The sequence below is a fragment of the Herbaspirillum sp. GW822-FHT03A08 genome (genome assembly GCF_058801885.1).
Window position 1 is genome coordinate 511,277 of the sequence record NZ_JBXANR010000002.1, and the last position, 365,031, is coordinate 876,307.

Below are 365,031 nucleotides of genomic sequence, written 5' to 3' on the forward strand. Positions count from 1 at the left end.
CAAGGCAGTCTTCTTCCCGCTGTCGGCTGCCAGCTATCGCAGCATGGCCAAGATGAAGGCTGTCACGCCGAAGATGACCGCGATCCGCGAGCGTCACAAAGGCGATCCGCAAGCGATGAACCGCGAAATGATGTCGCTGTACAAGACCGAAAAGATCAACCCGCTCGGCGGCTGTCTGCCGATCGTGATTCAGATCCCGGTGTTCATTTCGCTGTACTGGGTGCTGCTGGCCAGCGTTGAAATGCGCGGCGCGCCATGGCTGGGCTGGATCCACGATCTGACCGCACCTGACCCGTTCTACATTCTGCCGGTGCTGATGGCTGTGTCGATGTTCATCCAGACCAAGCTCAACCCGACTCCTCCGGATCCGGTGCAAGCCAAGGTCATGATGTTCATGCCGATCGTGTTCTCGGTGATGTTCTTCTTCTTCCCGTCCGGCCTCGTGCTGTACTGGGTCGTGAACAACGTCCTGTCGATCACGCAGCAATGGGTCATCACCCGAAAGCTGCAGGCAGGTAAGGCTTAACGACCTGCTTGTGAGTCACTTGTTAGTCGAAAAAGCCCGTGGCATGATTTTCACGGGCTTTTTTTTCGTCTTTGTTTTCCTACTTTTTGAAAAGCAGTGCGCACCATGACTCTCGACACTTCTCCCATCGCCGCCATCGCCACCGCTCCAGGACGCGGCGGCATCGGCGTGGTCCGCATCTCAGGCAAAAATCTGTGGCCCGTGGTCCAGGCTATTTGCGGCAAGGACGAAAGCTCGCTGACGCCACGTCAGGCGACGTATCTGCCGTTCAGGCGTGCCGATGGCAGTGCGATCGATCAGGGGCTGGCGATCTATTTCAAAGCGCCGCACTCCTATACCGGCGAAGACGTGCTGGAGTTGCAAGGCCACGGCGGCCCGGTGGTCATGCAGATGCTGCTGGCGCGCTGCCTTGAAGCCGGCATCGAAATCGGCCTGCGTCTGGCGGAGCCGGGCGAATTCACGCAACGCGCCTTCCTCAACGACAAGCTCGATCTGGCGCAAGCCGAAGCAGTCGCCGACCTGATCGAAGCATCGACGGAAGCCGCTGCCAAGTCGGCTTCGGAATCCTTGTCCGGCGCCTTCTCCAAAGTCATTCACGATCTGGTCAACAAGGTCACCAACCTGCGCATGCTGGTCGAAGCGACACTGGATTTTCCGGAAGAAGAAATCGACTTCCTCGAACAGTCCGACGCGCGCGGCCAGCTCGCCGCCATCCGCGCCACGCTCGACGACGTCTTCATGCACGCCTCGCAAGGCGCTTTGCTGCGCGACGGCCTCAATGTGGTATTGGCAGGCAAGCCCAACGTCGGCAAGTCGTCGCTGCTTAACGTGCTGGCCGGCTCTGACGTCGCCATCGTCACACCGATCGCCGGCACCACGCGCGACAAGGTCACCGAAACCATCCAGATCGAAGGCATGCCGCTCAACATCATCGATACCGCCGGCATCCGTGAAGCCGGCGATGACGGCAGCGGCCCCGACGAAGTCGAACGCATCGGCATCGAACGCACCTGGGGCGAAGTCGCGAAAGCTGATGTCATCCTGCACATGCTCGACGCCGATCGCGGCCCGACACTGGAAGACGAAAAGATCACCGAGCGTTTTCCCGACGGCATTCCCGTCATCCGCATCTGGAACAAGATCGACCGTTCCGGCCATAAGCCCGCCGTTGATCAGATGTCCGACGCCACGCATATCTATCTGTCAGCCACCGATCATCTCGGTATCGACTTGTTGCGCGGTGAACTGCTGCGCATCGCCGGCTGGCAGCAGACGGTCGAATCGCGCTACCTTGCGCGTGAACGCCATCTGATCGCGCTGAAGGCGGCGCGCGAATATCTGGAAAGTGCGGCGGCGCACGCGTCGGTCGACAATCAGTCCAGCGACCAAGCGCTCGATTTGTTTGCGGAAGAACTGCGCCTGGCGCAGGAGCGTTTGAGCAGCATTACCGGCAAGTTCACGCCGGACGATTTGCTGGGCGTGATCTTCTCGCGCTTCTGCATCGGCAAGTAATAGGGAAAGATGAAGAGGGCGGACCTGCCGGGAAGGATGTGAGACACGATCCTGTAACGAATGTTACAGGGTGTAAAAACGATAGAAGGGCGGGTGAGGGGACGGTATCTTGAGCACTCCCTCCCCTCCAATTCATCACCCCCCTGAGGATTGGATTTAACCCGCGAGCCGCAAGGCCTGCGGGTTTTTTTCTGCCTGATGGTCTGCTACTTCTGCCGTCAGACTTCTTCGGTGCGATCGTGCGGCGCGGTCTGCAAGATCGCCGACGGTGGATACAACTGCATGGCGTTGTGCAATTTGCCGATGGCGCGGCACATGTCTTCAAAGCCGCTGGCTTCCACCTTCGATTTGAACTGGTAGATGGTGCCGTCGACCCAGACTTCGCGCTCAGCTTCTCTGAGGATGTTCATGGGTTTGTCTCCGTATGCTTTTTTATGTGCTCAAATATTAGCACGGTGCGTCGGAAACGCAAGCCGGAAGCGGGTTGCAGCGCGGTAGTTTCTTGTTGCAATACCTTGCCGACGCTGCGCAGCTTTTGTTTGTACAGTCGCACGGCGATCAATGTTTGTCGACGGGATTATCATGCGACGTCTTGCTTTGCCGGTTGGCGCCATTGCCTTGTTGTTTTCGCTGGGCGGCTGCGTCTGCGCGCCCTGACTGTGCGGCCCCGGCCCGGGCGGCTGGGGCGGTCCTCGTGGCGGTGGAGATGGCGCGGGCCGCGCTGAAGCTAAGGTTTGAGCTGCACTTGAGGCGTGACATTACGCAGCGTCCGCAGCGTTCCGGGGTGTGCTCTGCAGACCGGAAAAACACCTGCTAAGATGCCCGTCTGCTCGTTTTGCAGAGCAACATATTTCACTCATCTGGAGCCACAATGTCGCAAACCAACCCACGCGTTGCCGATCATCCTATCGATCCCCAATTCCTGAACCGCTGGTCGCCGCGCGCCTACACCGGTGCCGATATTTCCGAAGAAACCGTCCTGACCTTTCTGGAAGCCGCGCGCTGGGCGCCGTCTGCTTATAATTCTCAACCATGGCGTTTCGTGTTCGCCCGTCGCGGCACACCGCAGTGGGACAGCCTGCTGGGCTTGCTGAATGAATTCAACCGCAGCTGGGCGGAAAAGGCATCGGTCCTGATCATCGTATTGTCCAAGACCACCATGATCCCTCCGGGCACAACGACCCCCGTTCCTGCCGGCACGCACGCGTTCGACACCGGTTCGGCGTGGGCTTATCTGGCGTTGCAAGCCAGCCTGTCGGGTTGGCATGCGCATGCGATGGCCGGTTTCGACAAAGAAAAGTCGCGTATCGAACTGGGCGTTCCTGCTGAATATTCGATTGAAGCTGCTGTGGCCATCGGCAAATTGGGCGACAAATCGATCCTGCCGGAAGGTCTGCAAGCCCGTGAAGTGCCCGGCCCGCGCGAGCCGCTGAGCAAATTGGCGTTCGAAGGCAAATTTCAGGATTAATTTGTAGAAAAGTACTGGAATTCCTGGGAAAGCTCCGCTATAATTGCGGTCTTTCAGCGAGACTGAAAACCAAATCTGGAGTGGTAGTTCAGTTGGTTAGAATACCGGCCTGTCACGCCGGGGGTCGCGGGTTCGAGCCCCGTCCGCTCCGCCAAAACACGAACGCCTGCTTAGTGCAAACTAAGCAGGCGTTTTTGTTTGGGCGTTCATTTTATGCCCGAAGGGCATAGCCAAATTAGCGGAGCGGAGTGAGGCGCCTGCGCGGCTCTCGGCGGCTCATTTTCTTATCCTGAAGGGATTCGCTTGCAAGCGAATCGGCGGCCCGCGGAACGTGGGCGGCCCCCAATGCTCCACAAAAGCAAAAACGCCGCTTAGTGCAAATTAAGCGGCGTTTTTTCGTCGTACAAAGAGTTAAGAAAGTCTAGGGGCTAACTCCCGGTCGAATCTCACTTCCCCTTCCTCTCCGTAGTCAGTTGCTCCACCACATGCCGCGGCGCCTCTGCATAATGCTTGAACTCCATGGTGTAAGTCGCGCGCCCCTGTGTCGCCGACCGCAGCGACGTCGAGTAGCCGAACATTTCCGACAGCGGCACTTCAGCCTTGATGATCTTGCCGCCACCGCCGGCGATTTCATCCATGCCTTGCACCATGCCGCGACGCGACGACAAGTCGCCCATCACAGTTCCTGCATAGTCTTCCGGCGTTTCCACCTCGACTGCCATCATCGGCTCCAGCAGCACCGGGCTGGCCCGGCGCATGCCTTCCTTGAACGCCATCGAACCGGCCATGCGGAAGGCATTTTCGTTCGAGTCGACGTCATGGTAAGAGCCGAACGTCAGCGTCGCACGGATATCGACCACCGGATAACCGGCCAGCACGCCGCTGCCCAGCGTCTCCTGAATGCCCTTGTCGACCGCAGGAATGAATTCGCGCGGCACCACGCCGCCCTTGATGGCGTCGACGAATTCGTAGCCCTTGCCGGGTGGCAGCGGTTCCAGCTTCAGCACCACGTGGCCGTACTGGCCGCGTCCGCCGGATTGCTTGACGAATTTGCCTTCGACATCTTCGACGGTCGAACGAATCGCTTCGCGGTAAGCCACCTGCGGCTTGCCGACGGTCGCCTCGACATTGAATTCACGTTTCATGCGATCAACCAGAATTTCCAGATGCAGCTCGCCCATGCCGGAAATAATGGTCTGGCCCGATTCTTCATCGGTGCGCACGCGGAACGACGGATCTTCCTGCGCCAGGCGGTTCAGGGCAATGCCCATCTTTTCCTGGTCGGCCTTGGTCTTCGGTTCCACTGCCTGCGAAATCACCGGCTCAGGGAAGACCATGCGTTCCAGGATGATCACGTGATCGGGATCGGTCAGCGTGTCGCCGGTGGTGACGTCCTTCAGACCGACTGCAGCTGCGATATCGCCCGCATACACTTCCTTGATTTCCTTGCGTTCATTCGCATGCATTTGCAGAATGCGGCCCAGGCGTTCCTTCTTGCCCTTGATCGGGTTGTAGACGGTGTCGCCCGAATTGACCATGCCCGAATAGGCACGGAAGAAAACCAGCTGACCGACGAACGGGTCGGTCATGATCTTGAATGCCAGCGCCGAGAATTTTTCGTCGTCGGAAGGATGGCGTTCAATCTCATTGTCGTCTTCATCGTGACCCTTGATCGCCGGCACGTCGATCGGCGACGGCAGGTAATCGATCACGGCGTCGAGCATGGCTTGCACTCCCTTGTTCTTGAAGGCGCTGCCGGCCAGCATCGGCACGATCTCACCGGCAATGGTGCGCAGGCGCAGGCCGTGCTTGATGTCGGCTTCGGTCAGCGGCGTGCCGCTGAGATACTTCTCCAGCAGTTGTTCGTTGGCTTCCGCAGCTTGCTCAATCATCTTGTCGTGCCACTCGCGCGCGGTCTCCTCGAGGTCGGCCGGAATCGGCTGGTACTCGAATTTGACGCCCTGGCTTTCTTCATCCCAGATGATCGCTTTCATCTTGACGAGGTCGATCACGCCCTGGAAATTGTCTTCTGCACCGATAGGAATCTGGATCGGCACGGCGTTGCCTTTCAGACGCTCGCCGATCTGTTTCTGCACGCGGAAAAAATCCGCGCCGACGCGGTCCATCTTGTTGACGAACGCCATGCGCGGCACGGCGTACTTGTTCGCCTGGCGCCACACGGTTTCAGATTGCGGCTGCACGCCGCCGACAGAGTCATAGACCATGACGGCGCCGTCGAGCACGCGCATCGAGCGTTCGACTTCGATCGTGAAGTCGACGTGGCCCGGCGTGTCGATGATGTTGATGCGATGCTCCGGATAATTGCCGGCCATGCCCTTCCAGAAGGCGGTGGTGGCGGCGGAGGTGATCGTGATGCCACGTTCCTGCTCCTGCTCCATCCAGTCCATGGTGGCGGCGCCATCATGCACTTCACCGATCTTGTGGTTGACACCGGTATAAAACAGGATGCGCTCGGTGGTTGTGGTTTTACCGGCATCGATGTGCGCACTGATACCGATGTTTCGGTAATGTTCTATACGGGTCTTGCGGGTCATGACATTTCCTTTCGCTGCATTTTCACTACATCATTGGATGAAACCGGCGGAAAGCAATCGCGGCGGAATCACATTATGCGCATATTTTGGCGTTGTATGTGATTCGCCGATACTGGTCGAAAGTCTGGTTATGGCCCAGCTTCCTGCTCTTTCCTGTTATTTCCGATTTCCCTGTTTGCTTTCCTGTCGCCAAGACAAAAAAGCTTTCGCATCATCATAGTCAGTATTTATGTAATGCGTGTTACATAATAGTTTTTTGCTGAAAATGTTGTCAAGGTATTTTTGTAATTTAAATTAAAGTAAGCTACACTGGTCGCAGAAAATCCACGGCAATGTGATCATGAAGGAGAATTCCCATGCAGCAAACAAGAGGGCGGCCGCGCAGTTTCGATCGAGACGAAGCGCTACGCCTGGCAATGCAGGTATTTTGGAGCAAGGGCTACGAAGGCACGACCATGGCCGATCTGACGACTGCCATCGGCGTCAAGGCGCCTAGTCTCTACGCCGCATTCGGCGACAAGAATGCATTGTTCCGCGAAGCCGTCGAGTTTTATTCGACAACGACCGCAGCGGCGCCGATGAATGCCTTGAAAGAAGGCCTCGGTGTGCGTGAAGAAATATTCAATATGCTGCATTCCAGTATCGACACTTTTGCCGGCAAGGGATGCATGGTGGTGACATCGGCCATCAATTGCGCACCGGAAAACAGCGCGCACGCTGAAGAATTGCGGGCGCGCCGACACAAAAAGCGCGCCGCACTGGACAAGCGCTTCCACCAGGCGCAAACACAGGGAGAGTTGAGTGCCGATGCAGATATCGACGGCCTCAGCGACTTCTACACGGCCGTGCTGCACGGCCTGTCACTGAGCGCGCGCGACGGGGTGAGTTGCGAGCGCCTGGCCAACACGATTTGCCACGCCATGAAAGCGCTCGACGCCGTGCTGGTGGCGCCAAAGAAAAAACGCGCCGTGCAATAAAAAACGCCGGAAGATCCAGGGATCCGCCGGCGTTCTTCTTATGGTGTCGAGCGTGAAGCGATCAGGCCGCCAGGGCCGTCGATCCGTCGTTCTCACGCAACTGGCCGCCCAGTGCATCGATCAGATCGACCAGCATCTTGCTGACTTCACCGGTCATCAGCATGAAGTCGCCGTCAAAGCGTTCGTCATCGTTCTTGTTGGTGACGTCGCTGTCTTCTTTCAAGACATCCAGCGGTGCAATTTTCTTGACGCTCAGGTTTTCCGTCAGCACGAAGGACACGCGGTCGTTCCATGTCAGCGCCAGGCGGGTGCACTGCTTGCCGGATTCGATATGGCGGCGCACGTCGTCCGGTTCCAGCGTGTGGCGCACAAAACGCACTGTCGCCTTGCTGTCGCCGCTGGCGCGCAGTTCCGTATCCTGATCCACGGTGAAGCCGCTCGGCGCTTCATCCGAAGCCAGCCAGTCGGTCATTGAGGACAACGGCGAGCGCACGGTGCGCAGAGTTTCAAGCGGAAATTTCGGAATCGCCTTCAACAGCAATTTCAAGACCTCTTCCGCCTTGCCGGAACTGCCGGCATCGACGATCAGCCAGCCGTTGACCGGATCGATCCAGGTCCATGTGCTGCGTACGATGCTGAAAGCGCGTGGCAGCAATTCGTCCGTGACCTGTTCTTTCAATTCCTTGGTCTGCTTGCGGCCCGGAGGAAAACCTTGTTGTTCTTCCAACTCGGCGGCGCGCGCCTTGGTTACCTGATTGACCACGGTGCTCGGCAGCAGCTTTTTCTCGGTATCCAGCTTCAGCAGAAACTGGCGATTGACGACGTGCACCAGTTGCTCATTGCCGCGCGGCGAAACCCAGCCCTGCGATTGCATTTCCAGGCTGGGGCAGGCGGCAAAAGATTGCGGCGCGAGATAGGATTCGAGCTGTTCGGCGCTGATGGCCCAAGGTGCAGGAAGGCGATAGATCTGAAGGTTCTTAAACCACATAGCGTTCGGGCAAAAGCGTCCATTTTACACGCAGCCGGAATCAAGCCGTCCATTTGGGAATACTTTATCTGCGACGGGGGCGGTGAACGTGGAGGTGGGCGGCATCTTGCTCAAGATCCGCTATTCAAAAGCCTAACTGACCTTGGGATAAGCCGTCATTTTCCGGTGCGCCGCCGCCTTTCGACAATGCGCCCACCCGCACACCCAGCAAGCGCAAGCGCTGCTCCAGAGGCACGCGCCGCAGGCATTCACCGGCCGCCTGGCGTATCGTCGCGCCGTCTGCTGTCGATGCCGGCAGGGTGACGTCGCGCGTGACCGTCGAGAAATCGGCGTAGCGCAACTTGATGCCGATGGTGCGTCCCACGTATCCCTTGCGATGCAGATCGTCGGCCACGCGCATGCATAGCGCGGTGAAGATTTCAGACAACTTCTCGCGGTCCTGGCGGGCATGCAGGTCGCGTTCAAAAGTGGTTTCGCGGCTGATCGATTTCGGTTCCGAACTGGTGGACACCGGACGTTCGTCGATGCCTTGCGCCACATTGCTCAGCCAGGCGGAATAGCTACGGCCGAAATGATCCTGCAGCAGGCCGGCATCAGCTTTGGCCAGATCGCCGACGGTGAGGATGCCCAGCGCGGTCAGTTTTTCCGCCGCCTTGGGTCCGATACCGTTGATCTTGCGTGCTGGCAGGGGCCATATCCGGTTCGGCACATCTTCCATGGTGAGGATGGTCAGGCCGTTGGGTTTTTCCAGATCCGAGCAGATTTTGGCGAGCAACTTGTTGGGCGCGATGCCGATTGAGCACGACAGACCGGTGGCGTTATGCACCGCGTCCTTGATGCGGGTCGCCAACGCACGCGTTTCTTCCTCATGCAGGCTCAGGTCGAGGTAGATTTCATCGATTCCACGATCTTCGATAAGCGGCGCAATCTCTGCAACCGCTTTCTTGAACAGCCGTGAATAATGCCGGTACGAGTCGAAATCCACCGGTAACAGAATCGCATCAGGCGCCAGCTGCGACGCCTTCATCATGCCCATCGCCGAGAACACGCCCAGGGCGCGCGCTTCATACGTCGAGGTCGTGATGACTCCACGGCCGACATAGTCGCGCAGCCTGGCGAACTCGCGCGTGCCGTCTTCGCGCATGACAGGCTGATGCACCGAACGGCCGCCGATGACGACAGCCTGGCCGCGCAACTCCGGATAGCGCAGCAGCTCAACCGATGCGTAGAACGCATCCATGTCGAGGTGCGCGATGCGGCGGGTGGCGGTGTTCATGGAGGAGAGTGAGGGATTGTCAATGCGACTCCGGCAGGCGGCCGGCGCCGATCAATAGTGCGGCGGTCTTTCGTTCTCGATATTGCGCTGCTCGCTTATGCTGTTGGCGGTGTCTTTGATTTGCCGCGCCAGCGTGGTCAGCAGCTTTTCGAGTTCATCGATTTTCTTTTGTTGCTCGTAGACGATCTTGTTGAGCGCATCGACAGTGTCTTCCTGATGCGTCAGTTTCAGCTCGATGTCGACCAGACGTTCTTCGTCGATCATGATGTTTTCTCCTTGTCGGTTGACGGTATGTTCAACCAGCGCAATGCGCCTTGCGCGGCAACGCGGCCGCTGGCGAAGCAGGCGGTCAGCAGATAGCCGCCGGTAGGCGCTTCCCAATCCAGCATCTCGCCGGCGCAGAATACGCCGGGCACGGGATGCAGCATCAGATCGTCATTCATGGCTTCAAATGGTACACCGCCGGCGCTGCTGATGGCTTCGTCGATCGGCCGCGGCGCGCGCAGCCGGACCGGCAGTTCCTTGATGGCGTGCGCCAGCTTGTGCATGTCCTGAAAATCTTCCGCGCTGGCGCATTCGCGCAGCAGCGCTGCTTTCGCACCTTTGAGCTTGAGGCGGCTTTGCAGATGGCTGGATATCGAACGCGCGCCGCGCGGATGCTGCAGCTCGCTCAGCACGCGCGAAGGCATCCAGTCAGGCAACAAGTCCAGATACAGCGTCGCTGGTGCGGAGGGTGCGATGGCGTCGCGCAAGGGCGCCGACAGTGCATAGATCAGGCCGCCTTCAATGCCGGTGTCGGTAATCATGCACTCGCCCTGACGGCGCACCGGCGTACCGTCGTTCAGCATGACGGTCGCCGCGATGGTCTTGAGCGGCTCTCCGGCAGCACGGCTGCGGAAGTGTTCGCTCCAGTCGATGTCAAAACCGCAGTTGGATGGCTGCAATGGCGCCAGATCGACGCCGCGCTCGCGCAGCAGCGCCATCCATGCGCCGTCTGAGCCGAGCCGTGCCCAGCTGCCGCCACCAAGCGCCAGAATGCTTGCCGAAGCGGAAGCTGTGACTTCTCCTTCCGGCGTGATGAAGCGCAGCTTGCCGTCGGCGTCCCAGCCTTGCCAGCGATACCGCATGTGGAAGCGCACGCCGGCTTCGCGCAGTCGATGCAGCCAGGCGCGCAGCAAGGGCGCTGCTTTCATGTCGGCAGGGAAAACACGGCCGGAACTGCCTACGAAGGTATCGATGCCAAGGCCGTGTATCCATGCGCGCAACTGCTCCGGGCCGAAGTCTTGCAGCAGCGCCGCAATTTCACTGCGGCGCGTGCCGTAGCGAGAGAGGAAGCCGCCGATGTCTTCCGAATGCGTAATGTTCATGCCGCCTTTGCCCGCCAGCAAAAACTTGCGCCCGACCGACGGCATGGCGTCGTAAAGATCAACCTGCACGCCATTGAGCGCCAGCACTTCGGCGGCCATCAGGCCGGCCGGACCGCCGCCTACGATAGCTACCGTGACGATGTTTTTCTGATCAATGACGGGATGGGGCACTGTATTTCTTTTCCAGTCTGGCGACCAGCATGGCCAGACAAATGGTCATCGTGAAGTACACCACCGAGATCGTGATGTATGGTTCCCAATAGCGGGAATAGTTGCCGGCGACGGTGCGTGCGGCATAGGCCAGTTCGGCCAGGCCGATGGTCGACACCAGCGAAGAATCCTTCAGCAGGGTAATCGCTTCATTGCCCAGCGGCGGCAGCATGCGGCGGAATGCCTGCGGCAGAATGATGTAGCGCATGCGCAGGCGATAACCCATGCCCAGGCTTGATGCCGCATAGCTTTGGCCGCGATCGATCGACTGGATGCCGGCGCGGAAGATTTCAGAAATGTACGCTGCTGCGTTGAGCGACAAGGCCACGATGCCGGACACGAAAGCGCCGTAATCCTGTTTGATGGTGCGCGCCAGCTCGCCGGAAATCAGCAGGCCGTTGTCCTGATGAATCAGCACCGGCATCACGGCGAAATGGATCAGCAGGATTTGCACGAACAGCGGCGTACCGCGAAAAAAGGCTACATAAAAACCGGCGATCCACTTGGTCACGCGCAACACGTATTTCCACACGCCATGCTGTACATCGGCCAGCCGCAGCATCCCGAGCAACAGGCCCATCACGGTGCCCGCGACGATGCTGATCACGGCGACTTCCAGCGTCATGAAGAAGCCCTTGATGAACAGCGGCGCGTAGCCTTCGATGATGCTCCAGCGGAAATCCATGATGGGGAAAGTGAGTAGTGGACATGAAAAATGCGCAATCCGGCCGGATTACGCATTTGTCTGAATTATACCGCAGCGCCGCTGCCAGCCTCGATTCTCTTGAATGAAGGCTCGCAGCGACGCCGGGTAAAAATTACTTCTTCGCGCCGAAATATTGCGCGCTGATCTTGTCAAACGTGCCATCGGCCTTCAGCTCGGCCATGCCCTTGTTGACCTTGTTCAGCAGCTCGGTATTGCCCTTGCGCACGGCGATGCCGTAGTACTCTTTCGGGAAGCCGGCATCGGAGACGGTGCGCAGCTTGCTGGCCGGATTGTTGGTGATGTAGTTCTTGACCACGGCATCATCGGCCACCACGGCGTCAACGCCACCGGTTTCCAGTTCCTTCAATGCCAGCGGGGTGGAATCGAGGCGCTTGATGTTTGCGCTGTTCTTGCCGAGCAGGTTCTGCACCACTTCGTCACCGGTCGTCGCGCTCTGCACGCCGACCTTCAGCGTCTTCAGGTCGTCGAATTTTTGCACCTTGGTGTTGTTTTCCGCTACGGCGATCAATTGCGACGCTTCGAAATACGGCTCGGAGAAATCAACGGTTTGCTTGCGCTCGTCGGTGATGGTGATGGCCGAGATCAGCAGGTCGCGGTCGCCCTGCGCCAGGAAGTTGAAGAAACCTTCAAACGGTGTCGGCACGAACTTTACTTCGATGCCGATTTTTTGCGCCAATGCCTTCATCACGTCGATGTCGAAGCCGGCCACGTTTTTCTGTTCGTTTTCAGCGGAGAACGGCGCATACGCGGATTCCACACCAACCAGATAGACCTTGGCCGCCGGAGCAGCTGCCGGCGCTTGTGCGACCGGTTCATCTTTTTTGCCGCAAGCAGACAGCGCGGACACCAGCGCCAACACTGGAACGAATTGTTTGAAGAACGTGTTCATGAGCTACCTTGTAAAAATGAAAACAATACGGACTCCGAAGCCGCGCCGGCTAGTGCTTTCAGGGGAATTCGGAAAGGGGAGGATTGTAAACGTTTATCACGCTGCTAAACGCGTTTTGCGGAGAAATGCCGGTAAAACGGCGAGTCTGTGGCCTGAATGTTAAATAATATGCAACAGCGGTATTCCGTCGGCAGGCCAGGCAGGCCCGGCCTCAATCGTTGGACGGCGTCGGCGTGGTGCGCGGCTGTTGCAGCAAAGCCTTGAGATTGGCCAGCCGGTTCTGCGGCGTGATGACTTCGCTCTCCTTGGGCACGGCGTCGCCGACATCGAGGTTCATTTCCTTGATGAAGCGCGACGGATCGCAAGCAGTGTATTCGCGCGCACGCTTGCGGCGCTTGCACCACGTGATTTGCAGGCTGCGCTGGGCGCGCGTGATGCCGACGTACATCAGGCGGCGCTCTTCTTCGATACGCGCGGCAATCGTTTCGGCCGGCGCATCGGCGTCGCCCTTGTGCGGCAGAATGCCTTCTTCCACGCCGATCAGAAACACGTGCGGATACTCCAGTCCCTTGGAGGCGTGCAAGGTCGACATGCGCACCGCATCCTGTTCTTCGTCCTTGCCTTCCAGCATGGACATCAGCGCCACCATCTGGGTCAGTTCCAGCAGATTCTTCTCTTCGCCTTCGCCATCCTTGCCGCCGTTGCCGCGTTCTTTCAGCCAGGTGGTGAAGTCGACCACGTTCTGCCATTTGCTCTGCGCCTGACGCTCATCGAAGGCGTCGTAGACGTAGCCTTCGTAGTTGATGGCTTCCATCATGTCGTCGAGCACCAGCGCCGCGTTCTCGCCGCTGCCGGAAGGACCGGGGCGGCTGGCGCGCGATTCGAGATTGTTGATGAAGTCGCAGAACTGGCGCAGCGGCAGCAATTGCTTGTCGGGCAGCTTGTCTTCCAGCGCGCCTTTGTACACCGCTTCAAACAGCGAGCACTGCCACTGGCCGGCCACTGTGCCGAGGACTTCCAGCGTGGCCTGGCCGATGCCGCGGCGCGGCGTGGTTACGGCGCGGATGAATGCAGGGTCATCGTCCTGATTGGCGATCAGGCGCAGGTAGCTGATGATGTCCTTGATTTCTGCGCGGTCGAAATAACTTTGCCCACCCGACATCACATAGGGGATGCGTTCGCGCCGCAAGGCCTTTTCAAAGATGCGCGCCTGGTGATTGCCGCGATACAGAATCGCATAATCGGAGAATTTCGCGCGCCGCTCGAAGCGATGCGCCGACAGCATGATGGCGACTTGTTCGGCTTCGGCTTCGTCGTCGTCCATCGCCATGACCTTGATCGGATCGCCGAGGCCGTGTTCCGACCACAGCGCCTTTTCAAACAGCTTGGGATTATTGGAAATCACCGAGTTGGCGGCTTGCAGGATGCGCGTGCTGGAACGGTAATTCTGTTCCAGCTTGATCAGATGCAGATTCGGAAAATCGATCTGCAGCGTTTTCAAATTTTCAATTGTCGCGCCGCGCCAGGCGTAGATCGCCTGATCGTCGTCGCCCACGGCGGTGAACATCGGCTTCTTGCCGATGCCGCTGACCAGCAGCTTGACCAGTTCGTACTGGCAAGTGTTGGTGTCCTGATATTCGTCGACCAGCAAGTAGCGCAAGCGGCGCTGCCAGCGGTCGCGCACTTCTTCGTTATTGCGGAACAGTTCCACCGGCAGGCGGATCAGATCGTCGAAGTCGACCGCCTGATAAGCCGACAGCGTGGCGACATAGCTGCGGTAGATGCGCGCAGCCACCGCTTCTTCTTCGTCGACGGCATTCCTGAGAGCAAGATCGGGATCGACCAGGCCGTTTTTCCACAGCGACATCGAGTTCTGGATGCGGCGGATCAGCTGCTTGTCGGTTGTCACCGCCAGATCTTGCACCAGCGAAAAACAATCATCGCTGTCCATGATTGAAAAGCGGTCCTTCAGCCCCAGATTCTTGGCTTCCTGGCGCAGAATCTTCACGCCCAGCGAGTGAAAGGTCGATACCGTCAGATGCTTGGCCTGCTTGGGTTCCTTGAGCAGTTTGGCGATACGCTCCTGCATTTCCAGCGCGGCCTTGTTGGTAAAGGTCAGCGCGGCGATGTGGCGCGATTCGTAGCCGCAGTTCTCGATCAGATGAGCAATTTTTTGCGTGATGACGCGCGTCTTGCCCGAACCGGCGCCGGCCAGCACCAGGCAAGGGCCGTTCATGTACAACACAGCTTCGCTTTGCGGGGCGTTGAGGCCAAATGCGGGGGCAGCAGACATGCGGGGATCGATTCGGTACGGTGGGGATAACGCGCCATTGTAGCAGGCCGGGCCAGCCGGGCCGGGGCCTTCTGTGGGACAATAACGGCGTACAGGAACAGGTCAAAGCATGAAATTCAACCACTTGATTCAAATCAACGATCCGCTCAATCCGCTGATCGACAATCTGACCCGCGAACAGTTGTGGAGCGGTCTCGTCATGCGCGCCGAAGCGCCGCAATTGTTCATGGAGCATCTCGACGAATGCCAGCTGTCCGACAAGACGGACAACTCGGTCAAGCGCATGCTGCGCTACGGCGAACTGCGCATTCACGACATCGTCACCTATGAGCCGTTGCAGCGTGTGCACTATCAGGTGCCGGCGCAGGGAGAAATCCCCAACTCGACGATGAGCATGACCATCGAAGAGCCGGAAGCGGAGGCCTTATTTGTGCGTTTCGAATACGACGATGGCGCGCCTGAAGAGGTTGATACCGAGAAAGCCTTTTACGACCAGTTCCGCCGCTCGGCGTATGAAGAAGCGGATATCGATACCATCCGCATCATTCGGGATCTGATCGTCAAAGGCTCGGTGCACTAGAGGCTGATAACAAGCCCTAGAACAAGCTGGTCACCGCGGCATTGATTGCCGCGCCCCCCACGATCAGCCACGCAAACAGCAATCCACCCAGCAGCAGAGGACGCATGCCGGCGCGGCGCACCGACGACAAGTGCGTCGTCAGGCCCAGCGCCGCCATCGCCATCGCCAGCAGGAAGGTGTCGGCGTCGAGCAAGGCGCCGGTGACGGCGGCCGGGATCGGAAACAGCGAGTGCAGCGCCACCACACCAATGAAGGCAAACGCAAACCAGGGAATGCCGGCCATGCGGGAAGTCTTGTTGCCGCCGGCATGCGCTGCCGGCTTGCCGCGTTGCATGTAAGCCGACAGGATCAGCAGGAAAGGCGCCAGCATCATCACCCGGACCATCTTGGCGATCACCGCAGTGTTGGCGGTGTGATCATCAATCGAACGCGCCGCCGCCACGACTTGCGCCACTTCATGCACGGTCGAACCGATGTAGACGCCGAAGTCGGCATGGCCTTGCAAGAAGTTCAGTCCATGCAGCAACGGGTACAAAAAGATCGCCACCGAGCCGAACACCACCACGGTCGAGACTGCTACGGTCACCTGCTCGCTGCGTGCGCGCAGCACCGGCTCCGTCGCCATCACCGCCGCCGCGCCGCAGATTGAGCTGCCGGCGCCGATCAGCATGACAGCGTTGGGATCCAGCTTGAATACCTTGACGCCGATGAAGTAAGCCAGTGCAAACGTCGACATCAGCATACAGGCGTCGATGACGACGCCGCTGACGCCGACTTGCGAAATGTCCTGAAAAGTCAGGCGCAGGCCGTACAGCACGATGCCCAGGCGCAGCAGGTTTTGTTTGGAAAACGCCACGCCGTTGCCGCAACTGGCCGCGACGCGCGGAAATACGGTGTTGCCGATCAGCATGCCCAGCACAATGGCGACCGTCAGCGCGCTGAAGCCATGCGCCTGCAGCCAGTCGTTCTTGCTGGCCTCGATGGACCCAAACGCCAGCCCGGCGCTCAGCGCCAGACCCGGGATAAAGCGGCCGAGCGGCAATGCGGGAGCGGCGGTAACGGGGATCGGCGAGGTATTCATGATGTGCCTGTCATTCATGGGTGATCGGAATGAGGGCACTTTAACGTGCAGCCATTTAAAAGAAAAACGCGTTATTTTGTTAATATTTACCTGAATAACAGGTTGATTGGTGAGCACGATGAAAATTACCTTGCGGCAATTGCAGATTTTTCTGGCGGTGGCGCAGTCCGGCAGTACGACCGCTGCCGCGGAAGCGGTGGCCTTGTCGCAGTCGGCGGCCAGCGCTGCCCTCAATGAACTGGAAGCGAGTCTCAACGTGCAGTTGTTCGATCGCGTCGGCAAACGGCTGGTGCTGAACGATAACGGCCGGCTGCTGTTGCCCCAGGCGCAGCACATGCTCGATGCCGCGCATACCATCGAACAGCAATTCCTCGCGCCTGACCAGGCCGGCGCCGAATTGCATATCGGCGCCAGCACCACCATCGGCAGCTACATGCTGCCCGAGATGGTCGCCGCCTATCGCCATGATCATCCGCAGTTGCGCGTGCGCGCGCTGGTGGCCAACACGGCGGACATCGTTGCCGCCGTCAGCAACTTCGACGTCGATGCGGCGCTGATCGAAGGACCGTGTCACGCCAGCGACGTGCTGGTCGAACCATGGATGACGGATGAACTGATCGTGGTCGCCTCGCCGACGCATCCACTGGCGGCGCAGGGAAAAAAACTCACGCTGAAAAAACTGAGCGAGGCCGACTGGCTGTTGCGCGAGGCGGGTTCCGGCACGCGCGAAGCGGTCGAGCACGCCTTGCTGCCTTACCTGCATCACCTGCCATCGGCGTGCGAGTTCGGCAATTCGGAAGCGATCAAGCGCGCCACGGCGGAAGGCATGGGCATCAGTTGCCTGTCGCGCGCGGTCGTGAAGGATCTGCTGGAATCGGGACGTCTGATCGAGCTGGCAACGCCGTTGCCGATGCTGCGCCGGCACTTCTATATGGTGCGCAACAAGCATCGCGTGTTGTCGCTGCGGCTGGCGTCCTTGCTGGATTTTTTCCGCACTTGGGCGGCCCGGCACGAGCAGGCTTAATGCATACTCTTAGCGTGCTATTTACGTGACGACGCCGGGAAGCGCACCTTCACCACCAGACCCGGATTCGCTTCCGCATCGCCTGCGCTGTCGGACAGGATAATTTCTCCGCGATGTGCCGAGGCGATGTCGCGCACGATGGACATGCCGAGGCCGGCGCCGTGCGGATTGGCGAGCTGTGCTGATGGTGCGCGATAGAACGGTGCAAACACGCGCTCGCGATCGGCAGCGGGAATGCCGGGGCCGTTGTCTTCCACTTCCAGTACGGCATACAGGTCGTCGCCGATACGCTGTTCAAATACACGCATGCCGATCTTGCCGTGCGCGGGCGTATAGCGGATTGCATTGTCGAGCAGGTTGACCACGAGTTCGTGCAGCAACAGCGGACTGCCGTCAATCAGCACGTCGTGGTCGGTGTCGAAGGACAGGTCGATGTGTTTGGCGACCGCATGCTGCGCCAGTTCGAGTGCAACCTGGCGCGCGGCGCCGGTCAACGAGACCGGCGCGATGCCGCCTTCGGCCGCGCCATGTTCGGCGCGCGCCAGCGTGAGCAGGCGATTGGCCAGATGCACCGTGGAGTCGGTGGTGCCGGCAATGCTTTCGACCAGCTCGCGCAACTCATGCAGGGCGCGCGGATCATTCGGCGCGCGGTCGAATTCGCGCAATGCCAGTTCCGCCTGGGTCTTCAATACGGTGAGCGGGGTACGCAACTGGTGCGAAGCGTCGGCGATGAAGCGCCGCTGTCCGGTGATCAGGGTTTGCAGGCGTTCCATATAGCCGTTCATGGCCAGCACCAGCGGCCGCATTTCCTTGTGCACGCGGTCAGGATCGAAGTCGGACAAATCCGTCGGCGCGCGCGATTCGACGTCGCTGCGCAATTGCATCAGCGGCCGCAGCACGAAGCGCACGGCAAACCACACCAGCAGCGCTGCAACCACCACGAGTACGCCTTGCCGCCACATGGTGTCGAACAGGATCTTGCGCGTCATGCCGCGGCGCGCATCCATGGTCTCGCCGACCTGGATCAATGCAATGCCGCGCATGCTGTCATCGTAGACAGGTTGATAAAGCGCCGCGATGCGCACCGGCTGATCGTGATAATCGGCCTGATAGAAACGCACCAGCGCAGGATAGGCTTCCGAGCGTTTGACGTCGGCCGGCAAGGGCGGCAGGTCGTCGTAGCCGGAGACGAATTCACCCTTTACGCCGGTGACCTTGTAATAAATGCGGCCCAGCGTATCGGTCTCGAAACTGTCGAGCGCCACATACGGTACATCGGCCACGACATGGCCGTTGACGATGGAGACGCGTTCGGCCAGTGCGCGCGTCGACGCCAGCAACGAACGGTCGTAGGCAATGTCGGCGACTTCCAGCGCATTGTAGTAAACCGACACCGCATCGACCGCCACCAGAATCAGCAGCGGCACCAGCAGCCAGCGCATCAGCTGACTGCGCAGACTGCCGAGTCTGGTCAGGGCGAAATGCCGTATCATCCGGCGGCTTGCAGCAGGTAACCGAGGCCGCGCAAGGTAGTGATGGAGACGCGGCCTTCGTCGATGGCGTCGAGTTTCTTGCGCAGCCGGTGGATATAGATTTCGATGGCGTCGACATTGGCGTTGTCGTCCAGCGAGAACACTTCCTGAAACAGTTTTTCCTTCGCCACGGTGCGGCCGACACGTGTGATCAGGGCCTCGAGCACGGCATGCTCGCGCGGTGTCAGCGCCAGCATGGCTCCGCCGTAGGTGAACATGCGCGACACGGTATCAAAACTCAGCGCGCCGCAATTTACGGTGACGGCTTCATTGCCTTGTGCGCGCCGCAGCAGCGCCTTGACGCGCGCTTCCAGCTCCACCAGTTCGAAGGGTTTGGCGAGATAGTCGTCGGCGCCGAGGTTGAGGCCGTTGACGCGGTCGTTGAGTCCGCCGCGCGCCGTCAGGATCAGCACCGGCGTACGGCTGCCGCGTCCGCGCAGGCGCTTGAGGACTTCCAGGCCATCCATCTTGGGCAGCGTCAGATCGAGAATGACCAGCGCGTATTCCTGCGTCAGCAGCAGGCTGTCGGCATCGGCGCCGTTGGCCGCGCATTCGACGGTGAGATGCGCATCCTGCAATGCCTTCGACAGCCAGCGGGAAAGTTCGAGGTGATCTTCAACCAATAGAATGCGCATGATGACAATGAAAAAGATGGTGCAACACAATGAGACAGCGAACCAACGCAAGAATCAAACAAGGAGCAAATCCATGAGTGAATTACCACCGTGCAGCAATGCACAAACACGGATAGCTGCGGATGCTAACAGAAGCCGGGCCTTTGTAATAGCGGGTTTGCGCGGCGCGCACATACGCGCCGGATTCTTTCACGGCACTGAAAGCCGATTGAAAGTTTGGGGAGGTAGCATGCGCCCACATAACCAGATCAATAAAAATAAAAAATCTATATCGGAGACTCTGCATGATCCAGATACGTCTTTGCATGCGTATTTACGCTTGCTCGCTGTGCCACGTTTTCACCGCTTCGTACCAGGCCTGACTGCCGTCATGACTTCGACCATCCGGCATCGGATTTTGCTCGTCTGCGCGTTCTGGCTGTGCGCCTTTTCCGCGCAGGCGACGGAATGCATCGTCCCGGCCAAGCCTGGCGGCGGGATGGACGGCGCGTGCAAGATGATGCGCAAGGTGCTGCCGGCAAAAGACGGTGCGCCGGAGATCAAGATCAGCTATCTGCCCGGAGGTATCGGTGCCGTGGCCTGGGGGTCGGTGGTTTCGCAACGGCGCGGCGGGCCGGATACGCTGGTGACGTTCTCGGGCGGCTCGCTGCTCAATCTGGCGCAGGGCAAGTACGGCAAGGCGGCGGTATCGGATGTGCGCTGGCTGGCCGGCATCGGCGCCGACTACGGCATGATCGCCGTGCGTAGCGACGCGCCTTACAAGAATCTGCGCGAGCTGGTCGATGCCATGGGCAACGACCCCGGCAAGATCACCATCGGCGTCAGCGGTACGGTGGGTAGCCAGGATTGGCTCAAGATCGCGATGATCGCCCGCCGCGCTGATATCGATCCCAAGAATTTCCGCTTCGTTGCGCTGGAAGGCGGAGGCGACTCGTTCACCGCTTTGCAGGCCAATCACGTGCAAGTGATTTCCGGCGATGCATCCGAGGCTGCGGCTTATATCAAGGAAGGCAAGTTCCGCATCCTCGCCGTGCTGTCGGAAGAACGTCTGCCCGGCGTGCTGTCGGGCGTCGCCACCGCGCGCGAGCAGGGCTTCGATGTGGTGTGGCCGATCATTCGCGGTTTTTACATGAGCGCGCACGCGTCGGATGCCGATTATCAGCGCTGGGTCGGCATCTTCGAGCGCGCCATGGCGACCGAAGAATTCAAGCGCCAGCGCGCTGCCGGCGGTCTCTATCCGTTTTCCATGACGGGGCCGCAACTGACTGAATACGTCCGCAAGGTCGTCGAGCAATATCGCAAGCAATCGCAGGAGCTGGGGCTGGTCAGATAGGCGCAAAGAAGCACACTGACCGGGTCCTTCCTGCCCACCATAAAACCTAAAGGAGATTTCGCATGTCCGTTCGTGTGTTCGTGAAGCGCCGCATCACTATTGCTCTGGCCCTGGCTTTGCCGCTGGCTGGTTTGTCCTCGTATGTTCTGGCGCAGGTACCGGCAGGTTATCCGGCCGACTACGCCAAGGTGGTCGACGCGGCGAAGAAAGAAGGCAAAGTGGTGGTCTACAGCACGACCGACTCGAAGGCGGCGGAAGCCCTGATCAAGGATTTCAGCGCGCTGTATCCTGCCGTGAAGGTGGAATACAACGACATGAACTCCACCGAAGTCTATAACCGCTTCATCTCCGAAGCAGCTGCCGGCGGCGCTACTGCAGACGTCATGTGGTCATCGTCGATGGACCTGCAGGTCAAGCTGGCGTCGGAAGGTTACGGCCTGGCCTACAAGTCGCCGGAAGCCGCCGCCATCCCGTCCTGGGCGAACTGGAAAGACACCGCCTACGGCACCACCTTTGAGCCTGCCGCCATCGTCTACAACAAGCGTCTGGTGCCGGAAGCTGAAGTGCCGGCCACGCATGCCGAATTCACCAAACTCCTGACTACCAAACTCGACAAGTACAAGAATAAGGTCACGACCTACGACATCGAAAAATCCGGCGTCGGTTTCAGCCTGATCACACATGACCTGAAACTCAATCCGCAGTTCTGGGATTTCGCCAAAGCGCTGGGCGGCGTGGCGGTGCGCGTGCAGTCGTCGACCGGCACCATGCTGGAGCGCATTTCCTCCGGTGAAAACCTGATCGGCTACAACATCCTCGGCCCTTATGCGCTGACCCGCGCCAAGAAGGACCCCTCCATCGGCATCGCCTTCACCAAGGATTACAACCTGGTGCTGTCGCGCGTGATCTTCGTCAACAAGTCGGCCAAGAACCTCAATGCCGGCAAGCTGTGGCTGGACTACATCCTGTCCAAACGCGGCCAGACCATCATCGCCAATGACGCGCAATTGTTTGCCATCCGCGGCGACGTGACCGGCGCCACCACCTCGGCGGAACTGAACAAGCAACTGGGATCGGCGCTCAAGCCGATGCCGGTCAGCACCGAATTGCTGGAATATCTGGACCAGACCAAGCGTCTGGCTTTCCTGAAGCAATGGAAGGACGCCGCCGGCAAGAAATAAGCCGCCGGACATCGTTCGCAACAAGCAGTCCGGCTGACCGGCCGGGCTGCAGTTTTCAAGACATCGCCGCTCGTCACTCTTCGTTTGGGAAGCCGCTTTTGCGCTCTCCCTGGCCGAAGGCTTGTCCGGATTTCCGGATGCGCAGGGGAGCGGTCGTGTCTATTTCTTAGGTAGCAAGACTTATGCAAACACTTTCAACCACCGATCGCATCGAGCCCGCAGCCAAGCGTTTCCGCATACGCCTGAACTGGCCGCGCGGCGTCGTTGTTGCACTGGCGTCGCTGGCGATCTTCGTGCCGCTGCTGCTGATTTTTTATCAGAGCTTTTTGTCGGCGCCGTTCTTCGCGCCGGTGAAGACGCTGACGCTGGATTCCTATCGTTTCATCTTCGATGATTCGGATTTCCGGCAAGCCTTCGTCAACGGTTTTTACCTGGCATCGGGCCTGGCGCTGATCGCCGTGCCGCTGGGCGGCATGCTGGCGTTCCTGATGGTGCGCACCGACTTGCCGGGACGCGGCTGGATCGCGCCGATGCTGCTGGTGCCGATCTTCGTATCCCCCATGGTGATTGCGTTCGGCTACGTGGTATCGATGGGACCGGTCGGCTTCTATACGGTCTGGGTGCGCAATCTGCTCTCCGCAGTCGGTTTCGAGGGCGATCCGTGGAACGTGTATTCCTTCCCGGCTATCGTCGTCATCGCCGGTTTGACCCACGTGCCGCACGTGTATCTGTATGCATCGGCTGCGCTCAAGAGTCTCGGCTCCGATGTTGAAGAAGCTGCGCGCGTCTCCGGCGCTTCGCCGCTGCAGGTGGCGCTCAACGTCTCGTTGCCGATGATCATGCCGGCGCTGGCGTATTCTGGCGTGCTGGTGTTCTTCCTCGGCTTTGAAGTGTTCGGGCTGGTGCTGGTGCTCGGCGATCCGGAAGGCCATCTGGTATTGGCGACTTATCTCTACAAACTCACCAACAAGCTTGGCACGCCTTCCTATCATCTGATGGCGGCCGTCGCAGTGTGCCTGGTGGCGGTGACCATGCCGCTGGTGATGCTGCAACGCTGGCTGCTGAAGTCGGCCAACAAATATGTCTCGATCAAGGGCAAGGGGGCGCGCCAGAAAGCGCTGCCCTTGGGCAAATGGCGCTGGATCGCTTTCGCACTGATCGCCGGCTGGTTGCTGTTCACCGTGATCGTGCCGCTGTCAGGGATCGCATTGCGCACCTTCGTTTCGCATTGGGGCGATGGCGTGAGGCTGCTCGACGTCCTGACGCTGCAAAACTTCCGTGACGTCTGGGGTCAGCCCTCGCTGGTGCGCGGCATAATCAACACCGTGCTGATCGGCGTGATCGGTGGCGCGGTGGCGGTGGCCTGCTACAGCGCGGTTGCGCTGGCGATGCACCGCAAGAACGACGGTATCACCCGCTTCCTCGACTACAGCGTGCTGGTGCCGCGTGCGGTGCCGGGGCTGCTGGCCGGCTTGTCCTTCCTGTGGGTATTCCTGTTCGTACCGTCGCTGCTGGACAACTTCCTCAAAGGCTTCGACAACGATGTGGCGCGCTGGCTGGTCGAGAATTTCATTCCTCAGTTACGCGAGCTGCGTTCGACCATTTTCTCAGTCTGGCTGGCGTACTCCGTGGTGTGGATGGCTTACGGTCTGCGCCTGATCACCACCGCTTTGCTGCAAGTCGGTCCTGAACTGGAAGAAGCGGCGCGCGCCGTCGGTGCGCAGCGCAGCCAGGTGACGCGCGACGTCACGCTGCCGCTGGTCAAGTACGGCCTGCTCGGCGCCTGGCTGATGGTGTTCCTGATCTTCGAGCGCGAATACTCGACCGGCGTGTACCTGCTGTCGCCGGGTACCGAAGTCATCGGCTCGATGATCGTCTCGATGTGGGCGGCAGGTGCCGTGGAACTGGTGGCTGCGCTGTCTTTCATCAACATCACGCTGGTGGCGATCGGTCTCGGCATTGCACTGCGCTTCGGCATCAAATTGCACGATTAACTTACTCAATATACGAGGATGCGGCGCAATGACGTCAGCCGCAGCCTGCAATCAAAGGAATCATCATGTCAGAACTTACCGTCAACGACCTGCACCTCGACTACGGCAGCGGCGCCGGCGCCAATCCGATTCTCAAGGGCGTCTCCATGCAATTGCAGCGCGGCGAAGTGGTCGCGTTGCTCGGCCCTTCCGGCAGCGGCAAGACCACGCTGCTGCGCGCCGTAGCCGGATTGGAATCGCCCAAGGCAGGCACCATCGACATCGCCGACCGCCGTGTCTTCGACGGTTCGCGCAAGCTGGAAATCCCGGCAGAAGAACGCAATCTCGGCCTGGTGTTTCAGTCGTATGCCCTGTGGCCGCACAAGACCGTATTCGATAACGTCGCTTACGGTCTCAAGCTGCGCAAGATGGGCGGCAGCGAAATCGCCGAGCGTGTGAAAACCGTGTTGTCGCAACTCGGCCTCGGCCATCTGGGCGAGCGTTTCCCGCACCAACTCTCCGGCGGCCAGCAGCAGCGCGTCGCCATTGCGCGTGCGCTGGTCTACAACCCGCAGGTGATTCTGCTCGATGAGCCGCTGTCCAATCTCGACGCCAAGCTGCGCGAAGAAGCGCGCGCCTTCCTGCGCGAACTGATTGTGCGCCTCGGCCTTTCGGCGCTGATGGTGACGCATGACCAGGGCGAAGCGATGGCGATTTCGGACCGCATCCTGTTGCTCAACAACGGCAAGATCGAACAGCAAGGCACGCCGCAAAGCATGTACCAGACACCGGACACCCTGTTCACCGCCGAATTCATGGGCAGCAACAACCGCCTGCCCGGCAAGGTGCTGCAGCGCGACGGCCAGCGCGTCACCTTGCAGGTCGAAGGCGGCACCGTGCTGGCCACGGCGCGCGGCGGCAACACCGGCAACGATGCCACCGGAATCATCCGTCTCGAACAAGTGCGTATCGCCGATCATCAGACCGACAACGCCATTCGTCTGCCGCTATCGACCTGCATGTATCTGGGCGATCGCTGGGAGTGCCTGTTCAAAGCCAAAAGCGCGGACAGCACAACGGTCGGCTTGCGCGCCTACGCGCCGCACAAGCTGGAACAAGGCGAGTACTGGCTGAGCCTGCCGGAGCAAGCGCTCTGGGCATTCTGATTTGACGCACGGGCGGGACGGCCGCCTGCCTGCGCATCAAAGCATTGCAATACCACCATAAGAACGATTTTTATCTAGGAGAAAAAGAGTGCAGAAGAAATTATTGACAGCAGCAATCTTGTCAGCCGTCAGCGGCATGGCGGCGGCGCAGAGCAACGTGACCGTCTACGGCCTGATCGATACCGGCATCGAGTATCTGAACCACGCCGGCACCAACGGCGGCAGTGTCACGCGCATGAGCTCGGGGGCGATGAACACTTCGCGTATCGGCTTTCGCGGTACCGAAGATCTGGGCGGCGGACTGAAGGCGGTCTTCCAGCTGGAAAACGGCTTCAAGCTCGACAACGGCGCCTTCGACGGCGATGCCAACCAGCTGTTCAACCGTCAGTCCAACGTCGGCCTGGAAGGCAGCTTCGGTCGCGTTGTCGCCGGGCGTTCGTTCAGCACCACGTATGACTTCATCCTGCCGTTCGATCCAATGGGTTATTCGGCGCAGTATTCGTGGGTGACATCGGCCGGCGCTACCGGCGGCCGCAAGGACGGCATGCCGACTGGTGTATCGAACATGATCAAGTACCAGGGTGATTTCGGCGGTTTCAAGATCGGTGCGATGTACGGTTTCGGGGAAGTCGCCGGCAGCGTCAACGACACGGCGAAGTACGGCGTTGGCGTTGCGTACGGCAACGGTCCTTTCTCGCTGGCGACAACCTATGATCGCGTCAACGGCACGGCGGCAGTTGCCGGCGGCGCTTACGACAAAACCACGACGGTGCATCTGGCTGCCGGCTATCAGGTTATCGAGCCGCTGAAGTTCAGCCTCGGCTATCGTTACTTCAAAAAGACGCTGGCGACCGGTGCAGCTGATCTGCGCAGCGATTTCTACTGGGGTGGGGCGACGTACAAGTTCACACCGGCATGGAGCCTGATCGGCACTATCTACTATCAGAACCAGAAGAATCTGGCGACCGATGCCGATCCGATCATGTATTCGCTGCGTCTGAAATATGCCTTGTCCAAGCGCACCGATCTGTACGCCAGCGGCGCCTATGCCAAGGCAAAGAACAATCAGCTGGTCGGCCTGTCGCGTGATGACGTTGGGTTTGGCAACAGCCAGACCGGGGTGACACTGGGCATGCAACACCGGTTCTGATCGTAGAAGCCGCTAAAAATGAAGCTGGCGTTGTTGCACCGGTTTGCCTAGCCAGATTCATTTTGTAGCGATTTCTACCGGTTGTGACAATGATAAAAAAGCGAGGCTTCGGCCTCGCTTTTTTATGGACTACTGAAAAGTTGATTCAGTCTTGCGGCTCGATTGGTTCAAACACGCCGGCGACGCGGTTCTTCTGCACCTGATCCCAGGGAAAGACGCGGCCGTTCATCGCCACATAGACGCCGTGCGTCAATACCTGCGCGACGCCGCAGGCGAAACCGAAATTGAATTGCGCATCCGATCCCTGAATCGCATAAGGGATCATGGCGCCGGTCAGCACGATGGTCTTGGCCAGTTGCGCCGCGCCCAATACGCGTGCAGTGTCTTGCATCGTATCGGTGCCGTGAATGATGACGATGGCGTTTTCTTCGGAGCGGTCGCAGGATGCCAGCACGCGGCGGCGGTCGATGTCCTGCATGTCGAGCGAGTCGAGCAGGGGCAATTCTTCCAGTGTCGCGGGGACCGTCAGGCGCGCACGCGCGATCACGGCCGGCAGGTGGCTGTTGGCGAAGCCGAGCTGGCCGGCGATTTCGTCGTAGTGTTTGTCGAAGGTGCCGCCGGTGGCGATGATGCGTAAAGTCATGATGGTGACGAATCAGGAAAACGAGTCTTTGCCATCATACCCCACATCTCGCTATCGGCAGCACTCAGCGGACTCAGGCTGCCATGAGCTGCAGCGCCAAGCCGGCATTTTCAGCGGCCTGCTCCGCCGCCTCCGGCGGCATCGGGATCTGACCATCGATCAGCAGCGCAAACAGGCGTTCGACGTCGATCGCCTGGATCAGCAGCTGGCCGTTGTTGGCCTTGATGACTTGCGTTACCAGCATCGATGCGCCTTGCATCGCGAATGGCGTGTGGATGATCTGGCCGGGATTGAATTGCGGCACGGCATGCAATTCGTCGACCAGCAGGCCGATGGTGTGTTCACCCTCGCGCACGATCATGACCTGGCTGCTGCCGCTGACGGCTGAACGCGTGCCGCGCATCATCTGGCCGAGGTCGAAGACCCAGATGAATTCCTTGCGCTTATTGTCTGCTCCGTCGTGCTGCAGGCCGAGTACGCCGATCTGTTCCACGCGCGTACCCATCGATGTCGGCAGTACGGCGCTGTAGGGGACTGCTTCCACGACATGCGCCGCCGAGATGGCGAACAGGTTATTGTCGCTGAAGAAGGTTGCGTATTCGCTGCCGTCGGTAATGGTCGGATCGGTTTCCAGCAGGAACTGGCGGCTGTCGGTTTGCGATCCTGCGCCTTGCACCGCACCGAAGGATTCGAACACCACTGCGATGATGTCTTCCTGATAGCCGTCGCTGACCTTGAATTCGCGATAGCCGCTGGATACCGAGCAGGCCACGATAGCGTACTCATTGTCGTGCACGGTGACTTGCGAAGCGCGCCCGCCGTTGGCGATGGCCAGCAGCGCCGGATCGATGTCGAGTACGTCGCCCACTGCACGTGTTTCGTCCGTGGTCGAGATGATGCGCGCATTGCGGTCGATGTAGAAAGCGGTCATCTTCTTCTTGCCGGTGATGCCGCTGGCCAGCATGTTGGAAAACTCCGGCGTCGAGTCGAACACGATGCCGATGCCGCCGACCACGATGGCTTCGTTATCGAGATCACGGATCGCCGCATGATAAATGTAAGTGTCCTTGCCGTCATACAGCGGCGTCGACGCAAACTGGCTGACGTGATACTGCTGTTGCGTGCGCAGCGAGAGGACGTGGTTGAGGCTGTCTTCATCGACGTGTGTACCGATCATGGCGGCAGCATTGTCGCCGGTGCTGGCAACGATGCGGCCGTGGCGGTCGTAGACGAAGATGCGCGTATACACGGTGTAAAGACCGTTGATGTAGGAGAGGATAGTGGTCATCTTCTCCACCGTTGCCTGATCTTGCTCCGGCTGCGCCAGCGCGGTGCGCAGTTCCGGCGTCAGCGCCCACCAGCGGCAGTCGTCGGAGCGCTCGTACAGATTGCGGTCGAGCAGGTCGACCAGCAGGCTGGTGGTGAATTCGGCGTCGCGCATGCCGGACACCAGCACGGTCTGGTAGAGGTCGTGGATAGATTGTGCGAACAACTCGTTGCTGCGGTTGCCGGTCTCGCTGATCTGATCGAGGATGGTCTTGAGCTTGAGCATTTCGCCGCGCTGACCGGCGGTCATGACCTGGCCGTTCCAGACGATGCGCTGGATGGTCTTGGCGGCGGTCATGATGTCGAATAGCGGCGGGCAGAAGGATTCCGCATGCGACAGCAAGCCTTCGGCGATGTCGGTTGGCAGTTTGGTCAGTGCATCGCTGATGACGCCGCTGAATGCAACCTCCACCGGAATCATCACCTGGCCTTGCCAGCCGTCCGGCCCCGGATAACCCTGGTAACCATCGGAAGACACCGTGCGCACCAGATACTCGCGGCCGCAAAACAGCATCAGCGAAGCATTGCCGTCGCGGTTGACCGGTACTTCGGTGCCGACCGGAACCCACAGCTTGTCGGCGCTGGCGATGACGCGATTATCGGCGTCGAGCAGCAGCATGTTGGAGCGCGATTCTGCATCGCGATGCGAAGAGAAAATGCCGGCCATCTCTTCTTCGAAATGGAAGCACAGACAGAGGATGCCGACTACCGCACCAGTTTGGGGATGCTGCATGCGGCGCGAATAAATCAGCGCGCGCTCCTTGCCGGGACGCAGGTCGCTGAAGCGGAAGGTCTCGACATAGGTATCCGAGTTGAGCGTCTCGCTGATAAGCGCGTCGGCGCTGTGTTCCAGCGGTGTCGCCGGATCGATCTGCACGAGTACATTACCCTCGGTATCGAGCAGCATGATCTCGTCGTAGACGGTGTACTTGTTGCGATACTCGCGCAGGCGATAGCGAATCGCGTCGGTGTTGTCGGTGATGCCGGCGACGAAATTGCACAATTCGCGATCAGTGGCGAGGAAGCCGACGTCGGCGGTGCGCTCGAACAGATTGCGGACCACGATGTCGATCACGTATTGCGCTTTGGTGCCGATCTCTGTGAGCACGTTGCGGACTTTTTCCTGGACCAGGCTGACCACCAACTCGCGTTCAAGCCGGCTGAAGCCGGTGCGGGTTGCCGCCATGGTCGGCAGGATGGTCTTGGCTTCGCTGGGGCAATTCATTTTGGCCGAGGCTTCAATCACGCGCCACATCAGATTCAATTCCTGCAGCGACTGTTCGCATTTCGTTACATCGCGCATGTACGGCAGAAAAGTCTCGGTTTGAATCGCTACGTGTTCACTCATGTTGTCCCTTTATTGAAGAAGTCCGCAAGAACCTATCCGCACCGCGCTTATGTTTAATGGTGAATCTTCTGAGTTAATGGCGGCGCTCAGTTGTTATTACGCAAATTGCGTGCCACGCATTTTATTGGCAAAACAATATTCATGTTGTCTACAAGATGGTCCGCAAAACCGCATGCAGACTGGCTTTCGTAAATTTCCATGTGGAAACTGCAAAGACGTTTTGCGAATGAATTCTTCACGTGCGGTTGAATTTCATTAAACGATAAGCACCTAAGTCAACCTGGCGTCACACAGCAGTCATGCCGTCGTCAGTCAGATTTTTTATAGTTGGATAAAATCGAGGGGATATGAAACCGATCGCTCCCGGCACCGTCATCTTTCATCGTCATCGCGGCTATGGCGTCATCGTCTCCGTCAATTTATTGACGGGGTGGATTTCTGCGCGCTTCGGCAGCGAGGTGCGTACGCTCGATCTCAATCTGTCGTCGGATGAAGTGCAGCACGCGGATGGCACGCCGATCCTGTTTCGCCGCGCGCCCCCGGACCGCATGCCGCACGCGCGGCTGATGGCGATGGTGCGTGAACTGCATGCGGCCGGGTACCAGCGTCTGTATCTATATAGCTGGCCCAAGCCTTCCGGTCTGCATTGGCGCTGGCATTTGTTCGCCGGTCCGCGGCATTGGAATGAACGCCCGTGGCGCGAAGGCTGGTATGGATCCGGAGCCGATTACAACTTCAATCCGATTTTTGGCTGGGGCGATGTGCCGGGTGCGAGCGCGCAGGATCTGGCGAGCGCACTGGCGCAATTCGATCCGCACGGGCTGGCGCAGGCGCTGGGAAGAGATGAAGATCACACCGACTGGTTTGCGTCAGTGTGCAACGCCTTGTTGCCTGACTATGCATTCAGTCTGGGCTGGGATCACACGGGGCAGATGCCGGAACATCTGCCCGTGATTGCGGTGCGTCGCGGTGTCGCACCGTATGCCGGACCGCCGCTGCCGTGGCCTCCCGGCTGGGCGCACTTATGGAAAGTGTCGCACGCGCCTCATCTGGCGTATGCGCCGCCGAGGCCTGTTCGCATTAAGCCAACGCCTCAGGATTGAGGACATTTTTCGGCGTGCCGTTGGCGAAGTCGACGATGTTCTGGAACGCCGCGCGGAAGTACAACTCGTAGCCGTCTTTTTCCACATAGCCGAGATGCGGTGTGGCGACTACGTTGTCCATGCGCAGCAGCGGTGAATCTTGCGGCAGCGGTTCAGTTTCGAAAACATCGAGTCCGGCGAAACCGGGACGGCCTTGTTGCAGCGCTGCTTCCAGCGCGCCCCCGGCCACCAGTTCAGCGCGGCTGGTGTTGATGAAGGTTGCCGTCGGCTTCATCTGCGCCAGGTCTGCTGCGGTCACGATGCCGCGCGTGGCATCGTTGAGGCGCAGATGCACCGACACGAAATCCGACGTCGCAAAAAATTCTTCCTTGCTCTCTGCCGCGGTATAGCCGTCTTGCTGTGCCTGCGCGCGGCTGGCGTCGCGGCCCCACACCACCACTTTCATGCCAAAGGCTTTGCCGTAGCCTGCCACCGTGCGGCCGATTTTTCCGTAGCCCCAGATGCCGAGCGTACGGCCTTTGAGTGCGACGCCGAGAGGATTGTGTTCCGGCACGGCGGAAACTTGCTGCCAGATGCCGGCTTTGAGATTGGCGGTGTATTGCGGTACGCGACGCGCGGCTGCCATGAGCAGCGCCCAGGTCAGCTCCGACGGCGCAGTCGGATCACCGACACCTTCGACGATAGCGATGCGCTGAGCGGTAGCTGCGGCAACATCGACATGGCCGCTGACCTTGCCGGTTTGCGAGATCAGTTTCAGCGCCGGCAATTTTTCCAGCAGCGCCTTGTTGAAGGCCGTGCGTTCACGAATCAGCACCACCGCATCGAACGGTGTCAGGCGCGCGACCAGTTGCCCGGCGCCGCGCACGCTGTTGGTAAATACTTTGACATCATGTCCGTCCAGCATCTTGAAACAGTCGAGCTGACGGACGCTGTCCTGGTAGTCGTCGAGAATGGCGATCTTCATGTGGTCTCCGGAGGGCGGTCGCTATTGAGTAAAGCCACATCATAAAACGCCCGCCGGATTTTTGCCGCGCCCTTTCAATGCATGACGCTTATGTAACGATTTCAGGCCGGGATCTCGATCACCAGCTTGCCGCGTGCGCCGCCCGCATCGATTACGTCATAAGCGGCGTCGGCTTGATCGAAGCCAAAGCGGCGTGCGTCAACCTGGACGATGACCTTGCCTGCTTCGACCAGTTTGGCGGCTTCTTTCATGATTTTGCCGTGGTGTGCGCGGCCCTTGCCGGTCAGCAGCGGCATCAGCGTAAAGACGCCGGAGTAAGTCGCCGCGCGGAACGACAAGGGCGCCAATGCATGCGTCCCCCAGCCGAGACAGCTGACGACATGGCCGTGGTAACGGCGCGCCGCGACGAAGGATGCATCCAGCGTAGCGCCGCCAACGGTGTCGTAGACGATGTCGAAACCTTCGCCACCGGTGTATTGCTGCACGTACTCTTCCACCGTGGAGGTGCGATAGTCGATGAAGGTGGCGCCGTAGCCGGTGATGATGTCGCGTTGCTCGGCCGAGCCGGTGGCATAGACGTCGGCGCCGAAAGCGATGGCGATCTGCACCGCGATATGGCCGACGCCGCCGGCGCCGCCATGCACCAGTACTTTCTGGCCGGCATGGATGCGCGCGCGATCGACCAGGCCTTCCCAGGCGGTGATGAAGATCAGCGGCAGGGCGGCGGCGTCACGCATGCCGATGTTGGATGGCTTGTGCGCCAGTAGACCGGCGTCGACGGCGGCAAATTGCGCCAGCGAACCTTGCACGCTGCCGACGCCGCCGGTCATGCCGTAGACTTCGTCGCCGATATTGAAGCTGGTGACGCCGTCGCCGACGGCTTCGACCACGCCGGCCATGTCGATGCCGAGGACAGCGGGCAACTGCGCCTGCGCATGACCGGCCTTGCCGGCGCGAATTTTGGCGTCGAGCGGATTGAGGCCGCTGGCGCGAATGCGCACCAGTACCTGGCTGGGGCCGGCGACAGGACGGGTGATTTCCGTAATTTGCAACGGAGTGGCGGTGGCGTTGAGCAAGACTGCTTGCATGGTGTTGGCGTTCATGACGTTTCCTTTCAATGGTGATGGTCGGGCGCCGAGCGGTGTGTCTTCAGCGATGGAGCCAGTGTAGAGAGGGATAGGAAGCAGAAAAACGGGGCAGGCGGTAATACAGAATGATGAAAACGTGGATAATCGATTGCAGCCCAAACAGCGCGCAAGACACAAGATCAGCGATTAAAACAGAGAGAAAAACATGGACCGACTGGATGCCCTGAAAGTGTTCTGCAGCGTGGTCGAGGCCGGTGGTTTCAGCCGCGCCGCCGACAGGCTCGGCATCTCGACGTCGTCGGTGACCAATCAGGTGTCGGCGCTGGAAGCGCACTTTCGCATCAAGCTGCTCAACCGCACCACGCGCAGCATGTCGCTGACGGCGGAGGGGCGCCAATGCTATGAGCAGGCGCTGAAGCTGCTCGGCGACATGAGCGAGCTGGAAGAGGGGCTGATGCAGTCGAACGCCATGCCCGCCGGTACCTTGCGCGTGGATATGCCCAGCATCATCAGCCGCCAGTACATTGCGCCTGCGCTGCCCAAATTTCTCGCACAGTATCCGGACATCGCGCTGAAGATCACTGTCGGCGACCGCATGATCGACATGGTGGAAGAGGGCGTCGATGTGGTGATCCGGATCGGCGATCTGCCCAGTTCCAATCTGATTGCCAAGACGGTGTTCAAAACCAGCTTCATGACCTGCGCATCGCCGGCTTTCCTTGACCGCCATGGCGCGCCGAAGACGCCGCAGGAGCTGGCGGATTTTGCCTGCCTCGGTTTTCTCAATCCCCGGTCGCGCATGGTGCGCTCATGGCAATTTTCCAAGGGCAAGGACAGCTACACCCACATTCCGCAAGGCGCGCTGGCGATGGATCACGTGGAATCGCTGATCGAGTCCTCCAAGGCTGGTTGCGGCATCGTGCAGCAGATGTCGGTGTCGCTGATTCCACCCGTGCGCAGCGGCGAACTGGTGCCGGTGTTGCAGGACTGGCTGGCGCCGGGGCCGGACGTCTCGGTGCTGTTTCAGCAGAAGCATCACCGGGCGGCGAAGATCAAGGCCTTTGTGGACTTCGTTGCCGGCATCTTTTGATGTTTTTCAGACACTTTTTCCCGGCAAGCTTCTTCGGCTGCATTCGATAAATTCGCCGTCTTAATTTTGTGCTGCTGCACAGCAATGTCAGTCAGGCGCTGACAACAGATCGTCCGTTTGTCCTGTGGCACTTTGGCATCGCAGCGGTGTCTACCCCGTAAGACTTTGGCAGGCGAAGTCGCTTGCGTTTCTTTTGCTGCACTGCTTCGTAATGAAAAAACGCGATCACGTTAAAAGCGTATTTCCTACTACATTAGTCGGTTACTTTTCACTACAATTAAGCAAGGTACGGGTGTACAATCGCCGCCTGATTTTCATAAAAGCAGTGGCTGCGGAACAATCCCCGGCAGCATATTTATGAACGGTTTCAGTGATGACCATGGCTCAATCCGGCCCGCTCGCCTACTTCGCGAGCAGCCACGCAGTCATGACCTGACTGCATTCGACAAGACCGCCGTACCACCGGCTGATGGCGCCATCCGCCTCGCCGACTGCATGCAACGACGATCCTGCCGTGCCAACGAATTCGATTTAACTTTAGGCATTGGAGGTAGTGTTATGAATCAACCCGTGATGGAAGGCGTCGCCGCATTGAACGCCCCCGCTTTCGTCAAACACCAAAAACTGATCAACTGGGTCGCCGAGATCGCTGCGCTGACCAAGCCGGAAAGCATCTACTGGTGCGACGGTTCGCAGGAAGAGTACGACCGCCTGTGCGCAGAAATGGTCGCCGCCGGCACCATGAAGAAGCTGAATCAGGAAAAGCGCCCGAACAGTTATCTGGCCTGCTCCGATCCGTCGGACGTGGCGCGCGTGGAAGATCGCACCTTCATCTGCTCCAAGAACAAGGAAGACGCCGGCCCGACCAATAACTGGACCGACCCTGCCGAAATGCGCACGACCCTCAACGGTCTGTTTGCAGGCAGCATGCGCGGCCGCACTTTATATGTCGTGCCGTTTTCGATGGGGCCATTGGGTTCGCCGATCGCGCACATCGGCGTTGAGTTGTCGGACTCACCTTATGTCGCGGTGAACATGCGCATCATGACCCGCATGGGCAAGGCCGTGTACGACGTGCTGGGCAGCGACGGCGATTTCGTGCCATGCGTGCACACCGTCGGCGCGCCGCTGCAACCGGGTGAAAAAGACGTCGCCTGGCCATGCAACGCCACCAAGTACATCGTGCACTATCCGGAGACCCGTGAGATCTGGTCGTACGGTTCCGGCTACGGCGGCAATGCGTTGCTGGGCAAGAAGTGCTTCGCACTGCGCATCGCGTCGACCATGGGCCGCGATCAGGGCTGGCTGGCAGAACACATGCTGATCCTCGGCGTGGAGTCGCCTGAAGGTAAAAAGCATTACGTTGCAGCAGCCTTCCCGTCGGCGTGCGGCAAGACCAATTTCGCGATGCTGATTCCGCCGAAGTCCTTCGACGGCTGGAAAGTCACCACCATCGGCGACGACATCGCCTGGATCAAACCGGGTCAGGACGGTCGCTTGTACGCGATCAATCCGGAAGCGGGTTATTTCGGCGTGGCCCCGGGCACCAACGAAAAGACCAACTTCAACTGCATGGCATCGCTGCGCGCCAACACCATCTTCACCAACGTCGCACTGACCGACGACGGCGATGTCTGGTGGGAAGGCATGACCAAGGAAGCGCCTGCACATCTGGTCGACTGGCAAGGCAAGGACTGGACGCCTGAAATCGCCAGGGAAACCGGCCGCAAGGCTGCCCATCCGAACGCGCGTTTCACCGTCGCCGCGACACAAAATCCTGTGATCGATGCTGCGTGGGATGACCCGGCAGGCGTGCCGATTTCGGCGTTCATCTTCGGCGGTCGTCGTTCGACCACCGTGCCTTTGGTCACTGAAGCGCGCAACTGGGTGGAAGGCGTCTACATGGCTGCGACCATGGGCTCGGAAACCACTGCCGCCGCCGTTGGCCAACAAGGCGTGGTGCGCCGCGATCCGTTCGCGATGCTGCCGTTCGCCGGCTACAACATGAGCGACTACTTCCAGCACTGGCTGAATCTGGGTCGCAAGATCGCCGCGTCGCCTGCCGAACTGCCGAAAATTTACTGCGTCAACTGGTTCCGCACGGACGCTGACGGCAAGTTCGTCTGGCCTGGCTTCGGCGACAACATGCGCGTGCTGAAATGGATGCTGGAACGCATCGAAGATCCGCAAGGCGTACGCGTCGGCGGCGTTCCCCACATCTTCGGCGTGTCGCCGCGTTACGAAGACCTGCAATGGGACGGCATCGACTTCACGCCGGAACAGTTCGCCATGATCACCTCGATCGACAAGGCGGCCTGGGCTCAGGAAGTTGCGTTGCACACCGAGCTGTTCGACAAGCTGAAACATAACTTGCCGAAGGAACTGGTTGAAGTGAAAGTAGCGCTGGAGAAGAAGCTGGCAGCCTGATGGCGTCAAGAATCTGATCGTTTCACACTGTTAAGGAAAACGGCCGTCGACGATGTCGATGGCCGTTTTTTTTATACCCGCAAGATAGTCTGCAGCACGTCGCGCATGCGGTCCGGCACCTTTACCGGACGGCGCGTTGCGGCGTCGACATAGACGTGGATAAAGTGGCCTTGCGCCGCCGCCGTCGCATCGCTCTCGCGAAAAATCCCCACTTCATAACGCACGCTGGAGTTGCCGATGTTTGCCACACGTACACCGACATGCACCGTATCCGGAAAGCTGACCGGTGCAAAATAATTGCAATGCGTCTCGATGACCAGGCCGATGACCTCACCGTCGGGGATGTCGAGGGCTTGTTTTGCCATCAGGAAATGATTCACTGCAGTGTCGAACCAGCTGTAATAAATCACATTGTTGACGTGGCCGTAGACGTCGTTGTCCATCCAGCGCGTCTGCAAGGTGTGGAAGTGCGGATAATCGGCGCGAAGGGAGGCGGTCGGTTTGTTTGTCATCTTATCGTGGGCTGGTCACACGCGTGTTGCCGTGCTGAAGTAATATTGCGGCGGGAACGAACCCTGTCTCCCGATTTCTACTGAACGGTGAGTCAGCAGTGTAAGCGATCGCCTCTGGCGGCGCAGCAGGGAGGGCAAAGCCCATGGTTGCATTGGTTGTTTCGGGCAACTTCGTGCCCATATGCCTCCTATCCCTTGTTACACGCGGCATGCCGCTTCACACGAATGTTGATAGTCAAATGCAATCGAAAGTATTAAACAAATAAATTTGATTAATATATAGAGGCGCTTTACTATCTCTTCACTCTCTTTCAACCCCTAAGTAAAGGAAACGCAATGTCCCTGATCAATACGACAGTCAAGCCATTCAAAGCAACTGCTTACCACGACGGCAAATTCGTCGACATCACCGAAGCAACTCTGAAGGGCAAATGGTCCGTGTTCGTGTTCTACCCAGCTGACTTTACTTTCGTCTGCCCGACAGAACTGGAAGACCTGGCCAACAACTACGCTGAATTCAAGAAGCTGGGCGTGGAAATCTACGGCGTGTCGACCGACACTCATTTCGCGCACAAGGCATGGCACGACACTTCGGAAGCCATCAAGAAAGTGCAATACCCACTGGTCGGCGACCCAACAACAACTCTGGCTCGCAACTTCGAAGTCCTGATCGAAGAAGAAGGCCTGGCACTGCGCGGTACTTTCGTCATCAATCCAGAAGGTCAGATCAAGGTTCTGGAAATCCATGACAACGGTATCGGCCGCGACGCTTCCGAACTGCTGCGCAAGGTCAAGGCAGCGCAATACGTTGCTTCGCACCCAGGTGAAGTTTGCCCGGCAAAGTGGACTGAAGGCGCAGAAACTCTGAAGCCTTCCCTGGATCTGGTCGGCAAGATCTAATTTAAATCGCTGATTGGGCTACTGCGCGGCCCGATCTCAAAGCTGTGATGCTCGCCGTACATCCGTACGGCTGCGCTTCTCGCTTCGACCTCGGACCGCTCGCTACGCCCACCCGACGATTTAACGCATTCGTTAAGCATCAAGAAGTACAGAAACAAACACTGAAGTACCAGTCCGGGCTCGGCGCAAGCAACGCCGCAGAGCTCACGAGGCCGAGCGGCGGAGTCCGGACAATATTGAAATCTCACATCAGAGGAAAGTGGAAATCATCATGTTGGATGCCAATCTCAAAGCCCAATTGAAAGCCTACCTGGAAAAGGTCACGCAGCCTATCGAGATCGTCGCGTCGCTGGATGATGGCGCCAAGTCTCGTGAGTTGCAGGAGCTGCTGCAGGAAATCGTCACGCTGTCCGAGCGCATCACGCTGGTCGAGCGCAACGATCATGCAACACGCAAGCCGTCCTTTTCATTGAATCGCCCCGGTACCGATATCAGCGTGCAGTTCGCAGGTATCCCGATGGGCCACGAATTTACGTCGCTGGTGCTGGCGCTGCTGCAAGTCGGCGGCCACCCCATCAAGCTCGACGACAAGGTGATCGAACAGATCCGTAATCTGGATGGCGATTACACCTTTGAAACTTATATCTCGCTGACTTGCCAGAACTGCCCGGAAGTCGTGCAGGCGCTGAACGTGATGTCGATCATCAACCCCCGGATCCGCTCGGTGACGGTGGATGGCGCGCTGTTCCAGGACGAAGTCGAGAAGCGCCAGATCATGGCTGTGCCGACCGTCTACATGAACGGTGAAGTGTTCGGCCAGGGCCGCACCGGCGTGGAAGAAATCCTCGCCAAGCTCGACACCGGCGCCGCAGCGCGCAAGGGTGAAGAACTGAGCGCCAAGGAAGCCTACGATGTATTGATCGTCGGCGGTGGCCCAGCAGGTGCAGCAGCAGCGATTTATGCTGCGCGCAAAGGCATTCGTACCGGTGTCGTTGCAGAACGTTTCGGCGGCCAGGTGCTGGATACGCTGGCGATTGAAAACTTTGTCTCCGTCAAGGAAACCGAAGGCCCGCAATTCGCTACGGCGCTGGAACAGCACGTCCGTACTTATGACGTCGACATCATGAACACGCAACGCGCTGAAGCACTGGTGCCCGGCAATGGCCTGATCGAAGTCAAGCTGGCCAACGGCGGCGTCTTGAAGGGCAAGACTGTGATTCTGTCGACCGGCGCACGCTGGCGCGAAGTCAACGTGCCGGGCGAGCGCGAATACCGCAACCACGGTGTCGCTTACTGCCCGCACTGCGATGGTCCTTTGTTCAAGGGCAAGCGCGTGTCGGTCATCGGCGGCGGCAACTCCGGCGTGGAAGCGGCAATCGATCTGGCCGGCATCGTCAGCCATGTCACCTTGCTGGAATTTGCAGCTGAACTGAAGGCCGATGCAGTGCTGGTGCGCAAGCTGAAGAGCCTGCCCAACGTCACCATCGTGACCTCGGTGCAAACCACCGAGATCACCGGCGACGGCAAGAAGGTCAACGGCATCAGCTACAAGGAACGTGTCAGCGGTGAAGTGAAGCACGTCGAACTGGAAGGCGTTTTCGTTCAGATCGGTCTGGTGCCGAACACCGAATGGCTCAAGGGTACAGTAGCCTTGTCCAAGCACGGCGAAATCGAAATCGATGCCAAGGGTCAGACTTCGATCCCCGGCGTGTTCGCAGCAGGCGATGTGACGACTGTGCCGTACAAGCAGATCGTGATTGCAGTGGGCGAAGGCTCCAAAGCAGCGCTGAGTGCCTTCGATCACCTGATCCGTTCTTCGGCGCCGGAAGAAGCACCGGTTGCAGCAAAAGAGGCTGTCGCAGCCTGATGCAGCCTGATGCAGCCTGACAGAGAATGAAGTATTCGTTTCAGCAGTAAGCCAAACGTAAAAAAGCCACCGTAAGGTGGCTTTTTTATTGCGCTGCCGATACTGCGATGAGATCAGATGAAACATCTCACCGCAGCATCGTGCACGGACTTACTTGAACAGCAGGCGCATCGAATCCCAGGCGCGGCCGAAGATGCCGGCAGGACCGACTGATTCCAGAGCCACCAGCGGCAACTCGGTAACGACCTTGTCGTCGATCATGACCTTCAGCGTGCCGACCTTGGCGTTTTCCGAAATCGGCGCGATCAGTGGGTCGTTGCGTTCAACGCGCGGCTTGATCTTGTCGGCGGTGCCCTTCGGTACGGTCACGTAGACGTCGCGCAGGAAGCCGATCTTGATCTTGCCTTGCGATCCCTTCCACACATCAGGCGTGTCGACGGCCTGGCCCTTGCTGTACAGCTTCACGGCGTCGAAGTTCTGGAAGCCCCAGTTCAGCAGCTTCTGGCTCTCTTGCGTACGGACCTGATCGGAAACCGTGCCGATGACTACCGAAATCAGACGGCGCTCGCCGTTGGCGACCGGGCGCTTGGCCGAGGTGATCAGCGAGAAGCCGGCGCTTTCGGTGTGTCCGGTCTTCATGCCGTCGACGGTCGGATCCAGCCACAGCAGACGATTGCGGTTCGGCTGAGTGATGTTGTTGTAGGTGAATTTCTTGACCGAGTAATAGGTTTTGTAAAACTCGGGGAAGTCGTTGATCAGGTTGCGGCACAGGATCGCCAGATCGCGCGCGGTCGTGTACGTATCCGGGCTGGGCAAGCCATGCGGATTGCTGAAGTGCGTGCCGGTCAGGCCCTGGCGTTGCGCTTCACGGTTCATCAGCACGACGAAGGCGTCGGTGGTGCCGGACACGGCTTCGGACAGCGCCACGGCGGCGTCATTGCCGGAGACCGAGATCAGGCCGTACAGCAGATTGTTGATCGACACCGGCTTGTTCGGCTCGATGAACATCTTGGAGCTGCTTGGGTCGACCTTCCATGCGTTGACGGAAACGTTGATTTCCTGATTCAGGTCGAGGCGCTTGTCGCGTACCGCAGCGAAGGCCAGATAAGCGGTCATCAGTTTGACCAGCGACGCCGGTTCGACGCGCATGTCGGCTTCTTGCGAGGCCATGATCTGGTTGCTCGAGGCATCCAGCAGGAGCCAGGATTTTGCGGCGACGCCAGGAGGTGGAAGGGTCTGGGCACTTGCTGCCGAGAAAGTGACCGACAAGGTCAGGGCGGTTGCGGCAACAGCCGCGAGTAGTTTTTTCATCTTCAGGTGTAAAAATGTGTCCCGCCGGACTGCTCGCGGGACTGTCGTTTGAAAAGAGATGAGTGAACATCGCACCGGGATTATAAACGCCGAGCCTGACAATAAGGCTTCAGGGCGCTATTAGCTTGCATAGACTCCCTGCCTCATGGTCCGTAGCGAGAGGCCGTCAGCCGGTGCCGACCGAAGCACAGAATACCGGAGTGTACTTCAGTACACGAGGATTCCGAGTACCGTACCTCATTTGTCGGTTTTCGGATCACGGCCTCGCAGTAGGACCAGGAGACAGGGATTTAGCGATGCCACATTTGGACTATGAGATTCTTGATATGTTGCAGTTTGCGGTGAAAAAAGTGATCCGAACCCGGAATCACGATCACCGGCAGTTCTTGCGGACGCGCCCAGTCAAGCACGGCGCTGAGTGGAATCGTGTCGTCGAGCTCGCCGTGAATCAGAATGGTATTGGCTGGCGCGTCCGGCATCGGCCACTTGCCGGCGGCCGTACCGACCAGCGCCAGGCGTTCGGCAGGCGTGCCTTCTGCAATCAGACGCTGTTGCAGTTGTGCCTGCACAAAGGTGCCGAACGAGAAGCCGCCCAGCGCCAGCGGGAGATCCGGATATTGCCGGCGCATGTGCGCGAGCAGTAGCGCCATGTCGTCGGTTTCGCCCTGGCCGTGATCATGCACGCCTTCGGATTTGCCGACGCCGCGAAAATTCATGCGCACCGTCACATAGCCGAGGGCGAGGAAAGAGCGCGCCAGCGTTTGTGCGACCTTGTTGTCCATGGTGCCGCCGAACAGCGGATGCGGATGGGCGACCAGCGCCAGACCGCGCGGCGCAGCGAATTGCTCGGGGTCCGGCAGATCCAGTGCGCATTCGAGCTGGCCGACTGCGCCGGGAATCAGGAACGATTGTGTTTGGGCGTTCATTGGGTGTGACGTCTTCAGGTGTTCAGATTTTCAGGCGATCGACGATCTTGCCGCCGACGATGTGGGAGTCGATGATTTCGTCAATGTCTTCGTTGTCGACGAAGGTGTACCAGGTGCCTTGCGGATAGATCACCACGACCGGACCTTCTTCGCAGCGTTCGAGGCAACCGGCCTTGTTGATGCGGACCTTGCCTTCACCGGCCAGGCCGAGTTGCTTGATGCGTTTCTTGGCGTGCTCTTGTGCGGCTTGCGCGCCCTTGTCGGCGCAGCAGGTGCGCTCGCCGGGTTTGCGCTGGTTCAGGCAAAAGAAAACGTGATGTTCATAGAACGGTTTTTCTGGAGTGTCTGCTGTGTCTGCCATGTTGATGCTCGGGGATGGGCCAAAGCATGCATGATACACCTTGAGACGGGACCTTATTTTGCGGTGGCAGCCTTGCGATGCACCGGGTGATACAAGAACCACAGCGCCAGGAAGGGCCACAGCACCGACAGGAATTGCGCGGCGCCGTCGAAATTCAGAAATTTGCCTTGCACCCAGGTCTGCAGCGTTGAGACGAAATAAGGATTGGCCGGCACCGCATTGGTCGCCGCCAGACTGAAGATCAGCGCCAGCCCTGCGATGCGGCGTTGCGCCGTAGGCGGCGCGAAAGACAGGCCGGCCAGCATCAGCCCGCCGATGATCATGCCGCCGGCAGCGCCCGGGGTGAACCAGACGAAGGCGTTTTCAGGTGCGAAGAACAAGGCGCATGACAGCGATTTGATAAACACCGCCGCGAGCAGATAGACCGCCGTCATCGCATTGCGCGGCGCCTGCTTGCGCAGCAGCAGGAGCATGGTCAGAATCGCGCCGGTTACGCCGCATGCCGTCACGATGATTTCGGCGAGCCAGTATTGTTCTGCCGTCAATTGCGCGCTGTTGGTCCACCAGGTCGCCAGATCGATCGGCGTATCCAGCAAATCGGACAGCAGGCTCGACAGCGGCGGCACCAGATGGCCGAGGCCGAACAGGTGATTCTGCGGATAGATCAGCGCCAGCGGCCATAGCCCGATCACCACCAGCCCGCGGCTGGCCTCGCGTGAGAACCAGCGCCGGCGCAGCTCCAGCAGGCGGCTCTCGCGCAGGAAATAACGGCCGGTCCATGCGCCCAGCAATGCCCCCAGCAGGGTGCCGCAACTATTCGTGATCAGATCGAGATTGGAGGGGATGCGTGTGGGCAGATAGGTCTGCACCGCTTCCATCAGGGTCGATAGTGCAATGCCTGCGATGGTGCTGAGGATCACCGCCCAATAAGAACGGATGCGCGGATACAGCGCGAACACGATCAGCGCGCCGAAGGGCGCATAGCCGACGATGTTGGTCCACAGATCGAAACCGGTCCAGTAGTAGGGCAGGCGCGCCCACAGATAATCCCAGGGCTGCAGGCCCATGTCGCGCCAGCCGGTGAACGGATACCAGCTGGCGTACACGATCAGCAATGTGTACATCAGCAGGCTGACACGTGCGAATGATGACGCGCCGGGCCTTGCTGCAGGTGATACGGCAGAGCTTGGCTGAGCAACTGGTGCAGGCGATTGTGGAGGTCGGTGGGAGGCGTCCATGCTGGCGAGGGTACCCGATTTCTTCGTCGCTTGCATCTTCGACAACCGTTACAATGTGGGCCATGTACGCCGCCGACTCCTCTTCTTCCAACGCTGTGATGACCACGACAAGCATTTCTGCCGAACGCATTGCCGCATTGATCGCCGCATCGAGCAATGACCACGCCAAACCGGTTGCCATTGAAGTGGTCGCACAAACCGGCTCGACCAATGCCGATTTGCTCGCGCGTGTTGCGACGTTAGCGACACCGACTTTACTCGTCGCCGAGTCGCAGACTGCAGGTCGAGGCCGCGCCGGCCGTACCTGGCATACGACGGCGACTTCGGCGCTGACTTTTTCGCTGGCGTGGAAATTTCGCCGGCCTTTGCATGCGCTGATCGGCTTGCCGCTGGCGATCGGTGTTGCACTGGCGGAAGCGCTGGTGGTTTTCGGCATCAAGGTCGAATTGAAATGGCCGAACGACGTGCTGCGCGATGGCGCCAAGCTGGCCGGGATTCTGATTGAGACGGCGCAAAATAAAGTAGTCGACGCCAATGCAATCGCGTCAACATCAACTTGGACCGTGATCGGCATCGGCGTGAACCTGGCGATGCCGCAGGATTTGCAAAACCGCATCGGCCGCGCTGTTGCGGATGTGTCCGAATTGCTGAGTCATGATCGTGAGCGTTTACTGGCGTTGTTGCTGAGCGCCTTGTCGGACGCCTTGGCTGAATTTGACGCACAAGGATTTGCCGCTTTCGCCGCACGCTGGAATCGTCTGCACGCCTACACCGGACGTGTCGTGCGCATCCTCGACAACGACCGTGTGGTGCATGAAGGCACGGCCGTCGGCGTGGATGACAAGGGCTGCTTCCTGATCGATACCGCAGACGGACGGGTTGCCGTGGTAGCGGGCGACGTATCTTTGCGCTTGCAGGAGTGATGCCATGTTGCTATTGATTGATGCTGGCAATACACGTGTCAAATGGGGTGTCCCGCGCGATCCTGCGTTCGCGCGCGAACAGACTGAGCGCTGGTTGCATGCCGGTTCGGTTGCGCGTGGCGACGTGGCTGACTTGTCTGCGGCATGGGGCGGATTGCCGATTACACGCGTCGTGGTTTCCAACGTTGCTGGCCCGGTTCTTCGCGATGCATTGCTGGCGGCGCTGCAGCTGGTCTTCGGCGCAGAAGTCGAGGTCATCTGGTTTGCCTCGCAAGCAGAGTTGGCAGGCTTGCGCAATCGATACAAAAATCCCACTCAATTGGGTTGCGATCGTTTCGCTTCCGCCATCGGCGCGCATGCCTTGTTCCCGGATCGCGCGCTGATTGTCGCGACCTGCGGTACGGCGACGACGGTGGATGCGGTTACCGCAGATGGTGAATTCATTGGCGGCATGATCCTTCCCGGTCTTGGCGTGATGGCGACATCGCTGGCGCTCAATACTGCCCAGCTTCCGCAGATACAAGCGATCAGCGAGGTGACCACGCCGTTCGCCGATAATACGACCGATGCCATCATCGCCGGCTGTATCGCGGCGCAGACCGGCGCTATCGAGCGTGCTGTCGTCAAACATCGCGAGCAGCATGGCGATGTGCTGTGTGTGCTGGCCGGCGGCGCAGGATCTCTGCTGGCGTCGTATCTGGCGATCCCTTGCGAAAAGGTCGATAATCTTGTGCTGATCGGGCTGCACGTGGCAGCGAGCGTCTGAGGCTTTCTCTTTCTTGTCTTGATAAACCGGGCTGACCGTTATCTATGCTGAAATTGTTTTTTTGGCTATTACTGATTGCGAATGGCGTGTTGTTCGCGATGAATCGCGGCTATCTGGGCGCGACGGCTTCCGAACGCCATGAGCCCAAGCGCATGGCGCAGCAACTGCAACCCGAAACGCTGACTATCCTGCCACCCAACAGCGAAAAACTGGTGAAGCCGGCCAAGGCAGCAGAACCAGTTGCCGCGGACGCCGACAAGAATGCCAAGCCTGCCGCTGATGCGCCGCCTCCACAGGCGAGCGCCAATCCCGAGCCGAAAGCGGATGCGAAGGCCGATGCAAAGGCAGAGGCAAAACCTGATCCAAAAACAGCGCCCAAGACGGAAACCATTGCCTGCACGGAAATCGGTAACTTCAATACCGTTGAAGCCCGTAAGTTTGAAGCGCAGCTGGCCAGTCTGCGTCTGTCCGCCAAACCGGTGCCGCGTAGCGTTCAGGAAGCGGCCAGCCACATGGTTTACATTCCTTCGCAAGACGGTAAGGACGGTGCCGACCGCAAGGCGGCAGAGCTGCGCCGCCTCGGCATTCAGGATTTCTACGTGATTCCTGATTCGCAATCCAATCCCGCGCTGCGCTGGGCGATTTCGCTCGGCGTCTTCAAGACCGAAGAAGCGGCCAAGGCCTATATCGGCCAGTTGATTCCGCAAGGCGTGCGCAGTGCACGCATCATGGCGCGCAATGTCACCTCAACCCGACAGGCATATCAATGGCGTGATATCGATGCGGCGACCAAAGCATCCCTCGATGGCCTCAAAGCAAAATTTCCGAATCAGGAAATGCGCAACTGCGCCGGCTAGAACTGCCGGTTCTAAGGTGGGCGTGGCTTGCAAGGCATAAGCCGATTTGGCATGCGTGCCGATAAAACACAACATCTGCAACAATGGCTTCGCGCTTTCCATGTAAAATCGCGGACATTCCGAATATCTCTTCACCGCTCAGGATTTGCGCTATGACCGACTTGACCGATCTGACCGACGTTGCCCCTCAAATCAAGGCCGAAATTCTGGCCGAAGCCTTGCCGTATATCCGCAAATTCCACGGCAAGACCATCGTCGTCAAATACGGCGGCAACGCCATGACTGAAGAGCGCCTGAAACACGGCTTTGCGCGTGACGTGATCCTGCTGAAGCTGGTTGGCATGAATCCGGTCGTGGTGCACGGCGGCGGTCCGCAAATCGATAATGCGCTGAAGAAAATCGGCAAGCAAGGCACCTTCGTGCAAGGCATGCGCATTACCGATGAAGAAACCATGGAAGTGGTGGAGTGGGTGCTGGGCGGCGAAGTGCAGCAGGACATCGTGATGCTGATCAACCATTACGGCGGCCAGGCAGTCGGTCTGACCGGCAAGGACGGCGGCCTGATCCGTGCGCACAAGATGCGTATGCCGGACAAGGAGAATCCGGGGCAATTCCTCGATATCGGCTTCGTCGGCGAGATCGAAGCGATCAATCCTGCCGTGGTCAAGGCCTTGCAGGATGATGCTTTCATTCCGATTATTTCGCCGATCGGCTTCGGCGATGATGGTCAGGCTTACAACATCAACGCTGATGTGGTGGCCGGCAAGATTGCCGAGATCCTGCACGCTGAAAAGCTGATCATGATGACCAATATTGCCGGTGTGCAAGACAAAAAGGGCAATTTGCTGACCGACCTGTCGGCGCGCGAAATCGATGAGATGTTCGAAGACGGCACGATTTCCGGCGGCATGCTGCCGAAGATTTCATCGGCGCTGGATGCCGCCAAGTCCGGCGTCAACACCGTGCACATCATCGATGGCCGCATCGAGCATTCGCTGCTGCTGGAAGTGCTGACCGAGCAGGCTTTCGGTACCATGATCCGCTCGCACTGATCGCATAGGCTTTCGCCGCATAAAAGAAAGGCGCTCCGGGCAACCGGCAGCGCCTTTTTAATTTCCTTTGCGAGCTTGGCTGTGCGTCAGTAGATGCGTTCTACTGTGTAGCCACGTTGTTTCATCAGGGCTGGTACGCCAGTCGGTCCGACCAGATGGAGGATGCCAATCGCGGCGAAGATGCCGTCCTGCTGCTTCAGCAGCGCAGAGATGCGATCGGTGAGTGGCGGATTGCGCTGATCGAGCAAGACTTCTTTGGTAAAGCGGCCGACGAAACTCTTGTCGCTTTCCATATCGTCCAACAGGGTTTGCAAACCTTCGAGGTCGCCGGTGCGCCAGCATTCCGCCAGCTCCACGACCTTGGCCGCGTCGTCGGGATCATTCAATTCCTTGATGGTGTCGCTCAGCAGCAGATTCTGTTGCTGCTCGCTCAGCGCGCCGAACAAGGCCAGTTGCGTTGCCGCACCCTCCAGTTCGATCACCGGCTTGTTGCGTTTCTTGATGATGTCGGCGAGATAGCTGTCGACGGCGAGTTCAGATCGATAGCCCTTGCTGTCAAACTCCTGGACGGTCAGCAGGCTGGCGATCATCCATGGCCGGAAGCGGATGACCGCATCCGGGGTGACATGATATTTCCGCAATGCTGTCTCTACCTGTTGGCGTAGCTGCGGAGTCAGTTCAGTGCGGTAGCTCTTGCCGTCTGGGTAGAAGCCGTATTGAAGTACCGACGCTTGCATGGCCGGAATGTTCTGTGGATCGATCTCGAGCGCAATGGCAGGGGCTTGTTCGAGCGCCTGCATGACGCGCGGCGCCAGCGGATAGAAATTGTCGGCGCCGACGTGGATGGTACCGAACAGATACAGGGTGTGATGTGCATCCTGGATTTTGAACAAGGCGCCATGTTGTCCGCCACCGGCTGCATTCGCCACGGGCAGATAAAGGCAGAGCAGCCAGGCGAATGTCACTATAATCAGGCGTCGCACCATTGTATTTTTCCTTACTTGATTCAGTTTTTCATCGTGCCGAACATTAGAACCCATTTCATCCCTTTCCGCGAGTGCGGACAGTCCTGTTTGAGCGGTAGTGCAAGGCGCATCGCGCAGTCAATGGTCCCCTTGGCAAGCGGCGTAACGCAGCAATACACCCAAACAGGCTGTTCCCTTCGGGGTCTTGCTCAAAAGGGCGCTGGCCGCGTTGCACTCCTTGCGCGCAGCACCGCTACACGACGCGTCGTACGTCTTGTCAGTACCTTTTTGAGCAAGAACGCATCTCGTGGAAAGGGATGAAATGGGTTTTCAACCGCTCTGGCTTTTTGATCTCGACAATACCCTTCACAACGCTTCCCACGCAATTTTTCCGGCGATCAATGCCAACATGAATGTGTTCATGGAGCGCGTGCTGAAGGAGCAGGGCTTGCCGTCCGATCAGGATGCGGTCAATGCGCTGCGTCAACGTTACTGGCGCTTGTACGGCGCGACCTTGCTGGGGATGGTGCAGCATCATCAGGTGTTGCCGGATGATTTTCTGCGCGAGGCGCATCACTTCGATGACCTGTTTGACATGATTCGCGCCGAGCGAGGTTTGCTGAACATGCTCAAGCGTCTGCCGGGGCGCAAGATTTTGCTGACGAATGCGCCGTTACGCTATTCGAGGGATGTGGTGCGTCATCTCGGCTTGCATCGGCACTTCGACCAGCATATTTCCATTGAATCGATGCGCGTGCACCGGCAACTGAAGCCCAAGCCATCGCGGCAAATGCTGCGCAAGCTGCTGGCGCGCGAGCGTGTCGCTGCACATCGCTGCATTCTGGTGGAAGATACGCCGGCTAATCTGAAATCAGCCAAGGAACTGGGTTTGCGCACGGCGTGGGTGACCCAGTATCTGGCCGGGAATCCACATTTTTCTTCCGCCGGTGTGCGCCGCATGCTGACGATGCATCCATCTTATGTCGATGTGAAAGTGCGTTCAGTACGGCAACTGACCGGCCATTTGCGTCGTCTGGTCCTGCGCGCCTAGTCGGCGCAGTCGGCGCACCAGCCTTTGATGGTCAATTCGATTTCATGGCTTTGAAAGCCTTTGCCCAGAGATTTTTGTAAAGCAGTCTGGAGTTGCGCTGCGGTCGTCTGGCGCTTGCCGGATGAAGGCAGGACGCTTTCCAGAAAACCGGCTTCGCCGCTGCCATCGAGGCAGAACACACGGGCGCAGCGAGTGCATTTGAAGTGACCGTGCTGGTGTTGCGGATGACCATGTGTGTGCTGATGCGCGCCGTGGTCGTGATGTTCTGCACCGGCTCCCGCGTTGTAGCGGAAGATGCGGTCGTCGCTGGCGATCTTGTGCGCCAGGCCGGCTTCGGTCAGGCAATCCAGCGCACGGTACAGCGTGACGCGATCCATGTCGACCAGCTGATCCTGAATATCCTGATGCGACACGGCGCTGCGGGCGTTGAGCAGTGCCGCCATGACGCTGACGCGCGCTTGCGTGACGCGCACGGAAGCGTCACGCAATTGCAATTCAGCCAATGCTTGTGCTTTGGCCGGTTCTTGGGCGAGAGCGGTAGGCATGGCGGTGTCGGCTGGCTTGGATTTCATCGGTGTCCGCTGGGTTTGTGGCCTGGAAGTTCAGGCCTCTGGACGAATTATGCCGTAATTCGGGGTGATGGGTGCCTACGTGTGCAGTTCGGGGCAACGCAGCGCAACCATCCTGATATTGCTATTTCGGCGCAATCTTCTTGGCGCGAGGATGGGCTGCGTCGTAGACCTGCGCCAGGCGCTGGAAATCGAGCGAGGTATAGACCTGTGTTGCCGCGATCGAAGCGTGGCCGAGCATTTCCTGGACGGCACGCAAATCACCCGAACCTTGCAGGACGTGCGAGGCGAAGGAATGGCGCAATACATGGGGATGCACATTGGTTGCCATGCCCAGCGCCTGGCCGTGCGCCTTGATGCGTAACTGCATCACGCGCGCCGACATGCGGGTGCCGCGTTCGCTCAGGAAAAGCGCGCGCCGGTCGGCGTCGGCATGCTTTGCCAAAACGCTTTCACGGGCCGTGAGCCAGTTCTTCAGTGCTTGCATCGCGGGTTGTCCCACGGGCACGCTGCGCATCTTATTGCCTTTACCGGTGACGGTGACCTCACCGTTATCCATATCGACCCATCCGGCCGAGGTATATCCCGCTTCGTGCTGATATTGCGCGTCCAGAGCAACCAATTCGGATACACGCAGGCCGCTCGAGTAGAGTAATTCGAACATGGCGAGGTTGCAGCGTTGCGCCGGTGCGTCGGCATCTTTGAATGGATTGCTTTGCGATACCAGTTGTACCGCGTCGTCAGCGGCCAGCGCCTTGGGCAAAGGTTTGGCTTTCTTGGGTGCTTTGACGCCATCAACCGGGTTTGACTTCAAGCCGCCCAATTCCGACAGCCAGTCGTAGAAGCCGCGCCATGCAGACAGCTTGCGCGCAATGGAGCGGGCGTTGAGTCCCTTGCTATGCAATTGCGCGGCAAATTTGCGAATCTGAAAATGTGCAACGGCATCAAGGGCGACGCCGGCGGCTTGCGCCAGAGTATCTAATTCCGCGAGATCGCGGGCATAACTGGTGATGGTGTGAGGCGACAGCATGCGCTGGCTTTGCAGGCTGTCGAGATAGTCTTCGACGTGGCGATCAGTAGCGACTGGAGTGGATTCGGCGCTCACACGAGTGGTCGGAGAGAAGATGGATATTTTAGTGTAGCAGGCAGGCCAAGGCTGCGCTGGCGGTTTCGCCGATGCGCGTCAGGAAATCGGTGCCCATTTCCGCGGTAAAGCGGCTCGGATCAGGAGAGCCGAGTACCAACAAGCCAAATGCTTCCGGTGCCGCACCGACACGCAGTGGCAACATGGAGATGGATTTGACCGACGAAGCATCTTCGAGCCAGCCGGCGGCTTCGAATTCGTTGTTCGGGCCACAGAACGGCGTGGTCAGGCCATTGGCGAAAATGCGCGCATCTTCCGATACGGTTGTCGTGAACCAGTTGCCGTCATATTTTTCGGCAATGTTCCAGAGACGTAAGGTGACCTGGGGAACATTGAAGATGCTTTGCAGATTGCCGGACAAGGTCTGTGGCAGATCGCTGTCATTGCGGGCCAGCAGCAAAGAGCGTGTCCACGATTGGAACTTGCTTGTGATCTCATCGTTCTCTTGCGCAATGCGCATCAAGTCTGCCATGTGCAACTCTTGCACTTTGATCTTTTCTCGCAGAATTTCCATCTGGCGCTCTTGCAGGGATATGGCGCGTCCCAGCAGCGGGCTGGTGAGTCGGATCCGGCCGAGCAATTCCGCATGCTCTTCAAAAAAGTGCGGATGGTCGAGCAAGTAGTCGGCGATCGAATCGGAGTCCAGTGGAGTCATGTGCATGCTTGTTGAGTTGAGTGTTTTACGGCATCGCGCTCCAGGCGCGGCCGGGCTTGCATATCCGCAATATCGCGAGATTATCTACGCTATCGCTGGTGCTGACAACTTTTTAATCAGGTGGTTAACGCTGAGCGCTTAACAATAAAAACGGGCTTACATGATTTCTCATGTAAGCCCGAATTGTTCAATCAAGTTCTGATTCTGACGTTTGCACGTCAGAGATTCAGAGACTTAAATTAGAACTTGTGACGGATACCAGCGATAACAGCTGTTTGGTTGTTTGCATTGCCTGTCGAACCACCAACGATACCTGGGTTGATAGTGTCAGTTGCACGCATGTTGGACACGAATGCATACAGGTCAGTACGCTTGGACAACCAGTAGTCAGTACCCAGGCTGATTTGTGTCAGTTTGCCCTTGGTCGAGCTGGATTCAACGTAGCTGATACGCGAGTGAGTAACGTTACCCAACAGCTTCAGGGAAGGTGTCAGAGCATAGTTCGCGCCCAGTTCGAATGTATCGGTCTTGTTGTTGTTGGTGCCACCGATAACGAAGCTTTGTGGTGTTGTGCCGCTGAAAACGACGACTGGAGTAACCACGCCACCGATAACTGCTGTCGAAGCAGTAGCCTTAGGCTGCTTAACGCGCGACCAGTTACCATAAACCTTCAATGCGCTGAATTGGTATGCAGCTGCCAGTGTGAAAGTCTTCAGGCCGGTGTCGCCTGGGTTACCGGCGTATGCGCCAGTGCCAGTGCCAGTACCGCCGTTAGTCAGCGAAACGTCAGCAGGTGTCGAACCCAGCTTCGATTGGTAGTAAGCAGCGCCCAACGACAGAGGACCGTTGTTGTACATACCGCCCAGACCGAAGGCTTGACCAGCTGTAGTCTTGCCAGCTTGTTCGCCGAAGCCGTAGATCAGGCTACCGGTGAAGCCACCCAGGTTGGTGGTGTTGTAACGGATCGAGTTGTTGGTACGTGTACCTTGCAGACGGTTCAGGTTCGAACCGGAATTGCCGATAACGCCGCCGAAGTCAGCAACACCAGTCATTGCGCTGATATCGTCCAGGATATCAGTTTGACGACCCAGCAGGACTGTACCGAAGCCGCCGCCCAGACCGACAACCGACTTACGACGGAACAGGTTTGTGGAACCTGTATCGCCTTGCAGGCCGCCGTTGTCGTTTGTGAAGCCGGTTTCCAGATTGAAGATTGCCGACAGACCGCCGCCCAGATCTTCAACGCCCTTGAAGCCGATACGCGAACCTTGGATAACGCCCGAGTTCAACGCAAACTTGCTGCCTGTTGTAGCAGCGGAATTGATCGGTTGGCCCGAAGCGATCGAGGACGCAGCCTTGCTTGTGTATGCAATACCGGTATCAACGATACCGTAGATAGTGACGGAGCTTTGTGCTTGTGCAGCACCTGCAAACGCGCCGAGAACGGCCAGTGCAAGCAGAGATTTTTTCATTTGACATCCTTCTATAAAAATAGTCTTGAGGATCCGTACATCTAGTCGGATGGTGAGACATTAAGGGTTCTCATTAACCATGACCTTAGATTGGTCGTTTGGCGGACGAAGTTTTGGTTGAAATTCCGAAACTCCTACACGAGTGTTGTTTTTTTCTAACGCTTTAAACCTGATTCTCTTCTGAGAGGACTTTTTTGGGGTTCGTTGATGTCAGAGCATTATGAAATTGTTTTGGCGGCAACAAAATCCGGTTTAAAGACTTGATTTGTTGTTTTAAAGCTCCAAATTGGTCTGTAAAGATGCAGATTAAAAAAATATAGTGATTTATGGGGGATAATTTTTTCCTTCGAAAGTGGGCTTGGATTGATTTATGGCGAGTCGGGAAGATTTGGCAATTATTCGGGCGGCACGCGCCGGGCAGGCTGAGGCACAGTTGGCCTTGGGGCGACGCTATCTTTTTGGCGGTAATGGTTTGCCGCAAAGTTTTGCAACGGCGCTGCATTGGCTGGACCGTGCTGCGCGTCAGGGGGCAGCAGATGCATGGTCCCTGATCGGCGAACATATTCCTTATGACGTGGTGGCACAGGCACCGAGGCCGCTTGACTATGTACTCTGGTACGAGCGCGCCTTTGACGCCGGCCTGAAAATAGCTGGACTGGCGTTTGCACGCCTGGTGCTGGCGCACCGGGCACAGGCTGAGGCGCAGTCCATGCTCGGCAAAGCGATCAAGGTGCTGGAGGCGGAGGCGCATGCCGGCACTGCCGAGGCGCAGTGGTTGCTGGCCCAGCAGCAGGCAGGCGAACAGATTGCAGGTGTAGCGGCGCATGCTGTTACCGATGAGCGTCCGCCCGAAGCAGTAAGCGCAGCTGCTCAATGGGCGCAAAAAGCGGCGGATGCCGGTGTCGGTCCGGCGCAACTCTCGCTGGCTGATGCGGCCTGGTTGCGTCACGACCGGAGTGACTTCATCCGGCGGGCGCTGCCGCTGAGCCGCTCGCTGCTGGCGCAATACGGCGCCGATCTGCCTCAATTGAATGCGCCGTCGGAGGCGCTCGCCAGGCATTTGGGCGAGGGCAATGTGATTTTGCTGTCCCGTCTGGCGCAGGTGTTATCGGAAATTGCAGATCTGGGGGGCGATGAAGCGCAGCAATTGCTGGAGCTGGGCGCCTATGCCGACGACAAGGCGGCGCAGCTGTCGCTGGGATTGTTTTTTGCACGCATGCAGGAAGACGGTAGCCGTGCTTTTCCCGGTTTCGGTTCTGCTAACTACAAGAAGGCAATCCGCTGGCTGACGCAGGCTGGCGAGCGTGGACTTGCTCCAGCCTGGTTTGCCTTGTCCCGGATCTATCTGAAGCCGGAGTTCTCTCAGCGCAATTTGGCGGACGCACAGCATTATCTGGAGCGCGCAGCCGAAATGGGGCATGCCTTGGCGCAACTGGAGTGTGGCAGTAGCGCCTGGCGCAATCGCCGTGACGATCCGTCCAACGACGTACGAGCTGTCTATTGGCTGCAGAAGGCCGCCGTACAGAGCAATGCCGATGCTCGCGATTTGCTGGACAAGATTGCAGATCGTCCCGCTCCGGCGGACTGGGCGGTAGCAGCCAGGGGGCATATGACGCGCGAATTTCTGAGTGCGTATCCGTTTTTGGCAGCGCGTCTGGAATTGGCGATCCTGTTCGGTCTGACGCGACCCGAAGCTTTGTTGATTGACCTGAAACAGGCCGACTGCGGCCATTGCCTGGTGGTTGACATCCGCGAGTACTACGCTCGGAGCAAGCGGCGCCTCATATTAATAGAGACCGGTGACGAGCGGCAGGTGCTTAATCGTATCGGGCGCTTGTTTGAAGACGTTGATTGCAGCCTGAGCGGCCCGGAAGGCAATTATCGCCAACGTATGTACCGCTTGAAAACGGCGTTGCCTCAAGTGGCGGACGAGCGAGAAGAAGAGGGCGATCTGGCCGAAGAATCCTGATCCCTCTAATTAATAAGAGCGTACAAATAAAAAGAGATGGCTGCTTGCCATCTCTTTTTATTTGATGAGGTGTTTATTGGCGCTGATGGCAGCGATCAGATCTCGATTTCACCTTCAAATACCGATACGGCCGGACCGGTCATCATCACGGGCATGCCAGGGCCTTCCCAGTTGATGACAAGTTCGCCGCCATGGGTTTGCACGGCAACAGGCGTATCCAGCAAGCCGCGACGGATGCCGGCGACGACGGCAGCGCAGGCACCGGTGCCGCAGGCCAATGTTTCTCCTGCGCCACGCTCAAAAACGCGCAGATTGACGTTGTGCCGATCGACCACTTGCATGAAGCCGGCGTTGACCCGCTTCGGAAAGCGCGGGTGATGCTCAATGGCGGGGCCATCGGCCAGAACCGGTGCTGCCTCAGTATCGGCCACGATCTGGACAGCGTGCGGATTGCCCATCGACACGACCGAAATCCAGCTTGTCTTTCCGTTCACGTCCAAGGGCCACAACGTGTCGTCGCTTTCGCTCTTGCCGGTCAGTCCGCCGGCATCGAAGGGTACTTGCTCGGGCGTCAATATCGGCGCACCCATGTCGACAGTGACGCGCCCGTCGTCTTCCAGGGTAGGCTCAATGACGCCGGACATGGTCTCCACGCGGATCGCCCGTTTTGTCGTCAAGCCCTTGTCGCTCACGAAGCGGGCAAAAGCGCGCGCACCGTTGCCGCATTGCTCTACTTCGCCGCCGTCAGCGTTGTAAATCCGATAGCGAAAATCGATGCCTGGCGACTGCGTTTTTTCCACTACCAGCATCTGGTCGGCGCCGATGCCGAAACGGCGATCAGCGATGAACTTCCACTGATCCGGCGTCAGATCGATGTTCTGGTGGATAGCGTCGACGACAACAAAATCGTTGCCCGCGCCGTGCATTTTGGTGAATTTGATTTTCATGACACTAATTATAGATGCTGGATGCGCTTAGTCATCCTGGCCGTATACATTAGTTAGGCCTTCGGGCTGAGTTTTAAAGCGTTTGTGCGCCCAAAAATATTCTGCTGGCGCTTCGAGTACGCGTTGCTCGATGAAGGCATTCATTTTGCGCGTCGCTTCGACGATATCTTCGCCGGGGTAATTTTCCCAAGCTGGATAGAACGTGGTCTTCCAGCCTTGGTAATTCGGCAGGAAAGTAGTGATCATCGGAATAACGTTGGCGTGTGTCGCTGCAGCAATGCGCGCGGTAGCGGTCAGCGTGGCAGCCGGTCTGCCGAAGAACGGTACAAATTCGGCGTCGCGCAGACCGAAGTCCATGTCCGGCAACATGATGAAAGGCAGGCCATCGCGCATGGCGCGAATGATGGGCTTGACGCCTTTTTCGCGCGACAGCAAGGTCACCGGGCGGAAGCGCGAACGGCCTTTCAGCAAAGCCTGATCAACGACTTCGTTTTGTTGTTTGGAATAAATAGTGCAAATGGACAGGTCGGAATTGAGCACCAGCGCAATGCCGGGAATCTCAAGGCAGACAAAATGCGGGCAAAGCAGAATGGTCGGGCCGGATTTGATAACGTCCACCGGCACGCCGGAGTCGATTTTGATCAGACGTTTGAGGCGCTTTTCCGAGGCCCACCAGAGAATTCCCCGTTCCAGCGCGCTGCGAGCATAGGCCTGAAAGTGTTGTCGGGCGATAGTTTCCCGCTCTGCTTCCGATTTTTCGGGGAAGCAGATGCGCAGATTAGTCAGCGTGATGTGGCGGCGCGGCTTCATGATGATGAACAGCAACGAACCAAGGCCCTCGCCGAGACGGCCCAGGATGGGCAGCGGCAACCAGTGCAGCAGCCACATCAATGCAATCAGCGCTCTCATTCCGCGGCTCCGTGCGGATTGACTCCGGGAGGGGTCTTGTAGCGGTTGTAGCTCCAGATATATTGAGCGGGGCAGCGCGAAATCAGCTTTTCCATGGCCAGATTAATGGCGCGGGCCTGCTGGTCGGGTGTCTCGCCGAGTTCTTCTTCGAAGGCGACGAAGCGAATCACGAAGCCGCGACCCCAGGGCAAGCGTTCGGCATACGACAGGATGATCGGCGCGCCACTCATCTGATGCATTTTGGCCGACAGCGTCATGGTGTAGGCGGGCTTGCCGAAAAAATCCGCCCAGACGCCTTCGCCGTGCTGTGGCACCTGATCGGGCAGCAAGCCGATAGCTTTGCCAGCTTTCAAGGCTTTGAGCAGAATGCGTACACCCGACAGATTGGCGGGCGCCAGATGCAGGTTTGGGCGCGAGCGGGCGCCTTCGATCAACGGCTTCAGCGCAGCCTTGCGCGGCGGGCGATACAGCGCCGTCAGAGATGTCTGCTCGGCAATGGCTTGGGCGATGATTTCAAAGCAGCCAAGATGAGGCGTCAGAAAAACGACGCCGGTTTTGGCGTCCAGCGCCTGTTGCGCCAATTCCCAGTTTTCGATGCGGGCGGTACGCAAGACGCGCTTCGGCGCGGCGCACCAGACAAAGGGTAATTCGAAGATGCCTTTGCCTGACTCGTTAATTGCAGTAAATAAATGTTGCCGGTATCCGGCGCGCGTCAGATTCTCTTTCAGGCGCTTCCGATAGGATGGAGACGCCAGGTAAACAAGCCAGCCCATCGCTATCCCGATCATATGCAGCAGGGAGAGCGGAAAAAAAGATAGCAGGCGGAATAAAGAAAAAATCATACTTGCCGTTACCGTAAATAATGCCGTGAAATTGCCGAATTTTTGCAAGACGCGTAAAATAGCATGAAAGCCGTCGAGTTAATGACAACTTGCGAGACGGGATATAAATTTCGCTAAAGCGTCGCAGGCTAGGGATACAGCCGCGACATCGGTTAAATCTCTACAATGCAGGAGCCTGTGATGTCCAACGAATACCTCTTCACTTCCGAATCCGTCTCGGAAGGCCACCCAGACAAAGTAGCCGACCAGATTTCCGATGCGATTCTGGACGCCATCTTTGCACAAGATCCGCTGTCCCGCGTCGCTGCCGAAACCCTGTGCAACACAGGCTTGGTCGTGCTCGCCGGTGAAATCACCACGCGCGCCAATGTCGACTACATCGACGTCGCCCGCGAAACCATCAAGCGTATCGGCTACGACAACGCCGACTACGGTATCGACTACAAGAGCTGCGCCGTGCTGGTCGCCTATGACAAGCAATCTCCGGACATCGCTCAGGGCGTTGACGAAGGCAAAGGCCTCGACCTCGACCAGGGCGCTGGCGACCAGGGCCTGATGTTCGGCTACGCTTGCGACGAAACACCGGAACTGATGCCTGCTGCCATTTACTATGCACACCGCATCGTCGAACGCCAATCGCAATTGCGCAAGGACGGCCGTCTGCCATGGCTGCGTCCGGATGCCAAGTCGCAAGTTACGCTGAAATACGTCGACGGCCGTCCGGTCGCGATCGACACCATCGTGTTGTCGACACAGCATGCGCCTGAAATGGAACACAAAGCCATTGAAGAAGCAGCGATCGAAGAAATCATCCGCCCGGTCGTGCCGGCCGAATGGCTGAAGAACACCCGTTACCTGATCAACCCGACCGGCCGTTTCGTCATCGGCGGCCCGCAAGGCGATTGCGGCCTGACCGGTCGCAAGATCATCGTCGACACCTACGGCGGCGCAGCTCCGCACGGCGGCGGCGCATTCTCCGGCAAGGATCCTTCCAAGGTTGACCGTTCGGCGGCTTACGCCGGACGTTATGTCGCCAAGAACATCGTGGCTGCCGGTCTGGCAACGCGTTGCCAGATCCAGGTGTCGTACGCCATCGGTATCGCCAAGCCGACTTCGGTCATGGTCACTACCTTCGGTACAGGCAAGATCAGTGACGAAAAGCTGGCACAACTGGTGCTGGAACATTTCGACCTGCGTCCGAAGGGCATCGTGCAAATGCTGGATCTGCTGCGTCCTATCTATCAGAAGACCGCTGCGTACGGCCACTTCGGCCGCGAAGAGCCGGAATTCTCGTGGGAGCGTACCGACAAGGCTGCTGCACTGAGAGCCTCTGCCGGTCTGTAATTCCCCTGCTGCAATCCGGCCTTCGCGGCCGGGTTGCATTTGCGTGCTGGCATTGCGCGCATAAAGTGATTTACAATGCCTTTCCGTATCAAGGAGCGTTGCGACAAGACACTGATCTTGCCAGGCTTGATACCGTCACCAAGCAACTGCGCTCACGTTACTTTTTTTCTGATTTTTTGAAAGGAGGGCGTGAAGAACGCCGCAGTCATGACTACCAATTCCAACAAAGACTATGTGATCGCCGATATCGGCCTGGCGCAATGGGGCCACAAAGAGATCAAGATCGCTGAAACCGAAATGCCCGGCCTGATGGCCATCCGCGAAGAATTCGCCGCTGCGCAGCCATTGAAGGGCGCGCGCATTACCGGTTCCATCCACATGACCATCCAGACCGCCGTGCTGATCCAGACGCTGGAAGCGCTGGGCGCCAAGGTCCGTTGGGCATCCTGCAACATCTACTCGACACAAGACCACGCTGCCGCGGCAATCGCCGACAAGGGTACGCCGGTGTTCGCGTTCAAGGGCGAGTCGCTGGATGACTACTGGGAATTCACGCACCGCATTTTCGAATGGCAAGGCGGCGAGAACGAACAAGCCAACATGATCCTCGACGATGGCGGCGATGCAACCCTGCTGCTGCACTTGGGTACACGCGCTGAAAAAGACGCATCGGTGCTGAACAACCCGACTTCGGAAGAAGAAATCTGCCTGTTCAACTCCATCAAGAAGAAGCTGGCGACTTCGCCGAACTGGTATTCCACCCGCCTGGCGCAAATCAAGGGCGTGACCGAAGAAACCACCACCGGCGTGCACCGCCTGTATCAAATGCACAAGGACGGCAAACTGGCCTTCCCGGCAATCAACGTCAACGATTCCGTCACCAAGTCAAAGTTCGACAACCTGTACGGCTGCCGCGAATCGCTGGTTGACGGCATCAAGCGCGCGACTGACGTCATGATCGCCGGCAAGGTTGCCGTCATCGCCGGTTACGGTGACGTCGGCAAGGGTTCCGCACAAGCGATGCGCGCGCTGTCGGCGCAAGTCTGGGTCACTGAAATCGATCCGATCTGCGCACTGCAAGCGGCAATGGAAGGTTACCGTGTCGTCACCATGGATTACGCTGCTGAACACGGCGACATTTTCGTGACATGTACCGGCAACTACCATGTGATCACGCACGACCACATGAAGAAGATGAAAGACCAGGCCATCGTCTGCAACATCGGCCACTTCGACAACGAAATCGAAGTCGCCGCACTGAAGCAATACAGCTGGGAAAACATCAAGCCGCAAGTCGACCACATCATCTTCCCTGACGGCAAGCGCATCATCCTGCTGGCGGAAGGCCGTCTGGTCAACCTCGGCTGCGGTACCGGCCATCCGTCCTACGTGATGAGTTCGTCCTTCGCCAACCAGACCATCGCTCAGATCGAGCTGTTCGTGAACACGAAGAGCTACCCGGTCGGCGTCTACACGCTGCCCAAGCATCTGGATGAAAAGGTCGCGCGTCTGCAGTTGAAGAAACTCAATGCGCAACTGAGCACGCTGACCGCAGAACAAGCTTCTTACATCGGCGTGAAAACAGATGGCCCTTACAAGCCTGATCATTACCGTTATTAATTAGCTTGATCTAAGCAGCTTGACGGGTAATGCGGCAACACCGCTTGCCCGGTTTTTACCAGACTCACCCGCCATCGGCCGGATTGCAGCAATTGCACAGATTGTTGAGATCCGGCCGATGCGCCGCTCGAAAGGACGTTTCATGCGTTTGCTCATTCTCTGGCTGATCAATGCGCTGGCTTTGCTCGCCGTGCCTTATCTCATGCATTCGGTGCAGGTCGACAGCTTCGGCGCGGCCCTGATCGCTGCGCTCATTCTCGGTTTCGTCAATACGCTGGTGCGTCCGGTGCTGGTGATTCTGACTTTGCCGGTGACGCTGCTTACGCTGGGCTTGTTCATTCTGGTGATCAATGGCCTCATGTTCTGGGCGGTCTCCCATCTGGTCGGCGGTTTCCATGTGGCAGGTTTCTGGGCGGGTGTCGGCGGCGCGCTGCTGTACAGCATCGTCTCCTGGGCGTTGTCCACGCTGCTGCTGAAATCCGGACGCAACTGATCTCGCACTGACTGGTTTTACGGATTGATTCTTTTATGACACCACATAATTTCAGTATCGAGTTTTTCCCGCCGAAGACACCGGAAGGCACGGAAAAGCTGCGCGCCACCCGCGCCAGGCTGGCTGAACTGCAACCGAAATATTTCTCGGTCACTTTCGGCGCCGGCGGTTCGACACAGCAAGGCACGCTCGACACGGTGCTCGAGATCATGCGCGAAGGCCACGTCGCCGCGCCGCATCTGTCCTGCATCGGCAGCTCGCGCACCGTCTTGCGCGATATTCTCAATAATTACAAATCGCACGGCATCAAGAAACTGGTCGCCTTGCGCGGCGACTTGCCGAGCGGCTTTGGCGCGGTGGATGCGGCTTCCAGTGAATTTCACTACGCCAACGAGCTGGTCGAGTTCATTCGTGCGGAAACCGGCGACTGGTTTCATATCGAAGTCGGCGCTTATCCTGAAATGCATCCTCAGGCCAAGTCACCGCAAGATGACGTGCAAAACTTCGCGCGCAAGATCAAGGCCGGCGCCGATGCCGCCATCACGCAGTATTTCTACAACGCCGATGCGTACTTCAACTTCGTCGACGAAGCAACGAAGCTGGGTGTCAACGCGCCCATCGTGCCCGGCATCATGCCGATCACGAACTACACACAGCTGATGCGCTTCTCCGACATGTGCGGCACCGAGATCCCCCGCTGGGTTCGTCTCAAGCTGGCCAGCTACGGCGACGACAGCGAATCGATCCGCGCTTTCGGCCTCGACGTCGTCACGCAGCTGTGCGAGCAATTGCTGGAAGGCGGCGCGCCCGGTCTGCACTTCTATACGCTGAATCAGCCTGCTGCAACGATGGCAATCTGGCAACGTCTGGTTGCGTGACCTGCCCGAAGTAGTCTGCAGCAAGAAAAAAGCCGGCTGAAGCCGGCTTTTTTCATATCCCTGCGCGACAGCGCGTCACTCGGCATCAGATTCAGGCGTCAGTAATGATCAAGTCCAACGCGATATCGTGCGCCTGCCCGTCAAAATCCACCTGTGCATCGGCATAGGCGATGCCGATCGCCAACGGACGCGGCGTTGGCGCCAGCGTGCGATCATAAAATCCGCCGCCGTAGCCGAGCCGCAAGCGTGCAGCATTGAAACCCAGGCATGGAATCAACAACGCCTGCGGCTGTACGATCTCTTCACGTACCGGCGCCGAGGTTCCCATGGCGTCTTTGACCAGCATTTCGCCGGGTGTCCAGCGCACGAACGCCAGCGGTAATTCTTTTCCGCGAATAATCGGCAGCGACAGGTGCACCCCTTGGGCACTCAGCGCGTTATAGGCCGGATGTAGATCCGGTTCTTGCCGGATCGGATGGTAGACGCCGATGCTGGAAATTTGCTGACTCTGCAGCCACGCCAGCAGACGCGCGCAAATCGCGGCTTCCGCCGCAGCTCTGGCGGCAGGCGTCATGGCTTTGCGTGCAGCCAGCAAGCGGGCGCGCAGTGCGGACTTGTCCGCAGCCGGCGGCGCCGTTTTTGTTCCGGCCTCAGCAGTGTCGGACGGCGTGGTGTCGCGTGCTATCCTTGAAGTCGTCATCTGTCTCAATCTAAGGTTGTATAAGAATGCAATTAAAGAAATGCGTGGTTGTGATCACCTGTGCCGTAGCGACGGCAGCGGCACTCAGTTTTGCGATGCCTGCTTATGCGCAAAAGCGTCCTTCCGCCAGCGCCGCGCCCGATGACATCTTTCTCGCCCTGCGCGACGCAGCCCGCGTTGACGACTCCGCGACGACGATGAGTCTGGCGGCGCGTCTGCCGGATTATGTCATTCCTTCTTATGTCGACTATTATCGGCTCAAACCGCGTGTGCGCGATTTTACGGCGCCGGTTTCCGAGATTCGTGATTTCCTGGCCCGCTATGATGGCAGTGCCATCGCCGATCGCCTGCGCAATGACTGGTTGTTGGCGTTGGGCAAGACCGGCGACTGGACGACCTTCGACGAGCAATATCCCTTGTTTGTCCTGAATGACGATGTGCAGGTCAAATGCTTCGCCCTCAATTCCCGCGCTCTCAAGGGCCAGAACGTCGCCGATGAAGCGCGCGCCTTGCTGACCAGTCCCAAGGATTACGGCCAGGGTTGCAGCGACCTGATCGGCACGCTGGCGCAAAACCACCAGTTCGGCGAAGGAGACCTGTGGGCGCAGATCCGCCAGGCAGTGGAAGCCGGCAACACGACGGTCGCGCGCCGCGCCGCGATCTTCACCGACAACGGCGATGTCAGCCTGCAACAAGTCATCGACAAGCCAGCTCTGATGCTGGCGCGCGGACCGGGACAAGGACGTACCTCGCACGAGTTGTACATCATCGCCATCGGCCGCGCCGCCAAGAGCAATCCGCAGCAGGCAGCGACTTTCCTCAGCAGCGCCTCAGGACTGACCGCGCAAGAACAGGCCGTCGCCTGGGCGCAGATCGCTTTGCCTGCATCCATGAAGCTGATGCCCGAAGCCATCGAGTACTGGCGCAAGACCAAAGATGCGCCGCTGTCCTATGAGGCGTATCAATGGAAAGCACGCATCGCCTTGCGCGCCGGCGACTGGAAGATGGTCAAATCCACCATCGACGCCATGCCGGGTTCGCTGCGCAGCGATATCACCTGGACCTACTGGCTGGCACGCGCGCTGAAAGAAGACGGCCAGACCGAAGCTTCGCAGCGCCTGTTCCAGTCGATTGCTTCCAACGTCAGTTTCTACGGCCAGCTCGCGACTGAAGACCTCGGCCAAAAGATTGTGATCCCACCGGGTCCGGTACCGCCGACGCCGGCCGAGATCGCACCGATGGCGCAGAACGCAGGTTTCAAGCGCGCGCTCAAGTTCTATGACCTGAACATGCGCTACGAAGGCATCCGCGAATGGAACTGGGAGCTGCGCAAGATGAATGACCGCCAGTTGCTCGCCGCTGCGGAATTCGCACGCCAGAGCGATGTGCTCGACCGCATGGTCAACACCTCGGATCGCACCAGGCTGGAGATGGATTTCACTCAGCGCTTTCCGGCGCCGCACCTGACCGAGATGAGCGCCAACACGCGTCCGCTGGGTCTGGAAAACGCCTGGGTCTACGGCCTGATCCGTCAGGAATCGCGGTTCATCAAAAACGCGAAATCCTACGTCGGCGCGTCCGGCCTGATGCAGCTGATGCCATCGACTGCGAAGTACGTTGCCAAGAAAATCGGCCTGACGGAATTTACGCAAGACCAGATCAACGACATCAACACCAACCTGTTGCTCGGCACCAGCTATCTCAACATGGTGCTGAATAATCTGGACGGGTCGCAGGCATTGGCCACAGCAGCGTATAACGCCGGCCCGGGACGTCCGCGCACCTGGCGTTCGACCTTGAACCGTACGGTGGAAGGTGCGATCTTCGCTGAGTCGATTCCCTTCAACGAGACGCGCGGCTATGTCAAGAACGTGATGTCCAATGCGACTTACTATGCTGCGCTGTTCGAGAACAAACCGCAGTCGCTGAAACAGCGCCTCGGCACGGTCGCGCCGCGCACCAATACTCCGACCGATTTGCCGTGATGGAGCGCTGATCACAAGGCGCTACGGTGAGATGAATTAGCAACGAAAGCGACAACTGATCATGGCGTACAAAAACATACTGGTAATCGGCGGTTCGGGCTTTATCGGCAGCCAGGTCGTAGCACAGCTGGCGCGCAGCACTGCCAGCCGCGTCGTCGTGCCGACCCGTCGCTATGAGCGCAGCAAGCATCTGCTGGTGATGCCGACGGTACGCACCAGCGTCGCTGATGTGCACGACGAAGCAGCGCTGGACAGGCTGTTCGATGGCGTTGATGCGGTCATCAATCTGGTCGGCATCCTGCACTCGCGCCGCGGTCCGAGCGGCAGCGACTACGGTCCCGATTTCCAAAACGCGCACGTGGATTTGCCGCGCAAGATCGTCGCGGCCTGTCGCCGTCACGGCGTCAAACGTTACCTGCACATGAGCGCACTCGGCGCTTCTGCGCAGGGCGCATCGATGTATCAGCGTTCCAAGGCGGCCGGCGAAGCAGCGGCCTTCGCCGATGCCGACATGGCGACGACAGTATTTCGTCCCTCGGTGGTGTTCGGAGAAGGCGACCGATTCCTGAACCTGTTCGCGGCCTTGCAAAAGCGTTTTCCGATCATGCCGCTTGGTAGCGCCGACGCCAGATTTCAGCCGGTCTATGTGGGCGACGTAGCGCAGGCCTTCGTCATCGCCTTGCAGCGCGAATCGACAGCTGGTAAAACTTACGAGCTGGCCGGGCCGAAGGTTTATACCCTGCGCGAGCTGGTCTATCTGGCCGGCGCCTATTCCGGTCATCCCCGCCGCATCGTCGGTTTGCCGCCAACATTGGCAACTTTGCAAGCCTTTTGTCTGGAATATTTGCCAGGACGCATGATGAGTCGCGATAATCTGGCTTCCATGCAGGAAGATAATATTGCCAGCGGGCCGATTGCCGCGGAACTGGGCATCGCGCCGACTGCGCTGGAAGCAATCGCGCCGCGCTATCTGGCCGGCGTGCACATGCAACAGCAAATGGACGCTCACCGTAGCGGAGCACGACGCTAGGTAGCGTAACTGTGAGAGTAACTGCGAGAGCAAGTGCAGAACCCAGTCATCAAAGGACAAGACAGCATGCAGAACACCGAACTCGATCCGACCCTGTCGGCTACGCTGGAAAAGGCCGGCAAGAACGCCATCACGCTGGTCATCGGCAACAAGAATTATTCGTCCTGGTCGATGCGCCCCTGGGTGGTGCTGACCGCGTTCGACATCCCTTTCCGCGAAGTCCGCATCTGCCTCGACCAGCCGGACACCGCCAGCAAGATCGCTGAATATTCCGCCGCCGGCCGTGTGCCGGTGCTGCTCGATGGCCAGACGCATATCTGGGATTCGCTGGCGATCTGCGAATACCTGGCCGAGCAATTTCCTGATCGCGCGCTGTGGCCGCAGGAGACTGCTGCGCGCGCCGTGGCGCGCAGCGTCGTCGCCGAAATGCATTCAGGTTTTACCGGCCTGCGCAGCGCCATGAGCATGGACATTCGCGGCAGCTATCCGGGTAAGGGCCGTACGCCGGAAGCGCAAGGCGACATCGGTCGCGTGTGCGAAATCTGGGAAGACTGTCTGTCCGAATTCGGTCATCACGAATTTCTGTTCGGCGATTTCTCCATCGCCGATGCCTTCTACGCACCGGTGGTGATGCGCTTCCGCAGCTATCACGTGTCGCTGGCGCCGGCGCTGCAAGCCTACGTCGACCGCGTCGTCGCACATCCCGCGGTGGCCAAGTGGATCGCCGAAGCGCTGGCCGAAAAAGAAATCCTGCCGGATCATTGAGTTGCTCATGAAGATCTACGTCGTTGGCGGCGCGGTGCGCGATGAACTGCTCGGCTTGCCGGTGCAGGATCACGATTATGTGGTCGTCGGCGCTACGCCGGAAGACATGCTGGCTCAAGGTTTCCGCCCGGTCGGCAAGGATTTTCCGGTGTTCCTGCATCCCGAGACGCAAGAGGAATACGCGCTCGCGCGCACTGAGCGCAAGACCGCGCCGGGCTACAAGGGCTTCGTCTTTCACACCGACAGTGCCGTCACGCTGGAACAGGATCTGGCGCGCCGCGACCTCACCATCAACGCCATCGCCAAGGGCGAGGACGGCGTGCTGGTTGATCCGTATCACGGACAGGAAGATATTCGCCGCCGCGTGTTCCGCCATGTCTCCGATGCCTTCGTTGAAGACCCGGTGCGCATCCTGCGCATGGCCCGTTTCGCCGCGCGCTTTCCGGATTTCACCGTCGCTCCCGAAACCAATGCGCTGATGCAGAAGATGGTGCAGGCCGGCGAAGTCGACGCCTTGGTGCCGGAACGCGTCTGGCAGGAACTGGCGCGCGGCATGATGGAGCAAACGCCGTCGCGCATGTTCAACGTGCTGCGCGAATGCGGCGCATTGGCGCGCATCCTGCCGGAACTGAACGCGCTCTGGGGCGTGCCGCAACCGGCTAAATATCATCCGGAGATCGACACCGGCGTTCACGTCATGATGGTGCTCGACTATGCCGCGAGCCGGTCGTATTCGCTGGGCGTGCGCTTTGCCGCCTTGATGCATGATCTCGGCAAAGGCACGACGCCGCCAGACTTGTGGCCCAGCCATCACGGCCATGAAGGTCGCAGCGTCGAGCTGGTGCAGGGAATCTGCGATCGTCTCAAAGTCCCTAACGACTGCCGCGATCTCGCCGTCATCACCGCGCGTGAACACGGCAACGTAGGCCGCGCGTTTGAACTGCGTCCTGCCACGATCGTCAATTTGCTGGCGCGTTGCGACGGCTTCCGCAAGCCGGAGCGATTCAAGGAAATGCTTCAGGCATCGGAGTGCGACCGCCGCGGCCGCACCGGTTTCGAAGAGGTTGAATTTCCGCAATTGGATTACCTCGCGGGCGCCTTGAAAATCGCGCAAGGCGTCGACGCCGGCGCCATCGCGGCGAAGTACAAGGAGCAGCCGCAACGCATCCCTGAAGCAATTCTGGCAGCGCGTACCGAGGCGGTAGCGGACTATGCCGCTCAGGTCCGCTAAACTGCGCCCATGTCAAAACTCACCACGCAACTGCGGACCCGGCTGGAAGGGCTGAAGCGCACCATCATCGAGGCATCGGACAAACCGCTGATTCTCGTGAAGGAGTTGTCGCCGCGCTCGCGCCGGCATCTGCTGCGCCATTTTCTGGCGCTGGAAGAAAAGGACCGGTTGCTGCGTTTCGGCACCAAGCTGTCCGACGATCTGGTGACGCGCTATGTGGAAAACCTCGACTTCACGCGCGACACCATTTTCGGGGTCTACGACCGCAAGCTGCGCCTGCTGGGCGTAGGCCATCTGGCCTTCGCACCGCGCGAGACTTCGCGTATTTCCGGCGCCACCATCAAGGCGCGTGTGGCCGAATTCGGCGTCTCGGTATCGGCGGCGGCGCGCGGCATGGGCGTGGGCACCAAGCTGTTCGAGCGCGGCGCAATGCGTTGCCGCAATGTCGACGTCGACACCCTGTACATGCATTGTCTGTCTTCCAACAAAGTCATGATGCACATCGCCCGCAAAGCCGGCATGGAAATCCATCGCGACTACGGCGAGGCCGACGCCTATCTCAAACTGCAGCCCGCCAATTCCGTCACCGTCTTCCAGGAGGCGATGGAAGAGCAGGTCGCCATGATCGACTACATCGTCAAAGCCAACATGCGCGCGCTGTTCAAATGGGTGGGCAAGGTCACCGGCATCGGCAAGCCAAAATCCTGAGCCCGGCTTGATCTGGATCAGATGTCCGCACCGGGTTTGGATACAAACCGGTGGGAAGGCGCATAATATGGCTATCAACGTATTTCAATCATCATTCCCATGGAAACCACCGTCTCTACCGACGATTTCTTTGCCAGCGTCGCGACAAAATCCGACAGCGGGGCATTGCGCGGCGATTACACGCACGCCGACAAGAACTTCGTCGTGGCCCAGAACTGGGCCGGCTACACACCTGAACAACACGCGCTGTGGCGGCGTCTGTATGAGCGCCAGGCCAAGCTGATTCCCGGCCGCGCTTGCGACGTCTTCCTCGACAGCATCAAGGCGCTCGACGTCTCGCAAGGCATCCCGCAATTCGACCGCACCACCGAGGCGCTGTACAAGGCCACCGGCTGGCAGCTGGTCGCAGTGCCGGGACTGGTGCCGGACCATACCTTCTTCGAACATCTGGCCAATCGCCGCTTCCCGGTGACGGTCTGGCTGCGCGAAGAACACGAGTTCGACTACATCGTCGAACCCGACGTCTTCCACGATTTCTTCGGTCATGTGCCGCTGCTGTTCAATCCGATCTTCGCCGAGCATTTGCAGGAATACGGCAAGGGTGGCCTGAAGGCGCTGAAGCTCGACGGCCTGGCTTTCCTCGCGCGCCTGTACTGGTACACCATCGAGTTCGGCCTGATCCAGAGTCCCGAGGGTTTGCGCATCTATGGCGCGGGCATCCTGTCATCGGGCGGCGAGGTCGAATACGCCCTGCGCGGTTCACCGCAGAACCAGCAGCCGAACCGGATTCCTTTCCAGCTCGACCGCGTCATGCGTACCTTGTACAAGATCGATTCGTACCAGGAAACCTACTTCGTCATTCGCGACTTCCAGCAACTGTTCGACGACACGGCGCCGGATTTCACCGCGCTGTATGAGCAACTGAAGGCGCAGGATGCGCTGCCGGCCAATACGCTGTTGCCGGGAGAGCAAAATTTTCTGGTCAGCTGACCGGACCTTGTCTTCGTATCAAGTTTTCGACGAAGCCCCTGCCTGAAAGCAGGGGCTTTTTTCATGCCGTCAGTACCTGGTCAGCACGCCGTCAGCAATGCCCGGGCCGTGTTGCACCGTGCGTAGCGGCAATAAGCCGCTTGTGCTACTGTAACCACATCAAAAGAACGAAACCATTCGCCCACAAGGCGGACGAGTTTTAAGCAGGATCTCGAACAGATCCATGTGCAAACAAAGACACGATTTTTGGCACGGAGACAAGCGCATGAACGCACCCCTACCTTCCAGTCAACGCCTGTTGCTGGACGACATTTCCCTCGACGACAAATACGCGCTGGAGCGCGGCCGGGTTTTCATGACCGGGATACAGGCATTGATACGGCTGCCGATGCTGCAGCGGCAATGCGACGTCCAGGCAGGATTGAACACCGCCGGTTACGTCACCGGCTATCGCGGCTCGCCGCTAGGTACGGTCGATCAGACCGCCGCCAAGGCAAAGAAATACCTCGACGCCGCCCACGTCAAATTCCATCCCGGCATGAACGAAGACCTGGCCGCCACCGCCGTGTGGGGCACGCAGCAGGTCAACCTGTTTCCGGGCGCGCAATATGACGGCGTGTTCTCGCTGTGGTACGGCAAAGGCCCCGGCGTGGATCGCTGCGGCGATGTCTTCAAGCATGCAAACATGGCCGGCACCTCGCAGCACGGCGGCGTGCTGGTGATCGCCGGCGACGACCATGCCGCCAAATCTTCCACCACCGCGCATCAGAGCGAACACATTCTGAAAGCCTGCGGCATCCCGGTGCTGTATCCGTCGTCGGTGCAGGAGTATCTCGACTACGGACTGCACGGCTGGGCGATGAGCCGTTACACCGGATTGTGGGTATCGATGAAATGCGTGACTGATATTGTTGAATCCGGCATGTCGGTGATGATCGATCCGCAACGCGTGCAGCCGATCATTCCGACCGATTTCGAATTACCGCCGGGCGGCGTCAACATCCGCCAGCCCGATACCGTGCTCGAGCAAGAGACGCGGATGAACGTCTACAAGTGGTACGCCGCGCTGGCCTACGCCCGCGTCAACAAACTCAACCAGATAATCTGGGACAGCCCGCAGGCGCGCATCGGCATCGTCACCGCCGGCAAGTCTTACCTCGACACGCGCCAGGCGCTCTACGATCTCGGTATCGATGAACAAGTTGCGCGCGACATCGGCATCCGTCTCTACAAGATCGGCATGACCTGGCCGCTGGAAGCCGAAGGCGTGCGCGAATTCGCGCAAGGCCTCGATGAAATCCTGGTGGTCGAAGAGAAACGCCAGATTCTCGAATACCAGATCAAGGAAGAACTCTACAACTGGCGCGACGATGTGCGTCCGCGCGTGGTCGGCAAGTTCGATGACACCGGTGAATGGAGCGGCTCGCCGCGCGAAGGCCATGGCAACTGGCTGCTGCCGGCAACCTATGAACTAAGCCCGGCGCAGATCGCACGCGCCATCGCCACGCGCATTTCCAAGTATTACGCCGGCCATCCTATCGAGCAGCGCGTCAAGGCGCGCATCGCCTTCCTCGAAGCCAAGGAAGCCACGCTCAACGTCAGCACCAAGCCCGATCCCAACAAGGACCGCATTCCGCATTTCTGCTCGGGTTGTCCGCACAACACTTCGACCAAACTGCCCGACGGCAGCCGTGCGCTGGCCGGTATCGGTTGCCATTACATGGTGACCTGGATGGACCGCGAGTCGTCGATCTTTTCGCATATGGGCGGCGAGGGCGTGACCTGGGTCGGGCAGGCGCCGTTCACCAGCGAGAAGCACGTGTTCTCCAATCTCGGCGACGGCACCTATTTCCATTCGGGTTTGCTGGCGGTGCGTGCAGCGGTTGCGGGCAAGGTCAACATGACCTACAAGATTTTGTACAACGATGCGGTCGCGATGACCGGCGGCCAGGAGTTTGACGGTCCGCTCGATCCGGCCATGATCTCGCGCCAGCTGGCAGCGGAAAACGTGCGCCCCATCATCGTCGTCACCGACGAGCCGGACAAATATCCTGCCGGCACGCCATGGGCCGACGGTGTGACGATCCGCCATCGCAGCGAACTCGACGCCGTGCAACGAGAGCTGCGCGAAGTGCCGGGCGTGTCCGCCATGATTTACGACCAGACCTGCGCTTCGGAAAAACGCCGCCGCCGCAAACGCGACGCCTATCCCGATCCGGCCAAGCGTGCCGTCATCAATGAAGCGGTGTGCGAAGGCTGCGGCGATTGCAGCGTGCAATCCAACTGCCTGTCGGTGGAGCCGCTGGAGACCGAATTTGGCCGCAAGCGCCAGATCAATCAATCGTCGTGCAACAAGGACTATTCCTGCGTGAACGGCTTCTGCCCAAGCTTCGTTACGGTGGAAGGCGGCAAGCTGAAAAAAGCCAAACGCGTGGCCGTGGAAAAGACCGAAGCAACCGCGCAAGGCCCCGTGCTTCCCGAACCGCAATTGCCGGCCATGGGCGACAGCTACGGCATCGTCGTCACCGGCATCGGCGGCACCGGCGTGATCACCATCGGCCAGATTCTGGCGATGGCGGCGCACGTCGAAGGCAAGGCCTGCTCGGTGCTTGACATGAGCGGTCTCGCGCAAAAAGGCGGACCGGTGATGTCGCACGTGCGTTTGTCCGATCATGCCGATGATTTGTATTCCACCCGCGTCGGTACGGGCGCGGCGGATCTGGTGATCGGTTGCGACGTGATCGTCACCGCCAGCCGCGACGCCTTGTCGCGCATGGGTGAAGGACGCACGCACGCGGCGGTCAATTCGACGCAGATGCCGACGGCGGCCTTCGTCCGTAATCCTGACTGGCAGTTCCCGGCGGTGTCTGCTGAAGGCAGCATACAAAGCGCCTGCGGCAAGGATCGCGTGGCGCTGATCGATGCCGGCAACATCGCTACCGCGCTGATGGGCGACGCCATCGCGACCAACATGTTCATGCTCGGCTATGCGTGGCAACGCGGCTGGGTGCCGTTGTCGGAAGGCGCAATTCTCAAGGCCATCGAACTCAATGCCTTGTCGGTCGACTTCAACAAGCAAGCCTTCGGTTGGGGCCGTGCCGCGGCACATGACGCAGATGCCGTGGCGCTGGCTGCGCGCCGTAACGGCATGACTGCACAAGTGATCGACTTCAAGCGTCCGCCGTCGCTGGAAGAAGTGCTGGCTAAGCGCGTCGATTTCCTGACGCAATATCAGAACGCCGCGTACGCGCGCCAGTACAGCGATTTCGTCGAACAAGTGCGCCGTGCGGAAGCTGCCCTGGGCGAGCCGGCAAAGGCGATGAAATTGAGCACGGCGGTCGCGACTTACCTGTTCAAGCTGATGGCCTACAAGGATGAGTATGAAGTGGCGCGTCTTTACACCGCGCCAGCTTTCCGCGAAAAAATCGCCGGCATGTTCGAAGGCGGCTACCAGCTGAAATTTCATCTGGCGCCGCCGCTGCTGGCCAAGCATGACGCCAACGGTCATCTGATCAAGAAACAATATGGCCCGTGGATGATGCGTGCTTTCGGCGTGCTGGCGAAACTACGCTTCTTGCGCAGCACGCCGCTGGACGTATTCGGCTACACGGACGAGCGCAAGCAGGAGCGCGCGCTGATCGGCGAATACTGCAAGACGGTCAGCGGATTGTTAAGCAAACTCAACGCCGACAATCTTGCGCAGGCAACGGCGATTGCGCGTATCCCGGAAGAAATTCGCGGTTACGGCCATGTCAAGGAACGGCATCTGAAGGCGGCCAGGCAGAAGGAAGCAGATTTGCTGCGGATGTTTGACGCAGGTCAGAAGCCGCATGTGCCGGAAGGTGGCAAGCAGGCGGCCTGATCGGTTCTGCAAACAGCGTCAATACTCACCGTCGTCCCGGCATTCGCCGGAACGACGGTGTTTTTATTTTCAGAAGATGGAATTGTTACGAAGAGGCTGTGAGTTTGCCGCCGCTGACGCGTTCAATTCCCGCCAGATCGCACCAGCTTTGCACCTCGGCGAAACCGCGTTGCGTCAGCAGCTTGCGCACGGCTTCTGACTGATCGTAGCCGTGCTCCATCAACAGCCAGCCATCCGGTTTCAGATAAGCCGCTGCGCCGTCGATGATGATGCGCAAGGCCGACAAGCCGTCGGCATGATCGGTCAACGCGCCGATTGGTTCGAAGCGCAAATCTCCTTGCGACAAATGCGCATCGCCGGCGACGATATAAGGCGGATTGGAAACGATCAGATCGAGCCGGGGCTGAGACGTCTCGCCGAGCGCGGCGTACCAGTCGCTGCGCAGGAAATTCACTTTTGCGCCATGCCGCCGCGCATTGCTGGCGGCGACTTTCAAAGCACCTTCACTGACATCGAGCGCCGTCATATCGACGTCTGGCCGCGTGTGTGCAATGGCGACTGCAATGGCGCCGGAGCCGGTGCCCATGTCAAGCGCCTTGCCCTGTTGCGGCAAACGATCCAGCGCCAGTTCCACCAGCAATTCGGTATCGGGACGGGGGATTAATACCTCCGGCGTGACGGTCATTGCGAGGCCAAAGAATTCGCGCTCGCCAACGATGTAGGCAATCGGTTCGCCTTGCAGGCGGCGGCGAAACAGCGCGCTTAGTTGCGCCGCTTCTGCAGCCGTAAGCAGGCGGTCGGACTGCGTGATCAGCTGGATGCGCGTCAGCTGCAGCGCATGGCCGATCAGGATGCGATTTTCCAGCGCATCGAGCGGCGCGCTACGGAGCGCCGCTGCCAGGCTGATGCCTGACAGGATGTCAGGGAAATCGTCCGCCACGATACGCTTAACCGCGCTTGAAGACGCGGCGCGCCAGCAGGATGGCGATGATGGCAAACCAGATCAGCGACCACTGCGGAATTGACAGGCCAAGGAACGGGTAGGGATTCGCGCACAGGCCGTCAGCCTTGAACAGCGTAGGGAACAGGTTGGCGGTCGGGATCGTGTTCAGCGAGGTTTCCAGTGGATCGATGCCGCAGGAAGTACCCGGATGCGCCTGCACCCACAGATGCCAGCCGGCGGTGGCGATGCCGCCCAGCGCAGCCAGGACGCCGAGGCCGGCGCCAAGTTTGGCGGAACCCGGCGGCAGGAAGGCGAAGATGATGCAGATGAGGGCGATGGCGACGAAGATGTAGCGCTGGATGATGCACAGCGGACACGGCATCATTTCTTCGACGATCTGGAGATAAAGGGCGGCGCCGAGCAAGGCGATGCAGAGAAGGGCGACTGACAGAAACAGAGATTTGGACGATTTCATGAGCGTTTGATTTTGATGTTGTTCGTAGATGGCTGCACTTGAAGCAGTACCTCAGAGAGGTCTCCGTGCAATTGGTTCCGGCGCTGCTGCATTGTGCCACAGGCCGCGACAATGCTGAGTTACTGGTCGTTTGTGCGGAACAATTGCACGCTCAGTCGGGGTGTCGCAATCGCTTACTCGTCGTCGCCAAGTTGCGCTAACAACTCCGCCTGGTGTTCCGTAATCAGCGCATTGGTCAACTCTTCCAGATCGCCATCCATGATGAAGTCCAGCTTGTACAGCGTCAGGTTGATACGGTGATCCGTCATGCGTCCCTGCGGGAAATTGTAGGTGCGGATGCGTTCGCTGCGGTCGCCCGAACCGATCAGTGATTTACGCGTGGCGGCTTCCCTGGATTGCTGCTCGCGCAGTTGCACGTCCTTGATGCGCGCCGCCAGCACCTTCAATGCCGAGGCCTTGTTCTTGTGCTGGCTGCGGTCGTCCTGGCACTCCACCACGATGCCGGTCGGCATGTGGGTGATGCGCACCGCGGAGTCGGTCTTGTTGATGTGCTGGCCGCCCGCGCCCGAGGCACGGTAAGTGTCGATGCGGATGTCGGCCGGGTTGATGTCGACGTCTTCGACTTCATCGGCTTCCGGCATCACCGCGACGGTGCAGGCTGATGTATGAATGCGGCCCTGGGTTTCGGTGGCGGGAACGCGTTGCACACGGTGGCCGCCGGATTCGAACTTCAGGCGCGAGTAGGCGCCGAACCCGGCGATACGCACGATGACTTCCTTGTATCCGCCGACTTCCGAATCGGATGCGGACATCATCTCTACCTGCCAGCGATTGCGTTCGGCAAAGCGCGTGTACATGCGCAGCAGGTCGCCGGCGAACAGTGCCGACTCATCGCCGCCGGTGCCGGCGCGGATTTCGAGGAAGATGTTGCGCTCGTCGTTGGGATCTTTCGGCAGCAGCATCTTTTGCAGGTCGCCTTCGAGCGCTTCCATGCGCGCCTTGGCGCCGTTGATTTCTTCCTGCGCGAACTCCTTCATGTCGGGATCCGACAGCAGCTCCTGCGCGGTCGTGATGTCGTTCGCCGCCTGAGAGTAGGTGTGATACAGCGCCACCAGCGGGCCGAGTTCCGCGTGCTCGCGCGTCATCTTGCGATAGCTGTCCATGTCGGACGTCGCATCTTCCTGCATCAGCAGATTGTTGAGTTCTTCCAGCCGTTCGGCGAGCTGGTCGAGTTTGGCGAGCATGGATGGTTTCATGGGCTTACTTTACATTGAAGAGGGGGTGATGCGATGCCCGCTGAAAACATGGGCAGAAGAGAGCCGGTGATCGCCACGATCACGGCGTACGAATGGAGTCGCTAACGCTTGGTGCGGAACAGTTGCGGCAGCAGCTGGACCAGTTGGGTGCGCTCGTCGCCTTGCGCGTGATGCAAGGCCTGTTGCGGGCCGTGCAGGAATTTGGCGGTGAGGCCTTTGGACAAGGCGTCGAGTACGGCGTCGATGTCTTCGCCCTTGGCCAGCAGCTTGCGTGCGCGTTCCAGTTCGGCCATGCGCAGCGATTCGCCGGCATCGTGCAGGTCCTGGATCACCGGCACCACGGCGCGGCTGTCGATCCAGTGCATGAAGGACTGCACGCGGGTTTCGATGATGGCTTCGGCTTGCGCGACGGCAGCCTGGCGGTTTTCAACGCCGCTTTGCACGACCGACGCCAGATCGTCGACGGTGTACAGGAACACGTCATCCAGACGGCCGACTTCGGATTCGATATCGCGCGGCACGGCCAGGTCGACCATGAAGATCGGTTTGTGGCGGCGAGCCTTGACGGCGCGTTCCACCAGGCCGAGGCCGATGATCGGCAGCGACGAGGCGGTACAGGACACCACGATGTCGAACTTCGACAACTGCGTCGGCAGATCGGCCAGACGCAGCGCCGAGCCGTTGAAGCGGTGCGCCAGGGTTTCGCCGCGTTCCAGTGTGCGGTTGGCGACGGTCAGCGATTTCGGATTTTGCGCGGCGAAGTGAGTGGCGCACAGTTCGATCATTTCACCGGCGCCGATGAACAACACGTTCTGGCCCGAGATGGAATCGAAAATCCGTTGGGACAAGCGCACGGCGGCAGCGGCCATCGACACGCTGTGCGCGCCGATTTCGGTATTGCTGCGTACTTCCTTGGCGACTGCGAAAGTGCGCTGGAACAGCTGGTGCAGATAGGTGCCGAGTCCGCCGGCGGCCTCGGCCTGGCGCACGGCATCCTTCATCTGGCCGAGAATCTGCGGTTCGCCCAGCACCATCGAGTCCAGCCCGGAGGCGACGCGGAAGGCATGACGAACGGCGTTATCCTGCGGCAAGGCATACAGGAAAGGACGCAGGTCGGCGTAAGAAAGCTTGTGATAGTCGGCCAGGAAATGCGCCGTGCTGTCGATGGCGGCGTCGACACCACCGTGCGCGGCGGTGCTGGCAGCGTACAGTTCCGTGCGGTTGCAGGTCGACAGGATCGCGGCTTCGCCAGTCTGCGCGAGAGTCGAGCTCAGATCGGCACGACCGAACCACGCACGCGCCGAAGCTACCGCCTGACCGATCTGGTCAGCCGGGAACGCAACCTTTTCGCGCAGGGAAACCGGCGCGGTGGTGTGGTTCAGTCCGACGGCAAGCAGGTGCATAGCGTGTTTACGGGGCTCGACAGCGTAAAAAATGGAGAAATATCAACTCCGTATTATACCCGCTGCACGTAAAGGGGTTTTGAACTGTATCAATAATGACTATATGCGCAGACTATCGGCCGATGTCAGCAGGAGACAGGGTCTGCAGCAATTTTTGCCATATGAGCAACTATTTCCTGAACGTATCGCTCCGGCTGCTCCAGATCGGGAAAATGCCCGCAGTCGGCGAAGCGGTGGATGTCCAGTTGCGGCAGATGTTCTCGCAGCGACTCAGGCTGCGTCACCCGATGCGAACGGTCTTGCTCTCCCCAGATCAGCGTGCAGGGGATGGCGAGCGGGGTCGTGATGTCTGTGAGCGCGGTTTCGCGCAGCAGACCTTGCACTACTCCCGCCAGACAAAAACAGCCGCCGGTATCGAAGGACTCCTGCGCCAGTTGCTGGAACGGTTTTGCATTCGTTTGTGCGGGCAGAGCGCTGCGGTGCCAAAGCTGCGCCAGCTTGCGGCGCGCCAGCCAGGTAATCAGCTGGCCCGCAATCGGCACGCGCAGCGGCCGCGGAATCATACGGTAAGCCCAGGCCTGCATGGCCGGCAGCGATGGTGTTTGCGACAGCATCAGGCTGGCAATACGGGTTGGCGCCAGTTGCGCGGGCCGGATGGCGTACAAGCCGTTGGCGCAACTGAAGGCCAGCGTCGCCTGCGCAATGCCGAGCCGGTCGAGAACGGCGAGCACGGCACGCGCCCCCTGTTCCAGGCTGTGTCCATAATTTGCCGCCGGCAGTGAGAAACCGAAACCGGGCATGTCAAAGCACACCACCCGGAACCGCGGCGCCAGCAGAGCAATGAGACGTCGGTAATGCGCCACCACGTTGGGGCCGTCGGGAGTGAAGACGATGCAGGGACGATAGTCGGGACTGTTTTCATTGCCCGGCTTGCTTGCCGAATCGAAGACGTGTACGCGTCCCGCAGCGGTGTCGATGTACCTGAGGTCAGTGGGCGTACCGGACAGCGACGCCGACAGGTGCGTCAGGAAGTAATCGGTACGGGATGCCGGCATGGGCGCTATTTCTTGACGACTGGCGCCGCCAGCCGCTCCAGCTGGTAGCCGTAGCCGTACACCGTCGTCAGCCGGAAACCCTTCTCCGGTTTTAATTCCAGCTTGTTGCGTACGCGCGAGATATGGGTGTCGATGGTGCGGGTCGGCAGCTCGTTTTCGTCTTCCTGACCCCAGACGCTTTCCTGCAGATAGGCGCGCGACAGCGGTCGGCCCAGGTTGCTGAAGAGCAAAACGGCGAGCGCAAATTCTTTTTGGGTCAGCGTGATCGTGATACCGCCATGGATGACGATGTGCGCGGGCGACTCGAAGACGTAGTCGCCGAATTGCTGGATCTGTTTTTCGTCATGATCCGGATAGGCGCGCTGCAGCAGCAGCTTGACGCGCGCGGCGACTGCGTTGCGCCGTAGCGGTTTGAATTCGCTGTCAAGCAGCCCCTCTCCGGCAAGTTCAGCTTGTAATGCCGCCAGGTCGGATGGCGTATCCGCCGCCAGCAGCAGCACCGGAATGGCCGGCATCCTCGCCATCTGCAATATGTCCGCCAGATGCGCTCCGGCACTGGCGATATCCACGATCAGCAATTGCGGATGCGCGCGGCGCAGATCGGCGCGCTGCTGCACGCCCTGGCAATCGTGCGCAGGCAGGCTGCGTGCGATCAGGGCGATGTCGGCGGCGGAATTGCTGAAGATGGAGATGTGCATGGCGCGCGGAAGAAAGAAGAGAGCCATTTCCGAATGAGCAAAGTGCAGGCCCGGAAAGCATTGCGCCGGATCGAGTCCGGCGCAATGGCTACGAGCAGAGTACTTAAGGCGCGTCGGCGTCCGGCAGCACCACGTTCACGTCGAGCACTTCCAGGTTGCCCTGGCGATCCAGCGAGATCTTGATGTCGTCGGCGTTGACCTTGGTGTACTTGGAGATGACCTCGATCAGTTCCTTGTGCAAGGCCGGCAGGAAGTCATATCCCTGGCCCTGGCGGCCGCCGCGTTCGCGCGCGATGATGATCTGCAGGCGTTCCTTGGCAGCCGTGGCGCTCTTCGCCTTGGGCGGAAACAGGAAGGAAAGCAAAGCCATGTCATTTACCTCCGAAAATACGCTGGAGCAGGCCCGGCTTTTCATAGCTGGTAAAGCGCAGCGGCAGGTCTTCGCCGAGGAAGCGGCTGACCAGATCCTGGTACGCCTCGGAAACGTCGGTCTCTTTCAGGTGAATCGCAGGATTGCCCTGGTTGGACGCGTGCAGCACCGACTCCGATTCAGGGATGATGCCGATCAGCGGGATGCGCAGGATTTCCTGCACATCGGTGTAGGACAGCATTTCGCCGGCTTCGACGCGTTTTGGCGAATAGCGGGTGATCAGCAGATGTTCCTTGACCGGCTCGCCGCCGCTCAGGGCGCGGCGCGACTTGGCCTGGATGATGCCGAGGATGCGGTCCGAGTCACGCACCGAGGACACTTCCGGATTGGTCACGATGATCGCTTCGTCGGCGAAGGTCAGCGCCATCACGGCGCCATGTTCGATACCGGCCGGCGAATCGCAGATGATGTACTCGAAGTCCATCTTTTGCAGGTCGCCCAGCACGCGTTCCACGCCTTCTTCCGACAGCGCGTCCTTGTCGCGGGTTTGCGAGGCCGGCAGGATGAACAGGTTGTCGCAGTGTTTGTCCTTGATCAGGGCCTGATTCAGGGTTGCTTCCTGATTGACGACATTGATCAGGTCGTACACCACGCGGCGTTCGCAGCCCATGATCAGGTCGAGGTTACGCAGGCCGACGTCGAAGTCGATAACGACGGTCTTGTGTCCGCGCAGAGCCAGACCCGATGCGAAACTGGCGCTCGACGTCGTTTTGCCGACGCCGCCTTTACCGGATGTCACAACGATGATTTTTGCCACAAAAGACTCCTTAGAAGATCAGATTTGATTGTTCGAATTAACGATGTGTTTTTTCGATTGTTCGATTGTTCGGATATTAAATTATTTACTGGTATTGATCGGCAACACATCAATGCGGTCGCCGGTCAGGCGCACCTGCACCTGTTTTTGCGCCAGTTCGGGCGGATGGCCGTTCTCAAAGGTACGGTAGACGCCGGCAATCGACACCAGTTCCGCTTCCAGGCTCGCCGCGAAGATACGGGCGCCGGTATTGCCGCTGGCGCCGGCCAGCGCGCGGCCGCGCAAAGGGGCGTAGACGTGGATGCTGCCGTCGGCAATGATCTCTGCGCCGTTGTTGACCGCCGCCATGATCACCAGATCGGCGCCGCGCGCATAAATGCGCTGGCCGGCGCGCACCGGCGTGTCGATGATCATTGTGGCTGCGGCTGGTGTTGCCGGCGCTGCTTGTACCGCCTGTGCGGGTGGAGCGGGCGCTGCAACCGGAGCTGGGGCAGGTGCAGGCTGCGGCGCTTCTTCTTCCGCAGCCGCGGCGGCTTCCTGCTGCTGCGGACGCGGCGCACCGCCGTCGATGGAAAGTCCCTGTGCGGCGATTTCGGCGTGCAGTTCTTCCGGCGCGTTGCGCACGGCCACCGCATTGAGGCGATAGCGTTTGAACAAGGCCACCAGCGCAGTCCAGTCGATGCCGGCGGCAGCGGTGTCCAGTGCGCCGATGTCGAGTACGGCGAATTCGTCTTCAAAGAAGTCGGACACACCGCCGGTCATGTCTTTCAAGGCCTTGTCCAGCGCTGCCGGATCAGTTTCATGCAGGATCGCGGAAATGGCGACCACTGTGGATATCTTGATTTCGATCGGTTTACGAGCTTTTTGCATAAATTGTTCAGTGCCTGCGTTTTCCAGCAGGAAAACGGCCAGGATCGTTGCGTTCGGGGATTGTTCTCAAACCGTCTTGCGTCGGCAAATGAGCTGCCAGCCTGCGTTGGTTTGGCATTATACAGTCAGCCGGGCGGCATTTTAGGCTTCCAGCAAGGTTTTGAGCGCTTCCAGGTCGCGCGTCACCCAGGCGGTATCCTCGTTGAATTTCTCATCGCTCATCTCGGGCTGGCGGAAGAGGGTGAAGGTCAGCTCGCAGCCGTCGCCGTTGGCGACCGCGCGCATGGGGATGAACACGCTTGCTCCTGACGCCAGCACCACTTCATGATCGAGCACGCCCAGCTCGTTGTCCGGCGCAAAGCGAACTTCCAGCCGGCCTTCCGGCGTGTCGGCAAACCATGCGCCATCGATCTGCCGGATGCCTTTGCCGAGACCCGACGCCCATTTCGGCATGTTTTCCGGATTGGCGACGAAGCGGTAAACATCTTCCGCGCTGCGTTCGATGGTGACGTGGAGGAGGCGGGTAGGAAGAGACTTGGGCATCGCGGGTTCTCCGTAGGCAAGGAGCCCATTATGCAGCCAGCGGAGACAAAGCGAGCGGACAAAAAAATGCCGGAGACGATGAAGTCTCCGGCAGCTTGCTATATTGGCAAGTCCGGCGGATTGCGCCGGACCCGAGGGCGGACAAATCAGCCCGGTACCTTGCCTTCCACGCCTTCGACGTAGAACTTCACGCCGTGCAGGAAGCCGTCGTCAGCCACTGCATCCTTGGCGACCTGTTCCTTGCCGGTGTTGTCCTTGATCGGACCCTTCCAGATCGGCGCCGATCCGTCGGCGATGCCCTTCTTGCGTTCTTCGACCAGCGTCTTCACGTCAGCCGGCAGTTCAGGATTGAAGCCGCCCAGATCGATGCCGCCTTCTTTCAGGCCGATCCAGGTTGTGCTGCTCTTCCACGAACCATCCAGTACGGCTTGCACGCGTGCGGTGTAGTACACGCCCCAGTTGATCATCGATGCAGCCAGGTGAGCCTTCGGACCGAAGCTGGTCATGTCGCTGTCCCAGCCGAATGCGTAGACGCCTTTTTCCTGTGCAGTCTGGACCACGGCGGCGGAATCGGTGTTTTGCATCAGCACGTCGACGCCCTGGCCGATCAGTGTCGTTGCGGCTTCACGTTCCTTGCCCGGATCGAACCACTTGTTGACCCAGACCACGCGTGTGGTTGCCTTCGGGTTGATCGAACGCGCGCCCATGGTGAAGGCGTCGATGTTGCGGATCACTTCAGGAATCGGCACCGAGGCGACCACGCCCAGTTTGCCGGACTTGCTCATCTTGCCGGCGACCACGCCTGCCAGGTAAGCGCCTTCATAAGTGCGCACGTCGTACTGCGCCAGGTTGTCGGCAGTCTTGAAACCGGTGGCGTGTTCGAATTTGACGTCCGGGAATTCCTTGGCGACCTTCAGCATCGCTTCCATGTAGCCGAAGGTGGTGCCGAAGATCAGCTTGTTGCCGTCGGTCGCCAGCTGGCGCATCACACGCTCGGCGTCGGCGGCCGATTCAGGCACGTTTTCGACGAAGGTGGTTTTGACCTTATCGCCGAATTTGGCTTCGACTGCCTTGCGGCCGTTGTCATGCGCGAAAGTCCAGCCGGCGTCGCCCACCGGTCCGATGTAGACGAAGGCGACCTTCAGCGGGTCTGCCTTGGGAGCAGGAGCGGCCGCAGCAGCAGGCGCAGCGGCCGGTGCCGGTTCTTCTTTCTTGCCACAGCCGATCAACGAGGCTGCGGCGATGGTGGCGAGCATCGCAATCGAGGCTCTGCGCGAAATTTTCATTAGTTTCTCCCTGGACTTAAGCGTTGTTGGTAAAAAAAGCAAAACAGCAAAATCGACTACATCAATCGAACTACAAAAATCAGGATGCTCCCGGGCGGAACGGCTTGCCCAGCGAAGCCGGCATGTTCAGGCGAATCCAGTCCGGATTGCGCGAGATCAGCGCCAGCACCACGATGGTGGCGACATACGGCAGCATCGACAAAATCTGCGACGGGATCGTGACGCCGATGCCTTGCAGATAAAACTGCAGAATCGTCACGCCGCCGAACAGCAGCGAACCCAGCAAGACGCGTGCCGGACGCCATGTGGCAAACGCCGTCAGCGCTAGCGCAATCCAGCCGCGGCCGGAGACCAGGCCTTCGACCCACATCGGCGTGTACACCAGCGACAGATAAGCGCCGGCCAGACCGCAGCAGGCGCCGCCGAACAGCAGCGCGATGAAGCGGATGCCGCGCACCGAATAGCCCAGCGCATGCGCCGACTCCGGCGACTCGCCGACCGCGCGCAGGATCAGGCCGGCGCGCGTGCGGTACAGGAACCACGCAATCGCCGCGCACAGCAGCAGCGCGACATAGGCCATCCAGTGCTGATTGAAAAATGCCGGACCGATGAAGGGAATATTGTTCAGGCCGGGAATACCGGTGCTTTGCGACGGCAGGGCGAGGCCGACGAAACGCTGGCCGATGAAGGCCGACAAACCGGTGCCGAAGATCGACAGCGCCAGTCCGGTCGCCACCTGATTGGTCGCGAGGATCAGCGCCAGCCACGAGAACAGCGTCGCCATCAGCATGCCGCAAATGGCGCCGGCGAAGAAGCCCAGCAGTGGGCTCTTGGTAGTGTAGCCGACCGCGAAACCGGCAATCGCCGCGACCAGCATCATGCCTTCCGCGCCGAGGTTGAGTACGCCGGCGCGTTCATTGATGAGCAGGCCCATGGCCGCCAGCAGCAGCGGCGTGCCGGCATTGATGGAGGCTGCGATGAGAGGAGCGAGTTGGTCCATTGTGCTTATCCTTTTTGTTTCCAGCGCAGGCGGTAGTCAATCAGCGTGTCGCAAGCCAGCAGCAGGAACAGCAGCATGCCCTGGAACACGCCCGTGATCGCCGACGGCAGGCCGAGGCGCGATTGCGCCAGCTCGCCGCCCAGATACAGCAGCGACATGATCAGTCCGCCGAACACCGCACCGACCGGATGCAGGCGGCCGATGAACGCCACGATGATCGCTGCGAAGCCGTAACCCGGCGACACCGATGGCAGCAACTGGCCGATCGGTCCGGCGATTTCAAACGCACCGGCCAGACCGGCGAAGCCGCCCGAAATCAGCAGTGACACCCACAAGGCATTACGGCTGGAGAAGCCGGCATAGCGTGCGGCATGCGGCGCCACGCCGCCCACCATCAGCGAAAAACCGCGGAAGCTGCGCATCATGAACACCGCCATCACAATCGCCGCCACGATGGTGACCGCAAAGCCGATGTGCAGACGCGTGCCGCTCATCAGCATCGGCAGCATGAACTCGCTGGAGAATACCTTCGACTGCGGGAAGTTCATGCCGTTGGGATCCTTCAACGGACCGTTGACGGCATACATCAGCAACAGCTGCGCCACATAAGTCAGCATCAGCGACACCAGGATTTCGTTGGCGTTGAACTTGTCGCGCAACAGCGCCGTGATGCTGGCCCAGAAGGCGCCGCCGACCACGCCGGCGACGATCATCAGGATCAGGCCGACGCCGCCGGAGATGGCGTGATCCGGCACGTCCAGCCACACCAGCATGGCACCGGCACACATGGCGCCGACGGTGAACTGGCCTTCGGCGCCGATGTTCCAGATGCTGGCGCGGAAGCACACCGCCAGACCGAGCGCGCACAGAATCAGCGGGACCGACTTCAACAGCAATTCACTGATGGCGCGCCTGCTGCTGAACGGATCGACCAGGAATACTTTCAGTCCCGCGATAGGATCCTTGCCCAGCGCCATGAACAGCAGTGCACCGAGGAGCAGCGTCAGGAGGATCGCGATCACCGGCGACAGATAAGTCATGCGGCGCGAGGGCGTGCCGCGCAGTTCCAGGCGGAAGGGAAGACTCTTAAACATGGGCAGCCTCCGACGCACCAGCATCCGGCGCTTCGTCATGCCACAAGCCGCTCATCCACAAACCGACCTGCTCGCGCGTGGCTTGCTCGATGGGAATGGACGGCGACAACTGCCCCTTGGCAATCACATGCAGGCGATCGCACAGGGCGAACAATTCGTCGAGTTCTTCAGAGATCACCAGCACTGCACAGCCTTCTTGTTTGAGCGCCAGAATTTCGGCATGGATTTGCGCAGCGGCGCCGACGTCGACGCCCCAGGTCGGCTGTGCGACGATGAAGACGCTGGGTTTGCGTTCCATCTCGCGGCCGACGATGAATTTTTGCAGGTTGCCGCCGGACAGGCTTTTCGCCAGCGCATCGGGACCGCTGGCCTTGACCTTGAAGCGTTCGATGATGGAGGCCGCGATCTTGCGCGTGTAGCCGAAATCGATCATGCCGTGCTTCACATACGGTACCTTCTGATGCGACAGCAGCATGTTGGCTGACAAGCTCAGCGTCGGCACGGCGCCGCGGCCGAGACGTTCTTCCGGCACCAGGCCGAGGCCTTTCGCGCGGCGCGGATTGGGCGCGAGATGGCCGACGGCGCTGCCGGTCAGCATGATCATGTTGGGCGCGGCGCGCTGGTCTTCGCCGGACAACGCCGCCAGCAATTCCTGCTGGCCGTTGCCGGACACGCCGGCGATGCCGACGATTTCACCGGCACGCACTTCGCATTCGATGTCTTTCAGTTCCGTAGCGAACAGGTGCGCCTTCGGCAGACACAGGCGGTTGATGTGCAGCTTGCGCTCGTTGCGTTGGGATTCGGGATTGCGCTCGCGGCGCAGGCGCACCAGCTCTTCGCCGATCATCATGCGCGACAGGCCGGCGCTGGTTTCATTGCGCGGATCGCAGTTGCCGGTCACGCGGCCGCCGCGCATCACGGTGGCGCTGTGGCACAGCGCGCGGATTTCGTCGAGCTTGTGGCTGATATAGAGAATGCTGCAACCTTCCTCGGCCAGCTTGCGCAGCGTGACGAAAAGTTTCTCGACCGCTTGCGGCGTCAGCACTGAGGTCGGTTCGTCGAGGATCAGCAGTTGCGGATTGGTCAGCAGCGCGCGCACGATTTCCACGCGCTGGCGTTCGCCGACCGACAACGTGTGGACGTGGCGATTCGGCTCCAGCTCCAGGCCGTATTTTTCACCGGTCTGGCGGATGCGCGCGATCAGGTCCTGCATGTCGGTATCCGAGTCCAGACCCAGCGCGATGTTTTCGGCGACGGTCAGCGTGTCGAACAGCGAGAAATGCTGGAACACCATGGCGATGCCGAGCTTGCGTGCGATTTGCGGGTTGGCGATGTGCACCAGTTCGCCGTTCCAGTAAATCTCGCCGGCGTCGGGTTTGACGGTGCCGAAGATGATCTTCATCAGCGTCGATTTGCCGGCGCCGTTTTCGCCGAGCACGGCGTGAATCTCACCGGGCGCGACGCTGAGGTTGATATCGTCGTTGGCCAGCACGCCGGGATAGGCTTTGCGGATGTGCGCGATATGCAGGCGGGAAGATGGTGCAGTCACGGATTCCCCTTCAGAGACCGGCGCGGACATGCGCGCAGGCGGTCTTTACGTTATTCAAATGATCTGCGGAATTTACCATAGCCAGATTGTCAACAATCAGGAAAAATCAGGAAAATTATTACTTGTTGCCGCCACGATGCGCCCAACGCGTGGTGCGCTTCTCGATGATCGCAAACAGCTCGTACATCGCCATCGCCATGGCCCCGATGACGACCAGGCCGGCGAAGGCCAGCGGCATCTTCATCGACGAGCCGGCCGACACCAGCAAGTAGCCGATGCCTTCGTTGGAGGCGTTCATTTCCGACACGGTCGAGCCGACGAAAGCCAACGTGATGGCGACCTTCAGCGAGGCGAAGAAATATGGCAGCGAGCGCGGCAAGCCTACCTTGAGCAGAATGTCCATGCGCTTGGCGCCGAGTACGCGCAGTACGTCTTCCAGTTCCGGCTCCAGCGTGGCCAGCCCGGTGGCGATATTGACCATGATCGGGAAGAAGGAGATCAAAAACGCCGTCAGGATCGCCGGACCGGCGCCGATGCCGAACCACACCACCAGCACCGGCACGAAGGCGGCCTTGGGCAGCGCATTGAAGGCGGTCATCAAAGGATAAGCGGCGGCGTACAGCAGCGGCGACGAGCCGATCAGGAAGCCCAGCGACACGCCCACCGCCACGGCAATGGCGAAGCCCACCATGGTCACCCAGAAGGTGCTGATGGCGTGATGCGCAATCGGTCCGGCGAATTCGATCATGGCCTCGATGATCGCCATCGGACTGGGGAAGATGAATTCGGACACTTCCAGCGCGCTGCACAGGAATTGCCAGATCATCAGGATCGCCAGCAGCAATATCCAGGGCGCCAGCGTACGGGCAGCTTTGTTCAGGGAAGAAGGTTTTTTCATGGTCGCCTCAGCAGCTCTCAGGTATTGCGCACGCGGCCGATATGCTCGCGCAACTCGTGCACCAGGGCGTTGAATGGATCGGTATAGGTGAGCTCCAGTTCGCGCGGACGCGGCAGCGGATTTTCCTTGCGCGCCACGATACGGCCGGGGCGTTTGCTCATCACATAAATGGTGTCGGCCAGGAAGGCGGCTTCGCGCAGGTCATGCGTGACCAGGATCACGTTGAATTTGCGCTCGGTCCACAGGTCGCGCAGCACGCACCACAGTTCTTCGCGCGTGAACGCATCGAGCGCGCCGAAGGGCTCGTCCAACAGCAGCATCTTCGGTTCATGGATCAGCGCGCGGCAGATCGAGGCGCGCTGTTGCATGCCCCCCGACAGCTCCCATGGAAACTTGCTGGCGTAACCGTCAAGGCCGACGGTTTTGAGCAGCTTGAGTGCGCGCTCGGTGTATTGCGCCTTGTTCTTCTTGAAGTCGTTGCGATACGGCTCGACGATCTCCAGCGGCAGCAGGACATTGTCGAGCGTGGTGCGCCATGGCAGCAGCGTCGGCGCCTGAAAGGCCATGCCGACGAACTTCAGCGGGCCGGTGACGTCGGCGCCGGCGATGGCGACGCTGCCGCGGGTCGGGCGTTTGAGACCGGTCGCCAGCTTCATGAAGGTCGACTTGCCGCAGCCGGAAGGGCCGACGATGGCGATGAACTCCCCCTGTCTAGTTTGCAGCGAGATATCTTCCACCGCGAACTCGTCGGAACCGTCGTACGACAGGAAGACGCGGCGGAAATCGACGAACGTATCGTCAGCCGTGGCGCTCATGGCTGCTTCTGCAGTTTCAGCTTGCAAGATTATTTCCCGAAAACGTTGAGCGCTTCTTTGGACGGCAGGTAAGCAGCGGTCCAGATCTTGTCCGGGTTGACGCGGGTCTTGGTGCCGTAAGCATCGGACACTTGCGACGCCATCAGGGTCAGGCGCGGCAGGAACACCTGGCCGTAGCCTTCCGACTTGGCATGCGGTGTGGCGATGGCGCTGGAGATCGCCAGCTTGAGGCGGCGCAGTTCCAGCTTTTCGTCGATCAGGCCGTCGCGTTCCTTGAGCACCTTGATGGCTGCTTCAGGATTGGCGAGTACGTCCTTGGTAGCCTTGGCGAAGGCGCGCAGAAAACCCTTGAGCGCTTCCGGATTGGTTTTCATCAGGCTCTCGTTGGCGATGATGGCGTTGCCGTACAGCTTGACGCCGTAGTCGGGGTACATCATGACGTTGATGTCCGAATCCTTGATGCCGCGCGCATTCAGGTTCAGCAGCGAGGTGAAATAGAAACCGGTGATGGCGTCGACGTCGCCACGCGCCAGCATGGTCTCACGCAGCGGCGGATCCATGCTGATCCAGTTGGCTTTGGACGCATCCAGGCCGTTGGCCTTGGCGAAGATAGGATAACCGCGGCGGCCGGCGTCGAACACCGGTGAGCCCAGCTTCTTGCCGACCAGATCGGCCGGGGTCTTGATGCCGGTCTTCTTGAGCGAGAAGATGGCGGAAGGCGTGTCGTTGTAGACCATCATCACGGCCATCGGCTTGCCCGGCGAACTTGGATTGTTGGCGGTGAACTCCATCAGCGCCGCCATGTCGGCGAAGCCCATGTCATAAGTGCCGGACGCCACGCGATTGACCGCATTGCCCGAGCCGCTGCCGGCGTCGATGACGACGTCCAGTTTCTCCTGTGCAAAATAACCTTTCGACTTCGCCACCAGGAACAGCGCCGACGGGCCTTCAAAGCGCCAGTCGAGCTGGAACTTGATCTTGGTTTCCTGTGCGAAGGCGAAGGTGCAGGCAGATGCGCAGGCGGCGCTGAGCAACAAGGCGGCGGTGTACTTGAAGAGTTTCTTGGCGTGCATGGTTGGTTTCCCTTTTTTGATCCGATGATCGGTTGGTTCGACTGGCTTAACACCGTCCCTGATGCTGTCGCCAATGCGTCCGTATTTTGTGAACCGGTTTTCTACAAACGATGTGCTGTGAAAAGCATTTACTGTGCCAAGAACGTCAAATGTGTTCTGCGCGGCGGTGGCGAGCTTGTCGCCGGGGCGATGGGGAGGAAGAGAAAAAGAGGTGCCGTTGTCGACTTTCCGGTGGGTTCTATTTTGTCGACAATCTGAAAAACGTTTTGCAACAATTTGGTGCTTTGCTGCACCTGTCTAGAAGTTATTGCACTAAAAACAGTATTCTTACACGCTTGTAAGCCTTGTAAGGACTGGATAAGGCGCGGATTTCAATTTAGTACTGTCGTTCTTTATCTTGTCGACAATCTGATTGACCGATTTAGCCTTTCGTCGGCGCAGGGCCGACCTCGCATGGTTGCCGGGGCGACTGAATGCCGCAGCTTCCGGGACTGCGCCGGCTTCACTACTAGCGACGGTTATCTGCGTCGCATTCTGTTTTTAATTCCCTCCCGGTTTGTCGACAGTTTTTTCTGCGCGTGTTTTTTGCTGGCACGGCGTTTGCATTAACGAACCCGGCGGATTGAGCTTCGGCAGATGCCGGCGGCAACAAGCCCGACCTTGTTTGAATGGGTGAGCAAATGAAGGAGCGCATGGCGCGTGAAGGCGGATAGCTGGGCAAACGATAAAACGCATGCTCACTGAAGCAAGCCGTCACACGCCGTGTGCATGGGATCCGGATTTTATTTTTTGTGAATTGTAAAAAGGGAGAAACGTATGAAGAAAAGTGCAATGGGGATGTGCTTGACTACTGCAGCGCTGGCTGTGTCAGCCATGGGCAGCATGTCGGCCAACGCGGCTGACTGGGCGGACAATTCGATCGGTATTCGCTACGGCACGCAATTTGCCGAGCCGTTCAACTCGCAAGACATCGCGAAAAAAATCGTCAACTTCACGCATGCCAGTGGTTACAAATATGGCACCAACTATCTGAACGTCGACTTGCTGATGTCGGATAGCAAAGACAACGAATCGCAAGAAGCCTATATCGTCTATCGCCATACGCTGGATATCGGCAAGGTCGCCGGCAAGGATCTCTCTTTCGGCCCTGCACGCGGCTTTGGCCTGACTGCAGGCTTTGACTGGAACACCAAGAATGACCCTGGCTACAGCTCGCGCAAGCGTATGATCGTTGCCGGTCCTACTATCATGATGGACGTGCCGGGCTTCCTGAACATCAGCCTGCTGGCCCTGTGGGAAAGCAATCAGCCGCTGAACAACGGCGTTCGCATGTCCAGCCGCTACTCCTACGACACGCACCCGATGTTGAATGCAGCATGGGGTATCCCATTCGGCACCAGCGGCTTCGCGTTTGAAGGCTATGTGAACTACATCGCCGCCAAGGGCAAGAACGAATTCGGCGGCGGCACTGCTCCTGAACTCAACTTCGACGGCCAGATCATGTACGACGTCGGCATGCCTATGGGCATGGGCAAGAACACTTTCCGCGTCGGCGTGGAATATCAATACTGGCGCAACAAGTTCGGCAATCCTAGCAATGTTCCTGGCTCGCTGGCCAAGACGCCTATGATCCGTGCCGAATATCATTTCTAAATGGTTCTGCAAACGATGCGGTGCGGGCGTCGCGCCGTGTCGTTTTGTTTCGGCAGGTTCTGCCGGAGCTTAAATGCCGGGTCTTCGGATCCGGCTTTTTTATTGGACGAATGGCCTGATAATGGACGCCTTTGCCTCGCCGTTGGCATAAGTTCTGCTCATTGAATATTGGCGGTAAGCCGGTTTGTTTTTGTCAACAAAGCGGATTAAGGTTTGTGATGAATTGGTGCCGATGCTGCACTAATTTTGACGCATTGCACTAAAACAGGTTCTGTGCGGCGCCGTTGCAGGTAAGGCCGGCCCTGGGTGTTGCTACAGTCAGGCAGCGCCATGCAGAGAAAAAAGGCGGTAAAAATTGTCGACAATGATTGTGAAAAATCACTGTCGCCAACTAAACGATATAAATAGTTTTCAGGCGTACAGGAACAGCGGTCCGTCATCGAATTCACGAATTGAAAAGCGGGACAACATGGAAGCGTACATCTTCGACTGGCTCAATCTTTTGCTGCGCTGGCTGCACGTCATCACGGCGATTGCCTGGATAGGTTCGTCGTTTTACTTCGTCTGGCTGGACAACAGCCTGACCAAGCCGGAAGACCCTGAGTTGCTGCAGAAGGGAGTCGGCGGCGAATTGTGGGCGGTGCATGGCGGCGGCTTCTACAATCCGCAAAAATACCTGCTGGCGCCGAAGACGCTGCCGCAGCATCTGCATTGGTTCTTCTGGGAATCGTATAGCACCTGGCTGTCGGGTTTTGCGTTGTTCTCAGTGCTGTATCTGTTCAATGCCGGCACCTTCCTGGTTGACAAGCATGTACTCGACATGACGGCGGCCACGGCGGTGTTTGCCGCACTGGGTTATCTGGTGGCGGGCTGGGTTGTGTATGACGCCATTTGCCGTGTGTTCGGCGACAAGCCGGGCGGCGATCGTGTGGTGGGCATCCTGGTCACGATCTATGTTGTGGCGGCGGTGTGGGTGGCTTGCCACGTGTTTTCCGGACGTGCGGCGTTCCTGATGACGGGCGCATCGCTGGCGACGGTGATGAGCGCCAACGTGCTGTTCTGGATCATTCCCGGCCAGCGCAAGATGGTGGCGTCGATGCGCACCGGCCAGAGCCCCGATCCTATCCACGGCAAGCGCGGCAAGCAACGCAGCGTACACAACACTTACTTCACGCTGCCGGTGATTTTCGCCATGCTGTCGAACCACTACAGCATGACATACAGCGCCGCCAACAACTGGCTGGTGCTGTTGCTGATCATGCTGGCGGGCGTGCTGATCCGGCAGTTCTTCGTGCTCAAGCACAAGGGCGTGTTCAAGTGGCAGTATCCGGCGGCAGCGGTCGTGATCCTGGCCGGCGTGGCCGCGTGGATCGTGCCGAAGTCGGCGTTGCAGCCGGCGCCTGCTGCGGCACAAGGTGTTCCCTCGGTCTCGTTCGCACAGGTGCAGCAAGTCATCGAGACGCGCTGCATCCAGTGCCACGCAGCCAAGCCGACGCTGATGCCAGTGCCGGGCAAGGGCATCCTGCTCGACAGCAAGGACGGGATCCTGCAGCATGCCCAGCAGATTTATCAGCAGGCCGTGGTGCAAAAGGCCATGCCGCTGGGGAACATGACCAATATCACCGACGACGAACGCGCGTTGCTGGGCAAGTGGTTTGAAGCGGGCGCCAAGGGCGAATAGCCGGATACAGAAATGCCGAGAAAGAAAAAGGCTGAACATCATGTTCAGCCTTTTTGTTTTACGCGGAAAGTTTTGCCGGCAGCTTACTTCGCCTGATACGGATGTTCCGCACGCCAGTGATTGGCAATGTCGATGCGGCGGCAGATCCAGACGCGCTCGTGCGACTGCACATAGTCGAGGAAGCGTTGCAGCGCGGCGAAGCGGCCGGGGCGGCCGAGCAGGCGGCAATGCATGCCGATGGACAGCATCTTGGGCGCTTCTTCACCTTCAGCGTACAGCACGTCGAAGCTGTCCTTGAGATATTGGAAAAACTGTTCGCCGGTATTGAAACCCTGCGGCGTAGCGAAGCGCATATCGTTGCTGTCCAGCGTGTACGGCACCACCAGGTGCGGTTGCTCGCTGCCGTCAGCCAGCGCGACCTTGGTCCAGAACGGCAGGTCGTCGCCGTAGTAGTCGGAGTCATACACAAAGCCGCCGTGTTCGACTACCAGCTGACGCGTGTTTGGCGAGTCGCGCCCGGTATACCAGCCTTGCGGACGGACGCCGGTCAGTTTGCGGAAAATCTCGACGGCGGCGCGCATGTGTTCGCGCTCGGTCTCGATGTCCATGTTCTGATAGTGAATCCAGCGCAGGCCGTGGCAGGCGATCTCGTGGCCCAGCTCGACAAAGGCCTGGGTGACGTCGGGATGGCGTTGCAGCGCCATGGCGATGCCGAATACCGTCAGCGGCAGCCGGCGTTTTTCGAATTCGCGCAGGATGCGCCAGACGCCGACGCGCGAACCGTATTCATAGATCGACTCCATCGACAGATGGCGCGCCGGATACGCGGCCGCGCCGATGATCTCCGAGAGAAATTGTTCCGACGCCGGGTCGCCGTGCAGCACCGAATTTTCGCCGCCTTCTTCATAGTTCAGGACAAACTGCACGGCAATTCTGGCCTGGCCCGGCCAGTTGGCGTGAGGGACGTTGCGACCGTAACCGATCAGGTCGCGGGGGTAATTGTCTGCTGGTTGCATGTATTGCATGTGTTCTTTTGTAATGATGAAGACGGTGTCCGTTGATGTTCGCCGGTATCGCCGCTTAAGCGCCTTTGCCCAGCACCGCGCGCAAATCGAAGTGATCGTCGTCGTTGGGACGGACGCGGTCTTCGCATAAGTGCAAATGGTGTGCCATGTGCTCTTGCGCCAATGCGATGTCGCCGCTTTCCAGCGCCGCCAGCACGGTGTCGTGTTCGTCGAAAGAGCAGGCGTTGTGGCCCGGCGCCTCGGTCTTGGCGATCATCAGCGTGGTGCGCGAGACCAGTTTGCGCAGCGTGTCGACCAGCAGAGCGTTGCCGGTCAGCTCCGCCAGCGCCAGGTGGAACTGCGCCGACAGCCGGATCCAGCGCGGACGGTCGCCGGTCAGGTAGGACTGGCGTTCTTCCTCGACCATCTTGCGCATGCCGGCGATCTGGCGCGTGCTGGCTTCGCGGCCGACTTTGTCGAGCACGGCGTATTCGATGATGTTGCGCAGCTCGAACATATCTTTCACCTCGGTGTTCGACGGGCTGGCGATAAAGGCGCCGCGGTTGGCTTCCAGATCGACCATGCCTTCCGTGGCCAGGCGCGACAGCACCTTGCGCACGGTGTGGCGGGCGGTATCGTAAATCTGGCACAAGACCTGCTCAGTGAGCTTGGTGCGCGGCGGCAGGCGATGTTCCATGATGGCGTCGTAGATGTCCTGGTAAATGCGTTCTTCTACCGCCGGCGACTGATCGCGGACCGCGGTTTGCGAGGCCAGGAAGGAGCGGGATGTCTTGGTTGATTTGGTCATGGCTGTTTGAGAATGACATCAATGAGATAAGAGGATGCTGCCGTCACGGAATGCAGAGCAGGAGTCGTACCGGCGTGCCGAATTGTCGACAATTAGTAAATTGATTCGCGACAATTTGGTGAGTGCGTGCACCAGAATTGACGGCTTCAGGCTGCGCTTGCACCACAACGCAGTGGCAAGCCGAAGACTTGTTGCAGCGCAATCGGCCGCAACATCCCGTACGGCGACAATCTTCAGCGCGTGTTGGTGGTGCCGAAGCTGTGATTCTTTATTGTCGACAATTGTTTGCTGGTTTTTCATCAGAAATTGCTTATGCGTTTTGACGATTCTTTTTCATCTTATGCAAGAACCGTACTTGCTGCGCTGTTTTTGTTCTTCAGTACGCTGAGGATTGCTGCCAAAGGTGCGCCACCATGCGTGGCGTAAGTCTTCTACAATGATTCATTGCTCATGCGGGGCGGCGCGCTTTGCCGCTGGTCCTGACTGAGTACCGCATTTTTATCGTTTATCTTCACAGGTCCCCCTTATGTCGTCATCTTCAGCCTCTCTGAATTCCCTGGTTATTCCTTTTCTCGATAAAGAACGCGACGCCCAGGCGCGTTTCCTGCAGGAACTGGTGCGCGTGCCCTCGGACAATCCTGCCGGCGATTGCGCCGCCCACGGCGTGCGTGCAAAACAGCTGCTTGAAGAACTGGGTTTTGAAGTGGAGGCGCATGTCGTCCCCGACGCACTGGTCAAAGCCAACGGCATGATCTCGGCCACCAACCTGATTGTGCGCAAGCGCTTCGGCAGCGGCGGACCCACCATCGCCATGAATGCGCACGGCGACGTGGTGCCGCCAGGTCTTGGCTGGAGCAAGGATCCTTACGGCGGTGAAATCGTGCAGGATGCCGAACACGGTCCGGTCATGTACGGCCGCGGCGTGGCAGTGTCGAAGTCGGATTTCGCCACCTACACCTGGGCGCTGCTGGCGTTGATCGCGGCAGAAAAACAAGGCGTCGCGTTGAACGGTGCGATTGAGTTGCAGTTCACCTACGATGAAGAAGCCGGCGGCGATATCGGCCCGAAGTGGATACTGGAACAAGGCCTGAGCAAACCGGACTATGCGGTCTCGGCCGGCTTCGCCTACGGCATCACCTCTGCCCACAACGGTTGCCTGCATCTGGAAGTTACGGTCAAGGGCAAGCAGGCGCATGCCGCCATGCCGCATACCGGCATCGACGCGATTGAAGCCGCCACCGGCATCCTGCAAGCCTTGTACGCGTATCGCGCTGAACTGGCGAAGAAGAAATCCAAGGTCACCGGCATCAATCATGCAACGCTGAACGTCGGCCTGATCAAGGGCGGCATCAATACCAACGTGGTCCCCGACCTGGCGACGTTCCGCCTCGACCGCCGCATGATTCCGGAAGAGGCGGGCTTCGATGCCGAGGGCGATCTGCGCCGCGTGATCGATGCCGCTGCTGCGAATTATCCGGGCATTGAAATCAGCGTGCAGCGCATCCTGCTGGCGGAACCGCTGGCCGAGTTGCCGGGCGTGGAAAAACTGATCGCCGCGTTCCAGCGCAATGCAGAAGCGGTGCTGGGCGAACCGGTGGCCGCACATGGCGTGCCGCTGTACACCGACGCGCGCCACTACACCAAGCAGGGAATCCCGACGATTCTGTACGGCGCCGGACCGCGCACGCTGATGGAAGCGCGCGGCCACAACTCGGACGAGAACCTGCGTCTGGATGATCTGCTGAAGGCGACCAAAGTTGTGACGCTGGCTCTGGGGGAGTTGCTGCAAGCCTGATTGCTGCATACGCTGAGGACATAAAAAAACCTGCCGTCTTTAAACGGCAGGTTTTTTATTGAGCTGAGAAATCAGCTTGATCAGTAATTACTTCTGGACGGTGTCGGCCTTGCGGTTGGCGACGTCGACATCACGCTTGACGTGATCGGCTTCCAAGGCAGTGGCGTCATTGACGGTCTTGCTGGCGTCTTTCTTTTCCTGATGCTTGGCCTGACGGCGCACCGCGTCTGCCTTTTTTGCATCCTTCAGATCGCCGCTCTTTACATCGGCGTTTTCCACCTTCTGAGCGATCTCGCGTTTTGCTTCATCCTTGTTCAGTGCCTTCACGTCCTTGTGCACGGCCTTGCGGTCTTGCTTGATCGCCTTGGTATCGTTATGGACCTCGGCCTTGTCGATCTGCACCTGAGTCGGTGCGGAAGCTACCGGCGCCGAAGGCGGTGCAACGACATTTTGTGCTGTTTGTGCAAACACCGGCAGGGTAACAGCGGAGAGAATCAGAGTAGCGATCAGTGCATTCGATTTCATGATGGATCCTTAATTAAGTTGCAGAACCGGCCTTTTTATCGGGCCTTGCTGCTATTAACGATCCGTATCGTGAAGCGACGACGTCAATTTGTTTCAAATCATGCAAGCTTTGTAAGCAATCGTTGCTTGCATGATTGATCCGTTTCCCTATGCGTGCGCCGCGCCGAATTCTTCCACTTCCTTCATCAGGCGCGCCTTGTCGGCAGCCGGCAGGAAGCTGGCCTCGACGCCGTTGCGCGCCAGTTGCAGCAGCTCTGCGCGCGTGAGCGTCAGCGAGGCGGCGATCGCCAGATAGTTGGCGGTCATGTAGCCGCCGAAGTAGGCCGGATCATCCGAGTTGACCGTCACCGCCAGACCGGCGCGCAACATGCGGGCGATGTTGTGCTCGGCCATGTCGTCGACCACGCACAGTTTGAGGTTGGACAGCGGACAGACGGTCAGCGGCATTTTTTCATCGATCAGGCGTTGCATCAGCGCCGGATCTTCTTCGCTGCGCACGCCATGATCGATGCGTTCGACCTTGAGCACGTCGAGTGCGCCGATGACGTATTCCGGCGGACCTTCTTCGCCGGCGTGGGCGACCAGATGGAAGCCGAGTTCCTTGCAGCGCGCGAACACGCGGGAGAATTTCTCCGGCGGGTTGCCGCGTTCGGAGGAGTCCAGTCCGATGCCGATCCACAGGTCCTTGTAGAGATCGCGCAGGGGCAAGGCGGCGTCCAGCGTGGCGAAGGCGTCTTCTTCCGACAGATGGCGCAGGAAAGACATGATCATGGCGCTGGAGAAGCCGTGCTGGTCGCGTGCTGCGCGCAGGGCGCGGGCGATGCCGGCAAATACGACGTCAATGCCGATACCGCGTTCGGTGTGCGTCTGCGGATCGAAAAATATTTCGGCATGGCGGACATTATCGGCGCGTGCGCGCTCGATGTAGGCCATGGTCATGTCGTAGAAGTCCTGTTCGGTGCGCAGCACGTTGGCGCCTGCGTAGTACAGGTCGAGGAAGGATTGCAGATCGGTGAAAGCGTAGGCTGCGCGCAATGCTTCGACCGAGGCGTAGGGCAGGTCGACCTTGTTGCGTTGCGCCAGGGCAAACAGCAGTTCCGGCTCCAGCGTGCCTTCGATGTGCAGATGCAGCTCGGTTTTGGGCAGCGCTTCGATGAAAGCACGCATGTCTGCAGAGAGGCTTGGGGTGGCGGGGGAATTCATGGCTGGCCTTTGTATTGAACTGAAACGAATGAACTGACTGATGGCGTATTTTCTCAGAAAAGTGGAAAAGAACTAAAAAATCCGCCGCTTGCAAAACTAAATCGAGTACGCGTGGACTAAGTTTCGGCGATGCAGAAGATAAAAGCGTAAAGATTTCGTGAAATCCTTCGCATCGCTGGATTTGCATGTTTTAATGCTGTGCCGTCAATGGGGCGAGAGCTGCTGACAAAACTTTGATGGCAAGGCGCTGACGCAGACAGTATGAAGATACCTCAGTGAAGTAGAACCGGAAGAAGCAACGCCGCCAGCGGCGTCTTGTTAGTAGCGCTAAGTGCGAAATCAGGTATGAAAAAGATAATTGCAACGACGATGACATGCAGCATGCTGGCAGGAGCGGGGATCACGCTCTCCGGCTGCTCTCTGATGTTCTGGAAAAAAAAGGAAGACCCGGCGCTGGTGCCGTTCTCGACGATACCGAGCGGCTCCTACCAGAGCTTTGTCAAGAATTGGGATGAGAAGGAGCAGCCGGTGCTGTGCGCCCTGATCCGCTCTTCCAACGAATGGAACTACTGGTTCCAGCCCGCGGCTGTGATGCGTCAGAAGAATGCGCTGGCGCCATCGGCGGAGTATTTTGAAACACGCCAGCTGATGCTGGCCACACGCATCATTCAGGCCCCCGATGCTGCCGAGCGCGGCCAGATATTCACCGCCGAAAAGGTGACGATGAAGGGCGGCGTACTGAAGCTGGATTATCGCTTCGTCCGTCCGGCCTCAGGCGCCACTTACCAGATCAAGGACTTCCTGCTGGTGGAGATTCCAAAAGAACGCTATACCACCGGGCCAGTGCAGTTTGTCGAGAATGGCCGCAAGGTGTGCGAGATTTCGCGCTGATCGCTTTTTGATTCCGGCGTAGTCAATGAAAAAAGCCTGAGTGGAAAACACTCAGGCTTTTTTGTTTTCAACGACCGCCATCACGGCTTGTTGATGGCGTCAGCAGCAAAGACTCAATGCGTCATGCCGATGAATTGCTGCAGCTCCGGTGTTTTCGGGTTGGTGAACAATTCTTCCGGCGGTCCGATTTCGTGGACTTTGCCTTGATGCATGAAGACCACGCGGTCGCAGACCTCGCGGGCAAAGCGCATTTCGTGCGTGACCATCAACAGCGTCATGCCGTCATCCGCCAGGCTGCGCACTACTGCCAGCACTTCGTTGACCAGCTCAGGATCGAGCGCCGAAGTGATTTCGTCGCACAGCAGGGCTTGCGGCTGCATGCTCAGTGCGCGGGCAATCGCCACGCGTTGCTGCTGGCCGCCCGACAGTTGCTCGGGAAAGGCATCGAACTTCATGCCCAGACCGACGCGCTCCAGATTCTTCTTGGCCAGTTCGCGGGCTTCCGCTTCCGGCATGCCCTTGACGATCATCGGCGAGATCATCACGTTGCGGCCCACGCTCAGATGCGGGAACAGATTGAACTGCTGGAAGATCATGCCGACCTTCAGGCGCAGCGTCTTGAGTTCCAGTTCGCTTTGCCCGAGATAGGCGCCGGCGACGCTGATGGAACCTTCGTCGATGGTTTCCAGGCCGTTGATACAGCGCAGCAGGGTGCTCTTACCGGAACCGCTCTTGCCGATAATGGCGATGACTTCCCCGGCTTCGACCGACAGGCGAATGCCCTTGAGCACTTCGTTGTCGCCGTAGCGTTTTTTGACATCCTCAATGGCGATGAGCGGCATTGAATTTCCTTTCCAAAAATTGGCTGTACTTCGACAGCGGCCAGCACAGGGCAAAGTAAAAAAGTCCGACAACGGCAAACACGGTGAACGGCGCGAACGTGGCGTTGGTGATCACGGTGCCGGCCTTCGACAGTTCGACGAAGCCGATGATCGAAGTCACCGCGGTGCCCTTGATGATCTGCACGCCGAAGCCGACGGTAGGTGGAATCGCGATGCGCAGCGCCTGCGGCAGGATGATGTGGCGCATCTGCTGCATGTGGCCCATGGCCAGCACCGAGGATGCTTCCCACTGGCCGCGCGGAATCGCCTCCACGCAACCGCGCCAGATTTCAGCGAGGAAGGAAGCGCTCCACAAGGTCAGCGCCAGGCCGGCGGCGAGCCAGGCCGGAACTTCCATGCCGAACAAGGCCAGTCCGAAGAAGATCAGGAACAGCTGCATCAGCAGCGGCGTGCCCTGGAAGATCTCGATATACAGCTGAGCAGTGCGGCGCAGGACGGGGCGTTTGGAGATGCGCATGAACAGGATGATCATGCCCACGACACCGCCGAGCAGGAAGGTCGCCAGCGACAGCAGTACTGTCCAGCGGCCTGCCAGCAGCAGGTTGCGAACGATATCCCATAAGGTAAAGGAAATCATGAAGCCCTCCGCGCAAAGATGAACTTGTTGCCGATCAGGCGCAGGAACTGGCGCAGCAGAATCGCCATCACCAGATACACGGCGGTCGCGATGAAGTACGCTTCAAAGGCGCGGAAGTTGCGGCCCTGAATGAAGTTGGCGGCGAAGGACAACTCTTCCACAGCGATCTGCGAACACACCGCCGAACCCAGCATCACGATCACGATCTGGCTCGACAGCGCCGGCCAGATTTTTTGCAGTGCCGGACGCAGGATGATGTGACGAAACGCCTGGAGACGCGACATCGACAAGCTCAGCGCCGCTTCCATCTGCCCGCGTGAAATGGCGTTGACGCCGGCGCGGATGATTTCGGTGCTGTAAGCGCCAAGGTTGATCACCATGGTCAGAATCGCCGCCTGCATTTCGCTGATCTGTATCCCCAGACTCGGCAAGCCGAAGAAGATGAAGAACAGCTGGACCAGAAAGGGCGTGTTGCGTATGAGCTCGACGTAGGCGCTCACGATGGGCTTGAGCCATCGCGGTCCCTGCGTGCGCGCCCAGGCTCCGAAGATGCCGACGGCAATGCCAATGACGCCGCCGACGGCGATCAGCTCGATCGTCGTCAGCACGCCTTTGACCAGCACGTCGGTATAGTCGAACGTCGCCAGGAAATCAAAGTGATAGGCCATGTGGTTTCATTTTCTGAAAATGGTGGTCAGCGTTGAATCACTTGGAATCAAAAGCCACTGGGTCCGGTGTTGACCGGGGGCTTCTTGCTGTTTTGTTGCGGCTGTTTCTGTTTGTTGCTCAGCAAGTTTTGAGCCATCCTCGCTCGTCCCGGCGTCTGCCGGGACCCAGTGTCGTGACAAAGCAATTACAGGTTTGCTGGCAGCGGCAGACCCAGCCATTTGACTGTCAGCGCACTCAGTTCGCCGTCTTTCTTGATTTCAGCGAGGATGGCGTTGACCTTGTCCTGCAATTTCTTCTCGTCCTTGTTCAAGCCGATGAAGCATGGCGAATCCTTGATCAGGAACTTGGTTTCAGGCTTCTTCGGCGGGTTCTTGGCGATGATGGCGGCAGCGATCACGTTGCCGGTCGCGACCAGTTGCACCTGATTCGACAGGAAGGAGCTGATGGTGCCGTTGTTGTCTTCATAGCGCTTGACGGTGGCGCTGGCGGGGATGATCTTCGACAGTTCCAGATCTTCCACCGAGCCGCGGGTCACGCCGATGGTCTTGCCCGCCAGGTCAGCAGGGCCGCTGACTTTTTGATCGGCAGGACCGAACACGCCGTTGAAGAACGGTGCATAGGCGGCAGTGAAGTCGATCACTTTTTCGCGCTCTGCATTCTTGCCCATGCTGGAGATGACCAGATCGACTTTCTTGGTTTGCAGGTAAGGCACGCGGTTGGCGCTGGTGACGGGGATCAGGTCAACCTTGACGCCCAGCTTCTTGGCGATCAGCGTTGCGACGTCGATGTCCAGGCCTTGTGGCTTGAGGTCGGCAGTGACCGAGCCGAATGGCGGAAAATCTTGCGGCACGGCGACGCGCAACACGCCCGCTTTTTGGATGTCGTCCAGTGCGTCGGCACGTGCAGCGGAAGCGGAAATCAGCAGTGCGCCAGCCATCAGGCCCAGCAAAAGTTTCGAGAGTTTCATCATGATTCTCCAGGTTGAGATGAAGTGAAGGAAATGACTTTGGTTTTTTTACCGGATCGCGAAGCGGCTTTCTTCGGCTTCACGGGTGCTGCAAAAGAGTTGCCTACGGCGGACACGGGCGCCAGCGCCTGACGCAAGGATCCCAGCGGATCATTGACGCTGACCTTGTTGAGGCCGGCCTCGACGTGTTGCAGGTGGTCGTGCATGAGTTGTTCGGCGGCGGCCAGATCGCCGCGCTCCAGGGCGGCGACGATGTGCACGTGTTCAGCGCAGGAGTCTTCGGCCTGTTCCGAGGATTGATGCAGCATGGCGGTCAGCGTGGTGCGCGCGGTCAGGTCGCGCAGGGTATCGGACAGCAGTGTGTTGCCGAGACATTCGCACAGCGCGACGTGGAAGTCGCCTAGCAAGTAGCTGCGGGCGCCGATGTCGTCGCCTTCAATGGCGGCTTGCTCGCGCTGGATGTGATCACGCAGTTGCTCGATCGCGGACTTGGTGATCGGACGTGCATGGCGCAGCAGGCCGAGTTCGATCACGCGGCGTGCTTCGAAGGCTTCGCGTGCATCGCTCGGTGTCGGCTCGATCACGAACCAGCCGCGCCGGGCGCTGACCGTGACGATGCCGCGCGTGACGAGGCGAGTCAGCGCTTCACGCACCAGCGTGCGGCTGACGCCGAACAATTCGGACAATTGCTGCTCGCCCAGGCGCGTGCCGGGGGCAAGCTGCTTGGCGAGGATCGCTTCCATGATGCGGCTGGCGATCTGAATTGAAGATTTGATGGCGTCTGTGCTCATATCCCCACTACAGCAATATGCGTGCCATGTATGCCAATCTGATATACAAGATTGACGTACAGAAAGACGCGGCACATCGGCAGAGTGAGAGCAGCATCGGAAGCGCACCTCAAGGCTGGTTAGCCGCGGTGGCGTGCGCCACGCGGGGTGTTGCGGCGATTCAGTTTGGCATGGAGATGATCACCGGAATGGTGCATCTTGTATACCAGTTCCCGATAAAGGAGCGTTTTCGGTGGCGAAAAGCACACCGCCCGCAGCCGGTGAGGGCGGCGGGCGGCGACAGTTTTCTTCTATACAGAAGGCGGATTTAGTTTTTTGAGGTTTCCAGCGACGCCGTGTTGTCGGTGCTGTCAGTGTTTTCAGCGCCTTCGGCTTTCCCGGCCGACAAGGCCGGCGGTTTGGCGGCGGGCTTGCGCGCCGAGCGGCCGCTCAGGGCGCCGCCTTCATACGGCACGCGGCCGGACGGCACCACGGCGGACGCCAGTTGCACATGGCCTTCCTGATCGTCAAAGAACATGTGTGCGCCAAACGCGTGCAACACGTCCGCTTTGGGCAAGCCGCCGAGGAAGAAGGCTTCGTCGACCGTCACATTCCAGGTGCGCAGCGTGTGGATCACGCGCTTGTGCGCCGGGCTGTTGCGGGCGGTGACGATGGCGATGCGCACCGGGCAGGTGGCCGGCGTGAATTGCTTCTGGATTTCCGACAGGGCGAACAGCAGCTTGGCCAGCGGGCCTTCTTTCATGGCCTTGTTGCGGTGGCGCTGCTCGTGGCGCACAAAGGCTTCCAGGCCTTTTTCGGCATAGATGCGTTCCGACTCGGGCGAGAACAGTACGGCGTCGCCGTCGAAGGCAATACGGATCTGGTTTTCCGGCGGGATGTAATTGGTCGGTGCGGTATACAACTGTGCGGCTGCGACGCCGCCGTTGATGGCGTCCTGTACGTCGTCCTGATCGCGGGACAGAAACAGGTCGATCTTGAAGGCTTCCAGATAGTGCACGATCGGCTCGCCGCCGGTGAAGGCTGCACGGCTGATGTCGAGCTTGTGCGCTTCGATGGCGTTGAAGGCGCGCAGGCCGGTGTCGGGCGTATTGCGCGAGATAACCACCACTTCCACCAGGCGGCGGCCGGGAATCAGGTGGTTCAGCTTGAGCAGCGCCTTGACCAGGGGGAAGGCGGTGCCGGGCAGCAGCGGGTCGTTCTCGTGTTCGCGCTGGTAGGCGGTATAGGCTTCCACGCCTTCGTTGTCGAAGATGGCGTTTTCGTGTTCGAGATCGAACAGCGCGCGCGATGAAATGCCGATGACCAGCATGCCGGAAAGATCGTAAGCCATGTTTATATAACCAGTGATGGACTGCAGAATTTGATCTGTGAAGTGTGCCACAGATGCGATTTTCGCCCTAGTTATGTAGTGATTTGATCCCATGCAGGATCGGCATGATGCGCCTTCGCGTTCGCTCCATCGCGCATTTGTGCGCTATCTCCGTCAAAACACAGCATATTGCTTTCATCTTTGATAAATATTGCTGAAAAGTATTTTGTAGCGACAGATTGCATCGCGCTACATAAATTTGTATGATGACCGGATAACTTATCAAAAACGACGAGACATTCATGTTCCAAAAGATTCCGGTGCAGGCGCTCAGCGATACGGTAGCGCGGCAATTGCTGGAGAAAATCGATCTGGGCGCGTTCCCCCGCGGCGGCAAATTGCCGACCGAGGCGGTGCTGGCGCAGGAATTCGGCGTCAGCCGCACGGTGGTCCGCGAAGCGATTTCCCGGCTCAAGCATGAAGGCGTGGTCGAGCCGCGCCAGGGCAGCGGCGTGTTCGTCACCGAGCAGGCCGGTATCAAGCCGCTGCGCATCGATTACACCGAAACCAGTTCGCCCGAAGCGGTCTTGCAGATCGTCGAGCTGCGCCGCGCCATCGAAGCTGAAGTGGCGGCGCAGGCCGCCAAGCGCCGCACCGATGCCGACATGGTCGCCATCGACAACGCCTTGGCGCGCATCGGTACGGACGTGAAAGAAGGCGGCGACGGCGTTGCCGCTGACGTCGCATTTCACCGCGCGCTGGCGACGGCGACGCGCAATCCGTATTTCATCAAGACGCTGGAATTTCTCAGCCAGTATCTGGAAGCGGCCACCACCGTCACGCGCGGCAACGAAGCGCGGCGTGACGACTTCTCGCGCCAGGTGCGCGAAGAGCACGAAGCCATCGTCGCCGCGATTCGCGCCGGCGACGAGATGGCGGCGCGCGCAGCAGCGCAGACCCACATGTTCAATGCGGCCCGGCGATTGAGCCAGGCAGGGTAGCAAAGAGAAATACTCGCAGCAAGAATCTCAGTAAAACTCGCAGTAAAAATTTCAACCAGGCGCAGCGTGCCGGATCCCGAGCTCAGAGATTGAGTGATCCACAGCCCACGCCGCCGCAATCAGTGGAGTCGACGATGTCTAAAAATGTTGGTGTGATCGGTCTGGGAGCAATGGGTCTGGGCGTCGCACGCTCGCTGCTGCGCGCAGGTTTCAACGTGCATGCCTGCGACGTGCGCAAGGAAGTGCTGGACAAATTTGCTGCCGAAGGCGGCGTCGCCTGCGCCAATCCTGCCGAGATGGGCAAGGCCGTCGACGTCGTGATCACGCTGGTGGTCAACGCCGCGCAGACAGAGACGGTGCTGTTCGGCGAGAACGGCGCCGCAGCGACATTGAAGGCGGGCAGCGTGGTGATTTCCAGCGCGACGGTCGCACCGGATTTTTCGATTGCCTTGGGTCAGCGTCTCGCTGAAAAAGGTTTGCTCATGCTGGACGCGCCGGTGTCGGGGGGCGCCGCGCGCGCCGCATCGGGCGAGATGACGATGATGACTTCCGGTCCGGCCGACGTCTACGCCAAGATCGAAGATGTGTTGAAGGGCATGGCCGGCAAGGTCTATCGACTGGGCGACACCCACGGCATCGGTTCCAAGGTCAAGATCATCAATCAGCTGCTGGCCGGCGTCCATATCGCCGCCTCGGCGGAAGCCATGGCGCTGGGTCTGCGCGAAGGCGTCAATCCGGATGCACTGTATGAAGTCATCACGCACAGCGCCGGCAATTCGTGGATGTTTGAAAACCGCGTGCCGCATATCCTCAACGGCGATTACACACCGCTGTCGGCGGTCGATATCTTCGTCAAGGATCTGGGCCTGGTGCTCGATACCGCACGCCGCAGCAAATTCCCGCTGCCGCTGTCGGCCGCTGCGCATCAGATGTTCATGATGGCCTCGACTGCAGGTCATGGCGGCGAAGATGATTCGGCCGTGATCAAAATTTTCCCGGGCATCGATTTGCCGCCGCAGAAACAGTAAGTACAGTAAATCCAGTAAAAGCAATACAGGAGTTGACCATGTCTCAAGCCAAACCACTACTCGGCTGCATCGCCGACGACTTCACCGGCGCCACCGACCTTGCCAACATGCTGGTGCGCGGCGGCATGCGCACCGTGCAAACCATCGGCATCCCCGAGCAGATGCCCGCCGTCGAAGCCGATGCGCTGGTGATCGCGCTCAAGTCGCGCACCATTCCTGCCGCTGAAGCGGTGGAGCAATCGCTGGCCGCATTGCGCTGGTTGCAGCAACAGGGCTGCACGCAATTTTTCTTCAAGTATTGCTCGACCTTTGACTCTACCGACGCCGGCAACATCGGCCAGGTGACCGATGCGCTGTTGAAAGAACTGGGCGCCGACTTCACCATCGCCTGCCCGGCCTTCCCGGAAAACGGCCGCACCATTTATCGCGGCTACCTGTTTGTCGCCGACGCACTGCTGAACGAATCGGGCATGGAGAATCATCCGCTCACGCCGATGACCGATGCCAATCTCGTGCGCGTGCTGCAGCGCCAGACCGAATCCAAGGTTGGCCTGGTGCGTTACGACACGGTGGCCAAGGATGCTGCCGCTGTCACCGAACGCTTCACTGCATTGCGCACAGATGGCGTGAAGATGGCCATCGCCGACGCCGTGTCGGATCGCGATTTGTACGTGTTGGGCGAAGCATGCGCTGAGCTGAAACTGGTCACCGGCGGTTCGGGCATTGCGCTCGGCTTGCCTGAGAATTTCCGCCGCGCAGGATTGCTGCATGCGGCAGGCGAAGCGGCGCAGCTGCCGAAGGTTGGCGGCTTGTCGGTAGTGTTGGCCGGCAGCGCATCGAAGGCGACCAATGCACAGGTCGCCGAATGGAAATCGAAACATCCGGCTTACCGTATCGACCCGCTGGCCCTGGCCCGCGGCGAAGCGATCGTGGCGCAGGCGCTGGCGTTTGCCGATGAGCACATCAAGCAAGAGCCAGTGCTGATTTATGCCACCGCGACACCGGACGAAGTGAAGGCCGTGCAAAAAGAACTCGGCGTGGCCAAAGCCGGCCATCTGGTGGAACAGGCACTGGCCGACATCGCCAAGGGTTTGCGCGAACGCGGCGTGCGCCAGTTCGTGGTGGCCGGCGGCGAAACCTCCGGCGCCGTGGTGCAGGCACTCGACGTGCGCGCATTGCGCATTGGACCGCAGATCGATCCGGGTGTGCCGGCGACGGCCACGCTCGATGAGCAACCGCTGGCGCTGGCGCTGAAGTCGGGTAACTTCGGCGGCGTCGATTTCTTCGAGAAGGCCTTGCGCTTCCTCGGCGGAGCCAAGCAATGAGCATCAGCGAGGAAAGCCAACTGCGCGAAGAAATCTGCCGCACCGGCGCCAGCCTCTATCAACGTGGCTACACCGTCGGTTCCGCCGGCAATATCAGCGCGCGTCTGCCGCATGGCGAAGGTTGGCTGATCACGCCGACCGACGCCTGCCTCGGTTATCTCGACCCGGCGAGCATCGCCAAGGTCGATGCGGGCGGCAACTGGGTGTCGGGCGGCAAACCGTCCAAGACGCTGGCGCTGCATCGCATGGTCTACGACAACAATCCGGAGATGCACGGCGTCGTTCACACGCACTCGACTTATCTGGTCAACCTGACCATCAAGGGCGTGTGGTCGCAGGACGATGTGCTGCCGCCGATCACGCCGTATTACGTGATGAAGGTCGGCCATATTCCGCTGATTTCCTATCGCCGTCCGGGCGATCCGGCAGTGGCGGAGCAGGTCAAACAACTCGCCAACAAGGTGCGCGGCGTACTGCTTGAACGGCTCGGTCCGGTAGTGTGGGAAAGCTCGGTATCCAAGGCGGCATATGCCCTGGAAGAACTGGAAGAAACCGCCAAGCTATGGCAGTTGGCCGGCGGGAATGTCGCGCCTCTGGATGAGGCTGCGCTGCAAGAGTTGCGCGAGGTGTTCAACGCGCGCTGGTAGCGCAGACAGCGCACTTTGCACCGATAGCGATGGTGTTTATTCGCTGAATTTCGGTCTCAATAAAAACAACAGACAACAGGATGCGGACACCGGATTTTTCCGGCGTCCAGCGGCAGCTTTATCTTTTTTTAGCCAGCAGCTTTGCGCCAGCCGATTTTTAGTTTCAAGCGTCCGACTTTTTGGTGGGATGCGCATGTCAGTTTTCAGATTGCCTGCTCGCTTTTCGTTACAGCAGGCGCCTTAAAACCAATGGCCGTTGGAGCGGCCTTATTCACATACTCAACATAAACAGGAGATTGTCGTAGCATGACTGCATCAACCACACTAGGAACCGTATCGGGTTCCAGCGCCAACGAACAAGAAAAGAACCGGGTCTACGCCAAAGTATTCTGGCGCATCATGCCTTTCCTCATGCTGTGCTACGTCATCGCGTATCTGGATCGCGTGAACGTCGGCTTTGCCAAGCTGCAAATGTCGGTCGACCTCGGCTTCAGCGAAACCGTTTTCGGTCTCGGCGCCGGCGTGTTCTTCATCGGCTACTTCCTGTTCGAAGTGCCAAGCAACATCCTGATGCACAAGGTCGGCGCGCGCGTCTGGATCGCCCGCATCATGATCACCTGGGGCATCCTGTCGGCGGCCTTCATGTATGTTGAAACGCCGATGCAGTTCTATGTGCTGCGCTTCCTGCTCGGCCTGGCCGAAGCCGGCTTTTATCCCGGCATCATCCTGTACCTGACGTATTGGTATCCGTCGCATCGCCGCGCCAAGGTGATCGCCGTGTTCATGTCGGGCATTCCGGTTGCCGGCATTCTCGGCAATCCGCTGTCGGGCTGGATCATGGACGCCTTCCACGGCACCACCGGCATGCACGGCTGGCAATGGATGTTCGTCATCGAAGCGATTCCTGCGGTGCTGATCGGTCTGGCGACACTGGCGTATCTGGACAACGGCATCGCCAAGGCAAAGTGGCTGAGCGACGATGAAAAGAAACTGTTGGACGACGAAATCGCCGCCGACCAGCACGGTAAGGAAAGTGTGCATTCTTTCGCAGACATCGTCGGCGACAAGCGCGTATGGCTGATGTGCCTGATCTATTTCTGCTTCGTCATGGGCCAATACGGTCTGACGCTGTGGATGCCGACTCTGGTGAAGGCCACCGGCGTGACCGGCAACCTGCACATCGGTCTGCTGAGCGCGATTCCTTTTGGTTGCGCGATCATTGCGATGAACCTGATCGGCCGTAGCGCCGACGCGCGCCGTGAACGCCGCTGGCATCTGATCGTGCCGGCCATGATGGGTGCGGTCGGCTTCGTGGGCGCCGCTCTGTTTGCAGACAACACGGCAATCTCGATTGCATCGCTGTCGCTGGCCGCTGCCGGCGTGCTGACTTGCGCACCGCTGTTCTGGTCGCTGCCGACTTCCTTCCTGTCCGGCGCTGCTGCCGCGGTCGGCATCGCCGCCATCAATTCGGTCGGCAATCTGGCAGGTTTCGTCAGCCCGTATCTGATCGGTTATTTGAAGGATCTGACGCACAACGGCGCGACCGGCATGTACATGCTGGCGATCATGCTGGTGATCGGTTCTGCCGCCGTGTTAAAAACTTCACCAAAACTGGTCAACAAGTAACCAATAAGTAACTGTTGCGAGTAAGCTTACCGGCGCGCATCCGAACAAGGTGCGCGCCTTCATTCCAAGGAGATCACGATGCTGCGCTTTGCCGCCAACCTGAGCATGATGTACAACGAACATGCTTTCCTCGATCGCTTCGCCGCTGCCGCCAAAGATGGTTTCAGCGGCGTTGAGTTTTTGTTTCCGTATGATTTTCAGCCGGAAGAAATCAAGTCGCGTCTCGATGCGCACGGACTGACGCAAGCGCTGTTTAACGCACCGCCGGGCGACTGGGCTGCCGGCGAGCGCGGCATCGCTTCCCTGCCGGGACGCGAAGATGAATTCAAACGCAGCATCGAGACTGCGCTGAAATACACCGAAGTCATCGGCAACAAGACGCTGCACGTAATGGCCGGCCTGATCCGTCCCGAGCAGGACCGCGCCAAGCATCGCGCCGTCTATATGGACAATCTGTCGTACGCCGCGCACCACGCCGATCTGGCTGGCGTGACCGTGGTGATCGAGCCGATCAACACGCGCAACATTCCGGGCTTCTTCCTCAATCGCCAGGACGACGCGCAAGCCATCTGCGCAGAGATCGGCGCAGAAAATCTCAAGGTGCAGTTCGACTGCTACCACTGCCAGATCGTCGAAGGCGACGTTGCCGTCAAGCTCAAGCGCGACATGGCCGGCGTCGGCCACATCCAGATCGCCGGCGTGCCGGAACGTCATGAGCCTGATATCGGCGAGCTGAACTATCCGTATCTGCTCAAGCTGATCGATTCGCTGGGCTACAAGGGATGGATCGGTTGCGAGTACGTACCGGCAGCAGCGACCTCGGACGGGCTGGGCTGGTTGAAAGCATTGGCTGAGCAGGGACTGACAGAACTCAAGCCGCGCTGATTCAGGCGGATCCAAAAAAAAAAGCGGAGCGACCTCTCAAAGGCGCTCCGCTTTTTTTCATTATTGTTCGTCGCTTACCGCTCGTCAGGTTTGACCTGTGCGGTGACGCTATGTTTGGTATGGCATTTGATGCAGGTCGCGTAATGCCAGATGGCGCTCACGGGAATCTTGTAGCCGCTCTTGAGGCCACAAGGGCCGCAGACCAGCTGGCCTTGCTCGGGGATGTTCATGGTGTGTTACTGCGTGATGATGGTTGCTCAAAGTCGCGGAGCCGTCCTGTGGGAAGTTAATGACAAATCAAGTAAATACATTAACCAGAGACAACAGTTCACAGACTGAGGTCGATTTTACTCTTGATTGGGAAAGCCTGCCGGAAGGGGAGATATTTGCTGATTTGCGTAGAAAACTGATCAACCTCTAGGACACAATTCTGCTTATGAGAAAAAGTCGGGGGATCGGAGTGATCTACGTGGCATGACCGGGCATTATTCAACGCTGGCGCTTTCGGCGCTGATCAATTGAAGAGGGGGAGTTCTACGAGAAAATCGACACAGTCACATCTTTCTCGTTTAGTAAACGCTGACAGCGTTGTTTCGCGACAAACAGGTATTTCCTTTTTGCTGAGGCAAGTAGCAATCTCGACGGACATGAAGTCGGCGCGTCGGCGCAAAAGATAATCTCGCTGAACCTTATTGGCTCACGAGAACAATTGTTTTCTATTTGTTATATACAAAAATAATAGTTGAGCGTGGAAAAAATTTTCTGTTTCATAAGAATTATCCAATTGCTACGCTTAAACCCCGGCATATTCTCTTTTCACCTCTACCATTTATGTCTGCTTTGACAGACAGCTATCAAAGTATTGTCGAATTGATCGACGGCTTATCTAGTGGATGGTGGAATGCGATTGAAACGGATTGATGGTCTTCTGGCGCTGTGCGCCCTGATGGGACTCAGTGGCTGCAGCTCGGTCTTGACTGAAGGTAGTACCGCGGGAGCTGGTGTTGCTGGCGCGGTGCTGGCCAGCAAGGTGACCAAGAATGCTGCAGTGGCGACCGGGATCGGCCTTGGTGTGCAGGCCGCAGCGCGTGCGGGCCTGCAATATGAGCAGCGCAAGATACACGGAGAAGAACAGGACAGCATCGCCAAGGCCGCTGGTGAGCTGGCGGTGGGGGCCGTCACTAAATGGCAGGTCAAGCATTCTCTGCCAATCGAGGACAGCTTGCGTGGTCGTGTCACAGTCAGTCGCATCATCAGCACCAAAGAAATGAACTGCAAGGAAATTGTGTTCTCCGTCGATGGCCTGGTGGGAGAACTTAACAATCCGGATAGCGAGTTTTATGTCGCCACCGTCTGTCATGCCGGCCATCCCACCGTCCAAGATGCGATGGATCTAGCGCTGTACACAGGCCAACGGCCTGCGGACGTACTGAAAATCCGTCGGACGGATATCGTGGATGGGGCCATTCAGGTGTCACAAAACAAAACAGGGAAGAAGTTAAGAATTAAAATTGAGGGGGCACTTGAAGAGGTTATTTCGCGCATCCTTGGGAAATCTCGAGATGAAAGAAATCCGGCTTTATTGCAAGATCCGAATGGCAGCCATATGACATATGCGGCTATGAGATCGAGATTTGACAATGCCAGGAAGCAGGCGGATGTGAATTTTCAGTTTCGTGATCTACGAGCGAAGGCTGCTACGGACACCGGCGATCTCGCTCATGCGCAACGATTGTTGGGCCATAGGAATCGTTCTACAACTGAAATTTATACTAGATCTAGGCTTGGCGAAATTGTCCGGCCTTTACATAGGACGATGAAGAAGGAAGGGTGATCTAGTGCCGTAACTCAGAAGAATGGGGTTTCTTTTAGGCCTGATCCAGAAACTCGGATGTTGATTCCATATTTTTGGCTCACGTCGGTAACCAGATCAGCGAACCAAAGCGGCGCTTGGGGCGACACATATACGTTATGAATAAGGGTCTGCAGGTCGCAGGATACGACCTTGCCACGCTCAGTTGAGTTGTGACCCCTAAGGATCACGCGGACTTCTTTCTCATGTTCGAAAGACTTACGTTTTCTCCAAAAAGAATCATTAATACCGGCGAAAGATTTACTGTAGTCGATGTACTTTACTCGCCCAATTTTCATATGAGGGTTGCGACCTAAAGATTCGTATAGACTGCCAAAGGTTGTTTGTATCGCGACTGCATTAGCAAGAAAGCTCGAATAAAGCCGCCACATTGCTTCTGACTCATGTTCATTCTCGTGCCAGCAACTAACGAAAGTTTCCTTTTGGGCACGAATGCCTGCCTGTTCAAGATCCTTTATAAATCCTTCCGCTCTTTCGGTGATTTGTGCCGGTGTAAGAGTCTGTGGGTGACCAGCGGGCGGATTGGACATCGCGTTTCTAAAGAACTCAGTATAAAAAGCATCCCATTTTGCTTTATTGCTCTTGTTTCCTTTCGCCCCTTCGTAGTGGTCTTCGAAGCAATCTGCTCTGTTGAAATAGAGTGACTGAGATTGCAGCAAGCTCACAAATTTTGTGAAGTCCATGTATCGCCATAGCTTGGTATCAGCGCTTGGACGTTCGTAGGGGCGCCGTTCATAGAGATATGTCGCCGCGAGTTCAACGAGCTGACTGGAGCATTTTGTGCAGACATAGCAAGGTGCGCCTGAGGCGTCATAGCCTTGGTAGGTGAATTCCTGGTCTCGAAATTCGACGTTGCATGTGCTGCAATTGTCGTGGTTCTCTTCGATGAGTCTCAGCAAGTCATCTGACGTGCGGCCCGTTTGAGTCAGTTGAGACATTGAGTTCTCCTGGCGGATGGTATTTTTTATTCGCTCGGAACAGGATGGCTGCATCGTTCTGACTTTTTCGCAGCTAACATGTTGTGCGAAACATTATCTTCCAGGTCGGTCGATTGGGAGAGGGCGATAAGCATTGTGAGCTTCGTTGATATTTAGAATAAATATCAAAATTGTAGAAGCGGGGCCAAATTGTAGAAAAGCGGACTAGCCGTTATTCACAGGTAGTCCGCTTCATATTTGGTGGCCCGGGGCGGAATCGAACCACCGACACAAGGATTTTCAATCCTCTGCTCTACCGACTGAGCTACCAGGCCAAGAGGCCGAATTATAGCAAGATAATTTTAGAATGCAAAGGGTGCTTCTACTTTTTTTATAAAAAGTTTGTTCGGGCCATTTGTTTCCTCTTTGTTGTCGGCGCGCAGGCCTTTATTTATGCGGCGTTTCCATGGGTTTCTTGTGAGGGAGATCAAGGGAGGTGTTGTCGTGAAGCCGTTTATAATGCTTCCCCATGAATGGTCATACATTAAATTCTTCTTCGGCCGCTGCGCGCAAGGCGACGGATCCACAGTCCAGCGATATCTGTATCGTCGGCAACGGCGCGATCGGCAAGACTGCTGCCCTGGCATTGGCGCAAGCCGGCCTGCGTGTCAATTTGCTGGCGCCGGCATCGTCATCGACTGCGAATGCGGAACAGGTGAGCTGGGATGTGCGTGTTTATGCGGTCAATCAGATCGCGCGCGATCTGCTGTCTTCCATCAAAGTGTGGGATGCGATCGATGCGGCGCGTGTGGCTGCCGTGGATGGCATGGAAGTCTTCGGCGATGGCGACAATCATCCGGGCAAGCTGGCTTTCGATGCCTACTCGGCGCATGTCGATGCCTTGGCCTGGATCGTCGAGGACCGCAATCTGAATGCAGCGCTCGATGCGGCGCTGAAATTTTCTCCTAACGTGCGGGTGACCAACGGTCGCGCTGTTTCGCTGCGCACGGATGCGCAAGGCGTCGATCTGCAACTTGAAAATGGCGACGTGCTGAAAGCATCGTTGCTGGTCGGTGCGGATGGCGGCCAGTCGTGGGTGCGCGGGCAATGCGATATCGGGCTCGATTATCGCGCCTACGGCCAGCGCGCCATCGTGACCAATTTTTCCTGCGAGAAGGCGCATCAGGGCGTGGCCTATCAATGGTTCACCGCTGCGGAAGGCATTGTCGCGCTGTTGCCCTTGCCGGGGCAGCGCGTGTCGCTGGTGTGGTCGGCGCCGGATGCACTGGCGGAAACCTTGCTGCGTCAGCCCGCGGCGCAACTGGCGCAACATCTGGCTAAATACGCAGGACCAGTGCTGGGCGCCTTGACGCCGTTGGAGCCGGAACTGGTGCGCGACTTTCCGCTGACGCTGGTGAAGCCGCATGCGATGACTGCAGCGCGCGTTGCGTTGATCGGCGATGCAGCGCACGTGATTCATCCGCTGGCCGGGCATGGCATGAATCTCGGTTTTGCCGATGTTGCCGCGCTATTGAATGTGATCAGCACGCGCGAGCCGCAGCGTGATTGCGGCGATGCGCGCGTGCTGGGGCGTTATGCCCGCGCGCGCAAGGAAGAAGTGTTGCTCATGCAACTGGCGACCGACGGTCTTGCCCGCCTGTTTGAAACCAACATCGAGCCTTTGCGCATCGTACGTAATCTCGGATTGAACTTGGTGAACCATCTGCCGGTCTTAAAGCGGCGCCTGATGGCCCATGCGCTCGGCAAACGAGTTTAGAAAATTTACCTTATAGTGTGGGCAGAATTTGCGCGAGCCGGGCGATGAACGATCTTGTACCGGCTCCGACGACCGTCCTTCCATTGGAATAAACATGAAAAAGATTTTTGCACTTCCTGCTGCCTTGTCCGCAGTTGTGGCCGCAGCCGGATTGTTTCTGGCCTGCGTCGGTGGTTCGGCCTGCGCTGCCGATACGACTGAAGCCAACATCAAGAAACTGATTGAGCCGCGTCTCGGCGACGGCGCCAAGGTAGAGGCGGTGACCAAGACGCCGTACTCCGGTCTGTACGAAGTGCAGATCGACGGCGATGTGATTTATACGGATGCCAAGGCGCAATACTTGTTCATCGGCCGCGTGGTCGATTCGCAAACCTATCGTGACTTCACCAAGGAAAAGATCCAGGCGATCAACAAGGTCAAGTTCTCCGACCTGCCGCTGGATCTGGCGATCAAGACCGTCAAGGGCAACGGCAAACGTTTCATCGCCGTGTTTGAAGATCCGAACTGCGGTTATTGCAAGCGCTTCCAGAAGACCTTGCAGGAAGTCGACAACGTGACCGTCTACACTTTCCAGTACAACATCCTGGCGCAGGACTCGATCGAGAAGTCGCGCAATATCTGGTGTGCCGCCAATCCGAGCAAGGCCTGGAGCGACTGGATGATGAACGGCAAGGAGGCATCGGCTGCGCCTGCATCCTGCACAGCGCCGCATGAGCAAGTACTGGCACTGGGCCAGAAGATGAAAGTCACCGGCACGCCGACCATCATTTTTGCGGACGGCTCGCGTATTCCAGGTGCGATCGACGCCAAGACGCTGGAGCAGAAGTTTTCTACGCTGAAGTAATTTGCTGAAGATTCGAAAACGCCGGCAGCCTGCCTGATGCACGCTGCCGGCGTTTTTTATTGGGCGTCGGCTTCCGTGCGAGGCGAGACTATTTCGCTGCCGTATGCAGCTGCATCATGCCTGCTTCGAACTTGCCTTCAACCAGCAGAGGAATTGCATCGAGACATTTCTCGATGGCTTCGTTGATCAGTGCCTGTTCTTCCTTGCGCGGACGATGCAGTACGAAGTCGGCGACCGGTTGTTGCAGGCCCATCGTGCGCGGGTGGCCGATGCCGATGCGCAGGCGCCAGTAGTCTTGCGTGCCTAGTGCGGCGGTGATGTCCTTGAGGCCGTTGTGGCCGCCGGAGGAGCCGCCTTTCTTGATCTTGGCGCTGCCGGGCGAAATATCCAGTTCATCGTGTACTACCAGCACTTCTTCCGGAGCGATCTTATAGAAGCGCGCCAGTGCGCCGACCGATTGGCCGGAGCGGTTCATGAAGGTCTGCGGCTCCAGCAGCCAGACTTCACTGCCGCTGATGAATGTTTTTGCGGCCAGCGCGTTGAAGCGCGTCTCGCGTGCAAGACGGGTGCTGCCGGCGAGATTGTCTACCAGCCAGAAGCCGGCATTGTGCCGGGTTTGCTCGTATTCCGGGCCGGGATTGCCGAGGCCGACGATGAGACGGATAGACATACTGGATAAAAAATCAACAATTAAAGCGACGATTATCGCGGATATCGAATCGTCTCGTCCAATTCCCGCGAATTTATCGCTGTAAACCCGCACGCAAGCGATTTATTTCATCTATTTGGCAAGAAATAAGTCCTGTCAAGATTGGCGCATGCGGTTGAATTGCGTATCATCCAACGCTTGTTTTTCAATTCCCGGATTTCATTGTCATGTTGCCTTCCATCGAACAACGTTTAGCTCTTGAACTCGTCGCCAAGCCGGTGCAGGTTGCCGCCGCGATCGCCTTACTCGACGAAGGCGCGACCGTGCCGTTTATCGCGCGTTACCGTAAGGAAGCCACCGGTGGTCTGGACGACATCCAGTTGCGCTTGCTGGAAGAGCGCCTGCGCTATCTGCGCGAACTGGAAGGCCGCCGCGCCGCCATCATCGCGTCGATCGAAGAGCAGGGCAAGATGACGCCGGAGTTGCTCGATTCCATCGTCCACGCCGAAGACAAGACCCGTCTCGAAGACTTGTACCTGCCGTACAAGCCGAAGCGCCGCACCAAGGCTCAGATCGCAGCCGAAGCCGGGCTGACCGAACTGGCCGATGCACTGATGAACGATCCGATGCTGAACCCGGAAGAAGAAGCCGCCAAGTACATCAAGCCGGCCTTCACCACCGACAACGGCGACAATCCCGGTGTGGCCGACACTAAGGCTGCGCTGGACGGCGCGCGCCAGATTCTGATGGAGCGTTTCTCCGAAGATGCGGAACTGCTGCAAGCCTTGCGCGAATACCTGACCGACCACGGTGTGGTCGAGTCGAAAGTGATCGAAGGCAAGCAGGACGCCGGTGAAAAATTCGCCGACTATTTCGATTATTCGGAAACCGTCGGCACCATTCCCTCGCACCGTGCGCTGGCATTGTTCCGCGGCCGTCGCGAAGAGATGCTGACCGTGACTCTGCGCCTGGACACGGAAGAAGAAAAACCGAAGTGGGATGCGCCGCATAATCCATGCGAAGGCCGCATCGCCGCACGCTTTGGCGTGAGCAATAAAGGCCGTCCTGCCGACAAGTGGCTGGCCGATACCGTGCGCTGGGCATGGCGCGTCAAGGTCTTCATGCATCTGGAGACCGAGCTGATGACCGGCCTGCGCGAGCGCAGTGAAGCCGAGGCGATCAACGTCTTCGCCCGCAACCTGAAAGATCTGCTGCTGGCCGCGCCTGCCGGTCCACGCGCCACCATGGGCCTGGATCCAGGATTGCGTACCGGCGTTAAGGTCGCAGTGGTCGACGCTACCGGCAAGGTGGTCGACACCACGGCCATCTTCCCGCATCAGCCGCGCAACGACTGGGAAGGTTCGCTGCACACGCTGGCCAAGCTGGCCGAGAAGCACAACGTGTCGCTGATCTCCATCGGCAACGGCACCGCTTCGCGCGAAACCGACAAGCTGGCGCAAGACCTGATCAAGATGCGTCCCGAATTGAAACTGACCAAGATCGTCGTGTCGGAAGCCGGCGCGTCGGTGTACTCGGCGTCGGAATTCGCGTCGAAAGAATTGCCTGATCTGGATGTGTCGATCCGCGGTGCGGTATCGATTGCGCGCCGCCTGCAAGATCCGCTGGCGGAACTGGTCAAGATCGATCCGAAGTCGATTGGCGTCGGTCAGTATCAGCATGACGTCGGCCAGTCGCAACTGGCGCGTTCGCTGGACGCGGTCGTTGAAGATTGCGTGAATGCCGTGGGCGTCGACGTCAACACCGCATCGGCGCCGCTGCTGGCGCGCGTGTCGGGTCTGAACGCTGCGGTGGCGCAGAGCATCGTGTCGTACCGCGACATGAAGGGCATGTTTGTTTCGCGCGCCGCGTTGCGCGAAGTGCCGCGCCTCGGTGACAAGACTTTCGAACAGGCAGCGGGCTTCTTGCGCGTGATGAACGGTGACAATCCACTGGACGCTTCGGCGGTCCACCCGGAATCGTATCCGCTGGTGCAAAAGATCCTGGCCGACATCAACAAGGACGTCAAAGGCGTGCTCGGCGAAGCGGCATTGCTGAAGTCGTTGAGCCCGTCCAAGTATGCCGACGAAAAGTTCGGCGTGCCAACCGTGACCGACATCCTGAAGGAACTGGAAAAGCCGGGCCGCGATCCGCGCCCTGAGTTCACCACCGCGACCTTCAAGGACGGCGTGGAAGAAATCAAGGATCTGCGTCCGGACATGATCCTCGAAGGGGTAGTCACCAACGTGGCGGCTTTCGGCGCCTTCGTCGACATCGGCGTGCATCAGGACGGCCTGGTGCATATCTCGGCGCTGTCGAATACCTTCGTCAAGGATCCGCATACCGTGGTCAAAGCTGGTCAGGTGGTCAAGGTGAAGGTGCTGGAAGTCGACGAGAAGCGCAAGCGTATCGCATTGACCATGCGTCTGTCCGATAGCGCGCCGGTGGCCGGCAGCAAGCCGGAACAGCGTGGCGATCGTAACGACGCGCGCCGTCTGTCGCAACATCAGGGGCAGCAGTCACGTCAGCAAGCACCGGCGAATAATGCCATGGCGGCAGCATTTGCCAAGCTGAAAGGCTAAAAGCAAGGCAAGAGCATTCAGCGTTGTCGCACGAGAACGCTGAATACCTGGGCAAAAAAAGACGCGGCATGCCGCGTCTTTTTTTACGTCTGAAAACTTGCTGTCGTGTCTATTCGTACCACCTTGCATTAGCGCCACAGGGCGGCACGGCAAGACATCAATAGTTGGTGACTTCGGTATGAATCGACGTAACGGAGACGGAAATCGACACCGACGTGGATGTCGAGGAAGAGCTGCTGCCATCGCCGGTTGCAGGCGTCGATCCGTCATCGCCGGTGGGATTCTTGATCGACGCGATGAAGTCGGCAATGCCCTTTTTGAGGATCTCGTAAGTCTTGTCGATATTGCTGGCGATATCGCCGTTGAGCACATTCAAGCCCGACAGAATGCCGCGTGCTTCGCTGAAGCCCTGGTCGACGCCTTTTTGAATCAGGCTCATGAAGTTGTCGAAAGCGGCGTTCTGATCAGTGCCGGTACCGCTGCTACCGTCGCTATCGCTGTCGTCCGTACCATCGGATTTTTGCGTGGTGTTGTTGAGGCTGAACATCTGGAACGCGCTCTTGATGAAGGACAGAATGCGTCCGGCAGTCGCTTCCGGGCTGTTGTCCTGAGAGGCGGCGTTCTGGATGGCGTTGTCGCCGAGCTGAGGTTTGAGGATCTGGTTGATATTTTCAATCGCAGATTTGTAGACCAGCGCCAGCGGATCGTTTTGCGAGCTGATCGATACTTCCAGCGAGGCTTGCAGAATCGATGCATTGAATTGCTGTTTCACAATCGCAGGCGTCAGCTTGGTCTGGCCGGCGCCGTTGGCGCTGGTCGTCGCATCGGTGCCGTCCGTTGTCGCTGGCAAGGTGTTGCTCTGATTTGTCTGAGGGATGGTGCTTAACGTATTGAGGTCGGTGGTGCTGATTGCCATGGCAGTCTCCTGTACAAGGACCGCACAAAAGAAGGGGGAGAAACGCAGTCCATCCTCAACTTACGGCATCCAAAAAGGAATCTGAAGGTCAGAAAGGCAACTAACGATGTAGGAATTTGCCTACAAAAACGAGACAATACGTATCGTTTTGGCCGAAGTTGAAAGATTTTTTACTTTCGGCAAATCTTGTTTGAAACGATGTTCCCCGATGCTGACGCCCCATAAACGATCGTTTCCCAACTGAAGAAAAAGGCGCAATTATCTAAGGCGCGAGAGTTCCTTGTTTATCCCTCATGGTCGTATCGGCACACGTCGTGTCACGATGATTTGATGCAGAAAAATTGATCTGGAAACGGACCCGCGTGTAATTTTTTTCGTTATTGCGTTTCCGGTGCGGCAATTAATTTCTCACGCGCAATGTTGAGGCCGGTGCGATTCCGTTCTTCCGCCAGGATTTTGGCGGCGATCAATCCTTCCAGACCGAGCTGGCGGAATCATGGCCTGTCGATATTCATGCACGATCCGGGAAGCGATCATGCAGAAGCTGATACGCAAATTCATCGTGTCGAGATCGGCGTCGCTCTTATGTTCGAGTGTAATCAGCCTGATGTTGGTCACGTACACCGCTCTATAGCGTTGAGCTGCGCGAAATAGACAATAGACATTGGCTCCGAAGGAAGGCAGGGCTGATGCAAATCGATCGTAGCGACTGCTTACAGCTCTTCCACCATGAACAAACGGCGATGTTCACGCATGGCGTAGCGGTCCGTCATGCCGGCGATATAGTCGGCAACCTGGCGCGCCTGGCGACGACGGGCGTCGTCATCTTCGCCGCTGATCTGATAGTCGGGCGGCAGCAGATTGGGCTGGCCGATGAAGGCGGAAAAAAGCTCGGCGATGATGCGGCGGGCTTTGCTGGTCATGCGGTTGACCTGATAGTGACGGTACAGATTCTGCCGCAGGAAGCGTTTGAGAATCGCAGCTTCCTGTTGCATCGGTTCGGAGAAGCCGATCAGCGGCTGCGCATTCCGGACGTCGTCAATGTTCTTTGGATCGACGGCGGCGATGTTGGCCTGCGACGTGCGGATCAGATCGACGATCAGGCTATTGATCATGCGGCGCACGGTTTCGTTGATGGCGCGGCGACCGGTGATGCCGGGGTATGCCTGCTCGGCTTCGCGCTGATGACGCGCGAAGAAATCGACTTCGCTCAATTGCGCCAGCGTCAGCAGGCCGGAACGCAGGCCGTCATCGATGTCGTGGTTGTTGTAGGCGATCTCGTCGGCGAGATTGGCGAGTTGGGCTTCCAGTCCCGGTTGCTTCTTGTCGATGAAGCGCTGGCCGATTGCGCCAAGTTGTCGCGCATTATTCAGCGAGCAATGTTTGAGGATGCCTTCGCGCGTTTCAAACGTCAGATTCAAGCCGTCAAACGCGCCGTAATGCTGCTCCAGGTCGTCCACCACCCGCAGGCTCTGGAGATTGTGTTCAAAGCCGCCGAAGTCTTTCATGCAGCTGTTGAGTTCGTCCTGGCCGGCATGGCCGAAAGGCGTGTGGCCGAGGTCGTGCGCCAGCGAAATGGCTTCCACCAGATCTTCGTTCAGGCGCAGGTTGCGGGCGCAGGAGCGGGCGATCTGGGCGACTTCGATACTGTGGGTCAGGCGGGTGCGGAACAGATCGCCTTCATGATTGACGAAGACTTGCGTTTTGTATTCGAGGCGGCGGAATGCGGTGGAGTGGACGATGCGGTCTCGGTCGCGCTGGAATTCGGTGCGCGAACCGGGCGCCGGTTCCGGGAAGCGCCGCCCTGCCGAGTTCGCTGCATGTGCGGCATAAGGGGCGAGTTGGAGCGGCGCGTCTTGGGTCATGTCAGGAACTCATTTCAAAGGTTCTTCAATGCAGCGCAAAACAGGAGCAGCGAAACGGAAGGACTGAAGAAAATGCGATCAGCTTTCCGTACACGCTGCCAGGGTTTGCAGCAGGATGTCTTGTGGCACGCTGGTGATCAGCGGTTGTCCCAGCGGCTTGATCAGGATGAACTTGATCTGACCGCCTTCGTTCTTCTTGTCGACTTCCATCAGTTCCAGCCAGCGCTGCGTGCCGAGATTCGGCGCCACTACCGGCAGACCGGCGGCCTTGATCAGTGCAGTCAGGCGATCCTTGCTGGCGACGTCGATGAAGCCCAGGCGTTGCGACAGATCGGCCGCCATCACCATGCCGCAACCGACGGCTTCACCGTGCAGCCATTGACCGTAGCCGAGGCCCGATTCGATGGCGTGGCCGAAGGTGTGGCCGAAATTCAGGATGGCGCGCAGGCCGCCTTCGCGTTCGTCCTGGCGTACGACGTCAGCCTTGATTTCGCACGAGCGCTGGATCGAATACGCCAGCGCGGCATTGTCTTTGGCGACCAGTTTGCCGATGTTGGCTTCGATCCAGTCGAAGAAGGGCGCATCGATGATGGCGCCGTGCTTGATGACTTCAGCCAGGCCGGCCGACAATTCGCGTGCCGGCAGCGTATGCAGCGTCGCAGTGTCGGCGATCACGGCTTGCGGCTGGTAGAAGGCGCCGATCATGTTCTTGCCGAGCGGGTGATTGATGCCGGTCTTGCCGCCGACCGAGGAGTCGACCTGCGACAGCAGCGTGGTCGGAATCTGCACGAAAGGCACGCCGCGCATGTACGACGCCGCCGCATAGCCGGTCAGGTCGCCGATGACGCCGCCGCCCAGTGCAATCATGGTGGTCTTGCGATCGCATTTTTCTGCGAGCAGGACATCGAACACCTTCATCAGGCTGTTCCAGGTTTTCTCTTCTTCGCCGTCGGGCAGCACGATGGCGGTGACCTGCTTGCCGGCATCTTCGAGCAGCTTCTGGACCTGCGCCAGATACAGCGGGCCAACCTTGTCGTTGGTGACAATGGCGGCGCGCTTGCCGGCGACATGGCGCGTCAGCAATTCGGGATTGGACAGCAGGCCGTGGCCGATGGTGATCGGATAGCTGCGCTCTCCCAGGTCGACTTGCAGGGCAATGGTGGAGAGAGTGGAAGCGGTCATGGCGGGTTCTGCTGGAGTAGCGTTGTTGAGTAGGGTGGAGATGGCTTCGACCGCAATGGTTGTCGCGGCCGTATTGGCGGCTTCGGTGGCGGTCGACAGCATGTCGGCAGTTTGCTTGGGTGTCAGCTCGAGCTGGCTCAGAATGGACTGCACCAGAAATTGCACGTTCGGGCGACCGGTCTCGATGACGAAATCGGCGACTTCACGGTAGAAAGGATCGCGCTGGCGTGACAGCTCTTCGAGCTTGCGGCGCGGATCGGCGGTTTGCAGCAAGGGGCGGTTCTTGTCGCGGCCGGTGCGCTGCAGGATCTGGTTGATTCCCGCGCGCAGATAAATCACGGTGCCGCGCTGTTTCAGGTATTCGCGTGTCTCGGCGCGCAGGATGGCGCCGCCGCCTGTGGCCAGAACGATGTCATGCTGGGCGCTCAGTTCGCGGATGACGTCGGCTTCACGCCTGCGGAAACTTTCTTCTCCCTCGATTTCGAAGATCACGGGGATGGTTGCGCCGGTGCGCGACTCGATCTCGTGATCGGAGTCAACGAAGCGCTTGTTCAGTTTTTTGGCAAGGGCACGCCCTATGGTCGTCTTGCCGGCGCCCATCAGGCCGACAAGAAAGATGCTTCCACTCATATGCTAGGTTCGCTACGGGATTGTCCGGAGGCCGGTTGCAAGGAGGACGGCGTGCATGTTCTGTGCATGTTTTTGCGCCTTCCCATGGCAACGGGCTGCAACAGACGATTTTACCGTCTGTTGCTGTGTTGTCGGGAAAATATCGGGAAAAAGATGGCTTCAGGCCTGTTTCAGCGCAGAAATTGCCGATCCAGCACGATTTTTGGCGTCAGGAAGATCAGTAATTCGGTCTTGTCGTCGATTCTGGCCGTGTTCTTGAACAGATTGCCCAGCACCGGAATATCGCCCAGCAAAGGTACTTTGGAGACGGTCGTCGATTCGGTCTGGGTATAGATTCCACCGATGACCACGGTGCCGCCGTTTTCCACCTGCACCAGCGTCTTGACATGCTTGGTGTTGATCGCCAGACCACCCGGCGTGGCGGTGCCGCGGCTGTCCTTGTTGATGTCGACGCTGAGTATGACGTTGCCGTCGGGCGTGATTTGCGGCGTGACCTCGAGTTTTAGATTCGCTTTCTTGAATGCAGTTGAAGTTGCGCCGCTGCTGGTGGCTTGCTGATAAGGAATCTCTTCGCCTTGCTCAATCAGTGCAGCTTGCTGGTCGGCGGTGACGACGCGCGGGCTGGACACGATCTTGCCTTTGCCGTCGGCTTCAAGCGCCGAAAGTTCGAGATTGAGGAAACGATTGGCGGCCGCATTGAAAAGGCTCAGAGCAAAGCTGCCCGCATTGGCGCCGCCGATGGCGCGAGCAGGCAGATTGACTGCCTGATTGTCCGCGTACGAAGAAGGTGACGCCGGCGTCAGCCCGGCCAGTTCGCCGACGCTGTTGTAGGTGTTGCTTGCTGCAAAACCACTGGTCTTCGCAGAGAAGCCCAGCCGTACGCCGAGATTGCGGCTGAATGAATCGTCGGCTTCGACAATGCGGGCCTCGATCAGTACCTGGCGCGAGGCGATATCGACTTTTTCCAGCAGCTTGCGAATGTTGTCGAGAACGGTTGGCGTGTCGGTGACGAACAACTGATTGGTGCGCTGGTCCACCATCGCGCTGCCGCGGCGTGACAGGATGCTGTTGCGGCGTTCTCCGGCTGGGGAGCCGCCGCCATAGTTGCCGTAGCCGGCATTGCCGCCGTCATCGCTGATGCCGAAGACTTTGCGAAATGCCTCCGCTTTTTGATAGTTCAGCTGGAACACTTCGGCGCGTAGCGGTTCCAGCTCGGCGATCTGGGCACGCTGTTCCAGCTCCAGTTTTTCCTTGGCCAACAGCTCATTGTGCGGCGCGATCCAGATGACTCCGCCGTTGCGGCGCATGTCCAGCCCGCGCGCCTGCAGCACGATATCCAGCGCCTGATCCCAGGGAACATCCTTGAGCCGTAATGTCAGCGCGCCGCCGACGCTGTCGCTGGTGATGATGTTGAGGCCGGTGAAGTCGGCGATGACTTGCAGGATCGCCCGCACTTCGACGTTCTGAAAATTCAGTGACAGCTTGTTGCCGCGATATTGCTGTTGCGAGCGTTTCTCTTTGTCGGTGGGAGTGTGAAGATCGATGACGAGCTGGGCGTCTTTTTGATAGGCGTTGTATTCCCAAGCACCTTCGGCATCGATCAGCATGCGCACAGTTGATCCCTCTTGCATGCTGCGGACAGTCCGCACCGGTGTGCCGAAGTCGCCGACGTCGAGATTGCGTCGCAGGGATTCCGGCAAGCCGGTATTGCTCAGTTCGGCGATCAGTTGTTTTCCCTGTTGGCGGACGTTGACTGCGGTGGATGCGCCCGGCAAGTCAACGATGATGCGGCCTTCTCCCTGCGGACCGCGTCGGAAATCGATGTTCTTCAGCGCCGGCAGATCTTCTCGCGATGGAAGCAATCGCGTCGCGCCAGGCTCTGTGAGAGGGGGGGCGTCAAGACGCAGCATCACGATGCTGCCCTCTGTGAGTAAGGTGTAGCGGCGCGTCCTTGCAAGATTGAGGACGATGCGGCTGCGGTCTTCAGATCGCACAATTGCGTACGAAAGAAGATCGCGCAGATTCAGGCGCTGGTTTTGCTTGCCTGTCGCATTGTCTGTGGCAGGAAAATCGATCGCAATGCGCGCAGGATTGACGGTGGAGAAATGGATCGGCGTCGATATGGGTATGTCGCGTAACTGGATGCGGACGTCGATGTGATTGTTCGTTTCTGTTGCGTCGACGGCGAGAATCGCGTTTCGCGTATCGGGCGTCTGTGCTGTCGCTGCCGTGGATGCGAAGATGAGCATCGCGACTGCGGCAAGCGCCAGGATGGTTCGAAGCAAGCCGCGGTGCATGGCATCGCCGGCATCGCGCAGGGTGAAACGCAAAGTCATTTCCTTCCTCCTTGCAGAGAAAGCGTCGTCCGGCGTGTGGTCCAGCGTCCTTCCGCTGCGGGAAGCAATTCTTCCATTTCGATTTCATTGTCGGCGATGCGCCGGATCATGCCGAAATTCTTTCCGAGGTAGTCCCCGACTTTGGCCTGATAAATAATCCGGTCCGCTTGCAGCAGGACATGGCGGCGCTTCTCTTGGGAAATCGTGCCGACCATTTGTATCGACTCGAGAGGAAAATCTTCCAGCGGCTGGGCATTGCCGCGCTGCAGGGGCCTGCTGTGAGGGAGGTCAAGATCGTCAGTTTGCAGGCGGTCAAAAGGCGTACGGCCGGTTTCCGCGTGATAGGACAGCGGGGCGAATGCGGGGGCCGCAACGGACTGCGCTTGTGTCACCGTTGTACCGTTGCGCACTGTTGCAATCCATGCCTGCAACTGCGCCGGTGTTTCGCGCTCATCGCAACCGGAGAGTGCAGTTGCCATGGCGATGCATATCAATCCGGCTTGAAGTCTTTGATTCATTGCATGTTCCCGGCAGCTGTTTCGCGGTCTTGCCGAGCGCTGCTTTTACTTTCGTGACGGTGGTAACTCAATGCGGTCGCATCCATGACCACGATGCCGCCATCCGTTGCCGACAATTGGATGTCGCCCAGCACGACCATGTGCGGCATGGCAGCCATCTCGGCAGCGAAGCGGCCCAGGTCGTGATAGTTGCCGCTGAGGCGAATGCCGGCAGCGTAAACCAGATAGTCGGCCAGGGAATCTGTCTTGCCGGGTCTGACGGATTCGAATATCAGGTTGTGTGCTTGCGCTGCTGCAGCGATATCTTGCAGCACGATGTTGCGGTCGCCCGGAGCGTCGAGATGTTGCTGCTGGGTTTGCAGTTCTTCTGCGACCTGCTGCAACTGGCGCTGCAACGTGGGCAGGGTGGCAGCGGTTTTGCTCTTGGTCTCGTAGGCGAGTTTCAACGCCCGCTCTTCCTGTTCACGATTTTTCAGCCGTTGCAGATCCGGCTGCAGGTAGTTTTGCCAGCCCGCTAATACGATCAGCGCAAATGCGGCGATGCAGATCAGCACTTGCTGGAATTGTGGCAAGTTGCCGGGCTGGCGCATCGGGAGACGGGATGTCGGTCGGGAGCTCGTCATTGCATGGCTTTGTTGTTGCGCGAGTCGGGGGCTGCATCTGTGGTGATGATAAATTCGTGGCCGGCGCCGTTCTGCTTGTCGTTTGCCGATTGCTGCTGTACTGCGTGGGCTTCCATCAGTTCGACATGGCTGAGCGTGCCGTCACCGCCGCGAAGATTTGCCAGCAACCGCATGATCTCCACGGGCGAGGAGGCGTTTCCGCTGAGCGTGACGCGTGTGGCTTGTTGTTGCAACGTACGTAGCGTGACGTCTGGCGGCGTCCGGTCTGCGAGCGTTTGCAAGAGCTGGGTTGTCTGATTCTGTTGTTGGCGTAGCGCAGCGATAGCTTGCTGCCTTTGCATCAGATCGTCGATTTGCGTTTGCAAATTTTCTGCGCTGCTTATCTGCGCATCGAGTTTTCCGTGTTCGGTTTGCAGCAATTGCACCAGCGATGTCTGTTGCCTGATCTGCTGTTCGCACAGCAGTCCTGCGCACCACACGCTGAGTACGCCGGCCATCATTGCGCCGCTCAGCGTCAGGTAGAACCGCTGCTGTCGTTTCTGTTCTTCAGCGAGACGATGCGGCAAAAAATTGATACGGACCATCAATCGAATCCTCTCAGCGCCAATCCGCACGCCACCCGATAAGTTGATGCTTCGGATTGCAGGTGTTCTGCATTGATGCCTGCAGCGAGAGTCATGCCGGCAAATAAATCGGTTGCCGCGGCAGCCTGCGCCGCATAGGTCTCTGCATCGGCAACGGTGACGTGCAGTTTGAGGAATTCGGCGACAGCGAGTCGATCTTCGACGCTTTCCTTGCGTGTTGCCGCGATCAGAATTTCGACTTGTCCCGCAGGCTGCGATGCAGGTGCGGCGATGCAGAAATCGATGCAGGCATCTGCGACGTGATAGTCCAGTAGCGGTGCGATGTGTTCTTTTGCGAGCGCTTCCAGTTGACTCTCTGAAGGCGTTTGGCCAATACGCAAGGTGTGAGTGGTGACGGCAGCGGGTGGGACGCCGATGGCGGCTTTACGTGCTTTGAAACCCGATCGCTCTCTTAGCCGGTAGGCGGCATTCATGACATGTTCCAGGTCTTCGATGCCGTCGTCGCTGACGGCGCCGTCGGCGACGCGCTCGCTGCCGTAGCCTTCGAGGACGAAGGTCCCGGCTTTGGTGCGCGACAGTTCAACCATGCGTACGGCATGGCGGCCGATGTCCAGGCCGATGAATGCGTTGTTCCGAGGGGAGAAGAGGCGCGTGAGATCAGTCACGATGGTTTTCCGGATAGGTAAGAGTTCTGTCGATGCAATACGACTAGCGATGCAATGAGCGAACACGGTGCGCGGGATTGCAAATGCGGGTTGAAATGATGTTATTTTTGCAACATGCGGCATCCTAGCAACAAGATTTGTTGTCTGTAAAGAAATTTTCTTGTGGGTAATAAAGATGCTTTCTCAAGTCAAAAGAGAAACTTATTGTCGAAAATGCTCTCAGAACACGGATTCCGGTTCATCGTCACGCGGACAAGCGCATATCCACCGGTCTGTGCGCGAGTCGGATTCCTGTCAAATGCCGAATTTCCCCACCTTGCAAGTCGTTATAATGCGAGGATTGTCTTTCTCAAGCCCAGCCTCAACGCATGACCACCCCTGAAAACAAAGGCAAAGCGCCAACTCCAGCTCCTGCTGCCGCGCCTGGCCCGGAACCAACAACTTCTGTCGATACCCCCAAGACCAAGAAACGTTTACATCCGGTCATCCGCATTCTGCTGGGGACGGTTGGCACGCTGGTGGCGCTGGTGCTCATGGCGGCGCTGGTGCTGGGGTTTGTGGTGACGCTGGCCTATCCGAAACTGCCGGACCTCGATTCGCTGACCGACTATCGTCCCAAGATCCCGCTGCGCGTGTTTTCCGCTGACGGCGTGCTGATCGGCGAGTTCGGCGAAGAGCGCCGCAACCTCGTGCACATCAAAGATATTCCGGACATCATGAAGAAGGCCGTGCTGGCGATCGAAGACGATCGTTTCTACGAGCATGGCGGCGTTGATTACCAAGGCATCGTGCGCGCCAGTTTCGCCAACTTGTCAGGCGGCGGCGGCGGCGCCAGTACGATCACGCAGCAGGTCGCGCGCAATTTCTTCCTGACCAGCAATGAGCCGACCTTCCTGCAAAAAGCTTCGCGCAAATTCCTCTACGAAATTCCACTGGCATGGAAGATCGAGCGCAATCTGACCAAGGACCAGATCCTTGAGGTCTACATGAATCAGATTTACCTCGGCCAGCGCGCATACGGCTTCTCGTCGGCGGCGCAGATCTATTTCGGCAAGTCGCTCAAGGAACTGACCATCGCTGAATCCGCCATGCTGGCCGGTTTGCCGAAAGCGCCGTCGGCTTACAATCCGGTGGTCAATCCCAAGCGTGCCCATGCGCGCCAGCAATACATCTTGCTGCGCATGCGCCAGCTCGGCTACATCACCGAACAGCAATACACGCAAGCCAAGGATGAAGAGCTGCAGGTCAAGAGCGACAGCACCGCATTTGGCGTGCATGCGGAGTACATCTCCGAAATGGCGCGCCAGCTGGTCTACGCGCAATTCAAGGATGACACTTACACACGCGGCCTGAACGTCTTCACCACCATCACCAAGGCGGATCAGGACGCCGCCTACCTGGCGCTGCGCCGCGGCATCATCGACTATGAACGCCGTCACGGCTATCGCGGTCCGGAAGGCTACATGGAGATTCCGACCACGTCCAAGGAAGAAGCCGACGACGCCATCGAGTCAGAACTGGCCGACCATCCCGACAGCGATGACCTGGTCGCCGCCGTGGTGCTGGAAGCGACCACCAAGGAAATCACTGCCGTGCTGGCGACCGGCGACGAGATCAAGATTTCCGGCTCCGGTCTCGGTTTTGCCGGAAATCTGCTGAGCGAAAAAGCGCCGCCGCAAAAGAAGATCAAGCGCGGCGCCATCATTCGCGTGTTCCAGGACGGCAAGAACTGGATCGTCACGCAAATGCCGGAAGTCGAATCAGCCTTTGTCTCGGTCAATCCGAACGATGGTGCGATCCGCGCGCTGGTCGGCGGTTTCGACTTCAACCGCAACAAGTTCAACCACGTGATCCAGGCGTGGCGTCAGCCGGGTTCGTCGTTCAAGCCGTTCATCTATTCGTCTTCGCTGGAAAAGGGGTTGTCGCCGGCCACCATCATCAATGATGCGCCGCTGACGTTCACCCAGACCGGCGGCCAGGTATGGCAACCGAAGAACTACGGCGGCAAGTTCGAAGGTCCGATCTCGATGCGCCGCGCGCTGCAGAAGTCGATCAACCTGGTGTCGATCCGCATTCTTGAACGCGTCGGCGTCAAGTACGCGCAGGAATACATCACACGCTTCGGCTTTGACGCAGACAAGAATCCGCCTTACCTGACGCTGGCGCTGGGCGCCGGCGCGGTGACGCCGCTGCAGATGGTGGGCGCCTATTCGGTGTTCGCCAATGGCGGTTACAAGATCAATCCTTACCTGATCTCCAAGATCACCGACAACAACGGCAACACCTTGTCAGAAGCGCAACCGGCCAAGTCCGGCGACGAAGCCAACCGGGTCATTGATGCGCGTAACGCCTTCGTGATGGACAGCATGCTGCGCGACGTCGTGCGTCACGGCACCGCGGTCAAGGCCTTGTCGCTCAAGCGCACCGACCTGGCCGGCAAGACCGGCACCACCAACGATTCGATGGACGCCTGGTTCGCCGGCTATCAACCGAATCTGGTCGGTATTGCGTGGATGGGCTACGACCAGCCGAAGAGTCTGGGTGACCGTGAAACCGGCGGCGGCCTGGCTTTGCCGATCTGGATCAGTTACATGCAGAAGGCGCTCAAGGATGCGCCGATGGTCGACCGCACCGTGCCGAGCGGTCTGATTGAGTCGGGTGGCGAATACTACTATTCGGAATATCCGCCTAACGCCAGCGTGCGCGACCTGGGCATGGGCGACCATGGCACGACGGCGTCGCCGGAAGAAGAGAAGGCCAAGAACCAGATGAAGAACGAGTTGTTCTGACGCTGATTCGATTGTTCTGACGTTGCGCCTTGACGGCGCAAAAAAAGAAAAACGGCAGGCGGGGTAGTCCCGATCTGCCGTTTTTTTTATGTCGGCGAAAGCTGCTTACGCGGTTTGCATGTACTGCTGATAACCGCGCGCGCGCAAGTCGCAGGCCGGGCAGTTGCCGCAGCCGTAACCCCAGTCATGCAAGGCCCCGCGCTCACCGAGATAGCAGGTGTGGGTATCCGAACGAATCAGGTCGACCAGGGCCTGTCCGCCCAATTCGTTGGCCAGACGCCAGGTGGCCGCTTTGTCGATCCACATCAGCGGCGTTTCTACTTTGAGGTTGGTCGCCATGCCGAGATTGAGTGCGACCTGCAGCGCCTTCATCGTGTCGTCGCGGCAATCCGGATAACCGGAAAAATCCGTTTCGCACATGCCGCCGACCAGCACATCGAGTCCCCGGCGATAAGCCACGGTCGCCGCCACGGTCATGAACAGCAGATTGCGGCCCGGCACGAAGGTGTTCGGCAGGCCGTTTTCCTGCATGGAAATGGCGACGTCGCGCGTCAGTGCCGTGTCGGAAATGGTGCTGATCAGCGACAAATCGATCATGTGATCTTCGCCGAGTTTCTTTTGCCACTCCGCCGAAAAGCCGCGCATCTTTTCCAGCAATGTCGGCCGCACCTTCAGTTCGATGGCATGACGCTGGCCGTAATCGAAGCCGATCGTTTCGACTTTGTCATAGCGGGACAGCGCCCACGCCAGGCACGTTGTCGAGTCCTGGCCGCCGCTGAACAATACCAGCGCACGATGCGAGAGAGAGGGGCGGGGAGTGGTCATGTTTGTGTTTCCGACATTCATCTTTTGTAGTCTTAACCGGGTTTCTTGTTAACGTTGTCCAGCGTCTGTTCGATGAAATCGCCATCTGGATCGGTGAAGCGCAAGCGTGCAGGATACCAGTCCGACGACGGTGCGAGCCAGATATCGAGCTTTTGTCCCTTGTCGTCCGGCGGTGGTGCGCGCAGCACGTGGACAGCGTTGATTTCGCCCTGCCTGGTCTTGATCTTTTCACGTCCGACGACCTTGAAGCTCCATTGTTCCGCATCACGCGGGCCGGCTACGAAGAACAGCCATTCTGAGCCCGGCGTGAACTTGTCTGCATTGCCGCGCGCCACCGCAATCAATTGCCAGATGATGCTGGCGCGGTCCTGCTCGCCGCCCTTGAGCGGATAGGTTTCAGCCGACTGGGTGAAATTGATGGCGTTGGTTTCGCGGTTGAAGGTGGTGGTCGATGCTTCGCGGCGGAAGCGCTTGTCGATGAAACGCGTCGGCGCCAGGCCGTAGCTGTCGACGTCGCCTTCGCTGGTGGTTTCCAGAATTTTGCCGAGCATCATGGCGCGGGTTTCGGTGGTGACGACGTATTTGGCGCCGCTGTTGTTCCATTTGACCAGCGCCTCGCCGTTGACTTGCAAGCCGCTTTGCTTGGCCTCGATGCTGTAGTGGAGTTCGGCTGACGGCGGCAGGCTGACTTTGCGCTTGATCACCGGATGTTCGGCGGGATCGGCAGCCAGGGAGGAGGCGGAAATGAAGGCGCTCGTCAGAAGCAGAGCGCCAAGTAGCCGCGAAAGTGCGCGGCGTGGGGTAGCGGATGTCGGCATGTGGATTCACTTGAAAATTCGGCAACTGTCCGGCTGGCAGCATGTGACTGCGGTGACATGGCGGGAGCGGTACCTACGGTTTTTCGGGGCCTAGCGATGCGAAGAGCGGTCGGTCCGGCATCTTCGCCAAAAACTCTAGTTTACCGAGTTTTGAGGTTGGACAGCGACATCTCCAAATAATCCCCGTTTGTTTCAGTAAACCTTAAACGGGCTGGATACCATTGCCGGCCTGGATCCAGCCAGATATCGAGGCGCTGGTCGTACGAGCCGGGACGCGGCTGACGGACGACATGCCAGGCCTGATGCACGCCGTCGATCAGGCGGATTTCTTCCTGGCCGACGATTTGCATGCGCCACACCTCACCATCGCGCACGCCGGCGACAAACATGTCGATCACCGCACCCGGCGTGAACTTGGCGGAGTCGCCCCGGCCGATTGCGGCGAGCTGCCAGATGATGCTGGCGCGATCCTGCTCACCGCCGACGCGCGGATAGGTGGTGGTGGATGACGAAAAGCTCACCAGATTGCGTTCGCGGTTGAAGTGCGTGTTGGTGGCGGCGCGATTGCGTTTCTTCTCCGTATAGATTTCAGGCGAGACGCCGAATTCGTTAATGTCGCCCTGGCTGGTGTAGGTCAGGAAGGTGATCTTGGTGAACATCCGGACGTAGACTTCGCCGTCGACGCTGTAGCGATTGCCGTCGGTCTTCCAGGTTTGTGTGCCGGTGCCGGACCAGTTCAGGTCATTGAAAAAGGCGTGGACGTCGTATTCCAGATCTGCCGAGGGCGGTGGATCAAACTGATATTGCGTGCCTTGTGCCGGCTTCGATGCACTCTTGTCGTCGGCGGGAGCAGGGGCAGGTGTAGTCGCGGCATCTGTCACATTAGCGGCAGCCGCCTCGGGTGGAACTGGAGGGCCCGGATCTGCAACCGGGCTTGCCGGGGTGTCCGTTGGCGGCGGAGGCGATGTTTTAGGAGCAGGCCTTGGCCTCGGCTTCGGTGCCTTGGGTTTGGCGGCGACGGGCAGCGACACCGGCTGCTTCGGCTGTTCCAGCGGCACCAGCGTCACGCTCATGCTGGATGCCTGGTCATCAGCCTTGGCCGCATTGAAGGATGCTTTGCCCCAATGGATCGCCAGCACATGCAGCAGGATGGTGAAGGCGATCAGCGCCGCAATGCGCCATCGTCTGGTCGGAGGGAAAGCCTTTGTTTCTGTCATGGCGTAAGTGTATCGCGGCTCTTGCGTCGCGCTCTTGTTTTACCTTGGATGAAGGGGGCAAACGGCAATTCAAACCACGTACAATGCGATTTTTTCGATCCGGACGTCTATCGTTGAGGAAGAAAAATTCGTGCTTCATGGTGGCGGCGTTGTTGCGCCGCAGGAGGAAGGAGCGCATGATCAAGGCACTTTCTGTACAGCGCCGCAGCGCAGACATCGCGGCGGCAGACGTTTCAATTGCGTGGATCGATAGGAGACTGAAATGCTGAATCACAACAACATGCCCGGCGCCGGATCGATTGCCGACACGATGGAATTCATGCGCAAGATGTGGGGTAGCATGGGCGCACCGGCCATGGGCATTCCCTCGCTGTCGGTCGAAGAGATCAACAAGAAGATCGCCGACCTCAAGACTGTCGCGTCATGGCTGGAACTCAATATGAACATGCTGCGTGCGACCATTCAGACGATGGAAGTGCAAAGCGCCACCTTGTCGACCTTGCAGGCGATGGGTGCGATTCTGACGCCGCGTGATGCCGATGAAGCTGCTGCGGCGGCGAAGGCCGCATCGCCGTTTGGCTTCCCGTCCTGGCCGCCGCAACCGTCGGAGCAGAAAAAAGAAGCACCGCGCAGCGCCGCAGCACCGCAGCCTGAGCCTGCCGTCGAAGACGAGGAAGAGTCTGAAGAGGACATGCCGGAAGATTTGTCGGCAACCGCCAAAGATGCGGCGGAAAATGCCGAACCAGCCAAGGAAAAGCAGACTGAGGGGGAGAAGGCAATGCCGGCGCCGGATTTCCAGGCGTCCATGGCTAACCCCAACGCCTGGTGGAATCTGCTGCAGGAGCAATTCCAGCAAGCTGTCGGCAATGTGCTGGCAGATCAGGCTCCAGCCGCGAAAACGGCCAAGGACGCTAAACCTGCCGCCAAGGCTGCGCCTAAGCCAGTAAGTAAGCCGGCAAGTAAGCCTGCAGCCCCGAAAAAAACAACAAAACCCAAGGCGGAAGCCAAACCGCGAACACGCGCCAAATCGACTGTTGTACAATCTCGCCAATCCAAGCCAGCCTCCCGCAAGCCAAAATCCCCTTGATCGGCGCAAAACAACAACATTTGTCCGCAAATGTGCGTGACTTTGTTGCATGTCATCATTCTGAAACGAAGCAGTTTTAGTATGGGGGAGGGGAAAACTCTTGGTAAAATCAACAAGTTAAATCATAGGCAAGGTCAGAATGCTGTACCCAGAACTGTTTAAATCGCTCGAACAAGTCCGCTGGAATATGGATAAAGATATTCCTTGGGATAAATTCGATGCTTCGATGCTCTCCGACGAGCAAGCCCAGACCATTCGCATGAATGCGATCACTGAATGGTCGGCGCTGCCTGCGACGGAAATGTTCCTGCGCGACAACCGCGGTGACAGCGACTTTTCCGCTTTCATGTCCGTGTGGTTCTTCGAAGAACAAAAACACTCTCTGGTGCTGATGGAATATCTGCGCCGTTTCAAGCCGGAGTTCGCGCCCACGGAAGAAGAACTGCACAACGTGCGCTTCGAATTCGATCCTGCGCCGCCGCTGGAAACCCTGATGATGCACTTCTGCGGCGAAATCCGCCTGAATCACTGGTACCGCTGCGCCTCCGACTGGCACACCGAGCCGGTCATCAAGCAAATCTACAAGATCATCAGCCAGGACGAAGCACGCCACGGCGGCGCTTACCTGCGCTACATGAAAAAGGCCCTGGTCGAAGTCGGCGATACTGCACGTGCAGCCTTCGCCAAGATCGGCGTGCTGATGGCATCTGCCCGTCGCACTGAAAAGCCTTTGCATCCGACCAACCTGCACGTCAATCAGGCGCTGTTCCCGAACGACACCGTGCAAAGCCGTCTGCCGGATCCTGAGTGGCTGGAGCACTGGCTCGACACGCAGATCAAGTTCGACAGCGAGTGGGAAAAGAAGGTTGTCGACCGTATCCTGCACAACATGTCCCTGCTGTTTGAGCGCACCTTTGAAACCGTGCAGGAACTCAACCGCTACCGCAAGGAAATCGTCACCCGCATGGCGCCAGCAGCACCGGTGCAACCTGCTGCTGCCTGATTTTTGGCTGACTCTGATCAGCTTGCAGTCTGACGATGAAAGCCGCACACTACGTGCGGCTTTTTTATTTGGAAAAGCCGCATAAGCAACGCACGGCAAAGCGCGCAGAGCAGGAGCGTCGCGTGAAGCCAGAACAGAAGAGAAAGAACCAGATGAGTGATTTTGAGAAAAAGATTTGCAGCCGTGCCGAGCTGAAAGCACGTGTCGCCGCGCTGCCGCAGCCGGTCGTGCTGACCAACGGCGTGTTCGATATTTTGCACCGCGGGCATGTGACCTATCTGGCGCAGGCGCGTGCAGAAGGCGCATCGCTGGTGGTGGCTGCGAATACTGACGCTTCGGTCAAACGCCTCGGCAAAGGTGACGACCGCCCGATCAATAGCTGCGAAGACCGCATGGCGGTGCTGGCGGCATTGGAATCGGTGTCGCTGGTGGTGCCTTTTGACGAAGATACGGCGCTGGAAGTCGTGCAGGAAGCGCGCCCGCAGATTTATGTGAAGGGCGGCGACTACGACATGGCGGCGATTCCAGAAGGGCAAGCTGTTGCAGCCTACGGCGGCAAGTCGGTGGCCATCGCTTTCGAACATGATCGTTCCACCACCAAGCTGCTGGCCAAGGTGCGCAAATAAGTGTGTAAATAAGCGCAGCCGGGTCAGAATGCGGCAGCAATGCCGGTCACAAAAAAAAAGCGGCCAGGAGGCCGCTTTTTTTTATTGCCCGTTTCTCAAACGCGGGCTTGGTGCTGAACGTGCTGCCGATCAATGGTGCATGTGTTCCATGCCGCCCTTGTCGCCGCCTTTATCGGCCGTCTTGTCTTCGACGTAGACCGAGACTTCCAGCTTGCCGGCTTTTTCAAACGTCAGCGTCATCGGGATCTTGTCACCGGCCTTCAGTGGCTGGCTCAGGCCGATCAGCATGATGTGATAGCCGTTGCCGGGCTGCATGGCAATCTTTTCGGAGGGCTTGATGTCGATGCTGCCGACTTCGCGCATCTTCATTACGTTGCCATCCATGGACATGGTGTGGATTTCCGCCGACTTGGCGGCGGGAGAGGCGACGGCGATCAGCTTGTCGCCGGCTTTGCCCTTGTTTTCAATGCTCAGGTAAGCGCCGCCGGACGGCTGGCCGGGCACGGTCGGGCGCGCCCATGGGTGGCCGACCTGGAGTTCTGCGACCTTGTAATCGTGAGCGTAAGCTGTGCCGGTCAGGGCCAGGGCCGCAAAGAGGGTGAGTAAATGGCGGTAAGACATAGGAATCCTTTGAGTGATGAGAGTAAGCCAGCGAGGCGGGTGCACAAGTGATGTGAAATACTCAAGCCGGCGGTGCTCTCGCACGGTTGTCTGCTCTCGATACATGTGGAAAGTGCTCGCGCTGCAGCGTTTGCGCCGTCAGATACACCGATGTTGCATGGAATGCATCGACATTGCCGCCCGGCAAATCAAGTACGTAAGGCTGACCATTGCTGCAATAACTGCAATGGGCGTGTGTGGACTGATTCGGGCCGGAGCCGGGACTTTGCCACGTGATACTTACGCTGGTGGAGCAAATCGCCATGGCCGATGCCGGCGTCTTTGCCGCTGCCAGAGAGGCAAGCGGCAACAGGCTGCCGAACGCCAGGCAGGCGATGGCAATCCAGGCGGCGAAGGAGCGAAGGGCGGTTGGCATGGGCGCAGATTATATCAATTGAGGTTTTTACGCTTTTCCCGGTTCTCAATGCGAGCCGGATTTGGCGTTTATCAGGCTGTATATCGATGGTTTTTTGAAAAATAAGAACGGATGTGCGAAAGATCGTGCCGGATGGTCGATTTTTGACGCGGATGATATGTCTGGCAACCGTTTCAGGCATGCTTCAAAATTGTTTACGTAAATTGATTGTTGGCAGGCGCTAGGCTAGACTTACCGTCTTTTGCCGCTTTCACCTAATAATTCTGAGGAGACACTCATGTCCAGCATCAAAAAATTGTCGTTGCCGAACTTGGCAAATGCATTGGCAAGCGCCCTGGTCCTGGCCGCGGTCTGCTCCGCGCCTGCTCTCGCAGCGGACAAAGCTGTTCTGGTCACAGCCATTGTTGAGCATCCTGCTCTGGATGCCGTTCGTGACGGCGTCAAGGATGAACTCAAGGACGAAGGCTTCGAAGCCGGCAAGAACCTGAAGTGGGAATACCAAAGCGCGCAGGGCAACACCGGCACCGCCGCACAGATCGCCCGCAAGTTCATCGGCGACAAGCCTGACGCCATCGTCGCCATCGCGACACCGTCGGCACAAGCCGTCGTGGCCGCCACCAAGTCGATTCCAGTCGTCTATTCCGGCGTGACCGACCCTGTCGCGGCGCAGCTGGTCAAGGACTGGAAGCCGTCCGGCACCAACGTTACCGGCGTGTCCGACCTGCTGGAACTGGAGAAGCAAGTCGACCTGATCAAGCGCGTCGTGCCTAACGTCAAGCGCGTCGGCATGGTCTATAACCCGGGCGAAGCCAATTCGGCTGTGGTCGTGAAGGCGTTGAAAGAACTGCTGGGCAAGTCCGGCATCAGCCTGGTTGAAGCCGCCGCACCGCGCAGCGTCGACGTCGGTTCCGCCGCCAAGAGCCTGATCGGCAAGGTTGACGTGATCTACACCAACACCGACAACAACGTGGTGTCGGCCTATGAAGCACTGGTCAAGGTCGGCAATGACGCCAAGATCCCGCTGGTGGCTTCCGACACCGACAGCGTCAAGCGCGGCGCGATTGCTGCTCTGGGCGTGAACTACTACGACCTGGGCCGTCAGACCGGCAAAGTCGTTGCGCGTATCCTGAAGGGCGAAAAGCCCGGCGACATCGCTTCTGCCACCAGCAGCAAGCTGGAACTGTTCGTCAATACGACCGCAGCGCAAAAGCAGGGCGTGACCTTGTCGGCTGACTTGATCAAGTCGGCGAAAACAGTCATCAAATAATCGAATTGCTGAAAAACAAGCGCCCGCCAAGAGGCGCTTTTTCATACCCAAAGAAATACACAAAGAACCACCCGAGGAGAGGATATGTTCACATTGACTAAAACTTTGCGCGTCATCACCGGCGCGCTCGCGCTAGCCGCTGTCTGCGCCGCGCCGGCGCTGGCCGCCGACAAGAGCGTGCTGACCACATCCATCGTCGAGCATCCGGCATTGGATGCCGTGCGCGACGGCACCCGCGACGAGCTGAAGGCAGAAGGTTTCGAGTCTGGCAAGGGCTTCAAATGGGAATTCCAGAGCGCCCAGGGCAATGCCGGCACCGCCGGTCAGATCGCCAAGAAATTCGTCGGCGACAATCCTGACGTGATCGTTGCTATCGGCACCCCGTCGGCGCAGCCGCTGGTGGCGTCGACCAAGACCATCCCTATCGTCTATTCGGCCATCGCCGATCCGATCGCGGCGCAACTGGTCAAGGACTGGGGCCCGTCCGGCACCAACGTCACCGGCCTGTCGCACATGCTGGATCCGGTCAAGCAAGTTGAGATCATCAAAAAAGTGGTCCCTAACGCGAAGCGCGTCGGCATCGTTTACAATCCCGGCGAATCCAATTCGGTCTCGGCGCTCAACGCGCTGAAGGCCGTGCTGGAAAAGCAGGGCATGACACTGGTGGAAGCCGCTTCGCCGCGTTCGGTTGACGTCGCGCCTGCCGCCAAGAGCCTGATCGGCAAGATCGACGTGATGTACACCACGACCGACAACGTTGTCGTGTCGACCTTCGAGTCGCTGGCCAAGGTCTGTAACGATGCCAAGATCCCGCTGATCGCTTCCGACACCGGCAGCGTCAAGCGTGGCGCGGTTGCTGCACTGGGCGTGAATTTCTACGACCTGGGCCGTCAGACCGGTAAAATCGTGGCGCGCATCCTGAAGGGCGAAAAGCCGGGCGATATTCCATCGTCGACCAGCAAGAACCTGGAGCTGTACATCAACACGTCTGCCGCGCAAAAGCAGGGCGTGACGCTGAGCCCGGACTTCCTGAAGTCGGCGACCAAGGTCCTCAACTGATCAGTTGACGTGCCTTGCAGCCTGGTTCTGCCGGGCTGCACATCGTTGTACTTAGTTGTACTCGAAGCATGCCGTGCGGCGCCACCAGCGCTCCACGGCATGATTTTCAGAGGACATTCGGCATCGACCAGCATGTTACCCACATGCCGCACAGGTCAATGCCGAATGTGTTTTTTAAGAAAGACCTTTTTATGTCGCTGTATACGCTCTTGGGCGCACTGGAAATCGGGCTGATTTTCAGTCTGGTCGCCCTCGGGGTGCTGATTTCCTTCCGCATCCTCACTTTCCCCGATCTGACGGTTGACGGCAGTTTTCCGCTGGGTGGCGCCGTGGCGGCAACCATGATCGCCGCCGGCTATAACCCGTTCCTGGCGACCGGCGTGGCGATTCTGGCCGGCGCACTGGCAGGTTTCACGACCGCATGGCTGAACGTGCGCCTGAAGATCATGGATCTGCTGGCCAGTATTCTCATGATGATCGCACTGTACTCCATCAACCTGCGCGTGATGGGCAAGCCGAACGTGCCGCTGATCAGCGAACCGACCATTTTCAGCATCCTGCTGCCGGACTGGATGCCCGACTACGTCGAGCGTCCGCTGGTGCTGATCGTGGTGGTGGTGCTCGCCAAGCTGCTGCTGGACTGGTTCTTCTCTTCCGAAATCGGTCTGGCCATGCGCGCCACCGGCGCCAACGCCCGTATGGCGCGTGCGCAAGGCATCGCCACCGGCCGCGCCACACTGGCCGGCATGGCGCTCGCCAATGCATTGGTGGCCTTGGGCGGCGCGTTGTTTGCACAGACTCAGGGCGGCGCTGACATTTCCATGGGCATCGGCACCATCGTGATCGGCCTGGCGGCCGTGATCATCGGCGAAAACATCCTGCCGGCGCGTCGTCTGGTCTGGACCACGCTGGCCGTGATCCTCGGCGCGATTCTCTACCGCTTCTTCATCGCGCTGGCGCTGAACAGCGACTTCATCGGCCTGCAGGCGCAAGATCTGAATCTGGTCACCGCCGTGCTGGTCATGCTGGCGCTGGTGCTGCCGATGGGCAAGCGCAAGCTGAAACTGCTGCGTAAGGGGGCCTGATATGTTGAAGGCAAACGATCTCAAAATTACCTTCAATCCGGGCACGCCGATTGAAAATCCTGCGCTGCGCGGCCTTGACCTGGAAATCCCGACCGGTCAGTTCGTTGCCGTGATCGGTTCCAACGGCGCCGGCAAGTCGACTTTTCTCAATGCGATTTCGGGCGATCTGCTGGTGGATTCGGGCAGCATTGAAATCGACGGCGTCGACGTGACGAAAAAACAAGCCTGGGATCGCGCCGGCATGGTGGCGCGCGTGTTTCAGGATCCGATGGCTGGCACCTGCGAAGCCCTGACCATTGAAGAAAACATGGCGCTGGCGATGGCGCGCGGCAAGCGCCGCGGTTTCGGCTTCGCTATCAAACGCAACATGCGCGAGCTGTTCCGCGAGAAGCTGTCTATCCTGAATCTCGGCCTGGAAAAGCGTCTGACCGACCGCATCGGTCTATTGTCCGGCGGCCAGCGTCAGGCCGTCAGCCTGTTGATGGCGTCGTTGCAACCGTCGCGCATTCTGCTGCTGGACGAGCACACCGCTGCGCTGGATCCGAAGACTGCCGCCTTCGTGCTGGAGCTGACCGCCAAGATCGTCGCCGAAAGCAAGCTGACCACCATGATGGTGACGCACAGCATGCGCCAGGCGCTGGACTACGGCGACCGTACCGTGATGCTGCATCAAGGCAAAGTGGTGCTGGACGTGTCCGGTGAAGAGCGTGCCGGTCTGGATGTGCCCGATTTGCTGAAGATGTTCGAGCGTACTCGTGGAGAAGTGCTTTCCGACGACGCGCTGTTGCTGGGGTAATCGGTAGCGATAAAATAAAAAGGGCCGCGTTTGCGGCCTTTTTTATTGCGCGGGCAGTCAGGCGAGTTGATGAAACTCAGCTGCCGCCGGCAAAACCGTTCTGCCGCCACGCCTCGTACACCACCACGGCAACCGTATTCGACAAATTCAGGCTGCGATTGTCCGGCCGCATCGGCAGGCGGATGCGCTGGCCGGTGGGAAACGACTCACGCAGCTCCGGCGCCAGGCCGCGCGTTTCGGCGCCGAATACGAACACGTCGCCGGGACGGAAAGCCACGCCGGCAAATGGCGTCGAGCCATGCGTGGTCAGCGCGAACATGCGCTCAGCGTTGAATTGCGGATCGGCCCGGCGTTTTTCAATGAAAGCTTCCCAGTTGGGATGCACCTGCATGGTCGCGTAGTTGTGATAGTCCAGCCCCGCGCGTCGCATCTTGGCATCGTCCAGCGGAAAGCCGAGCGGCTCGATCAGGTGCAGTTGCGCGCCGGTGTTGGCGCACAGACGGATGATGTTACCGGTGTTGGGTGGAATTTCCGGCTCGACCAGAACGACGTGAAACAAATGATTCTCCTTGAATGAAGCGGATGATGAAGCAGATGAGCGTGTGGATTACTTCGATACCGTGCGGGCAAACACGATATTGGTCACACGCTTGGCGCCGAAGCGCTTTAGCGTGGAAGCGATTTCATTAAGCGTTTCGCCGGTGGTGATGACGTCGTCGATCACACCGATATGCGCGCCGCGCACGTAGTTCATGGCCTGCGTCGGTACCACGAAGGCGCGGCGGATGTTGCGCCGGCGCTCCTCATTGGGTAGCGTCGCCTGGGCCTGAGTGTCCCGCAGGCGCACCAGTAAGGGTTCCAGCGGAATATTGAGCAGACGCGACAATGGCCGGGCGATTTCCAGGGATTGGTTGAAGCCGCGCTCCTGCAGCCGTAGTTTGCCCAGCGGTACCGCTGTCAACAGCGTCGGCAGCTTCAGGCCGCGATCGGCATCATGCATTGCGGCTTCTTCCAGCATATCCGCCATGAGCGGCGCCAGCGGCAGTTTGGCGCCGAATTTCAGCGCCAGCACCAGTTGATCGGCGGGCGCCGCATAGTCGGCAACTACGATGGTGGCGTCAAAGGCCGGCTTGTTCTTGAGACATTCGCCGCAGCGGATTTCCTTGGCCGTCGTCGGAATCGGCATGGCGCATTGCACGCAGCGGCGCGGGCGCAGAGTGAAATGCTGCTGGCGGCAAGGCTGGCAGACGGCGTTGCGGTCGGTCTGCCCGCACAGTACGCAGGAGGACGGCAGCAGCTGCGGCAGCCAACGCGGCCACAGCGGGCTTCTGGTCACACTTTGCAGGCGGGCGAACATGGGCGAGAGATCCTGACGGCTAAGGCTGGGTTTGCACCCGAAATAACGAATTGGACTACACTAGCGCCGATTATCTCATCTTGCCCGTCCGATTTTTCATGTCTTTGCCTCCGCCTAACGCCAGCGCCAAATTGAGCGCGCCGATCGATCTGCCTCTGGTACGCCGCCTGTTTTCCACGCCGGCGCGCGTCGCCGAATCGGATTTCTTGCGCCGCGAAGTCTCCGCCCGCATGCAAGAGAAGCTGCTGCTGATCAAAATCGAGCCGCAGCGCGTGCTGGACGCCGGTTGCGGCGAGGGCGCCGATATCGCCGCCCTGCAAAAACGCTTCGCCGATGCGCAGATCATCGGGCTGGACGGCGCTTTCAGCATGCTGGCCCTGGCGCAGGAGCGCCAACAGGCGGCGCAGTCCGCCGTCAATCGCCTGCTGACCAAGTGGCTGCCGTCGTCCGGTTCCGGCAGCGCCGGCAGTCTGGCGTGCGCCGATTTCGCCCAATTGCCGTTTTCCGCCAACGCGTTGGATGTGGTCTGGTCCAATCTGGCCTTGCAGTGGCATCCCCAGCCGGACCGCGTGTTCGCCGAATGGCGCCGGGTTCTGCGCGTCGAGGGGCTGCTGATGTTCTCCTGCTTTGGCCCGGATACCTTCAAGGAAGTACGTGCCGCCTTCGAAGCCGTGGATGCCGCGCCGCACAGCCTGCCGTTTGTCGACATGCACGACTTCGGCGACATGCTGGTCAATGCCGGTTTTTCCACACCGGTCATGGACATGGAAAACATCACCGTCACCTATGAAACGCCGCAGCGCCTGCTGGCGGACGTGCGTGCCTGGGGCGGCAATCCGCTCGAAAGCCGGCGGCGCGGCCTGCTCGGGCGCGACGCTTACGGTAAGCTGATCAAAGCGCTGGAGCAACTGCGCGGCGCAGACGGCAAGATACCGCTGACGTTTGAAGTGATCTACGGCCATGCCTTCCGGCCGGTGCCCAGGACCACTGCCAGCGGCGAGTCGATTATTCGCTTCGATTTGCCGAAAAAGTAGCCATGTTCGCCGCCGATTCGACATTTCATCGTGTTGTATCGTTGTCCGGAACGGATTTTTTTGGTGCAGGCGGGCGCTTTCCGAGGGCTGAAAAGGCATTGTGTCAAGAGCGAAAAAGCGACTTTATTCCGCTTGATAACATTTACAGTTACCCCTTATACTCCGAGGGTTTTAGCTTGTGCGGACGTGCTCGGCCTCATGGTTTTAAGAGCAATAATGAGAGCGCGCCGTGGTAAAGCGGGAGTGGATGTTGAAGCGCAACTGTTCGATTGCGCCGCACCAATTGGGGCAAGTTTTCGCGATCCTCTGCGCGGTTTCTTTGACAGTAGCGTTTATTTTCACTTTGCGTGGAGCCTGGTACATATTGGTTTTCTCTGTACTTGAGTTGTCCGCAGTCGGTTTTGCTTTTCTGATTTATGCACGTCATGCGACTGATCGCGAATATATCGCGCTGGTCGAAGATTGTTTGCTGGTCGAATTTGTACGTGCAGGAAAAACGAGTCGCTTCAGGCTCGATCTGCATAAGATACGAATCGAACCGGCAGGGTCTCACCGCAAATTGGTGAGGCTGGAGTCCTCTGGAATACGAGTCGATGTAGGTCGGTACCTGACGGAATGGAAGAGACGCGAGTTCGCACTGGAGCTGAAGCAGGAAATCAGCAGCAGTAGCGTCAGGTAGTTGGCACAATTCTTATAATTATTTTGGGCTTTTGAGGAAATCATGATAATTGCGAAGCGCCTTCATTCTTTGCTACTTGGTGCATCGTTCCTGGCGGCTTCCGTGCCGTCATGGGCATGGGGTGATAAAGTCGTCGATAGCAAGGGCGGTCCGGCCGTATTGCAGACTAATTTCCAGCCACCGGTCACGCAGATCGCTGAGCAGATCTATGATTTGCATCACCTGATGCTGATTATCTGCCTGGTGATTTTTCTCGCCGTGTTCGGCGTCATGTTTTATTCCATCCTCAAGCACCGCAAGTCCCTCGGCCACAAGTCGGCCAGTTTCCACGAAAGCACCACCGTTGAAATCGCCTGGACCGTGGTTCCTTTCCTGATCGTGATCGGCATGGCGCTGCCCGCCACCAAGACCGTCGTCGCGATGAAAGACACTTCCAATGCCGACCTGACCATCAAGGTCACCGGCATGCAGTGGAAGTGGGGCTACGATTACCTCAAGGGCGAAGGCGAAGGTATTTCCTTCCTGTCCAATCTGGCCACCCCGCGTGAACAGATCGTCGATTCTTCGCTGAAGAAAAACGACAACTACCTGATCGAAGTCGACAATCCTGTCGTGGTTCCGGTCAACAAGAAGGTCCGTATCGTCACTACCGCCAACGACGTGATTCACTCGTGGACCATTCCGGCCTTCGGCGTGAAGCAGGATGCGATTCCCGGCTTCGTGCGCGACACCTGGTTCAAGGCCGAAAAGATCGGTACCTACCGCGGCCAGTGCGTTGAGCTGTGCGGCAAGGACCATGCCTTCATGCCTATCGTTGTCAATGTCGTCAGCGAAGCCGACTACAAGACCTGGGTCGAGGGCAAGAAAAAAGAAATGGCCGCCAAAGCCGATGATCCGACCAAGGTCTGGACCATCGATGAGCTCAAGCAGCGCGGCGAAAAAGTCTACACCTCCAACTGCGTGGTTTGCCATCAGGCCAACGGCAAGGGCGTACCCGGTGCATTCCCTGCGCTGGACGGCGACCCGGTCGTGAACGGTCCGAAGGCCGCGCAGATCAATACCGTGTTGAACGGCAAAAACGCGATGCCAGCCTGGAAGTCGGTGCTTAACGACACCGAAATCGCCGCCGTGATTACCTACACACGCAACAGCTGGTCCAATAAAGCACAAGAAAATATCGTTCAACCAGCTGACGTACTGGCTGCGCGCAAGTAACTGAACTAAGTGAGAACCTGAGCGCTTACTTCGTACGCGCACATGTATCGAATTGGGAGACTGAAATGAGCACAACAGTAGTCGATCACGGCCACGATCATTCGCATGACCACGCACATGGTCACGATGATCACGGACATCATGACCACCCGCACGGCTGGCGCCGCTGGATCTTCGCCACCAACCACAAGGACATCGGTACGCTGTACCTGTGGTTCTCGTTCACCATGCTGCTCTCCGGCGGCGTGCTGGCGCTGCTGATCCGCGCTGAACTGTTCCAGCCCGGCCTGCAATTCTTCCGTCCCGAGTTCTTCAACCAGCTGACCACGATGCACGGCCTGGTGATGGTGTTCGGTGCGATCATGCCGGCCTTCGTCGGCTTCGCCAACTGGATGATTCCGCTGCAGATCGGCGCCTCCGACATGGCGTTCGCCCGCATGAACAACTTCTCGTTCTGGCTGTTGCCGCCTGCGGCGCTGCTGCTGGCCGGTTCCTTCCTGGTGCCGGGCGGTGCGACTGCCGCCGGCTGGACCTTGTATGCGCCGCTGTCGACGCAAATGGGCCCGGGCATGGACATGGGTATTTTCGCGATGCACATCATGGGTGCATCGTCGATCATGGGTTCAATCAACATCATCGTCACCATCCTGAACATGCGCGCTCCTGGCATGACGCTGATGAAGATGCCGATGTTCTGCTGGACCTGGCTGATCACCGCTTACCTGCTGATCGCCGTGATGCCTGTGCTGGCCGGCGCGATCACCATGACGCTGACTGACCGCCATTTCGGTACATCCTTCTTCAACGCGGCCGGCGGAGGCGATCCGGTGATGTATCAACACATCTTCTGGTTCTTCGGCCACCCTGAGGTCTACATCATGATTCTGCCGGCGTTCGGCATCGTGTCGCAGATCATCCCGGCCTTCGCCCGCAAGCAACTGTTCGGCTACGCGTCGATGGTCTACGCGACTGCGTCGATCGCGATCCTGTCTTTCATCGTCTGGGCGCACCACATGTTCACCACCGGCATGCCGGTGACTGCGCAGCTGTTCTTCATGTACGCCACGATGCTGATTGCGGTGCCGACCGGCGTGAAGATCTTCAACTGGATCGCCACCATGTGGCGCGGTTCGATGACGTTTGAGACGCCGATGCTGTTCTCGGTCGGCTTCATCTTCGTGTTCACCATGGGCGGCTTCACCGGCCTGATCCTGGCCGTGACCCCGATCGACATCCAGATGCAGGATACCTACTACGTGGTGGCGCACTTCCACTACGTGCTGGTGGCCGGTTCGCTGTTCGCGCTGTTCGCCGGTTTCTACTACTGGGGTCCGAAGTGGACCGGTTTCATGTACAACGAAACCCGCGGCAAGATCCACTTCTGGAATTCGCTGGTGTGGTTCAACGTGACCTTCTTCCCGATGCACTTCCTGGGGCTGGCCGGCATGCCGCGTCGCTATGCCGACTATCCGGCGCAGTTCACCGACTTCAACATGCTCGCGACCATCGGAGCTTTCGGTTTCGGCTTGTCGCAGGTGTACTTTCTGTTCTTCGTCGTGATTCCGTCGATCAAGGGCGGCGTCAAAGCCGCAGACAAGCCATGGGAAGGCGCAGAAGGCCTGGAGTGGACAGTGCCGAGCCCGGCGCCTTTCCACACATTCGAAACGCCACCGACAGTTAAATAAAGGGAGCGGCAGGCTGGTCCTGCCCACTCTGTATGACAGATCGTAAAAAGCCGAACAATCTGCGCACAGGCTTGTTGCTGGCGCTGGTAGCAGCAGGGTTCTTCATCGGTATCTTCATTAACCGCATCTGGTTCAAATGACGACCGATCGCAAACTGAATCGGCAGATGCTGGGGAAGTTGCTGGTCATCGCCGTCCTGATGTTCGGTTTCGGGTACGCGTTGATTCCCGTGTACAAGAAGATCTGCGAAGTGACCGGCGTCAATTTCCTGACGCCCAAGGATGTAACAGTCGAAGCGCCGACGAACAGCCAGATCGACAAAAGCCGTACCGTGACGATCGAGTTCGACGGCAATTCGCAGGGACCCTGGCGCTTCCGTCCGACGGTGGCCAGCATGCAGGTGCATCCGGGCGAAATGACGCAGGTGCTGTACGAAGTGGTCAACACGCAGGCGCGCAGCGTCGATGCGCAGGCAATACCGAGTTACGCGCCGCAGCAGTCGGCGGCCTTCTTCAAGAAGGTGGAGTGCTTCTGTTTTACGCAGCAAACCCTGGGGCCGAATGAGGCCAAGCAGATGCCGGTGGTGTTCTATATCGATCCGGCGCTGCCCAAGGATGTGAAGACGATTACGCTGTCTTATACGTTTTTCGAAATTGAAGGACTGAACAAGAAGGCAAGCTGAAGCAAGCCGGCGGCAGACATTTGCTTCCAGCAGTCAAAAGGAAAGCGGCAAATGAGCGACTTGAAAGACGCAACGCAGCGCAAGGCATCATTTGCGGCGACGATGAAGGCGGTGTTCTGGTCGTTCTTCGGCGTGCGCAAGCGCAGCGACTACGAAAGCGATGCCGCCAGGCTGAATCCGTTGCATGTGATTATCGCCGGCATCATTGGCGCAGCGATTTTTGTGACCGTACTGGTGTTGATAGTAAAGATGGTGGTGGCTCAGTAAAAACGCTCAGCGAAGCGATGCTGGACCAGCCAAGGGATGTTGCAGTGGCAGTCTGAAGCAGTCATTTATAAAAGATCCGAATTTTGTATTGGGAGATGGAGATGAGTTTTCAACACGCTAAAGCACCGTACTATTTTGTACCCGGTCCATCGCAATGGCCGGTGCTGGCGGGCATATCGATGCTGGTCACCATGGCTGGGGCTTCGGCCTGGGTCAACGGCCATTCCTGGGGCATGGCGCTCAACATTATCGGCATCCTCGCGGTACTGGTGGTGCTGTACAAGTGGTTCGGCCAGGCCATCGGCGAGTCCGAATCCGGTCAGTACAGCGAGCGCATCGACGCGTCTTTCCGCTGGAGCATGGGCTGGTTCATCTTCTCGGAAGTGATGTTCTTCGCCGCTTTCTTCGGCGCGCTGTTCTATGCGCGCAGCATCACCATGCCGTGGCTGGCCGATCTGGATCACAAGGTGATCTGGCCCGACTTCGCCGCACATTGGGGTAACAGCGGCCCGGCCGGCACGATCGAATCGTTCCAGACCATGGGGCCGTTCCCGATTCCGACGATCAATACCGCCTTGCTGCTGCTGTCAGGCGTGACGCTGACGATTTCTCACCACGCCTTGCGCGCCGGTCATCGTACCCAAACGGCGATCTGGTTGTTTGCGACGATCTTGCTGGGTGCGATCTTCATGGGCTTCCAGGCTTATGAATACCATCACGCCTATACCGAGCTGAACCTGAAGCTGACCTCGGGCGTCTACGGCTCGACCTTCTTCATGCTGACCGGCTTCCACGGTTTCCACGTGACGATGGGCGCGATCATGTTGTCGGTGGTGCTATACCGTGTGCTGCGCGGCCACTTCACGCCGGAACACCACTTCGCCTTCGAAGGTGCCGCCTGGTACTGGCACTTTGTGGACGTGGTCTGGCTGGGCCTCTATGTCGTAGTCTACTGGCTGTAAAGATCAGGCAGCCAGCAACGGAAAAGCCGCACTTCGGTGCGGCTTTTTTACGATCTGGCGACGGCGCGAAAATAATAGAAAAGCGTGTAAGCTTCCGCTTGATTCTTTGTCGAAGCAGCCGGATTCCGCAGCGCGACGTCAGCGGATGCCGGTAGGCTGGATCAGGCCGAACTTATACGCCACCAGCAGCAAGATAAACAGCAGCACCGAGAAGCCGACGCGCAAGGTGAGCGCATATACTGTTCGGCTACTTTTGCCCTTGTCGCGCATCAGAAACAGGAGCGCGGAAGCAAGACTGCCGATGATCAGGATGAAAGCAATGGCGACGATGATTTTCATGGTGAGGCCGGTCTCGGAGGCGGAAGCGTCTGTTTGGGCGGACCGCACAATCGCGCCGCCCAGAGACTGTTGTTGTATTGAGTGAAGTGACATTGTAATGCCAATCAGATTCCGGGTTAGATGGGTTCCGCTGGTGGCGACGCTGATTGTCGCTGCCATCGGCGTATCGCTGGGGCAGTGGCAGACGCGCCGCGGCGACGAGAAACAAACTATTCAGGACAAAATGGTCGAGCGTCAGGCAGCGCCGGCAATAGCGTTGACCGGCACCGTACAGCAGCTCGACGTAGGGCAGAGCGAATACCGGCACGTCAGGGTGAAAGGCGAATTCATTTCTTCGTGGACCAGCTACCTCGACAACCGGCCCTACAATGGCGCGCCGGGCTTCCATGTGCTGACCCCGTTTAAAATAGCGGACTCGGATACCTCGGTACTCGTCGAACGCGGCTGGACGCCGCGCGACATCACCGACCGCACCAAGGTGCCGTTGCTGCCGACGCCGGTGGGCGTTGTCGAGATTGAAGGCGTGATCCGCCGTGACGCCGGACATCTGCTGCAACTGGGCACGGCGGAAGCGCCGAAGCCGGGCGCCATCATGCAGAATCTGGATCTCCCTGCCTATGCCGCCGCCAGCAATTTGAAGCTCGCCCCTTTTCTGATTGAGCAGGGCGGGGAGATGAAAGACGGATTGGTGCGCGACTGGCCTGCGCCGTCGCTGGGCATCGAACGTCACCGCGGCTATGCCGTGCAATGGTATGCGCTAGCCTTGATGGCCGTTATTTTCTTTGTTGTGACAGGATTTCGAAGTGGAAAAAAGTAAAGAGCTGGTGCCACAAATTCAACCAGAAGTGCAACGCAAACGCGGCCGCTGGAAGCTGCTCCTGGTCGTCGCCGTGTGCGCCGCGCCGATGATCGCTTCCTATCTCACCTACTACGTGATCAAGCCGCAAAGCCGCACCAACTACGGCGCGCTGATCGACCCGCGCCAATACCCGATCCCGGCTCTGGGCAGCACTGAGCTGGACGGCAAGCCAGCCAGTCTGGAAGACTACAAGGGTAAATGGGTTATGCTGCAAGTCGCCGGCGGCGAGTGCGACGACGCCTGCAAGACGCGCCTGTTTGCCATGCGCCAGCTGCGCCTGATGCAAGGCAAGGAAATGGAACGCATCGAACGCGTCTGGCTGATTACCGACGCCAAGCCGCTCGACACCGTGCTCATGCGCGAATACGACGGCACCGACATGCTGCGTGTTGATGCAAAGCTGTTGAAGGCCTGGCTGCCGACCGATGAAGGTACGGCCATGGAAGATCACATCTACATCATCGATCCGTTAGGCAATCTGATGATGCGCTTCCCCAAGGATGCCGATCCCAACAAGATGAAAAAAGACATCAGCAAACTGCTGCGCGCATCGGCGATAGGGTGAGGCGGCGATGCTGATTCAACTTGCCATCATGGGTCTGTTGGTTGCGCTGATTCCGCTGACGCTGACCTGGGTTTCCAATGACGTCAACAAATACCGCAAGCTGGTCTGGGTCACGCTGTTCCTGACTTTTGACCTGATCATGTTCGGCGCTTTTACGCGTCTGACTGACTCCGGACTTGGTTGCCCCGACTGGCCGGGTTGCTACGGCCACTCCAATCCGTTGCTCGCGCATGAGCACATCAGTGCCGCGCAGGAAGCCATGCCGACTGGTCCCGTGACGGTTGCCAAAGCCTGGATCGAAATGATCCATCGCTATCTGGCGATGGCGGTCGGCGTGCTGATCATTACCTTGATGGTGATTGCATGGCGGCGCTGGATCAAGTCGCGTCATATCGAAATCAAGTTCCGGCCGTGGTTTCCGACTGCGCTGTTCTTGTTCGTGTGCCTGCAGGGCGCATTCGGCGCCTGGACCGTGACCATGAAGCTGCAGCCTATCATCGTCACCATTCATTTGCTGCTCGGCCTGACCTTGCTGGCGATGCTGGCCTGGCTTGGCGCGCAACAGAATGAGCATGTGCCGGTGTCGGCGCTGGGGCGAGCGTTGGCGCTGCCGGCGCTGGTCGGCATGCTGCTGCTGATCGTGCAGATTGCGCTGGGCGGCTGGGTCAGCACCAATTACGCGGCGCTGGCTTGTAACGATTTCCCCTTGTGCCATGGCGCGGTGATTCCGCAGATGGACTTTGAAAACGGTTTTACGCTGTGGCGCCATCTGGGCAAAACGGCCGACGGCGAATACCTGCCATTTCCGGCCCTGACCGCGATCCATTGGGTGCACCGGTCATTCGCTTTCGTGGTGATTGCCTATGTCGCCTGGCTGGCGCACAAGACCCTTAAGGACGCGGGGCTGCGCAAAACCGGGCGCTGGCTTCTGATTGTGATCGCGCTGCAACTGGTGACGGGTTTGTCGACGATTTACCTCAACTGGCCGCTGGCGATTGCCGTCCTGCACAACGGTGGGGCAGCCTTACTTCTGCTTTTGCTGGTCATGTTAAACTACAAGGCTAGGTACGCACCGCTTGCCGAGGGGAAAACGGCCCGTGTTTCCGTCCCGCATGCCGGGGAAAATACTGCGCCGACAATCTGACATGACCACATTGACCGTACAAACCAACCGAATTGCCCAGTATTGGGCGCTGACCAAACCGCGCGTGACCCAGCTCGCGGTGTTCTGCGCCGTCATCGGCATGTTTCTGGCCACCCCGGAATTGCCGGACTGGCGCAAGGTCGTGTTTGGCACGATCGGCATCTGGCTGCTGGCCGGCGCCGCGTTCGCCATCAATTGCCTGGTGGAACGGGAAATCGATTCACGCATGGCCCGCACTGCACGCCGCCCGATGGCGCGCGGTGAAATCACCGTAGTGCAGACGCTGGTGTTTTCCGGCGTGATCGGCGGCATGGGCATGTGGGTGCTGTTCAACCTGGTCAATCCACTGACCATGTGGCTGACGCTGGCGACTTTCGTCGGCTATGCCGTCATCTATACCATCATCCTCAAGCCGTCGACGCCGCAAAATATCGTCATCGGCGGCCTGTCCGGTGCGATGCCGCCGGCATTGGGCTGGGCGGCAGTCGCTAATGACGTGCCGATGCAAGCCTGGATTCTGGTGCTGATCATCTTTATCTGGACGCCGCCGCACTTTTGGGCGCTGGCGATGTACCGCCGCGACGACTATGCGAAATCCGGCCTGCCGATGCTACCTGTCACGCATGGCATGAAGTTCACCCAGCTGCAGATCCTGCTGTACACGATTGCGCTATTCGCCACCACCATGCTGCCGTTCGCCGTCGGCATGAGCGGCCTGATCTATCTCGCCAGCGCCGTCGTGCTGGGCGCGATTTTCTTCTATTACTCCTGGCAGATTTATCGCCACTACACGGACCTGATCGCGCGCAAGGCGTTTACCTATTCGATCATTTATCTGTCCCTGTTGTTTGCGGTGCTGCTGGTGGACCACTATTTCCTGTTCAGGACTTTCTGATGAAGCGTTTGCGTTCGTTGTTGCCGGCAGCGTTGCTGGCCTTGTCGACCTTGATGCTGGCGGCCTGCCAGGGCAATACCGAGAAGTTCGTCAATACCGATGTCACCGGCCTGGAATACGCAAAGGACTTCGCACTGACCGATCACAACGGCAAACCGCGCACGCTGGCCGACTTCAAGGGCAAGGCGGTCGTGATGTTCTTCGGCTACACGCAGTGTCCTGACGTCTGCCCGACCACGATGGCCGAGATGGCCAATGTGATGAAGGAACTCGGGCCGCAGGCCGACAAGGTGCAGGTCCTGTTCGTTACTGTCGATCCGGCGCGCGATACTCCACAGATCCTGTCGCAGTATGTGCCGGCTTTCGACAAGCGTTTCCTCGGTTTGTATGGTGATGACGCCGCCACCGCCAAGGTCGCCAAGGAATTCAAGGTGTTCTTCCAGAAAGTACCGGGCAAGACGCCGGGCAGCTACACCATGGATCACACCGCAGGCAGCTACGTCTTCGATCCGCAGGGTCACATCCGTTTGTTCGTCAAACATGGCCAGGGCGCCGAACCCATCGTGCATGATTTGAAATTGCTGTTGTCGTGAATGCCGCTGTGCTAATGCAGCAGCGGCCCGATGCAGATCGGCAGATGGTCGCAAAGATGGCAAACAAAAGAAAAGGCGCTCTTTGAGCGCCTTTTTCATTACTACCGACTACTTTTGCAGATCAGGAAAACGCCTGCAGCGCACCCTTCATCTTCTTCAAGGCAACTGCTTCGATCTGGCGAATACGTTCGGCAGACACGCCGAATTCATCAGCCAGTTCGTGCAGCGTAGCGCCGCTGCCGTCGTCGTTGGCCAGCCAGCGTGCTTCCACGATGCGGCGTGAACGGTCATCCAGCTTGCTCAAGGCGGCTTCCAGACCTTCCGACTGCAGACGGTCGTATTGCTTGGCTTCCATCACGCGGGTCGGTTCGCTGTTGTCCGAGGACAGGTAAGCGATCGGCGCGAATTTGTCGTCTTCGTCGTCGGTCGGCGCTTCCAGTGCAACGTCGCGGCCGGACAGGCGGGTTTCCATCTCGATGACTTCTTCACGCTTGACGTCCAGTGTCTTGGCCAGCGCGTCGACTTGCGCCGGCGTCATGGCGTCCAGACCTTCCTTGTGGCTGCGCAGATTGAAGAACAGCTTGCGTTGGGCCTTGGTGGTCGCCACTTTGACCAGACGCCAGTTCTTCAGGATGTACTCGTGCATCTCGGCCTTGATCCAGTGCATCGCGTACGACACCAGACGCACGTTTTGATCCGGATCGAAGCGTTTGACCGCCTTCATCAGGCCGATATTGCCTTCTTGAATGAGGTCGGCGTGCGGCAGGCCGTAGCCCAGATAGCCGCGGGCGATCGAGACCACCAGGCGCAAGTGCGACAGCACCAGTTTTTGCGCTGCAGCGAGGTCATTCTTGTCACGCAGACTTTGCGCGAGCGAAACTTCTTCAGCCTGCGTCAGCATAGGCAGGCGATTGACGGCCGAAATGTAGGCGTCAATATTGCCCAGGCTGCCGGAGAAGCCGAGCGCAAGCGCATTGGTCTCGACGGGCATGAGTGCAGTAGCTGATTTCATTGATTCTCCTTGGTTCCTAAATGAGGAAGCGATGCGTAACGATGGTACGTAAATACAGCAATGCCTTAAAGCTGGAGTATTTCTATCAACTATTCTAGCACTCCTTCCAAGGGAGTGCTAATAACGAATCTGGAAGGAAGGAATAGCTAATTTCTATGGTTGCTTTTGATGCAATTGGCTTTCATCGCAAGAATTAGAGGGAATCTGAGGGCTAAAGTTGCTACTTTCAAGGAGAAAGCTGTAACAATTTTTGCAAGGCAACAATGAAATAAGGCGGTAATTTCTATCGAGAAATTACCGCCTTCATGAAAGCGGAAGCCAGGAGGAACGCAGTCAGGTCAGACGGGACAGATGCCGTTTGACCGACAACATGGCGCCGAACAAGCCGAGCAAGGCGCTCGCGCCCAGCAGGAAGGCGATGGCTTCGATGCTCGGCGGCGCCAGGCGGAATTCCGAGGCGTACAGGCGGGCGAAATCGGTGATGGCCATATTCAGCGGCTGCAACGCCAGCACCACCAGGCCCAGCGCCAGACCGCCAGCGCATAGTCCCAGCAGCGCGCCGGTGTAATAGAACGGACGATGGATAAAAGCGTTGGTCGCACCCAGCAGCCGTGAAACCTCGATTTCCTCGTACTGCGTCATGACTTGCAGGCGAATGGTATTAAACACCACAGCAACCACTACCGCGCCCAGCGTGATGCCCAGGAACATCAATACCAGCCGCAAAATGCGCAGCAGTGCCGCCAGACGCTTGACCCAGGCCGAGTCGATCTGCACCGTGTCGACGCCGGGCATGGCCTTCAGCTTCTGCGCGATGTCGTCGACGCGTCCGGCGTCCATGGCGTTCTGGAATCCCGAAAGTTTCAGGACATAACTGTCCGGCAATGGATTTGACCCCAGCGTCGCCAGCACGTCGTTGAGGCCGGTCTTGCTTTTGAGCGAGTCGAAGGCTTTTTCGCGCGGCGTGAACTCCACCTTGGCGGTGCTGCCGCTGCTTTGCAGGATGCCGTTGATGGTCGTACTGAGAGCCGTGGCCTTGTCGCGTGAGACGTCCATTTTCAGGAAGATGCTGATTTCCGGCTCGACGGCGAGCTGTTCCGACACCGGTCGCACGTTTTCCAGCACGGTCAGGCCGGCGAAGGGCAGCGCCAGCGCAATCGAGACCACCAGCACGTTGAGCACGAAATTGCCCGGCGAGCGCAGCAGGTGGCTGAAGGCATCGGCGAAGGCGAAGAAATGTTGGCGCAGCCAGTTCATTGCGAAATCTCCACCGGATGGCTGACGCCGTTGTGCCAGCCGTCGACGATGCGGCCGCGGTCCAGGTAGACGATGCGGTCGGCGCCGGTCAGGTATTGCTCGTCATGGGTGGAGATCAGGCAAGTCACGCCGACGCCATGGAAGGACTTCAGCGCGGCCAGCACCTTGTTGGCGTTGTCGCGGTCGAGATTGGCGGTAGGCTCGTCGGCCAGGATGATTTGCGGGCGGTTGACGATGGCGCGGGCAATCGCGACGCGCTGCTGTTCGCCGCCGGAGAGTTCTTGCGGACCGGAGGCAGCCTTATCGAGCAGGTCGACCTTGTCCAGTGCAGCGCGGGCGCGTTTTTCGGCGTCCGAGCGGGCGGCGCCGGTCACGATCAGCGGCAGCATCACGTTGGCGAGGATGCTGCGGTCCTGCAACAGGCGCTGTTGCTGGAAGATCAGGCCGAGGTTGCGGCGCAGATATGGCATGCCGGAGGGCTTGATGGCATTGATGCTCTGGCCGTTGACGCTGAGCGTGCCGCTGCTGGGGCGCTCCATGGCGGCGATCATTTTCAGCAAGGTGGATTTGCCGGCGCCGGACGGGCCGGCGAGGAACAGCAATTCGCCCTTTTGCACCGACAGCGTGATGTCGCGCAAGGCGAACACATCGCGCGAGTATTGTTTGGAGACCTTGGCGAATTCAATCATCGTCGGTTGTCTGATCTTTTCTTTTTGGCGTATTTCAGCTTTGTATAATTATTAATTTAACAATGCATCTACGAATTCTTCGGCATCGAAAGCTTGCAGGTCGTCGATCTTTTCACCCACGCCGATGAAGTACAGCGGCACCGGACGGGTCTTGGCGATCGCCGCCAGAATGCCGCCTTTGGCGGTGCCGTCCAGCTTGGTCACGACCAGCCCGGTCAGGCCGAGCGCATCGTCGAAAGCCTTGACCTGCGCCAACGCATTTTGGCCGGTATTGCCGTCGATGACCAGCAGTACTTCGTGCGGCGCGGTGTCCATGCCCTTGCCGATGACGCGTTTGATCTTCTTCAGTTCGTCCATCAGATGCAATTGTGTCGGCAGGCGGCCGGCGGTGTCGACCATCACGACGTTGGTGCCGCGCGCTGTGGCCGAATGCACGGCGTCGTAGGCGACGGCGGCCGGATCGCCGGATTCCTGCGAAATCACGGTGATGTTGTTGCGCTCGCCCCAGATCGTCAGTTGTTCGCGGGCGGCCGCGCGGAAGGTGTCGCCGGCGGCCAGCAGCACCGATTGGTCGTGCGCCTGCAAATGCTTGGCCAGCTTGCCGATGGTGGTGGTCTTGCCGGCGCCGTTGACGCCCGCGATCATCATCACCAGCGGTTGGTGGCGGCCCAGCACCAGCGGCTTCTGCAGCGGGCGCAGCATGTCGATCAGCAGCGCGCGCAGCGCCTGGCGTACCTGGTCGGCTTCGGTCAGTTTTTCGTCCCTGACCTTTTTCTTGAGCGAATCGAGCAGGAACTGGGTGGCTTCGACGCCGGCGTCCGAGACCAGCAGGGCGGATTCCAGCTCTTCGTAGAGGTCGTCGCCGATCTTGGCGCCGATGAACAGCGTGGTCAGGTTGCTGGAGGTCTTGGACAGGCCGCTTTTAAGGCGAGCCAGCCAGGAACGTTTGGCTTCCGGTGACGGCGCTGCGGCTTCGACGATTTCTTCAGCGACAGGCGCAGATACTGGCGCCGGCGCCGGTGTCTCGGGTGTTGCCGTAACGATTGGAGCGGCGACAGGAGCGGCGAGAACAGTGGCAGCGGGCGCGGCTTCCTTGGCGACGATGGGTTCTGGCTGGGGCTTTTTCTTGAAGAAACTAAACATCGGATGCTGGGCTGATTCGTCGAATGTGGCTGCGGTGTCGGATGAGGGCGTTTCCGGGAAGGAAAACGCGATGAACAAGGTACAATTGGCCCGGAATATTGCCGTCCGGGCACTCCTTGGCTAGCCCCCGCATTCTATCAGAGCACAGCGAATGAAATTGAAGATCAGCGCAATCCTGTCGACCGGTTTGTTATTTGGCTGCCTGGCGGCCCCGGGACCTGCCGCGCTGGCCCAGTCCGCGCCATCGGTCGCCTCGGAGTTTACGCTCCGAAACGGCATGAAAGTGATCGTCAAGGAAGACCATCGCGCACCCACGGCAGTGCAGATGGTCTGGTACAAGGTTGGCTCCATCGACGAAACCAACGGCACCACCGGCATCGCCCACGCGCTTGAGCACATGATGTTCAAGGGCACCAAAAAGCACAAAACCGGCGAATTCAGCCGCCTGGTCGCCGAACTGGGCGGCCGTGAGAACGCCTTCACCAATCGCGATTACACCGCCTATTTCCAGCAAGTCGAGCACACCCGCCTGGAAGCGGTCATGGCGCTGGAAGCCGATCGCATGCGCAATTTGCAGTTCGACAAGAACGAGTTTGCCAAGGAAATCCGCGTCGTCATGGAAGAGCGCCGCTGGCGCACCGATGATCAGCCGCAAGGCCTGATGAATGAAGCGCTGCACGCCGCCGCCTTCGTCGCACATCCCTATCATCATCCGGTGGTCGGCTGGATGGACGACCTGCAGAACATGACCATCGCCGATATCGAAGCCTGGTATCGCCGTTGGTACGCGCCCAACAACGCCACGCTGGTGATCAGCGGCGACGTCAGCGCCGACAAGGTGGCGGCGATGGCCGAGAAGTATTTCGGCAGCATTCCCGCTAAAACCATCGTGCGCGGCAAACCGCAAAACGAACCTGAGCAACATGGCCTGCGCCGTGTCACAGTCAAGGCGCCGGCAGAAAATCCCTATGTCATCCTGGCTTTCAAAGTGCCGACGCTGCGCGATGTCGAAAAGGACCAGGAAGCCTACGCGCTGGACGTACTGTCGGCGGTGCTGGATGGTTATGACAATGCGCGCCTGAATGACAAGCTGGTGCGTACCGACAAGGTCGCCAACAGCGTCGGCGCAGGTTATGACGACATCTCGCGCGGCCCGACGCTGTTCACGCTGGAAGGCAGTCCGGCGGCCGGCACCACCACCGCACAACTGGAAACACTGTTGCGCGCCGAAGTCACGCGCGTCGCCAACGACGGCGTGTCCGAGCAAGAGCTGCAGCGCGTGAAGACGCAACTGATCGCCTCACAGATTTACAAGCGCGACTCCATCTTCGGCCAGGCCATGGAAATCGGCGTGATGGAAATGTCCGGCCTGTCGCACAAGAATATCGACCGCATCGTCGACAAGCTGAAATCCGTGACGCCGCAGCAAGTGCAGGCGGTCGCGCAAAAGTATTTCACAGACGACAAGCTGACCGTGGCCACGCTGGAGCCCTTGCCTTTGTCAGGCAAGAAGCCGGGACCGCCGCCGGGTCCGCTGCGGTGAGCGGTACTGCCCCAAAATCTGACCGAGCGTTGCACTCTTATGGAGGAAAAACATGCCAGTGATCGTCGTTGCGAACCCTAAAGGCGGCGTAGGTAAAAGTACTCTTTCCACCAATCTGGCCGGCTATTTCGCCAGTCGCGGGCATGGTGTGCTGCTGGGCGATATCGACCGCCAGCAATCGGCGCGCGCCTGGCTCAATATCCGGCCGCCGGCAGCGACGCAGATCGCTACCTGGGAAATCAGCGAAGACTACATCGCCAAACCGCCCAAAGGCACCACGCACGTGGTGCTGGATACGCCGGCCGGTTTGCATGGATGGCGTCTGAACGATGTCCTCAAAATGGCCGACAAGGTGATCGTGCCCTTGCAGCCATCGATTTTCGACATCCTTGCGACACAGGATTTCCTGCGTCGCCTGGCGGAAGAAAAAGCCGTGCGGCAAGGCGAGATCGATGTCGGCATCGTCGGCATGCGCGTCGATGCGCGCACCCGTTCGGCTGATCAGCTGCACCGCTTCATCGAAGGCCTGAACCTGCCGGTGCTGAGCTATCTGCGCGACACGCAGAATTACGTGCAACTGGCTGCACACGGATTGACGCTGTGGGATATTGCACCGTCGCGGGTACAGCGCGACATCGAGCAGTGGCAGCCGATCATCGACTGGGTAGAAGGCAGGCCGATTCCCGCTCCCGCCGTGTCGGCGATCACCATGCCGCCGCAGTGACGACGGTTTCCATGATTTGTACATTCATACAGTCAGCATCAAGATGAAAAAATATTGCCTGGTTTGTGCGACTCTGCTCGCTTGCTTTGCGACGCACGCGCAGGCCGCTTTGCAGATTCAGTCGTGGTCTTTGCCCAATGGTGCGCGCGTGCTGTTCGTCGAAAACCATGCCATTCCCATGCTCGATCTCAGCGTTGAATTCGACGCCGGCACGCGGCGTGATCCGGCTGAAAAATCCGGGCTGGCGTCGCTGACCAATGCCATGCTGACACGCGGCACGGCTGCCGCCGGCGATGTGCCGGCCTTGACGGAAGCGCAGATTCTGGATGGATTCGCCGACGTTGCCGCACAGCGCGGCGGCGGCGCCAGCCTCGATCGCGCCGGTGTCACCTTGCGCATGTTGTCGAGTGCCGCCGAGCGCGATGCCGCAACAGGCCTGTTGGCACGCATCCTGGCGCAACCGAGTTTTCCGGCAGACTTGTTCGCCCGCGACCAGGCGCGCACCATCGCTGACGTCAGGGAATCGCAAACCAAAGCCGAAGATATCGCCAGCAAAGCGTTCTGGGCTGCGCTGTATGGTGAGCACCCCTACGCGCGCCAGGAAAGCGAAGCCTCGGTCGCCGCCATCACGCGCGATGATCTGGTGAATTTTCACCGTGCGCATTACGTCGCCAACCGCGCCGTCATCGCCATGATCGGAGACGTCACGCGGGCGCAGGCAGATCAGATGGCACAGCGCCTGACGCAGCAATTGCCGCAAGGCGTTGCACTGCCGGCCTTGCCCGACGTGCCGGCAGGCAAGGCGACGGAGCAGCGCATCGCGCATCCGGCATCGCAATCGCACATCCTGATCGGCATGCCGGCGCTGGTGCGCGGCGATCCGGATTTCTTCGCGCTGACAGTCGGCAACTACATCCTCGGCGGCGGCGGGTTTGTGTCGCGTCTGACGAACGAAGTGCGCGAGAAGCGGGCGTTGAGCTACAGCGTTTACAGCTATTTTTCGCCGCTGGCGCAAAAGGGACCGTTCCAGATCGGCTTGCAGACCAAGCAGGAACAGACCAACGAAGCGCTCGGCGTAGTGCGCAGCACGCTGGCGACTTATCTTCGGGACGGTCCGGCGGCGGCCGAGCTGAAGGCCGCCAAGGACAATCTGGTCGGCGGCTTCGCCTTGCGTATCGACAACAACCGCAAGATTCTCGACAACCTGGCGGTGATCGGTTACTACGGCTTGCCGTTGGATTATCTCGACACCTGGACGGCCAATATCGGCAAAGTCACGATCGCGCAGATTCGCGATGCCTTCAAGCGTAAAATTGCGCCCGATCAATTCACGACTGTCGTGGTAGGCGAGGCAAAATAAAATATGAGCAAGACTGTAAGAAAACATGGCGTTGCGGCACACAGCCGCAGTGCGCATCAGGTTCGCATCATCGGCGGCCAGTGGAAACGCACGCCGCTGCCGGTGCTGGACGCTGAAGGCCTGCGGCCGACGCCGGACCGCGTGCGTGAAACCGTATTCAACTGGCTGACGCATCTGATCGACGGCGACTGGGAGCATGTGACGTGCCTCGATCTGTTCGCAGGTTCCGGTGCGCTCGGCTTCGAAGCCGCCAGCCGCGGCGCGCAGCGCGTGGTGATGGTGGAAAATCACACACCCGCAGTACGCCAGCTTGAGGCCAACAAAGAAAAATTACAGGCGGCGCAAGTCGAGATACAGCGCGGCGATGCGCTCGCGTTGTTGCAGGGATTGAGCACGCGCGCCACACCTGCCAACGGATTTAAGCTCATCTTCGCCGATCCGCCGTATCATCAAAACTGGTTGGCGAAAATCATGCCGATATGCGAGCAGCTGTTGGCCAACCAGGGGCTGATGTACGTCGAATCCGAACACTCATTAGAGGGCGAAGAGTTGCCGGAGTGGATGGCGGCCTGGGAAGTTGTTCGTGCCGATAAGGCCGGCGTGGTGTTTTATCACTTATTGCAGCGCAAAAATATCAGTTAATTCAGGCATAATGCGCGTTCTGATTGCTTAGCTGGTGAGGAGAGACCCTGATGGTAACAGCAGTTTATCCGGGAACATTCGATCCGTTGACACGTGGCCATGAAGATCTGGTAAGACGCGCATCGGGATTGTTTGACAAGTTGGTCGTAGGCGTAGCGGACAGCAAAAACAAGAAGCCGTTTTTCTCCCTCGAGGAGCGCCTCTCGATAGCAAATGAAATATTGGGACATTACCCAAATGTCCAGGTGGAAAGTTTTTCCGGCCTGCTCAAGGATTTCGTGCGGCAAAACAATGCCCGCGTGATCGTGCGCGGCCTGCGCGCGGTATCGGACTTCGAATACGAATTCCAGATGGCCGGCATGAATCGTTATCTGTTGCCCGACGTGGAAACCTTGTTTCTGACGCCGTCGGACCAATATCAATTCATATCGGGCACCATCGTGCGCGAAATCGCCCTGCTGGGCGGCGACGTGTCGAAGTTTGTATTTCCGTCGGTCGAAAAATGGCTGAAGGAAAAGATGGCGAAGATGGATCTGTAGCTGATTGGTGATAGCCTTGTCTGCATCCTTTGCGGGCGAGGCAGTTTGGTTGAGAAGAGAGCGGAGTAATTTATGGCACTGATGATCACTGATGATTGCATTAACTGCGACGTCTGCGAGCCTGAGTGCCCGAACGAAGCGATCTACATGGGGCCGCAGATCTACGAAATCGACCCCGGCAAATGCACCGAATGCGTCGGTCATTTCGACGAGCCGCAGTGCCAGCAAGTCTGCCCGGTCGCCTGCATCCCCTTCGATCCTGCCTGGCGCGAATCCAAAGAACAACTGATGGTCAAGTACGAAACCCTGCAGGCCGGGGCCAAGGCCTGAGTTATTTGCTGAGTTGTTACTCCCTGTGCGCTGCGTTCATGCCGCGTCATAAGAAAATCCTGTTTGCTTATAGGTAGTTCGTATTTCTGCTGCGCTGTCCCGGCGCGGTATGATCATCGTTCGTCGTTTCTTTCATCATTTCTTTCGCCGTTCTGCGGCTGATTCCCGTGCAGGCTGAATCGGCTGCGCCTGGATGGTCGCCTGCGAGAAAACAGCCATGCCCAATCATCAGCGTCTTCGCCATTTCGTCACCTCGTTTGCCGCCTTGCTGGAGCGAGAGTCCGGCGAAGCCGACATTATCAGAGAAGGTTCATCGCTCCTGCGCGAGCTGGTCGCCGTCGACGACTGGCTACCGGAAGCCTTTGCCCAGCCTGATCCTGAGCGTTATCGCCAATACCTGTTGCACGTCGATTCGGCGCAGCGGTTTTCGGTGGTGAGTTTTGTCTGGGGGCCGGGTCAGCAAACGCCGGTGCACGACCATACCGTGTGGGGGCTGATCGGGATGCTGCGCGGTTCGGAATATTCGCAATCCTATCGACAGGATAAAAATACCGATGCGCTCCTGCCTTTCGGAGAGCCGATACAATTGACGCCCGGCATGGTGGAAGCGGTATCGCCGCATGTGGAAGGTCTCGACGATATCCATCGCGTGCGCAATGCCTATGATGACAAGGTATCGATCAGCATCCACGTGTATGGCGCCAACATCGGCGCGGTGCATCGATCGGTGTATCAGCCGGACGGCACGCGCAAGGAATTCATTTCGGGTTATTCGAACACGACCTTACCTAATATTTGGGATCTGTCCCTGGAGACGAAAACAAGATGAGCAGCATGAGCATTCCCGTCCGCAGTTTTCAGCAAGTCCGTGAAGATCTTCTGGCGCGCCGTGAAGTCGCGCTGCTCGACGTGCGTGAAGAAGCGCCGCACGCCGAAGCGCATCCGCTGTTCGCCGCCAATTTGCCGTTCTCGCATCTGGAGCTGCTGGCCTATGCGCGCATTCCGCGCCGCGACACCGCCATCGTCGTACTCGATGACGGCGAAGGTCTGGCGCAACAATCCGCCGCCCGTTTTATCGCGCTCGGTTACACCAACGTCAGTATTCTGGACGGTGGCGTCAGCGGCTGGAAGGCGGCCGGCGGCGAGCTGTTCCAGGATGTCAACGTGCCCAGCAAATCCTTCGGCGAACTGGTGGAAAGCAAGCGCCACACGCCGTCTCTGTCCGCAGAAGAAGTCAAGGCTTTGCTCGATGCCAAAGAAGATGTGGTCGTGCTGGACGCGCGCCGCTTCGATGAATACCAGAACATGAATATCCCGACTTCGGTCAGTGTGCCGGGCGCCGAACTGGTGCTGCGCGTACGCGAGCTGGCGCCGGATCCGAACACCCGCGTCATCGTCAATTGCGCCGGCCGCACGCGCAGCATCATCGGCACGCAATCGCTGGTCAATGCCGGCATTCCGAATCAGGTGCACGCGTTGCGCAACGGCACGATCGGCTGGGCGCTGGCGGGGCAAAAGCTGGAGCACGGCAACAGCCGTCAGTTTCCGGTCGATGTGACGGCAGAGACGCGCGTACAGGCCGCCGCCGATGCGCGCGCAGTAGCCGATCGCGCGGGCGTCAAGCGGCTCGACCAGGCAGGTTTGCAGACTTTTCGTGCAGACACCGCACGCACCACTTATCAGTTCGACGTGCGTACGCCGCAAGAGTACGAGGCCGGTCATCTGCCGGGCTTCCTCAGTGCGCCCGGCGGACAACTGGTGCAAGAAACCGAATCCAACGCCACCGTGCGCGGCGCCCGGATCGTGCTGGCCGATGACGATGGCGTGCGCGCCAACATGACGGCATCGTGGCTGGCGCAGATGGCGTGGGAAGTGTATGTGCTCGACGGCGTGACGGCGCCGCAATTTTCGGAACAAGGCCCGTCCAAGCGTGAATTGCCACCGGCGCCGCAATCGGAAAAGATATCGCCACAGACTCTGGCGACCTGGCTGGAGCGCAAGGACGGCACCATCGTTGTCGATTTTGCCACCAGCGCCAATTACGTCAGACAACATATTCCCGGCGCATGGTTTGCCTTGCGTTCGCAGTTGCCGCAGGCGCTGGCAAACTTGCCTTCCGCTGAGCGTTATGTCGTTACGTGCGGCAGCAGCTTACTGGCCGCGTATGTGATCGGCGATCTGGCTGCGCTCACTGACAAGCCGGTGTTCTTACTGGAAGGCGGCGACAACGGCTGGAAGGCTGCCGGCTTACCGATCGAGACCGGCGAAACCGCGCTGGCCTCGCCGCGCATCGATCGCTACCGCCGGCCGTACGAAGGCACAGACAATCCGGCGTCTGCCATGCAGGCCTATCTCGATTGGGAATTCGGCCTGGTCGAGCAGCTCGGCCGCGACGGTACGCATGGGTTCTACGTGATATAGAGTATTTCTGCAGCGTAAATCGAGAACAGCGCGGCCCGATTACAATGACGGTCGCGTTTTCTTTTCTGCAGGACTCCATGCAACCTATTCCGCCGCGGGCCGTCGGTGCTTTGCTCGTCAACACGACCATCTGGGGCTTGTCCTGGATCGCTTTCAAAGCCTTGCAGCAGCAGGGTATCCATCCGATCTGGTCGACGGCGATCATTTTTTCGTTCTGCACGATCTGGCTATTACTGCTCAAACGCAAATCCATCGCCGAGCTGCGCAAGCATCCCGAACTGCTGTACGTCGCGGTGGCGTCCGGCGTCAATAACATCGCGTTCAACGGCGCCGTGGCCTTTGGCGATGTGGTGCGCGTGGTATTGCTGTTTTATCTGATGCCGATCTGGGCTGTGATTCTGGCGCGCCTGGTGCTGCACGAGCCGATCACCAAGCCTGCCGTGATGCGGATTGCGCTGGGACTGCTGGGCGCGCTGATCGTGTTGTATCAGCCATCCATCGGCGTGCCCTTGCCGCATGATCTGGCGGACTGGGTGGCCTTGCTTGGCGGTTTGAGTTTTGCTTTCAGCAATGTGATGCTGCGCCGCTTGCACGGCGTGGCCGATGGCGCGCGTTCGATTGCGATGCTGGGCGGCGGTGCGGTACTGTCGCTGGTGTTGGGTGCTGCGCTCGCAGTGACGGGCGTGATTACGTGGCCGGTTTCCATCGGCACACCGTCGGTGCCGACACTGGCCTTGTGGTCGGTGCTGTTCATGATTTCCAACCTGTGTCTGCAATACGGCGTGGCGCGTCTGCCGGTCAATATCACGGCGGTTGTGATGCTGGTGGAAATCATTGTTGCTGCGGCATCGGCGTGGTGGATGGGTGCGGCGGAATTGCGCGTGCAGGATTTCATCGGCGGCGCCTTGATCATCGCCACGCCATGGTTGATCCGCGACAAGCGGGCGCTGCCGTCAGGGCATTGATACTGCGTTAGTCCGCAAGCACGACGCGGTTGCGGCCGCTTTCCTTGGCGCGGTAGAGCGCTTCGTCGGCGCGCGCGACCAGCTTCTGGCGCGCGATGTCGGCGGGGACGCTGCGGTCCGGCGGGGTTTGTGCGGCGGCGCCGATGGAGACGGTGATCTTCAAGGCTTCGTCGGCGCCGGCGATCAGGATCGCTTGCTGCGCCACGCTGGCGCGGATGCGCTCGGCGATGCGGGCGGCGTCTTGCACGGTGGCCTGCGTCAGCAGCACGATGAATTCTTCGCCGCCGTAACGACCGAGCGAGTCGCTCAGGCGCAATTCTTTCTTGATCCGTGTCGCCACTTCGCGCAACACGTCGTCTCCGCTTTGATGGCCGAACTTGTCGTTGACGCGCTTGAAATGATCGATGTCGATGAACAGACAGGACAGGGCCGAACGTTCACGCTGGGCGCGGCCGATTTCTTCCTGCATGCGTTGTTCGATGTAGCGGCGGTTGTTGACGCCGGTCAGCGGGTCGGTCAGGCCGATGTGTTTCAGGCGCTCGTTGTTGATGACGTTTTCGAGGCAGATGGCGACCACCGAGGCCAGGCGTTCGATGAAGTCGGTCGCCAGGTTGCCGGTAAAACGTCCTTCGTGGGCGCTGCCCAGCGCCAGGCAGCCGATCGGGTTCTGATGGCGCATGAGCGGCAGCACCGCGACGCTGGCGGGCTGATAACTCGGGAACAAGGGCTTGTGCAGCGCCGGATCGTAGGCGCCCAGCGTCGGCTTATCCTGCGGCAGCGGCGTGCTGCCTTCGACGTGGAACAGTAAATTGGGATATTCATCCAGGCCGATCTGCAGGTCCTGCAGGATGCGGCGGATATCGAAATCGTGGTCGATCAAGGTGAGGGTGACGATTTCCAGATTGAAGGTGTTTGGCATCAGCAGGGATACCGTTTCAATCAGGTCGCGAAATTCGCCGGAGCCGATCAGGCGCAGGTCGAATGCCTGGTGGCGCTGCATGATCTGCTGGTTGATGCGCGCTTGTTCCAGTAGATCCTGCATCTCAGCATGCAACTGCTGATTCTCTTCGATCAGTGCTTGAGTGTCGACAGCGCTTTTCATCTTTGATCCGGTCTTGCAGCCGTTCTTTTTTCCCTAACATGGTGCGTATTGCTCCACGTTCCCTGTTGCCCGCGGTGCCGTATTGAGTCGGCATCACGAGGGCGCACAAGCTTACCATTACTGCGCTGCGGATGGCGACAGGCCGGTAAAAAATCGTTCGCCCATTTCTTCCAGTCCGAGCGATTGCAGGACTTCCTGCAGGCGTTCGGTCGGGCGTTTGCGCGGCAGGTCCTTGTAGCGGGCGATGATCAGTTCGTTTTTCATCGAGTGTTCCCAGCCGACCAGTTCGGTGACGCTGACCTGATAGCCGTGCGCTTCCAGTTGCAAACAACGCAACACGTTAGTGACCTGGCTGCCGAATTCGCGCGTGTGCAGCGGATGGCGCCACAGTTCGGTCAGCGACGTGCGGCCCAGCGACTTGCCTTTGTTGCGATTGAGCACCGAGGCGACTTCGGCCTGGCAGCAAGGCACCAGCACCATGAACTGCGCGCGCTTTTTCAGGGCGAAGTGGATGGCGTCGTCGGTGGCGGTGTCGCAGGCGTGCAAGGCGGTGACTACATCGATCTGTTCCGGCAGGGCGGAGGATTCGATCGAGTCGGCCACCGACAGGTTGAGGAAGGACATGCCGGGGAAGCCGAGGCGTTTTGCCAGTTCGGTTGACTTCTGGACCAGTTCTTCACGGGTTTCGATGCCGTAGATGCGCGACGCGCCTTCCAGCGATTTGAAGAACAGATCGTACAGAATGAAGCCGAGATAAGACTTGCCGGCGCCATGATCGACCACACTGACGTCGGGATGCTGGCTGCGGATTTCCTGCAGCAGCGGTTCGATGAACTGATACAGGTGATAGACCTGCTTCAACTTGCGGCGGCTGTCCTGATTCAGCTTGCCGTCGCGCGTCAGGATGTGCAGCTCCTTGAGCAGCTCGATCGACTGGCCGGGACGGATTTCCGGCGCGAGGTCGGCGGCCGGAGCGTCACCCTTGGCCTTGTTTTTTTGCTGACCTGCTGATCGTGCGTTTGGCTTGCTCATATCGTTGCTGCTGGAATGGCCGGGATGCGTGCATTGCCGCAGAGTTGGACGGTTTGCGTCCGGCGCGGCATTGAAGCCCGGGAATGAATGGAGAGCGCGATTTTACCAGCAGTTCGCGGGATGCGGCGTCAGCGGAAAGGGCGGTTGCCGCAGGTCATTATTTAGTGTCTCTGCAGCAATGCGAGGATCGGTGGATAATTGCGTATCCGTCTGGAAATCTCTTGGCTAGTTCAGCCATAGCCAGTATTACTCCGTCCGAGGCGCACCGGCAATCCGGTGTGCCTCGGATTGTTTTGTGCGCCATCCTGAAAGCGATCATGTCTTTGAATCAACCCGCCACCTCTGTCGCCGCACCCGTCACTGGCACTGCGGCTGCCTTGCAGCAGGAAGCGGCCAGCCACAGTTGGCACATTCTTGCGATCCTGAGTGCGCTGATGGCTTTCGCTTCGATCTCTACCGACCTTTATCTGCCCGCCTTGCCGGCGATGGAGCTTGCCTTGCATGCCGACGCCGGCAAGCTGGAGTGGACGCTGTCCGGTTATCTGGTCGGTTTCAGCCTGGGGCAACTGGTCTGGGGGCCGGTCGGCGATCGCTACGGCCGGCGGCTGCCGGTGGCGATGGGACTGGTGCTGTTCATTATCGGCTCGGCCGGCTGCGCGATGTCGACCACCGCAGACATGATCATCGGCTGGCGCGCGGTGCAGGCAATCGGCGCGTGCGCCAGCGTGGTGCTTGCGCGCGCTATGGTGCGAGATCTGTATTCCGGCCATCGCGCGGCGCAGATGATGTCGACGCTGATGACGGTGACGGCAATTGCGCCGTTGGTGGGGCCGGCCCTGGGCGGACAGATTCTGCAATGGTCATCCTGGCGCGCGATTTTCTGGACGCTGGTCGGTGTCGGCGCCATCACCCTGGTGGCTTTGTTCAGGCTGCCGGAGACCTTGCCTGCTTCGCGCCGCGTACAGGAACCGCTACGCCGCGCGATCGTGCGCTATGGCGAATTTCTGCGTCATCGCCGCGTGCTCGGCTATGCCGGCGCGGGTGGATTTTTCTATGGCGGCATCTACGCCTATCTTGCCGGAACACCGTTCGCATACATCACCTATCACCATGTGTCGCCGCAGTTTTACGGCGTGCTGTTTGGCGGCGGCATTATCGGCATCATGGCCACCAATATGCTGAACTCAAGGCTGGTGCATCGAATCGGCGGCGACCGTCTGCTGCGCGGCGGCACTGCGGTAACTGCGCTTTCGGGGCTGTGGCTGGCGTTGGATGCGGCCACTGGATGGGGCGGCCTGGCGGGATTGGTGGTGCCATTGTTCCTGTTTGTTGGCGTGACCGGCTTCATTGTCGCCAATTCCATCGCCGGTGCGCTGGCCTGCTTTCCTGAGCGCGCGGGATCGGTGTCGGCGCTGGTTGGTGCGATTCAGTACGGCACCGGCATTCTGGGTTCGGCGCTGGTCGGCGTCTTTGCCAATGGTACGCCCGCGCCGATGGGCTGGGTCATCGCGGTGATGGGTGTCGGCAGTTATCTGTGCGCACGTTTTCTGGTGCCGCATACAGCGGACTGATCTGGCGCAGGAAATGAAAAGAGCCGCATGATTTCTCATCCGGCTCTTTTTTCGTCCTTTTAACCCGGCCGACGTCGACCGGACGTTAAAGGCTTAAACGTTGAACAGGAAGTTCATGACATCGCCATCCTTGACGATGTATTCCTTGCCTTCAGCGCGCATCTTGCCGGCTTCCTTGGCGCCTGCTTCGCCCTTGAAGGCGATGTAGTCTTCGTAAGCGATGGTTTGCGCGCGGATGAAGCCGCGTTCGAAGTCGGTGTGGATCACGCCGGCGGCTTGCGGACCGGTGGCGCCGACCGGCACGGTCCAGGCGCGCACTTCCTTGACGCCTGCGGTGAAGTAGGTTTGCAGGCCGAGCAGTTTGAAACCGGCGCGGATCAGACGATCCAGGCCCGGCTCTTCCATGCCCATGTCTGCCAGGAATTCGGTCTTGTCGGCGTCGTCGAGATCGGCGATTTCCGACTCGATGGCGGCGCAGATGGCGACGATCGGTGCGCCCTGTTCCTTGGCGTAGGCGGTCAACTGGTCCAGCAGCGGATTGTCGGTGAAACCAGTGTCGGAGACGTTGGCGACATACATGGCCGGCTTGGCCGTGATCAGGCACAGCGGCTTGATCAGCGCCATTTCTTCCGCGTCCAGACCGAGCGCGCGTACCGGTTTTGCGTCATCCAGCGCAGGCATGATGCGTTCCAGCAGGGCGACCAGCTTGGCGGCGTCCTTGTCGCCCGAGCGGGCTTTTTTCTGTTCGCGGTGGATGGCTTTTTCGACGGTGCCCATGTCGGCCAGCGCCAGTTCGGTCTGGATCACGGCGATGTCGTCGAGCGGACTGACCTTGCCGGAGACGTGAATCACGTTCGGATCCTCAAAGCAGCGCACCACGTTGACGATGGCGTCGGTTTCGCGGATGTGCGACAGGAACTGGTTGCCCAGGCCTTCGCCTTTGGAGGCGCCAGCCACCAGGCCCGCGATGTCGACGAATTCCACTGTTGCCGAAAGGATACGTTCCGGTTTGACGATTTCTGCCAGTGCCTGCAAGCGCGGATCGGGCACTTCGACCATGCCGACGTTCGGTTCGATGGTGCAGAACGGATAGTTTTCAGCGGGGATGCCCGCTTTGGTCAGGGCATTGAAGAGGGTCGATTTACCGACGTTGGGCAGGCCCACGATGCCGCATTTGAGGCTCATGACAAAATTCTTTCTTAATCAAAAGCGGTATTGTAGCAAGTCGGGCCGCCTAACTATAGCTTTAGGCGCGGTTTGGCCGTCGACGGGCGACAGCTTTTGCAAGGCGCGGGCGATGGTCGGGGAATTTGCCAAAAACATGGCAAGAATGCCGCAACGCACCAGGATTGGTGCGTTGAAGTGTTTCCAATTTGTTTCTGTGTGTTAAAAGACCGGTCTGGCGTTGGTTTGTATTTACACTCGCTATGGCCCGGTCAAAAGCAATTGTTCTTTTTGCTCTACAATGTCGCCTTTGGAGAATTCTTGGTATCCGTCTTGCCTAACATCGTAGAAATCCGAGACTTACACTTTGGTTATGGGGACCGTCCGATCTTGTCGGGCCTCCGCATGGACTTCCCGCGTGGAAAAGTGATCGCCGTCATGGGCGGTTCCGGTTCCGGTAAAACCACGATCCTGCGTCTGATCGGCGGCCAGTTGCGGCCGCAATCGGGCAGCCTGACCGTGGACGACCAAAATGTACCAGACCTGAATACTTCCGGCCTCTATCTGCTGCGCCGCAAGATGGGCATGCTGTTTCAAAATGGCGCCCTGTTTACCGATATGACGGTGTTCGACAACGTCGCCTTTCCGCTGCATGAACATACCAATCTGCCGGAAGAGCTGATCCGCGATCTGGTGCTGCTCAAACTCAATGCGGTCGGCCTGCGCAATGCCGCTCGCCTGAAGCCTGCTGAGATTTCCGGCGGCATGGCGCGCCGTGTGGCGCTGGCGCGCGCCATCGCGCTGGACCCGGCGCTGATCATGTACGACGAGCCGTTCGCCGGCCTCGATCCGATTTCCATGGGCGTGACCGCCAACCTGATTCGCAAGCTCAACGATGCGCTCGGCTCGACTTCAATCCTGGTGTCGCACGACGTCAATGAGTCGTTCGGGATCGCCGATTACGTCTACTTCCTGTCGGAAGGCAAAATCGTGGCGCAAGGCACGCCCGACGAGATGCGCGCTTCGCAGGATCCTTACGTCAAGCAATTCGTGCACGCCGAGGCTGATGGCCCGGTGCCGTTTCACTATCCGGGCCGCTCGCTGGCAGAGGACGTCGGGCTGGGAGGGCAGCAATGATTCTCGATTTCTTCGCTGCAATCGGCCGCACGCTGCGCGAGTTCGTGCTTGGACTCGGTTTTGCCGCGCGCATGTTCTGGACGGTGGTGCGTTCGTCCGGCGGCCTGTGGCGCCGTCCGCGCCTGATCACCGATCAGATCCACTTCATCGGCAACTATTCGCTGGTGATCATTGCAGTCTCCGGCTTGTTCGTCGGTTTCGTGCTGGGTTTGCAGGGTTACTACACGCTGAACAAATACGGTTCCGAACAGGCGCTGGGCTTGCTGGTGGCCTTGTCGCTGACGCGTGAGCTCGGCCCGGTGGTAACGGCTTTGCTGTTCGCCGGTCGCGCCGGCACGTCGCTGACAGCGGAAATCGGTTTGATGAAGGCGGGCGAGCAACTCTCCGCGATGGAAATGATGGCAGTCGATCCTTTGCAGCGCGTGATTGCACCGCGGTTCTGGGCGGGTGTTGTTGCCATGCCCGTACTGGCGGCGATTTTTAGTGCTGTCGGTGTGATCGGTGGTTATATTGTTGGTGTGCTCATGATCGGCGTTGACGAAGGTGCATTCTGGTCGCAGATGCAGGGCGGCGTGGATGTGTGGAACGACATTGCCAACGGCGTGCTCAAGAGCGTGGTTTTCGGTATTGCGGTAACCTTTGTTGCTCTCTATCAAGGATATGAGGCCAAGCCGACGCCTGAAGGCGTTGCGCGGGCAACGACGCGCACCGTGGTGATTGCGTCGCTGATGGTGCTGGGATTGGACTTCTTGCTGACGGCGCTGATGTTCAGCTAAGCAGGCAGTCAACGAGTTGGACGAGTTTGAATAAGCGAGAGGGCAAGTCTGCAACGAGTTCGTCATGAACTGTAACTTCATGAACTCCGCATCGCAGGCTTCGGATTGATTTTTAGGATGGCAGGTTATGCAACGTAAAACATTGGACGTGTGGGTGGGTTTGTTTGTCTTGCTGGGCGCGGCAGCCTTGATTTTTCTGGCGCTGAAGGCCGGCAACATGAGCTCGTTCTCGTTCAGCCAGAAGACTTATGCAATCACGACCAAGTTCGACAACATCGGCGGCCTGAAGGCGCGCGCAGCGGTCAAGAGCGCCGGCGTCGTGGTGGGTCGCGTTGATTCCATCAAGTTCGACGACAAGACATTTCAGGCAGTGGTGACGCTCAATATGGACGAGCGCTACCAGTTCCCAAAGGATAGTTCAGCCAAGATCCTGACTTCAGGTCTGCTTGGCGAGCAATACATCGGTATCGAGCCGGGGGGTGATGTAAAAAACCTGGCGACAGGCGACACGATCAAGCTGACGCAATCGGCGATCGTGCTGGAGAACCTGATCAGCCAGTTCTTATATAGCAAGGCAGCAGAGGGAAAGGATAATTCAAAATGAAATACGCAGCTCGCATCAGTACGCTGGCCATGGTTGCCGCGCTCAGTGGTTGCGCAACTTCCAACAACCCGAACGACCCGCTTGAAGGTTTCAACCGCGCGATGTTCAGTTTCAACGATACCGTCGACAAGGTGGCATTGAAGCCTGCCGCGCAGGCGTATCAATTTGTTCTGCCTGAGTTCGTGCAGACCGGTATCGGCAATTTCTTCGGCAACATCGGCGACCTGTGGTCGGCCGTGAATCAGATCCTGCAAGGCCGTGTTGAAACCGGCGTGACCAGCTTCATGCGCGTCGCCGTCAATACGACTTTCGGTCTGGGCGGTGTGCTCGACGTCAGTACCGAAGCACGCCTGACCAAGCAGAAGTCCGACTTCGGCCAGACGCTGGGCAAGTGGGGCGTAGGCTCCGGTCCTTACGTCGTGCTGCCGCTGCTGGGCCCGTCGACGATTCGCGATACCGCTGCGCTGCCTGCTGATTTCTACGGCGACCTGTGGAGCTACAAGAAACCGGTGCGCTGGCGTAACGTCGGCTCCGTGGTGCGCGTGATCGACAAGCGCGCGCAACTGCTGGATGCTTCCAACCTGCTGGAAGATGCCGCTCTGGACAAGTACGACTTCGTTCGCGATACGTATCTGCAAAGCCGCCAGTCGCAGATCGACGGCAACAAGGATGACGGCAAGTCCAGCAAGGAAGAAGTCATCAAGCCGTAACCGCAGGATATCAGCAACACTGCTGGCTTGACCGGGCGCTGCAAATGCGCCCGGCGTCACTTGAAAAACCGGAGAATGTCACCAAGTTGTATCTCCGGTATCCGTTTGGAACCGGCAATGCCTTGCCGGCTCCAATGATGGCAAAGTGGTCGCCGTGGTTGGCGCAACCAGTTAATGAATGGATCTACAGACTATGAACATGCTCTCTAAATTATTGGCAATTGCCCTGTCGGTGTCCGCACTGACATTCGCTTCCACCGCCTCTGCGCAAGAAGCGCCGGACGCCCTGGTCAAGCGCATCAGCGACGACGTGCTGAACACCGCCAAGACCGACAAGGACATCCAGGCAGGCAACATCAGCCGTATCGTTGCACTGGTTGAAGAAAAAATCCTGCCTTACGTTGACTCCGAGCGGATGACTTCGCTGGCAGCCGGCCGCTACTGGCGTCAGGCGACACCGGAACAGCAAAAACAGCTGATCACCGAATTCCGCAGCCTGCTTATTTACACCTACTCCGGCGCGCTGTCGCAAGTACGTGATCAGAAAATCGAATACAAGCCATTGCGCGCTGACCCGGCGGACACCGAAGTCGAAGTCCGCTCGCAAGTGATCCAGTCGCGCGGCGAACCGATCCAGCTGAGCTATCGCCTCGAAAAACTGGCCTCCGGCTGGAAGCTGTATGACGTCAACGTCATGGGTGCATGGCTGGTGGAAGCCTACAAGGGCACTTTCCAAAGCGAAATCACCAAGAGCGGTATCGATGGCCTGATCAAGAGCCTGTCGGACAAGAACAAGCAGCTGGCTGCGCGTTCTTCCGCCAAGAAGTAGTCGTCAAAATACAGTAATCCACAGGAAACCTTGCCATGTTCAAACCAGGCGCCACACTGACCGTCGACAACGCCACCGCCACGCTGGCGGCAGGCTTGCAAGCAATTGCAGGCGGCCAGTCGGCGATCGACCTGAGTGGCGTGGCGACGGTGGATTCGTCCGCCGTGGCGACCTTGCTGGCCTGGCAGCGCGCGGCAAAACAGAAAGGCCTGGCTTTGCAGTTCGGCGTCCTGCCGGCCAATCTGCAAAGTCTGGTCGACCTGTACGGAGCTGCCTCCCTGCTGGGCGCGCCGACGTCGGCCTCAGACCGACATCACTGATCCCCTTCCCGTTGTCATCGGGCCATCAGGCCGGTAGTAAGCGTTCCCCTTCAGCGTTCCTCTTTGCTTTGCCGTTCCGGCTGCAAGATCGGAAATCCCCTATAATCCAACGTTTCGCCGCACCGAGTGTTGCCTTGATGTAAAAGGCTTGCGGCATGTTTTGTTTCCTCACCGTGTCCTAAAAGCGCACCAAAAAAATGGCTGCTCTACAGATTAACAATGTCGAAAAACGCTACCAGTCGCTGCAAGCGCTGGGCGGTGTTTCGCTCTCTATCGAAGAGGGTGAGTTTTTCGGCCTGCTGGGTCCCAACGGGGCCGGCAAAACCACGCTGATTTCCATCGTGGCGGGGTTGAATCGTGCTGATTCCGGCTCGGTCACCATCCACGGGCATGACGTCGTCAGCGATTATCGTGCCGCGCGCACCAAGCTCGGCGTGGTGCCGCAGGAATTGGTGTTCGATCCATTCTTCACCGTGCGCGAGACTTTGCGCATGCAGTCGGGCTATTTCGGCCTGAAGAACAACGACAAGTGGATCGACGAGGTGATGGATAACCTCGATCTGACCAACAAGGCCGATACCAACATGCGCGCCTTGTCCGGCGGCATGAAGCGCCGCGTGCTGGTGGCTCAGGCGCTGGTGCACAAGCCGCCCGTGATCGTGCTCGACGAGCCGACCGCCGGCGTGGACGTTGAACTGCGCCAGACCTTGTGGAAGTTCATCGGCCGCCTGAATCGCGAAGGCCACACCATCGTCCTGACCACGCACTACCTGGAAGAAGCGCAGGCGCTGTGCAACCGCATCGCGATGCTGAAACTCGGCAAGGTAGTGGCGCTGGACTCAACCGATGCGCTGATCAAGCGTATTTCCGGTTCGCAACTGGTGTTGCGTCTGAAGTCGGGCGGCTTGCCTGACAGCCTCCGTCCGCTGGTGACGCATCCCGAAGAATTGTTGTCGGGCGTGAAATACACCCTGCGCGTGAACGACTACAACGACGTCGAGCCGATTCTGTCGGCGCTGCGTCAGGGCGGCGCCGTCATCGACGACATGCAGCTGCAACAGGCCGATCTGGAAGACGTCTTCATCCAGATCATGGAAGGTGCCAAATGACCGGTTTTCAAACTCTGTTTTACAAAGAAGTGTTGCGTTTCTGGAAAGTCGCAACACAGACCGTGACTGCGCCGATCATGACGGCCATGCTGTATCTGCTGATCTTCGGCCACGTGCTGCAGGATCGCGTGCAGGTCTATCCGGGCGTGCAATATACCGGCTTCCTGGTGCCCGGGCTGGTGATGATGAGCGTGTTGCAGAACGCATTCGCCAACAGCTCGTCGTCGCTGATCCAGTCCAAGATCACCGGCAATCTGGTGTTCGTGCTGCTGACCCCGCTGTCGCATTGGGAAATGTTCGGCGGATACGTGCTGGCGGCAGTCGTGCGCGGCCTGATCGTCGGCGCCGGCGTGTTTGTGGTGACGGCCTGGTTCGGCCATCTGAGTTTCGTCGCGCCGTGGTGGATCGTGATCTTTGCGTTACTGGGCGCCGCCATCCTCGGCACCATGGGTCTGGTGGCGGGTATCTGGGCCGAGAAGTTCGACCAGCTGGCGGCGTTCCAGAATTTCCTGATCGTGCCGCTGACCTTCCTGGCGGGCGTGTTCTATTCAATCCATTCGCTACCGCCATTCTGGCAAACGGTCTCGCATTTCAACCCGTTTTTTTATATGATCGATGGCTTCCGCTACGGCTTCTTCGGACAGTCCGATATCGACCCGATGATCAGCCTCACCATCGTCGCCGTTTTCTTCGTCGTGCTGGCGACCCTGGCGGTACGCATGCTGAAGAGCGGCTACAAATTGCGCACCGGCGCACACTGACGGTCAAGGCCGTTTGCATATTGATTACCTAGTGAAGAGCCGCATCATGCTACCCACACCTGAACTCGTTAAAAATTACATCGCTGCCGGCCTTGCTTGCTCGCACCTCGAAGTCGAAGGCGACGGCCAGCACTTTACCGCCGTGATCGTGTCCGATGCCTTTACCGGCAAGCGCCTGATCCAGCGTCATCAGTTGGTTTACGCGGCGCTCGGCGACCGCATGCGCGAGGAAATTCACGCTCTGTCGATGAAGACCCTCACTCCCGAAGAATTTCAGAAATAAGGCCTAGCTTTTTCATGGACAAGCTTTTAATCCGCGGCGGCAATCGCCTCTCCGGCGATGTCGTCATTTCCGGCGCCAAGAACGCCGCGCTGCCTATCCTGTGCGCCGGTCTGCTGACCGCCGACACGCTGAACCTGTCGAATGTCCCGAACCTGCAGGACGTGACCACGATCCTCAAGCTGATGCGCCAGATGGGCTTGCGCGCAGAGCAGAATGATCACAGCGTCACCCTCAACGGCGGCGACATCACCAAGCTGGAAGCGCCGTACGAACTGGTCAAGACCATGCGCGCCTCGATTCTGGTGCTGGGTCCGTTGCTGGCGCGTTTCGGCGAAGCCAAGGTCTCGCTGCCGGGCGGCTGCGCCATCGGTTCGCGTCCGGTCGATCAGCACATCAAGGGCCTGCAAGCCATGGGCGCCGAGATCACCATCGACGCCGGCTATATCTATGCCAAGGCCAAGCGCCTCAAGGGCACGCGCATCGTCACCGACATGATCACCGTCACCGGCACGGAAAACCTGCTGATGGCAGCCGTGCTGGCCGACGGCGAGACCGTGCTGGAAAACGCCGCGCGCGAACCTGAAGTCAGCGATCTTGCGCACCTGCTGGTAGCCATGGGCGCCAAGATCGAAGGCATCGGCAGCGACCGCCTGGTGATCCAGGGCGTCGACAAACTGCACGGCGCATCGCACACCGTGATTGCCGACCGTATCGAAACCGGCACCTTCCTGTGCGCGGTGGCGGCAGTCGGCGGCGACGTCACACTCAAGAACACCCGCAGCAGCCTGCTCGATGCTGCGCTGGACAAGCTGCGTGAAGCCGGCGCGATCCTGACTTCCGGCGAGGACTGGATCCGCGTCCAAATGGCGCGCCGCCCAAAAGCGGTCAGCTTCCGCACCACCGAATATCCTGGCTTCCCAACCGATATGCAGGCGCAATTCATGGCGCTGAACTGCATCGCCGAAGGCACCAGCCACGTGACTGAAACGATTTTCGAAAACCGTTTCATGCACGTGCAGGAATTGAACCGTCTGGGTGCGGCCATCGACATCGAAGGCAACACCGCGATCGTCAAGGGCGTCGAGAAATTCGTCGGCGCGCCGGTGATGGCCACCGATCTGCGCGCATCGGCCTCGCTGGTGATTGCCGGTCTGGCGGCGCAAGGCGAGACCCTGATCGAACGCATCTATCACCTCGACCGTGGTTACGACCGCATGGAAAATAAATTGTCGTCGATCGGTGCCAAGATCGAACGCGTTAAATAATCAGCTGCAATTCAGCCGTACAAAAAAATGACTCAGCAACTCACCCTCGCACTGTCCAAAGGACGCATCTTCGAAGAAACGCTGCCGCTGCTCAAAGCCGCCGGCATCGAAGTCACCGAAGATCCCGAGACCTCGCGCAAACTGATCCTGCCGACCAATGATCCGGCCGTGCGTGTGATCATCGTGCGTGCCTCGGACGTGCCGACTTACGTGCAATACGGCGCCGCCGATTTCGGCGTGGCCGGCAAGGACGTGTTGCTGGAACATGGCGGCGAAGGCTTGTATCAGCCGATCGACCTGAACATCGCCAAGTGCCGCCTGTCGGTCGCGGTGCAGGACGGTTTCGACTACGCCAGCGCGGTGCGCCAGGGTGCGCGTCTGCGCGTGGTCACCAAATACGTCAAGACCGCGCGCGAGCATTTCGCCTCCAAGGGCGTACACGTCGATCTGATCAAGCTGTACGGTTCGATGGAGCTGGGCCCGCTGGTCGGCCTGTCCGACGCTATCGTCGACCTCGTCAGCACCGGCGGCACCTTGCGCGCCAACAAGCTGGTCGAAGTCGAACACATCATGGAAATTTCGTCGCGCCTGGTCGTGAATCAGGCGGCGCTGAAATTGAAACGCGAACGTCTGCAACCGATTCTGGAAGCATTCGAAAAAGCCTCGCAGGCAAATGCGTAAGTACGCATAAGTACGCATCAATACACATACACCAGCAGCAAGATCGAACGTCAGCAGCAAAGGCACATCATGGGCATAGCCATCCGAAAACTCGATTCCACCGAAGCCGGCTTCAAGCAGAAGCTGTCGGCCGTCCTCGCCTTTGAAGCCAGCGAAGACGAAGCCATCGATCGCGCTGCTGCCGGTATCCTGGCTGACGTCAAGGCGCGTGGAGATGCTGCCGTGCTGGAATACACCAACCGTTTCGATCGGCTCACTGCCACTGGCGTTGCCGCACTGGAAATCGGTCAGGACGAGCTGATGCAGGCGCTGGCAGGTTTGCCGGCTGCGCGTCGGGATGCTTTGCAAACTGCCGCCGACCGCGTGCGCGCTTATCACGAGCGCCAGAAGAAAGAATGCGGCTCCGACGGTTTCCTCTATACCGAAGCCGACGGTACCGTACTGGGGCAAAAAGTCACGCCGCTTGATCGCGTCGGCATTTACGTACCGGGAGGCAAGGCAGCCTATCCGTCGTCGGTATTGATGAACGCGATTCCGGCCAAGGTTGCAGGTGTGCAGGAAGTCATCATGGTCGTGCCGACACCGGACGGCGTGAAGAATGAACTGGTGCTGGCTGCTGCTGCAATCGCCGGTGTGGACCGCGTGTTCACCATCGGCGGCGCGCAAGCCGTCGGCGCACTGGCGTACGGCACCGGCACCATTCCGCAAGTCGACAAGATCGTCGGTCCTGGCAATGCCTACGTTGCCGCCGCCAAGCGCCGTGTGTTCGGTACGGTCGGCATCGACATGATCGCCGGTCCTTCGGAGATCCTCGTGATCTGCGACGGCAGCACCGATCCCGACTGGATCGCCATGGATTTGTTCTCGCAGGCCGAGCACGACGAGCTGGCGCAATCCATTCTGCTGTGCCCGGATGCGGACTACATCGCCAAGGTCGAAGCCAGCATCAACAAACAACTCGACGCCATGCCGCGCAAGGACGTGATCCGCACCTCGCTGACCGATCGCGGCGCGCTGATCAAAGTGCGTGATATGGACGAAGCCTGCGAGATCGCCAACATGATCGCCGCCGAGCATCTGGAAATTTCCGCCGAGCAGCCGCAGCAATGGGCAGACAAGATTCGTCACGCCGGGGCGATGTTCCTTGGTCGCTTCTCGTCGGAGTCGCTGGGCGACTATTGCGCCGGTCCGAATCACGTGTTGCCGACTTCGCGCACCGCGCGCTTCTCGTCGCCGCTGGGCGTCTACGATTTCCAGAAGCGTTCCAGCATCATTCAGGTCAGCGAAGCAGGTGCTCAGACACTGGGCAAGGTCGCTGCAGAGCTGGCATACGGCGAAGGCCTGCAGGCGCACGCGCGTTCTGCGGAGTACCGACTCAAATGACAACGCGCTGCGTTGAGCCAGGCCTGCGATGAGCTGGCTCGACCGCGTTTTTTGCGAAGATGCGCTGGACGGCCTGGCGCGCATTCCCGACGGCCAGATCGATCTGCTGATCGCGGATCCGCCTTACGGTCTCGGCAAGGACTACGGCAACGACTCCGACAAGCTCGACACTGACGCTTATCTGGCATGGACCGAGCAGTGGATCACTGCCGCCGTTCCCAAGCTCAAGCCGAACGGCAGCCTCTATATTTTTTTGACGTGGCGTTACTCGCCGGAAATTTTCGTCATGCTCAAGCGCCGTTTGACCATGCTCAACGAAATCATCTGGGACCGCCGCGTGCCGTCGATGGGCGGCAGCACCCGCAAGTATTCGTCGGTGCACGACACTATCGGCTTCTTTGCGCGCGCCAAAGATTATTACTTCGACCTCGACGCGATTCGTATTCCTTACGATGCCGAAACCAAGAAGGCGCGCTCGCGCTCGATTTTCGTCGGCGCCAAGTGGCTGGAAATGGGCTATAACCCGAAGGATGTCTGGAGCGTGTCGCGCCTGCACCGCGAACACAAGGAGCGCGCCGATCATCCGACGCAGAAGCCGCTGGAAATCGTCGAGCGCATGATCAAGGCATCCTGTCCGCCGGGCGGCGTAGTGCTGGACCCTTTCATGGGCAGCGGTACGACGGCGGTGGCGGCAAGACGCTGCGGCCGCCGGTTTGTCGGCTTTGAACTGAACCCGGCCTATTGCGCGCTGATTGAGCAGCGTGTGGCCGGCCTCGATTCCACATCAGCACAGACCTCCAATGAGCAAGTCACTGGTTGAACGCATCATCCGCGCCGACGTGCGCGCGCTGTCGGCTTACCCGGTGCCGGACGCCGCCGGCTTCGTCAAACTCGACGCGATGGAAAACCCCTACACCTTGCCGCAGGCTTTGCGCGCGGAGCTGGGGCAGCGTCTGGCCGATGTCGCGCTGAATCGCTATCCGGTGCCGTCCTACACGCAACTGAAAGCCAAGCTGTGCCGCCACATGGGTGTGCCGGCAGGTTTCGACGTGCTGCTGGGCAATGGTTCGGACGAGTTGATTTCCATCGTGTCGGTGGCCTGCGCCACAGCGGGCGCCAAGGTGCTGGCACCGGAGCCGGGTTTCGTGATGTACGGCGTGTCGGCGAAGTTTGCCGGTCTCGACTATATCGGCGTGCCGCTCAAGGCGGACTTCACGCTGGATCTCGACGCCATGCTGGCGGCGATCGCAGAATATCAGCCGGCCATTACCTATCTCGCCTATCCGAACAATCCGACCGGCACGCTGTATGGCGCCGGCGATATGGAAGCGATCCTGCGCGCCGTCGGCGACAGCGGCATCGTGGTGGTTGACGAGGCATACCAGCCGTTCGCGCAAGAGAGCTTCATGCCGCGCTTGCCGGAATTCAACAATCTGGTGGTCATGCGCACCGTCTCCAAGCTCGGGCTGGCCGGCATCCGTCTCGGTTACATGGCTGCGAGCGCCGCCTTGTTGCAGGAATTCGACAAGGTGCGTCCTCCTTACAATATCAATGTGCTGACTCAGACCGCGGCGGAGTTCGTACTCGACCACACCGCCGAGCTGGACCGCCAGGCGGCGGCGCTGCGCAGTGCGCGCAGCGATCTGGCGGCGGCGATTTCTGCCGTCGGCGCTATTGAAGTTTTCCCTTCCGCAGCCAATTTCTTACTGATTCGGATGGCAAATGCGGATAAAGTGTTTGCAGGACTGCTGCAACGTAAGGTATTAGTCAAAAATGCCGGTAAAATGCATCCATTGCTGCAAAATTGCCTGAGAGTCAACGTCAGCACACCCGAAGAGAATGCCTCGTTCCTGGTTGCCCTGAAAGAATCGCTTCAGGAGCTCAGCCGGGAATCACTTTTGTAATGTCTGTTTTACCCTGATCATGTCAACTCCACGAACTGCAGAAGTCGTCCGCAACACCAACGAGACGCAAATTCGCGTCGCGATCAATCTGGATGGCACCGGCCAGCAAAAGCTGGACACCGGTGTGCCTTTTCTCGATCACATGCTGGACCAGATCGCGCGCCATGGTTTGATCGACCTCGACATCCAGGCCAAGGGCGACCTGCACATCGATGCGCATCACACCGTGGAAGATGTCGGCATCACGCTGGGCCAGGCTTTCGCCAAAGCCATCGGCGACAAGAAAGGTATCCGTCGCTACGGCCACGCCTACGTGCCGCTGGACGAAGCGCTGTCGCGCGTGGTCATCGATTTCTCCGGCCGTCCCGGTCTGGAATATCACATCCCCTTTACACGCTCGATGATCGGCGGCTTTGACGTCGATCTGACCAGCGAATTCTTCCATGGCTTTGTCAATCATGCGCAGGTCACGCTGCATATCGACAACTTGCGCGGCATCAATGCGCACCATCAATGCGAAACCGTATTCAAGGCTTTCGGACGTGCATTGCGCATGGCCATCGAGCTTGACTCGCGCGCGGCAGGAACGATTCCTTCCACCAAAGGCAGTCTGTAATGTGAGCTGGCCGGCGGAGTTGCTTTCGCCGTCCGCACTTTCTGTGCTTTTGCATTTTTTGATATGAATAAAATTGTTGTAGTGGATTATGGGATGGGCAATCTGCGCTCGGTCGCGCAAGCCCTGCGTCATGTCGCGCCTGAAGCCGATGTGCGTATTTCCGGAGAAGTCGCCGATATCCAGTCGGCCGACCGCGTCGTGCTGCCGGGTCAGGGCGCTATGCCGGACTGCATGCGCTGCCTGCGCGAGTCCGGTTTGCAGGAGGCCGTAATCGCCGCGTCGCGCAGTAAACCTTTGTTCGGCGTCTGCGTCGGCGAGCAAATGTTGTTCGACTGGAGCGAAGAAGGCGATACGCCGGGACTCGGTTTGTTGCCGGGCAAGGTGGTGCGCTTCCAGCTCGACGGCCAGACACAGGACGACGGCTCGCGTTTCAAGGTGCCGCAGATGGGCTGGAACCGCGTACACCAGAAAGTCGCGCATCCGCTCTGGGACGGCATTGACGAGCAGGCTTACTTCTATTTTGTGCACAGCTATTACGCGCAACCGGGCGAATCGGCTCACACCGTGGGCGAGACTGTTTACGGCGAACCGTTCGCCTGTGCCGTCGCCCGCGATAATATTTTTGCAACGCAATTCCATCCGGAAAAAAGTGCCTCTGCGGGTTTGCAGCTGTACCGGAATTTCGTACACTGGAAACCTTGATTTTTGCTTAATTTTTGTCCAACCGGCAAGTTGTGCAGCGATGCTGACTTGTTCTCTTTTTACCTAACGTTATTACCGTAGCCATGCTGCTGATACCTGCCATCGACCTGAAAGACGGTCATTGCGTTCGCCTGAAGCAAGGCGATATGGACCAAGCCACCGTATTCTCCCAAGACCCCGCCGAAATGGCGCGTCACTGGCTCGCGCAAGGCGCTCGTCGTCTGCATCTGGTTGATCTGAACGGTGCCTTCGCCGGCAAGCCGAAGAACGAATCCGCCGTCAAGGCGATTCTCAAGGCCGTACGTGATTTCGCCGTCGAAAACGACGTCGACGAAATTCCCGTGCAGCTGGGCGGCGGCATTCGCGATCTTGACACCATCGAGCGCTATCTGGACGACGGCCTGTCCTATATCATCATCGGCACCGCCGCGGTGAAGAACCCCGGCTTCCTGCATGACGCCTGCAGTGCGTTTCCGGGCCAGATCATCGTCGGCCTCGACGCCAAGGACGGCAAGGTTGCCACCGACGGCTGGAGCAAGCTGTCCGGCCATGAAGTAGTCGACCTGGCGCAAAAATTCGAAGGCTACGGCTGCGAAGCCATCGTCTACACCGACATCGGCCGCGACGGCATGATGGGTGGCGTCAACATCGAAGCGACCGTGCGCCTGGCGCAGGCCGTGTCGATCCCGATCATCGCCTCCGGCGGCGTGCATAGCATCAAGGACGTCGAAGCTCTGTGCGGCGTGCAGGACGAAGGCATCGAAGCCGTCATTTGCGGCCGTTCGATCTATGAAGGCACGCTGGACCTGAGCTCGGCGCAAGACCGCGCCGACGAACTGACAGAAGAAGCATCACCGGCGTCCGAAGGGTCCGACAGCGAACAATCATGACACTCGCAAAACGCATCATTCCCTGTCTCGACGTGACAGCCGGACGGGTTGTCAAAGGCGTCAATTTCCTTGAGCTGCGCGACGCCGGCGATCCGGTGGAAATCGCGCGCCGCTACGACGAGCAGGGCGCGGATGAAATCACCTTTCTCGACATCACCGCTTCATCGGACGGCCGTGGCCTGATCCTCGACATCATCGAAGCGGTGGCCTCGCAAGTCTTCATTCCGCTGACGGTAGGCGGTGGCGTGCGCGCGGTCGACGACGTGCGCCGTCTGCTCAATGCCGGCGCGGATAAAGTCGGCATCAACACCTCGGCCGTGACCAATCCGCAGCTGGTGGAAGACGCCGCCAGCAAATACGGTTCGCAATGTATCGTCGTCGCGATCGACGCCAAGCGCACCGGCGAAGGCAAGTGGGAAGTGTTCACCCACGGCGGCCGCAACGCCACCGGCCTGGATGCGGTGGAATGGGCGCGCAAGATGGCCCAACTGGGCGCCGGTGAAATCCTGCTGACCAGCATGGACCGCGACGGTACGCGCAGCGGCTTCGACCTGGCGCTTACGCGCGCGGTGTCCGAAGCGGTGGCGATTCCGGTGATCGCCTCCGGCGGCGTCGGCGGCTTGCAGGATCTGGCTGACGGCATCAAGCAGGGCAAAGCGGACGCCGTGCTGGCGGCGAGCATCTTCCACTACGGTCAACACACCGTACAGGAAGCCAAACGTTTTATGGCCGATCAAAATATTCCTATGAGGCTGGCATGAGCATCAGTGCAAAATGGCTGAACAAGGTGAAGTGGGACGAAGTCGGACTGGTGCCGGTGATTGCTCAGGAAGTCGGCTCCAACGACGTGCTGATGTTTGCCTGGATGAATCGCGAAGCGCTGGCCAAGACTGTGCAATCCGGTGAAGCCGTCTACTGGAGCCGTTCGCGCAAGAAACTGTGGCACAAGGGCGAAGAATCCGGCCACTTCCAGAAGGTCCACGAAATTCGCCTCGACTGCGACGAAGACGTGGTCTTGCTGAAGGTCGAACAGGTGGCCGGCATTGCCTGCCACACCGGCCGTCATTCCTGTTTCTTCCAGAAGTTCGAAGGCAACGCCGAGACCGGCGAATGGCAGACGGTCGAACCGGTCCTGAAAGACAATGAAGCAGCGGCGCCGGAAAAAGAAAAGCCGAAGCGCACACGCAAAGCCACTCCCAAAGTCACACCCAAGGTCGAGCCATGAGTGAAACACTGCGCCGTCTGGCCGAAGTGATCGAATCGCGCAAGCTGGCCAACGGCGGCAATCCTGAGAAGTCCTACGTCGCCAAGCTGTTTTCCAAAGGCGACGACGCCATTCTGAAGAAGATCGGCGAAGAAGCTGCCGAGACCATCATGGCCGCCAAGGATGCACGCGTCAGCGGCGATGCGTCCAAGGTGCTCTACGAGTGCGCCGACCTGTGGTTCCATTCCATGGTCCTGCTGGCGCAATTCGATCTGAAGCCGCAGGATGTGCTGAATGAACTGGCGCGCCGCGAGGGCTTGTCGGGCCTGGACGAAAAAGCCAGCCGTCCCGCCGACGCCTGAGCAAGACACCAAAAAGATAACCAAGACACGCGGCGCAGAACAGTGGCCCGTTTATCGAGACACCGAGGAGGAGCAGCTTTGGACAACTGTATTTTCTGCAAGATCGCCGCCAAGCAGATTCCGTCGAAGATGATTTATGAAGACGACGACGTCATCGCTTTCCACGACATCAACCCGGCCGCGCCGGTGCACTTCCTGATCATTCCCAAAGAGCACGTCGCCACCCTGGCCGATTGCGGGGAGAAACATGCTGCGCTATTGGGTAAAATGGCCTTGCTTGCGCCAAAACTGGCGCAGGAACAGGGATGCGGTTACCAGCTTGATGCGAGCGGCGACAAGACCGGCGGTTTCAAGACGCTTTTCAATACAGGCCCGGACGGCGGCCAAGAGGTGTACCATCTGCATATGCATGTGATCGGCGGCGCGCATCCGTGGCGAACCAAGTCCGTGCTGCAGGGATAAGCCGATAACCGATCGTCGGCATGCCTGGCAAGAATATTGCAACAAAGATTTATTTGAATACAGGACACGCGTGTCCGCTTAGGAGAGAAAAATGGGTTCGTTCAGTATCTGGCATTGGTTGATCGTTCTGGTTATCGTTATGGTCGTTTTCGGCACGAAGAAGCTGGGCAACATGGGTTCCGACCTCGGCAAGGCCGTCAAGGGCTTCAAGGACGGCGTCAAGGGCGAAGAAGAGAAGCCTGTCGCCAAGGATCAGACCACCATCGACGTGCAAGCCAAAGACAAAGAAAAATCCGGCAGCTAACCATTCCGTCGACGCCCGCGTCTGCCTTACCGGCTGCGCGGGCTATCGTTGTTCCTGATGCCCCGGCGTTGCATGGTGTTTGCTGCGCTTTCGTTTCCAGGTCCGTGGCACTCACTTTCGCTCATTTCAGCTACTTACCCTCGCAATGATTGATATTGGTCTTTCCAAGCTGGCTTTAATCGGCGTCGTCGCGCTGGTCGTGATCGGCCCTGAGCGTCTGCCCAAGGTCGCGCGCATGGCGGGTTCACTGTTCGGCCGCGCGCAGCGTTACATCAACGAGGTCAAGACCGAGGTCAGCCGCGAAATCGAGTTGGAGGAGTTGCGCAAGATGCAGAAGGATGTGGAAGAAGCTGCCAGCGACGTCCACAGCAGTATTTCCAAGAGCGTCGCCGATGCCGAGAACTCCATCAACGATGCCTGGAATGACAGCAACTCGGGCAGTAGCACCAGCTGGAGCTCGACGCCCAGCCCGGAAGCGCTGACCATCAAGGCCAAGAATTTTCGCAAGAAAAAGCTGTCACGTACCTCGGCCGTGCCGGCGTGGTACAAGAATCAAAGCGGCCGCCGCACCCGCGTGATTTCCGCCGCTGCGCGCGTAGCCAAATATCGTCCGATCGGCGCCGGCAAATCTGCCGGTTTCTTCTAATCCCGATGGACGCGTTTTCCGTGTTTTCCATCCCACTCCTGCAGTAATTCCATGGCCGAAGAACAGAAAACGTCAGGTAGCGAAGATACCTTCATCTCGCATCTGATCGAATTGCGCAGCCGCGTGGTGAAGTCCTCGGCTGCCGTGCTCATCATCTTCCTGTGCATGATGCCGTGGGCCGCGCATATTTTCGATCTGCTCGCCGCGCCGATGATCCATGCGCTGCCGGTCGGCAGCAAGATGATTGCGACCGGCGTCATTACGCCGTTCCTGATTCCGGTCAAGGTCACCATGCTGATGGCCTTCATCATCGCCTTGCCGTGGGTGCTGTACCAGATGTGGGCATTCGTCGCGCCGGGTCTGTACACGCATGAAAAACGCCTGGTTGCGCCACTGGTGATTTCGTCGTCGATACTGTTCATCACGGGAGTGGCGTTCTGCTACTTCTTCGTGTTCGGGGTGGTGTTCCCGTTCATCAATAACTTCGCACCGAAGTCGGTATCGGTGGCGCCGGATATCGACAGTTACGTCGACTTCGTGCTGACCATGTTCCTGGCGTTCGGCATCACTTTCGAAGTACCGATTATCGTGATCGTGCTGGTGCGCATGGGCCTGGTGCCGCTGGCGAAACTCAAGCAGATCCGCCCTTATGTCGTGGTCGGTGCTTTCGTGATCGCTGCGGTAGTGACGCCGCCGGACATCATGAGCCAGTTGATGCTGGCCGTGCCTTTGTGCCTGTTGTATGAAGTCGGCCTGCTGGTGGCGCCGATTTTCGAGAAAGCGACGCGCGCGCCGGAAGAACAGGAAGACGCTGTCGGCGGTTGATCTGAACCGCGATGCAAATAAAAAGGCCACTGCATGCAGTGGCCTTTTTGTTGTTGCGGTGGCGGAAGTCATTCAGGCACAACCAAGGGAATCTGGCGTAGCCAATGCACCAGCGGATAGGCATCCTTGAAGCCGGTCAGCACTTCCTTGCCGAGATCGGCCGGAATCTTTTTCTTGATGCTGCTCTCTTTCCAGACGATGAAGTTCTTCAGCTTGACGTATTCGATATGCGGGCTGTCGGCGTCGAAGCCTTTCGGTGGACGCGTCAGTTTGCCTTCCTCCTGCAAGCCGCCATAGCCGTCCTTGATCGACTTGGTTTTGATCACCTTGCTGAAACCAGCTGCATCGGCAATGACCGTCTGGCGGATGGCGCGCAGGCGATCAGAGGGCGGCATGTATTCGCCGCCGGCGATCAGCAACTGGCCGTCGGCATCGATGTGGAAGTAATAAGCAGGGCCGCCGCCTGAGCTAGGCTTCTTCAGGCCGCTGGCGGTCAGCGACGCCGAAAAGTGCGTCTTGTACGGGCTCTTGTCGTGCGAGAAGCGCATGTCGCGGTTGATGCGGAACAGCGCCTTCTTCGGATTGCAGCTGGCGATGATCGGATCGAACTTGCTGATGTCGGCGATCAGCTTAGTCACCAGCTCCAGAAACTCCGCGCGCAGGATGTCGTAGCGTGGCTTGTTCATGACGAACCAGGCGCGGTTGTTGTTCTCCGACAGCTCGGCGAGATATTGAGTCAGATCACGGATGTGCATACGCTTGCTTTCTTGTTCCTGTACGTTGTGTTCAGTGGGTTTGCCGGTTTATTCGCGCTCTTCGCGTTTCGGCGGCGGACGTTTGCCGACCACGATTTCCAGCGTGGTTTCCTGTGCTTTGCGCAGCACGGTCATCTTGGCTTTTGCACCAGGTGTCAGTTGCGCGATCAGGTTCAGCATTTCGGTGGTGTCGCTGACCGGTTTGCCTTCGACGCTGATGAGGATATCGCCCGGCTTCATGCCGGCCTTGTCGGCCGGGCCGTTCTTGAGCACGCCGGCGATGATGGCGCCGGTCTTCTTGGTCAGGCCGAAGCTTTCCGCCAGCTCAGGTGTGATGTCCTGCGGTTCGACGCCGATCCAGCCGCGCACCACCTGGCCGTGGCCGATGATGGCTTCCATCACGTTCTTGGCGGTCGAGACGGGAATGGCAAAGCCGATGCCAAGGTTGCCGCCGGTGCGCGAATAAATCGCCGTGTTGATGCCCAGCAGATTGCCGTTGGTATCGACCAGCGCGCCGCCGGAATTGCCCGGATTGATCGCCGCATCGGTCTGAATGAAATTCTCAAAGGTGTTGATGCCGAGGTGATTGCGGCCCAGCGCCGAGATAATGCCCATGGTGACGGTCTGGCCGACGCCGAAGGGGTTGCCGATGGCCAGCACGATGTCGCCGACGGTGGCTTGCTCGACGTGCGCCAGCGTAATCGCCGGCAGGTTCGGTAAATCGATCTTGATCACGGCAAGGTCGGTTTCCGGATCGGTACCGACCACTTTGGCGGTCGCTTTACGGCCATCGGCCAGCGCCACTTCGATTTCGTCGGCGGCTTCCACCACGTGGTTGTTGGTCAGGATGTAGCCTTGCGGGCTGACGATGACGCCGGAGCCGAGACTGGACTGTTTGTCGTCCTGCTGATCCTCGAACTGATCGCCGAAGAATTTCTTGAAGAACGGATCATCCATGAATGGATTTTTTTGCGGGCGTGCTTCGGTCGTGGTGAAGATATTCACCACCGACGGCATTGCCTGACGCGCGGCGTCGCGATACGAGTTTGGCGTCGGCGCACCGGGAGCGGCTTCCTGCATCTGGACCGAGGAAGCGGCAGGGCGCACGCGGGAACTCAGTGTTCCGCTAGCCCAATCCGGCTTCAAGGTAGCTACAATGAACCAAACCGCCAAACCGACAGTTACGGTTTGTGCAAACAACAGCCAAAAACGTCGCATATTGAAATAAAAATGAGGATGAAAGATGACCCTGCGCACAGCAAATAGGGATGAACTTGCCAAATACTTAGCGCAAACGCTGAATATCGCACAATACCGCGATTATTGCCCAAATGGGCTACAGGTGGAAGGGCGCGCCGGGATCGGTCTGGTCGTCAGCGGCGTGACGGCGAGCCAGGCGCTGATCGAAGCGGCCATTGAATTGAAGGCGGACGCGATCCTGGTCCACCACGGCTATTTCTGGCGCGGCGAAGATGCGCGGGTGGTCGGCACCCGGCAAAAGCGTCTTAAGGCGCTCCTGACGCACGACATCAATCTGTTTGCTTACCATTTGCCGCTCGATGGCCATCCCGAGCTTGGCAACAATGCGCAGTTGGCGCGGCAACTGAGCCTGGTTGGCGAAGACCGCTTCTGCGACGACAAGCTGGGCTGGCTGGGCAGCGTACAGGCCGATGCCAATGTCGCCACCGTGGGCGACCTCGCGCGACTGATTGAGCGCCGTCTGGGGCGCACACCTTTGCTGATCGGCGACCCCGGCCAGCCGGTCGGCAAGGTCGGCTGGTGCACCGGCGGCGCGCAAGGCTTTCTCGGCGATGCGATCGCGGCCGGCGCATCGGTCTATATCAGCGGCGAAATCTCCGAACAGACCGTGCATCTGGCGCGTGAAACCGGCGTGGCCTATATCGCCGCGGGCCATCACGCAACCGAGCGCTACGGCGTGCAGGCACTGGGGGCGCATATTGCAGACCATTTCGGCATTCGCCATCAGTTTGTCGACATCGACAATCCGGCGTGATGCCGTCAACTCTGTCGTCAATTCGTTACGCAGGCGCAGAAATAAAAAAGCCCGCCTTTAGCGGGCTTTTTGCATGCGAAATGCTTATTTCTTGAGCGAATCGCGAATTTCACGCAGCAGCACGATATCTTCCGGCGGCGCGGCAGGAGCGGCAGGCGCTTCTTCTTTTTGATGCGTGGCCAGGTCGCGCGCCTTGTTGATCATGCGCACCATCTGAAAAATGATGAAAGCCAGAATCAGGAAGTTGATCAGAATAGTCAGAAAATTGCCGTAGGCAAACACGGCGCCGGCTTTCTTCGCCTCAATCAGCGTCAATTGCGAGCCCTGGCCGTTCAGCGGCAGGTAATAATTGGCGAAATCCAGTCCGCCAAAGATCTTTCCGACCACCGGCATGATGATATCCTGCACCAGCGATTCGACGATTTTGCCGAAGGCGCCGCCGATAATCACACCGACGGCGAGGTCGACAACGTTGCCCTTGAGCGCGAAAGTACGAAATTCTTGCATCATGCCCATCTTTTTCTCCTATAAATTGTTGCAAAACGACGCAGTCGGTTATATCGTGCTTCGATTAAAAAGTAAATTGCTGGCAATTTATTGCACAATACAAAAAACTGAGACATCCATGGAAGTACTTGAATTATTAAAAAAGTTCCATTAATCGCATTTCACGAATTGTTATTCGCTTTAAAAGGCACTTCGGGTTAGTTATAATCTAAGGTTGCTGGAAGTTCCGTTGAGTTTTCGTATTTTCACTAATTGGGGTTGGTATGAGTAACGAAAAACAGGTCGACTCCAGTCGGCGGGGTTTGCTCGTCGCGACTTGCGCGGCGGGTGGCGTGGCTGGACTGGCTACAGCAGGAGCATTTGTTTCAACTTTTCAACCATCGGAACGCGCCAAGGCAGCCGGCGCGCCGGTCGAAGTGGATATTTCCACCTTGGCGCCGGGCGAGATGAAAACCGTGGAATGGCGCGGTAAGCCGGTGTGGATCCTCAAGCGCACGCCGGAAATGGTGGATTCGCTGAAAAAAGTCGACGCACAGGTCGCCGATCCGCAATCCAAGCGCACTGAATTTTCCACCACCCCTGAATACGCATTGAACGAATGGCGTTCGATCAAGAAGGACGTCCTGGTGGTCGTGGGTATCTGCCCGCACCTGGGATGTTCGCCTAGCTCCAAGTTCCAGACCGGCGCGCAGCCGTCGCTGCCGGACGACTGGCAGGGCGGTTTCCTCTGTCCGTGCCATGGTTCGACGTTTGACCTGGCGGGTCGGGTCTACAAAAACAAACCGTCCCCAGACAACCTCCAGGTTCCACGGTACATGTTTGAAGGTGACACGAAACTGGTCATCGGCAAAGATGAGAAAGGCGAGGCGTAATCATGGCTGCATTCCAAGAAAAACAATTGCCCAAAGACGCACCGGTATCCGCAAAAGCATTGAACTGGGTTGACGCCCGTTTCCCTCTGACTTCCACTTGGAAAGCCCATCTTTCCGAGTACTACGCTCCCAAGAATTTCAACTTCTGGTACGCCTTCGGTTCGCTGGCGCTGCTGGTGCTGGTCATTCAGATCGTGACCGGGATTTTCCTGGTAATGCACTACAAGCCGGATGCCAACCTGGCGTTCGCTTCGGTCGAATACATCATGCGCGACGTCCCCTGGGGCTGGCTGGTGCGTTACATGCACTCCACCGGCGCGTCGGCATTCTTCATCGTGGTCTACCTGCACATGGTGCGCGGCCTGCTGTACGGCTCCTATCGCAAACCACGCGAGCTGGTCTGGCTGTTCGGCGTCGCCATCTTCCTGTGCCTGATGGGCGAAGCCTTCATGGGCTACCTGCTGCCATGGGGCCAGATGTCCTACTGGGGCGCACAGGTGATCGTCAACCTGTTCGGCGCGATTCCTTTCATCGGGCCTGACCTGTCGCTGTGGATTCGCGGCGACTATGTGGTTTCCGACGCGACGCTGAACCGCTTCTTCTCGTTCCATGTGATCGCGATTCCGCTGGTCCTGATCGGCCTGGTGGTGGCGCACATCATCGCGCTGCACGAAGTCGGCTCCAACAATCCCGACGGCGTCGAGATCAAGGAAAAGCTGGACGAAAAGGGCGTACCGCTGGACGGCGTGCCATTCCATCCGTATTACTCCGTGCATGACGTGATGGCGGTTGCCGTGTTCCTGATTGTATTCACCGCCGTCGTGTTCTTCGCTCCGGAAATGGGTGGCTACTTCCTCGAGTACAACAACTTCATCCCGGCCGATTCGCTCAAGACCCCGCCGCATATCGCACCGGTCTGGTACTTCACGCCGTTCTACTCGATCCTGCGTGCGACGACCTCGGACTTCATGGTCTACCTGATGGCCGGTATCGCCGCTTATGTTGCGCTGCTGCTGGTGAAGTCAAATCGCAATGCCATCTTCAAGATTGCGGCGATCGTCATCGGCGTGGCCATCATTGCCGGCATGGCGATCTTCGACGCCAAGTTCTTCGGTGTGGTGCTGATGGGCGTGTCCGTCATGATCCTCGGCGGTCTGCCTTGGCTGGATCATTCGAAAGTGAAGTCGATCCGCTATCGCCCGAGCTGGCACAAGTACATCTACATCGCGTTCGCCATCGCCTTCCTGGTGCTAGGCTACCTCGGCGTCAAGCCGCCTGGCGTCTGGGGTGCGCTGCGTGTGGGCGACCACATCATCCTGGGCGATATTGCCCAGACCGTGAGTCAAGTATGTACTTTCATTTACTTCGGTTTCTTCTTACTGATGCCATGGTGGAGTGCTGCAGGACAGTTCAAGCAAGTTCCTGACCGCGTTACTTATCATCCGCACTAAGCCAGCCAAGAGGATAAAAATGACATTGCTGAAAAGACTGATCTCGACTCTCGTGCTGCTGCCTGCGCTGGCTTACGCCAACGAAGGCGGATATCCGCTGGATGCAGCACCGGACCGTACCACTGACGTATCGGCCCTGCAAAATGGCGCCAAGCTGTTCGTCAACTATTGTTTGAATTGCCACGCGGCATCATCCATGCGTTACAACCGCTTGCGCGATATTGGCCTGTCGGAAGATCAAATCAAAAACAATCTGCTGTTCACCGGCGAAAAAGTCGGCGATCTGATGAAAAACACCATGCTGCCGCAAGATGCCAAGGCATGGTTTGGCGCGGTTCCACCGGATTTGTCCGTGATCGCCCGCGCCAAAGCGTCTGAAGCCGGCAGCGGTCCGGACTGGATTTACACCTATCTGCGCACCTATTACAAGGACGACAGCCGTCCAACCGGCTGGAATAACATGGTTTTCCCTAATGTCGGCATGCCGCACGTGTTGTGGGAATTGCAAGGTATTCGCGCGCCGAAGTATGCAGAAGAGAAAGATCCGCACGAAGAAGGTAAGACCATTCACAAGTTTGTGGGCTTCGAACAGTTGAAACCAGGCAAGATGACTGCTGTCGAATACGACAATGCGGTAGCTGATTTGGTCGGATACTTGCAATGGATGGGTGAACCCGCGCAAAATACGCGTAAGCGCCTCGGCGTCTGGGTTTTACTGTTCTTGGGTTGCTTCCTTGTGTTGGCATGGCGTCTGAACGCTTCCTTCTGGAAAGAAGTTAAGTAAGCAGTGAAGTAAGTTTATTGTGTCCGCGCAGTCTGCGGACGTACGTATCGGGGTGAGACGTACAGCGTCTCACCCCTTTGTTTCTAAGGCACTACAAAAATGATGGTTCTCTACTCGGGCACAACCTGCCCATTCTCGCAACGTTGCCGCCTCGTTCTGTTCGAAAAGGGCATGGACTTTGAAATCCGCGACGTTGACCTGTTCAACAAGCCAGAAGATATTTCGGTCATGAATCCGTACGGTCAGGTGCCTATCCTGGTCGAGCGCGATCTGGTTCTGTACGAATCCAACATCATCAACGAATACATCGACGAACGCTTCCCGCATCCGCAGCTGATGCCGGCAGATCCGCTGATGCGCGCGCGTGCACGCCTCATGCTGTTCAATTTCGAAAAGGAATTGTTCATCCACGTGCACACCCTGGAAAACGAAAAGACCAAGGCAGCGGAGAAATCCCACGAAAAGGCCCGCGCAGAAATCCGCGATCGCCTGACTACGCTGGCGCCGCTGTTCCTGAAAAACAAGTACATGCTCGGCGACGAGTTCTCCATGCTCGATGTCGCCCTGGCGCCGTTGCTCTGGCGTCTCGACCACTACGGCATCGAGCTGTCGAAGACAGCAGCGCCGCTGATGAAATACGCTGAGCGTATTTTCTCGCGTCCTGCCTACATCGAAGCACTGACACCTTCCGAAAAGGTCATGCGTCGTTAAGCTTCGCGCTGCATTTTGTATTATCCTGTCTCGCCGGTTGATCCATTTCAATAGGACAATCGGCGAACGCATTTATGATTGCAGCTTTCAGGATTGCCGCTTTAATCGGCAGCAGTCTGTTTTCCGGATCGGTTTTTGTCATGCCAGAAGTATCTACCAAACCTTATCTACTGCGCGCCATCTACGAATGGTGCACAGACAACGGCTATACGCCGCACATCGCGGTGGTGGTGGATGCGCGGACGCGCGTGCCCATGCAATTCGTCAAGAACGGCGAGATCGTCCTCAACATCAGCTTTGAAGCCACCAGCGGTCTCAAGATGGACAACGACGTCATCGGCTTCAGCGCGCGCTTTGGCGGTGTCTCGCGCGACATCTCGGTCCCGGTCGAAAACGTCATCGCTATTTACGCCCGTGAAAACGGACAGGGCATGGCGTTCGAAGCACCCGCCGTACTCGCCGTCGGCGAACACGTCGATGATGAACCGGAAGCAGTGTCAACCCCGACTTTGGGCCTTGCATCCGTTCCCGCATCGGAAAAAGTCGAGTCCAGCAGTGAAGAAAACCACGATAATGAGCCAGAGCCACCAAAAAAAGGTGGAAGGCCTGTACTAACCAGAATTAAATAGGCTATAATCTCGTTCTCAGTTTTGCTGGCTTAGCTCATCTGGTAGAGCACCTGACTTGTAATCAGGGGGTGGCGGGTTCAAGTCCTGCAGCCAGCACCAAGTTTCAAAGAAAAAGGCTCACCGTTTGGTGGGCCTTTTTCTTTTGCTCCGCAGTTTCCGATGTCGTTGGATTTGGGGATGACGTTTTCTTTCAGGGGCACAAGCTTCTGGATTATCAGTAAATAAAAAAGCCGGCGAGAGCCGGCTTTTTTATTAGTTTATCGCTACTGCATTCGTACCATTCGACGCGTGCGCGAGCGAGCAATCTTCTCCGCGCTTATTTAGCCTCAGGCTTGACCGCTCTGCCGGTATAGCTCAGCTTGCGCAATTCCGGCTCGGCTACGGACTCGTCCATCAAGGTGAAGGACACGCTCCCGGGCATGATGCCCATCAGGGCAATGTTCACTTCGGTACGCACATACTTCACTTCGCCGGAATAAAGGCTGAAATCCAGGGCTGTTGCGACGGAAGTCGAAGTCTTGGCCTGGTACGCGCCGGCCGGCCGGTCAACGAAGAAGAAGCCGCGTGCTCGCGATCTGCCCACGACCTGGTTGTTGAGCAGGATTTCCGGCTGGACAGGAGAGCCGAAGAACGCCGACGAGCGCAGGAAATAAATGCGGCCATAACCCGGCTTGAGGGCCGGCATGGCGGTATCCAGATCGGTCTGTGTCGGACCTGACGCGCAGCCGGCCAAGACTGTAAGCAGCATCACAACGGCCAGCAACGGGCGAATCGTTTTCATCACTATTGTTCTTTCTTGTCGTCGCTTGATTGAATCGGCGGAGCGGCATGTGCCAGGCATTGAATGCGCATGGAGATCCCCTCGCACGCATTGCAGCAGCCGGTTTTGGCCATGCGTTCCCCACATCTGTCCGTTCCTGGCTCCCCATTTCGGCCCCGTGAACGGACAACATGTAAATATTAGCAAACAAAGCTGACGGACAGTGGAAAGAGCCGTGAATCGTGCCCTAAGAGATACGTCCTATATCGACGCCAGAGAAATCAGCGCCTCTTGCCTGGCGCTATCGACGTCCCACGCGGGAATCCACAGTCTGGCGTAGGCCTCGGCATCCGGCCGGCATGATGCACCGTCACGCTGAGCATTGACGGCGGCTTCCATGGCGGCGGCTACCTGTTGGGCGACGCGTGGCCCCAGTGCGGGATCCCGGAGCAGCGTTTCCAGCTGCTGCATCAAGGCGATGGCAGGGCTGATTAGCGAATTCATGGCAGGTCTCCAGGTACGCGGGTGCGGATAATCAGGCTTGAATGAACGTCGTCCATCAGGAGGATTCCTGACGGACGACACGTACTGCGTATGACAGCGGCAAAGCCGTAGCGGTCAGCCGTTGCGGAAAATGAAGCTGTACGCATTGAGCGCCGGTGCACCGCCGAGATGCGCATACAGTACCTTTGAGCCTTCCGGAAATTCGCCGAGACGCACTTTCTCGATCATACCGTGCATCGATTTGCCCTCGTACACCGGATCGGTCAGGATGCCTTCGGTACGCGCGCACAGGCGAATCGCCTCCAGCGTGCCTTCGTTCGGCAAGCCGTATTCAGGTCCGCCGAAGCGCGTGTCGAGCACAATGTCCTTTTCGGTAATGTCGTAATTCAGTTCGACCAGGCCGGCGGTGTTTTTGGCGATGCGCAGGATCTGGTCGAAGGTTTGTTTCGGCTTGGCAGAAGCGTCGATGCCGATCACGCGGTCGGCGCGGCCGTCTGCGGCAAAACCAACCACCATGCCCGCCTGCGTACTGCCGGTCACGGCACAGGTGACGATGTAATCGAACTTGAAGCCGAGTTCTTTTTCCTGTTGGCGCACCTCTTCGGCAAAGGCGACGAAGCCCAGCCCGCCCTTCGGATGTTCCGAGCAGCCGGCCGGAATCGGATACGGCTTGCCGCCGCTCTGGCGCACGCTCTCCATCGCATCTTCCCAGCTCTTGCGGATGCCGATATCGAAACCGGCCACGTCCAGGCGCACATCGGCGCCCATGATGCGCGACATTTCGATATTGCCGACGCGGTCGTATACGGCGTCGGAATAGTTCACCCAGTTCTCTTGCACCAGAACGCACTTCAGACCGAGGTGGGCGGCGACTGCTGCCACCTGGCGCGTCTGATTCGACTGGATACCGCCGATCGACACCAGTGTGTCGTAGCCGCCGTCCAGCGCCTCGGGGATCAGGTACTCCAGCTTGCGCGTCTTGTTGCCGCCGAAGGCCAGGCCGCTGTTGCAGTCTTCGCGCTTCATGTAGAGATCGACCTTGCCGCCGAGATGTGCGCTCAGACGTTTGAGCGGTTGGATCGGCGTCGGGCCGAAGGTCAGCGGATAGCGGGCGAATTTTTTCAGATTCATGCGTGATGCTCCTGGAGTGTGAGGGGATGTCCATGCATCGGCACTGGCGAACAAGGACGGCATGGACTGCTCCTCCGATATCGGTGTGATGTGCGATGGCATGTGGTGGTGTAGCGGTGTGCGCTGGATTTCATTGTAGGAATGAATGCGCGCATCAGGGTTGCGAACTTGCGCTACTATTTGATGAGTAATACTTCAATTAACAATTTATGTTTATTTTTATTTTGAAAAATAAAATATGAAAGCAACAAAATTGCGTAGCAAGAGCGTTGAAACAGAATCCTTCAACGACACCCTCGATCGCACCGATCGCGCCATCCTCAAGCTGCTGCAACGCGACGCTTCGATTTCCAACGTGGCGTTGGCGGCCAAGGTCAATCTCAGCGCGCCGGCCTGCCTGCGCCGGGTGGAGCGTCTCAAGGAATTGGGCTTGATCAAGGGCATCGTCGCGCTGCTCAATCCGCGCGCGCTGGATGCCGGCACGCTGGTGATGATCGGCGTCGTGCTGGATCGCTCCACGCCGGAGTCGTTCACCGCTTTTGAGAAGGCGGTGCAGAAAGTGTCAGGCTGTCTGGAATGTCACGTCGTCACGGGCGAGTTCGACTACTTCATGCTGGTGCGCACCAAGGACAACGACAGCTTCAACCGCCTGCATGCCGAGCAGCTGTTGTATCTGCCTGGCGTGCGCCAGGTGCGCACCTTCATGGTGATCAAGGAAGTGCTGTCGACCACGCAGCTGCATTTGTGAGAGGTACTTGTGAGCTGTACTTGTGATTCGCAACAAACTCAGATGTCCTTGTTCAATTCGCCCAGCAGATAGTCGAGAAAGATTTCCACAATGCGCGGCAAGGTGCGTCCCGATAGCGTCTGCACCTCAACGTAGCGTCCATCGAGTGCGCGGTCGCGAATCGGCACCATCGTGAACTCGCCCTTGGCGATGCGATAGCGCACCGTCACTTCGCCGGTGATCGACAAGGCATCGCCCTCCAGCAGATAGTTGTGCAGCGTCTGGATGTAATTACTGGTGAGGACCGGCTCAAACACCAGCTGCTGGCGGCTGCACGCCAGGTCGAACAGCTGCCGCAGCGTGGTGTCCGGATCGGGCAGCGCCAGCGGATAAGGCCGCAGCTGCGATAGCGTCACACTCTTGAACTTGCTCAGCGGATGGCCGTTGCGCATCAGCAGCAGCACCGGTGCCGGTTGCTGATGCACGATCTTGATGTCCGGCTCGGGCAGACGATTGAAGGTCACGCCGATGTCGGCATTGCCGTCGCGCACCTGGCGCGAGACCATGGTTGGCGGTCCCACATACACCTGAAACTGGATCGCCGGATACTTTTGCTGAAAGCTGCGGATCAGCCGCGGCATGAAGTCGATGCCGAATCCCTCCGACGCCGCCACCCGGATGCGTCCGCTGCGCAAGCCTTTCAGCGCCAGCAAGTCGGCCACCACGCGATCCGCTTCCAGCGTCACCTTCTGCGCATGCGCGGCCAGCATTTCCCCGCCCGCGCTCAGCACCATGCCGCGCGGTCGGCGCTCGAACAGGACTGTGTCGAGCAATTCTTCCAGGCTGCTGATCTGGCGGCTGATCGCCGAACTGGCGACATTCAGGCGCTGCGACGCTTCAGCGATGGAGCCGCAACGCACCACTTCGAGGAAATAGCGCAGCGCGGTGTCTTGCAGATATTGAGATTTCATGTCGGCCTTTGCAAACGCGATGGAGAGGTCACCGCCATGGTCTGCAAGTAAGCAAAAACCCTGCCTTCTCATTTCGGCAACGCAGGCTTAGGAATTCTCTAATTGTTGCAGCGCCTCAATCGACCTAGTATCCACTTCACGCTGTTGCTTAATTGCTTGCTTAAGTGGTTGCTCAATTTGTTGCTGAGTTTCATGCCGTTGTTTTTTCAAACAATTCAGAATGGAAGGTCGGGAATGAACGCGAAGAAGAATGTGGTCAAGGAATCCGGAACTGCGTGGCTGCGCAATGCATTGCTGCTGGCGGGGGCTGCAGCGACGTTGTCGGTATCCGCCCCGGTGCTGGCCAACAAGGCCAACGACACGCTGGTGTACGCCTCCGACAGCGAGGTCGAAAACATCAGCCAGTATCACAACAACCTGCGTGAAGGCGTCATTCTGGCCCATCTGATCTGGGACACGCTGGTGTTTCGCGACCCCAAGACCGGCGAGTACAAACCGCAGCTCGCCACTGCCTGGAAGTGGGAATCGCCCACTGCGCTCGTGATGGATCTGCGCCAGGGCGTGCAATTCCAGAACGGTGACAAGTTCAGCGCCGATGACGTCGTCTTCACCTTCAACTACGCGGTCTCCAACGAGTCCAAGGCCGTCACGCGCCAGAACACCGACTGGATCAAGGACGTCGAAAAACTCGGCGACTACAAGGTGCGCATCAATCTCAAGCGTCCTTTCCCGGCCGCGCTGGAATATCTCGCCGGTCCGTTGCCGATTTATCCCGGCGTCTATTTCAAGAAGCTCGGCCTGGAAGGATTCAGCAAGGCGCCGATCGGCACCGGTCCCTACAAAGCCACCAGCGTGGTGCCGGGGCAGGGGGTGACGCTGGTCAAGAATCCGAACTACTTCAAGGAAAGTCCGCAAGGCCAGCCGAAGATCGGCAACATCAAGTTCGTCGTGATCCCCGATCCGGAAACTCGTTCGGCACAGCTGATGACCGGTGCCGTCGACTGGATCTGGCGCGTGCCGGCGGACCAGGCCGAGTCGCTCAAGACCACGCCCAAGATCACCGTGCAAAGCGGTGAAACCATGCGCGTCGGTTTCCTGACCATCGACGCCACCGGCACCTCGGGACCGAACTCGCCGTTCAAGGATCTGCGCGTGCGCCAGGCCGTCAACTATGCGATCAACCGCAAGGGCATTGCAGACAATCTGGTGCGCGGCGGCAGCCAGCCGGTCTACACGGCTTGCTTCCGCACACAGTTCGGCTGCGACGCCAAGGCCGTCATCAACTATGACTACAATCCCGCCAAGGCCAAGGAATTGCTGGCCGCAGCAGGCTACCCGAACGGTTTCGACACCGAGATCTACGCCTACCGCGAGCGCGAATTCGCCGAAGCCATCATCGGCGACCTGCATAAGGTCGGTATCCGCGCCCGTCTGCACTACATGAAGTTCGCCGCCTTGCTGACGGAATACCGCGCCGGCAAAACACCGCTGACCTTCCAGACCTGGGCCTCGTTCTCGATCAACGATGCGTCTGCTTTTACCGGCGTCTACTTCAAGGGCAGCGCGGACGACATCACCAAAGATCCGCAGCTGCGCCAATGGCTGGAAACCGCCGACAACTCGGTCGACCCGGCTGTACGCAAGACCAACTACACGAAGTCGCTGGAATCGATTTCCAAACAGGCTTTCATGGCGCCGATGTTTTCTTACTCCACCTTCTATGCCTATAACTCGCAGCTGAAGTTCCAGGGGTATCCGGACGAACTGCCGCGTTTCTATGAAGCGAGCTGGAAGTAGTTTCGCCGAGTTTTGCCAAGTCTCGCCACGGCGGACGGCAATTGCTGTCCGCCCAGCCAACAGTGATGAAGGACAGTCGTCATGCTGATCTACATTTTGCGTCGCTTCGGTATCGCCCTGTGTGTTGCCGTGACGGTCTCCATCGTCAGTTTTTCACTGCTGCATATGTCGGGCGACCTGGCCACGGCGATTGCCGGGCCTGAAGCCAGCGCCACGCAGGTGGAAGCCATCCGTGTGCAGTTCGGTCTCGACCGGCCGATGATGTCGCAGTACTTCGACTGGCTTGGCAATGCCGTGCATCTGGACTTCGGCAAATCCTTCTACTTTCAGGGGCCGGTCATGGAGATGGTGGCCGAGCGCCTGCCGATCACCCTGAAGCTGGGCGGCATCGCCTTGCTGCTGGCGATTGCCGTCGCCATTCCGCTCGGCGTTCTGGCGGCGATCTATCGCGACACCTGGCTCGATCGCGTGGCGCTGGTGATTGCCGTGGTGGGACAGGCCATGCCCAGCTTCTGGTTCGGCCTCAGCCTCATCCTGATTTTTTCCGTGACCTTGCACTGGCTGCCGGTTGCCGGCAACGAAGGATGGGAAAATTTCGTTCTGCCTGCGATCGCCCTCGGCTATTACGCCATGCCCGCGATGATGCGCCTCACGCGCGCCGGCATGCTGGAAGTGCTCGGCTCCGACTATATCCGCACCGCACGCGCCAAGGGCCTCAGCAAGGGCAAGGTGATCTTCAAGCACGCACTGCGCAATGCCGTCATTCCGGTGGTTGCGCTCGCCGCGGTCGAGCTCGGCTTCATGCTCGGCGGTTCGGTGGTGATCGAGTCGGTGTATTCCATGCAGGGTCTCGGCCAGCTCGCCTGGGACGCCATCTCACGCAACGACTATCCGGTGGTGCAGGCGGTGGTGCTGATCATCGCCATGTTTTATATCGGCCTGACTTTTCTGGCCGACGTCATTAACGCGCTGCTCGACCCGCGCATCCGCACTCGCTGAGGAACAGCCATGACGACGATTTCCACTTCTTCCTTGCCGGGGCACGGCATTCTTCAGGCCAGTCTCAAGCCGGTGCCGCTATGGCGGCGCAAGCTCAATCGCATGCTCGGCCATCGCGGGCTGGTGCTGGGCGCGGCCATCCTCGCAGTGATCGTCCTGGCGGCATTGTTCGCACCCTTGCTGGCGCCGCACGATCCGTTCGAACAGAATGTCTCGCAGCGGCTGATTCCGCCGATCTGGAACGCACTCGGCAGCTGGGATCACGTACTCGGCACCGACAAGCTCGGCCGCGATTATCTGAGCCGGCTGATCTATGGCGCGCGCGTTTCGCTGATCATCGGCTGCGCCGCTGCGCTGATCTCCGGCGTCATCGGCACCACGCTGGGTGTACTGGCCGGCTACTTCGGCGGTCGCGTCGATGCCTTGATCAGTTACATCATCACCACGCGATTGTCGATGCCGGTGGTGCTGGTTGCTCTCGCAATGGCATCGCTGGTCGGCGGTTCCCTGAAGGTCGTGATCATCCTGCTCGGCCTGCTGCTGTGGGACCGTTTCGCCGTGGTCACGCGCTCGGCGACGCAACAGCTGCGCGACGCTGAATTCATCGCTGCCGCCAAAGCCATCGGCGCATCGACGCCCTACATTCTGGTGCGCGAGATTCTGCCCAACATCATGAGCGCGCTGATTGTCGTCATCACGCTGGAGATGGCGCATGCGATTCTGCTCGAAGCAACGCTGTCCTTCCTCGGACTCGGCGTGCAGCCGCCGACGCCGTCGTGGGGCTTGATGGTGTCGGAAGGCAAGTCCTACATGTTCTTCAAGCCCTGGGTCATCGTGATTCCCGGTGTGGCGCTGGCGGTCCTGGTGCTGGCAATCAATCTGGTCGGCGACGGTCTGCGCGACGTCAACGCACCTGACGGCCGCAACTGAAAAGGGGCACGATGATGAGCGTCTTACTTGATGTAAAAAATCTGCGCGTCGACCTGCCGACCGAAAACGGCATGCTGCACGCCGTGCGTGGCATCGACTTTGAGGTCAAGCGCGGAGAAATGCTGTGCCTGGTCGGCGAATCCGGTTGCGGCAAGTCGATGACCTCGTTGGCGCTGATGGGACTGCTGCCGCGCAAGGCCATCTGCACTGCTGATCGCATGACGTTCGACGGCGTTGAACTGATCGGCTTGTCGGACAAGAAATTGAATCAACTGCGCGGCCAGCGCATGTCGATGATTTTTCAGGAACCGATGACTTCGCTCAACCCGGCTTACACGCTGGGCAACCAGCTCTGCGAAGCCATGCTGGAAAAGCCCGGCGTCACCCGCGCCGAAGCCCGCGAGCGCGCCATCTACCTGCTGCATCGCACCGGCATCAGCAACGCCGAAGACCGTCTGCGCCAGTATCCGCATCAACTCTCCGGCGGCCTGCGCCAGCGCGTGATGATCGCCATGGCGCTGATGTGCGGTCCCGACCTGATCATTGCCGATGAGCCGACCACGGCGCTGGATGTCACCATACAGGCGCAGATCCTGCGCATGATCCGCGAGCTGCAGCGCGAGTTCGGTACCGCCGTGGTTTTCATCACCCACGATCTCGGCGTGGTGTCGCGCATCGCCGATCGCGTCGCCGTGATGTACGCCGGACAGGTGGTGGAAACCACCGACGTCGCGCAACTGTTCGCCTCGCCTCAGCATCCCTACACGCGCGGCTTGCTCAACTGCATCCCGGTGCGCGGCAAGACGCTGCCGGGCAGCAAGCTGCAAGCCATTCCCGGCGTGGTGCCGAGCCTGGTCGGTAACGTCAGCGGCTGCGTGTTCCGCAACCGCTGTTCGCTGGCTGACGCTACCTGCGAGCAGGATCCGCCCATGGTCAACACCGCTTCCGGCGGCAAGGTTCACTACGCACGTTGCCATAAGGTCACGGCGGCAGATGCGACACAATTGAGCGAGGTGGCCGCATGAATATGACAGACTTCGTACAAGCCGAAACGCCGGTCGGCACCAGTGCGGATATTGCGCTGGAACTCTGCGCACTGAGCAAGGTGTACGCGCTCAAGCGCGGCATGTTCAAGGCGCCCGGCGAGATCAGGGCCGTCAACGATGTATCGCTGCGTCTGTATCGCGGCGAGACGCTGGGCCTGGTCGGCGAATCCGGCTGTGGCAAGAGCACGCTGGCCAAGATGCTGCTGGGTTTGCTGGAGCCGACCGCCGGCAATGTCCTGATCAACGGACAGGAAGTCGATCCGACGCTGCGCAAGGACAATGCGCGCCACATCCAGCCCATCTTTCAGGATCCGTATTCCTCGCTCAACCCGCGCAAGACGGTTGCCGACATCGTCGGCCTGCCGCTCAAGCTGCATCGTATCGGCAGCGCCGCCGAGCAGCAGAAATCGGTGCGCAGGATCCTCGATCTGGTCGGCATGCCGGAACGCACCTACGGTCAATATCCGAATCAGCTGTCCGGCGGTCAGCGCCAGCGTGTGGCGATTGCGCGCGCGCTGATCCTGCAGCCCGACATTCTGATCTGCGACGAGCCGACCTCGGCGCTCGATGTGTCGGTGCAGGCGCAGATCCTGAATCTGCTGCTCGATCTCAAAGCCGAGTTCGGCCTTACGTATCTCTTCATCAGCCATGACCTCGGCGTGGTCGAGCATCTGGTCGATCGCGTCGCCGTCATGCACAAGGGCAGCATCGTGGAACTGGAAACGCGCGAGAAAATTTTCGCCGATGCGCAGCATCCCTACACGCGCATGCTGCTGGCGTCGGCGCTGACGCCCGAGCCGGGGCTGGGTATTCCGGAGCTGGCCGTGAGCGGATAGCACGGGCCGGCTGCACAGCATCTATCGCAACCAAACAAAACATGTCGACGCGACAGCTGCTGTCGCGTCAATTTCAAAAATGATCGATTCACTTATAAACCGAGGAGAAGCAGCATGAGCAGAGCACAAGCCATCGCGCAGGTCAGCGCCTATTTCGACGACGGCCGTTTCATGGCGTCCTTGCAAAAGCGCGTCGCCATCCGCACCGAAAGCCAGGAGGCCGCCAGCCGGCCGATTCTGTACGATTACCTGCTGCAGGAAATCCAACCTGAGCTGGAAGGCCTCGGCTTCACCTGCGAAGTGATCGACAATCCGCTACCCGATGGTACGCCCTTCCTGCTGGCCGAACGCCTGGAAGCCGATGCCGCCTTCACCCTGCTGACCTACGGCCACGGCGATGTCGTGCGCGGCTACGACAAGCAATGGCGCGAAGGCCTCAAGCCGTGGGAGATCGTCGTCGAAGGCGACCGCTGGTACGGCCGCGGCATCGCCGACAACAAGGCGCAACACACCATCAACTTCGCTGCGCTGACCGAAGTGCTCAAGCTGCGCGGCGGCAAGCTCGGCTACAACGTCAAAGTGATTCTGGAGATGGGCGAAGAAGCCGGTTCGCCCGGGCTCAAAGAAGTTGCCGAGAAATACGCCGGGAAGCTGAAGTCCGATCTCTTCATCGCCTCCGACGGACCGCGTGTCAATGCACCGACGCCGACCATGTTCCTCGGCTCACGCGGCGGCTGCAATTTCGATCTGCGCGTCAACTCGCGCGACGGCGGTCATCACTCCGGCAACTGGGGCGGCCTGCTGCGCAACCCAGGGGTGCGTCTTGCCAATGCCATTTCTTGTCTGGTCGACGGCAAGGGTCGCATCCGCGTGCCCAGCCTGTTGCCGGATGCCTTGCCGCAGAGCGTGCGCAATGCGCTGCGCGATGTGGAAGTCGGAGGCGGCCCGAATGATCCTGAAGTCGATGCCGACTGGGGCGAACCGGGCCTGACGCCGGCCGAGCGCGTGTTCGGCTGGAACACGCTGGAAGTGCTGGCCTTCAAGACCGGCAATCCGGAAGCGCCGGTCAACGCCATTCCCGGCCATGCGTCGGCGCATTGCCAGATCCGTTTCGTGGTCGGCAGCGACGACAAGAACTTCATCGCCAACATGCGCGCGCATCTCGATGCACATGGCTACACCGATGTGGAAGTCACGCTGTCGGGCATCCAGTTCACCGCCACGCGCCTCAATCCGGACGATGAATGGGTGCGCTGGGGTCTGGCGTCGATGCAGGAAACCAGCGGCAAGCAGCCGACCTTGTTGCCCAACCTGGGCGGCTCGCTGCCCAACGACGTATTCTCCGACGTGCTCGGTTTGCCGACGCTGTGGGTGCCGCACTCGTACCCGGCCTGCTCGCAGCATGCGCCCAACGAGCATATACTTGCCAGCGTGTCGCGCGAGTCGCTGCAAGTCATGGCCGGCCTGTTCTGGGATCTGTCGGAGCAGGGCGAGCAAGTGCTGGCGCGCAGAACAGACAAAACAGTCGCAGCCTAAGGTCATGGGCTAATAACCGATTTCCGGAGTAAACACATGAGTACAGAGTTTTGCCAGATCGCCGATCTGGACGACGTCAAGGATGAGCTGGTCGGCATTCGCCGCCACATTCATCAGCATCCCGAATTGTCATATGAAGAAGTCGACACCGCCGCGCTGGTCGCGGCGCGTCTGGAAGGCTGGGGCTATGCCGTCACGCGCAACATCGGCGGCAACGGCCTGGTCGCCACCCTGCGCGCCGGCAGCGGCACGCGCAGCATCGGCGTGCGCGCCGACATGGATGCACTGCCGATCAACGAGATGACCGGCTTGAGCTATGCCAGCGAACGCCAGGGAAAAATGCACGCCTGCGGCCACGATGGCCACACCGCGATGCTGCTCGGTGCGGCGTTGCAGCTGTCGCGCACGCGTAATTTCGACGGCATCGTCAACCTGATCTTTCAACCGGCGGAAGAAGCAGGCTTCAACAGCGGCGCCGAGCAGATGATCAAGGACGGCTTGTTCGAACGCTTCCCCTGCGATGCGATTTTCGGCATGCACAATCATCCGGGCGTGGAGACCGGGACCTTCATGTTCCGCTCCGGTCCGTTCATGGCGGCATGCGATACGGTGAAGATCAAGATCATCGGCAAGGGCAGCCATGCCGCACGTCCGCATCAATCCATTGATCCGCTGGTGACCGCCAGCAGCCTGGTGATGGCTCTGCAGACCGTGGTGTCGCGCAATGTCGATCCGATGGAAGCGGCCGTGGTGACTGTCGGCTCACTGCATGCGGGTCATGCCGCCAACGTGATTCCGGAACACGCGACGATGGAGCTGAGCGTGCGCTCCTTCAAGCAAGAGGTGCGCGAGTTGCTGGAGCAGCGCATCCGCGCGCTGGTGCAGTCGCATGTGGAAGGTTACGGCGCAAAGGCGGAAGTGGAATACATCCGTGGTTATCCGGTGCTGGTCAATTCGGAAGCGGAAACCGAATTCGCCAAACAGATTGCCGCAGAACTGGTCGGCGAAGACAAGATCATCGCGCCATTTGCGCCGATTGCCGGCAGCGAAGATTTCGCCTACTTCCTGCAACAGCGCCCGGGTTGCTTCCTGCGCGTCGGCAATGGCGCAGGCAAACCGATGCTGCACAATTCGCATTACGACTTCAATGACGATAACGTGACGGTGGGCGCCGCCTACTGGACGCGTCTGGTCGAACGCTTCCTGCAAGCCTAGCCGGCATCAGGGCCGGTGCTTGACCGGCCCTGACGTTGCTCCGGCATTGCAGCAATACTTCTCTCCGCTCCGCCTTATTCGCTCTTCTCATCCTTTGGCGGAATACCCATCGCCTGGAACAGCGTCGCTGTATCCGCCAGTCGCGTGGCGACGGCGCGAATCTCCGTCAACCGCGCATTGTGGAATTGCTTCTCTCCGGATCGTGTCAGGCTCGGTGCAATGGCGCCCAGCGACGCACGCCGTTCGGCATCGCGCCAGGATTGCTCGCTCTGCCGGCGGGCATTGCTGGCGGCCGCCAGGGTATCGGCATCGTGGGTCAATGCGCTCAGGCTGTCGGCCACGTTCTGGAAGGCAGTAAGCACGGTCTGGCGATAATTGTCCTGCGAAGCCAGGTACTCGTCCTGCGCAGCCCGGCGCCGTGCTTGCAGCGCGCCGCCATGAAACAGCGGCTGCGTCAGCGATGCGCCGATGCCCCATACCGCACCGGCGCCGCTGGTGGCTTTGGGCCAGGTAAAGCCGGCCCGGCCGAAGGATCCCGTAATTGACAGGCTGGGGAACATCTCAGCTGTAGCCAGCGCTTCCTGCGCCGCCGCAACCTTTAACGCAGCGTCGGCAGCCAGGATGTCAGGGCGCTGTTTCAGCAGATCGGACGGCACGGCCACCGGCACGCGCTCCGGCAGCGTCAAGGTTACCAGTTCCAGATCGGGCGGCGCCGCGTCAGGCGTGCGTCCCATCAGCACCGCCAAAGCGTGGCGCGCAGCCTGCCATTGCGTGCGCAAGCCGGGCAGATTTGCACGCAAGGAATCGGCGCTTGCCTGCGCATTCTGCACATCAGTGCGCGAAGCCGATCCGAGTTCCAGCCGGCGTTGCAGCTCCGCCGTGTCGGCGTCTGCCAGCTGCACCAGCCGTTCGGTTGCCTCCACCTGCGCGCGCAGTGCGGCGCCATTGACTGCCGCGATCACGACGTTGGCCGCCAATGCGCGGCGCGCTGCATCAAGCTGGTAGGACTGCGCATCGACCTGCGCCGCGGCCGCCGAGTTGGCATAGCGTTCCACCCCGAACAGGTCGAAGGTGTAGCTGACGTTGAGCTCGCCGGCAAAGACGTTGTACAGATTGGTCGGTGCGCCGATGTTCGGCAGGCCGAGCGCCCGCTGGCGATTCGATTGCAGTACGGCGTCGACGGTCGGGAACATCGACTCGTTGATCTGCGCGCGCAGTTGTTCTTTCGCCGCGGCCAGGCTATGGGTAGCTTGCGACAGCGAATAATTTTTCGCCAGCGCTTCTTCCACCCAGCCCGACAACTGCGGCGAGCGGTAGGCTTCCCACCAGTTCGGCACCGGACGTTCGCCCAGTACAAATTTTTGAGAGTCGTCAGCAGGACCGATCGCGGCAGGCGTAGCTTCCACGCCGTAGTGCGCCGGCTGCGGCATGTCAGGCGCGATGCCTTTCGGCCCGAGCGCGCAGCCGGACAAGGTCAGCGCAACCAGATAAATCGCATAGCGGGGAGGGGTGAAATTAACGGCGCGCATTAGCGGCTCCCTTCAGATGCAGTGTCGGAATCGGCATAGGCGGTCTCGCTTGGCTTGACCTTGTAGCACAAGGCATACAGCGCCGGCAGATAGAACAGGGTCAGCACGGTGGCGACGGTGATGCCACCCATGAGTGCGGTTGCCATCGGGCCGAAGAAGTTGCTGCGCAGCAGCGGGATCAGCGCCAGCACTGCGGCGGCAGCCGTCAGTGTGATCGGGCGGAAGCGTCGCACTGTGGCGCCGACGATGGCGTCGAAACGCTTGCGTCCGGCACCGATGTCCTGCTCGATCTGATCGACCAGAATCACCGAGTTGCGCATGATGATGCCGAGCATGGCGATCGTGCCCAGCATCGCCACGAAGCCGAACGGCTGGTGGAACAGCAGCAGTGCGCCGACCACGCCGATCATGCCCAGCGGCGCCGTCATCACCACCATCATGGTGCGGCCGAAGCTTTGCAGCTGCACCATCAGCAGCACCAGCACCGCGATCACCATCAATGGCATCTGCGCCGAGATCGAGGCCTGCGCCTTGGCGTTTTCTTCCACCGGTCCGCCGACGGCGATGCGATAGCCGACCGGCAGCTCCTTGCGCAATGCCCCCAGCTTTTCGTCCAGCGCATTGCTCACGTCGATGCCCTGTACGCCGGCACGTACATCGGCCAGCACCGTGATGGTGGGCTGACGATCGCGTTCCCAGATGATGCCGTATTCCAGTTCGTTGCGAATGTGGCCCAGCGTGCTCAGCGGCACCGAACCGGAAGCGGTCGGTATCGCCAGCGAACTCAGGCGCGACGGATCGACGCGTTCGCTGCGTGGCGCGCGCAGATCGACGCTGATGAGCTTGTCGCGTTCACGGTACTGAGTGACGGTATAGCCCGACAGATTCATCGCCAGGAAGCTGGACACCTGCTGTGTGGTCAGGCCCATTTCGGCGACGCGCTTCTGGTCGAGTTCGAAGGTGACCGAACGTTGCGCCGGTTCATCCCAGTCGAACTGGACGTTAGTGGCGCGCGACTCCTTGCGGATTTCGGCGGCGACCTTTTCAGCGATGGCGCGTACTTCCGGGATCTTTTCGCCACTGACGCGGAACTGCACCGGGAAGCCGACCGGAGGGCCGTTTTCCAGACGCGTCAGACGTGTGCGCAGACCGCTGAATTGCTCGCGCAATGGTTGCTCCAGCGCCTTCGCCAGTTTTTCGCGATCCTCCACCGATTTGGCGGTCACCACGAATTGCGCAAAGTTGGCACTCGGCAGTTGCTGATCCAGCGGCAGATAAAAGCGTGGTGCGCCGGTGCCCACGAAGTTGACCACGTGATCGATTTCGGGACGGCCCTTCAGCACTGCTTCCATGCGCAAGGCTTCGCGCTGGGTGGCTTCAAACGAAGCGCGTTCCGGCAGGCGCAGGTCGATCAGCAGTTCGGGACGATCCGAGCTGGGGAAGAATTGCTGCGGCACCAGACCGAAAGCGGCGAGCGAGCCGACGAACAACAGCGCCGTGAGAATCACCACACGGCCGCGATACGCCACGCACCACGCCACCATGCTGCGCAGGCGTGTGTAGACGCGGGTCTTGTAGATGGCATGGTCGTGGTCTTCTTCGTGGGCTTCATGCGAATGATCTGCTTCATCGTCTTGCGCGGCGCCTTCGGGCTGCGGTTTTTCCTTGAGCATGTGATAGCCCAGCAGCGGAATCAGCACGACCGCAGCGAGCCACGACAGCAGCAGCGCAATCGCTGAGACTTCGAAGATCGAGCGCGTGTATTCGCCGGTGCCGGATTTCGCCAGCGCAATCGGGAGGAAACCCGACACCGTCACCAGCGTGCCGGTCAGCATCGGGAAGGCGGTGCTGGTGTAGGCGAATGCAGCGGCACGGCGCCGGTTCCAGCCTTGCTCCAGCTTCACCGCCATCATTTCCACCGCAATGATGGCGTCGTCCACCAGCAGGCCCAGCGCCAGCACCAGCGTGCCGAGCGACACCTTGTGCAGGCCGATGTCGAACATGTACATGAACAGCGCCGTCACCGCCAGCACGATAGGAATGGAGATCACCACCACCATGCCGGTGCGGATACCCAGCGACAGCAGGCTCACTACCAGCACGATGGCGATCGCTTCGGCCACCGCCTCAAGGAAGTCGTCGACCGATTTTTCGACCGCATGCGGCATGCTGGATACGGCAGTCAGTTTCAGACCTGCAGGCAGGCGAGCACGCAAGGCTTCGGTGCTTTCATCCAGCGCCTTGCCGAGACGAATTACGTCCCCACCCGGCTGCATGGTGACGCCGATGCCGAGCACAGGCTTGCCGTCGGAACGCATCTGCTGTTCTTGCGGATCGTCATACCCGCGTGTGACGGTAGCGATGTCGCCGAGGCGGAAGTTGCGGTTGTTGACACGGATGATCTTGTCGCTGATCGCCTTGACGTCGCTGAACTGCCCGCTTGGACGCACATACAGGCGGTCATTGGATGTGCTGATCAGGCCGCCCGGCGCCACCGCATTCTGCGCGCCGATCAGGTCGCCCAGTTGCTGCGGATTGATGCCCAGCCGCGACATCTGCGCATTGGAGATGTCGATGTAGATGTGCTGGTTGCGGTCGCCGAAATAATCGATCTTGCCAACGCCCGGTACGCGCAGCAATTCACCGCGCAGCTGGTCGGCATAATCGCGCAATTGCGCCGGGGAGAAACCATCGCCTTCCAATGCGTAGATGTTGGTGTAGACGTCGCCGAATTCATCGTTGAAGTAAGGACCCTTGACGCCGCCGGGCAAAGTCGCGGCGATGTCGCCAACCTTCTTGCGGACTTCATACCAGGTCTTCGGGACCTGGGCGGCAGGCGCGGTGTCCTTGATGGTGAAGAATAATTGCGACTGGCCCGGGCGCGAATAACTGCGCAGGAAGTCGACGTCAGGCGTCTCCTGCAATTTGCGGGCGATGCGGTCAGTGACCTGCTCCTGCACCTGGCGCGCCGTGGCGCCCGGCCAGTCGGTCTGGATCACCATGACCTTGAAGGTGAACGGAGGATCTTCCGATTGCGACAGCTTGGAATAGGAGCCGATGCCGAGCAGCGTGATCAGCGCCAGGATGAAAGTGACCAGCGCCTGATGCTGCAAGGTCCATGACGACAGGTTAAAACGTCCGGGTGCGCTCATAGTGCGAAATCCTCAGCATGCAAAGGCGCGATCGGTTTGACTTTCTCGCCGGCGGTCAGCGTATGTACGCCCTGGACCACGATCTTTTCACCGCCGGCAACGCCGTCGCTCAGCGTGACGCTGCGCTCACCGTAGGCGCTGACGATGACCGGACGCAATTCCAGCTTGCCGTCGGCAGGCCGCACGATCCACACCGCCGGGCGATTGCCCTGATGGAACAGCGCGGTGGCGGGGATGACGGTGGTCGCTTGCGATGCAGATGCGGTTTTTTCTTGTGCCGACGTATTGATGGAGACTTCGCCGCTCATGCCCAGACGCAGGGAAGGATTTTGTGTTTCCAGCGTCACCTTGACGCGGAAGGTGCGGCTTTGCGGATCGGCGGCGGGGCTGACTTCACGTACGCGGCCGGTCAGTTTCTGATCTGGCAGTGCAGTCAGTCTGACGGTGGCGGGTGCGCCGACACGGATCTTTGCAACCTGGCTTTCGGAGACTTCCGTCGTGACGTCGGTAGCGCCCGACCACGCCAGCGAAAACACCGGCTGTCCGGCTGCCAGCACTTCGCCGGTGTTGGCCTGTTCGGCGCTGATGACGCCATCGTGTTCGGCGATCAGGCGCGTGTAGTTGCGCTGGTTGCCGGCCACGGCAGCGCGTGCCGTGGCGCCTTTGAGCTGGGCCTTGGCGGCGGCGTAGGCATCCTGGGTTTGCTCAAGTTGCAAGGCGCTGATCAGTTTGTCGCGGGCTTGCAGGGTGTCGCGTTGCAGTTGTTTCTCGGCGGCGTCGAAATGTTCGCGCGCGGAGGCCAGGTCGGCTTCCGCGCTGGCGGCGTTGTGGTCGGCGTCGGCAGGATCCAGACGCGCCACCACATCGCCCTTGCGCACGGTATCGCCGAGATGCACGCGGCGTTCGACGACTTGCCCTGCAATGCGGAACGACATCGGCGTCGAGAAGCGCGACTGCACTTCACCAGGCAAAGTCAGCAGTTGCGCGCCGCTGTCGGCTTGCGCCGGCAGGACCACGACTTCGCGCGGCGCATCGGCGACCGGCGCCGGTTTCTGGCAGGCGGCCAGCGCCAGCGTGACGGCCAGCACCAGCGGCAGCATCACCGGAGAACGGGGAAGGAGAGGGGAGATGGTGCGGCGATGATGAGCAAACTTCACGGCATTCCTTTCTGGAAATGTGATGTCCGGATCGTCAGCCGTTCCGAACCCTGCAACCTGATTGACGTGCGATGCGTGGCGATGAGGTGATGCATCGCAATACGCAAGTGGGGAATTTTTTGGCATTCTAATACACTAATGAATTCAGATGCAATGATGTATTTGAATACATCGATGCTAAAATCACGCCATGAGCAAAGCCATGACCACAGCCAACGCCGGATTAGTTGCCAAAACAGAAGGCCCGTCCGCGGGCCGCCAGCGCCTGAGCCGCGAGCAAAGCCGCGAGCAGACGCGCCAACGCCTGCTGGAGGCATCGCATGCGATGTTTATTCAAAAGGGATTCACACTGGCCAGTGTGGAAGACATCACCGCCGCAGCAGGCTATACGCGGGGCGCGTTCTATTCCAACTTCAGCGACAAGACCGAGTTGTTCTTTGAATTGCTGCGTAGGGAGAGTGCGGACATCGATCTGGAGTTTCACCGCATGTTCCAGGCGCCGGTGATCGATCCGATCGAGCTGATGGAAAAGATTTCCGGCTACTACAGTACGCTGTATCGCGATGACATGTGCAGCCAGCTGTGGATGGAAGCAAAGATCGTCGCCATGCGCGACGAGAAATTCCGCGCCAAGCTGAGCATCTTTCTGCGCGAGCGCCACGAACAGATCGCCGAGTTCGTCGAGATCTTCGCCCGCCTGACGAATACACCCTCGATCGCCCCCGCGAACCAGATCGCGATCGGTCTGATGGCCTTGTGCGAAGGCGTGTGCTTCGCCCATCGCTGTGACCCGGAGCGGATCGACGACAAGACTGCCGAGGCGGTCCTGTCACTGTTTCTCAAAGCGACGATTGCGATGCCGCAAGCGTCTGCTGCCGTGGCTGTTCCGGCAGCGGCGAAAAGAACGAAAGCGCAGGCGGTTCCTGAAAAGAAAATGAAATAAGAACGCCGGCAGCAAAAAAATCCGGCACGCGCGGGTATGCTCCCGCAGGAACAATCCCGGGCGAGGCCGGTGCTGCGACTTACTTCACGCTATTCAGATACGCAATCAGATCCGCGCGCTGCCTGGCGTCGGCGATGCCCGAGAACGGCATGACGTTGCCCGGCAAGAGCTTCTGCGGATCGGCGATGTAGGCGTCCAGATTTTTTTCATCCCAGGTCAGATTGGCGCGCTTGAGCGCGGGGCTGTAGCGAAAGCCCGGCGACGCTGCCGACTTGCGGCCGACGATGCCCAGCAGACCGGGGCCGATGCCATTGGCGGTGGTAACCGTGTGGCAGGCGGCGCATTGTGCGAAGACCAGTTTGCCGGCGTTGACGTCTTGCGCCATGGCCGGTGCTGATGCCGCCGACAGTACGATTGCAGCGGCGAGCGCTGCGCGGTGGAAATACTTCATTGTTCACTCCTCAAAATAATAAATATCCGTCGCGCATCACAGCATGCGCGGACGCTGCACGTAGCGCACCAGATCGTCGCCCAGACGGACTGCCAGCGCCGCCAGCGGACCGGTGGGGTTGTAGCCCGAGTTGTGCTGGAACACCGAAGCGCCGACTACGAACAGATTCTGCGCATCCCAGTGCTGCAGACGCGGTGAGACCACGCTATGCGCCGGATCCGTGCCCATCGGCGTACCGCCGGTGATGTGCGTGGTCTGGTAGGCGCGAATGTCGAACGGACTCTTGCGCGGCACCGCCGGACCGACGATGTCGGCGCCCATCGCTTTGGCGATGTCTTCCATCTTTTTGGTGACGTAGGCCGACATCCTGGTCTCGTTCTCGCGCCAGTCGAAAGTCATGCGCACCAGCGGCTGGCCGTAGGCGTCCTTGTAAACCGGATCGAGATCAAGGAAGTTTTCCGTGTTCGGATAGCAGCTGCCCTGGATCGACATGCCGAAGGAATGCGCATACCAGTCGACGTTGGCCTGCTTCCACTTGGTGCCCCAGCGCGGCGTGCCCGGCGGCAGGCGACGCGCGACGATAGGCCGGCCGCTGAACATGTTGGCGCTGATCATGCCGCCGCCAAGGAAACCCAGGCCCGTGTGATCAAAGTTGTCGTTGTTGAAGTCGTCGATCACGGTGCCGGTGCTGCCGGTGGACAGGAAAGGATTGGTCCAGCGATCCTTCATGAACACGTTCACGGCGGATGTGGTCTGGTAGCAGAAGTTTTTGCCGACCACGCCCTTGCCGGTAACCGGATCATACGGCGTACCGATCTTATCAAGCAGCAGCAGTTTGGTGTTGGTCATGGTGAATGCGCCCAGCACGACGACGTCGGCCGGCTGTTCGTATTCCTGGCCGCTGCGCAGGTCGAGATAGCGCACGCCGGTCACGCGTTTGGCCTGTGCGTCGTAGTTCACGCCGAGCACGTGGCTGTTCAGGCGTATTTCAAAACCCTTGCGTTGCTTCAGCATCGGATACAGCAGCACTTCCGGCGACGCCTTGGCCTGCGCTTCGCAGATGAAGCGTTCGCAGTGACCGCAATACTGGCATTGGCCCAACTTCTGTCCGTCCGGATTGGTGTACACGCCGGATGAGTTGGCGGCTGGCGTCGGGAACGGGTGATAGCCCATCTTCTCTGCCGTCTGCTTGAAGATCGATCCGGCTTCGGTGATCTCCAGCGGTTTTTGCGGATATTCGCCGCGGCGCGGCGCTTCGAACGGATTGCCGCCGGTCTGCTTTTTACCGTTGATGTTGCCTGCCTTGCCGGAGATGCCGAACAGCTTCTCGAACAGATCGTGGTAAGGCTCCATCTCCTTGTACGTCACGCCCCAGTCCTGCAGCGGCATGTTGGCAGGAATCGCCTTGGCGCCGTAACGATTGGTGTAATGCGTGCGCAAGGCCGGGTCGTACTCGGCCCAGCGCCAGGTGTGGCCGTTCCAGTGATTGGCGGCGCCGCCCATGCCTTCGCCGGGCAGGAAAGCTTCCATCCAGCGCACCGGCAGCGAGGTGTCGCTGCGCGAATGACGCAGCGTATACGTCTGCACATTCCATTTTTGCACCAGGCCCTGGCGCACGTCCCAGCGCAATTCATCGCGTTGCGACGGCAGCTTGGCTTCGGCGCCGTTGCTATGATCGCCGCCGCGTTCCAGCACCAGCACGTCGATGCCTTGCGCCGTCAGCTGACGCGAAACCAGGCCCGCAGTGAGCCCGCCGCCGACGATCACGACCGTCCGCTTTTCCAGTTTTTTTATCATGTTGTGTCCTTAGCTGAAGTCGAGGATGGACTTGGGATCTTTCGCGCCGGGGAAGGGTTTGCCGCGATAGTTGACCATGTCCAGCGTGTGCGTCGCCGGCAAGCCGGGATAGCCGAGCATCTTCCAGAACACCTTATTGTTGTTGCCGCCGTACAGCGGGTCGGCGTAACAGGCTTGCGTGAACAACGGATACATCAGTTCGTTGAACCAGGATCCCAGCGGGGTGTCTTCGTCGACCACTTTGCCGTCCGCAATGGCGGCGAGGAAAGCGTCGGCATCCGCGGGCGCCAACTGGTCGAAGGCTTTGCCGAATTTCTTGATTGCCTGGCGGTTGGCGGCTTCCACGCCGGCCTTGAAGAACTGCTCAGGCGTCAGCGGCAGTTGTAATCCTAGCTGCGGCTTACCTTCTTGCCACGGGCCGTTCATGTAGCGTCCTGCCCCTTTGCCGTAAGCGCCGCTTAACTGGCGATCGATGAAAATCGCCAGGCCGCAGTCGACGCCGTTGGGCGTGAACTGATCCGCCGGGCACATGATGTTGACCATGGTCTCGACGAAAGCCGCTTCATCGGCGCTGAAGCTTTCGTAACCGACCAGGCCCGGCGAGGCTGCAGGTGCATCAGCGGCGCCTGCCGTGGTGGCCGCGATTGCTGCGCCGGCTCCGGCGCCGACAGCCAGTGGAGAAGATAGCGATGCAGTGCCCGCGACAGTAATGACCTGTCGCAGAAAATGCCGCCGTGGTGGTGCTTGGGTGTTGTCGTCACTCATCTGTGCCTCCTTGTGTAAGTGGGTGAGATTTGGTGTAGCCGCAGATTTGCTCCGCCGCAAAAAATCACGGAAAGAGTGATCTCTCCGCATGCAAAACAGACATGCGTTTGCCAGCCGGAGAACCTATGTCGGCTCTCCGGTCATGAACAATGTATTGCGCAAGAAATCGCGATGGGCTGCACATGGCAGCGATGCCGAATTAGAAGGTTTCCCAATCGTCGTTAGACGAAACTGCGGACGACTTCCCGATGGCGGGTGTTGCGGCGGCCAGCGCGGGCTTCGATGCCGGGAGCGGCATCTTCAGCGGCGTGATGGATCTGGTGCTGCGGGCATTGACCGGTTTTGCAGTGGAGGCCGTGTAAGCCGGCGCGGCATACGGTTGATGCGCACGCTGTTCTTCGATGATCTTGAAGATGGAGACGGCGTCTTTCAGCGACAAGGCCTGCTGTTCCAGCGACTTGGCGGCGGCGCTGGCTTGTTCGACCAGTGCGGCGTTTTGCTGCGTGGCTTCGTCCATTTGCGAGACGGCTCGCGACACCTGGTCGATGCCCGAACTTTGCTCGCTGGAGGCGGAAGAAATTTCACCCATGATGTCTGTCACCCGTTGCACGGCGCCGATGATTTCGCTCATGGTCTGGCCGGCCTGGCCTGCCAGCGACGAACCGGTTTGCACGCGATCCACCGACAGCATGATCAGGTCCTTGATTTCCTTGGCGGCGCTGGAAGAACGTTGCGCCAGGGCGCGCACTTCGCTGGCGACCACTGCAAAGCCGCGGCCTTGCTCGCCGGCGCGCGCGGCTTCCACAGCGGCGTTCAGCGCGAGGATGTTGGTCTGGAAGGCAATGCCGTCGATGATGCCGACGATCTCGGTAATCTTGCTGGAGCTGTCGCGGATTTCGTCCATGGTGCTGACCACGCGGCTGACCACATCGTTGCCGGCGCTGGCGATCTGCGATGCGTTGACGGCCAGCGTCGATGCCTGGCGCGCATTGTCGGCATTGTGCTTCACGGTGCTGGTCAGTTCTTCCATGCTGGAAGCGGTTTCTTCCAGCGAGGCTGCCTGCTGTTCGGTGCGTGAGGACAGGTCGAGATTGCCTGCGCTGATTTCCTTGGTGGCGGTAGCGATGGCGTCGCTGCCGGTGCGCACGGTGGAAACGGTCCTGGTCAGATTGTCCTGCATCTTCGACAGGCCGGTCAGCAGCTGGCCCATTTCATCGGTCGAATGCACGTGCACGCGATGCGTCAGGTCGCCTTCGGCAATGTCGTCGAAATGCTTGAGCGCCTGTTCGATCGGACGCGAGATCGCGCGGCGCAGCGAGAACCAGCTGTAACCGGCCAACAGCAGACCGATGGCCACCGCAGCGATGGAAATCATGCGGAAGTTTTCATAGCGGTTCAGCGAGTCTTCATAGTTATGGCGCGCTGCTTCGGTCTCGTATTCGTTGAGCAGCGTGCCGCTCTTTTGCATCGCGGTGTACACCGTGCCCAGCACGCGCGCCTTGTCGGAAATCTGCTGGCGGTCGCCGCCCTTGATGGCTTCGCGGAATTCATCGACGGCCTTTTCCGTTTTCGTCAGGCCGTCGGTCACTTCCTGCACCAGCTTTTTCGCCTGCTCGCTTTGCGGCAGCGCTGCGTATTTCGCCCACCACTCCAGCGCCTGTTTGCCGACGTCCGCTTCGGTCTTGTACATCTGCTGCGCCCATGCCGGATCCGTCGTCAGTGCAGCCTGGTCCAGCGAGGTGCGCTGGCGGCCGACCCACAGCAGGGTGTTGTCGGCGGCAACCGTTTTCGGCATGCGCACCTGATAGAGCTCGCGATTGACTGTCACTACCGAAGACATGCCGAACAGGCCGGTCACGCCGATGGCAAGAAGCAGGACGGAGAGAATCGCCATCGCGAGCGCGATGCGGGACTTGATGGTCAGTTTGAGGGTTTTCATGTTGTGATCTTTTTCTTTTGAATTGAGAGCGGCAGTAGTTACCGAATTGCAGGTGCTGCCGGCTGGGGGTGTTTTCCTGGCTGGCGTTCATCAATCAAGAAAATGCATCAGGCCAACCGCCTCTGCAGTCGATATTTTTTGCCAATATCGTCCGCATGCCCCGAACAAAAATGACAACTCTGTTCCCCGAGTCTGAAGGCCGACGCATTTTCACAGAGGTATTAACGGTCGTGCAGATGATGTTCTGAAGCAATTTTTTTGTAAATTGCCGAGAATTTACAATTCAATGCAATTGCCTTGCGCCGAAGGCAATGAAGTCTGTTTTGCGCAAACGATGACAGGCTATTTTGCTGACAGAACACTGACGTCAAAAAGAAGGAAATCGTTTTCACGACGCTGTATTTCTTGATTTTTGCTGTGCTTCTTCTTCCGCTTTCCTTCCGCTATTGCTATGCGATTGCTGTGCTATCGCGTAGCAAAAACAAAGTGACAACATTGTCTCCATCCACGCGTCACTTCGTTGTCACTTCGTTGTCGCCAAGATTCGACTATGCAGCCAACAACACCGGATCGCGATCCAGGCTGTAGCGTGTGAACACGCGATTCAACGCCGGCAGCGGCGCCACTTCCATTTCGCGTGCCGCCGGTTCCATGATGACCATCGCCACTGTGGCCGACAGATTGTCGTGGCTGCCCGGACGTGGCGGACGGCAGACCGAATAGGGCAGGCCGAAGTTGTCGAAGAAGGCGTCCTTCATTTGCTGGCGGCCGAGCTTGGGGCCGGCGGCGTTGAGCAATTTGCGCACGCGCCAGTCGCGATAGTGGCTGTCGGGAGAATTGGCAATGCCGAGGTCGATGAGCTTGCTCAGCGCGACTTGCGACATCCAGTGATTCGCATGCACGATGAGGCCGTCTTCGCCCGGATAGATCGGGAAGGATTCATTGGTGGTGCATTCGAAGTCGATGCCGAAACCTTCTGCCATGCCCAGCATGATGTTGTTGGAGCAGGACTTCGGCGTGGTCGCCACTGCTTTCATCGCCAGCGAAAAAATTTCCTGTTCCAGCACCTTGCGGCGGATCAGCGACAGCGGCACGCCCAGTTGCGTGAAGTCGCGGTTCGATTCCAGATAGTTGGCCGTGATGGATACGCCGGCGCTGTTGAAGCCGCTGCGCGCCAGTCCGCCTGCTTCGACGAAGGTCAGGAAGTCAGGCCCGTTGTCGTTGCGCACGCGCAGCACGATGGAGGTGTCGGCGCATTCGGCGCGCCAGTCCCAGTTCTGTCCGTGGATCAGATTGCCGGTGGCCGAGCGCTCCGGCAGGATCAACGCGCCGGTGCAGCCGTCGCCGGGTTCGTTGTCGACGGCTGCGACTTTCTCGGCGCGTGCTTTGGCGAGGACTTCGGTACGCGCATTGATCATCACGATATCGGCGAAGTCTACGTTCGCACCTTTGGCAATGCCGCGCATTTCATCGATGTAGTGTGGCGCGTAATCGCCGATCTGTTTTGCAAAGAAATCGATCAGCTTGTTGCGCGCCTGTTCGCCATAGCCGATGTTGACGAGCGTCTGGCCGTACAGCGCGATGCTGCCGCGCACGCGGTCGGCAGCCTGCTGGCCGTATTGCACGCCGCGTTCATGCGGTGTGCCGGAGACGGAGACAAAAGGAAATTGCTGAATGATAGTCATGATGTCGGGTAGTCCTCAAAGAAAGCAGGCAATGCAGCAGCCTGGCGAGATGGCGGAAGGCGCTCGCAGAAAAAATGTTCAACAAGAAAATGGCGGGATGTTCATCTGGTTGCTGTGAGCAACCCGCCGCAGGGGATTCGGTTTATTTGGCCAGGCTGCTGGTCCACATCAGCGGTTTGCTTTCCCAGACGGTGTAACCGGTGACGCGTTTACGGATGGCCCAGGAGTCGGTCACGTTGTACAGCAGGATCAACGGCGTCTTGGTGATCAGCATGTTGTGCAATTGGTCGAACAGGATCTGGCGCTTCTTGGTGTCGGATTCGATGAAGCTCTGATCGATCAGCTTTTGCGCGGCTGGATCGTCCCACACCTTGCGCGACTGCTTTGCCTTGTTGCCGGAAAACTGCTCATAGCTCAGCGCCGGATCCAGACGCGAGGAATACGTGAAGGAACTCATCTGGTAATTGCCGCTGTTGTAGCGATCCAGTTGCGTGGCCCATTCCAGTACTTCGATCTGCGCATTGATGCCGACCGCCTGCATCATCGCCTGGCTCAGCACGGCCACGGTATAGCTCGGCACGTGTGCACGCTTGTTGGCCTGGATCACGATGGGCTGGCCGCGATAGCCGGCCTGTTGCAGCAACAGCTTGGCCTTGGTCGGGTTGTAGACGTAGCCCTTCTTTTGTTCCGTGCTGTAGAACAGCGACTTGTCGTAAATGGCGGAGTTGTTGACATGCGCCAGGCCTTCGGAGGCTGCTTCGACGATCTGCTTCATGTCCAGCGACAGCGCGATGGCCTGACGGATGCGCTCGTCTTTGAGCACCGGGTCATTGGTCTGCATCAGCAAAGTGTTCTTGCCGGCCTCGCTTGGGATAATCACGTTCAGATTGCGATTGGCCTTCAGCTCCTTGACGTCCGACGAAGTGATCTGGCCGGCGTCGATGGCGCCGGATTGCAGGCCGGCCTTGGAGGTGGACATGTCGGGCACGTCCAGGAACTTGACCTGCGGAATCTGCGGTTTCTTCAGGCCGAGATAGCCGTCCGGCTTGTTGCCCGGCGGCGACTGGTAGTCGGCAAAGGCGCTCAGGGTGACGTATTCGCCGCGCTTCCATTCATCAAACTTGTACGGGCCGGTGCCGATAGGCTTGTCCCAGCTGCCGTCTTCCTTGACTGATTTCTTGCTGATGACCGCTGCCATGGCACAGTCGGTACGCGCCAGATTGTCGAGGAAGATGGCAGACGGTTTGTCGATCTTCAGCACAAAGGTTTGCGCATCGGGTGCGGTTGCCGATAGCACTTTGGTGCCCGAGCGGCCGTCGAAATCGCTCAGACAGCGCCAGTCGGTCTTGGGATTCATGTAGCGGTTCCAGCTCCACAGCACATCGGCCGAGGTCATGGGATCGCCGTTGTGGAACTTGACGCCGGTGCGCAGCTTGAAGGTATAGGTCAGGCCGTCGGGGCTGACGTTGATCGACTTCGCCAGCAGCGGACCGACAGAACCGTTTTCGTGATAACCGACCAGACCTTCGACCACGTTGAGCACAACACCGTCCGTGGTGTTGTCGCGATTGACGCCGGGATTGGTGGAGCGGATATCGGCCGGTTGCGCGACGACGATCTGCGCCGGGTTCTGTGCGAGAGCGAAGCTGGCGCTCATCGCCAGCAGCAGGAATGTCGCTGGCGCTGTCAGGCGTGCTGGAGACTGTGAAGAAGGCATGGCGGGATTCCTTGATGGCTGTGCGTGAATGTATGCAAATGCAATGCTACTAAACAATGACCGGTGCGGCGGCGGGTACTTCGGATTTTTCAGAGGCGGCCGGCTCGTCGAAGCGCCACTTGAGCTGCATGCCGCCGCCGGGCGTCGGGATCAGCGCCGGGATGGCCGACAATAGTGTACGCGTGTAGGCATGCTGCGGTTGATCGAAGACGGCGTCGCGGCTGCCTTGTTCGATGATGCGGCCGCTCTGCATCACCAGCACGCGGTCGGCGACCTGTTCGACCACGCCGAGGTCATGGCTGATGAACAGACAGGAGAAGCCATGGCGGTCCTGCAGTTCGGCGAACAGTTCCAGCACCTGTGCGCGCACGGTCACGTCCAGCGCCGACACCGGTTCATCGGCGATCACGAACGAGGGATGGCGCACCAATGCGCGCGCAATCGCCACGCGCTGGCGCTGACCGCCCGAGAGTTCATGCGGATGGCGGTCGCCGTATTTGCCGTCGAGACCGACTTCCTGCAGCATCTTCGCCACGCGCGCCTGTTTGTCGGCGTTCGACATGCCGTCTACCTGGCGCAGGCCTTCGCCGACCAGTTGCGCAATCGTCATGCGCGGATTGAGCGAGGAGTAGGGATCCTGAAACACCATCTGGCAATTGAGGCGGTAGTCGCGCCAGCCCGGATCGCTGCGATGGATGGCGTGGCCCTTGAACAGGATATCGCCTTCGGCCGGTTTGATCAGGCCGGCGATGGTGCGGCCCAGCGTGGTCTTGCCGGAGCCCGAGCCGCCGACCACGGCGACGATTTCCCTGGGCCGGATGGCCAGATCGATGCCGTGCAAAACGCGCTTGGATGCAGTCTTTGAAAACAGGCGCTGATGACCGCCGTATTCCACGACCAGATTGCGCACTTCAACCACCGGCTCGGCCGCCGGCAAGGTGCGCGCCGGCTGGCGGCGCGGGATCGCTTCCAGCAGCTTGCGTGTGTAGTCCTGCGCCGGCGCTGCCAGCATCGCGGCGGTGTTGCCCGATTCGACCACTTCGCCTTGCTTCATCACGATCACGCGTTCGGTATAGCGCGCGACCATCGGCAGGTCGTGGCTGATCAGCAGCACCGCGGTATTGCGTTCGCGGGTCAGGTTGACCATCAGTTCCAGCACGTCGCGCTGCACGACGGCGTCGAGCGCGGTAGTGGGTTCGTCGGCGATCAGCAGAGCCGGTTCCAGCAGCATGACCGAAGCCAGCATCATGCGCTGGCGCATGCCGCCGGAGAACTCATGCGGCCATGCCGACAGCGCTGCCTTGGGATCGGCGATGCCGACGCGGGCCAGCATGTCCAGCGCCAGTTCGCGGCGCATGGCTTTGGTCAGTTGCGGCTGGTGCAGTGCGAGGCCTTCATCAAGTTGCGAGCCGATGGTCGAGGATGGATTGAGCGACGTCATCGGCTCCTGAAACACCATGCCGATGCGCGCGCCGCGCAATGAGCGCAGACGCTTTTCACCGGCCTGGGCGATATCTTCTGCTTCGAACACGATGCTGCCTGCCGTACGTATCATGGGCAAGGGCGTGAGCCCCATGATGGCGCGCGCGGCCTGCGTCTTGCCGCTGCCGGATTCGCCGACCAGACCGACGAATTCGCCAGGAGAAACCGAGAACGAGACGTCGCGCACGATCTGCCGTCCTTTGGCGCCAATGGCCAGCGTCAGGCCGGAGACCTCAACGAGTTTGCTGCCGACAGGTGAGGAAGCCATGTTCATTCCAGACCTTTCATGCGGGGATCGAGCAGATCGCGCACGGCGTCGCCGAGGAAATTGATGCCCAGCAGCGTGAGTGCGATGCACAGACCGGGGAAGATCGACAGGTAAGTCGCCTGCTCCATGTAAGGCCGCGCCGAGGCCAGCATGTTGCCCCAGGTCGGCGCCGGCGGCGGTACCCCCAGACCGAGGAAGGACAAGGCGCTCTCGGCCAGGATCACCCAGCCGAACATCGACGTCGCCAGCACGGTCAGCGGCGCAATACAGTTAGGCAGGATATGGCGCACCATGGTGTACAGCTCGGAGTTGCCCAGCACGCGCGAAGATTCGATGAACTCTTTTTCGCGCAGCGACAGCACCGTGCCGCGCACGATGCGCGTGACCGACGGCGTGTAGGCCAGGCCGAGCGCGAGGATGATGCCGTATTGATTTGCGCCGAATACCGCCAGCAAAGCCAGTGCCAGCAGCAGGCCGGGGAAAGCCAGCAGGGCGTTGATGAAGGCCATCACGATGCGATCCACCCAGCCGCGCACGAAGCCGGTGACGACGCCGATGGCGGTGCCGACCACGATGGCGAACAGCACCGTCAGGAAGCTGATCCACACGCTGTTGGAGGCGCCGGCCATCAGACGCGACAGTTCGTCGCGGCCGAATTCGTCGGTGCCCAGTAGCCATGCTGCGCCGGGTGGCTGGAAGCGCGCGGAGAAACTGATCTTGAGCGGATCGTGCGGCGTCCACACCAGCGCCAGCAACGCAGACCCGAGAATGAAAGCAATGACCAGCAGGCCGATCAGCGCTTGCGGAGTACGGAATTTTTTCATTCGGCCAGCACCCGTGGATCGAAGAGTGGATAGCAGAGATCGACGACCAGATTGGTCAATACATAGATCACCGCCACGAACAGCAGACAGCCCTGGATCACCGGATAGTCGCGCGCAAAGATCGCATCCACCAGCAGGCGGCCGAGGCCGGGTACGGTGAACACGGTTTCCACTACGGCCACGCCGCCGAGCAGATTGCCCAGCACCAGGCCGATCAATGTCCAGGTCGGACCGAAGGAATTGCGGAAGGCGTGGCGCATCATCACTGCGCGTTCCGACAAGCCCTTGGCGCGCGCGTGGGTGATGTAATCAAGCCGCAGCACTTCCAGCGTGCTGGCGCGCGCCATGCGGATGAGCACACCGATTTCATGCAGGAACAAGGTCATGATCGGCATCACCAGATACAGCAGGCCGGTCTTCCAGTCGTTCATCACGGAGACGTAACCCACCACCGGCAGCCAGTCCAGCTTCAGTCCGAAGAACAGTAACAGCAGCAGGCCCAGCCAGAACGTCGGCAAGGACACCAGCAAGGTAGCGGCGCCGACCAGTGCGAGGTCGGGCAGTCGGTTCTGTTTCCAGGCCGCGATCATGCCGGCGGGAACCGCCACCACCACCGCCAGGATCACCGCCACCACCACGATCTGTGCGCTCACCATGAAGCGGCTCAGCACCAGTTGCAACACCGGCTCGCCGGTCGTGATCGATACGCCGAGATCGCCGCGCAGAGCGTGGCCGCCCCACACGCCGAATTGCACCAGCCAGCTCTTGTCGAGCCCCAGGTGCGCGCGCAGCTCCAGCAGGCGCGCCGGATCGGCGAGGTCGCCCAGCAGCAGCTGAGCCGGGTCGCCGGGGATCAGCCGGATCAGCACAAAGACCGCGACCGCGACGATGAACAGGGTCGGCAGCGCCATGGCCAGTCGGTTGAGCGTGAAACGAAACATGCGTAGTGTTCTCCGCGCGGAAAAATAAGTGAGCTAGTCTAGCTTGCCGCCGACGCGCTGCGCAAAGTGCGTAGCGTCGCAGCAAAGAAATCCTGCACCTGGCCGACGCAGGCCATGCCGTTGTGCGGCACGTTGTCGAGCACATCGAGCCTGACCTTCACGCCGGCCGCTTCAAACGACTTGCGCAGGCTCTCCAGCCGCTCGGGGCGGTTTTTGCCGGCGTCATTGGCGCCGGGCATGAAAAACTTGCCGCCTTCCTTGTGTGTGATTTCCCAGGTTTCAATATCGGCCTTGCCGACGATCATGTGCACCGGCAGTGCCTTCAGCGCATCCAGGTTGAGCGGTTTGCCGAAGCGCGTCGCAAAGTCGCGCACGCCGACCCACCAGTCCTGGTTGAAGTCGAGCAGCGTGACCGAGCCCGGCGCGCCGACCGACAGCGCCCATAGACGTTCCGGATGCAGATAGCCGAAGCGATTGACGAACTGGCCGCCGCCGGAATAACCGAACAGGGCGAATTTGGAAAAGTCGCAGCCAAACTTGGTCGCCACTTCATCGACCATATCCAGCAGGACTTCGTCGTAATGGATGTCGCCTTCGCGCAATTGCTTGAAGCCGTCGCGGTTGCCGTCGCCTTTCGGGCCGGCCGGGAACAGCGGGCACAGCACGATGCAGTCGTTCCATTTGGCGAATTCGGCAAAGGCGTCGCGGTATTCGGTAAAGGCGCGGCCGGTGCCGTGCATCACCACCACCAGTTGCATCGGGCGCGAACCGGCGCTGCCGATGTGCGGCGGCACGTAAGTGCAATAGGAGAAGCGCGGGTCGCTGCGCGAGGCGTAGATGGTGCTGTTGCCCAGATCGTAAATGGCGCGGGCGCGCAGGTCGAATTCGGCGGCGGTCGCCGTCACGGTGTCAGACATGGGAAATCCTTGATGAATACAAACGGGAGGGGTGCGCGCTACAGCTTGCAACGGCGTCGGCGATGATGCAGTCCGCATTGTCCGCAATTTGCGGATAAGCGGACGGCATACAGGGAATCGGAACGGAGGGCATCGAAGCAGTCATGGCCTGGTTTGTAGGGCGGTTTGCCGGCAAATGGTCAACTTATGTTTCGATTATGTGACAAACAAAAGAAAATAAAAATGTAGAAATCGTTTAGCATAGATAAAGAATTTCTTTATTATTTATATTCCCCGATTTCCCTCGCGCGCTCGCCATCCGCCCATGAGCACCATACGTTTTCTCCGCACCTTCGTCGCTGCCGCCCATGGCGGATCCTTTGCCGCCGCGGCCGATCAGGTCTCGCTGACGCAGGCCGCCGTCGGCCAGCAGATGCGCGCGCTGGAAGCGGAGCTGAAAACCACGCTGTTCGACAAGACCGGGCGCAGCATGGTGCTGGCGCCGGCCGGGCATTTGCTGCTGCCGCGCGCCGTGGATCTGCTGGCGCAATACGAGGCCTTGCGCCGCGACCTGCAGAATCAGGAGCCGATCGCCGGCAATCTCAAGCTGGGTTCGCTGATTACCGGTATGGGTTTGCTGTCGACGACTCTGGCTGAACTCAAATTCCTGCACCCGAGCCTGGAGGTCGAGCTGCGCGTGCAGGATCAATCCAAACTGATGGAAGACGTCATCAGCGGCGAACTCGATGCGGCGCTGGTGGTGGAGCGCCAGTGGCCGGAAAAGCCCGGCTTACTGTGGACGCAGTGCTATGTCGAGACGCTCACCGTGATCGCCAACTCCAGTATCGCCAGCGCGGACTCGACGATCAGCAGCTTGTTTGCCGGCTATCCCTTCATCCGTTTCGACCGCCGCACGCCGACCGGCGCGCATATCGACAAGATCATGCGCGGGATGCATCTGGTGCCGCAGGATTTTCTGGAGCTGAACTCAATCTTGTCCATCGTCGAGCTGGTGCGCAAGAACGTCGGTTTCACCATGGTGCCGCTGCTGAAGAACTTCGACTGGGAAAGCGACCCCAGCCTGTGCGTGCTGCATCTGCCGGGCAGGCCGGTCGCGCGCCGGCTCGGCATTCTGGAAAGCGGCCGGCGCAGTCACATCACCAGCGTGGTGCGGGAGGAATTGCTGGAGCAGTTGCAGCGCATGCGGCCCGGCGGCCGGCTGCAGGGTGGGGTATCGCCGTAGGACATGCGCCGCTGCCGGCCTAGCTGATTCGCAGCGACATTCCCGATTTCGCCGGCGGCAGCGACGCTTCGAATCCATAGCGTTTGTAAAATTCCGGCGTGCCGTGATCGGCCATCAGGCTGACATAGGCCGTGGGCAGCGCCGTTGTATGGATGTATTGCATGAGGCGCTGCATGATGAGATGGCCGAGTCCTTTTTTCTGATGTTCGGGAAGGACGGCAATATCGACGATTTCAAAGAAACAGCCGCCATCGCCGATGACGCGCCCGATTCCAACGGGCGTGGTGTCGGCATAGACCATCACGCTGAACAAGCCGTTCTTCAGACCGATGGTGGCGGCTTCGGGCGATTTGCGGCTCAGGCCTGCTGCCAGCCGGATGTTGACGTAATCGCTGACCGAGGGGACTTCGTCCTTGATCTGATAGTGCATGTCGTGTCGGTGTGAAAATCCGATGATTGAAAATTGGTGAGTTCAGCCGGCTGCCGGTGCGGTCTGATGCACCTGAATGCGATCGCGTCCGGACGCCTTGGCGCTGTAGAGCGCCGCATCCGCCGCGCTGACGAAGCTGGCGGCGGAATCTTTTTCCGTGATCGAGGTGAGTACGTCGATGCCGGCGCTGACGGTGACGATGCCGGTGGTGTTGCCCGCGTGTTCGATCTTCAGCGCATGCAGCGCCTTGCGGATCGATTCCGCCACGACCAGTGCGCCGTCGAGATTGGTGTCGGGCAGCAGCACGGCGAACTCTTCGCCGCCGTAGCGCGCAGCCAGATCGCTGCCGCGCTTCTCGCTGGCTTTGATGACGGCGGCGACTTGCCGTAGGCATTCATCGCCGGCGACATGGCCGTAGAGATCGTTGAATTTTTTGAAATAGTCAACATCGATCAGAATCATTGCCAATGGTGAGGCCGACCGTTTGGCGTTCGACAGCGCATGGTCGATCGCCTGATCGAATTTGCGGCGGTTTGCCAGGCCGGTCAGACCGTCTTGCTGCGCCAGCTTTTCCAGGGTGGCGTTCAGCCCTTGCAGGGCGTCGCGCGCTTTTCTGGCTTCTTCCTCGGCGTGGATGCGCATATTGATTTGCCTCACCAGGCGCATGCCGAGAATGGCAATGATGCCGACGATCACCAGCGCAATCATTGCCCTGACGATGGCAAGCCGATGCCAGCTTTCCAGAATTTCCGCCTTCGACAGCGCGGTGGTGACGAAGATCGGGTAGTAGGTCAGCTGGCGATAGCCGTTGAGCCGTTCGACGCCATCCTGCATGGATCGGATCATTGCGGAGCCGTGGCCGTTGCCGCGCTTGTACAAAGCGTATAGAGGTCCCCTGGACAAATCCTTGCCGAGCGAATCCGCCAGCAAGGGCTGGCGCGCGATCTGGGTGCCGTTGCCCAGAATCAGCGCGATGGCGCCGTCTTCGCCGATGTCAAAGGTGCGGTAAAAGTCGGTGAAATACTTGATGCTGATGGTGGCGACAACGGCGCCGGCAAACTGGCCGTCGGCGCTGTCAAGGCGGCGCGACAGCGGAATCACCCAGTCACCGGAAGAGCGCGCCTGGAAAGGAACGCCGATATGAGGACCGGGATTGCTGTTGGTCTTGTGAAAGAGAAAGTATTCCCGGTCTGCGCTGGAACTGTACTCGTCCTTGTTCGGCAGCGAATTGACGATGCGTACGCCGTCCTTGTTGAAAATGGCGAGTCCCTGGAGCTGGGGCAATTCCTTGACGCGCAACAACAGCAATCTATGCAGCCGGTCCAGCGCCGCCGGTGCGGTGCCGTCAATCAGAATGCGCTCGGTCAGGCCGAGCAGGGAAGTGTCTGCTGCCTTGAAGGTGTCGTCCGCATGCCGGGCCAGTGAGCGCGACATGTTGTCTGAGGTGATCTCCGATTCATGGAGCTGGTCGGCGCGCTCTTCCCAGATGGTCCAGCCAATGACGCCGGTGATGGAAATACATACGACGATCAGGAAGCTGATCGCCGTAGCGGCGACCGATGCGGTTTTTGCCGGGGTCAGTACGGTTGTTGTGGGACGCATTGCCTGTACTCGGAAGAAAGAGGTTTCGGCCGATCCATGTGTCCGGCTCACTATATTTATTCTGTTGCCTACCTTTGTTGCGACTCTAACATGCCGACCTACCAGGGCGAACGGTGAAAATGAGCGGTAAATCCCTTGCTCTGCAGCAGATACACAGATGCGTGGCGGCAATGCCTGTGACAATTTGCCACATTCGCTTTGTCGCCCGAAGCTCATATACTTCAGGTTCCATTCAATCTTCCGGTACGCCTGTTTCCCTGCCATGCAACACAACATGACCAAAAAAACACGCGCATCATTCAGCCTGTCGAACCTGCAGGTGATGTTGCTCCTGCTGCTGGCAGGGGTTTGTCTGATTTCGGCAACGTGGGTGTTCGCGGTCGATATCGGCCGTGTGCCGGTTTCGCTGTGGGATATCTGCACCACTGCACTGTCGTCCGCCGCGACGGAGACTGCACCGGCGAAATAGCCTCGGACCTGCTCTGTGCTACGCAGGGTTCTGCACCTCACGATTTACTCCCCCCTACGACATCTCTTGTCGTTTCAGGCCCACCTCTCTGGTGGGCTTTTTTATTGTCCATTCGCATTGCCGCGCAGAATTTTTTCACTACTTTTCTCCTGATATGTTCCTGCAGGAAACCCTTGTGCACACTGGGATACGGAGCAGGTTGTGCGGAAAACCCATGTCACTTTGCCTACTCAGGAAAACCCCGATATTCGCGTGCATCGATTTGGCAGAAGATTCGTTCACCCACTAGTCGTACCCAAAGAACTACCTCACTCAACCCCACAGGGAGAACAACATGAAGAACTGGAAAATCGGCTTACGTCTGAGTCTTGGTTTTGGTGCAATCCTGGCGTTGCTCGTCGCCGGCGCTGGATTCGGTTTGAGCCAGGTGTCGAAACTGAATGATCGTGTCGAATTTTTGACTTCCGTCGATGAAGGCAAGCTGCTGGCGTTGAGCAAGGTGCAGTTTGCCATCGGTCTGCGCGCCATTGCAGCACGCAACCTGGTGTTGGTTTCTGATCCCGCCGCACAGAAGGGTGACATCGAACTGGTCACCAAGGCGCAAAAAGATATCGATCAAGGCCTGGAAGAATTGAATGTGCTGATGAAGAACCCAGCGGAATCCAACGACCAGGAACGTCAGATGCTGACGCAACTGAGCGCGCTGGAAGCCAAATATTTGCCGATCGCCAACAAGATCGCGGGGCTGGCGACGACGCAGCAGGCTGACGCCGCTAAAGCAGCGCTGATTGCAGACTGCATGCCGCTGCTCAAGCAAGTCATTGCACATATCGCTGAATTCAACAGCATGATGCGCGCCAATAGCAAAGCCAATCTGGCCAGCGCTCAGGCTGCGTATGAAGTCTCCAAGTGGACCATGTTTTCCATCACTGCGATCTCGCTGGTGCTTGGTTCGCTGATTGCCTGGATGCTGACCCGCTCGATTTCCCGTCCGCTGAAAGAAGCCGTTGCCATCGCTCAGAACGTGAGTGCCGGCGACCTGACCAGCGACATCAAGGTGCAAAGCAAGGATGAACTCGGTCAGCTGATGCTGGCGCTGAAAGACATGAACGGCAATCTGCTGCGCATCGTCGGCGATGTCCGTCACGGCACCGATACGATTGCCGCCGCATCGACTGAAATCGCCTCGGGCAATCTGGACCTGTCGTCCCGTACCGAACAACAAGCCGGCTCGCTGCAAGAAACTGCTTCGGCGATGGAAGAACTGACCGCTACCGTCAAGCAAAACGCCGAGAACGCCAAGCAAGCAAATCAACTGGCCGAAACTGCATCCAACATCGCCATCAAGGGCGGTGCAGTGGTCTCCCGTGTGGTTGACACCATGGCATCGATCAACGAATCGTCGAAGAAGGTTGTGGACATCATCGGCGTGATCGACGGTATCGCTTTCCAAACCAACATCCTGGCATTGAACGCCGCTGTCGAAGCCGCACGTGCCGGTGAGCAAGGCCGCGGTTTTGCGGTGGTGGCTTCCGAAGTACGCAGCCTGGCGCAACGTTCGGCTTCGGCTGCAAAGGAAATCAAGGAACTGATCGGCAACTCGGTTGGGAAGGTTGACGCAGGTACTGCACTGGTGGATGAAGCCGGTGCGACCATGGGCGAGATCCTCGACAGCGTCAAGCGCGTCACCGGCATCATGGGCGAAATCAGCTCGGCCAGCGACGAACAGACTCGCGGCATCGAACAGATCAATCAGGCGATCGCCCAAATGGATCAGGTCACGCAGCAAAACGCTGCACTGGTCGAAGAAGCCGCCGCCGCTGCCGCGTCGATGCAGCAACAAGCCGGCAACCTGGCTGACGTGGTCGCAGTCTTCAAGCTGGATGAGCAACATCAGCACGCTGTAGAAAGCAATGTCGTCAATGCCGTCAGCCCCGCACGTGCGGGCAAGACATCGACAGCCCAGGTGCATCGTCTGCCGAAGCCGGTCAGCGCACCAGCACTGGAAATGGAAGAGTTCAGCTATGCAGCCTGATCAGATCCGATCAGAAACATCAACGAATTTGTTGTGGGGGTAGTGAGTAGTGGGGGTGAGGGGATGAGGTGCAGTGCGCGCATGCGAGGCCTCATCAGTTAATGCGAAAGCATTGACGTACAGGCGGTTCACAGCAATGTGAATCGCCTTTTTTGCTTATGTCTTATTTGTGTTTTATTCAGATGTTCCCGATCGGCAGCGCGGTCTTGTATTTGACCTGTTTGAGCGCGAAGCTGGAACGGATGTTCTTGATGCCGGGGATTTTGGTGAGGTGGTCGAGGATGAAATGTTCCAGCGCCTGCAGATCGGCGACGACGATGCGCAGCAGATAATCTTCATCGCCGGTCATCAGATAGACCTCCATGACTTCATCGAAGGCGCTGACGGCGGCTTCAAAATTCGCCAACGCGACCGATTCTTGTTTTTCCAGGCTGACTTTGACGAAGACGTTGACCTTCAGTCCCAGCAGATGCGGATTGCCGAGCGCCACATAGCGCGAGATGATGCCTTCATTCTCCAGCCGTTTGACGCGCGCAAGCGTCGGCGACGGCGACAGGTTAATCTTGGAGGCGAGTTCCAGATTGCTGAGGGCGCTGTTTTCCTGAAGGATGCTCAGGATGCGTAAATCAATGGCGTCGAGTTCCATATGTGAAATTAATTTCTGTTAATTGATATTGTGCAGCATATTCTGCTGAATATTGCAGGTCAAGCCATTCATTTCAGTGACTCATTTCGCTTCAATCGGCGTACATTGATCAGATTCATCGAGGAGACAGAACGTGGAAATGTCATCAGCAAGCGGATTCGCCAAAGACATCGATATCGACGCCCAGGAAACCCAGGAGTGGTTGCAGGCGTTGCAAGGCGTATTACAGGAAGTCGGTCCGGACCGTGCACGCTTTTTATTGTCGCGCCTCTCGGCGGCGGCACAGCAATGGGGCATCAACTGGCGCGATGCGCGCAATACGCCCTATATCAACACCATCAGGCCTGAGCAGGAGCCGCCTTTTCCCGGCGGATCGGATGCGCAGGCCATTGAAGAACATCTGGCCACCGTCATGCGCTGGAATGCGCTGGCGATGGTGGTGCGCGCCAACCGCGCCTACGGCGAGCTGGGCGGCCACATCGCCAGTTACGCCTCTGCTGCCGATCTGTTCGAAGTCGGCTTCAACCATTTCTTCCGCGCGCGCGATGCGCAGTTCGCCGGCGACCTGGTTTACTTCCAGCCGCACTCGGCGCCCGGCATCTATGCCCGCGCTTTTCTGGAAGGCGCACTGAGCGAGGACGACCTCAGTTTTTATCGCCGCGAGATCGAAGCCAAGAAGCACGGCAAGCAAGGCCTGTCGTCGTATCCGCATCCCTGGCTGATGCCGAATTTCTGGCAGTTCCCGACCGGCTCCATGGGCATCGGTCCGATCAATGCGATTTATCAGGCGCGCTTTTTGCGTTACATGGAACACCGCGGCTTGCTGCAGGATCAGGATCGCAAAGTCTGGGGCGTGTTCGGCGACGGCGAGATGGACGAGCCGGAATCATTGGCGGCGCTGAGCCTGGCCTCGCGCGAGAAGCTTGATAACCTGATCTTCGTCGTCAACTGTAATCTGCAGCGTCTGGACGGCCCGGTACGCGGCAACGGCCATATCGTCGACGAGCTGGAGACCTTGTTTGCCGGCGCCGGCTGGAACGTCATCAAGCTGCTGTGGGGTTCGGATTGGGATGGCCTGTTTGCACGCGACAAGGACGGTGAACTGATCGATGCGCTCAATCGCACGGTCGACGGCCAGTTGCAGACCTTCGCCGCCAACGACGGCGCATTCAACCGCGAGCACTTCTTCGGCCAGACCGCGGGCACGCGCAAGATCGCCGAGACGCTGACTGATGAAGAAATCAATCGCCTGCGCCGCGGCGGTCACGACATGAAAAAGATCCACTCGGCCTACCACGCCGCCGCCAACCATCGCGGCCAGCCGACGGTGATTCTGGCGCAGACCAAGAAGGGCTACGGCATGGGCGCGGCCGGTGAAGGCAAGATGACTACGCACCAGCAAAAGAAGCTGGATGAAGAAGTGCTGATCGCTTTCCGCAATCGCTTCAAGCTGCCGATCAGCGACGAGCAGTGCAAGAACCTGGCGTTCTACAAGCCGGCTGCCGACAGCGCCGAGATGAAGCATCTGCTGGCTCGCCGCGCCGCATTGGGCGGACACATGCCGCGCCGTGTCGCCGGCGACGCCAGGCGCACAGTTCCTTCGATTGAAACGCACGCCAAGTTTGCGCTCGATGCCGAGGGCAAGGAAATGTCGAGCACCATGGCGCTGGTGCGCATGCTCAGCAGCATGCTCAAGGATGCGGATTTCGGCAAATACGTGGTGCCGATCGTAGCCGATGAGGCGCGTACGTTCGGCATGGCGAATCTGTTCCGCCAGGTCGGCATTTATTCGTCGCAAGGCCAGTTGTACGAACCGGAAGACATCGGTTCTATCCTGTCTTATCGCGAAGCCAAGGATGGGCAGATTCTGGAAGAGGGTATTACCGAAGCCGGCGCGATCTCGTCGTGGACGGCCGCGGCGACAAGTTATTCGGTGCATGGTTTGCCGATGCTGCCGTTCTACATCTACTACTCGATGTTCGGATTCCAGCGCATCGGCGATCTGATCTGGGCGGCTGCCGACCAACGCGCACGGGGCTTCCTGATCGGGGCTACCTCGGGCCGCACGACGCTGGGTGGCGAGGGCTTGCAGCATCAGGACGGCAGCAGCCACGTGACCGCTGCAGGCATTCCGAACTGTGTGTCTTACGATCCGGCTTACGCTTATGAAATGGCAGTGATCGTTGACGAAGGCATGCGCCGCATGCTGGAACGCAACGAAGACGTCTTCTATTACGTCACCGTCACCAACGAAAACGAAGCTCAGCCGAGCATGCCGCAAGATGCAGGTATCAAGGATGGCATCTTGCGCGGCATGTATTGCCTGGAGGCGAAGGCCGATGCGCAAGTTCGCCTGTTGGCGGCGGGCCCGATGCTGAAAGAGGCGCTGTCTGCTGCACGCATGCTGCAGGAGCAATTCAGCATCGCCGCAGAAGTCTGGAGCGTCACCAGCTTCACCGAACTGTCGCGCGACGGTATCGCCGTCGAACGTCAGAACCGCCTCACGCCGGCGGCGCGCACGCAGCCTTATGTCACGCAACAGCTGGAAGGCGGCAAGGCGCCGGTCATTGCCGTCAGTGACTATGTGCGTACTTTGTCGGAGAGCATTCGCGCCTATGTGCCGGGACGTTACGTCACACTGGGTACCGATGGTTTCGGTCGCAGCGACACACGCGCCAACCTGCGCGACTTCTTCGAAGTCGATGCACGCTGGATCGCCTACACGGCATTGACGGAAGTGTTCGGTGACGACGCGGCAACGCTGAAGGCTGCGGCGGAGAAACTTGGTATTGATCTGACCAAGCCGTTGTCGACATCGGTCTGAAGTAAAGAATCCCCTGTCGCATTTGCTGTTTATCATGCAGCGAAAAAAACGCCGTCTTCTGCCATAAGCAGAGATGGCGTTTTTTATGGATGACGATTTAGTCGAGAGTAATATTCACCAGTCGCTCCTGCCCAAGGAACTGGGCGACATAGCGACTGGCTGCCGAGATATTGATGACGATGTATTTTCCGAATCCGTATAGCGCAGGCTCGTAACCAGGATCCAGTCCACGATCACGGAAGAAGTCCTGGTAGGAGCCGGCATCGTGCATCAGCTCGCCCTTGAACTCTTCGCTGAGATTGGCTTCGTCAACGGGATGGAACTTGACGAGCAGGGAGCAGGACATGCTTGCTGCCAGGGCGCTTTGGGCTCGCAACACAATGACCAGTGCGTAGAGAATCTTTTGCAGCATGTCCTGATTGCTATCGTATTTGGACGCGAGACTGACGATGTTGGGCAAGATGCAGACCCAGATACTCTCTCTGTCCGGCACGTCCTCATGTAGCGGCATCGGTATCTGCCGCACGTTGGGAAGTGCCGGAAATGAGGTCGGAGAAATGCCGTAGGCGCCGCCGTACTTGGGGTGATTGCCATCGAACCAGATCGCTTGCATCTCATTGATTCCGCGCATCATGGCATCGGTAATGCCGAGCCTTTCCAGCAAGTGATCGCGTTTGAACATGGCCGCGTAATTCTCAATCGGTATTGCCAGATTTTGCCGGTCTTGGGTCAACTGCAACTCATGCGAGGTATCGCCTTCTTCGATGTAGAAGATGCGGCGTACGAGGGGCGACATCTTGAGCAGTTTTCCAAGCAGAAAGCCCGTATGCGGTAAATAGACGTTGAGCTGAATCGGCCGTTTGCGCGGAAGTGCATCCAGCATGGTTTTTAGAAAATCCCGGACGCGTTCGGCATTCCAGATGCCGTCATCAGCGACTTCAAGGTGCGGGCCGCTGTAGGGCGTCTTGCGCCCGCAGATGACCAGTGGATTGTGGATTTCGCCGTCGGCAAGCAGTTGGCGTCCGATGGAGTAGGTTATCGGACTGTGAATATATAAAACGTCGAGAGTATCGGTAGTCATAGCATCGGTTTCCCGATAAGACCATTTTCAAAGCCTGGCTGGAGGCATCTGGATGGCAATGTTCGGCTTGTGGCGAAAGGCGATATTCACGGCCTGAGCTGCAACGCAAAGACACCGCGACAAGCGAACGATTCGATGCCAAGGGCCTGTATTTCCGGAGGCGAGCGGGATGGCAAATTGGCTCATGCTTGCGTGCAGCACTGGCTATATCTTTCATCAATATAGTGAGCCACCGGTGCGAAAAAAGATGAAATTACAATTTATTACAGAGGATTTACGACTGATACATTGTGTTAATTCCGGTAGAAAAAATGTCAGTATTTTGAAAGCGAATCTTTGCACACATCAAGAAAATGGAGGCGGCGTATTGCGCTTTCCGAGTCTTGATCTGGCGGGCAGCAACATGTTTTTTGGTGGAATGACGGTCCGCGATTTCCGGATGGTGATGGAGGTAAAGTGCAGAGGATTGAAATCACCTGAAAATATCTCATCAGCCATAGAAGAAACTGCTGCTATATTGACTTCCAAATTGTGACTTTCAAATCGTGGCTTTCCGATCGTGGTCTTGCGTGGCGTCACGAAGATGAGCGGTCTTTCAGAACGATGAAGAAGCTGTGCTCAGAGAAAGCACGCAGAATCTACTATATCTACTATAAGGAGCGAAACACATGGCAGCACCGAAGAGAATCGCCTTGGTCACCGGAGCAGGTTCCGGCATCGGCAAACAGATTTCGCTGGCATTGCTGCGCGAAGGCTATGCCGTCGTGCTGGCCGGACGCCGTCAGGAACCGTTGCAGGAGACTGCGAAGGCAGCCGGCGAATTTGGCGCCAATGCGCTGGTGGTGTCTGCCGACGTGAGTGATCCTGCTTCGGTGAAGAATCTGTTCGCGAAGACGAAAGAAAAATTCGGCCGTCTCGATCTGCTGTTCAACAACGCAGGCATCTTTGCGCCACCGATGTCGCTGGAAGAGCTGAGTTACGAGCAGTGGAAATCCGCCGTCGATATCAACCTGACCGGTGTGTTCTTGTGCACGCAGGAAGCGTTCAAGATCATGAAAGAACAATCGCCGCGCGGCGGCCGTATCATCAATAACGGCTCGATCTCGGCCCACGCGCCGCGTCCGTTCTCGGTCTCTTATACGGCAACCAAGCATGCGATTACCGGACTGACCAAGTCGACTTCGCTCGACGGCCGCCGCTACGACATCGCTTGCGGCCAGATCGATATCGGCAATGCGTCGACCGACATGACCGAGCTGATGAAAAAGGGCACACTGCAAGCCGACGGTTCGACGCAGGTGGAGCCGACCATGGATGCGGGTCATGTGGCGAAGGCGATTCTCTACATGGATAGTCTGCCGCTGGATGCCAACGTGCAGTTCATGACGGTGATGGCGACCAAGATGCCGTTTATCGGCCGCGGCTGATAAGTTGTCAGATCTTGCTGAGAGGCTGCGATGCGGTGATCCGCGAATTGGCAACCCTTGGGCGGTGCTCGGAATCCTCATGTACTGAACTTTGAGGATTACATAACTGAGCTCCGCTCCGGCCGCCATCGGCTGATGGCCTCTCGCTACATATCCAGACAGGTTCTGAAGTCGTTTGCTGAAAATAAAAACGCTGCTTTCAAGGCAGCGTTTTTTTATGTCGGCTGTTTTTTCAACCCGGCCCAGCGCGGCGTCAGCGCATGCGGAATGGCAAACAGGTCAAGCACGCGGCCCAGCGTATGATCGATCATTTCATCAATCGACTGCGGGCGGTGATAGAAGCCAGGCAAGGGCGGGAAGATGATGCCGCCCATTTCGGTGACGCTGGTCATGTTGCGCAGATGGGCGAGATTGAAGGGCGTTTCGCGCACCATCAGCACCAGGCGGCGACGCTCTTTCAGGACGACATCGGCGGCGCGCGAGATGAGATTGTCAGACAAGCCGTTGGCAATGGCGGCCAGCGTTTTCATCGAACAGGGCGCAACGATCATGCCGGTCGAGGTGAACGAGCCGCTGGCGATCGATGCGCCGACGTCGCGCACCGGATGGACCACATCGGCCAGCGCTTCGACGTCCTTGCGGCTCATGTCGAGCTCCTGATGCAGATTGAGCGCGCCGGCTTCGGAAACCAGCAAATGGGTTTCGATGTCGGAATCGCGCAGTACGCGCAGCAGCCGCACGCCGTAGGCAACGCCGGTCGCGCCGGTGATGGCGACGATCAGGCGTTGTGGTTCCGATGCCTTGGGTGCGGCAGTCGTCGCGGAGGACAGACGCTTAGCCCTTGAACAGGGTTTGCAGTTCGCCGGCTTCGTACATTTCATTCATGATGTCGGAACCGCCGACGAACTCGCCGTTGACATACAGTTGCGGGATGGTCGGCCAGTTCGAATATTCCTTGATGCCCTGGCGCACGTCCGGGCTCTCCAGCACATTGACGGTGACGATGTTTTCAGCGCCGCTGGCCTTGAGCAGTTGGATCGCTTTGCCGGAAAAGCCGCATTGCGGGAATTGCGCAGTACCCTTCATGAACAGCACGACAGGGTTTTGGGTGACGGTTTCTTTGATCCAGGATTGCACTTCGCTCATGACTACACCTTCAAAAAGTTCTCAATGCCGACATTATATGAAAAAGCGAGCCTTCGCGTTGAGGTCTGCTGATTCTGGAGGAATGGTGTTGCAGAATGGGAAACTGTCTTTCCGGCAACTTCGACAACAAGAAGAAAATATATAAATTATTTGTCCTTGTCTTGTCGGCAAGACAAGGGTGAAGGGGCTGAAGGGGCGGGAACGGAAGAAAGATGTAAATGATATAAAAACAAGAAAGGGCGCTGACGCGCCCTTTTTCTGTTGCCGGTCCAATCCGCCGGCTAGCTGGATATCACGAGGCTGCTGCTGGCACTGGTTCTTCCGGCAGGCGTTTTGCCATCGAGTGATGGTTCTGTACACGGTCCTTATGCTTGATGACCTGGCGGTCCAGTTTGTCGATCAGCATGTCGATGGCGGCATACAGGTCATGTGCAATGCTTTCGGCATGCAAGTCCTTACCCTTAATGTGAACGTTGATTTCTGCTTTCTGGCGTTTTTCTTTTTCTGTCAGCTTGTCGACGCTGAGGATCACACTGATGTCGATGACGTGATCAAAATGGCGCTTGATACGCGTCAGTTTGCTTTGCACGTATTCGCGGATTGCGGGGGTCAAATCGAGGTGATGGCCACTAATGGTCAGATTCATACAGCACTCCTATCATGAGATTGCTGGAGGTTCTTACGCATTGTCCGGTTGTTTGTGGAGCATTACGCCAGAACACAGCAACAGGTGCTACTACAGAAAAACTTACAGAGATTTGCGGAGATTCACCGGCGGGATCTTGAGCACTTCGCGGTATTTCGCGACGGTACGCCGCGCCACCACCATGCCCTGTTCCGCCAACATATCTGCAATCTTGCTATCAGAGAGTGGGTTCTTAGGGTCTTCTGCTCCTATCAGTTGTTTGATGAGAGCCCGTATCGCGGTGGAGGATGCTTCTCCTCCTGTTTCCGTTGCGACGTGGCTGCCGAAGAAGTATTTCAACTCAAACATGCCATGCGGTGTCAGCATGTACTTCTGAGTCGTTACACGAGAAATAGTGCTCTCGTGTAGACCTAGTGTATCAGCTATTTCGCGCAACACAAGGGGGCGCATGGCAACTGCCCCATGAGAAAAAAAGTTGCGTTGCCGTTCAACAATTGCCTGTGCGACACGCAAAATTGTGTCGAAGCGTTGCCGCATGTTTTTGATGAGCCACTTGGCTTCCTGCAACTGCGAACCGAGCGATCCGTCGCCCTTGGTTTGCTTCATGGCATTGGCGTACATCGCATTCACGCGCAGGCGCGGCATGACGTCGTGGTTGAGCAAAACCTGCCAGCCGTCTTTGGTCGCTTTGACAATCACATCGGGCACAACATAGTCGGAAGTTTCCGACGCGAAAGCGGATCCGGGATGCGGATTGCACTGACGGATAACGGCTTGTGCTTCTCGCAAGTCTTCGTCGTCGCAGCCGAGTGCTTTCTTGATTTTGTTGAAATCTCTTTGAGCAAATAAAGGTAAACACTCCTCGACTATCGTCAGCGCCAGACGGCGTGTGACAAAGGCAACTTTCGGCAGACGTTTGATCTGCAGCGCCAGGCATTCCGATGCGCTGCGGGCGCCGACGCCGGCCGGGTCGAAACTTTGCAGCAGCTTGAGCGCAATGGAGAGTTCTTCCAGCTCGATCTCAAGTTCTTCCGGCAGGCGCGCGAGGATGTCTTCCAGCGGCTCTTCCAGGTAGCCGTGATCGTCGAGTGCGTCGATGATCAGTTCGACCAGCGCGCGGTCGCGCAGCATGCGCACGGTCAGGCGCGCCTGTTCCAGCAGATGCTCGCGCAGCGTGACGGTATGCGCTTCCAGTTGCGGGCGCGCGTCTTCATCGTCGGGCGTTTTACCGGTGCGGGCGACGTCGTCGAAACTCCACTCGGCATCGCCGCTGACATTGTTGTCATCGCCGCCGAGACTGTCGGCGTGTTCGGCCGACTCCGCTTCGGTCGGCGCGCTGCTGACGACGTTTTCGGCCGGATTGGCCTGTTCGGCAGGCGTCGAGCTGATGGCGCCGTCGGCCAGCAGGCGCACGGAGTTGTCGAGCGCGTCGTCGAGACGTTCCAGCAGCGGATTGTCGGAAAGGATTTGTTCCAGTTCCTGATGCAGTTCCAGCGTCGACAATTGCAGCAGACGGATCGACTGCTGCAACTGCGGCGTCAATGCCAGATGCTGGGATGTGCGTAACTGGAGAGATTGTTTCATTGAATCGGCCTGTGGCCTTACATGCGGAAGTGTTCGCCGAGATACACGCGGCGTACGGATTCATTGGCGATGATGTCGTCAGGGCTGCCGCTGGCCAGCACGGTGCCCTGATTGATGATGTAGGCGCGGTCGCAGATGCCGAGCGTTTCGCGCACGTTGTGGTCGGTGATCAGCACGCCGATGCCGCGTTCCTTGAGAAAGCGCACGATACGCTGAATTTCGATCACTGCAATCGGATCGATACCGGCGAACGGTTCATCCAGCAGCACAAAGCGCGGGTCGGTCGCCAGTGCGCGCGCGATTTCAACGCGGCGGCGTTCACCACCGGACAACGACAAGGCCTGGCTTTCACGCAGCTTCTCGATTTGCAATTCGTGCAGCAGGTTGTTGAGACGGCCTTCGATTTCATCGCGGCTCAGCGGCTTGCCGTTTTCCCGGCGCAGTTCCAGCACGGCGCGGATATTGTCTTCCACGGTCAGCTTGCGGAACACGGATGCTTCTTGCGGCAGATAAGACAGGCCCATCGAGGCGCGCTGGTGAATCGGCAGGCGCGAGATATCGGCGCCGTCCAGATCGATTTCACCGCCGTCTGACGGCACCAGGCCGACGATCATGTAGAACGACGTTGTCTTGCCGGCGCCGTTGGGACCGAGCAAGCCGACCACTTCGCCGCTTTCCACCTCAAGCGATACATCGCGCACGACCTGGCGCGCACCATAGCTTTTTTGCAGTCCGCGGACGACCAGAGAACTTGTCGCCATCTTATTGTCCCTTCGGAGGATCGACGCGCGGCTGGATGATCGCCGTGATGCGGCCGCCACCCGGCTTGCTCTCGCCGGTATTGGTGTTGTTGACCGAATAGAACTCGGCGCGGCTGTCGTAGGAGATGAACTCGCCGTTGACTTCATCCGTCACGCGCGGGCCGTCCATGCGCTGCATATGCGCGCGTGTAAACAATTTCGAGATTTCGGTTTTCTCGCTGTATTCGATGCGCTCTGCCTGTCCTTCGATCCACAGGTTCGGACCGCCGTCACGTTTCTGGCGGAAGCTGGCGAGCTGGCCGGGCGCCGCGTACAGAATGGCGAACTCGTAGCCGGCCGGGTCGGTGGTCAATACGACCTTGCCGGCCTTGATCAGCAAGGTGCCGCGAGTAAGGATGACGTTGCCGGTGAAGGTTTTCACCTGTTTGACGTCGTCATACACCATCTGCTCGGCTTCGATGCGGGTCGGCTTCTCGGTGTCGGCTTTTTCAGCGCGAACGATGCTGCTTGTGCTCATCAGGAGCAGGGTCAGCAGAGGCAATAAAAGATTCGTTTTCATATCATCCTGCGCAAGTATCTCGCTTGGTTGTGCCGACTGGCTTGTGGCTAGCGTACACGCGGCTGGTACGTGCCGCGGACATTGTGGAGTAACTGGAATTCCTGTGTTGCATTGTTGGCGATCATGCCGGTGCCGGTCATGATGGACGCACCCATGGTCAGCTCCACCGGCTTGTCCGTTTTTGCAATATCGTCATCCGGCAACAGCAACAGATATTCGGTCTTCAAGTGCATGTTCTCGGATTTTGCGGTGGCTGCGCGGTTGCCGTTGACGTCGCCGTACATGTGAATCTTGCTGTTGTCGTCTTCAATTCTTGCTCGTTGCGAGTACAGCGTCATCGGCGCTTTCTCTTCCGACAAGGTGGTGATGACAGGCTTCGTCACTTCAAATGAATCGTCAGCGGGGAAGTGGACCATCCTGGCGCCGGTGATGTCGTAGCGCGGCTGGCCGGTTTCCGACATTTTGACGTAGCTGAACTGCTCGACGTAATAGTCCGGCTTGCTGCTTGGACGTGTCGTGAGTGCGCCGTCGCTGTTGCTGCGCAGGACTTGCAGCACCCAGAAGCTGGCCAGCGCCAGCGCCGCGAGGACGGCGACGATGATGGCCAATCGGATGCGCTGCGCTGCGCGTTCGCCGCTGTGGTTGCTCATGCAAGATAACCGGCCAGCGCCGTCTCGTAATGGCCTTGCACCGTCAGGATGAAATCGCACAGCTCGCGGGCGGCACCGTTGCCGCCGAAGCTTTCGGTGATGTAGTCGACGCGTTGCTTGACGTCATGGTGACCGTTGGCCACGCAGGCGGTGAAGCCGACTTTGGTGAGTACAGGCAGATCGATCACATCGTCGCCGAGATAGCCGCAGGCGGATGCCGGGATACCGGTCTGTTCCAGCAGCTGTGCGAAGGCGATGCGTTTGTCGTGTACGCCTTGAAATACATGCGCGATACCCAGATCCTTGGCGCGGCGCAAGACGATAGGCGACTGGCGCGCGGTGATGATCGCCGTGGCAATGCCGCCGAACTGCTGCAGCATCTTGATGCCGTGGCCGTCGAGCGCGTTGAAGCGTTTGATTGGTTCACCGTCGGGGCCGTAATACAAACCGCCGTCCGTCAGCACGCCATCGACGTCAAAAATCATCAGCCGGACTTGCTTGGCGTTGGCAATGGCGGCGGCACCGGCCGTACTGAATCGGTCGGCCATCAGATCACCTTGGCGCGGGTCAGATCGTGGATATGCAGGGCGCCGACCAGTTTGCCGGCAGCGTCGGCCACCAGCACCTGGTTAATGCGGAATTCCTCCATCAGCTGAACGGCATCGACCGCCAATTGATCCGGCGTGATGGTGCGCGGACCGCGGTGCATGACGTCGGCAATGGACGACTTGGTGAAATCTTCGCCGCGTTCAAGCAGGCGGCGCAGGTCGCCGTCGGTGAATACGCCGATCGGATGGTTTTGATCATCGACCACGGCGGTCATCGCCATGCCCTTGCGGGTGATTTCCATCAAGGCGGCCGACAGCGACACGTCAGGCGTGACCGCCGGAATGGCGTCGCCGGTACGCATCACATCGCGCACGTGCGTCAGCAGACGGCGGCCGAGTGCGCCGCCCGGGTGCGAGCGGGCAAAGTCTTCTTCCATGAAGCCGCGTGCGTCCAGCAGGGACACTGCCAGCGCGTCGCCCATGGCCAGCGTGGCAGTGGTGCTTGCGGTAGGCGCCAGGTTCAGCGTACAGGCTTCCTTGTCGACGCCGACGTTCAGATGAATTGCCGACAATAGCGCAAGGCTGGATTCGTCATTGCCGGTCATGGCGATCAGGTAGGCGCCCATGCGCTTGATGATCGGCACGATGGCCATCAGCTCGGCGGTTTCGCCGGAATTGGAAATAGCGATGAAAACGTCATTTGGCGTGACCATGCCCAGGTCGCCGTGCGCCGCTTCCGCCGGATGCATGAACAGCGCGGGGGTACCGGTCGAGGCAAAGGTCGCCGCGATTTTGCGGCCGATATGGCCGGATTTGCCGATGCCGGAGACCACCACGCGGCCTTTGCATTCCAGCAAGACGCCGACGGCGCGGGCCAGCGGTTCATCGGCGTTGTCCGACATCCGGGCCTTGAGCGCCAGAATGGCGTCGGCCTCGATTTGCAGGGTTTGACGGGCGAGACTCAGCGCGCGCTGTGCGCTTTCGGTAGAAAAAGCTTTTGGCAAGATTTTATGTTCGGTTACACTCATAACCGAAGTATAAACGAATTACGAAAGCAAAAAACTTGCCAGATGTAACCTCGTGTAGCGCCATGGGTGTATTTGGGGAGCGTTGCGGCCGCAATCGGCCATCCCGAAGGCTGAGTATACGGCTGAAATGCAGACGGGACGGGCGTGTCGCAATAATGCACCAAATCAGATCGATGACCGCAAGGCAGGCATGGTTCTGGCTTAACAGGCCGTATGGCCTTCACCTATAAAAATTGCTTCGTTTTCTAATCCATGTTTTCTGGTCTGGAACTCACACTTTTCCTGCTCGGCGCCGCAGTGCTCGGTGTCGTCGCTTTTCGAATGTTTCACCTGCCGCCGATGCTGGGCTATCTGGTGGTCGGCATCGTCATCGGCCCGCACGGGCTCGGTTTTGCTGAAGACAACGAAACCACCCATGCCCTGGCCGAGTTCGGCGTAGTGTTCCTGATGTTCTCGATCGGGCTGGAATTCTCTCTGCCCAAGCTCTCGTCGATGCGCCATATCGTCTTCGGACTGGGCGTCGCGCAGGTGCTGGCGACCATCGCGGTGGCCATGGTGTTCGGCTGGAGTACCGCCTACATCCTGCCGCAACTGCACAATATCAGCTGGCCGGCCGCCTTTGCGCTGGGCGGCGCGCTGGCCATGTCGTCCACCGCGATCGTCTCCAAACTGCTGACTGAACGGCTGGAGCTGGAAACCGAGCACGGCCGCCGCATCCTCGGCATCCTCCTGTTCCAGGATCTGGCGCTGGTGCCGCTGCTGATCATCGTGCCGGCGCTGGCGAAGAACACCGGCAACCTCGCCGTCACCTTGGGTTGGGCGACCACCAAGGCGGTAGTAGTGCTGGCCTTGCTGTTGTTCTTCGGACAAAAGCTGATGCGCAGCTGGTTCCAGATCGTCGTCAAGCGGCGGTCGCAGGAATTGTTCATGCTGAACCTGCTGATGATCACGCTGGGCGCGGCATGGATCACCGAAAAAGCCGGCCTGTCGCTGGCGCTGGGCGCCTTCATCGCCGGGATGCTGATTTCCGAGACTGAATACAAGCATCAGGTGGAGGAAGACATCAAATCCTTCCGTGACGTCCTGCTCGGCTTGTTCTTCATTACCATCGGCATGCTGCTCAATGTGCATCTGGTGCTGGAGCACTGGTGGCTGGTTCTGTTGCTGCTGATCGGTCCGGTGCTGCTCAAGTTCGTATTGATTGCCGGCCTGGCCAAGCTGTTCGGATCGACCACCGGCGTCGCCTTGCGCACCGGTCTGGCGCTGGCGCAGGCCGGTGAATTCGGCTTCGTGTTGCTGAATCAGGCCGGCGGCTTGCAGTTGATGGATCCCTTGCTGATCCAGGTGATTCTGGCGTCCATGGTGCTGTCGATGCTGGCCGCACCGTTCATCCTCGCCAAATCCGACGCTATTGTCATGAAGCTGTCGGCCAATGAATGGATGCTGCAATCGCTGGCGCTGACGCAGCTCGCCACGCGCACCATGTCGAGCCGCAAGCACGTCATCATCGCCGGCTTCGGCCGCAGCGGCCAGAGTCTGGCCAAGCTGCTCGACGAAGAGGGCATTCCTTATCACGCGCTGGAGATGGATCCGGATCTGGTGCATGACACTCAGGTCGCCGGCGCCAATGTCTCGTACGGCGACGCCGCCCGCCGTGAAAGCCTGGTGGCCGCGGGCATTCACCGCGCCGCAGCGCTGGTGGTCACCTATGCCAGCACGCCGTCGGCGTTAAAAGTTTTGCATCACGCCAATGAACTGGTGCCGACACTGCCGGTGATCGTGCGCAGTCACGACGATGCTGATCTCGACAAGCTGCTCGCGGCAGGCGCCACCGAGGTCGTGCCGGAAGCATTGGAAGGCAGCCTGATGCTGGCTTCCCACGCGCTGGTGATGCTGGGCGTACCGCTGCGTCGCGTGGTGCACCGCGTGCAGCGCGCCCGCGATGAACGCTACACCTCGCTGCGCGGCTACTTTCACGGCGCGTCGGATGTGCCGGAAGACAACGACAGCCTCAACGTGCGCCTCGAATCGGTGGTGCTCGGCGAAGGCGCCAGCGCCATCGGCAAGACCTTGTATCAGGTCGCGCTGGAACAATTCGACATCGAAGTCACCATGCTCCGGCGCGGCAAACTGCGCCTCGATTTCACTCCTGACACGCAATTGCAGACCGACGACATCCTGGTCTTGCGCGGCACGGCGGAAAACATCCTGAGAGCGGAAAAGCGCTTGCTGAAGAAATAGACAATGGAAATCATCGAGCGCATCACCGGCATCATCCTCCCCGTCTTCGCCATCATCGCCATCGGATATGGCTACGCGCGCTGGCGCGGTGAAGTGGTGCGTTCCGACATGGCTTCGGTCAATCGCGTATCGATGGAGGTGCTGGCGCCGCTGATGGTCTTCAGCGCGCTGGCGGCCAAGGATTTCGACATGGTGCACAACGGCTGGCTGATCCTCGCCAGCGTCCTGATATCGCTGGGGTCGGGTTTGCTGGCGTGGCCGGTCGCCAGATTGCTTGGCTACGACAAGCGCACCTTCCTGCCGCCCATGATGTACAACAATGGCGGCAACATGGGCGTGCCGCTGATGCTGCTGGCTTTCGGCCCCGAGAGCCTGTCGGCGGCGGTGGCCTTGTTCACGGCGGCGACCTTCATCTATTTTTCGCTCGGCGTCAAAATGCTGCAGCATGGCCGCGACACCAGGCCCGGTTCGCTGCTGCGGTTGTTCAGGAGTCCGATCATGATTGCCATGGTGCTGGGCGTCTTGTTTGCCGCCTTCCACGTGCCGCTGCCAGCGCCCATTTTCTCCGCGATGAAACTGCTGGGCGAAGCCAGCATTCCCATCATGCTGTTTGCGCTGGGCGTGCGCATGATGGATATCAGCTTTAAAAGCTGGCACATCGGTCTGGTCGGCGCGGCGACCTGTCCACTGGTGGGTTTGATCGTCGCCTTCCTGCTCGATCAGGTGTTGCCGTTGACAGTCGGACAACGCGGACAGATGTATCTGTTCGCGGCCTTGCCGCCGGCGGTGCTGTGTTTCATGGTGGCTGAACAATATCGCCAGGAACCCGACAAAGTCGCCTCCATCGTGCTCATGGGCAACCTTGCTGCACTGATTTTCGTGCCGCTTGGTTTATGGATGGGACTGCCGCCCTCGATTCGTTGAATTGCGCCCGGAGGAGGGCTTTATTCCACGTATCTTGGTATGGGAAATGCTTGGAAACTGATACAAGCGCTCAGTGTGCTTATCAAGTCATTCTAAGGACGTTCTCATGCTCAAAAATCTTTCCATCAAGGCGCGCCTCATCTTCGTTGTCAGCTTTCTTTCAGTATTGCTTGCCATTTTTGGCATAGTCGGTCTGGTGAGTTTGCAAAGAACCAACATCGATCTCAAATCTCTGTACGAAGATCGCGTCGTGGCATTGATCCAGCTCGGTCAGGTGACCGATGCGGTTGACGCCGGGCGTTACACGATTTCCACCGCGATCGTTGGCGATTCAAATGAAATCGACAAGAGCATGGACAACCTTGAAAAGGTCCTCAAAGAAGGGGACAAGGTCTGGAAAGAATATCTTGGCACCTATCTGACGCCGGCAGAGACCAAACTGGCCGAGCAATTCACCGCGCAGCAAAAGAAGTTCATCGCCGACGGCGTCAAACCGGCCATGGAAGCGCTGCATAATCGAGATTTCCAGGGCGCGACGGATTTGTACAACGGCCCCATGCTGGAGCAGTTCAAGCAGATCAACGTCACGATGAAGCAACTGGTGACCTTGCAGCAAAATGTCAGTAAGGATTTGTATGACCAGTCGCAGGCGCGTTATCAGACTTTTCTGACCATCACCATCGCCGCCATCGTGGTCGGCATTTCGGTTGCGATCATCATGGGCATCTGGCTGGTGCGAGCGATTTCAGGTCCATTGAATGAAGCAGTGAAGGTGGCGAAAGGCGTTGCCGACGGCGACCTCACGCAAACGATTGAAGTGCATTCACGCGACGAAGCCGGCCAGTTGATGGAGGCGCTGCAAACCATGAACGGGCGCCTGCAGCAGATCGTCGGCGAAGTGCGCGTCAGCACCGACACCATCACGACGGCATCGAGCGAAATCGCCACCGGCAACCTCGATCTCTCCGCCCGCACTGAAAGCCAGGCGGGTTCGCTGGAAGAGACGGCATCGGCGATGGAGGAGTTGACATCGACCGTCAAGCAGAATGCCGACAATGCGCGCCAGGCAAATCAGCTGGCCGCATCCGCGTCGCAAATCGCGGAAGAGGGCGGCAACGTCGTGAGCAAGGTAGTCATCACCATGAACACCATCAATGACTCGTCCAAAAAAATTGTCGACATCATCAGCGTGATTGACGGCATCGCATTCCAGACCAATATCCTGGCGCTGAACGCGGCTGTCGAAGCAGCGCGCGCCGGCGAGCAGGGCCGCGGTTTTGCCGTCGTCGCCAGCGAAGTACGCAGCCTGGCGCAACGCAGTGCCGCCGCTGCCAAGGAAATCAAGACGCTCATCGACGACTCCGTGCAAAAAGTCGGTGAAGGCAGCAAGCTGGTCGAGCAGGCCGGCGTCACCATGGATGAAGTGGTCGCCAGCGTCAAACGCGTGACTGACGTCATGGGTGAAATTACCGCCGCAAGCCAGGAGCAAAGCTCAGGCATCGAAGAAGTCAATCGCGCCATCACGCAGATGGATGAGACCACGCAGCAAAACGCCGCGCTGGTGGAGGAGGCTGCTGCCGCTGCGCAGTCCTTGCAGGATCAGGCACAGCGTCTGACGCAGGTGGTGAGCGTGTTCAAGATCAGCGGTACGCAGCAACTCGCCGTCGCACCGGCAAGAACGGTTAATGTCACGCCGCGGCCTGCGGCGGTTTCTTCCGCACCGGCTGCTGCGCCGAAAAAAGCCGTCGCCGTCAAACCGGCAAAATCGACTGCGCCGGCCCTGACCGCCAGCAGCGTCAGCCATGGCAGCAAAACCAGCGATGACGACTGGGAGCAGTTCTGAGTTCTGAGAAAGCTCGCTGATGCCTGAACGACAGCGCTGAGGATGTAAAAAAGGGATTGCCGCGATGGCAATCCCTTTTTAGTTTGCGCGCCGAGAGCGCTCCGCTTCAGTATGGCATTCAGTCGAGCAGGATATCGTCCGACGCCGCCGAACGGGTGCCCGGAACCGGCGGATTGCTCTGGCCGTGATAAGCAAACACCACCGACGATTTGATCTGCTCTGAATTGTTTTTGCCGGCGGCATGGAACAGGCCGCTGTGGAACAGCACCACGTCGCCTTTTTCCAGCGGCACGGAAATTCCCTGCGCAAACAATGCCTGATTGGCGGGCACCTCCGGACGCAGGAAGTCGAGCTCGTCCATTTGCTCCGGCTGCAATTGCAGCAGGTGTGAACCGGGGATGAACCTGAGGCCGCCGTTGCCGGTGTTTTCCGGACCCAGCGCCAGCCAGACCGAGATCAGTTCATTGCGCGGGAACGACCAATAACGGATATCGCGATGCCAGCCGGTCGCCGTGCCGAAGGTCGGGTGCTTGGTCATCACGCAGTTGTGATGCGACAGCGTGACGCACACCGGTTCTTCAAACAGCTGATGCAGTGCCGTCACCAGCCGCGGATCGGAAGCCCATGCGCGGAAATGGCCATCGCGCTGCCAGGCCGCACGTAGACGGCGCGCCGTACGGCCGCCCGGCGCATCCAGCGAGGACGGCGCGCCTGCATAACCGACTTCAGCTTCGTACTCCAGCGGTGCGACGGCTTGCCGGACATGCTCGCGCGTGACGGCGAGCATGTCGTCGCAAGCTTCGGCAGGGGCAAAGCCCTTGAGCAGCAGATAACCGTCTTTGCGGAAATCCTCGATCTGGGCTGAGGAAAGCAGCGTTTCCATGGCAATCAATCCTAATTCCTGAACTGTCTTACTTATCGGTCTTACTTTTTCTTTTTCAGCAACGGCGCCAGGTAATGTCCGGTGATGCTTTCCGGATTCTTGGCGACATCTTCCGGCGTGCCGGTGGCGATGATCTTGCCGCCGCCTGCACCGCCTTCAGGGCCGAGGTCGATGATCCAGTCGGCGGTCTTGATGACGTCGAGGTTGTGTTCGATGATGGTGACCGTATTGCCCTGGTCGCGCAGACGGTGGATCACCTTCAGCAGCAGATCGATATCGTGGAAATGCAGACCGGTGGTCGGCTCGTCCAGAATGTACAGTGTACGCCCGGTATCCCGCTTGGACAGTTCCAGCGACAGCTTGACGCGCTGTGCTTCGCCGCCCGACAGCGTGGTCGCGCTCTGGCCTAGCTTGATGTAGCCGAGGCCGACGTCGAGCAGGGTTTGCAGCTTGCGCGCGATCAGCGGCACCGGCAGGAAGAATGTGTGCGCATCTTCCACCGTCATCTCAAGAATCTCGGTGATGTTCTTGCCCTTGTACTGTACTTCCAGCGTTTCGCGGTTGTAACGCTTGCCGTGGCAGACGTCGCACGGCACGTAGACGTCCGGCAGGAAGTGCATCTCGACCTTGATAACCCCATCGCCCTGGCAGGATTCGCAGCGGCCGCCCTTGACGTTGAACGAGAAGCGTCCGGCGCTGTAGCCGCGTTCCTTGGCGGCAGGCACGGTCGCAAACAGATCGCGGATCGGTGTGAACAGACCGGTGTAGGTCGCCGGATTCGAGCGCGGTGTGCGGCCGATCGGCGCCTGGTCGACCGAGATTACTTTGTCGAAGTGTTCCAAGCCGCTGATCGATTCATGCTCGGCCGGCTCGGTTTGCGAACCGTACAGATGGCGCGATGCCGCCAGATACAGCGTGTCGTTGACCAGCGTCGACTTGCCCGAGCCGGACACACCGGTCACGCAGGTCAGCAGGCCGACAGGCAGGTCGAAGCTGACATTTTTCAGGTTATTGCCGGTGGCGCCGGTGATGGTCAGCTGGCGCTCCGGATCGGACGGTGTGCGTTTCTTCGGCACGCTGATTTCCAGCGAGCCGTTGAGGTATTTGGCGGTCAGCGATTTCTTGCTCTTGAGGATGTCTTCCAGCGTGCCCTGGGCGATGATGTCGCCGCCGTGCACGCCGGCGCCCAGACCCATGTCGACCACATAGTCCGCGGTGCGGATCGCGTCTTCGTCATGCTCCACCACCAGCACGCTGTTGCCGATGTCGCGCAAATGCTTGAGCGTGCCGATCAGGCGATCGTTATCGCGCTGATGCAGGCCGATCGACGGTTCGTCCAGCACATACATTACGCCGGTCAGGCCGGAACCGATCTGCGATGCCAGGCGGATGCGTTGCGCTTCGCCGCCGGACAGCGTATCCGCGCTGCGCTCCAGCGACAGATAATCGAGGCCGACGTTGTTGAGGAAGGTCAGGCGCGAGATGATTTCCTTGATGATGCGATCGGCGATTTCTTTCTTGGCGCCGGTCAGCTTCAGGTTCTCAAAGAAGGACAGGGTTTCGCGCAGCGGCGTGGCGGCGACTTCATAAATCGCGCGTTGCTGACGGCCGGTGCCGATCTTGACGAAACGCGCTTCCACGCGCAGACGCGCACCCTGGCAGGACGGGCATTCTTTTTCGTTGATGAACTTGGCCAGTTCTTCCTTGACCGCCATCGAATCGGTTTCGCGATAACGGCGCTGCAGGTTGGTGACCACGCCTTCGAAGGTGTGTTCCTTGATCACGGTGCGGCCGCGCTCGTTCACGTAGGTGAACGGTACGGTCTGGCGGCCGGAACCGTACAGAATCACTTGCTGCGCTTTTTCCGGCAATTGTTCGAACGGGATATCGATGTCGAACTCGTAGAACGCCGCCAGATTCGACAGCATCTGGAAGTAGAACTGATTGCGGCGGTCCCAGCCCTTGATCGCGCCGCTGGCCAGCGACAGATTGGGGAAGGCGACGATGCGCTTGGGATCGAAGAATTCGATGTGGCCCAAACCGTCGCATTCCGGGCAGGCGCCCATCGGGTTGTTGAACGAAAACAGGCGCGGCTCCAGCTCTTGCAGCGAATAGCCGCAGACCGGGCAGGCGAATTTGTTGGAATACAGGTGTTCCTTGCCGGTATCCATCTCCAGCGCAATGGCGCGGCCTTCGGCGATGCGCAGTGCGGTTTCGAAACTTTCCGCCAGACGTTGCTTGATGTCTTCCTTGACCTTGACGCGATCAATGACGACGTCGATGGTGTGCTTCTCGGTTTTCTTCAGTTTCGGCAGGTCGTCGATTTCATACACTTTCGCCGTACCGGTGCCGCTCTGGATGCGGAAGCGCACAAAGCCGTGCGCCTGCATCTGTTCAAACAGATCGACGTGTTCGCCCTTGCGGTTGGCAACCACGGGCGCCAGGATCATCAGCTTGGTGTCTTCCGGCATGGCCAGCACGGCATCGACCATCTGCGAGACCGATTGCGCCGCCAGCGGATTTTCCGGATGGTCGGGGCAATAAGGCGTGCCCACGCGTGCGTACAGCAAGCGCAGGTAATCGTGGATTTCAGTGACGGTGCCGACGGTCGAGCGCGGATTGTGCGAAGTCGCCTTCTGCTCAATCGAGATCGCCGGCGACAGGCCTTCGATCATGTCGACGTCGGGCTTCTCCATCAACTGCAGGAACTGGCGCGCATAGGAAGAGAGCGACTCGACATAGCGCCGCTGGCCTTCTGCGTACAGCGTATCGAATGCCAGCGACGATTTTCCCGATCCCGACAGGCCGGTGATTACGATCAGTTTGTTGCGTGGTAAGTCGAGGCTGATGTTCTTCAGATTGTGCGTGCGTGCGCCGCGAATGCGAATTTCTTCCATGGATGCCTTCAGCGTAAGTTTTCCATTCAGTGCTCATATGAACATTGAATGGAGGATCAACCTATTACTATATCAGGACTCACCATTTGCGGCTGATGTCGTCAGGCCGGAAGAAGTCCTGCCCTATGCCGCACGGGCGCGGCAAGACTAGTTTGCGGCTGCGGATGCTGCTGACGTGGGCGTCTGGCGCTGATAGACGGTGAAGGTCTGTTCGTCGCCGTCGCGCGAGCCTTTCCAGAACTGGCGCCAGTCGCCTTGCGGCGTGCCGATACCGAAGGGATGCTGGACGATGACCCAGCGGCACGCGGTTTCTCGTGTCTTGTCGATGGGTTGATGCAGGATACCGGTGTAGTAGAGCAGCATCGGCGCTTCCGTTTCGCCCAGGCTGATGCTGGCCATGCAATCGCCCTGGCGCCATGCCGATGTCAGTTCGGTTTGCAGGTCTTCGTAGACGTATTCATAACTCTTGGCATAGTCGCCCCAGGGCAGTATCAGCGTAAATGCGACGCCCCACATCATCGTGATGCCGGCAAACCAGCTGAACGCGCCGCGCCATTTACCGCATTGCCCGAGCTTGGTCAGGCATGCCAGCCAGGTCAGCGTGACGAGGATGGCGCCGGCCAGAGCGGCCGGCTGCATCGGCGTGACATAGGCCAGCGGCAGCCATTTTCCCAGGTAGGTGAGATGATAGTGGTACTCCGGCGGCCCGGCGGAAATGATGTAAATAGCCCAGAGCAGACTCGTCACCACGCCGAAGAACAAGCGCGAGAACCAGTCCCAGGTCAACGAGATCCAGAAAGGCAGGCGCTCAACGACGCCGGAACCCAGCAGGCAAAGCGGCAGCACCAGTGGCAACAAATACAACTGGCGCGCCGTCGCCGACATCTGCAGGATCGCAACGCAAATGGCGATAAACACGACCGGGATGGCTACGCGCGGTTGCCGGATGTGCCGCCAGCCGCCGCCGAGCAGCGCCAATATCGCCAGCGGCGTGCCAGGCATGGCAAAGCCGGACAAGGCGCGGAAAACCACGGTCGAATCGTTGTCGGAACCCAGCTTGCGTACGGAGAAACCGAAAAAACGGCCGACGTTGTTATCCCAGAACCATTCCATGAACAGCGGCATTGAATGCTGCGCCAGCAGCGCCGGCCAGATCAGGAAGAACGGCAGCGCCATCAGCACCGCGAGACCGACCATGCGCAGATAAGACCAAGAACGGCATTCGCGCACGAGGATGCCGACCCAGAAGGCAGTGGCGGCATAGACAATCGGCACGAACAGCCCCTTGGACATTTCCGCGATGCCGACGCCCAGGCCGAACCAGAGCGCAGCAGACAACCTGGGTGTCTTCGCCTGTTCATTCAGAGCGATTTGCAGCAGGCCATACATGGCGATCGCGCCGCCGCACACCAGCGACACATCGGTAAACATGTCATGCGAATGCTTGACCACCCCTGCTGTTCCGGCAAACAGCGTCAGGGTGCCCAGCACGCGCAGGTTAAAGAAGTTGTCTTCGCGCCATGCCGTTCGGGCGATCAGGGCGACAAAGTAAAAGGTGATCAGCATGTAGAACACGCTGGTCGCACGCGCACCGTCGGCATAGTTCAGCCAGGGATGCAGCGCTGTGGCGAAGGCGACCGCCGTCCAGTAATACAGCGGCGGCTTTTCCATGAACGGCTGGCCGGCGTTGGTCGGGACCAGGTATTCGCCCGTCATCAGCATGTGATGGATCACGCCGAAGCTGTACCCCTCGTCCTGTTTCCAGGGGCCGTGGCCGATGATGCCGGGAAGCAAGTAAAGACAAGCGATCAGTGCCAGCAGCGACCACCCGGTGCGCGACGTAAGTCTTGTCTGATAAGGCTGTTGATAAGGAAAGCGAACTGGCGAAAGCATGAAATTGAAAGCGAGTAAAAGCCGTTATCCGGCCGCATTGAGCAATTACGCATTGTTACATAAATGGCATCTTTGATACATGTTGTTACAAATACGAATGCTGATAAAAGTCAGCAAAATTGCTAATTTTTCGATGAAATTTGCCCGTTGAACATGACTTTAAAGGCGGTCGGCAGTTTGATTGCTGATACCATATCGGGTTTGGATACTTGCCAACGCAGCCTGATTTTTTGGTTCAGTCATTGCTCCACCTGCTCGCCCAGCCGTCATCTCAAACTCATGAATTCCACCACCTCCGAATCCGTACAGAAAGCCGCCATGTCCGGCGCCGAAGTTCGCGCCAGCGCATCGCTTGCGTCGATTTTCGCCTTGCGCATGCTGGGACTGTTTCTGATCCTGCCGGTGTTTGCAGTGCACGCCAAAGGCATGTCCGGCGGCGAGAATGCGGCAATGGTCGGCCTGGCCATGGGAATTTACGGCTTGGCGCAATCATTCGGACAGATTCCTTTCGGCATTGCCTCCGATAAATACGGACGCAAGCGCGTGATTGTTATTGGACTGATCTTGTTTGCGCTTGGTTCTTTTGTTGCGGCTGGCGCCAACGACATCGTCTGGGTGATCATCGGCCGCGCGATCCAGGGCGCCGGCGCCATTTCTGCCGCGGTGACTGCGTTCATCGCCGATTCGACACGCGAAGAACATCGCACCAAAGCCATGGCGATGGTGGGCGCTTCGATCGGATTGACGTTTGCAGTGTCGCTGGTCGCGTCGCCGGTGCTTTATAAGCTGATCGGCATGGCTGGAATTTTTTCACTGACCGGCGTGCTGGCGCTGGCGGCGATCGGCGTAGTCTTGTTCGTCGTGCCGGATGCGCCCATGGTCAAAGCCAGAAAAGTGCCGTTCGGTGAAGTGCTGCGCCATGCCGAGCTGATGCGTCTGAACTTCGGCGTGTTCGCCCTGCACATGACGCAGATGGCAATGTTCGTCGTGCTGCCTGCTGCATTGGTGCAATATGCAGGTCTGCCGGTTGCCGATCACTGGAAAATTTATCTGCCTGTCGTACTGGCTTCATTCGTCTTCATGCTGCCGCCGGTGTTCATCGGCGAGAAGCGCGGCATGATGAAGCAAGTCTTCGTGGCTGCCATCTCGCTGCTGCTGATCGTGCAGATCGGCATGTGGGCAACGCTGTCGCATTTTGCAGCGCACTGGGGCGTGCTGGTCTTTCTGCTGTTTGCTTTTTTCATCGCATTCAACATTCTGGAAGCCTGCCAGCCGTCGCTGGTATCGCGCATTGCTCCGGCGGCGGCGAAGGGGACGGCGCTCGGTGTCTACAACACGCTGCAGGCGCTGGGCTTGTTCTGCGGCGGCGCGCTGGGCGGATGGTTGAAACAAAACGCCGGAGCCTCGTCCGTGTTCGTCATGTGTGCGGTGGCGACCCTGACCTGGCTTATAATCGCGTCTAACATGAAAAATCTGCCGCGCCGTGGAATGCAGCCGGCCAGTGCAACTGCTTAAATTATTTAGTGCAATTATTTAGTGAAATCCAGGAGAAACAATGGCATCGGTCAATAAAGTCATCATCGTCGGCAACCTCGGACGTGACCCGGAAACGCGTTACATGCCCAATGGCGAAGCTGTCACCAACGTCGCCGTCGCTACGACCGAGAGCTGGAAAGACAAGAACAGCGGCGAGAAGAAAGAACTCACCGAATGGCACCGCATCACCTTCTATCGCAAGCTGGCTGAAATCGCCGGCCAATATCTGAAGAAGGGTTCGCAAGTCTACGTAGAAGGCCGTCTGCAAACACGCAAATGGACCGACAAAGACGGTGTTGAAAAATACACCACTGAAATCATCGCAGACACCATGCAAATGCTCGGCAGCCGTCAAGGCATGGGTGGCGGCGCATCGATGGATGACGGCGGCGGCAGCTACGGCGGTGGCGGCGGCGCGCCTGCACGTCAGAGCAGCGGTGGCGGCGGAGGTGGCGGTGCAGCCCGCGCCCCGGCGGCGGCACGCCCCGCGCCGAACTTCTCGGATATGGATGACGATATTCCGTTCTAGGTCCTATAAGATCGGAATTGTTTAGAGGTGTAAACAAATGGCCCCAAGTGCTTGTCGCTTGGGGCTTTTTATTGTTAACACAATTTTTTTGACAACCTCCTCATAATTTATATAGCCTAATATTTTCTTAAGTACACAACGAGTGGCACTTTGTCGGCACGATATTCAGTAAAAATAGTTCGGGTAGTTTGACTAATAGCGTCTGGATAAGTGGGCTGTAGAGGATGTTACATATTTGGTGCGGATAGATGCGGGAAGAAGACAGGCCTGAAAATGTGTTACCTATATCAGGCTCAATATAAGAACAAGCTCGGCAGGCGGCTTAGTTTCCCGATCAACCTTGGCCCAGCCCGAGGGGGCGCTCCAGCTTGCTATGCAAATCAACACGCTGCCTCATAGTTTCCAGAACCCCATCCCATACGCTGCTTAGCGCCTGTGCATCAGATAATCGCTACCGCCCGCATTGTCTTTCTCTGCGTCGGAAAAATACTCCGCTTTCAACGGTTCCCAATTATCTCTTTGACTAGGAAACTCAAACCGTTCGCCGAGATAGGCGGTCGCAGACAATGGATCGTCCGGCGTCGTCACAGGCAATAGCGGCACAGGAATATATTTCTCATCATGGACAGACATGGCAGTTCTCCTCATTGCCGGTCATCAGGCTGCGGCAACGGCAGGCATGCCGTGTTCCACGCGCATGGTGTTTTTGGCTGCGAACAATTCCGCACCGAGTGCGTCGAGATCGATGCCGGCGCTGCGCACCTTGGGGAACATGTCGGTTTCTTCTTCTTTGACGTGATGCTCGATCTGCTCTCCGAGCACTTTGATTTTCGCGTCGAACATGGGATCGCCCGGATCCAGCTCGCCCAGTTGACGGATCAGGTCCTTGGCGCCGTTGTGTTCGACTTCGGCTTCGTTCATCAGATCGTCATCGTCTATCTGCGCGCGCACACGGGGATAGAAAATTTTTTCTTCGATTTCCATATGAATCAGCAAAGCTGCGCAGACATCCTTGGCGATATCCATTTTTTCAGCATCGGTCGCATGGTCTTTGACTTTTTCGTATTTATCGAACAGCTCCTTTGCTTCCTTGTGATCCGCTTTCAGTAACACGATGGCGTCTTGGCTAGTGTTCATCTCGTACTCCCGTACTCCGTATCGACGCACCATTGCGCCGTGGGGAGAAGTATCTGCCGTCCTCACCGGGACCGCGACCGGAAAACCGCTCTTCCGCGTGTAAGCAAAACGGACAATTTCACGGAGGAGGTCAGGAAGCTGCCCGGAGTTGAATAATTTGTGAAGACGCGGACCGGGGGCGGCCATCGTCTTATTCCCCTTCGGTGTCCGCAATTGCCGGAAAGCATGATGATTCGGCCGAAGCTATGCGCCGAGCCAGAATATCCGCAGTAAAAATACGCAACCCAATCCCAGCAACGCCATCACCCCGGCGGCCAGCATCATGGGTGCTTTGTGTCGATGTCTCCTGCGCATGTCATTTCCTTTCAAGCTTTCAGCGGCTGGCCTCTTGTCATTGACAGCTTAGCTCCCGGGGGCGCTGGGCGTCAGTCGGCGCATCTTTCCTTTTGAAGTAAGACGGTTCTCTACGAAGTGTGGGCTGAGGACAAAGATATGCGGGTACCGCCGGCAAGTGAGGACGATGCAGGCCGGAACCGAAACCGTTACGCCGGATAAAGAAATACCTTGTCGTCAGTGCAAATGAAAATCTTCTCCTGCGCTCCCGCGGTGATGACATGGCCGCCGGTAAACGCGCCGAAAGCCGGCAGCGTCGCCTGATGCGGACCGAACACGAAACAGGGCAGCCGCAGCGATTCGCGTCCGGTTGTCAGACGAATAACCGGATGCGTGTGCCCGGCCAGGGTGTAAGCACCCTCTACGCGTTGCGGATGATGACAAAACGCCAGCGGTCCCATCAGGAAGGGTTCGTCCGCCACGACCATATTCAGCTCCTCGGGCGGGTCGCCTGCATGCCGGTCGTGATTGCCGCGCACCAGTGTCAGCGCAAGTTGAGCGTGAGCATGGCGCCAGCGTCGCAGCGCTTGCAGAGTGGCCGGCGCGCGTGCAGTTTTTGCGTGCAGAAAATCGCCGAGAAAAACGATATGCGCAATATCGCAGGCGGCAATCAGGGCGTCGAGCGCATCCAGATTGCTGCGCGTCGTACCATGCGGGACCGGCACGCCGCCGGCTCGGAAGGCGGCGGCCTTGCCGAAATGAATGTCGGCCACGATGAGCAATCTGCGTTGCTCCCACCACAACGCGCGTTGCGGCAGCATCGTCAGGACGGCGCCGCCGACGGTAACGGTCTGCAGGCCGCGATTGAGTCGCGTGATGCGGATGCCGTCCTGATCTCCGTTCATCTGGCGGCAGCCTTTTCCAGTTCTTGCAGCATGCGCGTGACGCGGTCGCTGAGTTTTTCGGTCGACAGTTTTTCGCGGAAGCGCTCCACCATCAACGGAAATCCGAACGGCGTCGCGCGCGTGATGGTACAGACCTGCAAGCAGCGTTGGCGCAGTTCGGCGAGGGTGTCGCGCAGGCGCTGCAGCTCCAGTTCCTGCTCCAGCACTTCGGTCTGGGCCTGCGTCAGCAGCAGGTTGCCGGCATCGTGCTTGCGAAAAACTTCAAAGAACAGGCTGGCCGAGGCCTGCAGCTGGCGCATGCTTTTCGGCTGGCCGGGAAATCCCTGAAACACCAGTCCGGAGATACGCGCGATTTCGCGGAAGCGGCGCTGCGTCAGTTCGGTGGCGTTCAGACTGGCGATCACGTCGTCGAGCAGATTCTCGGAAGAGAACAGCTCTCCTCCGATTATCGACATCGCCGACGGCGTGAAGAATGCGGCAATGTCGATCGGCGTCGTACTCAGCAATTCGAAACCGTAGTCGTTGACGGCGATGGAGAACGTCGCCGCGCGCTGCCGCGCCATCCGATAAGCCAGCAGCGACGCCAGTCCGACATGCACCAGCCGGCCGGCAAACGGATAGAAAAACAGATGATGGCCTTCGCGGCTCTGCAGGTATTCCACCACCAGCTGACGCGCGGTCGGCAGCGCAGACCATTTTTGCTGCAAGGCCAGCAAAGGCTTGACCGCCTGCATTTCAGGTCCGGGATAGTCATCGTGGGTAGCCTGCTCCAGGCAGTCCAGCACAGCGTGCGCCAGCGTCGACGACAATGGCATGCGGCCGCCTTGCCAGCGCGGCACCGCACCGGATCCGCTAACGGCGCGACGGACGTAGGCGGTCATCTCATGCACGCGAATGAACTCCAGCATGCGGCCGCCGAACAGGAAGCGATCGCCCTTGCGCAGGCGCGCGATGAAGGCCTCTTCGATGGTGCCGATGCGCGCGCCGCGCAGATACTGCACCTGCATGCTGGCGTCGGAGACGATGGTGCCGATGCCCATGCGATGGCGGCGGCCGATGGCAGCGTCGGGAACGCGATACACGCCGTCGGCGTCCGGCACGACGCGCTGGTATTCCGGATAGGCGATCAGACTCTGTCCGCCGCGCGCCACAAAATCCAGCGCCCATTGCCACTGGTCGGGGCGCAGTTCCCGATAGGAATAGGCGCTGCGCACTTCGTCGTACAGCTCCTGCGAACGGAAGCCGCCGCCCAGCGCGATCGTCACCAGATGCTGCACCAGTACGTCCAGCGGCACGTTGGGTACCGGCCGCTGTTCGACCTGTCCGGCGGCGACGGCCTTGCGGGCGCCCGCTGCTTCGAGCAGCTCCAGCGTATTGGTCGGCACCAGCGTCACGCGCGATACGCGTCCCGGCGAGTGGCCGCTGCGACCGGCGCGCTGCAGCAGTCGCGCCACCCCGCGCGCACTGCCGATCTGCAGTACGCGCTCCACCGGCGCAAAGTCGACGCCAAGGTCCAGGCTGGAGGTGCAGACGACTGCTTTGAGCTGCCCGGTCTTGATGGCCACTTCAACCCATTCGCGCACTTCACGGTCGAGCGAACCGTGATGCAGGGCGATCAGTCCCGCCCAGTCGGGGCGCGCGGCCAACAAGTTCTGATACCAGAGTTCGGCCTGCGAACGGGTGTTGGTAAACACCAGCGTGCCCGCATAGCGGTCGATCTCCTGCACGACCGCTCCCAACATTTGCATGCCGAGATGGCCGCCCCAGGCGAAGCGCGACGGATGTTCCGGGATCAGCGTGTCGACCACGATCTTCTTGCGCGTGACGGCCTGTACCAGCACGCCGCGACCGGCGCCGAGCAAGGCGTCTTTGGATTGCTGCAGGTTGCCCAGCGTGGCCGACAAGCCCCATACCATCAGCGTCGGCCGCCATCGGCGCAAACGCGCCAGCGCCAGTTGGGTCTGCACGCCGCGTTTGCTGCCCATGAGTTCATGCCACTCGTCGACGATGACGGCGTCGAGCTGGTCGAAGCGTGCGGCGGCATCGGGTTGGCTCAATAGCAGCGACAGGCTCTCCGGCGTGGTGATCAGGACGCCGGGCAAACTGCGCATCTGGCGCGCGCGTTCGCTGCCGCTGGTGTCGCCGGTGCGGCTGCCGATGGTCCATGTGGGCAGCAAGGCTGCCAAGGGTTCTTCCAGTGCGCGCGCAGTGTCGGCTGCCAGCGCACGCATCGGCGTGATCCAGAGGATGCGCAAGCCGGTTTCCGTAGTTGCCTTGCTGCGCGTTTTCGGCCTGTCTGGCGTGGACGCCGCTGCGGATACGGGGCCGGGTTTTCCCAATCCAGGGACGGCATGTTGCAAGGCGGCGAACCATACGGCGTAAGTTTTTCCGGAGCCGGTGCTGGCATGCAGCAGTCCGGATTCTCCGAGCAGGGCGGCTTGCCAGACAGCACGTTGAAAAGGAAATATCTTCCAGCTGCGCGCGGCGAACCATTGTTCGACCGGTGTGCGCCTGCGTGCGGCGCCGGGTGCGCCGGCTTCCGCCTGCGTGCCTTGAATACCGGAGTCAGGAGCGGTCCGGCGCATGGCTGTTCTCCGGCGGGGTGAGTTCAGTCGCATCTGAAGCAGGAGCTGAAGCAGCAAGCAGCGCCTTCAAGGCCGACAGCGTATCGGCCTCGGCTATCGGTTTGTCTTCGCGAATACGGAGGATGCGCGGAAAGCGCACGGCGATGCCGGCTTTATGGCGCGGCGAGGCGGCGATGCCCTCGAAGCCGATTTCAAACACCATGCTCGGTTGCACACTGCGTACCGGGCCGAATTTCTCGATGGTGCTTTTGCGGATGACCTGATCGACGCGCGCGATTTCCGCATCGGTCAGCCCGGAATAGGCTTTGGCGAACGGCACCAGCTTGCGCTCTCCCGTCCCGCTGTCCGGGTCATCGTCCCACACCGCGAAGGTGTAGTCGGTGTATAGCGAGGCGCGGCGGCCGTGGCCGCTCTGGGCGTAGATAAGCACCGCATCGACCGCGTAGGGATCGATTTTCCATTTCCACCAGGTGCCGACATTCTTGGTGCGGCCGATGCCGTAGTGCGCTTCCTTCGCCTTGAGCATCATGCCCTCGACGCCGCGCTCGCGCGAAGTCGCGCGCAGGGCGGCCAGCGCTTGCCAGTCGGCGGCTTCGATCAAGGGCGCCAACGCCAGCGCGGGCGCCGGATGATTCGCCGTCAGCTGCTCCAGCAATCGGCGCCGCTGCTGCTGCGGCATGCCGCGCAGATCTTCGCCCTCCAGCTCCAGCAGATCGTAGGCGATGATGGCGGCGGGATAGTCGGCCAGCAAGCGGGCAGACAGCGTTTTGCGGCCGATGCGTTTTTGCAGTTCTGCGAAAGGCGCGATGGCGTCGCCGCGGCGTATCACGATCTCGCCGTCGATGACCGTACCTTGCGGCAAAGGCAGCTGTGCCAGTTCGGGGAAGCGGTCTGTGATCAACTCTTCGCCGCGCGACCATAGCCAGCTTCCCTGGCCGCGATGCACCAGCTGGGCGCGAATGCCGTCATACTTCCATTCCACCTGCCAGTCGTCCACATCGCCGAGCGATGCCGGTTCTTCCAGCAAGGGATGCGCGAGGAAAAACGGATACGGCTGGCCGCCGCGCCGCTGGTGATCGGCATCCGACGGCGGCGCAATGAGGTCGGCGAAACCGGCGGCGGTCGGCTGCTTGTTGCCGTCGGTCCAGCCGACCAGCCGCTGCGCGACCAGTTTCGCATCGACCTGCGCGACGGCGGCCAGCGCGCGCGTCACCAGCAGTTTCGATACGCCGACGCGAAAAGCGCCGCCGATCAGTTTTGTCAGCAGGAAGCGGCCCTGCCAGTCGAGCAGATCCCAATACATGAACAAGGCGCTGCGAATCGTTTCGGCATCGGCGCCGCGCAACGGCGCGATACGCTCCTGCATCCAGTGCGCCAGACCGAGATCGTCGCCGTGCGTGGCGGGCGGCAGGATATGTGCGATGGTTTCCGCAAGATCGCCGACTGCCTGGTAGCACTCTTCGAACAGCCATTCGTCGATCTGCGCATATTGCATGGCGCAGTGTCGCAGCACCTTGGTGGGAACCGCCTGGCGCGGCTTGCCGCCTGCCAGGAAATACACCGCCCACGCCGCGTCCGCAGCGTCGGCGCGTCCGAAATAAAGCTGCAGCGCCTCAAGTTTGCGATTGGTGGCGGTGGTTGCATCCAGCTCGGCATACAGATGGGAGAAATCACGCATCGCCGTCTCCCTCCTGCTCTCCGCGTGGCGGCGATACCGGAGTGTGGTCCGCCTCTGCAGCCGCGGCCGGGTTTGCATCGGTGGTTGTATCCGCAGCGGCTTCCTCCTCGCCGCCGTATTCGGTATCGAACGCGCCGGCATCCAGTCCCTGTTGCAGCAGCCAGCGCACCATGATCGGAATCTGGCCATGCGTGACGATGACGCGCTGCGCGCCGCTGGCTTCGATGGCGCTGAGCAGGCCGGGCCAGTCTGCATGATCGGACAGGATGAAGCCGCGATCGACGCCGCGGCGGCGCCGCGCGCCGCGCAAGCGCATCCAGCCGCTGGCGAACGCGTCGCTGTAGTCGCCGAAGCGGCGCATCCACGGCGAGCCCGATGCTGACGGCGGCGCCAGTACCAGTGCGCGCTTCAGGCCGGCTTTGCCGGTCACGTCGCCGACGGCCAGGGTGGCCGGCAAGGTCACGCCCGCCTCCCGATACAAGCGGTTCAGCGGCTCCACGGCGCCATGGCTGACGATGGGGCCGATGCCTGCGTCCAGACTGTGCAGAATGCGTTGCGCCTTGCCGAAGGCGTAGCAGAACATGACGCTGGTACGGCCATTTTCTGCGTTGCCGCGCCACCATGCATTGATGTCGTCGAGGATTTCTGCCTGCGGTTGCCAGCGATAGATCGGCATGCCGAAAGTGGACTCGGTGATGAAGGTGTCGCAGCGCACGCTTTCAAAGGGTGTGCAGGTACCGTCCGCTTCCAGCTTGTAATCGCCCGATGCGACCCACACTTCGCCGCGGTGCTCCATGCGTAACTGCGCCGAACCCAGTACATGCCCCGCCGGGTGCAGCGACAGCTTGACGCCGTGATGCAGGATGGATTCGCCATACGGCAGCGCATCCAGGCTGATCTCGCCGAGGCGTGCGCGCAGAATGCCGGCACCGGCTTCCGAAGCCAGATATTGCCGATGTCCCATGCGTGCATGGTCGGCATGGGCATGCGTGATTACGGCGCGTTCCACCGGACGCCAGGGATCGATATAAAAATCTCCGGGAACGCAATACAGGCCTTCCTTGCGCACCACGACCATGTCGCTCATGCATGTCCTTCTCAGTGAACAGGGGCGGCACGCCGGCGTTCTCTTCGGCTTCGATGGAATCCGGCCGAATCCGGCCAACCTCAACCGTTAATGATTTCACCGCCGTTGGGATGCAACACCTGCCCGGTCATGTAGTCCGCGCCGTCGGTCGCCAGGAACACATAGGCCGGCGCAATTTCGTAGGGTTGGCCGGGCCGTCCCATGGGTACGTTGGTGCCGAATTGGGCGACTTCTTCCGCGGAGAAACTGGCTGGAATCAGCGGCGTCCAGACCGGTCCCGGTGCGACTGCATTGACGTGAATCTCATGCTTGACCAGTTGCTGGGCCAGCGACCGTGTAAAGGCGACGATCGCGCCCTTGGTGGCGGAATAGTCCAGCAAATGCGCGCTGCCCCGATACGCCGTGACGGACGCGGTGTTGATGATACGGGCGCCCGACACCAGATAAGGCAGCGCCGCCTTGACCATGTAAAACATGGAAAAGATATTGGTGCGGAAAGTTTTTTCCAACTGCTCTTCAGTGATCTTTTCGATGTCATTGGAGGGGAATTGCTGGGCCGCGTTATTGACCAGGACGTCGAGTTTGCCGCATTTGTCGATGGTCGCCTGCATCACTTCCTTACAGAATTTTTCCGAGCCGACGTCACCCGGAAACAGCCAGCATTCGCTGCCTGCCTCGCGCACCAGACGCTGGGTCTCGACGGCGTCTTCATGTTCGTCGAGATACACCACGACCACGGTGGCACCTTCCCGCGCGAAAGCAATCGCTACCGCTCGTCCGATACCGCTGTCGCCGCCGGTGATCAATGCCACTTTCTGGCTCAGCCGCGTACCCGGCGCCTGCAGACGCGAACTGCTTTGCGGCCGGGGTCGCATGGCATATTCATCGCCGGGCTGATGGTTCTGATGTTGCGGCGGCATGTTCGTCGGATTGTCGGATGTCGGCATGGCGGACCTCGCGAAAAAGTAGGGAGATAGTCGCAGTCTTGGGTATTCGGTTGCCGGTGAATGATGATCGGTGATGCAGAGAAAAGCTTGCGTTGAAAGGGGCGCTCAGACGGATAACGGATCATCCGTGCCGGCACGCACTGTCGCGCTGAACAACCGCGTGGCAGCAAGTCCTTCGGGTGTGTGATGCAGGCCCGGCGAAAGCGACGCGATCATCTCCTCCATACCGGCGCCGGCTACATCGGGAGCGGATAACGCATCTGCCGAAGTCACGATCAGTTTCTGCTCAATAGTCGCGCCATCGATCTGGCCCGGCACCACCAGGCGCATGCGCGGCGACAGACTGTTGCCGCTGCGCTTTTCGGCTTCTCTCTTTTGTGCACGCTGCCGCTGCAGCGCACGAAAACTCGGTTCCCGGCGTGGTGCGGCGCTGTCCGGCGACGCCTGAATCCAGTCGCTCAGAAGTTGCGCCTCGTAGGCGTTAAATACGCCGAACATTTCTGCACCGGCATCATTGATCAGACGCCAGAAGCGACTCCCGGCAGGATCTTCACCGCGCCGGATCCATCCGGCTTGTTCCAGTTCGGCAAGAAACTGTTTGATCAAGGCAGGTTCTTTCAGCCATTCATTCACGGTTTTACCGCCGAAGCGGCAATAGTCGGAGTGCATGTTTTGACCGACCGCAGCCTTCGCCTGCAAGATCGCCACGAGTTCTTCCTCGAGATCGAAATTCTCAATGGCGGCCAGCGTGCTGAGACCCAGGTCATTCAACCGGTAGCCGTTTTGAATACGACGGTAAAAGTCCTGAGGATCCTTCTCCTGCAGCACCAATTCGCCGACCACCTGCGTCGCTTTGGCGGCATGGCCGGTCGATGCGTTGTCGATCGTCACATGCAGCGTAAAGTAATAAGGATCGATACCCAGCTCGTTAAGCTCATACGCAGTAATCAACAGATGCAAAGGAAGCTGCTCATAGCCGAGGTTATAGCCGATCACCTCAGGCAAGTTGTCGCCGGCCTGATAAGCGAGCGCCAATTGGATCGCGCCTTGTATGAAATGATCGTCGGCGAGCGAATCCCAATCCTCGCAATCATGCGTTGCGAGCAGTTTTCGATAGAGGGTGACGTGGTTCATGGCGGCGTCGCCGTCACCGAGTTCTTCAAGGTAAGTCAGAACCAGAGGGCGAAACCGAACGTCTCGCCAATAGCGCAATGTGCCATATAGCCAGGAACCGTCGACCAGTTTTGTCGGCGCCACGGCGCGTAAAAAATATAGTGCATGCGACTTGTTGCTGAAATAACGGCGTGGACCGCCGGCTTTGCGCTCGGCCAGATAGGTCGCGTACTGTGTACCGATATTTTCTATCCGGCGCGCAATCCAGTCCTGTAGTCCGGTCGGCGAGTCAGGCAGATCGGACGGCAATCCGGACGCCGCCTCCAGTTGCTGCTTCAGATAGTCGCCACCCAGCTCCTTCGCATCTGCACCTGGATAAGGCGCAGCAAGAAGATGGTAAAGCGACCTAGCGGTTCCGACGTCTCCGCTTCCTTGTTGTTGGCGACGTGGAAATTCAGCATTCATCTTGCTGGCGGCACTGGACGACATAAATCCTCGCTAACTGTAATTCATTGATGCATTCAGCATGTGAAAGCAGCCGTTCTACAACGGCACTTCCCGCTCGGCAATTTCGGAGGACTGGTAAAGGGCGTCGCCGTCTGCTTCGATGCGATCCCAATATTCCCAAGTCCTGAGGAACATCCACACCAGCCACCCTGAGCAGGCCAGGATGACGCCGATGACCATGATTCCTAAATTGAGAAAATTGTGCATGGTGCTTCCTTGTCCTTTGCCAGCAATAGCTGCGTATGCTGCTTCACGGCCATGGGTGTTCACTTTGTTTTGTGCCCGGGGCGAACTGTTGCCCACGTTGAGAGTATTTAACAAGCGAGGCAAAGCCGCGATCAGAAAAGAACTTCATTGCGTGTAGGTCAACAAGAAGGTGTGTCTCGGTAATGGAATCTGACCGTGCTAACCGTTTTCGTCCGATAGCCTTAACCGCACGGAAAAAGCATAGTTGGGCGGTCTCCCGCCGAAGTTGGCACCGGCAGACAGAAATAACGTCGTCCTCGCGCCCGTTGTGGCAAAAATCCCATCTCTCTCCTTCTTCTCTTATATGCCTCTGCTTTTTGACGAACCAACTATTGCCGAGGCAAAGCGCTTTAATCGCAAGCTGGCGTGGGCGCCCCGCTTTAAGATCTGGAATCGATTCACTCCCGTCCTTATTCAAGCATTACTGCGTCTTTCTCAGATAGGCGGGACTTACAGAATGGAGCGGCAGGGCGTTCACGTCGAACGCCGGGTAATCACGGTCGGCGACATCCGGGTCCCCGTTCGAATTATCAGACCTTCAGGGCCGGTTCAGGGCCTCGTCCTGGACGTTCATGGAGGAGGATGGGTAATCGGCAACGCCCAGATGAACGATCCGCAAAACCTGGCGATGGCGTCCGAATGCAACCTCGCGGTTATCTCTGTCGACTACCGGCTTTTTGGCAGAACATCCATTTGGGGGCTCATGGACGACGTCGATGCCGCCGCACGCTGGGTGCTTGGGGAAGGGCTGCGTGAATATCGGGACTTGCCGGTCTTCATCATTGGCGAGTCTGCCGGCGGGCACCTGGCGGCAGCGGCGCTTCTCCGGCTGAAAGAATGGCCTGATCTGCTTCGCCGCGTGGAAGGCGCTATCCTCTATTATGGTGTCTACGACGTTGGAGGCACGGCCAGCGTTCGCCAGGCAGACGCGGACACGCTGATACTTGACGGGCCTGGCATGGTCTCCGCATTCCGAATGCTCACGCCGGATCTTGATGATTCACAGCGCCGATTGCCGCCTCTGTCCCCTCTGTATGGAGAATTCACAGGTCTTCCCCCTGCGCTCATGTTCGTCGGGGCACTGGACCCTCTCAGGGATGACACTCTGGAAATGGCTGAACGATGGAACACATGCGCCCCTGTGGAAACCCATCTGGTACCTGACGCGCCACATGGATTCATTCATTTTCCTACCAGAATGGCGGCACAGACACTTTCCTATAGCCGCCAGTGGATACGAGAACGCCTGAAGAAGATTTCCTGACCGGCTCAGTGAACATGACAATGCTGTTGGCAACGTCCACAGGGTCTTTCACCGGCCAGAGTTGAAGCACAGAGCGCTGAAATCAGGAAGCGCGTCACACCGATTCTGTTTTTCCGAACGACGGGTCACCCGGGCAAATATTCTGTCATTCCGGCGGCGCCTCGATCAATGCCAGCAACTGCTCGACTGAAGCGGGTTTTACGACATGATGGTCGAAACCGGCATCCATCGATCGCTCGCGATCGCGCGTCGTGCCGTATCCCGTCAGTGCAATCAATGTCGTGTCGAAAAAGCGCGGATCTTTACGCAAACTGCGTGCTACCGTGTAGCCGTCCGTTCCCGGCAAACCGATATCGAGAAGTATGACGTCCGGCAATAAGTCTCCTGCCTTGCGCAACGCCGATGTGGCGTCTTCTGCCGTTTCGACGATATGGCCGTAGGTCGACAAGAGCATTGCCGTCATTTCTGCTGCATCAGCATTGTCGTCGACGATCAGCACCTTCCTGATGGCAGGATCCTGTTCAGACCCGGCGCCGTCCGCATCGACCGGATTGCCGGGAAGCGTTTTTTCTACCGGCAATACCAGAATGAAGGCACTACCCAGACCGGCACCGCGGCTTTCCATGCGCACTGCGCCTTTGTGCAGCTCGGCGATCTGCTTCACCAGGGACAAGCCAATGCCCAGGCCATCCTGGGCGCGATCGGGCGATGTCTCTCCCTGGGAAAACAATTGAAAGATGTTGCCGGCGCGATCCGGCGCAATGCCAATGCCGTTGTCGCTCACCGTCACACTGACCATGTTGCCTGGTCCGCTGGTGACGGCGACGCCGATTTTTCCGCCATAAGGTGTGTACTTTGCCGCGTTGTTAAGCAGATTGCTGACCGCTTGCGCCAGACGGATCGGATCGCCGAGCAAGATGGTGTTATTGGGACTACGGTGAAGCTCAAGGGTATGCCCGCGTTCTTCGATGAACGGCAGCGAGGTTTCCAGTGCGGCATCGATGATGTCATCGATGTTGACGACTTCTTGCGTCATGGAGATTTTCCCGCGTGAGATGCGGGCAACATCCAGCAGATCATTGACCAGATGCGCCATGTGATCGACTTGCCGTGAGATCACACCATATGCGGCCGACAGCTGCTTTAGTTCTGGCGGCGAAATCTTGTGCATGATGGCGATGGCATTGCGGATCGGCCCCAGCGGATTGCGCAGCTCATGCGCCAGCGTGGCGATGAACTCGTCTTTATGGATATCCGCTTCGCGCAGCGCCCGCTCGGCTTCTTTGGTGTTTGTGATGTCGCTGGTAATGCGCGCCATGCGATAGACGGAACCGCGCACGTCGCGCACGGGAAAGCCCCGGTCGCGCACCCAGCGCACCTGGCCGGCCGGAAGGATGATGCGGTACTCCTCATCGTAGTGGCGGTCCCGATACATGCCTTCAAAGCTGTTGCGTATCCGTATCAGGTCGTCCGGGTGCAGCGCGGCCAGCCAGGCATCCGGATTTTCCGCCAGGGTGTGGCGTGATTTTCCCCAGAGTATTTCATACGCCGGGCTGACATAGAGCAAGGCTCGCTCTTCCAGTGAAAATATCCAGAAGACGTCGGTGATGTTTTCAGCCAGCTCGCGAAAACGCTCTTCCGTTTCGACCAGTGCGGCCTGCGTGTGACGCAGGCGGAGCAATGCATTGACGTTGGCGACCAGTTCGTCGGCACCAATCGGCGCCGCCAGATAGTTGTCGGCGCCCCCTTCCAGTCCGCGCACCTTGTCGGCGCGGCCGGTCAACGCGGCCGACGTCTGCAGCACCAATACCGTGGCTGAAGCAGGCTCCGATTTGATGCGGCGGCACACCTCGATGCCATTGATATCCGGCAGCTTGACATCCAGCAAGACGAGATCGGGCATCTTCTCCTGAACCAGCGCTAGCGCGTCGGCGCCGCTGGCGGCTTCAATGACGTCGAAACCTGCTACCTGAAGGATGCGCGTTTTGGCATAACGCGCGCCGTCGTCGTCGTCGACGTTAAGAATCAAGGCTGAAATTGGCTGGTTCACAGTGAACCCTTTTTAGGTGAGACGATGGAAGGAGTTCCTGCACGAGTCGCATCGCTTCCGGAATAGCGGACCGGCAGCACAACGGAGAAAACAGAGCCTTTTCCCACTTCGCTGGATAGCTCGACATATCCTTCCAGCGAGGCTGCGAGCTTTTTGCAGAGCGGCAATCCAAGGCCGGTTCCCTTCACCCGGCGCTGCAAGGGACTCTCGATCTGACTGAATTCCTCAAACACGAACTGGAGATTTTCAGGCGCAATCCCGATGCCGGTGTCCGCCACATTAAACCGTATGGTCTGGTGCCCGGCATCATGCGTGACAAAGACATGTACCGAACCGACCTCGGTGAACTTGAGTGCGTTGGAGATGAAGTTTCTCAGGATCTGCGACAGCTTGCCCTCATCGGTGCAGAGCTCGATCGGGGGCGCTTCTTCAAAAAACAGCTCGACGGTTGCTCTCTCGGACAGCGGACGCAGCATGCCGCGCAAGGTGCTGAATAAATCTTCGGTCGTGAAGTTGCTGCAATTGATATCGGTCTTGCCGGCCTCGATTTTGGCGAGATCAAGCAGATCGTTGACCAGGTCGGAGAGGTTGGTCGCCGCCTGATAGATGAACTGGATCTGCTTCTCCTGTTCCACCGTCAGCTCGCCGTCAATACGGTCGAGCAGGATTTGCGACAGCGCGCGGATTGAGCTTAGCGGCGTGCGCAGCTCGTGGCTGGTGTTGGAGAGAAAGCGCGATTTCATGGCATCAGCCTCGCGCAGCCGCTCAGCCTTTTCTTCGATCTCGGCATACAGAGCGAGCACGCCGCGATTGGTGTCTTCCAGCTCTTGCGTGAGGGATAGCAGGTCGTCCTGCTTGACGCGCAACTCGGCGAGCGTGAACAGGAGCTCCTTGTTCTGCAGCTGGACTTCCTGATAAGTGCTGGTGAGCGGTTGCTGCGAAGCCAGCTTGACGATATTGAGGATTTTGTCCTGCGTCAGCGCCAGATTTGCCGGCAGCATCTTTTTCAGCGTGATGTGCAAGACGCGCCCATCGTCCTTGACCTCGCAACCGTCCATCAGGCGATGCGCATTGACGACTGCCGCATCAAGGGCTTCATTCTGCCGCCACGTCTGACTGTCGGCGGATGCCGGAGTACGCGTATCGCCGCCGCGGCTTTTGACACGGATCGTCAGTGCATGCAAGGTTCCTTTTCTGGAAACCTCGAATTCGACATGGCCGCCGGAGGCGTAAGAAAACACGGTTCGCGCAAGTTCCGACACGGCGGTTGCCACGCGCACCTGATCCTGCGCGCCGAAGTCGAGCAGCGCGGACATTTCACGCGCACGCTGGCGCACCGTGACGACATCTTGTTCGCTGCCGATGCCCAGGCTGAAGAGGGGATGGATCATGATGGTCTTATCGTTGATGTTTGACGACAAGTACGGATGTGTCGTCGCGATGCCGGCAAAAATCGCGATAGATCACGCCCGCAATCAATGCCGGGTGAGCGTCCACTAAACCTGGGTAGGAACTGATTTCCCATTGCGTGGCGATACCGTCGGAACACATGATGAAGGCGGCGTCTTTGGGCCAGGGGACGGTGAACTCCTGCACCTTGCGCATATTGTGTCCCACGATGCCGTTATGCGACACCAGCTGTTTGCGTGTGTCCGCGTTTTGCACCGATGCCGAGATATTGCCGATGCCGCCGAAGGTAAGGTCCGCGCCTGACGCCGCATATCGCGCGACGGCCATCGCTGCACCGCGCGTCGGACGCAACGCTTTGTTGATATGTTCCATCATCGGCGCCGGCGCCAGCCCCGGATAGTTTCCGACTGTCGCCACCGCCGTATTGGAAGCGAGCGCGGCTTCCGGGCCATGGCCGAGGCCGTCCGCCATCATGATGGTCACGCCGCTGTCGTCGACCGCGACAGTCCAGGCATCTCCGCATTCCTCTTCGCCCGCGATGGGGATGCAAATGCCCGCATACAGCAATCCACCGGGGGCAGGGCCGGCGGTGTTCTCGGCTTCGGTATCGGCGCTGTCTATCGTTGCATAGAAGGCACTGCCTTTGCCTGGCGATGTATAGGCTTCGAAGGTCCGGGAAAGACGTTTCATCGCGCCAAGACCGGTCCCTTGTGTGCCGCTGGTGGAGACGCCGTCGATGAGGCTGCGGCCGATGTTGGCGATGCCTTTGCCGCGATCCAGCGCCAGCACCTCAATGATGCTGTTGATGTCGTTCTGAACGGGCGTAATCAGCATGAGTCCGTCACCGGCATGTTTGAGGATATTCGTGGCGGCTTCAGTGACGATAATCGCCAGTCGCCCGGCCTGTACTTCGCTGAAATCCATTAAACGGCTCAGCTGCGCTGCATAGCGGCGCGCGGAAGAAATATCGCTCGCATGGGCAATCGTGAAGACTTGTTGCCCGCGGCTCAGCATCGCTTCCATTTGATCAGTGTCACTGCCGTACCTTTCCCTGGTTCAGTACAAATTTCAAAATCATCGACCAGGCGTTTTGCGCCTCCCAGTCCCAGTCCCAGTCCGCCGCCGCTGGTGTAGCCATCGGTGAGCGCCTGGCGGGTGTCTGCGATGCCCGGGCCGTCGTCGACAAAAGTCATGCAGATGCCGACCTTCATTTCAGCGTCAAGATTGAACAGACGCACCTCTCCGCCGCCGCCATATTTGAGCGTATTGCGGGCGATCTCGCTGGCGGCGGTGATCAGCTTGGTCTGATCGACCAGACCGAATTTCAACTCGATCACGCGTTCACGGACCGACTTGCGCAACATGACGACGTGTTCATCCGAATGCAACGGCAGCGTCTGCGATTGTTTTGCCGTAGCGTCCCTGGGAGGAACCAGTACGGATACGAATTCAAAAGTAGGCGTGATCGCGTCGCTCATCTGCGGATGCTCTTTTCCAGCAGAGCAATGCCTTTTTCGACGTTTAACGCGGTCTTGACGCCGGTCAGCGTCAAGCCCAGCTCAACCAGCGTGATAGCGACCGCCGGCTGCATGCCGACGACCACGGTGCTGGCATCGAGGACACTGGCCATGGCCGCGGTATTGCTGATCATGCGGCCGATGAAGGAGTCCACCAGATCGAGCGCGGAAATATCGATCAGCACGCCTTTGGCCTGGTCTTTGACGATGCGCTCGGTCAGGTCATCCTGCAACGTCATCGCGAGACGGTCATGCATGTCGACCTGGATGGTGACCAACAGGAGGTCCCCCATGCGAAGAATGGGAATGCGTTCCATGCCTGATTTAACCCTTGTCGCCGGCGACGATCCTGGCGCCGGTGCGTTCCAGTGCGATCAGGAAGGCATCGGCCAGTGTCGCCTTGGTGATGACATCTTCCAGGTTGACGCCGAGATGCACGATGGTCTGGGCGATCTGCGGACGAATACCGCTGATGATGCAGTCAGCGCCCATCAGCCGCGCCGCCGCGATGGTCTTGAGCAGATGCTGGGCAACCAGCGTATCGACCGTCGGCACACCGGTGATATCGATAATGGCAATGGCGGCGCCGGTCTCGATGATCTTTTGCAAGAGGTTTTCCATCACAACCTGCGTACGGGCGCTGTCGAGCGTGCCGATCAATGGCAAGGCGAGGACGTTTTGCCATAGCTTGACCACCGGCGTGGACAGCTCCAGCAGTTCCTGCTGCTGGCGCGCAATGATGCGATCGCGGCTTTCCTGGAAGACTTGCATCGTGTACAGGCCCAACTGCTCAAGCAGCATGGTGATGGACCAGGTGGCGCTGGCCAGTGCTTCCGGCTGGGAAGCCAGTTCTGTGCGCAGAAACGGAAAGAGCGCCTGCTTCAGCGAAAATACAAACGTCGCAGTTTCGCTGGGAGTCGATCCCTGACGCGCGCGCGCCTGCGACACTTCACTGAGCAGTTGCCGCACGTCTTCCCATTCCCGCGCATCGATATTATCCAGCTGGCCGCTTTTTGCTGCGCTGTGCAGCAAGGTGAGGAACTGCGCGCAGTGTTTGCGCGTCGCCTCGCCGGCGCCGCCGTCAAAAGTCATGGCTTTGGATTTCAGTTGATCGACCCAGCTCACAAGAATCTGTTCACTGAATTTCTGCAGAATTGCTGTCAATTGAGCAGCATCCGTATTGTTAGGCATTGTCTTCCCTCTGGTGGTGATAGTTGTTGTCGGCATGAAAAATGCCAGGCGTACATCGGTGAATGCCTTGTGGTGACACTCTTGTGCTGCAGCTTTGTGCAGCGATCAGACAAGGCAGTGGTAAAAGGCTCGCAAACTGCGGCGCCGGCCTTCGCAAATGGAGTGCGTGCGCCGGGCAGGGCCGGCCGTACTGGAAGCGTGAGACGAGATGGATGGCTCGCTACAAGCCATACCGGCTGACGGATTTATTATTGATTTCATGCCGTTTCCCCCGGCAGAAACGCACCTTGTGTGCATTGCTGCATTTTTCGATTTATCGCAGTTGATGTGCTGCCGGGCTACTCACGTAGACGTACTTACGAGAATCGCATGGCGGAGTTGAAGTATCCCTAGCCAGCCATCGGTTGGGGAGGTGTAGAAACACCGATTAGCGTGTAGGACAACAGGAAGTCGGCGATCCGGAACGCCAATAGGGCGTGTTTTCCGGCGTTATCGGCAGTCAGCCACGCAGATGGACGGTCCGCGTCCGGCCTTGTCCTGTCGGAGTCTCCGGCCAATGGCGACGGCGACGTAAAAAATCCTCGGGAGCGGACTTCGTTTTTCCTGACAATAGCCTGAAGAAAACACCCTTGGATTTTTTCCTGCGCATGCACTAAATTTAGTAGTCAATCAGGAGGGAAGGATGATGGAAAAGAAAGAGGCTTTGCTGCATAGTCTGGTCGAGCTTAAGGCAGCGCACGACAGAGCAAGCGCCGCGCTTGCGGCCATCATGAACATTGCCGCACAGGCTGCGAAAGGGCAGAACACCGTGCCTGCCATTGACGATATCAGGCGATACAAGACAGCCATCGCTGTCGCCAAAGTGCACGCCACTCAGACGGAAATGGTCCTTGTCGAGTACGCTCTGCCAAGGCTGGCGCCGGACGATCTGACGAAGCCGGCCTATTTGCAATAATCAACAGGAATTTTCACTATTCGACCAGAATAGGAACCCGCAAAATTCCTGCCTTACAGGCAAGCTGAGCATGCAACAAAAATCCAGGTCGTCTATTTCACAAACAGCTGCATGACACTCGTCATGTTTGAGCTGCCCAGGCCTTGGCGTATCGCTTCCTGGAAAATTCCTCTTGCTGCAGCAATAGTTGGCGCTGCTGCCTGGTCGCCGGCTGCATTTACCGTATAGCCGAAGTCTTTCTCGATCAATTCAACCGGAAACCGTGGCGAGATATCGCCTGCCAGCATCAGGCTGACTATCTGCCGTGCCGCCGGACTTGAAACTGCGGTTTGCCCAATGACATTAAACGCATTTGAGGCATCCACTCCATTGCGCTTAAACATTCCCATCAGTTCTGCCAGAGTTGCGACCTGAATCCCGAGCATCGTATTTGTGCCAAGTTTTACCAGAGCGCCGGTGCCCAACGGTCCAACCAGATGCAGCGCAGAACCGAGAACCTTGAGGAGCGGCTCACAGCGGTCAAAGGTCGCCTGGTCGCCACCGATCAGATAAATCAGCTGCGCTGCCTCTGCTTGCGGGCGCGACCCTGCAACCGGCGCCTCAAGCAGCGCAACGCCATGTCTGCTTGCTTCGCTACCCAGTTCACGGATCCAATCAGGCGACAGCGTGGAGCTTTCGATCATCACGGAGCCTTCAGCCATTCCCGCCAGAGCGCCGTTTTCCGGATCGAGCCATACCTGACGGGAGGCATTGTCGTCCCGGACCATGGCAAAAACAAAAGCAGCACCTTGGGCTGCTTCCTTCGGGTTGCCGGCTTGCCTGGCGCCCTTTGCGACAAGTTCCATGGCTGCGGCAGGACTCCGGTTCCACACGGTTACCTGATGGCCTGCCTTGAGAAGATTCAATGCCATGCGTGATCCCATGGCGCCCATTCCTAAAAATGCGATGTCGGTCAATTCGTGCTCCTAAGTATGAGTCAGTAGAATGCGGAAATCTGAATGCGGAAGCGACGCTTATCGTAGTTAAGATTTACGCCGCCGGACTCTCTGTTGCAGTATAGGATTTGAGCGCTCAATGTGCTTGCCCAATACTCCGTGCTTCTGGCCCATCTCTACGTATAAGCAGTCGAGATTGTTTTTTCATTTAATGAATTTCATGTCAACGAGAGAAGACCCGGCGGCAGGCTTCCCTGGTCTTCAATCAGGTCACTTCACCAAGACTGGCTCAGCGACGATGGATATTTAGTTGCTTGACTAGCACGTCGCCGAATTCCGGAGCGGACATTGGCTGTTGTCCGGTAATCAGTTCGCGATCGACGATGACATTGCTATGCCAGTTTGCCAAAGTGTCGACGTGCGCGCCGGCTTCGGCCAGGGCATTCACCGGGTAGAACTGCACGTTGCCGCCCAGACCCGAAGGGCCTTCGAGTTGCTGCTCTTCGCCGGTGGAGAAGACAGTCAGGCGATAGCCGGCGTACGGCCAGCCTGCTGCAAGTGAGTTGGCCTTGCCATCGTTGACGACCATCGAAGCAACGAAGGCATCCGGATCACGAAGTGCCGACAGCAGGACGATCGGCCCATGACAGATAATTCCGGTAGGGCGACGGGTTTCGTGGAAGCTCACAAGGATTTTTCCTAAGTTGCGATCCTTCAGCAAGTCAGCCATCGGCGCGTGGCCGCCGGGAATGAACAGACCGGCATAGCCGCTTGTTCCTTCTGCGACAACGGAGGCCAGTGTCTTCGGATGCTTCAGTTGCTCAATCCCCTGGGCGTACTTTTCTGCAGCGGCACGTGCCGCCTCATCGCCGCCGAAGAACATCTTGTTGTTCGAGTTGGCGTCCATGACAGGCAAGTCGCCCTTGGGATTCGCAATGACCGGCTCGTAGCCGGCTTCCACCAGCTTGCGGTAAGGGACAACGAATTCGTTGAGGTAGTAGCCTGTCGCGTATTTTTTGCCGTCGCGCAGATCCAGTTCCTGTGCACTCGACATGACTACCAGTACTTTGCCGCGGGATTTCGCCGATGCAGAAGGAGCAAGTGCGAAGGTTGTCGCCATTGCCAAAACAGCGGCACTGATTTTGAGGATATTCATGATGTTCTGTTCCTGTCTGAATTGGAGATTTAAATCTTGTCAGCCGAAACGGCATAGCGCGGAGCTGGTTTGGAATTGCCAAACTTCGAGCTCAACGTACGGCGATCCGCTTCCCAGCGCGCCCAGATATCGTTGTCATGCAACGGCGGAATTGTCACCAGTTCGCCTTGATCCAGGCCAGCCAGCGCGGCATCAACCAGGTCTTCCGCCGTCATCGTATTGGGGGATTCTTTCTGCTTCGAATAGCCGGCGACATCCCAGAATTCGGTGGCAGTAGCTGCGGGCAGTACGGTCTGGATACGTACGCCCTTGTCGGCGAGATCGCGCTGGAGCACGTGACCGAAGCTCAGAACGTAGGATTTCGACGCGCTATAGACGCTGTTCAACGCTTCGACAGCGATACCGACGGCCGAACTGATGTTAATGATCGTGCCCGCGCCCTTGGCGGCAAAGACTGGCGCCACCGCATAAGTCAGACGGGTGAGTGCAGTGATGTTCAGAGAAATCATCGCTTCCATTTCATCGACATTGCTATTAAGTACCGACGCAACCGAGCCGATACCAGCGTTGTTCAACAACATGGAGATGCTCTTGTCATCGCGCAGGACGTTCTCGATCTTGGAGAGGTCCGCCTTGTTGTTGAGGTCGGCGGCGATAGTGGTCACGGAACGACCGGTTTCTGCCGTCAGACGGGTCGCCAGTGCCTTCAGGCGATCGGCGTTACGGGCTACCAGAATGAGGTCGTAGCCACGTTTGACCAAGCGGTCGGCGTAGATGGCGCCGATGCCTGCAGATGCGCCGGTGATCAGAGCTGTTCCCTTCAGGGATGTGCTGGAGGAGGTCATAATATTTTCTCTTTCAGAATGTTCTCCCGGCGAAGTGTCGGGGGTAGGTAGGCATTCTGACTTCGATTTTGAATATCCCCAATGACATAGATGCAATGATTTCGGCCATTGCGCGTTTGAGTTGCTGCAACTTCAACAGTATTGCGGGGATATCCATATTATGGGGGTGTTGGCCATTGCGGTTCTTAGATAACCACTGGATCTGCATTCCGCTTCAATGTCTGTTTTACGATATATTCAATGTATTGCGACAATGAATGTGGGGCTATTTATGCATACCGTTGGGCTCGTCGTTTATCCAAATTTCCAAGCTTTGGGCCTCGCCGTTGCGAGTGTTTTTGAGTACACAAATCTCTTTCTTGGCGAAAGGGCCTATCAATTTCGTGTGGTCTCCGAAGAGGGCGGTCCCGTGATGACGTCTCAGAGTTTTTCCGTCAATACGGATCGTCTTCGGGATTCGGCGTATGACACGCTCATCGTGGCGGGAGACAATGAATGCCACCTTCCGCCTGACAGCCTGTTGGACTACATACGCAACGCGCCAAGTCAAAGCAGGCGTGTTGCAGCGGTCTGTACTGGCGCGATCGTCCTGGCTGCGGCCGGCTTGCTTGAGGGCCGGCACGCGACGACGCATTGGTTTCACGCCAAGGAGTTTCGAAAGCAGTACCCCAACGTACTGCTGGACGAAGACCGCATCTTTGTCGTGGATGGGCAAATCTGGACGTCGGCAGGAATGACCGCAGGCGTTGATCTTGCGTTGGCAATCGTCGAAAAGGATTTTGGACTGGAGACCGCTCGCATGGTTGCGCGCAAGCTTGTGGTGTATCAGCGACGTGGCGGCGGACAGTCGCAGTTCTCGGCGCTTTTAGAGCTGGATGCAAAGTCTGACCGTGTACAGATGGCGCTTACGCATGCAAGAGAGAATCTTGGTAGTGATCTCTCCGTGGAAACTCTGTCAGAAGTTGCGCGACTGAGTCCGCGTCAATTCAGCCGGGTGTTTCGTGAGGAGACAGGCCAGTCTCCTGCCAAGGCCATCGAACGTCTCCGCGTAGAGGCCGCTCGATTGATGATGGAGACTACACGGCATCCAATTGAAGTCATTGCGCGCGAAACCGGATTCGGTGATCGGGAGCGTATGCGGCAGGCGTTTCTTCGCGCATTTGGACAACCTCCCCAGGCTATCCAACGCGCTTCGGCAGGGACGGCGCAGGTCCTGTGACGGCGGAATAAAAACAGCTGTAGCGCCAAGTAAATATCTGTCTGATTCTGGGAGCAGTTCAACAGGAGCTGCCCCAACGAATTTTTTGGATGTATCAACAAGTTCGACTTAGTTTTGCAAAAAAGCCTCGGCGAATTCGTCGGAAAAAATATCCGCCAGAGCAAAACGCAGTGCTTCCGACCTGTCTGGCCCATAGACTTTTTCAAATCGCGTTTGAGCCTTGCGCCATAGCAAATTTGCCTCAGCTAATTTTTCCCGGCCCGATTGCGTCAGCGTAACCCGCCGGCTTCGTCCATCCTTCGCGTCTCGAGTCTGTACGACGTATCCGTCACGCTCCAATGGCTTCAGATTGTGGGCCAGAGCCGAGCGATCAAGCACCATTGCATATGCCAGCTCCGACATGGACGGTTCTCCTGCTCGCTGTATGTGCACGAGAACCGATCGTTGGGAGATGGTGAGCCCGCACGGGGCAAGCACTCCGTCATATAGTTGGGTAACACGCCGACTGGCTTTACGCAGCGCAGCACCGTTGCAAACAAGGGGATCTTTAGCACTTTGCTGAGTCAATATCTATCTCCGATGGATCTCACAGATTTATCTCCGCCAGTATCACTGTCGTACGGATTGGCAGAATTATGCTTCGTTCTCAGACCATTCCGGGCTGAAGCCGCCCAATGTCGGGTGGTACATCTCATCTCCGGAGTGTTGCGTGAACTCAACATTCAGCCGATCTTCGCGTAGGCCGAGTATCTCGATGCAATCGGCGCAGAGAGCTTTTGCGACCTCCATACGAAGCTCCGGTGTTCGCCCTTTACGAATGTCGCACATCAGGACGGAAACGGGAACAGGTTCCCCATCCGCGGTCCTCCAGACACCCCCTTGGCCAACTTCACGAATAGCAATGCTGATGCGGCGAATGTCGACCGTCATGAGATCGGCATAGGTGACGGCCATTTTTCTGGCGAGGCTCTTCTTAAGGTCGACAGAGTAGTTGTCGTTTACATCTAGTTGCAAATAAGGCATGAGATTTCTCCGAAGTTATTTTCCAAGGATAGGGAAGAGGCATATGTGTTCTCAAATCTGAAAATTGATTGCATATGCCATTACTTTTAATTTAATTGCATATGCCAATACTTGTCAATACGAGGTTGCCGCAAGTGCTGCGGTAGAGGTTGGGGCCTGAATTCTCACCTGGCAATGTTTCATGAGAGGCCTGAATGCCTGGCGATATCTCGCAATGGGCGGCTGGTTACGAAGGTGCCAGCGTCGAACAGCCTTTCTGAAGTACACCAGGCAGTCTGTGTGTCAACAAAGCCCCGTAACTTACAGAGTTGCGGGGCTTTTTACATTTCACGTCGATTTTTCCACGCGAATGACCCTGGAGTCTCCATGTACGGCTTACCGACGCCTTAAGTTGCGTTCCGATTCGTTCCCGCCAGTCGCGGAAATCGAAACTGACAGTTTTGTCATTTAAATGTCATGCAGATGTCGCCTGCGCCTGCGCAGAATAATCATCTCCCCACTCTCCGGTATCGAATCCATGAACGCTCCCATTCAGAAATTCATTCGCAACACCGTTGTCTCGGCCATTCTCGCAACCGGCTTTATCGGTTCTGCCGTCCTGGCGCAGACAGCAAAGGCGCCAGCTTTGATCGGTGTACGCGGCGCCATCGTCTCGGTCAGCAGCGACAAGCTGGTCGTCAAGAACAATCGCGGCGCTGAGCAAACTATTGCGCTCGATAAAGACACGCGGGTAGCCGCCATCTCCATCGCCAAAATCGAAGACATCAAACCTGGCAGCTATATCGGTACGGCCGCCATTCCGCAACCGGACGGCTCGCAGAAGGCGCTCGAGGTGCATGTGTTCCCGCCTGCAATGGCCGGCACCGGTGACGGTCACCGACCCTTCGATCTCGCGCCCAACAGCACCATGACCAATGGCACCGTCGGCGATATGGTGGCCAGCAACGGCCGCACGCTCACGTTGAAATACAAAGGCGGCGAAAAGAAGATTATCGTTCCTGAAGACGTGCCTATCGTCAATATTGAAGCCGGTGAACGTTCCATGCTGGTCGCAGGCGCCAAGATCGTGCTGCGCGCCCGCAAGAATCCGGATGAAAGCCTGACGGCAGTATCGGTCAGCGTAGGCAAGAACGGCATCACGCCTCCGATGTAAAAAGGTCTGCCAATGCCCAAGAAGATTCTTCTCCATCCGCTGGCTGTCCGCATTGCTCATTGGATCAATGCCTTGGCTATCGGCATCATGCTGATGAGCGGTTGGGCCATCTACAACGCTTCGCCGATTTTCGGTTTCAGATTTCCGCTATGGGCGACGTTGGGCGGATGGTTGGGCGGCGCCATCGCATGGCATTTTGCAGCAATGTGGCTGGTGGTGGTCAATGGCCTTTTCTATCTGATTTATGGAGTGGCCAGCGGTCATTTTCGCCGGCATTTTTTACCTTTGCGTGCGCGCGAGGTGATGTCCGATGCCTATCAAGCCGTACGTTTTCAGTTGCCTCATCGGCCGGGCATCTATAACGCCGTGCAGAAACTGTTGTACTGGGGTGTGATGTTCCTCGGTGTCATCGTTGTACTGTCCGGACTGTCGATCTGGAAGCCGGTGCAGCTGGAATTGTTAAGCGACTTGTTCGGCGGATTCGATTTCTCGCGCAAGGTGCACTTCGCCGCCATGGCCGGCATCGCCGCGTTTGTCGTGGTGCATCTGCTCCTGGTCGCCATCGTGCCGAAGACCCTGTTGCCCATGGTGACGGGGCGGGGAAATGCGAAAGAGAGTGCCTCATGAGTGAGCAAGACGAAACGCCTGTCCGTAAACCGGAGAAGATCAAGTTGGCGGATCACCGCACGGCGCTGGTCAAAGTCGAGCGGCGGCTCTTGTTGCGGTCGGCGCTTTCGCTGGGCGCGCTCTCGATGCTCGCCGGTTGCGATCTGCAAGACAATGACAGCGTCGATAAGGTGCTCTGGTCCATGTCGCGCTGGAATGACCGGGTTCAGGCTTTGCTGTTTCGCGGAGACAAGCTCGCCCCCAGCTATGCCGCGAGCCAGATTACGGACCCGTTTCCTTTTAACGCGTTTTATGATGAGGTCAATGCGCCGGACATCGACGTGACCGACTGGCGCCTCGAAGTGTCAGGCCTGGTGCGAGACAAGCAGCCCTGGACAGTTGAGCGGCTGCGCGCACTACCGCAGGCCGAGCAGATTACCAGGCACATTTGCATTGAAGGCTGGAGCGCGATCGGCCAATGGTCAGGCGTTCCTCTGAAAAAATTTCTCCAGGCCGTCGGTGCCGACACCTCCGCGAAGTACGTCGGTTTCAAATGTGCCGACCGTTATTATTCCAGCCTCGACATGCCCACAGCATTGCACCCGCAGACCATTCTGGCGCTGGACTTTCGCAAGGAGCCGCTACCGACATCCTACGGTTTTCCGCTCAAGGTCCGGGTGCCGACCAAGCTCGGATTCAAAAATCCCAAGCACGTGGTTGCCATCTACGTGACCAATGAAAATCCGGGTGGATACTGGGAAGATCAGGGCTACAACTGGTTCAGCGGCGTTTGACTCTTGTAGCGACTGCAGAATCCGATTTAATCGCAAGACGGATCTTTGCCAGGCTTCAGCACGCGTCCGGATTACGGACGCTCATCACGCACCTGTAAATCGCCGTCGTCTCTGTCGGGCCGGTCGCCGACAAGCATGAGAAGCCGCTGAAGATAACGCACATTCTCCTGCTCGCTTCTCTCCTCTTCATACTCCATCAACGCGAGATGTTTGCGCACCATCCAGCATGCCCATAGCATGAGCATGTCGAGAAAAATGAGGCCGGCACCGGCAAAATTGATTTCATATTCCATGGCGGACCTCAGCTTCTCGGTTGAATGGCATTGCTGTGCGAGGGATTTCAGGGCGCAGGCGATTTCCAGCCGCCGCCGAGTACCTTGTAGAGCGTGATTCTGTTTTGGAGCTCTGCAAGTTGCACCTGGATCGATTGCTGCTGCACTGAGAACAGGGAGCGCTGCGCATCCAGATATTCCAGATAGCTGGAATATCCGGCTTCGTAGCGGCTCCTGGCGAAGCCGTAGCGCGCCGTTTCGGCGTTCTCCTGCGCCTTCACGGAGCTGACTTCTTCCGCCAGCGTGGCACGTCCGGCAAGGGCGTCGGCGACTTCGCGGAAGGCGACCTGCACCGTCTTGTCGTACTGGGCGATGGCGATTTTCTTGTCGCTCTCTGCGACTTTCAGGTTGGCGATATTTCGTCCACCTTCAAAGATGGGAATGGAAATTTGCGGAATGAATGCCCACGAGCGTGAGCCAGAATCGAAGAGACCCGACAGCTCGTTGCTCGCCGATCCGAAGTTTCCCGTCAGCGAAATACGGGGGAAGAACGCCGCCCGTGCCGCGCCGATGTTGGCGTTCTGGGAACGGAGGATCGCTTCCTGCTGAAGAATGTCCGGCCGGGCGGTGATGAGTTCCGATGGCAGTCCTGCCGGCAGATCAGGCAGCGTCCGTGCACCGGAGGTCGAGTCGGACGCGCCGATGCCCGGTGGCAGCGGCTGGCCGGCCAGCACCGTCAAGGCATTTTCATCCTGCGCCTTGCGTCGCTCTTGCTGCGCACGCGCCGCCTTGGCGGCTGCAAACAGGGACTCGGCTTGCCTGAGATCGTATTCGGAGCTGGCGCCTTCGGCATACAGCTTCTGCTGACGGTCGTAGGAATCGGCCCGGCTGGCCAGCGTCTGTTCGGTGAGACGAAGCAAACGCTGATCCGCGACCAGGGCTTCGTAGGTGGTGGCGACCGCGGCAATCAGACTGATCTGGGCGCTGCGCTGTGCCTGCTCGGTGGCGAGATAGCGTTGCAGTGCAGCTTCGCTCAGGTTTTTGACACGTCCGAACAGATCGATTTCAAATGCTGCCATGCCGACACCGGCGAAGTAGCTGGTGTTGACGCCGGTCTTGCCGGTCGGATTGACGTCCGCCGGCAAGCGTTGGCGTGAGCCGTTGCCGACGGCGGCGATGTTGGGCACCTGATCGGCAGCCTGGATGTTGTACATCGCCCGCGCACGTTCGATGTTGAGTGTAGCCATGCGCAGATCGCGGTTGTTGTCCAGGGCGGTGGCGATCAGCGATTTCAGTTGCGCGTCCTGAAAGAAGTCGTTCCAGGAGATCGCCGTTGCACGCGGCGCATCGGACTGTTCGTCGGCACCGCCGGGAGCATTCCAGTGCGCGGCTACCGGCAGCGCGGGTTGTTCGTAGGATGGTGCAAGCGAACACGCAGACAACAAAGCGCCGATCACGGAGATGCCGGCCAGTGTCCGCAGGGATGAGAAAGTCGTTTTCATTTTGTTTTCCTCAAGCGTGAGAGTGACTGATTGCGGCCGGTGTGGCCGGTGTGACCGGGGCAACAGGCGACGTCGGGCGCTTCACCTTGAACCAGATGGCATACAGCGCCGGCAGGAACAGCAGTGTGAGCAAGGTGCCGACGCCGACGCCGCCGATGAGCACGTAAGCGAGCGGTCCCCAGAACGCCGAGTGCGTCAGCGGGATGAACGCCAGCATCGCTGCCACCGCCGTCAGGATGACCGGACGTGCACGTCGCACGGTCGATTCGATGACCGCCTGATAAGGCGTCAGTCCTGATTGCAGATCGCTGCGGATCTGATCGACCAGGATCAGCGTGTTGCGGATCAGGATGCCGGCCAGACCGATCAGGCCGAGGATGGCGTTGAAGCCGAACGGCTGATTGAAGATCAGCAGTGTCGGCACCGCACCCACCAGGCCCAGCGGCGCGGTGGCGAATACCATCCACATGGTCGCGAAGGAACGCACCTGGAACATGATCACGGCCAGCATCAGGATGATCATCAGCGGGAACATCGCGGCCAGTGCAACGTCGGCCTTGGCGCTTTCTTCCACCGAACCGCCGGTGTCGATGTGATAGCCGGCCGGCAACGCGGCTTTGATGGCATCAAGTTTCGGCAGCAGGGCATGGGTGACATCCGGCGGCTGAACGCCATCGCGCACATCGCCCTGGACCGCAATATAGAGTTCACGGTTGTAGCGCTTCAACACGGCATCTTCCACATTCGCCGACAGCTTGCTGACCTGCGACAGCGGAATGGCCACGCCGTCCTGCGTGGTCAGCGTCAGGTTGCCGATGTCGGCCAGGCTCTTGCGATCATGTTTGACGCCGCGGACGATGACGTCCACTACGCGCAGGCCTTCGCGCACTTGTGTCGTCGAGGCGCCGTTCAGCAGTGTCTGCAGCTGCAAGGCGGCATCCTTCGGATTGAGACCGACCTGGCGCAGGCGCTCCTGATCCAGCTCGAGACGCATCGTCGGCGTTCTGTCGCCCCAGTCCAGATGCACGTCGCGCATGTTCGGGTTGGCTTGCATTACATCCCTGACCTTGAAGGCGATGTCGCGAGCCGTATTGAGGTCGGGACCCACCACGCGGAACAGCACGGGGAAGGGCACCGGCGGACCGAACAGGAACTGGCTGACGCGTACCCGGGCGTTGGCGAACTTGCCGCTCGCTATCATCTTGCTGACCTTGGTTTTGAGGGCGTCGCGGTCCTTGGAGTTGTCGGTGAGGACGATCAATTGGCCGAATGCCGGGTTGGGCAATTCAGGATTAACCGAGAGGAAGAAGCGCGGTGCACCCTGGCCGATGTAGCTCGAGACGATCCTGGCTTCCGGTTCCTTGCGCAGTGCGTCTTCAATCGTCTTGATGGTGGCGTCGGTGGCGCTGAAGGCGCTGCCCGGCGGCAGGTTGACTTCAATGGTCAGCTCCGGACGTTCGGAGTTGGGGAAGAACTGCTTCTGCACGAAGCCCATGCCAAAAATCGACAAAGCAAACATGCCGATCGTGATGGCTGCGGTAATCCACTTGCGGTCGACGCACCAGCGCACCAGTGCGCGGAAGCGTTGATAGTTTTTGGTCGAATAGATCGCATCCTGGCCGCCGGCGTGCACCGGGATATTCGGCAGCATCTTGACGCCGAGATAAGGGATGAACAGCACCGCCACGAACCACGAAGTGATGAGCGAAAAGGCGACCACCCAGAAGATGTTGCCGGCATATTCGCCGGCGGTGGAGCGGGCAAAGCCGACCGGCAGGAAGCCGATGATGGTCACCAGCGTGCCGGATGCCATCGGCGCAGCGGTAGCGCCCCAGGCGAAGGTGGCTGCCGAGATGCGGTCCATGCCTTCTTCCATCTTCACCACCATCATTTCAATCGCAATGATGGCGTCATCGACCAGCAAGCCCAGCGACAGGATGAGCGCGCCCAGCGTAATGCGATCGAAGTCGCGGCCGGTCGCCATCATGATAAGGAAGACCGCCGAAAGCGTCAGCGGAACCGCAGCCGCGACCACGATGCCGACGCGGAATCCGAGCGTCAGCAGGCTCACGACAATCACCACGGCCAGCGCCATGACGAACTTGATCATGAATTCGTCGATGGCCGCTTCAATCGCCTCGGCCTGATCCGATACCTTGGTCAGGACCATGCCCAGCGGCAGCGACTTCTGGATGTTGTCCCGTTCCGCTGCCAGCGACTTGCCCAGCGTCAGACCGTTGAAGCCCTTTTTCATCACGACCGCCAGCATCAGCGACGGTTCGCCTTGCGTGCGGATCAGAAAAGATTTGGGATCTTCATAACCACGCCTGATGTCGGCAATGTCGCCCAGCTTGAAGCTGCGCCCGCCGGCGGCGATCGGGATTGCCTTGACGACGTCGATGTTGTCGATGGCGCCGTCCAGCCGCAGGTAGACGCGCGGACCGGCGGTTTCGATGAAGCCCGATGGCGTGACATCGTTCTGGCGATTCAGTGCGTCGAAAATGGTCTGCGCCTTCACGCCCAAGGTTGCCAGGCGCTGGTGCGAAATTTCAACGAAGATCTTTTGCTGCTGCTCGCCGAGGATGTTGATCTTCTGTACGCCATTGACGTGCAGCAAGCGCTGGCGCAGGTTTTCCGCTTCGGCGACCAGTGTCCGATGCGGCAGGCCGGGCGCGTTGAGTGCCAGCAGGCTGAAGTAGACGTCGGAATATTCGTCATTGATGACCGGACCGATGACGCCGCGCGGAAGGTTGATGACTTCGTCGCCCAGTTTCTTGCGGACCTGATAGAACTGTTCCGGCACGAGTTCGGGCGGCGTCGAATCCTTGAAGAACAGTTTCATCGTGATCAGGCCGGGCCGGGCGGCGGTTTCAACCCGGTCGTAGTACTCGAGTTCCTGCAGGCGTTTTTCCAGGCGGTCGCCGACTTGCTGTTGCATTTCCTTGGCCGTCGCGCCCGGCCACAGCGCGGTGACGGTCATGATCTTCACGGTGAAGCTGGGATCTTCTGCGCGCCCCAGTTTGAGAAAGGCGACCACGCCGGCGACGGCAATCGCAATAATCAGGAACAGCGTCACCGCACGTTCGCGTACGCCAAAGGAGGAAAGGTTGAAGCCGCTCATGATGCGCTGCCTGCTTCAGCAGCTGACGCAGTCGCCGATTCAGTTGAGGATGCCAGGGAGACCTTGTCGCCTGCCTTGAGCAGATGCACGCCGTAGGCGACGATGATGTCGCCGGCTTTCAGGCCTGCGCTGATCGTGGCGTACTCTTCACCCAGCTGAGAGACCGTGACGGGGACGAGCTTGACGGTCTGGTTTTGCTTTTCGATCATCCAGACGTTGGCGCCGTGTCCCTTGTCGATCAGGGCGCCTACGGGAATCTGCGTCTGGGAGGAGGATGCGTCGCCGGTGAGTCTGATCGTGACCGTTGCGCCCAGCGGCGCTTGCTCGCCCTTGCCGGACAGGACGTAGCGCGCCTGATAGGTGCGAGTCAGCGGATCGGCCATGGCGGACAGTTCGCGCAGCTTGGCCGAGAACTTTTCACTGTCGTCGGTATAGAGATTGGCCGTGGCCTGGCGGCGCGCCTGATTCAGTCCGTTTTCAGGAATGCTGACCACGGCTTCGCGTGCACCTTTTTGCGCGAGTCGTACGATGGTTTGTCCGGCGTTGACGACTTGTCCGGCATCGGCAAGGACCTCCATGACAACGCCATCGGCATCGGCACGCAAGGTGGAGTAATCGGCCTGATGTTCGACCTGATTGGCGCGTGCGTGTTCGGCGTCGAGCTGCGCTTTGGAGGAATCGGCAAGCGCTTTGCTTTGTTCGTAGGCTTGTTTTGATACGGCGCCGGTACGCAGCAGATTGCGCAGACGGACTTCATCGGCCTGGGCCTGAACGTCGCGCGCTTCGGCGGCGATCACGGCGGCGCGTGCGGCATTCTGCGCCAGGGTGTAATCAGTTGCATCGAGCTTGAATAGCGGTTGTCCGCGTTTTACCTGTTCGCCCGGATCGACCAGCCGCTCCACGATCTTGCCCGGCACCCGGAAACCCAGATTGCTCTCGGTGCGTGCATGCACTACGCCGGTGTAGCTGGCGGAATCGAGCTCTGCGGTCCGGACGGTAAAGGATGCGACCTTCGGTGTCACGGATGGCGCCGGCGCCGGCTTGCTGCACGCCGCCAGTGCTGTCAGTGCGGTAAGAGCAACACCGGACAATGCGACTCTCAGGTATTTCTTGTTCAAGCCCATGATAACCCCTCGTTAAAATATAGTTGAATCATATTGTGCATATGCACTATTTGAGTTTTAAAAATAGCGAGGACTCAGCCTCGCTACGAAAAAATAAACCCTGTGAAAATCAGCGCTGTGTAATCGCCATCAATTCGTGCCGCAACATTCTGGCGCGCTCTTCGCCGATCATGCCTTCGTATTCCTTTTGCGCTGCATCCCAGTAGGGGAGTGCATCGCGGTATTTCTGCGTGCCGGACTTCGATAAATACAAAGTGATCTTCTTGGATCCGGGCTCCGGCTTCTGAAGCACATATCCGTCACGGTTCAACGGCTGGATAGCGCGGACAAGACTGGTCCTGTCCATCACAACCTGTTTCGCCAGCTCGGTCATGGTGATGCCGGGCTGATTGTCGATCACTGCAAAAATCGTCACTTGCGAACTGGTGACATTGACTGCCGCCAGATGGCGCTCATACAGCTGCGTGACAAACCGTGCAGCTTGCTTGGTCGCGAATAAATTGCAGTCCACAAGTTTTGGAATAGTGTCCATGATTTCCACCTTATCATGTGCATATGCACTCGTCAAGGTATCCGATCGATTTAATTTGACCGGAGGTGGCGCACTGGCGCCCACGGCCTCTTCTTATTTATGCACGAATATTCGTTGCATTCTCTAGCGCAACGGGCTGAAACCGTCGAACGACACCTGCATCATGTGGCGCACGATGTCGTCGTTTTTCATCTTGCTGAACTGTTGCAGATATTCCACCGCCGGGTCGCAGGTGCGCGCGTAGTAGCTGAACAAAATGACGTCGCTCGGCAGGGAGGCGTCGAGTTCTCCCTTCTTTTGCGCCGCCAGCACCAGCTTTTCGATCTGGCCGTTGAGTTTGAGTACGCGCGTGACGTATTTGAGATTGCGCATCAGCATGTCGCGCACATGCGCGCTGGTCGACGGCAGGAACGGCAGGCCTCCGTCCAGGCGTACCCGCAATGCCCATTCCAGCAAAGCCATCAGTTTGCCTTTCGGTGTCAGGCCGTCGTCCAGTTGCGCCAGGTAGTCGACGGCGCCGTCGATCAGACGGATCAGCGCCTCACCCACCAAATCTTCCTTGGACTTGAAATGCTTGTACAGGCTTGGCTTGGAGATGCCGACGGCGCCGGCGACGTCGTCCATCGTCATCAAATCATAGCCCTTGCTGCCCAGCACTGACGTCGCGGCGTCCAGGATGGCGTTTTCGCGTAGCTTGAAGGCTTGGTCCTTGAAGCTGAGTTTGCCAAAGATACTCATTGGTAGCTTTCGATACTAATTGGTAGATTTTATTTTATATTGGTAGTAATCTTAGCACCGAAGCGGTAAAACCGACAGTGGCAAGCGCAACTGCGCAGACGGCACTTAACCAGGGACGACAGGCGATGGGGCAACAACGGCAAAGGATTGCAGTGATCGGGGCTGGCATTTCCGGCCTGGCGAGCGCCTATTTCCTTGCGCGGGCGCATGACGTCGTCTTGTTCGAGGCAGGCGCTTATGCGGGCGGCCACACCAATACGGTCGATGTCACTCTGGAGGGCAAAACCTTTCCGGTCGACACCGGCTTTCTGGTATTCAACGAAGCGACCTATCCGAACCTGATTGCGCTTCTCGATGAACTTGCTGTCGCCAGCTATGCGACGGACATGTCGTTCGGCGTGTCGCTGGACGACGGACGGTTCGAATGGGCGGGCACCAATCTGGATACTGTCTTTGCCCAGCGGCAGCGATTGCTGTCGCCGTCTTTCCTCGGCATGCTCAAGGATATTTTCCGTTTCAATCGTTCTGCTCAAGCCAATCTGAAAGCGAGTTTGTCGCAGCCCATGAACTTGGGCGAACTGCTGGCCAAAGGCGGTTATGGCGTGATGTTTCGCGATGCCTATTTGCTGCCCATGGCCGCCGCGATCTGGTCGAGCTCACCGGCTGACATCCTGCATTTCCCGGCCAGTACTTTCTTGCGCTTCTGCCTCAACCACGGCCTGCTGCAAGTCAGCAATCGCCCGCAGTGGCGCACGGTGCAAGGCGGCGCGCGCGAATATGTCAAAAAAATTCTGTTCACCTTGCCGGCAGTTCGTCTCAATACCCGCGTGCAGCAGGTCTTCAAACGCGGCAAGACAGTCTGCGTGCGTACCGGGAATGGCGAGGAAGAATACGACGCTGTTGTCTTCGCCACCCACGCACCACAAACCTTGCGCGTGCTGGCCGACGCGACTGCCGACGAGCGCCGGTTGCTGGGCGCCGCGCGCTATCAGGCCAACGTCGCCTATCTGCATACAGACCTGGATCTGATGCCACGTCAACGCAAGGTGTGGTCTTCCTGGAATTATCTCGGCGGCGCGTCCATCGGCGGGCAGCGCTCGGTATGCGTGAGTTATTGGCTTAATCAACTGCAGGCGTTGCCGTGCCGCACCGATGTGATGGTGACGCTCAATCCGGATAAACCGCCGAAAGACGACAGCGTGATCGCGACGTTCGATTACGAGCATCCGGTATTCGACCAGGACGCGATCTCAGCGCAGCAGGCGCTCGACACCATACAAGGAAAGCGCGGGATCTGGTTTGCCGGCGCATGGACAGGTTACGGATTTCACGAAGACGGCCTGAAATCGGCTTTGCGCGTGGCTGCCGGTTTTGACCTCGCACCGCAATGGGCCGGGGTGACGTCGTGAATATCGCGGCTTACCTGATCCGGGGCCAGGTCATGCACGAGCGTTTTCGTCCCGTGCGGCACCGTTTCGTCTACCCGGTTTTCTGTTTGCGTCTCAATCTCGCGCGCATGGAAGAGGCCGGCAATTTCTGGTTCGGGGTCAACCGGCGCCGTCTGATGTCGTTGAGAACTCGCGACTATGGCCCGCGCGACGGCAGTGACCTTGATGCGTGGATGCGTATGCAACTCAAAGAGGCCGGTTTGCCGCATGACGGCGAGATCTGGCTGCAGACATTTCCACGGCTGTTCGGTTTTGTCTTTAACCCTGTCAGCTTCTGGTACTGCCATGACCGCAACGGTGCGTTGCGTGCGGTGTTGGCAGAGGTCAACAACACTTTCGGCGAAACGCATCGCTATCTGCTGGCCGACAGAGAAGGGCAGGCGATTACGCCTGATACGCGTCTGGTCTGTGCCAAGGCCATGCACGTTTCACCGTTCTGCGAAGTGCGCGGCAGCTATCGCTTCCGTTTTCGCGACACGGCGGAAACCGCCATGGTGGGTATCGATTACGACGACGGCAACGGCAACGGAGCGCTCATCAATACCGCAATCGGCGGCAAGCGTCAGGTGTTGACAGCGGCCGGCGCTCTGCGGGCACTGTTGGCGCAGCCCTTCATGACGATGGGCATCGTCATGAAAATTCATTGGCAGGCGTGGAAACTCTGGCGCAGACATGTGCCGTTTTTCCGAAAGCCCGAGCCTGCCCCGGCTCACACGTCGCGCGCCGCCGCAGCACCAACAAATCTGAAAAAGGAGATCTCATCGTGAACCAGAACGAGATGAATCATCTTGCCTCACCGGCACGTTCACTGCCGGCGCAGGGAGCGACGTCATCCGACGTCTCTGCACCACCGGCGACGCGGCTGTTTTTGCGGCTGCTTAACTGCCTGGCGCACGGGCATCTGCAGTTGATCACACCGCACGGAACAGCGCTGACTTTCGGCGACTTGCATCAGCCGCCCAGCGCGCAGCTGCATATCAAGGACTGGCGCGCTTGCGCCCGCATGCTGCGGTCGGGCGACATTGGGTTTGCCGAGAGCTATGCAGCCGGCTGGGTCGATACCCCTGACTTGAGCGCATTGCTGCGCCTGTGTTTGCGCAATCAGGCCGAGCTGGGACGCATGATGTTCGGCGGCAAGCTGGCTGAACTATGGCATCGGCTGCGCCACTGGATGCGCTCGAATACGCGCGAGGGAAGTCGCAAGAATATCCATGCTCACTACGACATCGGCAATGACTTTTACCGTCTCTGGCTGGACCGGAGCTGGACCTATTCGAGCGCGATGTTTGCCGGCGATCACGCGCAGAGCCTGGAAACTGCGCAGGCACGCAAGTACCAGCGCATCATCGATCAACTGGGCTTGCGTGCCGGTGACCATGTGCTGGAAATCGGCTGCGGTTGGGGCGGCTTCGCGCAACATGCGGCGCAGCGCGGTATTCGCGTACATGGCGTGACCATATCGCCGGCGCAATTGCAGATTGCGCAGCAGCGCATTGCCGAACACGGCCTCGGCGATCTGGCGAAACTCGAGCTGCGCGACTACCGGGATCTCACCGGCGCTTACGATGCCGTGGTCTCCATCGAGATGTTTGAAGCGGTGGGCGAGCGCTACTGGCCGCAGTATTTTCAGACCGTCGCTGCGCGTCTGCGCAAAGGCGGCAAGGCGCTGGTGCAGTCGATCACCATCGCCGAACAATATTTTGAACGCTATCGCAGCAGCTCCGACTTCATTCGCCAATACATCTTCCCCGGCGGCATGTTGCCCAGCCCCGAGCGGTTTTGCGCTCGTGCGCACAGCGCCGGTCTGCAGACGCTGGATCAGTATCGGTTCGGTCTTGATTACGCTGAAACGCTGCGCCGCTGGCATGTGTCGTTTCAGGAGAAGCATGAGGCCATCATGGCGCAGGGATTCGATGAACGCTTCATGCGTCTGTGGCAGCTCTATTACGCGTATTGTGAAGTCGGCTTCGACGAAGAGCGCACCGATGTGATCCAGTTCACCTTGCTCAAAACCTGACCGGTATTGGCGAGCATCATGCGCACATCGTTGCAACATCGTCTCGCCGCATTGTCTCTGCTGATCGCGGTATTGGGGGCTGCTCCTGTGTATGCAGCGGGGTGGCGCGATGACTTGCCGCAGGCAAAACTGTCAGGCAGCGCTGAGTTGCGCTGGTTCGGGCTCAGAATTTACAACGCGGCGCTATGGAGCGCATACACGCCTTTCGATCAGACACAGGCGTTTGCTCTTGAACTGACCTACCAGCGCAGCATCAGCCGGGCGCGCATCGTGCAAACCAGTATCGACGAAATCCGCCGGTTATCCGGCGACCGTTACAGCGATGACCAGCTCAAGCAATGGGAGTCTCTGATGGGCGGCGTCTTTACCGATGTCAGTGAAGGCGATCAGCTCACCGGTGTTTATTTGCCTGGCATCGGATGCCGCTTCTACAATCGCACGCGTTTACTCGGGGAGGTGAAAGACCTTGAGTTCGCCCATGCATTTTTTGCCATCTGGCTTGATCCGCGCAGCAAGGACGTACAGCTGCGCAACCGGCTTTTGGGAACGGAAAAATGAAAACAGAAAGCAGCTTACGCCATGTTGCCTACGGTCTGCTCGGCATGCCGCTGGCCATGTCCGCGTTGCCGATTTATGTGCAGGTGCCCGCCTACTACACCGGCAGTCTGGGGCTGGCACTGGCCGGTACCGGCTGGGTGCTGTTTCTGGCGCGCCTGATCGACACCGTACAGGATCCATGGCTGGGGCGCTGCATCGACAGGCTGGACGGACGAGGACTGAGTCTGTGGCTGATCGCCGGCGCCACGATACTGGCGCTGGCATTCTGGGGCGTGTGGCTGCCGCCCCAGCCGGTCAGGGCCAGCAGCACTGCGCTACTGGCCTGGCTGGCAGCCATGCTGATTGTTGCTTATGTTGCGCACAGCATGCTCAACATCGCCTACATGTCCTGGGGCGCGCGTCTGGCCGAGCATGCCGATGGCTTGCTCGGCGCCGCCGCGATGAGAGAACTTGCCGGTCTGCTTGGTGCGGTGATTGCGGGCGCCATTCCCAGTCTTATCCTTGCGGGAAACAGCCCGGTCAGCAGTGAAATCGACTCGCAACTACGTGCCTACGGCGGTGCATTTGCGCTATTGCTCGGCGTGTCATTGATCGCCTTGCTGTACTTCGCAACGCCATGGCGCAAGATTGCCGGCGGCGCCATCGGCTGGCGCGCTTCGATGGCGTCAATGAAGGCCAACAGCGGATTTCGCCGCCTGCTGCTGCCGTTTTTTCTGAACGCCGTCTCGATGGCGATACCGGTGACATTGGCATTGTTCTTCATCAACGACCGTCTGCAATTGCCGCAATACGCGGGCGTCTTCCTTGGCGGATATTTTCTGGCATCGGCGTGCGGTTTGCCGCTCTGGGTTATCGCGGCAAAACGAGTGGGTGTGTTGAAAACCTGGCGTATCGGCATGCTGCTGGCGATCGCGGCGTTTGGCTGCGCGATCTTGCTGGGGCCGGGCGACGTCTGGGGGTATGCCGCTGTCTGTGTGGTCGCCGGTTTCGCCCTTGGCGCCGATCTGTCGTTGCCGCCGGTGCTGCTGGCGACCATGATCAAAAAAGATGAAAGCACCGCTGCTTACTACGGCGTGTGGACTTTGCTCGGCAAGCTGTCACTGGCGATCGCGGGATTGACCTTGCCCTTGCTGGCGCTGCTCGGCTATCAGCCGGGAGCCGCTGCCGGGATGTCGCTGACGTGGGTCTACGCCGTCGTTCCCTGTGCCTTCAAGCTGGCGGCATTGCTGCTGCTTAAATCCCTACACGCGCTGACTGGCGAGCGAGCCTCGTCCGTGAGCCCGATAACTTCTACCGATCCTCAGGAATCACCATCATGAAAATCACCTTGTTCAGGTTCTGCAATGTCCTGCTTGTATCACTGTTGTGTGCCTGTGCGTCGCCGGACGTAGCGCAGTACGCGAAGAACGAGCCGGTCTTTGATCCGGTCCAGTTTTTCTCCGGCAAGACCGATGCCTGGGGCATGTTCCAGAAGCGGGGCGGAGAAGTCGTCAAACGCTTTCATGTCGAGATCACCGGCAGCGAACGGGATGGGAAGCTGATGCTCGACGAGCGCTTCCTCTACGACGACGGCACGACGCAGCAACGCATCTGGACATTGACCCACCAGCCGGACGGCAGCTGGCGCGGCACTGCCGGCGATGTCGTGGGCGAAGCGCTCGGCCGCGCTGCCGGCAATGCGCTGAACTGGCGCTATACCTTGCTGTTGCCGGTGGATGGCAAAACGTATGAAATGGAAATGGACGACTGGATGTTCCTGATGGACCGGCAGACCATGGTCAATCGCACCAGCATGCGCAAGTTCGGGTTTGAAGTCGGCCAGGTGACACTGTTCTTCCGCAAGCGCAACTGAATGACGACTCCACTAAATCAGTCCATTCTCAACCAGCAATCTTCGACTAACCAAGATCGGTGGACGGTATGATATTTGGCCCGATGAATACGCCGGTGCATGACTGGAAGGGCAAGCGCATCTGGTTGATCGGCGCTTCCAGCGGCATCGGCGCGGCATTGGCGCGGCAGGCTCTGGCAAATGGCGCCCGGGTGGCGATTTCCGCACGCCGCATTGATGCATTGCAAGAGATCGCAGGCACTTCCGGCAACGTGCTGGTCGTGCCCTTCGACGTGCTCGATCATGCTGCCTGGCGCGTACGCCATGCGGAGATCTGCGCCGCGTTCGGCGGTATCGATCTGCTGTTTTTCTGCGCTGCCGGCTACCGGCCGGAGCGCAGCTGGGAGGTCAGCGCCGTCGCTGCCGAGCAGACCTTGAAGACCAATCTGATCAGCGTCTATTCGGCCTTGTCCAGTGTTTTGCCCGCCATGCTGGCGCAAGGCAGCGGCGGCATCGCACTGATCGCCAGCGTGGCAGGCTACATGGGGCTGCCCAATGCCAGCGTGTATGGTCCCGGCAAAGCGGCGCTGATCAATCTGGCGGAGATTCTCTATAGCGATCTGCACAGCAAGGGGCTCAGCGTTTATCTGATCAATCCGGGATTCGTGAAGACGGAACTGACCGACAAAAACGATTTCGCCATGCCGGCGATTCAGACGCCGGATGCCGCTGCGGCCAACATCTGGAGCGGCATCGCCAAGGGCCAGTTCGAAATTCACTTCCCGCATCGCTTTACGCGTATTCTGAAGCTGATTCAGATGCTCCCTTACCGCTGGCGCTTTGCGCTGTTCCAACGCTTTCTACACCTTACATGACGACTACTGCGCAGACGAAAGAACGGCTGGATGTGCTGATGGACTGGTATTGCACTTTGACGCGCCAGAGCGTGCGGCATATCGGACAATTTTACGCACCCGATGTGCGTTTCAAGGATCCCTTCAACGATGTGCAGGGTATCCCGGCGATCATGGCGGTGTATGAGCATATGTTCGACACCACCGACGATCCGCGCTTTGTGATCGGGGACCGTGTGGTTGACGGCGACCAGGCCTTCATTACCTGGGCATTTCAGTTCGGACTCAAGGGCAAGCCGTATGTGATCGCCGGCGGCACGCATCTGAAGTTCAATGCAGACGGACTGGTCGTCCTGCATCGGGATTATTGGGACGCGGCTGAAGAGCTTCTGCAGAAACTTCCGGTAGTCGGCGGTCTGATTCGCTGGCTGTGCAGCCTGTTCAAAACCAGGGCCTAAGGAAGATTGCGAATGATGTTGTAGTCCTTGTCATTGGCCGCTACAAATTCCTGCGCATGGATGGCGCTCAGGGTGTTGTTCATGTTGGCGCTTTTCTTATTGAAGAAGACGTTCCGGATTTTCTTCTTGATATCTTCGCACAGCTGTCCACGATAGACGAACGGGTCGAATGGAATCGGCGCCGACTTCCACAGCACGCGGATGTCCGAGCGTTTGACTTTGCCGGCGGCGATCAGCGAGCCTAGATTGGAACTGGCGACGAACGCCGCATCGGCCTCTTTGTTCAACACCGCCGCCACCGATTGTTCATGGTTGCCGGAATAACCGATGCGCTGGAAATACTTGTCCAGCGATGTGCCGAGCTGGCGCGAGAAGACGTGTATCGGAATCAATGCGCCGGAAGTGCTTTCCGGATCAGCCAGCGCCAGGCGCTTCCCCTTCAATCCGGCGATGGAGCTGATCGGCCCGTGCTGGCGTACGATCAGTATCGAATAATATGCGGCGGCGCTCCCTTCAGTGAAGCCGTCGGCCATGCGCAGTAAGGTGGCGAAGGGGGTGATTTTCGGATCGCTCTTGCGTACGGAAACATAGGTTGCCGGACCAAGGCGGGCAATATCAACTGCACCTGCCAGCAGGCCTTCAGTGACAGCGCCGTAAGAGGCCGGGGTGATGATCTCGACCGGCATGCGCAACGCATGCTCCAGATCGTCGAACAGGGGTTTCATTGCCGCGCCGTCGTCCTGTAATTCGCCTTGGGGGACAAACGAGATGCGCAGCCGGGCAGGACGTTCGCATTCGGCAGCAGTTGATGCGGCGCCGAAAGCCAGCGACATCGTCATTGCGGCAAGCAGTGCCGCCAGCATGCGTTGAGGGCGTCCGTTTTTCTTGATCGTTTGCAGGGCTGTCATAGCGGATCGAATTTCCCTTTCTGGAGTATCGGTTCTATCTGCTCTGCCGATACCGGGCGCTGCAGATAGAAACCTTGTACTTCATCGCAGCCGATGACCTTGAGATGCATCAGCTGTTCTTTGCTTTCCACACCCTCGGCTATCACCTTCAGGCCGAGATTGCGCGCCAGCGAGACGGTGGAGGCGACGATCATGGCGTCGCTGTTGTCGTTACGGATATCGCGGATGAATGAGCGGTCGATCTTGAGCGCATAGACCGGCAGCGTCTTGATATGGCTGAGGCTGGAATAGCCGGTACCGTAGTCGTCGAGCGAAATGCGCAGGCCTTCGTCGCGCAGTTTTTCCAGTACATTCTTGGCGGCTTCCATGTCGTCGATGAAGCAGCTTTCGGTGACTTCGATTTCCAGCAGGAAGGGCGCCAGTTTGTATTTCTTGAGTGCGCCGAGGATCGTCTCCAGCAGCAGCTCGTCCTGTAACTGCTTGACCGATACGTTGATGGCGACCGGCAGCAAGGCGATGCCGCGCTTGCGCCATTCAGCCAGTTGCCGGCAGACTTCCTTGATGATCCAGTGACCGAGCGGGATGATCAGGTCGTGGTCTTCCGCCAGCGGGATGAAATCGTTGGGGAAGATCAGGCCGTGTTCAGGGTGCTCCCAGCGGATCAGCGCCTCCATGCCGACGATGTCAAAATTCTGCATTTCTACTTTGGGCTGGTAATGCAGGCAGAATTCGTCGGTCTTGAGCGCTTGCCGGAAGCGCGTGAGCAGTTCCAGGCCGCGCGCCGCCGAGGCATTGAGTGAGGCGTCGTAGAAACGGTAGGTGCCGCTGCCGGCTTTCTTCGCTGTGTACATGGCGGCGTCGGCGCTGGTCAGCAGTTCGTCGACGGTCTGGCCGTCGCGCGGGTAGAGCGCGATGCCGATGCTCGGCGTGGTCTGGACTTCATGGCCCTCGAGATCGGGATAGGGAGCGCTGACCGCGGTGAGCAAGGTGCTGGCGATTTCGGCGATGCGTTCTTCGGCCGCGATCTCGGAAACCAGTACGACGAATTCGTCGCCGCCCAGTCGCGCCACCAGATCGTATTCACGCAGCACGCTGCGCAGGCGCTTGGCGACATTCTGCAGCAAGGCGTCGCCGACCGCGTGGCCAAGCGTATCGTTGATGACCTTGAACTTATCGAGATCGAGGAAAAACAATGCATACAGCTTACGGCTACGGCGCGCGCGCGACAGCTCCGTGGCTGCAATCTCATGGAACAGCATGCGATTGGGAATGCCGGTCAGGTAATCGTGCGAGGCGAGCTGGTAGGCGCGCGATTTTTCTTGCTCCAGTTGATCGATGAGGCCGCTCTTTTCCCGTTCGGAGTAGAGCAGCTTTTCGTACAGGCGTTTGCGCCGGTGCGCGATGTTGACGAGCGCGTAGCAGAACAGCAGCACGATGATGGAGATGATGACAGCCTGATAGCGATATTCGCGATGCGGCTGTGTGAGTTTGCCGAGCACGTATTCCGGGTCGCGACTCACGATGACGGCCAGCGGATAGCGGTCCAGTTTGCGTTGCACACCGATTTGCTGGGTGGCTTCGCCGGGACGTACGGCATGGATTTCGTCATCGGTCTTGTTGTCGACGAGGAAGAGGGCGTAGTCTTCGCCCGCGAAATTGCTGCCTCCGGACAAAGTGCTGCCGCTCAGTTCGGCCAGCTGGAATCCGGTCGAATTGAGAATTTCGATGCGGCTGCCGCTACTGACGCTGACATCCTTGTACGTTCTCAAAAAATAGCCAAGGTCGAGGATGGCGGTGAAGAACCCCTGCAACTGGTCCTTGTTGTTCTTCAACGGGATGAGCAGCGGGACGCGCCAGGTATAGCCGTCCTTCTTGATCGGCGGGCTGATGATCATGCCACCCTGGCGCTGGGAATATAGCAGGGACGATACATAGGCGGCGTTGATGAGCTGGGCGAATTCCGGCTCGTCCTTCTGGCGTGCGGAAGAGTAGGCCAGGTGGGCGTCGGCGTCGAAGATCGCTACGCGCAGATAGGCCGAATCGCCGAGGAATAACGGTGACAGATAGCTGGCTGCGTGGGCATCGCCATCCAGCACGGATTGTCCGATGCGCGAATACAGCAGCGCCTTGCTGAGTACTTCTTCAAGATTGGATGAGATGATGGCGGCGACGTTCTTGCTGTCGGCAACCGAGCTTTCGATTGCCAGCGTCCGTTCATTGTGGATGCGCGTGAAGGTGATGGTCCAGATCACGATCAGCAAAAAGCACGATAGCAGCACGTAGGCCAGCGACAGGCCCCGGCCATCTTGAAATGCCGTATTCAGCCAGGTTGGCCGCATCGATAATCGTAACCGCAACTTTTTGCCTCAATTCGGGATGTCTTTGCGCTGTTCGCAAAGCGTTTTTTGAAGAGTAAGCGGAAATTGTGTCGAATTGATGACAAGGCCGTGTATTCACAACGGTCAGTGGCGTGCAGGAAACGAAGGGGCGCTGCGCAAGCGCGATTGCCTGCGCAGCGGATAAAAAATTGTCAGTCTGTCAGTAAACTGTGCGTGTTTTGAATGGTTGATATTGATACAGCCATGTCTCAGACAGGGTCTGATTCTTGTGCCGCAAATAAAGGCGCAGGTCGACCGGATCGTCGCCGTCGACAGCCAGATCGAACTGGGCGCGCCAGTGGCCGGCAACACCATTCGGTACCGCTTCGGTGAACACATAGGAGAAGGTGCCGCGGGTACTCGACAGCACGGCTTCCGGCAACTCGCCGAAAGCCAGTTTTTCCAGCGGCGCGCCCTTGAACTCGACCATGAACTTGCGCACATTGGGTGGACGAGGCTGGCCCGGCTGACCGCCGTTGCCAAGGCGCGTGGCGATGCAGCGCGCCAGCGGCGACGGATACGGTTCGTCCTTGAGCCAGTGCAGGCGGTAACGCAGGCGGTAGCTGTTGCCTGCGGCGGCTTTGGCTTTCGGCACCCACATGGCGACGATGTTGTCGTGAATCTCATCGTCGGTCGGGATTTCAATCAGTTGCACAGAGCCTTCGCCCCAGCCTTCCAGCGGTTCGACCCACAAGCTCGGCCGGCGCTCATAGTGCACGCCGTCCTGGTAATGGTCGAAATTGCGGTCGCGCTGTAGCAGGCCGAAGCCGCGCGGGTTGTTGTCGCCGAACGCCGAGGCGGTGATGCGCGCCGGGTTGTTGAGCGGACGCCAGATGTGTTCGCCGTTGCCGTTCCAGATCGCGAGACCGTCGGAGTCATGTACTTCCGGGCGCCAGTCGGCGCCGGTGCCTTTGACTGCTTCGGAGAACCACAGCATCGATGTCGCCGGCGCAATGCCGAGGCGGCCGATGTCCTTGCGCAGGAACAGCGCGCAGTCCACGTCCATGATCACGCCGGGTACGCCGCCGGCGTCGCGTCGCATGATGAACTTGTAAGCGCCGACGATGCTCGGGCCGTCCAGCACGGCATACACGACGACGGTGTCGCTTTTATCGGCAGGCGCTTCGAAGTAGAAATGTGTGAAGTTCGGAAATTCTTCCGGCTTGCCGGCCTGAGCGACGTCGATGGCGATGCCGCGCGCCGACAGTCCGTATTGGTACAAGTCGCCGATGGCGCGGAAGTAGGATGCACCGAGGAAGGCAACCCAGTCGTTCTTGCGCCAGTCGAGCTTGGCCTGGTCGCCGGTGCGGCTTTCCTGAAAGCGGAAACCGGCGAAGCCGCTGCCGCGCGGCAGCTTGCGCGCCGGGCTGTCGGCGGGCATGTCGAAGTAGCTTTCGTCGTACAGGATTTCGCGCGCCCTGACGTTGTTGCCGGCGCTGCTCGTACCTTCGAGCGTGTACATGTGCACCGGCGCCTGGAAGAAGCGGCCGAGGTGGAAGAAGGTCACGGGAAACTGTCCTGGACCATCTGCAAACAAGGATGAGTCGGTATTGAATTTGATCTTGCCGTGTGCCTCGTAGTCGATCTTGTCGAGGATCTCGGCAGGCGGCTTGTTCTGCGCCTTGTAAGGCGACTGCGCAGTGGTGCGCGCCTGTGCAATCAGGGAGTCGAAGGAGAAGGGCGCGGGATTGCCGAGCTTGATGCGATTGGCGGCGAGCGCTTCGGGAGGAATGCCGAGAGCGGCGAGAGCGGCGGTCGCGGTGGCAGAGCTCAGGAAGGTGCGTCGATTGATCATAGGCGAGATGTCAAATGATTAATGCTGTGCAAGACAGCAACGGTTGGTCGGGAGTGCGGCCTGATGCAAATCGAGGTGGGCGTCACCTGCATCGTTGGCTTCATTCGTTTCATCGATGAATGAAGGCCTGGCTGCAAAGGCGGAAATCCTAGCATGACGAGGGGCTTGCCGGCGCAGGTACTTGGTACCGGGGCTATAAAGCTTGCCCTGCGTCTACTAGCTACTTAATAAAGAGTCTCGTTACCGGCGCTTGGTTCCTGCCTCTTTGTGTATTTTCTATGGACGCATAAAAACTAATTGAGTAAAATGCGCGGGTCATTGGGGAGTAGTCGCCTTCCACCCTGAGGAGGGGCTTATGTCAACATACTTGATCCACACGATCATGGCATAAGCGGTCCTAAGCGCTTGACAAGACCTTTGACCACGTTGCCTTCCGGAATGGCCGGGGAGAGGCGTGGTCATTGTTTTCTGTCCGGCCATGGAGACCCCAATTGGATGCATTTCTCATTTCTACCGGCGTAGTCGCATTAGCTGAAATCGGCGACAAGACGCAACTGCTGGCCTTTATCCTCGCTGCAAAATTCCGCAAACCTGTTCCCATCATTCTGGGCGTTCTGGTGTCGACCATCGCCAATCACGCTTTTGCGGGTGCGCTGGGCGCTTGGATCACTTCGCTGGTGTCGCCTGAGACCATGCGCTGGATTCTCGGTGTGTCCTTCATCGGCATGGCGATCTGGACGCTGATCCCCGACAAGTTCGACGAGAGCGAAGCCAAGTTCGCACGTTTCGGCGTATTCGGTACCACCGTGATCGCCTTCTTCCTGGCGGAGATGGGTGACAAGACGCAGGTGGCGACGGTGGCGCTGGCTGCGCAGTATCACGCTTTCGTGCCGGTGGTTGCCGGGACGACGCTGGGCATGATGATCGCCAACGTGCCGGCGGTGTTGCTGGGTGACCGTATCGCGGGCAAGATCCCGGTGCGCATTGTGCACGCGATTGCTGCATTGATCTTTGCAGTCATCGGTGTGGCGACGTTGCTGGGTGCCGGCAAGTCGCTTGGCGTCTGAGTCTGGCGGCAGTACTTCAAGGTGCCAGGAACCTTGATCTCGCTCGTTGCTTTTCGCAATAAAAAACGGCCCGCATTGCGGGCCGTTTTCCGTTCTGACTGGTAGCCGGCTCAGATGCTGCGCGAGCCTGCCAAAATCAGCGATCAATACGAATAGAAGATCTTTTGGATTTCTTTGGTATCGGATGTTTTGGTCAGTGCCAGCATCAGCAGAATGCGGGCTTTTTGCGCGTTCAGCGTGTCGGAAACAACGAAGTCCAGCTTGTCGTCGTCAGCTTCGCCGTTGCGTGCCACGATGCCTTGGCCGACGCGGCTGGCGCGAACGATCACAACACCTTTTTTGCGTGCTTCAGTCAGCGATGGCGCGACCATGTTGTTCAGGCTGCCGTCACCCACGCCGGCGTGGACGATGCCCTTGGCGCCAGCTGCCACAAAGGCGTTCAGCGCGATCGGGTTCATGTTGGCGTAGCCGTAGACGATGTCGACTTGCGGCAGAACGTCCAGCTTCGAGATGTCGAACTCGGAATCAACAGTGTGCTTGCGTGTCGACTGGCGATAGAAAAACGGCTTGCTGCCCTGGATGTAGCCCAGGAAACCCAGTTCAGGCGTCTTGAAGGTATCCAGTGTGGAAGTGTTGGTCTTGGTCACTTCGCGAGCAGCATTGATCTGATCGTTCAGTGTCACCAGCACGCCCTTGCCGATGGCTTCCTGGCTGCCAGCCAGCAAGACGGCGTTGTACAGGTTGATCGGGCCGTCGGCGCTGATCGCTGTCGATGGACGCATGGAGCCGACGATCACCACCGGCTTCTTGCTGTGTACTGTCAGGTCGAGGAAGTAAGCAGTCTCTTCGATGGTGTCAGTGCCGTGCGTGATCACGATGCCGTCGACGTCGCTTTGCGCCAGCAGCGTGTTCACGCGCTTGGACAGCTTCAGCCAGTAGTCGTTGTTCATGTTTTCGCTGGCGATCTGGAATACTTGTTCGCCCTTGACGTTGGCGACTTTCTTCAGTTCAGGCACGGCGTCGATCAGCGCGTCAACGCCGATTTTTGCTGCGGTGTAGCCGACGGTTGTCGTGCTCGATGCGCCGGTGCCGGCGATGGTGCCGCCGGTTGCCAGGATCATGACGTTAGGAAGTTTTTGCGCGTGCGCGACGGATACCAGAGCAGCACAAGCCAGGATCAGAAATTGGCCGAAGATCTTTTTGGAATACATGTCGTTCCTCTTGGTGAAAGTATGTTTTTAGTCTCATCTCCGTTTGTTCCAACGCGAGCAGATATCGTCGGAAGCAACCCTCGTGAGGCGCGGAGAGCAGCCACGATAGCACTCATTACTGCTTCTTAGAAGATGTCTTGGATAAAATTAAGAACTATTTTTTCGGCCAAATAATCGCGCAAATTATTTGCTCGGAAGGAGTGCATGAAGAGCGCTTTTTGAGGGCGTGAGAAAGATATTTTTGCACTTAAATCGCTCGTGTGGCGCTGTGCGAAACGGTTTCGGCGGGCCGCCAATGCGCGGCAGATCGCATACTCAAAAGAATGGTCGAAGAGAATGTTTTGGATTTGCGAGTATTTTCGATTTTTCGTCTTCTCTATTTTTGTTAAATCCAAAAAATCAATGTCGAATTCTTAATTCTATTCAAGAATTCGCTTGCCCGGTAATTTGCGTGAAATACCGTTGTTGCCCGCAGTCAGTTTTCCTCCCGGCTTTCGGAATTGGATTGGCCTTTTTGTTTATATAGGTACAATGAAATCGGACGTTGCCGCTCTATGAAGTTCATGAAGTCAGGCAGTGTGTCGAGAACCGGAATTGATTGGAGAAAAGTTGTTGACCGAAAAATTTACCGATCCGCAAGCGGCGGTCGATCGCGTGATCGAAATCTATGAACACAACACCGCCATCCTCCGTGATGCTTTCAAGCAGTTCGCCAAGGGCGAAGTGCTGCAGGAGCGCGTGCGAGCGTGTTATCCCTTCGTGCGCATCACGACTGAAAAGGTCACGCACACCGATACGCGCCAGTCCTTTGGCTTTGTCGCCGGTCCAGGCACTTACCAGACTACGCTGACGCGCCCCACGCTGTTCAAGAATTATCTGCTGAGCCAGTTCAAGCTGCTGCTGGCCAATCATCAGGAGCCGCTGGAAATCGGCGTCAGCGATTTACCGATCCCGGTGCACTTTGCGTTTGCCGAAGGCATTCACGTTGAGGGTGATCTGGACCCGGATCATTTACGTTTGTTGCCGGACGTGTTCGACCTGCCCGATCTGGCCGAGATGGATGACCGCATCGTCAACGGCACCTATGAAGTCGACAACGGCGGCTGGCGCGACGGCATTCATCCGCTGGCCTTGTTCACCGGCCCGCGCATCGATTACTCGCTGCATCGCTTGCGTCATTACACGGCGACGGCGCCGCAGCAGTTCCAGCGCTACGTGCTGTTCACCAACTACGCGTTTTACGTCGATGAGTTCGTGCGCATGGGGCGCGAGCTGATGCAGGCGACCGACGATCCTGAGCTGCGTACCTATCGCCAGCAGTACACGGCTTTTGTCGAACCGGGCAATGTCACGACACCGAACGCCAATGTCGAAGGAATGAAGGGCACGCCAAGCACCGGCACGCCTCCGGTGCGCCAGCCGCAGATGCCGGCCTATCACTTGCAGCGCGCGGACGGCTCCGGTATCACGCTGGTCAACATCGGCGTCGGTCCATCCAACGCTAAGACCATCACGGATCACATCGCCGTGCTGCGTCCGCATGGGTGGATTATGCTCGGCCATTGCGCGGGTTTGTCGTCATCGCAACGCATGGGCGACTACGTGCTGGCGCATGCTTACGTACGCGACGATCATGTGCTGGATGACGACTTGCCGCTGTGGGTGCCGATCCCGGCGCTGGCGGAAGTGCAACTGGCCTTGCAGGACGCCGTGGCCGGCATCACGCAGCTGGAGGGGTATGAGTTGAAGCGCATCATGCGCACCGGCACCGTGGCTTCGGTCGATGATCGCAACTGGGAGCTACGCGACCACCGCACGCCGTTGCTGCGCTTTAGTCAGAGCCGGGCGATCGCGCTGGATATGGAAAGCGCGACGGTGGCGGCCAACGGCTTCCGCTTCCGCGTTCCGTATGGCACCCTGCTGTGCGTGTCCGACAAGCCGCTGCACGGCGAGATCAAGTTGCCCGGCATGGCGAATCGCTTTTACGAGCAACGTGTCGCTCAGCACCTGAAGATCGGTATTCGTGCGCTCGAGTTGCTGCGCAATCATGGCATCGAGCAATTGCACAGTCGCAAGCTGCGCAGTTTCGGCGAACCGGCGTTCCGTTAAGTCTGAATTCTTATCTGTTACGTTTTTTGTAAGCGAGCCGATGCTGGTGATTCAGCATCGGCTCGTTGCATTTCAAGGCCGTGTTCATCCCTGTGCCGCGGTTGCGCCCTGATCGGCGCGTGAGCGCAGGCTCAACCATACATACAAGGCGGCGCCGCCGAGCAAAGCGATCGCCGCGATGCTGAGCGAGGGCGTGAACGAGCCTGTCGCATGCACCAGCCGCGTGGCCAATGGAGGTCCGGCGATCTGGCCGATGCCATAGGATGCGGTCATCAGACCCATCAGTCCCGCAGCATGATGGCTGCGCAGGCGGCGTGCCTCGCGCATGGCGAACAGCGTGATGGCTGTGAACGGCAGGCCGAGCAAAATACTGCCGAGCGCGAATCCGACTTCATTCGGAAAAATCGCGCTGCTGACTACGCCGACCGCTTGCATCACATAGCTGGCCGCCAGCAGCAGGCGCTGATCGAAATGCACCGGGATTCGTGTCGCGCCAAGCGCACCGAGCGCTACGCACAAGCCGAACAGCGGCCAGAAAAAATCCGGCCAGGCCGAACCGGGCGGCAAGGCCTGGCGCGCAATCACCGGTAGAAAGGTGGCGGTGATGATGTAGCCGAATCCCGCCATGCCATAGGCCAGCACTTGCCAGCGCACTTCTTGGCGGATCGCTGCCGGTTCGACGGCCTCCGCGCCGGTCTGGGCGGCGTTGCCCGCACGCAGATCGAGGTTGCCGCTGAAGGTGCTCCACACCACCGCAGTCAACACCGCCGCCAGCAAGCCGAATGCGACCCAGCCGGTATCGGCATGCCAGCCATAGGCGACCATGCCGCTGCTCGACAAGCCGGTGAGCATGATGCCGATGCCGGGACCGCAATAGATGATGCCGCCCAGTGCCGGCAACTGCAGTTGCGCCAGACGCTGCAGACACCATCCCGAGCTGTAGACGAACACCAATGCGCTGGCGATGCCGGATAGCAGGCGCAATACCAGCCAGACCGCTTGCGTATGCAGCAGTCCCATGCCGAGCGTCAGCAATACGGTCGCGATCAGTCCGGCGCGTATCGTGCGCGTCGGCGGCAAGCCGCGCCAGAATGCGCACAGCATCGCGCCGATGAAATAGCCAAGATAGTTGGCCGTCGCCAGCCATCCGCCGCCGTTGAGATCGATGGTCTGGTCATGCAGCATCATCGGCAGCAGCGGAGTGAAGGCGAAGCGGCCGATGCCCATGGCCGCGGCGAGCGCAATCAGACCGGCGAAGGCGATGCGCAAGGCGCTTTTTCGGTGATGGCTTGCATCCGGAGTAGTCATTGTTTCCTGTTCTTGAGGCGTGTCGGGTGACGACCGCCGGGCGTCACTATTATTGTTGAAGGGTGTTCGGTGGCGACGTTGCTGTGTGACGGGGCACTCTGATATATGTCGCGAATGTTGCAATGTTAGCTTGTCTTTATCATTCTAAAAAATGAATAATTAGAATGTATTCATCTTTTTATGAGATGTCAGATGAAGATTTTTAAGTGGAGTCAGCATGGAACTTGCAGAACTTGAAATTTTTCGTGCAGTCGTGGCCGAAGGCGGCGTTACGCGCGCGGCGGAGCGTCTGCATCGCGTGCAGTCGAATGTGACCACCCGCCTGCGTCAGCTGGAGGAATCGATAGGGGTGGCACTGTTCATTCGCGATCGCAAGCGCCTGGTGCTGACGCCTGCGGGTGAAGTTTTGCTGGACTATTCCGAACGCATCCTCGGTCTGGTGCAGGAAGCCAGGCATGCGATGGTGCCGCAAGGACCGCGTGGCAGGTTGCGCATAGGGGCGATGGAAAGTACTTCCGCCAGTCGTTTGCCCGGACCGCTGGCGGCTTTTCACCAGCGTTGGCCGGAAGTGCAACTGGAGTTGACCACGGGAGCCACGAAAACCCTGATCGATCAGGTGCGCAGCTTCAAGCTTGACGCTGCACTGGTGGCGGGGCCCATTCCGGACGATGTGTTTTTCTCAACGCCGTTATACCGGGAAGAACTGATGATCACCGTGCCGCGCGGCCACGGACGCGTGAAGACCCCGGACGATTTGAAGGTGGACACATTGATTGTTTTTGAACAAGGTTGCACTTATCGCAGCTTCGCCGAACAGTGGTTTGCTTCCGGCAGCGTCAAGGATCGTCGGCCCTTGCGGATTCTTGAACTTGGCTCGTATCACGCCATGCTTGCTTGCATCGCGGCAGGCATCGGCATGGCTTTTGTTCCGCGTTCGATATTAAATATGCATGGACAACAGAATTTTTCGGCCTATTCTTTAGGTAAGGAGGGACGGATTATCACCTCCCTCATTTGTCGCCGGGAGCAGCAGACCACAGTCTTCAATGCGCTGCGCACCCTTTTACTGACGGACTCCTGACGGAATATGTTACGGAGCGGAGGGTGGCGTAACAATTTGTAAAAAAGACTGCGACGCTACTCTGCTTTTCTTATAGTTGGTTTTCCCCCTCCATTCTCTCCCCCGAGAATGGGATTTACCCCACGATCTGCAAGGAACGTGGGGTTTTTTCTTTGTGCGTCCGTTTGCCTTGATGTTGCCGCGATGGCATGTCTCCACGCGGCATCCTGCGTTTCATTTCCCCTTTGGAACGATCAGGCTCTCGCGCGCTGCCGACTGGATCGCCAGCACGGCGGGGTGCGTCAGCCGGCGTTCCACGGAGATGGCGTAAAACTGTTCCGTGATCTGCTCGGTTTGTCCGATCTGCACAACGCCGAGTTGCTGCTTCAGTTGCGCAGCGACGGCAGACGGTGCGGCAAAGATACCGGTGCCGGCTTCGCCGAAGGCATTCAACAAGGCGCCGTCGTCAAATTCGCCGGCGATTTGCGGACGTATTTTTTCCTTTTCAAACCAGCGCAGCAATTTTGGCCGTACCGCGGCATCTTCGCCCGGCATCAGAAAGGGGGCATCATCCAGGCTCTGCGGAAAATTTTTCTTGTGGATTTTTGCCAGCGCAGGCGTGGCAAAGAAGCTGGTATTGCACTCACCCAACAGATGGCTGTAACCGCGCACGTCGATATTGGCGGGCATGGGACTGTCGGCGATGACGATATCCAGGCGATGAATAGCGAGATCACCGAGCAGGTTGTTGAGCTTGCCTTCGCGGCAGACGATGCGTATCGGGTCATCGAGTTTCAGTGCCGTTTCCAGCAGCAGATAAGCGATTGTCTTCGGGACGGCATCGGCAACACCGACCCTGAACTGCAGGGGACTTCCGCCGGGGCGAAAGCGCATGACTTCTTCCAGTTCTTCGCCGAGCGTGAAGATCTGATCGGCATAGGCGAACACGGTGCGGCCGGCGTCGTTCAATTCCAGTTTGCGACCGACGCGGTTAAATAACTTGTAGCCCAGACTATCTTCGAAGAGCGTGATCTGTCCGCTGATGGTTTGCGCCGTCAGATGCAAGCGCTCGCTCGCGCGCGCGATGGCGCCGGTCTTGGCGACAACCCAGAAGTAATGCAGATGTTTGTAGTTGAGCGCAGCCATGGTCTATCCTATACATCGGTTTTTTCGAATATAAATCAAAGTATATTCGAATTTTCAATAGGATCTGTTCCCGCTACAGTACGGTTTGTCTATTGCAAAGTCATGGAGGCCGTCATGAAATGTCCCGTCTGTACTACCATCAATCTGAGTATGAGCGATCGTCAGGGCGTCGAGATCGACTACTGTCCGCAATGCCGCGGCGTCTGGCTGGATCGCGGCGAGCTGGACAAGCTGATCGAACGTTCGCAAGCGGCCTCGGTTCCCGCTCCGCAGGCGATGTCGCAATCAATGCAGCATCGCGCTGCGGCGCCGCAATACGCGCCACCGCAGCAGCGTGGCTACGACGATAGTCATCGCTATAACAAGGACTATCAGTCGCGCAAGAAGAAGGGTTTTCTGGGCGAGTTTTTCGATTTCGACTAATCAGTCGGACGTGATGAATATATAAACAAAGGGGAATGCCGTGAACGGTGTAGAGAGTTTTGCAAGTCCGCTGATGTGGGGCGGATTTGTCGTGTTTGTGCTTGGCATGCTGGCATTCGACATGCTGGTGCTCGGTGGCCGCCATTCGCACAAGGTGACGGTCAAGGAAGCACTCGGGTGGTCGATTGCCTGGGTGATGCTGGCGCTGTTGTTCAGCGGCTTGCTGTGGTGGTATCTGGATCACAGCATCGGGCGCGAATTCGCAAATCAGAAGAGCCTGGAATTTCTTTCCGGCTATCTGATTGAGAAGTCGCTGTCGGTGGACAACATCTTCGTTTTCCTGGTGATTTTCGGCTACTTCGCTGTGCCGCCTGAGATGCAGCGCCGCGTGCTGCTGTACGGCGTGGTCGGAGCGATTGTCATGCGTGCCGTCATGATCTTGCTGGGTGCCTGGCTGATCGCGCAGTTCAGCTGGATCATGTATCTGTTCGGTGCCTTCCTGATCGTCACCGGCATCAAGATGCTGATCTTTGCGGACAAGGAGAGCGATCTCAATGACAACCCTCTGCTGAAGTTCTTGCGCAAGCACATGCGCATCAGCAATGAGTACGACGGCGAGAAGTTTTTCACCATGCGCAACGGCGTGCGCTATTTCACGCCGCTGATGCTGGTGCTGATCCTGATCGAAGTGACAGATCTGATTTTCGCGGTGGACAGCATCCCGGCGATTTTCGCCATCACGACTGACCCGTTCATCGTCTTCACGTCGAACATGTTTGCGATCATGGGTTTGCGTGCGTTGTACTTCTTGCTGGCTGATGTGGCGGATCGTTTCCACTACCTTAAATACGGCCTGGCTTTGGTGCTGGTGTTTGTAGGCGGCAAGATGTTGCTGGCGTACTGGTTCCACATTCCGGTGATGATTTCGCTGCTGGTTGTCGGTGTGATCCTGCTGGCGTCGGTGCTGATCAGTCTGGTGTTGTCGCGCAAGAAGGCCGTGGTTTAAGTCGCAGTTTGTTGCGATCGATCCTGAAGGGGGATCGGCCGGAATGAGTAAAAATTGGGGTCGGAGTTGATTTACAATCGTGAATCGCCTCCGGCCCTTTCTTGTTTCAGTCACTACTTATGGCTCGCTTACCCCGCCTCGTCGTTCCCAACCAGCCGCACCACATCATCCAGCGTGGGCATGACAAACAATCAATATTTCGCGATTCCACCGATCATGCGACGTTTCTTGATTGGCTGAAGGAGGGGACCAAGCGCTTCAAAGTCGCTATCCATGCTTATGTACTGATGCCGGACCATGTCCATTTGCTGGCGACGCCGGTCGATGCCGACGGGCTGGCACGAATGATGCAATGGGTTGGGCGGTATTACGTTCCTTATTACAACCAGAAATATGAAAGAGGCGGCACCTTGTGGCAGGGGCGTTATCGAGCCACGGTGCTGGACGCCGAGCGCTACCTGCTGTTGTGCTGTCGCTACATCGAACTGAATCCGGTCCGCAACGGGCTCGTCGCAGTGCCGGCAGATTATCCGTGGTCGAGTTACATGCATCACATTGGCGCAAAGTCGGATCCGCTGATTACCGACCATCGCCTGTATTGGGCTTTAGGCAATACCCCGTTCGACCGCGAGATTGCCTACAAGCTGTTGGCGGAGCAAGCGCTGGGCAGCCATGAGGGCGAGACGATTACTCAAGCGACATTGAAGGGATGGGCTTTGGGAGCCGAGGACTTCAAGTCAGGCCTGGAAAAGCAGGTCAGCCGGCGCGTCAGTCCCGCAAAGCGTGGCCGTCCAGTAAAGAAAGTCGATATTTCAGCTGTGCAAGATGATGACGACGGCGAAGTAAAAGACGCATAAATGTCTTTTAATACAATGACTTGGCGAATTTATTATTTCACTCTGTCCCCAATTAAAAAATGCTAAAAATTCTGAGGTTTTTAATTTTACTCTGACCCCTTTTGTTCTTATTGAAGATTTGGGTGCAGTGCACTATCCTTAAATCCTTACTCTCAAAGTGGTGGAGCACCGTTATGCATGCGCAAGGCCTATACGACCCAGCTAATGAACACGACGCCTGTGGTGTCGGTTTTATCGCCCATATCAAGGGCAAGAAAAACCATTCTATCGTTGAGCAGGGCTTGCTCATCCTGAAGAATCTCGACCACCGGGGTGCTGTCGGCGCCGATCCGCTTATGGGCGATGGCGCCGGTATTCTGATCCAGATTCCGGATCAGTACTACCGCGAAGAAATGTCCAAGCAAGGCGTCGAACTGCCGCCGCCAGGCGAATACGGCGTGGGCATGATCTTCCTGCCGAAGGAAAACGCTTCCCGCATCGCCTGTGAACAGGAAATCGAACGCTCGGTGCTGGCTGAAGGCCAGGTCGTGCTGGGCTGGCGCGATGTGCCGGTCGACATGGACATGCCGATGTCGCCGACCGTGCGTGAGAAAGAACCGGTCATCCGCCAGATCTTCATCGGCCGCGGTCCGGACATCATGGTGACCGATGCGCTGGAACGTAAACTGTACGTGATCCGCAAATCCTCCGGCCACGCCATCCAGGCGCTGAACCTGATCCACGGCAAGGAATTCTTCGTGCCGTCGATGTCTGCGCGCACCGTGGTCTATAAGGGCCTGCTGCTGGCCGACCAGGTCGGTGTCTATTACAAGGACCTGCAGGACCCGCGCTGTGTCTCCGCGCTGGCGCTGGTACATCAACGCTTCTCCACCAACACTTTCCCCGAGTGGCCGCTGGCCCACCCGTACCGCCTGATCGCCCATAACGGCGAAATCAACACCGTCAAGGGCAACTTCAACTGGATGCGCGCCCGCGAAGGCGTGATGCAGTCGGCCGTGCTGGGCGACGACCTGAAGAAACTATTCCCGCTGATCTATGAAGGCCAGTCCGACACCGCGTGTTTCGACAACGCGCTGGAATTGTTGCTGATGGCGGGCTATCCGCTGGCGCAAGCCATGATGATGATGGTGCCGGAAGCCTGGGAAAACCACACCCTGATGGACGACAACCGTCGCGCCTTCTACGAATACCATGCTGCGATGATGGAACCATGGGACGGCCCGGCCGCCCTGGCGTTTACCGACGGTCGCCACATCGGCGGCACGCTGGACCGTAACGGTCTGCGTCCTGCGCGCTACATCGTGACCGACGACGACCTGGTCGTGATGGCGTCCGAATCCGGCGTGTTGCCGATTCCTGAATCCAAGATCATCCAGAAATGGCGCCTGCAGCCGGGCAAGATGTTCCTGATCGACCTCGACGCCGGCCGCATCATCGACGACAAGGAGCTGAAGGACACTTACGCCAACGCCAAACCATACAAGCAATGGATTTCGTCGGTGCGCGTCAAGCTTGACGAACTGAAGGCCGAGCCGTTCGAATCCGGTTCGACCATTCCGCTGCTGGATCGCCAGCAGGTGTTCGGCTACACCCAGGAGGACGTCAAGTTCCTGATGGCGCCGATGGCCTCGGGCGGTGAAGAAGCGATCGGTTCCATGGGCAACGACTCGCCGCTGGCCGTCATGTCCAACAAGAACAAGACGCTCTACAACTACTTCAAGCAATTGTTCGCGCAAGTGACCAACCCGCCGATCGATCCGATCCGCGAAGCGATGGTCATGTCGCTGGTGTCCTTCATCGGCCCGCGTCCGAACCTGCTCGACACCAACAACATCAATCCGCCGATGCGTCTGGAAGTGTCGCAGCCGATCCTGAACTACGCCGACATCGCCAAGCTGCGCAACATCAGCGCGCACACCGGCGGCAAGTTCAAGTCGCACGAGCTGAACATCTGCTATCCGGTCGCCTGGGGCAAGGAAGGCATCGAAGCACGCCTGGCATCGCTGTGCGCCAAGGCGGTGGATGCGGTCAAGTCGGGCCACAACATCCTGATCATTTCTGACCGCAAGGTTGATTCCGAGCAGGTCGCGATTCCTGCGCTGCTGGCGACTTCCGCGATCCACTTGCACCTGGTGAGCAAGGGTTTGCGCACCTCGACCGGTCTGGTGGTCGACACCGGCTCCGCACGCGAAACGCATCACTTTGCACTGCTGGCAGGTTACGGCGCCGAAGCGATTCACCCGTACCTGGCAATGGACACCCTGACCGAAATGGCCAAGGGTCTGCCGGGTGATCTGTCGGGCGACAAGGCGATCTATAACTTCCAGAAGGCGATTGGCAAGGGCTTGCTGAAGGTCATGTCGAAGATGGGCATTTCGACTTATATGTCCTACTGCGGCGCGCAGATTTTCGAAGCCATCGGTCTGAACAAGGCGCTGGTCGACAAGTACTTCAAGGGCACTGCATCGAACGTCGAAGGTATCGGCGTGTTCGAAGTCGCTGAAGAAGCGCTGCGTCTGCACCGTGCTGCCTTCAGCAGCGATCCGGTGCTGGCCAATGCGCTGGACGCCGGCGGCGAATACGCCTTCCGCATCCGCGGTGAAGAGCACATGTGGACGCCGGATGCGATCGCCAAGCTGCAGCACTCGACCCGCGCGAACAACTTCAATTCGTACAAGGAATACGCGCAGATCATCAACGATCAGTCCAAGCGCCACATGACTTTGCGCGGTCTGTTCGAATTCAAGATCGATCCGTCGAAAGCGATCTCGATCGATGAAGTCGAGCCAGCCAAGGAAATCGTCAAGCGCTTCGCCACCGGTGCGATGTCGCTGGGTTCGATCTCGACCGAAGCACACGCCACGCTGGCGATTGCGATGAACCGCATTGGCGGCAAGTCCAACACCGGCGAAGGCGGTGAAGACGTCAATCGCTACCGCAACGAACTGAAGGGCATCCCGATCAAGCAGGGTGCCACCCTGGCATCGGAAATCGGCAAGGACGTCATCGAAGTCGACATCCCGCTGCAAGCCGGCGACTCGTTGCGTTCGCGTATCAAGCAGGTGGCATCCGGCCGTTTCGGCGTGTCGGCTGAATACCTGATCTCTGCCGATCAGATCCAGATCAAGATGGCGCAGGGCGCGAAGCCGGGCGAAGGCGGTCAGTTGCCAGGCCATAAGGTCACCGATTACATCGCGACCTTGCGCGTGTCGGTGCCGGGCGTTGGTCTGATTTCGCCGCCGCCGCACCATGACATCTATTCGATCGAAGATCTGGCGCAGCTGATCCACGATCTGAAGAACGTCAATCCGCGCGCGTCGATCTCGGTCAAGCTGGTGTCGGAAGTCGGCGTCGGCACGGTTGCCGCAGGTGTTGCCAAGGCCAAGTCAGATCACGTCGTGATCGCCGGCCATGACGGCGGCACCGGCGCATCGCCGCTGTCCTCGATCAAGCATGCCGGTTCGCCATGGGAACTCGGCCTGGCTGAAACCCAGCAAACGCTGGTGCTGAACGGTTTGCGTAACCGCATTCGCGTGCAGGCCGACGGCCAGATGAAGACCGGTCGCGACGTTGTCATCGGCGCACTGCTGGGCGCGGACGAATTCGGTTTCGCTACTGCACCGCTGGTCGTCGAAGGCTGCATCATGATGCGCAAGTGCCATCTGAACACTTGTCCGGTCGGCGTGGCGACTCAGGATCCTGTCCTGCGCGCCAAGTTCTCCGGCAAGCCTGAGCACGTGGTCAACTTCTTCTTCTTCATCGCGGAAGAAGCGCGTCAGATCATGGCGCAACTGGGTATCCGCACGTTCAATGAATTGATCGGCCGTTCTGATCTGCTGGACCGCACCAAGGCTATCCAGCATTGGAAGGCACAAGGTCTGGACTTCAGCAAGATCTTCTATCAGCCTGTCAGCGCAACACCATACTTCCACACCGAAAACCAAGACCACGGTCTGGACAAGGCACTGGATCACAAGCTGATTGCACAGGCACGCATCGCGCTGGACAAGGGCGAGAAGGTTTCCTTCATCTCGCCGATCCGCAACCTGAACCGCACCGTCGGCGCCATGTTGTCGGGTGAAGTGGCCAAGCGTTACGGCAACGAAGGTTTGCCGGATGACACCATCCATATCCAGCTGCAAGGTACTGCAGGTCAATCCGCAGGCGCGTTCCTGGCGCACGGCGTGACGCTGGATCTGGTCGGCGAAGGCAACGACTACGTCGGCAAGGGCTTGTCGGGCGGCCGCATCATCGTGCGTCCAAACACCGAGTTCCGCGGCCGCGCGGTCGACAACATGATCTCCGGTAACACCGTTCTGTACGGCGCGACAACCGGCGAAGCATTCATCAACGGTGTGGTCGGCGAGCGTTTCGCAGTGCGTAACTCCGGCGCGATTGCCGTTGTTGAAGGTACCGGCGACCACGGTTGCGAATACATGACCGGCGGCACCGTCGTCGTTCTGGGCGGCACCGGCCGTAACTTTGCAGCGGGTATGTCCGGCGGCATCGCTTACGTCTACGACGAGGCCGGCGACTTTGCTGGCAAGTGCAACATGGCCATGGTCGCGCTGGACAAGGTTCTGTCCGATACCGAGCAGGAAGCCTCCACCGACCGCGCTGTCTGGCACAGCCTGCAACGCGGCGGCAACGGCCAGACCGACGAAGTGATATTGCGTGGTCTGATCGAGCGTCACTTCAAGTACACCGGCAGCACGCGCGCGCGCTACCTGCTGGACAACTGGGCGGCATCGCGCGGCAAGTTCGTCAAGGTCTTCCCGACCGAGTACAAACGTGCACTGGGCGAACTGAATGCTGCCAAAGCGACGCCTAAGGACAAGGTTCCGGCATAAAGAACAAGCGCCGCAGCCAGTCTTAACGATCAATATCAATATACGCAAGGCTGACGATTTCCAAGTACAACAAATCGTCAGCCGCCTATCCTTAGCGAAGAATGTGAGTGGAAAATGGGTAAAGTAACCGGCTTTATGGAATATGAGCGCCTGAAAGAGGCGAGCGAAGCGCCGCAGTCGCGCATGAAGCATTACAAGGAATTCGTCCTGCATCTGGGCGACGCGGAAGCCAAGACGCAAGGCGCACGCTGCATGGATTGCGGCATCCCGTTCTGCAACAACGGCTGCCCGGTCAACAACATCATTCCCGACTGGAATGATCTGGTCTATCGCGGCGACTACAAGGAAGCGCTGGACACGCTGCACTCGACCAACAACTTCCCAGAATTCACCGGCCGTATCTGCCCGGCGCCATGCGAAGCGGCCTGCACGCTCGGCATCAACAGCGACGCTGTCGGCATCAAGTCGATCGAGCATTTCATCATCGACAAGGGCTGGGAAAACGGCTGGGTCACGCCGCAACCTGCCGCCGTCAAGACCAGCAAGAAAGTCGCCGTGGTGGGCTCCGGTCCTGCCGGGCTGGCCGCCGCACAACAACTGGCGCGCGCCGGCCATGACGTAACCGTGTTCGAAAAGAACGATCGCGTCGGCGGCCTGCTGCGTTACGGCATCCCCGACTTCAAGATGGAAAAGTCGCACATCGATCTGCGCGTCGAACAGATGCAAGCCGAAGGCGTCGTGTTCCGCACCAGCACCCTGGTGGGCAAGGATTTTCCTGCCAATATCACCAACTGGTCCAAGGAAACGGTTTCTCCTGACGACCTGAAGAAAGACTTCGACGCCGTCGTCATCGCCGGCGGTGCAGAGCTGCCACGCGACTTGCCGGTGCCGGGTCGTGAGCTGAAGGGCGTGCATTTCGCCATGGAATTCCTGCCGCTGCAAAACAAGGTCAACGCCGGCGACAAGCTCAAGGGCCAGATCATGGCGACCGACAAGCACGTGGTCGTGATCGGCGGCGGCGATACCGGTTCCGACTGCGTCGGTACTTCGAATCGCCATGGCGCCGCTTCGGTGGCCCAGTTCGAACTGATGCCGCAACCGCCGGAAACAGAAAACAAGCCGATGGTCTGGCCGTACTGGCCGACCAAGCTGCGCACCTCGTCGTCGCATGAAGAAGGTTGCGACCGCGATTGGGCCGTGGCGACCAAGCGCCTGGAAGGCAAGAACGGCAAGGTCGAAAAGCTGATCGCCGCGCGTGTCGAATGGAAGGACGGCAAGATGCAGGAAGTGCCGAATTCCGAATTCGAAATGAAGGCTGATCTGGTGCTGCTGGCGATGGGCTTCGTCTCACCGGTGCAGCAAGTACTGGAATCGTTCGGCGTCGACAAGGACCAACGCGGCAACGCCAAGGCCACAACCGATGGCGAAGGCTGCTACAAGACTTCAGTCGATAAGGTGTTTGCGGCAGGCGATATGCGTCGCGGCCAATCGCTGGTGGTCTGGGCGATTCGCGAAGGCCGTCAGTGCGCACGCGCAGTAGATGAGTTCCTGATGGGCTCGTCGGTGCTGCCACGCTGATACGACACTGTAAAAAGCAAATGTAGTAAAAAAGCCGGATTGACGAAAGTCTCTCCGGCTTTTTACTTTGCAGCTCAGGTACTGGAGCAGGGGGAGAGATGACCGAAATCAGCCTTGTGTCAGCCCGGATTCGTCTTGCTCAAGTACAATGGAATTTCACTTTTCAGACACGGCTTGTCGTCGCGATTATTGACGATTGTTGGCGATAACCGGCGATAACCGAAGAACAACATGACTACCCCGATTCGCTACAGCATCACCTCTAACGATTGCGCCACCCACGTGTTCGACGTCACCCTGACTGTTGATGCACCGGCGGCTGACGGCCAAGTATTTTCCTTGCCGGCGTGGATTCCCGGCAGTTACATGATTCGAGAATTCGCGCGTAACATCGTCCAGATCCGCGGCGAGGCCGGCGGCAAGAAAGTCGCACTGCGCAAGCTCGACAAACACACCTGGCGCGCCGCGCCGTGTACCGGTCCGCTGACGCTGAGCTATCAGGTCTATGCCTGGGATTTGTCGGTGCGCACTGCGCATCTGGATCAGACTCACGCTTTCTTCAACGGCACCAGCGTGTTTCTGCGCGTCGAAGGGCAGGAGCAATCGGAACACGTCGTCGACATCCGCCGTCCGGACGGCGACGCCTACAAGCGCTGGCGTGTGGCGACCTCCCTGCCGGAACTCAAGGCCAGACGTTATGGATTCGGTACCTATGTCGCGGGCGATTACGATGAACTGATCGATCATCCGGTTGAGCTTGGCGATTTTGCGCTGGCCACGTTCACGGCTCACGGCGTACCGCACGACATCGTGATCACCGGCAATGTGCCGAATCTGGACATGGCGCGCCTGTCCGCTGATCTCAAGAAAATCTGCGAAGCGCAGATCGCCTTCTTCGAACCGAAAAGCAAGCGTGCGCCGATGTCGCGTTATGTCTTCATGACCATGGTGGTCGGCGATGGTTACGGCGGACTGGAGCATCGCGCATCGACTGCGCTGATCTGCGCGCGCAGCGATTTGCCGGTAAAGGGCAAGGCAGAATCGACCGATGGCTACCGGACCTATCTCGGTTTGTGCAGCCATGAATATTTCCATACCTGGAACGTCAAGCGCATCAAACCTGCGATGTTCGCTCCCTACGATCTGCGGGAAGAGGGCTACACCTCGCTGCTGTGGCTGTTCGAGGGTTTCACCAGCTATTACGACGATCTGTTCCTGGTGCGCACCGGCCTGATCGATACGCCCGACTATCTGAAGATGCTGTCGAAGACTGCCAATGGCGTCTTGCGTGGCAGTGGCCGCCGCAAGCAGAGCGTGGCTGAATCGAGCTTCGATGCCTGGGTCAAATATTATCGCCAGGATGAAAACGCGCCGAACGCCATCGTCAGCTACTACACCAAGGGTTCACTCGTGGCGCTGGGACTCGACCTGACGATCCGCGCCGAAACCAATGGCCGCAAATCGCTGGACGATGTGATGCTGGCGTTGTGGCAGAAATACGGCCGCGATTTCTATAGCCGCAAAGGCGGCAAGGGCATCGGTGAAGACGAAGCCGAGGCTTTGTTCGAAGAAGTCAGCGGCGTGAAGTTGAAGCGCTTCTTCGACCGCTATATTCGCGGCACCGAAGACCTGCCGCTGGAGTCGTTGATGGCGCCGTTCGGCATCGCCTATGCGGACGTGCGCAAGGATGCCAGGCCGGGTATGAACGTTCGTGTGACGCGCGATGGCGGCGATGCCAAACTCGCCAATGTGTATGAGGGCGGGACAGGGCAGCGCGCCGGATTGTCTGCCGGTGATCGCCTGGTGGCGCTGGACGGTGTTCGTATTCCTCCTTCAGGCATGGATGGTTTGTTGGCACGCTATAGCGAGAACGACGTGGTCGACTTGCACGTATTCCGTCGCGATGAACTGATGTGTTTCAAGGTCAAGCTGAAGAACGACGGCGCGCCGCAAGTGACGCTGATAGCGCAAGACAAGCCGGCAGCCCTGGTGCGCAAGCGCAAGGCGTGGCTGGAGCGTTGATGCTGAATTGACGGCATCGGTGGCGACTCGCTGTCGATGCGGTGGCCAAAAATGCAGGCAATAAAAAACCCGCCGAAGCGGGTTTTTTATTTGATGCTGTAGCTATGCTGAATCGAAAATTACTTCGCTTCTGCGTCGCCTGCTGCAGGTGCTGCGCCTTCAGCTTCAACCTTGCCGGCTGGTACCGAAGCGGTAGCAACTGTCAGGTTTTCTTGCGAAACAGCAGTCACGCCGTTTGGCAATTGCAGATCAGCCAAGTGGATCGAGTGACCGACTTCCAGCTTCGACAGGTCGACGGAAACGAATTCCGGCAGATCCTTAGGCAAGCAGGAGATGTCCAGTTCGCTCATGACGTGGCTGATGATGCCCGACGACAGCTTGACTGCTGGCGAGACTTCAGCGTTCACGAAGTGCAGTGGCACCTTGACGTGGATCTTTTGCGATGCATCGACGCGTTGGAAGTCAACGTGCAGAACCAGTTGCTTGTATGCGTGGACTTGGAAGTCGCGCAGCAGAACTTGTTCAACCTTGCCGTCGATTTCCAGATCCAGGATCGACGAGTGGAACGCTTCTTTCTTCAACGCATGGTACAGCGCGTTGTGGTCCAGAGCGATGTTCAGTGGTGCAGCTGTACCGCCGTAGACGATAGCTGGTGTTTGACCAGCATTGCGCAGGCGGCGGCTCGCTCCGGTCCCCTGCTCTTTGCGTGGAAATGCGATTACTTTCATTTTGAAGCTCCAATGGTTGCGAAACCTTCGTTTCGCGTTAAAAATCCCCCGCGACCAGGGGATTCAAGGATCTCTTCATTTTCATGAAGAGATTAAAACCGAATCTCTAAACTTATTCTGCAAACAGCGACATCACCGAGTCGCCCTTGCTGATGCGCTTGAACGTCTCAGCCAGCAGGCTGGCGCAAGTCAGTTGGCGAATCTTGCCGCAGGCCTTGGCGGCGTCCGACAGAGGAATGGTGTCGGTGACTACCAGTTCGTCCAGAGGCGAATTTGCGATGCGATCCAGCGCCGGGCCGGACAAAACAGGGTGCGTACAATAAGCGACAACTTTCTTGGCGCCGCGCTCTTTCAATACTTCAGCAGCCTTGGTCAGCGTGCCGGCGGTATCGACCATGTCATCCATGATCACGCAGTTGCGGCCTTCGACTTCACCGATGATGTTCATGACTTCCGACACATTTGCCTTCGGACGGCGTTTGTCGATGATCGCCAGATCGCAGCCGAGGCGCTTTGCCAAGGCGCGGGCGCGCACCACACCGCCGACGTCAGGCGACACGACCAGCAGGTCGTCGTAGTTCTTGCTCACCAGATCGCCCAGCAAAATCGGCGATGCATAGATATTGTCGACCGGAATGTCGAAGAAGCCCTGAATCTGGTCAGCGTGCAAATCCATGATCAGGACGCGTTCAACGCCGGCTTCCTGCAGCATGTTGGCGACGACCTTGGCCGAAATTGCAACACGGGCGGAACGCGGACGGCGGTCCTGGCGGGCATAGCCATAGTACGGGATCGCAGCAGTGATACGGCCGGCCGAAGCACGCTTCAACGCATCAACCATGATCATGATTTCCATCAGGTTGTCGTTGGTCGGTGCGCAGGTCGACTGCAGCACGAAAACGTCTTTACCGCGAACGTTTTCGTTGATCTCGACCATGACTTCACCGTCGGAGAACTTCGAAACATTGGCCTTGCCCAACGGGATACCTAATTTTTCGACGACGCCTTGCGCCAGTTCTGGATTGGCGCTGCCGGTAAAAACCATCAGGTTTTCGTATGCCATATGGGTATCCCTGAATGCAATCGTTTAAAAGTCGAAAAGCCGACAATGCTTGACTGTACAGTCTTGCGTTGGCGGCTTATCTCTTTGGCTTCTTTTTTCTTTATCAGGCGATGTAAAACTGCCCAAATTTAATGGCAGGGGAACAAGGATTCGAACCTTGGAATGCTGGAATCAAAATCCAGTGCCTTAACCAGCTTGGCGATTCCCCTACGCAATCTGCTGTTTGCCGCCGAACTGACTACACTTTTAACATCGCGTGCAATTCGTCGTCAAACCAATTCTTGGTCACGAACTTACTAAATGGGCGAGAGGATGTTCCTGCATCGCTTGGGCTTTCCAGGCTATCCATTTCGAAGGTACTTGTTTCAGCACTTCGTCGGCTTGATGTTCATGTTCAAAAGAACAAAACACACAAGCGCCGGATCCTGTCATCCTTGCGTTTCCAAATGCCTTGAGCCACTTGATGGCTTCAGCGACAGGAGGAAACTGCTTGGCAGCCACCACTTCTAAGTCGTTTTTTCCGAAGTCGCTATCGAGAAGATTATGCGCTTCAGGAAAGTCCGTTATTCTGACGACTTTTGTATCCCTTGTCAATTCTTCTGACGAAAAAATTATCGCGGTTGGCACAGATACCCCCGGTTCGATCACCACGAACCAGCGGCTGGCGGTTTCCAGAGCGATCAGGTCCTCACCGACACCCTCGGCAAATGCATTACGGCCAAACAAGAAGAAGGGAACATCTGCTCCCAGCTGCAGCCCCAGAGCCATCAATTGAGTGCGAGTCAGTCCGGTTTGCCACAAATGATTCAACACCATCAGCGTGGTGGCCGCATCGGACGAGCCGCCACCAAGGCCGCCGCCCATGGGAAGTTGCTTGTGGACGGTGATATCGGCGCCGAGATGCGGTTTACCACCCGCGTTTTGCAGCAAGCGGGCGGCGCGCACTACCAAGTCGGTCTCTTCCGGCACGCCAGGTACGTCATTGATCCGGTGAATGCAGCCGTCGCCGCGCACGGCGAAATCCAGCGTGTCGCTGCGGTCCAGCAGCTGAAATACCGTTTGCAGCAGATGGTAGCCGTCCGCGCGACGACCGGTCACGTGCAGAAACAGGTTCAGTTTTGCCGGCGCGGGGCAGTTGGACAGGCTTGCTTGCATGAATTGGTGCGAAGAATCGTTGGTGTTGCAGTGGCGGGTTCCAGTCAGTTGTTGGCGCCCGGTCGCTCAATTAATTGTCTTGTGAATTACCTGATGAGGCTTAGTGGGCCTGCCAGTTATCGATCACGATACGGATCGACACCGGCCCGGCCTGTTTGGTCTCGCGCGCCAGATCGATGCGTTTGGGACGATTCTGAGCCGTTTTGGCAGCTTCATCCTGCCATTCGCCGTAACTCAGGTTCCAGCCGTCGCGGGTGGTGAAACGCACCGTGTCGCGCGAGGGCTGAGCCACGAAGGGCTTGCCGTCGGCACCGCGTCCGAAACCTTGCAGCCAGTCGCGCAAGCCGGAAACCGGCAATGGCCAGCCCAGTGCCTGGGCCGTAAGGACATCGACATCTGCGGCAGATAATGGCGGCTTGCCCGATTGCGTCAGGACGGCAACTCCCGGTTTGATATCGATGGTCGCCAGCGTCTGGCCGAGCGGCGACAGCAGGCTGAGGACGATATGGCGCGCGCTCTGGTTCCAGGTGAAGCTGCCGTGGACGGCCTGATCGCGGCCGTCTTGCTCGTAACGGATCGACAGGCGACCGCTGAGATCGATAGCGTCGCTGTAGCGGCGTTCGGCGGCAGGGCCGTTATCCGCGCTTTCAGGCGGCGCAACGGTGGCGCAGCCGGCTGCCAGCATGACCAGGCATGCCGCGGCACCGTGTTTCAACAAATTAATCGTCATATTCAGACTAACTGCCGGCGGATCAGAGCTGAACCTTGAGGCGGTCCAGGGTGCTCTTCAGCACGTCGTTTTTCGGATCCTTGCTTTGCGCTTCGCGCCACAGCTTCCTGGCTTCGTCCTGTTTGCCGCGTGCCCACAGGATTTCGCCGAGATGAATGCCGATTTCAGGATCAGGGCGCAGGCCGTAGGCGCGGCGCAGTTCTTTCTCGGCCTCGTCCAGGTTACCCATGCGGAATTCGGCCCAGCCCAGGCTGTCGGCGATGAATGGGTCTTCCGGCGCCAGTTCCACCGCCTTCTTGATCAGCGTGACGGCTTCCGGCAGGCGGATGTTGCGGTCTGCCAGCGAATAACCCAGCGCATTGTAGGCATGCTGGTTGTTCGGGGCCAGTGCGATGATCTTGCGCAGCGAGGTTTCCATGTCCTGGTAATTGCCGGTCTTGTCGGTCACCATCGCATAGTCGTACAGCAGATCGGTGCTGTCCGGGAAGCGTTTCAGGCCTGCCGACAATACGTCTGATGCATCTTTATAGCGTTCGCTGTCGCGCAGGATCTGAGCTTCGCCCTGGATCAGCTGCAGCAGTTCGCGATCGTTGCCTGCATCCGATTGCGCCTGTTGCAGCACTTTGCGGGCGCCGTCGATGTCGCCACTCTTGGCCATCAACTGCGCGCGACGGATTTGCACGGCGTTATACGATTCGCCCGGCTCGACTTGTTCCAGATATTTCAGCGCAGTCGGGATGTCGTTGCGTTCTTCGGCGATTTGCGACAGCAGCAGCAAGGCTTGCGTCGGATCGCGTTCGTCTTCCGGCTGAGCTGCGAGGACTTCCAGATAACGCTTCAGGTAGGTTTCGCCTTCGGTCAGATGATTGGTCTGCACGTTCAGGATGCCCAGCGCGTACAGCGTCGTCAGGTCGTCCTTGTCGTCCTTGAGCAAGGTCTGGAACTGGCTGCGCGCCTGTTCGAACTGTTTTTGCTCAACCAGTCCGCGCGCATAGGCGACGCGCACTTCGCGTGAATCAGGATATTTCTTGAGGAAGTCGGATACCAGCTTCATCGCCTCGTTGCCGTCCGGCGTGACTTGCGCCAGCGTCAGGATTGCCAGTTCGGAATCGGGCTTGATCTTCAGCGCTTGTCTGGCTTCGTCACGCGCGCGATCGCCGTCGCGATTGGAATAAGCGCCTTGCGCCAGGGCGACATGGGTTTCGAGCAGGGTCGGATAGGGCGCCACGATATCTTGCAGGATGGTGTAAGCGCCGGCCTTGTCTTTGGCGCGCATCAGCAGACGCTGGATTTGCAGAATCATCGGACCGCGCGCCTGCGGATCGGCTTCCGCCAGGCGTTGCGCCATCAGCGGCTGGATTTCCGAAATATTGTCGCCCAACATGATCAGGCCCAGATAGTTCTGCAGGGCTTCATCCGAATGCGGCGCCAGTTCGGTCCACAGACGCACGGCAGCCAGCGCTTCGTTGGGATGACGTGCCGCCAGCGCCATTTCAGCTGCGCGCTTTGCCAGGCGAGGATCGCGGGTTTGCTGCGCAGCGCCCAGCAGGGTGACATAGGCTGCTTGCCATTGACCGCGCTGGAAGGCGATTTCGGAGCTCATGATCCGGAACAGGACTTCGTCGCTCAGTTCAGGCGTCGGCAGTGCGTCTTCCGGCTGCTGCGCCTTGGCCTTGGCTTGTCCCTTGCGGACTGGCGTAGCTTTGACCAGGGTTTGTTTCTTGCCGGTCGCGGCTGAGGTCGTATCGGTCTCGCTGGGTTGCTGCAGGCTTGCACACGCGGAGAGCATGACGGAGAGCGTTACAATGGCGAGAGGTTTTTTCAAGGGAAATCCTGAGTAATTTGCAAATGAGCCGACAAATGAACGGGCAAATATTAATTTTACGCTCAACAGCGTGCTTCTTGGTGTAAGCGAGTGTAAACCATCTGCCTTATCATAGCGCCCGGAGTCGTTTGTCGTTGTGCCGTCATTTTTCCTTGCCGTCTTACCCAACCGTACGCATTGCCATGCCTGAATTGCCAGAAGTAGAAGTCACCCGCCGCGGCGTCGCCCCGCACCTGGAAGGCCGAACGGTCACCGCTGTCGTGATGCGTCATACCGGTTTGCGCTGGCCGTTTCCCGCCGACCTGCAGCAACGGCTCGCCGGCCGCGTAGTGCGTTCGACCGGGCGGCGCGGCAAATATCTGCTGATCAATTTTGATCATGGCACGCTGATTGTGCATCTGGGGATGTCGGGCCATCTGCGTATTCTTCCTTTGGGCATGACGCCGCAAAAGCATGACCACTTCGATCTCGTGGTTGGCAAGCAAGTCATGCGCATGACCGATCCACGCCGTTTTGGCGCGGTTTTGTGGCACGATGCCGCCGATGGCGACATCGAAGAGCACATGCTGTTGCGCGGTCTCGGCTTGGAGCCGCTGGAAGACAAGTTTTCGGCGAGAGAATTGCATCGCCAGACGCGCAACCGCAGCGCGCCGATCAAGCAGGTCTTGCTGGCCGGCGACATCGTGGTCGGCGTCGGTAATATTTACGCTTCGGAAAGCCTGTTCAAAGCCGGCATTAATCCCAAGACGGCGGCGAGCAAAATCAGCTTGCCGCGTTACGAGAAGCTGGCGGCGGCGATCCGCGAGACGCTTGCTGCAGCGATCGAGCAGGGCGGCAGCAGCTTGCGCGACTTCATCGCCGTCAATGGTCAGTCCGGTTATTTTCAGCAAAGCTATTTCGTCTATAACCGTACCGGCGAAGAGTGCCGCATCTGTGCGACGCCGATACGCCAGATCAAGCAGGGCCAGCGTTCCACCTTTTACTGTGTGATTTGCCAACGATGAAACGTGTTCTCACCAAAACGGATCTGGCGCCCGGCGCTATCCAGGCAGGCGCACTGACGGCAGACGACTTTGCCGATCCGAGTTTTTCGGCGGCCGTCATCGGCTGGCAAAAGCAGCACGGCAGGCATGCCTTGCCGTGGCAAAACACGCGCGACGCCTATCGTATCTGGCTGTCTGAAATCATGCTGCAGCAGACGCAGGTGACTGCCGTGATTCCGTATTATCAAAAATTCCTGCAAAGCTTTCCGACCGTCAAGAGTCTTGCTGCGGCGCCATCCGAGGCCGTGATGTCGCATTGGAGCGGATTGGGCTATTACACACGGGCGCGCAACCTGCATCGCTGCGCGCAGCGTGTGACGGATGAATACGGCGGACGTTTTCCCGATGATCCGGACTTGCTCGCCGATCTGCCGGGGATCGGCCGCTCCACGGCTGCGGCTATCGCGGCCTTCGCCTATGGCAAGCGCGCCGCCATCCTGGATGGCAACGTCAAGCGTGTTTTTGCCCGTGTCTTCGGCGTGGAGGGATTTCCCGGTGCCAAGCCGGTGGAAGATCAGCTATGGCGCCGCGCCGTCGCCTTGTTGCCGCAAGCTGACATGGAGTCTTATACACAGGGCTTGATGGATCTGGGCGCGACACTGTGCGTGCGTGGCAAACCGGCTTGCGATCGTTGCCCGCTGGCGCAGCGCTGCGTAGCGCTCGCCACGGACCGTACATCAGAACTGCCGGTGCGCAAACCGAAGAAAGCCGTTCCCGAAAAAGACACGATGATGCTGGTCATCAGCGAAGGCGAAGAGGTCTTGTTGCAGCAACGTCCCGACAGCGGTATCTGGGGCGGGTTGTTGTCACTGCCTGAACTTCCGGTGAGCCAGAATGCCGAGGAGTTTGAACTCGCCGTCGACAATGCGACGCGTCAGTTCGGCACGATAGCGGCTTGCCGCAAGCTGCAACCGTTTTCGCACGTCTTCACGCATTTTAAATTACACGTGTCGCCGTTCCAGGTTGTGCTGAAAAAGCGCCTGCCTCAAGTCGCAGAATCAGTGTATGTCTGGTACCCGGTCACGCAGTTGGCGGATGCGCCTTTGCCTGCACCCGTCAAAAAGCTGTTGCTGGGTGTGCTACGGACCGACGATTTGTTGAATTGATTGGTGAGGTGCGGAAGCGGCGGCTCAGCCAGCTTGGCTAAGCTGGCGATGGCGTATCACGACATTCTCTTTTTCCGAGAAATACTTGGCCAGCTGCTCGACGATATAGACCGAGCGATGTTGGCCGCCGGTGCAGCCAATCGCCACCGTCAGGTAGCTGCGGTTGTCACGTTTGAATGAAGGCAGCCATTTTTCGACGAAGTTGCGAATATCGCCAAGCAAATCATTCACTGCCGGCAGATCGGCGAGAAACTCGATCACTGGCGCATCGCGTCCCGTCAGTGGGCGCAGGCGCAGGTCGTAGTGCGGATTGGGCAGCACGCGCACATCGAACACCAGGTCCGCATCCAGCGGCACACCGAATTTAAACGCAAAAGATTCGAACAGCACAGTCAGGCTTGCCTGCTCGGTATCGATCAGGTCGCGAATCCAGGCGCGCAGCTTGTTGGCGCTCAGGTTGGAGGTGTCGATGACGTGGCCCAGACCTTCGACCACACTCAGCATTTCTCTTTCCTTGTGAATACACTCGGTCAGCGTCATGCGGTCGGTCGGATTCTGATCGGGGAGCAGGCGGTGCGATAGCGGATGGCTGCGGCGCGTTTCGGAAAAGCGCGTGATGAGCGACTCGGTCGTGGCAGTCAAAAAGAACAATTTGACGTCGTGCCCCTCTTCCTTGAGTCGCTGGATATCCGGTCCCAGACCGGCAAGGGAATCAGCGCTGCGCGCATCGGTAGCAACAGCCAGTGTCGCATCACCTTCTTTCAAGCGGGTTTCCACCAGGCTGCGCAGCAACGCCGGCGGCAAATTGTCGACGCAAAAATAACCGGCGTCCTCCAGAACATGGAGAGCGACCGATTTGCCGGAGCCGGAAATGCCAGTGATGAGGACGATACGCATGAGTATGATGATACCTCAAGCAGAGCTGCTGGGTCAGTATCGTGTCAGCTTACCGTGTGGTCGACCCGGTTGTCGACAGACAAATCATTCGCATACCGGATCTTGATGAAGATTTACTCGCCATTCATCGCCTTGCGCTGGCGGTCGATGAATTCCTTGAGGGTATCGATGCCGCGCAATTGCAGGATGGTGTTGCGTACCGCGGCTTCCAGCAGAACCGCAATATTTCGGCCGGCAGCCACGGGGATCACCACTTTGCGGATCGGCAGGCCGAGTACGTCTTCAAACTGAGCGTCGAGCGGCAGGCGTTCGTAGTTTTCTTCCAGCGTGCTGCGGCGGACCAGATGTACGATCAGTTTCAGGCGCATTTTGCGGCGGACGGCGGTTTCACCAAAGATGGCCTTGATATCGAGCAGGCCCAGCCCGCGCACTTCCAGCAGATTTTGCAGCAACGGCGGGCAGCGGCCTTCGATCATGTTCGGTGCAATGCGCGCGAATTCTACGGCGTCGTCGGCCACCAGGCCGTGGCTGCGCGAGATCAGTTCCAGGCCCAGTTCGCTTTTGCCCAGCCCCGATTCGCCCGTGATCAGCACGCCCACGCCGAGCACGTCCATGAACACGCCGTGCATGGTGATTTGCTGCGCCAGCTTTTTGGACAGGTAGACGCGCAGATAATCGATCACCTGCGCCGCAGGCAAAGGCGTAGAAAACAGTGGAATATTCTTTTCGTCGCAGATCGCCAGAATATCGGGGGGCGTCGCCAGGCCCTGCGCGATGATGAACGCAGGCGGTTCGCCGGCCACCAGCTCGGCGGTCTGATAGGCGCGCGAAGTGTTGGAGAGGCGCTGGTAGTACTCGGTTTCCTGATGGCCGAAGACCTGGATGCGGCCCGGATGGATCAGATTCAAGTGGCCGACCTGATCGGCTGCCGAGGCGGCGTCGCCGGAAATCAGCCGTTCTCCGCCGGGGAAGCCGGCAAACCAGCCAAGTTGCAGCGATTCGCGATTTTCTTCATACAGTTGCTGTATCGATAGCGCGGTATAGGCAGGCATGGTTCTCCGAAAGACGGTGGTTACGGTAGCGACGTTGTTAAGCTGTTACGTTGATGCGTGCGCGGACGCGGCGGATCCTATTCGTTTCAGGATCCGCGCGTTATTTTGCTTAATTGGTTTTTTCCAGCGACGGTTGCCAGGTAACCAGGCGCGAATACACTGACGCAGCCTCGGGGTCGGCGATCAGTTCGGCACGGAAAGCATTGTCCGAAAACATTTCGGCGATCTCGGACAGGATTTCCAGATGCTGTTGCGTCACGTTGTCTGGGATCAGCAAAAAGATCAGCAGCTTCACGGGTTCGCCGTCGGGCGACTCGAAAGGAATCGGCTCGGCCAGGCGCATAAACAGCGCCAGCGGCGCCTTGAGCCCCTTGATGCGGCCATGCGGAACGGCTACGCCATGACCCAGTCCTGTCGAACCAAGGCGTTCGCGCGCAAACAGGTTTTCAGAAACAGTGGAGCGGGCAATGCCGCTGTTGTTTTCAAAGGTAAGTCCGGCTTGTTCGAATGCTCGTTTTTTGCTGGAGACTTCAAGGTCCAGAATGACGTTCTCTGGGGACAGGATTTTTGCTAGATTTGTCATGACACAAAAGAAAGGCGCTAGATAGGCTTTTGTGCAGGATTATAGGCTTCTTTGGGAGTTACGCAATGAATTCCGATGTTGCTTCAGAGTAAATTCGAGATGTTGCCGGGTCGCTGCGAAAGGGGTGAAAGAATGGCGTTTCCCCGGTAGGAGAGCGGTGTTTTACCGGGGAAAGCGCAGAGTGAATTTTTACATCTCGATGCGGCCAAAAACCAACAGCACGTCGCCGCTATTTTTGTTCGAAGAGAAGCGCGGAACGTAAGAAAACATGATCTTGGCTTTTTTGGTGCCGATCGATGCCAACGGCAACGGTACCGGGAAGGGGACGCCGCCAAAATAATCCTGGCGGCTCATCAGCATTGCCGTGCCGCCGATGCCGAGTTCCAGCGGCGTGTGGCTGATCGGAAACACCCATTCATAGGCATAACCGGCCATGATCTGCGGATGGCGATGCGAATCCTTGATCACGAAGCCGTACAGCGATTCGTCGTCGCCGCGCTCATTGCGCATGGTCTTGCCATAGCCGAGACCCCAGGCGTGTTCGTTGAGTTCGTTGAGCTTCTCTTTGGTGTAAGTGCTGCGGCCATGGTGGGCCCATCCCGAGACGTAGACAGCATCGTCGCCCTTGTCGATGATTTCCGACGCGTGGTTCTTGGCGGATTGCCACCAGCTGAATTCGTCGCTCTGCTGCGCCATGGCGGGCAGCGATGCACCTGCGCAGGTCACGGTGAAAATCCCTGCAAGCAACGTGCGGCGAGGGAAATGGCGAAAAGAGGATGGAAGTAATTGGCTCATATTTTTATTGGCTATGAATGGTCGATTGCAAGTGGCGCGGCACGTCCGGACTGACCGGATAGATGCCCGAGGAAATTGACCGTTTTCCCCGCCATGAAAAAAGGCGTGGTCGTGCCGTTGTGCGACGAAAACCGGGTTTGTGCAAAAGACGAAAACATCAGCAGCGAGATCAGCAGAAATCAATGCGCCTGAAGTATGGCTTCAGTGCCTTGGCTCTGTTGCCGTTGCGCGTTTCGAATATTGCGAATTGAAAAATTAACGATGCAGACGAAGCATCGTCTGGCGAACTGTCCATGTCTGAGACAAGATCATGGCACAAGAAGTTTTATGCAGAAGGTGGAAATAGTTTCAAAATGTTGCCGGACGCGGCCTGCAGGCCGGTCCTTCGGCGGGAAACGCTTTATTTTTCAGTGATGCGCGGGATGTAATCTCTTTGTAACAGAGAGGTTACATCCTTCGCCGGATTGACTTATTGGCGGGCGTTTCTCAGGTTCGACGGTGCTCGGCCTGCTGTGAAATTACTGCGCCATGGATTGATGTCCAGTCCGCCACGTCGCGTGTAGCGCGCATAAACCGAAAGTTTTTGAGGTTTGCATTGACGTAATACGTCGACAAAAATGCGCTCCACACATTGCTCGTGGAATTCATTGTGTTCGCGGAAACCGATCAGGTATTTCAGCAAGGCTTCCTGATTGATGGGGGCGCCGACATAGTGGATCTGGACGCTGCCCCAGTCCGGCTGGCCGGTGACCGGACAGTTGGATTTCAGCAGATGCGACAGCAGCGTTTCTTCCACGATTGCCTCATCCTGGTTGGCAAACAGCAGCGAGGGATTCGGATGATGATCGACGACCTCGATATCCAGCCGGTCCAGCAGCAAGCCGCTCAGTTCGCCCATCTGCAATGCAGAGAACGCGCCGGGTTCCGTCAGCGTGACCTGTACGCTGGCGCCGGCCGCGGCCGACAAATCTTTTTGCACAATGCCGATCAGCGTCTGCTGATCCTCAAGGCGCGTCTGATTGAATGAGTTCAGATAGAGCTTGAACGATTTCGATTCGATGATGTTGGCGGAATCTGCGGGAATCATGAAGGTGGCAATCGCAATCTGCGGTTTGCCGCGCTGATTCAGCCAGGACACCTCGTACGCATTCCAGATGTCGATGCCGAAAAACGGCAGCGTGCCTTGCAGTCCGAGTTCATCGCGCTTGGCTTGGCGCGGAATCGGGAACAGCAAAGCCGGATCGTAGGCGCTGGGATAAGCGGAGGACTTGCCCAGCGGCGAGGTGTCGGGTGAATTCGGGTGCGTCATGGTCTTGCTTCCTTCGTGCTTCCAGTGTTTCTTTGTGTGGCGTGTATGTCTCAGTGCTGCAGCTACTCCAGGCGGCTCAGCCCAGGAACAGTTTGTACAGCGGGTTCTTGCTTTCGTCCCAGTGACGGTAACCGAGATTGTCGAGGAAGGCGCGGAAGGTTTTCATTTCCTTCTTCGGCACCTGCAGCCCGACCAGAATACGGCCGACATCGCCGCCTTGATTGCGGTAATGAAACAGGCTGATGTTCCAGTTCGGATTCATGTTGCTCAGGAAGCGCATCAGCGCGCCCGGACGTTCCGGGAATTCAAAGCGGTACAGCAATTCGTCCTGCGCCAGCGAGCTCTTGCCGCCGACCAGATGGCGGATATGCACCTTCGCCAGTTCGTCATGCGTCAGGTCCAGCGTGCTGAAACCGTTCTTCTCAAACGTCTTGGCGATCTTGGCCGGTTCGTCGGCGCTGCTGGTCTGGATACCGACGAAAATATGCGCGGACTTTGCATCGCTGATGCGGTAGTTGAACTCGGTCACGTTGCGCGGTCCGACGACTTCGCAGAAGCGTTTGAAGCTGCCGTGTTCTTCCGGAATCGTGACCGCGAACACCGCCTCGCGCGCTTCACCGACATCTGCCATTTCCGCGACGAAGCGCAGGCGGTCGAAGTTCATGTTGGCGCCGCAGGCGATGGTGATCAGGGATTCATTCTTGATCGGTTTCTTGCTGTTCTTGGCGCGTTCGACGTAGGCCTTGGCACCGGCAACGGCCAGTGCACCGGCCGGTTCGACGATGCTGCGCGTATCCTGGAAAATATCCTTGATCGCCGTGCAGACGGCATCGGTGTCGACCAGGATGATGTCGTCCACCAGTTGTTTGGTGATGCGGAAAGTTTCTTCACCGACCAGCTTGACCGCCGTGCCGTCCGAGAACAGGCCGACGTCCGGCAGGGTGATGCGGCGGCCGGCCTTGATGCTGCGCGCCATGGCGTCGGAGTCGGTAGTTTGCACGCCGATGATCTTGATGTCCGGACGTACGGCCTTGACGTAGGCCGCGATGCCCGAGATCAGGCCGCCGCCGCCGATGGCGACGAAGATCGCGTGGATAGGATCAGGATGCTGGCGCAGGATTTCCATGCCGACGGTGCCCTGGCCGGCGATCACGTAAGGATCGTCGAACGGATGGACGAAGGTCAGCTTCAGTTTCTTTTCCAGCGTCAGCGCGTGGTTGTAGGCATCGGTGAACGAATCGCCGAACAGCACCACTTCGCCGCCACGGCCCTTGACCGCTTCAATTTTCACGGTCGGCGTGGTGGTCGGCATCACGATCACGGCGCGGCAGCCGAGCTTGGCGGCCGACAAGGCGACGCCTTGCGCGTGGTTGCCCGCCGAGGCGCAAATCACGCCGCGCTTGAGCTGAACCGGGCTCAGATGCGCCATTTTGTTGTACGCGCCGCGCAGCTTGAAGCTGAATACGCTCTGCATATCCTCGCGCTTGAAGTAAATGCGATTTTCCATCCGCTGCGACAGGGTGTTGGCAATCTCCAGCGGCGTTTCAACAGCAACGTCGTAGACACGGGCGGTGAGGATTTTCTGCAAGTAGTCGGTGGTCATGGTCGGGTCAGGGCACAGTTCTGCGTGATTCGCAGTTTGGTTACGCGATTTGTGTTTCGTTTTGCGTCACTTTTAAGAGCAAAACGGTAAAAGACATGGTCGCGGCGAACTGATCATTATAATGGAGCCGCCGCGCAGACTTATATCGGCGCGCGCATGCGGCGTATCCGCCGTAACGAAAAAGGCTGAAAAATCGGCTATTGCAACCAATTGCGGTCAAAGTTTTCCTACTTCTTCCGCATCTTCCAATTACTTTCCCATCTGCATGATTGAAAACGCCATTCTCTGGTTATTGAAAACCCTTGCCGTCCCGACAGTCGGCCTGACTTCCGTCTTCATCATCAGTTTTGTTTCGGCAACATTGCTGCCGCTCGGGTCCGAGCCAGCGGTCTTTGCGGTGATCAAGGCCAATCCGGAGATATTCTGGCAAGTGATTCTGGTGGCGACGCTGGGCAATACGCTGGGCGGCGTGGTCGATTACTGGATGGGATATGGCGCCAAGCAGACCTTTGCCAAGGAACGCACCAGCCGCTGGTTTCACTGGCTGGAACGTTTCGGCGCCAAGACCATGCTGCTGGCCTGGCTGCCGGGCGTGGGCGATCCGATTTGCACGCTGGCCGGCTGGCTCAAGCTGCCGTTCTGGCCGTCGGTGTTTTACATGGCGATCGGTAAATTCTTCCGCTACATCTTCATGACGTGGCTGCTGCTCAACGTGCCCGACGGTTTCTGGCGCGCAGTCGCCGACTGGCTAGCCTAGCAGCGTATCGAGCAGCATCATTGTCACGAAGCCGGCCAGCAATCCCAGCGTGGCTTGCGTTTCATGGCCCTGGCGATGCGACTCGGGAATAACTTCGTGACTGATCACAAACAGCATTGCTCCGCCGGCTCCCGCCAATGCCCACGGCAAGGCGGTTGCAGAGACGCCGGTTGCGAGTGCGCCGAGGACGCCGCCGACAGGTTCGACCAGTCCTGACAGGATGCCGGCGCCGGCCGACTTCCAGGGCGAGTAACCGAGTGTGCGCAAGGCCAGCGCAACGACCAGACCTTCCGGAATGTCCTGAATACCGATGCCGGTAGCCAGCGCGATCGCTTTGCCCATCTCATCGCCGCCGAAGCCCACGCCGATCGCCAGGCCTTCAGGAAAATTGTGAATGGTGACCGCCATCACAAACATCCAGATACGGCTGGTGCGCGCTGAATGAATTTCCGGATTGGGCGCAATGAAGTGCTGATGCGGCACCAGATGATTGATCGCCAGCACAAACAGGCCGCCGAGCATGATCCCGGTTGCCGTCAGCAGCACCGCGGCGGTCTTGCCATAGCCCAGCGCCTGCGCCTGATTCATGGCGGGAATGATCAGCGAAAACACGCTCGCTGCCAGCATGATGCCGCCGCCGTAGCCCAGCATGACGTCTTGCGTGCGCTCCGAAATGCGGCGCGTGAACAGCACGCCAAGCGCGCCCAGCGCCGTCAGTCCGGCGGCCGCAGAAGAGCCGAGCAAAGCCGGCATGACCTGCGGATGCGCAAGGAAGAAGCTGCTTAGCCCCTCGTAGGATTTGACCAGAATGAAGATTAGGCCGACCGCCAGCATGGCGATCTGGCGCAGGCGGAGTCCGGACAGGAAGCCGGAACGTTCGGCCGGAGCCGGTTTGACGGGGAATTGTTTTCGCAATTGTGCTTGTATCATGGCAGTCATCCTTGTCGATGGATTGGCGGATGGCTGTCCTAAGCTTTGCACTCGGCGTATTCGGCGAGGGTGATGGCTAGATTTTCCAGAAATTCGGTAATCAGTCGTTGCAACATAGCATTCTCCGCAGGGCTTGGGTGAAATTTCGATAGATTGATGATAAATTTAAACAATCAATATTAAAAAATTGATTGTATTTATTGATTCAATAGAGATATTTATATTGCATTGCAGAAATTCGCGTAAAAGCCGTGATTTCTCTGGAATAAGAACTATTTCTTATTGTTCTGCCAAAAGTAAGGGCATTCCCTCGCGAGTGGCGGCAATAAGATAAAATGCACATCCGGCAGCAGATTTTTTTCCAAATTAATGAACGCCCCCGCAAAAATCCAGGCTTTGCTCACAGATGCGCCGCAAGGCGCCACTCCAACGCGCTTGCGCGAAATTCCCTACAACTACACCTCGTTCTCCGATCGCGAAATCGTTATTCGCTTATTGGGTGAGGATGCATGGCGTTTGCTCGACGAGCTGCGCGCCAAGCGTCAGACCGGCCGATCTGCGCGCATGTTGTACGAAGTGCTGGGCGACATCTGGGTGGTACGCCGCAATCCTTATCTGCAAGACGATCTGCTCGACAACCCCAAGCGCCGTGCTGCGCTGATTGACGCGCTCAATCATCGTCTGGCCGAAGTCGACAAGCGCCGTATCGATATCAATCAGGGTGAAGCCGGTGACGCCGACGCCGCGCGCCGCAGCGCCAGTGTCGAAGCGCTGGTGCACGCGGCAAAGAAAGCGATTGCCGAGTTCGCCGACGAATTCAAGCGCACCTACGACCTGCGCAAGCGCGCCAACAAGGTCCTGGGCCGCTACACCGCCAAAGACAACATCAAGTTCGACGGCCTGTCGCGCGTCTCGCACGTGACCGATGCCACCGACTGGCGCGTCGAGTATCCGTTCGTCGTGCTGACACCCGACACCGAAGACGAAATGGCAGGCCTGGTCAAAGCCTGTATCGAACTCGGCCTGACCATCATCCCGCGGGGCGGCGGCACCGGTTATACCGGCGGCGCGATTCCGCTGACGCCGATGTCGGCCGTGATCAATACCGAAAAGCTGGAACAGCTCGGCGCCGTCGAGATGGAAGTGCTGCCCGGTCTGGATAAACCATACGCCACGATTTACTCGGGCGCGGGCGTGGTCACCAAGCGTGTATCCGACGCCGCTGAAAAAGCCGGTTTCGTTTTTGCAGTCGATCCGACCTCGGCCGAAGCCTCGTGCATCGGCGGCAACGTCGCCATGAACGCCGGCGGCAAAAAGGCCGTTTTGTGGGGTACTGCGCTTGACAATCTGGCCAGCTGGCGCATGGTTGATCCGCAAGGCGACTGGCTCGAAGTCACGCGTCTGGATCACAACCTCGGCAAGATTCACGATGTCGAACTCGCGCGCTTCAAGCTCGAGTGGTCGCATCCCGGCGAAAAAGGCCAGAAGACCGAAGTCTTCAAGACCGAGATTCTCGAAATCGCCGGACGCAAATTCCGCAAGGAAGGCCTTGGCAAGGACGTCACCGACAAATTCCTGTCGGGTCTGCCCGGCATCCAGAAGGAAGGTTGCGACGGCCTGATCACGTCGGCCCGCTGGATCCTGCACAAGATGCCGAAGCAGACGCGCACCGTCTGTCTCGAATTCTTCGGCCAGGCGCGGGATGCGATTCCGTCGATCGTCGAAATCAAGAATTACCTCGACGCTGAAACCAAAAAGGGCGGCGCGATTCTGGCCGGCCTGGAACATCTGGACGAGCGCTATCTGCGCGCGGTCGGCTACGCCACCAAATCCAAGCGCGGCGTGCTGCCGAAGATGGTGCTGATCGGCGACATCGTCGGCGACGATGAAAACGCCGTGGCGCAGGCTGCGTCGGAAGTGATCCGTATGGCCAACAATCGCGTCGGCGAAGGTTTCGTCGCGATCAGCCCTGAGGCGCGCAAGAAATTCTGGTTGGACCGCTCGCGCACCGCCGCAATTGCAAAGCACACCAACGCCTTCAAGATCAACGAAGACGTGGTGATTCCGCTCAATCGCATGGGTGAATACACCGATGGCATTGAGCGCATCAACATCGAACTGTCGGTCAAGAACAAGCTGCAATTCCTGGACGAGCTCAACGCTTTCTTCGCCAAGGGCAATCTGCCGTTGGGCAAGAGCGACGACGGCGAAGGCGAAGACATCCCGGCTGCAGAAATGCTGGAAGACCGTGTGCATCAGGCCGAAGCGTTGATCGCACAGACCCAGGCGCGCTGGACTTATCTGCTGGCCAATCTCGACAAGCCGCTGCGCGCGGCCAAGGACGAAATGGCGGCGCTGGGTCTGGACAAGCTGCTGCCGGTATTCGAACAGCGTCTGATCGAACAGCCCGAAGCCAACGTTTTCCACGTGGTGCAGGACCGTACCGTGCGCGTGTCGTGGAAGCAGGAAGTGCGCGCGCAGTTGCGTCAGATTTTCAGCGGCGCCGCGTTCAAGCTGATCCTGGAAGAGTGCAGCGCCATCCACAAGCGCGTGCTGCGCGGCCGCGTATTCGTCGCGCTGCACATGCATGCAGGCGACGGCAACGTGCACACCAACTTGCCGGTCAACTCCGACCATTATCAGATGCTGCAGGACGCCCACGAAGCCGTGGCGCGCATCATGACACTGGCGCGTTCGCTGGACGGTGTGATTTCCGGCGAGCATGGCATCGGCATCACCAAGCTGGAATTCCTGACCGAAGAAGAAATCGGTGAATTCCGCGAGTACAAATTGCGCATCGATCCGGAAGGCCGCTTCAACAAGGGCAAGCTGCTGAATCTGCCCGGCTTTGAAGCTGACCTGAGCAATGCCTACACGCCGTCTTTCGGTCTGATGGGGCACGAATCGCTGATCATGCAGCAAAGCGATATCGGCGCCATCGCCAACAGCGTCAAGGACTGCCTGCGTTGCGGGAAGTGCAAACCGGTGTGCGCGACGCACGTACCGCGTGCGAATCTGCTGTACTCGCCGCGCAACAAGATCCTGGCGACCTCGCTGCTGGTCGAGGCCTTCCTGTACGAGGAGCAGACCCGCCGCGGCATCTCGATCAAGCATTGGGAAGAGTTCGAGGACGTCGCCGATCACTGCACCGTTTGCCACAAATGCGTGACGCCTTGCCCGGTCGACATCGACTTCGGCAACGTCTCGATGAACATGCGCAATCTGCTGCGCAAGATGGGCAAGAAGTCGTTCAACCCGGGCACTACCGCGGCGATGTTCTTCCTCAATGCGACGGATCCGGCGACCATCAACGCCACCCGCAAAGTGATGACTGACTGGGGCTTCAAGGCCCAGCGTCTGGGTAACGACATCCTCAAGAAGTTCGCGAAGAAACAGACGCAAAAACCTGCCGCCACGGTCGGCAAGGCGCCGATCAAAGAGCAGGTGATCCACTTCATCAACAAGAAGATGCCGGGCAATCTGCCGAAGAAGACTGCGCGCGCCTTGCTGGATATCGAAGACGACAAGATCGTGCCGATCATCCGCGATCCGAAGACGACCACGGCCGATACCGAAGCCGTGTTCTACTTCCCGGGTTGCGGTTCGGAGCGTTTGTTCTCGCAGGTCGGGCTGGCCACGCAAGCGATGCTGTGGAACGTCGGTGTGCAGACCGTCTTGCCGCCGGGTTACCTGTGCTGCGGCTATCCGCAACGCGGCAGCGGCGATTACGACAAGGCCGAGAAGATCATCACCGACAACCGCGTGCTGTTCCATCGCATGGCTAATACGCTGAACTACCTCGACATCAAGACCGTCGTGGTGTCTTGCGGCACCTGCTATGACCAGTTGCAAGGTTATGAATTCGAGAAGATTTTCCCAGGCTGCCGCATTATCGACATCCACGAATATCTGCTGGAGAAGGGCGTACGCCTGGAAGGCGTGACCGGTACCCGCTACATGTACCACGATCCTTGCCATAGCCCGATGAAGCTGCAGGATCCGCTGAAGACCGTCAACTCGCTGATCACCACCATCGACGCGCAAAAGATCGAGAAGAACGATCGCTGCTGCGGCGAGTCGGGCACCTTCGGCGTAAGCCGTCCGGATGTCTCGACCCAGGTGCGCTTCCGCAAGGAAGAAGAGATGCGCAAGGGCGCCGACAAGGTGCGTGCAGACGGCTTCGAGGGCGACGTCAAGATCCTGACGTCGTGCCCGTCGTGCTTCCAGGGTTTGTCGCGCTACAACGAAGATTCAGGCACCACCGCCGACTACATCGTGGTCGAAATGGCCAAGCATCTGCTCGGTGAAAACTGGTTGCCGGACTACGTGGCACGCGCCAACAACGGCGGCATCGAACGCGTGCTGGTGTAAGTATGAGCAATGTCAGCGCTTGCGATTTGTGCGACGGCGACGGCGGCCAGCTGGTATTCAGGAACGACGGCTATCGCGTCGTGCTGGTCGAGGAAGCCGCTTATCCCGGCTTCTGCCGCGTGATCTGGAATGGTCACGTCAAGGAAATGACCGACCTGCCGCCGGCTGATCGCAATGCCGTCATGCATGCAGTCTGGGCCGTCGAAGCCGCCGTGCGCGAAGTCATGCAGCCGGAAAAAATCAACGTCGCCAGCCTTGGCAACATGACGCCGCACGTGCACTGGCACGTGATTCCACGCTATGCCGACGATGCGCATTTTCCCAGCCCGGTCTGGGCTGAGGTCAGGCGTGAAACTCCCGCGGCGACGCTGGAGCAGCGACGCGCGAAACTGCCGCAACTGCGCACCGCCATCGAACGTCATCTGGCAACGTCATCCTGACCTGACGATCTTCATGAAGGCCGGCTGGCCCGCAAAGAATAAAAGCCAGACAGCCGGCCTTCGTTTCACAGAATAGAAAGCGCAAGCAATGAGTTCTGGTCCTACGCCCGTATCCTTCAAAGTCCGCACGCAATCGCGCGTGATGGAAGTCGCCTTCGATGACGGCGCGATGTATTCGATTCCCTTCGAACTGCTGCGCGTGTATTCGCCTTCCGCCGAAGTGCGCGGCCACGGTCCCGGCCAGGAAACGCTGCAAACCGGCAAGCGCGACATCGGTATCGTCGGCGTGGAGCCGGTCGGCAACTACGGCATCAAGCCGATCTTCTCCGACGAGCATTCCAGCGGGATTTTTACCTGGGAATACCTCTATCAGCTCGGCCGCGACCAGGATGCAATGTGGGAAACCTATCTGCGAAAACTGGAAGCCGCTGGCTTCACCCGCGACAGCGGCAGGGATCCGGGCGCTGTCGTCTCCAGCGACAAGGGAAACGGCCATGCCTGTGGACACCATCACTGAACCAGCCGGTTTCATCGTCCGTGCCGCGCATCCCGGCGACGTCGACGGCCTTACCAAACTGATCAATCAGCCCGGTTTTCGCCACGGCACCTTGCGTTTGCCGCACCAGACCTTCGAGACCGTACGCACATGGCTGGAAGCACCAGCCATCGGTGGTTTGCATCTGGTCGCGGTAGAAGCGGGAACGGTCATCGCTCAGGGCAGTCTTACCCGTTACGCGGGACGGCGCAACCATGCAGCCTCGATCGGTATGGGCGTGCACGATGCACACTGCGGCAAGGGCGTCGGTTCGGCCTTGATGAAAGAGCTGGTTGACGCAGCCGACAACTGGCTCGATATCCGTCGCCTGGAACTGACGGTGTTCAGCGACAATGCGCCGGCTATCGCGCTGTACCGCAAATTTGGTTTTGAAACGGAAGGCGAGCACAAGGCGTTTGCTTTCCGCGCCGGCGAGTACGTGGATGCACTTGCGATGGCGCGTTTGCGTGACTGATGCCGGACGGCATCGCCTCACCTTGACCTTATATAATGTCGTATTACTCATAACAGGTTGCCTCATGACCAACACCACTCACTTCGGTTACGAAACCGTCGCAGAAGAAGAAAAAGTACATAAAGTCGCCGAAGTCTTTCACTCCGTCGCTGCCAAGTACGACATCATGAACGACTTCATGTCGGCCGGCCTGCATCGTGTGTGGAAGGCCTTCACCATCGCGCAGGCGGGTATCCGCCCGGGTTTCAAGGTGCTCGATATCGCCGGCGGTACCGGTGATCTGTCCAAGGCGTTCGCCAAACAGGCGGGCCCGACCGGTGAAGTCTGGCTCACCGATATCAATGAATCGATGCTGCGCGTGGGCCGGGATCGTCTATTGAATAAGGGCATTCCGACCCCCACCTTGCTGTGCGACGCGGAGAAATTGCCGTTTCCGGACAACTATTTCGACCGCGTTTCGGTGGCTTTTGGTCTGCGCAACATGACCCACAAGGATGCGGCGCTGGCGGAAATGCGCCGGGTGCTCAAGCCGGGCGGCAAGCTGCTGGTGCTGGAATTCTCTAAAGTCTGGGAGCCGCTGAAGAAGCCTTACGACGTGTATTCGTTCTCGGTGCTGCCATGGCTGGGCAAGAAAGTTGCCAACGACGCTGAAAGCTATCGTTACCTGGCTGAATCGATTCGCATGCATCCCGATCAGGAAACCCTGAAAAAGATGATGGAAGACGTCGGCCTGGAGCGTGTGCAGTACTACAACCTGACAGCTGGCGTGGCGGCATTGCATACCGGCATCAAACTCTAGCCTGAACAAATTTGTAGGAGCTTGTGTGAAAAAGTTATTCGTAATCCTGATGCTGGCCCTGACGACCATGATGGTCGCGATGTCCGGCGCCGAAGCCAAACGCCTCGGCGGTGGCGGCTCTTTCGGCAAGCAATCCTCGAACTATTCGCGTCAAGTGCCGACACGTCCGGCGCAATCGCCATCCAACGTCGCACCGGCCAAACCGGCAGCGCCTGCTGCGGCTCCGCAAACAATTCCGCCTAGACCGGCCAGCCCATGGAAGGGTATCCTCGGCGGCGCCTTGCTGGGCTTGGGTCTGGGCGCATTGTTGTCCCATTTCGGCATGGGTGGCGCTATGGCCAGCATGATCAGCACCATCCTGATGGTGGCTTTGCTGGTGTTTGTGGCGATGTTCCTGTTCCGCATGTTCAGCCGCAAGAGCGGCAATGCTGCCAGCAATGGTAGCGGCTTCAATCCGCAGCCGGCCTACGCCCGTGCCGCCGAACCGACCGTCTACACACCGGAAATCGGCTCGCGCATCGAACCAACCGGCGTGCAAGCGCCGGTAGCTTTGCAAGGGAACGAGTTCGGCTCGACGCCAGCAGCTGCAGCTAATGCACCGATCATTCCATGGGGTATCCCCACTGACTTCGACGTTACCGGTTTCGTCCGCAACGGAAAAAGCTATTTCATCCGCCTGCAAGCGGCATGGGACAAGGCCGACATCAACGACATCCGCGAATTCACCACGCCGGAAATGTTCGGCGAACTGCGCCTGCAATTGCAGGAACGCGGCGCGGCAGCGAACAATACCGACGTCGTGCAGATCGATGGCGAGTTGCTCGGTATTGAAACGCTGGAACACGATTACCTGGCGACCATCAAGTTCACCGGCCTGATCAAGGAAGCGCCCGACGCATCGGCTGAACCGTTTGCCGAGATCTGGAATCTGTCCAAGCCGGTCAACGGCAGCGGCGGCTGGGTGCTGGCAGGTATTCAGCAGGTGTAGTCCGATGTGGGCTCCCGCACATCACGCCCGGAGCCAGGAGTCACTTGGCAGCGCCAAGAACTGTTAAACTTGAAACCGCCCGACTCCTCTCGGGCGGTTTTCTTTTTTGATGCCGCACATTCCCATGCTCTCTAATTTCATGCGCCCCATCGCTGCCGTCATCAACCATTTGCTTGCCCAGGAACCGTGGGCGCAAGCCCGGCTGGTTGCGCATCGTGACAAGACCGCCTGCATTGATGCCGGCCTGACGCAACTGATGCTGACTGTAACCGGCGACGGCTTTCTCAAGAATGCCGATGAAAACGCCGTGCCGGCCGTGACGATTCATGTGAAATTGTCCGACGTGCCCCTGATTCTGGCTAACCGCGAGCGCGCCGTTTCTTACGTGAAGATCGAAGGCGACGCCGATTTCGCCAACGCCATTTCCCAGTTGAGCCAGTCGCTGCGCTGGGACGCCGAAGAAGACCTCAGCAAAGTGGTCGGCGACATCGCCGCCACGCGTATCGTTTCCGGCGCCAGATCGATGATCTCCGCCGCACAAACCACGCAAAAACAACTCGCCGAAAATGTCGCCGAATACTTTCTGGAAGAACAGCCGATGCTGATACGTCCTCACGTCATGACCGAATTTTCCAGCGACGTCGTCAAGCTGCGCGATGACCTCGAACGTCTGTCCAAGCGGATAGAGAAGCTGGAGCGTCGCTGATGCTGCTGCGTTCCCTGCGTCTGTTCAAGATCGTTCGCGTCGCGATCCGCTATGGCCTCGACGAAATTGCGATCTCCGGTTTCGACACGCCGCGCATCACCCGTTTTCTGAATGCTATTTTCTTCTGGCGCGACATCTCGACGCCGCGCGGCGAGCGTCTGCGCCGTGCGCTGGAAGACTTAGGACCGATCTTCGTCAAGTTCGGGCAAGTGCTCTCGACGCGCCGCGACTTGCTGCCGCTGGATATTGCCGATGAGCTGACTCGCCTGCAGGACCGCGTGCCGCCGTTCGACTCCGAGCTGGCCATTGCGCAGATTCAGAAGTCGCTCGGCGCCCATCCTGATGCCCTGTTCGCCACTTTTGATCGCACGCCGATCGCCTCGGCATCGATCGCCCAGGTGCATTTCGCCACGTTGAAAGACGGCACCGAAGTCGCCGTCAAAGTGCTGCGTCCGGGCATGCGCAACACCATCGATCACGACATCGGCCTGATGCATATCGCCGCCGACTGGGTTGAGCGCCTGTGGGCCGATGGTCGTCGCCTCAAGGCCAAAGAAGTGGTCGCCGAATTCGACAAATATCTGCACGACGAACTGGATCTGATGCGCGAAGCAGCCAACGCCAGTCAACTGCGCCGCAACTTCGCCAACTCCGATCTGCTGATGGTCCCTGAGATGTACTGGGACTATTGCTCCTCGTCCGTCATCGTCATGGAACGCATGCACGGCATTCCGATCGGGCAGACTGCGCGTCTGCTGGAAGAGGGCGTCGATCTGGAAAAACTGTCGCGCGATGGCGTCGAGATTTTCTTCACCCAAGTGTTTCGCGATGGTTTTTTCCACGCCGACATGCATCCGGGAAATATCCTGGTGTCGACGGCACCGGCCACGTTCGGCCGCTACATTGCGCTGGACTTCGGTATCGTCGGCACGCTGACCGACTTCGACAAGGATTATCTGTCGCAGAATTTCCTGGCATTCTTCCAGCGTGATTACAAGCGCGTGGCGGAAGCGCATATCGAGTCCGGCTGGGCGCCAAAGGAAACACGCGTCGACGAACTCGAAGCCGCCGTGCGCGCCTGCTGCGAACCGATCTTCGATCGTCCGTTGAAAGACATCTCGTTCGGCCAGGTGCTGTTGCGCCTGTTCCAGACCTCGCGCCGTTTCAATGTCGAAGTGCAGCCGCAGCTGGTGCTGCTGCAAAAGACCTTGCTCAACGTCGAAGGCCTCGGCCGCCAGCTCGATCCCGATCTCGATCTATGGAAGACCGCCAAGCCTTATCTGGAGCGCTGGATGAACGAACAGATCGGCTGGCGCGGTTTCGTGCAGCAACTGAAAATCGAAGTGCCGCGCTACAGCCGCCTGTTGCCGCAATTGCCACGGCTGGCGCATCAGGCGCTGACGATGGCGACCGAGAACAATCAGCATTCGCAGAATGCCGAGTTGCTCAAGAAGCTGGTGAGCGAGCAGCGCCGCACTAACATGCTGCTGGGCGTGATTGTGTACTTCGGCGGCGGCCTGATCGGCGGCATTATCGTGGTGCAGTTGCTCATTCATTTCCTGCGTTTTTAAACAGGACAATGAAGGCGGCCGCGTTTTTGCATGCATGAGCGCGGCCGGATGTTGAATCAATAGAAAAATAAATACAGACAGATACGGGACTGGAATGACAGCCGGACAAAATTCCTCGCGCGCGCATTGGTTGCCATTTATCGTGGCCGCGACCTTCTTCATGGAATACCTCGACACCACCATCATCGCCACGGCTCTGCCGCAGATGGCGCAGGCGTTCAAGGTGGGGCCGAATGAATTGAGTCTGGGCATGACCGCCTACATGCTGACGCTGGCGGTGTTTATTCCGATCAGCGGCTGGGTGGCGGATCGTCTCGGTTCGCGCACGGTGTTCGGCTCGGCGATTGTGATCTTTACGCTGGCGTCGGTGTTGTGCGGTATCTCCGGCAGCGTGTTCGAATTTACCGCTGCGCGCATCCTGCAAGGCATGGGCGGTGCGCTGATGGTGCCGGTCGGTCGTCTGATCGTGGTGCGCAACACCAGCAAGGATAAGCTGATGCAGGCGATCTCAACGATCACCTGGCCGGCGATTGTTGCGCCGGTAGTAGGGCCTTCTCTCGGTGGATTCATTACGACGTATTTTTCCTGGCACTGGATCTTCCTGATCAATGTGCCATTCGGCATCGCTGCGCTGATTGCGGTGGCGAAGCTGGTTCCCAATGAGCGCGGCACACAGCGCCGTCCGCTGGACATGGTCGGTTTCTTCCTCAGCGGCACGGCTCTGACCTCGCTGCTGTACGGCACCGAGCTGGCCAGCCATACCGAAACCAACCTGACCGTCGCGATTCTGTTCATTCTCGCGGGGATCGTGCTGGGCGTGTTTTCGTATCGCCACGGCATGCGCAGCGAACATCCTTTGCTCGACTACTCGACGCTGAAAGTACCGACCTTCAATGTCACCATCGTCGCCGGTTCCTTCACCCGCATCGGCATTGAGGCGGTGCCGTATCTGCTGCCGCTGCTGTTCCAGATCGGTTTTGGCCTGTCGGCTTTCCATTCGGGTTTGCTGCTGCTGGCCAGCGCGCTGGGCAATCTGGGCATGAAGATGTTCACCACGCGCGTGCTGCAGCGCTTCGGTTTCCGCCGCGTGGCGCTGAACAATGCGGCCATTGCCGGCGTGTTCGTGCTGGCGTGCGGCCTACTCACTGCGACTACCCCGGTGCCGGTGGTATTGATGACGATCTTCATTTATGGTTTATCGCGCTCGATGCAATTCACTACGCTGGCGACCCTGGCTTATGCGGATGTGAGTGAAGCGCAAAAGAGTGCAGCTTCAACCTTGTGGAGCGTGGCGCAGCAAATGACTATCGGTATGGGAATTGCGTTCGGCGCGCTGGCCTTGCGTATCGCGTCTTACTTCAACGGTGGGGCCGATCTTGCCAGCGGCGAAGCACATTTCTCGGTGGCCGATTTCCACTGGGCGTTTGCCATGGCGGGTGTGCTGACGCTGTGCTCGGCGCTCGGCTATCGGATGCTTGCGAAAGATGCCGGCAATAACCTCGGCGGCGGCGCGCGCGCCAACGCCAAGGGACGCTAAGCCGCTACACTGATTCGATGGCGGAGAAACGCCGCGCCAGTTCTTCGCGGCGGAAGTGTTCCACCACATAGTCGACGAACACGCGCGTCTTGGCCGGCAATAGCCGCGCTGCAGCGAAGTACAGCGCCAGCATGCCGCCGTCGACATACCAATCCGGCAGCACGCGCACCAGTGCGCCGCTCTTCATATACACCACCGCGTGCGGCATTGCAGTCAGAGTGATGCCCAGTCCCATTTGCGCGGCCTCGCATGCTGCATTCGGATCGCTCATCGTCATTTTGACTTTCAGATTGATGGGCGACTGCACGCCGTCGTGGTTGCGCAAGGTCCAGGCGCGGATGCGGCCGGTCTGCGGCGAGCGGATCAGGATGCCGTCGTGCTGTTCCAGATCGCCGGGTGTATTGATCGCAGGGCGTTGCGCCAGATAGGCCGGAGAAGCCAGCAACACCCGATGCGCCGGCGCCAGCTCGCGCGCGACGATACCGGGCGGCAGCTCGATGCCGCCGCCAATCGCGGCATCAAAACCTTCCGTAATCAGATCGACTGGGCGGTTATCGAAATGCCAGTCCGGCGAGATGGCCGGGTAGCGCTCCAGAAATCCACTCAGCAGCGGCACGATGTATTCGCGTCCGAAACCTGTTCCCATGCTGACCTTCAACACTCCAGCCGGCTGGCCGCCTGCGCTGGCCAGGTTGGCGACCGCGCTCTGGATGCTGGACAGGCCGCCGCTGACTTCTTGCAGAAACCGTTCGCCGGCCTCGGTCAGGCGCAGGCTGCGCGTGCTGCGCTGGAACAGCCGCACGCCCAGATTGGACTCCAGCCGGGCGACGTTCTTCCCGACGGCGGCAGAGGTCAGGCCGAGCCGCCGCGCGGCTGCGGAGAAGCTGCCGGCCTCGGCAGAGGCAACAAAACATTCAATGCTGGTGAGAGATTCCATCTACCTATTTTAAACATAATGTTTAAAAAGAAGATAGTGATTGCCATCTAGTTTAAACATAATCGCTACCCCATACTTCATTCCAAGCCAAACGGAATTCGATACCAACCCCAGGAAACCGTAGGCCATACGTTCATTCTTTCTTATCCAAACAAGGAGCAATATCATGACTGCAAACATCAACACCAATCTGACCCTGTCCAACAAAGTTGCCTTCGTGCAAGGCGGGTCGCGCGGCATCGGCGCCGCCATCGTCAAGCGCCTGGTGCGCGAAGGCGCGATCGTCGCCTTCACCTATGTCAGCTCGCCCGACAAGGCGCAGGCACTGGTCACCGAAGTCGAAGCCAAAGGCGGTCGCGCACTGGCGATCCAGGCTGACAGCTCGGACACAGCAGCACTGCAACAAGCGATTCGCATCGCCGCCGAAACCTTCGGTCGCCTCGATATTCTGGTCAACAATGCCGGCGTGCTGGCGCTGGGCTCAGTCGAGGAGTTCAAGCTGGAAGATCTGGATCGCACACTCGCCGTCAACGTGCGCAGTGTGTTCGTGGCGACGCAGGAGGCAGTGCGTTTCATGGGTGAAGGCGGCCGCATCATCACCATCGGCAGCACCAACGCCGACCGTATGCCGTTCGCCGGCGGCGCCGTGTACGCCATGAGCAAGTCGGCCATCGTCGGCCTGACCAAAGGTTTGTCACGCGATCTCGGTCCACGCGGCATCACCGTCAACAACGTACAGCCTGGTCCGGTCGACACCGACATGAATCCCGCCGACAGTGATTTTGCTGAAACGCTGAAGGGTTTGATGTCTTTGCCACGTTACGGCAAGGCTGAGGAAGTCGCCAGCTTCGTGGCATATCTGGCCGGTCCGGAGGCGGGCTACATCACCGGTGCAAGTCTGATGATCGACGGCGGCTTCTCGGCTTGATGTTTCGCCGGTCTTAACGGCAAAAAAGCCGTCGTCCCAGCGAAAGCTGGGACCCAGTGTCGTTATTTGCGCATATCAAACTCATGTGCTCGCAATGATAGTCACTGGGTCCTGACTTTCGTCAGGGACGACGGCTTTTCTATTTGGGCTCGTTTGTGTGCGACTGAGGTTCAGGCAAACAAGCGCGCCAGTTCAACACCCGGTTCCGGTGCGCGCATGAAGGCTTCGCCGACCAGAAAGGCATTGACGTTGGCGTCGCGCATACGCTTGACGTCTTCCGGTGTGGCGATAGCCGATTCGGTGACGACCAGCTTTTCCGACGGAATGCGCGGCAGCAGGTTCAGCGTGGTGTCCAGCGTGGTTTCAAAAGTGCGCAGGTTGCGGTTGTTGATGCCCAGCAGCGCAGTCTTCAGTTTCAGTGCTGCGTCGAGCTCGACGCCGTCATGCACTTCTACCAGTACACTCATGCCGAGCTCGTGCGCGCAGGCTTCGAGTTCGGCCATCAGGCCGTGATCGAGCGCAGCGACAATCAGCAGAATCGCGTCGGCACCCCACGAGCGCGCTTCGTAGACCTGATACAGATCCATCATGAAGTCCTTGCGCAGCACCGGCAGCGTGCAGGCGGCGCGCGCCTGCTTGAGATATTCCGGCGCACCCTGGAAGAATTGCACGTCGGTCAGCACCGACAGGCAGGCAGCGCCGTGAGTGGCGTAGCTGGCAGCGATCTCGGCCGGTTTGAAATCGGGGCGAATCACGCCCTTGGAGGGCGAGGCTTTTTTGACTTCGGCGATGATGCCTGCATGGCCTGCGGCGATCTTGCTGCGCACGCTGGCTTCGAAGCCGCGCAATTGCGCGCGTGCTTCGGTATCGGATTCAACGTCGCGACGCAGGCTGGCGAGGTCGCGGTGTTTTTTCGCCGCTTTAACTTCGTCAGCTTTGACGTCGAGGATCTTGTTGAGGATGTCAGACATAAATATTCCTTGGTTGCTGCTTATTTAAATTTCTTGCTTGCGTTGCTCATTTACGTTGCTTATTTACGTTGATCAATGGCAAGCCGAACCGCCAGTGCGCCCAGCGTCAGTCCCATGACATAGCGCTGCGCCCGCATCCATCCCGGATTGTTCGAAAAGAACCCGGCAATGGCGCTGGCGGTCAGGATCAGCAAGCCGTTGACGACGAAGCTGACGGTGATCTGCGTGACACCCAGTGTCAGGCTTTGCAGCATGACATGGCCATGTTCGGGGTGAATGAACTGCGGCAAAAAGGACATGTAAAACATCGCTGCCTTGGGATTGAGCAGATTCGTCAGAAATCCCATCCGGAACAAGGTCGCATTGCTGTCGTGCGGCAGGTTCTGCGTCTGGAACGGCGAGGCGCCGCCCGGCTTGAGCGCATTCCACGCCATCCACAACAAATAGGCTGCGCCGAGATATTTGATCAGGTCATAGGCGAGCGGCACGGCCAAAAACAACGCCGTCAGGCCGAACGTGGCCGCCAGCATGTGGACGATGAAACCGGTCGCCACGCCGAGCAGTGAAATCATGCCCGCGGCACGCCCCTGGCAGATCGAGCGCGACACGCAATACATCATGTTGGGACCGGGCGTGAGCACTAACACCAACGCCGCTAGCGCAAAAATCATCAGGTCGTTCAGAGGAATCATGGCGTGCGCCTTTCGTCGGTGAAAGATTAGTGTTTGCCGCCCAATTGCCGCGTCACGTTCACGAATTGCTCGACCTTGGCCAGCGCTGCGCCGGAGGCGATGGTTGTGCGCGCCTTGTTCAAGCCGTCTTCGATCGATGTCGCGACGCCTGCTGCATACAGCGCCGTACCGGCATTGATGGCGACGATGTCGTGCACCGGACCCGGTACGCCTTTGAGTGCTTCGAAAATCTTTTCCTTCGACTCGGTCGCGTTGGCGACTTGCAGGTTGCGGCTGGCGAACATGCTCATGCCGAAATCTTCCGGATGGATTTCGTACTCACGGATTTCGCCGTTGACCAGCTCGCCGATCATGGTGGCGCCGCCCAGCGTGACTTCATCCAGATTGTCGCGGCCCCAGACCACGACCGCGTGTTGCGCACCCAGGCGTTGCAGCACGCGCACCTGGATGCCGACCAGATCCGGATGGAACACGCCCATCAGGATGTTCGGCGCACCGGCGGGGTTGGTCAGCGGGCCGAGGATGTTGAAGATGGTGCGTACGCCCAATTCCTTGCGTACCGGCGCGGCGTGTTTCATCGCGGCGTGGTGGTTGGGTGCGAACATGAAGCCGATGCCGGTCTGGGCGATCGATTGGGCGACTTGTTCCGGTTGCAGGTTGATGTCGGCGCCCAGCGCTTCGAGCACATCGGCGCTGCCCGACGACGACGACACGCTGCGGCCGCCGTGTTTGGCGACGCGCGCGCCGGCGGCTGCAGCGACGAACATCGACGCCGTGGAGATATTAAAAGTGTGCGCACCGTCGCCGCCGGTGCCGACGATGTCGAGCAGCTTGCTGGTGTCGGCCATCGGCACCTTGGTGGCGAACTCGCGCATGACCTGCGCGGCGGCGGCGATTTCGCCGATGCTTTCCTTCTTGACGCGCAGGCCCATGGTGAGCGCGGCGATCATTACGGGCGACATCTCGCCGCTCATGATCTGACGGAACAGCGTCAGCATTTCGTCGTGGAAAATTTCGCGGTGCTCGATGCAACGCAGCAAGGCTTCTTGTGGCGTGATGGACATAATGGTTTCCCCGGATGGTGTGATCAGCGTACCGTCTGCGCTCATGAGCGCGCGGCGCCGGTCAGGAAGTTTTTCAGCAAGGCATGGCCGTATTCGGACAGGATCGATTCGGGGTGGAATTGCACGCCCTGCAAATCGAATTCCTTGTGGCGCACGCCCATGATTTCACCATCGTCGGTCCATGCAGTGACTTCGAGGCAATCGGGCAGCGAGGCGCGTTCGATGGCCAGCGAGTGATAGCGGATCACGGTGTAAGGGCTGGGGATATCCTTGAAGACGCCGACGCCGGTATGGGCGATCTTCGATGTCTTGCCGTGCATGACTTGCTTGGCGCGCACCACATTGCCGCCGAAGGCTTCGCCGATGGCCTGATGGCCGAGACAGACACCCAGGATGGGCAGCTTGCCGGAGAAATGCCTGAGCAGGTCGATGCAGATGCCGGCTTCTTTCGGGCTGCACGGGCCTGGCGATAGGCAGATGCGTTCGGGATTGAGTTTTTCGATTTCGGCTAGCGTGATCTCATCGTTGCGGATGGTCAGCACTTCTTCACCGAGCTCGCCGAAATACTGGACGATGTTGTAGGTGAAGGAATCGTAGTTGTCGATCATCAGCAGCATTTAGATTTCTCCATCCAGTCCGTCTTGCACTTGTTCGGCAGCGCGCAGTACGGCACGCGCCTTGTTTTCGGTTTCTTCCCATTCCATTTCCGGCACCGAATCGGCAACGATGCCGGCTGCGGCTTGCACATAGAGCGTGCCGTCCTTGATGACGCCGGTGCGGATCGCGATCGCGACATCCATCTCGCCGCCGAACGACAGGTAGCCGCAGGCGCCGCCGTAGATGCCGCGCTTGGTTGGTTCGAGTTCGTCGATGATTTCCATCGCGCGCACTTTAGGCGCACCCGACAGCGTGCCGGCGGGGAAGGTGGCTTTCAGCACGTCCAGATTCGACAAGCCGGGTTTGAGCAAGCCTTCGACATTGGAGACGATGTGCTGCACGTGGGAATATTTTTCGATGACCATCTGGTCGGTGACCTTGACGCTGCCGGTAGTGGCGATGCGGCCGATGTCGTTGCGCGCCAGATCGATCAGCATGACGTGTTCGGCGATTTCTTTCGGATCGGCCAGCAGTTCGGTGGCCAGTTGGGCGTCGCGTTCCGGTGTGGAGCCGCGTGGGCGGGTGCCGGCCAGCGGACGGATGGTGATCTTCTTTTGCGCTTCGCCGTCGGAAGTCTGGCCGATGGTTTCGTTTCGAACGAGAATTTCCGGTGAGGCGCCGACGATCTGCATATCGCCGAAGTTGTAGAAGTACATGTACGGCGAGGGGTTCAGCGAACGCAGCGCGCGGTACAACATCAGCGGTGAATCGACATAGGATTTCTTCAGGCGCTGACCGATCTGGACCTGCATCAGATCGCCGGCCATGACGTATTCCTTGGCCTTGGCGACCGCCTTCAGGTATTCATCCTTGGGGAATTCTCGGACAGTTTCGGTGCGCACCGAACCGCTGGTGACTGGCGCATCGGCGGCACGGCGCAGCATGGCGCGCAGGTCTTTCAGGCGCTGGCGGCCTTTGCTGAAGGCTTCTGGTTGCGACGGATCGGTGTAGACGATGAGGTAAAGCTTGCCGGAGAGATTGTCGATGACGGCCAATTCTTCGGTAACGAGTAATTGGATGTCGGGCAGGCCGAGGTCGTCTTTCGGTGCGCTGTCGGCCAGGCGCTTCTCGATGTAGCGCACGGCGTCGTAGCCGAAGTAGCCGGCCAGGCCGCCACAGAAGCGCGGCATGCCGGGGCGGATCGCGACTTTGTAGCGCGACTGGAATTCGGCGATGAACTCGAGTGCATTGCCTTCCAGCGATTCGATGACCTTGTCGTTTTTCAGGACTTCGATCTTGTTGCCGAAGCTGCGCAGCTTGGTCGTGGCCGGCAGGCCGATGAAGGAGTAGCGGCCGAAGCGTTCGCCGCCGACTACCGATTCCAGCAGGAAGGTGTTCTTGCCGGCATTCTGGGTTTGCGCCAGTTTGAGGTAGAGCGTCAGCGGAGTTTCCAGATCGGCGAAGGCTTCGGCGATCAACGGAATGCGGTTATAGCCTTGCGAGGCCAGCGATTTGAATTCGAGTTCGGTCATCGTTTCTCTCCAGGACCGCTATTGTAAGACGGCTTGCGGATTGCAGGACGACTTGAAGCGTCCTGGCATGCGCGTGCCGACGATAGCGGTATTTAAACAGGGGTGTTGTTGCAAAAAACTCGCTGGTTGCGCGGGAAGGGAGCGGCCAGCAGCTGACGTGGGTTAGTTAGCCCAGGATTGCCAGCGTCGCCACAGCCAGGCCTCAGGGGCGGCTGATTTGTTGGCGTTGAGTTTTTTGTTGAGAAACATTTGTCAGTGGTCTTTAGATAATGACTACGCTAATGCTTAAGAAATTTGGTGCGCTGCATCCAGCAGCGTTGGAACTATACCATCGGAATCGACATTGTGTATAGGTTCGCCGTGATTGTAGCCGTAAGGCACGTTCAGCACCCGGCAACCCGCAGCCCGGGCGGCTTGCGCGTCGTTGGACGAATCGCCGATGGCGACCACTTGTGACGGTTGCAGGGAAAAATCTGCACAAACCTGCAGCAAAGGCAGGGGATCCGGTTTCTTTTTCGGCAAGGAATCGCCGCCGTAGATGACGTCAAAATAGGGATACAGGCCCTTTTTATCCATAAGCGGCAGGGCGAAGGCGATCGGCTTGTTGGTCACGCAGGCCAGGCGCAGTCCCTTGGCCTTGAGCGCCTGCAAGCCCTCGATCACGTTCGGATAAAGCGTGGCGTAATCGCCGTTGATGGCGAGGTAATGCTCCTGATAGGACGCCAGGGCCTCTTCAAAGCGCTGTTCCACACCGTCTTCGTCATAATCGACGGCCAGCACGCGGCGCATCAGGTTTTCCGATCCCTTGCCGACAAAATTGACGATGGTTTGCATCGCCAGCGGCCCCAGGCCCAGATCGGCGCGCATGCGGTTGACGGCGACGTGGAAATCCGGCGCGGTGTCGAGCATGGTGCCGTCGAGGTCGATGATGGCGGCTTTGATATTGTCGAGCATGGGATCTTCTTTGTTCTACTTCGGATAACTACGGTTTATTTGGCCAGTTCGCCGCGCATGGCGTCAATCACCGCCTTGTAGTCCGGCTTGCCGAAGATGGCGGAGCCTGCCACGAAGGTGTCGGCGCCGGCCTTGGCGGCTGCGGCGATGTTCTCGATTTTGATGCCGCCGTCGACTTCCAGCATGATGTCGCGGCCGGATTCATCGATGCGGCGGCGCACTGCCGCGATTTTCTTCAGCGCTTCAGGAATGAAAGACTGGCCGCCGAAGCCCGGATTGACGGACATGATCAAAATGATATCGATCTTGTCCATCACATGATCGAGGAAATGCAGCGGCGTGCCGGGATTGAACACCAGGCCGGCCTTGCAGCCGTTGTCGCGGATCAGTTGCAGCGAACGGTCGATGTGTTCCGAGCCTTCAGGATGGAAGGTGATGATATTGGCGCCAGCCTTGGCGAAGTCGGGAATGATGCGATCCACCGGCTTGACCATCAGATGCACGTCAATCGGTACCTGCACATGCGGGCGGATTGCTTCGCATACCAGCGGTCCGATCGTCAGGTTGGGAACATAATGGTTGTCCATCACGTCGAAGTGGATAATGTCGGCGCCGGCAGCGACGACATTGCGGACTTCTTCGCCCAGACGGGCGAAATCGGCGGACAGGATACTGGGGGCGATACGGTAGTTAGGCATGGCGATATGGCTCTGGTAGGGCGATGGTGCGATTAAAGATGCGCTATTTTACCCGTTCGCCGCGCCCCGGTTTTGTTGCAAGCCTTGCACTTGCGGTTGTTTTCGTGTGGAATGGGCCTGGCTTTTTACAAAATCGAGGAAATCCGCATGGCAACGTATGAGTTTACGGTGACGGTCAAGACGCAGTACCTGGAAGAGCAATCCGACCCGGCACGTTCACATTATGTGTTTGCCTACGCGATCACCATCGTCAATACCGGACAGGTGCCTGCCCAGCTGATTTCGCGCCATTGGATCATCACCGACGCCAACAATCACACGGAAGAAGTGCGTGGATTGGGCGTGGTGGGGCATCAGCCGTTCCTGCAGCCGGGGGAGCAGTTCGAGTACACCAGCGGGACGTCGCTGAAGACGCCGCAGGGCTCGATGCACGGAGAGTATTTCTGCGTCGCCGAGGATGGCGAGCAATTCGACGTGAAGATTCCGGAATTTATCCTGTCGCTGCCACGCACGCTGCACTAAGCGTTGAGCTTAGTGGTGCCACATTAAGCGTTCAAGCCTGATTGTCGTCTTTCTTATCGCTTGGATTTTTTGTCTGAACGGGGTGATCCGGCTTGCGTCCGGAAAACATGGTCCACCAGACGATGAATACGAAGATAAAGAAGGCGCCGCCGGCTTCGAGTATTAACCACCACATTTTCACGTTTCCTCAATGTCACTTATCCAAAAGAGCTCTCGCACCAGTTTACCTGCATTAGCCGTCATCGTCGCTTTATGTCTCGCAGCCTGCACGACGACGCGTCCGCTCCCGCCGGTGACGCCGACTCCTCCCACCAAACCGACGACACCGACAACGCCGGCAACGTCTGAAGCGCAGACGCTGCAGCGAAGCACGTTCGCCGCCATGCCGGGCTGGGATCGCGACGAAGTGCGTGAAGCCTGGCCGGCTTTCCTGACTTCTTGCCAGACGCTGGTTCGCCGCCCCGAGTGGAAAAACGCGTGTACCACCGCACGCCAGGTCAATGCCAGCGACGAAGGCGCCATCCGCGCGTTCTTTGAGTCCGGCTTTACGCCCTACAAGGTATTCAATCCCGACGGCAGCGATACCGGTCTGGTCACCGGCTACTACGAACCCCTGCTGCGCGGATCGCGCAAACGCGGCGGGCCGTATCAGACGCCTCTCTACAAGGCTCCGGATGATTTGCTGACGATCGATCTGGCAAGTCTCTATCCGGAACTGAAGAACATGCGGTTGCGCGGCCGCGTGGTCGGCAATAAGGTCGTTCCTTACTTTTCGCGCGCCGAGCTGTTGCAGTCGGGCGCACTGAATGGCAAGGAGCTGGTCTGGGTGGATGACCCGGTGGAAGCCTTCTTCCTGCAGGTGCAAGGCTCCGGTCGCGTGATTCTGGATGGTTCGCAAGAGACGGTGCGTCTGGCCTACGCCGATCAGAACGGCTATCCCTACAAGTCCATCGGACGTTATCTGGTGGACAAGGGCGAAATGACGCTGTCGCAGGCTTCGGCGCAGGGCATCAAGGCTTGGGTGATTGCCAATCCGTCGCGCCAGAATGAGCTGTTGAACGCGAATCCCAGCTACATTTTCTTCAAAGAAGAGAAAGTCGGGGATCCCTCGAAGGGCCCGAACGGCGCGATGGGCTTGCCGTTGACCGGCCAGCGCTCAATTGCGGTCGATCGCCAGCATATTCCTCTGGGCGCGCCGGTGTTTTTAGCGACGACACAGCCGAATAGCGATGCGCCTCTGCAGCGCCTTGTGCTGGCGCAAGACACCGGTGGTGCGATTCGTGGTGCGGTTCGGGCGGATTACTTCTGGGGTTTTGGCAATGAAGCAGGCGAAAAGGCCGGCGCCATGAAGCAGCGCGGAATGATGTGGGTGTTGTTGCCGAATCCCTGAGTTGTCTTGTTTGAGCCACTTATATAAGAGGTTCGATGTCTTTTAGTGCCTCTAATAAATACAATGCTGTGTAGCGTATAAAGAAAACCCGGCTTGCCTGTATAGAGCAAGCCGGGTTTTTTATTGGGAGAAGCTTTATGTTGATTAACGCAGGACCAGCACAGGGATGGAAGCGTGGGCCAGCACTTTTTGCGTCTTGCTTCCAAGAAATAATCTGCTGAGCCCGCTGCGGCCGTGAGACGCCATGAAAATCACGTCGCAATTAAATTTCTTGGCGGCGTTGACGATTTCCTCGTCCGGGGCGAACGACAGGACCGTGGTCGTTTCGCAATCTACGCCGGCAGCTTGGGCGGCGTCGGAGATTTTCTTCACGTTTTGTTCGGCGAGGGTGCGGACGTTCTCTTCATATATGCCGGGATCGATTGCCATGGAGCTTTCGGCCAGGGGCGAGAACGGATAGGGCTCTGCGACTGAAATCCCGATGATCCTGGATTTGCAATGCTGCGCGTAGTCGATGGCGTTGGCGATAGCCTTGTCCGAGCGCTCCGATCCATCCGTGGGTACAAGAATGGTCTTGAACATGTGATCCTCCTTTGTTGTGGTGAAGGGGGTGCTATCAGTATAGGCTCAGACCTCGAGGGAGCGAACTAATTCCTTGCGGCCCTTTGATCTTGCGCAAGTTTCATTGGCGGTACAATCAGCGGAGCAAGAATATTTCACTTCCGTGCTACCCCTATAGAGAGGAGACAAGATGAGTTACGAAAACATTTTGACCGAGACACAAGGCAAAGTCGGCGTTATCCGCTTAAATCGCCCGAAAGCACTCAATGCGCTGAATGACCAGTTAATGATCGAGTTGGGCGAAGCCTTGCTGGCGTTCGACGCCGACGAAGCACTGGGTTGTATCGTCATTACCGGTAGCGAGAAGGCATTCGCCGCCGGTGCCGACATCACCGTCATGGCTGGCTATAACTACATGGATGTGTTCAAGGGGGAGTTCATTACACGCAACTGGGAAACCATTCGTCGCGTGCGCAAGCCGGTGATTGCTGCCGTGGCGGGTTACGCTCTGGGTGGCGGCTGCGAACTGGCCATGATGTGCGATTTCATTATTGCTGCGGATACTGCCAAGTTTGGCCAGCCCGAGGTGAAGCTGGGCATCGTTCCCGGTGCTGGCGGGACACAGCGCCTGCCGCGCGCAGTTTCAAAGGCCAAGGCGATGGACTTATGTCTGACCGGTCGCATGATGGATGCACAGGAAGCTGAGCGCGCGGGCCTGGTATCACGCGTCGTTGCCGCAGACAAGCTGATGGACGAAGCGCTGGCTGCTGCCATCACGATTGCCGACATGTCACAGCCCGTGGTGGCTATGATCAAGGACTCGGTGAATCGTGCATACGAATCGACGCTGTCCGAAGGCATCAAATATGAGCGCGCGATGTTCTACAGCTGCTTCGCTACCGAAGATCAGACGGAAGGCATGAAAGCGTTCATGGAGAAACGTCCACCGAACTTCAAGAACCAATAATCTGCCGTTCTGGTTTAGGTAAAAAACTAAGCCCATCCCGTCAGGGATGGGCTTAGTGCTTTTGGGTTTGACTTTTGTTTGCGCTGTAATCCAGTGCTGGCAGGGGTTTTCGGGGGATGGTAGAAGAAACCTCAAATAATTTCGCAAAAGGGGTTGCGGTATTGGTGAGAGCTTTGCTATAGTTCGCCTCCCCGCTGATTCAGCGATGCAGCAAGCCGCAAGGCAGCGCAGATTTGAAGAGGGTGAGGGAAGTAAAACAGGTTTTTGGAAGTGAGAAGTTGCAGTAAGAATTTTTAGTGAAGCGTTAAAAAAGTTGTTGACGCAAATTAAAAAACACTACATAATCTCGTTTCTCTGCTGCTGACAAACAAAACGATTTGTTAGCGACGCAAGCGGTAGTCAATACGGCGGCGAAGCAGTCAAGGTTCTT

342 protein-coding genes, 4 tRNA genes, 1 pseudogene and 2 riboswitches (1 of these 349 running past the window's edge) are annotated in these 365,031 nt (G+C 58.8%); of the genes and pseudogenes, 170 read left to right on the top strand and 177 right to left on the bottom strand.

From position 1 onward, the window contains the following. Both yidC and mnmE read left to right on the top strand, forming a co-directional pair. Window positions 1-526 carry the end of a membrane protein insertase YidC gene (gene yidC / locus AC1RN6_RS07365; protein WP_493004230.1) on the top strand. Its footprint begins 1,127 nt before the window's first position, so only the last 526 of its 1,653 coding nucleotides appear in the window; its start codon lies off the left edge, out of view; the stop codon is at window positions 524-526. A 105-nt stretch (window positions 527-631) separates the two neighbouring features. Continuing rightward, a complete protein-coding gene (mnmE, locus tag AC1RN6_RS07370; RefSeq protein WP_493004232.1) occupies window positions 632-2,038 on the top strand; it encodes a tRNA uridine-5-carboxymethylaminomethyl(34) synthesis GTPase MnmE in 1,407 nt (468 codons plus the stop codon). Window positions 2,039-2,256: 218 nt separating this feature from the next. On the opposite strand, the gene AC1RN6_RS07375 is transcribed toward mnmE, so the two are convergent. Further along, window positions 2,257-2,448 carry a hypothetical protein gene (locus AC1RN6_RS07375; RefSeq protein WP_050476320.1) on the bottom strand — a complete coding sequence of 64 codons (192 nt, stop codon included), beginning with the start codon at window positions 2,446-2,448 and terminating at the stop codon, window positions 2,257-2,259. Between the two features lie 461 nt (window positions 2,449-2,909). Between AC1RN6_RS07375 and AC1RN6_RS07380 the strand changes: the two genes are divergently transcribed. Together AC1RN6_RS07380 and AC1RN6_RS07385 are read left to right on the top strand one after the other, a co-directional pair. Then, complete coding sequence (locus AC1RN6_RS07380) at window positions 2,910-3,506, top strand: nitroreductase family protein (RefSeq protein ID WP_493004235.1); 597 nt, start codon at window positions 2,910-2,912, stop codon at window positions 3,504-3,506. Between the two features lie 77 nt (window positions 3,507-3,583). Continuing rightward, window positions 3,584-3,660: transfer RNA gene (locus AC1RN6_RS07385), tRNA-Asp, on the top strand. 292 nt (window positions 3,661-3,952) lie between these two features. Here AC1RN6_RS07385 and fusA read toward each other — a convergent pair. Beyond that, window positions 3,953-6,061: an elongation factor G gene (gene fusA, locus AC1RN6_RS07390; RefSeq protein WP_493004238.1), complete on the bottom strand. Its 2,109-nt coding sequence runs from the start codon at window positions 6,059-6,061 to the stop codon at window positions 3,953-3,955. A gap of 356 nt (window positions 6,062-6,417) precedes the next feature. Here fusA and AC1RN6_RS07395 point away from each other — a divergent pair, with 356 nt between their 5' ends. Further along, entirely contained in the window at window positions 6,418-7,038 is a 621-nt protein-coding gene (locus AC1RN6_RS07395; protein ID WP_493004240.1) for a TetR/AcrR family transcriptional regulator, read from the top strand. 61 nt (window positions 7,039-7,099) lie between these two features. Here the strand turns inward: AC1RN6_RS07395 and AC1RN6_RS07400 are convergent, their stop codons facing one another. From AC1RN6_RS07400 to AC1RN6_RS07430, 7 genes are all read right to left on the bottom strand, one after another. Next, window positions 7,100-8,026 (bottom strand): recombination-associated protein RdgC, encoded by a 927-nt coding sequence (locus AC1RN6_RS07400; protein WP_493004242.1) that lies wholly within the window; start codon window positions 8,024-8,026, stop codon window positions 7,100-7,102. A gap of 124 nt (window positions 8,027-8,150) precedes the next feature. Then, window positions 8,151-9,302: a DNA polymerase IV gene (gene dinB / locus AC1RN6_RS07405; protein ID WP_493004244.1), complete on the bottom strand. Its 1,152-nt coding sequence runs from the start codon at window positions 9,300-9,302 to the stop codon at window positions 8,151-8,153. A gap of 51 nt (window positions 9,303-9,353) precedes the next feature. Further along, a complete protein-coding gene (locus AC1RN6_RS07410; RefSeq protein ID WP_493004245.1) occupies window positions 9,354-9,566 on the bottom strand; it encodes a SlyX family protein in 213 nt (70 codons plus the stop codon). Then, window positions 9,563-10,840 (bottom strand): TIGR03862 family flavoprotein, encoded by a 1,278-nt coding sequence (locus tag AC1RN6_RS07415; RefSeq protein ID WP_493004246.1) that lies wholly within the window; start codon window positions 10,838-10,840, stop codon window positions 9,563-9,565. The genes AC1RN6_RS07410 and AC1RN6_RS07415 overlap by 4 nt, the downstream gene beginning before the upstream one ends. After that, window positions 10,821-11,564: an amino acid ABC transporter permease gene (locus tag AC1RN6_RS07420; RefSeq protein ID WP_493004248.1), complete on the bottom strand. Its 744-nt coding sequence runs from the start codon at window positions 11,562-11,564 to the stop codon at window positions 10,821-10,823. Before AC1RN6_RS07420 ends, AC1RN6_RS07415 begins: the two co-directional genes overlap by 20 nt. Before the next feature lie 133 nt (window positions 11,565-11,697). After that, the gene (locus AC1RN6_RS07425; RefSeq protein ID WP_493004249.1) at window positions 11,698-12,495 is read right to left on the bottom strand and encodes a basic amino acid ABC transporter substrate-binding protein; all 798 of its coding nucleotides are present in this window, start codon (window positions 12,493-12,495) and stop codon (window positions 11,698-11,700) included. Window positions 12,496-12,706: 211 nt separating this feature from the next. Next, window positions 12,707-14,788, bottom strand: coding sequence for a UvrD-helicase domain-containing protein (locus tag AC1RN6_RS07430; protein ID WP_493004251.1), 2,082 nt, complete (start codon window positions 14,786-14,788; stop codon window positions 12,707-12,709). Between the two features lie 109 nt (window positions 14,789-14,897). Here AC1RN6_RS07430 and AC1RN6_RS07435 point away from each other — a divergent pair, with 109 nt between their 5' ends. Then, window positions 14,898-15,368, top strand: coding sequence for an SRPBCC family protein (locus AC1RN6_RS07435; protein ID WP_493004253.1), 471 nt, complete (start codon window positions 14,898-14,900; stop codon window positions 15,366-15,368). 16 nt (window positions 15,369-15,384) lie between these two features. On the opposite strand, the gene AC1RN6_RS07440 is transcribed toward AC1RN6_RS07435, so the two are convergent. After that, window positions 15,385-16,449: a YeiH family protein gene (locus tag AC1RN6_RS07440; RefSeq protein WP_493004255.1), complete on the bottom strand. Its 1,065-nt coding sequence runs from the start codon at window positions 16,447-16,449 to the stop codon at window positions 15,385-15,387. Between the two features lie 118 nt (window positions 16,450-16,567). Here AC1RN6_RS07440 and AC1RN6_RS07445 point away from each other — a divergent pair, with 118 nt between their 5' ends. Next, window positions 16,568-17,473, top strand: a complete 906-nt coding sequence (locus AC1RN6_RS07445) for a LysR family transcriptional regulator (RefSeq protein ID WP_493004739.1) — start codon at window positions 16,568-16,570, stop codon at window positions 17,471-17,473. A 17-nt stretch (window positions 17,474-17,490) separates the two neighbouring features. On the opposite strand, the gene AC1RN6_RS07450 is transcribed toward AC1RN6_RS07445, so the two are convergent. Then, a complete protein-coding gene (locus AC1RN6_RS07450) occupies window positions 17,491-18,966 on the bottom strand; it encodes a sensor histidine kinase (protein ID WP_493004257.1) in 1,476 nt (491 codons plus the stop codon). After that, window positions 18,963-19,640, bottom strand: a complete 678-nt coding sequence (locus AC1RN6_RS07455) for a response regulator (RefSeq protein ID WP_493004258.1) — start codon at window positions 19,638-19,640, stop codon at window positions 18,963-18,965. The genes AC1RN6_RS07450 and AC1RN6_RS07455 overlap by 4 nt, the downstream gene beginning before the upstream one ends. A gap of 370 nt (window positions 19,641-20,010) precedes the next feature. Here AC1RN6_RS07455 and AC1RN6_RS07460 point away from each other — a divergent pair, with 370 nt between their 5' ends. From AC1RN6_RS07460 to AC1RN6_RS07480, 5 genes are all read left to right on the top strand, one after another. Then, a complete protein-coding gene (locus tag AC1RN6_RS07460; protein ID WP_493004259.1) occupies window positions 20,011-20,973 on the top strand; it encodes a Bug family tripartite tricarboxylate transporter substrate binding protein in 963 nt (320 codons plus the stop codon). Between the two features lie 74 nt (window positions 20,974-21,047). Continuing rightward, window positions 21,048-22,154, top strand: coding sequence for an ABC transporter substrate-binding protein (locus AC1RN6_RS07465; protein ID WP_493004741.1), 1,107 nt, complete (start codon window positions 21,048-21,050; stop codon window positions 22,152-22,154). Between the two features lie 182 nt (window positions 22,155-22,336). Further along, complete coding sequence (locus AC1RN6_RS07470; protein ID WP_493004260.1) at window positions 22,337-24,148, top strand: ABC transporter permease; 1,812 nt, start codon at window positions 22,337-22,339, stop codon at window positions 24,146-24,148. Between the two features lie 65 nt (window positions 24,149-24,213). Then, window positions 24,214-25,293, top strand: coding sequence for an ABC transporter ATP-binding protein (locus AC1RN6_RS07475; RefSeq protein WP_493004261.1), 1,080 nt, complete (start codon window positions 24,214-24,216; stop codon window positions 25,291-25,293). 88 nt (window positions 25,294-25,381) lie between these two features. Continuing rightward, window positions 25,382-26,443: a porin gene (locus tag AC1RN6_RS07480; protein ID WP_493004262.1), complete on the top strand. Its 1,062-nt coding sequence runs from the start codon at window positions 25,382-25,384 to the stop codon at window positions 26,441-26,443. 145 nt (window positions 26,444-26,588) lie between these two features. On the opposite strand, the gene AC1RN6_RS07485 is transcribed toward AC1RN6_RS07480, so the two are convergent. Continuing rightward, window positions 26,589-27,086: an asparaginase domain-containing protein gene (locus tag AC1RN6_RS07485; RefSeq protein WP_094562375.1), complete on the bottom strand. Its 498-nt coding sequence runs from the start codon at window positions 27,084-27,086 to the stop codon at window positions 26,589-26,591. Window positions 27,087-27,159: 73 nt separating this feature from the next. Beyond that, the gene (locus AC1RN6_RS07490) at window positions 27,160-29,760 is read right to left on the bottom strand and encodes a chemotaxis protein CheW (RefSeq protein WP_493004265.1); all 2,601 of its coding nucleotides are present in this window, start codon (window positions 29,758-29,760) and stop codon (window positions 27,160-27,162) included. Between the two features lie 347 nt (window positions 29,761-30,107). On the opposite strand from AC1RN6_RS07490, the gene AC1RN6_RS07495 reads away from it, so the two are divergent. Continuing rightward, on the top strand, window positions 30,108-30,863 hold the full coding sequence (locus tag AC1RN6_RS07495; protein ID WP_493004266.1) for an L-asparaginase: 756 nt from the start codon (window positions 30,108-30,110) through the stop codon (window positions 30,861-30,863). Here the strand turns inward: AC1RN6_RS07495 and AC1RN6_RS07500 are convergent. Together AC1RN6_RS07500 and AC1RN6_RS07505 are read right to left on the bottom strand one after the other, a co-directional pair. Beyond that, window positions 30,841-31,827 carry a D-2-hydroxyacid dehydrogenase family protein gene (locus AC1RN6_RS07500; RefSeq protein WP_493004267.1) on the bottom strand — a complete coding sequence of 329 codons (987 nt, stop codon included), beginning with the start codon at window positions 31,825-31,827 and terminating at the stop codon, window positions 30,841-30,843. The two genes, AC1RN6_RS07495 and AC1RN6_RS07500, sit on opposite strands and share 23 nt — an antisense overlap. Window positions 31,828-31,928: 101 nt before the next feature. Next, a complete protein-coding gene (locus AC1RN6_RS07505) occupies window positions 31,929-32,930 on the bottom strand; it encodes a zinc-dependent alcohol dehydrogenase family protein (protein WP_493004268.1) in 1,002 nt (333 codons plus the stop codon). A gap of 190 nt (window positions 32,931-33,120) precedes the next feature. Between AC1RN6_RS07505 and AC1RN6_RS07510 the strand changes: the two genes are divergently transcribed. Both AC1RN6_RS07510 and AC1RN6_RS07515 read left to right on the top strand, forming a co-directional pair. After that, window positions 33,121-34,005 (top strand): LysR family transcriptional regulator, encoded by an 885-nt coding sequence (locus tag AC1RN6_RS07510; RefSeq protein WP_493004270.1) that lies wholly within the window; start codon window positions 33,121-33,123, stop codon window positions 34,003-34,005. Between the two features lie 558 nt (window positions 34,006-34,563). Beyond that, window positions 34,564-36,432, top strand: coding sequence for a phosphoenolpyruvate carboxykinase (GTP) (locus tag AC1RN6_RS07515; protein ID WP_493004271.1), 1,869 nt, complete (start codon window positions 34,564-34,566; stop codon window positions 36,430-36,432). Window positions 36,433-36,503: 71 nt separating this feature from the next. Here AC1RN6_RS07515 and AC1RN6_RS07520 read toward each other — a convergent pair whose 3' ends face one another. Next, window positions 36,504-36,944, bottom strand: coding sequence for an acyl-CoA thioesterase (locus tag AC1RN6_RS07520; protein ID WP_493004272.1), 441 nt, complete (start codon window positions 36,942-36,944; stop codon window positions 36,504-36,506). Between the two features lie 336 nt (window positions 36,945-37,280). Between AC1RN6_RS07520 and ahpC the strand changes: the two genes are divergently transcribed. Further along, window positions 37,281-37,844 carry an alkyl hydroperoxide reductase subunit C gene (gene ahpC / locus AC1RN6_RS07525; RefSeq protein WP_493004273.1) on the top strand — a complete coding sequence of 188 codons (564 nt, stop codon included), beginning with the start codon at window positions 37,281-37,283 and terminating at the stop codon, window positions 37,842-37,844. 271 nt (window positions 37,845-38,115) lie between these two features. After that, complete coding sequence (gene ahpF / locus AC1RN6_RS07530; protein WP_493004274.1) at window positions 38,116-39,711, top strand: alkyl hydroperoxide reductase subunit F; 1,596 nt, start codon at window positions 38,116-38,118, stop codon at window positions 39,709-39,711. 150 nt (window positions 39,712-39,861) lie between these two features. Here the strand turns inward: ahpF and AC1RN6_RS07535 are convergent, their stop codons facing one another. The 4 genes from AC1RN6_RS07535 to AC1RN6_RS07550 all read right to left on the bottom strand — a co-directional run bounded on the left by AC1RN6_RS07535 (window position 39,862) and on the right by AC1RN6_RS07550 (window position 43,433). Continuing rightward, window positions 39,862-41,022, bottom strand: coding sequence for a D-alanyl-D-alanine carboxypeptidase family protein (locus AC1RN6_RS07535; RefSeq protein WP_493004276.1), 1,161 nt, complete (start codon window positions 41,020-41,022; stop codon window positions 39,862-39,864). Between the two features lie 290 nt (window positions 41,023-41,312). Further along, complete coding sequence (locus AC1RN6_RS07540; RefSeq protein WP_493004277.1) at window positions 41,313-41,948, bottom strand: alpha/beta hydrolase; 636 nt, start codon at window positions 41,946-41,948, stop codon at window positions 41,313-41,315. A gap of 22 nt (window positions 41,949-41,970) precedes the next feature. Beyond that, window positions 41,971-42,309, bottom strand: coding sequence for a (2Fe-2S) ferredoxin domain-containing protein (locus AC1RN6_RS07545; protein WP_050476350.1), 339 nt, complete (start codon window positions 42,307-42,309; stop codon window positions 41,971-41,973). Between the two features lie 53 nt (window positions 42,310-42,362). After that, window positions 42,363-43,433 carry a VanZ family protein gene (locus tag AC1RN6_RS07550; RefSeq protein WP_493004279.1) on the bottom strand — a complete coding sequence of 357 codons (1,071 nt, stop codon included), beginning with the start codon at window positions 43,431-43,433 and terminating at the stop codon, window positions 42,363-42,365. Window positions 43,434-43,609: 176 nt separating this feature from the next. On the opposite strand from AC1RN6_RS07550, the gene AC1RN6_RS07555 reads away from it, so the two are divergent. The 4 genes from AC1RN6_RS07555 to argB all read left to right on the top strand — a co-directional run bounded on the left by AC1RN6_RS07555 (window position 43,610) and on the right by argB (window position 47,145). Further along, window positions 43,610-44,470, top strand: coding sequence for a biotin--[acetyl-CoA-carboxylase] ligase (locus AC1RN6_RS07555; protein WP_493004280.1), 861 nt, complete (start codon window positions 43,610-43,612; stop codon window positions 44,468-44,470). Between the two features lie 4 nt (window positions 44,471-44,474). After that, window positions 44,475-45,236, top strand: coding sequence for a type III pantothenate kinase (locus tag AC1RN6_RS07560; RefSeq protein ID WP_493004281.1), 762 nt, complete (start codon window positions 44,475-44,477; stop codon window positions 45,234-45,236). 44 nt (window positions 45,237-45,280) lie between these two features. Then, entirely contained in the window at window positions 45,281-46,093 is an 813-nt protein-coding gene (locus tag AC1RN6_RS07565) for an SPOR domain-containing protein (RefSeq protein WP_493004283.1), read from the top strand. 152 nt (window positions 46,094-46,245) lie between these two features. Then, window positions 46,246-47,145, top strand: a complete 900-nt coding sequence (argB, locus tag AC1RN6_RS07570) for an acetylglutamate kinase (RefSeq protein WP_050476355.1) — start codon at window positions 46,246-46,248, stop codon at window positions 47,143-47,145. A gap of 86 nt (window positions 47,146-47,231) precedes the next feature. Here argB and AC1RN6_RS07575 read toward each other — a convergent pair whose 3' ends face one another. Then, entirely contained in the window at window positions 47,232-48,131 is a 900-nt protein-coding gene (locus tag AC1RN6_RS07575) for a TraB/GumN family protein (RefSeq protein WP_493004285.1), read from the bottom strand. Window positions 48,132-48,432: 301 nt separating this feature from the next. Between AC1RN6_RS07575 and AC1RN6_RS07580 the strand changes: the two genes are divergently transcribed. Continuing rightward, on the top strand, window positions 48,433-49,161 hold the full coding sequence (locus AC1RN6_RS07580; protein ID WP_493004287.1) for a pyrimidine 5'-nucleotidase: 729 nt from the start codon (window positions 48,433-48,435) through the stop codon (window positions 49,159-49,161). On the opposite strand, the gene AC1RN6_RS07585 is transcribed toward AC1RN6_RS07580, so the two are convergent. The 4 genes from AC1RN6_RS07585 to AC1RN6_RS07600 form a co-directional block, all read right to left on the bottom strand. Continuing rightward, window positions 49,158-49,733, bottom strand: a complete 576-nt coding sequence (locus AC1RN6_RS07585; protein WP_493004288.1) for a Fur family transcriptional regulator — start codon at window positions 49,731-49,733, stop codon at window positions 49,158-49,160. The genes AC1RN6_RS07580 and AC1RN6_RS07585 overlap by 4 nt on opposite strands. Window positions 49,734-49,854: 121 nt before the next feature. Next, a complete protein-coding gene (gene xerC, locus AC1RN6_RS07590) occupies window positions 49,855-50,835 on the bottom strand; it encodes a tyrosine recombinase XerC (protein ID WP_493004289.1) in 981 nt (326 codons plus the stop codon). 28 nt (window positions 50,836-50,863) lie between these two features. Further along, a complete protein-coding gene (locus tag AC1RN6_RS07595) occupies window positions 50,864-51,529 on the bottom strand; it encodes a DUF484 family protein (RefSeq protein ID WP_493004290.1) in 666 nt (221 codons plus the stop codon). Window positions 51,530-51,768: 239 nt separating this feature from the next. Next, window positions 51,769-53,001, bottom strand: a complete 1,233-nt coding sequence (locus tag AC1RN6_RS07600; RefSeq protein WP_493004293.1) for a porin — start codon at window positions 52,999-53,001, stop codon at window positions 51,769-51,771. 370 nt (window positions 53,002-53,371) lie between these two features. Here AC1RN6_RS07600 and AC1RN6_RS07605 point away from each other — a divergent pair, with 370 nt between their 5' ends. Continuing rightward, window positions 53,372-54,970 carry a tetratricopeptide repeat protein gene (locus AC1RN6_RS07605; RefSeq protein WP_493004295.1) on the top strand — a complete coding sequence of 533 codons (1,599 nt, stop codon included), beginning with the start codon at window positions 53,372-53,374 and terminating at the stop codon, window positions 54,968-54,970. 95 nt (window positions 54,971-55,065) lie between these two features. Here AC1RN6_RS07605 and dapF read toward each other — a convergent pair whose 3' ends face one another. The 3 genes from dapF to AC1RN6_RS07620 are packed head-to-tail and all read right to left on the bottom strand — an operon-like array spanning window position 55,066 to window position 57,716. Then, the gene (dapF, locus tag AC1RN6_RS07610; RefSeq protein ID WP_493004297.1) at window positions 55,066-55,917 is read right to left on the bottom strand and encodes a diaminopimelate epimerase; all 852 of its coding nucleotides are present in this window, start codon (window positions 55,915-55,917) and stop codon (window positions 55,066-55,068) included. A gap of 27 nt (window positions 55,918-55,944) precedes the next feature. Further along, window positions 55,945-56,826 carry an LpxL/LpxP family acyltransferase gene (locus AC1RN6_RS07615; RefSeq protein ID WP_493004298.1) on the bottom strand — a complete coding sequence of 294 codons (882 nt, stop codon included), beginning with the start codon at window positions 56,824-56,826 and terminating at the stop codon, window positions 55,945-55,947. Then, the gene (locus AC1RN6_RS07620; RefSeq protein ID WP_493004300.1) at window positions 56,823-57,716 is read right to left on the bottom strand and encodes a lysophospholipid acyltransferase family protein; all 894 of its coding nucleotides are present in this window, start codon (window positions 57,714-57,716) and stop codon (window positions 56,823-56,825) included. Before AC1RN6_RS07620 ends, AC1RN6_RS07615 begins: the two co-directional genes overlap by 4 nt. A 132-nt stretch (window positions 57,717-57,848) precedes the next feature. On the opposite strand from AC1RN6_RS07620, the gene metK reads away from it, so the two are divergent. After that, entirely contained in the window at window positions 57,849-59,012 is a 1,164-nt protein-coding gene (metK, locus tag AC1RN6_RS07625) for a methionine adenosyltransferase (protein ID WP_493004301.1), read from the top strand. 84 nt (window positions 59,013-59,096) lie between these two features. Then, window positions 59,097-59,173, top strand: a riboswitch (S-adenosyl-L-homocysteine riboswitch). Window positions 59,174-59,219: 46 nt separating this feature from the next. After that, the gene (ahcY, locus tag AC1RN6_RS07630; RefSeq protein WP_493004742.1) at window positions 59,220-60,632 is read left to right on the top strand and encodes an adenosylhomocysteinase; all 1,413 of its coding nucleotides are present in this window, start codon (window positions 59,220-59,222) and stop codon (window positions 60,630-60,632) included. On the opposite strand, the gene AC1RN6_RS07635 is transcribed toward ahcY, so the two are convergent. Continuing rightward, a complete protein-coding gene (locus tag AC1RN6_RS07635; RefSeq protein WP_493004302.1) occupies window positions 60,633-60,776 on the bottom strand; it encodes a hypothetical protein in 144 nt (47 codons plus the stop codon). Between AC1RN6_RS07635 and AC1RN6_RS07640 the strand changes: the two genes are divergently transcribed. Together AC1RN6_RS07640 and metF are read left to right on the top strand one after the other, a co-directional pair. Beyond that, window positions 60,775-61,125, top strand: coding sequence for a phage holin family protein (locus AC1RN6_RS07640; RefSeq protein ID WP_493004303.1), 351 nt, complete (start codon window positions 60,775-60,777; stop codon window positions 61,123-61,125). The two genes, AC1RN6_RS07635 and AC1RN6_RS07640, sit on opposite strands and share 2 nt — an antisense overlap. 35 nt (window positions 61,126-61,160) lie before the next feature. After that, complete coding sequence (gene metF / locus AC1RN6_RS07645; protein ID WP_493004304.1) at window positions 61,161-62,003, top strand: methylenetetrahydrofolate reductase [NAD(P)H]; 843 nt, start codon at window positions 61,161-61,163, stop codon at window positions 62,001-62,003. Between the two features lie 91 nt (window positions 62,004-62,094). Here metF and AC1RN6_RS07650 read toward each other — a convergent pair whose 3' ends face one another. Further along, entirely contained in the window at window positions 62,095-62,703 is a 609-nt protein-coding gene (locus AC1RN6_RS07650) for a 5-formyltetrahydrofolate cyclo-ligase (protein WP_493004306.1), read from the bottom strand. 26 nt (window positions 62,704-62,729) lie between these two features. Here AC1RN6_RS07650 and AC1RN6_RS07655 point away from each other — a divergent pair, with 26 nt between their 5' ends. The 7 genes from AC1RN6_RS07655 (at window position 62,730) to AC1RN6_RS07685 (ending at window position 73,274) form a co-directional block, all read left to right on the top strand. Further along, the gene (locus AC1RN6_RS07655) at window positions 62,730-64,688 is read left to right on the top strand and encodes a lytic transglycosylase domain-containing protein (protein WP_493004308.1); all 1,959 of its coding nucleotides are present in this window, start codon (window positions 62,730-62,732) and stop codon (window positions 64,686-64,688) included. Between the two features lie 61 nt (window positions 64,689-64,749). After that, on the top strand, window positions 64,750-65,718 hold the full coding sequence (locus AC1RN6_RS07660; RefSeq protein WP_493004310.1) for a complex I NDUFA9 subunit family protein: 969 nt from the start codon (window positions 64,750-64,752) through the stop codon (window positions 65,716-65,718). Between the two features lie 66 nt (window positions 65,719-65,784). After that, on the top strand, window positions 65,785-66,483 hold the full coding sequence (locus AC1RN6_RS07665; protein WP_493004311.1) for a glutathione S-transferase family protein: 699 nt from the start codon (window positions 65,785-65,787) through the stop codon (window positions 66,481-66,483). Window positions 66,484-66,490: 7 nt separating this feature from the next. Next, window positions 66,491-67,714: a multifunctional CCA addition/repair protein gene (locus AC1RN6_RS07670; RefSeq protein WP_493004313.1), complete on the top strand. Its 1,224-nt coding sequence runs from the start codon at window positions 66,491-66,493 to the stop codon at window positions 67,712-67,714. Between the two features lie 9 nt (window positions 67,715-67,723). Next, the gene (locus AC1RN6_RS07675; protein ID WP_493004316.1) at window positions 67,724-68,422 is read left to right on the top strand and encodes a GNAT family N-acetyltransferase; all 699 of its coding nucleotides are present in this window, start codon (window positions 67,724-67,726) and stop codon (window positions 68,420-68,422) included. A 99-nt stretch (window positions 68,423-68,521) separates the two neighbouring features. Further along, a complete protein-coding gene (gene phhA, locus AC1RN6_RS07680) occupies window positions 68,522-69,412 on the top strand; it encodes a phenylalanine 4-monooxygenase (protein ID WP_493004317.1) in 891 nt (296 codons plus the stop codon). A gap of 265 nt (window positions 69,413-69,677) precedes the next feature. After that, window positions 69,678-73,274, top strand: coding sequence for an indolepyruvate ferredoxin oxidoreductase family protein (locus AC1RN6_RS07685; protein WP_493004318.1), 3,597 nt, complete (start codon window positions 69,678-69,680; stop codon window positions 73,272-73,274). Between the two features lie 85 nt (window positions 73,275-73,359). Here AC1RN6_RS07685 and prmC read toward each other — a convergent pair whose 3' ends face one another. The 17 genes from prmC to AC1RN6_RS07770 all read right to left on the bottom strand — a co-directional run bounded on the left by prmC (window position 73,360) and on the right by AC1RN6_RS07770 (window position 89,419). Beyond that, window positions 73,360-74,214: a peptide chain release factor N(5)-glutamine methyltransferase gene (gene prmC, locus AC1RN6_RS07690; protein ID WP_493004319.1), complete on the bottom strand. Its 855-nt coding sequence runs from the start codon at window positions 74,212-74,214 to the stop codon at window positions 73,360-73,362. A 7-nt stretch (window positions 74,215-74,221) separates the two neighbouring features. Next, a complete protein-coding gene (locus AC1RN6_RS07695) occupies window positions 74,222-74,692 on the bottom strand; it encodes a disulfide bond formation protein B (protein WP_493004320.1) in 471 nt (156 codons plus the stop codon). Between the two features lie 173 nt (window positions 74,693-74,865). Next, entirely contained in the window at window positions 74,866-75,948 is a 1,083-nt protein-coding gene (gene prfA, locus AC1RN6_RS07700; RefSeq protein WP_493004322.1) for a peptide chain release factor 1, read from the bottom strand. Between the two features lie 101 nt (window positions 75,949-76,049). Next, window positions 76,050-77,351: a glutamyl-tRNA reductase gene (gene hemA, locus AC1RN6_RS07705; protein WP_493004323.1), complete on the bottom strand. Its 1,302-nt coding sequence runs from the start codon at window positions 77,349-77,351 to the stop codon at window positions 76,050-76,052. 125 nt (window positions 77,352-77,476) lie between these two features. After that, window positions 77,477-78,406, bottom strand: coding sequence for an alpha/beta fold hydrolase (locus tag AC1RN6_RS07710; RefSeq protein ID WP_493004325.1), 930 nt, complete (start codon window positions 78,404-78,406; stop codon window positions 77,477-77,479). 5 nt (window positions 78,407-78,411) lie between these two features. Then, window positions 78,412-79,104, bottom strand: coding sequence for a winged helix-turn-helix domain-containing protein (locus AC1RN6_RS07715; protein ID WP_493004326.1), 693 nt, complete (start codon window positions 79,102-79,104; stop codon window positions 78,412-78,414). 103 nt (window positions 79,105-79,207) lie between these two features. Next, entirely contained in the window at window positions 79,208-79,474 is a 267-nt protein-coding gene (gene minE, locus AC1RN6_RS07720; protein ID WP_050476381.1) for a cell division topological specificity factor MinE, read from the bottom strand. A gap of 1 nt (window position 79,475) precedes the next feature. Then, on the bottom strand, window positions 79,476-80,291 hold the full coding sequence (gene minD / locus AC1RN6_RS07725) for a septum site-determining protein MinD (RefSeq protein WP_007879447.1): 816 nt from the start codon (window positions 80,289-80,291) through the stop codon (window positions 79,476-79,478). Window positions 80,292-80,372: 81 nt separating this feature from the next. After that, entirely contained in the window at window positions 80,373-81,161 is a 789-nt protein-coding gene (gene minC, locus AC1RN6_RS07730) for a septum site-determining protein MinC (RefSeq protein ID WP_493004327.1), read from the bottom strand. 141 nt (window positions 81,162-81,302) lie between these two features. Further along, window positions 81,303-81,704 carry an SRPBCC family protein gene (locus AC1RN6_RS07735; protein WP_493004328.1) on the bottom strand — a complete coding sequence of 134 codons (402 nt, stop codon included), beginning with the start codon at window positions 81,702-81,704 and terminating at the stop codon, window positions 81,303-81,305. 146 nt (window positions 81,705-81,850) lie between these two features. Beyond that, window positions 81,851-82,990: a BMP family ABC transporter substrate-binding protein gene (locus AC1RN6_RS07740; RefSeq protein WP_493004330.1), complete on the bottom strand. Its 1,140-nt coding sequence runs from the start codon at window positions 82,988-82,990 to the stop codon at window positions 81,851-81,853. A gap of 79 nt (window positions 82,991-83,069) precedes the next feature. After that, on the bottom strand, window positions 83,070-83,990 hold the full coding sequence (locus AC1RN6_RS07745; RefSeq protein WP_493004332.1) for an ABC transporter permease: 921 nt from the start codon (window positions 83,988-83,990) through the stop codon (window positions 83,070-83,072). A 5-nt stretch (window positions 83,991-83,995) separates the two neighbouring features. Next, on the bottom strand, window positions 83,996-85,084 hold the full coding sequence (locus AC1RN6_RS07750) for an ABC transporter permease (protein ID WP_493004333.1): 1,089 nt from the start codon (window positions 85,082-85,084) through the stop codon (window positions 83,996-83,998). Continuing rightward, complete coding sequence (locus tag AC1RN6_RS07755) at window positions 85,077-86,663, bottom strand: ABC transporter ATP-binding protein (protein WP_493004334.1); 1,587 nt, start codon at window positions 86,661-86,663, stop codon at window positions 85,077-85,079. Before AC1RN6_RS07755 ends, AC1RN6_RS07750 begins: the two co-directional genes overlap by 8 nt. Window positions 86,664-86,751: 88 nt before the next feature. Continuing rightward, a complete protein-coding gene (locus AC1RN6_RS07760) occupies window positions 86,752-87,531 on the bottom strand; it encodes an ABC transporter permease (protein WP_493004336.1) in 780 nt (259 codons plus the stop codon). Between the two features lie 17 nt (window positions 87,532-87,548). Further along, window positions 87,549-88,346 carry an ABC transporter ATP-binding protein gene (locus AC1RN6_RS07765; RefSeq protein WP_493004338.1) on the bottom strand — a complete coding sequence of 266 codons (798 nt, stop codon included), beginning with the start codon at window positions 88,344-88,346 and terminating at the stop codon, window positions 87,549-87,551. Between the two features lie 29 nt (window positions 88,347-88,375). Next, entirely contained in the window at window positions 88,376-89,419 is a 1,044-nt protein-coding gene (locus tag AC1RN6_RS07770; RefSeq protein ID WP_493004340.1) for an ABC transporter substrate-binding protein, read from the bottom strand. An 816-nt stretch (window positions 89,420-90,235) separates the two neighbouring features. Between AC1RN6_RS07770 and AC1RN6_RS07775 the strand changes: the two genes are divergently transcribed. Together AC1RN6_RS07775 and AC1RN6_RS07780 are read left to right on the top strand one after the other, a co-directional pair. Then, window positions 90,236-91,072, top strand: a complete 837-nt coding sequence (locus AC1RN6_RS07775) for an outer envelope protein (RefSeq protein WP_493004342.1) — start codon at window positions 90,236-90,238, stop codon at window positions 91,070-91,072. A gap of 469 nt (window positions 91,073-91,541) precedes the next feature. Then, window positions 91,542-92,753, top strand: a complete 1,212-nt coding sequence (locus AC1RN6_RS07780) for a urate hydroxylase PuuD (RefSeq protein WP_493004344.1) — start codon at window positions 91,542-91,544, stop codon at window positions 92,751-92,753. Window positions 92,754-92,836: 83 nt separating this feature from the next. On the opposite strand, the gene puuE is transcribed toward AC1RN6_RS07780, so the two are convergent. From puuE to AC1RN6_RS07795, 3 genes are all read right to left on the bottom strand, one after another. Beyond that, window positions 92,837-93,769, bottom strand: a complete 933-nt coding sequence (gene puuE, locus AC1RN6_RS07785) for an allantoinase PuuE (RefSeq protein ID WP_493004346.1) — start codon at window positions 93,767-93,769, stop codon at window positions 92,837-92,839. Window positions 93,770-93,833: 64 nt separating this feature from the next. Next, the gene (locus AC1RN6_RS07790) at window positions 93,834-94,565 is read right to left on the bottom strand and encodes a GntR family transcriptional regulator (RefSeq protein ID WP_493004348.1); all 732 of its coding nucleotides are present in this window, start codon (window positions 94,563-94,565) and stop codon (window positions 93,834-93,836) included. 18 nt (window positions 94,566-94,583) lie between these two features. Continuing rightward, on the bottom strand, window positions 94,584-94,865 hold the full coding sequence (locus AC1RN6_RS07795) for a hypothetical protein (protein ID WP_493004350.1): 282 nt from the start codon (window positions 94,863-94,865) through the stop codon (window positions 94,584-94,586). A gap of 226 nt (window positions 94,866-95,091) precedes the next feature. Here AC1RN6_RS07795 and AC1RN6_RS07800 point away from each other — a divergent pair, with 226 nt between their 5' ends. Beyond that, window positions 95,092-96,360: a M20/M25/M40 family metallo-hydrolase gene (locus AC1RN6_RS07800; RefSeq protein WP_493004352.1), complete on the top strand. Its 1,269-nt coding sequence runs from the start codon at window positions 95,092-95,094 to the stop codon at window positions 96,358-96,360. Window positions 96,361-96,447: 87 nt separating this feature from the next. Here AC1RN6_RS07800 and AC1RN6_RS07805 read toward each other — a convergent pair whose 3' ends face one another. Continuing rightward, window positions 96,448-96,885 (bottom strand): hypothetical protein, encoded by a 438-nt coding sequence (locus AC1RN6_RS07805; RefSeq protein WP_493004354.1) that lies wholly within the window; start codon window positions 96,883-96,885, stop codon window positions 96,448-96,450. A gap of 147 nt (window positions 96,886-97,032) precedes the next feature. Then, on the bottom strand, window positions 97,033-98,088 hold the full coding sequence (locus AC1RN6_RS07810) for an adenosine deaminase (RefSeq protein WP_493004356.1): 1,056 nt from the start codon (window positions 98,086-98,088) through the stop codon (window positions 97,033-97,035). A gap of 345 nt (window positions 98,089-98,433) precedes the next feature. Between AC1RN6_RS07810 and AC1RN6_RS07815 the strand changes: the two genes are divergently transcribed. After that, the gene (locus AC1RN6_RS07815; RefSeq protein ID WP_493004358.1) at window positions 98,434-98,979 is read left to right on the top strand and encodes a hypothetical protein; all 546 of its coding nucleotides are present in this window, start codon (window positions 98,434-98,436) and stop codon (window positions 98,977-98,979) included. A 113-nt stretch (window positions 98,980-99,092) separates the two neighbouring features. On the opposite strand, the gene AC1RN6_RS07820 is transcribed toward AC1RN6_RS07815, so the two are convergent. From AC1RN6_RS07820 to AC1RN6_RS07845, 6 genes are all read right to left on the bottom strand, one after another. Further along, window positions 99,093-99,821 (bottom strand): amino acid ABC transporter ATP-binding protein, encoded by a 729-nt coding sequence (locus AC1RN6_RS07820; protein ID WP_050476396.1) that lies wholly within the window; start codon window positions 99,819-99,821, stop codon window positions 99,093-99,095. Further along, window positions 99,802-100,458, bottom strand: a complete 657-nt coding sequence (locus tag AC1RN6_RS07825) for an amino acid ABC transporter permease (RefSeq protein WP_493004360.1) — start codon at window positions 100,456-100,458, stop codon at window positions 99,802-99,804. The genes AC1RN6_RS07820 and AC1RN6_RS07825 overlap by 20 nt, the downstream gene beginning before the upstream one ends. Beyond that, on the bottom strand, window positions 100,455-101,126 hold the full coding sequence (locus tag AC1RN6_RS07830; RefSeq protein WP_493004362.1) for an amino acid ABC transporter permease: 672 nt from the start codon (window positions 101,124-101,126) through the stop codon (window positions 100,455-100,457). The genes AC1RN6_RS07825 and AC1RN6_RS07830 overlap by 4 nt, the downstream gene beginning before the upstream one ends. A 185-nt stretch (window positions 101,127-101,311) precedes the next feature. Continuing rightward, window positions 101,312-102,094, bottom strand: a complete 783-nt coding sequence (locus AC1RN6_RS07835) for a transporter substrate-binding domain-containing protein (RefSeq protein ID WP_493004744.1) — start codon at window positions 102,092-102,094, stop codon at window positions 101,312-101,314. Then, window positions 102,094-102,885: a GntR family transcriptional regulator gene (locus tag AC1RN6_RS07840; RefSeq protein WP_493004364.1), complete on the bottom strand. Its 792-nt coding sequence runs from the start codon at window positions 102,883-102,885 to the stop codon at window positions 102,094-102,096. Before AC1RN6_RS07840 ends, AC1RN6_RS07835 begins: the two co-directional genes overlap by 1 nt. Before the next feature lie 307 nt (window positions 102,886-103,192). Then, complete coding sequence (locus tag AC1RN6_RS07845) at window positions 103,193-104,215, bottom strand: 5'-nucleotidase (protein WP_493004366.1); 1,023 nt, start codon at window positions 104,213-104,215, stop codon at window positions 103,193-103,195. Window positions 104,216-104,496: 281 nt separating this feature from the next. Here AC1RN6_RS07845 and AC1RN6_RS07850 point away from each other — a divergent pair, with 281 nt between their 5' ends. The 6 genes from AC1RN6_RS07850 (at window position 104,497) to otnI (ending at window position 110,706) form a co-directional block, all read left to right on the top strand. Next, on the top strand, window positions 104,497-105,195 hold the full coding sequence (locus AC1RN6_RS07850; RefSeq protein WP_493004368.1) for a FadR/GntR family transcriptional regulator: 699 nt from the start codon (window positions 104,497-104,499) through the stop codon (window positions 105,193-105,195). A gap of 89 nt (window positions 105,196-105,284) precedes the next feature. Further along, window positions 105,285-106,223, top strand: coding sequence for an L-threonate dehydrogenase (gene ltnD, locus AC1RN6_RS07855; RefSeq protein WP_493004370.1), 939 nt, complete (start codon window positions 105,285-105,287; stop codon window positions 106,221-106,223). 38 nt (window positions 106,224-106,261) lie between these two features. After that, window positions 106,262-107,548, top strand: coding sequence for a 3-oxo-tetronate kinase (gene otnK / locus AC1RN6_RS07860; RefSeq protein ID WP_493004372.1), 1,287 nt, complete (start codon window positions 106,262-106,264; stop codon window positions 107,546-107,548). Beyond that, window positions 107,545-108,195: a 3-oxo-tetronate 4-phosphate decarboxylase gene (otnC, locus tag AC1RN6_RS07865; RefSeq protein ID WP_493004373.1), complete on the top strand. Its 651-nt coding sequence runs from the start codon at window positions 107,545-107,547 to the stop codon at window positions 108,193-108,195. The genes otnK and otnC overlap by 4 nt, the downstream gene beginning before the upstream one ends. Before the next feature lie 306 nt (window positions 108,196-108,501). Continuing rightward, the gene (locus AC1RN6_RS07870) at window positions 108,502-109,821 is read left to right on the top strand and encodes an MFS transporter (protein ID WP_493004375.1); all 1,320 of its coding nucleotides are present in this window, start codon (window positions 108,502-108,504) and stop codon (window positions 109,819-109,821) included. Between the two features lie 78 nt (window positions 109,822-109,899). After that, the gene (gene otnI / locus AC1RN6_RS07875; protein ID WP_493004376.1) at window positions 109,900-110,706 is read left to right on the top strand and encodes a 2-oxo-tetronate isomerase; all 807 of its coding nucleotides are present in this window, start codon (window positions 109,900-109,902) and stop codon (window positions 110,704-110,706) included. Window positions 110,707-110,780: 74 nt separating this feature from the next. Here the strand turns inward: otnI and AC1RN6_RS07880 are convergent, their stop codons facing one another. Continuing rightward, window positions 110,781-110,936: a hypothetical protein gene (locus AC1RN6_RS07880; RefSeq protein WP_167541852.1), complete on the bottom strand. Its 156-nt coding sequence runs from the start codon at window positions 110,934-110,936 to the stop codon at window positions 110,781-110,783. Between the two features lie 671 nt (window positions 110,937-111,607). Between AC1RN6_RS07880 and AC1RN6_RS07885 the strand changes: the two are divergent. Then, window positions 111,608-112,072: pseudogene (locus AC1RN6_RS07885) on the top strand (hypothetical protein); the annotation flags it as partial. Between the two features lie 21 nt (window positions 112,073-112,093). Further along, window positions 112,094-112,540, top strand: coding sequence for a tyrosine-type recombinase/integrase (locus AC1RN6_RS07890; RefSeq protein WP_493004746.1), 447 nt, complete (start codon window positions 112,094-112,096; stop codon window positions 112,538-112,540). Between the two features lie 14 nt (window positions 112,541-112,554). On the opposite strand, the gene AC1RN6_RS07895 is transcribed toward AC1RN6_RS07890, so the two are convergent. Both AC1RN6_RS07895 and AC1RN6_RS07900 read right to left on the bottom strand, forming a co-directional pair. After that, window positions 112,555-113,517: a hypothetical protein gene (locus AC1RN6_RS07895; protein ID WP_493004378.1), complete on the bottom strand. Its 963-nt coding sequence runs from the start codon at window positions 113,515-113,517 to the stop codon at window positions 112,555-112,557. 238 nt (window positions 113,518-113,755) lie between these two features. Then, window positions 113,756-113,831 (bottom strand) — tRNA-Phe (locus tag AC1RN6_RS07900). Window positions 113,832-114,025: 194 nt separating this feature from the next. Here AC1RN6_RS07900 and AC1RN6_RS07905 point away from each other — a divergent pair. Both AC1RN6_RS07905 and AC1RN6_RS07910 read left to right on the top strand, forming a co-directional pair. Next, the gene (locus AC1RN6_RS07905; protein WP_493004380.1) at window positions 114,026-115,273 is read left to right on the top strand and encodes an FAD-dependent monooxygenase; all 1,248 of its coding nucleotides are present in this window, start codon (window positions 114,026-114,028) and stop codon (window positions 115,271-115,273) included. Window positions 115,274-115,367: 94 nt separating this feature from the next. After that, window positions 115,368-116,117, top strand: a complete 750-nt coding sequence (locus tag AC1RN6_RS07910; RefSeq protein ID WP_493004382.1) for a DsbC family protein — start codon at window positions 115,368-115,370, stop codon at window positions 116,115-116,117. Between the two features lie 88 nt (window positions 116,118-116,205). Here AC1RN6_RS07910 and pth read toward each other — a convergent pair whose 3' ends face one another. Then, on the bottom strand, window positions 116,206-116,787 hold the full coding sequence (gene pth / locus AC1RN6_RS07915; protein WP_493004383.1) for an aminoacyl-tRNA hydrolase: 582 nt from the start codon (window positions 116,785-116,787) through the stop codon (window positions 116,206-116,208). A 206-nt stretch (window positions 116,788-116,993) separates the two neighbouring features. Here pth and AC1RN6_RS07920 point away from each other — a divergent pair, with 206 nt between their 5' ends. After that, window positions 116,994-119,345, top strand: a complete 2,352-nt coding sequence (locus AC1RN6_RS07920) for a Tex family protein (protein ID WP_493004385.1) — start codon at window positions 116,994-116,996, stop codon at window positions 119,343-119,345. A gap of 157 nt (window positions 119,346-119,502) precedes the next feature. Here AC1RN6_RS07920 and AC1RN6_RS07925 read toward each other — a convergent pair whose 3' ends face one another. From AC1RN6_RS07925 to pilM, 8 genes are all read right to left on the bottom strand, one after another. Beyond that, a complete protein-coding gene (locus tag AC1RN6_RS07925; RefSeq protein WP_493004387.1) occupies window positions 119,503-120,261 on the bottom strand; it encodes a DUF5610 domain-containing protein in 759 nt (252 codons plus the stop codon). A 713-nt stretch (window positions 120,262-120,974) separates the two neighbouring features. Next, the gene (locus tag AC1RN6_RS07930; RefSeq protein ID WP_493004389.1) at window positions 120,975-122,126 is read right to left on the bottom strand and encodes a deoxyguanosinetriphosphate triphosphohydrolase; all 1,152 of its coding nucleotides are present in this window, start codon (window positions 122,124-122,126) and stop codon (window positions 120,975-120,977) included. 78 nt (window positions 122,127-122,204) lie between these two features. Then, window positions 122,205-123,938, bottom strand: a complete 1,734-nt coding sequence (aroKB, locus tag AC1RN6_RS07935; protein WP_493004391.1) for a bifunctional shikimate kinase/3-dehydroquinate synthase AroKB — start codon at window positions 123,936-123,938, stop codon at window positions 122,205-122,207. A 170-nt stretch (window positions 123,939-124,108) separates the two neighbouring features. Next, window positions 124,109-126,274 carry a type IV pilus secretin PilQ gene (locus AC1RN6_RS07940; protein ID WP_493004393.1) on the bottom strand — a complete coding sequence of 722 codons (2,166 nt, stop codon included), beginning with the start codon at window positions 126,272-126,274 and terminating at the stop codon, window positions 124,109-124,111. After that, window positions 126,271-126,792, bottom strand: a complete 522-nt coding sequence (locus tag AC1RN6_RS07945; RefSeq protein WP_493004394.1) for a pilus assembly protein PilP — start codon at window positions 126,790-126,792, stop codon at window positions 126,271-126,273. Before AC1RN6_RS07945 ends, AC1RN6_RS07940 begins: the two co-directional genes overlap by 4 nt. Beyond that, window positions 126,789-127,415: a type IV pilus inner membrane component PilO gene (locus tag AC1RN6_RS07950; protein WP_493004396.1), complete on the bottom strand. Its 627-nt coding sequence runs from the start codon at window positions 127,413-127,415 to the stop codon at window positions 126,789-126,791. Before AC1RN6_RS07950 ends, AC1RN6_RS07945 begins: the two co-directional genes overlap by 4 nt. Then, on the bottom strand, window positions 127,412-127,999 hold the full coding sequence (locus AC1RN6_RS07955; RefSeq protein ID WP_493004398.1) for a PilN domain-containing protein: 588 nt from the start codon (window positions 127,997-127,999) through the stop codon (window positions 127,412-127,414). Before AC1RN6_RS07955 ends, AC1RN6_RS07950 begins: the two co-directional genes overlap by 4 nt. Further along, the gene (gene pilM / locus AC1RN6_RS07960) at window positions 127,999-128,664 is read right to left on the bottom strand and encodes a type IV pilus biogenesis protein PilM (protein ID WP_493004400.1); all 666 of its coding nucleotides are present in this window, start codon (window positions 128,662-128,664) and stop codon (window positions 127,999-128,001) included. Before pilM ends, AC1RN6_RS07955 begins: the two co-directional genes overlap by 1 nt. A 368-nt stretch (window positions 128,665-129,032) precedes the next feature. On the opposite strand from pilM, the gene AC1RN6_RS07965 reads away from it, so the two are divergent. Continuing rightward, window positions 129,033-131,453 carry a penicillin-binding protein 1A gene (locus AC1RN6_RS07965; protein ID WP_493004401.1) on the top strand — a complete coding sequence of 807 codons (2,421 nt, stop codon included), beginning with the start codon at window positions 129,033-129,035 and terminating at the stop codon, window positions 131,451-131,453. Between the two features lie 105 nt (window positions 131,454-131,558). On the opposite strand, the gene queC is transcribed toward AC1RN6_RS07965, so the two are convergent. The 3 genes from queC to AC1RN6_RS07980 form a co-directional block, all read right to left on the bottom strand. Next, the gene (gene queC / locus AC1RN6_RS07970; RefSeq protein ID WP_493004402.1) at window positions 131,559-132,278 is read right to left on the bottom strand and encodes a 7-cyano-7-deazaguanine synthase QueC; all 720 of its coding nucleotides are present in this window, start codon (window positions 132,276-132,278) and stop codon (window positions 131,559-131,561) included. Window positions 132,279-132,310: 32 nt separating this feature from the next. After that, window positions 132,311-133,096 carry a DUF3108 domain-containing protein gene (locus AC1RN6_RS07975; RefSeq protein WP_493004403.1) on the bottom strand — a complete coding sequence of 262 codons (786 nt, stop codon included), beginning with the start codon at window positions 133,094-133,096 and terminating at the stop codon, window positions 132,311-132,313. Window positions 133,097-133,236: 140 nt separating this feature from the next. Beyond that, the gene (locus AC1RN6_RS07980; RefSeq protein WP_493004404.1) at window positions 133,237-134,313 is read right to left on the bottom strand and encodes a DUF3108 domain-containing protein; all 1,077 of its coding nucleotides are present in this window, start codon (window positions 134,311-134,313) and stop codon (window positions 133,237-133,239) included. 262 nt (window positions 134,314-134,575) lie between these two features. Between AC1RN6_RS07980 and AC1RN6_RS07985 the strand changes: the two genes are divergently transcribed. The 3 genes from AC1RN6_RS07985 to rfaE2 all read left to right on the top strand — a co-directional run bounded on the left by AC1RN6_RS07985 (window position 134,576) and on the right by rfaE2 (window position 137,029). Continuing rightward, window positions 134,576-135,400 (top strand): PhaM family polyhydroxyalkanoate granule multifunctional regulatory protein, encoded by an 825-nt coding sequence (locus AC1RN6_RS07985; RefSeq protein ID WP_493004405.1) that lies wholly within the window; start codon window positions 134,576-134,578, stop codon window positions 135,398-135,400. A gap of 139 nt (window positions 135,401-135,539) precedes the next feature. Continuing rightward, on the top strand, window positions 135,540-136,403 hold the full coding sequence (locus AC1RN6_RS07990; RefSeq protein WP_198361779.1) for a ferritin family protein: 864 nt from the start codon (window positions 135,540-135,542) through the stop codon (window positions 136,401-136,403). A 152-nt stretch (window positions 136,404-136,555) separates the two neighbouring features. Beyond that, on the top strand, window positions 136,556-137,029 hold the full coding sequence (gene rfaE2 / locus AC1RN6_RS07995; protein WP_493004748.1) for a D-glycero-beta-D-manno-heptose 1-phosphate adenylyltransferase: 474 nt from the start codon (window positions 136,556-136,558) through the stop codon (window positions 137,027-137,029). A 129-nt stretch (window positions 137,030-137,158) separates the two neighbouring features. On the opposite strand, the gene AC1RN6_RS08000 is transcribed toward rfaE2, so the two are convergent. Together AC1RN6_RS08000 and AC1RN6_RS08005 are read right to left on the bottom strand one after the other, a co-directional pair. Continuing rightward, a complete protein-coding gene (locus AC1RN6_RS08000; protein WP_493004407.1) occupies window positions 137,159-137,650 on the bottom strand; it encodes a copper chaperone PCu(A)C in 492 nt (163 codons plus the stop codon). Between the two features lie 61 nt (window positions 137,651-137,711). Further along, entirely contained in the window at window positions 137,712-138,065 is a 354-nt protein-coding gene (locus tag AC1RN6_RS08005; protein WP_493004408.1) for a DUF2946 family protein, read from the bottom strand. 277 nt (window positions 138,066-138,342) lie between these two features. On the opposite strand from AC1RN6_RS08005, the gene AC1RN6_RS08010 reads away from it, so the two are divergent. From AC1RN6_RS08010 to AC1RN6_RS08025, 4 genes are all read left to right on the top strand, one after another. Next, a complete protein-coding gene (locus AC1RN6_RS08010; RefSeq protein WP_493004409.1) occupies window positions 138,343-139,332 on the top strand; it encodes an ABC transporter substrate-binding protein in 990 nt (329 codons plus the stop codon). 84 nt (window positions 139,333-139,416) lie between these two features. Then, window positions 139,417-140,391 carry an ABC transporter substrate-binding protein gene (locus AC1RN6_RS08015; protein ID WP_493004411.1) on the top strand — a complete coding sequence of 325 codons (975 nt, stop codon included), beginning with the start codon at window positions 139,417-139,419 and terminating at the stop codon, window positions 140,389-140,391. A 191-nt stretch (window positions 140,392-140,582) separates the two neighbouring features. After that, on the top strand, window positions 140,583-141,476 hold the full coding sequence (locus tag AC1RN6_RS08020) for an ABC transporter permease (protein ID WP_094562460.1): 894 nt from the start codon (window positions 140,583-140,585) through the stop codon (window positions 141,474-141,476). A gap of 1 nt (window position 141,477) precedes the next feature. Further along, on the top strand, window positions 141,478-142,272 hold the full coding sequence (locus AC1RN6_RS08025) for an ABC transporter ATP-binding protein (protein ID WP_094562461.1): 795 nt from the start codon (window positions 141,478-141,480) through the stop codon (window positions 142,270-142,272). A 76-nt stretch (window positions 142,273-142,348) separates the two neighbouring features. On the opposite strand, the gene trmL is transcribed toward AC1RN6_RS08025, so the two are convergent. Next, the gene (gene trmL / locus AC1RN6_RS08030; RefSeq protein ID WP_493004413.1) at window positions 142,349-142,831 is read right to left on the bottom strand and encodes a tRNA (uridine(34)/cytosine(34)/5-carboxymethylaminomethyluridine(34)-2'-O)-methyltransferase TrmL; all 483 of its coding nucleotides are present in this window, start codon (window positions 142,829-142,831) and stop codon (window positions 142,349-142,351) included. 48 nt (window positions 142,832-142,879) lie between these two features. Further along, window positions 142,880-143,629 (bottom strand): phosphoribosyltransferase family protein, encoded by a 750-nt coding sequence (locus AC1RN6_RS08035; RefSeq protein WP_493004415.1) that lies wholly within the window; start codon window positions 143,627-143,629, stop codon window positions 142,880-142,882. A gap of 98 nt (window positions 143,630-143,727) precedes the next feature. Between AC1RN6_RS08035 and AC1RN6_RS08040 the strand changes: the two genes are divergently transcribed. The 8 genes from AC1RN6_RS08040 to AC1RN6_RS08075 all read left to right on the top strand — a co-directional run bounded on the left by AC1RN6_RS08040 (window position 143,728) and on the right by AC1RN6_RS08075 (window position 150,153). Further along, a complete protein-coding gene (locus AC1RN6_RS08040; protein WP_493004417.1) occupies window positions 143,728-144,663 on the top strand; it encodes a methyltransferase domain-containing protein in 936 nt (311 codons plus the stop codon). Window positions 144,664-144,892: 229 nt separating this feature from the next. Then, entirely contained in the window at window positions 144,893-145,342 is a 450-nt protein-coding gene (locus AC1RN6_RS08045) for a DUF2244 domain-containing protein (RefSeq protein ID WP_493004419.1), read from the top strand. A gap of 42 nt (window positions 145,343-145,384) precedes the next feature. Continuing rightward, the gene (coxB, locus tag AC1RN6_RS08050) at window positions 145,385-146,557 is read left to right on the top strand and encodes a cytochrome c oxidase subunit II (protein WP_493004421.1); all 1,173 of its coding nucleotides are present in this window, start codon (window positions 145,385-145,387) and stop codon (window positions 146,555-146,557) included. 65 nt (window positions 146,558-146,622) lie between these two features. Further along, window positions 146,623-148,242, top strand: a complete 1,620-nt coding sequence (gene ctaD, locus AC1RN6_RS08055) for a cytochrome c oxidase subunit I (protein WP_402277098.1) — start codon at window positions 146,623-146,625, stop codon at window positions 148,240-148,242. Window positions 148,243-148,274: 32 nt separating this feature from the next. Further along, window positions 148,275-148,382, top strand: coding sequence for a cytochrome oxidase small assembly protein (locus tag AC1RN6_RS08060; RefSeq protein ID WP_232511845.1), 108 nt, complete (start codon window positions 148,275-148,277; stop codon window positions 148,380-148,382). Further along, complete coding sequence (locus AC1RN6_RS08065) at window positions 148,379-148,924, top strand: cytochrome c oxidase assembly protein (protein WP_007879570.1); 546 nt, start codon at window positions 148,379-148,381, stop codon at window positions 148,922-148,924. Before AC1RN6_RS08060 ends, AC1RN6_RS08065 begins: the two co-directional genes overlap by 4 nt. 51 nt (window positions 148,925-148,975) lie before the next feature. Continuing rightward, a complete protein-coding gene (locus tag AC1RN6_RS08070) occupies window positions 148,976-149,191 on the top strand; it encodes a DUF2970 domain-containing protein (RefSeq protein ID WP_493004423.1) in 216 nt (71 codons plus the stop codon). 101 nt (window positions 149,192-149,292) lie between these two features. After that, window positions 149,293-150,153, top strand: a complete 861-nt coding sequence (locus AC1RN6_RS08075) for a cytochrome c oxidase subunit 3 (protein WP_493004425.1) — start codon at window positions 149,293-149,295, stop codon at window positions 150,151-150,153. A gap of 138 nt (window positions 150,154-150,291) precedes the next feature. Here the strand turns inward: AC1RN6_RS08075 and AC1RN6_RS08080 are convergent, their stop codons facing one another. Then, window positions 150,292-150,492 carry a twin transmembrane helix small protein gene (locus tag AC1RN6_RS08080; RefSeq protein ID WP_493004427.1) on the bottom strand — a complete coding sequence of 67 codons (201 nt, stop codon included), beginning with the start codon at window positions 150,490-150,492 and terminating at the stop codon, window positions 150,292-150,294. Between the two features lie 97 nt (window positions 150,493-150,589). Here AC1RN6_RS08080 and AC1RN6_RS08085 point away from each other — a divergent pair, with 97 nt between their 5' ends. Genes AC1RN6_RS08085 through AC1RN6_RS08105 form a run of 5 tightly spaced genes read left to right on the top strand, consistent with a single transcriptional unit; the run spans window position 150,590 to window position 154,548 of the window. Beyond that, the gene (locus AC1RN6_RS08085; protein ID WP_493004429.1) at window positions 150,590-151,309 is read left to right on the top strand and encodes an SURF1 family protein; all 720 of its coding nucleotides are present in this window, start codon (window positions 150,590-150,592) and stop codon (window positions 151,307-151,309) included. Beyond that, complete coding sequence (locus tag AC1RN6_RS08090) at window positions 151,296-151,916, top strand: SCO family protein (RefSeq protein ID WP_493004431.1); 621 nt, start codon at window positions 151,296-151,298, stop codon at window positions 151,914-151,916. The genes AC1RN6_RS08085 and AC1RN6_RS08090 overlap by 14 nt, the downstream gene beginning before the upstream one ends. Before the next feature lie 7 nt (window positions 151,917-151,923). After that, on the top strand, window positions 151,924-153,060 hold the full coding sequence (locus AC1RN6_RS08095) for a COX15/CtaA family protein (RefSeq protein ID WP_493004433.1): 1,137 nt from the start codon (window positions 151,924-151,926) through the stop codon (window positions 153,058-153,060). A 1-nt stretch (window position 153,061) separates the two neighbouring features. After that, window positions 153,062-153,955 (top strand): heme o synthase, encoded by an 894-nt coding sequence (gene cyoE, locus AC1RN6_RS08100; RefSeq protein WP_493004435.1) that lies wholly within the window; start codon window positions 153,062-153,064, stop codon window positions 153,953-153,955. After that, entirely contained in the window at window positions 153,955-154,548 is a 594-nt protein-coding gene (locus AC1RN6_RS08105) for an SCO family protein (RefSeq protein ID WP_493004436.1), read from the top strand. Before cyoE ends, AC1RN6_RS08105 begins: the two co-directional genes overlap by 1 nt. Window positions 154,549-154,669: 121 nt before the next feature. Here AC1RN6_RS08105 and rpoH read toward each other — a convergent pair whose 3' ends face one another. The 4 genes from rpoH to ftsY form a co-directional block, all read right to left on the bottom strand. Next, window positions 154,670-155,560, bottom strand: coding sequence for an RNA polymerase sigma factor RpoH (gene rpoH / locus AC1RN6_RS08110; protein WP_050476444.1), 891 nt, complete (start codon window positions 155,558-155,560; stop codon window positions 154,670-154,672). 333 nt (window positions 155,561-155,893) lie between these two features. Next, window positions 155,894-156,817 (bottom strand): permease-like cell division protein FtsX, encoded by a 924-nt coding sequence (gene ftsX, locus AC1RN6_RS08115; RefSeq protein WP_493004437.1) that lies wholly within the window; start codon window positions 156,815-156,817, stop codon window positions 155,894-155,896. Continuing rightward, complete coding sequence (locus AC1RN6_RS08120) at window positions 156,814-157,506, bottom strand: cell division ATP-binding protein FtsE (protein WP_493004438.1); 693 nt, start codon at window positions 157,504-157,506, stop codon at window positions 156,814-156,816. Before AC1RN6_RS08120 ends, ftsX begins: the two co-directional genes overlap by 4 nt. 51 nt (window positions 157,507-157,557) lie before the next feature. Further along, window positions 157,558-158,649 (bottom strand): signal recognition particle-docking protein FtsY, encoded by a 1,092-nt coding sequence (gene ftsY / locus AC1RN6_RS08125; protein WP_493004439.1) that lies wholly within the window; start codon window positions 158,647-158,649, stop codon window positions 157,558-157,560. 151 nt (window positions 158,650-158,800) lie between these two features. Between ftsY and AC1RN6_RS08130 the strand changes: the two genes are divergently transcribed. The 9 genes from AC1RN6_RS08130 (at window position 158,801) to AC1RN6_RS08170 (ending at window position 167,173) form a co-directional block, all read left to right on the top strand. Then, window positions 158,801-160,192 carry a M16 family metallopeptidase gene (locus AC1RN6_RS08130; protein ID WP_493004441.1) on the top strand — a complete coding sequence of 464 codons (1,392 nt, stop codon included), beginning with the start codon at window positions 158,801-158,803 and terminating at the stop codon, window positions 160,190-160,192. Between the two features lie 52 nt (window positions 160,193-160,244). After that, window positions 160,245-160,916 (top strand): nucleotide-binding protein, encoded by a 672-nt coding sequence (locus tag AC1RN6_RS08135; protein WP_493004442.1) that lies wholly within the window; start codon window positions 160,245-160,247, stop codon window positions 160,914-160,916. Between the two features lie 43 nt (window positions 160,917-160,959). Next, window positions 160,960-162,276 carry a M16 family metallopeptidase gene (locus AC1RN6_RS08140; RefSeq protein ID WP_493004749.1) on the top strand — a complete coding sequence of 439 codons (1,317 nt, stop codon included), beginning with the start codon at window positions 160,960-160,962 and terminating at the stop codon, window positions 162,274-162,276. Window positions 162,277-162,279: 3 nt separating this feature from the next. Next, window positions 162,280-162,918, top strand: a complete 639-nt coding sequence (gene rsmD / locus AC1RN6_RS08145; protein WP_493004443.1) for a 16S rRNA (guanine(966)-N(2))-methyltransferase RsmD — start codon at window positions 162,280-162,282, stop codon at window positions 162,916-162,918. Window positions 162,919-162,968: 50 nt separating this feature from the next. Continuing rightward, a complete protein-coding gene (gene coaD / locus AC1RN6_RS08150) occupies window positions 162,969-163,457 on the top strand; it encodes a pantetheine-phosphate adenylyltransferase (protein ID WP_029363547.1) in 489 nt (162 codons plus the stop codon). A 72-nt stretch (window positions 163,458-163,529) separates the two neighbouring features. Then, window positions 163,530-163,787: a YfhL family 4Fe-4S dicluster ferredoxin gene (locus AC1RN6_RS08155; RefSeq protein ID WP_493004445.1), complete on the top strand. Its 258-nt coding sequence runs from the start codon at window positions 163,530-163,532 to the stop codon at window positions 163,785-163,787. 217 nt (window positions 163,788-164,004) lie between these two features. Continuing rightward, entirely contained in the window at window positions 164,005-164,616 is a 612-nt protein-coding gene (locus tag AC1RN6_RS08160; protein ID WP_493004447.1) for a cysteine dioxygenase family protein, read from the top strand. A gap of 5 nt (window positions 164,617-164,621) precedes the next feature. Continuing rightward, window positions 164,622-166,208 carry a rhodanese-related sulfurtransferase gene (locus AC1RN6_RS08165; protein ID WP_493004449.1) on the top strand — a complete coding sequence of 529 codons (1,587 nt, stop codon included), beginning with the start codon at window positions 164,622-164,624 and terminating at the stop codon, window positions 166,206-166,208. A gap of 77 nt (window positions 166,209-166,285) precedes the next feature. Continuing rightward, window positions 166,286-167,173 carry a DMT family transporter gene (locus AC1RN6_RS08170; RefSeq protein ID WP_493004450.1) on the top strand — a complete coding sequence of 296 codons (888 nt, stop codon included), beginning with the start codon at window positions 166,286-166,288 and terminating at the stop codon, window positions 167,171-167,173. A gap of 7 nt (window positions 167,174-167,180) precedes the next feature. On the opposite strand, the gene AC1RN6_RS08175 is transcribed toward AC1RN6_RS08170, so the two are convergent. After that, on the bottom strand, window positions 167,181-168,275 hold the full coding sequence (locus AC1RN6_RS08175) for a GGDEF domain-containing protein (RefSeq protein ID WP_493004452.1): 1,095 nt from the start codon (window positions 168,273-168,275) through the stop codon (window positions 167,181-167,183). Window positions 168,276-168,392: 117 nt separating this feature from the next. Then, window positions 168,393-169,307: a class I SAM-dependent methyltransferase gene (locus AC1RN6_RS08180; RefSeq protein ID WP_493004454.1), complete on the bottom strand. Its 915-nt coding sequence runs from the start codon at window positions 169,305-169,307 to the stop codon at window positions 168,393-168,395. Between the two features lie 317 nt (window positions 169,308-169,624). On the opposite strand from AC1RN6_RS08180, the gene AC1RN6_RS08185 reads away from it, so the two are divergent. Beyond that, window positions 169,625-170,878 carry a Bcr/CflA family multidrug efflux MFS transporter gene (locus tag AC1RN6_RS08185; RefSeq protein ID WP_493004456.1) on the top strand — a complete coding sequence of 418 codons (1,254 nt, stop codon included), beginning with the start codon at window positions 169,625-169,627 and terminating at the stop codon, window positions 170,876-170,878. A gap of 93 nt (window positions 170,879-170,971) precedes the next feature. Here the strand turns inward: AC1RN6_RS08185 and ychF are convergent, their stop codons facing one another. After that, entirely contained in the window at window positions 170,972-172,063 is a 1,092-nt protein-coding gene (ychF, locus tag AC1RN6_RS08190; protein ID WP_493004458.1) for a redox-regulated ATPase YchF, read from the bottom strand. A 312-nt stretch (window positions 172,064-172,375) separates the two neighbouring features. On the opposite strand from ychF, the gene AC1RN6_RS08195 reads away from it, so the two are divergent. The 24 genes from AC1RN6_RS08195 (at window position 172,376) to tatC (ending at window position 189,815) form a co-directional block, all read left to right on the top strand. After that, window positions 172,376-173,179 carry an ABC transporter ATP-binding protein gene (locus AC1RN6_RS08195; RefSeq protein ID WP_493004460.1) on the top strand — a complete coding sequence of 268 codons (804 nt, stop codon included), beginning with the start codon at window positions 172,376-172,378 and terminating at the stop codon, window positions 173,177-173,179. Then, window positions 173,176-173,955 carry a lipid asymmetry maintenance ABC transporter permease subunit MlaE gene (mlaE, locus tag AC1RN6_RS08200; protein WP_493004462.1) on the top strand — a complete coding sequence of 260 codons (780 nt, stop codon included), beginning with the start codon at window positions 173,176-173,178 and terminating at the stop codon, window positions 173,953-173,955. Before AC1RN6_RS08195 ends, mlaE begins: the two co-directional genes overlap by 4 nt. Window positions 173,956-174,082: 127 nt before the next feature. Further along, window positions 174,083-174,559 carry an outer membrane lipid asymmetry maintenance protein MlaD gene (mlaD, locus tag AC1RN6_RS08205; RefSeq protein WP_493004464.1) on the top strand — a complete coding sequence of 159 codons (477 nt, stop codon included), beginning with the start codon at window positions 174,083-174,085 and terminating at the stop codon, window positions 174,557-174,559. Next, window positions 174,556-175,269, top strand: coding sequence for an MlaA family lipoprotein (locus tag AC1RN6_RS08210; RefSeq protein ID WP_094562490.1), 714 nt, complete (start codon window positions 174,556-174,558; stop codon window positions 175,267-175,269). The genes mlaD and AC1RN6_RS08210 overlap by 4 nt, the downstream gene beginning before the upstream one ends. A 193-nt stretch (window positions 175,270-175,462) precedes the next feature. Then, entirely contained in the window at window positions 175,463-176,098 is a 636-nt protein-coding gene (locus tag AC1RN6_RS08215; protein WP_493004466.1) for an MlaC/ttg2D family ABC transporter substrate-binding protein, read from the top strand. A gap of 35 nt (window positions 176,099-176,133) precedes the next feature. Then, a complete protein-coding gene (locus AC1RN6_RS08220; RefSeq protein WP_493004468.1) occupies window positions 176,134-176,418 on the top strand; it encodes an STAS domain-containing protein in 285 nt (94 codons plus the stop codon). A gap of 197 nt (window positions 176,419-176,615) precedes the next feature. Further along, window positions 176,616-177,527: an ABC transporter ATP-binding protein gene (locus AC1RN6_RS08225; protein WP_050476463.1), complete on the top strand. Its 912-nt coding sequence runs from the start codon at window positions 176,616-176,618 to the stop codon at window positions 177,525-177,527. Next, window positions 177,524-178,288 carry an ABC transporter permease gene (locus AC1RN6_RS08230; RefSeq protein ID WP_493004470.1) on the top strand — a complete coding sequence of 255 codons (765 nt, stop codon included), beginning with the start codon at window positions 177,524-177,526 and terminating at the stop codon, window positions 178,286-178,288. Before AC1RN6_RS08225 ends, AC1RN6_RS08230 begins: the two co-directional genes overlap by 4 nt. A 46-nt stretch (window positions 178,289-178,334) precedes the next feature. After that, window positions 178,335-178,571, top strand: coding sequence for a BolA family protein (locus tag AC1RN6_RS08235; protein ID WP_050476633.1), 237 nt, complete (start codon window positions 178,335-178,337; stop codon window positions 178,569-178,571). Between the two features lie 14 nt (window positions 178,572-178,585). Beyond that, a complete protein-coding gene (gene murA, locus AC1RN6_RS08240; protein WP_493004472.1) occupies window positions 178,586-179,836 on the top strand; it encodes a UDP-N-acetylglucosamine 1-carboxyvinyltransferase in 1,251 nt (416 codons plus the stop codon). Window positions 179,837-179,863: 27 nt separating this feature from the next. Continuing rightward, the gene (hisG, locus tag AC1RN6_RS08245; protein WP_050476466.1) at window positions 179,864-180,517 is read left to right on the top strand and encodes an ATP phosphoribosyltransferase; all 654 of its coding nucleotides are present in this window, start codon (window positions 179,864-179,866) and stop codon (window positions 180,515-180,517) included. A gap of 69 nt (window positions 180,518-180,586) precedes the next feature. Next, a complete protein-coding gene (gene hisD / locus AC1RN6_RS08250) occupies window positions 180,587-181,900 on the top strand; it encodes a histidinol dehydrogenase (protein WP_493004474.1) in 1,314 nt (437 codons plus the stop codon). Window positions 181,901-181,928: 28 nt separating this feature from the next. Next, window positions 181,929-182,720: a DNA-methyltransferase gene (locus tag AC1RN6_RS08255; RefSeq protein WP_493004476.1), complete on the top strand. Its 792-nt coding sequence runs from the start codon at window positions 181,929-181,931 to the stop codon at window positions 182,718-182,720. Continuing rightward, window positions 182,701-183,804 (top strand): histidinol-phosphate transaminase, encoded by a 1,104-nt coding sequence (hisC, locus tag AC1RN6_RS08260; RefSeq protein ID WP_493004477.1) that lies wholly within the window; start codon window positions 182,701-182,703, stop codon window positions 183,802-183,804. The genes AC1RN6_RS08255 and hisC overlap by 20 nt, the downstream gene beginning before the upstream one ends. A 19-nt stretch (window positions 183,805-183,823) precedes the next feature. After that, complete coding sequence (gene hisB, locus AC1RN6_RS08265; protein WP_094562500.1) at window positions 183,824-184,420, top strand: imidazoleglycerol-phosphate dehydratase HisB; 597 nt, start codon at window positions 183,824-183,826, stop codon at window positions 184,418-184,420. A gap of 63 nt (window positions 184,421-184,483) precedes the next feature. Beyond that, window positions 184,484-185,122, top strand: coding sequence for an imidazole glycerol phosphate synthase subunit HisH (gene hisH / locus AC1RN6_RS08270; RefSeq protein WP_493004479.1), 639 nt, complete (start codon window positions 184,484-184,486; stop codon window positions 185,120-185,122). A gap of 83 nt (window positions 185,123-185,205) precedes the next feature. Beyond that, complete coding sequence (hisA, locus tag AC1RN6_RS08275; protein WP_094562502.1) at window positions 185,206-186,012, top strand: 1-(5-phosphoribosyl)-5-[(5-phosphoribosylamino)methylideneamino]imidazole-4-carboxamide isomerase; 807 nt, start codon at window positions 185,206-185,208, stop codon at window positions 186,010-186,012. Beyond that, a complete protein-coding gene (hisF, locus tag AC1RN6_RS08280; RefSeq protein ID WP_094562503.1) occupies window positions 186,009-186,773 on the top strand; it encodes an imidazole glycerol phosphate synthase subunit HisF in 765 nt (254 codons plus the stop codon). Before hisA ends, hisF begins: the two co-directional genes overlap by 4 nt. Then, on the top strand, window positions 186,770-187,237 hold the full coding sequence (gene hisI / locus AC1RN6_RS08285; protein ID WP_493004480.1) for a phosphoribosyl-AMP cyclohydrolase: 468 nt from the start codon (window positions 186,770-186,772) through the stop codon (window positions 187,235-187,237). Before hisF ends, hisI begins: the two co-directional genes overlap by 4 nt. After that, complete coding sequence (locus AC1RN6_RS08290; RefSeq protein ID WP_493004482.1) at window positions 187,234-187,578, top strand: phosphoribosyl-ATP diphosphatase; 345 nt, start codon at window positions 187,234-187,236, stop codon at window positions 187,576-187,578. The genes hisI and AC1RN6_RS08290 overlap by 4 nt, the downstream gene beginning before the upstream one ends. 78 nt (window positions 187,579-187,656) lie before the next feature. Continuing rightward, window positions 187,657-188,040, top strand: a complete 384-nt coding sequence (locus AC1RN6_RS08295; protein WP_493004484.1) for a histidine triad nucleotide-binding protein — start codon at window positions 187,657-187,659, stop codon at window positions 188,038-188,040. 91 nt (window positions 188,041-188,131) lie between these two features. Beyond that, window positions 188,132-188,344 (top strand): Sec-independent protein translocase subunit TatA, encoded by a 213-nt coding sequence (gene tatA, locus AC1RN6_RS08300; RefSeq protein WP_007879646.1) that lies wholly within the window; start codon window positions 188,132-188,134, stop codon window positions 188,342-188,344. A 145-nt stretch (window positions 188,345-188,489) separates the two neighbouring features. Then, window positions 188,490-188,990, top strand: coding sequence for a Sec-independent protein translocase protein TatB (gene tatB, locus AC1RN6_RS08305; protein ID WP_493004486.1), 501 nt, complete (start codon window positions 188,490-188,492; stop codon window positions 188,988-188,990). 51 nt (window positions 188,991-189,041) lie between these two features. Next, complete coding sequence (gene tatC, locus AC1RN6_RS08310; protein ID WP_493004488.1) at window positions 189,042-189,815, top strand: twin-arginine translocase subunit TatC; 774 nt, start codon at window positions 189,042-189,044, stop codon at window positions 189,813-189,815. Between the two features lie 68 nt (window positions 189,816-189,883). Here the strand turns inward: tatC and AC1RN6_RS08315 are convergent, their stop codons facing one another. Then, window positions 189,884-190,570, bottom strand: a complete 687-nt coding sequence (locus tag AC1RN6_RS08315) for a DUF2461 domain-containing protein (protein WP_493004490.1) — start codon at window positions 190,568-190,570, stop codon at window positions 189,884-189,886. A gap of 48 nt (window positions 190,571-190,618) precedes the next feature. Further along, window positions 190,619-191,788 (bottom strand): Do family serine endopeptidase, encoded by a 1,170-nt coding sequence (locus tag AC1RN6_RS08320; RefSeq protein ID WP_493004491.1) that lies wholly within the window; start codon window positions 191,786-191,788, stop codon window positions 190,619-190,621. 25 nt (window positions 191,789-191,813) lie between these two features. On the opposite strand from AC1RN6_RS08320, the gene AC1RN6_RS08325 reads away from it, so the two are divergent. Beyond that, window positions 191,814-192,584, top strand: a complete 771-nt coding sequence (locus AC1RN6_RS08325; protein WP_493004493.1) for a Nif3-like dinuclear metal center hexameric protein — start codon at window positions 191,814-191,816, stop codon at window positions 192,582-192,584. 84 nt (window positions 192,585-192,668) lie between these two features. Here AC1RN6_RS08325 and mscL read toward each other — a convergent pair whose 3' ends face one another. Next, window positions 192,669-193,100, bottom strand: a complete 432-nt coding sequence (gene mscL / locus AC1RN6_RS08330; RefSeq protein WP_493004495.1) for a large conductance mechanosensitive channel protein MscL — start codon at window positions 193,098-193,100, stop codon at window positions 192,669-192,671. A gap of 254 nt (window positions 193,101-193,354) precedes the next feature. Here mscL and petA point away from each other — a divergent pair, with 254 nt between their 5' ends. From petA to AC1RN6_RS08360, 6 genes are all read left to right on the top strand, one after another. Beyond that, the gene (gene petA, locus AC1RN6_RS08335; RefSeq protein WP_050476483.1) at window positions 193,355-193,963 is read left to right on the top strand and encodes a ubiquinol-cytochrome c reductase iron-sulfur subunit; all 609 of its coding nucleotides are present in this window, start codon (window positions 193,355-193,357) and stop codon (window positions 193,961-193,963) included. Between the two features lie 2 nt (window positions 193,964-193,965). Further along, window positions 193,966-195,414 (top strand): cytochrome b, encoded by a 1,449-nt coding sequence (locus tag AC1RN6_RS08340; protein WP_493004497.1) that lies wholly within the window; start codon window positions 193,966-193,968, stop codon window positions 195,412-195,414. Window positions 195,415-195,433: 19 nt separating this feature from the next. Continuing rightward, complete coding sequence (locus AC1RN6_RS08345; protein WP_493004750.1) at window positions 195,434-196,198, top strand: cytochrome c1; 765 nt, start codon at window positions 195,434-195,436, stop codon at window positions 196,196-196,198. 99 nt (window positions 196,199-196,297) lie between these two features. Next, window positions 196,298-196,909: a glutathione S-transferase N-terminal domain-containing protein gene (locus AC1RN6_RS08350; protein ID WP_408170699.1), complete on the top strand. Its 612-nt coding sequence runs from the start codon at window positions 196,298-196,300 to the stop codon at window positions 196,907-196,909. 140 nt (window positions 196,910-197,049) lie between these two features. Beyond that, window positions 197,050-197,538: a ClpXP protease specificity-enhancing factor gene (locus AC1RN6_RS08355; protein WP_493004752.1), complete on the top strand. Its 489-nt coding sequence runs from the start codon at window positions 197,050-197,052 to the stop codon at window positions 197,536-197,538. A 23-nt stretch (window positions 197,539-197,561) separates the two neighbouring features. Next, window positions 197,562-197,637 (top strand) — tRNA-Thr (locus tag AC1RN6_RS08360). 217 nt (window positions 197,638-197,854) lie between these two features. On the opposite strand, the gene AC1RN6_RS08365 is transcribed toward AC1RN6_RS08360, so the two are convergent. From AC1RN6_RS08365 to AC1RN6_RS08375, 3 genes are all read right to left on the bottom strand, one after another. After that, entirely contained in the window at window positions 197,855-198,319 is a 465-nt protein-coding gene (locus tag AC1RN6_RS08365; protein ID WP_493004499.1) for a DUF2846 domain-containing protein, read from the bottom strand. A gap of 240 nt (window positions 198,320-198,559) precedes the next feature. Beyond that, window positions 198,560-198,802, bottom strand: a complete 243-nt coding sequence (locus AC1RN6_RS08370) for a hypothetical protein (protein ID WP_493004501.1) — start codon at window positions 198,800-198,802, stop codon at window positions 198,560-198,562. A gap of 114 nt (window positions 198,803-198,916) precedes the next feature. Beyond that, window positions 198,917-199,933: a 1-aminocyclopropane-1-carboxylate deaminase gene (locus tag AC1RN6_RS08375; RefSeq protein WP_493004503.1), complete on the bottom strand. Its 1,017-nt coding sequence runs from the start codon at window positions 199,931-199,933 to the stop codon at window positions 198,917-198,919. A gap of 238 nt (window positions 199,934-200,171) precedes the next feature. Here AC1RN6_RS08375 and AC1RN6_RS08380 point away from each other — a divergent pair, with 238 nt between their 5' ends. Further along, complete coding sequence (locus AC1RN6_RS08380) at window positions 200,172-200,681, top strand: Lrp/AsnC family transcriptional regulator (protein ID WP_094562561.1); 510 nt, start codon at window positions 200,172-200,174, stop codon at window positions 200,679-200,681. 38 nt (window positions 200,682-200,719) lie between these two features. On the opposite strand, the gene AC1RN6_RS08385 is transcribed toward AC1RN6_RS08380, so the two are convergent. After that, the gene (locus AC1RN6_RS08385; RefSeq protein WP_050476634.1) at window positions 200,720-201,631 is read right to left on the bottom strand and encodes a LysR family transcriptional regulator; all 912 of its coding nucleotides are present in this window, start codon (window positions 201,629-201,631) and stop codon (window positions 200,720-200,722) included. Window positions 201,632-201,865: 234 nt separating this feature from the next. Between AC1RN6_RS08385 and AC1RN6_RS08390 the strand changes: the two genes are divergently transcribed. The 7 genes from AC1RN6_RS08390 (at window position 201,866) to AC1RN6_RS08420 (ending at window position 209,990) form a co-directional block, all read left to right on the top strand. Beyond that, complete coding sequence (locus tag AC1RN6_RS08390; protein ID WP_493004504.1) at window positions 201,866-203,428, top strand: ABC transporter substrate-binding protein; 1,563 nt, start codon at window positions 201,866-201,868, stop codon at window positions 203,426-203,428. A gap of 81 nt (window positions 203,429-203,509) precedes the next feature. Beyond that, complete coding sequence (locus AC1RN6_RS08395; protein WP_493004505.1) at window positions 203,510-204,427, top strand: ABC transporter permease; 918 nt, start codon at window positions 203,510-203,512, stop codon at window positions 204,425-204,427. 9 nt (window positions 204,428-204,436) lie between these two features. Further along, complete coding sequence (locus AC1RN6_RS08400) at window positions 204,437-205,357, top strand: ABC transporter permease (RefSeq protein ID WP_493004506.1); 921 nt, start codon at window positions 204,437-204,439, stop codon at window positions 205,355-205,357. Between the two features lie 14 nt (window positions 205,358-205,371). Then, window positions 205,372-206,382: an ABC transporter ATP-binding protein gene (locus AC1RN6_RS08405; RefSeq protein ID WP_493004753.1), complete on the top strand. Its 1,011-nt coding sequence runs from the start codon at window positions 205,372-205,374 to the stop codon at window positions 206,380-206,382. Next, window positions 206,379-207,239 (top strand): ATP-binding cassette domain-containing protein, encoded by an 861-nt coding sequence (locus tag AC1RN6_RS08410; RefSeq protein WP_493004508.1) that lies wholly within the window; start codon window positions 206,379-206,381, stop codon window positions 207,237-207,239. Before AC1RN6_RS08405 ends, AC1RN6_RS08410 begins: the two co-directional genes overlap by 4 nt. Before the next feature lie 114 nt (window positions 207,240-207,353). Then, window positions 207,354-208,775, top strand: a complete 1,422-nt coding sequence (locus tag AC1RN6_RS08415) for a M20 family metallopeptidase (protein WP_493004509.1) — start codon at window positions 207,354-207,356, stop codon at window positions 208,773-208,775. A gap of 36 nt (window positions 208,776-208,811) precedes the next feature. Beyond that, window positions 208,812-209,990, top strand: coding sequence for a M20 aminoacylase family protein (locus AC1RN6_RS08420; protein ID WP_493004510.1), 1,179 nt, complete (start codon window positions 208,812-208,814; stop codon window positions 209,988-209,990). A gap of 74 nt (window positions 209,991-210,064) precedes the next feature. Here AC1RN6_RS08420 and AC1RN6_RS08425 read toward each other — a convergent pair whose 3' ends face one another. The 3 genes from AC1RN6_RS08425 to AC1RN6_RS08435 are packed head-to-tail and all read right to left on the bottom strand — an operon-like array spanning window position 210,065 to window position 215,771. After that, window positions 210,065-211,519 (bottom strand): efflux transporter outer membrane subunit, encoded by a 1,455-nt coding sequence (locus AC1RN6_RS08425; RefSeq protein ID WP_493004511.1) that lies wholly within the window; start codon window positions 211,517-211,519, stop codon window positions 210,065-210,067. Then, a complete protein-coding gene (locus AC1RN6_RS08430; RefSeq protein WP_493004512.1) occupies window positions 211,519-214,671 on the bottom strand; it encodes an efflux RND transporter permease subunit in 3,153 nt (1,050 codons plus the stop codon). Before AC1RN6_RS08430 ends, AC1RN6_RS08425 begins: the two co-directional genes overlap by 1 nt. Further along, window positions 214,668-215,771 (bottom strand): efflux RND transporter periplasmic adaptor subunit, encoded by a 1,104-nt coding sequence (locus AC1RN6_RS08435; protein WP_493004754.1) that lies wholly within the window; start codon window positions 215,769-215,771, stop codon window positions 214,668-214,670. Before AC1RN6_RS08435 ends, AC1RN6_RS08430 begins: the two co-directional genes overlap by 4 nt. Before the next feature lie 259 nt (window positions 215,772-216,030). On the opposite strand from AC1RN6_RS08435, the gene AC1RN6_RS08440 reads away from it, so the two are divergent. Beyond that, on the top strand, window positions 216,031-216,771 hold the full coding sequence (locus AC1RN6_RS08440) for a TetR/AcrR family transcriptional regulator (protein WP_493004513.1): 741 nt from the start codon (window positions 216,031-216,033) through the stop codon (window positions 216,769-216,771). 79 nt (window positions 216,772-216,850) lie between these two features. Here AC1RN6_RS08440 and AC1RN6_RS08445 read toward each other — a convergent pair whose 3' ends face one another. From AC1RN6_RS08445 to AC1RN6_RS08490, 10 genes are all read right to left on the bottom strand, one after another. Then, the gene (locus tag AC1RN6_RS08445; protein WP_493004515.1) at window positions 216,851-217,222 is read right to left on the bottom strand and encodes a c-type cytochrome; all 372 of its coding nucleotides are present in this window, start codon (window positions 217,220-217,222) and stop codon (window positions 216,851-216,853) included. Window positions 217,223-217,258: 36 nt separating this feature from the next. Next, window positions 217,259-219,019 (bottom strand): GMC family oxidoreductase, encoded by a 1,761-nt coding sequence (locus AC1RN6_RS08450; RefSeq protein ID WP_493004516.1) that lies wholly within the window; start codon window positions 219,017-219,019, stop codon window positions 217,259-217,261. Window positions 219,020-219,028: 9 nt separating this feature from the next. Continuing rightward, on the bottom strand, window positions 219,029-219,784 hold the full coding sequence (locus AC1RN6_RS08455; RefSeq protein WP_493004518.1) for a gluconate 2-dehydrogenase subunit 3 family protein: 756 nt from the start codon (window positions 219,782-219,784) through the stop codon (window positions 219,029-219,031). Between the two features lie 199 nt (window positions 219,785-219,983). Next, window positions 219,984-221,723, bottom strand: coding sequence for a methyl-accepting chemotaxis protein (locus AC1RN6_RS08460; RefSeq protein ID WP_493004520.1), 1,740 nt, complete (start codon window positions 221,721-221,723; stop codon window positions 219,984-219,986). A gap of 548 nt (window positions 221,724-222,271) precedes the next feature. Next, entirely contained in the window at window positions 222,272-223,408 is a 1,137-nt protein-coding gene (locus AC1RN6_RS08465) for a C45 family autoproteolytic acyltransferase/hydrolase (protein WP_493004521.1), read from the bottom strand. Between the two features lie 142 nt (window positions 223,409-223,550). Then, the gene (locus tag AC1RN6_RS08470; RefSeq protein ID WP_493004523.1) at window positions 223,551-225,125 is read right to left on the bottom strand and encodes an ABC transporter substrate-binding protein; all 1,575 of its coding nucleotides are present in this window, start codon (window positions 225,123-225,125) and stop codon (window positions 223,551-223,553) included. Between the two features lie 49 nt (window positions 225,126-225,174). Then, window positions 225,175-226,875, bottom strand: coding sequence for an ABC transporter ATP-binding protein (locus AC1RN6_RS08475; RefSeq protein ID WP_493004525.1), 1,701 nt, complete (start codon window positions 226,873-226,875; stop codon window positions 225,175-225,177). A gap of 2 nt (window positions 226,876-226,877) precedes the next feature. Further along, complete coding sequence (locus AC1RN6_RS08480; RefSeq protein WP_493004527.1) at window positions 226,878-227,699, bottom strand: ABC transporter permease; 822 nt, start codon at window positions 227,697-227,699, stop codon at window positions 226,878-226,880. Further along, window positions 227,696-228,640 carry an ABC transporter permease gene (locus AC1RN6_RS08485; protein WP_493004528.1) on the bottom strand — a complete coding sequence of 315 codons (945 nt, stop codon included), beginning with the start codon at window positions 228,638-228,640 and terminating at the stop codon, window positions 227,696-227,698. The genes AC1RN6_RS08480 and AC1RN6_RS08485 overlap by 4 nt, the downstream gene beginning before the upstream one ends. Before the next feature lie 38 nt (window positions 228,641-228,678). Continuing rightward, a complete protein-coding gene (locus AC1RN6_RS08490; RefSeq protein ID WP_493004529.1) occupies window positions 228,679-229,557 on the bottom strand; it encodes an alpha/beta hydrolase in 879 nt (292 codons plus the stop codon). 304 nt (window positions 229,558-229,861) lie between these two features. Here AC1RN6_RS08490 and AC1RN6_RS08495 point away from each other — a divergent pair, with 304 nt between their 5' ends. After that, window positions 229,862-230,779 (top strand): LysR family transcriptional regulator, encoded by a 918-nt coding sequence (locus tag AC1RN6_RS08495; RefSeq protein WP_493004531.1) that lies wholly within the window; start codon window positions 229,862-229,864, stop codon window positions 230,777-230,779. A 19-nt stretch (window positions 230,780-230,798) separates the two neighbouring features. Here the strand turns inward: AC1RN6_RS08495 and AC1RN6_RS08500 are convergent, their stop codons facing one another. Together AC1RN6_RS08500 and AC1RN6_RS08505 are read right to left on the bottom strand one after the other, a co-directional pair. Further along, window positions 230,799-231,209, bottom strand: coding sequence for a GNAT family N-acetyltransferase (locus AC1RN6_RS08500; RefSeq protein WP_493004533.1), 411 nt, complete (start codon window positions 231,207-231,209; stop codon window positions 230,799-230,801). Between the two features lie 42 nt (window positions 231,210-231,251). Next, a complete protein-coding gene (locus AC1RN6_RS08505) occupies window positions 231,252-232,811 on the bottom strand; it encodes a sensor domain-containing diguanylate cyclase (protein WP_493004535.1) in 1,560 nt (519 codons plus the stop codon). 274 nt (window positions 232,812-233,085) lie between these two features. On the opposite strand from AC1RN6_RS08505, the gene AC1RN6_RS08510 reads away from it, so the two are divergent. Together AC1RN6_RS08510 and AC1RN6_RS08515 are read left to right on the top strand one after the other, a co-directional pair. Further along, window positions 233,086-233,280 carry a hypothetical protein gene (locus AC1RN6_RS08510; protein WP_493004536.1) on the top strand — a complete coding sequence of 65 codons (195 nt, stop codon included), beginning with the start codon at window positions 233,086-233,088 and terminating at the stop codon, window positions 233,278-233,280. Window positions 233,281-233,614: 334 nt separating this feature from the next. Then, the gene (locus AC1RN6_RS08515; RefSeq protein ID WP_493004538.1) at window positions 233,615-235,315 is read left to right on the top strand and encodes a methyl-accepting chemotaxis protein; all 1,701 of its coding nucleotides are present in this window, start codon (window positions 233,615-233,617) and stop codon (window positions 235,313-235,315) included. A gap of 178 nt (window positions 235,316-235,493) precedes the next feature. On the opposite strand, the gene AC1RN6_RS08520 is transcribed toward AC1RN6_RS08515, so the two are convergent. Next, window positions 235,494-235,961, bottom strand: coding sequence for an Lrp/AsnC family transcriptional regulator (locus tag AC1RN6_RS08520; RefSeq protein ID WP_493004540.1), 468 nt, complete (start codon window positions 235,959-235,961; stop codon window positions 235,494-235,496). Window positions 235,962-236,100: 139 nt separating this feature from the next. Between AC1RN6_RS08520 and mdeB the strand changes: the two genes are divergently transcribed. Further along, window positions 236,101-238,785: an alpha-ketoglutarate dehydrogenase gene (mdeB, locus tag AC1RN6_RS08525; RefSeq protein ID WP_493004542.1), complete on the top strand. Its 2,685-nt coding sequence runs from the start codon at window positions 236,101-236,103 to the stop codon at window positions 238,783-238,785. A gap of 97 nt (window positions 238,786-238,882) precedes the next feature. Here mdeB and AC1RN6_RS08530 read toward each other — a convergent pair whose 3' ends face one another. Continuing rightward, window positions 238,883-239,866, bottom strand: a complete 984-nt coding sequence (locus AC1RN6_RS08530) for a hypothetical protein (protein ID WP_493004544.1) — start codon at window positions 239,864-239,866, stop codon at window positions 238,883-238,885. Window positions 239,867-240,035: 169 nt separating this feature from the next. Between AC1RN6_RS08530 and AC1RN6_RS08535 the strand changes: the two genes are divergently transcribed. After that, window positions 240,036-240,401, top strand: coding sequence for a hypothetical protein (locus tag AC1RN6_RS08535; RefSeq protein WP_493004546.1), 366 nt, complete (start codon window positions 240,036-240,038; stop codon window positions 240,399-240,401). A 133-nt stretch (window positions 240,402-240,534) separates the two neighbouring features. After that, window positions 240,535-241,293 carry an SDR family oxidoreductase gene (locus AC1RN6_RS08540; RefSeq protein WP_493004548.1) on the top strand — a complete coding sequence of 253 codons (759 nt, stop codon included), beginning with the start codon at window positions 240,535-240,537 and terminating at the stop codon, window positions 241,291-241,293. Between the two features lie 215 nt (window positions 241,294-241,508). On the opposite strand, the gene AC1RN6_RS08545 is transcribed toward AC1RN6_RS08540, so the two are convergent. The 9 genes from AC1RN6_RS08545 to AC1RN6_RS08585 form a co-directional block, all read right to left on the bottom strand. Then, window positions 241,509-242,174 carry a UbiX family flavin prenyltransferase gene (locus AC1RN6_RS08545; RefSeq protein WP_493004550.1) on the bottom strand — a complete coding sequence of 222 codons (666 nt, stop codon included), beginning with the start codon at window positions 242,172-242,174 and terminating at the stop codon, window positions 241,509-241,511. Further along, the gene (gene grxD, locus AC1RN6_RS08550) at window positions 242,128-242,439 is read right to left on the bottom strand and encodes a Grx4 family monothiol glutaredoxin (protein WP_094562588.1); all 312 of its coding nucleotides are present in this window, start codon (window positions 242,437-242,439) and stop codon (window positions 242,128-242,130) included. The genes AC1RN6_RS08545 and grxD overlap by 47 nt, the downstream gene beginning before the upstream one ends. Before the next feature lie 292 nt (window positions 242,440-242,731). Then, complete coding sequence (gene hpf / locus AC1RN6_RS08555) at window positions 242,732-243,085, bottom strand: ribosome hibernation-promoting factor, HPF/YfiA family (RefSeq protein WP_050476519.1); 354 nt, start codon at window positions 243,083-243,085, stop codon at window positions 242,732-242,734. A 102-nt stretch (window positions 243,086-243,187) separates the two neighbouring features. Further along, a complete protein-coding gene (locus AC1RN6_RS08560) occupies window positions 243,188-244,669 on the bottom strand; it encodes an RNA polymerase factor sigma-54 (RefSeq protein ID WP_493004552.1) in 1,482 nt (493 codons plus the stop codon). 17 nt (window positions 244,670-244,686) lie between these two features. After that, on the bottom strand, window positions 244,687-245,430 hold the full coding sequence (gene lptB / locus AC1RN6_RS08565) for an LPS export ABC transporter ATP-binding protein (protein WP_050476521.1): 744 nt from the start codon (window positions 245,428-245,430) through the stop codon (window positions 244,687-244,689). 1 nt (window position 245,431) lies between these two features. After that, complete coding sequence (gene lptA / locus AC1RN6_RS08570) at window positions 245,432-245,989, bottom strand: lipopolysaccharide transport periplasmic protein LptA (protein WP_493004555.1); 558 nt, start codon at window positions 245,987-245,989, stop codon at window positions 245,432-245,434. A gap of 47 nt (window positions 245,990-246,036) precedes the next feature. After that, the gene (lptC, locus tag AC1RN6_RS08575; RefSeq protein WP_493004556.1) at window positions 246,037-246,639 is read right to left on the bottom strand and encodes an LPS export ABC transporter periplasmic protein LptC; all 603 of its coding nucleotides are present in this window, start codon (window positions 246,637-246,639) and stop codon (window positions 246,037-246,039) included. After that, a complete protein-coding gene (locus tag AC1RN6_RS08580) occupies window positions 246,636-247,187 on the bottom strand; it encodes a KdsC family phosphatase (protein WP_493004558.1) in 552 nt (183 codons plus the stop codon). The genes lptC and AC1RN6_RS08580 overlap by 4 nt, the downstream gene beginning before the upstream one ends. Continuing rightward, window positions 247,187-248,215: a KpsF/GutQ family sugar-phosphate isomerase gene (locus AC1RN6_RS08585; RefSeq protein WP_493004560.1), complete on the bottom strand. Its 1,029-nt coding sequence runs from the start codon at window positions 248,213-248,215 to the stop codon at window positions 247,187-247,189. The genes AC1RN6_RS08580 and AC1RN6_RS08585 overlap by 1 nt, the downstream gene beginning before the upstream one ends. A gap of 252 nt (window positions 248,216-248,467) precedes the next feature. On the opposite strand from AC1RN6_RS08585, the gene AC1RN6_RS08590 reads away from it, so the two are divergent. The 3 genes from AC1RN6_RS08590 (at window position 248,468) to AC1RN6_RS08600 (ending at window position 253,223) form a co-directional block, all read left to right on the top strand. After that, window positions 248,468-250,456, top strand: coding sequence for a cation:proton antiporter domain-containing protein (locus AC1RN6_RS08590; RefSeq protein WP_493004562.1), 1,989 nt, complete (start codon window positions 248,468-248,470; stop codon window positions 250,454-250,456). Window positions 250,457-250,459: 3 nt separating this feature from the next. After that, complete coding sequence (locus tag AC1RN6_RS08595; RefSeq protein WP_493004564.1) at window positions 250,460-251,380, top strand: AEC family transporter; 921 nt, start codon at window positions 250,460-250,462, stop codon at window positions 251,378-251,380. Window positions 251,381-251,486: 106 nt separating this feature from the next. Beyond that, entirely contained in the window at window positions 251,487-253,223 is a 1,737-nt protein-coding gene (locus AC1RN6_RS08600; protein WP_493004566.1) for a methyl-accepting chemotaxis protein, read from the top strand. 118 nt (window positions 253,224-253,341) lie between these two features. Here the strand turns inward: AC1RN6_RS08600 and AC1RN6_RS08605 are convergent, their stop codons facing one another. The 3 genes from AC1RN6_RS08605 to AC1RN6_RS08615 form a co-directional block, all read right to left on the bottom strand. After that, window positions 253,342-254,106, bottom strand: coding sequence for a phytanoyl-CoA dioxygenase family protein (locus AC1RN6_RS08605; protein ID WP_493004567.1), 765 nt, complete (start codon window positions 254,104-254,106; stop codon window positions 253,342-253,344). 41 nt (window positions 254,107-254,147) lie between these two features. Further along, window positions 254,148-257,003: an excinuclease ABC subunit UvrA gene (gene uvrA, locus AC1RN6_RS08610; protein WP_493004569.1), complete on the bottom strand. Its 2,856-nt coding sequence runs from the start codon at window positions 257,001-257,003 to the stop codon at window positions 254,148-254,150. Between the two features lie 147 nt (window positions 257,004-257,150). Next, window positions 257,151-258,896 (bottom strand): ArnT family glycosyltransferase, encoded by a 1,746-nt coding sequence (locus AC1RN6_RS08615; protein WP_493004571.1) that lies wholly within the window; start codon window positions 258,894-258,896, stop codon window positions 257,151-257,153. A 318-nt stretch (window positions 258,897-259,214) separates the two neighbouring features. Here AC1RN6_RS08615 and AC1RN6_RS08620 point away from each other — a divergent pair, with 318 nt between their 5' ends. Next, window positions 259,215-260,411 (top strand): MFS transporter, encoded by a 1,197-nt coding sequence (locus AC1RN6_RS08620; protein ID WP_493004756.1) that lies wholly within the window; start codon window positions 259,215-259,217, stop codon window positions 260,409-260,411. A 40-nt stretch (window positions 260,412-260,451) separates the two neighbouring features. Beyond that, the gene (gene ssb / locus AC1RN6_RS08625) at window positions 260,452-260,961 is read left to right on the top strand and encodes a single-stranded DNA-binding protein (RefSeq protein WP_493004573.1); all 510 of its coding nucleotides are present in this window, start codon (window positions 260,452-260,454) and stop codon (window positions 260,959-260,961) included. 426 nt (window positions 260,962-261,387) lie between these two features. Here the strand turns inward: ssb and AC1RN6_RS08630 are convergent, their stop codons facing one another. The 9 genes from AC1RN6_RS08630 to AC1RN6_RS08670 all read right to left on the bottom strand — a co-directional run bounded on the left by AC1RN6_RS08630 (window position 261,388) and on the right by AC1RN6_RS08670 (window position 271,460). After that, the gene (locus AC1RN6_RS08630; protein ID WP_493004574.1) at window positions 261,388-261,594 is read right to left on the bottom strand and encodes a hypothetical protein; all 207 of its coding nucleotides are present in this window, start codon (window positions 261,592-261,594) and stop codon (window positions 261,388-261,390) included. A 24-nt stretch (window positions 261,595-261,618) separates the two neighbouring features. Continuing rightward, window positions 261,619-262,098: a hemerythrin domain-containing protein gene (locus tag AC1RN6_RS08635; RefSeq protein WP_493004576.1), complete on the bottom strand. Its 480-nt coding sequence runs from the start codon at window positions 262,096-262,098 to the stop codon at window positions 261,619-261,621. 542 nt (window positions 262,099-262,640) lie between these two features. Continuing rightward, window positions 262,641-263,336, bottom strand: coding sequence for a ligase-associated DNA damage response endonuclease PdeM (pdeM, locus tag AC1RN6_RS08640; RefSeq protein ID WP_493004578.1), 696 nt, complete (start codon window positions 263,334-263,336; stop codon window positions 262,641-262,643). Then, window positions 263,333-265,921, bottom strand: a complete 2,589-nt coding sequence (locus AC1RN6_RS08645) for a ligase-associated DNA damage response DEXH box helicase (RefSeq protein WP_493004580.1) — start codon at window positions 265,919-265,921, stop codon at window positions 263,333-263,335. Before AC1RN6_RS08645 ends, pdeM begins: the two co-directional genes overlap by 4 nt. Beyond that, window positions 265,902-267,599, bottom strand: a complete 1,698-nt coding sequence (locus AC1RN6_RS08650; RefSeq protein ID WP_493004582.1) for an ATP-dependent DNA ligase — start codon at window positions 267,597-267,599, stop codon at window positions 265,902-265,904. The genes AC1RN6_RS08645 and AC1RN6_RS08650 overlap by 20 nt, the downstream gene beginning before the upstream one ends. Continuing rightward, complete coding sequence (locus AC1RN6_RS08655; RefSeq protein ID WP_493004583.1) at window positions 267,592-268,686, bottom strand: ligase-associated DNA damage response exonuclease; 1,095 nt, start codon at window positions 268,684-268,686, stop codon at window positions 267,592-267,594. Before AC1RN6_RS08655 ends, AC1RN6_RS08650 begins: the two co-directional genes overlap by 8 nt. A gap of 80 nt (window positions 268,687-268,766) precedes the next feature. Continuing rightward, window positions 268,767-269,633 (bottom strand): SDR family oxidoreductase, encoded by an 867-nt coding sequence (locus AC1RN6_RS08660; protein WP_493004585.1) that lies wholly within the window; start codon window positions 269,631-269,633, stop codon window positions 268,767-268,769. Window positions 269,634-269,738: 105 nt separating this feature from the next. Continuing rightward, window positions 269,739-271,235, bottom strand: a complete 1,497-nt coding sequence (locus tag AC1RN6_RS08665) for an iron-containing redox enzyme family protein (protein ID WP_493004587.1) — start codon at window positions 271,233-271,235, stop codon at window positions 269,739-269,741. A 54-nt stretch (window positions 271,236-271,289) separates the two neighbouring features. Beyond that, window positions 271,290-271,460: a hypothetical protein gene (locus tag AC1RN6_RS08670; RefSeq protein WP_493004589.1), complete on the bottom strand. Its 171-nt coding sequence runs from the start codon at window positions 271,458-271,460 to the stop codon at window positions 271,290-271,292. Window positions 271,461-271,704: 244 nt separating this feature from the next. Between AC1RN6_RS08670 and AC1RN6_RS08675 the strand changes: the two genes are divergently transcribed. Further along, a complete protein-coding gene (locus AC1RN6_RS08675) occupies window positions 271,705-272,763 on the top strand; it encodes an alpha/beta hydrolase fold domain-containing protein (protein ID WP_493004591.1) in 1,059 nt (352 codons plus the stop codon). 145 nt (window positions 272,764-272,908) lie between these two features. Here AC1RN6_RS08675 and AC1RN6_RS08680 read toward each other — a convergent pair whose 3' ends face one another. From AC1RN6_RS08680 to AC1RN6_RS08705, 6 genes are read right to left on the bottom strand one after another with little or no spacing between them, the layout of a single operon-like run. Further along, window positions 272,909-274,813: a hybrid sensor histidine kinase/response regulator gene (locus AC1RN6_RS08680; protein ID WP_493004593.1), complete on the bottom strand. Its 1,905-nt coding sequence runs from the start codon at window positions 274,811-274,813 to the stop codon at window positions 272,909-272,911. Continuing rightward, window positions 274,810-276,204 (bottom strand): sensor histidine kinase, encoded by a 1,395-nt coding sequence (locus AC1RN6_RS08685; RefSeq protein ID WP_493004595.1) that lies wholly within the window; start codon window positions 276,202-276,204, stop codon window positions 274,810-274,812. Before AC1RN6_RS08685 ends, AC1RN6_RS08680 begins: the two co-directional genes overlap by 4 nt. Before the next feature lie 7 nt (window positions 276,205-276,211). Continuing rightward, window positions 276,212-277,246, bottom strand: coding sequence for an ATP-binding SpoIIE family protein phosphatase (locus AC1RN6_RS08690; RefSeq protein WP_493004597.1), 1,035 nt, complete (start codon window positions 277,244-277,246; stop codon window positions 276,212-276,214). Then, entirely contained in the window at window positions 277,231-277,701 is a 471-nt protein-coding gene (locus AC1RN6_RS08695; RefSeq protein ID WP_493004599.1) for an anti-sigma regulatory factor, read from the bottom strand. Before AC1RN6_RS08695 ends, AC1RN6_RS08690 begins: the two co-directional genes overlap by 16 nt. Beyond that, window positions 277,698-278,057 (bottom strand): STAS domain-containing protein, encoded by a 360-nt coding sequence (locus AC1RN6_RS08700; protein ID WP_493004601.1) that lies wholly within the window; start codon window positions 278,055-278,057, stop codon window positions 277,698-277,700. Before AC1RN6_RS08700 ends, AC1RN6_RS08695 begins: the two co-directional genes overlap by 4 nt. Window positions 278,058-278,064: 7 nt before the next feature. Then, window positions 278,065-278,931, bottom strand: a complete 867-nt coding sequence (locus AC1RN6_RS08705; protein ID WP_493004603.1) for an STAS domain-containing protein — start codon at window positions 278,929-278,931, stop codon at window positions 278,065-278,067. Between the two features lie 682 nt (window positions 278,932-279,613). Between AC1RN6_RS08705 and AC1RN6_RS08710 the strand changes: the two genes are divergently transcribed. Then, window positions 279,614-279,886 carry a hypothetical protein gene (locus AC1RN6_RS08710; RefSeq protein ID WP_493004605.1) on the top strand — a complete coding sequence of 91 codons (273 nt, stop codon included), beginning with the start codon at window positions 279,614-279,616 and terminating at the stop codon, window positions 279,884-279,886. Between the two features lie 92 nt (window positions 279,887-279,978). On the opposite strand, the gene AC1RN6_RS08715 is transcribed toward AC1RN6_RS08710, so the two are convergent. The 3 genes from AC1RN6_RS08715 to AC1RN6_RS08725 form a co-directional block, all read right to left on the bottom strand. After that, the gene (locus AC1RN6_RS08715; protein ID WP_493004607.1) at window positions 279,979-280,842 is read right to left on the bottom strand and encodes an NAD(P)-dependent oxidoreductase; all 864 of its coding nucleotides are present in this window, start codon (window positions 280,840-280,842) and stop codon (window positions 279,979-279,981) included. A gap of 268 nt (window positions 280,843-281,110) precedes the next feature. Beyond that, window positions 281,111-281,977, bottom strand: coding sequence for a type 1 glutamine amidotransferase domain-containing protein (locus tag AC1RN6_RS08720; RefSeq protein WP_493004608.1), 867 nt, complete (start codon window positions 281,975-281,977; stop codon window positions 281,111-281,113). Window positions 281,978-282,006: 29 nt separating this feature from the next. Then, a complete protein-coding gene (locus AC1RN6_RS08725; protein WP_493004610.1) occupies window positions 282,007-282,822 on the bottom strand; it encodes an SDR family NAD(P)-dependent oxidoreductase in 816 nt (271 codons plus the stop codon). Between the two features lie 271 nt (window positions 282,823-283,093). Between AC1RN6_RS08725 and AC1RN6_RS08730 the strand changes: the two genes are divergently transcribed. Next, on the top strand, window positions 283,094-284,041 hold the full coding sequence (locus AC1RN6_RS08730) for a GlxA family transcriptional regulator (protein ID WP_493004758.1): 948 nt from the start codon (window positions 283,094-283,096) through the stop codon (window positions 284,039-284,041). A gap of 108 nt (window positions 284,042-284,149) precedes the next feature. On the opposite strand, the gene AC1RN6_RS08735 is transcribed toward AC1RN6_RS08730, so the two are convergent. Further along, window positions 284,150-284,608 carry a MarR family winged helix-turn-helix transcriptional regulator gene (locus AC1RN6_RS08735; protein ID WP_493004611.1) on the bottom strand — a complete coding sequence of 153 codons (459 nt, stop codon included), beginning with the start codon at window positions 284,606-284,608 and terminating at the stop codon, window positions 284,150-284,152. A gap of 66 nt (window positions 284,609-284,674) precedes the next feature. After that, on the bottom strand, window positions 284,675-285,064 hold the full coding sequence (locus AC1RN6_RS08740; protein WP_493004613.1) for a tautomerase family protein: 390 nt from the start codon (window positions 285,062-285,064) through the stop codon (window positions 284,675-284,677). A 517-nt stretch (window positions 285,065-285,581) separates the two neighbouring features. Between AC1RN6_RS08740 and AC1RN6_RS08745 the strand changes: the two genes are divergently transcribed. From AC1RN6_RS08745 to AC1RN6_RS08755, 3 genes are read left to right on the top strand one after another with little or no spacing between them, the layout of a single operon-like run. Then, window positions 285,582-286,217 (top strand): hypothetical protein, encoded by a 636-nt coding sequence (locus tag AC1RN6_RS08745; protein WP_493004615.1) that lies wholly within the window; start codon window positions 285,582-285,584, stop codon window positions 286,215-286,217. A gap of 12 nt (window positions 286,218-286,229) precedes the next feature. After that, window positions 286,230-286,844 carry a cytochrome b/b6 domain-containing protein gene (locus AC1RN6_RS08750; RefSeq protein ID WP_493004616.1) on the top strand — a complete coding sequence of 205 codons (615 nt, stop codon included), beginning with the start codon at window positions 286,230-286,232 and terminating at the stop codon, window positions 286,842-286,844. Continuing rightward, window positions 286,841-287,617 carry a molybdopterin-dependent oxidoreductase gene (locus AC1RN6_RS08755; RefSeq protein WP_493004618.1) on the top strand — a complete coding sequence of 259 codons (777 nt, stop codon included), beginning with the start codon at window positions 286,841-286,843 and terminating at the stop codon, window positions 287,615-287,617. Before AC1RN6_RS08750 ends, AC1RN6_RS08755 begins: the two co-directional genes overlap by 4 nt. 71 nt (window positions 287,618-287,688) lie before the next feature. On the opposite strand, the gene AC1RN6_RS08760 is transcribed toward AC1RN6_RS08755, so the two are convergent. The 6 genes from AC1RN6_RS08760 to AC1RN6_RS08785 form a co-directional block, all read right to left on the bottom strand. Beyond that, window positions 287,689-287,910, bottom strand: coding sequence for a hypothetical protein (locus AC1RN6_RS08760; protein WP_493004620.1), 222 nt, complete (start codon window positions 287,908-287,910; stop codon window positions 287,689-287,691). A 47-nt stretch (window positions 287,911-287,957) separates the two neighbouring features. Beyond that, window positions 287,958-289,391, bottom strand: a complete 1,434-nt coding sequence (locus tag AC1RN6_RS08765; RefSeq protein ID WP_493004621.1) for an efflux transporter outer membrane subunit — start codon at window positions 289,389-289,391, stop codon at window positions 287,958-287,960. A gap of 10 nt (window positions 289,392-289,401) precedes the next feature. Further along, window positions 289,402-292,512 (bottom strand): efflux RND transporter permease subunit, encoded by a 3,111-nt coding sequence (locus AC1RN6_RS08770; RefSeq protein ID WP_493004623.1) that lies wholly within the window; start codon window positions 292,510-292,512, stop codon window positions 289,402-289,404. Then, window positions 292,509-293,636: an efflux RND transporter periplasmic adaptor subunit gene (locus AC1RN6_RS08775; RefSeq protein WP_493004625.1), complete on the bottom strand. Its 1,128-nt coding sequence runs from the start codon at window positions 293,634-293,636 to the stop codon at window positions 292,509-292,511. Before AC1RN6_RS08775 ends, AC1RN6_RS08770 begins: the two co-directional genes overlap by 4 nt. Window positions 293,637-293,745: 109 nt before the next feature. Then, on the bottom strand, window positions 293,746-294,168 hold the full coding sequence (locus AC1RN6_RS08780) for a MarR family winged helix-turn-helix transcriptional regulator (RefSeq protein WP_493004627.1): 423 nt from the start codon (window positions 294,166-294,168) through the stop codon (window positions 293,746-293,748). Window positions 294,169-294,291: 123 nt separating this feature from the next. After that, on the bottom strand, window positions 294,292-294,906 hold the full coding sequence (locus AC1RN6_RS08785; protein WP_493004629.1) for a TetR/AcrR family transcriptional regulator: 615 nt from the start codon (window positions 294,904-294,906) through the stop codon (window positions 294,292-294,294). A 125-nt stretch (window positions 294,907-295,031) separates the two neighbouring features. Here AC1RN6_RS08785 and AC1RN6_RS08790 point away from each other — a divergent pair, with 125 nt between their 5' ends. The 8 genes from AC1RN6_RS08790 to AC1RN6_RS08825 all read left to right on the top strand — a co-directional run bounded on the left by AC1RN6_RS08790 (window position 295,032) and on the right by AC1RN6_RS08825 (window position 302,072). After that, window positions 295,032-296,315 (top strand): NAD(P)/FAD-dependent oxidoreductase, encoded by a 1,284-nt coding sequence (locus tag AC1RN6_RS08790; RefSeq protein ID WP_493004760.1) that lies wholly within the window; start codon window positions 295,032-295,034, stop codon window positions 296,313-296,315. Continuing rightward, window positions 296,312-297,121 (top strand): DUF1365 domain-containing protein, encoded by an 810-nt coding sequence (locus tag AC1RN6_RS08795; protein ID WP_493004631.1) that lies wholly within the window; start codon window positions 296,312-296,314, stop codon window positions 297,119-297,121. Before AC1RN6_RS08790 ends, AC1RN6_RS08795 begins: the two co-directional genes overlap by 4 nt. A gap of 11 nt (window positions 297,122-297,132) precedes the next feature. Then, entirely contained in the window at window positions 297,133-298,371 is a 1,239-nt protein-coding gene (locus AC1RN6_RS08800; RefSeq protein WP_493004762.1) for a class I SAM-dependent methyltransferase, read from the top strand. 18 nt (window positions 298,372-298,389) lie between these two features. After that, a complete protein-coding gene (locus AC1RN6_RS08805) occupies window positions 298,390-298,929 on the top strand; it encodes a chalcone isomerase family protein (protein WP_493004633.1) in 540 nt (179 codons plus the stop codon). Further along, window positions 298,926-300,248: an MFS transporter gene (locus tag AC1RN6_RS08810; RefSeq protein WP_493004635.1), complete on the top strand. Its 1,323-nt coding sequence runs from the start codon at window positions 298,926-298,928 to the stop codon at window positions 300,246-300,248. Before AC1RN6_RS08805 ends, AC1RN6_RS08810 begins: the two co-directional genes overlap by 4 nt. Beyond that, on the top strand, window positions 300,245-300,781 hold the full coding sequence (locus tag AC1RN6_RS08815) for a DUF3833 domain-containing protein (RefSeq protein ID WP_493004637.1): 537 nt from the start codon (window positions 300,245-300,247) through the stop codon (window positions 300,779-300,781). Before AC1RN6_RS08810 ends, AC1RN6_RS08815 begins: the two co-directional genes overlap by 4 nt. A gap of 68 nt (window positions 300,782-300,849) precedes the next feature. Next, window positions 300,850-301,635, top strand: a complete 786-nt coding sequence (locus tag AC1RN6_RS08820; RefSeq protein ID WP_493004639.1) for an SDR family NAD(P)-dependent oxidoreductase — start codon at window positions 300,850-300,852, stop codon at window positions 301,633-301,635. Beyond that, window positions 301,632-302,072 (top strand): nuclear transport factor 2 family protein, encoded by a 441-nt coding sequence (locus AC1RN6_RS08825; protein WP_493004641.1) that lies wholly within the window; start codon window positions 301,632-301,634, stop codon window positions 302,070-302,072. The genes AC1RN6_RS08820 and AC1RN6_RS08825 overlap by 4 nt, the downstream gene beginning before the upstream one ends. Here the strand turns inward: AC1RN6_RS08825 and AC1RN6_RS08830 are convergent. The 3 genes from AC1RN6_RS08830 to AC1RN6_RS08840 form a co-directional block, all read right to left on the bottom strand. Further along, entirely contained in the window at window positions 302,069-302,935 is an 867-nt protein-coding gene (locus tag AC1RN6_RS08830; RefSeq protein ID WP_493004764.1) for a phosphate/phosphite/phosphonate ABC transporter substrate-binding protein, read from the bottom strand. The two genes, AC1RN6_RS08825 and AC1RN6_RS08830, sit on opposite strands and share 4 nt — an antisense overlap. 41 nt (window positions 302,936-302,976) lie before the next feature. Beyond that, entirely contained in the window at window positions 302,977-305,319 is a 2,343-nt protein-coding gene (locus AC1RN6_RS08835) for a bifunctional diguanylate cyclase/phosphodiesterase (protein WP_493004643.1), read from the bottom strand. Between the two features lie 199 nt (window positions 305,320-305,518). Then, window positions 305,519-307,153, bottom strand: a complete 1,635-nt coding sequence (locus AC1RN6_RS08840) for an OpgD/OpgG family glucan biosynthesis protein (RefSeq protein WP_493004645.1) — start codon at window positions 307,151-307,153, stop codon at window positions 305,519-305,521. A gap of 308 nt (window positions 307,154-307,461) precedes the next feature. After that, window positions 307,462-307,641: riboswitch (yybP-ykoY riboswitch) on the top strand. A gap of 3 nt (window positions 307,642-307,644) precedes the next feature. Between AC1RN6_RS08840 and AC1RN6_RS08845 the strand changes: the two genes are divergently transcribed. After that, window positions 307,645-308,220, top strand: a complete 576-nt coding sequence (locus tag AC1RN6_RS08845) for a TMEM165/GDT1 family protein (RefSeq protein WP_493004647.1) — start codon at window positions 307,645-307,647, stop codon at window positions 308,218-308,220. 143 nt (window positions 308,221-308,363) lie between these two features. On the opposite strand, the gene AC1RN6_RS08850 is transcribed toward AC1RN6_RS08845, so the two are convergent. Next, on the bottom strand, window positions 308,364-309,431 hold the full coding sequence (locus AC1RN6_RS08850) for a type II asparaginase (RefSeq protein ID WP_493004648.1): 1,068 nt from the start codon (window positions 309,429-309,431) through the stop codon (window positions 308,364-308,366). A gap of 609 nt (window positions 309,432-310,040) precedes the next feature. Between AC1RN6_RS08850 and AC1RN6_RS08855 the strand changes: the two genes are divergently transcribed. Beyond that, the gene (locus tag AC1RN6_RS08855) at window positions 310,041-311,540 is read left to right on the top strand and encodes an AMP nucleosidase (protein ID WP_493004650.1); all 1,500 of its coding nucleotides are present in this window, start codon (window positions 310,041-310,043) and stop codon (window positions 311,538-311,540) included. An 84-nt stretch (window positions 311,541-311,624) separates the two neighbouring features. On the opposite strand, the gene AC1RN6_RS08860 is transcribed toward AC1RN6_RS08855, so the two are convergent. Then, window positions 311,625-312,848 carry a YbfB/YjiJ family MFS transporter gene (locus tag AC1RN6_RS08860; RefSeq protein WP_493004651.1) on the bottom strand — a complete coding sequence of 408 codons (1,224 nt, stop codon included), beginning with the start codon at window positions 312,846-312,848 and terminating at the stop codon, window positions 311,625-311,627. Window positions 312,849-313,065: 217 nt separating this feature from the next. On the opposite strand from AC1RN6_RS08860, the gene AC1RN6_RS08865 reads away from it, so the two are divergent. Then, a complete protein-coding gene (locus AC1RN6_RS08865; protein ID WP_493004653.1) occupies window positions 313,066-313,929 on the top strand; it encodes a LysR family transcriptional regulator in 864 nt (287 codons plus the stop codon). Between the two features lie 213 nt (window positions 313,930-314,142). Here the strand turns inward: AC1RN6_RS08865 and nhaR are convergent, their stop codons facing one another. Continuing rightward, a complete protein-coding gene (nhaR, locus tag AC1RN6_RS08870; protein WP_493004655.1) occupies window positions 314,143-315,054 on the bottom strand; it encodes a transcriptional activator NhaR in 912 nt (303 codons plus the stop codon). Window positions 315,055-315,168: 114 nt separating this feature from the next. Between nhaR and AC1RN6_RS08875 the strand changes: the two genes are divergently transcribed. The 6 genes from AC1RN6_RS08875 (at window position 315,169) to AC1RN6_RS08900 (ending at window position 325,790) form a co-directional block, all read left to right on the top strand. Beyond that, a complete protein-coding gene (locus tag AC1RN6_RS08875; protein WP_493004657.1) occupies window positions 315,169-315,477 on the top strand; it encodes a TFIIB-type zinc ribbon-containing protein in 309 nt (102 codons plus the stop codon). 40 nt (window positions 315,478-315,517) lie between these two features. Continuing rightward, complete coding sequence (locus AC1RN6_RS08880) at window positions 315,518-316,483, top strand: TerC family protein (RefSeq protein ID WP_493004659.1); 966 nt, start codon at window positions 315,518-315,520, stop codon at window positions 316,481-316,483. A gap of 119 nt (window positions 316,484-316,602) precedes the next feature. Further along, window positions 316,603-317,340 carry a transposase gene (locus AC1RN6_RS08885; RefSeq protein ID WP_493004661.1) on the top strand — a complete coding sequence of 246 codons (738 nt, stop codon included), beginning with the start codon at window positions 316,603-316,605 and terminating at the stop codon, window positions 317,338-317,340. Window positions 317,341-317,513: 173 nt separating this feature from the next. Beyond that, window positions 317,514-322,190 (top strand): glutamate synthase-related protein, encoded by a 4,677-nt coding sequence (locus AC1RN6_RS08890; protein ID WP_493004662.1) that lies wholly within the window; start codon window positions 317,514-317,516, stop codon window positions 322,188-322,190. A 114-nt stretch (window positions 322,191-322,304) separates the two neighbouring features. Then, window positions 322,305-323,768 carry a glutamate synthase subunit beta gene (locus AC1RN6_RS08895; RefSeq protein ID WP_493004664.1) on the top strand — a complete coding sequence of 488 codons (1,464 nt, stop codon included), beginning with the start codon at window positions 322,305-322,307 and terminating at the stop codon, window positions 323,766-323,768. 231 nt (window positions 323,769-323,999) lie between these two features. Then, window positions 324,000-325,790: a M61 family metallopeptidase gene (locus AC1RN6_RS08900; protein WP_493004665.1), complete on the top strand. Its 1,791-nt coding sequence runs from the start codon at window positions 324,000-324,002 to the stop codon at window positions 325,788-325,790. Between the two features lie 119 nt (window positions 325,791-325,909). Here the strand turns inward: AC1RN6_RS08900 and AC1RN6_RS08905 are convergent, their stop codons facing one another. From AC1RN6_RS08905 to AC1RN6_RS08930, 6 genes are all read right to left on the bottom strand, one after another. Further along, window positions 325,910-326,518: a 50S ribosomal protein L25/general stress protein Ctc gene (locus AC1RN6_RS08905; RefSeq protein ID WP_493004667.1), complete on the bottom strand. Its 609-nt coding sequence runs from the start codon at window positions 326,516-326,518 to the stop codon at window positions 325,910-325,912. A 112-nt stretch (window positions 326,519-326,630) separates the two neighbouring features. Then, window positions 326,631-327,581 (bottom strand): ribose-phosphate pyrophosphokinase, encoded by a 951-nt coding sequence (locus AC1RN6_RS08910; RefSeq protein ID WP_007880734.1) that lies wholly within the window; start codon window positions 327,579-327,581, stop codon window positions 326,631-326,633. A gap of 132 nt (window positions 327,582-327,713) precedes the next feature. Continuing rightward, window positions 327,714-327,790, bottom strand: a tRNA-Gln gene (locus AC1RN6_RS08915). A 76-nt stretch (window positions 327,791-327,866) separates the two neighbouring features. Then, complete coding sequence (gene ispE, locus AC1RN6_RS08920) at window positions 327,867-328,736, bottom strand: 4-(cytidine 5'-diphospho)-2-C-methyl-D-erythritol kinase (RefSeq protein WP_493004669.1); 870 nt, start codon at window positions 328,734-328,736, stop codon at window positions 327,867-327,869. Window positions 328,737-328,836: 100 nt separating this feature from the next. Further along, a complete protein-coding gene (locus AC1RN6_RS08925) occupies window positions 328,837-329,466 on the bottom strand; it encodes an outer membrane lipoprotein LolB (RefSeq protein ID WP_493004671.1) in 630 nt (209 codons plus the stop codon). Between the two features lie 22 nt (window positions 329,467-329,488). Then, window positions 329,489-331,291 (bottom strand): tetratricopeptide repeat protein, encoded by a 1,803-nt coding sequence (locus AC1RN6_RS08930; RefSeq protein ID WP_493004673.1) that lies wholly within the window; start codon window positions 331,289-331,291, stop codon window positions 329,489-329,491. A 182-nt stretch (window positions 331,292-331,473) separates the two neighbouring features. Here AC1RN6_RS08930 and mutM point away from each other — a divergent pair, with 182 nt between their 5' ends. Together mutM and mutY are read left to right on the top strand one after the other, a co-directional pair. After that, window positions 331,474-332,295: a bifunctional DNA-formamidopyrimidine glycosylase/DNA-(apurinic or apyrimidinic site) lyase gene (mutM, locus tag AC1RN6_RS08935; RefSeq protein ID WP_493004675.1), complete on the top strand. Its 822-nt coding sequence runs from the start codon at window positions 331,474-331,476 to the stop codon at window positions 332,293-332,295. Further along, window positions 332,292-333,440: an A/G-specific adenine glycosylase gene (gene mutY, locus AC1RN6_RS08940; protein ID WP_493004677.1), complete on the top strand. Its 1,149-nt coding sequence runs from the start codon at window positions 332,292-332,294 to the stop codon at window positions 333,438-333,440. Before mutM ends, mutY begins: the two co-directional genes overlap by 4 nt. 24 nt (window positions 333,441-333,464) lie before the next feature. Here the strand turns inward: mutY and rapZ are convergent, their stop codons facing one another. From rapZ to ilvA, 6 genes are all read right to left on the bottom strand, one after another. Then, a complete protein-coding gene (rapZ, locus tag AC1RN6_RS08945; protein WP_493004679.1) occupies window positions 333,465-334,337 on the bottom strand; it encodes an RNase adapter RapZ in 873 nt (290 codons plus the stop codon). Window positions 334,338-334,450: 113 nt separating this feature from the next. Next, entirely contained in the window at window positions 334,451-335,389 is a 939-nt protein-coding gene (gene hprK, locus AC1RN6_RS08950) for an HPr(Ser) kinase/phosphatase (protein ID WP_007880748.1), read from the bottom strand. Between the two features lie 109 nt (window positions 335,390-335,498). Continuing rightward, a complete protein-coding gene (locus tag AC1RN6_RS08955; RefSeq protein WP_493004681.1) occupies window positions 335,499-335,972 on the bottom strand; it encodes a PTS sugar transporter subunit IIA in 474 nt (157 codons plus the stop codon). 189 nt (window positions 335,973-336,161) lie between these two features. Next, complete coding sequence (locus tag AC1RN6_RS08960; protein ID WP_493004766.1) at window positions 336,162-336,668, bottom strand: hypothetical protein; 507 nt, start codon at window positions 336,666-336,668, stop codon at window positions 336,162-336,164. A gap of 568 nt (window positions 336,669-337,236) precedes the next feature. Next, window positions 337,237-338,076 carry an NADPH-dependent 7-cyano-7-deazaguanine reductase QueF gene (gene queF / locus AC1RN6_RS08965; protein WP_493004683.1) on the bottom strand — a complete coding sequence of 280 codons (840 nt, stop codon included), beginning with the start codon at window positions 338,074-338,076 and terminating at the stop codon, window positions 337,237-337,239. 76 nt (window positions 338,077-338,152) lie between these two features. Then, window positions 338,153-339,697, bottom strand: a complete 1,545-nt coding sequence (ilvA, locus tag AC1RN6_RS08970; RefSeq protein ID WP_493004767.1) for a threonine ammonia-lyase, biosynthetic — start codon at window positions 339,695-339,697, stop codon at window positions 338,153-338,155. Window positions 339,698-339,944: 247 nt separating this feature from the next. Between ilvA and AC1RN6_RS08975 the strand changes: the two genes are divergently transcribed. Further along, entirely contained in the window at window positions 339,945-340,436 is a 492-nt protein-coding gene (locus AC1RN6_RS08975; RefSeq protein ID WP_493004685.1) for a YqaA family protein, read from the top strand. On the opposite strand, the gene AC1RN6_RS08980 is transcribed toward AC1RN6_RS08975, so the two are convergent. After that, window positions 340,428-341,366, bottom strand: coding sequence for a ZIP family metal transporter (locus tag AC1RN6_RS08980; protein ID WP_493004686.1), 939 nt, complete (start codon window positions 341,364-341,366; stop codon window positions 340,428-340,430). The genes AC1RN6_RS08975 and AC1RN6_RS08980 overlap by 9 nt on opposite strands. A 369-nt stretch (window positions 341,367-341,735) precedes the next feature. Between AC1RN6_RS08980 and AC1RN6_RS08985 the strand changes: the two genes are divergently transcribed. The 9 genes from AC1RN6_RS08985 to AC1RN6_RS09025 all read left to right on the top strand — a co-directional run bounded on the left by AC1RN6_RS08985 (window position 341,736) and on the right by AC1RN6_RS09025 (window position 352,788). Beyond that, window positions 341,736-345,737: a DUF3683 domain-containing protein gene (locus AC1RN6_RS08985; RefSeq protein ID WP_493004687.1), complete on the top strand. Its 4,002-nt coding sequence runs from the start codon at window positions 341,736-341,738 to the stop codon at window positions 345,735-345,737. 2 nt (window positions 345,738-345,739) lie between these two features. Next, window positions 345,740-346,177, top strand: coding sequence for an HIT family protein (locus AC1RN6_RS08990; protein ID WP_493004689.1), 438 nt, complete (start codon window positions 345,740-345,742; stop codon window positions 346,175-346,177). Between the two features lie 88 nt (window positions 346,178-346,265). After that, window positions 346,266-346,694, top strand: coding sequence for a gamma-butyrobetaine hydroxylase family protein (locus tag AC1RN6_RS08995; protein WP_493004691.1), 429 nt, complete (start codon window positions 346,266-346,268; stop codon window positions 346,692-346,694). Further along, a complete protein-coding gene (locus AC1RN6_RS09000) occupies window positions 346,672-347,187 on the top strand; it encodes a GNAT family N-acetyltransferase (RefSeq protein ID WP_493004692.1) in 516 nt (171 codons plus the stop codon). The genes AC1RN6_RS08995 and AC1RN6_RS09000 overlap by 23 nt, the downstream gene beginning before the upstream one ends. A gap of 64 nt (window positions 347,188-347,251) precedes the next feature. Next, window positions 347,252-347,986, top strand: a complete 735-nt coding sequence (ubiE, locus tag AC1RN6_RS09005; protein ID WP_493004693.1) for a bifunctional demethylmenaquinone methyltransferase/2-methoxy-6-polyprenyl-1,4-benzoquinol methylase UbiE — start codon at window positions 347,252-347,254, stop codon at window positions 347,984-347,986. Window positions 347,987-348,011: 25 nt separating this feature from the next. Continuing rightward, a complete protein-coding gene (locus AC1RN6_RS09010) occupies window positions 348,012-348,974 on the top strand; it encodes a Tim44 domain-containing protein (protein WP_493004695.1) in 963 nt (320 codons plus the stop codon). A 139-nt stretch (window positions 348,975-349,113) separates the two neighbouring features. Beyond that, entirely contained in the window at window positions 349,114-349,680 is a 567-nt protein-coding gene (locus AC1RN6_RS09015; RefSeq protein ID WP_493004769.1) for a ubiquinone biosynthesis accessory factor UbiJ, read from the top strand. Continuing rightward, window positions 349,680-351,251, top strand: a complete 1,572-nt coding sequence (gene ubiB / locus AC1RN6_RS09020; protein ID WP_493004696.1) for a ubiquinone biosynthesis regulatory protein kinase UbiB — start codon at window positions 349,680-349,682, stop codon at window positions 351,249-351,251. Before AC1RN6_RS09015 ends, ubiB begins: the two co-directional genes overlap by 1 nt. A gap of 94 nt (window positions 351,252-351,345) precedes the next feature. Next, window positions 351,346-352,788, top strand: a complete 1,443-nt coding sequence (locus tag AC1RN6_RS09025) for a DHA2 family efflux MFS transporter permease subunit (protein WP_493004698.1) — start codon at window positions 351,346-351,348, stop codon at window positions 352,786-352,788. 4 nt (window positions 352,789-352,792) lie between these two features. On the opposite strand, the gene AC1RN6_RS09030 is transcribed toward AC1RN6_RS09025, so the two are convergent. Then, window positions 352,793-353,725: a LysR family transcriptional regulator gene (locus AC1RN6_RS09030; RefSeq protein WP_493004700.1), complete on the bottom strand. Its 933-nt coding sequence runs from the start codon at window positions 353,723-353,725 to the stop codon at window positions 352,793-352,795. A gap of 166 nt (window positions 353,726-353,891) precedes the next feature. Between AC1RN6_RS09030 and AC1RN6_RS09035 the strand changes: the two genes are divergently transcribed. Further along, on the top strand, window positions 353,892-354,653 hold the full coding sequence (locus AC1RN6_RS09035) for a 3-oxoacyl-ACP reductase family protein (RefSeq protein ID WP_493004702.1): 762 nt from the start codon (window positions 353,892-353,894) through the stop codon (window positions 354,651-354,653). 170 nt (window positions 354,654-354,823) lie between these two features. On the opposite strand, the gene trpC is transcribed toward AC1RN6_RS09035, so the two are convergent. From trpC to rpe, 7 genes are all read right to left on the bottom strand, one after another. Further along, the gene (gene trpC / locus AC1RN6_RS09040) at window positions 354,824-355,624 is read right to left on the bottom strand and encodes an indole-3-glycerol phosphate synthase TrpC (protein WP_493004704.1); all 801 of its coding nucleotides are present in this window, start codon (window positions 355,622-355,624) and stop codon (window positions 354,824-354,826) included. Window positions 355,625-355,683: 59 nt separating this feature from the next. Next, the gene (locus AC1RN6_RS09045) at window positions 355,684-356,316 is read right to left on the bottom strand and encodes a LysE family translocator (RefSeq protein WP_493004706.1); all 633 of its coding nucleotides are present in this window, start codon (window positions 356,314-356,316) and stop codon (window positions 355,684-355,686) included. Window positions 356,317-356,342: 26 nt separating this feature from the next. Continuing rightward, complete coding sequence (gene trpD / locus AC1RN6_RS09050; RefSeq protein WP_493004770.1) at window positions 356,343-357,380, bottom strand: anthranilate phosphoribosyltransferase; 1,038 nt, start codon at window positions 357,378-357,380, stop codon at window positions 356,343-356,345. Between the two features lie 41 nt (window positions 357,381-357,421). Beyond that, a complete protein-coding gene (locus tag AC1RN6_RS09055; protein ID WP_493004708.1) occupies window positions 357,422-357,997 on the bottom strand; it encodes an anthranilate synthase component II in 576 nt (191 codons plus the stop codon). After that, entirely contained in the window at window positions 357,998-359,509 is a 1,512-nt protein-coding gene (trpE, locus tag AC1RN6_RS09060) for an anthranilate synthase component I (RefSeq protein ID WP_053195101.1), read from the bottom strand. Between the two features lie 285 nt (window positions 359,510-359,794). After that, entirely contained in the window at window positions 359,795-360,463 is a 669-nt protein-coding gene (locus tag AC1RN6_RS09065) for a phosphoglycolate phosphatase (RefSeq protein WP_116436396.1), read from the bottom strand. Window positions 360,464-360,498: 35 nt separating this feature from the next. Beyond that, window positions 360,499-361,161, bottom strand: a complete 663-nt coding sequence (rpe, locus tag AC1RN6_RS09070; protein WP_493004711.1) for a ribulose-phosphate 3-epimerase — start codon at window positions 361,159-361,161, stop codon at window positions 360,499-360,501. A gap of 147 nt (window positions 361,162-361,308) precedes the next feature. Here rpe and apaG point away from each other — a divergent pair, with 147 nt between their 5' ends. Further along, window positions 361,309-361,683 (top strand): Co2+/Mg2+ efflux protein ApaG, encoded by a 375-nt coding sequence (apaG, locus tag AC1RN6_RS09075; RefSeq protein ID WP_094566138.1) that lies wholly within the window; start codon window positions 361,309-361,311, stop codon window positions 361,681-361,683. A 31-nt stretch (window positions 361,684-361,714) separates the two neighbouring features. On the opposite strand, the gene AC1RN6_RS09080 is transcribed toward apaG, so the two are convergent. Next, window positions 361,715-361,858 (bottom strand): hypothetical protein, encoded by a 144-nt coding sequence (locus AC1RN6_RS09080; protein WP_493004713.1) that lies wholly within the window; start codon window positions 361,856-361,858, stop codon window positions 361,715-361,717. A gap of 15 nt (window positions 361,859-361,873) precedes the next feature. On the opposite strand from AC1RN6_RS09080, the gene mltA reads away from it, so the two are divergent. Beyond that, complete coding sequence (mltA, locus tag AC1RN6_RS09085; RefSeq protein ID WP_493004715.1) at window positions 361,874-363,073, top strand: murein transglycosylase A; 1,200 nt, start codon at window positions 361,874-361,876, stop codon at window positions 363,071-363,073. 144 nt (window positions 363,074-363,217) lie between these two features. Here mltA and AC1RN6_RS09090 read toward each other — a convergent pair whose 3' ends face one another. Beyond that, window positions 363,218-363,655: a universal stress protein gene (locus AC1RN6_RS09090; protein ID WP_493004716.1), complete on the bottom strand. Its 438-nt coding sequence runs from the start codon at window positions 363,653-363,655 to the stop codon at window positions 363,218-363,220. A gap of 169 nt (window positions 363,656-363,824) precedes the next feature. Here AC1RN6_RS09090 and AC1RN6_RS09095 point away from each other — a divergent pair, with 169 nt between their 5' ends. Beyond that, window positions 363,825-364,601, top strand: coding sequence for an enoyl-CoA hydratase (locus AC1RN6_RS09095; RefSeq protein WP_493004718.1), 777 nt, complete (start codon window positions 363,825-363,827; stop codon window positions 364,599-364,601). Window positions 364,602-365,031: the final 430 nt, after the last annotated feature.

What these genes read in the sequence shown, in the direction of transcription:
- AC1RN6_RS07410 (WP_493004245.1), bottom strand. Translation starts at nt 9,566, where the DNA reads ATGATCGACGAAGAACGTCTGGTCGACATCGAGCTGAAACTGACGCAT.
- AC1RN6_RS08750 (WP_493004616.1), top strand. Translation starts at nt 286,230, where the DNA reads ATGCCCAAGAAGATTCTTCTCCATCCGCTGGCTGTCCGCATTGCTCAT.
- otnI (WP_493004376.1), top strand. Translation starts at nt 109,900, where the DNA reads ATGCTGCGCTTTGCCGCCAACCTGAGCATGATGTACAACGAACATGCT.
- AC1RN6_RS07920 (WP_493004385.1), top strand. Translation starts at nt 116,994, where the DNA reads ATGTTGCCTTCCATCGAACAACGTTTAGCTCTTGAACTCGTCGCCAAG.
- tatC (WP_493004488.1), top strand. Translation starts at nt 189,042, where the DNA reads ATGGCCGAAGAACAGAAAACGTCAGGTAGCGAAGATACCTTCATCTCG.
- AC1RN6_RS08015 (WP_493004411.1), top strand. Translation starts at nt 139,417, where the DNA reads ATGTTCACATTGACTAAAACTTTGCGCGTCATCACCGGCGCGCTCGCG.
- AC1RN6_RS07615 (WP_493004298.1), bottom strand. Translation starts at nt 56,826, where the DNA reads ATGAGAGCGCTGATTGCATTGATGTGGCTGCTGCACTGGTTGCCGCTG.
- AC1RN6_RS08415 (WP_493004509.1), top strand. Translation starts at nt 207,354, where the DNA reads ATGAGCAGAGCACAAGCCATCGCGCAGGTCAGCGCCTATTTCGACGAC.
- AC1RN6_RS08465 (WP_493004521.1), bottom strand. Translation starts at nt 223,408, where the DNA reads ATGACTATCATTCAGCAATTTCCTTTTGTCTCCGTCTCCGGCACACCG.
- AC1RN6_RS08730 (WP_493004758.1), top strand. Translation starts at nt 283,094, where the DNA reads ATGCATACCGTTGGGCTCGTCGTTTATCCAAATTTCCAAGCTTTGGGC.
- AC1RN6_RS07470 (WP_493004260.1), top strand. Translation starts at nt 22,337, where the DNA reads ATGCAAACACTTTCAACCACCGATCGCATCGAGCCCGCAGCCAAGCGT.
- metF (WP_493004304.1), top strand. Translation starts at nt 61,161, where the DNA reads ATGACACCACATAATTTCAGTATCGAGTTTTTCCCGCCGAAGACACCG.
- AC1RN6_RS07755 (WP_493004334.1), bottom strand. Translation starts at nt 86,663, where the DNA reads ATGTCCGCGCCGGTCTCTGAAGGGGAATCCGTGACTGCACCATCTTCC.
- AC1RN6_RS07445 (WP_493004739.1), top strand. Translation starts at nt 16,568, where the DNA reads ATGAAAATTACCTTGCGGCAATTGCAGATTTTTCTGGCGGTGGCGCAG.
- AC1RN6_RS08490 (WP_493004529.1), bottom strand. Translation starts at nt 229,557, where the DNA reads ATGTCTGACACCGTGACGGCGACCGCCGCCGAATTCGACCTGCGCGCC.
- lptA (WP_493004555.1), bottom strand. Translation starts at nt 245,989, where the DNA reads ATGAAAACGAATCTTTTATTGCCTCTGCTGACCCTGCTCCTGATGAGC.
- AC1RN6_RS08215 (WP_493004466.1), top strand. Translation starts at nt 175,463, where the DNA reads ATGAACATGCTCTCTAAATTATTGGCAATTGCCCTGTCGGTGTCCGCA.
- AC1RN6_RS07825 (WP_493004360.1), bottom strand. Translation starts at nt 100,458, where the DNA reads ATGATTTCCTTTACCTTATGGGATATCGTTCGCAACCTGCTGCTGGCA.
- fusA (WP_493004238.1), bottom strand. Translation starts at nt 6,061, where the DNA reads ATGACCCGCAAGACCCGTATAGAACATTACCGAAACATCGGTATCAGT.
- AC1RN6_RS08480 (WP_493004527.1), bottom strand. Translation starts at nt 227,699, where the DNA reads ATGAAAAAATTCCGTACTCCGCAAGCGCTGATCGGCCTGCTGGTCATT.
- AC1RN6_RS08875 (WP_493004657.1), top strand. Translation starts at nt 315,169, where the DNA reads ATGAAATGTCCCGTCTGTACTACCATCAATCTGAGTATGAGCGATCGT.
- AC1RN6_RS08990 (WP_493004689.1), top strand. Translation starts at nt 345,740, where the DNA reads ATGAGCAATGTCAGCGCTTGCGATTTGTGCGACGGCGACGGCGGCCAG.
- rpe (WP_493004711.1), bottom strand. Translation starts at nt 361,161, where the DNA reads ATGCCTAACTACCGTATCGCCCCCAGTATCCTGTCCGCCGATTTCGCC.
- AC1RN6_RS07595 (WP_493004290.1), bottom strand. Translation starts at nt 51,529, where the DNA reads ATGACTCCACTGGACTCCGATTCGATCGCCGACTACTTGCTCGACCAT.
- ahcY (WP_493004742.1), top strand. Translation starts at nt 59,220, where the DNA reads ATGACTACCAATTCCAACAAAGACTATGTGATCGCCGATATCGGCCTG.
- AC1RN6_RS08425 (WP_493004511.1), bottom strand. Translation starts at nt 211,519, where the DNA reads ATGCGCGCCGTTAATTTCACCCCTCCCCGCTATGCGATTTATCTGGTT.
- dinB (WP_493004244.1), bottom strand. Translation starts at nt 9,302, where the DNA reads ATGAACACCGCCACCCGCCGCATCGCGCACCTCGACATGGATGCGTTC.
- AC1RN6_RS09035 (WP_493004702.1), top strand. Translation starts at nt 353,892, where the DNA reads ATGACTGCAAACATCAACACCAATCTGACCCTGTCCAACAAAGTTGCC.
- AC1RN6_RS07500 (WP_493004267.1), bottom strand. Translation starts at nt 31,827, where the DNA reads ATGAAGATCGCCATTCTCGACGACTACCAGGACAGCGTCCGTCAGCTC.
- AC1RN6_RS08395 (WP_493004505.1), top strand. Translation starts at nt 203,510, where the DNA reads ATGCTGATCTACATTTTGCGTCGCTTCGGTATCGCCCTGTGTGTTGCC.
- phhA (WP_493004317.1), top strand. Translation starts at nt 68,522, where the DNA reads ATGGAAACCACCGTCTCTACCGACGATTTCTTTGCCAGCGTCGCGACA.
- rfaE2 (WP_493004748.1), top strand. Translation starts at nt 136,556, where the DNA reads ATGAGTGATTTTGAGAAAAAGATTTGCAGCCGTGCCGAGCTGAAAGCA.
- tatB (WP_493004486.1), top strand. Translation starts at nt 188,490, where the DNA reads ATGATTGATATTGGTCTTTCCAAGCTGGCTTTAATCGGCGTCGTCGCG.
- AC1RN6_RS08790 (WP_493004760.1), top strand. Translation starts at nt 295,032, where the DNA reads ATGGGGCAACAACGGCAAAGGATTGCAGTGATCGGGGCTGGCATTTCC.
- AC1RN6_RS08720 (WP_493004608.1), bottom strand. Translation starts at nt 281,977, where the DNA reads ATGAATATCCTCAAAATCAGTGCCGCTGTTTTGGCAATGGCGACAACC.
- AC1RN6_RS08120 (WP_493004438.1), bottom strand. Translation starts at nt 157,506, where the DNA reads ATGATTGAATTCGCCAAGGTCTCCAAACAATACTCGCGCGATGTGTTC.
- AC1RN6_RS07795 (WP_493004350.1), bottom strand. Translation starts at nt 94,865, where the DNA reads ATGAAAAACCAGCAAACAATTGTCGACAATAAAGAATCACAGCTTCGG.
- AC1RN6_RS08365 (WP_493004499.1), bottom strand. Translation starts at nt 198,319, where the DNA reads ATGAAAACGATTCGCCCGTTGCTGGCCGTTGTGATGCTGCTTACAGTC.
- AC1RN6_RS08770 (WP_493004623.1), bottom strand. Translation starts at nt 292,512, where the DNA reads ATGAGCGGCTTCAACCTTTCCTCCTTTGGCGTACGCGAACGTGCGGTG.
- AC1RN6_RS08560 (WP_493004552.1), bottom strand. Translation starts at nt 244,669, where the DNA reads ATGAAACAATCTCTCCAGTTACGCACATCCCAGCATCTGGCATTGACG.
- AC1RN6_RS07575 (WP_493004285.1), bottom strand. Translation starts at nt 48,131, where the DNA reads ATGGTGCGACGCCTGATTATAGTGACATTCGCCTGGCTGCTCTGCCTT.
- AC1RN6_RS08545 (WP_493004550.1), bottom strand. Translation starts at nt 242,174, where the DNA reads ATGAAATGTACGAAGCCGGCGAACTGCAAACCCTGTTCAAGGGCTAAG.
- mlaE (WP_493004462.1), top strand. Translation starts at nt 173,176, where the DNA reads ATGATTCTCGATTTCTTCGCTGCAATCGGCCGCACGCTGCGCGAGTTC.
- AC1RN6_RS07835 (WP_493004744.1), bottom strand. Translation starts at nt 102,094, where the DNA reads ATGAAACTCTCGAAACTTTTGCTGGGCCTGATGGCTGGCGCACTGCTG.
- AC1RN6_RS08095 (WP_493004433.1), top strand. Translation starts at nt 151,924, where the DNA reads ATGCTGATTCAACTTGCCATCATGGGTCTGTTGGTTGCGCTGATTCCG.
- AC1RN6_RS07815 (WP_493004358.1), top strand. Translation starts at nt 98,434, where the DNA reads ATGAAAAAGATAATTGCAACGACGATGACATGCAGCATGCTGGCAGGA.
- AC1RN6_RS08445 (WP_493004515.1), bottom strand. Translation starts at nt 217,222, where the DNA reads ATGAAGTATTTCCACCGCGCAGCGCTCGCCGCTGCAATCGTACTGTCG.
- coaD (WP_029363547.1), top strand. Translation starts at nt 162,969, where the DNA reads ATGGTAACAGCAGTTTATCCGGGAACATTCGATCCGTTGACACGTGGC.
- AC1RN6_RS08840 (WP_493004645.1), bottom strand. Translation starts at nt 307,153, where the DNA reads ATGATCAATCGACGCACCTTCCTGAGCTCTGCCACCGCGACCGCCGCT.
- AC1RN6_RS08705 (WP_493004603.1), bottom strand. Translation starts at nt 278,931, where the DNA reads ATGCCTAACAATACGGATGCTGCTCAATTGACAGCAATTCTGCAGAAA.
- AC1RN6_RS08985 (WP_493004687.1), top strand. Translation starts at nt 341,736, where the DNA reads ATGAACGCCCCCGCAAAAATCCAGGCTTTGCTCACAGATGCGCCGCAA.
- AC1RN6_RS07925 (WP_493004387.1), bottom strand. Translation starts at nt 120,261, where the DNA reads ATGGCAATCAGCACCACCGACCTCAATACGTTAAGCACCATCCCTCAG.
- AC1RN6_RS07685 (WP_493004318.1), top strand. Translation starts at nt 69,678, where the DNA reads ATGAACGCACCCCTACCTTCCAGTCAACGCCTGTTGCTGGACGACATT.
- AC1RN6_RS07460 (WP_493004259.1), top strand. Translation starts at nt 20,011, where the DNA reads ATGACTTCGACCATCCGGCATCGGATTTTGCTCGTCTGCGCGTTCTGG.
- AC1RN6_RS08080 (WP_493004427.1), bottom strand. Translation starts at nt 150,492, where the DNA reads ATGAAAATCATCGTCGCCATTGCTTTCATCCTGATCATCGGCAGTCTT.
- AC1RN6_RS08085 (WP_493004429.1), top strand. Translation starts at nt 150,590, where the DNA reads ATGCCAATCAGATTCCGGGTTAGATGGGTTCCGCTGGTGGCGACGCTG.
- AC1RN6_RS07670 (WP_493004313.1), top strand. Translation starts at nt 66,491, where the DNA reads ATGAAGATCTACGTCGTTGGCGGCGCGGTGCGCGATGAACTGCTCGGC.
- mlaD (WP_493004464.1), top strand. Translation starts at nt 174,083, where the DNA reads ATGCAACGTAAAACATTGGACGTGTGGGTGGGTTTGTTTGTCTTGCTG.
- AC1RN6_RS08885 (WP_493004661.1), top strand. Translation starts at nt 316,603, where the DNA reads ATGGCTCGCTTACCCCGCCTCGTCGTTCCCAACCAGCCGCACCACATC.
- AC1RN6_RS07830 (WP_493004362.1), bottom strand. Translation starts at nt 101,126, where the DNA reads ATGGCCTATCACTTTGATTTCCTGGCGACGTTCGACTATACCGACGTG.
- AC1RN6_RS07650 (WP_493004306.1), bottom strand. Translation starts at nt 62,703, where the DNA reads ATGACGACTTCAAGGATAGCACGCGACACCACGCCGTCCGACACTGCT.
- AC1RN6_RS08345 (WP_493004750.1), top strand. Translation starts at nt 195,434, where the DNA reads ATGACATTGCTGAAAAGACTGATCTCGACTCTCGTGCTGCTGCCTGCG.
- mltA (WP_493004715.1), top strand. Translation starts at nt 361,874, where the DNA reads ATGTCACTTATCCAAAAGAGCTCTCGCACCAGTTTACCTGCATTAGCC.
- AC1RN6_RS08485 (WP_493004528.1), bottom strand. Translation starts at nt 228,640, where the DNA reads ATGTTTCGTTTCACGCTCAACCGACTGGCCATGGCGCTGCCGACCCTG.
- mscL (WP_493004495.1), bottom strand. Translation starts at nt 193,100, where the DNA reads ATGGGCATGATGCAAGAATTTCGTACTTTCGCGCTCAAGGGCAACGTT.
- AC1RN6_RS08155 (WP_493004445.1), top strand. Translation starts at nt 163,530, where the DNA reads ATGGCACTGATGATCACTGATGATTGCATTAACTGCGACGTCTGCGAG.
- mdeB (WP_493004542.1), top strand. Translation starts at nt 236,101, where the DNA reads ATGTCATCAGCAAGCGGATTCGCCAAAGACATCGATATCGACGCCCAG.
- AC1RN6_RS08340 (WP_493004497.1), top strand. Translation starts at nt 193,966, where the DNA reads ATGGCTGCATTCCAAGAAAAACAATTGCCCAAAGACGCACCGGTATCC.
- AC1RN6_RS08515 (WP_493004538.1), top strand. Translation starts at nt 233,615, where the DNA reads ATGAAGAACTGGAAAATCGGCTTACGTCTGAGTCTTGGTTTTGGTGCA.
- AC1RN6_RS07375 (WP_050476320.1), bottom strand. Translation starts at nt 2,448, where the DNA reads ATGAACATCCTCAGAGAAGCTGAGCGCGAAGTCTGGGTCGACGGCACC.
- AC1RN6_RS08890 (WP_493004662.1), top strand. Translation starts at nt 317,514, where the DNA reads ATGCATGCGCAAGGCCTATACGACCCAGCTAATGAACACGACGCCTGT.
- AC1RN6_RS08210 (WP_094562490.1), top strand. Translation starts at nt 174,556, where the DNA reads ATGAAATACGCAGCTCGCATCAGTACGCTGGCCATGGTTGCCGCGCTC.
- AC1RN6_RS07740 (WP_493004330.1), bottom strand. Translation starts at nt 82,990, where the DNA reads ATGAAAATTTCGCGCAGAGCCTCGATTGCGATGCTCGCCACCATCGCC.
- AC1RN6_RS08020 (WP_094562460.1), top strand. Translation starts at nt 140,583, where the DNA reads ATGTCGCTGTATACGCTCTTGGGCGCACTGGAAATCGGGCTGATTTTC.
- AC1RN6_RS08160 (WP_493004447.1), top strand. Translation starts at nt 164,005, where the DNA reads ATGCCCAATCATCAGCGTCTTCGCCATTTCGTCACCTCGTTTGCCGCC.
- AC1RN6_RS08825 (WP_493004641.1), top strand. Translation starts at nt 301,632, where the DNA reads ATGACGACTACTGCGCAGACGAAAGAACGGCTGGATGTGCTGATGGAC.
- ahpF (WP_493004274.1), top strand. Translation starts at nt 38,116, where the DNA reads ATGTTGGATGCCAATCTCAAAGCCCAATTGAAAGCCTACCTGGAAAAG.
- AC1RN6_RS07515 (WP_493004271.1), top strand. Translation starts at nt 34,564, where the DNA reads ATGAATCAACCCGTGATGGAAGGCGTCGCCGCATTGAACGCCCCCGCT.
- AC1RN6_RS08435 (WP_493004754.1), bottom strand. Translation starts at nt 215,771, where the DNA reads ATGCTGCCGCTGGTGCTGGCCGTCACGCTGGCGCTGGCCGCCTGCCAG.
- AC1RN6_RS08225 (WP_050476463.1), top strand. Translation starts at nt 176,616, where the DNA reads ATGGCTGCTCTACAGATTAACAATGTCGAAAAACGCTACCAGTCGCTG.
- AC1RN6_RS07760 (WP_493004336.1), bottom strand. Translation starts at nt 87,531, where the DNA reads ATGAAAAAACCTTCTTCCCTGAACAAAGCTGCCCGTACGCTGGCGCCC.
- nhaR (WP_493004655.1), bottom strand. Translation starts at nt 315,054, where the DNA reads ATGGCTGCGCTCAACTACAAACATCTGCATTACTTCTGGGTTGTCGCC.
- prfA (WP_493004322.1), bottom strand. Translation starts at nt 75,948, where the DNA reads ATGAAACCATCCATGCTCGCCAAACTCGACCAGCTCGCCGAACGGCTG.
- AC1RN6_RS07940 (WP_493004393.1), bottom strand. Translation starts at nt 126,274, where the DNA reads ATGACTTTGCGTTTCACCCTGCGCGATGCCGGCGATGCCATGCACCGC.
- AC1RN6_RS08780 (WP_493004627.1), bottom strand. Translation starts at nt 294,168, where the DNA reads ATGGACACTATTCCAAAACTTGTGGACTGCAATTTATTCGCGACCAAG.
- AC1RN6_RS07800 (WP_493004352.1), top strand. Translation starts at nt 95,092, where the DNA reads ATGTCGTCATCTTCAGCCTCTCTGAATTCCCTGGTTATTCCTTTTCTC.
- AC1RN6_RS08475 (WP_493004525.1), bottom strand. Translation starts at nt 226,875, where the DNA reads ATGGCTTCCTCACCTGTCGGCAGCAAACTCGTTGAGGTCTCCGGCCTG.
- AC1RN6_RS08745 (WP_493004615.1), top strand. Translation starts at nt 285,582, where the DNA reads ATGAACGCTCCCATTCAGAAATTCATTCGCAACACCGTTGTCTCGGCC.
- hemA (WP_493004323.1), bottom strand. Translation starts at nt 77,351, where the DNA reads ATGCACCTGCTTGCCGTCGGACTGAACCACACCACCGCGCCGGTTTCC.
- AC1RN6_RS07585 (WP_493004288.1), bottom strand. Translation starts at nt 49,733, where the DNA reads ATGAAATCCAAGCCAGCCGACACCGCCATGCCTACCGCTCTCGCCCAA.
- AC1RN6_RS08660 (WP_493004585.1), bottom strand. Translation starts at nt 269,633, where the DNA reads ATGCCGACATCCGACAATCCGACGAACATGCCGCCGCAACATCAGAAC.
- AC1RN6_RS07910 (WP_493004382.1), top strand. Translation starts at nt 115,368, where the DNA reads ATGAAAAAGATTTTTGCACTTCCTGCTGCCTTGTCCGCAGTTGTGGCC.
- AC1RN6_RS08370 (WP_493004501.1), bottom strand. Translation starts at nt 198,802, where the DNA reads ATGAATTCGCTAATCAGCCCTGCCATCGCCTTGATGCAGCAGCTGGAA.
- AC1RN6_RS07535 (WP_493004276.1), bottom strand. Translation starts at nt 41,022, where the DNA reads ATGAAAAAACTACTCGCGGCTGTTGCCGCAACCGCCCTGACCTTGTCG.
- AC1RN6_RS07555 (WP_493004280.1), top strand. Translation starts at nt 43,610, where the DNA reads ATGTACGCCGCCGACTCCTCTTCTTCCAACGCTGTGATGACCACGACA.
- rapZ (WP_493004679.1), bottom strand. Translation starts at nt 334,337, where the DNA reads ATGCGTATCGTCCTCATCACTGGCATTTCCGGCTCCGGCAAATCGGTC.
- AC1RN6_RS08805 (WP_493004633.1), top strand. Translation starts at nt 298,390, where the DNA reads ATGCGCACATCGTTGCAACATCGTCTCGCCGCATTGTCTCTGCTGATC.
- AC1RN6_RS07765 (WP_493004338.1), bottom strand. Translation starts at nt 88,346, where the DNA reads ATGAGCGCCACGGCTGACGATACGTTCGTCGATTTCCGCCGCGTCTTC.
- AC1RN6_RS07750 (WP_493004333.1), bottom strand. Translation starts at nt 85,084, where the DNA reads ATGTTTAAGAGTCTTCCCTTCCGCCTGGAACTGCGCGGCACGCCCTCG.
- ftsX (WP_493004437.1), bottom strand. Translation starts at nt 156,817, where the DNA reads ATGAACTGGCTGCGCCAACATTTCTTCGCCTTCGCCGATGCCTTCAGC.
- AC1RN6_RS08350 (WP_408170699.1), top strand. Translation starts at nt 196,298, where the DNA reads ATGATGGTTCTCTACTCGGGCACAACCTGCCCATTCTCGCAACGTTGC.
- AC1RN6_RS08535 (WP_493004546.1), top strand. Translation starts at nt 240,036, where the DNA reads ATGGCAAATTGGCTCATGCTTGCGTGCAGCACTGGCTATATCTTTCAT.
- AC1RN6_RS07640 (WP_493004303.1), top strand. Translation starts at nt 60,775, where the DNA reads ATGCGTTTGCTCATTCTCTGGCTGATCAATGCGCTGGCTTTGCTCGCC.
- AC1RN6_RS09025 (WP_493004698.1), top strand. Translation starts at nt 351,346, where the DNA reads ATGACAGCCGGACAAAATTCCTCGCGCGCGCATTGGTTGCCATTTATC.
- AC1RN6_RS08820 (WP_493004639.1), top strand. Translation starts at nt 300,850, where the DNA reads ATGATATTTGGCCCGATGAATACGCCGGTGCATGACTGGAAGGGCAAG.
- AC1RN6_RS07675 (WP_493004316.1), top strand. Translation starts at nt 67,724, where the DNA reads ATGTCAAAACTCACCACGCAACTGCGGACCCGGCTGGAAGGGCTGAAG.
- AC1RN6_RS07560 (WP_493004281.1), top strand. Translation starts at nt 44,475, where the DNA reads ATGTTGCTATTGATTGATGCTGGCAATACACGTGTCAAATGGGGTGTC.
- AC1RN6_RS07905 (WP_493004380.1), top strand. Translation starts at nt 114,026, where the DNA reads ATGAATGGTCATACATTAAATTCTTCTTCGGCCGCTGCGCGCAAGGCG.
- AC1RN6_RS08765 (WP_493004621.1), bottom strand. Translation starts at nt 289,391, where the DNA reads ATGAAAACGACTTTCTCATCCCTGCGGACACTGGCCGGCATCTCCGTG.
- AC1RN6_RS08810 (WP_493004635.1), top strand. Translation starts at nt 298,926, where the DNA reads ATGAAAACAGAAAGCAGCTTACGCCATGTTGCCTACGGTCTGCTCGGC.
- AC1RN6_RS07600 (WP_493004293.1), bottom strand. Translation starts at nt 53,001, where the DNA reads ATGAAAAAATCTCTGCTTGCACTGGCCGTTCTCGGCGCGTTTGCAGGT.
- AC1RN6_RS08450 (WP_493004516.1), bottom strand. Translation starts at nt 219,019, where the DNA reads ATGATAAAAAAACTGGAAAAGCGGACGGTCGTGATCGTCGGCGGCGGG.
- AC1RN6_RS07665 (WP_493004311.1), top strand. Translation starts at nt 65,785, where the DNA reads ATGCAGAACACCGAACTCGATCCGACCCTGTCGGCTACGCTGGAAAAG.
- AC1RN6_RS07580 (WP_493004287.1), top strand. Translation starts at nt 48,433, where the DNA reads ATGGGTTTTCAACCGCTCTGGCTTTTTGATCTCGACAATACCCTTCAC.
- AC1RN6_RS08065 (WP_007879570.1), top strand. Translation starts at nt 148,379, where the DNA reads ATGACGACCGATCGCAAACTGAATCGGCAGATGCTGGGGAAGTTGCTG.
- hisA (WP_094562502.1), top strand. Translation starts at nt 185,206, where the DNA reads ATGCTGCTGATACCTGCCATCGACCTGAAAGACGGTCATTGCGTTCGC.
- AC1RN6_RS07745 (WP_493004332.1), bottom strand. Translation starts at nt 83,990, where the DNA reads ATGGACCAACTCGCTCCTCTCATCGCAGCCTCCATCAATGCCGGCACG.
- hisD (WP_493004474.1), top strand. Translation starts at nt 180,587, where the DNA reads ATGGGCATAGCCATCCGAAAACTCGATTCCACCGAAGCCGGCTTCAAG.
- ubiE (WP_493004693.1), top strand. Translation starts at nt 347,252, where the DNA reads ATGACCAACACCACTCACTTCGGTTACGAAACCGTCGCAGAAGAAGAA.
- AC1RN6_RS07955 (WP_493004398.1), bottom strand. Translation starts at nt 127,999, where the DNA reads ATGGTCCGTATCAATTTTTTGCCGCATCGTCTCGCTGAAGAACAGAAA.
- AC1RN6_RS08505 (WP_493004535.1), bottom strand. Translation starts at nt 232,811, where the DNA reads ATGCGTCCCACAACAACCGTACTGACCCCGGCAAAAACCGCATCGGTC.
- AC1RN6_RS08670 (WP_493004589.1), bottom strand. Translation starts at nt 271,460, where the DNA reads ATGCACAATTTTCTCAATTTAGGAATCATGGTCATCGGCGTCATCCTG.
- AC1RN6_RS07770 (WP_493004340.1), bottom strand. Translation starts at nt 89,419, where the DNA reads ATGCACGCCAAGAAACTCTTCAAGTACACCGCCGCCTTGTTGCTCAGC.
- AC1RN6_RS08710 (WP_493004605.1), top strand. Translation starts at nt 279,614, where the DNA reads ATGATGGAAAAGAAAGAGGCTTTGCTGCATAGTCTGGTCGAGCTTAAG.
- pth (WP_493004383.1), bottom strand. Translation starts at nt 116,787, where the DNA reads ATGTCTATCCGTCTCATCGTCGGCCTCGGCAATCCCGGCCCGGAATAC.
- AC1RN6_RS08400 (WP_493004506.1), top strand. Translation starts at nt 204,437, where the DNA reads ATGACGACGATTTCCACTTCTTCCTTGCCGGGGCACGGCATTCTTCAG.
- AC1RN6_RS07975 (WP_493004403.1), bottom strand. Translation starts at nt 133,096, where the DNA reads ATGCCGACATCCGCTACCCCACGCCGCGCACTTTCGCGGCTACTTGGC.
- AC1RN6_RS08925 (WP_493004671.1), bottom strand. Translation starts at nt 329,466, where the DNA reads ATGACGATTAATTTGTTGAAACACGGTGCCGCGGCATGCCTGGTCATG.
- ychF (WP_493004458.1), bottom strand. Translation starts at nt 172,063, where the DNA reads ATGAGCCTCAAATGCGGCATCGTGGGCCTGCCCAACGTCGGTAAATCG.
- hisH (WP_493004479.1), top strand. Translation starts at nt 184,484, where the DNA reads ATGAATAAAATTGTTGTAGTGGATTATGGGATGGGCAATCTGCGCTCG.
- AC1RN6_RS07655 (WP_493004308.1), top strand. Translation starts at nt 62,730, where the DNA reads ATGCAATTAAAGAAATGCGTGGTTGTGATCACCTGTGCCGTAGCGACG.
- AC1RN6_RS08830 (WP_493004764.1), bottom strand. Translation starts at nt 302,935, where the DNA reads ATGCTGGCGGCACTGCTTGCCGCAATGACGATGTCGCTGGCTTTCGGC.
- AC1RN6_RS08740 (WP_493004613.1), bottom strand. Translation starts at nt 285,064, where the DNA reads ATGCCTTATTTGCAACTAGATGTAAACGACAACTACTCTGTCGACCTT.
- AC1RN6_RS07505 (WP_493004268.1), bottom strand. Translation starts at nt 32,930, where the DNA reads ATGAACGCCAACACCATGCAAGCAGTCTTGCTCAACGCCACCGCCACT.
- AC1RN6_RS08900 (WP_493004665.1), top strand. Translation starts at nt 324,000, where the DNA reads ATGACTACCCCGATTCGCTACAGCATCACCTCTAACGATTGCGCCACC.
- AC1RN6_RS08630 (WP_493004574.1), bottom strand. Translation starts at nt 261,594, where the DNA reads ATGTCTGTCCATGATGAGAAATATATTCCTGTGCCGCTATTGCCTGTG.
- AC1RN6_RS08410 (WP_493004508.1), top strand. Translation starts at nt 206,379, where the DNA reads ATGAATATGACAGACTTCGTACAAGCCGAAACGCCGGTCGGCACCAGT.
- AC1RN6_RS08135 (WP_493004442.1), top strand. Translation starts at nt 160,245, where the DNA reads ATGCCAGTGATCGTCGTTGCGAACCCTAAAGGCGGCGTAGGTAAAAGT.
- AC1RN6_RS08850 (WP_493004648.1), bottom strand. Translation starts at nt 309,431, where the DNA reads ATGTATTCCAAAAAGATCTTCGGCCAATTTCTGATCCTGGCTTGTGCT.
- AC1RN6_RS09055 (WP_493004708.1), bottom strand. Translation starts at nt 357,997, where the DNA reads ATGCTGCTGATGATCGACAACTACGATTCCTTCACCTACAACATCGTC.
- AC1RN6_RS07950 (WP_493004396.1), bottom strand. Translation starts at nt 127,415, where the DNA reads ATGACGAGCTCCCGACCGACATCCCGTCTCCCGATGCGCCAGCCCGGC.
- AC1RN6_RS07735 (WP_493004328.1), bottom strand. Translation starts at nt 81,704, where the DNA reads ATGCCCAAGTCTCTTCCTACCCGCCTCCTCCACGTCACCATCGAACGC.
- AC1RN6_RS09015 (WP_493004769.1), top strand. Translation starts at nt 349,114, where the DNA reads ATGCGCCCCATCGCTGCCGTCATCAACCATTTGCTTGCCCAGGAACCG.
- AC1RN6_RS08375 (WP_493004503.1), bottom strand. Translation starts at nt 199,933, where the DNA reads ATGAATCTGAAAAAATTCGCCCGCTATCCGCTGACCTTCGGCCCGACG.
- AC1RN6_RS08290 (WP_493004482.1), top strand. Translation starts at nt 187,234, where the DNA reads ATGAGTGAAACACTGCGCCGTCTGGCCGAAGTGATCGAATCGCGCAAG.
- AC1RN6_RS08665 (WP_493004587.1), bottom strand. Translation starts at nt 271,235, where the DNA reads ATGTCGTCCAGTGCCGCCAGCAAGATGAATGCTGAATTTCCACGTCGC.
- aroKB (WP_493004391.1), bottom strand. Translation starts at nt 123,938, where the DNA reads ATGAGTGGAAGCATCTTTCTTGTCGGCCTGATGGGCGCCGGCAAGACG.
- AC1RN6_RS07710 (WP_493004325.1), bottom strand. Translation starts at nt 78,406, where the DNA reads ATGCCGGCATCCCGTACCGATTACTTCCTGACGCACCTGTCGGCGTCG.
- ispE (WP_493004669.1), bottom strand. Translation starts at nt 328,736, where the DNA reads ATGCAAGCAAGCCTGTCCAACTGCCCCGCGCCGGCAAAACTGAACCTG.
- AC1RN6_RS07780 (WP_493004344.1), top strand. Translation starts at nt 91,542, where the DNA reads ATGGAAGCGTACATCTTCGACTGGCTCAATCTTTTGCTGCGCTGGCTG.
- AC1RN6_RS08775 (WP_493004625.1), bottom strand. Translation starts at nt 293,636, where the DNA reads ATGGGCTTGAACAAGAAATACCTGAGAGTCGCATTGTCCGGTGTTGCT.
- metK (WP_493004301.1), top strand. Translation starts at nt 57,849, where the DNA reads ATGTCCAACGAATACCTCTTCACTTCCGAATCCGTCTCGGAAGGCCAC.
- AC1RN6_RS08960 (WP_493004766.1), bottom strand. Translation starts at nt 336,668, where the DNA reads ATGGCGCAGCAGAGCGACGAATTCAGCTGGTGGCAATCCGCCAAGAAC.
- AC1RN6_RS07440 (WP_493004255.1), bottom strand. Translation starts at nt 16,449, where the DNA reads ATGAATACCTCGCCGATCCCCGTTACCGCCGCTCCCGCATTGCCGCTC.
- AC1RN6_RS07425 (WP_493004249.1), bottom strand. Translation starts at nt 12,495, where the DNA reads ATGAACACGTTCTTCAAACAATTCGTTCCAGTGTTGGCGCTGGTGTCC.
- AC1RN6_RS07775 (WP_493004342.1), top strand. Translation starts at nt 90,236, where the DNA reads ATGAAGAAAAGTGCAATGGGGATGTGCTTGACTACTGCAGCGCTGGCT.
- AC1RN6_RS07540 (WP_493004277.1), bottom strand. Translation starts at nt 41,948, where the DNA reads ATGAACGCCCAAACACAATCGTTCCTGATTCCCGGCGCAGTCGGCCAG.
- AC1RN6_RS07990 (WP_198361779.1), top strand. Translation starts at nt 135,540, where the DNA reads ATGCTGTACCCAGAACTGTTTAAATCGCTCGAACAAGTCCGCTGGAAT.
- AC1RN6_RS08460 (WP_493004520.1), bottom strand. Translation starts at nt 221,723, where the DNA reads ATGAAAACCCTCAAACTGACCATCAAGTCCCGCATCGCGCTCGCGATG.
- trpC (WP_493004704.1), bottom strand. Translation starts at nt 355,624, where the DNA reads ATGTCTGACATCCTCAACAAGATCCTCGACGTCAAAGCTGACGAAGTT.
- cyoE (WP_493004435.1), top strand. Translation starts at nt 153,062, where the DNA reads ATGACCACATTGACCGTACAAACCAACCGAATTGCCCAGTATTGGGCG.
- ftsY (WP_493004439.1), bottom strand. Translation starts at nt 158,649, where the DNA reads ATGTTTAGTTTCTTCAAGAAAAAGCCCCAGCCAGAACCCATCGTCGCC.
- AC1RN6_RS08815 (WP_493004637.1), top strand. Translation starts at nt 300,245, where the DNA reads ATGAAAATCACCTTGTTCAGGTTCTGCAATGTCCTGCTTGTATCACTG.
- AC1RN6_RS08010 (WP_493004409.1), top strand. Translation starts at nt 138,343, where the DNA reads ATGTCCAGCATCAAAAAATTGTCGTTGCCGAACTTGGCAAATGCATTG.
- AC1RN6_RS08685 (WP_493004595.1), bottom strand. Translation starts at nt 276,204, where the DNA reads ATGATCCATCCCCTCTTCAGCCTGGGCATCGGCAGCGAACAAGATGTC.
- AC1RN6_RS08070 (WP_493004423.1), top strand. Translation starts at nt 148,976, where the DNA reads ATGAGCGACTTGAAAGACGCAACGCAGCGCAAGGCATCATTTGCGGCG.
- AC1RN6_RS08980 (WP_493004686.1), bottom strand. Translation starts at nt 341,366, where the DNA reads ATGATACAAGCACAATTGCGAAAACAATTCCCCGTCAAACCGGCTCCG.
- AC1RN6_RS08695 (WP_493004599.1), bottom strand. Translation starts at nt 277,701, where the DNA reads ATGAGCGACGCGATCACGCCTACTTTTGAATTCGTATCCGTACTGGTT.
- hisI (WP_493004480.1), top strand. Translation starts at nt 186,770, where the DNA reads ATGAGCATCAGTGCAAAATGGCTGAACAAGGTGAAGTGGGACGAAGTC.
- AC1RN6_RS08470 (WP_493004523.1), bottom strand. Translation starts at nt 225,125, where the DNA reads ATGCCTTCTTCACAGTCTCCAGCACGCCTGACAGCGCCAGCGACATTC.
- rpoH (WP_050476444.1), bottom strand. Translation starts at nt 155,560, where the DNA reads ATGAAATCAGCTACTGCACTCATGCCCGTCGAGACCAATGCGCTTGCG.
- AC1RN6_RS07420 (WP_493004248.1), bottom strand. Translation starts at nt 11,564, where the DNA reads ATGGATTTCCGCTGGAGCATCATCGAAGGCTACGCGCCGCTGTTCATC.
- hpf (WP_050476519.1), bottom strand. Translation starts at nt 243,085, where the DNA reads ATGAATCTGACCATTAGTGGCCATCACCTCGATTTGACCCCCGCAATC.
- AC1RN6_RS08595 (WP_493004564.1), top strand. Translation starts at nt 250,460, where the DNA reads ATGGAAATCATCGAGCGCATCACCGGCATCATCCTCCCCGTCTTCGCC.
- AC1RN6_RS08420 (WP_493004510.1), top strand. Translation starts at nt 208,812, where the DNA reads ATGAGTACAGAGTTTTGCCAGATCGCCGATCTGGACGACGTCAAGGAT.
- AC1RN6_RS07520 (WP_493004272.1), bottom strand. Translation starts at nt 36,944, where the DNA reads ATGACAAACAAACCGACCGCCTCCCTTCGCGCCGATTATCCGCACTTC.
- AC1RN6_RS08430 (WP_493004512.1), bottom strand. Translation starts at nt 214,671, where the DNA reads ATGAGCGCACCCGGACGTTTTAACCTGTCGTCATGGACCTTGCAGCAT.
- AC1RN6_RS07845 (WP_493004366.1), bottom strand. Translation starts at nt 104,215, where the DNA reads ATGGCTTACGATCTTTCCGGCATGCTGGTCATCGGCATTTCATCGCGC.
- AC1RN6_RS08800 (WP_493004762.1), top strand. Translation starts at nt 297,133, where the DNA reads ATGAATCATCTTGCCTCACCGGCACGTTCACTGCCGGCGCAGGGAGCG.
- AC1RN6_RS08180 (WP_493004454.1), bottom strand. Translation starts at nt 169,307, where the DNA reads ATGAGCAAGCCAAACGCACGATCAGCAGGTCAGCAAAAAAACAAGGCC.
- AC1RN6_RS07395 (WP_493004240.1), top strand. Translation starts at nt 6,418, where the DNA reads ATGCAGCAAACAAGAGGGCGGCCGCGCAGTTTCGATCGAGACGAAGCG.
- AC1RN6_RS07985 (WP_493004405.1), top strand. Translation starts at nt 134,576, where the DNA reads ATGCTGAATCACAACAACATGCCCGGCGCCGGATCGATTGCCGACACG.
- rsmD (WP_493004443.1), top strand. Translation starts at nt 162,280, where the DNA reads ATGAGCAAGACTGTAAGAAAACATGGCGTTGCGGCACACAGCCGCAGT.
- AC1RN6_RS07430 (WP_493004251.1), bottom strand. Translation starts at nt 14,788, where the DNA reads ATGTCTGCTGCCCCCGCATTTGGCCTCAACGCCCCGCAAAGCGAAGCT.
- AC1RN6_RS07790 (WP_493004348.1), bottom strand. Translation starts at nt 94,565, where the DNA reads ATGACCAAATCAACCAAGACATCCCGCTCCTTCCTGGCCTCGCAAACC.
- AC1RN6_RS08860 (WP_493004651.1), bottom strand. Translation starts at nt 312,848, where the DNA reads ATGACTACTCCGGATGCAAGCCATCACCGAAAAAGCGCCTTGCGCATC.
- AC1RN6_RS08910 (WP_007880734.1), bottom strand. Translation starts at nt 327,581, where the DNA reads ATGGCATACGAAAACCTGATGGTTTTTACCGGCAGCGCCAATCCAGAA.
- ctaD (WP_402277098.1), top strand. Translation starts at nt 146,623, where the DNA reads ATGAGCACAACAGTAGTCGATCACGGCCACGATCATTCGCATGACCAC.
- minE (WP_050476381.1), bottom strand. Translation starts at nt 79,474, where the DNA reads ATGGCTTTGCTTTCCTTCCTGTTTCCGCCCAAGGCGAAGAGCGCCACG.
- dapF (WP_493004297.1), bottom strand. Translation starts at nt 55,917, where the DNA reads ATGAAAATCAAATTCACCAAAATGCACGGCGCGGGCAACGATTTTGTT.
- mutM (WP_493004675.1), top strand. Translation starts at nt 331,474, where the DNA reads ATGCCTGAATTGCCAGAAGTAGAAGTCACCCGCCGCGGCGTCGCCCCG.
- AC1RN6_RS09090 (WP_493004716.1), bottom strand. Translation starts at nt 363,655, where the DNA reads ATGTTCAAGACCATTCTTGTACCCACGGATGGATCGGAGCGCTCGGAC.
- AC1RN6_RS07635 (WP_493004302.1), bottom strand. Translation starts at nt 60,776, where the DNA reads ATGAAACGTCCTTTCGAGCGGCGCATCGGCCGGATCTCAACAATCTGT.
- AC1RN6_RS08235 (WP_050476633.1), top strand. Translation starts at nt 178,335, where the DNA reads ATGCTACCCACACCTGAACTCGTTAAAAATTACATCGCTGCCGGCCTT.
- AC1RN6_RS07435 (WP_493004253.1), top strand. Translation starts at nt 14,898, where the DNA reads ATGAAATTCAACCACTTGATTCAAATCAACGATCCGCTCAATCCGCTG.
- AC1RN6_RS09065 (WP_116436396.1), bottom strand. Translation starts at nt 360,463, where the DNA reads ATGCTCGACAATATCAAAGCCGCCATCATCGACCTCGACGGCACCATG.
- AC1RN6_RS08075 (WP_493004425.1), top strand. Translation starts at nt 149,293, where the DNA reads ATGAGTTTTCAACACGCTAAAGCACCGTACTATTTTGTACCCGGTCCA.
- AC1RN6_RS09045 (WP_493004706.1), bottom strand. Translation starts at nt 356,316, where the DNA reads ATGATTCCTCTGAACGACCTGATGATTTTTGCGCTAGCGGCGTTGGTG.
- AC1RN6_RS08540 (WP_493004548.1), top strand. Translation starts at nt 240,535, where the DNA reads ATGGCAGCACCGAAGAGAATCGCCTTGGTCACCGGAGCAGGTTCCGGC.
- trpE (WP_053195101.1), bottom strand. Translation starts at nt 359,509, where the DNA reads ATGACCGAACTCGAATTCAAATCGCTGGCCTCGCAAGGCTATAACCGC.
- AC1RN6_RS07660 (WP_493004310.1), top strand. Translation starts at nt 64,750, where the DNA reads ATGGCGTACAAAAACATACTGGTAATCGGCGGTTCGGGCTTTATCGGC.
- AC1RN6_RS08635 (WP_493004576.1), bottom strand. Translation starts at nt 262,098, where the DNA reads ATGAACACTAGCCAAGACGCCATCGTGTTACTGAAAGCGGATCACAAG.
- AC1RN6_RS08060 (WP_232511845.1), top strand. Translation starts at nt 148,275, where the DNA reads ATGACAGATCGTAAAAAGCCGAACAATCTGCGCACAGGCTTGTTGCTG.
- otnK (WP_493004372.1), top strand. Translation starts at nt 106,262, where the DNA reads ATGTCTCAAGCCAAACCACTACTCGGCTGCATCGCCGACGACTTCACC.
- AC1RN6_RS08040 (WP_493004417.1), top strand. Translation starts at nt 143,728, where the DNA reads ATGTCTTTGCCTCCGCCTAACGCCAGCGCCAAATTGAGCGCGCCGATC.
- AC1RN6_RS07545 (WP_050476350.1), bottom strand. Translation starts at nt 42,309, where the DNA reads ATGGCAGACACAGCAGACACTCCAGAAAAACCGTTCTATGAACATCAC.
- AC1RN6_RS08440 (WP_493004513.1), top strand. Translation starts at nt 216,031, where the DNA reads ATGACCACAGCCAACGCCGGATTAGTTGCCAAAACAGAAGGCCCGTCC.
- ahpC (WP_493004273.1), top strand. Translation starts at nt 37,281, where the DNA reads ATGTCCCTGATCAATACGACAGTCAAGCCATTCAAAGCAACTGCTTAC.
- AC1RN6_RS08170 (WP_493004450.1), top strand. Translation starts at nt 166,286, where the DNA reads ATGCAACCTATTCCGCCGCGGGCCGTCGGTGCTTTGCTCGTCAACACG.
- grxD (WP_094562588.1), bottom strand. Translation starts at nt 242,439, where the DNA reads ATGAGCGAAGTGCAATCCTGGATCAAAGAAACCGTCACCCAAAACCCT.
- AC1RN6_RS07965 (WP_493004401.1), top strand. Translation starts at nt 129,033, where the DNA reads ATGACCACCCCTGAAAACAAAGGCAAAGCGCCAACTCCAGCTCCTGCT.
- AC1RN6_RS07840 (WP_493004364.1), bottom strand. Translation starts at nt 102,885, where the DNA reads ATGAGCACAGACGCCATCAAATCTTCAATTCAGATCGCCAGCCGCATC.
- AC1RN6_RS07490 (WP_493004265.1), bottom strand. Translation starts at nt 29,760, where the DNA reads ATGAGTGAACACGTAGCGATTCAAACCGAGACTTTTCTGCCGTACATG.
- apaG (WP_094566138.1), top strand. Translation starts at nt 361,309, where the DNA reads ATGGCAACGTATGAGTTTACGGTGACGGTCAAGACGCAGTACCTGGAA.
- AC1RN6_RS08000 (WP_493004407.1), bottom strand. Translation starts at nt 137,650, where the DNA reads ATGTCTTACCGCCATTTACTCACCCTCTTTGCGGCCCTGGCCCTGACC.
- pdeM (WP_493004578.1), bottom strand. Translation starts at nt 263,336, where the DNA reads ATGAACGGAGATCAGGACGGCATCCGCATCACGCGACTCAATCGCGGC.
- AC1RN6_RS08700 (WP_493004601.1), bottom strand. Translation starts at nt 278,057, where the DNA reads ATGGAACGCATTCCCATTCTTCGCATGGGGGACCTCCTGTTGGTCACC.
- hprK (WP_007880748.1), bottom strand. Translation starts at nt 335,389, where the DNA reads ATGCCTGCCTATACCGCGCTATCGATACAGCAACTGTATGAAGAAAAT.
- AC1RN6_RS08175 (WP_493004452.1), bottom strand. Translation starts at nt 168,275, where the DNA reads ATGAAAAGCGCTGTCGACACTCAAGCACTGATCGAAGAGAATCAGCAG.
- AC1RN6_RS09080 (WP_493004713.1), bottom strand. Translation starts at nt 361,858, where the DNA reads ATGTGGTGGTTAATACTCGAAGCCGGCGGCGCCTTCTTTATCTTCGTA.
- AC1RN6_RS08760 (WP_493004620.1), bottom strand. Translation starts at nt 287,910, where the DNA reads ATGGAATATGAAATCAATTTTGCCGGTGCCGGCCTCATTTTTCTCGAC.
- AC1RN6_RS07930 (WP_493004389.1), bottom strand. Translation starts at nt 122,126, where the DNA reads ATGACCCAAGACGCGCCGCTCCAACTCGCCCCTTATGCCGCACATGCA.
- AC1RN6_RS07850 (WP_493004368.1), top strand. Translation starts at nt 104,497, where the DNA reads ATGTTCCAAAAGATTCCGGTGCAGGCGCTCAGCGATACGGTAGCGCGG.
- AC1RN6_RS09000 (WP_493004692.1), top strand. Translation starts at nt 346,672, where the DNA reads ATGCCTGTGGACACCATCACTGAACCAGCCGGTTTCATCGTCCGTGCC.
- AC1RN6_RS08510 (WP_493004536.1), top strand. Translation starts at nt 233,086, where the DNA reads ATGACCAAAAAAACACGCGCATCATTCAGCCTGTCGAACCTGCAGGTG.
- tatA (WP_007879646.1), top strand. Translation starts at nt 188,132, where the DNA reads ATGGGTTCGTTCAGTATCTGGCATTGGTTGATCGTTCTGGTTATCGTT.
- AC1RN6_RS07510 (WP_493004270.1), top strand. Translation starts at nt 33,121, where the DNA reads ATGGACCGACTGGATGCCCTGAAAGTGTTCTGCAGCGTGGTCGAGGCC.
- AC1RN6_RS07550 (WP_493004279.1), bottom strand. Translation starts at nt 43,433, where the DNA reads ATGTACACATTGCTGATCGTGTACGCCAGCTGGTATCCGTTCACCGGC.
- coxB (WP_493004421.1), top strand. Translation starts at nt 145,385, where the DNA reads ATGATAATTGCGAAGCGCCTTCATTCTTTGCTACTTGGTGCATCGTTC.
- AC1RN6_RS08895 (WP_493004664.1), top strand. Translation starts at nt 322,305, where the DNA reads ATGGGTAAAGTAACCGGCTTTATGGAATATGAGCGCCTGAAAGAGGCG.
- AC1RN6_RS08975 (WP_493004685.1), top strand. Translation starts at nt 339,945, where the DNA reads ATGATTGAAAACGCCATTCTCTGGTTATTGAAAACCCTTGCCGTCCCG.
- AC1RN6_RS07715 (WP_493004326.1), bottom strand. Translation starts at nt 79,104, where the DNA reads ATGCACATCTCCATCTTCAGCAATTCCGCCGCCGACATCGCCCTGATC.
- AC1RN6_RS08755 (WP_493004618.1), top strand. Translation starts at nt 286,841, where the DNA reads ATGAGTGAGCAAGACGAAACGCCTGTCCGTAAACCGGAGAAGATCAAG.
- hisC (WP_493004477.1), top strand. Translation starts at nt 182,701, where the DNA reads ATGAGCAAGTCACTGGTTGAACGCATCATCCGCGCCGACGTGCGCGCG.
- AC1RN6_RS07805 (WP_493004354.1), bottom strand. Translation starts at nt 96,885, where the DNA reads ATGAAATCGAATGCACTGATCGCTACTCTGATTCTCTCCGCTGTTACC.
- hisB (WP_094562500.1), top strand. Translation starts at nt 183,824, where the DNA reads ATGTCAACTCCACGAACTGCAGAAGTCGTCCGCAACACCAACGAGACG.
- AC1RN6_RS07565 (WP_493004283.1), top strand. Translation starts at nt 45,281, where the DNA reads ATGCTGAAATTGTTTTTTTGGCTATTACTGATTGCGAATGGCGTGTTG.
- hisF (WP_094562503.1), top strand. Translation starts at nt 186,009, where the DNA reads ATGACACTCGCAAAACGCATCATTCCCTGTCTCGACGTGACAGCCGGA.
- AC1RN6_RS07380 (WP_493004235.1), top strand. Translation starts at nt 2,910, where the DNA reads ATGTCGCAAACCAACCCACGCGTTGCCGATCATCCTATCGATCCCCAA.
- AC1RN6_RS08220 (WP_493004468.1), top strand. Translation starts at nt 176,134, where the DNA reads ATGTTCAAACCAGGCGCCACACTGACCGTCGACAACGCCACCGCCACG.
- murA (WP_493004472.1), top strand. Translation starts at nt 178,586, where the DNA reads ATGGACAAGCTTTTAATCCGCGGCGGCAATCGCCTCTCCGGCGATGTC.
- AC1RN6_RS08315 (WP_493004490.1), bottom strand. Translation starts at nt 190,570, where the DNA reads ATGCACATCCGTGATCTGACTCAATATCTCGCCGAGCTGTCGGAGAAC.
- puuE (WP_493004346.1), bottom strand. Translation starts at nt 93,769, where the DNA reads ATGCAACCAGCAGACAATTACCCCCGCGACCTGATCGGTTACGGTCGC.
- ubiB (WP_493004696.1), top strand. Translation starts at nt 349,680, where the DNA reads ATGCTGCTGCGTTCCCTGCGTCTGTTCAAGATCGTTCGCGTCGCGATC.
- AC1RN6_RS08405 (WP_493004753.1), top strand. Translation starts at nt 205,372, where the DNA reads ATGAGCGTCTTACTTGATGTAAAAAATCTGCGCGTCGACCTGCCGACC.
- AC1RN6_RS07810 (WP_493004356.1), bottom strand. Translation starts at nt 98,088, where the DNA reads ATGAATTCCCCCGCCACCCCAAGCCTCTCTGCAGACATGCGTGCTTTC.
- AC1RN6_RS08390 (WP_493004504.1), top strand. Translation starts at nt 201,866, where the DNA reads ATGAACGCGAAGAAGAATGTGGTCAAGGAATCCGGAACTGCGTGGCTG.
- AC1RN6_RS07475 (WP_493004261.1), top strand. Translation starts at nt 24,214, where the DNA reads ATGTCAGAACTTACCGTCAACGACCTGCACCTCGACTACGGCAGCGGC.
- lptB (WP_050476521.1), bottom strand. Translation starts at nt 245,430, where the DNA reads ATGGCGACAAGTTCTCTGGTCGTCCGCGGACTGCAAAAAAGCTATGGT.
- mutY (WP_493004677.1), top strand. Translation starts at nt 332,292, where the DNA reads ATGAAACGTGTTCTCACCAAAACGGATCTGGCGCCCGGCGCTATCCAG.
- AC1RN6_RS08615 (WP_493004571.1), bottom strand. Translation starts at nt 258,896, where the DNA reads ATGCTTTCGCCAGTTCGCTTTCCTTATCAACAGCCTTATCAGACAAGA.
- AC1RN6_RS07400 (WP_493004242.1), bottom strand. Translation starts at nt 8,026, where the DNA reads ATGTGGTTTAAGAACCTTCAGATCTATCGCCTTCCTGCACCTTGGGCC.
- AC1RN6_RS07870 (WP_493004375.1), top strand. Translation starts at nt 108,502, where the DNA reads ATGACTGCATCAACCACACTAGGAACCGTATCGGGTTCCAGCGCCAAC.
- AC1RN6_RS07895 (WP_493004378.1), bottom strand. Translation starts at nt 113,517, where the DNA reads ATGTCTCAACTGACTCAAACGGGCCGCACGTCAGATGACTTGCTGAGA.
- AC1RN6_RS08035 (WP_493004415.1), bottom strand. Translation starts at nt 143,629, where the DNA reads ATGTTCGCCCGCCTGCAAAGTGTGACCAGAAGCCCGCTGTGGCCGCGT.
- queF (WP_493004683.1), bottom strand. Translation starts at nt 338,076, where the DNA reads ATGACGCACCCGAATTCACCCGACACCTCGCCGCTGGGCAAGTCCTCC.
- AC1RN6_RS08355 (WP_493004752.1), top strand. Translation starts at nt 197,050, where the DNA reads ATGCCAGAAGTATCTACCAAACCTTATCTACTGCGCGCCATCTACGAA.
- AC1RN6_RS07980 (WP_493004404.1), bottom strand. Translation starts at nt 134,313, where the DNA reads ATGACAGAAACAAAGGCTTTCCCTCCGACCAGACGATGGCGCATTGCG.
- AC1RN6_RS08690 (WP_493004597.1), bottom strand. Translation starts at nt 277,246, where the DNA reads ATGGAAGCGATGCTGAGCCGCGGGCAACAAGTCTTCACGATTGCCCAT.
- otnC (WP_493004373.1), top strand. Translation starts at nt 107,545, where the DNA reads ATGAGCATCAGCGAGGAAAGCCAACTGCGCGAAGAAATCTGCCGCACC.
- ssb (WP_493004573.1), top strand. Translation starts at nt 260,452, where the DNA reads ATGGCATCGGTCAATAAAGTCATCATCGTCGGCAACCTCGGACGTGAC.
- argB (WP_050476355.1), top strand. Translation starts at nt 46,246, where the DNA reads ATGACCGACTTGACCGATCTGACCGACGTTGCCCCTCAAATCAAGGCC.
- AC1RN6_RS07890 (WP_493004746.1), top strand. Translation starts at nt 112,094, where the DNA reads ATGGATCTAGCGCTGTACACAGGCCAACGGCCTGCGGACGTACTGAAA.
- AC1RN6_RS08530 (WP_493004544.1), bottom strand. Translation starts at nt 239,866, where the DNA reads ATGACTACCGATACTCTCGACGTTTTATATATTCACAGTCCGATAACC.
- AC1RN6_RS08455 (WP_493004518.1), bottom strand. Translation starts at nt 219,784, where the DNA reads ATGAGTGACGACAACACCCAAGCACCACCACGGCGGCATTTTCTGCGA.
- AC1RN6_RS08500 (WP_493004533.1), bottom strand. Translation starts at nt 231,209, where the DNA reads ATGCACTATCAGATCAAGGACGAAGTCCCCTCGGTCAGCGATTACGTC.
- AC1RN6_RS08835 (WP_493004643.1), bottom strand. Translation starts at nt 305,319, where the DNA reads ATGCGGCCAACCTGGCTGAATACGGCATTTCAAGATGGCCGGGGCCTG.
- AC1RN6_RS08655 (WP_493004583.1), bottom strand. Translation starts at nt 268,686, where the DNA reads ATGAGCGACATGGTCGTGGTGCGCAAGGAAGGCCTGTATTGCGTTCCC.
- AC1RN6_RS08785 (WP_493004629.1), bottom strand. Translation starts at nt 294,906, where the DNA reads ATGAGTATCTTTGGCAAACTCAGCTTCAAGGACCAAGCCTTCAAGCTA.
- AC1RN6_RS08600 (WP_493004566.1), top strand. Translation starts at nt 251,487, where the DNA reads ATGCTCAAAAATCTTTCCATCAAGGCGCGCCTCATCTTCGTTGTCAGC.
- AC1RN6_RS08140 (WP_493004749.1), top strand. Translation starts at nt 160,960, where the DNA reads ATGAAAAAATATTGCCTGGTTTGTGCGACTCTGCTCGCTTGCTTTGCG.
- petA (WP_050476483.1), top strand. Translation starts at nt 193,355, where the DNA reads ATGAGTAACGAAAAACAGGTCGACTCCAGTCGGCGGGGTTTGCTCGTC.
- AC1RN6_RS08005 (WP_493004408.1), bottom strand. Translation starts at nt 138,065, where the DNA reads ATGCCAACCGCCCTTCGCTCCTTCGCCGCCTGGATTGCCATCGCCTGC.
- AC1RN6_RS08165 (WP_493004449.1), top strand. Translation starts at nt 164,622, where the DNA reads ATGAGCATTCCCGTCCGCAGTTTTCAGCAAGTCCGTGAAGATCTTCTG.
- mnmE (WP_493004232.1), top strand. Translation starts at nt 632, where the DNA reads ATGACTCTCGACACTTCTCCCATCGCCGCCATCGCCACCGCTCCAGGA.
- AC1RN6_RS08580 (WP_493004558.1), bottom strand. Translation starts at nt 247,187, where the DNA reads ATGGCCGACCGATTCAGTACGGCCGGTGCCGCCGCCATTGCCAACGCC.
- AC1RN6_RS08865 (WP_493004653.1), top strand. Translation starts at nt 313,066, where the DNA reads ATGGAACTTGCAGAACTTGAAATTTTTCGTGCAGTCGTGGCCGAAGGC.
- uvrA (WP_493004569.1), bottom strand. Translation starts at nt 257,003, where the DNA reads ATGGAAGAAATTCGCATTCGCGGCGCACGCACGCACAATCTGAAGAAC.
- trpD (WP_493004770.1), bottom strand. Translation starts at nt 357,380, where the DNA reads ATGTCCATCACGCCACAAGAAGCCTTGCTGCGTTGCATCGAGCACCGC.
- AC1RN6_RS09095 (WP_493004718.1), top strand. Translation starts at nt 363,825, where the DNA reads ATGAGTTACGAAAACATTTTGACCGAGACACAAGGCAAAGTCGGCGTT.
- AC1RN6_RS07695 (WP_493004320.1), bottom strand. Translation starts at nt 74,692, where the DNA reads ATGAAATCGTCCAAATCTCTGTTTCTGTCAGTCGCCCTTCTCTGCATC.
- AC1RN6_RS07605 (WP_493004295.1), top strand. Translation starts at nt 53,372, where the DNA reads ATGGCGAGTCGGGAAGATTTGGCAATTATTCGGGCGGCACGCGCCGGG.
- AC1RN6_RS08590 (WP_493004562.1), top strand. Translation starts at nt 248,468, where the DNA reads ATGTTTTCTGGTCTGGAACTCACACTTTTCCTGCTCGGCGCCGCAGTG.
- AC1RN6_RS08650 (WP_493004582.1), bottom strand. Translation starts at nt 267,599, where the DNA reads ATGCGTGATTTCTCCCATCTGTATGCCGAGCTGGATGCAACCACCGCC.
- AC1RN6_RS08105 (WP_493004436.1), top strand. Translation starts at nt 153,955, where the DNA reads ATGAAGCGTTTGCGTTCGTTGTTGCCGGCAGCGTTGCTGGCCTTGTCG.
- AC1RN6_RS08320 (WP_493004491.1), bottom strand. Translation starts at nt 191,788, where the DNA reads ATGCGACGTTTTTGGCTGTTGTTTGCACAAACCGTAACTGTCGGTTTG.
- AC1RN6_RS08255 (WP_493004476.1), top strand. Translation starts at nt 181,929, where the DNA reads ATGAGCTGGCTCGACCGCGTTTTTTGCGAAGATGCGCTGGACGGCCTG.
- AC1RN6_RS07485 (WP_094562375.1), bottom strand. Translation starts at nt 27,086, where the DNA reads ATGACTTTACGCATCATCGCCACCGGCGGCACCTTCGACAAACACTAC.
- AC1RN6_RS07450 (WP_493004257.1), bottom strand. Translation starts at nt 18,966, where the DNA reads ATGATACGGCATTTCGCCCTGACCAGACTCGGCAGTCTGCGCAGTCAG.
- AC1RN6_RS07880 (WP_167541852.1), bottom strand. Translation starts at nt 110,936, where the DNA reads ATGAACATCCCCGAGCAAGGCCAGCTGGTCTGCGGCCCTTGTGGCCTC.
- AC1RN6_RS07455 (WP_493004258.1), bottom strand. Translation starts at nt 19,640, where the DNA reads ATGCGCATTCTATTGGTTGAAGATCACCTCGAACTTTCCCGCTGGCTG.
- AC1RN6_RS09030 (WP_493004700.1), bottom strand. Translation starts at nt 353,725, where the DNA reads ATGGAATCTCTCACCAGCATTGAATGTTTTGTTGCCTCTGCCGAGGCC.
- AC1RN6_RS07945 (WP_493004394.1), bottom strand. Translation starts at nt 126,792, where the DNA reads ATGAATCAAAGACTTCAAGCCGGATTGATATGCATCGCCATGGCAACT.
- AC1RN6_RS07495 (WP_493004266.1), top strand. Translation starts at nt 30,108, where the DNA reads ATGAAACCGATCGCTCCCGGCACCGTCATCTTTCATCGTCATCGCGGC.
- AC1RN6_RS08325 (WP_493004493.1), top strand. Translation starts at nt 191,814, where the DNA reads ATGACCCTGCGCACAGCAAATAGGGATGAACTTGCCAAATACTTAGCG.
- AC1RN6_RS08185 (WP_493004456.1), top strand. Translation starts at nt 169,625, where the DNA reads ATGTCTTTGAATCAACCCGCCACCTCTGTCGCCGCACCCGTCACTGGC.
- AC1RN6_RS08995 (WP_493004691.1), top strand. Translation starts at nt 346,266, where the DNA reads ATGAGTTCTGGTCCTACGCCCGTATCCTTCAAAGTCCGCACGCAATCG.
- AC1RN6_RS08955 (WP_493004681.1), bottom strand. Translation starts at nt 335,972, where the DNA reads ATGACAAATCTAGCAAAAATCCTGTCCCCAGAGAACGTCATTCTGGAC.
- AC1RN6_RS08585 (WP_493004560.1), bottom strand. Translation starts at nt 248,215, where the DNA reads ATGAGTGTAACCGAACATAAAATCTTGCCAAAAGCTTTTTCTACCGAA.
- queC (WP_493004402.1), bottom strand. Translation starts at nt 132,278, where the DNA reads ATGACCACTCCCCGCCCCTCTCTCTCGCATCGTGCGCTGGTATTGTTC.
- AC1RN6_RS08130 (WP_493004441.1), top strand. Translation starts at nt 158,801, where the DNA reads ATGAAATTGAAGATCAGCGCAATCCTGTCGACCGGTTTGTTATTTGGC.
- AC1RN6_RS08620 (WP_493004756.1), top strand. Translation starts at nt 259,215, where the DNA reads ATGTCCGGCGCCGAAGTTCGCGCCAGCGCATCGCTTGCGTCGATTTTC.
- AC1RN6_RS08025 (WP_094562461.1), top strand. Translation starts at nt 141,478, where the DNA reads ATGTTGAAGGCAAACGATCTCAAAATTACCTTCAATCCGGGCACGCCG.
- minC (WP_493004327.1), bottom strand. Translation starts at nt 81,161, where the DNA reads ATGCAAAAAGCTCGTAAACCGATCGAAATCAAGATATCCACAGTGGTC.
- AC1RN6_RS08605 (WP_493004567.1), bottom strand. Translation starts at nt 254,106, where the DNA reads ATGGAAACGCTGCTTTCCTCAGCCCAGATCGAGGATTTCCGCAAAGAC.
- AC1RN6_RS08495 (WP_493004531.1), top strand. Translation starts at nt 229,862, where the DNA reads ATGAGCACCATACGTTTTCTCCGCACCTTCGTCGCTGCCGCCCATGGC.
- AC1RN6_RS07820 (WP_050476396.1), bottom strand. Translation starts at nt 99,821, where the DNA reads ATGCCGCTCATCGCCATTGAGGATGTCAAAAAACGCTACGGCGACAAC.
- AC1RN6_RS08520 (WP_493004540.1), bottom strand. Translation starts at nt 235,961, where the DNA reads ATGGAACTCGACGCCATTGATTTACGCATCCTGAGCATCCTTCAGGAA.
- AC1RN6_RS08230 (WP_493004470.1), top strand. Translation starts at nt 177,524, where the DNA reads ATGACCGGTTTTCAAACTCTGTTTTACAAAGAAGTGTTGCGTTTCTGG.
- hisG (WP_050476466.1), top strand. Translation starts at nt 179,864, where the DNA reads ATGACTCAGCAACTCACCCTCGCACTGTCCAAAGGACGCATCTTCGAA.
- AC1RN6_RS08380 (WP_094562561.1), top strand. Translation starts at nt 200,172, where the DNA reads ATGAAAGCAACAAAATTGCGTAGCAAGAGCGTTGAAACAGAATCCTTC.
- AC1RN6_RS08385 (WP_050476634.1), bottom strand. Translation starts at nt 201,631, where the DNA reads ATGAAATCTCAATATCTGCAAGACACCGCGCTGCGCTATTTCCTCGAA.
- lptC (WP_493004556.1), bottom strand. Translation starts at nt 246,639, where the DNA reads ATGAGCAACCACAGCGGCGAACGCGCAGCGCAGCGCATCCGATTGGCC.
- AC1RN6_RS08645 (WP_493004580.1), bottom strand. Translation starts at nt 265,921, where the DNA reads ATGCGCCGGACCGCTCCTGACTCCGGTATTCAAGGCACGCAGGCGGAA.
- AC1RN6_RS08725 (WP_493004610.1), bottom strand. Translation starts at nt 282,822, where the DNA reads ATGACCTCCTCCAGCACATCCCTGAAGGGAACAGCTCTGATCACCGGC.
- AC1RN6_RS08905 (WP_493004667.1), bottom strand. Translation starts at nt 326,518, where the DNA reads ATGAAAGTAATCGCATTTCCACGCAAAGAGCAGGGGACCGGAGCGAGC.